Source organism: Pseudomonas sp. SW-3, assembly GCF_016615645.1.
Lineage (GTDB): Bacteria > Pseudomonadota > Gammaproteobacteria > Pseudomonadales > Pseudomonadaceae > Aquipseudomonas > Aquipseudomonas mandelii.
Window position 1 is genome coordinate 5,897,525 of the sequence record NZ_CP067098.1, and the last position, 461,373, is coordinate 6,358,897.

The window sequence follows — 461,373 nt, forward strand, 5'->3', positions numbered from 1 at the left end:
GCCTGAGGACAAGATCCGCAAGGTATTGAAGATCGCTAAAGAGCCGATCTCCATGGAAACCCCGATCGGTGATGACGAAGACTCCCATCTGGGTGACTTCATCGAAGACTCGACCATGCAGTCGCCAATCGATGTCGCCACTGTTGAGAGCCTTAAAGAAGCGACTCGCGAAGTGCTGTCCGGCCTCACTGCCCGTGAAGCCAAGGTTCTGCGCATGCGCTTCGGTATCGACATGAATACCGACCACACCCTTGAGGAGGTTGGTAAGCAGTTCGACGTGACCCGTGAACGGATTCGTCAGATCGAAGCCAAGGCGCTGCGCAAGCTGCGCCACCCGACGAGAAGCGAGCATTTGCGCTCCTTCCTCGACGAGTGATCACAGAACCCCCGGCCCAGGCCGGGGGTTTTGCTTTCTACAGATAAAATCCCCCGTACCTCCCCCCCGCCGAATTGCCCGTCTACACTCGAAACATTCCCCGAGCCATAACGAGACCGTTATGCCCAGACTGCCGACCGTGCTTTTTTTGCTGTCGCTGATGACCTGGACCGCAACGGCTGGCGCGCTGACTCTGACCGACGAAGAACGTAGCTGGCTGGCGGCTCACCCGGACTTGCGCCTGGGTGTCGACGCGTCCTGGCCGCCGTTCGAATTTCGTGACGACCAGGGCCGCTATCAGGGCCTGGCGGCGGACTACATCAACGTGATCCGTCAACGGCTGGCCGTCAAACTGACGCCCATCGAACCGATCAGCTGGACCGAAGTCCTGCAGCAGGCCAAGCAAGGCAAGCTGGACGTCTTGCCGGGCATCATGTCGACCCCGGAACGCCAGTCGTACCTGTCATTCACTCGTCCCTACCTGGACTTTCCGATTGTCATCCTCGCCCATGTCGGAGGCCCCCAACCGCGCAAGCTCGAAGAGCTCTACGGGCTGAAGATCGCTGTGGTGGAAAACTATGCGCCCCATGAGCTGTTGCGCACGCACCACCCCGACCTGAATCTGGTGGCGATGCCCAATGTCAGCTCAGCCTTGCAGGCGTTGGCCACCGATGAAGTGGATGCGGTCGTGGGCGATCTCGCCTCCAGCGTCTGGAGCCTGCGTCAGCTCAAGCTCGACGGCCTGTATGTCAGCGGCGAAACGCCCTATCGCTATCAATTGGCGATGGCAGTGCCCCCCGACAACAAGATACTGGTCGGGATTCTGGACAAAGTCCTGGCGGACATGACTTCAAGTGAAATCAGCGCCATTCAGGAACACTGGGTGGGCAATGTACTGGATCACCGAACCTTCTGGTCCGACTTGCTGGTTTACGGCCTGCCCGGATTGCTGTTTCTGATGATCACGCTGGCCGTGGTCATCCGGATTAACCGCCGGTTGAGTTCGGAAATCGCCCGGCGGGTCGACCTCGAACAAGAGCTGCGCAGCAGTGAATACCATTACCGCGGGCTGGTGGAGAGCCTTTCCGCAATTGCCTGGGAAGCACGGATCAGCGATTTCACCTACAGCTACGTGTCTCCGCATGCCGAAGAACTGCTTGGCTATCCCCTGTCCCATTGGCTCATTCCGGGGTTCTGGCGCAACATCATCCACCCTGCGGACCTGACACGGGCCCAGACATTCTGCGATCACGAAGTGCTGGCCGGGCGCGATCATAGCGTCGATTACCGCGTTATCACCGCCGACGGGCGCTGCCTGTGGGTGCGCGATATCGTCAGTCTTATCGAGCATGGCCATGAGCCGGTTATGCGCGGATTGATGATCGACATCAGCGACGCCAAGCGCACGGAAGAAGCGTTGAGACTCTCCGAGCAAAAATTCGCCTCCGTGTTTCAGCAATGCCCGGACATTCTGGTGATTGCGCGGCTGTCCGACGGCTGCCTGCTCGAAGTCAACAACGCGTTCGAAGAACAAATTGGTCTCAAGGCCGAAGATGTCATTGGCCAGACCGCCACCGACCTCAACATCTGGGGCATCCCCGGCGTCGGGCCGGGCCTGCTGCAGCGCCTGCAAGCCGGCAGCATCCGCAACCTGGAGATGCCTTTTCGACGCAGCAATGGCCAGGTGTTTACCGGTCTGATTTCCGCCGAGCCCTTCGACCTCGATACGACCCCTGCGCTGGTCGTCGTGGTGCGCGATATCAGTCAGCTCAAGGAAACCCAGCAGCAACTGCAAACCTCCGAAGAAAAATTCGCCAAGGCCTTCCACGCCTCACCGGACGGCTTGTTGCTGTCGCGGCAGAGCGACGGGTTGCTAATGGAGGTCAACGAGGGTTTCAGCCGCATCACAGGCTTCAACAGCGCGATGTCCGTGGATCGCTCAGCCCTGGAGCTGGGGATCTGGGTCAATCTCAATGAACGCAAACAGATGCTCGACTTACTGCACCGGGATGGCTTCGTCCGCGACTTCAGTTGCCACATCCGCCGCAGTGACGGGCAGATCCGCCTTTGCGAGGTTTCAAGCCGTCCGCTGCCGATCGGCGACGAAGACTGCATGCTGACCATCGCCCGGGACATCACCGAGCGGCACCTGATGCAGGAGAAACTGCAACAGGCCGCCACAGTGTTCGAGAGCACCGCCGAGGGCGTGTTGATCACCGACACCCAACAGCACATCAGCGCGGTCAACCGAGCGTTCACCGAGATCACCGGTTACAGCGAGAGCGAAGCACTCGGCCACACCCCTCGCTTGCTCGCCTCGGGGCTTCACGACAGCGCGTTCTATGCGGCGATGTGGCATCAGCTGACGGACGAAGGTCACTGGCAAGGCGAGATTTCCAACCGACGCAAGAATGGCGAGCTCTACCCGAGCTGGCTGACCATCAGCGCCGTGCGTAACCGGGAAAAATTCATCACCCACTTCGTGGCGGTGTTCGCGGACATTTCCAGCCTCAAACACGCGCAGGCCAAACTCGACTACCAGGCGCACCACGATCCGCTGACCGGCCTGCCAAACCGCACGCTGTTCGAGAGCCGACTGTTGACCGCACTCAATACCCAACAGGAAAACGGTGGCCAGGGCGCGGTGCTGTTCCTCGACCTGGATCGCTTTAAACACATCAACGACAGCCTTGGCCATCCGGTGGGCGACCTGCTGCTCAAAGGCATTGCCGTGCGCCTCAAAGAGCAGCTGCGCGACATCGATACCGTCGCGCGCCTGGGGGGCGACGAATTCATCATCCTGCTGCCCGGCCTGCAACAATCCAGCGATGCCGACAACATTGCCACCAAGCTGCTCAATTGCTTCGCGGCCCCTTTTCAGGCCGGCGAGCACGAGTTTTTCATCAGCGCCAGCATCGGCACCAGCCTGTACCCCAAGGACGGCTGCGATGTCGCCACGCTGGTCAAAAACGCCGATGCGGCGATGTATCGCTCCAAGGCCAAGGGCCGCAACCGGGTGGAAAGCTACACCCGCGACCTCACCGCCCAGGCCAGCGAACGCGTGGCGCTGGAACATGAATTGCGCCGCGCCATCGAGCGCAATGAGCTGTTTCTCTATTACCAACCGAAAATCAGCCTCGCCGACCATCGACTGGTCGGCGCCGAAGCGCTCATCCGCTGGCAACATCCGACCTTCGGCTCGGTGCCGCCGGAACACTTCATTCCCTTGGCGGAAGAAAACGGCATGATCCTGCAAATCGGCGACTGGGTGCTGGAGACAGCCTGCCGACAGATGAACGAGTGGAATCAGGTCTACGAGTGCCTCGGTCCCCTCTCGGTCAATCTCGCAGGTGCTCAATTGCGTCAGCCGAACCTGCTCGGACGGATCGAGCAACTGCTCAAAGACAACGGCCTGGCGCCCGGTTTACTGCAACTGGAAATTACCGAAAACTTCATCATGAGCCAGGCCGAAGAAGCGCTGGCAGTGCTGCACCAACTCAAACACCTGGGCGTGCAATTGGCCATCGATGACTTCGGGACCGGCTACTCGTCTCTGAGCTACCTCAAGCGCCTGCCACTGGACATCCTCAAGATCGACCAGTCCTTCGTCCGCGGCCTGCCTGACGATCCGCACGATGCAGCGATTGTTCGCGCCATCATTGCCCTGGGGCGCAGCATGCAATTCACCGTCATTGCGGAGGGCGTCGAGACCCTCGCACAGCAACAATTCCTCGCCGAAGAAGGCTGTGAACAGATCCAGGGCTACATCGTCAGCCTGCCGCTTCCCCCCGACGAATTCGCCGCGACGTTTCTTCGTATAGCCGTATCGGATTTTTCGGATAGCACAGCCGAGAAACCATCGCTATAATCCGCGGCCTACTGAGGGCCTATAGCTCAGTTGGTTAGAGCAGAGGACTCATAATCCTTTGGTCCACGGTTCAAGTCCGTGTGGGCCCACCATATGAATCAAGTCCTGCAGCTCAGCTGCAGGTTTTGACACCCCAATCAGATGTTCCCGAGGTACAGTTTCGGTACAGTCCGTACCGATCTTCCCTCGGAGAACGTATGGCAACCCTCGTAAAAACCCCCTCTGGCACATGGAAAGCGGTCATTCGAAAAAATGGCTGGCCGACTGCTTCTAAGACTTTCCGCACAAAACGCGATGCTGAAGACTGGTCAAGACGCACCGAAGACGAAATGGTCAGGGGCGTTTATATCCAGCGCAGTGGTTCAGAACGAATGACGCTCGAAGCTGCTCTGAAGCGTTATCTGAGCGATGTCACGCCAACCAAAAAACCTACTACTCAGCGTGGCGAAATCAGCAAAGCCAAAAAGCTCATCGAGCATTTGGGAAAATACTCACTCGCTGCATTGTCCGCTGAGATCATCGCCGGGTTTCGTGATAAGCGCCTGAGCGAATCCGGCAACAAGGGAAACATTAGCAACAACACCGTCCGCCTGGAACTAGCGCTACTCAGCCATCTTTTTACCGTGGCGATCCAAGAATGGGGAATGGGCCTGACATTCAACCCCGTGCTCAACATTCGTAAGCCAAGCCCCGGTGAAGGTCGAGATCGAAGGCTGTCACCTGATGAAGAGCTCCGTTTGATCAATGCTGTGAACGCTCATAGCAATCCAATGCTTGGATGGATTGTGCGCATAGCGCTGGAAACCGGCATGAGGGCTTCTGAGATTTCGACCTTACGGCGACACCAAGTCGACTTAGAAAGACGCGTCTTGAGGCTCCGAGATACAAAAAATGACTCAGCTCGAACGGTGCCCTTGAACCGATTCGCCACAGAAGTTATTACGTCTGCGATGAACAACCCCATTCGACCTATCGATTGTGATTTGGTCTTCTTCGGCGAGCCTGGTCGAGACAAAAAGCGCCGCCCATATGCATTTACTAAGGCTTGGGCGACCCTGAAAACGAAATTGAAAATGCGCGACCTCCGTTTTCATGACCTGCGTCACGAGGCTGTCAGCCGGCTAGTTGAAGCGGGGCTGTCGGACCAAGAGGTTTCTGCGATCAGCGGCCATAAGTCGATGCAGATGCTGAAGCGCTACACCCATCTGCGCGCAGAAGACCTGGTAGAACGCTTAGATCGATTGCAGATAGGTCGAGCCTAGGCGAGTTTGTGCATGTACAAACTCGCCTGCCCAACTATATTTTAGGCGGCGCGGGGAAATGGTCGTTTTTTGGGGGGGTAGGCAGGGACTGTTAGGTAGAGAAACCACTGAAGGAATTCACTATGAAACAGTTCAACCCCTCACTAAAACCGGAACCGTCGGAGTCTGTAGCAAAATTCGAGCGCGAACTCACGGCTCGCTTCGGCCCCCTCCTTACTGCGGTACACCTTGCAGAGATGCTCCACCGCAGCGAACAGGGCTTGCGGTGGAGTCTTACCCAGCCCGGCCAGTTCGCTGACACGATCAACGCCACACGCGTCAGAATCGGCCGTCGCAACTATTATCGCGCGGCGGATCTTGCACTGTTACTGGCAGGCGGGGGCGCAGTATGACCTCTATCTTGAGATTGGGTGATATCCATCCTGCCATTGATGGTAAACGCACTCCACAGCTCTGGAGTGCGGAGCTCGCATCTGCTGCATCCATCACGCCGAAGCCCGTCAGTTGGCTGTGGCCTCAATGGCTAGCCAAAGGAAAACTAACTCTTTTGGCGGGGGCCGGCGGATCAGGCAAAACAAATCTGGCCATTGGGCTAATCAGCTGCTTGACGAGGGGTGGACATTGGCCTGACGGGAGTCGTTGTAACGAGTGCGGTAATGCATTGATATGGAGTAGCGAGGACGACCACGCAGACACCCTTGTCCCTCGGCTAATAGCTGCAGGTGCAGATCTGACACGCGTTCATTTCATCAATGGCCGGATCAGTGCCGTTGGGGAGCGAGATACGTTTGATCCCGCGACTAACTTTGATCTCCTTCGCGAAGCTGCGGCGCGTATTGGAGGTGTATCCCTGCTTTTGCTCGATCCTATGGTTAGCTTGGTACGTGGCGACATGCATAAGGCCAACGATGTTCGGCGTTCATTGCAGGTGGTGGTAGATTTTGCCGAAGCTCATAGTTGCGCCGTACTTGGAATTACCCACTTCAGTAAAGGCAGCGGTGCATCCTCTCCTGCTGACCGAGTGATCGGTAGTCAGGCGTTTAGCGCGCTGGCCCGGACCGTCCTTGTTGCAGCCAAATCCGCGGACTCCGATATCAGGGTTCTGGCTCGCGCAAAATCTAATATCAGCGATGACCAAGGCGGGGTCAGATATACCATCGAGACTTGCACCGTGACGCACGATATCGAAACCACCCGAGTGGTCTGGGGAGAATTAGTCGAGGGTAGTGCTGGTGAGATTTTGGCAGAAGTGGAGTGCTCGGATGGTGATGCTGGATCAGATGACGACCCTAGCGGAGCGTTACGCCGAATACTGAGGGACGGGCCGATCACTGGTAAAGAAGTCAAAAATTTGATGGCAGCGAATGGATATACCACGAAGCAAACACGTAGTGCTCGTGAACGGCTCGGCGTTATTACAAGCCGCGAAGGATTTGGCAGTGAGATGACGACCTACTGGTCGGTTTCGGAAACGTAATTTTTCATAATCACCATTCGTGCCCTGAACATACAGTCATGCCCAACAAAAATTGTGGGCACCACTGGGTGTTCTGGGCACGAATGATGAATATCTAACGGAAAGGTATCCACCGAATCGCAGGAATTACGGAAAACTGCCGATATGATGAGAGACGGGGTCATCTTCTAGGATTAGGGTTCCCACTGTAATCTGCATCATCGTCAATTTTTAGATTACGCCGTTTATGTCGCGCGGCCGCTCCTTGGGCATTTGATTTCCTAGCCCCAAGTTTTGCCAACTCCTCCCTATGTCTCTGTGCTACAGCGTTTGCATCGCGCCATTGGCTTTCTGCTCGGTTGGCTCTGTCGCGTTCTTTGTCGAGCTGCTGCTGCATATCTAAGTCGTGCGCTTCCCATGCTGCCTGCTCTTTATCCATCGCAGCTTCACGCTGCCGTACTACCCTTTCCTTTTGAGTAAGCAGTTTTTCCCGCTCCTCAAGCTCAACAAGAGCCAGGCGCCGAGCATCCATTTTTGCCTTAGTTGCCTCGTTCAGACGATGCTCCAGTAGCCGCCCGCGTGTGCGCTCCCAAAGTCTTATTTGGAAAAACTCTGACAGTAGGCAGCCTGCCGCAGTGCCAATGAGAAGAATCGGCCAGCAGTAAGGCAAAAGCGACCAACCACTGGCCACAAGCAACCAAGACTGATCACTTTGGACCACCCATCCGCTCAGGCTAAGCTTTTTTTCGAGGTAGCAACTTCCATAGACGGCACTGAACACGAGAGTTGGTTCCTTCCAATAGAATCTGTCGTAACTCATCGCAGATAAACCTCTGTGATTTCTGGTCTGAAATGTCCAAGTTCCTGTGAGACGGTTTCAAGCGCCTCAGGACGGCTCAACCCTGCGCACTGAAGCTCACCCATTCGCTCTTGCGCATAGCTGTGGCGCACTCCATGTGCGCCGGCTGACCAACCGAGTACACGAGTCGAAGCGGCGCTATAGCTTGAAGACCAACGGTGTCCACCAGCCAAGTCGTAATATTGCTGATAGTGGATACCCCTATCGGTCACCCGCCGTGGTGCATCAAATCTCAGGTTTTCAATTCGCTCAGCCAGCACCAGCGGGATGATTACGTGGCGGACGAGGCCGCCTTTTCCTTGAACTATGTAGTGCAGTCCCGATCGTCCCAGGAATTTTTCTGTACGTGCCGGACGGGGATCGGGGACACGTTCATCGGCCCTTCGGAGGGTGAATAGTTCGTGCGCGCGAAGCCCAGCTGCATAGGCAATTTCGGTCGCTAAGGCATTACATTGCTGCTGAGCTTGGGCTACCAGTTCAACCTGCTCGCGCTTGTAGGCGCGCGACCGCAGGGCTTGATCCTGCTCAGACTTAACGACAGGGAGTGTATGACCGAGTGGCAGCTCATGGGTGAGATGCTGGAACATGGCCTGGAGGGCTTGGCGCTCTAGGTTCAGCGCACTTTGTCCTACCGACTGAGACCGTTCTTCCAGATAACGCAGTGCTTGCAGACAATTGAGGCTTCGCAAGCTACCGGTTATTTGCTCGGCCTTGACCCATTCCGCCACTCTAGTTAAGGCGGCTTGGTAATTTCGGGTTGTACCAACCGATTTAAGTACACCACCTCGACCCTGCAGCCGCTTCACAACGGCAGCTGCTTGTCTTACAGGGTTAGCAAATTTGGCCATTTTTCAGCCCCCCCTGCAGCATGGCGTTTCATCCACCGGGCAACGGTCGCATGAACAACAACAACGCGGTGCTCTCGCAGCCAGCGTTGTAATTCGGCAATGGTTGCCCCGGCTTTGTGCAACTGAATGAGCTCACCGGCATAGCGGTCGAGTCGAGAGCGGCGATATTTGGTTTTGCGTCTTGCAGCGGTAATCTTGCGTAACCGAGCGGATTCGGTAATGGGGTCAAAGCTGGATTGGCTCATAGCGCTCTCCTGTGTATTTACAGGAAGAGCTTATTGAGCTGCCGGAAGCTTTCAACCGAATAGGGTGTCAAAAACGCACAGTGCGTGCGCATGTACTACCGATCTGTAAGAACACCTGGCCGACGAGTCGGTCTCAGCGGCTATTCGCCTGTTCGCCCCCGTTTGCACTATATGCTGGCTCGGACTGATCTCGCCAATTGACCTAATTATCGAGCGGCCAGCTCGTTGCGGGTTTGTCAGTCCGCGTACCTGACCCCATCCATTTATCACAGCTGATGAGGTAGCCATGCCGCACAGAATGGCTGTGGGCATCTCGGTTTTTACATGGACGGTGCCATGAACTGATGCTCGTCAGTTGGCGGTCAACGAACTCACAATAACGATGCACAACGCACCACGCCATCTGCGTTTGCAGAAATGCGCGGGACATATGCAAGTGATTTTGTGCGCGAAATAGTTGGAAGCGAGAGCCCCCGCTATGTACAGGTGAGCATGCGAGCCTGACATAGCGGGGGTAGGAGCAACACCAAACCATCAGGAATACGTGATCGCTTACGGGCTGATATCTGCCCAGGATCTGTACGAAAGTGGCATTTCATACGATGGTGGCACACCAACGACCTAGGGAGTCTCGGCCATACCGAGCCAATCCCGAGAGCGGGGATTCACCGTTCATGTAACCGGGGTGGAGTCGCCCCCAACTACTACAATCTTTCACAATGCGACCATATAAGTTGATCTGCGATGAGTGCGCTCCATTGATCGAGGCGAAAAAATAGGCTGGTGACACAGCTGAGCCAGCAACACGATGCCACCTCCCCTTTCACTGCGCTTTGGAGGTGTTCTATGAATCAGAAAACTCGTATTTTCGGTCTGTCGTTGACGCGGTGGCGTTTTGTTGTCGTCGCAACCTGCTTTTTTGTATTTGCCTTAACTGCGGGTGGCGCTTGGCTCCCATTGGCCAACGTCGATAGCAACCCGCTCGATTTGCTGTTCAGTGCCCAAGTGGTGTCGTTCGTGTTGCTGATCGGCGCTGCGCTGTTTTCTTATGCCGGCGCGCTCAAAGCCCTGCCTGCCTGGAAGCGCGAAGTCGTGTTTTTCAACACGGCTGTACTCGGAACCTACGCCGGAAACCAGTTGCTTCCGTTATTGCCAGGATGGAGCTGGTGACACACCCCAATCGCCTTGAAGCTGCAGACTCATCATCATTAGGAGAGCCTGTATGTTTATTCAACCTCACAACATTTCCAGCGATCTGGTGTTCGAGCTCGACAGGCAACTGACCCGCCTCGGCGCCGTCGCACATGTCGCAGTGAAGCACTTTGATACTCCGATCTTGGTCGCTATCGGTCAGGGCTTCCTTGCCCCCGTTTCTCTCCACCATCCAACCATCAGCTCGTTTGTTGAGGCTGAGCTAATTGCTGCCAGGCTCAACGCCTTGCAAGGGATCGGTGACCGTCAGCGCATTACGATTCTGCGGAGCATGGCTGGTGCAGCGGGCCACTGATGAGGTGACATGAACGATGGGGGAGCTTACTCGAAGGGAAATGCTGAGTCTGAGATCCGCATCGAGCAAGCCTGGTACATGCCTTCTCTGAGCACCCAGACAACTGATCATTGGGCGATAGGAAAAATGGAAAGGAGTTTAAAGCGATGAATCCAATGAAAGGCTACTGCAACAATATGATACGCGTAGGACGCATGAACAGATCAGCATCTGCCAAAGCAAGATTAGGTTCAATCTAGACTCTTTTTAGGATTACCAGTAAATTGGAGCAATCATTGTTAGAATATTCGGCTTCTTCGCGACCTCCGTTTACTCACAGGACTAACTAAATAATGCGGGCAGCAGCGCTTGTCTTCTTGGCATTTTCTACCATCATAGTAACCATCACAGGGTTTTGGGGTTGGGTATCAAACAACATATTCCCAAGCCAGACTTGGGGTTTATACTCTCGTTCTTTCTTTGAAGACATACTAGCAAACGCTCACGGAACAATAATAGACCTTTTTGTAGTCGGCCTGATCCTCTACTGGTTTGAGCAGCGCCGGAACGAAAGAGACGAAACCGAACGCACTCGCCGCCTTCGCGAAGATAAAGCGAGGAGAAACCGTGAAGATCTGGCTGACTTACGTTACGATCGCTCAACTGATGCACCATACAAAGTGCTCGGAACAATTCGGCGCCTTCTTGACCTTGAAGAAAAAAAATTAAAACTTTCAGAGATAAATCTTTCAAGGTTAGAAATAAGAGACCTGAAATTAGAGCATAGCGATCTTCATGCGACGATATTCAAAGACAGTCGATTTCTTCGAGTAAGCATTGATAACTGCAGATGTGAAGCTGCGATATTCATTGACGCACAACTTGAACACACAACATTCTCTAAAACCGACCTACGTCGCGCAAAATTCCAAAACGCCATACTAAAAGGAATGGATTTCACCAGTTGTGATGTTGCTCACGCGGACTTCAGTGGAGCGGACTTGAGCAGCGCAAATTTCCGTGGTGTCGACTGCAAAGGGGTGAAGTTCACTAATGCCATTCTTCGATCGACAAATTTCATTGACGCTAAAAATCTAGATCCGTACGTAGTCGAGCTTGAAAAACTTCCTAGGGGGCCAAAAGTTACGCCTTACAAGGTCCCGTAGTACGTAGAAAATAAAAACTGGGGGGGAATCCAACCACCCTCTCTGGGGGTTTCCCCCTCCTCAGCAAGCAGCCAGTTGATCTTCAGATTAACATGAAGACGATACACACAGTCAAGGCTACCCACCGCCTATGGTATCCAGGCTAACGCTAGGCGTTATAGGATGCGGTGCCCGTCCAATCAGTTACGAGAACGGCAGCCATGTCTCACTATCGCTTCGACGACAACGAGCCCGCGTCCTAGAATGGATGGCTGCGCACCCTGATGGATTCGTGGTCAACACCGACAAGGCGCACACCTCAAAGCACTATCCACTGGCCCATCACGCGGGCTGCAAAACGCTGCACAACCGCGACAACTACACGACCCACAGATACTACAAGGTCGCCGCCGACACCTTGTTAGACCTAGAACGATGGGCCCGCATTGCCGCGTTGAACCCGCTTAGGCATTACCAAATGTGCAGCCCAAAAGAGCCATCCAGCATTAAGCCGAAGGCCATCGACCAACGAATAGCGCGAGATATTGAGCAGGCACTCGAGGGCAAATATTTAGAGCTGACACCGTGGGAAATGCAATTCTTTGAGGGGCTGCGCGAATCGCTTCAAAAAGATAATCCACTCACGCCCCGGCAGCGGATATTTGTAATAAAAACCTTGAATCGATTAATGGGCATTGCCCAACGATAGGCGAAAATGAAGCCCCCAATCAGGGGCTTTCTTCTGCCTGCTACTCAGTCGCTCGCGTGCGCCCGCTTCCTTCACTCAGAGCAAGGCCGACTGAAGCTTGCCCACCTCATGGTCGCGAAGCACACCAATAGTTATCGCGCGCAATAGTACGAAGATAAGCGCGTTGCATTACAGATCGAGCTGCAGGCAACATTTGGATTGCGCGTCAAGGAGTCCATTATGCTGTTATCTCATTTGGCTATGATGGATTACGGCACAACTACGCCAACGATTGTTACCAAAACTATGCTGAAGCAGATTCTCCCGTACAGGGAGGTTCACTTGCAGAGTTCGATCGGGAAATGGATCGAGCTGCATGGATTGAGGTCTCTGAAGAACTCGGTCATTCCCGAGAGTCGCTTTCTACTCATTACTTAGGGCGTTAACCCTACGACAGCACCATTAATGGTTACAGAGATTAGCTGGTCACAAAAAGCCTGATGCAAACGCCACGATCATAGGGCGCCAAGTTACATGACAACATTTGTCTTCAGATACTTATGCTACTGAGCCACCTGCTTAATTAGCTGAAAGCTCACAATTGAGCCTACTACCGCCTCTCCATATTTACGAACAACTGATTGATAGAAGCTCGGCTCTACATGCTTTGCAAAAGCAAGCATTCCTTTCAACGAATAAATTTCATCACTAGACATACCGCCAAGTGAGTACCTATATATCAACGACCTGACATATCTTTTCTTTTCGTGCCCCAAAGATATTTTATCATCATTAGTTAGCACCAATCCTGTGACGTGACGATTCCTACCCTTGGATGAAAAGACTGTTTTATCCGCATTTATATTAAGCGTCGGATAGTCAATCTCTCGGCAAATTCTGACCACCAAACTTGGCAGCTCAAATAGAATACCTTGTTTATTTGTTGTAAAGGTAAGATCATCAGCATATCGCGTATAACTTATCTCTAGACGAGCACACTCTTCAAAAATTCTGCAATCAAACTCATACATCAAAGTATTTGAAATAAACGGCGATGATGGGGCGCCTATACTGAGCTTATGCACCGGATCCTTCTTTTTAGTCCAGAAAAAAAGCTTTTTAACCGCATAGGCATCCTCTTTTGAAATTTCCCCTCTATGCTTTTTTATATGTAAAATAAGATCTTTAGGCCCAATAGATGGAAAGAAATCAGAAAAGTCCATTTTTAATAGATATTTGCTTTTCAGGTGTTCAGTAGCATTTTCTCTAATACCAACCCCATCCCGGTAAGCTGTTGCGCAGTGGTGAACCGGCAGACCTACCAAGAAACTCTCAAGGACCATGCGCTGCATGACTTTCAGTACATCCGTAGGCTGCGCAATAATTCGAACGCCCCGTCCACTCCTCTTCGGAATCGGATAAACCTTATATCGATAAGGTGCTGTATTTACAAATCCTATTAACTCCGCAGAGCTAATTAAAAGCTTGTTTGAAAGGTACGCCAATATTGTCATTATTCTGCCCCCACAGTTAGGACAGCTGGAGTTGCAGCGACCACAGCATATGCAGATTGAATGACATGAATCCTCTTGGACTCACTATCATTAGTAGCGTAAAACTGTTGTGCTGCAAGCTTCGCCCTAGTCTGATCAAATTTCCCAGCAAACTCAACTTTCACCGTGTCAATCAAAACATAGTAATAGTCGACGTGACCGCGCTTTGAGCTGCTTATCAATTTAAACTTACCAAGTAGAAATATAAGCCTTTTGAGTTTATCTCTGGAGATGCTTAGACCTAAAGCCTCGAGATAGGCTTCGATCTCTAACAGCTTTAATGCCCTAAAGGTTTTTATGATTTCATAAACAACAAATGAAACATGCCCTTCATTCTCTTTATTGAACGCCTCAGAGCCATCTTGACTTGATACGGCATTCAATATGTCTTCCCTCATTTCTTTCAAGGACGTGGAGAGACTTCTCTTAAGATCATTTTGATCCCATGGGTAGGCGCAAACGCTACTCTCTTTAATCCCTTGCAAATACCTTAATGGCCCAAGTCGAACAAAAGAGCTTTCTTCGTAGTGCTCCTGACTTACGAAGACAAGTATTTTATTTCTGAGCGCCCTATTTTTCACAAATAATCCTAACTCAGCCAGTGCCCCTGCGCTCTCGAGAATAATGATTATGAGTGATGAAATGTGGGCGATATCGCTTTCAAATGCTAGTAGATCCCTGTACACAGAGTCATGGATCCAGTCTTTGAAATCTTCCGCTAAGGTTATGCTTTCTGCTAAATGGCATTTAGCTGAATGTAGATACTCAACAAGCGCGCCACGCACGGATAGCGGCTCAATCGATGTAATGTCGACTTGGCCGCCACAAAGGAAAAGGATGGGTTGAGTCAGTACGATGCGAGAGTTTTCGAGCGAAACCTGAGCTAGAGACTCTAGCCTCTTATCATCGAACTTCAATGTCACTGTCAATGATCCCAAATCCATGGCGCTAAATTGCGCCTCTAGGAGGTTCTCTTTACCAAAGATATAGCGGCGAAGGCTCGCGTGGGCTTTGCGAGGAGTGCGAGGTACGAGTGCGACGAGTGAAGCCCACGCGAGCCTTCGTCGCAACTAATACCAATCAATAAATTAGAGTCTGGCTATACACCGGACTAGAGCTTGCGCTCCAAAACGCGTAAAGAGGGGCACATCATATGCTGCTGGCTAGGCCCATTGTCAAGCTTGGTTAGCGAGGTCTTTGAATCGCCCGATACTGAATACCTATCAGGTGGGCCCGCATAACACTAGGCAGATCAGACCTTCTTGTAAGTGTTTTTGACCCTTTCCTTTCCAGCTTGCCTATGGAATGGTTAGCAGTAACGGTTTTTAGCGATTGTAGGGAAGGCCATTGAAGCAACCTGAACGGCTCAAGCGACTTACGTATGCCGAGCAAAATAATCTGTTATGCGCAGGTCACATTTCTCAGGGGCGGTTTGGACAGCTTCGCCTGTTACGCGACGACAACGGAGCGTTCTCGGCCAAAGTAAAGCAGGAGTTCCAATGCCTAACCTGTAAAGCCGGCAGCGAAGGCGGATGGATGATGCTCATACACAACGTCCTCTATGGCGCGGGATGTCCAATATGCAGGTACTCCAGTGAATTGATAAGGCAGGTAGATGAGCGCTTTCCTTCCCACGGATTAAAGGTGATCGCCAATTTTTTCGGACCTCCCGTTTCCGGTGAATCTAGCTACCAGTTGTATCCAATTCCTTGCGAGCTGCCGGACGACTTCGGCTGGCAACCTGAACGGCTAGCGCGCGTCTCAATTGCTGTTGCCCTGCGCGAGGGCCGCCGACCTTCGGAAAAAGTGGCGCGCTATTACGAGGATTCGGTCACTGCCTACAAAGAGTTCGTGGAATGCTTTCCTAGCGGGACAATTCGTTATAACGGAACGAGAACACCTGGGAGCACTAGTCCTGGCCCATTTTTTGAGATCGATACCAAAAACAGGTTGATGCGCAGCCCTGCCAGCGATCAATACATGAGTTTGCCGGGCTTGCTCAAAATTTGCCGCCGAGAGCGTCACGATCAAACGTACGATAAAAGGTTGAAAGCTGCGGCCGCACTACATGGCGCGGAGATACTCGACTATGAGCAGCACCCTGCAAGGGGCCTGATGATCAAATACAAAAACCGCGCGGGGGACATTCGAACTGATACGCCGCAGCGCGCTCGGGAATTTTGTTGGGGCCAAACATGGATCAGAAAGGCTGAGAAGCTGACCGCTGCCGTCATGCAAGAATTGTTTCCCTCAGAGAGTTGGGTTTACAACAAGCGCTACAACGACCTCCTACGCTACATCTCCCCTACTGGCAAAGTATCCGTGCTTGAGCTCGATGGTTACTGCCCAAGTCACCGTATCGCTTTCGAGTATCAGGGCATCCAGCACTTCATGGCTCTGACCGATACGAAAGAGGCTCGATTGAGACTTGAGGAAATCCAGCAGCGTGACGTTTTCAAGGTTCACCAGTGCAGGGAAGCACAAATTTCACTGGTAGTAGTGCCTAACATGGACCTTGATCCAGAAGTGTTTCTCCGGACCATTACTTCGATCTTATCGTCTCTCGGTCGGCAGCCAAGCAACCCAGCGCCTGATATACAAAATATCTGGGCAACTTGGAACCTAGCATGTCAGAACCCACTGGCAAAATTTCAAGCCAAAGTAGTCGAGAAGCTCGGAAAGCACCGGCTTATCGGGCCTACACAGGAGCAAATAACACGCAATACGGTCATCATCTACGAGTGCAACATCTGCAGTGCTCGGAACGAGGTGGGATCACGAAGCCTGGCCGATGGTGCCGTTCGGTCCTATTGCGTACGTTGCAAAGGACAACAAACTGGCTATGCCAGGAGCCAAAAACGGCTCGATATATGGGAGAAAGAAAACAGCCTTCCTCAACATTTCATCGAGAATCTTCGGACAACGCCAGTTGAATCCAAGTATTTTCAGTTCGTCTGCAGTCAGAGTCACACCACTGATATTCATGACCCCGACCATGCTAAACGACATATCAATAATGGCGTATTCGATTGCCCGACATGTCGCGGCGAAGAGTTAGGCGTGCCTGCCAATCAGGTAGCGGTTCAAGCTCATTACAGACGCGAGTTCAACGACAACATCGACTCTCTGGGGTTCACCATTGTTCAGGAACTGCCCCATCAAGAGGGGCAAATGGCAGCGGAGGTGATCTGTGCCAGCGGTCAACACACCTTCGTGGTAAGAAAGCCCGATCTACGCAGGTTTCAACGCGATTTTTTCAATGATCGTAGCTTTACCCCTTCAGCGTGTCTCAGTTGCTGCTACCCAGGAGTAACTGTGGCTCCTGGCAACGTGCTAATGGGGACCATATTTCATCGCCTCGCCTCACTACGAGGCATGTACCTTAAGGTGAACCACGTAACGGGCTTCGATCCCGAAGGGTGGAATGACGAACGATTCAACTGTGGCGAAATGCTCCCGGATGGTAACCCACATCCTGACTTCTCGATCTCCTGGCGAAACCTCCAGAAGGCCGGTAGGGCAAGGCCGTTCACTCACTTATGCAATGCGTGCGGCATTGCTTCTGGCCAAGTAGGTAATAGGGGCAAGTCATTGCAGGACCTTGAAGCCATTATGGTTCTGCTTCGCCACGAGCTCCACATGCACAAACAATCCAGCGAACCTTTCAGTCGACCCAAGGTTACGTATCACGAGGGCCCCTTCGACCCGCAGACGCAAGTTGTGAGCACCACTAAAACAAAGCTCGTGTTCTGGTGTGGCGTAAAAAACCATGAGCCGGTTATTGCCACCAAGGACAATTACTTCAACCGGGCACCCACCAAAGGCGCGGGATTCTGTAAGAAGTGCGTAAAAACTGCGGGGCTCACCAAGGCGCCGTTGCCGGCGGTGGTGGTAGATTCCGTTCGCCAGCTGCTACCCTGCACGCTTCGAAATCGAACGAAGAACGCAGGTGAGGAAATTTAGTCGCTACGCTCGGCATGCTTACTGCCGAGCTGATCGTAGACCCCTGAAAGTTTGCGTTCTCAGACTGGGTATCGGCGGCGACCAGAAAATCTGGCGGTAAACCAGCGGTTGCCTCACCAAACTCACTGAAGCACCCGTTCGATGTCAGATAGCCCAACAACCTCTGGGTCACCGACATCACCTACATCCGAATATGAGGCTGGCAGTATTTGGCCGTGGTACTCGATCTGTTTTCACGCCAAGTCGTTGGCTGGTCAATGAAGTCACAAATGACTAGCGACTGGGCCAGTGAACCTCGCCTAATGACTGGATGTAAAGACAATTCACTTTAAAGCAGAAACTTTATAGAACGTAACCTGAAAAATACAAATCCAGCCGATTAAATATCCAAGCAAAAATCATCAATTAACCCTAAAAACTCCTGATGATGAAAACTTAAAACTTTCTTTTTTTGCAACGCAAAAATATTGTCAGGTTCTATCTGCAGCAAATAATTTACTCGCCCCAGAATCCTTTCAAAAACTAGCGGATCAAATTCTTTTTGACTAGAAAGATGAAATTTGTTCCTTTCCAACTCATGAATTTGAGCTCGTAAATTACGCTTGAATGCTTTAGGAGCTTTTAAAACTCCAGAAGAAATCGAAACACCAGTGATAATTTTTTTCGCGCCAAAAATTTTAAACTGCGTCTTATCTTCATTTAAACAAAAATGATGATCCAAGAGAATTTTTCGCACCAAGCCAGGTAGATCTCTAGGAACTTTCCCACCAGAAAATACTATATCGTCCGCATAGCGAGAGTAGCGCAACCGCAAAGAGCTTGCCAACTTTGAAAATCTTACATCTATTGGAAAAAAAACAAGGTTGCTTAACATCGGACTGGTACATGCACCTTGCGGAAGAGCATTTTTCAAAGTGCACAAGATAGAGATATAGGATGCTTTCTTTGGGTCACAACCATTTCTTGAAAGCGCACCAAAAATCATTTGCCTAGAAATACTAGGAAAATACTCCTTTATATCTAACTGTAAAATTTCTCTTGAGCCAAGATGGTAACGCGCATGCCCAACAGCGCACTTATTTTTTACATAGGCATACGCTGAATCATGAGGTAAATAGTCCTCCAAAACATTCTGCAAAATCGATTTCTGTATTTTGTCGAGCGTTGGGTATGGAGAGCTAATTAGCCGAGTTCCTCCTCGTCGCTTCGGAATTCTAAAACTTCTGTAGAATAGATCAGTTCGCGCAATCATACGCGAAACAATAGCTAAATCCTCTACTGAAAGATTCAGATCTCGATACAGAGCCATTAGCCCACTAACTTCGATTTGGCTTTCAATATTGTCCATAAGTGCAGGGGATCGACTCTACGAGCTTGCTTTTATCACGATATTTCATTCACGTCAGTGAATGAAATGCACTCTGCGCAGCAGAGTTTATTTCATTCAGTGGCTAAAACCAGCCTGAACGATGAAGGCGAAAACACCTTCGATTGCTAGAGCCGACCCCCTGCCCAAGCAGATCATACGTACCTGTAAGCATAAGTCAAGCGCCCCGCTTCAAAGTTATCAAGAGCCTTTGGCCTGACTGTCTTCTGCAATTTATTCAACAATGCAAAGTGCTTATTAGACAACTGATCAGAAAATCTAACCATTCGCCCTTCTTTTTGTATTAAACCATTATTTAAGAAAAATCGAACCAGACTAAATATAACATCTGGATAGAGGCGGTATCGCGAATGCAGTTCGTAAATCTCATGCCAGCCACCATCTGATAGAAGACAAATAAACTCTCTTGCAGCATTCCTATCAATATTCATAACAGTCACCCCGCACGCTTGAAAAGAGTCCTAAACCCCCTTCCATCCTTCAACTTGGTCCACCAAAACACAGGGAAAACATTATTAGGGCAATTATCATTCTCCGCGCAGTATAAAGCCTCACTTCTGCCATACCCCAGGGAATAATCTTCAATTTTCTTATTTTTGTACCTATCAAAAAGTCTACTTTCAAGCACAGTCATCACTTCAATCAAGCGTGCTGCTTCAGAGGCATCATATTTATCTGTTATTGCCTTGGTCAACTCTTTATATGCATAAGCTTCGCACCTAGTTTCAGCTCTTATTTTTTCCATGCCAAATCGCATGGCTGCAAGTGATAAATAATACACATCCACATGCCCGACACCTTTTTCATCAAGAATCCCCCTCAACCACCTACCCTTCTTAATCATCTTATCACCACTACCGATAAAATCATCAAACAGAACAACTGATTGACCAGCCTTAATGAACTGCGCCGCTTCCGGGATATTAGAAATAAATCTAGAGTGCCAATTGTCAAACGGTAAAATTTTATTTTTTAACCGTTGCAGAGCCGCGGTGGATCCGTCAATTTCAGTTTTATTCGCCACAGCCACTATCCATGTAGACTTTGGAGACAACCCCCACGATTGCATTTTTTCATTAATAGAACTATGCGCAAGCCTTTCCATGGCAGCATTAAACAGGCAAATATCCATAATTAACGATTTAAGCAGAGTTTGCTCCTGCCTAAACTCACACACATTCCACAATTCAATAAGCTCGCCAACAAACTCATTTAACCATTCTTGAGACTCGAAAATCTCAATCATGTCATACATAACTTCAGGGGAAATTTTATTGGCAGCAATATTCAATTCCAACTCCCAACCTTAAACATTAAAAGCAACTGCCAACCTAAGTCCACTAGCGAATTGCACCTCATATCAACTACTACATAGATCTTTAAATCAATTCATTTTAACTGAGCTAAAATGTGCCACAGCCACATTACTCACTCTATTTTTTCTGCAATACAACAAACCGTGGTGTCTGACGAAATTGCAGCCCATCATCCTCTCCACCGCCTGACAGCAGTGGACAAGAGCATCTGGTCGCTAAATAGAGTATCTAATTGAAGCTCTGACGGAGCGTGATACAACGTCTCGACCTACTTGGTCAAGAGGTAATTTTCCCCAATTTCATTGGGCTTGAGCTTGGGCTAATGCACCTTCACCAACGAGTTCCTTCTTTACCACTCATCCAAACGCCCCGGCTCGGTCAATTTCTTCACCTACTCCAACCGGCTTGTCCTTTTTGCGTTCTTTGACGAAGTTGTTACTAGCTTTACGTCGCGGATACTTGGATACACGCTATCGGACACCTCCTCGTAATCGGACAGGCAGCGTACGCGTGAAAAGCTATGGGAAGGTACAACAACGGTACAGTGCCCAGCTTTACCCACCTAGTGAAAACTAGCGAAAACCACATGTAATCATCTAGTTAAAGCTGTTGCACCCTTCTCATGCCTCGCCTAGACTTTACTCACCTCGGTGCATCAGTCGGCGACTCATAATCCTTTGGTCCACGGTTCAAATCCGTGTGGGCCCACCAAACAAGAAAGCCGCGCAAATGCGCGGCTTTTTTTCTGCGACTAACGTTTGGCCTAAGAGATCAGACCAGCCGAACCACCAAGGCAACAGCAACAATAGTCACGAGCGCCAGCGCGGCACCGAGTCCAAACGGCAGTAGGATTGCTCGGGTCGCGATGGGGGATGGGCTACGCATGTCTTCGGCCAAGGCGGCCACGTCACGGTGTAACTGTTCAATGCTGGCTTGAATCGTAGGAGGTGTGGACATACTGCGTCTTCCTGCAGGGATCACGGGTCACGCCTAATGCGCTAACCCTTGTTAGATAAGGTGGGCTGCTAAGCGGTAAAACTCAAGCACCTCCGATCATTGATCGCTTCCGTGTGTTAGGGATTTTAAAGCTTGGACCACAATCCGACGGCGGCGACAACGGCGGTCACTAGACCGGCGCCTACTGCGAACGGATACCAAAAAGCCTCCTGCCTAAGCTTGCTTTCTTCCGCCATAAACTTGCGGGTTTCAGCAATGAATCTCCGGATTTCGACTTGAAGCTTATCGAGCTCCAGATTTTTGCGGTCATTTTGTAGCATCAGTCATCCTGTCGGGGATCGGGTCGCGTCCTGTGCGCTGCTCCGCGGCGGGACATGCGTTTTTTCCTGTCTGCCGTCTAGGTTATATTTTGCGCTGACGTGAGGTTATCGGATGACGTCAGCCAAGGTTGTAGGCAAACTCCGAGAATTGCGTAATGGGTGCGTTTGGGCACTTTGCCGCCTTGTTGGCGTTCTCTTCGACGGGATACTCTCCGGACGTCGCTGCAAATGCAGTGATCGGGTGTGGTAACCCGGTGAACCAGCGCAACAGTGCACTCATCACGAAGATAGGCAGTTTTTTATGCCTGTGATCTCGATATGGCAGCTGTGCGTGGGACGCCTTCGGGCGTGCCGGTTTCCTTGGTTCCCGGTTTACCACCCTGCGTACAGCTGCCACCCTTTCGTGTGGTAACGAAAGTGGCAGCTCCTCGAACCTAGGAGTTATATCGTGAATAAAATAAATCCATCCGCAATTTCAGACCTGAAAACCATCGGTTTCACCCCACTCATCTACTGCTCGGATCAGGCGTTGTTCAACGTCCGCGCCGGTGTCCCCATCGTTGATGCATTGTCACAAGCCTCCGATCTGCTGTTCCTCGCAAAATCATTTGCCGAGGACGCTGCCTACGCAAGAGACACTGACCGCCACGCCTGGGCCGCGCACTATCTGACGGCGATGGGTAAGGCGGTGATTGATGATGTGGTGAAGGTGCTAACGCCGAGACCGGCTCGGACCGCGACGGAATCAGAGGAGTAGCGCGCACTATCCCACTGAAAGACGCCCCGATTATTCGGGGCTTCCAGTCGTGACCGAGCGTGCAATGCGCGCCCGGAAGTTACTCCCTGTGCGAATCGGCACCATCGTTGCCAGCCCCAACGCGCAACCCCGGAATCGCCCGCACCAACCCCATCCGCTCAAGCCCCTCCCTCGTCAAAACACCCTCATACGTATCCGCCGACCGCCCCCATTGCTCCACGATACCCATGCCATCTACCAACGCTTCGCCCAACCCAATAATCGTATCGGCCAACTGCTCAACGATTGTTTGAGTCCGTAACCACAGACGATCCGTAATCTCTTTCAGCTCGGCCGTTACGTGTTCAGACGAGTCCGGATTCGTATCGGGGTAGGTGATGTTGCGCAGCAAGTGCCGTAACTCCCTGATTTTTGCGTAGTCCTGTTCTGCCCCAAGTTCTCCCCTCAGGATGGCGGCCGCTTTCGGCTTATCGACGCGTTTGCCGGGCGAACGCTTTGAAGTCAATGACTGCGCCATGGCGCCCGCAAAGAGAACCATCATTCGGGCTTGCAGATGCTCCTTCATTGCCTCAATCGTCGTAATTGAACGCGCCAAGGTAATGGAAGCGCCCGCTTGATGCCTCAAGTCCATGGTCACTGTCAGGCTCACATCACCCGTTTCAAACCCCAAGACTCGGGCAACGACGTAGTGACCCATTTCGTGATTGGCAATCTGCACTGCGTGATCCCGGACAGCGGGAGGCATGTTCTTTGTCATTTTGATCACCTCGCATCCCTCGATTTCTCATTCGACTATGACTGACAGCTGGTGTCCATCCTGTCTTCCGCGCGGCGTCTGACGTTCTCTGACATCCGCCGTGCCAGCCGTGCTGTAACATGCCAGCCCACTGATTTGTGTTGCTGGAGACGACCCTTGCCTGACACCCGCCCACCCGTTCTTGACGAAATCGACCGCCAACTGATCGCGGCCTTGCAGATCAACGCCCGTGAAAGCGTGGCCATGCTCGCTCGCCAGTTGGGAATCGCACGGACCACGGTGACTTCTCGTCTGGCACGGCTGGAAAAGGCAAAAGTCATCACCGGTTACGGCGTGCGTCTGGGTCAACGTGTGGTGGATGGCGGCTTGCAGGCGTATGTCGGGATCACGGTGCAACCGCGCTCGGGCAAGGAAGTGCTGCGCCGGCTCAGTGCCATGGCCCAGGTGCAGCAGTTGTGTGCGGTGAGTGGCGAGTTTGACTACGTGGCATGGCTTCGCACGGAATCGCCGGAGCAGCTGGATCAGTTGCTGGATCAGATTGGCAGTGTGGATGGGGTGGAGAAGACGACGACGTCGATCATCTTGAGCAGCAAGATTGATCGGGGGCAGCCGGTTTGATTTGCAGCGTCTTGAGGGCCCGAGCAGGCTCGCTCCAACACTGGTCAGTATGTAGTGGTTTATCGTCATAATGACCAAAAAATTATCAAAACGACGACACATTGCGTCTTATTAACGTGTTCTACGCTCTCTAGAATGGCTGCCATCTTTTCCTATACTCAGATGCGCATTCCGCGTCGGGTCGCCAGTAAGGTCAGTCATGAACAAGAACAATCGCCATCCTGCAGACGGTAAAAAACCAGTCACCATTTTCGGCCCGGACTTTCCTTTCGGCTTTGACGACTGGATCGAACACCCGGCCGGCCTGGGCAGCATTCCGGCACACAATCATGGTGCCGAAGTGGCGATTGTTGGCGCAGGTATCGCCGGTCTGGTGGCAGCTTATGAGTTGATGAAACTGGGCCTCAAACCCGTCGTCTACGAAGCTTCGAAAATGGGTGGCCGTCTGCGTTCCCAAGCGTTCAACGGGACCGATGGCATCGTCGCCGAACTGGGCGGCATGCGCTTTCCGGTGTCGTCCACGGCGTTTTACCACTATGTCGACAAGCTCGGTCTCGAGACCAAACCCTTTCCCAATCCGCTGACGCCAGCCTCTGGCAGCACCGTGATCGACCTGGAAGGCAAAACCCATTACGCACAGAAACTGGCAGATCTTCCTGCACTATTCCAGGAAGTGGCTGACGCTTGGGCAGATGCACTGGAGGCTGGCTCGCAGTTCGCCGATATCCAGCAAGCGATCCGCGACCGCGATGTGCCACGCCTCAAAGAGCTGTGGAACACCCTGGTTCCGCTGTGGGATGACCGAACCTTCTACGACTTCGTCGCTACCTCCGAAGCCTTCGCCAAGCTCTCATTCCATCACCGCGAAGTGTTCGGCCAGGTCGGTTTCGGTACCGGCGGCTGGGACTCGGACTTCCCGAACTCGATGCTGGAAATCTTCCGCGTCGTGATGACCAACTGCGACGATCACCAACATCTGGTCGTCGGCGGCGTCGAACAAGTGCCGCAAGGCATCTGGCGTCATGTGCCGGAACGTTGCGTGCACTGGCCCGAAGGCACCAGCCTCAAGTCGCTGCACAGAGGCGCGCCACGCTCCGGGGTTAAAAAAATCGCTCATGCCCCGGACGGCCGTTTTGCGGTCACCGATAACAACGGCGACACCCGCGAATACGCGGCGGTACTGACCACCTGCCAGAGCTGGCTGCTGACCACCCAGATCGAATGCGACGAAACCCTGTTCTCGCAAAAGATGTGGATGGCCCTCGACCGCACCCGCTACATGCAATCGTCGAAAACCTTTGTGATGGTCGACCGGCCATTCTGGAAGGACAAAGATCCGGAAACCGGCCGCGACCTGATGAGCATGACCCTCACCGATCGCCTGACCCGCGGCACCTACCTCTTCGACAACGGCGACGACAAGCCGGGGGTGATTTGCCTGTCGTACTCGTGGATGAGCGACGCACTGAAAATGCTGCCGCACCCGGTGGAAAAACGCGTGAAGCTGGCGTTGGACGCATTGAAAAAGATCTACCCGAAAGTCGACATTGCCGCGCGCATCATCGGCGATCCGATCACCGTGTCATGGGAAGCCGACCCGCACTTCCTCGGCGCTTTCAAAGGCGCCCTGCCCGGCCACTACCGCTACAACCAGCGGATGTATGCGCACTTCATGCAGGACGACATGCCGGCCGAGCAACGCGGGATCTTCATCGCGGGCGACGACGTTTCATGGACGCCGGCGTGGGTGGAAGGCGCGGTGCAGACCTCGCTCAACGCGGTCTGGGGCATCATGAAACACTTCGGCGGTGAAACTCACGCCGAGAACCCGGGTCCAGGGGATGTGTTCAACGAGATCGGTCCGATCGCCCTGCCCGAGTAAAAGGAGTTCCAAATGCGCGTAGCCCTTTACCAATGTCCACCGCTGCCCCTGGATGTCGCCGGCAATCTGCAACGCCTGCATCAACTGGCGCTGGAGGCCAAGGGCGCTGACTTGCTGGTGCTGCCGGAGATGTTCCTGACCGGCTACAACATCGGCATCGATGCCGTCAGCGTGCTGGCGGAGGTGCACAACGGTGAATCGGCGCAGCAGATCGCGCGCATTGCCAAGACCGCCGGGATTGCCATTTTGTATGGCTATCCCGAGCGCACCGAGGACGGGCAGATCTACAACGCCGTGCAGTTGATCGACGCCAACGGCGAGCGCCTGTGCAACTACCGCAAGACTCACCTGTTCGGCGACCTCGATCACTCGATGTTCAGCGCCGGGCAGGATGATTTCCCCTTGGTGGAACTCAACGGCTGGAAGCTCGGCTTTTTGATCTGTTACGACCTGGAGTTCCCGGAAAACGCCCGTCGCCTGGCCTTGGCCGGTGCCGAGTTGATCCTGGTGCCGACGGCGAACATGGTTCCCTTTGACTTCGTTGCCGATGTCACCGTCCGCGCCCGCGCCTTCGAAAACCAGTGTTATGTGGCATATGCCAACTATTGCGGGCAGGAAGGTGAAATCAACTATTGCGGCCAGAGCAGCATCGCTGCACCGGATGGCAGCCGCATCGCCCAGGCGGGCCTGGATGAAGCACTGATTGTCGGTGAGCTGGATCGTCAGTTAATGGTCGAATCCCGTGCCGCCAATCGCTACTTGGTCGATCGCCGTCCTGAGCTTTACGGCGACCTTAACAAGCGCTGATCCATCGTAATCCGCTAGCATTAGCGCTTCTCTGTCCTGGAAGTGCTCATGCCTGCGCTGAATCACCCTCGCCCCCACACTGAAACCCTGGCCAACGGCTTGCGGGTGACGCTGCGTCATGCTCCCGATTTGAAGCGCTGCGCCGCGGCGTTGCGGGTTTTCGCAGGCAGTCATGACGTGCCGCTGGCATGGCCCGGCCTCGCGCACTTTCTCGAGCATTTGTTGTTTCTGGGGACGGAGCGCTTTCCCGCAGGGCAAGGGCTGATGGCCTACGTGCAAGGTCATGGCGGCCAGGTCAATGCGCGCACCAGCGAACGCACCACCGACTTCTTTTTCGAACTGCCGCCTCAGGCGTTTAGCGGTGGGCTGGAGCGTCTGTCAGACATGCTCGCTCATCCGCGTATGAATCTGGACGATCAGCGGCGGGAACGGGAAGTGCTGCACGCCGAATTTGTCGCCTGGTCCCGGGATGCCACGGCTCAACAGCAGTTCGCGCTGTTCGACGGTCTGTCGACGGCTCACCCGCTACGGGCGTTTCATGCAGGCAACCGCTACACCCTGCCGGTGCCGCAGCCGGAGTTTCAGCAAGCGTTGAGGGATTTCTATCAGCGGTTTTATCGGACCGGGCAGATGACGTTGAGCCTGGCCGGACCGCAGAGTCTCGATGAGTTGAGGGCAATGGCTCAGCACTTTGGCGATCTTCTCGCCGTAGGGGAAAAGGTTGCGCAAGAAGCACCTGCACCGCTTATGGACTCTTCCGACAAAAGTTATCAACAGGCTGGCGAACGTCGGCTCGATCTACTGTTCGCGTTCGAAGCGTTGCCCGACTCATCCCGCGAGGCATTAGCGTTCCTGTGCCATTGGCTGAACGCCGCTAAACCTGGCGGTCTGCTGGCTGAATTGCGCGAGCAAGGGCTGGCGGACAGCCTGAAAGCCGCGCCGCTGTATCAGTTCGCCGGCCAAGCCTTGCTGCACATTGAATTCACCACAACTAAACCGGGGAACGCGATCCGCGAACGGCTTGTGGATTGGCTGGGCTTTTTTGCCTCTCACCAGAACTGGACCGAGTTGCGCCAAGAGTACGCCGCCCTGCTCGACCGTCAGCAACACGTCAGCGGTGCTCTGCAACTGGCGCGACTGGACAGTGAGCAGCTTGAAGCCGGTTTATCCGAACAAGGCGTCATAGCGCTCAAGTACATCCTGAAAAAAATCGGCGCTGTGGATAACTTCTCCGGCGAATGGCAATTACCAGCGCCAAACCCGTTTTTACGCACAGAAGCACCAGCGACCAATGCCGGATTGATTCGCGGCCAGACCAGCAAACACCGCGGCCTGCGGACGTTTGCCCAGGATCGCTCGCGCAGCCGTCGCGAAAACTCGCCGATGCAGTTCAGTCAGGCGTTGCCGGACAACACGGATGAGGGCGCGATTTATCTGCGCTGGCGACTGCAGGCCAAACCTCATCCCCGTGTTCAATCGAACCTGGAAAATCGCCTGCAACCCTTGCGTGAAGATGCCCGCCAGGCGGGGGTCGAGTTTTCCTTCAGTGCATCAGGCAATGAATGGCTGCTGAAGATGACAGGCCTGCAGGAGCCCATGCCGACCGTCCTCGAACATGTGCTGAAAGAGCTGACAAAACCCGATGTCGGTTTCCCACAGGAAGAACCGCCAAGCATGCCGTTGATACCGATCAGACAGCTGCTGAAAATGCTTCCCGAGCATTCACTTGAGCGCACCGCTGAAAGTGATGACGTGCAGCAGCTCTGGGCGAGCGCACGCTGGCAAGGTCTGGCGATGGGCCTGTCGGCGCAGACGCAAGCAGCGATGGGCCTGGCACTTAGTCGTGTGCCCGGTGCTGCGGACGATCAGCCGTCGCCGCCCGCCTCGATAAACGCGCTGCATCTGTGGAGCGCGCTCGACACCGGTTCCAGCGAACACGCGCTATTGCTGTTTTGCCCGCCGGCCACGCAAGACATCACCGACGAAGCCGCTTGGCGTTTGCTCGCTCACCTGTGCCAGACGCCGTTCTATCAGCGCCTGCGGGTTGAACTGCAATTGGGTTATGCCGTGTTCAGCGGCCTGCGTCAGTTCCATGGGCAGACCGGGCTGCTGTTCGGCGTTCAATCACCGAGCGTTGTCCCTCAGGATCTGCTGGAGCACATAGAGCGTTTCTTGAACGAAATGCCCGCACTGATTGAAGGCGTCGATGATGCGACCTTCATTGCCCAGCGCCAGGCCTTGGCCGACCAATTCCACGCCACCGCACTGCCCCACGCTCAGTCGGCCGAACTGCTCTGGCAGGGCAAACTGGCGGGCCACTCGTCGGATTATCTGGAGCGATTGCCTGAAGCGATCCTGCTGATCGACCGCAACGCATTGAAAGAAGCAGCCCGACGACTGAATCAGGCCGAAGGTGGCTGGCGCTGCTTGGCCAGCAGCGCCAGCGCGACAGCACCTTGGCAAGCGGCAAAATGATCATTACCGACGCTGCAATTAGCTTTCTCAAAGATTCGCGGCCAATCGCGCTGTAATTTTGAGTAACATAGCCACCTAACTATCTGAACATCTCCGACTGGAGGTGGACTATATGTATAGGTCTCAACTGTCTCATCACCTGAAGGAGCGCTCCCATGTCCTGGTCCAAACCTGCTTACACCGACCTGCGTATCGGCTTTGAAGTCACCATGTACTTCGCAAGCCGCTAAGGTCTGCCGTTGTAATGATGTGCAACGCCTCGGTTTACCGGGGCGTTTTTATTTTCAGCGTTGAAATGGAGCGCCCATGTTTGTCCAGATTCTAGGTTCCGCCGCCGGCGGCGGTTTCCCCCAGTGGAACTGCAACTGCGTGAACTGCGCCGGTTTTCGCAACGGCAGCCTGAACGCCAAGGCGCGTACCCAGTCGTCCATCGCGATTTCCGATGACGGCGTGAACTGGATCCTGTGCAACGCTTCGCCGGACATCCGCGTCCAGCTGCAAGGCTTCACCCCGCTGCAACCGGGCCGCGCCCTGCGCGATACCGGCATCAGCGCAATCATCCTGATGGACAGCCAGATCGATCACACCACCGGTCTGCTCAGCCTGCGCGAAGGTTGCCCGCACCAGGTCTGGTGCACCGACATGGTCCATGAAGACTTGAGCACCGGTTTCCCCCTGTTCACCATGCTCAAGCACTGGAATGGCGGGCTGAACTGGAACCGCATTGAACTCGACCGCAGCTTTACCATCCCGGCCTGCCCAAGCCTGCTCTTCACCCCGCTGCCCCTGCGCAGCGCCGCGCCGCCCTACTCGCCGCACCGCTTCGACCCGCACCCGGGCGACAACATTGGCCTGATCGTCGAAGACCTGAACACCGGCGGCAAACTGTTCTACGCGCCGGGCCTGGGCAAAGTCGATGCGCCGCTGCTGGACATCATGGCCGCCAGCGATTGCCTGCTGGTGGACGGCACGATGTGGGACGACGACGAAATGCAGCGCCGTGGCGTCGGCACGCGCACTGGACGGGAGATGGGCCATCTGGCGCAAAATGGCCCCGGCGGCATGCTCGAAGTGCTGGAACAGTTGCCCAAGCAGCGCAAAGTGCTTATCCACATCAACAACACCAATCCGATTCTCGATGAAGATTCGCCGGAGCGTGCCGAGTTGGCTCGGCGCAAGGTTGAAGTGGCGTATGACGGCATGAGTATTGTGTTGTAGCGGATGGCCTCTTCGCGGGCAAGCCTCGCTCCTACAGTGATCGCGTGCCCCTGTAGGAGCGAGGCTTGCCCGCGAAGGCGTCGGACCAGACACCAGAGAATCCACCGGTCATCCCCGGAGAACCGCAATGACTGACACCCCAATGTCCCCCGCCGAATTCGAAGCAGCCTTGCGCGCCAAGGGCGCCTATTACCACATCTATCACCCGTACCACGTGGCGATGTATGAAGGCCGGGCGACCCGCGAGCAGATCCAGGGTTGGGTCGCCAATCGCTTCTACTATCAGGTGAACATCCCCCTGAAGGACGCTGCGATCCTCGCCAACTGCCCGGATCGCGAGATCCGTCGCGAGTGGATTCAGCGCCTGCTCGACCATGACGGCGCCCCCGGCGAAGACGGCGGCATCGAAGCGTGGCTGCGTCTGGGCCAGGCCGTCGGGCTCGACCCGGATCAGCTGCGCTCGCAGGAACTGGTCTTGCCGGGCGTACGTTTCGCCGTGGACGCCTACGTAAACTTCGCCCGCCGGGCCAGTTGGCAGGAAGCCGCCAGCAGCTCGCTGACCGAGTTGTTCGCGCCGCAGATCCACCAATCGCGCCTCGACAGCTGGCCGCAGCATTACCCGTGGATCGACCCGACGGGCTACGAGTATTTCCGCACCCGTCTCGGCCAGGCGCGCCGTGACGTGGAACACGGTCTGGCGATCACTTTGCAGCACTACACGACGCGTGAAGGCCAAGAGCGCATGCTGCAAATTCTCCAGTTCAAACTGGACATCCTTTGGAGCATGCTCGATGCCATGAGCATGGCCTACGAACTGAACCGCCCGCCGTATCACAGCGTGACCGACCAGCGGGTCTGGCATAAAGGAATCACCTTATGAGTTTCGATCGCAGCAAGACCCCGACGTGGCGTCAGGGCTACCGCTATCAGTACGAACCGGCGCAGAAAGGCCATGTCCTGCTGTACCCGGAAGGCATGATCAAACTCAACGACAGCGCTGCGCTGATTGGCGGTTTGATTGATGGCCAGCGTGACGTAGCGGCGATCATCGCCGAACTGGACGCGAAGTTCCCCGACGTGCCCGAGCTCGCTGAGGACATCGAGCAGTTCATGGAGGTAGCCCGTGCTCAGCACTGGATCGAACTTGCCTGATTCCGTGTCAGGCACGTTACCGCCAAAACCTGAAATCGGCCTGCCGCTGTGGCTGCTGGCCGAGCTGACGTACCGCTGTCCGCTGCAATGTCCATACTGCTCCAACCCGCTGGACTTCGCCGAACAAGGCAAAGAACTGAGCACCGAGCAGTGGATCAAAGTGTTCCGCGAAGGCCGGGAAATGGGTGCCGCACAGCTGGGCTTTTCCGGCGGTGAGCCGCTGGTGCGCCAGGACCTTGCCGAGTTGATCGCCGAGGCGCGCAAGTTGGGTTTCTACACCAACCTCATCACGTCCGGCATTGGCCTCACCGAGCAGAAAATCAGCGACTTCAAGAAAGCCGGCCTTGATCACATCCAGATCAGTTTCCAGGCCAGCGACGAACAAGTGAATAACTTGTTGGCTGGTTCGAAAAAGGCCTTCGCGCAGAAGCTGGAAATGGCTCGTGCGGTGAAAGCCCACGGCTACCCGATGGTGCTGAACTTCGTGACCCATCGGCACAACATCGACAAGATCGACCGGATCATCGAGCTGTGCATCGCCCTTGAAGCGGACTTTGTCGAACTCGCCACCTGCCAGTTTTACGGTTGGGCACAGCTCAATCGGGTCGGCCTGTTGCCGACCAAAGAGCAATTGGTTCGCGCCGAACGCATCACCAACGAATACCGCGCCAAACTGGAAGCCGAAGGGCATCCGTGCAAGCTGATTTTCGTCACGCCGGACTACTACGAAGAACGCCCGAAAGCCTGCATGAACGGCTGGGGCAGCATCTTTCTTACAGTCACGCCGGACGGAACCGCACTGCCGTGTCACGGTGCCCGGCAGATGCCGGTGCAATTTCCGAACGTGCGCGATCACAGCATGCAGCACATCTGGTACGACTCGTTCGGCTTCAACCGCTTCCGTGGTTACGACTGGATGCCCGAGCCATGCCGCTCCTGCGACGAGAAAGAAAAAGACTTCGGCGGCTGCCGCTGCCAGGCGTTCATGCTCACGGGTGACGCCAGCAATGCCGACCCGGTGTGCAGCAAGTCGGAGCATCATGGCGTGATTCTCAAGGCCCGCGAAGAAGCCGAACCCGCGACCCAGACCATCGAACAACTGGCCTTTCGCAATGAACGAAACTCACGCCTCATCGCTAAAAGCTGAACCCTTCAGCGCTTCCCGGGCCGTTGCGGCCGGTATCGACTTCGCCGAGCTGTTAGTCGGCCAGCATGGCCTGTTCTGGAACGAATACCGTCCCGAAGATGCCGCCTGCAGGATCTGGCATTGGCGCGACGGCCAGGCCCGTTGCCTGACGCCAACGGGTTTCAGCGTGCGCAGTCGGGTGTACGAATATGGCGGTGGCGCGTTTTGTCTGACGGATGACGGGATTGTTTTCGTCAACGAAGCAGAGCAGCAACTCTATCGGCAATCGCTGGCGGGCGAGACGCCTGAGGTGCTGACCTCCGGGGAATGCCGTTACGGCGATCTGCAGTTTGCCAACGGACAGGTTTTGGCGGTTGAAGAAAACCGGGATCGGCATCGTCTGGTGGCGATTGATGTGGCTGACGGCCAGCGTCATCTGCTGGCCGAAGGCGCCGATTTCTATGCCGCGCCGACGCTGAGTCCGGACTCGCAACGATTGGCGTGGATTGAATGGAGCCGCCCGGATCAGCCGTGGACCGCCACTCGCTTGATGGTTGCCGAGCGCCAGAATGATGGGGGCTTCGCTCAACCACGTTGTTTGGCGGGCGATGGTGCGCAGGAGTCACTGCAACAACCGCGTTTCGACAGCGACGGCCACCTGTTTTGCCTGACGGATCGCGGCGGCTACTGGCAGCCTTGGGCGGAATCCGCAGACGGCCTGAGCCAGCTGCCGAGTGTCGCCGCTGACCATGGGCCGGCACCGTGGCAGCTGGGGGGCAGCACCTGGTTGCCGCTGGGCGAAAGCCGCTACTTGGCCAGTTGGACCGAAGGCGGGTTCGGCAAACTGGGAATCTGCGGTGACGCCGCTGAAGATTTCACCGGCGATTACAGCCGTTTTCGTCATCTCGCACTGGATGAGCAATTCATCTATTGCATCGCGGCATCGCCGGTCAGTTCGTCGGCGGTGATCGCAATCGAGCGCGATACCCGCCAGGTCAAAATCATCGCCGGCGGGATCGCACCGTTGCCCGCCGAGCGCATCAGCGTCCCGCGAACCTTGCGCTACCCGAGCGGTTCGGGCGAGGCCCACGGCTTCTTCTATCCGCCAATGACCGGCGAGGCGAAACCGCCGCTGGTGGTCTTCATCCACGGCGGCCCGACCTCGGCCTGCTACCCGATGCTTGATCCACGCATTCAGTATTGGGCGCAACGCGGCTTCGCCGTGGCCGATCTCAACTACCGCGGCAGCAGTGGCTATGGCCGGGCGTATCGCCAGGCGCTGCATTTGAGTTGGGGTGACGTGGATGTCGAAGATGCCTGCGCGGTGGTCGCTTATCTTGCCGATCGCGGCTTGATCGACGGCGACAAGGCGTTTATTCGCGGCGGCAGTGCTGGCGGTTACACCACGCTGTGTGCGTTGGCCTTTCACAACGTCTTCCGCGCAGGCGCCAGCCTTTACGGTGTCAGCGATCCCGTGGCACTGGGCCGCGCGACCCACAAGTTCGAAGGCGATTATCTGGATTGGCTGATTGGCGATCCGGTTGAGGATGCCGAACGATACGCCGCGCGTACTCCGCTGCTGCATGCGAACAACATCAGTGTTCCGATGATTTTCTTTCAGGGCGAACTGGACGCCGTGGTGGTGCCGCAACAGACCCGCGACATGGTCAAGGCGCTACAAGACAACGGCATTCTGGTTGAAGCGCATTACTACTCGGACGAACGTCATGGCTTTCGCAAGGCGGGGAACCAGGCCCATGCGCTGGAGCAGGAGTGGTTGTTTTATCGGCGGGTGATCGAACTCGCAAGCTGAAACCGCGTCGCGCCCTTCGCGGGCAAGCTTCGCTCCTACAGGTACGGTGTTATCCCCGTAGGAGCGAGGCTTGCCGCGAAAGCGTTCTATCTGACGCCGCAGAACTCAGCGCTTGGCGATGATGTACACCGCATGCACGATCCCCGGAATGTAACCGCACAACGTCAGCAAAATATTCAGCCAGAAAGCGCCGGCGAAACCGACTTGTAGAAACACGCCCAGTGGTGGCAACAGAATGGCAATGATGATGCGAATGAAATCCATGGGGCAGCTCCTGATGTGAAGTGAACTCGTGTGAGCCCTACTGCTAATCGACACGCGCCGTTCGTCAGGGTTCAGTAGGAACCTGGCGCAATAGCGAAACCTCATGAATCGCAGGCAAAAAAACGCCCCACGCGAAAGAATCAAACGTGGGGCGATGCGTTATTACCGCGAGACGGTTCTGGAATTCGTGCGGGAAAAGTCTGATCAGACCGCAATCCCCTTGCGGCACTGCAGTTGTGCGGTGCGTACGCGGGAAAAGGCGCGGGACAGGCGCAGGATCATTTCGTCGATGTTGGCGTTGCTGACCGTGAGCGCCGGGGTAAAGCGCAGGCAATCGGGTTGTGGGGCGTTGATCACCAAGCCTTCGGACAACGCGGCTTTGACCACGGCTTCAGCGGAATCGTCGGACAGGGTCAGTCCCCAGAGCAGCCCTTGCCCGCGCAACTCGCCGTGACCATAGCGATAGGACAAACGACTCAAGGCTTCGCGCAGGTGCTGACCGGTTTCAACCACATGATCGAGAAAAACCTTGTCCTGAATCGTGTTCAACACCGCAAGACCGGCAGCGGTCATCAGCGCATTGCCATGATGAGCGCCCGACAGGTCGCCCACCTCGAAACAACAGGCCTTGCCCCGCGCCAACAACGCAGCCAATGGCACACCACCGCCAAGCCCTTCGCCGAGGACGACGATATCTGCCCGAACACCGTGGACCTGTTCGGCAAGCAACGTGCCGCAGCGACCGAGGCCGGTGTGCACGTCGTCGAGGATCAACAAAATGCCCAGCTCCCGACACAGGCGTTCGACACCCTTGAGGTAATGCGCAGTGGCCGGAATCACCCCGGCTTCGTTTTGGATGGGTTCGAGCAGGATGGCCACGGTCCGGGCATCGACCGCCGCGTGCATCGCCGCCAGATCATTGAAGGGAACGGGGTGAAAGTCCGACGGTGAAATCGCCCCGGGACTACGGCCATGGCAGCCGTTGCTGGCCACGATGATCCGTGAGGCCCCGCTGCGATGCAGTCGACCCCATTGACGAGCCAGTTGAATCGCGGCCTCACAGGCTTCGGTGCCGCTGTTGAGCAGGTACGCCTGATCACTGCCGGTGCTATTGCAGAGCCGCTCGGCAAGGTTGAGCATGCCGCGGTTATGCAGTGCGAAACCCGGGTTGATCAGCGATTGAGCCTGTTCTGATATCGCATTGACCAGCACCGAAGGGCTGTGGCCCAGGCTGTTGGCGCCGCCACCCTGCGAGAAATCCAGGTAAGCGCGGTCATCGCTGTCCCACAGCCAGGAGCCTTGGCCGCGGACAAAAATCTGCTTCGGCCGCTCGACACTGGGCATCAGGCACTCGCGGGAAAGGTTGTCGCGTCTGGACGCTTGGGAAGTGTCTACGACCAAGTCGTCGAGGCTCGGTGGAGTGCGACGCAAGTTGAACAGATTCATCCGCAAAAGCCTCGCTTGAGGTTTTTTGCCTTACCTATGTAAACACCATCAACGTAAACGGTATTCATCGTGCGCTCTGGCCCTGTAAGCCTTGTGAATGCGGTTAGACTAGGCCCAGACAAGGCGTTGAGCCATTTCGATTTCCCAGCATTTTCGATAAGCGCACCTTATGGATTTCAAGCAACTGCGTTATTTCGTCGCGGTCTATGAAGAAGGCCACGTCGGCCGGGCGGCCGAGCGACTGTCAATCTCCCAGCCGGCGCTGTCCCAGCAGATCCGCCAGCTCGAGCAAAACCTTGATGTAAGCCTGTTCGAACGCAGCAGCAAACGCCTGCTACCCACTCTGGCCGCCCATACTTTGTACAACCACGCCCTACCCTTGCTTGATGGCCTGCAACGGGCCCGCGAGGCATTGGGCAACTTCAAGGGTCAGGCGCTGCGCACCTTGGCCATTGGCGTGTTGCAGACGGTTCACACAAGTCTCGTGCCGCAGATGCTCGAACGCGTGCGCAAGGCGCAACCGCATCTGGTGGTGCAGATCTACGAATTGACTGGCCTGGAAATCGAGCGGCGGCTGCTCAATGGTTCCCTCGACATCGGCATCAGCTACCTGCCGCCCCGACAGCCGGGGTTGCATGGCGTCATGCTGTACGAAGATGAACTGACCCTGGTGATCCCGGCGGACCACCCGTTGCGCGAGTTCAAGAAAGTCTCGATGAGTCAGGCCGCCGAGTTGCCCATGCTGTTGCTGGGTGAAGAGTTTCAAGTGCGGCAGATCTGGCAGACACAACTGGCCAATCTGGGACGACGGCCGCAGGTGCAGGCGGAACTGAACAACATGGCGGGGATTCTCGACAGTCTGCCCCACACCCGGCTGGCCACCGTGCTGCCTGGGCGCTCGCAAAAGGCGCTCGGCAACAATGAATTGCTCTGGAAACCGCTGACCGAGCCACGAGTGCCGCTGAAAGTCGGATTGGTGTGTCGGGATGTGCAGCGGCAACAAGCCTCGCTGGCCCTATTGCGCACGCTGTTGGAAGAAGTGATGAACGGGCCCGACGACCGTTCGAACAGCTCGACTACGCTCGACGGGCCGCGCTGAATACTTTTCTGCGGGCAAAAGAAAACCCCGCCGAAGCGGGGCTTTGCAGACTGTTTCCCTGACATCCATTTCACTCCGCCGTCCTGGCAGAATCCTACGTGTCCGTGTTGTTGCTTTGCGCTTCCTGCGCGACGTCCATGTGAAGTAGATTAGCTCTGGATCCAATCTTCGCCTATGGGAGAACAGCAGCACGTCATGTAAGAGAATGCTTACATGACGCTATCGGGTCAGAACTGTCCGGCGTCCAGCAGGAACAGCGACTCGCTCCCCGCCTTCACCGACGCACTCAACGAGTGAATACGCGGCAGCAGACGGGCGAAATAGAACCGCGCCGTGCCCAGCTTGCTCGCGTAGAAATCATCCTGCGCTTCTTTGCCGAAGGCCGCCTTGGCCATCAGGGCCCACATGTAGGCGTAAGCCACGTAACCGAAGGTTTGCAGGTACTCGACCGACGCCGCGCCGATTTCGTTCGGGTTGTTTTTCGCCCGGTCCAGCAACCACGAAGTCAGCTCGTCGAGGGTGGTGACGGCATCGTTCAGCGGCTTGGTGAACTCCGCGAGATCAGCGCTGGCGGTGGCGGTGAAATGACGAATCTCATCCGCGAACAGGTTGTAGAACGCCCCGCCCGTGCCGACGATCTTGCGTCCTACGAGGTCAAGCGCCTGAATGCCGTTGGTGCCTTCGTAGATCTGGGTGATGCGCACGTCGCGAACCAGTTGTTCCTGACCCCACTCACGGATGTAACCGTGGCCGCCAAAAACCTGCTGGCCGTGCACGGTGGTTTCCAGACCGAGGTCGGTCAGGAACGCCTTGGCTACTGGCGTCAGCAGAGCGACCAGATCTTCCGCGCGTTTGCGGACGGTCGCGTCTTCGCTGAACTTGGCCGTGTCCAGTTGCATGGCCACGTAAGTGGAGAACGCACGACCGCCTTCGTTCGAGGCTTTCATGGTCAGCAGCATGCGACGCACGTCCGGATGGACGATGATCGGGTCAGCGACCTTGTCCTTGTTCTGCGCGCCGGTCGGCGAACGGCTTTGCAGACGGTCGCGGGCGTATTCGACGGCGTTCTGGTAGGAGCGTTCGCCGGTGGCCAGGCCCTGGATACCGACGCCCAGACGCTCGTAGTTCATCATGGTGAACATCGCCGCCAAGCCTTTGTTCGGCTCGCCGACCAGGTAACCCACGGCTTCGTCGAAGTTCATCACGCACGTCGCGGAGGCCTGGATGCCCATCTTGTGTTCAATCGAACCGCAGTTCGCCGGGTTACGCGCGCCCAGGCTGCCATCGGCATTGACCATGAACTTCGGTACCAGGAACAGCGAAATGCCTTTCGGCCCCGCCGGGGCGTCCGGCAGTTTGGCCAGCACCAGGTGAATGATGTTCTCGGTCAGGTCGTGCTCGCCACCGGTGATGAAGATCTTGGTGCCGCTGACCTTGTAGGAACCGTCGGCCTGAGGCTCGGCCTTGGTGCGGATAATCCCCAGGTCTGTACCGGCGTGCGGTTCGGTCAGGCACATAGAACCGGCCCAGACGCCGGCATACATGTTCGGCAGGTACGCACCTTTCAGTTCTTCACTGGCGTGGGCGTTGATCGACAGGCAGGCACCGGCGGTCAGCATCGGGTACAGACCGAACGACAGGCTGGCGGAGTTGACCATTTCTTCGACTTGCGCCGACACGGCCTTGGGCATGCCCATGCCGCCGTAGGTCGGATCGCCACCGACACCGACCCAACCGCCTTCAGCGTAAGTCTGATAAGCCTGTGGGAAACCGGCCGGCGTGGTGACGGCACCGTCCGCCCAATGGCAACCTTCTTCGTCAGCTGCACGGCTCAGGGGCGCGATGCTTTTGCTGGTGACCTTGCCGGCTTCTTCGAGAATGGCTTCGACGGTTTCAGCGTCAACGGTCTCGGCCAGCGCAGGCAGCTGCGCCCAGAGTTTGGCGACCTCGAAGACTTCATTGAGGACGAAGCGCATATCGCGCAGGGGCGCTTTGTAGTCAGCCATGGCAAACCTCGCAAGATCTAAACAGGTGATTCGTGGGAATGATGTTTTCGTTGGGCTCGAGTGTAACCCAACAACTTTTGCGACACATAGGGTCAGGCCGTGACCGTTTTGTAATTTTTAGTCAGCAGCATTTCAGCTGAGCAGTTCTCGTCTGGCAGAACGCATTCGCGGGCAAGCCTCGCTCCTACAGGTCGGGGTCACGCATATCCCGTGAACGACACTGACCTGTAGGAGCGAGGCTTGCCCGCGAAGCTTTTAACAATCGTCAGAGCGCAAACAACTCCGCCGGCAACTTCATCAAACAATCACTCCCCGCTTCGATAGCCGCCCGATGAGCGGCAGTACGCGGCAGCAAACGCTTGAAGTAGAACTCGCTGGTTGCCAGTTTGCCTCGGCAGTAATCCGCATCACCGCTGCCAGCGTCGAGTTGCGCCTGGGCCACCAGCGCCATGCGCAACCACAGATAGCCGAGGATGATGTAACCGCTGTACATCAAATAATCCACCGACGCCGCACCGACTTCGTCCGGATTCTTCATTGCGGCCATGCCAACCTTGGCGGTCAACTCGCCCCACTGTTGATTCAGTCCATTGAGTTGAGCCACATAGCTGGCCAGTTGTGGATGCTCGGCATTCGCCGCGCAGAATTTGTGGACGATTTTGGTGAAGCCACGCAGCAATTTGCCCTGACTGCCGAGCACTTTGCGCCCGAGCAAATCCAGCGCCTGAATGCCGTTGGTGCCTTCGTAGATCGGCGCGATCCGGCAGTCGCGAACCAACTGCTCCATGCCCCATTCACGGATAAAGCCGTGACCGCCAAACACCTGCATACCGTGGTTGGTGACCTCCAGACCGGTGTCAGTCATGAAGGCTTTGCAGATCGGCGTCAGGAAGGCCAACAGGTCTTCGGCGTCCTGACGCGCCGTTTCATCCGGGCTCAGGTGTGCGACGTCCAGCAGCTGCGCGGTGAAATAGGTCAGCGCGCGGTTGCCTTCGTTGAAGGCTTTCATGGTCAGCAACATCCGGCGCACGTCAGGATGAACGATGATCGGATCGGCGGCTTTGTCCGGTGCTTTCGCGCCAGTCAGCGCGCGCATTTGCAGGCGATCGTTGGCGTACTTGATGGCACCCTGGAAACTCGCCTCACCCAGACACAACCCCTGCATGCCAGTGCCGAGCCGTGCGTGGTTCATCATGGTGAACATGCAGTTCAGGCCCTTGTTCGGCTCGCCGATCAAGAAGCCCTTGGCTTCGTCGAAGTTCAGCACGCAGGTCGCCGAGGCCTTGATGCCCATTTTGTGTTCGATCGAGCCGCAGGAGACGCCGTTGCGCTCGCCGGCTTCACCCTCGGCATCGGGTAGGAATTTGGGAACGATGAACAGGGAAATACCCTTGGTGCCTGCCGGAGCATCCGGCAGTTTCGCCAACACCAGATGAATGATGTTGTCGCTCATGTCGTGTTCGCCGGCCGAGATGAAGATCTTGCTGCCGGAAATCGCGTAGCTGCCGTCGGCTGAAGGCACGGCGCGGGTTTTGATGATGCCCAGGTCAGTGCCGCAATGCGCCTCGGTCAGGCACATGGTGCCGGTCCATTGGCCAGCCGTCAGTTTGCTCAGGTAGGTGTTCTTCTGATCTTCGGTGCCGTGGGCGTGGATGGCCGACATCGCCCCGTGGGTCAGGCCGGGGTACATGCCCCACGAGGTATTGCTGGAGCCGACCATCTCACTGATGACCAGGCCCAGAGAACTTGGCAAACCCTGGCCGCCATACGCCGGATCAGCTGCCAGACCGTGCCAGCCACCTTCCACGTACTGTGCGAAAGCCTGCTTGAAGCCTGTAGGCGTTGTCACCACACCGTTGTCGAAATGGCAGCCTTCTTCGTCACCGCTGCGATTCAACGGTGCGAGAACGTTCTCACAGAATTTCGCGCCTTCTTCGAGGATCGCATTGACCATGTCCGGGCTCGCGTCGGTGGCGCCCAGCCCGGCGTAGGTGGTGTGGAAGTCGAAGACGTGGTCGATCAGAAAGCGCATGTCGCGCAGGGGAGCTTTGTATTCGGGCATGGTCGTTTCTCCGTCAGCAGATCGTTCAAACCTACTGCCGCCCACCCGGCCTCACAATCACAGTCCAGGCGCTGAATGCGCCATCATCACTCAACCCGCAGCGGCGTCCATGCGCACCGCGCCACGGCGAGTCTGACCGAATGCCACCACGCAATTTCGCCCGGCGCCCTTGGCGCTGTAGAGCGCTTCGTCCGCGGACTTGAGTACTTTTTCGGGGGTGCGCTGCTCTTGTCGTTCGGCCACGCCGATGCTGACAGTGACCGACACACTGGTAGCGCCCGAACCTGCACGTTTCTGGCGACCTTGCTGGTCGTCCTGAGGACGGCTGTCCTGATTGCGCAACTGAATGTTGTAGGTGGCGATGGATTCGCGGATGACTTCCAGGTGCGGCATGCACTCTTCGAGGGTCTTGCCCGCGAACACCAGGGCAAATTCCTCACCGCCGTAGCGATATGCCCTACCGCCTCCTCCGATTTTCGACAGCTTACTGGCGACCAGTCTCAAGACCTGATCGCCGACATCGTGACCATGGGTGTCGTTGAATTTCTTGAAGTGATCGACGTCGCTCATGGCCAGCACGTAATTGCGCCCCAGCCGCTGCATCCGCTCGTTCAAGGCGCGACGACCCGGCAGGCCAGTGAGCTCATCGCGGAAGGCCATTTGATAGGCCTCGTGGGCGACCGCGGCGGCAATCATTAGCATCACCTGACTGCACATGATGTTCAGGGTGAACGGCAGGATGAAAGTTTTCGGCAACGCCCAGAACAACCCGACCAACCCCACCAGTTGTGCGGCGTGCAAGGGTCTGGGGTTACGCCAGTATTGCCAGCTCAGCAGCAGGAACGAGGCGATGAACACGGGATAGGACAACTGGATCAAGCTCATCCAGGCGCCATGCAGCGCTGGCCAGCGGATTTCCGACAGCCACATCAACAAGGCCTGGGGATAACTTTGCTCCAGCCCGAGCGCGACACTGCCAACAGCGAGCAATACCGCGAAGCGCGCCACCATGTCCTGAAACAAGTGGGTGCGTTCCTGCCATGCGGCGAACACGCCGAACAACAGCGGCAGCAATAGGCAACACAGGTGGAACACCACTGCTGCATCTTCACGGACCTTGCCGTTGTCGCGGTAATAGTCGGTCTGGGTGTCGAGCAGAAAGTAGGCGATGTACACCGTCACCATCAGAAACAGTTCGCGCTGACGTCGGTAAACCGCGCAATACGCACCACCGAGTAACAGCACCAGGGTCGGCAACACGTTGAACAGCGAAGTGAAAAAGACGTTGAGGTCCTTGATGTAAGCGGCCGCAAGCCCCGCAAGCAAAAGCAGTAACGACGGTAGGAAATGGCTGATACGTACAGCGGAAGAACGCGGCAAGGGTAAAGCTCCGACCGTCATGACAATAGATGGCATTGTGCCCACCTACTGTAACGGCAGAAATGCCGACTTACTGAGTCGATTGTCAGGTTTTTTTAGCGGGTGTTTCAGTGGCCGCAGACCGAATTGGCAGTGACTGGCTCCCATCAAAGATCGCGGGCGAGCTTTTACTTTCTCCAAGAACAAAAAAGCCGCTACCCCGGAAGGGATAGCGGCTTTATGAAGAACTGCGTTGAGGCTTAGTAGCCCAGTGCGAAGTCTTCTTCTTTCATGTCCATCAAGTTGTTGGCACCCGACAGCATGGTTGCAACATGAGTGCGGGTACGCGGCAAGATGCGCTGGAAGTAGAAGCGCGCAGTCTGCAGCTTGGCGGTGTAAAACGCCTCTTCGGAAGTGCCGGCAGCCAGTTTCTCGGCAGCCAGACGCGCCATGTCAGCCCAGAAGTAGGCCAGGCAGGCGTAACCGGAGTACATCAGGTAGTCCACCGACGCCGCGCCGACTTCTTCGCGGTCCTTCATGGCAGCCATACCGACCTTCATGGTCAGCTCGCCCCATTCTTTGTTCAGTGCAGCCAATGGCTCGACGAACTCTTTGACCGCTTCGTTGCCTTCGTTGGTCTGGCAGAACTTGTGGACGATCTTGGTGAAGCCTTTGAGGGCTTCGCCTTGAGTCATCAGCACTTTACGACCCAGCAGGTCGAGTGCCTGGATACCGGTGGTGCCTTCGTACAGCATCGAAATGCGGCTGTCGCGAACGTTCTGCTCCATGCCCCACTCGGCGATGAAGCCGTGGCCACCATAGATTTGCACGCCGTGGTTGGCAGACTCAAAACCGACTTCAGTCATGAAGGCTTTGGCGATTGGCGTCATGAACGCCAGCAGTGCGTCGGCTTTCTTCTTCTCTTCTTCGTCTACGCCGTATTTGACGATGTCGACTTGCTTGGCGGTGAAGTAAACCATCGCGCGGTTGCCTTCGGCGAACGCTTTCATGGTCAACAACATGCGACGTACATCAGGGTGAACGATGATCGGATCAGCGGCTTTTTCCGGCGCTTTCGGGCCAGTCAGCGAGCGCATTTGCAGACGATCGCGAGCGTATTTCAGGCCGCCCTGGAAGCCGATCTCGGCGTGGGCCAGGCCTTGCAGCGCGGTGCCCAGACGAGCGGTGTTCATAAAGGTGAACATGCAGTTCAGGCCTTTGTTCGCCGGGCCGATCAGGTAACCGGTGGCTGCGTCGAAGTTCATCACGCAAGTGGCGTTGCCGTGGATACCCATCTTGTGTTCCAGGGAACCACAGGTCACGGCGTTGCGTGCACCGATCGAACCGTCAGCGTTCGGCATGAACTTCGGCACGATGAACAGCGAAATGCCTTTGGTGCCAGCCGGCGCATCCGGCAGGCGAGCCAGCACGATGTGGACGATGTTGTCGGCCATGTCGTGTTCACCGGCCGAGATGAAGATTTTGGTGCCGGAGACTTTGTAGGAACCGTCGGCTTGAGGTTCAGCCTTGGTGCGCAGCATGCCCAGGTCGGTGCCGCAGTGCGGTTCGGTCAGGCACATGGTGCCGGTCCATTCACCGGACACCAGCTTGGTCAGGTAAGCCTCTTGCTGCTCAGGCGTACCGTGCTCGGAAATGGTGTTCATCGCGCCGTGCGACAGGCCTGGGTACATGCCCCACGACCAGTTGGCTTCGCCAACCATTTCGCTGACGGCCAGACCCAGAGACTCCGGCAGGCCCTGGCCGCCGTGTTCTACGTCGTGGGCCAGGCTTGGCCAGCCGCCTTCAACGAATTGCTTGTAGGCTTCTTTGAAGCCAGTCGGGGTTTTAACGCCGGACTCGCTCCAGGTGCAGCCTTCGGTGTCACCCACGCGGTTCAGCGGAGCCAGCACCTGCTCACAAAACTTGGCGCCTTCTTCGAGAATGGCGCTAACCATGTCTGGAGTTGCGTCTGCGCAAGCCGGAAGGCTCTGATAGTGCGCTTCGTAGCCGAGCAGTTCGTCACGAACGAAGCGAATATCACGCAAGGGGGCCTTGTAGTCAGGCATAGCGATAAACCTCTGCTGATGTAACCGGGAATGAACGACCGTGTTGATTTGTTGTGACGGTCAAACAGTTGTTTGAAACATACGTTTACGCCCAAATCTTGTCAAGCGCCGATCTTTTGCCGTTCGTCATCACGCGCACAAATGCCGGGCTCGCAGCCGCGCCGCCGCCGTTGACAACGCAACAGGCCATGCTGGAAAGATTAGTTGAGGGAGAAGGACTTACGCACAAAAACGCCGCGAATAGTCGCGGCGTTGGCAGGACGGGTTCAGCTAGGGGTCAAGCGTAGGTATCAATCAACGTTCCAAGCATTTCATCGGACGCCTTGGCGACTTTCACGCCGGCCTCCACCTGAAACTTGCCCTGTGCCATCTCGACCATATTGCTGGCCAGGTCCGATTGCTGGCTGCGGTCAACCGAACGCAGGCGGTCTACCTGAACCTCGGAAGACTGGCTCGTCACCGAACGCTCGAGGGTACTGCTGGCGATCTGGCCGGAAGCCTGATCGACACGGTTCTGCCCTGTCTGAATAGTGCTCAGACCGGCATAAAAAGCGGTGTTTCCTGAGATTTCCATGGGAGAACTCGTCCTAAATAGGAACAACAGCGGCCATTGAAACAGACCTGATGGCAAAAGGCCCGACAAAAACACTAATGGCACAGTGCCTTGTCATAGGCAAAATCTCAATCCAGCAGATCCAGTTGCAGGTGTTCCGCCACCGCTTCTGCGGTGACCGATTTGAGTTTTGGCACTCGTCCAAGACAAGGCGCGGGAATGCGCTCGGCGAGGGTCGCGAGGTTCTCTTCCAGGCGCGAGGTCTTCGGATCGATGATATTGGCCACCCACCCCACCAGCTGCAAACCATCCTGGGCAATCGCCTCGGCGGTCAGCAGCGCATGATTGATGCAACCCAGGCGCACGCCGACCACCAGGATCACCGGCAGGCCCAGCGCCATTGCCAGATCCGACAGATTGTCCTGATCCGCCAACGGCACGCGCCAGCCGCCGGCGCCTTCGATCAAGGTGAAATCGGCCTGCATGTCGAGAATCGCGAGCATCGGCGTCAACAGTGATTGCACCGTCAGCGCCACGCCCGCCTCCCGCGCGGCCAGGTGCGGAGCAATCGGCGGTTCGAACGCCACCGGGTTGACCTGTGCATAAGTCAGCGGCAACGAGCACTCGGCCAGCAGCGCCAGCGCATCGGAATTACGCAAACCCTTGGGCGTCACATCACAGCCGGAAGCGACTGGCTTGCCCGCCGCCGTACTCATGCCCGCCGACCGCGCAGCATGCAACAAGCCGGCAGCAATGGTGGTCTTGCCGACATCAGTGTCCGTGCCGGTAATGAAATAAGCAGCGCTCATATGGGTTTCTCCAACACGGCGTAGACCACTTGATAAGTCGCCGGCAATCCTTCGGCCTGACGAAACTGCTCATAAGCCTCGACCAAGCCAAGGATCCGCGCCCGACCGGTCAAACCGCCCGGCCGACCGGGGTTCAAGTTGTGCGCGCCCAACGCCTTGAGTTCATGCGTCAGGCTGCGCACGTCCGGGTAATGCAACACATGAGGACGGGTCTCCAGACTGACAATCCGCAAACCACTGGTCGCGCACAGCTGTTGATAAATACCGAACTCGCGGAAGCGATTGACGTGCACCATGCCATCCACTTGACGCCAGCTGTCACGCAACTCAAACAGCGTCCCTACACAAAGACTAGCAAACGCGAATACCCCGCCCGGCTTGAGTGCCCGAAACGCCTCACTGAGCACCGATTCGAAATCCGCGCACCACTGCACCGCCAGGCTGGAGAAGATCAGATCACAGGTCGAATCCTGCAACGGCAACCGTTCTGCATCCCCGGCGATGAAATGGGTGGCGCCGCCTAATGGCCGGGCGTGTTTGAGCATGCCCTCGGCGATGTCCATTGCCAGTCCCTTGCCCGAAGAAAAGCGCTCGCCCAATGCCCGACTGAAATGCCCGGTACCGCAGCCCAGATCCAGCCAGACACCCGGCACAAAATCACCGGGCAAACGGCTCAACAACTGGCTGCCGACATCGCGCTGCAATTCAGCCACGCTGTCGTAGCTCGCCGCCGCGCGGGAGAAGGAGGCCGCCACCTGGCGCTTGTCAGGCAAGCCGCCGGGTAGATTGGGGAAAGATAAATCAGTCATCACCGGACTCGTGCAAAAAGGCCTGGATCGCCCCCGCCACACCGTGGGGGTCTTCCAGTAGAAACGCATGGCTGGCCTGTTCGATCAGGCCGATTTCGACATCCGGCAGCAAGGCCAGCAACTCGCTCGCTGCCTCGGCCGGGACCAGACCGTCGAGGCCGGCGAACAAATGCAGTTGCGGACCACGAAATGCCTGCAAGGCTTGACGGGTATCTAGTTGGGCGAGCACTTCCAGACCGCTCATCAGCACTGCTTCAGAGGTGTGCGGCGCCCCACCGAGCAACAACCGCGACAGCCCGCGAGGATCTTCCGAGCCTTGGGCGCAAAGGAGTGAAAAGCGCTTCAACGTCATTCGCGGATCGGCCTTGCAACCGGCGAGAAACGCGTCGAAGGTTTCGCCAGCCATCGCGCTCGGCCATTGCTCATGGGCGACAAAAGAAGGATTGCTCGCCAGGGTCAGCAAGCCACAGCAACGATCACCACGACGCGCCGCCAGCTCAGAGGCAAGCATGCCACCGAGGGACCAGCCACCGAGCCAGGTGTCTTGCGGGATCGTCGAATCCAGTTCATCGAGCCACTCTTCAATATCGCTCGATTCCAGTTCCGGCAACGGCTCGATCTCTACCCGCAGATGCTCATCCAGCCCCTGCAAGGCGGCCGCTAAAGGCTCCAGCGGTGAAATGCCGAGGCCCCAGCCGGGCAGCAGAATCAGTCGATCACGCATGGCTTGGCTCCGGTCCCAGTAATTGAAAACAATCGGCCAGTCCATTCAACAATAGCTGCACCTGCGCTTCGCTGTGGGCGGCGGTCAGGGTCACGCGCAGACGGGCGCTGCCGGCGGGCACGGTGGGCGGACGAATCGCCGTGACCATCAGCCCGCGCTCGCGCAGCATCTGCGACAGTCGCATCGCACGCCCGGCATCGCCGATCATGATCGGCTGGATAGGCGTGAAGCTGTCCATCAACTCCAGGCCGATCTGCTCGGCGCCATGGCGGAACTGGCGGATCAGCGTCTTCAGATGCTCGCGTCGCCAATGTTCAGTGCGCAGCAGCTCAAGGCTTTTCAGCGTCGCGCAAGCCAGGGCCGGTGGCTGGCTGGTGGTGTAGATATAGGGGCGGGCAAACTGGATCAGGCTTTCGATCAGTTCTTCGCTGCCGGCCACAAAGGCTCCTGCCGTGCCGAATGCCTTGCCGAGGGTGCCGACCAGCACCGGCACGTCTTCCTGACTCAAGCCGAAATGCTCGACAATCCCGCCGCCGTTGGCGCCCAGCGGGCCGAAGCCATGGGCGTCATCGACCATCAGCCACGCGCCCTTAGCCTTGGCTTCCCGGGCCAACGCCGGCAAGTCGGCAATATCGCCGTCCATGCTGAACACGCCGTCGGTGACCACCAGTGTATTGCCGGTAGCCTTCTCCAGCCGCTTGGCCAGGCTGACCGCGTCGTTGTGCAGATAGCGATTGAAACGCGCGCCGGACAACAAACCGGCATCCAGCAACGAGGCATGATTGAGGCGGTCTTCCAGCACCGTATCACCCTGCCCGATCAACGCGGTGACCGCGCCGAGGTTGGCCATGTAACCGGTGGTGAACAGCAGCGCACGCGGGCGACCGGTCAGGTCGGCCAACGCTTCTTCCAGCTCATGATGCGGCGTGCTGTGGCCAATGACCAAATGCGACGCCCCGCCACCGACACCCCAACGAGCAGCACCGGCGCGCCAGGCTTCGATCACTTGCGGATGATTGGCCAGGCCCAGGTAATCGTTGTTGCAGAACGCCAGCAATGGCTGACCGTCGACCACCACCTCCGGGCCTTGAGGGCTTTCGAGCAGGGGGCGCTGGCGGTAGAGGTTTTCGGCACGACGGGCAGCAAGGCGTGCGGCGAGATCGAAAGACATGCAGGCCTCGTGGATCAGAATTCAGTAGCGATCGCAGTACCTGTGGGAGCGAGCCTGTTCGCGAAAGCTATCGAACAACCAACATTTATGTTGAGTGTGAATGCCTCTTCGCGAGCAAGCTCGCTCCTACAGGGTTTTGCATTCCTTCAGAAAGATCAGTGGAGCGTCAAACAGCCGCGTTATAGAACTGCTCGCTGCTCTTCTGCTCAACCAACGCTTGTTCGATCGCGGCCTGATGCACTTCGTCCGCGTGCTCTTCGCGCGCTTCCGGCAGGATCCCCAGGCGCGAGAACAGTTGCATGTCCTTGTCGGCCTGCGGGTTGGCGGTGGTCAGCAGTTTTTCGCCGTAGAAAATCGAGTTGGCACCGGCGAAGAACGCCAGGGCCTGCATCTGCTCGTTCATCGCTTCGCGGCCAGCGGACAGGCGCACGTGGGATTGCGGCATCAGGATGCGCGCGACGGCGAGCATGCGGATGAAGTCGAACGGGTCGATGTCCTCGGCGTTTTCCAGCGGCGTACCGGCGACTTTCACCAGCATGTTGATTGGCACCGACTCTGGATGCTCGGGCAGGTTGGCCAGCTGGATCAGCAGATTGGCGCGGTCATCGAGGGACTCGCCCATGCCGAGGATGCCGCCGGAGCAGATCTTCATCCCCGATTCACGCACGTAAGCCAGGGTTTGCAGGCGCTCGCTGTAAGTGCGGGTGGTGATGATGCTGCCGTAGAACTCCGGCGAGGTGTCGAGGTTGTGGTTGTAGTAATCGAGGCCGGCGTCGGCCAGCGCAACGGTCTGGTCCTGATCCAGGCGACCCAGGGTCATGCAGGTTTCCAGTCCCATGGCTTTCACGCCTTTGACCATTTCCAGCACGTAAGGCATGTCTTTGGCCGACGGGTGTTTCCACGCCGCGCCCATGCAGAAACGGGTCGAACCGATGGCCTTGGCGCGAGCGGCCTCTTCGAGGACCTTCTGCACTTCCATCAGCTTTTCTTTTTCCAGGCCGGTGTTGTAGTGACCGGACTGCGGACAATATTTGCAATCTTCCGGGCAGGCGCCGGTCTTGATCGACAGCAGGGTGGAAACCTGGACGCGGTTGGCGTCGAAATGCGCGCGGTGCACCGTTTGCGCCTGGAACAACAGGTCGTTGAATGGCTGAACGAAGAGTGCTTTGACTTCGGCCAAAGACCAGTCATGACGCAGGGTGGCAGAGGTGCTGGCGCTCATGGGCGTTTCCTTGTTTATGCTTGGCAAGCGACTGGGGAAGGGAATACCCACAGACGCGACACGGATGTTCGGCATATTTAAGGAAGAGTGATGCGCTGTCAACCACGATACGTTGAACCGGTTTACATCTGGTTAAATAATAACCAACACTGTTTGCTCTGCAGTGAAGCCACCGAGGACGTCAGGCCGATCTGCATGGCCTGTGAAACCGACCTGCCCTGGCTGGGCGATCACTGCCAGACCTGCGCGCTGCCCTTGCCTGCCTCAGGCCTGACGTGTGGCCCATGTTTAAAGCTGCCGCCGGCTTTCGAGCGGGTCGCCGCGCCCTGGACGTACAGCTTTCCGGTGGACACATTGATCACGCGCTTCAAGCACAGCGCCAAGTGGCCGTTTGGCCGCCTGCTCGGCGAACTTCTCGCGCAGTTCCTGCAACATCGCTTCGATGAGGACCTTGATCGGCCCGACGTTCTGGTCCCCGTTCCGCTGGCTGCAAAACGCCTGCGTCAACGGGGTTTCAACCAGGCTGCGATGCTCGCCCACTGGCTCAGTAGTAGCCTCGACATCCCTTGCGATGAACAACTGCTGCTGAGGATTCAGGACACCAGCGCGCAACAGGACCTGAATGCCGACGCTCGCAAAAAGAACCTGCGCAATGCGTTTGCCCTGACGGCCGATGCGCCGGTCAAAGGGCGGCACCTGGCAATTGTGGACGACGTGCTGACCACAGGCGCCACGGCTCAGGCCCTGGCTCGCCTGTTGATGGACGCGGGCGCGGCTCGGGTAGATGTTTATTGCCTGGCCCGCACGCCCAAACCCGGCGACGCAGCCTGACGTAACGCCATGCACAAAACCTGTGGGGGCGAGCCTGCTCGCGATGGCGGCGTATCAGACACATCAATGGTGACTGTGATGGCCTCATCGCGAGCAAGCTCGCTCCCACAAGGACGTGGGCTGACTTGACTCCCAGACTTCCAGCCGCCAACGTCCTCCCCATCACCACAGCCCAAAGCGCCTCACCATGTCCTTGCCCACCTTGTTGTCCCAGCACATTGTCCGTCGCCCGCAGCGCATCGCGTTGCTGCAACATATTGCCGAACAGGGCTCGATCACCCGCGCCGCGAAAAGCGCGGGACTGAGTTACAAGGCGGCGTGGGACGCTATCGATGAGCTGAACAACCTAGCGCAAAAACCGCTCGTGGAGCGCAGCGTCGGCGGCAAGGGCGGTGGTGGCGCCAAGCTTTCAAGTGAAGGCCAGCGAGTGCTGCGCCTTTATCAAAAACTGCAAGCCTTGCAGGCCCAGGTGTTGGAAGCCGCCGAAGATGCCAGCGACCTGGACCTGCTCGGTCGGCTGATGCTCAGAACCAGCGCGCGCAATCAATTGCACGGCAAGGTCGTGGCGATCGACAACCAGGGGCACAACGATCGGGTCCGTCTTGAACTGGCCGAAGGCTTGACCCTCGATGCGCAGATCACGCACGACAGCACCCTGCGCCTGGAGCTGGAGACCGGCACCGAAGTCGTGGCCCTGATCAAGGCCGGTTGGCTGGAGTTACTGGGCATCGATCAACAAGCGACACCGGGTAGCAACTCTCTGAATGGCATCATCGAAGAAATACTCGACGCCCCAGACGGCCCCAGCGAAGTGCGCATCGGCCTGCCCAATGGCCAGACACTCTGCGCGCTGGCCGAGCCGCAGCACCTGAGGAGCCAGGGGCTTGCCATCGACAAACCGGTGCGGGTGCAGTTCGCGCCGTCCAACGTATTGCTCGGCACACCGCTCTGAAACAAAAGTTTCATCATTGCTCTTTAAGGTGGCTGCAAAACCAGCAGGGAGCCTGATGTGAGCCTATTAGAAGAAAACCAGTCCACCGACCTCGAGAAAATGGTCGGCCTCAGCCGTCGCGGTTTCATCAGCGCCGGCGCCCTCTGCGGTGCGGCCATGTTCCTCGGTGGCAACCTGCTGAGCCGCAGCGTATTGGCCGCGAGTGTCAGCGCAGGCTCCAGCAAACTGTTGGGTTTTGACAGCATCCCCGCCGCCACCAGCGACGCAATCACCCTGCCGCCGGGCTATAAGTCTTCGGTACTGATCAGCTGGGGCCAGCCATTGCAAAAGAACGGTCCGGCATTTGACCCGAGCGGTAACGGCACCGCCGAGCAACAGGAAGTCCAGTTCGGTGACAACAACGACGGCATGAGCCTGTTCGAATTTCCCGGCGAAAAAGACCGGGCGCTGATGGCGATCAACAACGAATACACCAACTATCGCTACCTCTACCCGCACGGCGGCATGCCGCAATCGGCCGAAGAGGTGCGCAAGGCTCTGGCCTGCGAAGGCGTGTCGGTGATCGAAGTGCAACGCAAGAACGGCCAATGGGCGTTCGTCCAGGGCTCGCGCTACAACCGTCGCATTCACGGCAACGCACCGATCAGCCTCAGCGGCCCGGCTGCCGGCCACGCACTGGTGAAAACCAGCGCCGACCCGCAGGGCAAGCATGTCCTGGGCACCTTCCAGAACTGCGCCAACGGCATGACGCCGTGGGGCACGTACCTGACCTGCGAAGAGAACTTCACCGATTGCTTCGGCAGCAGCAATGCCGAGCAGAAGTTCGATGCCGCGCAGAAGCGTTATGGCGCAGTGGCGGCCAGCAAAGAGATCAACTGGCATCAACACGATGAGCGGTTCGACCTGGCGAAAAATCCGAACGAGCTCAACCGTCACGGCTGGGTCGTGGAAATCGACCCGTTCGATCCGCAATCGACGCCGGTCAAACGAACTGCGCTGGGCCGCTTCAAACATGAAAACGCTGCGCTGGCTGAAACCCATGACGGTCACGCCGTGGTGTACATGGGCGACGACGAACGCGGCGAGTTCATCTACAAGTTCGTCAGCCGCGACAAAATCAACCACAAGAACCCCAAGGCCAACCGCGACCTGCTGGACCACGGCACCTTGTACGTGGCGCGCTTCGATGCGGGCGACAGCAACGCCGATCATCCGAAAGGCCAGGGCGAATGGATCGAACTGACCCACGGTAAAAACGGGATCGACGCCAGCAGCGGTTTTGCCGATCAGGCCGAAGTGCTGATTCACGCGCGCCTCGCGGCCAGCGTGGTGAAGGCCACGCGCATGGACCGTCCGGAATGGATCGTCGTCAGCCCCAAGGATGGCCAGGTCTATTGCACGCTGACCAACAACGCCAAGCGTGGCGAGGACGGCCAACCGGTGGGCGGGCCGAACCCGCGCGAGAAAAACGTCTACGGGCAGATTCTGCGCTGGCGCACTGATCGTGACGATCACGGCTCCAAAAGCTTTGCCTGGGACCTGTTTGTGGTCGCCGGCAACCCGGGCGTCCACGCTGGCACGCCGAAGGGCGGTTCGTCGAACATCACGCCACAGAACATGTTCAACAGCCCGGATGGCCTGGGCTTCGACAAGGCCGGGCGGTTGTGGATTCTCACCGATGGCGATTCGAGTAATGCAGGCGACTTCACCGGCATGGGCAACAACCAGATGCTGTGTGCCGACCCGGTGACCGGGGAGATTCGTCGGTTCATGGTCGGGCCGGTTGGCTGCGAGGTTACGGGGATCAGCTTCTCGCCGGATCAGAAGACGTTGTTTGTCGGGATCCAGCACCCGGGAGAGAACGGGGGCTCGACGTTCCCGGAGCATCTGCCGAATGGCAAGCCGCGGTCTTCGGTGATGGCTATCACGCGTGAAGATGGCGGGATCGTCGGCGCCTGATCGGGCCCCATCGCTAGCAGGCTAGCTCCCACACGGGATCTGCGACACACCGCAAATCCCCTGTGGGAGCTAGCCTGCTAGCGATGGCAACACCACTCATCTCAAGCCTTAACACTAAAGACGCCCCGTCTGCGCTACCATGCTTGGCCGGACGCGGCAGCCTGCTGCGCGCAGGAGTCAGCATGGCCCACCCGTTTGCAACCCTCACCCCAGACCTCGTGCTCGATGCCGTCGAAAGCATCGGCTTTCTCAGCGACGCACGCATCCTGGCGCTCAACAGCTACGAGAACCGCGTCTATCAGGTCGGCATCGAAGACTCCGAGCCGCTGATCGCCAAGTTCTACCGCCCACAACGCTGGACCAACGAAGCGATTCTCGAAGAACACCAGTTCACTTTCGAACTCGCCGAGTGCGACGTGCCGGTGGTGGCGCCGATGATTCACAACGGCGTCAGCCTGCATGAACACGCCGGGTTTCGTTTCACCCTGTTCCCCCGCCGTGGTGGCCGTGCGCCGGAGCCGGGCAATCTTGATCAGCTGTATCGACTGGGTCAGTTGCTTGGCAGGTTGCACGCCGTCGGCGCCACCAAGCCGTTCGAACACCGTGAAGCGCTGGGCGTGAAGAACTTTGGTCACGATTCGCTGACCACCCTGCTCGAAGGCAATTTCGTCCCCAAGAGCCTGCTGCCGGCCTACGAGTCCGTGGCCCGCGACCTGCTCAAGCGCGTGGAAGAGGTCTACAAGGCCACCCCGCACAAGAACATCCGCATGCACGGCGATTGCCACCCCGGCAACATGATGTGCCGCGACGAAATGTTCCACATCGTCGACCTCGACGACTGTCGCATGGGCCCGGCGGTGCAGGACATCTGGATGATGCTGGCGGGGGATCGCCAGGAATGTCTCGTTCAACTGTCGGAACTGATGGACGGCTACAACGAATTCCACGACTTCGACCCACGGGAACTCGCGCTGATCGAACCGCTGCGCGCCTTGCGCCTGATGCACTACAGCGCCTGGCTCGCCCGCCGCTGGGACGACCCGGCGTTCCCGCACAGCTTTCCGTGGTTTGGCAGTGAACGGTATTGGGGTGATCAGGTGTTGGCGTTGCGCGAGCAATTATCTGCTCTCAACGAAGAACCGTTGAAGCTCTTCTGACAACCAGATCCCCTGTAGGAGCGAGGCTTGCCCGCGAAGAACGATATCGCGGTATTTCAGGCAGACCGCGATATCGTTCTTCGCGGGCAAGCCTCGCTCCTACAAAAAATACAACACATCTATACAATCCCCTCTTTGTTAGCTGCCTAAGCAAGGATTCTGCATGCAAGCTGCCAACCCGCGTCGCGGGTACATCCTGGGCCTGAGTGCCTACATCATCTGGGGCCTGTTCCCGATCTATTTCAAAGCCATCGCCAGCGTGCCGGCCGTGGAGATCATCATTCACCGTGTACTGTGGTCGGCGCTGTTCGGCGGCTTGTTGCTGATGGTCTGGAAACACCCGGGATGGTGGCAGGAACTGCGGGATAACCCGAAACGCCTGGCGGTCCTGGCCCTGAGCGGCACGCTGATTGCGGCCAACTGGCTGACCTACGTCTGGTCGGTGAACAACGGGCGCATGCTTGAGGCCAGTCTCGGTTACTACATCAACCCTCTGGTCAACGTGCTGCTGGGGATGTTGATCCTCGGTGAGCGGCTGCGGCGCATGCAGTGGATCGCGGTGGGGCTTGCGGCCATCGGCGTGGCGCAGCAGGTGTGGCAAGTCGGCAGCTTGCCGTGGGTGTCGCTGGTGTTGGCGCTGACGTTCGGCTTCTACGGTTTGATCCGCAAGCAGGCACCAGTGAAGGCGCTGCCCGGCCTGGTGGTGGAAACCTGGATGCTGGTGCCGATTGCCATTGCCTGGCTGCTGTTCAATCAGACGGCCACAAGCGCTCAGCCCGAGTTCTGGACCACATCCGAAGCCTGGTGGCTGGTCGCGGCCGGGCCAGTAACGCTGGTGCCGCTGGTGTGTTTCAACGCCGCCGCACGGCATCTGCCTTACACGACGCTGGGTTTCCTCCAGTACCTGGCGCCGACGCTGGTGCTGTTGCAAGCCGTGCTGTTGTTTGGCGAGCATTTGTCTTCCAGCACGCTGGTCGCGTTTATCTTTATCTGGGCAGGTCTGGCGGTTTACAGCGTCGATGCGGTGATCAGTCTTCGCCGCCGCAGCTGATCAAAAAACACACAAACCTCTGCGAGCCACGTCCTTCGTGGCCTGCAGTGATCCTTCCCAAGGTTATCCACAGCGTGATCCCCGCCGTTTGTGCGCAACTTGTTGAAACTGATGGTTTTTTGATCAGATCTGGAAGAAGCCCGGCCGGCGTGGGCTGGCGGGCTGTCTCTACAGGTTATCCACAGGCAGGTGCACGTTTAACTTGGATAACCCCGGTCAGGGTTCGCTACGCAGCACCAATTCCACCATCAGATCGTCGGCCAGGGTTTCCAGGCGCGACTGCAAGACATCCAGCGATAGGGTCAGCGGCACCGCCAGGATCGCTTCGGCGTGAAACAACGGCTCGCTGCTCATCGGTGCCGGACGCACTTCGGTCACCAGACGCTCCAGGCTCACCCCTTGCTCACTCAGCAGGCGAGTGATGTCACGGACAATCCCCGGGCGGTCATTGCCCACCAACTCCATGGCAATCGGTTTCCAGGTGCAGGATTGCTCAATGCCGCTTTCGGCGATAAGCACGCGAATACCGTGTGCGGACAACGCCTTCAGGGCATCGACCAGCTCATCGTAGGCCTCGGCCGGCACGCCCACCCGAAGAATCCCGGCGAACTGCCCGGCCATGCGCGACATGCGGCTCTCCAGCCAGTTGCCGCCATGCTCGGCAATGCATTGGGCAATGCGCTCGACCTGCCCTGGCTTGTCCGGAGCGAAAACAGTGAGTACGAGGTGGTCCATGGCGCAGCCCTCTTTTGTTATAGAAAAAGAAGTATAGGCAAGGGTTGTTACGGCGTTGAATCGGCGGACGCCTTCGCGGGCAAGCCTCGCTCCTAGAAGGAGCCGCCCCCTGTAGGAGCGAGGCTTGCCCGCGAAAGGAGCGCCGCGAAGAACATCGCGAACAATAAATCGTGTACAAGTTTTTATATTTAACTGGAACAATCCAATAGTTTTTTGAGAACATCCCGTGCCTCGACGTGACCGCAATGCGTCATGGGGTCGCAGAACGACGTAATTAGTCTAATTTTCACAAGCGCAATTCATCATGTAGTATGCCGCAGCGCGCACTACATAACGTTGGATCGATGTCTGCCACAGGCACACTCGCAGCCCTGATAGCCCTGTCAGCAAGGCCTCAAAGCCGTTGATCGGTTCCATCCCAGCCGCCCGAAATGGCATGTACTGGTGGAAGGGGTTTGTGGTTTAAATAGCCAGAGGCTTCATTGTTAATTTGAAGAGCTGAAAAGCGAAATAGCTGAGCAGAGTGAGGCAAGCAATGACTGAACACGTTCAAGTCGGTGGCCTGCAGGTCGCCAAAGTCCTGTTCGACTTCGTGAACAACGAAGCCATTCCCGGTACCGGCCTCACCGCCGATAAGTTCTGGGCCGGTGCCGACAAGGTCATCCATGACCTGGCGCCGAAGAACAAAGCCCTACTCGCCAAACGCGATGATTTCCAGGCTCGTATCGATGGCTGGCACCAATCCCGTGCCGGTCAACCACACGACGCTGTGGCCTATAAAGCCTTCTTGCAAGACATCGGTTATCTGCTGCCAGAAGCGGCTGATTTCCAGGCAACGACGCAAAACGTCGATGACGAAATCGCCCGCATGGCCGGTCCACAGCTTGTGGTTCCGGTGATGAATGCCCGTTTCGCGCTCAATGCCTCGAACGCCCGTTGGGGTTCGCTGTATGACGCGCTCTACGGCACCGATGCCATCAGCGAAGCTGACGGCGCGGAGAAAGGCAAAGGCTACAACAAGGTTCGCGGCGACAAGGTCATCGCCTTCGCCCGAGCCTTCCTCGACGAAGCCGCGCCCCTGGCGGCCGGCACTCACGTCGATTCCACCGGCTACAAGATCGTTGACGGCAAACTGGTCGTCGCCCTCAAAGGCGGCAGCAACACCGGCCTGCGCAACGATGCACAGCTGATCGGTTTCCACGGCGATACAGCCGCACCGACTGCAATCCTGCTGAAAAACAATGGCCTGCACTTCGAAATCCAGGTCGATGCCAGCACCCCGGTCGGCCAGACCGACGCTGCCGGTATCAAAGACATCCTGATGGAAGCTGCGCTGACCACCATCATGGACTGCGAAGACTCCGTCGCCGCTGTCGATGCCGATGACAAAGTGGTGATCTACCGCAACTGGCTCGGCCTGATGAAGGGCGACCTGTCGGAAGAAGTCTCCAAAGGCGGTCAGACCTTTACCCGCACCATGAACGCTGATCGCACCTACACCGGTGTCGACGGTAAGGAACTGAGCCTGCATGGTCGTTCGCTGTTGTTCGTGCGCAACGTCGGTCACCTGATGACCATCGACGCGATCCTCGACAAGGACGGCAACGAAGTGCCGGAAGGCATTCTCGACGGCTTGATCACCAGTCTGGCAGCGATCCACAGCCTCAACGGCAACAACTCGCGCAAGAACAGCCGCACCGGTTCGGTCTATATCGTGAAGCCGAAAATGCACGGCCCGGAAGAAGCCGCGTTCACCAACGAGCTGTTCGGTCGCATCGAAGAAGTCCTCGGTCTGCCGCGCAACACGCTGAAAGTCGGGATCATGGACGAGGAGCGCCGCACCACGGTCAACCTCAAGGCCTGCATCAAAGCTGCGAGCGAGCGCGTGGTGTTCATCAACACCGGTTTCCTCGACCGCACGGGTGACGAAATCCACACCTCCATGGAAGCCGGCCCGATGGTGCGCAAGGCGGACATGAAGGCCGAGAAGTGGATCGGCGCCTACGAGAACTGGAACGTCGATATCGGTTTGAGCACCGGCCTGCAAGGTCGCGCCCAGATCGGTAAAGGCATGTGGGCGATGCCCGACCTGATGGCGGCGATGCTCGAACAGAAAATCGCTCACCCGCTGGCCGGCGCCAACACCGCCTGGGTTCCATCGCCGACTGCCGCTGCGTTGCACGCGCTGCATTACCACAAGGTCGACGTGTTCGCCCGTCAGGCCGAACTGGCCAAACGTGCCCGCGCGTCGGTTGACGACATCCTGACCATCCCGCTGGCGGTGAACCCGCAGTGGACTGCGGAACAGATCAAGAACGAACTGGACAACAACGCCCAGGGCATTCTCGGTTACGTGGTGCGCTGGATCGATCAGGGCGTGGGTTGCTCGAAGGTGCCGGACATCAACGACATCGGCCTGATGGAAGACCGTGCGACGTTGCGGATTTCCAGCCAGCACATCGCCAACTGGCTGCGTCATGGCATCGTCACACATGACCAGGTCATGGAAAGCCTCAAGCGCATGGCGCCGGTGGTTGACCGCCAGAACGCCAACGACGCGCTGTATCGTCCGCTGGCACCGAACTTCGACAGCAACATCGCCTTCCAGGCGGCGGTCGAACTGGTGGTTGAAGGCACGAAGCAGCCAAACGGCTACACCGAGCCGGTACTGCACCGTCGTCGCCGCGAGTTCAAGGCTGCCAATGGCCTGTAACTGAGCACTGACGCCGGACAAAAGAAAGGCCCTGATCGAAAGATCAGGGCCTTTTTATTTCAGATTCCGGTGCATCCATTCCCAACTCATGCTTGACCAGCGCCAACAGCTTGCCGGTATTGACAGGTTTGAGCAGGAAGTCGACCACGCTCAAGTGCATTGCAGCAATCGCGTCTTGTACATCGGCGTCGCCGGAAACGATGATGATCGGCAAGGCCGCCCTTTCCGACTGGCGAACCTGGCGGATCAGGTCCAGGCCATCGATGTGTCCCATGCGCAGATCGGTAATCACCAGGCCGATCGAGGGTTTCTCGTCCAGCATTTTGAGTGCGGTTTCGCCACTGGCGGCGGTCATGCAACGAATACCGTCCAACGCAAGAATCTCCGACAACAGCTCACGCGCGTCTTTATCGTCGTCAACGATCAGCACCCGCTGCGCCGGTAAATCGGGTTCGAGCATGACGGCACTCAGCGCCTCGCGCTCGGCATCACTCAAAATATCGTGGTCGGACATGGCTTTCTCTACGTTTTCAATTCAATCCCCTAGCACTTTCGTCAGACATCGCTAAGTAGACCTTCAATGTGCACTTCGTCGGAAACTTTTCCTATAGCCAATGTAGGAGGTTTTTCCTGCATTTGCGTCAGACATTTCCTAACTTCCGAAGCCTGCACGCCCCGACCTAGACTTACGTCCAATGGGCACCCTGCATGTACGAGCCGACCATGGGGGTAGTCATCCGACAACAATTCAAAAAAGACTGCGGTAATGGTTATGAGTAGAGAGGACGCCTTTACACAGGCAGGGAAAACCGCGGTGTTGCAGAACATTCAGGGCACTTTGCAATTCCTTCAGCGATTCCCGCCCTTCAATCAAATGGAACACGCGCACCTGGCGTACCTGGTTGAACAATGTCAGCTGCGTTTTTATGCGCCCGGCGAAAGCATCATCAAACCGGCCGACGGGCCGGTCGAGCATTTCTACATCGTCAAACAAGGACGGGTTGTGGGTGAGCGCCCGCATACGGCCAAGGGCGGCACCGAAACCACCTTCGAAATCACCACCGGCGAGTGTTTCCCCCTCGCCGCGCTGCTGGGCGAACGGGCGACCCGCACCGAACACCTGGCGGCCGAAGACACCTTTTGCCTTCAGCTCAACAAGCTGGCGTTCATCAAGTTGTTCGCCCTTTCCACCACGTTTCGCGACTTCGCCCTGCGCGGTGTCAGCAGCCTGCTGGATCAGGTCAATCAGCAAGTCCAGCAAAAAGCCGTGGAAACCCTCGGTACTCAATATTCGCTGAACACGCGACTGGGCGAATTGGCCATGCGCCATCCGGTGACTTGCAGCCCCGCCACGCCATTGCGTGAAGCCGTGACCCTGATGCATGAGCAACAGGTCGGCAGCATCGTGATTGTCGACGAGCGCAAAGCCCCGCTGGGCATTTTTACCCTGCGCGACCTGCGCCATGTGGTGGCCGACGGCACTGACGACTTCAACGAAGCGATCGAACGCCACATGACCCAGGCGCCGTTTTTCCTGTCGCCGGACCACAGCGCCTTCGATGCGGCGATCGCCATGACCGAACGGCACATCGCTCATGTCTGCCTGGTGAAGGACCATCGTCTGTGCGGCGTGGTGTCCGAGCGCGACCTGTTTTCCCTGCAACGGGTGGACCTCGTCCATTTGGCGCGGACTATTCGCAGCGCCCAGAAAGTGGAAAACCTGGTGGCGCTGCGCGGCGAGATCGGCCAACTGGTCGAACGCATGCTGGCGCACGGTGCCTCCTCGACCCAGATCACCCACATCATTACCTTGCTCAACGATCACACCGTGTGCCGGGTGATCGAACTGACCCTCGCCGAAAAAGGTGACCCTGGCATTCCATTCAGCTGGCTGTGCTTCGGCAGCGAAGGCCGCCGCGAACAGACGCTGCACACCGATCAGGACAACGGCATTCTGTTCGAAGCCCGGGACGCGGCGCATGCCGCCGAAATTCGCGGAAAATTGCTGCCGATTGCCCAGCAGATCAACCAGAGCCTGGCACTCTGCGGCTTCACGCTGTGCAAGGGCAACATCATGGCCGGCAACCCCGAACTGTGTTTGTCCCGGGCCGAATGGGCGCGGCGTTTTGCGGCGTTTATTCGTGAGGCGACGCCGGAGAACCTGCTGGGATCGAGCATTTATTTCGACCTGCGGGTGGTCTGGGGCGACGAACAAGGTTGCGAGCAGCTGCGTCGGGGAATTCTCGATCAGGTGAATGACAACCGGTTGTTCCAGCGGATGATGGCCGAGAACGCCTTGCGCAACCGCCCTCCGGTCGGGCGTTTCCGTGAGTTCGTGCTGGCGCGCAAGAATGGCGAGAAAGCCACGCTGGATCTGAAAGTCCAGGGGCTGACGCCTTTCGTCGATGGCGCCCGATTGCTGGCCCTGGCCCATGGCATCGAGTCCAACAACACCCTGGAGCGCTTTCGCGAACTGGTGGCCAAAGAGGTCATCGAACGGCTCGACGGCGCTGCGTATGAAGAGGCCTACCACTTCATCCAGCAAACCCGCATGCAGCAACATCAGCTACAGACTCGGGAGAACTTGCCCTACTCAAACCGGGTCGATCCTGACAGCCTCAATCATCTGGACCGACGGATCCTGCGTGAGTCCCTGCGCCAGGCTCAACGCCTGCAAAGCAGCCTGGCCCTGCGGTATCAGCTATGAGCCTGTTTTCATGGCTGCGTCCGGCAGGCCCAAGCCTGACCGCTGAACTCCAGCTACGTCTGCAACGCTTACCCTCGGCGGCCGATCTGAGTGAATGCAGCCTGCGCGAGCAGCGCTGGGTGGTGCTCGACCTGGAAACCACCGGGCTGAACCTGAACAAGGACCGGGTGTTGTCCATCGGCGCGGTGGTGATCGAAGACGGAGCGATCGATTTCAGCCAGCAGTTCGAACGCACGCTGCAATGCGCCGATATGAAGGTAGGGCCCAGCGTATTGATTCATGGTCTGGGGCCTAGCGCGATTGCCGCTGGCAGCGATCCGGCTCAGGCATTGGTCGAATTTATGGAGTTCGTCAGAGACAGCCCGGTGCTGGCGTTTCATGCGCCGTTCGATCAACACATGCTGGGGCGTTCGCTGAAAGAGCATCTGGGCTACAAATTGCAGAATACGTTTCTGGATGTGGCGGACATCGCACCGTTGCTGTGTCCTCAGGCTCACATTCGCGATGCCGGGCTCGATGACTGGATCGACTGGTTCAAGCTGGAAGTCTTCGAACGCCACAACGCCAGCGCCGATGCGTTGGCCACGGCGGAGCTGGCGTTGATTCTGTTCAGCCGGGCGCGGCAGCAGCAGATTCATAGCCCGTTGAATTTGCAGCAGCGGGTGAGTCAGTGGAAACGCCGGCAGCGGGCGCCGTCCTTCTAAATCTGCGGCGCCTGTTCTGACGCCTTCGCGGCAAGCCTCGCGCCTACAGGTTTTGTGTCGATCTGTGGAACGACGACATCCTGTAGGAGCGAGGCTTGCCCGCGAAGCACGACAACGCGGTCCACCTGAAGACTCCCCATCAAAACCACCTGACCAGTGGCCAATTGCTTACCTCCCCCGCCTCTGCCACAATCGCGAACAATTCTCGTTAGTTAACACTTCCCAATCGGTGATGCTGCGTGTCGTCAGTCCAAAGCCCCCAAAGTGAGCTCGTTGGTGCGTTGTATCGCGACCATCGCGGGTGGCTATTGGCCTGGCTGCGACGCAATGTGGCCTGCCCGCAACGGGCCGAAGACCTGAGTCAGGACACCTTCATGCGCCTGCTCGGCCGTGATGAGCTGAAGGAGCCTCGTGAACCGCGGGCGTTTCTGGTGGCGATCGCCAAGGGCTTGCTGTTCGATTATTTCCGTCGCGCAGCGCTGGAACAGGCCTACCTCACCGAATTGATGCTGATCCCCGAAGGCGAACAACCGTCGGTGGAAGAACAGCAGCTGATCCTCGAAGACCTGAAAAACATCGACCGCCTGCTTGGCAAGCTTTCCAGCAAGGCCCGGGCGGCGTTTCTCTATAACCGCCTCGACGGCCTCGGCCATGCGCAAATCGCCGAGCGCCTGGGCGTGTCAGTGCCTCGGGTTCGCCAATACCTGGCACAAGGCATTCGTCAGTGCTACATCGCGCTGTACGGTGAGCCGGTATGAGCCCGGCCAGTTCCAAACCGGTATCAGCCCAAGTGCTGGACGCCGCGATTGCCTGGCAATTATCCCTGGATTCCGGCAGCCCGGTGGAGCGCGAAGAGTTCACCAAATGGCACGCCGCCCACGAGGAACACGCGCGGGCCTGGCGCCAGCTGGGCATGCTCGACCAGCGTTTCAGCGTCGCCAGCGGCCCGGCGCGCACGGCGTTATTGCAATCGCGCGAAAGCATTCGCCGACGGGTGCGCAAGCTCGGCAGTGGCCTGGCCAGCGTCGTCGCAGTAATCGGCTTGGCGCTGTTCGTCGGTGATCGTCATTTGCCCATCGACTATTGGCTGGCCGACCAGCGCACCGCCACCGGCGAGCAGCGCACCCTGCGCCTGAGCGACGGCACGCTGATCAACCTCAACACCCACAGCGCGGTGGACGTGCGTTTTGACGAGAAGCAGCGGCTGATCATCCTTCAGGAAGGGGAAATTCTCGTCGAAACCGGTCATGGCGACGCTCGACCGTTTATCGTCGAAACCCGTGAAGGCAGCCTGCGCGCGCTGGGTACGCGGTTCCTGGTCAAGCGCGAGGACGACGGCACGCGACTGAGCGTGTTGCAGTCCGCAGTGGCCGCCCATCCGCAGTCGAGCCCTGAAGAGCAGATCCTGCGTGAAGGCCAGCAAGTGCTGATGCGCAGCAATGGCCTGGGCCCAATCGTCGCGCTGAACCTCGGCGCCGATGCCTGGACCCGCGGCATGCTGGTGGTGGACAACACACGACTGGAAGACCTGGTGCACGAACTCGGTCGATATCGACGGGGGCATTTGGGCGTTGCGCCGGAGGTGGCTGACCTGCGGATCACCGGTAGCTTCCCCCTGCACGACACCGACAAGGCGCTAAGCGCGCTGCTGCCGACCTTGCCCGTGCAGATCGAACAGCACACGCCGTGGTGGGTGACGGTGGCGAAGGCCGAAGCCAAGCCCTGAGGGGTGTTGCGTCTAATCGGCCGCCTTCGCGGGCAAGCCTCGCTCCTACAGGATGTCATCGCTCCACAGGTCGACACAAAACCCGTAGGAGCGAGGCTTGCCCGCGAAGAGGCCGTCAACAACAGCACACATCTAGACTCAGCCCCTCACTTACTGAATCGAAATTATTTTCATCCAGCCCTATCACTTTGGGATTCTCATTCGGCTCCTAGGCAATTGAGAAATATTTCCATTCAGGAGCCGCTGTATGTCCCGTTCGCTAGACACCTTGTTACGCCCCAGCTTGCTGGCCATCGCCATTGCCCTTTGCGCCCCGCTGGCCAGCAGTCAGCTGATTGCGGCTGAACAGGCGTCCAGCGTTCGCGCCTACAACCTGCCGGCCGCGCCATTGGCCAGCACGCTGAACCAGATCGCCAGCCAGGCGGGCCTCGCGCTGTCGTTGAACCCTTCGCTGGCCGCGGGCAAGACCTCAGCGCCGGTCAAGGGCCAGTACGACGCCGCCAGCGCCCTGCGTGAAGCCTTGCGCGGCACCGGTCTGCAACTGGAGCAAAGCAGCGCCGGCACCTACAGCCTGGCCGCCATTCCCGAGGGGACGCTGGCCCTGCCGGAAACCGCCGTCATCGGTGTCCAAAACACTGAAAGCGCCTGGGGCCCGGTGGAAGGCTACGTCGCCACGCGCACCGCCGCCGGCAGCAAGACCGACACCGCGCTGGTCGAAGCGCCGCGCTCGATATCGGTCGCCACTCGCCAGCAAATGGAAGATCGCAATGTGCAGAACCTCGATGACGCCGTGCGCTACATGCCCGGCATCGTCGCCAGCAGCTACGGCAGCGACACCCGTGCCGACTGGCTGCGGGTCCGGGGCTTTGAGCCGACCCAGTTCCTCGATGGCCTGCCGCTGCCGAAAGGCACCTACGCCAACCCGAAACAGGAAACCTGGAACCTCGATCGCCTCGCCCTGCTGCGCGGCCCGGCGTCGTCGGTGTACGGCCAGACCCCGCCGGGTGGCTTGCTGGACATGGTCAGCCGCCGTCCAAGCGCTGAAGACAGCCACGAGATCCAGCTGCAATACGGCAGCGACAACCAGCGCCAGATCAACTTCGCCAGCACCGGCAAAATTGATGACGAAGGCCAGTTCCTCTATAGCCTGAGCGGCGTGGTGCGCGACAGCGGCACGCAGATCGACCACGTCGACAACAAGCGCTACAACATCGCACCGAGCCTGACCTGGAACATCAACGAAGACACCCGCTTCACCCTGCTCACGCAATTCACCCGCGACGATACCGGCATCACCAGCCAGTTCCTGCCGGTGCAGGGCACCAAGATCGACATGCCGTTCGGCAAGGTTTCCCATCATAAGAATCTCGGCGACCCGGACTGGGAATACTACGACCGCACCTACTACGCTCTGGGCTATGCGTTCGAACATCGCTTGAACGACGTCTGGCAGTTCAAGCAGAACCTGCGTTACACCAAATCCGATCTGTCGTTCCAGGGGCTCACTGTCGGCTCGTATCCGTTCACCCAGGTGGATAACGAAGGCAACGTCGGGCGCACCAGCACCATTGTCGATGAAGACATCAGCCAGTTCGCCGTGGATAACAATTTCCAGGCCGACTTCGCCACCGGCGATGTCCGTCACACCCTGCTGCTGGGTCTCGACCACCAGCGCAGCAACACCAACTACACCTCGATTTTCGGCGACGGGCTGACCACCAACGTCAATAACCCGATCTATGGCCAGCCGATCGTTCGTCCGCCGCGTTCCACCGCGTTCTACGACTACAACCAGAAGACCTACCAGACCGGCCTGTACGTGCAGGATCAAATGGCCCTCGACCAATGGCGCCTGACCGTCGGCGGACGTGAGGATTGGGTCCACACCAGCACCGAGTTTTTCAACAAGGGCGATGCCACCAACACCCAGCGCGACAAAGCCTTCAGCGGCAACGCGGCGATCAGCTATGTGTTTGACTCCGGCTTTGTGCCGTATCTGTCTTACGCCGAATCCTTCCAACCCACCACCGGCGCATCAGCCTCCAGCACCGAATCGTTCAAGCCGACCGAAGGCAAGCAGTGGGAATTGGGCATCAAGTACCAGCCACCGGGCAGCAACACCCTGCTCAGCGCAGCGGTATATGACCTGACCCAGAAAAACGTTTCGGTCACCACCACCGTCGGCGCCACACCGATCACCAGCCAGACTGGCGAAGTGAAGGTCAGGGGCCTGGAGCTGGAAGCGGTGTCCGACGTCACCGAAAACCTGAAAATCATCGCGGCCTACACCTTGGCCAAATCCGAAGTGCAGAAAGGCGACTACAAGGGCAACCGACTGCAACTGATGCCTAATCAACAGGCTTCGCTGTGGGCCGATTACACCTGGCACACCGGCGTGCTGGATGGCTTCGGCATTGGCGCCGGCGCTCGCTACACCGGCAACACCTACGGCGATCAGGGCAACACCTGGCTGGGCAAGGCCGACGCCTATACCGTGTTCGACGCGGCGGTCCATTACGACCTCGGCCGCCTGGACAACAGCCTGAAAGGCGCGTCCCTGGCACTGAACGCCACCAACCTGCTGGACAAGGACTACATCTCCACCTGTGACAGTTTCTACTGCTACTACGGCGACCAGCGCAGTGTCGTCGCCAGTGCAACTTACAAGTGGTAAATGCCTGAGCTGAACGCTCCAAGACCAAGCCGTCCTTCGGGGACGGCTTTGGTATTTCTGAAGGCCATCAAATGAAAAGTAAAACAATTCGCCGCTGGTCGTTCATCCACACCTGGACCAGCCTGATCTGCACCGTGTTCCTGCTGATGCTGGCGCTGACCGGCCTGCCGTTGATCTTCCACCACGAGATCGACCACCTGCTGGGCGATGCCGCAGAGTTGAAGCAAATGCCGGCGGACACCCCGCAGCTGAATTTGCAGCAGTTGGTGCAGGCGGCGGAAAAACATCGCCCCGGCGAAGTCATGCAGTATTTCGGCTTCGACGAGGAAGAGCCCAACGCCGCGATCGCCATCATGGCGGCCACCGCCGGTACCGAGCCCAATTCGTCGCACACCTTCATGCTCGACGCCCGCACCGGCGAAGCGCTGGAGATGCCGTCGGCCAACGGCGGTTTCATGATGGTGATGCTGCGCCTGCACGTGGACATGTTCGCCGGTCTGCCGGGCAAGTTGTTGCTGGCGTTCATGGGGCTGATGTTTGTCGTGGCCATCATTTCCGGGACGGTGCTGTACCTGCCGTTCATGCGCCGCTTGAAATTCGCCAGCGTGCGCCAGGACAAATCCACTCGCCTGCGCTGGCTCGACCTGCATAACCTGATCGGCGTGGTCACCATGACCTGGGCACTGGTGGTCGGGGTGACCGGCGTGATCAGTGCCTGCGCCGACCTGCTGATCGCCGCCTGGCGCAACGACGCACTGAGCACGATGATCGCACCCTACCGCGACGCGCCACCGCTGACGCAATTGGCACCCGCGACCCGTTTGCTCGACATCGCCAAGGAAGTCGCGCCGGGCATGCAACCCGATTTCATCGCCTTCCCCGGCACGCGGTTTTCCAGCGAACACCATTACGCCGTGTTCATGAAAGGCAGCACCCACCTGACTTCGCACCTGCTGACCCCGGTGTTGATTGACGCCAGCACCCTGCAAGTCACGGCGGTGGCGGAACGACCGTGGTACATGGACGCCATGGGCATGTCGCAACCCCTGCACTTTGGTGATTACGGTGGCATGCCGATGAAAATCCTCTGGGCGACTCTGGATGGGCTGACCATCGTCGTGCTGGGCAGCGGGGTTTATCTGTGGGTAGTGCGGCGCAAGGCGGCGAAACCTGCGCTCGAGCAAGCGGAGGCTCAAGCATGAGGCCACGACAGTCGAACTTCTGGAAGGTCTTCGCCACGCCCACCGTGATCGCGCTGCTCAGTGCCGCGGGGTTGTTCGCCGCGTTGCTGGGCGACGGCGTGTGGGATGCCTTGAGCTGGCTTGGCCTGGGCGTCCCTGCCGTCCTGGCCCTGCGCGGCCTGCTGCAACGCCGCTGATCCTTGTGGGAGCGAGCCTGCTCGCGATGGCGGCCTGACATTCAACAGGGGTGCTGAATGTAAACGACCTCTTCGCGAGCAGGCTCGCCCCCACGATCTTGAGCAATCTCTTGAACGCGCTATGCTGCCCAGCATTGCCCAACTCCGAGATGCTGCCATGTCCGCCCCCAGCATGACCCTGTTCCACAATTCGTTATCGCCCTTCGTCCGCAAAGTCATGGTGCTGCTGCACGAAACCGGTCAGACCGACCGCGTGGCGTTGCAAGACTGCGTGCTCACACCGGTAAGCCCGGATCAGGCGCTCAACGAAGACAACCCGCTGGGCAAGATCCCGGCCCTGCGCCTGGCCGACGGCAACGTTATCCATGACAGCCGGGTGATCCTCGATTACCTCGATCATCAACACGTCGGCAACCCGCTGATCCCCCGCGACGGCTCGGCCCGCTGGCGCCGTTTGACCCTGGCCTCGCTGGCCGACGGGATCATGGACGCGTCGGTGGTGGTTCGTTATGAAGTGGTCCTGCGCGCCCCCGAAAAACAGTGGGACGAATGGCTCGATGGCCAGCGCGACAAGATTCGTCGCGCACTGGCGCTGTTGGAGAAGGACGCGATTGCCGAGCTGACCAGCCATTTCGATGTGGCGGCGATCAGCGTGGCGTGTGCGCTGGGTTACCTCGACCTGCGCCACCCGGATCTGCAATGGCGCGAGGCGAATCCCCAGCTGGCGGCCTGGTATTTCGAGGTGAGCCAGCGGCCGTCGATGGTGGCGACGATGCCGAAGGTTTGAATCTTCGCTGACGGTTCCGGCCTCATCGCGAGCAGGCTCGCTCCCACAGTTGATCGGTGGTATGCACGAACCTTGTGTTCACTGCAGATCCCTTGTGGGACCGAGCCTGCTCACGATGGCAACACACCGGGTCAACAGGAAACAAACCGAATATCCGCGCCGCCAACTCTTCCCCCTCCCGCTGATCCTCGCGCAACCCCAACGACCGGCTCATTCCACCGCCCCCAGATCAAACGCCAGCGGCTTGGCCGACTTCTGCCCGATCCCGTACCAATCCAGCTTGCGGGTCAGCACCATGAACACGCCGAGCAAGCCGAACAGTAACAACGAGCCCATCAACAGCGCGTAATCCTCGGCACTCAACAAGCCGTAGAGCAAGCCATACAACGCCGCCAACCCCGCCGAAAAGCTCAAGCCGTGACGCACGCTGCGCAGCACATGGCAGACATAGAACCCGATCAGCAACACGCAGCCGCCGGCCGACAACAGATAAGCCAGGGCAAAACCGATGTGCTCCGACAGCGACAGCAGCAACAGGTAGAAGAATGCCAGCGCAACCCCCACCAATGCGTATTGCACCGGGTGCACCGCCAGGCTTTTCAGCACTTCGAAGAGGAAGAATCCGGCGAAGGTCAGCACGATGAACAGCAGTGCGTATTTGATCGCCCGATCGCTCTTGAGGTATTGGTCCACCGGATCAATGAAACTCACGCCAAAACTGCGGCCGCTGTACGCCTCGCACCCACCGCCGGACACACAACTGCTCAGCGCTTCCTGCAGGTTCGTGGAGAAAAACGAGGTCTGCCAGTTGGCGGTAAACCCCTGATCGGTGACTTCACGCTGGGCCGGCAGGTAGTTGCCGATGAAGCTTGGGTGCGGCCAGTTGGCGCTCAGCGACACTTTGCTGGTCTTACCCACCGGAAGGATCTGCAACTGACCGGTGCCTTGCAGCCGAAGGTCGAAACCGAAGGTCAATTCCGTGGCTTGCCTGGCATCCAGCGCTGGCAATGTCACGTGTACACCTTCGCCTAACCAGCCCACCTGGGTCCCCGGAACAAAGTCCAGCCGCTGGTCATTGAGTTCGAGTTTCAGGGCGTTTTCGATGCCGCGAATGTCGCTGATACCGACGGCCAGAAACGGCTGGTCGAACTGGTAATCGGCAAAATCTTCCTTGATGCCCAGTTGCGCCGGGACCGAGAAATGCCCGCTGATGCGGTTGTCGGCGTGGAACAGTCGCGCCTCGTAAATGCCTCGGGAGCGCAGTTCGGTCTGCACCTGGCCATCGAGTTCGAAGCGTTCCGGGAGGAAATACAGACGACCGCGCTCCTCACCGACTTCCTGATAACGCTGGTTGGTTTTTTCGTTGAGCTTCCAGGTGCGCACCACTTTGCGATACGGCACCACCATCAGCGGCCCGTTCAGTTGCTGGCTGTAGCTGGAGCTGCGGGCAATGTCTTCAAGCACACCGTCGCGCAATTGCTGGCGGTCCTGGATGACGCCGTTGATCATCAGCAACGGAATCAGCAATAGCAAAATCAGAAGGGCGATTGCCCCGAGTTTTAGGGTCAGGCTGCGGTTCATGGGACTCTCCCTGTTTGGATGCGGAGAGTCTGGGATGGGTGTGTGGAGGCTTTGTGGGGGGAATATGGAGATTATGTGGAGAACGGACTGGCCTCTTCGCGAGCAGGCTCGCTCCTACATGGGTTCTGCGCTGGACACAAATTCTGAGTCCCCCACACATCAACTGTGGGAGTGAGCCTGCTCGCGATTGGCCGCGACTCGGTCCTAGGCCAGGTGCAATAGGACTTCCACCCCACCCTCGACATTGCCGATGCTCAATGAACCGCCATGCAACTGGACCACTTCTTCCACAAAGTTAAGCCCCAACCCGGTGCTCTTGCGCCCACTGTCCGGGCGCGGCAGCGAGTAGAAACGCTCGCTCAAACGCGGTATCGCATAGTCGGGAATCGCCTCGGCCTGATTGAACAGCCTGAACTCGATCTGCTCGCCGACCCTCTCGGCGCTGAACCGCAGCAGCCCCTGAGGCGGGGTGAAATCCAAAGCATTCTCCAGCAGATTCCCCAGCGCCTGCCGCAACAGAAACGGCTCGCCATGCAGGGTCATATCCGGCGCGATCCTCTGTTCCACGCGCAACTTTTTCCCTTCGATCCGCGCGGCCTGGGCGTTGAGCAACTCATCCACCAAACCCGCCAACGGCACCGCCACCCGCTCTTCCAGCCCTTGACGCTGTTCGACCTGTGCCAGGTTCAGCAACCGCTCAATCAACTGCTGCATCCGCACACTTTCACTGTCGATGTTGCTGACGAAACGCTGCTGCTGAGCCAACGGCATTTCACCTTGCAGCAACTCCGCTGCACCGCGAATCGCCGCCAATGGGCTTTTCAATTCATGGGTCAGGGTGTGCACATAACGCTCGACGTAGGCTTTGCCTTCCAGCTGGGTTCGCATCTGTTCCACCGCCGTCGCCAGTTGCTCCAACTCCCCGCCGCGATAATGCGGCACCTCGACGCGCCGGCCCTCACTCACCGCTTGGGCATAGGCGGTCAACCGCCGCAGCGCCGCGCTCAGCCACCATGACAACAGCGCGCCGAACAGCAGGCCCAGGCCGATCAACCCGGCACCATAAGCGAGCAATCGACGTTCGGTGCGATCCACGTAAGGCTGCAACGAACTGTTGGGCTTGGCCACGGTGACCACGCCGATGATCCGGCCGTTGTCGCGAATCGGCGCGCCGACGTGCATCACCGAAGAGGTCGCATCGTTCGGATCGCTGCGGGTGGAACGTGCGCCGTATTCACCGCGCAACGTCAGGTAGACGTCGTTCCATCGTGAATAGTCCTGCCCCACCGCTGCGCCACTGGAGTCCAGCACCACGAGGCCTTTGGCGTCGGTGACGTAAATCCGGTGGTTGACCTGGTTCTTCGGCAAGCCCCAGATGCTTGCCTTCGGCTGCCGTTCGCCATAGGCCCTGAGCAGCTCGGGCCAGCGGTTCTGGTTGAGGGTGCCGGCCTTGAAATCGTCGCGCAGGATCTCGGCCATCAGGTTGGCGGTGTCGACCAGGGTTTCTTCCGTGGACTGGCGCACCCCTGGGCGGATTTCTTCCATCACGGTGTTGAGCACGAAGTAACCGGTCAGGCCGATAAACAGCACGTAGACCAGGAAAATCCGGATCCCCAACGGCATCAGCTGTGCCCCGGGCTGTAGCTGTAACCGAGGCCGCGATGGGTCTGGATCGGTTCGGCGTCAGCCTTCACCAGACGCAATTTGGCGCGCACGCTTTTGATATGGCTGTCGATGCTGCGCTCGTAACCGGCATCGGCGGCCACCCCCAGCGCATCGAGCAATTGCTCGCGACTGAAGACGCGTTCGGGTTGTTCCAGCAGGCATTGCAGGAGGCGGAATTCGTGCCGCGTCAGGCTCAATGGCTGATTGCGATAGTTGATCTGCACGCGTTCGCTATCGATCCGAAACAGCGTCGACGAAACCTCGGCCACCGGTCGCGGCGCCATGCGCTTGAGAATCGCCCGGACCCGCGCCGCGACTTCCCGGGGGCTGAACGGCTTGACCACGTAGTCGTCGGCGCCGATTTCCAGGCCCACGACGCGGTCGATTTCCGCGTCACGGGCGCTGAGGAAGATTACCGGCACTTCGCTGAAACGCCGCAGTTGCTTGCAGGTCTCGAAGCCGCTGATGTCTGGCAGGCCGATGTCGAGAATGATCAGGTCGGCCGGGGTCTGGCGCTGATGCTCCAGCGCCGCCGCGCCGAGGCTCAACCAGGTCGTGGTGAACCCCTCGCCCTGCAACGCGAATATCAGGGTGTCGGCAATCGCCGCTTCGTCTTCGACAATCAGGATATGAGGCATGGCGTCCGAGCCCGGCAGTTAAGTGGGCGAACGGTGCCCCAAGCCTCTCGTTCCGTCAATCAGCAGTCGGGTTTGTCGGCAGTGAAACGCCGCGCCGGGTTCACCGCCGCACCGAATTCACGCAAGGCCTTGGCACCGATCAACAGCGGATAGTTGAAGCTGCTGCGGTCGGTAAGGTTGACCTCGACGGTGCGCTTGACGTTGCCCAGGCACAGTTCCAGATCGACTACCGGGCGCTTGGTCGGCTCGACGGCTTCCTTGTCATCGTCATCCTCTTCGGAGCGGGTCTTGATCTTGCTGATCCGCGCAACCTTGTGCTCGTAGACCTTGTTGCTCGCGTCTTTGGTGGCGAGGCGGAAACGGACCCACTCGTCGCCGTCGCGGGTGAAGGTTTCGATGTCCTTGGCCGACAGCGAGGCCGTCAGGGCGCCGGTGTCCATTTTGGCCTTGAGGACTTCGCCGCCGATTTCCGGCAGCGCAATGTATTCGTAACGCCCGTACAGCGTCGGCTCGGCGGCCAGGACCGGCAGGGCCACGAGAGAAAGCAGTGCAAGGAGGGATTTCACGTAATGGGCATCCTTTGGGAATGGGGGCGCAGTGGCCAAATTCTAGACCGCAAACAACAAAGATAGTTGGACGGCCACCTAGCTTTGTGGCGAGGGAGCTTGCTCCCGTTGGGCGGCGAAGCCGCCGTAAATCCATTCAACTCGGTGTTCCTGACACGCCGCTTCACATTAGCTTTTGGGGCCGCTTCGCAGCCCGGCGGGAGCAAGCTCCCTCGCCACAGGTGATCTCATCAGGCGGCAAGCATAACGATGTAAAGGTGAAACATTCGTCACCGCCGATTTGGCCTGCGGCCCGAAGCTGAATATCATGACGCGCCCAAACGCTTTCAAGAGTTACTTATGCGCCGCCTGCTCACCGGCTGTTTCGTTACCCTGCTGCTGTTGCTCAACACCCTGGTCCTGATCGGGCCGCTGATGGTGTTTGCGCTGCTCAAACTGGTCTTGCCTGGTCGCTATCGCGACTACGCCTCATGGGCGGTGATGTGGATCGCCGAGACCTGGGCCGAGATCGACAAGCTGGTTTTCCGCCTGTGCATCCCCACCCAATGGGACATCCGCGGCGGCGATGACCTGCGCCGCGACACCTCATACCTGGTGATCAGCAACCATCAATCCTGGGTCGATATCCCGGCGTTGATCCAGGCCCTGAACCGCCGCACGCCATTCTTCAAGTTCTTCCTCAAGAAGGAACTGATCTGGGTGCCATTCCTGGGGCTGGCGTGGTGGGCCCTGGATTATCCGTTCATGAAGCGCTACACCAAGGCATTCCTGGCCAAACACCCTGAGCTGGCCGGCAAGGATCTGGAGATCACCAAAGCGGCGTGCGAGTTGTACAAGCGTCAGCCGGTGACCGTGGTCAATTACCTGGAAGGTACCCGATACACCGCAGCGAAAAGCACTCAGCAGCAGTCACCCTTCACTCACCTGCTCAAGCCCAAGGCCGGCGGCGTGGCGTTTGTCCTGGCGGCAATGGGCGAACAGCTGGATGCCGTGCTTGATGTGACGGTGGTGTATCCGCAGCAGCAGATTCCGGGGTTTTGGGACTTGCTCAGCGGCAACGTGCCGAGGGTCATCATCGACATCAAGACCCGAGAGCTCGACCCGGCATTGTGGCAAGGCGATTACGAAAACGATCCGGTGTTTCGCGAAACGGTCCAGAACTGGGTCAACCAACTCTGGATCGAGAAGGATCAACGCATCGACGCGTTGCGCGCCGAGCGCCGTTGAATCAACTGCCGGTGCCGGCGCCCCAGATCCCGCCCAGGCTTTCCAGCAACGAGCCACCAACGCCCTGCTGACCGAGGTATTGCAACAGCACCGGGGCAAACTGGCCGATCATGCCGCTGTCCATGCCCAACGCGCTGAAAGCGTTGTTCAGATCGTTGGTGTTCTTCACGGCACCCAAGGCATTGTCCAGACCGGCCGCCTTGCCGGAAGACCCAAGCAGGCCGGCCAGCGCACCCAGCTCACCGCCGCCGGACAACTTGTCGATACCCGGAACGCTTTTGGCCAGTTCCGAGTAATCGGTCGAGCTCAACTGATTCTTCGCCAGCCCCAGCATCGCCCCAGTCCCGCCGACGGCCTGTTGAGGTGTCACGTTCAATTCGCTGAGCGCGCTCAACAATCCGGCCGTTTCTGACGTTGGCGCAGCCGCTGCGGCAGCATTACCCCCCTGCATGCTCGAAGCCGCTTTGGTCACATCGTCCAGGCTGAAACCGGCGAAGACCGGGCTGGCCGCGAGGGTCATCAGCGAAGCCAGTGCTAAACCGCGTGAAATCTTCATCCAGACATCCTCTTGCGCCGTGAGAGCCACCCGTGTGTGGGCGGGAAAACTGCCGATTTGACCGGGGTTTGGGGGGTGTTGTTCCTTGCTGGCGCAGGCATTTTTTGCCTTTGGAAGTGCATAGCATGAGATAGACCAGTTAATTGACTGCTATAAGAAACAACCTGACTACATCAAACCGATATAAAAATCTGTCATATCTGACAGTTGCGACCGTTTCGCAGCACAAACTAAGCTGAGTTTGTAACAACAGCAATCGGGAGTGAGTTATTAAATAGCAGCTCGCACCTCTTCGTTTTCGATCTGGTAGGAAGCATTAATATGACTGGCAGAGAAACAGGTATAGTTAAATGGTTTAACGATGAAAAGGGCTTTGGATTTATCACTCCAGATAGTGGAGGAGCGGAACTTTTCGTACACTTCAAAGCAATTGAATCAGACGGCTTTAAAAGTTTGAAAGAGGGACAAGCAGTATCTTACGTTTCAGAAAAAGGGCAAAAAGGTCAACAGGCTGCGCAGGTTCGCACCGAATAAACAAACAATGACCAAAGTCGTTGAAGACTCGACCAGGCCTGCTTCCACCTAGTGGTTAGGGCAGGCCATTCTTATCGGAGACACGGCGATGAGGCGAAAAACAGAAAAGTTCGATACTACAGTCATTAACGAACCTACTTCGTCGCCATCGAAAAGTTTGGAACATATAGAACTGGAGACTCAACCAATTATCTTTTGCATCAACCCGGGCGACCGTCATCCAAAGGTCGGCGATAAGGTGACGTATGACCTAGTCCAAGGCGATAACGGACAGTGGTACGCAAAGAACATCATAGTGGTAAGCGACAAAAAGCCTCATTAAATCTATTTAGTTTTGACCGTAAGTCCAGCTTCTCTTTTGCGTACATACCAACTGAAGCTATTGTTTTTCTTCACTTACGGCAATTAGCTGGCAATAGGTATCAACGCGAGTGTTTATTACGGACAAACAAACGGAGGTTAGACACCATGCAGACAAAGATTATTGCCAGCGTTTTAGCAATCCTGACCGTGAGTAACTATACCTACGCAGATACTTGCCCTGAACCCTCATCTATTTACAAAACAAAGAGTGGCTTTGAAGCCAAGGACAAATCCGGCCATATCTGGAAAGGAGAAGATCCGGGACAACCGGTCGATGTTAAGACTCTGGTTTTTGAAGATGCGGCGTATATCACTGAAGACGAAACCGAAAACGGGCCAGTGAAAGTCAGTCAGTTGAGTTGCCGCTACCAAAATCTGGCCTTGTTTCTAGACAATGTAGTCAACTGGAAAGCCGGGGCGCCTGCGAATTGGGACGAATCGAATCGCTGTTATTCTAAACCCAACAATGACTGCTCATTCTCTTTGAGCAATTAGGTGTCACCGGACAGCCATAAAAAAGGGCGACATCACTGTCGCCCTTCTCCCGTCTTGCGTAACGCTTACGCCGCACTGAACAACTTATGCGGATCAATCACAAACTTCTTCGGCACGCCCGCATCGAACTCGCCATAACCGCGTGGCGCGTCATCAAGGCTGATGACTTCCACGCCAACGATGTCGGCAATGTGAATGCGGTCCCACATGATCGCCTGCATCAGCTGGCGGTTGTACTTCATCACGGGCGTCTGGCCGGTGTGGAAGCTGTGGGATTTGGCCCAGCCCAGGCCGAAGCGGATGCTGAGGCTGCCCATTTTTGCGGCAGCATCGACGGCACCTGGATCTTCGGTCACGTACAGGCCCGGGATACCGATTTTGCCGGCAACCCGTACCACGCCCATCAGCGAGTTGAGCACGGTGGCCGGGGCCTCGTGTTTCACGCCGTCATGGCCGTGGCCGCGCGCTTCGAAGCCTACGGCGTCGACGGCGCAATCCACTTCTGGTTCGCCCAGCAGTGCAGCGATTTGTTCGTGCAGCGGGGTGTCCAGGGACAGGTCGGCGATTTCGAAACCCTGGGCCTTGGCGTGTGCCAGGCGGACGGTGTTGACGTCACCAACAATCACCACCGCCGCGCCCAGCAGGCGGGCGGACGCGGCAGCGGCCAGACCGACAGGGCCGGCGCCAGCGATGTACACGGTGCTGCCTGGGCCAACGCCAGCGGTGACTGCGCCGTGGTAACCGGTCGGCAGGATGTCGGAGAGGCAGGTCAGGTCGCGGATTTTTTCCATCGCGCGATCACGATCAGGCAGTTTCAACAGGTTGAAGTCGGCATACGGCACCATCGCGTACTCAGCCTGGCCGCCGGTCCAGTCGCCCATGTCGACATAACCGTAAGCACCGCCCGGACGCGCCGGGTTAACGCTCAGGCAAACACCGGTATGCATTTCCTTGCAGGAACGGCAGCGCCCGCAAGCCACGTTGAACGGTACGGAGACCAAATCGCCGATCTGCAGGTTTTCGACGTCGCTGCCCTTCTCGATCACTTCGCCAGTGATTTCGTGGCCCAGCACCAGGCCGGTCTGAGCAGTGGTACGGCCGCGCACCATGTGCTGGTCGGAACCACAGATGTTGGTGGAAACCACACGCAGGATGACGGCGTGGTTAATCTTCCTGCCGCGCGGGTCCTGCATTTTCGGATAGTCGATTTTTTGCACCTCGACCTTGCCATTGCCGAGATACACCACACCACGATTGCCAGACATGCTTTCACCTCGCTGTTGTTTTTATGTAGCGGTCGCGTCGCCATGAAGCGGCGGCGCGTTGATTGCTCTGGTTGTTGCCTATGTGTCTTGTGTTGCCTGATAGGGCCTCTTCGCGAGCAGGCTCGCTCCCACATTTGATCGGGGGTGTACACACGTCTGTGACCAACACAAAACCGGTGGGAGCGAGCCTGCTCGCGAAAGCGAACTAGAGAACGACCGTGCGATTGGCGTTGAGAAACACTCGTCGTTCAATGTGATACCCGACGGCCCGCGCCAGGGTCAGCCCTTCGATATCCCGACCTTTGGCGATCAAGTCTTCCGGGTAGTGACTGTGGTCCACCGCCTCTACGCCCTGGGCGATGATCGGCCCTTCGTCCAGGTCGTTGTTGATGTAGTGCGCCGTGGCGCCGACCAGTTTCACGCCCTTGTTGTAGGCCTGGTGATAAGGCTTGGCGCCCTTGAAACCCGGCAGCAGGGAGTGATGGATGTTGATCGCCTTGCCGTCGAGTTTGCGGCACAGCTCGGGCGACAGGACTTGCATATAGCGGGCAAGGATCACCAGTTCAGCGCCGGACTCTTCGATCACCTGCCACACCTGACGCTCTTGCGACGGCTTGTCGTTCGGGTCCAGCGGGAAGTGGTAATACGGAATCTGATGCCAGTCGGCCAACGGTTTGAGGTCCGGGTGGTTGGACACCACGGCGGCCACGTCCATCGACAATTGGCCAATGCGTTGGCGGTAGAGCAAATCGTTGAGGCAGTGATCGGCCTTGGAGACCATGATCACCACTTTTGGCCGGTAGTTCGGTGGTGTCAGCTCGAAGACCATCCCGAAGGCTTTGCCACGCTCTTCCAGTCCGGCGCGGAAGGCTTGCTCGTCGAAGCCATCGGGCTGGCGGAATTCCACGCGAATGAAGAAACGGCCCGAGAGCCGATCATCGAAGGAATGGTGCTCGGTGACGTAGCAGCCCTGCTCGAACAGAAAGCGGGTCACCGCGTCCACGGTGCCGAGGACGCTTGGGCAGTCGGCGGTCAGAATCCATGTGTCTGGGGCGCGGCTCATAGTGTGGTGACTCCTGAGAGTTCGGGGAACAAAACATTCTCCTGTGGGAGCGAGCCTGCTCGCGAAGAGGGCGTGTCAGTCGACATCAATGTCGCTGAGATACCGCCTTCGCGAGCAGGCTCGCTCCCACAGGTGATCGCCTCCTGATCAGGCCTGAACGCTCAGGCCGTATTCCGCCGCTGCATCCTGCAACCACAACCACCAGTAATCCGAGAAGCTGCGACGGATCAGCAGTTCCCAGGTGTCTTCGGCGGTGTGGCGGATCACCAGTTGCGACTTGGCAAACACGGTGCCGACGGCCTTGCCCACCGGGAAGCTGTTGGGGTGCACGTCGTAGCTGGTGGATTTCATCAGCACCTGGCGCACGTTCGGGCCGCTCAGTTCGAGGATCTGCTGGCCACCGCTGACGTTGGTGATCGCGATGTGCAGGTCGCCCAGCGCTTCACGCAGTTTTTGCTCGGCCGCGAATTCTTCGCCGGTCGGCACGATCAGCAGCCATTCATCCGGCCCCATCCATTGCAGGCTGGTTTCGCCTTTGACGACGACGGTCAGCGCGGCCGGCAGTTCGATCCCGAGGGCCTTGTGCACGCCAGCGGCGAACGCCGCATCGTGGCCATCACCACGAATGGTCAGGTGGCCGAGGAGTTTTTTCTCACGCACGATCACGCCGGCGCTTTTACGGCCCTTGCCCACCAGGCTGGCGAGGTCGGCATGATGCAGCGACGACTCGGCCTTGGCCCCGGTGGTTGGGCGTTGTTGGTACACATTGGCTGCGGTCATAAAGCACCTTTCCTGAATTCTGTTGGTTCCTGTGGTGGCTGCACTGCCGTCATCGCCAGCGGGCTAGCTCCCACATTTGACCGCGATCTCCTGTGGGAGCGAGCCTGCTCGCGAAGGCGGTAGCAGGCACCCCACAGGACCCGAAGCCATTAGATGTTCTGGCGATCACCCTTTGGATCGAAGAACACCGAAGAAACGATTTCCGCCTCGATCACGCTGCCATCGGCCAGCGGTGCGAACACGCGCTCACCGATGCGCTTCAAACCGCCCTTCACCACGCCCATGGCAAACGAATAGCCCAGGGAGTTGTGCAGGTAGCTGGAAGTGACGTGACCGACCATCGTCATCGGGATCGTCTGCTTGGTGTTGAACACCAGTTGCGCACCTTCCGGCAGCCATTTGGTCGGGTCGATCGGTTTCAGGCCCACCAACTGTTTGCGTTGATCACGCACGCAGTCTTCGCGGTTCATGCCACGCTGGCCAATCCACGAGAACGGTTTGGTGCGACCGACACACCAGCCCATGTTCAGGTCGTCCGGGGTCATCGAGCCGTCGGTGTCCTGACCGACGATGATGAAGCCCTTCTCGGCCCGCAGGATGTGCATGGTTTCGGTGCCATACGGGGTCAGGTTGTACTGCTTGCCAGCCTCGACGATTTTCTCGAGCACGCCCATCGCATAGTCGGCTTGCACGTTGACTTCGTACGACAGCTCACCGGTAAACGAAATCCGGAAAATCCGCGCCGGCACACCGCCGACCAACGCTTCTTTCCAGGTCATGAACGGGAAGGCTTCGTTGCTCAGGTCGGCGTCGGTCACTTCGCTGAGCAGCTTGCGGCTGTTCGGCCCGGACAGGGTCATGGTTGCCCAATGATCCGTCACGGACGTGAAGTACACCTTCAGGTCTGGCCATTCGGTCTGGTGGTAGATTTCCAGCCATTGCAGCACGCGTGCAGCGCCACCGGTGGTGGTGGTCATCACGAAGTGGTTATCGGCCAGGCATGCAGTCACGCCGTCGTCAAACACCATGCCGTCTTCTTTGCACATCAGGCCGTAACGGGCCTTGCCCACGTCGAGCTTGGTCCAGGCGTTGGTGTAGATGCGGTTCAGGAACTCGCGGGTGTCCGGGCCCTGGATGTCGATCTTGCCCAGGGTCGAAGCGTCCAGCAGGCCGACGCTGTCGCGCACGGCTTTGCATTCGCGTTTAACGGCAGCGTGAATGTCTTCACCGTTTTTCGGGAAGTACCAAGGACGCTTCCACTGACCGACGTCTTCAAACTCGGCGCCGTTTTTCACGTGCCAGTGATGCAGCGCGGTGTGACGCACCGGTTCGAAGATGTGCCCACAGTGACGACCGGCCACGGCGCCGAAGGTTACCGGCGTGTAGTTCGGGCGGAACATGGTGGTGCCCATCTGCGGGATGGTCACGTTCAGCGAACGGGCGGCGATGGCCAGGCCGTTGACGTTGCCGAGCTTGCCCTGGTCAGTGCCGAAGCCCAGTGCGGTGTAGCGTTTGACGTGCTCGACCGACTCGAAGCCTTCGCGGGTCGCCAGTTCGATGGCGGCGGCGGTGACGTCGTTTTGCAGGTCGACGAATTGCTTCGGTCCGCGTGAGGTGCCTTTTTCGTGCGGCACCTGGAACAGCGCCAGGGTGGGCTCTTCGAGACGGCTCAGGGCTTTCGGCAACGTGCCTTCGACCACACTGAAACCGGCTTCGCTGGCTGCGCGAGCGCCGCCTTCAAAACCATCGGCCAACGAATCGCCGAGGCCATAGACGCCGTTGATGCCACCGACGCACACGCGTTTCTGCGGTGCTTCGCCCGGTACGAAACCGAGGATGTCTTCACGCCAGATCGGTTTGCCACCCAGGTGAGAAGCCAAGTGAACCACCGGGCTGTAACCACCGGAACTGGCGATCAGGTCGCAATCAAGCCACTCGCCAGGGCTGGTCACGGCGTGTGCTTTGACATCGATCGCGGCAACGCGAGCGGCGGTCACGTGCTTGCTGCCACGGGCCTCGATCACGGCGCTGCCGGTCAGGATGCGAATGCCTTTGGCGCGCGCTTCTTCAACCAATGCACCGCGCGGATTGCTGCGGGCGTCGGCGATGGCCACCACTTGCAGGCTGGCATCGAGCCAATCCAGGGCAACGCGGTAGGCGTGATCGTTGTTGGTCGACAGCACCAGTTTCTTGCCCGGTGCCACGCCGTAACGGCGAACGTAAGTCGAGACAGCGCCGGCGAGCATGTTGCCCGGCACGTCGTTGTTGCCGTAGACCAGTGGGCGCTCGTGAGCGCCGGTTGCCAGCACCACACGTTTAGCTCGAACCCGATGGATGCGCTGGCGCACCTGGCCAATCGGAGCGCGGTCGCCGAGGTGATCGGTCAGGCGCTCGTGAATGGTCAGGAAGTTATGGTCGTGGTAACCGTTGACCGTGGCGCGCGGCAACAGCAGCACGTCCGGGGTGTCTTTCAGTTCGGCGATGACGCTGGCGACCCACTCGGCCGCTGGCTTGCCGTCGAGGCTTTCGCGGGAGTCGAGCAGGCTGCCGCCGAACTCTTCCTGTTCATCGGCGAGGATGACACGAGCACCGCTGCGCGCAGCCGCCAGTGCAGCGGCCAGACCTGCGGGGCCACCGCCGACGATCAGCACGTCGCAGTGCTGGTTCATGTAGTCGTAGGTGTCCGGATCGTTCTCGGTCGGCGAGCGGCCAAGGCCGGCGGCCTTACGGATGTACTTCTCGTAAGTCATCCAGAACGATTGCGGGTACATGAAAGTTTTGTAGTAGAAGCCCGGCGGCATCAGCTTGCCGCCGACCTTGCCGAGAATCCCCATCATGTCGTTGTTCACGCTTGGCCAGCCGTTGGTGCTGGTGGCGACCAGACCTTGATACAGCGCTTGTTGCGTGGCACGTACGTTCGGGATCTGCGTGGCTTCGGTCGCGCCGATCTGCAGCACGGCGTTCGGCTCTTCAGCGCCGGCAGCGAAGATGCCGCGCGGACGGGAATACTTGAAGCTGCGACCGATGATGTCGACACCGTTGGCCAGCAGGGCAGCGGCCAGCGAATCGCCTTCAAAGCCTTTGTAGACCTGACCGTTGAAGGTGAAGCTCAGCACTTTGTTGCGGTCGATCCGTCCGCCGTTGGACAGGCGATTGATCTGGCTCATACCTTCTCTCCCAGAGCCGTCGTGGCCGCTTTCGGGCTATCGGTCTTGTCGGTGAACTGCGGCTTGGCGCCGATCTTGTAGGTCTCGAGAATCTCGTAGGTCACGGTGTCGCGGGTCGCGTTGAAATACTGACGGCAACCGGCGACGTGATCCCACAGCTCGTGGTGCAGACCGCGAGGGTTATCGCGGAAGAACATGTAGTCGCCCCACTCCTCGTCGGTGCAGGTGTTCGGATCCAGTGGGCGCGGAATGTGCGCCTGGCCGGATGCGTGGAATTCCTCTTCGGAGCGCAACTCGCCGCAGTGAGGACAGAAGATATGCAACATGGGGATTTCTCCTGTTAGTGGGCAACCGCAGCAGCGCCGTGTTCATCGATCAACGCACCGTTGTGGAAACGGTCGATGGAGAAAGGTGCGGCCAATGGGTGCATTTCACCCTTGGCCAGACTCGCGGCAAACACGTTGCCCGAGCCAGGTGTGGCCTTGAAGCCGCCGGTGCCCCAACCGCAGTTGAAGAACATGTTCGGGACCGGGGTTTTCGAAATGATCGGGCACGCATCCGGTGTGGTGTCGACGATGCCGCCCCACTGCCGGTTCATGCGCACGCGGGACAACACCGGGAACATCTCGACGATGGCCTGGATGGTGTGCTCGATCACCGGGTACGAACCACGCTGGCCGTAGCCGTTGTAGCCATCGATACCGGCGCCGATCACCAGGTCGCCCTTGTCGGACTGGCTGATATAACCGTGTACGGCGTTGGACATGATCACACTGTCGATAATCGGTTTGATCGGCTCGGACACCAGCGCTTGCAGCGGGTGGGATTCGATCGGCAGGCGGAAACCGGCGAGTTTGGCCATGTGCCCGGAGTTACCGGCGGTCACCACACCGACGCGCTTGGCGCCGATGAAGCCTTTGTTGGTTTCAACGCCGATGCACACGCCGTTTTCCTTGCGGAAGCCGATCACTTCGGTCTGCTGGATCAGGTCCACGCCCAAGGCGTCGGCGGCACGGGCAAAGCCCCACGCCACGGCATCGTGACGGGCCACGCCGCCGCGACGCTGGACGGTCGCGCCCATTACCGGGTAGCGGGTGTTCTTCGAGCAGTCGAGGTACGGGATCTCGTCGGCCACTTGCTTGGCATCGAGCAGTTCGCCGTCGACGCCGTTGAGGCGGTTGGCGCTGACCCGACGCTCGGAATCACGGATGTCTTGCAGGGTGTGGCACAGGTTGTAAACGCCGCGCTGGGAGAACATGACGTTGTAGTTCAGATCCTGGGACAGGCCTTCCCACAGTTTCATCGCGTGTTCGTACAGGTGCGCCGACTCGTCCCACAGGTAGTTGGAGCGAACGATGGTGGTGTTGCGCGCGGTGTTACCGCCGCCCAGCCAGCCTTTCTCGACCACGGCCACGTTGGTGATGCCGTGCTCTTTGGCCAGGTAGTAAGCCGTGGCGAGACCATGCCCGCCACCGCCGACGATGACCACGTCGTAGACCTTTTTAGGGGTCGGCGTGCGCCACATTTTCTGCCAGTTTTCGTGATGGCTGAGGGAGTGTTTGAAGAGGCCGAAGCCCGAGTAGCGTTGCATAGTCATTTACTCCAAAACCGCGCTCAGCGATAAACCGGGAAGTCCGCGCACAGGGCCGACACTTGCTGGGCAACATTCGCTTCCACGTCGGCGTCGCCGAGGTTGTCGAGGATGTCGCAGATCCAGCCGGCCAGTTCCACGCACTGGGTCACCTTGAAGCCGCGCGTGGTCACCGCCGGGGTGCCGATGCGCAGGCCGGAGGTCACGAACGGCGACTGTGGATCGTTCGGGACAGCGTTCTTGTTGACGGTGATGTGGGCGCGACCGAGTGCTGCATCCGCCTCTTTGCCGGTGAGGCCCTGACGGATCAGGCTGACCAGGAACAGGTGGTTATCGGTGCCGCCGGACACTACATCGTAGCCGCGTTTGATAAACACGCCGGCCATGGCCTGGGCGTTGTCGATCACTTGTTGCTGGTAAACCTTGAAACCAGGCTCCAGCGCTTCCTTGAAGCACACGGCTTTACCGGCGATGACGTGCATCAGCGGGCCGCCCTGTGCGCCGGGGAATACCGCAGCGTTGAGCTTTTTCTCGATTTCTTCGTTGGACTTGCACAGGATCAGGCCGCCACGCGGACCGCGCAGGGTCTTGTGGGTGGTGGTGGTGACCACGTCGGCGTACGGCAGCGGGTTCGGATACAGGCCAGCGGCGACCAGACCGGCCACGTGGGCCATGTCGACGAACAGCAGCGCACCGACCTTGTCGGCGATCTGACGGAAACGTGGGAAGTCGAGGGTCTTGGAGTAAGCCGAGAAGCCGGCAACGATCATCTTCGGCTGGCATTCGACCGCCAGGCGCTCGACTTCGTCGTAATCGATCAGCCCGGTTTTGGTGTCGATGCCGTACTGCACGGCGTTGTACAGCTTGCCCGAGGACGACACTTTGGCGCCGTGGGTCAGGTGACCACCGTGGGCCAGGCTCATGCCGAGGATGGTGTCGCCCGGCTGGATCAGGGCCAGGTACACAGCACTGTTGGCCGAAGAGCCGGAGTGCGGCTGGACGTTGGCGTAGTCGGCACCGAACAGTTGCTTGGCGCGTTCGATGGCCAGCGCTTCAACTTTATCGACGTGCTCGCAGCCACCGTAGTAGCGCTTGCCCGGATAGCCTTCGGCGTATTTGTTGGTCAGGCCGCTGCCTTGCGCTTCCATGACGCGTTTGCTGGTGTAGTTCTCTGACGCGATCAGCTCGATGTGATCTTCCTGGCGTTGCTCCTCGGCATTCATCGCCGCCAGCAGTGCATCGTCGTAACCCTGGATCTGGTCTTGCTTGCTGAACATCGCGTCTCTCCCAGCGGCATCTATGCGCCATTCGTCTCGGTAAGGCACCGGTGTTTCGACAGTGCCCTTTGATGCGATGGTATGACCGGCGCAGACAGGCCAAATGCCTACGGACGCCACGCAAAGGTGCGTTTACGACATGGCGGGAAATGGCATGCCGAACACACTCCTCAAATCACCAAGGAACCCCTGTAGGAGTGAGCCTGCTCGCGATAGCGGTGGGTCAGGAAACATCAATGCTGGCGGTGACGGCCTCATCGCGAGCAGGCTCACTCCTACAGGGGTCAGGCGATTGCCTGGCGCATTGCGAGCAACAGCAGAAAATGCAGCGGATACAAGGCATACGCCCAACGCCGCATTGGCGGCGGCTGGAAATGCCGGGTATGTCGCAACAGGAACAACCCGAGCAATGGCGCAATCAGACAAGCGGCAATGCCGAGGAAGGCTGCTCGGTTGCCGATCCGCGCGGAGTAAAACAGCACCTCCCATTGATTCGCCGCCAGGCACACCAACCCCGGCAACAGGCTGAAATACCAGGGCCGGCGGATCACCAGCAACGTCGCCAGCGGCAGCAGCACACCGAAGAATCCAAACATCAGCCACTGCGGGAACAGCGCCGCCAGCGCCAGCGCGACCACCGCGAGCAGTCGTGATTGCAGGCGTTGATCCTGCCAGCCGCGGGCCACCAGCAATCCCAGCGCCAGCGTAGGCAACACGTTCAAGGTGTCGGGATCGGGAATGTACATCCGGTAGGGAATTTCGCTCAGGGCGCTGAACAACAGCAACCAGCCCAGGTAACGCCACTGGCCGTCGGTCGTCGTGGCACCAGTGCGCGCAAGGTTGGCCGCCATCGCCAGGCAGAACCACGGAAACGCCAGCCGTCCCGGCACATACAGCAGATCGACGGAGTAACCGACATATCGCAGGTGATCGAGCACCATGCTCAATAGCGCCAGCCACTTGAGCAGATCCAGTGCCCCATCCCTTTGCGTCATGTGCATAATTGCCCGTCGTCTTTGTAGTGTTCTGTCAGACGCATCCCGTGTGCTCGCCGGATGATCTTCGGTAAAGTGCGCACCATCATTGACCACGAGGCGCTTCACCATAAGCGTCTCGACCACGGAAAGCAGGGCCATGACCGATAAGAGCCAACAATTCGCCAGCGACAACTATTCCGGTATCTGCCCTGAAGCCTGGGCTGCCATGGAACAGGCCAACCACGGCCACCAACGCGCTTACGGCGACGATGAATGGACCGCACGCGCGTCCGATGATTTCCGCAAACTGTTCGAAACCGACTGCGAAGTGTTTTTCGCCTTCAACGGCACCGCGGCCAACTCGCTGGCCCTGTCGTCGCTGTGCCAGAGTTACCACAGCGTGATCTGCTCGGAAACCGCCCACGTCGAAACCGACGAGTGCGGCGCGCCGGAATTCTTCTCCAACGGTTCCAAGTTGCTCATTGCCCGCACCGAAAACGGCAAGCTGACCCCGGAATCGATCCGCGAAGTCGCCCTCAAGCGCCAGGACATCCACTACCCGAAACCCCGCGTCGTGACCCTGACCCAGGCCACCGAAGTCGGCAGCGTCTACACCCCGGAAGAAATCCGCGCCATCAGCGCCACCTGCAAAGAGCTGGGCCTGAACCTGCACATGGACGGCGCGCGCTTCTCCAACGCCTGCGCATTCCTCGGCTGCTCCCCGGCCGACCTGACCTGGAAAGCCGGCGTCGATGTGTTGTGCTTCGGCGGCACGAAAAACGGCATGGCGGTGGGTGAAGCGATTCTGTTCTTCAACCACAAACTGGCCGAAGACTTCGACTACCGCTGCAAACAGGCGGGGCAACTGGCCTCGAAAATGCGTTTCCTGTCGGCACCGTGGGTCGGGATTCTGGAAAACGACGCTTGGCTCAAATACGCCCGCCACGCCAACCATTGCGCGCAGCTTCTTGCAGAACTGGTCAGCGATATTCCCGGCGTGGAACTGATGTTCCCGGTACAGGCCAACGGTGTGTTCCTGCAACTGTCGGAGCCGGCCATCGCTGCACTGACGGCCAAGGGCTGGCGTTTCTACACCTTCATCGGCAACGGCGGCGCACGCTTCATGTGCTCGTGGGATACCGAGGAAGAGCGCGTACGTGAATTGGCGGCGGATATTCGCGAAGTCATGTCCCACTAAGCAGCAACCCGATCCCCTGTGGTGAGGGAGCTTGCTCCCGCTCGACGGCGCAGCCGTCGTAGAACCAGCCAATGCGGTCTGCCTGACAGACCGCATTTTCAGTATTCGGGGCCGCTTCGCAGCCCAGCGGGAGCAAGCTCCCTCGCCACAAAACCCCTTTCCCCCTCCCCTGATCACTCACCCTGAAACTCTTGGTCTACATTGATTGGCGAGCCGCTTCTATCCGCTCAGACAATAATAATCAGGAGCGTACGCATGTCCTTACAAGGCAAAACCCTGTTCATTACCGGTGCCAGCCGTGGGATTGGTCGTGAGATCGCGCTGCGAGCTGCGCGGGATGGGGCCAACATTGTGATTGCCGCCAAAAGCGCCGACCCCCACCCCAAACTGCCCGGCACGATTTTCAGCGTGGCCAAGGAAGTTGAAGACGCGGGCGGCAAGGCGCTGGCCTTGCAGGTGGATGTTCGCGATGAACTCGCGGTACGCGAGGCGCTGGCCCAGGCCCACGAACATTTCGGCGCCATTGATGCGCTGATCAACAATGCCGGGGCGATCAAGCTGACCGGCGTTCAACACATCGAGCTCAAGCGCTTCGACCTGATGCACCAGATCAACACCCGCGCCGTGTTGCTGTGCAGCCAGGCTGCCCTGCCCTATCTGAAAAAAACCAGGGGTCACATTCTTAACCTGTCGCCACCGTTAAACCTGGCGACGAAATGGTTCGCCCAATACAGCCCCTACACGGTGACCAAATACGGCATGAGCATGCTGACCCTGGGCATGAGTGAGGAATTTGCCAGTTATGGCATCAGCGTCAATTCGTTGTGGCCGCAGACGATGATTGCGACGGCGGCCATCGAGTTTCAGCTTGGCTCGAGGGAATCCTTCAAACACGCACGAACGCCGGCGATCATGGCCGATGCTGCTTACGCAATTCTGGACAGCAGCGGTCGCAGCATTACCGGGCGGTTGCTGATTGATGAAGAGATTCTGAGTGAGCACTGGGTGACGGATTTTGAACGGTATCGGTTCGCGCCCGACACCACTGACCCGCTGATGCCGGACCTGTTTGTCGACTGAAGAAAATAACCGCTCAGAAAAGATACAAAACCTGTGGGAGCGAGCCTGCTCGCGAAAGCGCCGGATCAGTCAACAACGATGTTGAATGTCCGTATGCCTTCGCGAGCAGGCTCGCTCCCACAAGGGATTGGCGTTGCTTAGAATTCGATGCGCACGTCGCCCTTCGGCACGCTGCAGCACGACAGGATGTAGCCTTCGGCTTCGTCTTCCTCGGTAATCCCGCCGTTGTGGTCCATTTCGACCTCGCCACCCAGCTTCAGCACTTTGCACGTGCCGCAAATGCCCATGCCGCAGGCCTTCGGAATCAGCAAGCCCAGCTTGGCCGCCGCCGCATGCACGGTTTCACCCGGGGCCACGCGAATGCTCTTGCCGGAGGAGATAAATTCGACTTGATGCAGGTCCGCCAGATCGACTTCCGGCGCGTCGGCAGCAATTTCGGCCTGTTCCACCGCATCGGCGCGGGCTTCCGGCGGCGTGGCACCGAAGGATTCCTCGTGGTAACGCGACATGTCGAAACCGGCGGTCTCGAGCATGCGCTTGACCGCGTTCATGTACGGCGTCGGGCCGCAGCAGAACACTTCGCGCTCCATGAAGTCCGGGGCCATCAGTTCGAGCATCTTGTGGTTCAGGTAACCGCGATAACCCGCCCACGGCTCACCCAGACCATGCTTCTCGCAGATCAGGTGAAGGCTGAAGTTATCGATCCGCGACGCCATGTGTTCCAGCTCGCGGTGATAAATGATGTCTTTGGGCGAGCGGGCGCTGTGGATAAACACCATGTCGACGTTGCCGTTGGTGTCGTAGAACCAGCGCGCCATCGACATGACCGGCGTGATGCCGACGCCGCCGCTGAGGTACAACACCTTCGGCGCGGTGAAGTCCATGGCGTTGAACAGCCCGACCGGCCCGTGCACCGCCAGCTCCTGACCTTCATGCAGCGTGTCGTGCAACCAGTTCGAGACTTTGCCGCCCGGTACGCGCTTGATCGTCACCGAAAAGCTGTACGGCACCGATGGCGAGCTGGAAATGGTGTAGGAGCGCATGATCGGCACGCCTTCGATTTCCAGCTCCAGGGTGACGAACTGCCCCGGTTTGAAGAAGAACAGGATCGGCTGGTCGGCCATAAAGCAGAAGGTGCGCACATCCCAGGTTTCCTGGATGACTTTGACGCAACGGACGATGTGTCGACCGTTGGCCCAGGTCTGGGTGGTTACCGGATTCAGGAAGCTGTTGGACATGCTGTTCTCCACCGCCGATGGTCGGCCTTATGTTGGCGATTCTGCGTATAGCGCGAGCCACCCATTTACCTATCTGCGACATTCACATACTTATCGCGACCAGCCCCCAACTACCGGGGGTTGCGCGTCGGGAACAGATTGGGCCATGTCGCCCATGGATAAGGTTCTGCCCAGCGCCGGCCCCACACTCGCTCCATACCAAGACACAATCTTTACACCTTGCTTTACACCTTGCGTAGCAAACCGGTGGCCGGTGTAACGGGGTTGGGTGGAGCAGGTCCGGATGCATGAAATTCTGAGCCAAGGCGCCGCGACGACTCATAGCGCGCTATGGGGAGGAGTGGCAACGCAGGATCAGAACTTCATGCGCCGGACCTGCCCGCCCAACCCCGTTACACAGGCCACATAGCCACTTTCGCCGGCCACACAGAATGGCCTTGAGGATCAAATCGATGGACGTCACCGCAAAAATCAGCCTGGGCGATCCGCTGGAACCCGCACGCAAGGCCACCGCGCAGATGCTGCAAGAGCGCGAGCGCACTTTCTCGCTGCCGCAGCCGTTTTACTCTGACGAGCGGCTGTTTGATATCGACATGCAGGAAATCTTCCAGAAAGAGTGGTTGATCGCCGGCATGGCTTGCGAAATCCCGACCAAGGGCAACTACCTGACCCTGCAAGTCGGCAAGAATCCGATCATCGTGATTCGCGGCGCCGAAGGCGTGATCCATGCGTTCCACAACGTCTGTCGTCACCGCGGCTCGCGTCTGTGCACCAGTGAAAAGGGCAAGGTTGCCAAACTGGTCTGCCATTACCACCAGTGGACTTACGAACTGGACGGTCGCCTGCTGTTCGCCGGCACCGAAATGGGCGCCGACTTCGACATGAAGCAGTACGGCCTCAAACCGGTGAACGTGAAGACCGCCGGCGGCTACATCTTCATCAGCCTGTCGGAGAACCCGCCAGCCATTGATGACTTCCTGTCGACGCTGAACCATTACATGGAACCGTATGACATGGAAAACACCAAGGTGGCGATTACCACCACCTTGATGGAAAAGGCCAACTGGAAGCTGGTGCTGGAAAACAACCGCGAGTGCTACCACTGCAACGCGTCGCACCCGGAACTGCTGAAAACCCTGCTGGAATGGGACGACGTCACCGACCCGCGTGCCGACCAGGCCTTCAAGGACCACGTCGCGGCCTCCGCCGCTGCCTGGGAAGCCGAGAAGATCCCTTACGCCCACGCCAGTTTCGGCCTGCGTAACCGCATCGTGCGCATGCCGCTGCTCAAGGGCACCGTGTCGATGACCCTGGACGGCAAACAGGGCTGCGCCAAACTCATGGGCCGCATCAAGAACCCGGACCTGGGCTCGATGCGCATCCTGCACCTGCCGCACTCGTGGAACCACTGCATGGGCGATCACATCATCGTCTTCACCGTGTGGCCGATCAGCGCTCAGGAAACCATGGTCACCACCAAGTGGATCGTCCACAAGGACGCGGTTGAAGGCGTGGACTACGACGTGGAGCGCATGCGCCAGGTCTGGGACGCCACCAACGACCAGGACCGTCGCCTGGCCGAAGAGAACCAGCGCGGGATCAACTCCACGGCGTACCAGCCAGGGCCTTACTCCAAGACCTATGAGTTTGGTGTGGTGAACTTTGTGGACTGGTACAGCGAGCGTCTGTTGAGCAACCTCGGGGCCGAGCCTGCGCCTTACCTCAAGGGCGTTCCGGTTCAGGGCTAACAGCAAAAGCATCGCGAGCAGGCTCGCTCCCACAGGGGATCTTTGGTGCGCTGAAGATCGAATGTGGGAGCGAGCCTGCTCGCGATGGCGGCCTCACATTCACCCGATCAACTTGAAGACCACCGCACGCTGCCATCCTCCCCGATAAACGTCTCTTCGATGTGCTCCCCCACCAACCGCACCTTCACATACCCATTCAACACCCGATCCGGGTACGCCTCATCCCGCGCATTCTCGGTTTCCGACCACAACACTCGCGTATGCCCGTCCAGCTCGCTGGCATTGCCATACGGAATCGCCCCATGCCCGGCGCAACGCGCATGCAGTCCACCCTGGGCCGCATAGCAAATGCCATTGTGCAAATGCCCCCAATACCAGTAATCAGGCTCCCGACCCAACGCATCACAGACCGGCTGATACAACGCCGTCTTGTTGTGCCCGGAAATATCGAACCCCTGATGGTGGCTGAGCACCATGATCTTCTTGCGCTGGGGCAGCTCTTTCATCCAGGCGATCTGCTCCTTGTTCAGCGTGCCGTCCATGTACAGATTGATGGCGTCTGACGCATAGGCCGTGTCGAGCCCGACCACCAGCCAATCGTCGTTGTACAACGCGAAATAACTGGTGCCTTGCTGCGCCGGAAAACGCTTGGCCAGTTCCTTGAAATAACCGTGGGCGCCGCTGTACATCTCGTGATTGGAATTGAGGGTGAACGAGCCGTGCTTGCCCATGGGCCAGCCGACCATGTCGACGTCTTCCTGGGAATGGGTGCCGGCGTAATACACATCCCCCAGGTGAATAGTGAAATCGGCCTGAGCCAGTTGCATCTGGTTGGCCACCGCCACCGCCGGGGCGTGGCTGTCGAACGGACCGGTGCCCCAGTCGCCGGCGATCGCCAGCACCACGTCACTGTCCATCTTCATCAATGCCGGGTTGGTGGCGAACGGCGCGTGATGGCGCAGGTTTTCGATCCACTTGAGCAGCGCTTCGCTCCACAACAGATCCAGCAGTTCCCACTTGCGACAGCCCAGCAGACTGCCGTCCTTGAGCACCCGGGTCTGCAACTGGTCGACCGATTGCGGCAAAGGCGTGGCGTTGCCGATGTGCAGGATCGACAAACCGTGGGACAACTCCCACGGCACGCTCGGCTGATCGACCGGCAGATCGCCATGTTTGAGCACGTATTGCGCCTGATCGTGGCCACGCTGCAACAGGGCGACGATGGCCTGGAACTCCTCGGGCTCAAGCTCGCTGATGAGCTTTTTCCAGGACATTTCCAATCGCGTGAACAGCCCATGCACGCGAACTTTGACCTTGTCGTATTCATGTTCCCAATGAGTAACTAATGACATGTTGGCATTCCTCCATCCGTAGTGGGATCACAGGGTTTTCATGAACTCGATGAGCGCCCGTTTATCGATGTCCGACAGTTGCGTGCCGTACAGGTGGCCGCTGTTGTGGTTGCCCTCCAGGCGCGTGTCGTATTTGAAGTCCGCCGAGGCCTTGGCCTGCGCCCCGCTCGTGACGAAGCCGACCTTTTCCTGGTCGTACACATCGGAGCCGGTGTAGAACACCGACGGCCGCTGCTCCGGCGTCTGCAGCAGATCCCACAACGTGGGCACCGAACCGTTATGCAGGTAGGGCGCCCGCAGCCAGACACCATCGGTCGGCGTGTTGCTGTAGCTCTGGGTCTTGCGATAGGCGTTGAAGTCGAATGGCGGTTTCTTGAAGGTGTGGAAGGCCTCCACCAACCCCGTGGTGAACGAGTTCAGGCGATGGGGATCGGTGCCCAGTTCGTCGATGTGGGTGGTGACCTGGCCGGTGTCGGTGCGACCGAAGTCGTGACAACCGGCGCAGTTCTGATCCCAGACCGGTTTGCCCTGGGCGACCTTGGCCTGGTCCAGCGCGAACGGCCAGGCGGGCGGCTTGGTGCCGAGCAGCCAGTTGGTCACGCGGTTGAAGCTTTCCGGCAGCACCGATTCCGGCGTCGCACCCACGGCCATCGCCGCTGCGTAGTTGCGCTCATGGATATCGTTGTTGTTGCCGTCCCAGTGCAAGTACAGCGACTCCCGGGGTTTCTGGTTCCACACTTGCGGCAGGTCGACGGTGCCGATGGTCGAGTCATCCGGAAAGCCGAACACCACCATTTTCGTCGGGTTGAAGGTGTCGGTGCGCCCCGGTCCCTGTTGCGGGCGCAGCTTCTGCCAGGCGTAGGCCTGTTTCTGTTTGAGCAACGCGCTCTTGGCCATCGGAATGATCAGGTAGCGGTTGTACAAGCGCTCGAAAAAACCGAGTTGGAACTTGCCGTTGATCGCAGTCATCACCGCGTCGGTGGTGAATGTCGGATCGCTGGCGCAATCGTAGGCGAACCACTGAAAGGCTTGCAGTTGCAGGGTATTGGCCGGGGCGGTCGCCACCGGGGTGGCAACGTCGCTGGCATTGGCCCGGTAGGAACCTGTGTGACACAGGGCGCAGTTTGGCTCAACGGTCGGGTAGCCGATCTGCCGCTTGGCCATGCCGATGGGCAGGTCCTTGCCGTTCTCAAAGAGGAAACCGAAGACTTCATAGCCGCCGGGTCTGGGCAGTTTCTCGGGACACATCTGCGGCAGCACGGCGAACAGGTAATACGGGATGCGCGCTTCAATACCCAAGCCGATGGCGGCGTACTTGTAGTGGTCTTCGTCGGAGGCGTACTTCTCAGCTGGCACCACCCGCAGCATCTGGTACCAAGTCTCGTAACCGATAAATCCCAGCACCAGGACCACGATCAGCGTGCCGACCTTGAAACTGTGCCGCTGCCAGCGCAGCGCCCAGCCGGCACGCCATTCCCGCCAGCCATCACAGAGCAACGCCAACGGACGATTGGCCGGCGTGCTGCCCAGGTACAGCAGGATGCCGAGGATCAGGAACATGCTCAGATCGCCCATCAGCATCGGCACGAACACTGATGCCTGGCTGCTGGTGTTGATCAGGTAGATCCAGAACGCCACGGCGATCAGTCGCGACAATACACATAACCAGGAATGCACCACAAACCGCGATGCATTGAAGCCCGACGGCATGTAGAACACGCTGATACCCACCAGCAGCATGCCGGCGTTTTCAAGCCATGGATCGGAGAGTTGCGGTGGCATGCCGAGCATCGAGGTCAGCAGCGCCGGAGCGAAAAGCGCCGGGATCGCGAAGACCATGTTCATCACGATGCCTAGCCAGATGAAGCGTTGGAACCAGCGGATGTAACTGTCCATATCATCCATTTCCTTCTAATCCTGAACACCGTCCACTGTGGGAGCGAGCCTGCTCGCGAAAGCGTTGTATCAGGCAACGTCAATGTTGACTGTGCCGCCGCTTTCGCGAGCAGGCTCGCTCCCACAGGTTGTGCGACAAATCTCCAGCCACCGGCGGTATTAGCCGAGGGCGGTTTTCTCGAGGTGTTGCAGGATGATCGGGTACACATCGACCACCGCGTCCTTGCCGAACATGCAATCGATATGACCGTACCCCGGCACCACATGCCGGCTGTAACGCTCCGGCCCATGGACCTTGCACACGCGGTCATAAGTCTTGAGCGTGCTTTCCGGCAGGTAGCACTGGTTGTCCGCGCCGCTGATAAAGCAGATCGGCATGCTCAGCCGGTCGAAGTGCGGCATGTAGACGTCGTCACCCTTGAAGTCCACCAGATGGCCTTTGCGCACGATCAGCGCCAGGTGCTCGAAGGTGTGCATGTTCGACTCGCCAAACAATTCGTGCAGGTTGTCGTGCAGGGTTTCGTTGAGGGTGTCATGGCGATACAACGACGCGTACATGAAGGTGATGCGATGGCACACCGGGTTGGTGCAGTAGCCTTGGGCCTCGATCCGGGCGTAGCCGTTGAGCGCCTTGTCGTAGAGCTTGTTGAACCAGTTCTCCTTGTTGTCGGCATACGCCGTGAGGGATTTGATGCCGATGGCGTCGAGCATGCCCGGCAGGTGCAAACCGGCCTTGAGCCCGGTTGCCGTGGCGACCACCGTATCCGCCGCGATCTGCGAGCAGACCACCGAGCGCACGCCCTGCAGCCCGGCCAGCAACGACATGAAGAAGGTCGTCGCGCCGTAGCAATGCACCACGCACTGCACGTCCGCCGCCTCGGTTGCCTGGCGGATCTGCGCGATGGCCGCCTTGAAGTCGTACTGGGCGATCTGGTCGCCGTTCCATTCCTTCTTGCTCGCCGGCAGCAGGATGCTCACCCGCAAATCCAGGAGCCAGACGTCGTACTCGTGCTTGCACAAGAACTCCAGCAGGTTGGTCTGGATGGTGTCGGTGGAGAAAATATTCGAGCCTACTCCCAACCCATGAACCAGCATCACCGGCCCTTTGCTGCCGCCCTGATAACGGGTCAGGCGCAATTCGACGTTGTCTTCGGTCTGGAAGAAATGCACCACTGGCGACGGCGCATCCAGGGGGCGTTTGAGCCGTGGCGGTGCGTCGGGATTGAAGTAAATGTCGCCGGCGAACACGCCGCCATAGCTCTCCCAGAGAATCCCGGCGAAGAACTTGCCGAACCGCGCCAGGCCTTCGATGCGTTCGCGTTCGTTGCGGGCGTTGAGCACCTTCATGGTGGTCATTTGCTTGGCAAAGTCGGTCGGATGGATGTGCATCACCCCGCTGCCGATCACCTCGCCGGTCTTGTCCGGCCCGCGATACAGCGTCACGTAGAGGGTGCTGGTGTCGTGCCAGATGTTCAGCACGCCGTTGTCCTCGGGCACGGTTTTGAAGGCGCTGCAGTAAAAGTCGCTGCCGTCCTCGGCGGTCAGTTTCATGTCGTACTTCATGTGGCGCACGCCGACCTGCTGCTGATACTGCTCGAACAGGTTGAACACGCCGTTGCTGGCGGTCAGCGGCTGCGGCGACAGGCTCGGGGCGTTGACCGTACCGACCAGCGTCGCGGCGTGCTCCGGCTCCTTGATCATGCGATTGAGGTCGTTGGCGGTGATGGTCAGGGTGAAATCGATGGGCGAGTTATCTGCCTCGCCGCGTTTGGCCGCCGCTTCGTAGACCTTCAGGTCAGTACTTTGGGCTGCGGTGAAGGCCCGGGAAAAGTAGCCTTTCATGGTTTCGGTGAATTGCACGCCGAGCGTTGGCGGCGCCACTTGTTTGCGTGGGGCCGAAGGCAGCGTGTAGTCGATCTGCCAGCCGCGATCGGCAGCCAGCAGGCCCATGTTGCGCTCGCTCACCGCGGAAATTGTCAGCAACGGATTGACCGCCAGGGACGTCGGAATTACCGCGCCGTCGGTCACGTACAAACCGGCATACACGTCAGTCCCGCTGGCGCCGCTGAACACCTGGCCCTTGTGGTTGACCACGCCCTGCCCCGCGTCCTCGCCCATGACGCAACCGCCCAGGGGGTGTACCGAGACGATGCTGTGTTTGAGCAATTTGGTCCAGATCGGGTTCTCGACCCAGATGCCGCCCAGTGCCTTGGTGCTCAGGTGCAGCCGTTCATTGCCGATCTTGACGTTTTCCTGCTCGCCAACGCCCGGCCAATCGATGCGCAGCTGATCCTTGCTGTCCAGCACCATCCGGCCCTTGCCGTCGTCGTGGCTCATGATCAGGTACGTCTGCATGTTGTGCAGCGCGCCGTAATACGGGCCACGGAGGAAGCTTTCGGCTTCGCGTTCCTTGTACTTCAACTTGCCGGTAAAACTGTCGTCGGTGGGCTGACCGATCAGCTCGGCGAACCCGGCCATGCTCGGCACCATCGGCCGACCGAGGGCACCGGGGATCGATCCTTCTTCGATGACCATGCGGCTACGCCAGTCGCCTTCGGTGCGCATGTCGATGACCGAGGTGATGCACGGGCCGACCGGCTGCAATTCCTTCGCCGGATGCGCGCCGAAACCGATGCCATTGATCGGTTGTGCGCAATTGTGACCGAAGCCGAGGATGTCGCCGTTGCCGCTCATGTTCTCGCCGAGCTGGCCGGACATCGACAGGCCTTTGTCCCGGGAGCGCAGGAGGATTTCGGTGGAGCCGAGGGTGCCGGCAGACACAACGACGATGTCGGCTTTGACGAACAGCGTCGGCGCCGAGAACTTCTCGCGGCCGCTGTCCAGGTACTGGAAGTGCACGATCCAGCCATCGCCGTCGCGCTCCAGATGCCGCACTTGCGCCTGGCAGAAAATCTCCGCGCCATGGTTCCAGGCGTCCGGCAGATAATTCATCAGCGTGGTGTTCTTGGCCTTGTTGTTACAGCCCGAGACGCAGTCGCCGCAATGGTTGCAAGGCAGTTGTTCAACACCGACATGGTTGAGGTTGTTCGGCAGTTTGTCGAAGGTCACGTTGATCGGCGGCCGGTAAAAATGCGCGCCTTGCTTGAGGTAGTCCGCCGACTTCTTGTTGGCTTCGAGTTTCGGCAACACCGGTGAAGTGCTGGGATACGGATTGGGCTTGAGCATTTCCCGCGCCCGGGCGTAACCGTCCTTGAGCAAGGTGTCGCGATGTTCGCGCACCGCCAATGGCCAGCGCGGATCGTCGAACACACCGGGCTCCGGTTCGAGGGCGACGTTGGCGTTGATCAGCGACGTACCGCCCAGGCCGCAACCGACCACCACGTTCTGCTGGGCGTTGACGTGCAGATCGAACAACCCGGTGCGCGAACCGATGTGGCCGTCCGGGTCGTGCACCTGCAATTCCTCGGTGGCTGCCAGCATCGTGTTCGGGTATTCGCCGGGTTGTATCTCCCGGCCCCGTTCCAGCAGGCAGACCCGCTTGCCGGCGCGGGACAGGCGCGACGCCGCGATCCCGCCGCCGTAACCCGAGCCGATGACGATCACGTCGTAATGTTCCTTGATGTCGCTGATGGGCGTTGCGATCCGTGTCATGGGACTTTCCTCTATCAGGCAGATAGGGCAACTCTGCGGTTGCCTGCAATCGATGGGCGAACGAGTACTTGGCCACTGAGTGAACTCAACGGCAGCACGCGGGTGTCACTACGAAAGGTCGGGCGCTATAGGCGAGCGCGCTGATTGGCGGCGCGGCGGTGAATGCGTTTGCGCAACAAGACCGCCGGGAGGGGCACGCACGTTGCGAAGAAAATGGGGGCGGGCTGGCTATCCATCACGCGTTCTCCCTGAACCAGATGTGGATAAATGACGGCGGTCCTTGTGACCTGTGAGTGAAGACAGGCGACCGATCGAAGTCAAGCCAGCGGCTTAGAACTGTATGAAATCTGATCTATTCCATTCAAGCCTATGCGGGACGTGGCTTTCAGGGTTTGGCGAACAAGTTATCCACACCTCCACCCACAGCTAATGGGGACAAGTGTGGATAGGCGGGAATCTTTCTCCACAGAAACCGAAGAAAAACCGTGACTTATCCAGAAGGCCGGTTTTCCACAGCGATTGGTTGTTTTTTGATCTAAAGCTTGCAGGGCACGTTATACGTGGCTTGCAGCGGATGGCGAACACCTTATCCACAGAAGCGCCAACAGACTTTGGGGGCAACTTCCGCCGATCTGTGGAAAACCTCTGAAAACCGCAATATATCGGGCTTTGCGGGTGATTAGTCGCGCAAAACCGCTGACTTGGTCGTTTTTTAACCAGCCACCTGACAAGCCCGTTTTATAAGGCCTGTAGCGGACAGCGAACATCTTATCCACAGATGCGCTAACAGAGATTGGGGGCAAGTATTGGCTAGCGGACAAACTTATCCTCTGGAAAAAGCCTGTAAAAACCGCAAGTTAGCCTGGTTGTTTTTTGTACGAAGGTTTGCAGGGCTTGTTTTGTATGGTGTGTAGCGAAGGGCGAACATGTTATCCACAGAAGCGCTAACAGGGATTGTGGGTAACCATGGGTTTTCTGTATGGGATGGAAACGCCAACCTGAATCTGGCGCAACATCGGGTTAATGTTCATGGCCGATACATCAGGTAGGCCTCCCCCGTGACCCGAATCATCGGATGGGGCGTGATCTGGCAGGTGTCGACGATGCGGAAGCCATGACGCTCATAGAACCGACGCGCGCCAGTGTTGGCGGCGTAGTCGATCAGGCTCAAGCCGTTGAGCCCGAGCCGGTTGGCACGGTCGTAGGCGTAGGCAAGGAATTGCTTGCCCAGGCCCAGGTTGCGCCAGCCTTCATGCAACGCCAGGCTGGATATGTACAGGGTGTCGGGGATTTCCATCTTCGCGTAGGGCGCCAGGACCGGATCGGTCGTCGGCTCTGCCAGCGGATCGTGACGCATCACGTAACTGTGCAGCATGCCGATGACCCGGCCCTCCGACTCTGCGATAAGGCAGTTCTGCCAGGAGAAATCCACGTCGTCGCGGGCGTAACGAATGGCGCCGACGTCCAGCAGATCCTGACCGGGCTGGGCGAGTTGGCTCCAAATGTAATCGGCAGCCCCCTCCGATGTGATTTGAAACAGACGCGCAATCTCACGCGCATCGGCGCGCACTGCCGAACGAAATTCTACAGCCATTGTTTCCCCATAAATGTCGGTGACACGGACACCCTGTGGGAGTGAGCCTGCTCGCTCCCACATGGGTTCTGTGCTGATTTTCGGTTAGCGGACGACGCCTTCTTCGATCAGCAACTTGAGAATCGCCTCAGCCCCGGCCTGCGCGGTCACGCCTTTGAGCACTTGCCCACCGCCGCCACTGGCCTTGGCCGTCGCAGCTTTCATCCGGTCCGCGCCGCTCTTGGCCTTGATCACCTTCAGACGTTTTGGACGTGGCTTGGCCGGTTGCAGCGTGGCGACGGCCAACAATTCATCATCGATCACTTCGACTTCATCGGCCTGCAACACCCCGCGTCGGGCCGGGCCGTAGGCGCTCTGCCGAGGTTTCGGTGCAGCGTTATCCACAGTTGCGAGAAACGGCAGCCGCACTTTCAACCGACGGCGTTGACCGCGAGGCAAGGCTTGCAGCACCAGCGCTGAATTACCGTCGATGGATTCCACTTGAGCCAGCCCCACCACCAGCGGCCAGCCGAGGCTTTCCGCCAGCAGGAACGGGAGCATGCCCGAGCCTTCGCCGGTTTCCGCCTGACTGCCGGTCAGCACCACTTGCGCCCCGGCGTCGCGCAGGTACGCAGTCAATGCCGGCAGTGCATCGGCGCCTTGCGGTTGTTCGAGCACATGCAGTTGTTCCAGGCCCATGCCCAGATAAGCGCGCAACGCCGGCTCTGCGACATCGCCGGCATGCAGCACGTGCAAGTTATCCCCAGCCAGTTGCAGACCCAGTTCCACCGCCCGCGCATCCTGCTCCGCGCGACGTGGCCGGCCGGAGGTCGGGTGGGCGCCGATGGACACCAGGCTGATGATTTTCGTGCTCATAACCCTTTCCTTTCCTTAAGCCGCATCGCGCTTTGCTTCGTTGCGGTAAGCCTCTACCGCCGCGATCAAGGCTTGAAGAATTTCGGCGCTCTCACCGATCACCGACAGGTCGGCTCGTTTGATCATGTCGCAGCCAGGGTCGAGGTTGATTGCCACCACCTTGTCGCAGGCACCAATGCCTTGCAGGTGCTGGATCGCCCCGGAAATCCCCACCGCCACGTAAACCCGCGCGGTGACCCAGGTACCGGACGCGCCGACTTGGCGATCGCGCGCCATGAAGCCATCGTCCACCGCCACCCGCGACGCGCCTTCGGTGGCGCCAAGGGCTTCAGCGGTCCTGTGGAAAAGTCCCCAGTCCTTGACTCCGTTGCCGCCGGAGAAGATGAATTCGGCTTCGGCCATCGGAATCGCCGCCGGATCCACCGCCACCGCGCCCAAATCTTCAATGCGCGACAAGCTGCGTGCGACGGCTGTGGATAACTCCACGGGCAACGCTTCGTGACGGGTTTCGCTGACCGGTTCTGCGCACTCGACAGCGGCCAGAATCAAGCGTGCGACCGGACGCGCAAGGTCCTGTAAACCGGCACCGGCGCGGCCGATGCATTCCTGATCCTTGACCTGCCAGACCCGCGTGGCCGGGCGTTCGCCCAGTGCGGCGGCAAAGCGCCGACCGAGTTCACCGCCACCGCTGCGGCTGTCCGGCAGCAGCCAGTGACGCGGACTGAACTGGTTATCCACAGCCCGCAGGCCCTGGACCCGTTGCTCCGGTGCATAACCGCTGAATTCATCGCCGTCCAATACCAGCAAGCGATCGACGCCTGCGGTAGTGAAGGCGTTTTCTTTGTGTTCGCCGAAAACCACGGCCAACACCGCGCCTTCCTTGCCGGCCAGTTGATGCGCCAGACCGAGCAAGTCGCGGTCGTGGCTGCTCAAGCGGCCGCCGACCATGTCCGGCACCACGCTGATGTAAAACGCAGGTGCAGGCACTTGATGCAGTGGCAATTGCACTTCCACGGCCGCCGAGCGTTTGGTCGCGCCGCCCTGCTGAGCGCCGCTGCGGTCAATGCGCTTGATGCCGTTGGGACCGATAAAACCGATGCCGTGCAGGTTCTTGCGGATGACGCCGTTAGGGCCCATCCAGCTGTGTTGCGCCGGTTGCATGGCCGCGTGCAGCGGGTGCAGGCGGTTACGGGCAATCCATTCGGCGCGGGGGTCGCGGCGGATAATGTCGCTCATCAGTGGGCCTCCGCAGGTTCACGTTGGGCCGGTTTGGTCGGCTTGCTCGGCGCCGCGTCTTCGAGCAACGCGTCCGCCACCAATTCGGCGATGTCCTTGATCAGCGGACGCGGTTCGACCACGCCTTCGAGCATCGCGGTGCATTGCGGGCAACCCACGGCCACCAGTTCGGCGCCGGTTTCGCGGATGTCGTCCATGCGCATATCAGGGATCCGTTGCTTGCCCGGAATGTCGGTGATCGGCGCCCCGCCACCGCCGCCGCAGCAGCGCGAGCGGAAACCGGAGCGTTGCATCTCTTTGACTTCAATGCCGAGGGCGCGCAGCACTTCACGCGGCGCCTCGTATTCGCCGTTGTAGCGGCCGAGGTAGCACGGGTCGTGATACGTCACGCTGCTGCCTTTGTGCTGGCCAAGGTTCAAGGCGCCAGCGCCGATGATTTCGGCCATGTAGGTGCTGTGGTGCTGCACCAGGTAGTTGCCGTCGAAGGCGCCGTACTCGTTTTTCAGCACGTGGAAGCTGTGTGGATCGCAGGTGACGATACGGTTGAAGCTGTACTTGGCCAGGGTCTGGATGTTGCGTTTGGCCAACAACTGGAACGTCGCTTCGTCGCCCAGACGCCGGGCCACGTCACCGCTGTCGCGCTCTTCGAGCCCCAGCACTGCGAAGTCGACCTTGGCCGCTTTCAATACCTTGACGAAGGCGCGCAGGGTGCGCTGGTTGCGCATGTCGAAGGCGCCGTCGCCAACCCAGAACAGCACGTCGACGGACTTCTTCTCGCTCATCAGGTTGAGGTTCAAATCCGCCGCCCAGTTCATCCGCCCGCCCGGCGCGAAACCGCCCGGGTTATCGGTGGCAATCAGGTTTTCCAGGACTTCGGCGCCCTTGTTCGGAGTGGCGCCTTTTTCCAGGGTCAGATGGCGGCGCATATCGACGATGGCGTCGACGTGCTCGATCATCATCGGGCATTCCTCGACACAAGCCCGGCACGTGGTGCAGGACCACAGGGTCTCGGCGTCCACCAAACCGTTGACGATCGGTTGATGCGGGTTGCCGGCGTGCTCGCCGATGGCCTTGCCCGGATACGGGCTGCCAGCGAACTTGGCGTCGGTGCCACCGGCCAGGCCGACGACCATGTCCTGAATCAGTTTTTTCGGGTTCAGCGGCTGGCCGGCGGCGAATGCGGGGCACGCAGCTTCGCATTTACCGCACTGCACGCAGGCGTCGAAGCCGAGCAGTTGGTTCCAGGTGAAATCCTTGGGTTTTTCCACGCCCAACGGTGCGCTCGGGTCGTTCAGGTCCAGCGGTTTCAAACCGGTGGAACGACCGCCGCCAAAGCGTTCGGCGCGACGGTGCCAAGCCAGGTGCAGGGCCCCGGCAAAGGCGTGCTTCATCGGCCCGCCCCAGGTCATGCCGAAGAACAGTTCACTCACACCCCACAAAACACCGAGGCCGAGGATCGCTGCCACCACCCAACCGCCGAAGTTTTCCGGGAGGATGCCGGCCACCGGCAGGGTCAACAGGAAGAAGCTCGCCGAGAACGCCAACAGGCTTTTCGGCAGGCGCATCCACGGCCCCTTGGACAGGCGCGCCGGTGGGTTGCGACGACGCAGGTAGACAAAGATCGCACCGACGAACATCACCACCGTCATCAACAGCAGCGCGTAACCGAGGATGCGGTTATGCAGGCCGAAACCGTGCACCAGAATCGCCAGCACGATGGACGCCACCGCACCACCGGCCGTGGCCACGTGGGTGTTGGCGATGTATTTGTCCCGCGCCACGACGTGGTGCAAATCGACCATGTAGCGCTTGGGCATGGCAAACAGGCCGCCGATCAGGTCGACCTTGGAGGCACGGCCCCGGCGCCACATAGCCACCCGCCGCAACGCGCCGAGGACGGCAAGGCCCAAGGCAGCGAACAACAGGATTGGAAGAAGGGTGTTCAACATCAGAGTCACCTCTGGCGAGGTGCAAGCTACAAGCTACAAGCTGCAAGAAAAAGCGGCGGTGAGGATGAGCTTTTACTTGTAGCTTGCAGCTTAAGGCTTGCAGCTAAGCCGTCAAAAATCCTTACAGAGCCGGAGTGCGTCATAAATGGCGGCGTGTGTATTGCGCTGCGCCACGCAGTCGCCGATGCGGAACAGCAAGTAGCCGTCGCCCGCCTGGCTCAGCGAAGGTTGCGGCTTGATCGCGAACAGGGCTTCGATGTCCATCTGGCCTTTGTTGCGCGAGCCTTCCTTCATGGCGTAGTAGATTTCTTCGTCCGGACGCACGCCGTTTTCAACGACAACCTGGTCCACCACCCGCTCCTCTTTGGCGCCGGTGTATTCGTTTTCCAGCACCGCCACCAGCTTGTCGCCCTCGCGGTAAACCTTCTCCAGCATCATGTCGCCGGTCATGATCACTTCTTTGGGGTACATGCTGCGGTAGTACGTCGGGAACGACGTACCGCCAATCGCCACGCCCGGCTTGATGTCGTCAGTAACGATCTCGACCTGGCTGCCTTTGTCAGCGAGGAAGTCGGCGGTCGACATGCCGGTGAATTCGCAAATGGTGTCGTAGACCAACACGTTCTTGCCCGGCGCGACCTTGCCGTCGAGGATGTCCCAGCTGCTGACCACCAGGCCTTCAGCCGCGCCCCAGTGTTCGTTTTGTTCCAGGAACGGATGACCGCCAACGGCGAGCACCACCACGTCCGGACGCAGGTCGAGAATGGTGGCCGCATCGGCCGCCACGCCCAGGCGCAGGTCGACTTTCAGACGCGCCAATTCCAGCTGGAACCAGCGAGTGATACCGGCGATCTGGTCCCGTTGCGGGGCTTTCGAAGCGGTAGTGATCTGCCCGCCAATGAATTCTTTCTTCTCGAACAGGGTCACGTCGTGGCCACGTTCGGCCGACACACGCGCCGCTTCCATCCCGGCAGGACCGGCACCGACCACCACAACCTTGCGCTTCACACCGGTCGATTTCTCGATGATGTGCGGCACGCCCATGTATTCACGGGAAGTCGCGGCGTTCTGGATGCACAAGACGTCCAGGCCCTGATACTGACGGTCGATGCAGTAGTTGGCGCCGACGCATTGCTTGATCTGGTCAACCTGACCCATTTTGATCTTGGCGATCAGGTGCGGGTCGGCGATGTGGGCGCGGGTCATGCCGACCATGTCCACGTAGCCGCCTTCCAGAATACGGGTCGCCTGGTTCGGGTCCTTGATGTTCTGCGCGTGCAGGACCGGGGCCTTGACCACTTCCTTGATACCGGCCGCCAAATGCAGGAACGGCTCCGGTGGATAACTCATGTTCGGGATAACGTTGGCCAGGGTGTTGTGGGTGTCGCAACCCGAACCCACCACGCCGATGAAGTCGATCATGCCGGTGTCGTCGTAGTACTTGGCGATCTGCTTCATGTCCTCGTGGGACAAGCCGTCCGGGTGGAACTCATCACCGCACAGACGGATGCCGACGCAGAAATCCGGGCCGACTTCAGCCCGCACAGCCTTGATCACTTCCAGGCCGAAACGCATGCGGTTCTCGAAGCTGCCGCCCCATTCGTCGGTACGCTTGTTGACCCGCGGGCTCCAGAACTGGTCGATCATGTGCTGGTGCACGGCGGACAGCTCGACGCCATCCAGGCCACCGGCCTTGGCCCGTGCCGCAGCGCTGGCGTAGTTGCCGATCACCCGCCAGATTTCTTCCGGCTCGATGGTTTTGCAAGTCGCACGGTGCACCGGCTCGCGGATGCCCGACGGCGACAGCAGAGTTGGCCAATGCTCGCCATCCCAGCGGGAACGACGGCCCATGTGGGTAATCTGGATCATGATCTTGGCGCCATGCTTGTGCATGGCATCGGCCAGGTTCTGGAAGTGCGGAATGATCCGGTCGTCGGCCAGGTTGACCGACTTCCACCAGCCTTGCGGGCTGTCGATGGCCACGCTGGAGGAACCGCCGCAAATTGCCAGGCCGATCCCGCCCTTGGCTTTCTCTTCGTAATACTTGACGTACCGGTCGGTGGTCATGCCGCCGTCGGTCGCGTAGACCTCGGCGTGCGCGGTACTGAGCACGCGGTTGCGGATGGTCAGTTTGCCGATCTGGATCGGCTGGAACATTGCTTCGAAAGCCATGGCGGGTTCCTCGACTTACAACGGCTTGACGGTGAACAAACCGTCGTCGTGACCTTCTTCGGAGCCACCGTAAACCTGTTCGGCAACAGTGCGGATCTTGCTGCCACGGGCTTGCAGAATCTGGTCCATGGCCCCGGCAAACCAACCGGTGAACATGTAGTCGACCTTGCGCCCGACCTTGCCGTACACGTAGACGAACGCCGAGTGTTCGAGCTTGACGCTGGCGGTGCCTTTGTCGAGGTCGATGTCCTGGATCTTGAACAGGCCCCAGCCGCGCTGCGACAGGCGCTTCATGTAGTGCTCGAACACCGCGACGCCTTCCAGGCCGTGGCATTCGGCTTCTTTTTCACACCAGTGCCAGGCGGATTTGTAGCCGGCCTTGTAGAGGATTTCGGCGTAGGCCTCGGCGCCCAGTACTTCCTCGATGCCCATGTGGTTGTTGACGAAGAAGTGACGCGGCACATACAGCATTGGCAGGGCGTCGGAAGTCCAGACACCGGTTTCGCTGTCGACTTCGATTGGCAATTGCGGGGCGATCTTGGCCATGGAAACTTAACTCCAGAAAATTTTGGGTGTTGCCCCCGGCGCGGACGGCCGGGGGAAAGAATTCTTCAGATGCGGCGGCTTATTCGCCCCAAACGTCTTTCAAGACGTTGACCCAGTTCTCGCCCATGATCTTGCGCACCACACGCTCGGAGTGGCCGCGCTTGAGCAGGGTTTCGGTCAGGTTCGGGAATTCGCCGACGGTGCGGATGCCCAGCGGGTTGATGATCTTGCCGAAGCTGGTCAGGCGGCGGGCGTAGCCCTTGTCATGGGTCAGGTATTCAAAGAAGTCCTGGCCATGGCCCTGGGTGAAGTCGGTGCCGATACCGATGGCGTCTTCACCAACGATGTTCATGGTGTATTCGATGGCCTCGGCGTAGTCGTCGATGGTCGAATCGATGCCCTTGGCCAGGAACGGCGCGAACATGGTCACGCCGACAAAACCGCCGTGATCGGCGATGAACTTCAGTTCTTCATCGGACTTGTTGCGCGGATGGACTTTCAGGCCCGACGGCAGGCAGTGGGAGTAGCACACCGGTTTCTTCGATTCGAGAATGACTTCTTCAGACGTCTTGGAGCCGACGTGGGACAGGTCGCACATGACCCCGACGCGGTTCATCTCGGCAACGATTTCACGACCGAAACCCGACAGGCCGCCATCGCGCTCGTAGCAGCCAGTCCCTACCAGGTTCTGGGTGTTGTAGCACATCTGCACAATACCGACGCCGAGCTGCTTGAAGACCTCGACGTAGCCGATCTGGTCTTCAAACGCGTGAGCATTCTGGAAGCCGAACAGGATGCCGGTCTTGCCCTGCTCCTTCGCTTTACGGATGTCGGCGGTAGTGCGAACCGGAATCACCAGGTCGCTGTTCTCGCGGATCAGCTTCTGGCTGGCGGCGATGTTGTTGACGGTGGCCTGGAAGCCCTCCCACACCGACACGGTGCAGTTAGCCGCGGTCAGACCGCCCTTGCGCATGTCTTCGAACAGCTCACGGTTCCACTTGGCAATAATCAGCCCGTCGATAACGATGCTGTCGGCGTGCAATTCGGCTGGGCTCATCAGGCTGTCCCCTATTAGCGATTCATGCGCCGAATCGTGTGCCGGCGCTTTGGGGCCAGCATATGCCTGAGGACCGGGGCAGCCGGGTGCAAAAACGACAGGGGGTTTGCCGAAAGCGTCAATCCGCGACAAAGGGTCGTTGATCGACGCAATCGCCCACCTGTTCAAGGGCCGCTGCTTGGGCCAGAATCCGCTGCATTACTGAATAGGCACTGAAAAATAGGGGCTGCGTCGCAATGAGAACGATCTTCCTGGCTTTGGCACTGATAGCGACCGGCGTACACGCAGCTGAAGAGGCCGACGACAACCCCTGCGACAAGGTCGAAAACGACGTCCAGACCCTGGAATGCTCCGCCTTCAGCAGAACCACCGCCGAAGACCTGCTCAAGGACAATTACCAAAGCCTGACCGAGCGCATGCAAACGGCCTACGGCAAGAACCCGGCGCAACTGAGCGACATCACCGCCAAGCTCAAGGCCGCGCAGCAGCAGTGGCTGAAAACCCGGGATGCGGATTGCGCGGTGGAAGCGTTTCCGGCGACCAGTGGCAGCAAGGCGTTCACCATTGCGCAGAATGATTGCGTGGCGCGGATGAGTGATGAGCGGTCGGAGTTTTTGGAGTCGATTGGGCAGGAGTGAAAACATAAATATGGAGAATGATTTGATCCCTCACGAAGTAGTCAGCCTTATCGTTGATGGCGCGTTACCGGTCAGGGCCTGGCGCGAGCACCTGAACCTTACACAGGATGAGGTGGCCAAACGCATGGGCATTTCTCAACCTGCTTTTGCCCAGCAAGAGACTGTAGCGAAGCCTCGCAAGGCCACCCGCGAGAAAATTGCCGCGGCGTTTGGCATCACGGCTAATCAACTTGAGCTGTAGGCTGCACACAACCATTTGTGAAAGGGATCGAAATGAAAATCTGCGGCATCGAAATCAAAGGCAGCGAAGCGATCATTGCCGTCGCGTCCCTGGACGGTCAGACGCTGAGTCACGTAGCCCTGCCCACCAAGAAAATTGCCCTCGACGATGACGACGAAGCCGCGAACGTCAAAGTCTTCGCCGCTCAGGTGGCGTCGTTTGTACGCGAGAACTCCATCGACCGGATCGCGATCAAGAAGCGCAGCAAGAAAGGCGAGTTCGCCGGTGGACCGACCACGTTCAAGATCGAGGGTGTGTTTCAGCTGCTGGAAAATTGCGAGGTGACGCTGCTGTCGCCGCAAACGATCAATGCGCAGAGCAAGAAGCACAACGTGGAACTGCCAGCGACGCTGAACAAGTATCAGCATGAAGCCTACAAAGCAGCCTGCTCGGCCTTAATGAAGAAATAAGATCCACACCAAATCATAACTGTGGGAGCGAGCCTGCTCGCGAAAGCGGTAGGTCAGTCGACATCAATGGCGGCTGACAGATTGCATTCGCGAGCAGCCTCGCTCCCACAGGTTTTTTTGGTGTTGTTGGAATCTGTGCTCAGACCAGCTCTCGCCCATCCCCAAGCCGTCGGCGATCCTCGCGCGGGCACCGCGCAAACTTCGCCCGATAGCTGCGGGTGAAATACGACGGCGATTCAAAACCGCACGCAATGCTCACCTCCAGCACACTCATGTCCGTCTGTCGCAGCAACTGCCGGGCCTTCTCCAGCCGCAAGCGCAGGTAGAAATTGCTCGGCGTGTCGTTCAGGTGCAACCGAAACAGGCGCTCCAACTGGCGCCGCGTCACCTTGATCGATTCGGCTAACTCAAGCGTACTCAGCGGTGGTTCGCTGTGCTGCTCCATCTCCCCAATCACATGCACCAGCTTCTTGTTGCTGATGCCATAGCGCGTGGCGACTTCCATGCGCTGGTGGTCTTTGCACGGGCGGATGCGCCCGAGCACGAATTGTTCGCTGACCTGAATCGCCAGTTCCGGGCCGTGGGCCTGGGCGATCAGGTCGAGCATCAGGTCGATGGAGGCTGTACCGCCGGCTGAGGTGATACGGCGGCGATCGATCTCGAACAGCTCCTGGGTGACGCTGAGCTGTGGATAAGACTCCTTGAACGCGTCGATGGCTTCCCAGTGCAGGGTCAGGCGATGGCCGTCGAGCAGGCCGGCTTCGGCGAGGACGAAACTGCCGGTGTCGATGGCGCCGAGGGTCACGCCCTCGTTGTCCAGACGGCGCAGCCAGTGCTCCAGCGCGGGCGTGGCGAATTTCAGCGGTTCGAAGCCGGCGACCACCAACAGGGTTGCACCTTTCTTCAGCGGCTCCAGCGCCGCATCGGCGTTGACCGACATGCCATTGCTGGCCAATACCGCCCCGCCATCGGCACTCAGCACGTGCCAGCGATACAACTCGCCGCGAAAGCGATTGGCGACCCGCAGCGGCTCGATGGCCGAGATAAAACCGATGGCCGAGAAACCCGGCATCAACATGAAGTAGAAGTCCTGGGACATGGAGCGCACTCGACTGGCAGGTAACGAGAGGGCGGGTAGCGTGTGGACGTTGATACGCCACTTGCAACAGGCTTTCAAGAGCGCAGGTCGCTGCAGTGCAAGAGCTGGTCGCCGCAGTGCGCTTTCACGGGGCCTTAGCTGCGTAACTTGGCATCACCGGCGCACAAAGATGCCGGAACCCACAATAACGTCTGCCGAGGAACCCCGACATGAAACGACTGATCAGCAGCTGTGTTCTTGCACTCAGCGGTACCGCCTTCTTGAGCGCCAGTGTCATGGCGGCCGAACCTGCTTCATGCCAGAACGTGCGCATGGGCGTCGTGAACTGGACCGACGTGATCGCCACCAGTGCCATGACCCAGGTCTTGCTCGACGGCCTCGGCTACAACACCAAACAAACCAGCGCCTCCCAGCAAATCATCTTCGCCGGGATCCGCGACCAGCGCCTGGACCTGTTCCTGGGTTACTGGAACCCGCTGATGACCCAGACCATCACGCCGTTCGTCGACGCCAATCAGGTCAAGGTGCTTGAAGCGCCTAGCCTGAAAGACGCTCGCGCCACCCTCGCCGTTCCGACTTACCTCGCCGACAAGGGTCTGAAAACCTTCGCCGACATCGCCAAGTTCGAAAAAGAACTGGGCGGCAAGATCTACGGCATCGAGCCTGGCTCGGGCGCTAACACCCAGATCAAGGCAATGATCGCCAAGAACCAGTTTGGCCTCGGCAAATTCCAGCTCGTCGAGTCCAGCGAAGCCGGCATGCTCGCGGCCGTGGATCGCGCCGTGCGCCGCAAAGAAGCCGTGGTGTTCTTCGGCTGGGCGCCGCACCCGATGAACGTCAACGTGCAGATGACTTACCTCACCGGCAGCGAAGACGCTCTCGGCCCGAACGAAGGCATGGCCACGGTCTGGACCGTCACTTCGCCGAACTATGCGCAGCAGTGCCCGAACATCGGCAAATTGCTGAGCAACCTGACCTACACCGCCGAAGACGAGAGCCGGATGATGCAGCCGCTGCTGGATCACAAAGACGCTTTCGAATCGGCCAAACAATGGCTGAAAGATCACCCGCAAGACAAGCAACGCTGGCTCGAAGGCGTGACCACCTTCGATGGCAAACCGGCCGCTGACAATTTGAAGCTGACCAGCAAATAAACCCCGATTGAACCACCGGATCGCAGCCCTGCGGGGCTGCGAACGGAATCATCACGCCTGCAAGGAACCCGCCTCATGAACCACGACGTCATCATCACCTGCGCACTCACCGGTGCTGGCGACACGACCAGCAAGAGCCCACACGTGCCGGTCACCCCGAAACAAATCGCCGCTGCCGCCGTGGAAGCCGCCAAGGCCGGTGCCACGGTCGTTCACTGCCACGTTCGCAACCCCGAAACCGGCAAATTCAGCCGTGACGTGGCCTTGTACCGCGAAGTGATGGAGCGCATCCGCGAGGCGGACGTCGACATCATCGTCAACCTCACCGCCGGCATGGGCGGCGACCTGGAAATCGGCGCGGGCGAGAACCCGATGGAGTTCGGTCCGAACACCGACCTGGTGGGCCCGTTGACCCGTCTGGCCCACGTTGAAGCACTGTTGCCGGAAATCTGCACCCTCGACTGCGGCACCCTGAACTTCGGCGACGGTGACACCATTTACGTGTCCACCCCGGCGCAACTGCGCGCAGGCGCCAAACGCATTCAAGAGCTGGGCGTGAAGGCCGAGCTGGAAATTTTCGACACCGGTCACCTGTGGTTCGCCAAGCAGTTGATCAAGGAAGGCCTGCTCGACGATCCGCTGTTCCAGCTGTGCCTGGGCATTCCGTGGGGCGCGCCGGCCGACACCACCACTATGAAAGCCATGGTCGACAACCTGCCCGCGAACGCGGTGTGGGCCGGCTTCGGCATCGGTCGCATGCAAATGCCGATGGCGGCGCAAGCGGTGCTGCTCGGCGGCAACGTGCGGGTTGGTCTGGAAGACAACATCTGGCTGGACAAGGGTGTGCTGGCGACCAACGGCCAGCTGGTCGAACGCGCCTCGGAAATCCTCAGCCGCCTCGGTGCCCGCGTCCTGACTCCGGCGGAAGGACGGGCAAAAATGGGCCTGACCAAGCGCGGCTAATCCTCCACGCACATAACCTGTAGGAGCGAGGCTTGCCCGCGAAGGCGGCATTCCTGCCGGAAGAGATCCGTCGGATGTACCGGCCTCTTCGCGGGCAAGCCTCTCTCCTACAGAGATCACCGAATTCTTTTAGGACGACGCCATGAGCTTTATCACCGAAATCAAAACCTTCGCAGCCCTGGGCAGCGGTGTCATCGGCAGCGGTTGGGTATCCCGCGCCCTCGCCCACGGCCTCGACGTTGTCGCCTGGGACCCGGCGCCTGGTGCCGAAGCCGCGTTGCGCAAGCGCGTCGCCAATGCCTGGGGTGCGCTGGAGAAACAAGGCTTGGCACCGGGTGCTTCACAGGATCGGCTGCGCTTTGTCGCAACCATTGAGGAATGCGTTCGCGACGCCGACTTCATTCAGGAAAGCGCCCCTGAGCGCCTCGATCTGAAACTGGAACTGCACAGTAAAATCAGCGCGGCGGCCAAGCCCAATGCCTTGATCGGTTCCAGTACTTCCGGTCTGTTGCCGAGCGAGTTCTACGAGAGTTCGACGCACCCGGAACGCTGCGTGGTCGGACACCCCTTCAACCCGGTTTACCTGCTGCCGCTGGTGGAAGTGGTCGGCGGCAAAAACACCGCACCGGAAGCCGTTCAAGCGGCGATGAAAGTCTACGAATCCCTGGGCATGCGTCCGCTGCACGTGCGCAAGGAAGTGCCCGGGTTCATCGCCGACCGTTTGCTCGAAGCGCTGTGGCGGGAGGCGCTGCACCTGGTCAACGACGGTGTGGCGACCACCGGAGAAATCGATGATGCGATTCGCTTTGGCGCGGGTCTGCGCTGGTCATTCATGGGCACGTTCTTGACGTACACCCTGGCGGGTGGCGATGCGGGTATGAGGCACTTCATGGCGCAATTCGGACCGGCGTTGCAGTTACCGTGGACGTATCTGCCGGCACCGGAGCTGACCGACAAGTTGATTGATGATGTGGTGGATGGCACCAGCGATCAGTTAGGCACGCACAGCATTTCCGCGCTGGAGCGCTATCGTGATGATTGCTTGCTGGCGGTGCTGGAAGCGGTGAAGACCACCAAAGAGAAGCATGGGATGGCGTTCGCTGACTAAACAACCCACCCCCTGTAGGAGCGAGACTTGCCCGCGAAGGCAATTTCCCTGCCGCAAGAGATCCGTCGAATGTACCGGCCTCTTCGCGGGCAAGCCTCGCTCCTACAGGCCTCAACCATTTCGGATGTGACGACATGCCCACCCTCACCACCTACCAAACCAAAATCATCCCCGACTGGGTCGACTACAACGGCCACCTGCGCGATGCCTTCTACCTGCTGATTTTCAGCTACGCCACCGACGCCCTGATGGATCGCCTGGGCATGGACAGCAACAACCGCGAAGCCAGCGGCAATTCGCTGTTCACCCTCGAACTGCACCTCAATTACCTGCATGAAGTGAAGCTCGACGCTGACGTCGAAGTGCGTACCCAAATCATCGGCCACGACAGCAAACGCCTGCACCTCTATCACAGCCTGCATCTGGTCGGCGACGACAAGGAACTGGCGGGCAACGAACAAATGCTGCTGCACGTCGACCTCGCCGGACCTCGCTCCGCACCGTTCAGCGAAGACACCTTGAGCAAGCTGCAAGCCATCGTCGCCGAGCAAACCGACCTGCCAACCCCCGCCTACATTGGCCGAGTGATCGCATTACCCCCTAAAAAATAACAAGGAGATCGCCATTGAACACCGCCGCTTTTGCCGACTTCCGTACCTACCCGTTGATCAGCGCGTTGTCCGCCGTGCAAACCCTGGCGGATCGAATTCAAGTGCAGTGGGCTGACGGCCGGGTCAGCCCCTTTCATCATCAATGGCTTCGAGATAACTGCCCGTGCCCGCAGTGCGTCTACACCGTGACCCGCGAGCAAGTGCTGGAAATCGTCGACGTCGCAGAGGACCTGGTGCCGACAGCGGCAAACGTCGACGCCGAAGGTTGCCTCAGCGTCGAATGGCAGGACGGCCACCTAAGCCGCTTCGACCCGGGCTGGCTGCGGGCTCACGCCTATGACGACGAGTCCCGCGCCGAACGCCGTGTCGGCAAACCAAAATCCAGGCTGTGGAAAAGCGACTTGCAGCTGCCGGCGTTCGAATACCAGGCGCTGATGAACGATAACGACGCCTTGCTGCAATGGCTGCTGGCGGTGCGCGATATCGGCCTGACTCAAGTGCGCGGCGTCCCCACCGAACCCGGCTCACTTAAACTGATCGCCCAGCGGATTTCCTTCATCCGCGAGAGCAATTTCGGCGTGCTGTTCAACGTGCAATCCAAGGCCGATGCCGATAGCAACGCCTACACCGCCTTCAACCTGCCGCTGCATAGCGATTTGCCGACCCGCGAGTTGCAACCGGGGCTGCAATTTCTGCATTGCCTGGTGAATGACGCGGACGGTGGCGAGAGTATTTTTGTCGACGGCTTTGCCATAGCCCAAGCGTTGCGCGAGGAAGATCCCGAGTCGTTTAAAAGCCTCTGCGAAATCCCGGTGGAGTTCCGCAACAAAGATCGCCACAGCGACTACCGCCGTCTCGCGCCGATCATCGCGCTGGATGCCTTTGGGCAGGTGTCGGAAATTCGCATGGCGAACTTTCTACGCGGACCGTTTGATGCCTCGATCGAGGACATGCCCAAGCTGTACCGCGCTTATCGGCGGTTTATTGCAATGACCCGCGAAGCGCGATTCCGGGTGATGACGCGGCTCAATCCCGGTGAGCTGTGGTGCTTCGACAACCGCCGCACCCTTCATGCCCGCAATGCGTTTGATCCCGCCAGTGGCGCCCGTCATTTTCAAGGGTGCTATGTTGATCGGGATGAATTGTTGTCGCGGATCCTTGTGTTGCAACGCTAGACCGCGTCATCGTTCTTCGCGGGCAAGCCTCGCTCCTACAGGGCATCGCATATCCCCGTGGGAGTGAGCCTGCTCGCGATGTCGTCAGCCCGGACACCCCATCCCGCCCTGATTCACAGGCAAAAAAAACCCCGATCAAGCCGTGACAGGATCGGAGCTGAGGAGGGTACTGTTGAGGAGCCTTCGCGCGAGGGTGACCAAACCTTCGTGTTGCCAGCTGAATCCAGTGTGCCCACTCTCCCCTTTCGCAAGTTAGCCGAAAACGACCTGTTCATAGGTATCGCGGCCATTGCGACAAAACGTCCTTGCCGCCACCTCTTGCCCCGATGAGAATCGAATCACGACACCGTTCCCTGAAGAAGGATTGCGTCATGATGTACGCCGATTTGATTGACCAGGAAGACCTGTTGGGCCAGCTCAAGGCGTTAGGATTTGCAGTGCCCCCTGGCGCTAACGCCGAGCAGGCCTGCGAGTGCGCGGTACGGGGTTTGAACAACGAACGGGCAACGGATCTGCGAACTATGGTCAAGCAGATGTACACCAGCAGTGCGACCATCCTGCCGGCCGTGCGCCAGGCGATCGACAAGCAATTGCTGCCGGCGCTGGCGGAGTATCAACAAAGCCGTAGCGCCTGAGTAGCGCCTCACCATGATCGTTCCCACGCGCTGCGTGGGAATGCAGCCCGGGACGCTCCGCGTCCCTGCCGAAGCGGACGCAGAGCGTCCATTGAGGCATTCCCACGCAGCGCATGGGAACGATCAGAGCATTAGAGCCTTACGCTGGCAAACGTCGACTCATTACGCGCCTGACTCAGCGCCGACAACGGCCCGGACAGCGGCGACAGCACCAGTGCTTGCGGCAACGGCATCATCGCCACCTGTTGCGTGGTGTTGGAACCTACGCGTTCGTCACGCGGCGGAATGCCGAAGTATTCGCGGTAGCACTTGGAGAAGTGCGGCGTGGACACGAAGCCGCAGACCGACGCCACTTCGATGATCGACATCGGCGTTTGCTTGAGCAGCTGCCGGGCACGGATCAGGCGCAGTTTGAGGTAGTAACGCGACGGCGAGCAGTGCAGGTATTTCTGGAACAGGCGCTCCAGCTGACGACGGGAAACAGCGACATACACCGCCAGTTCGTCGAGGTCGATCGGCTCTTCCAGGTTGGCTTCCATCAGCGCGACGATTTCCTGCAACTTCGGCTGGTTGGTGCCGAGCATGTGCTTGAGCGGCACGCGCTGGTGATCCTGCTCGTTGCGGATGCGTTCGTAGACGAACATTTCCGAGATCGCGGCCGACAGTTCACGACCGTGATCGCGGCTGATCAGGTGCAGCATCATGTCCAGCGGCGCTGTGCCGCCGGAGCTGGTGAAACGGTTACGGTCGAGGGTGAACAGGCGTGTGCTCATGGCTACACGGGGGAACGCTTCCTGCATCGCGGCCAGGCATTCCCAGTGCACGCTGCAATCAAAACCGTCCAGCAGGCCGGCGCACGCCAGGGCCCAGCTGCCGGTGCAGACCGCACCGAGACGGCGGGACTGACGCGCCTGGCTTTGCAGCCACGACACGTGCTCGCGGGTAACGGTGCGCTGGATGCCGATGCCGCCGCAGACAATGATGGTGTCCAGTGGGGGCGCTTTGTGCATGGAGCAGTCGGGGGTGATCTGCAGACCGTCACTGGCCCAGACCTGACCACCGTCGACGGTGAGCGTGGTCCAGCGATACAGCTCGCGGCCGGACAATTGGTTGGCCATGCGCAGGGGTTCTACTGCGGAGGCCAGAGAAATAAGCGTGAAATTGTCCAGCAGCAGAAAGCCGATGGATTGAGGCGCACGGTTCTGGGGTTGAGCCCCGGAGTTGAACGTCGTCATCGCGGTATCTCCTCACACAAAGCGGGTGATGGCCTCAGGCGGAGGCTCTTGTTATTGCCATCGTTCTCGCGTGGGAGACGGGCTTTGTAATGACAGAGCAATTGCCATGCCTAAAGTTGAATGGTCATTCAATAACTCCTGAAAACGACGTCGCGGTGTGTCTAAATAAGCCTTGCCGCGAGTGGGGGTTATAAGTGCCATTATCGGCGGGAGGCGCTCTGCCCCGTTGGGCTTGAGCAAATCGGTAGCACTTGTGGGAACAGGGCTACGGCGACTTATTGGAGAGTGTCACCACAAGCACAGGTGACAGGCGGTAATGGCCAGGTTGGATCCCTGTCCTGGGTGAAGCCGCTTATCTGTAAGCGACGCGCCAAAACGTGGCGCGTTTTAATTCCGGTGTTCACTTAGCGCGCAGTTTTGACTGGTCTTCTCTCGCAGATGACTTTTCTGTGGCGAGGGAGCTTGCTCCCGCTGGGGGCGCGAAGCGGCCCTGAAAACTGCAAACGCGAACTTTCAGATATACCCGGTCGCGGGCTATTCGGCTGCTGCGCAGCCGAGCGGGAGCAAGCTCCCTCGCCACAGATACTCATTTCACCAGAGAGTTAAGCGTTATCAGCACTCAACCGCGCTCACCGCCAACCCTCCCCGCGAAGTCTCTTTGTATTTGTCATGCATATCGGCGCCGGTATCACGCATGGTGCGGATCACCCGATCCAGCGAGATAAAGTGCTGACCATCCCCGCGCAGCGCCATCTGCGCCGCGTTGATGGCTTTCACCGCGGCAATCGCATTGCGCTCGATGCACGGCACTTGAACCAGCCCGCCCACCGGGTCGCAGGTCAGGCCGAGGTTGTGTTCCAGGCCGATTTCCGCCGCGTTGCACAACTGCTCCGGGGTCGCGCCAAGGATCTCTGCCAACCCGGCCGCAGCCATCGCGCAGGCTGAACCGACTTCGCCCTGACAACCGACCTCGGCGCCGGATATCGAAGCGTTCTTCTTGCACAGAATTCCCACTGCCGCAGCACTGAGGAAATAGTCGACCACGTTGGCGTCCGTCACCGCCTCGCTGAACTTCATAAAGTAGTGCAACACCGCCGGAATGATTCCCGCCGCACCGTTAGTCGGTGCCGTCACCATGCGCCCACCGGCAGCGTTCTCTTCGTTGACCGCCAGGGCGAACAGGTTGACCCATTCCATGGCGCTCAAGGTCGAGCCGATGACGTTGGGTTTGCCCAGCTCTTGCAGGCTGCGATGCAACTTGGCCGCACGACGGCGCACATTCAGGCCGCCGGGCAAGATGCCTTCGTGCTTGAGGCCCTGATCGACGCAATCCTGCATGGCGCGCCAGAGCTTCATCAGACCGCTGCGAATCTCTTCCTCGCTGCGCCAGACCTTCTCGTTAGCCATCATCAATTCGGCGACGCGCAGGTTGTGCTTCTGGCACAGGCTGAGCAGTTCGACAGCGCTGGAGAAATCGTAGGGCAACACGGTGCGATCCAGATCGACCACGCCGCTGGAAGCCTGCGCTTCATCCACGACAAAACCACCGCCGATGGAATAGTAGGTGTCGCGATGCAACTCACCGTGTTCGCCTTCAACGATCAGGGTCATGGCGTTGGGGTGGAACGGCAGGTTTTCGTCGATCAGGCGCATGTCGCGGGCCCAGATAAACGGCACCGACAAGCGACCGTCGAGCAACAGGGTGTGGGTCTCGCGCAAGGTTTCGATACGGATGCCGATTTGCGACGGATCAATCGCGTCCGGCCACTCGCCCATCAGGCCCATGATCACAGCGTTGTCGCTGCCGTGACCGATGCCGGTGGCCGATAATGAACCATAAAGCTGAACTTCAACGCGCTGCACTTGTTCCAAAAGACCCTGCTCACGCAAACCTTGCACGAACAGCGCGGCGGCCCGCATAGGTCCCACGGTGTGCGAACTGGAAGGGCCGATGCCGATTTTGAACAGGTCGAAAACACTGATAGCCATTACTGCCGAACTCCTGGATGTGCCAACTCCAGACGCAAAAGCGCCCAGTGACGGAGCTGCTACGCTCAAGCTGCAATCCGCCGAGATTGGCCGCATCATCAGGCTTTTTCCGTGTCGTTCGACGTCTCACACCGACGCACTCATGCTCACTAACGCCGCAGGCGTTTTACGCTTCGTTTTCGCCGTTTTTTTGCGGATCAGGGAGGCAAAGGGGGCTGAAAAAAGCTGTAAACGACGTCACCGACACTGGATGCGACCATCCCTGTACTGGTTACGACGCACCCTGTAGGCGTCAGATTTTCACTGGTACATGATCGTATCGACTCGATTGCAAGGCGCCGTGGTAGAGCTGTCTCCAAAACGCCATCCAACCGCAACCTATAAGTGCGGTGGTCCAGTCGGAACACTGCCAAAAAAAACACCAAGGAGTCCATCCATGAAAGGTTCCCCGTCGTTGTTGTTGGCCGCCATGCTGAGTCTGCCGTTACTGGCTCAAGCTGCAGAACCCGCTCAGTGCAGCACCGTAAACTTCTCCGATGTCGGCTGGACTGACATTACCGTCACCACCGCCACCACCAGCGTCGTTCTCGATGCCCTGGGCTACAAGACCAAAACCACGATGATTTCCGTTCCGGTGACCTACAAGTCCCTGGCCGACGGCAAGAACATGGACGTGTTCCTGGGCAACTGGATGCCGACCATGGAAAACGACATCAAGGCTTACCGTGATGCCGGTACCGTGGAGACCCTGCGCGCCAACCTCGAGAACGCAAAATACACCCTCGCCGTGCCCGAAGAGTTGTATAACAAGGGTCTGAAAGATTTTGCCGACATCGCCAAGTTCAAGAAAGAACTCGACGGCAAGATCTACGGCATCGAACCGGGCAACGACGGCAACCGCCTGATTCAGAGCATGATCGACAAGAACGCCTTCGGCCTGAAAGACGCCGGCTTCAAGGTGGTCGAGTCCAGCGAAGCAGGCATGCTCTCGCAAGTCGATCGCGCCCAGCGCCGCAACACCGCCGTGGTGTTCCTGGGCTGGGAACCGCACCCGATGAACACACGTTTCAAGATGAAGTACCTGACCGGCGGCGACGACTTCTTCGGCCCGAACTTCGGTCAGGCGACCATCTTCACCAACACCCGCAAGGGCTACGCGCAGGAATGCAGCAACGTCGGTCAGTTGCTGAAAAACCTGGTGTTCACCCTCGACATGGAAAGCACGCTGATGGGCAACGTCCTGGACGACAAAATGAAGCCTGACGCGGCCGCCAAGGCCTGGCTGAAAAAGAATCCACAGGTGCTCGATACCTGGCTCGCTGGCGTAACCACCATTGACGGTAAACCTGGCCTGGAAGCCGTGAAAGCCAAGCTCGCGCAGCCTTGATTTAGGAAGCATCGCTTACGCCGGGCGGGTTCGCTCGCCCGGGCTGTTTATTTCCTTGCATGCGGACGTTCACTACCATGCTGATTGATCAGAAAATACCTCTAGGCCAGTACATCGCGGGCTTCGTTGAATGGTTGACGCAACACGGCGCCAACACCTTCGACGCCATCGCCGTGTCACTGGAAACGATGATCCACGGCGTGACTTTCGCGCTGACCTGGTTCAACCCGCTGGCATTGATCGGCCTCATCGCACTACTGGCTCATTTCATTCAACGAAAGTGGGGGCTGACCGTTTTCGTCATTGCCTCCTTTCTGCTGATCCTCAACCTGGGGTACTGGCAGGAAACCATGGAAACCCTCGCCCAGGTGCTCTTCGCGACCCTGGTCTGCGTGGTCATCGGCGTACCGTTGGGTATCGTCGCCGCGCACAAACCGATGTTCTACACACTGATGCGGCCGGTGCTCGATCTGATGCAGACCGTACCGACGTTTGTGTACCTCATTCCTACCCTGACCCTCTTCGGGCTGGGCGTGGTCCCGGGTCTGATCTCCACGGTAGTGTTCGCGATTGCCGCGCCTATCCGCCTGACCTACCTGGGCATCCGTGATGTTCCCGCAGAACTGATGGACGCCGGCAAAGCCTTCGGCTGCTCGCGCCGCCAGTTACTCGCACGCATCGAACTGCCTTACGCCATGCCAAGCATCGCGGCCGGTATCACCCAGTGCATCATGCTGTCATTGTCGATGGTGGTGATTGCGGCTCTGGTGGGCGCCGACGGCTTGGGCAAACCTGTGGTCAACGCACTGAACACTGCTGATATCGCCCTGGGCTTCGAAGCCGGCCTGGCGATCGTACTGCTGGCGATCATGCTCGACCGTATCTGCAAACAACCCGACGCTAAAGCAGGGGGTGACGCATGAGCATTATTCGCTTCGAAGACGTCGACGTAATCTTCTCCAAAGATCCACGCGAGGCGCTCAAGCTCCTCGACCAAGGCATGACCCGCGACCAGATCCTGAAAAAAACCGGGCAGATCGTCGGCGTTGAAAAAGCCAGCCTGGACGTGGAAAAAGGCGAAATCTGCGTGCTGATGGGCCTGTCGGGCTCCGGCAAATCCAGCCTGCTGCGTTGCATCAACGGCCTCAACACCGTGAGCCGTGGCAAATTGTTCGTCGAGCACGAAGGCAAGCAGATCGATATCGCTTCCTGTACCCCGGCAGAACTGAAAATGATGCGCACCAAGCGCATCGCGATGGTGTTCCAGAAATTCGCCCTGATGCCGTGGCTGACGGTGCGCGAGAACATCAGTTTCGGTCTGGAAATGCAGGGTCGCCCGGAGAAAGAACGCCGCAAACTTGTGGACGACAAGCTTGAGCTGGTGGGCCTGACCCAGTGGCGCAACAAGAAGCCTGACGAACTCTCCGGCGGTATGCAGCAACGCGTGGGCCTGGCCCGTGCGCTGGCGATGGATGCGGACATTCTGCTGATGGACGAACCGTTCTCGGCGCTCGACCCGCTGATCCGCCAAGGTCTGCAGGACGAATTGCTGGAACTGCAAAGCAAGCTGAGCAAAACCATTGTGTTCGTGAGCCACGACCTCGATGAAGCCCTGAAGCTCGGCAGCCGTATCGCAATCATGAAAGACGGCCGAATCATCCAGTACAGCGTGCCGGAAGAGATCGTGCTCAACCCGGCGGACGACTACGTGCGGACCTTCGTCGCGCACACCAACCCGCTGAACGTGCTGTGCGGTCGCAGCCTGATGCGCACCCTGGACAACTGCAAACGCATCAACGGTTCGGTGTGCCTCGATCCGGGCGGCGATTCGTGGCTGGACCTGGCCGAAGGCAACACCATCAAAGGCGCCCGCCAGAACGGCGCGAGCCTGGATCTGCAGAACTGGATTCCAGGGCAAGCGGTTGAAGGCCTGGGTCGTCGGCCAACGCTGGTGGACTCGAACATCGGCATGCGCGATGCGCTGCAGATTCGTTATCAGACCGGCAACAAACTGGTGCTGCACGACAACAACAAAGTGGTCGGGATTCTGGGCGACAGCGAGCTGTATCACGCACTGCTCGGCAAGAACCTGGGTTAAGGCAACAGACACAAAAACGCCGCGAGAGGATCGCGGCGTTTTTGTTAGTGCAGATATTTGGCTTGGAATGCTGATAACTGTGGCGAGGGAGCTTGCTCCCGCTGGGTTGCGCAGCAACCCCAAAACAAGACACCACGGTCATTCAGAAAGACCGCGTTATCGTTAAATGCGACTGCTACGCAGTCGAGCGGGAGCAAGCTCCCTCGCCACAATGGATCTGCGGTGCAGCAACTTGCACCGCATGACCTCAAGTTTCAGCTATAGACACGGCCAAGGAGCTGCCGATGGCTTTCGAACTGATCGAGCACGTCACGGGTGATCTGATCCTGAGTGAAGCCCATCAAGTCGTAATCCTGGCTGCCGTTGTGCAGGTAAACCTCGGCGCGGTAATAGCGCGCACGCGGTTCGTCAGCGCTTTCGGCCGACACCGTTTCACTCGCCGCCGCCAGATAGCCATCCAGGCTCACTTCGTAGACAAAAGGGTTGCCCTCTTCCATCTCGATGCGCACACCCATGCAACGCTTGGACTTGCCCAGCAACGTTTGCACGTCCAGACCCTGGGCACGCAATTGCACGGCCGCATCTTCCAGCGCCGGGCTGACTTGCTTGTCCATGAAACGCTGAACGATCGACTGATTCGGTTGCAGGTCCAGCTGCGTCAAACGCTCGCTGAAACCACGGCGACCGCGTGCTGCGAGCTCCGCTTGCTCCTGTTCGATCTGCACGTCCTGGCGCATCGCCTTGTGCAGGCCAAACATGAAGAACACCAGCACCACCGAGAACGGCAGACCGGCCAACACCACCATGGTTTGCATCGCTTCGAAGTTACCGGCGAACAGCAGGCCGATGGTCACCAGGGTGATCACCGCCGACCAGAAGATCCGCAACCAGTGCGGCGCATCTTCATCGACGTTACCGCCCTTGCAGGAAAGGTTGGCCATCATCACCGCGCCGGAATCCGCGGGTGTCAGGAACAGCACGAAACCGACGAAGATCGACACGCCGATCACAATCTTCGATGCCGGGTAATGCTCAAGCAATTGGTAGATCGCCATCGACGGCTGTTCGAGCGCCGTCTTTCCGAGCTCCACCGCCCCATGGTTCATCACCAGGTCCAGAGCCGAGTTACCGAAGATCGACAGCCACGCCAGGGTGAACCCCAGCGGGATCAGCAGCACGCCGGCCACCAGTTCACGCACCGTGCGACCACGGGAAATACGCGCGATGAACATGCCGACGAATGGGGCCCAGGAAATCCACCAGGCCCAGTAGAACAGGGTCCACAAGCCCAGCCAGCGGTCGGATTTCTCACTGTCGCCTTCGTAGACGTAGAGGTCGAAAGTCTTCAGGACCACACCGTTCAGGTAGTCGCCGACGTTCTGCACGAAGCCGTTCAACAGGTGCAAGGTCGGGCCGAACAGCAGCACGAAAATCAGCAGACCGCTGAACAGTACGATGTTCAGGTTCGACAGACGGCGAATGCCGTTTTCCACACCCGACACAGCCGCGATGGTCGCCACGGTGCTCATCACGATGATCACGATCAGCAGGTTGGTGTTGCTGTGTTCCATGCCGAACAGGTTTTCAAGGCCCGACGACACTTGCAGCGAACCAATCCCCAGGTTCGTCACCAGCCCCAGCAGGGTCACGAACATGCCGAAGCCGTCCACCGCGTGACCGGCCGCGCCTTTGACCCAACGCTCGCCCACCAGCGGGTACAACGCCGAACGCAACGCCAGCGGCTGGTTATGACGGTAGGCAAAGTACGCCACGGCCAGGCCGACCAAGGCGTAGATCGCCCAGCCATGCAGGCCCCAATGCAGGAATGTCAGCTGCACAGCCTGACGGGCGGCCATGTTGCTGGCAGCCACGCCTTCCGGCGGGTTGAAGTAATGGTCCAGCGGCTCGGAAGCACCGAAGTACAGCAGCGAAATGCCGATACCCGACGAGAACAGCATCCCCGCCCACGCGCCGTAGCTGAAGTCCGGGGTGTCGTCCTTGCTGCCCAGCTTGAGCTTGCCGTAGGACGAAAACGCCAGGCCGACGACAAATACCAGGTAGGCGGCGATCACCACCATGTAGTACCAGCCGAAGCTGCGGGACAACCAGGCCTGGGCGATGCCGAGCAATCTGCCGGCCTCTTGCGGGGCGATGATCAGAATGGCGGTCAACAACAGAATCAGCGCGGTAGAGGTGTAGAACACCCAACCGTTGACCGTCACCTTCTCGGGCGGGGTCTTTATTAGAGAGGCAGAACTCATGGCACAGATGCTCCAGGCAGTGCGAGAGAAGAACACAAGGCAACGCGGTACCCGACCAATCGGTTAGTTGGCAGCCGACCGACGGGTGATATAAAGACACCCCGAAAAAAGCCCGAAGCCCGGAACGCCAGTGCGTAGGGGTTTCGAGCCGTTTTGGATGTCGGTTTATCGTCATTTACACGTAGGAAAAATCTGTAAGCAGCGACGAATTGTCGCAGATCTTATTCTTTGTTGATTGAACGTTCAATCAAAACAAAATAGACTGGCCCTCAATCCGATAGACGTTTTACGTCCGCCGGAAGGCCTAAGGAGATGTGCAAGATGCCCAAGGTCGGTATGCAACCCATCCGCCGCCAGCAATTGATCGAAGCCACATTGCAGGCGGTCGATCAGGTCGGAATGGGGGACGCCAGCATTGCGCTGATCGCCCGTTTGGCCGGTGTCTCGAATGGCATCATCAGTCACTATTTTCAGGACAAGAACGGCCTGATTGCTGCCACGGCGCAGTACCTGATGAGTGTCCTGAGCGAGAACGTCACCGCGCGCCGTCAGGCGCTGGAGGACAGCAGCCCGCGGGCGCACCTCCAGGTGATCATCGAAGGCAACTTCGACGCCAGCCAGGTCAATGGCCCGGCAATGAAAACCTGGCTGGCCTTCTGGGCCACCAGCATGCACCACCCGTCTTTGCACAGGTTGCAGCGGATCAACGATCACCGCCTGTATTCCAACCTGTGCTGCCAGTTCCGCCGTGTATTGCCGCTCGATGACGCGCGCAGTGCAGCCCGGGGCCTGGCAGCCCTCATTGACGGTTTGTGGTTGCGCGGCGCGCTGTCGGGAGATGCTTTCGACACCGAGCAGGCGCACCGGATCGCTTACGAATACATGGACTTTCAACTGGCCAAGCAGGTGAGTTAGAGCACACATAAATCGCTCAACCCCTGAACTGCTGCTGATCGGTGTTGCCACAACCCTATGGCTTCACTCCAGTGGCCTACGCCAACCACTTATGCACTTGCGAGGACACTATGGCCCGTTTCGAACTGCAAAAACTTTACATCGATGGCGGTTACTCCGACGCCAGCAGCGACGCCACCTTCGAAGCCATCAACCCGGCTAACGGTGAAGTCCTCGCAACCGTACAGCGTGCGACCAAGGAAGACGTTGAGCGCGCCGTCGTCAGCGCCGAAAAGGGCCAGAAAATCTGGGCCGCAATGACCGCCATGGAGCGTTCGCGCATCCTGCGTCGTGCCGTTGACATCCTGCGCGAGCGCAACGATGAGCTGGCCGCCCTGGAAACCCTGGACACCGGCAAGTCGTTCTCCGAAACCAAGTATGTCGACATCGTCACCGGTGCCGACGTGCTGGAGTACTACGCAGGCCTGGTGCCCGCCATCGAAGGCGAGCAGATCCCGCTGCGTACCACGTCGTTCGTCTACACCCGTCGCGAGCCGCTGGGTGTCGTCGCCGGCATCGGCGCGTGGAACTACCCGATCCAGATCGCCCTGTGGAAATCCGCGCCAGCCCTGGCGGCCGGTAACGCGATGATCTTCAAGCCAAGCGAAGTCACTTCCCTGACCACGCTGAAACTGGCCGAGATCTACACCGAGGCAGGCCTGCCAGCCGGCGTGTTCAACGTGTTGACCGGCAGCGGCCGTGAAGTCGGCACCTGGTTGACCGAGCACCCACGCATCGAAAAAATCTCCTTCACCGGCGGCACCGACACCGGCAAGAAGGTCATGGCCAGCGCTTCCGCTTCGTCGCTGAAAGACGTGACCATGGAACTGGGCGGCAAATCCCCGCTGATCATCTTCGACGACGCCGACCTCGATCGCGCCGCCGACACCGCGATGATGGCCAACTTCTACAGTTCCGGTCAGGTCTGCACCAACGGCACTCGCGTGTTCGTGCCGACTCACCTGAAAGCCGCTTTCGAAGCGAAGATCGCTGAGCGCGTTGCGCGCATCCGCATCGGCAACCCGGAAGACGAGAACACCAACTTCGGCCCGCTGGTCAGCTTCGCCCACATGGAAAGCGTGCTGGGTTACATCGCCAAAGGTAAGGAAGAAGGTGCTCGCGTGCTGTGCGGTGGCAATCGTCTGACCGAAGGCGAATTCGCCAAAGGCGCGTTCGTGGCCCCGACCGTGTTCACCGACTGCACCGACGAGATGACCATCGTTCGCGAAGAAATCTTCGGCCCGGTGATGGCGATCCTGACCTACGACACCGAAGAAGAAGTGATCCGTCGTGCCAACGACACCGACTTCGGCCTGGCCGCCGGCATCGTCACCAAGGACCTGAACCGCGCTCACCGCGTGATTCATCAACTGGAAGCCGGTATCTGCTGGATCAACGCCTGGGGCGAGTCCGACGCGAAGATGCCGGTCGGCGGCTACAAGCAGTCCGGTGTTGGTCGTGAAAACGGGATCAGCTCTCTCAATAACTTCACGCGCATCAAGTCCGTGCAAGTCGAACTGGGTGAGTACGTTTCGGTATTTTGATTAGCTGATCCAGCGACAAGCGGCAAGCTTCAAGCTGCAAGTAAAAGCAGTTTGGTTTGCCGCTCCATCTCAACACCGCTCGCTGCTCTCTTGCAGCTTGAAGCTTGAAGCTTGAAACTCCCGGAGGGCCTATGTCCCAAGAATTCGATTACATCATCATCGGTGCCGGCTCGGCCGGTAACACCCTGGCGACCCGTCTGACTGAAGACGAAGGCGTCACCGTCCTGCTGCTCGAAGCAGGCGGCCCGGACTACCGTCTGGATTTCCGCACGCAAATGCCGGCCGCCCTGGCGTTTCCGCTGCAAGGCCGTCGCTACAACTGGGCCTACGAAACCGATCCAGAGCCACACATGGACGGTCGCAAGATGGAGTGCGGTCGCGGCAAGGGCCTCGGCGGTTCCTCGCTGATCAACGGCATGTGCTACATCCGCGGCAACGCGATGGACTACGACAACTGGGCCAAGCTTCCAGGTCTTGAAGACTGGGACTACCTGAACTGCCTGCCGTACTTCCGCAAGGCTGAAACCCGCGACATCGGCCCGAACGACTACCACGGTGGCGACGGTCCGGTCAGCGTGACCACGCCGAAAGCCGGCAACAACCCGCTGTTCCACGCGATGGTTGAAGCAGGCGTACAGGCCGGTTACCCGCGCACCGAAGATCTCAACGGGTACCAGCAAGAAGGCTTCGGCCCGATGGACCGCACCGTGACGCCGAACGGCCGCCGCGCCAGCACCGCTCGCGGTTACCTGGACATCGCCAAGAAGCGTTCGACCCTGACCATCGTCACCCATGCCCTGACCGACAAGATCCTGTTCGAAGGCAAGCGTGCCGTTGGCGTGCGTTACCTGATCGGTGCCGCTGAAGAGCGCGTTGAAGCCCGTGCCCGCAAAGAAGTGCTGCTGTGCTCCGGCGCCATCGCGTCGCCGCAGATTCTGCAACGCTCCGGCGTCGGCCCGGCTGAACTGCTGAACAAGCTCGACATCCCGGTGGTCCATGACCTGCCCGGCGTCGGCGAAAACCTGCAGGATCACCTCGAGTTGTACCTGCAATACGCCTGCACCCAACCGGTCTCGCTGTACCCGTCGCTGCTCTGGTACAACCAGCCGGCCATCGGTGCCGAATGGCTGTTCAACGGCACCGGCATCGGCGCCAGCAACCAGTTCGAAGCGGGCGGTTTCATCCGTACCCGCGAAGAATTCGATTGGCCGAACATCCAGTACCACTTCCTGCCGGTCGCGATTAACTACAACGGCAGCAACGGTGTGAAAGAGCACGGTTTCCAGGCGCACATGGGTTCCATGCGTTCGCCGAGCCGTGGTCGCATCCAGGCCAAGTCCAAGGATCCGCGCGAGTACCCGAGCATCCTGTTCAACTACATGGCCACCGAGCAGGACTGGCAGGAATTCCGCGACGGCATTCGCCTGACCCGTGAAATCATGCAACAGCCCGCACTGGACGCTTTCCGTGGCCGCGAAATCAGCCCGGGCATCGACGTGCAAACCGATGAGCAGCTCGACAAGTTCATCCGCGAACACGCCGAAACCGCGTTCCATCCTTCCTGCTCGTGCAAGATGGGCACCGACGAGATGGCCGTGGTCGATGGCGAAGGTCGAGTGCATGGTCTGCAAGCCCTGCGTGTGGTCGATGCCTCGATCATGCCGATCATCACCACCGGCAACCTGAACGCACCAACGATCATGATCGCCGAGAAAATCGCCGACAAGATCCGTGGTCGCCAGCCGTTGCCGCGCAGCAAGGCCGATTACTACGTGGCCGGCGATGCGCCGGTGCGTGGCAAGCCGTTGCGGGAAGTGAGCCTTACCGCTCAGTAAGACTTAATACCGAGGTGCGCCCTTCGCGGGCAAGTCGAATCGTCGCACCGCTCGCTCCTACAAGAGAACGCGATTACTTGTAGGAGCGAGGCTTGCCCGCGAAGGCGCCCGACCAAGCAATACATCTCTAACTGACACATACCGGTAATCCCTTCCTACACCGCTCCACCCTTGATCCTACCCCCCGCCCAGGCCTAATCTAGCGCCACGCAAACGTTTCACCCCCCCCTTCGCAACACCGCTGCACCGCCACTCCAGACCAAGGAGGTTCCCGAATGTTCGATTTCCACCCCCAGCTCAAGCAGCGCTTCGCTGCCTTGCGCACGGGCGCTGAATTCTTTTCGCTGCGTTATGTACGCGAGTCCGGCCAGTACCTGTCGGTGCGCAAGAATGTCGCCGAACCTCCGAGCCTGAGCCGTGACGAAGGCGCGATGCTGACCGTGCGTGTCAACGGCGTCGAAGCCTACGCCGCGACCAACGACCTGTCGCAACAAGGCCTGCAAGCCGCACTGGAGAAGGCCGAGCAACAAGCCCGCCGACTCAAGCCCCACGCCCTGCTCGACCTGAGCGCACAGGTGGTCTCCAGCGACCGCGCCGACTACTTTTCGCCGAACCTCGACCAGCCCTTCCCTTCCCTGAGCGATTGCTACCAACTGCTCGGCGCCGAATCCGCATCCGTGCCCAAGGACGAGCGACTGGTGAACTGGGAAGTGAGCATCGGCATCACCCATGTCGAACAGATCTACCTCAGCAACGCCGGTGCCGAACTGCGCCAGGCCCAGCGGTTTGTCTACCCGAGCCTGGAAGTCACGGCCTACGACGGCAACGACAGCCAGACCCGAACCCTGGGCCGCGAGAACTTCGGTCAACAGGGCGGTTTTGATGTGATCAGCCGCTGCGGCCTGGTCGGTGCCGGTCCGAAAATCGCCGATCAGGCGCTGCAATTGCTGCTGGCGCCGAACACCCCGAAAGGCCCGCGTGACCTGTTGCTGATGCCGGACCAGATGATGCTGCAAATCCACGAATCGATTGGCCACCCATTGGAACTGGACCGCATCCTCGGTGACGAGCGCAATTACGCCGGCACCAGTTTCGTCAAGGCAGAAGACTTCGGCAGCCTGCAGTACGGCTCGAAACTGCTGAACGTGACCTTCGACCCGGAGATTCCCGAACAGCTGGCCAGCTATGGCCATGACGACGACGGCACTGCTGCCAGCAAACAATTCCTGATTAAAGAAGGCTTGCTGCTGCGCCCATTGGGCGGCGCGCTGTCGCAGTTTCGCGCGGGCATGGATGGCGTGGCCAACAGCCGCGCCTGCAGCTGGAACCGTCCGCCGATCGATCGCATGGCCAACCTGAACATCGAGGCCGGCGATCAACCGCTGGAGCAAATGATCGGCAACATCGAGCACGGCATCTTGATGAGCACCAACCGGTCCTGGTCCATCGACGATGCCCGCAACAAATTCCAGTTCGGCTGTGAATGGGGCCAACTGATCGAAAACGGCGAACTCAAAGGCGTGGTCAAGAACCCGAACTACCGGGCGATTTCCGCGCAGTTCTGGAAAAACCTCAGCGCCGTTGGCGATGCGAACTCCGTCAAGGTCCTGGGCACGCCGAACTGCGGCAAGGGCGAACCGAACCAGGTGATCCGCGTCGGCCATGCCTCGCCGGCCTGTGTGTTCAGCAACGTTGATGTGTTTGGGGGGGATGCCTGATGAGTACTTCAAAAAGTCAGGCCGATGCGTTCAAGGCCTTGGTCAATTGGCTGCGTGATGCGATTCGCGAGCCGGAACTGTTCACTCTAAGTTACGCCGCCGAATCCTCGGCCTTCGTGCGCTTCAACCACGCCAAGGTGCGTCAGGCCGGCCAGGTGCAGCAGGCGAGCGTCGGTTTCAAGCTGATCAACGAGGGTCGGCATGCTGACCTCAACATCACGCTGGCCGGCGATCAGGAAGTCGACCTTCAGCGCCTGGCCGAAGGCCTGCAACAGTTGCGCGAAACCTTGCCGCTGCTGCCGCAGGATCCCTACCTACTGCTCAACCACAACAGTTGGCAGAGCAAGAACGTGCAGGAGCATCCGCTGCCGGACACCGAGCAGGTCGTGGCCGAAATCACCCAGGCCGCCGAGGGGCTGGATCTGGTCGGCTTCTACGCCGCCGGCCCGATCAGTCGTGGTTTCGCCAGTTCTTCGGGGGCGCTTGGCTGGCATCAGGCCAACAGCTTCAACTTTGATTTCAGTCTGGTCCATGAAAACGGCCAAGCGGTGAAAGCCAGTTACGCCGGGCACGACTGGAACAGCGAGGGTTTTGCCAAGCGCTTTGCGCAGGCGCGTGAGCAGTTGGCATTCCTCGGCAGACCGCAACGCACCCTGGCGCCCGGTCAGTACCGCGCCTATCTGGCACCGGCAGCCCTGGGAGAAATAATGGACATGCTGGGCTGGGGCGGTTTCTCGGCACAGTCGATTGCCACCAAAAGCAGCCCGTTGCAGAAGCTGTATGCGGGCGACAGTGCGTTCAGCCCGTTGGTGTCGGTTGATGAAAAGGTCAGCGGTTCGTTGAGCCCGGCGTTCTCGGGCGAAGGTTATCCGCGCAGCGATCTTGGCTTGATCGTCGAAGGCAAGGCGGGCGCGCAGATGGTCAGTTCACGCAGTGCCGCCGAATACGGCCTGACCGCCAATGGCGCCAGCGGCGGTGAAATGCCGAGTGCTGTGAACATGGCCGCCGGTACGCTGCCCGATGCAGAGATTCTCAAGCAACTGGGAACCGGTCTGTACATCAGCAACCTCTGGTACCTGAACTACTCGGACCAACCGGCGGCACGCCTGACCGGCATGACGCGATTCGCGACGTTCTGGGTCGAGAACGGCGAGATTCAGGCGCCGGTGAGCACCATGCGCTTTGATGACAGTGCTTACAGTCTGCTTGGTTCCCAACTGGAAGCGTTGACCGAGGAGCGTGAGCTTATGTTGTCGGCCAGCACCTACAGCCAGCGGGCCACGGCTTCGGCGTTGTTGCCGGGGGCGCTGATCAGCAAGCTGACCTTGACCCTCTGACACCGATCGTGCCCACGCTCTGCGTGGGAATGCCTCAATGGACGCTCCGCGTCCGCTTCGGCAGGGACGCGGACCGTCCCGGACTGCATTCCCACGCGGAGCGTGGGAACGATCATTAACTCCGACTCACACGAGGTCCCATGCCCAACCGTCCGCCTCTCGACGCTGTCACCGCCCGCTGGGTGCCGTGGGTCGTCGCCATCGCCTTCTTCATGCAGTCCCTCGACGGGACCATCCTCAACACCGCCCTGCCCGCCATGGCCCGGGATCTGGCCGAAGATCCGCTGCGCATGCAGGGCGTGATCATTGCCTACATGCTCACCGTCGCGCTGCTGATTCCTGCCTCAGGCTGGATCGCCGACCGCTTCGGCACCAAGAAAATCTTCTTCGGCGCAATCCTGCTGTTCAGCCTCGGCTCATTGCTCTGCGCCTTGTCGAGCACCCTGAGCATGCTGATCGGTGCCCGAGTGATACAAGGCCTGGGCGGTGCGTTGATGCTGCCGGTCGGGCGGCTGGTGGTGCTGCGCGCCTATCCGCGCTCGGAGCTGGTGCGGATCATGGGCTTCATCACCATTCCCGGCCTGCTCGGTCCGTTGATCGGCCCGACCATGGGCGGCTGGATGGTCGAATACCTGACCTGGCACTGGATCTTCCTGATCAACCTGCCGGTGGGCGCCATCGGCTGCTACGCCGTGTGGAAGTTCATTCCCGACCTGCGCGGCACTGAACGCACGCGTTTCGACAGCCTGGGCTTTTTGCTGTTCGGCGCGGCGATGATTCTGATCACCATCGCCATGGAAGGCCTCGGTGAACTGCACCTGCCGCACTTGCGGGTGATGTTACTGCTGTTCGGCGGCATGGCGTGTCTGGCGGCGTATTGGCTGCGCGCCGGGCACATCGATAATCCGCTGTTCGCGCCGTCGCTGTTCAAGACCCGGACGTTTGCCGTGGGCATCCTCGGCAACCTGTTCGCCCGCCTGGGCAGCGGCGCCCTGCCGTTCCTCGTGCCGTTGTTGCTGCAAGTGGCGCTGGGTTATTCGCCGTCACAAGCCGGGATGAGCATGTTGCCGCTGGCCGCTGCGGCGATGATCGCCAAATCGGTGGCGCGTCCGCTGATTGAGCGCCTGGGCTATCGCATCGTGCTCACCGGCAACACCCTGGCGCTGGGGCTGATGCTGGCGAGCATGGGCCTGGTCAGCGAGCAGACGCCGTACTGGCTGCTGCTGGGGATGCTGGCAATTCTCGGCGCGATCAACTCCTTGCAGTTCACCGCGATGAACACCGTGACCCTGATCGACCTCGACGACGCCAGCGCCAGCAGCGGCAACAGCCTGCTGTCGGTGGTCGCGCAATTGTCCCTGAGCCTTGGCGTTGCCTGTGCCGGCGCGTTGCTCGGCGGCTTTACCGCAGAGATCGGCAACGATGGCGTGGACACGGTGCTGGGTGCGTTCCAGCTGACGTTTGTGACGGTCGGAATCATGGCGATGCTGGCCGCGACGATCTTCTCCCAGCTCTCAAAGGAAGACGGACGGCGCGTCAGAAGCCCGGAAGAACACATAGAGCCTTAGTTTCCAGACGATAAGTGCCTGCGCTCGGCGACTTCTCGTCTGGAAACTACGGGCGAATGGCCATGGGACTGATACACTGCGCGACATTTTGTTTTGCAGGCCAGTCCCGTGACCACCATTGCCACCGCTTTTAATACTTTGCCGCTATCCGCCGCCATGCTGGCTAACCTCGACTCTTTGGGTTATGCCGAGATGACGCCGATCCAGGCGCAAAGCTTGCCGGTGATCCTCAAGGGGATGGACCTGATCGCCCAGGCCAAGACCGGTAGCGGCAAGACCGCCGCCTTCGGTGTCGGCCTGCTGAACCCGATCAATCCGCGCTTCTTCGGTTGCCAGGCGCTGGTCATCTGCCCGACTCGCGAGTTGGCCGACCAGGTCGCCAAGGAAATCCGTCGCCTGGCCCGCGCCGAAGACAACATCAAGGTCCTGACCCTGTGCGGCGGCGTGGCTTTCGGCCCGCAGATCGGCTCGCTGGAGCACGGTGCGCACATCATCGTCGGCACTCCTGGTCGGATTCAGCAGCACCTGCGCAAGGGTTCGCTGATTCTCCATGGCCTGAACACGCTGATCCTCGATGAAGCCGACCGCATGCTCGACATGGGTTTCTACGATTCCATCGAAGAAATCATCGCCCAGAGCCCTGAACGTCGCCAGACCCTGCTGTTCTCCGCCACCTATCCGACGGGCATCAAGCAATTGGCGGCGAAATTCATGCGTAACCCGCAGATCGTGAAGGCCGAAGCGTTCCACGACGACACGCAGATTGAGCAGCGTTTCTACGAAATCTCCCCGGAAGAGCGCATGGACGCGGTGGTCAAAGTCCTCGCGCATCACCGTCCGGCGTCCTGCGTCGCCTTCTGCTTCACCAAGCAGCAGGTTCAGGAAACCGTCGATCACCTGACCTCCAAAGGCATCTCCGCCGTCGGCCTGCACGGCGATCTGGAACAGCGTGACCGTGACCAGGTGCTGGCCATGTTCGCCAACCGCAGTACTTCGGTACTGGTCGCCACCGACGTCGCCGCGCGCGGCCTGGACATCGATGCGCTGGACATGGTGATCAACGTCGAGCTGGCCCGTGACTCGGAAATCCACATTCACCGTGTCGGCCGTACCGGTCGTGCTGGCGAGAAAGGCATTGCGATCAGCCTGGTCGCGCCGTCCGAAGCGCACCGCGCCCAGGCCATCGAGCTCCTGCAGAAGTCGCCGTTGAGCTGGGATCAGCTGGACAACCTCAAATCCCAGGGTGGCGCACCGCTGCTGCCGGTGATGAGCACGCTGGTCATCGGCGCAGGCCGTAAAGACAAAGTGCGTCCGGGCGACATTCTGGGTGCACTGACGGGCGATGCCGGTATTCCGGGCGCTCAGGTCGGCAAGATCGCGATTTTCGACTTCCAGGCATATGTGGCTGTTGAACGCGGGATCGCCAAGCAAGCCTTGCAGCGTCTGAACGACGGCAAGATCAAAGGCCGTTCGTTGCGCGTTCGTATCCTCTAAGAACGCCGCAACTCCCCCCTGCCTGATCGTTCCCACGCTCCGCGTGGGAATGCATCCCGTGACGCTCCGCGTCACAGAGCGGACGCAGAGCGTCCATGGCGGCATTCCCACGCAGAGCGTGGGAACGATCAATATAAGCTCCTGTGTGAGGACACCGTTTTGCGCTCTACCGAAGTCGTGATCATTGGCGCTGGCGCCGCAGGGTTGATGTGTGCGCTGACCGCCGCCGGACGTGGGCGCAAGGTCATGTTGCTCGACCATGCGAACAAGGCCGGCAAGAAAATCCTGATGTCGGGCGGTGGCCGCTGCAATTTCACCAACATGTACACAGAACCGGGCAATTTCCTCTCGCAAAACGAACACTTCTGCAAATCCGCATTGGCGCGCTACACCCAGTGGGATTTCATCGGCATGGTCGCCAAGCACGGCGTGCCGTATCACGAGAAGAAACTCGGCCAACTGTTCTGCGATAACAAATCCAGCGACATCCTTGAGATGCTGCTCACCGAATGCGATCAGGTCGGCGTCAGCCTGCACCTGGACACCTCGATCCAGACCATCGAGAAGCTCGAAAGCGGTTACTTGCTCGACACGACGCTCGGTCAACTGACCTGTGAATCCCTGGTCATCGCCACGGGTGGTCTGTCGATTCCGACCTTGGGCGCCACCGGTTTCGGTTATCAGGTCGCCAAGCAGTTCGGTCACGACCTGCTACCGACCCGTGCCGGCCTGGTGCCGTTCACCATCACCGATCAGCTCAAGGAACTGTGCACCGAGCTGTCCGGCACATCGGTGGATTGCCTGGTGAGCTGCAACGACCAGAGCTTTCGCGAGAACATCCTGTTCACCCATCGCGGCCTCAGTGGCCCGGCGATTTTGCAGATTTCCTCGTTCTGGGAATCCGGCGACACGGTCCAGATCAACTTGATGCCGGACCACGACGTGCCGAGCTGGCTGCAACAGCAGCAAGCCGAACGCCCGAACAGCGAACTGAAAACCCTTCTCGGTGAAATCTTCACCAAGAAGATGGCCAACTTGCTGGCGGACAACTGGTTCGTCTCCAAACCGATGAAGCAATACACCCACGCGGAAATCGCCGACATCGCCGAAAAACTGGCGAGCTGGAAAGTGGTTCCTGCCGGCACCGAGGGCTATCGCACTGCGGAAGTGACTTTGGGCGGTGTCGACACTCATGAAGTGTCATCCAAGACCATGGAATCGCTGAAAAGCCCTGGCCTGTATTTCATCGGTGAAGTGCTCGACGTCACCGGACACCTGGGCGGCTTCAACTTCCAATGGGCCTGGGCCTCGGGTTATGCCGCTGCGCAGTACGTCTGATATACCGCGTCATCGTTCTTCGCGGGCAAGTCGGATCGCGAAGGCGTCCGAACAGACAACACTGAACAATCAAGGAACAGATTTTGCTGTCAGATGTGATCGGCGCCATTGCGTCGACGTCATTACTGGCTCAATTTAGCGGCATTGCCTCGGAAGGCCTTCGCACTTCATGTCATCGACCTCATTTCGTCAGTCGCTGCGCCGTCTCTGGGCGCTGGATAAATTCAGCTACAGCGTGCGGGTGTTCATCGCCCTGACCGGCAGCATGGCCGTCTGTTGGTATCAGGATGAAATGGGGCTTCTGATCCCGTTGTTCCTGGGGATCATCGCCAGCGCCCTGGCCGAGACCGACGACAGTTGGCAGGGCCGCCTCAACGCGCTGGCCGTGACGCTGGTGTGCTTCAGCGTCGCCGCCCTCTCCGTCGAATTGCTGTTCCCCTACCCCATCGTTTTTGTCATCGCCCTGGCCCTCGCCAGTTTCGGCCTGACCATGCTCGGCGCCCTCGGCGAACGCTATGGCGCGATTGCCTCCGCGACGTTGATTCTGTCGGTCTACACCATGATCGGCGTGGATCAGCGCGGCGGCGCGGTCACCGATTTCTGGCACGAACCGGTGCTGCTGGTGGCCGGCGCCGCCTGGTACGGCTTGCTCTCGGTGCTGTGGCAGGCGATGTTTTCCAACCAGCCGGTGCAGCAGAGCCTGGCTCGGTTGTTCCGTGAACTGGGTTTTTACTTGAAGCTGAAATCGTCGCTGTTCGAGCCGATTCGGCAGATGGACGTGGAAGCACGCCGACTGGAACTGGCGCAGCAAAACGGTCGAGTTGTCGCGGCACTCAACGCTGCCAAGGAAATTATCCTGCACCGGGTCGGCAATGGACGACCGGGTTCGAAAGTCAGCCGCTACCTCAAGCTGTACTTCCTCGCTCAGGACATCCACGAGCGCGCCAGTTCTTCGCACTACCCTTACAACGCGCTGGCCGAGGCGTTCTTTCACAGCGACGTGCTGTTCCGTTGCCAGCGTCTGCTACGCCAGCAAGGCAAAGCCTGCCGGGCGCTGGCGGAATCGATCCAGATGCGCCAGCCGTTCATCTATGACGCCAGCTTCGCCGAAGCGTTGAGCGACCTGCACGCCTCCATCGAACACTTGCGCATCCAGAGCAACCCGGCCTGGCGCGGTCTGTTGCGCTCTTTGCGGGCATTGGCCGCCAACCTCGGCACCCTCGACCGTTTGCTCAGCGATGCCAGCAACCCCGACGCCCTGGCCGACGCCACCGACAGCAGCCTGCTCGACCGCTCGCCGCGCAACCTCAAGGATGTATGGATTCGCTTGCGCACGCAGCTGACGCCGACCTCGCTGCTGTTCCGCCATGCACTGCGCCTGCCCCTGGCCTTGAGCATCGGCTACGGCATGGTGCACTTGATTCACCCCTCGCAAGGTTACTGGATCATCCTCACCACGCTGTTTGTCTGCCAGCCAAACTACGGCGCCACTCGACGCAAACTGGGCCAACGGATCATCGGCACCGCGATTGGCCTGACGGTGGCCTGGGCGCTGTTCGATCTGTTCCCCAATCCGCTGGTCCAGTCGTGCTTCGCGATCGCAGCCGGAGTGGTGTTCTTTATCAACCGCACCACGCGCTACACGTTGGCGACCGCCGCGATTACCTTGATGGTGCTGTTCTGCTTCAATCAGGTCGGTGATGGTTACGGGCTGTTCCTGCCGCGGCTGTTCGACACCTTGCTCGGCAGCTTGATCGCCGGGCTCGCGGTGTTCCTGTTCCTGCCGGACTGGCAGGGCCGACGCCTGAACAAAGTGCTGGCCAATACCCTGACCTGCAACAGCATTTACCTGCGCCAGATCATGCAGCAATACGCCGCCGGCAAAAGCGACGACCTGGCCTATCGCCTGGCCCGACGCAATGCGCACAACGCTGATGCGGCATTGTCGACGACACTGGCCAACATGCTCATGGAGCCAGGGCATTTCCGTAAGGAAGCGGATGTCGGGTTTCGCTTCCTGGTGCTGTCGCACACGTTGCTCAGCTACTTGTCGGGATTGGGTGCGCACCGTGAAACCCAGTTACCGGCGGATGTTCGCGAGCATTTGATCGACGGCGCGGGCGTGAGCCTGGCGGCCAGCATCGACGAGATCGCCCAAGGGTTGGCGAGCAAACAGCCAATTGCGATTCAGAGCGATGCCGAAGAGGCGCTGGCCAATGAGTTGGAGCAAATGCCGGATGAGATCGATGAAGGGCAGCGGCTGGTACAGACGCAGTTGGCGTTGATCTGCCGGCAGTTGGGGCCGTTGCGGACGTTGGCGGCGCATCTGATCAAGGACACCAGCGAAGCCTGAGATCTGTAGTGACAGGCCGGGGCCCATTGCGAGCAGGCTCGCTCCCACAGATTCGGTGCAAATCCTGTGGGAGCGAGCCTGCTCGCGATAGGGCCATCAGCCACACCGAAGCTTACATCCCATGCTGCTTCATCAACCGCTCATAACTGCCATCAGCCTTCATCTCCGCAATCTCGCGATCGAAACCGGCGACGATCTGTTCATGCTGCGGATTTTTCAGGCTGACCAATATGTGCAAGCTGTTCTCGCTCAATGCCTTGGGCAGGAACTCCACGGCATTGCGCACCTTGGATGATTCCCGAGCCAGGTAATAACGGGCGACGTATTCGTCTTCCAGCGTCAACTTGACCCGGTCTGCCGCGACCATGCGCACGGCCATGGCGAAGTTATGCACGGGGACTTTCTGCAACGACACGTCCTCATCAAATTCCGGTGAATAGGCATAACCGCGCACCACTGCAATAGGGTAAGTGTGCAATTGCTGCAAGTTGTTGTATTCGATGGGCGCGTCTTTACGCTTGAGAAAACGCACGCGGTTGAGCAGGTATTCGCCGGAAAACTGGCCCAGCTTGGTGCGCTCGTCGGTGTACCAGGCGTTGACCAGCACGTCGTAACGACCTTCACCGACGCCGAGCAACGCTCGCGCCCAGGGCACCTGCTCGAAATCACTGGCGTAACCGGCCCGTGCCAGCGCAGTGCTGACAATGTCAGTGGCCAAGCCACCGTTGACCAGCGTGGCGTCGGTAAACGGTGGCCAGGCGTCGGCGACCAGACGCAGCTTCTCCGCTACCGCGCTCTGTGTCAGCAACAGCAGAACGATCAAAGCAAACGCTCGATGCAATCGCGGCATGCTAGAAAATCCTTAGCGGGCGGGCTGCCCGACGCATTTTTCTGCCAAAACTCCAAGACACATGTATCAGCACCCAAGTACTCAACATTAGCTCATTGAAGCCACTGCACTGCGCTCAATCGCAGATTACACAAAGAAGACAGTGCCGCGAGAAATGAATGATGGCATTTTGGCCTTCGTCACAGATTGCTCCGTCATAAAGACATATATCGCCGGGACGCTTAGTATCCGAAGGACGTTGCTCAAGGAAAGTGAAGATGACAATCGATTGGGTCTGCAAACACCACAGCGATCTGGGGAAAGAGCAGCTGTACGCCATTCTCCAGTTGCGCGCAGAAGTGTTCGTCGTCGAACAGAAATGCGCTTATCAGGATGTCGATGGCCAGGATCTGGAAGGGGACACCTGCCATTTGATGGCGTGGGATGGGGATCGGCTGGTGGCCTATCTGCGCTTGCTCGACCCGGAAACGCAGGGCGGCGACGTGGTGATCGGGCGGGTGATTATCGCGCCTGGCGCCCGTGGCACCGGGCTGGGGCACGAGTTGATGGCCCAGGCGTTGAAGCAGGCCGCGAAACGCTGGCCTGAGGTGCGGATCTATCTTTCGGCCCAAGCGCATTTGCAGGGGTATTACGGGCGGTACGGGTTTGTGGTGTCGGGTGAGGAGTTTCTGGAGGATGACATTCCGCATATCGGGATGCGTCGCCCTTAAGGGCCCTATCGCGAGCAGGCTCGCTCCCACAGGGGACCGCGGTCAAATGTGGGAGCGAGCCTGCTCGCGATGGCGTCAGCTGTATCATCGAAGAACTCAGGGATACTCGAGCACCGCTTTAATCTGCCGCAGATTCCGCTCGATCCACCCCCGATCAATCGCCCCCCACTCGCGAATCCGATAGCGCCCCGCATGATTGCGCGCGCCCTCTTCCTGCTCGAACTCGCAAATGATGTCCAGGTCCGCCAATGCGGCAATTGTGTCCTGCGCCGTGCGCCGGGGCATGCCGGTTGCTTCGGTCAGCGCCGGGACGCTGCTGGCCAACCCGCTGTCGATCAGGTAGGCCACGTACAACCGGCGATAAAAGCTGCTCTTGGTCTTGCTTACATCCATTCAAACACTCCCTTTACTGCATATCCCGCCACGTCAGGTACACCCGCAGATCAAATTCCACCTGGTGATACCCCGGCAACATGTGTTCGCAGAGCTTGTAGAACGCCTTGTTGTGATCCGACTCTTTAAAGTGCGCCAGCTCATGCACGACGATCATTTTCAGAAACTCGGAGGGTGCTTCCTTGAACAACGAGGCCACCCGGATTTCCTTCTTGGACTTGAGCTTGCCGCCCTGCACCCGCGAGATTGTCGTGTGCAGGCCAAGGGCGCGATGGGTCAGGTCGAGGCGGTTGTCGAACAGCACCTTGTCGATGGCCGGCGCGTTGCGCAGGTATTCCTGCTTGAGGTCCAGCGCGAAGGTGTACAGCGCCTTGTCGCTCTGCACCGCGTGTTTTTCCGGGTAGCGCTTGCTCAGGTAGTCGCCCAGCCGACCTTCGGTGATCAGCTGGCGCACCTGGTCCTGCAACGCAGCGGGATAGGCCTGGAGGTATTTCAACGCGGTCATCAGGGTCGGCAACACGAATAACGAAAAGGTCGCCAGTGTAGCGAATTCAGCGGATCAGCGCGCTCCAGTCAAACGGCGTCACAAAGTCGCCGGCATCCTCGGCCATCATCGGCCGCCCCACCAGAAAACCTTGCACGTACTGGCAGCCGTTGGCTTGCAGCCATTCATATTGCGCGATGGTTTCCACCCCTTCGGCAATCACCAGCATCCCGTATTGCTTGCACAGGTCGATCACATTGCGCACCAGCGCCGCGTCCCGTTCTGACGCCGGCAATCGGGCGATCAAATGCCGGTCAAACTTGAGCGTGTCCAGTTCCAGATCGCGCAGATGCGCCAGTGAGCACGGTCCGGAGCCGAAGTCATCCAGCGCCACACGCACTCCAAGATTGCGCAGCAAGCGCAGGGTCTTGCGGGTTTCTTCGGGGTTTTGCATCAACGCTTCTTCCGTCACTTCGACTTCCAGATAACGCGGCTGCAAGCCGTGACGCTCCAGCACCTGGCGCAATTCAGTGACCAGGTTGGGCATGCCGAACTGGGTGCTGCTCAAACTGACGCCCAGCACCAGGTCTTCGGCAAACAAGGTTTCCCACGCTTTGCGCTGGCCGGCCCCGCGATGGTAAATCCAGCTGCCCAGACGACTGATCAGCCGCGCCTCTTCCAGCAACGGCAAAAACAGCCCCGGCGGCACGTCACCGACGCTCGGGTGCTGCCAACGCAGCAGCGCTTCGAAACCACGAATCTGCCCGCTGTCTATCGCCACCTGCGGCTGATACACGAGGTTGAAATCACGGTTCTCAATGGCGGTGCGCACGCTATCTTCGAGCATCAGCCGCGAGCGCGCCCGGCCATTCATGTCGTGATCGTAGAAACGGTATTGCTGACGGCCGGCCCGTTTGGCTTCGTACATGGCAATGTCCGACGCACGCAGCAAGCCGTCGAGGTTCGAACCGCAATCCGGGTACGTGGCGATGCCGATGCTGGCGCCCAAGGCGATATCCAGACCATCAATCTGCTGACAGATCGACACCCGCTCAATGAGCTTCTCGGCGATCTTCGCCGCTTGCTCCGGGAACTCCAGATCCAGCAGCGCCGTGAACTCATCGCCGCCCATGCGCGCCAGAATGTCAAAGGGCCGCAGACAGGCTTTCAATTGCTCGGACACCCAGCGCAGCACCCGGTCGCCGGCATCGTGGCCGAGGGAATCGTTGACGCGCTTGAAGCCGTCGAGGTCCAGGTACAGCAGCACCCAGGCGCTGTCGGACCGTTCACCGCGCAACAGCAGATTCTCCACCGTCTGGTAGAAACCGCGACGATTGAGCAGCCCGGTCAGCGGATCCGTCACCGCCTGGAATTCCAGTTGCTGATGCAGATGGCGCACCACCGACATATCCAGCACCGTCACCACCATCGCATGTTGTTCGCTAGGCAATGGCGCACAAGACAGCGCCACCGGCACTTGCTGGCCGGGCGCCGTTCGCAGCAACGCGTCGTGCAGGCGCAGGGTTTCGCCGCGCCGGTAACCGGTATAAAAGTCAGAGTCCGCCCAGACCGGGATGTGCGGCTTTTGCAGAAAATCCAGAAACTCTTTGCCTTGCAGGTCTTGCACCGTGGCATTGAGCAACCGGGACATCGCCGGGTTGGCAAAGCGGATCACACCGTCCTCACCCACCACCAGGATGCCTTCGGCGGCGTTGTCCAGCACCGAGGCATTAAACGCGCGAGCGACCTCCAGATCGTGGCTCAGGCGCTGCAAGGCACGGCGATTGCGTTGATGCTCGAGCAACGCTTGAACTTTGGGCTTGAGAATTTGCGGGTCGAACGGCTTGAACAGGTAATCCACCGCACCACTGGCATAGCCCTTGATCACGGCGTCCTGGGACTGTTCGTTAGCGGTCAGGAAAATAATCGGTGTGAGACGGGTTCGCTGACTGCCGCGCATCAGGCGCGCCACTTCAAAACCATCCATGCCCGGCATCTGCACATCCAGCAGCACCAGGTCGACATCGTGTTCGAGCAGCAGACTGAGCGCTTCGAAACCGGAAGCTGCGGTAATGACCTGCCAATCCTGGCGCTGGAGCAACGCGCGCAAGCTGATCAGGTTTTCAGGGTAATCATCGACGATTAAAAGGATCGAGCTGCCTTCAGCTGGCGTGGGGTGCGCGCATTCCATGCTGCTTCTCTTATTTCGGGGCGTCAGGCCAGTCTCTCGTGAAAACCGGCCAAATACTGAGCCTTCACTCTAGACCGGGATCCGCAAAAGCAGAAGCTGCCAGTGCGCCATCATTTAACCATCACGTACATTTGCCGACTAACGGTCGCTTCTACAGCCCCCTGAAACCGGGGAAGATGGCCTTTTGACAGGATTTTGACGCCATCCATCTGTCATTTTCGCATTAACAAATTGAACTTCTACGCTTATAAGGATGGCCCCCAAGGCCCGCGCCAGAGCTTCTGGCACGGGCGTGCAGCAAAAAAAATCGTGGAAGCTTTTGACTATGATCGATCTCGCAACCTGGAACCTTAGTGTTCCTGTCGGCAGTCCGCCGTACACCGTTGACACCCCTAAACTGGTGAACGGCTTCAAGGATCAATACTTCCACTCCGACACCGGCACCCTGTTTTTCTGGTCCCCGGTCACCGGCTCCAAAACTGCAAATGCAAAATACCCCCGCACCGAACTGCGCGAAACCTACAGTAACGGCACCCTGAAAAACTGGCTCTACCCGGACGCCGACAACTCCCTACGCGCCACCCTCGCAGTCAACCAGGTACCGAGCACAGGCAAAATCGTCATCGGCCAGATCCACGCCTATGAAAGCCAGAAACCCATGGTGAAGCTCGAGTATCAGTACAAGACCAGCACGCAATCGGGCAACATCGTCGCCAAGGTGCGCATGCGCCCGGATGACGACGAAGGCCGGATCATCACCATCGCCACCGGGGTGAAACTTGACCGGGAGTTCTCCTACCTCATCCACCTGAGCCCGGGCGGCGCGCTGGGCATCAGTGCGGCGGGGTATCAGTGGGACACCGACATCAGCGCGACGTGGCGGGACAAACCGCTGTATTTCAAGGCCGGGGTCTATGTGCAAGACCACACCGGGTACACCAGCGAAGGTGGGAAAGTGACGTTCAGCAAGTTGGATATTGATCACGATAAGTAAGAACACCTCTGCCCCTGTAGCAGTTGTCGAGCAACGCGAGGCTGCGTTCGAGGATGAAGTCCTCTCAATCTCGACAGCTGCTACATCGTCCGAAAAACGCGTAGGACGCCTCTGACTGTGGCGAGGGAGCTTGCTCCCGCTGGGCTACGAAGTAGCCCCAAATCCTGCCACCTGATTCCCACAGACACACCACGCCACCGATTCACGGCGCCCACGTCGCCGAATGGGAACGAGTGCCCTTGCCACAATGACCGCATACACGTCCTACAGCCCGGTTGCGGCTACCCGAATCGCTGTCCTCTAAAGTTGGCCTGTCGCTGACGTTGTTAGCGATAGGGTTTCGCAGCCCTGACGATACGTGTAGTAACCTAGCGCCTCGAAAAAAGGGGCACGTAAACGCTCGCCCTCCTTTGTTATGGTGGCTGTGTGTGGGAGACCTTCGGGTCTGCCGGGTTCCTCGTATCCTCGGTCTGCGAACCCGACTACCCCGTCCTGCTCATCGACAACGACGCCCCATTACGCGAACTCCACAACTGCGTCAGCGAACGCCTCAACGCCGTCCTCAAATATTTGAATCTGATGGCGTGCACCAGCCTGCCGGACTACGCCGAGAACGACATCAACACCGTCACCAACATTGCCCGGATCATGGTTCAGGACGTCGCCGACGTTTTTGGGGTCATTGAACAGCGCGGATTTGATACACCTAAGCAGCAGTAAAAATCAGGCAATAAAAACCCGCATCACTGCGGGTTTTTACTTAAATCAAGATAAAAATCATGGCGGACCGAAATACTCACAGCCGGCCCGCAGCGCGCCCTGACTTTCATCTCGCTTTTGCTGTTATCTGCGGAACACGCAGGTCCTTTATAGTTTTTACTAAGATCTCTTTATCATGATCAGTGCCAACCAACGTCAACTTCAGCTTATTATCTTCATACGAAACAAAAAGACCTGACACTGTGGTGCCATCATCCAGAGTCACATCAATCCGCTCCCCGCCATTCAGCGAACTCAATCGAGCTGGAATAGAAAGTTGAGTATTACTCCCGCCAAATTTACTATTTTCCATGACCCTGCTCTCCTTCAATAATAGTAAAAAGAAACCGACCAGCCTTATGCTCAAAGAAAGGGGACAGATTTATTTAACACTTCCCTTCCTTTTCTCTCGGTTACGCATTAAACAATAGGCGGCAGCCCGCATTAAATCACCTGTAATAAATGACAGTTTTTTATACGTTTTTGCGATAACGGAGTTCACTAAAAAGCAAGCGACAACTCGAATAAAGTAACGCAGGGGTCGATTAGCAAACAAATGGGACAGATTTATTTAATCGATTATCTGCTGCTATGCTTCACCCATCACTACAAGGACGTAGGAGGCTATATGCCCAGAATGGGACGAGTTGTTTTACCCAATTATCCGCATCATGTCGTGCAACGAGGCCACAATAGGCAGGTAGTGTTTGCCGAGCCGGGCGACTTCCAACGCTATCTCGACGACCTCCGAGAGCTCAAAACGCTATATGACGTTAAAGTCTATGCCTTCTTTTTAATGACCAATCATGTCCACTTACTCCTCGCACCAAGAGACTCCGCCGCGAGTCTCGGGCAATTGATGAAAGGCCTGGCAGGCCGCATGACGCGCTATCGCAACAAGCTGGAAGGACGCTCCGGAACCTTGTGGGAGAGCCGATACAAATCCAGCGTGGTTCAGACCGACACCTATTTGCTGGCTTGTAGTCGATACATCGAGCTAAATCCGGTGCGAGCGCAAATGGTACAGCGTGCACAGGATTACCCTTGGTCGAGTCTGCACCTTCGCCTCAACGAAGCAGCCGGAAATCATTGGCTTGATGAAGATCTTTGCTTTACCGAACTGGGCAACACTCACGCCGAGCGCCTTGCCCGCTATACCTCATTTATGGAACAAACGATTCCTTCCACAGAGTTGCAGTTGATCAGAGGCGCCCTTCAGCGCGGACAGCTGACGGGCAACCCCCGATTCACAGATGAGATTGAAAAAATCACCGGTTTGCGAATCTCACATCGAGTGCAAGGCAGACCTGCAAAACGACTCGAACAGAAGAACGCCGGGGACGATTATTAAATAAATCTGCGCCCTTTAAGTTAAAGAAAACGACTTTCAGAGAGCAAACAATGGGACGGTCAAGTAGATCCGCCCCCTTTTTTTCAGATCTTCATTTATGCTGTCTTTCCAAGACTTGCACTAAACACCGTGGCACCGCCGCCAAAATACGAAACAGTACCTTGCAGCAGTGAATAAGTTTTATCAGGCGACATTAATTTCATCTCATAACTCGGAGAGTCGTCACGAGATGCCAATACCAGATTAATAACAACCTTTGTATTGGGCTGACTCATATAATAAAAATTACCCCTTACATCATAGACCTTCCCCGCATACTCATATGTTCCGCCATTTATAATATCGCGACTAGCATCTGAGTCTGTGATCTTCAGAATAGCTTTGCTGTCACCATCTCCGCCTTCATATGCTCCATTCAACATTATATTAATCTCCATAATTGCAAATCAACAGAGCTAGCGAAATGAGTTCATTCACATCGCTTGCCCCTTGGATACGGCATATGAACGATATGTCAAAATAACTTGCGGATCACCTGTAACAAATTACAGTTCTTTATACAATTTCGAAATAACAAAAAGCGCGAAACACATGCTATCGCAACAGTACCAAGACAACGCGACCACTTAGGAACTATTCCAAAAATCAAGGTCGTACAAGATAAACATTATCGAGACAGAAAAATCGAATCAATTACGACTTCCTTACAAGCAAAAAACCCGCCTCTCGGCGGGTTTCTTATGCGACTCAAACGCTAAAAACTTAGTTAACCTTAGCGTTCAACTCACCCTTCAAATACCGCTGGTACATCGCTTCCAACGAGATCGGCTTGATCTTCGAAGCGTTACCCGCAGTACCGAATGCTTCGTAACGAGCGATACACACATCACGCATGGCAGTCACAGTCGCGCCGAAAAACTTGCGCGGATCGAACTCGCTCGGGTTGGTCGCCATCAACCGACGCATCGCACCGGTCGACGCCAAACGCAGGTCAGTATCAATGTTGACCTTACGCACGCCGTGCTTGATGCCTTCAACGATCTCTTCAACCGGCACGCCGTAGGTTTCTTTGATGTCGCCGCCGTACTGGTTGATGATCGCCAGCCACTCTTGCGGAACCGAAGAAGAACCGTGCATCACCAAGTGGGTGTTCGGGATGCGCTTGTGGATTTCTTTGATGCGGTCGATGGCCAGCACGTCGCCGGTAGGTGGCTTGGTGAATTTGTACGCGCCGTGGCTGGTGCCGATGGCGATGGCCAGGGCGTCGACCTGGGTGCGCTTGACGAAGTCAGCGGCTTCTTCCGGGTCGGTCAGCATCTGGCTGTGATCCAGAACGCCTTCGGCGCCGATACCGTCTTCTTCACCGGCCATGCCGGTTTCCAGCGAACCCAGGCAGCCCAGCTCGCCTTCTACCGAGACGCCGCAGGCGTGAGCCATGGCCACGGTTTGTTGGGTGACACGGACGTTGTAGTCGTAGTCGGTCGGGGTCTTGCCGTCTTCGCCCAGGGAACCGTCCATCATTACCGAGCTGAAGCCCAGCTGGATGGAGCGCTGGCAGACGTCAGGGCTGGTGCCGTGGTCCTGGTGCATGCACACCGGGATGTGCGGGAATTCTTCGATGGCGGCCAGGATCAGGTGACGCAGGAACGGTGCGCCGGCGTATTTGCGAGCACCGGCCGAGGCCTGGACGATCACCGGGGAGTCAGTCTTGTCAGCGGCTTCCATGATGGCGCGCATCTGCTCAAGGTTGTTGACGTTGAAGGCTGGAACGCCGTAGCCGAACTCGGCTGCGTGGTCCAGCATCTGGCGCATGCTGATAAGTGCCATTGTGTGTGTCTCTCCCGGTTTGGGTCGTTAATCGTGCCAGCCTGCCGGAGCGGCGGCGGCTATTCAAGTTATTGCAGATCGGGGGTTGGCCCGGGCTGCGAATTCGGTGTTGCCTGAATCTCTACAAGCCATCGAATTCCCGTAGGAACGAAGCTTGCTCGCGAAAGCAGTTTAACTGGCACCCCATGTGTTGAATGTGATGACGTCTTCGCGAGCAAGCTTCGCTCCTACAGGTTTCTCACAGGCCTTCAATTACTGCGCTTTACAACCGCGGCCAATCAAATCATTGGTGGCGACCCAGTACACCAGGCCTTCCTCACCTTTTACGTGAAACGCCAGCATGTCGTTGCTGTACAGCGAACCTTCGGCGCCCGGTTCAAGCTTCAAGCGGTAGACCTGATCGGCCCCGCCGAGGCGCGCGTCGACTTCCTTGCGGCTGTCGTCGGTGTAGCGCCAGAGCACTTTGGCCTGGCTGTCGCAGGTCCAGGTGGTCCAGTTGTCCGTCGATTCGGCAGGCTTGAACAGGTTGAAATTCGAGCAACCGGCCAGCAATGCCAACGCCGTAACGGCGATAAAACCTTTCATCCATGTTCCTCGACTGACGGCGCACGCCGCCAGCCCTGAGTAAAGTGTCTGACCCGTCAAGGGCAACCATGTTCCTTGGCCGGGGTCTGGGTCTCGTATTTCTCCAGGCCATCAGGCCCGGAACGCTTGTTGATCACCGGGTTGGTTTCCGCTTGCCAGTCGGCCTGGTAGCAGCCTTTTTCCACTGACTGCGGCGCAGGTTCCGGCTTGGCTTTCGGGTTACTCCCGCAAGCCACCAGCATACCCGCGGCGATCAACAGCGCTAATGGCTTGACCATGAGAACACTCCTTTGCGTGGCCAAATGAATGACCTCAGCCCTTGGCCCGGCTTTCCAGGACTTCAACGGCAGGCAAGACCTTGCCTTCCACGAACTCGAGGAACGCGCCGCCGCCGGTAGAAATGTAGGAGATCTGGTCGGCAACGCCATATTTATCGATGGCAGCCAGGGTGTCGCCGCCGCCAGCGATGGAGAACGCCGAGCTTTCCGCGATGGCCTGGGCCAGCACTTTGGTGCCGTTACCGAACTGGTCAAATTCGAACACGCCCACCGGACCGTTCCACAGGATGGTCTTGGACGACTTCAGCAGCTCGGCGAAATTCGCCGCGGTCTGCGGGCCGATATCCAGGATCATGTCGTCGGCGGCTACGTCAGCAATCAGCTTGACGGTGGCGGTCGCGCTTTCAGCGAATTCCTTGGCCACCACGACATCGACCGGCAGCGGCACGCTGACCTTGGCGGCGATGGCGCGAGCGGTGTCCAGCAGGTCCGGCTCGTACAGCGACTTGCCGACCGGGTGACCGGCAGCGGCCAGGAAGGTGTTGGCGATACCGCCGCCGACAATCAGCTGGTTGCAGATCTGGCTCAGGCTGTTCAGGACGTCGAGTTTGGTCGAGACCTTGGAACCGGCAACGATGGCAGCCATCGGCTGGGCCGGGGCACCAAGGGCTTTGCCCAGTGCGTCCAGCTCAGCTGCCAGCAGCGGGCCAGCGGCGGCGACTTTGGCGAACTTGGCCACGCCATGGGTCGAACCCTCGGCGCGGTGAGCGGTGCCGAAGGCGTCCATCACGAACACATCGCACAGGGCGGCGTATTGCTGGGCCAGTTCGTCAGCGTTCTTTTTCTCGCCTTTGTTGAAGCGCACGTTTTCGAACAGCACGATGTCGCCCGCTTTCACGTCAACGCCGCCCAGGTAATCGGCGACCAGCGGCACTTCGCGGCCCAGGGCCTTGCTCAGGTAGTCAGCGACTGGCTTGAGGCTGTTCTCGGCCGAGAATTCGCCTTCGGTCGGACGACCAAGGTGCGAGCAGACCATCACGGCCGCGCCTTTTTCCAGGGCCAGCTTGATGGTCGGCAGCGAAGCCAGGATTCGCGCATCGCTGGTGACAACACCGTCCTTGACTGGGACGTTGAGGTCTTCGCGGATCAGTACGCGCTTACCTTGCAGATCGAGGTCGGTCATCTTCAACACGGTCATGGGTCGCAATTCCTGGGTTACTGTTTTTTGGAAATAGCTGTTTGCAGATAGTGTTCTGCAACGTCCAGCATTCGGTTGGCAAAACCCCATTCGTTGTCGAACCAGGCCAGGATGTTCACCAGCCGTGGGCCGGAAACTCGGGTCTGACTGGCATCGACGATGGCCGAATGTGGGTCATGGTTGAAATCACAGCTTGCATGGGGAAGCTCGGTGTAGGCCAGAAGGCCTTTGAGCGGGCCGCTGGTGGCAGCCTCGCGCAGAATCCGGTTGACCTCGGTGGCGTCGGTGTCGCTGACGGTCTGCATCGTTATGTCGAGGCAAGACACGTTAACCGTCGGCACCCGCACGGCTTTGGCCTGAATTCGCCCGGCAAGTTCCGGCAGCAGGCGTTCGATGCCACGTGCCAGACCAGTGGACACCGGAATCACCGACTGGAACGCCGAACGCGTGCGGCGCAGGTCTTCGTGATGATAGGCGTCGATGACCGGCTGATCGTTCATTGCCGAGTGAATGGTGGTGATCGACACGTATTCCAGACCAATGGCCTGATCCAGCAGGCGCAACAGCGGAACGCCGCAGTTGGTGGTGCAGGACGCGTTGGACACCAGCAGCTCATCGCCGGTCAGGCAATCCTGGTTTACGCCGTAGACGATGGTGGCGTCGACATCCGCCTCACTGGCCATCGGCTGGGAAAACAGTACGCGGGGTGCGCCGGCGTCGAGGAAACGCTGGCCATCGGCACGCGTGTGGTAAGCGCCGGAGCACTCCAGCACCAGATCGACGCCCAGGGACGCCCAATCGATGCCTTCGGGGGTGGCACTGCGCAGGACTTTCACGCAGTCACCATTAATATGCAGACAATCGCCCTCTACTCGCACTTCGCCGGGAAAGCGCCCGTGAGTGGAGTCGAAGCGTGTCAGGTATTCGATGCTGGCCATGTCAGCCAGATCGTTGATCGCAACAATTTCAAACCCGGCCGCCGAGCCTCGCTCAAACAACGCACGCAAGACGCAACGACCAATCCGGCCGTAGCCGTTGAGTGCAACTTTGTAAGGACGCGGTTGAGGCATGGGGTTCTCGATGACGCTTGGGAATGAGGTTGCCAGGACTGCCGCCTTCGCGGGCAAGCCCGCTCCTACAGGTCTTCGGTTGTCTTGAAAACAACGCGATCCCTTGTAGGAGCGAGGCCTGCCCGCGAAGACTTCAGCCCCGATAACGCTACTTCTGGATCAGTCTTCCAGCAGCTCTTCAGCCTGACCCAGGATGTTTTCCAGGGTAAAGCCGAACTCTTCGAACAAGGCAGGCGCAGGCGCCGACTCGCCGTAGGTGGTCATGCCGATCACGCGGCCTTCCAGGCCCACGTACTTGTACCAGTAGTCCGCGTGCGCGGCTTCGATGGCGATACGGGCGCTGACTTGCAACGGCAGAACCGCTTGCTTGTAGCCGGCGTCCTGGGCATCGAACACGCTGGTGCACGGCATCGAAACAACACGCACCTTGCGACCTTGCTCGGTCAGCTTGTCGTAAGCCTGAACCGCCAGACCAACTTCCGAACCGGTGGAGATCAGGATCAGCTCAGGCTCGCCTGCACAGTCCTTCAACACGTAACCGCCACGGGCGATATCAGCGATCTGCAGCGCGCTGCGTTCCTGATGCTGCAGGTTCTGACGCGAGAAGATCAGCGCCGAAGGGCCGTCCTTGCGCTCGATGGCCTGTTTCCAGCAAACGGCCGATTCAACGGCATCGGCTGGACGCCAGGTGTCGAGGTTCGGTGTGCTGCGCAGGCTGGTCAGTTGCTCGATCGGCTGGTGAGTCGGGCCGTCTTCGCCCAGACCGATGGAGTCGTGGGTGTAGACGAACACCACGCGCTTCTTCATCAGCGAAGCCATGCGCACGGCGTTGCGGGCGTATTCCATGAACATCAGGAAGGTGGCGCCGTAAGGCACCAGACCGCCGTGCAGGGCCACGCCGTTCATGATCGCGCTCATGCCGAATTCGCGAACGCCGTAGTACATGTAGTTGCCGCTGGCGTCTTCAGCCGAAACACCTTTGCAACCTTTCCACAGGGTCAGGTTGGAACCGGCCAGGTCAGCGGAGCCGCCGAGCAGTTCAGGCAACAGCGGGCCGTAGGCATTCAGTGCGTTCTGGCTGGCTTTACGGCTGGCGATGGTTTCGCCCTTGGCCGCAACTTCAGCGATGTAAGCCGAGGCTTTTTCCGCGAAGTCTTCTGGCAGATCGCCGCCCAGGCGACGGACCAGTTCGTTGGCCAGCTCAGGGAAAGCCGCAGAGTAGGCAGCGAAACGCTGATCCCACTCGGCTTCGGCCGCGCGGCCAGCTTCCTTGGCGTCCCACTCGGCATAGATGTCAGCCGGGATTTCGAACGGACCGTGGTTCCATTTCAGCGCGGCACGGGTCAAGGCGATTTCCGCGTCACCCAATGGGGCGCCGTGGCAGTCTTCTTTACCTTGTTTGTTCGGCGAACCGAAACCGATGGTGGTCTTGCAGCAGATCAGGGTTGGCTGATCGCTTTTACGCGCGGTTTCGATCGCGGTCTTGATCTCTTCCGGATCATGACCGTCGACGTTGCGGATCACCTGCCAGTTGTAGGCTTCGAAACGCTTAGGCGTGTCGTCGGTGAACCAGCCTTCGACTTCGCCATCGATGGAGATGCCGTTGTCGTCGTAGAAAGCGATCAGCTTGCCCAGGCCCAATGTACCGGCCAGGGAGCCAACTTCGTGGGAAATGCCTTCCATCATGCAACCATCACCCAGGAAAACGTAGGTGTGGTGATCGACAACATTGTGGCCAGGACGGTTGAACTGCGCCGCCAGGACTTTTTCAGCCAGGGCGAAACCGACGGCGTTGGCCAGGCCTTGGCCCAGAGGACCGGTGGTGGTTTCAACGCCCGGGGTGTAGCCGAATTCCGGGTGACCCGGGGTGCGGCTGTGCAGTTGGCGGAAATTTTTCAGGTCATCGATCGACAGGTCGTAGCCGGTCAGGTGCAGCAACGAGTAGATCAACATCGAGCCGTGACCGTTGGACAGCACGAAGCGGTCACGGTCGGCGAACGATGGATTGCTCGGGTTGTGCTTCAGGTAGTCACGCCAAAGTACTTCGGCGATATCCGCCATACCCATCGGGGCACCGGGATGGCCGCTGTTGGCTTTTTGCACGGCATCCATGCTGAGGGCACGAATGGCGTTGGCACGCTCACGACGGCTGGGCATCGCTGTTCTCCTGCGGGTTCTGTATCGAGAGTGAATAAAACGAAACGGAAAAAAGGCGAGCATTTTCCCTCACCCACCCGCCTCGGGGCAATGACAGATAGTCATCTGGAGGCGTTTTTCCAATTGTTAACAGCGGTTTCGACTGATGAAACCTTTCTGCAGTTCGTTTGTTGACTGAACCTAACGTCTGGAAGTGCCATCTATCGACCAATATCAAAACTTTTTGATATTGCCCTTGCGGTGATTTCTGAGCGTCACTAGACTGCTGGCCTTATGAATTTACGCGTGCCTTCCATTCAACATGACGATTGCGATGAGCTGGCGGCCCTGTGCAAGGCCGGCGGTGATCCTCTGCGGCTGAATGTATTGCGCGCGCTGGCCAACGATTCGTTTGGCGTACTGGAACTGGCGCAGATCTTCGGTATCGGTCAGTCCGGCATGAGCCACCACCTCAAGGTCCTGGCCCAGGCCGACCTGGTGGCGACCCGCCGTGAAGGCAACGCGATTTTCTACCGTCGCGCCCTGCCCCACACCGACCTGCTGGGCGGCAAGCTGCACGCCGCCTTGCTCGAAGAAGTGGACAACCTGACGTTGCCCGCCGATGTGCAGTCGCGTATCGCTCAAGTCCATGGACAACGAGCCGCGGCCAGCCAGGACTTTTTCTCACGGGTGGCGGAGAAGTTTCGTGCCCAGCAAGACTTGATCGCCGGCCTGCCGCAATACCGCGAAAGCGTAGTGGCGCTGCTCGACAAGCTGAGTTTCAGAGACGGCGCGACGGCCATTGAAGTCGGCCCCGGCGACGGTGAATTTTTGCCGGAACTGGCGCGCCGCTTCACAGAGGTCACGGCGCTGGACAACAGCCCGGCGATGCTCGAACTGGCGCGCCAGGTTTGCGAACGTGAAACGCTGGCTAACGTCAGCCTGCAACTGGCCGATGCATTGAATGGCGTGAGCCTCAAGGCCGATTGCGTTGTACTGAACATGGTGCTGCACCATTTCGCCGCGCCGGCCGAAGCGCTCAAGCACATGGCCGACTTGCTGCAACCGGGCGGTAGCCTGCTCGTGACAGAGTTATGTAGCCACAACCAGAGTTGGGCCAGGGAGGCCTGCGGTGATCTGTGGTTGGGGTTTGAACAGGACGATTTGGCCCGTTGGGCCACCGCTGCGGGACTCGTTCCCGGGGAAAGCCTCTATGTAGGCTTACGTAATGGTTTCCAGATCCAGGTCCGCCATTTTCAGCGACCGGCTGGCGACACTCACCATCGGTAAATTCAGGAAAAAATCGAGATGAGCGAATACTCCCTCTTCACCTCCGAGTCCGTGTCCGAAGGGCACCCGGACAAAATCGCCGACCAGATTTCCGATGCGGTGCTGGACGCCATCATTGCTGAAGACAAGTTCGCCCGCGTAGCGTGCGAAACCCTGGTTAAAACCGGCGTGGCAATCATCGCAGGTGAAGTCACCACGTCGGCTTGGGTCGACCTGGAAGAGATCGTGCGTAACGTCATTCTGGACATCGGCTACAACAGCTCCGATGTCGGCTTCGACGGTGCCACTTGCGGCGTGATGAACATCATCGGCAAGCAGTCCCCTGACATTAACCAGGGTGTCGACCGTGCCAAGCCTGAAGATCAGGGCGCTGGCGACCAGGGCCTGATGTTCGGCTACGCCAGCAACGAAACCGACGTGCTGATGCCAGCACCGATCACTTTCTCGCACCAGCTTGTGCAGCGCCAGGCCGAAGCCCGTAAATCCGGCCTGCTGCCTTGGCTGCGCCCGGACGCCAAGTCGCAAGTGACTTGCCGTTACGAAGGCGGCAAGGTCGTCGGTATCGACGCCGTTGTTCTGTCGACCCAGCACAACCCTGAAGTGTCGTACAAAGACCTGCGCGAAGGCGTGATGGAGCTGATCGTCAAGCACGTGCTGCCTGCCGAACTGCTGACCAAAGACACCCAGTTCCACATCAACCCGACTGGCCAGTTCATCATTGGCGGCCCGGTGGGTGACTGCGGTCTGACCGGTCGCAAGATCATCGTCGACAGCTACGGTGGCATGGCCCGTCACGGCGGCGGCGCGTTCTCCGGCAAGGATCCATCGAAGGTTGACCGTTCGGCAGCCTACGCCGGTCGTTACGTGGCCAAGAACATCGTTGCGGCCGGCCTGGCCGAGCGTTGCGAGATTCAGGTTTCCTACGCGATCGGTGTTGCCCAGCCGACTTCGATCTCGTTGAACACCTTCGGCACCGGCAAGATCAGCGACGACAAGATCGTCAAACTGGTTCGCGAAATCTTCGACCTGCGTCCATACGCGATCACCACCATGCTCGACCTGCTGCACCCGATGTACCAGGAAACCGCTGCGTACGGCCACTTCGGTCGCACCCCGGCAACCAAGACTGTGGGCGAAGACACCTTCACCACGTTCACCTGGGAAAAGACCGACCGCGCCGACGACCTGCGTACTGCAGCCGGCCTGTAAGACTTTCCTGGCGGTACCAAAAGCCCCGCACGGTTCGCCGTGCGGGGCTTTTTATTGGTTTCGCTTTACACCGGATCGCCCCCATCGCGAGCAGGCTCGCTCCCACATTAGTCCTGTCATGCGCCAGCGTTGCCCTCACTGAAGATCCAGACCGGAAACACCAGGCAAAACACCCACTCCTTCCTAAAAAAAATACTGACTAACCTTCAAGCATCCCCCTGAGCAAGGACGCTCACGATGCTTCTGCGCCTGTTTTCCGCTTTGTTCCTGACCCTGCTTTGCCTGAGCTCGAACGCTGCCGACTGCCCCGACTGGTCACCCGCCCGCGCCCTGGACGAAATCACTGCCCTGCAAAAACAGATCGATTTCTGGGACGACAACTATCACCGCCACGGACGCTCGCTGGTCGCCGATGAAATCTATGATCAATCCCGCGCGCGATTGAGCGAATGGCGTGAGTGCTTTGATTTGAGTCTGGCGCCCGACCCCTTGCGCACGGCGGGCGGCAAGATGGCCCACCCCATCGCTCACACCGGCCTGGAAAAACTGCGTGATGGCGGAGCAGTCGAGCATTGGCTACGCGAGCGCAATGACATCTGGATACAACCCAAGGTCGACGGCGTGGCCGTGACGCTGATCTATCGCAACGGCTCGCTGCATCAGGCGATCAGCCGCGGTGACGGCGTCAATGGCCAGGACTGGACCGCCTCGGCCCGACAGATTGCGGCCATTCCCCGGCATCTGCCGCAACCATTGGATGTGCTGGTGCAAGGCGAACTCTACTGGCGCCTGAACGACCATGTGCAAGCCAAGGCAGGCAGCCTCAACGCCCGCTCCACGGTGGCCGGGTTGATGGCCCGCAAAGAGCTGACCGCCGAGCAGGCAGGTGGTATCGGGTTGTTTGTCTGGGATTGGCCGCAGGGTCCGGCAAGCCTGCCGGCGCGCGTGGCGGCTCTCGATGAAATGGGTTTTCCGGGCACGGCGCCCTACAGTCAGCCGATCAAGGTGTTTGCCGACGCTGAACGATGGCGCGATCACTGGTATCGCACGCCACTGCCCTTCGCCAGTGACGGCGTCGTTTTGCGCCAGAGCCAGCGACCACCGGCCGAACGCTGGCAGGCGCGCCCCTCCTTCTGGAGCGTTGCCTGGAAGTATCCGTTCGCCCAGGCACTGGCCGAAGTGCGCAAGGTCCACTTCAAGATTGGTCGCACAGGTCGGATTACTCCGGTGCTGGACCTGACGCCGGTGAAGCTGGATGACCGACAGATCAAACGGGTAAGCGTCAGCTCCCTGCGACGCTGGGAAGAGCTGGATGTCCGCCCTGGGGATCAGGTGTCCATCAGCCTGGCGGGACTGACCATTCCAAGGCTCGATGGCGTCGTGCTGCGCAGTACCGAACGCACTGAATTAAACGTGCCATCGGCAGCAAACTTTCACCATTTGAGTTGCTGGCAACCGACATCAGGCTGCGAGAGCCAATTCCTCGCGCGACTGACCTGGCTCAGCGGCAAGCAAGGACTGGCTTTGCCCCATCTCGGCCCTGGCACCTGGGAGAAACTTTTCGAAACAGGCCGCCTCGACAGCCTGTTGGATTGGTTGACCCTCGATGCTCAAGAGCTTGCTAACATTGATGGCTTCGGCGAACGCAGCGCGGCTCGTCTTCTAAACAGCTTCAACAGCGCACGGCAACGCCCTTTCGCTCGCTGGCTCAAAGCCTTGGGGTTGCCGCCGACCGGCCAGGCACGGCTTGCCGATTCATGGCAGGAACTGGCGAATAGAAACACCGAACAATGGCAGGCAGAAGCAGGTATCGGCCCGGGACGCGCAGCGCAATTGAGCGCCTTTTTCCGCGACCCGCACGTCCTGGCACTGAGTCAAACATTACGTATGGCCGGGATTGACGGCTTTTAAACACCGAGCCCCGGCAGCCCGGGAACCCAAAGGGGCCGACGGGCTCAAACGCCCATCGCCACATCGACCCGATTGTCTTCGCACTTGGAGCTTTTATGAAATTTCTTTCACCACTCGCCTTGCTGACCCTTTGCAGCGTGATGGCCGCTCCCCTGATGGCCGCCGAAGAAGCCCCGGGGCTGACCGGCTGCGCCGCCAAGAAACAGGGAATCATCAATCAGATCGAACTGGCCAAATCCCACGGCAATGCTGAACAGCAGGCTGGCCTCGAAACGGCCCTGAGCGAAGTCACCACCCATTGCACCGACGCCTCGCTGAAGAAAGAACGGGAAAACAAGGTGCTCGACGCCAAGCATGAAGTCAGCCAGCGCCAGGCCGATCTGGACAAGGCCATGAAGAAAGGCGATCCGGACAAGATCAACAAGCGCAAAGACAAACTTGCCGAGTCCCGAAAGGAATTGCAGAACGCGCTCGACGAGTTGGACAAGTAACCCCCGAATTGAGCGAGGGAGCTTTTGTGACGAGGGGCTTGTCGGAACGCCCCCCCCTCGCCACAGGAATGCATTGCCAATCAATGATCCCGAAACTCTTTATGGCAGGCACTACAGGCATCTTCGACTTTCTGCACCGCCGGGCCCAGGTTACTGGCCTTGTAAGGCTGAACCTTGCTGGCAATCACCAATTCACCGGTGGCGGCTTCAAGGGTGCGCACCATGTCCTGGAAGCGTGCCTGCTGCTGCCACACATTGTCCGTGGCGCTGCTGTGATCTTCTTCACGCACTTGCGGGAAATGTTTCCAAGGCTCACGGGACAAGGTGTCGAGTTTCACGGCGCCTTCGGCAAATTTCGGACCGTCGAACGGGATACGACCACGCAACATACCGCCCAGGTCTTCACCGGTCTTGAGCATCTGTTTGAAGATCGCCTTGCGTTGTCCCAGCGGCGAATTCGGATCAACGCCACCGCAGGCAGACAAGGTCAGGCAGGCCAGCAATACAACAGAAAGTCTTTTAAGAGTCATGGTGGCTTCAGGTCACGGGAAACGGCGGCCAGTATCCTCGTGTCATCGGCAAAGACCAATAGCCCTATTATCAATACGGGTTGTTTGAGCGCATGGAGCACTCAGGCAACCGACAAAGGAATTACTCCATGAACAGCCGTTTCAAGGCATGGCGTCACCACCTCGTGTGGACTCTTCCAATGGTGGCCGTGCTCGCCGGCTGCACCGGCGGCGATAAAGACACCCCTAAAACCCACGCCCTGGCGACCTACTCCAGTACCAGCTGGGAAGCATTGCCGGCGGTGTCCGACACCGACCTGGTCGCCGGTTTCGGCTCGTGGCGCAGCGCCTGCACCCGACTCAAGGCCGACCCGGTCTGGGGATCGACCTGCGCGGCTTCCGCCAATGTGCCGCAGACCGCCAGCGACATTCGCGGCTTCCTCAAGCAGAACCTCGACGTCTACGGCCTGCGCGCCGCCAATGACAATCCCAACGGTTTGATCACCGGCTATTACGAGCCGGTCTACCCGGGCAGCCTGACCCAGACCGAAGTGGCGAACATTCCGGTGTACGGCGTGCCCGAGGACATGATCATTGTCTCGCTGGACAGCATCTACCCGGAACTCAAAGGCAAACGCCTGCGCGGACGCCTCGAAGGTCGCGTGCTCAAGCCTTACGACGATGCGGCAACGATTGAAACCAATGGAGTAAAGGCGCCAGTGGTTGCGTGGCTGACCGACCCGATGAACCTGCAATTCCTGCAAATCCAGGGTTCGGGTCGCATCCAGCTCGACGACGGCCGCCAACTGCGCATTGCCTATGCTGACCAGAACGGCCATCCCTATCGCCCCATCGGGCGCTGGCTGGTGGAGCAAGGCGAGTTGAAGAAGGAAGACGTGACCATGGGCGCCATCAGCACGTGGGCAAAAGCCAATCCGTCGCGCATTCCGGAACTGCTGGGCAGCAACCCCAGTTACGTGTTCTTCACTCGCAACCCGGACAGCAACGAAGGGCCACGCGGCTCGCTGAACGTTCCGCTGACGGCCGGTTACAGCGCGGCAGTGGACCGCAAAGTCATTCCGCTGGGCAGCCTGTTGTGGTTATCCACGACAAAACCGGACGGTACTGCACTGGTACGGCCCGTGGCGGCGCAAGACACTGGCGGCGCGATTGCCGGCGAAGTGCGTGCGGATCTGTTCTGGGGCACTGGCGAGGCGGCCGGGCAATTGGCCGGGGACATGAAACAGCAAGGGCAGATCTGGATGCTCTGGCCTAAAGGCGCGGCGTTGCCGCAAGTGCCGCAGGTTGCCGATGCGGCGAAGGCCAACCCGTAAGCCTTGTATTTGCAGTTAGATAGTCATCGCGAGCAGGCTCGTTCCCACGGTGGATCTCGGTTGTACACAGCGTTTGTGTTCACTGAAGATCAACTGTGGAAGCGAGCCTGCTCGCGATGAGGCCAGACAAATCACCGCAATACTTTCATACCGACACCACAAAGAAACTGGCAATCAACCCCATCCCCACAAACCACACCAGCGACCGCAATATCGCCCAGTCCGCCAGGTAGCAAATGATGTACAGCAGCCGACTGGTGATAAACAGCACCGCCAGCACGTTAACCGTCACCAACTGCGCCGTGCCCACCAGATGCGCAACAATCACCGCGATCGCAAACGCCGGGGTCACTTCAAAGCTGTTCAGTTGCGCCGCATGCGCGCGCCTGCCCAGACCATTGAGCGACTCGAGAAAGTCCCGGGGGTCATGGTTGTCTTGCAGCCTGAACCTGCCACTGACCTTGGCGATGACCGTGCAGAGATAGGGCAGGAAAATCGCGATCAAAACGCACCACAGAGCAACCGTCATAAAGCAGTCCTTTCTTCAGTTTTGGAATGTTGAGTGCCCGTTAGAACTTCATGACCAAAATACCGATCAGTACGAGCCCACAGGCTAAGAGCCTTGGCCTGCCGAAAGGTTCTTTCAGGTAACGCATGCCGAACAGCACCACCAGAATCACGCTGATCTCGCGCAACGCCGCCGCTTCGGCAATCGACCCCAGTTGCATTGCCCACAGCACCAAAGCGTAGCTGAACAACACGCAGAACCCGACCGCCAGCCCCAGTCGCCACTGTTCACGCCAGAACAGCATGAACGCCGTGCGCTTGCTTACCAGCGCCAGCAACGGGAACGGCCAAGCGCTGAGCAACGTGACCCAGACCAGATAGTCCAGAGGGTGCGACCAGCGCCGTAACGCCTGGCCATCGATGAAGGTGTAGCAGCCGATGCACAGGCCGATCAGCGCCACCACCGGCAACATCGACCACGGCAGACGCGCACCACCACCGCCCTGCCAGAGCAGGCACAGCATGCCAAACGGAATCAACAGGATTCCGAAAATCTGCTGATTTGTCAGGACTTCGCCAGCGAAGATCAGCGTCAGTGCCAGCACCACCAGCGGCGACAGCCCACGCATCAACGGATAGACCAACCCGAGGTCGCCGACCCGATACGCCTGGATCAGCAGATAGCGATAGAGCAGTTCGAACGCCGCCGACGCCAGAATCCATGGCCAGATTTCAATCGGTGGCAGCGCCACGAACGGCAGCATCAGAGCGACAAACAGCATCGCGACGCTATCCATGCAGGCCACCACCAGCAGCCGTTCGGCACTGAATTTGATCAGGGTATTCCACGCCGCGTGCAACAGCGCCGCCACCAACACCAAAGCCGTCGCAAGCACGGCACGCTCCTTTTATTGACCGCCGCGCCCCCCTGTAGGAGCCAGGCTTGCCGGCGAAGGCAATCTCAAGGACGCCTTCGCCGGCAAGCCTGGCTCCTACAGGACGCGCGTGGATAATTGATTCGCCATATGTCAGCAGCTGTTTATACTGCAAGCGACCACGCCGCACTCAGTTGCGCACAGACTAATTCCAATAATTTCTGCCCCTGCCCGCTCTCTTCGAGAACGGTCATCGGCATGCGTATGCCTGATCAAAGCGTCAAGACTACCGACAGAGACCTTGCGCATGCCACTCGCCTTGCTCGCCCTCGCTGTTGCCGCGTTCGGCATCGGCACCACTGAATTCGTCATCATGGGTTTGCTGCCCGACGTCGCCCGCGACCTCGCCGTGAGCATTCCCCACGCCGGCCTGCTGATCACCGGCTACGCCCTGGGCGTGGTGTTCGGCGCGCCGATTCTTGCGATCGGCACCGCCAACATGCCGCGCAAAGCCACGCTGCTGGGCATGACGCTGATGTTCATCCTCGGCAACGTGCTGTGCGCATTGGCACCGAACTATGCCACGTTGATGGCCGCGCGAGTGGTCACCGCGCTGTGCCACGGTGCGTTCTTCGGCATTGGCTCGGTAGTCGCGGCGGGCCTGGTTGCACCGAACAAAAGGGCGCAGGCCATTGCCATGATGTTCACCGGCCTGACGCTGGCCAACGTGCTCGGCGTGCCGTTGGGCACCGCGCTCGGGCAATACGCCGGTTGGCGTTCGACGTTCTGGGCGGTCTCGGTGATCGGGGTAATTGCAGCCCTCGCGCAGTGGCTCTGGCTGCCGAAGGACATCGCGATGGACAAGGCCAACCTCGCCAGCGAGTTCAAAGTGCTGGGCAAGGTCAATGTGTTGTTGGCATTGGGCATGAGCGTGCTGGCGTCGACCAGTCTGTTCAGCGTGTTCACCTACATCGCGCCGATTCTGCAGGACATCACCGGGGTCAGCCCCCATGGCGTGACAATCATGCTGTTGTTGTTTGGCGTCGGCCTGACGGCGGGCAGCATGCTGGGTGGTCGCCTGGCGGACAGCCGATTGCTGCCTTCATTGGTGGGCATGGCGCTGGCCGTGGCAGTGGTATTGGCGGCCTTTAGCCAGACCAGTCACTCGGTGATTCCGGCGGCGATCACACTGGTGCTGTGGGGGATTTTCGCGTTTGCCCTTTGCCCGATTCTGCAACTGCTGATCATCGATCAGGCGCATGAAGCGCCGAATCTTGGCTCGACGCTGAATCAGAGCGCCTTCAATCTTGGCAACGCAGCAGGTGCGTGGATCGGCGGGCTGGTGGTTGCCAGCGGTGCGGACCTGGCGGATCTGCCGTGGACCGGTGCGCTGGTCAGTGGCCTGACGGTGCTGACCGCGCTGTTCTACATCTATCTGCAACGCCGCGGTGCGACTGCGGTCAATGTGTCCGGCTGAATCATTGCGTCGCTGCTGACACCGCTATCGCGAGCAGGCTCGCTCCCACAGTGGATCTCCAGTGCACACAGATTCTGTGTACGACCGAATTCCATGTGGGAGCGAGCCTGCTCGCGAAGAAACTGACTCGGTGCAACTGCCTTAACCCCCACCCCCCCATCCAAGGACCCCGGATGCTCGAACTTGTCGCTGCCTTTATCTGCCTGACCACACTCCTCACCTACGTGAATTTCCGCTTCATCGGCCTGCCTCCGACCATCGGGGTCATGGTCACCGCGCTGATGTTTTCCCTGCTGCTGCAAGGCCTGAGCTTGCTCGGCTACCCCGGCCTCGAGGAGCGCATTCAGCAGCTGATCAGCCAGATCGACTTTGGCGATCTGCTGATGAACTGGATGCTTTCCTTCCTGCTGTTCGCCGGCGCCCTGCACGTCAACCTCAATGACCTGCGCAGCTACCGCTGGCCTATCGGGCTGCTGGCGACCTTCGGCGTATTGATCGCCACGGCGGTGATCGGCAGCCTCGCCTATTACATTTTTGCCCTGTTCGGCTGGCACGTGAGCTTCCTTTATTGCCTGCTGTTCGGCGCGCTGATTTCCCCCACCGACCCGATCGCGGTCCTCGGCGTGCTACGGACTGCCAATGCGTCCAAGCCTCTGAAAACCACCATCGTCGGCGAGTCGCTGTTCAACGACGGCACGGCCGTGGTGGTGTTCACCGTGTTGCTGGGCATTGCGCAACTCGGCGAGACCCCGACCGTCGGCGCCACAGCGATGCTGTTCGCCCATGAGGCGATTGGCGGCGTGCTGTTCGGTGGGCTGATCGGTTATCTGGTGTACCTGATGATCAAGAGCATCGAGCAGCATCAGATCGAGGTCATGCTGACCCTGGCGCTGGTGATCGGCGGCTCGGCCATGGCGTCGGAGCTGCATGTGTCCGCCCCCATCGCGATGGTCGTCGCGGGTCTGATCATCGGTAACCTGGGCCGCAACCTGGCGATGAACGACATGACGCGCAAGTACCTGGACGGCTTCTGGGAATTGCTCGATGACATGCTCAACGCCCTGCTGTTCGCTCTGATCGGCATGGAGCTGTTGCTGCTACCGTTCAATTGGCTGCACGTGCTGGCGGCGAGTTTGCTGGCACTGGCGATTCTGCTCTCGCGCCTGCTGACGGTCGCGCCGGCCATCGTGCTGCTGCGGCGCTGGCGCACCGTGCCGCGCGGGACAATCCGGATTCTGACCTGGGGTGGTTTGCGCGGCGGTGTTTCGGTGGCCCTGGCCCTGGCCCTGCCGCTGGGCCCGGAGCGCGACTTGCTGCTGAGCATCACCTACATCGTGGTGCTGTCGTCGATCCTGCTGCAGGGTTTGAGCATCGGCAAACTGGTCAAGCACGTGACCCGGGATGAGCCTGCGCCAGCGGCACAGGCCGAGCATCACTGATTACTTTTTGCTCTTCTGCGGATCAGGCTCCGACGCCTGATCCGTCGTCTTCTTCGGCGGGCCGCTCTCGCTGCGAATCTGCGCGTGGCTGATCAGCGCGAAGATGAAGCTGCCGCCGATGATGTTCCCCGCCAGCGTCGGCCCGGCGAACACCAGCCAGAAATCCTTCCACGGCAATTCGCCGGCAAACACCAGGTACGAGACCTCGGCCGAACCGACCACGATGTGGGTGAAATCCCCCAGCGCCATCAGGTAAGTGATGAGGATGATGATCCACATCTTGGCGCTCTCCATGGACGGGATCATCCAGACCATGGTGGCAATCATCCAGCCCGACACAATGCCTTTGGCGAACATCTGGCTGGCGTCGTTTTCCATGATCTTGCGCCCGATATCGAGGAAGGCCAGGTCGGTCTTGCTGTCGAAAATCGGCAGATTGAGCATCACGTAGGCCACGAGCAGCGTGCCGCAGAGGTTGCCGACCAGCACCACCGACCACAGGCGTAGCAATCGCCCGAAATTGTTCAGTGTGGGTTTGGTCATGATCGGCAGCACGGCCGTCAGGGTGTTCTCGGTGAACAACTGCTGACGGGCGAGGATTACCGCAAGAAAGCCAGCGCAATAGCCGAAACTGGCGATCACCTTGAAGCCTTCACCGTCCGGCAGTCGGGAATTGAGCAGTCCCATGGCCATCAGCGACAGGCCCATGGTCAGGCCGGCGGCGAGTGCCGACCACCACAAGGCGGCGACGCTGCGTTCGAGCTCCTGATCGCCCTGGGTGCGGATGATTTCATGCAGCACCGCGGCCCGCGGTGGCTGGTTTTTGTCGACGTCGTGCTGTTCTTCCGGCGACAGGTTTGGGGTCTTGCCGTCTTGCTTGATGTCCATAGCGCTCCGGAACAGGTGATGTGTCATGTAGGTACGACACGCGCGGCCCGGAGCTGTTCACTGACCGTCCAACGAAACTGGCTCTGTAGGAGCGAGGCTTTCCAGCGAAGGGTTCACCTCGGTATTGCTGGTGACACAAATGACGCCTTCGCGAGCAAGCTTCGCTCCTACGGGGGCTCGCATTACTCGCTGGCGACGTCGTCCTTGAACTGGTCTTTGACGTACTTGATCTCGGTCTGGCCGTGCGGCGCGGGCAAGCCGTCTTCACCCAGGTTGACGAAGACAATCTTATCCACCGTCAGGATGCTTTTGCGGGTGATCTTGTTGCGTACTTCGCATTTCAGGGTTATCGAGGTACGACCGAACTCGGTGGCAGTGATGCCCAGTTCGATGATGTCGCCCTGGCGCGAGGCGCTGACGAAGTTGATCTCGGAAATGTACTTGGTGACCACTCGCTGATTGCCCAGCTGGACGATGGCGTAGATCGCCGCTTCTTCGTCGAGCCAGCGCAACAGGCTACCGCCGAACAGTGTGCCGTTGGGGTTGAGGTCTTCGGGTTTTACCCATTTGCGGGTGTGGAAATTCATAGGGGGCTCCAGGTTTGAGGCGTTTGAGCGATAGAGTTCTGCCCCCAGCTTCAAGTTTTAAGCGCCAAGCTGCAAGTAAATGCAGATTCGCTGTTACTTGCCGCTTGTAGCTTGTAGCTTGCCACTTGCCGGACAAAGGAAGCTATAATCGCCACCGATTTAAAACGGCTACTACCGTTTCCCGCCACCTGTCCGAGGGGCGCTGCAGCAGGTTCGACCTGTCAGGCTCGGATGGGGCGTTGACTGGCCATGATCGGCCGGACACTAAACGCACAACGGCGCCCATTCGCATACATTACGAATGGAGGCTCATCATGAGCGCTGTTATCACGCCTGCAGATTTTAACGATTACAAAGTGGCCGACATGTCCCTGGCTGCCTGGGGCCGTCGCGAAACCATCATCGCCGAATCCGAAATGCCAGCCCTGATGGGTCTGCGCCGCAAGTACGCCGGTGAGCAGCCACTCAAAGGCGCCAAGATCCTTGGCTGCATCCACATGACCATTCAGACTGCCGTGCTGATCGAAACCCTGGTTGCCCTGGGTGCCGAAGTGCGTTGGTCGTCCTGCAACATTTTCTCGACTCAAGACCAGGCCGCTGCCGCTATCGCAGCTGCCGGTATCGCGGTTTATGCCTGGAAAGGCGAAACCGAAGAAGAGTACGAGTGGTGCCTGGAGCAAACCATCCTCAAAGATGGCGCGCCTTGGGATGCCAACATGATCCTCGACGACGGCGGCGACCTGACCGAGCTGCTGCACAAGAAATACCCGGCGATCCTGGACCGCGTCCACGGCGTCACCGAAGAAACCACCACTGGCGTTCACCGCCTGCTGGACATGCTGGCCAAGGGCGAGCTGAAAATCCCGGCCATCAACGTCAACGACTCGGTGACCAAGAGCAAGAACGACAACAAGTACGGCTGCCGTCACAGCCTGAACGATGCGATCAAGCGTGGTACTGACCACCTGCTGTCCGGCAAGCAAGCGCTGGTCATCGGTTACGGTGACGTGGGCAAGGGCTCGGCTCAGTCCCTGCGTCAGGAAGGCATGATCGTCAAGGTCTCCGAAGTCGACCCGATCTGCGCCATGCAAGCCTGCATGGACGGCTACGAGCTGGTTTCGCCGTTCATCGACGGTATCAACAACGGTACTGAAGCCAGCATCGACAAAGCCCTGCTGGGCAAGATCGACCTGATCGTGACCACCACCGGCAACGTCAATGTTTGCGATGCAAACATGCTCAAAGCCCTGAAGAAGCGCGCTGTTGTCTGCAACATCGGCCACTTCGACAACGAAATCGACACCGCTTTCATGCGCAAGAACTGGGCATGGGAAGAAGTGAAGCCGCAGGTTCACAAAATTCACCGTACCGGCCCTGGCGCATTCGATGCCCAGAACGACGACTACCTGATCCTGCTGGCCGAAGGCCGTCTGGTTAACCTGGGTAACGCTACCGGTCACCCAAGCCGCATCATGGACGGTTCGTTCGCCAACCAGGTTCTGGCGCAGATCTTCCTGTTCGGCCAGAAGTACGCCGACCTGTCGCCAGCCCAGAAAGCCGAGCGCCTGACCGTTGAAGTACTGCCGAAGAAACTCGACGAAGAAGTGGCCCTGGAAATGGTCCGCGGTTTCGGCGGCGTTGTGACTCAACTGACCAAGACCCAGGCCGACTACATCGGCGTGACCGTCGAAGGTCCGTTCAAGCCGCACGCTTACCGCTACTAAGACAAAGCAGCTGCGAGCTTTAAGCTTCAAGCGGCAAGCAAGGTCAAAAGCCGAACTTGCCGCGCGAAGCTCGAGAGCTCTGCCCCTATTCCAAAACAGTTTCAGGCAGCAGGCTCCAGGCACAAGAGATCAGCGCACCTCCGCTTCTCTTGCAGCTCGCAGCTTGCAGCTTGTAGCTGGAGGTTCCCTCCATGTCCCAAGACCGTCGCTACAGCTTCGAGTTCTTCCCTACGAAGACCGACGCTGGGCATGAAAAGCTACTCGCCACTGCCCGTCAGCTGGCCACGTACAACCCCGATTTCTTCTCCTGCACTTATGGTGCTGGCGGTTCGACCCGTGATCGCACGCTCAACACCGTGTTGCAGCTCGAAAGCGAAGTCAAAGTCCCGGCTGCGCCGCATCTGTCTTGCGTTGGCGACAGCAAGGACGACCTGCGCGGCCTGCTGGCTCAATACAAGGCAGCCGGCATCAAGCGTATCGTTGCCCTGCGCGGTGACCTGCCATCCGGCATGGGCATGGCCAGCGGCGAAATGCGCCACGCCAACGACCTGGTTGAATTCATTCGTGAAGAAACCGGCGATCACTTCCACATCGAAGTCGCCGCCTACCCGGAGATGCATCCGCAAGCGCGCAATTTCGAAGACGATCTGAACAACTTCGTGCGCAAGGCTAACGCTGGCGCCGACAGTGCGATCACCCAGTACTTCTTCAACGCCGACAGCTACTTCTACTTCGTCGAGCGTGTACGGGCGATGGGCGTGAACATCCCGATCGTGCCGGGGATCATGCCGATCACCAACTACAGCAAACTCGCGCGTTTCTCCGACGCTTGCGGTGCGGAAATCCCGCGCTGGATCCGCAAACAGCTGGAAGCCTACGGCGACGACACCCAGAGCATTCAAGGCTTTGGTGAGCAAGTCATCACCGAAATGTGCGAACGCCTGCTGCAAGGTGGCGCACCGGGGCTGCACTTCTACACACTGAACCAGGCTGAAGCGAGCCTGGCGGTGTGGAACAACCTGAAGCTGCCGCGCTGAAACAGTGCAGCACTCCAATGAAGGCTCTGGCGCAATCCAGGGCCTTTTTTATGGATTGCGCCTCGGGCCAGAGCTTCTGGATCCGATTTCTGGCTCTTTATGACTTCTCGTCGTAATCTCAAGCCATGCCTCTGATCGCACAGTTACTCACCGTGTTTCTTTTCTCTTGCCTGAGCTTTGCCGCCCGGGGCGAGAAGTTGCGCATTGTCACCGAGCCGTGGGCGCCTTATGTCTATGAGGAAAACGGCAAATCCCTGGGCCTGGATTACGAAACCACGGCGATCGTGTTCAAACGCCTGGGGATCGAAGTGGACTGGCAGTTCCTGCCATGGAAACGCTGCCTGTCGATGCTTGAAACGGGCCAGGCGGATGGAGCGCTGGACATTTTTCACAGCGATGAACGCGACGCCACCTTGCTCTACCCCAGCGAACCGCTGTCGGAAGTCGAGTTCGTGATGTTCTACGCTAATGAGCGGCCCCATCCGTTCCGCACCCTCGACGACCTGAAAGGCCTGACCGTCGGCACCTCGCCGGGCTACCTCTATAGCAAGGATTTCAGCGAGTCGACTCTGTTCACCCGGGAGCCGGCGCCAACCCATGAAGCCAACTTCGGCAAACTGGTGCGCGGGCGGATCGACCTGCTGATCACTGATCGCCGGGTCGGGCAGCACTTGCTCGACGAATTGGGCATCCGCGACAAGATCACCGAAAACCCCACCGTCATCAGCCGCCAGAGCCAGTTTTTGGCGGTACGCCGTAACGCCGGCATGGATTTGCTGGTGCAGCGTTTCGGTGCCGAACTCAAGCGCTTCAAGCGCGAGCCCGCCTACGCTGAGCTCAGCGCCCGTTATGGCGCAGGCCCGGGGGTGCAAGCCGCCGCCACCACCACCGAAAAAACCGTTGAGCAGCAGGAAAGCGGCGCGCAGTGATTGCTCTGTTATACTCCGGCCTTCCCGCCAGGCTCACGCCCGGACGCTCGGACTTGTTCAAGGCATCTCGATCCGCTACAGCGCAGCTTTTCAGCCCGCGCGAGCGCTCCAGACGAGCTTTCAAGACCCAGCAGGACCGGACGGGATTGCGTTCCTCTTAAACGCCATTCGCGCCAGGCAAGACTCCCATTGGGCCAAGCCCTAACTAAAACAGGATTACTCATGTCCTTTGCTTCCCTCGGTCTCTCCGAGGCTTTAGTCCGCGCCATCGAGGCAGCGGGCTATACCGAGCCTACTCCGGTGCAACAGCGGGCTATCCCCGCCGTGTTGCAAGGTCGCGACCTGATGGTCGCGGCTCAGACAGGTACTGGTAAAACCGGCGGCTTCGCCCTTCCGATTCTGGAGCGGTTGTTCCCCAACGGTCACCCGGACAAATCCCAGCGTCACGGCCCGCGCCAACCGCGCGTACTGGTCCTGACCCCTACCCGCGAACTCGCGGCTCAAGTACACGAGAGCTTCAAGGTTTATGCCCGTGACCTGAAGTTCGTCAGCGCCTGCATCTTCGGCGGCGTCGGCATGAACCCGCAGGTTCAGGCCATGTCCCGTGGTGTCGACGTGCTGGTGGCCTGCCCTGGCCGCCTGCTCGACCTCGCAGGCCAAGGCAGCGTCGATCTGTCCCACGTGGAAATCCTCGTGCTGGACGAAGCCGACCGCATGCTCGACATGGGCTTTGTCCATGACGTGAAGAAGGTCCTGGCTCGCCTGCCGAGCAAACGTCAGAACCTGCTGTTCTCGGCGACCTTCTCCAAAGACATCACCGACCTTGCCGGCAAGCTGCTGCACAACCCGGAACGCATCGAAGTCACGCCGCCGAACACCACGGTCGAGCGCATCGAGCAACGCGTCTTCCGCCTGCCAGCCAACCACAAGCGTTCGCTGTTGGCGCACCTGATCACCGCTGGCGCCTGGGAACAGGTCCTGGTGTTCACCCGCACCAAGCACGGCGCCAACCGTCTGGCCGAGTACCTGGACAAACACGGCCTCAGCGCCGTCGCGATCCACGGCAACAAGAGCCAGAACGCCCGCACCAAAGCCTTGGCCGACTTCAAGGCCGGTGAAGTGCGCATTCTGGTCGCCACCGACATCGCCGCTCGCGGCCTCGACATCGACCAGTTGCCACACGTGGTCAACTTCGAGCTGCCGAACGTCGACGAAGATTACGTTCACCGTATCGGCCGTACCGGCCGTGCCGGTCGTTCGGGCGAGGCGATCTCGCTGGTCGCCCCGGACGAAGAAAAGCTGCTGAAAAGCATCGAGCGCATGACCAAGCAGAAGATTGCCGATGGCAACCTGATGGGCTTCGACTCCAGCGCTGTAGAAGCCGAGAAACCGGAAGTTCGCGAGCGTCCGGATGTGCGTAACCCACGCAACCCACGTGGCCCGCGCGGCGACGGCCCGAACGGCACCGGCGGTGGCGGCGGTCGTAAAGACAAGGGCAAGGACAAGGGCGGCAAGGAAAAAGCGCCTGCCACTGGCCGTGGCGATCGCCCGGCCCGTGAACACAAGCCACGCGAAGGCACCCCGGCTCGCGAGCAACAGCGTCCGGCTCCTCGTGCTGCCGTTGATCGTGCTCCGGATGAGTTCCTGGACGACGATGTGGATAACTTCGGTAACCGCGTTGACTACGTGCCTCAAGCCAAACCGGCTCAGGGCCGTGGCCGCCGTCCGGGTGCTCCGGCACCAGGCGCGGCAGCCGGCGCAGGTGCTCCACGCACCGGCGGCAAGCCTCAGGGTCGCCAAAGCGGTCCGCGCAGCAGCGACGGCGCCACCACCGGCACGCCGCCGGCCAAGCGCAGTGGCCCACGTAACGGCGCTCCACGTGACGGCCAGGCCCGTCGTGAAGAGTCCCGCAACCGTCGTCCGGCTCGCACCGACGACCAGCCGCGTTCGGAACCGGCCGTGCAAAACCCGCGCGGCCCGGCACCGAAGATCATTCACAAGGAGTCGAAAACCGATCGTTTCCCGACTCCAGAGCAACTTGATCAACTGCCAGGCCGTCCACGCGGTGAGAAGCCAGCGTTGCTGACCCGCAATCGCTGATTTAGCACTGCCATAAAAAATGCCCCGGCTCTCACGACCCGGGGCATTTTTTTGGCCTGACGCAACCCCCTGTAGAAGCGAGGCTTGCCCGCGAAGGGGTCAACCGGATTTCTGTGGAGAGGCCGCTGGCGCTTTCGCGGGCAAGCCTCGCTCCTACAGGATTTTGGGTGCGACGCAGATTATGTTCGGCCATAAAAAACGCCCCCGATCGCGAGATCGGGGGCGTTTTCGTGTCAGGGGCGAAAATTACTTCGCCTTCACACCTTCAAACGAAACGTACAACTCGACGGCATCGGACGCTGGGCCCAGGTCTTTCTGCTTGCCGAAGTCGGAACGCTTGATGCTAGTGGTGCCTTCGAAGCCGGCACGGTAGCCGCCCCATGGATCCTTGCCTTCGCCCAGGAAGGTAGCCTTGACCACGACTGGCTTGGTCACGCCAAGGATGGTCAGGTCACCGGCCACGTCGGCAGTGTCTTTGCCAGCGGCGTTTTTGCCGGTGGATTTAACGCTGGTGGAGACGAACTTGGCTTTAGACCCGTCCAGGAAGTCTTTGCTGGCGATGTGCTTGTCGCGCTCGGCATGGTTGGTGAACACACTGGCGGTGTTGACGTTGAACTCGATCTTGCTCGCTTCCGGCTTGGCCGCATCGAAGCTGAACTTGCCGTCGATGTCCTTGAAGGTACCGGTGATGTAGCTGTATCCCAAGTGGCTGATCTTGAAGTCAACGAAGGCGTGCTGGCCTTCTTTGTCGACGACGTAGTCAGCCGCCATCACGTTAGCGGACAGCAGAGCCGAACCGATTGCCAGAGCAGCGAGTGTTTTTTTCAACATGCTTTCTATTCCTTTGGAGTCGAGGTTGAACTTCAGGCTTTGCGGCCCAGCATTCGATTGAGGGTCGCATCACGATCGATAAAGTGGTGCTTCAATGCTGCCAACGCGTGGAGACCGGAAAAAATGACCAGCGCCCACGCCAGATACAGATGAATCACACCGGCGGTGTCTGCCTGGTCCGGTAGTCCGGAAACCAGCGCAGGAATTTCAAACAGGCCAAACACCGAAATCCCGACACCGTCTGCGGTGGAAATCAGGTATCCGGCAATCATCACAGCAAACAGGCTGAAGTACAGGAACGAATGACCGAACTTGGCGCCGAGACGCGTCATGCGGCTATACGTTTCCAGTGTCGGCGGTGGCGGGCTGATAAAGCGCCACAACACCCGCAGGACCATGACAGCCAACAACACCAGGCCAATGCTCTTGTGCAATTCCGGCGCGTCTTTGCGCCAGGTGCTGTAGTAGTCGAGACCGACCATCCACAAGCCCAGCGCGAACAAACCGAAGACCGCCAGCGCCACGCCCCAGTGCATGAAGACGCTGACCCAACCGTAGCGGGAAGAAGAGTTACGTAGCTGCATTGCCCAAATCCTGTGAGAACTGCGACCAAGACTATCGAGTTATCTATCGAATTAAAGCGGAAAATTTCGCTTTGAAATATCGAGAAATACGATCAAGAGTCTGAAATAGAGTCGTTAAGGAAAGATTAAAGACCAATGTGTAATAAAAAATGAAGTCCAGCCATGGAACACCTGCGCCACAAGATTTATTCGATTCTTGTGATTGGTTTCTTTCAGGCATAAAAAAACGCGGCATGTCTGCCGCGTTTTTTTGAGTGCCAGAAGCTTACTGCGCTTTGGTTTCCGTCGCCGGGGTCGTAGAAGTTTTTGCCGCTGGTTTCTTCGCGGTTTCAGCCTTCTTCGCCGGGGCTTTGGCCGGCGCTTTTTTGGCTTCGGTCTTGGCAGCAGGCTTTTTCACCGGGGCTTTCTTGGCCGGCTCGGCTTTCACCGGGACCACAGGCTTCGGCGCTTCAACCGGTGCAGGTGCTGGAGTCGGTGCCGGCGTTGGAGCAGGTGTCGGCGCCACTGGCTCTGGTGCCTTGACCGGTTCCGGCTTCTTGTCGTCATCGGACGAACCACCGAACAGGTTGGTGAAGAAGTTGCCTTTCTTCGCCGCCACCGCGCCGGCCGCTACAGCGGTCGCTGCCGGCACAACCTTCGCAGGCTCAAACGACTTGCCCGCCGCCAGGTCTTCAACCTGACTGGCTGCACGTTGACCGGTGCGCAATGCGCCTTCCAGCGTGCCTGGGTACAAGGTGTCGGTGTGTTCGCCAGCGAACGCTACGCGTTGCAGCGGACGTTCCCACAGGCGCCAGTATTTGCTGATCTGGCCCGGGCCGAAGGCCAGGTAAGCGCCGCCCATCGACGGGTCGGTGCTGTAGCGGCGGATTTCATAACCGGTGAACGAACCGCGCGCCTGTGGATAAAACGCATGCAGACGAATCAGCACCTGGTCGACCATCTGCTTGTCGCCGAACGCCTGCATCACCCGTGCGTTGTCGCCGGACAGGTTGATCACCACGTTGGCGCCACCCTTCAGCGCCGGCTCGACCCACAACATGCCCAGGCCGGTGTTGCTGTAGATCTCGCCGGACATGCGCGCCTTGCTTTCCCACACTGGCGTCTTGAACTTCAGCATGATCTGGTCACGCCAGCCGTAGTTGGTGCCCTTGATAGCACCCAGGTGCTGGGCGTCCAGCGCCGGGATCATCTGAATCTTGTTCAGGGCGCGCAACGGCACGGCCACCACCACGTAGTCAGCCTGATAGCCAACGCTGCCGACTTTGACGGTCACACCGTCCTTGTCCTGGTTGATGGACGACACCGGAGAGCTGGTCTTGATGGTTTTCAGCTGTTTGACGAAGGCCTGGGCCAGTACCGGGCTGCCGCCGAGCAGGCGCGAAGCGCGCAGGTCACGGTCGGAGACGCCACGATAAACACGGCTCTGCTGTGCGAAATACAGCAGCGACAGGCGCGAAGGTTCGTCGTAACGGGTACGAATCTGCTGGTTCACCAACTGACGTGCCGTGGCTGGCAGGCTCAGACGGTCGAGCCAGTTGGAAACGTTGATCTGATCCAGAGCGTGCAGCGTACTGTTGGCCGCCGGGTTCTGCGGATCTTCGATCGAACGCGCCAGATCGTCCAAGGTCTTTTCGTAGCGCTTGAGGGCTTCGGCGGTGGCCGGTTCCTTGGTGGCCAGGTCGGCGGCGGTGTAATACACGCCATCGATCAGGTAGCTCGGGGTCCGCACGAATTCAGGGGCTGGCGTGGTGCTCAGCTTGAAGGTCGATACGTATTTGTTCAGCACCGGTTGGGTCTTGTCGTTGCCGATCCACTCACTGGTGGCCATACCGGAACGACCGCCCAGGCTCGGCTTGGCTTCCAGCAGGGTCACCTGCCAGCCTTTGTTCTGCAGTTCATAAGCGGCAGTAAGGCCCGAGAGCCCGCCGCCGATCACGATCGCCGTTTTATCCTTGGCCAGCGCAGACACGCTGAACAGCCCCAACATCACCAGCGCACAGGCGCGCAGCCAACCAGCAGACATTCAGCGAACTCCGGAAATACACGAGGAAATAGCGGTTTTACGAGTCAGACGACTCAAAGAACCGCGAAGAATACGTCAGCCATCAAAAGGCCGCCAGCGACGTCTATCGACCTATACAAAGTAGCTCAATCGACACAATGGGTTGTCCCCGTGCGATGCATTGCATAGGCTTGCGCGATTGTTTGCCCGCGAAACCAGCGAGCCGCCTCGAGGAGACTGAACATGGGCCTGAATAATCAGTGGATGCAACGCGATCTTGCGGTGTTGTGGCATCCCTGCACCCAGATGAAAGACCACGAACAGCTGCCACTGATCCCGATCAAGCGCGGTGAAGGCGTATGGCTGGAAGACTTCGAAGGCAAACGCTACCTCGACGCCGTCAGTTCCTGGTGGGTCAACGTGTTTGGCCACGCCAACCCGCGCATCAACCAGCGCATCAAGGATCAGGTCGATCAGCTGGAGCACGTGATTCTGGCCGGTTTCAGCCATCAGCCGGTGATCGAGCTGTCGGAGCGTCTGGTGAAGATGACGCCGGAAGGCCTGACGCGGTGCTTCTACGCCGATAACGGTTCGTCCTGCATCGAAGTCGCGCTGAAAATGAGCTTTCACTACTGGCTCAACCGCGGCCAGCCGAACAAGAAGCGCTTTGTCACCCTGACCAACAGCTACCACGGCGAAACCATGGCGGCGATGTCGGTGGGCGATGTGCCGCTGTTCACCGAGACCTACAAGGCGTTGCTGCTGGACACCATCAAGGTGCCGAGCCCCGATTGCTACTTGCGCCCCGAAGGCATGAGCTGGGAAGAACACTCGCGGAACATGTTCGCGGCCATGGAACAGACGTTGGCCGAGAACCACGACACTGTCGCGGCGGTGATTGTCGAGCCGTTGATCCAGGGCGCCGGCGGCATGCGCATGTATCACCCGGTGTACCTCAAACTGCTGCGCGAAGCCTGTGATCGCTATGGCGTACACCTGATCCACGACGAAATCGCCGTCGGCTTCGGCCGCACCGGGACGATGTTCGCCTGTGAACAGGCCGGCATCCGCCCGGACTTCCTCTGCCTGTCCAAGGCCCTGACCGGCGGCTACCTGCCGCTGGCGGCCTGCGTGACGACCGAGGATGTCTACAGCGCGTTCTACGACGACTACCCGACCCTGCGCGCCTTCCTGCATTCGCACAGCTACACCGGCAACCCGCTGGCGTGCGCGGCGGCTTTGGCGACGCTGGATATCTTCGAAGAAGACAACGTCATCGAGAACAACAAGGCATTGGCGCAGCGCATGGCCAGCGCGACCGCGCACCTGGCCGATCACCCGAACGTTTCGGAAGTGCGCCAGACCGGCATGGTGCTGGCCATCGAGATGGTCAAGGACAAGGCAACAAAAGAAGCTTATCCGTGGCAAGAGCGTCGCGGTTTGAAGGTGTTCCAGCACGCGCTGGAGCGCGGCGCTTTACTTCGACCGTTGGGCAGCGTGGTGTATTTCCTGCCGCCGTATGTGATTACACCGGAGCAGATCGATTTTCTGGCCGAAGTGGCCAGTGAAGGGATCGACATCGCGACCCGTGAGGGCATCAGCGTGTCGGTGCCGAAGGACTTCCACCCCGGCTTCCGCGATCCGGGCTGAGTCACCGAAAAACCCTGTGGCGAGGGAGCTAGCTCCCGCTCGGCTGCGAAGCAGTCGTACTCCGGCTTGCGCGTTTTAACTGACAAATCGCGGTCGCCGGGTTTGGGGCTGCTTCGCAACCCAGCGGGAGCAAGCTCCCTCGCCACAAAAGCTGATTGAGCACGCTGCTATATTCGACTTTTACAGAGATCCAAGATGAGACTGTCCCGCTTCTTTATCGACGCCCCCTTGAGCACCGGCGAACACGAATTGCCCGAGGCCCAGGCCCATTACATCAGCCGCGTGCTGCGGATGGCCGAGGGTGATGCGCTGCAATTGTTCGACGGCTCAGGCCATGAGTTTCGGGCCACGCTGGTGGAGGTCGGCAAGAAGCGCGTCGTCGTGCAGATCGATGAAAGCTTCGCCGGGCAAATCGAGTCGCCCTTGCAGATCCACCTCGGTCAGGGCTTGTCCCGAGGCGAGCGCATGGATTGGGCGATTCAGAAAGCCACTGAACTGGGCGTCACCGAAATCACCCCGATCTTCAGCGACCGCTGTGAAGTCCGCCTGAAGGATGAACGCGCCGACAAACGCCTGATGCACTGGCGCCAGGTGGCGATCAGCGCGTGCGAGCAATGCGGGCGTTCAAGGGTGCCGGTGATTCATCCGCCGCTGTTGCTGGCGGACTGGTTGAAGCAGACCGAGGCCGAGTTGAAACTGGTGCTGCATCCGGTGGCTGAGCCGTTGGTGAGTCATGCCAAACCGACAACCTTGGCGTTTCTGATCGGGCCTGAGGGCGGGTTGTCCGATGCTGAAGTCGAGCAGGCCAAGGCTGGCGGTTTTCATGCCGCCCGCCTCGGTCCTCGCGTATTGCGCACCGAAACCGCACCCGTCGTGGCATTAGCGGTGGCGCAACAACTGTGGGGCGACTTCTAGGTTCTGATCGTTCCCGCGCTCCGCGTGGGAACGATCTGTCCGCAACTACTGCACCGGATCACTCACCGGTTTGGCGATGATTGCTTTCAGTTCGCTGGTCATCGGGAATTCCAGGTTCAAGCCTTTGGGCGGGATCGGCTGTTGGAACCAGCGGTTGTAGATGCCGTTGATTTCCCCTGAGCTGTACAGGTCGGCCAGCGTGGAGTTGACCAGTGCCAGGAACTGCGGATCATCCTTGCGCACCATGCAGCTGTAGATTTCCCGCGACTGCTCCTCACCCACCACCACCCACTTATGCGGATCGCGGGCCTTCGCTCGTTCACCATAGAGCAGCGCGTCGTCCATATAGAACGCCGCCGCCCGACCCGACTGCAGCATCTGGAAAGCCTCGCCATGGTCCTTGGCGCTGATCACGAACATATCGATCTTGTGATCGACGTTGTAACTCTTCAGAAACCGTTCATTCGTTGTGCCCGCGGTGGTCACGACGTTCTTGCCGCGCAGGTCAGCGAAACTCTTGATGCCGCTGTCCTTCGCCGTGAGCAACTGACCCTTCACGTAGATAAACCCGTAGGAAAACGCCACTTGCTGCATGCGCTCGGCGGTCACGCCGGTGGAGCCGCACTCAAGGTCGACCGTGCCGTTCTGCACCAGCGGAATGCGCGTTTGCGAGGTCACCAGGTTGTACTTCACCTGCAGATCCGGCAGTTCAAGCTTTTGCTTGATGCGCTCGACAATCTTGCTCGCCAGGTCCACCGAATAGCCCATCGGCTGCCCCGTGTGATCACCCACGTAGGAGAACGGCACCGACGCGTCGCGATAGCCCAGCGTGATGCTCTTGGCATTGGCAACCTTGTTCAGCGTACCGGTCAGTGGCGTTTCGTTGGCCTGGACCTGACTGGCGAGCAGCAGACCGAGGGTGCAGCCGATCAACGTGATTTTTTGCATTGTTATTCTCCGTTGTGGGTTGAGCGATTAGCGGCGCGCTGCGATCACGGTGATTTCCACCAGGACCTCGGGACGGGCCAGTTGCGCCTGCAAAGTAGTGCGGGTTGGCGCTTTGCCCGGTGACAGCCACTGCGACCAGACCTCATTCATGGCGGCAAAATCGCGGCCAATGTCGTTCAGGTAAATGGTCGCGTTGAGCAGATGATCCTTGTCGCTGTCAGCTTCGGCCAGCAACGCATCGATCTTCGCCAGCACCTCGGCGGTTTGGCCGGTGACGTCGAGGCTGTCACCCGGAACCTGTCCCGAGAGAAACACCAGATCGCCAAAGGTCACCGCGCCAGAGAGCCGGCTATTGCTGTTGATACGGTTGATGCTCATCGGTTTTTCCTTTTCAAGTCAGGCGACGCGGGGGGCGAGGCCCTGCATTTCAATCGAGGGTGCGCGCCGGGCGATCAACTCGCTGAGCAACCGGGCGCTGCCGCAAGCCAGGGTAAAACCCAGGGCGCCATGGCCCAGGTTGAGCCACAGGTTGCGGTACGCCGTGGCCCCGATCAACGGCACGCCGCTGGGGGTGGCCGGGCGCATGCCGGCCCATTCGATGGCGGCGGTGTAATCGGCGGCATTGGGTAAGGTTTCCTGCGCCTGGCGCTTGATCAGCGCCAGACGTTTGGGGTCGAGCGCCGGGTCGAAACCGACGATGTCGACCATTGCCGCCACGCGCAGTTGATCACCGATGCGGGCATAAACGATCTTGCGGTTGTAATCGGTGATGCTCAGCTCCGGCGCGCGATGTTCGGTGCGCACGGGCAAGGTCAGGCTGTAGCCCTTGAGCGGATACAGCGGCAGGTGCATGCCGGGCAGCGCCAGCGCCGGACTGCGATGACCGGCGGCGATCACCAGTTGCTCGACCGGCAGCACGTGTGAACCCATTTCGACAGCCTGCACCGCGCCATCCGCGTGGCGAATGCCGGTGACCTTGCGTCCCAGCAAAAACTCGCAACGCCCCGACGCCTGGAGCCGAGCCAGCAGTTGCTGGCAGAAAGCATGGCAATCGGCGACTTCTTCATCAGGCGTATAAATCGCGCCCACAAACGGCGCCTCGGCAAGCGCAGGCTCCAACTGTGCGCATTCGGCACGCGACAGCACGTGCTGCTGTTGCGGATCGGCCAGGCCATGGCGCGCATGCTCAAAACTCGCGGCTTCACGAAACGTCACCAGTTTGCCGTTGCGCCGCCAAGCGAAGCCGTCGAGACGGTCTTCGTCCCGCCAGCCTTGCAGCGTGGACTGGCTCAGTAGCGCCAGACGCAGCAGGTGCGCGCCGTTGCGCTGATTCACAGAACGACGGCACGCCGCCAGGAAGGACCCCATCCAGCGCCATTGCGCCGGGTCCAGGCGCGGACGCAACTTCAGCGGCGAGTCACCGCGCAGCATCCAGCCAAGCGCCTGCAACGGCACGCCGGCATCGGCCAGTGGCGCGACGTAACGGTAGGACAACTGGCCGCCGTTGGCGAAACTGGTCTCGCTGCCCAGCGAATCCCGGGCCTCTATCAGCGTCACGTCGATGCCGTCGCGAACCAGTGCGTAAGCCGTCGTCAGGCCGATGACGCCGCCACCGATGATGCAAACCCGCTGAGCCATGTCTGTCCTTAACCGTTGTTGAAACAGGCTTCAGGTTAGGACCAGGTGACAGACCTTGAACAATGCATAAAGATGCCTGACCCATAAACAAAGGTTATGGACTTGCCATGCGACTGCGACACATCGAGATTTTCCAGGCCATTCGCCAGACCGGTTCGGTCAGTGGCGCCGCGCAGTTGCTGCACGTGTCGCAGCCGGCGGTGAGCAAAGTGCTGCAACACGCCGAGCAGCAACTGGGCTTCCCGTTATTCCTGCGGGTGCGCGGTAAATTGCAGGCCACGCCCGAAGCGCTGGAGCTTGAGCGCGAAGTCGACAAGGTCACCGAAAGCCTGCAAGGCGTGCGACGTCTGGCCCAGAGCCTGCGCCGCGAGCCGGGTCACAGCGTGAGGATCGGCGCGATCCCGGCGCTGGCCTTATCGCTGCTGCCGCCGGCCATCAACGAGTGGACGCAACGCTACCCGGACATTGTCTGCGAGCTGTCCAGCGCCCACAGCCGTGAGTTGATGCAGAATTTGTTGATGCGCGAAGTGGATGTCGCGCTGACCTTGCAACCGCCGGATCATCCGGGCCTGAAGGCGCAGCCCCTGGCCTGCGGGGTGTTGGTGGCGCTGGCGCCGTTGGGCTATTGGACCGACGACGCCTTGGGCCAGCCATTACCCTTGATCGAACTGGCCGGCGCGCCGCTGATCGGCCTGTCCAGCGCCGATCCGCTGGCGGCCAGGCTCGACAGCTACCTTGAGGCGGTCGAGCCGCCACCACGGGTTCGGATCGCCGTGCAGACCTATTCGCTGGCGCGGGCGATGGTTGAATCCGGTGCCGGGTTGGCGGTGATCGATCCGTTTACTGCGCTTGGCGCATCCCCCGCCACCACGGCGATTCGACCTCTGGCGCCAGCGTTACCGATCACGTTGTATGCGGTCACCCGCGCCGACGAACCGCCGCCCCATACCTTGAGCGACTTGTTGCAGGTGTTCAGCCGACGGGCGCAGGCGCAACTGGATCGCCTGTGTTCCTGAGGGAGCATGCCTGCTCGCGAATGCGGTGGATCAGTCAGCGATGATGTCGACTGACCTGGCGCTTTCGCGAGCAGGCTCGCTCCCACAGGTTTTTCATATAGCTGCGGTGCGATCTACAAGACATAAAACATAATCGCCACGAAGTGCAGCAGACTCCCGGCGATCACGAACAGATGCCAGATCCCGTGGGCATGACGCAAACGACTGTCCAGCGCAAAAAAGACAATGCCCACGGTGTACAACACGCCGCCCGATGCCAGCCAGGCAAAACCTGTGCTGCCCAGCGCCGCCAGTAGCGGCTTGACCGCCACCAGCACGATCCAGCCCATCACCGCGTAGATCACGATCGACAGAATCCGCGCTTCCGAACGCGGTTTGATCTCTTGCAGGATGCCGATCAGCGCCAATCCCCAGACAATTCCAAACAAGGTCCAGCCCCACGGCCCGCGTAGCGTCACAAGACAGAATGGCGTGTAACTGCCGGCAATCAGCAGGTAGATCGAAAAGTGATCGACCTTCTGCATGATCGCTTTCTTGCGCCCGCGCACGCTGTGGTAAACGGTCGATGCGCTGTAAAGCACCATCAAGGTAAATCCGTAAATCGCCACGCTGACAATCTTCCACGGGCTGCCGTCCATGCTGGCAATCACCAGCATCCACACCACCCCGACCATCGCCGCCACCGCCCCGACCAAATGCGTCCAGGCGTTCAATCGTTCCCCGTGATACATGTGTCGCCCACCTCAACATTCGTTACAACATCGCGCAAGGCTCAGCCCTTGAGCTTAAAAGCGCAATGTTTCAGATCACAAATCCGCGCATACGTGCACAATCGAGCCATTCGACCAAGAGTCACGCCCATGCTGATCGACGAAGAGTTGACCCTGAAAAAACTCGAGGTGTTCCTCGCCTTCATGCGCACCGGCAACCTGGCCCGGGCCGCGGCCGAGTTGCAGACCAGCAACGTCAGCGTGCACCGCGCCATTCACTCGCTGGAAAGCGCCTTGCGCTGCCCGTTGTTCAAGCACGAAGGCCGCAACCTGACACCGCTGGAAAGCGCTTATGTGCTGGAAGAACGCGCCCAGAAGCTGATTCAGGACGTGGTCGAAACCGTGCGTCTGACCCGCGAAGCGGCCGGGTTCTCGGCGGAACGTTTCAAGCTCGGCTCGTTGTATTCGCTGACGGTGAAGACGGTGCCGCAGCTGATCATGGGCCTGAAAATCCGTCGCAGCGAGCTCAACATCGATTTGATCCTCGGCTCGAATTTCGACCTGCTGTACAAGCTCAAGAACATGGAAGTCGACGCGATCCTGGTGTCCCTGGACGACAGCGTCAACGACCCGGACTGCGAGCAGATTCCACTGTTCTCCGATGACATCTTCCTGGCCACGCCAGCGGATTCGAAGTTTGCCCAACGGGCGGAAGTCGACCTGGCCGAAGTGCGCGACGAAACCTTCATCACACTCACTCAGGGGTTTGCCACGCATCAGGACGGCAACCGGGTGTTCAAGCAGGCGGGGTTCGAGCCGAAGGTGGCGATGCAGGTCAACGACATCTTCACCCTGCTGAGCATGGTCAGCTCGGGGGTGGGTTATGCGTTGCTGCCGGGGCGGATTGCGGCGGTGTATGAGAACCGTGTGAAGCTGATTCCGTTGCAGGAAAAGTATCGGTTGCAGCAGCACATTGGCGTGGTGTTTTTGAAAGCCAAGGAGCGCGATCCGAATCTGCTGGCGTTGTTGGCAGAGTGTCGGATGTATGCCAATCGCCAGGCCTGAGACCCTGTCGCGCCCTTCGCGGGCAAGCCTCGCTCCTACAGACATTGCGCAGATCCTGTGGGCGCGTGGCTTACCCTCTAGCGCATCAGCCCATTAATCCGCGCATGATCAGAAACAGTAACGAAGGCCCGAGTAAACAGCCCAATGCCGTGTAGAACGCGGCGGTCAGGCAACCATAAGGCACCAGTTTCGGATCCGTGGCCGCCAACCCGCCCGCCACACCGCTGGATGTCCCCATCAAGCCCCCGAAGATCACCGCACTGCGTGGGTTGTTCAGACCAATCATCGGCGCCACGATCGGCGTCATGACCATCACCAGAATGGCTTTGATCAACCCTGCGGCAATCGACAGCGCCATGACCTCGGAACTGGCACCGATGGCAGCCCCGGTCACCGGACCGACGATATACGTCACAGCCCCGGCACCAATGGTGGTCAGGCTGACCGCATCGGTGTATCCGAAGGCCATGGCCACGGCGACACCGGCAATAAACGACGTCCCGACGCCGACGAACAACGCCAGTACTCCGACAAAACCGGCACGTTTGAGCTCATCGACACTGACGCCAAACGCCGTGGCCACAATGGCGAAATCGCGCAACATGGCACCGCCCAGCAGGCCGATCCCGGACAGCAACGGGATGTCCACCACGCCTTTCTGGCCACCGGTCAACGCACCACCGACATACGACAACAACAGGCCGAGCAAAATGGCGATGGCCGAGCCGTGCAAGCGGCCTTTAGTGAACGTATTGGAAATCCAGTAGGACACCCACATGGTCACGCCGACAATCAGAAAGCCACTGATCAGGCCGTAACCGGTAATTACCTTCATCATCGATTCGTACATGGCGATCACCCTACCGTCTTCGGAGGAATGACAGAGGCGGGTTCCTTGTTGCCGATGCGTACCAGCACCGGCACCAAGGCAAAGGCGATAACCACCGCTGCCGTCCCCGCCAGAATCGCCATCGGCCCACCCTTGAGTGCGCCATAGACGTTTTGTTGCGCCGCCATGGCGACGACGATCGGGATATAAATTGCGCTCCAGAACTCCACGCCCTGCTCTGTCTTGCCTTTGAACCAACCACTTTTATTCAGGTAACTGCCGAGGCCGATCAACAGCAGCATCGCAATACCTACACCGCCAACGTTGGCCGGTACGCCAATCAGCTTGCCGAGCAGTTCACCGACAAAAATACCCACCAGGGTACAAAAGGCGAGAAACGCCACACCATAAATAATCATTGTTGTTGTCCTCAAAGTGCATCGTCGAATGTTGTTTTTGTTGTTCGAAGGCTTGAGTCGGTGGTCTAGGGTTGGCGGCTTCCCTCCTCACGCAACAGCGCCTGCAAGGTATCGAGGCGAGCACCGTCGAAGGCAATGACGGTGCCCTGCTCGAACACCCGGCGCGCCAGCCCGGTCAGCACCGCACCGGGCGGCAGTTCGATCTGTAGACGTACGCCACGCTCGTAAGCGCTTTGCACCGTGCCGCGCCAATCCACCACGCGGCACATGTTGAAAGCCAGGTCATCGCGCAAGGCTTCGGTGTTGATGACGGGCCGGGCGCGACTGCCGCTCAGGTAACTCAATGTCGGTGTTTTCAGTTGCACATTGGCGAAGGCTTCGGCCAAGGTTTTCGCCGGAGCTTCCAGCAGCGGGCAATGGGAAGGCACGCTGACGGCCAGTCGTTTTGCCAGACCTGCACCGCGACCTCGGGCCAGTTCGGCGACAGCTTTCATCGCCGCATCGCTGCCGGCAATGACCACTTGGTTATCGGCATTGATATTGGCCAGGTAAACCGGCATATCGACGCGGTGAACCTGCGCCAGCAACTCTTCCACTGTCGCCAGATCCAGACCGATGATCGCGGTCATGCCGTAGCCCTGAGGATAAGCCTGCTGCATCAGCTCACCACGCAGGCTGACCAGATGCAGCGCATCACTGAAGCTCAGGGCGCCCGCCACCACCGCTGCCGGGTAGGCGCCGATGGACAATCCCGCCACGTAATCCGCTGCCATTGATAACTGGCGTGAAGCCGCGACGCCGGCAATCAACAGGCAAAGCTGAACGGCCCTTGTCGATTTCAACGCCTCGGCGCAATCCAGCCGCAACACGTCTTCGCCCAGCACTTCACTGGCCTCATTCACCGTTTCGAGAGGCAAACGGTGGAGCATGCCCGGTTGCTGCGCGCCCTGGCCTGGGAACACCAGCAAACTGCTCACGCTGCTTGCTCCCACGGATCAATCACCAGGCAGGCTTCACGGGCGTTTTTCAGCAAAACCCGGCGGGCAGCACCAGCCCATTCGCGCAGGGCGACGGCGCCGAAAGGCGTCTGCAACTGCATGTCTACCTGGCACGCAGCCGTGTCCAGAATCTTCACCAGCGCCTGCGCTTTCAATCGATCCAACGGTTGCGGGGTGCGCAGGATCAAGTCGAGATCACTGCCCTCGTGCAACGCCTGAACACCGCTGGCCAATTCAAACCCGGCGCTGCCGCTGACGCCCCACGCCCAACCGAAGTCATCGAGCATCGGCCGCAAATCATTGAGGGCGCGTACTGCTGGCAAATCCCGCTCGATCAAGGCATGACAAAGGTCTTCCGGTCTGACGCGACGAGCAATCGCAGCGATCGACATCACCGTTGCAAACCGCTGCTCACGCAACCGCCCACGCACCCCGACCGCGACGTGATTCGGCGCACTCAACGCACGCCGAACCACCACCGGCTGACCTGCGCTGACCGACTCGATCGCCCATGCAGGCGCGTCCACCGGCAGCTGCTCCGGGGTCATCCCCCAAAGCAGGTCGTGGGCCAGAAACGTATTCACCACTGCGCTCTCAGCAATTGGCGAACGGTGCTTGATGCCGCACGGTTGGTCGCGCCCAAGCGGCTGCTCAGATCACGTCCGCTGGTGGCGACATCGCCAATGGCAAGGTTCAGGCATTCAGTCACCCGCGCCAGATCCGCCGCTGTCGGCTGCTCGATCTGCTCTACCGACAAGGTTTCCCAAAGCAATCCCAGACTCGCATAGCTGTCGATGTCATAAGCCATCGGAGGCACACTGGAAGCCAGGGCTTCGAGTTCTTCGACGCTGCGCAACGTCACCCGCGCTGCCGATGCCTTGCCCATCGCATGGACCATCACGCCCGGATCACGCAAGGCAATCAAGCGATTGGCCTGATACCCATGGGCCAGAAACGCCCCGGACATCGCCTTGCCCACCAGCAAGCCAATCACCGCATGACCGGCTAACCGGGCGCGGGCATAGCTGTCTGCCGCACCCGCCAGGGCCTGATGAATGCCGAGCGCTTCTTCGCGCCGACCGTAAGCCTGGCTCGGCACATCGACGACGGCGACCAAGGCGCGTTTGTGCGGTTTATCCGTGTCTTCTGCGATGACGTCATCCACCGCCTTGGCCAGGCCCCAACCTTCCAGCAGACCGACCTCGCCATTGCGGGCGCGGACGAAACGGTTGTCGGGATCAGCCACCACCGCGATAAACCGTACAGACTGATCACCCAATACACCGTCGGCGACCTTCAACGAAGCGGGCAAACCTTCGACCGGTTTCGCGCCCGCCCTCAAGGCGTTGAACCAGTTCAAACCTCTCAGGGAATACGAACTCATGAGTGCTCTCCTTGATACAGATCGCGAACCACTGACGGCTCGATTTGCGGTTCGGCGTCCAGACGGGCCAGCCGCTGCAGGAACAGATCGGCCTGACGGCTGCGTTGCTGTTCCGGCAAACCTTGCTTGAGTAACTCACCGACCTGCTGCTGAATCTGCGCCACGTCGTCGGCAACATAACGGTCCACCAAACCGCTGGCAAAACGCTGCTCGCCACCGGTCAGGCTCCAGATAAAAGGACGGTCGCGGGAGTCGTATTCCTCAAGCCCGGCTTCCTGTTCGATCACTTGCGGACCGTTGAGGCCAAGCCGCGCTTCCTGAGTCACCAGCAAATAGCTGCACAACCCGGCGGCAATCGACATCCCGCCAAAGCAACCCACGCTGCCGGCGACCACACCGATAACCGGCTGGTACTGACGCAGGTCGACAATCGCCGCATGAATATCGGCAATTGCCGCCAGCCCAAGATTGGCTTCCTGCAAACGCACGCCGCCGGTTTCCAGCAGCAGCACGGCGCGAGTGGGAACGCCATTGCGGTTGTCTTCGGCGGCGAGTTCCAGCGCACCGGCAATCTTCGCCCCGCCGACCTCACCGAGGCTGCCGCCCTGAAATGCACCTTCGATGGCGGCGATCACCACCGGCAATCCACCGATGCTGCCCTTGGCGATCACCACGCCGTCATCGGCTTGCGACACCACGCCCTGGCGCGACAGCCACGGCGACATGACGCGTTGAAACGGGTCGAGCAATTCGCGGAAGGTGCCAGGGTCGAGCAAGGCTTTCGCCCTTTGCCGGGCGCCGAGTTCGACGAAGCTGTGCTTGTGTAGGAGTTCTTTACTGTCAGTCATGACCGATCTCCTCAAAGCCTTGTTCCAGACGCAAGCGCACCACGCCGGGGGTAGCGCCGAAATCGTGGATATCAATGGCCATCGCTGGCGGTGTCTGGCCGTCGAACATCCGTGCAAACAGGTGCTGCCAGCGTTGCTCCGCGCCATTGACCGAGGTCTGTACTTTGATCGTTAGTTTGCCGGTCTGACCCGGTTCGATCAGCACTTCCAGATCGCCCGAACCGACACAGCCCACCAGCGTGCGGCCCCGTGGCGGCTGCCCGGCGGGGAATTCAAAGGATAAGGTTTCCATCAGAAAGCTCCCGACTCGATGCGGTCGATAAACAGGCAGGCGGCGAGCAAATCCGCGGCACCGCCGGGCGACGCATTCAATGCGATTAATTGTTCGTCTAATTCGTGCAGACGGCGGCGACCGGCGAGGCTGGCACTGCCGCCCGCATCGAGTACCGCTTGGGCACCAAGCTGCATGGTTTGCAGGCCGTGTTCGCCGGCGCGGTAGAGCACGCAGGTGTCGGCCAGGTTCGTCATGATTGCGAGTAAGGCGTCGAGCCGGGCGTTCTGCTCGCCATGGCCCAAGGCGCGGCTGCGTTTGAGTTGTGGCAGTGCGCGTTGCAGAACCGAAGGAAAGCCGAGTTGGGCTTCTTCACGGGCACCGCGAGCGCCGTAGCGTTGGGCAACCTGGGCGCCATGGCTGAGTGGACGTGGTGCGTAACGGTCGTCGATTAACGCGAGTCGGGCAGCACGCAAAGCAATCGGGCCTGCGGCACTGGATTCAGGCTCAAGCGCGCAGGCGGTGACCAAAAGACCCAAGGCCCAGATCGCCCCGCGATGGGTGTTCACGCCAGCCGTCGTGGCGAGCATCGCTTGCTCCCCTTCCCGACCGATCCGTCCAACGGCTTCACGCAGCGGCACACCAACTTCGCCAGATTCAATGGCCGCTTGCGCCATTTCCTTGAATGCAGGCCACAGCGAGAGCGCCGAGGCGTGCATCAGCCCGAGGTGCAAATCGGTATGAGCGCCATTGCCACGACGGTCGACCAACGCCGGTTTCGGCGACAGGTCCGCTTCGTCGATCAATGCGTCCACCGCCAGGTCCGCCAGCCGTTCAGCCAGGGAAAGCGTTTTCGGTTGCAGGTTGAATGCGTGCATTACCAGCTCCTGAACTTGGCGGGCGGGTTGTAGAGGCCACCGGACCACTCGACCAGATCAGCCACGCTCTTGGCCGCGAGCAATTCGCGGGTGGCGTCGGTGCGGCGGATGCCGAGGTCTTCCGGCAAGGCGATCAAGCCTTCACGGCGCATGCGTGCGGTGTCTTTCGGGTTGTGGCGCAGGCCGATGGCGGTCACTCCGGCGACGGCGGCGATCATCGCCTGGCGCTCTTCAAGGGAGCGGGCCTTGTACAAATAGGCGATGCCTTCTTCAGTCAGCAGGTGGGTGACGTCGTCGCCGTAGACCATGATCGGCGCCAGCGGCATGCCGCTTTTCTTCGCGACTTCTATTGCATCGAGGGTTTCGACGAAGGTCGGTTTGCCGCCCTCCTGGAAGGTCTCGACCATTTGCACCACGAGTTTTTTGCCGCGTTCGAGCAAGGCTTCGGGCGCGTCGTCATGGCGCATGTCGAGCCAGGCCGGCGTGCTATGACGGCGACCGCGCGGGTCGTGGCCCATGTTCGGCGCGCCGCCGAAACCGGCCAGGCGCCCACGGGTCACGGTGGAAGAATGACCGTCGCCATCGACTTGCAGGGTTGCGCCGATGAACAGGTCCACCGCGTATTGCCCGGCGAGTTGGCAGAACATCCGATTGGATCGCAGAGAGCCGTCGCGCCCGGTGAAGAACACGTCCGGCCGCGCAGCAATGTAGTTTTCCATGCCCAATTCAGTGCCGAAGCAATGCACGCTTTCGACCCAGCCGCTTTCAATCGCCGGGATCAGCGTCGGGTGCGGATTGAGCGTCCAGTTGCGGCAGATCTTGCCCTTCAGGCCTAGGGATTCGCCGTAGGTCGGCAGGATCAATTCGATGGCGGCGGTGTTGAAACCGATGCCGTGGTTCAGCGACTGAACGTTGTGTTTTTCGTAGATCCCACGGATCGCCATCATCGCCATCAGCACGTGCACAGGTTTGATGTGCCGTGGGTCGCGGGTGAACAGCGGTTCGATGTAGAACGGCTTGTCCGCCACCACCACGAAATCGACCCAGGACGCGGGAATGTCGACGCGTGGCAGGTCGCTGACATCGTCCACCAGTTGGTTGACCTGGACGATGACAATGCCGTCGCTGAAGGCGGCCGGCTCGATCAAGGCGGGGGTGTCTTCGGTGCTCGGGCCGGTGTAGATGTTGCCAGCGCGGTCGGCCATGAAACCGGCCGAGAGCACGACGTTGGGAATCAGGTCGACCACCAGCCGCGCATAGAGCTCGATGTAGGTGTGGATCGCACCGATTTCCAGCAGGCCGTCTTCCAGCAATTGGCTGATGCGCAGGCTCTGGGTGCCGGCGAAGGAGAAGTCGAGCTTGCGGGCGATGCCGCGCTCAAACAGGTCCAGGTGCTCGGAGCGGCCGACGCTGGGCATGATCATGTGCAAGTCATGCAACTTAGCGGGATCGGCCTTGGCCAGGGAGCGAGACAGGAAATCCGCCTGCTTCTGGTTATTGCCTTCCAGCACCACGCGGTCGCCGGGCAGGATCAGAGCTTCCAGTGCCGCGACGATGTTGTCGGTGGGCAGGACCACACCGTCGGCAAGATGCTTGACCAACGCCAGACGCCGCTGCTTTTCGCTGCGCCGCCGCGTCCATCGCGAGTCGGGGGATATTGTTGTTGTCATGACCACTCCACGGGTTCGCTGTCGTGGGAGTCACCTTAGGAGGGTTGGGTGGGGAGCATCAATCAAGCACAGAGACGGATCGTTACGGTCAGGGTAATGGTTGACCACGCCGACGCCATCGCGAGCAGGCTCGCTCCCACAGGAGAGCGCATTTCAATGTGGGAGCGAGCCTGCTCGCGAAGAGGCCAGAACGATCACCGCAGTTTTCAACGAGTAATAATTACAGCCCAGCCATCTGCTGCTGCACACGAATGGCTTTCAGCCCACCGCTACGTAACAGGTTTTCCAGATTCTCGTTGCTGCCCATCCTTGGACTCCAAAGGGTTTTCCCCCATCAGGTTGATCTTGTCCTGCTGCGCTACCCGCACGACGAAGCTGTTTTCAGCCGCCAGTTTTGCGGCCCAGTCTTCGGGGGTGTAGAGCGTCGGATTAAGGACGCGGCCTAATTGCTCCTCCAGAGGCATAAGCCGCTCCATCACTTCACTGTAGTGCAGGCCTTCACCGATCAGCATGAGATCAATGTCACTGGATGCGTTTGCCGAATCCTTGGCGATTGAACCGTACACAAATGCCCAGGTGATCTGTTCGGCAAAGGGTTGAAGCGCCTGACGCAGAGGCTCGGCAATGCCAAAAGTCTTGCGGGCGATGCCCAACAGCTCAGCATAAATCGGGCACTGCGGATTGGCCTGATAGTGGGTCTGGTTGCCTTGGCGGCTCAGGGTCAACACGCCTGCCTGTTGCAACCGATCCAGCTCTCGCATGAGGCTGCCTTTACCCACTTGAGCCCAGCGGGCGATTTCGTTGGCGTAAAAACTTCGATCGGGTTTGCCGAACAACAAGCCCAGCACTTTTTGCTGAGTGGTCGTGAACAAGGCTTCGCTGAGGGAAAGGTTTTTCACAGTGGCAACCGATGAGTCCCAAAAAGGGAACGATAGGTCCCTTTTTGGGAATCTTCAACTTTTGCCGGTCGATTGGAGATTTGTGTTTAAAAGTTTGTCCGCTGCAAGGGTGGGAGGCTACACGGCGTGACGTCGCCACCTACAGCAATGCCGGAAGCCGCTGACTGGTGGGGTTTTGCGCTGAGCTTTATCGTTTGTGAGTCGCTGCCAAATCAGCGATAGGGGCTGGAAACCCCATAAGTGACGGGGCGCAAAAGCGTCCTTCATAACGTATGCTTGCGCACCTTTATTGTGTGCACTCCGTTATGGCGGCTGTGCGCGGGAGACTTAACCGTCTGCCGGGTTTCTCCGTTACCCCGGGTTTCCAGCCGCGTACAGCTGCCACCTATTCGCGTGGAAACCGAATGGGTCAGCCTCAACCCCTGACGGAGATTCACAATGTTCAAAGCCACTCCCAATCCCCCGGAAACCGACACCGATCCCGAGGCAGTCCTCGAAGCCGAAAAACTCAAGGAAGCCGCCGACCGCGCCTTCGCCCATTACTTCCCTCCCGCTCACGAAAAACCGGCCAAACGCCGCAAACACCCTCTCTTCACCGTCTCCCCCGACATCGACACCGAAGCCCTTTTGGCCAACGCCTCCGAAGACTTGCTGTCGATCAGCGCCATTGCGGCCGATCTGGCGGACGATGTTGAAGGTTCGCGCCGGTCGGTAGCCTTGGCGCTCAGTCGAATGGCCGATGGGGTGCAGTTGTTGGTGGAGCGGGCGCTGGATCATAACGAGGCGTTGCAGATGCAGATGCGCGCCAAAGTCTAGTGCACACCCCCTGTGGCGAGGGAGCTTGCTCCCGTTCGGCTGCGCAGCAGTCGCTAAATAATCGGTTCGCCGGAGATTTTGGGGCTGCTTCGCAACCCAGCGGGAGCAAGCTCCCTCGCCACAGGATACGGGTCAGACTAGCCCGGCACTCACCAACAACTCCTCCAGCGCCAGCAAATCAGGCACCTTCGCCACTTGCTCCCCCACCTGCACCGCCGCCTGCTCCAGCGGACACAACGGCACATCGACGTAACTCAACTGACTGTCGAGCTTGTACGACCGCGGAATCCCCTGCACCAACAGCGCAATGAACTTCAGCTCCGGCCGCCCACCGAGGGCATTGAGAATCACGATGCGCGCGCGCTCGCCGATGACGGTTTTATTGCCGCACGCCGACTCGAAACTCAGCAACGGAATCTGCCGGTCCCGCCACGTCACCAACCCCAGGTACCACGGCGGTGTGTCCAGATCGAACGCCCCCGGTTGATAGTCAATCAACTCCGCCACCGCCACGTTGGGCAGAATCAGGTTGCGGTCAGCCAGGGGCAGCAGCAGGCCGGTGAGATTGCTGGTGCGATGCTCAAGCATGGGTTTTGCTCCACAACGCGATGCTGTCGAGCAGCACCGATTCCTGGTACGGCTTGCCGAGGTAGTCGTTGACGCCGATGGCCATGGCGCGGTCGCGGTGTTTCTGGCCGGTGCGGGAGGTGATCATGATGATCGGTAAATGCTGCAAACGTTCGTCGCTGCGCACCTGGGTCGCCACTTCGAAGCCGTCCATGCGCGGCATTTCGATGTCGAGCAGCATAACGTCGGGCATATGTTCTTCGAGCAGCAGCATGGCGTCGACCCCATCCTTGGCAGTCAGCACGTTCATGCCGTGACGTTCGAGCAGGCGGCTGGTGACCTTGCGCACGGTGACCGAATCGTCGACCACCAGCACCAGCAGCGGTTTATGCGGCTCGACCTCAACGTCCTGTGTTGCCGACTGTTGCGGCACTCGGGCCTGCATGGCGCGGATCGGCGCCAGCAAATCGAGAATCAGCACCACCCGGCCATCGCCCAGAATCGTCGCCCCGGATAACCCCTGCACCGACGCAAATTGCGGGCCGAGGCTTTTGACCACGATCTCCCGCGTGCCGGCCGTGGAATCCACCTGCACGGCGATGTGCCGCTCGTTGCATTGCACCAGCAAGACCGGCAGCGGCAGACTCTGGCCCAACAGTTTCGGGCGGGTGCTGGTTTTCAGCAGCTCGCCCAGATAACACAGTTCATAACGCTGCCCGGCGTATTCATAGGTCGGCGGATCGAGCCGGTAATGCCCTTCGAGCTCGTTGGGCAGCACGCGAACGATGCCGTCGATGGTGTTCAGCGGGATCGCGTATTGATCCTCCAGACACTGCACCATCAGCGCGCGGTTGACCGACACGGTGAACGGGAGGCGAATCCGAAAGTGCACGCCCTGCCCCGGTGTCGAGTCGATGACCATGGTGCCACCGAGCTGCCGGACTTCTTCGTGAACCACGTCCATGCCCACGCCACGCCCGGAAATCTGAGTGATTTTCTCAGCGGTGGAGAACCCCGGTTGCAGGATGAATTGCAGCACATCGCGGTCGCTGACCTCGGCGTCCGGGGCCAGCAAGCCGCGCTTGATCGCCTTGCGCCGCACCGCGTCCAGCGGCACGCCTGCGCCGTCGTCGCGGATGTCGAAAATCATGTCGCCGCCCTCGCGGGACAGGTCGAGAGTGATTCGTCCCTGGGCCGGTTTGCCGGCCGCAATACGCACCTCGGCCGACTCCAGGCCGTGGTCCACGGCGTTGCGCAGCATGTGTTCCAGCGGCGCCGCCATGCGCTCAAGCACGTTGCGATCCATCTCGCCTTCGGCGTTGCCGACCACGAACTCAACGTCTTTACCCAGTTCACTGGAGACCTGGCGGACGATGCGCCTCAAGCGCGGCAGCATGCGCTCGAACGGCACCATGCGCGTGCGCATCAGGCCTTCCTGCAATTCGGTGTTGATGCGGCCCTGCTGTTGCAGCAGGTTTTCCGCATCCTGATTGCGTCGATCGAGGGTTTCCTTGAGGTCGAGCAGGTCGGAGGCGGATTCGAACAGCGCCCGCGACAACTGCTGCAACTGCGAGTGACGGTCCATTTCCAGCGGATCAAACTCCTCGTAGCCCAGACGTTCCGCTTCGACTTGCTGGCGGCTGAGAATCCGTCCCTGGGTTTCGGTGTCGAGCCGTCGCAACTGATCGCGCATCCGCTCGATGGTGGTTTCCATCTCGCTCAGGGCCACCCGCGCATCGTTGACCTGTTGCTCGATACGGCCACGGAAGATCGAGGTTTCACCGGCCAGGTTGACCAGATCGTCGAGCAGTTCTGCCGAGACCTTGACCATGTCGACGCCCACTTCGGCTTGCGCCACCGGGGCGTCGGGTTTCGGCGTGGCGGGCACGATCACCGGCGTATCAAGAACAGCGGGATGGCTGAAGTTCTTGATCGCGTCGATCAACCGATCAGCCGGCGGCAAGGGCTGGCCGGCGCGGGCGGCGTCGAGCATTTGCGCCAGTCGGTCATGACTGCTTTGCAGCAGGGCGAACAGCGCCGGGGTCGGTTGCAGCACGCCAGCGGACAGACCTTCGTAGAGAAATTCCAGCTCATGGGCGAGGTCGCCGATGGGGGCAATTTCCACCATCCGCGCACCACCCTTGAGCGTGTGCAGGTCGCGCAGCAGGGTTTCCACTTCCTGACGGTTCGACGGTTCGGCTTGCCAGCGCACCAGCGCCGCGCCGGAGTTTTCGATGATGTCGAAACCTTCCTCAAGGAAGATCTCCAGCAGCTCGGGGTCATGCCCCGGCGAGTCATTGGCCGGCGCAGGTTCCGCCACTTCGGCGGTGTTGGCATTGCCTTGACGGAACTCGCGAATCGCCTCGATCAGCTCGCTCGGGGCACCCAGGGTGTGCTGGTTTTTCAGCTGTTCGAGCAACACCGCGAGCCGGTCATGGCTCTGTTGCAGCAACTGCGCAAGGGTTTCGCTGTAGCTGTAACGGTGGTCCACCAGGCCTTCGTAAAGACTTTCCAATTCATGGGCCAGGTCGCCGACCGGCTCGACCTCGGCCATCCGCGCGCCGCCCTTGAGAGTATGCAAGTCCCGCTGCAAGGACGACAGCGGCGCGGCGTTGTCCGGGTCGTTCAGCCAGCGCTGCAAGGCCTGGCCAGCACTCTCGAGAATATCCACCGCTTCTTCGAGAAAGATCGAAACGATCTCATCGTCCAGCTCGACCTGAGTCGCGGTCTGTTCCAGTTCTGCGGTGGCGCTGCCCAGTTCGCGGATGCTCAGGGTGCGGCTGCCATCGCTGCGGATCAGGCCCATGGACGATGGATCAAGGCTTTCATCGAGCAGGCCGCGCAAGGCACGGATGCGTTCCGGTTGCGGGCTGACTTCCTGGCCGGCGGCCAGTTCGTCGAGCATGTTGATCAGCGCTTCATGGGCACTTTGCGCCTCGTGGAAAAACCGGTCGCTGACCGCCAGGCTGCTCTCTTCCACCGCGCCGTACAGGTCGAGCAACGCTTCGCACAATTCATCCACCGGATGCAGATCGGCGAGGTGCGCGCCTTCGCCCAAGGTGGTCAATTCGTCCAGCAACGCGCTGAGTTCCTGGCGCTCGCCGGGGTGCTGCTGCCAGCGCTGCAACAGGCTTTCGGCATCCAGCAGGATGTCCATGCCCTGGGCCAGGAAGTTGTTGATCAGTTGCGGATCACGCTTGATTCGCAGCGCGGTGTTCGGCGCTTTCAACAGCGCATCCAGACGCTCAGCGAGCAGCGCCTTGGTGCGCTCGATCAGTAAATCGGCATCCGGTATTTCGGCCAGCGGATCAGTCTTGAGTTGCCGCAGCCCGAGACGGAACAGACCTTCGGCTTCCAGCAGCAGTTCGACTTCGTCGAGGTCGAGGGCGATCAGGTGCGCTTTGTATTCGCGGGCCAGTTGATCCAGCGGCGTCGCCAGCTCGGCGATCGGCAATACGCCGGCCATCGAGGCGCTGCCCTTCAAGGTATGCAACGCCCGCTGCAACTCGTCACTGGCTTGCAGCGGCACGTGCTCGGCGGCTTGATCGAGGAAACGGTTGAGGCTGGCGAGATGGGTCTCGGCTTCCTTGCGGAAGATCTCCAGCAACAGCGGATCGAGGGCCGCGACGTCCTGGGTGTCCTCATCGCTGGCGGGCGTATCGCCCTTGGCGAGGGCATGGGCGCGAGCGGCCAGTTGGTCGACCTGATTGTTCTGGCGCTGGGCATTGGCGGCAAACTCGGCCACCAGTTGCGGCAGCAGCTCCAGTGTATCGAGGAGCAATTGTTGCACTGCCGCCCCAGGCGCAACGCTGCGCTCCAGCACGCGGTTGAGCAGGTTTTCCAGCGCCCACGCCAGCTCGCCCAGCACCAGCGCACGGACCATCCGGCCACTGCCTTTCAAGGTGTGGAAAGCCCGGCGCAATTCACTCAACGCGGCGTTATCGTCCGGGTTGGCCGTCCAGCGCGGCAAGTACTCCCGGAGGATTTCCAGGACTTCATCGGTTTCTTCGAGGAAGACTTCCCGCAGCTCTTCGTCCACCGGTTCTTCGCCGGCGGGCGGTGGCAGCAGGCTGCCCGGGATGGTCAGCGCCGGCGGATTGACCGAAGACACCGGGCTGGCCAGGACATCGGCCAGCGACTGCACGGTATCGGGGTCATCGAGTTCTTGCAGGTCCTGCATCACTTGGGCTTCACTCGGGCTCAGCACATCCTCAAGCATCGGCACCTGTTGTTCACTGGGGAAAAACCCAAGGGACGCCAGGCTCTTTTCCGCCACGTCGAGCAGTTGTTCACCGGGTGCCTCGGGGTCGTCGCTGAGACGCTCCAGGTAATACTCGATGCTGGTGATGACGTCGGCCAGGCTGTCCAGTTCCTGCCAGCCGGGCTGGCCCGGGTCCAGCAGCAGATGCTCGCGAATGAAGTGGTTGCAGGCTTCGATCAGGCTCGCCGCACGACCCAACGGAATCATCGACAGCGCACCGCGTACCTGGGTCAGCAACGCCGGCAAGGCCTGCAAATGCTGGCGATCCCAGTCGGCGTCGATGTAGTCGACGATCATGTCCTTGGCCTGTTGCAGGCAGATGCGCGCTTCCTTGATCACGATCTGATGGATCTGCGTCAGATCGGTGGTCGGCAGGTGGCTTTCTTCCTGGCTCTCCGGCTCTACGGTGCCGACCATGCCGGCCAGCGTCGCTTCGACGTAGAGCAAGGCCCCGGCAACGTCCATGAGAATGGCGTCGTTGGGTTCGCGCTGGCCTTGGGCGAGGCTCAGCACCACCGCCAGTTGATCGATGATGACTTTGCGCGGCTGGCCGAAACCCAACACCGCCAGGGTGTCGGCGATTTGCCGCAACGGCGCCAGCAGGGTTTCGAGGTCCGAGGTGTGCTGGCGGTCGCTGCGCACAAACAGGTCCAGGCGTTCCTTGACCCGCACCAGCTCTTCACACAGCGCGGCCAGCACCGAGCGCATGGCGTCACGGTCCGGTCCGGCCAGGCGGGCGCGTTCTTCGTCGACCATTGCGCTGTCAGGCAGCGCGTCGTCCAGTGAGTAACGATCTTTCATGGTCAGCATCTGCCCGGTGGGATGTTCGGCCTTGGCAATGTAGAACAGCAAACTCTTGAGCAACTCCGGCGGCGCCGGCTGATTGATGCCGCGTATGCCCTGTTCGAGCAAGCGCTTGAGTTCTTTGTCGGCGTCCTTGAACAGGCTGCGCAGCGCCGGGCTGTTGGCAATCGAGCCGCCGCGCATGCCTTCGACCAGCGCCGAGGCGACTTGCCACAACGGGCTCAAAGGCGCGTTGCCGCACAGTCCTTCCAGGCGTGAAAAAACCTTGGTCAGATAACCAAGGTTAGTCTCGTCATCCTGCTCGCGCAGCAACCCGACCAACGCCATTTGCAGCATCTGCCGCAACTTGCGCAGCACATTGGCAAAATCCGCCGGTTCCAGCAGGGCCAGCGATTCTTCGTCCAACACCGGCAGGTCGAGCAATTGCGGGCTGAACAGGCTGGTTTCCGACAACAGGCTTTCGCCCCGGGCACTGCGTAAATCGTTGATCAGCGGCAGCACCACCAAGGGCAGGTCACGGCGCGCGCCTTGCACCCGGTCGAGGTAGATCGGCAGTTGCCCGAGGGCTTGCAACAGCAGATGAAGCGCCTCGTCGCGATGGTTGATGCGGTCTTGCTGCAAGGCGGTGGCCAGGTGTTCCATTTCTTCGGCGAGCAGGGCCGCGCCGTAGAATTCGACCATCTGCAAACTGCCGTGGACCTGATGGATGCACGCCAGGCAATCGCTCAGGGCGTGCGTCGCCTGGGGATCATCAAGCAGGGTTTCGATCGCTTGATGAGCCACTTTCAGCGTTTCGGCAATCTCGCCTTTGACCCACTCGAGGGCCACATAGTCGTGCCGATCACCCATAACCACTCCAAATCACTGCTCTACTCAAAAAAACCCGAACGCCTGCGGGCGCTTCACACTTTATCCGCCGCCTGCGCCTTGGCCGCCGGCAAGGTGAAACCGGACACCGAGCGCCGCAGCTGACTGGCCATTTTCGCCAGGTTGCCAATGCTTTCGGCGGTGGCGGTCGAGCCCGACGAAGTCTGCGTGGTGATCTGCTGGATCACGTTCATCGTCAGGGAAATCTGACCGGCTGAAGACGTCTGCTGCTGCGCAGCGTTGGAAATACTCTGGATCAACGCCGCCAGGGTCTTCGACACGCCTTCGATTTCTTCCAGGGCCACACCGGCATCCTGCGCCAGACGCGCGCCGCGCACCACTTCGGTGGTGGTCTGTTCCATGGAAATCACGGCTTCGTTGGTGTCGGTCTGGATCGCTCGCACCAGGGTTTCGATCTGCCGGGTAGCGGCGGACGAACGCTCGGCCAGACGCTGCACTTCATCGGCCACCACTGCAAAACCGCGCCCGGCATCACCGGCCATCGAGGCCTGGATCGCCGCGTTGAGCGCAAGGATGTTGGTCTGATCGGCAATGTCATCGATCAGGCTGACAATGTCGCCGATTTCCTGAGAGGACTCGCCCAGACGCTTGATGCGCTTGGCGGTGTCCTGGATCTGCTCGCGAATGTTGTCCATGCCGTGGATGGTGTTGTGCACCACCTCGTTGCCCTTGTTGGCGATTTCCACCGAACGTTCCGCCACCGCCGAGGACTCGGCAGCGTTGGCGGAGACCTGGTCGATGGACTGGGCCATGTCGTTGATCGCGGTGGAGGCTTCGCTGATCTGTTGCGCCTGATGTTCCGACGCCTGGGCCAGGTGCATCGCCGTGGCCTGGGTTTCCTGCACGGCGGCGGCGACCTGGCCAGCGGTGAGGTTGATGGTCGCCACCAGGTCGCGCAGTTGATCAACGGAATAGTTGATCGAGTCGGCGATGGTCCCGGTGAAGTCTTCGGTCACCGAGGCCGTCACGGTGAGGTCGCCGTCGGCGAGGTCTTCGATCTCGTCGAGCAGGCGCATGATCGCGGTCTGGTTGCGCTCGTTCTTCTCGGCGGTTTCGCGCAGCTGGCGGTTGGTTTCGCGCACCATCACAAGGCCGATAAGAATGATCGACATCAGCGCCAACAGGCCCAGCACGTAGCCGCCAATGGTGTCGGTGTCGCGCCCGCCGGCAAGGTTTTCGAACCCGCTGGCCAGGTGCGAGGCTTCGTCGAGCAGGGTCTGCGACAAGGTGAAGATGTTGGTCGCCGATTCGCGAACCTTGAACAGCTCCGGCGAGGTTTCGAGGATTTCATCCACAGAGCCGGAAACAAACTCGAACAGCTCGGAAATCTCGGTCAAGCGGGCACGCGCATCGCGGTCTTCGACCTGGCTGACTCGCAGCGACGTATTGCCCTGGAGCATGCCATTGAGTACCTGGCCGAATCGCGCGGCGTCGCGACCGAACGCGTCGGCGGCCTGTTGTGAATTTTCATCGCCGGACAGCACGGTGTTCACCGCGCCCAGGATGCGTTCGGCCAGCAGCGACTGACGCTGGGCCATGGCCACCTGAGCGGCCGGCGCGCCGCGCTGCAAGAGGATTTCGACGACTTTTTCGTATTCGACCTGCAACTGCGGCACGGTTTCGGCCAGCGTCGCGGCGACCTGATGCAGCGAGAGTACGGTCTGCTCGCTGGAGAGGATGGCGTCGGTGTTTTTCAGCAGCCGTTCCCAGTCCAGCTGAACGGCGCGCATTTCCGGGCGCACGGCGGACGGCGCTGGCGGCAGGCCGGTGGCCGGGTCGCCCTTCTTCAAGTAACCCCAGCGTTGGGCGAAGTCGTTGCGTGCATCGCTCAGCAGCTTGAACGCTGCCGCCTTGCCGGCAGCGGCTTCGGTGGCGTTTTTGGCGATGCGTTGGGACAGCACGCGCAGTTCGCCGGCGTGGCCGATGTACTGTTTGTCATACGTGGCTTGCGTGTTGAGGTAAGCGAAGTTGGCAAACAGCAGCATGATGAAGATGATCAGCGCGATGAACAGCACGATGATCTGCGAGCGGCTGCGCGATCCTTCTGGCTTGCCTGTTTTTGTTTTTATCATCGGTCCTCGCCTGTACTGCCTGATTCAACGACGCCCTTGCAAGAGCGAGGCTTGCCCGCGAAGCAGGCGCTACGGTCTTACGGGAACACCGCGTTTTCGTTCTTCGCGGGCAAGCCTCGCTCCTGCAGGATTGGGGCGTCGCCTTGATTACAGCGCTACATGCATAAAGCTTTGCGACTGCGCCAGCGTAAACGGGCTGAATATTTGCCACGTCTGCTCACGCTGAAACCGGCCCTGGACGAACGCGGCAATCGGCCCGTGCAGATCGGCCATCGACACCGGTTCCAGACTGTCCTGGGCAAAGTGCTGCAAGCCGAAGACTTCGTCGACCATCAACCCGGCAAACACTTCACCGTGCTCCACCACCAACACCCGCCGCTGTTTGCGCAGGGTCGACTGCTCATGTCCGAAGAAGCTGCACAAATCCATGATCGGCAGCAATCGTCCGCGCAAGTTGGCCACACCCTTGACCCAGGGTTTGACGCCCGGCAACTGGGTGAAACGCGGTTCGTGCAGGACCTCGCTGACTTCGCCCATGGGCGCGACGTACCAGTTTTCGCCCAAGCGAAAGCCGATGCCGCTCCAGCGGTCCTGTCGGGTTGGCTGGGATGGCAGGTCCGCCGCCAGCAGACGACAGCGCTGGTCAATCTGCAGCAGCAGTTCGAAAGCCGTCAGCGACTCGGTCATGGCCGGACGATCAACCGGCCAGCACGTTGTTCAGGGTTTTGATCAGGGTCTCTTCGTCGACCGGTTTGGTCAGGTAATCCTTGGCGCCCTGGCGTGTGCCCCAGACTTTGTCGGTTTCCTGATCCTTGGTGGTGATGATGATCACCGGGATGTGCCCGGTGTCCGGGTCTTTGGTCAACTGGCGGGTCGCCTGGAAACCGTTGAGGCCGGGCATGACGATGTCCATGAGCACCGCGTCGGGTTTTTCCTGACGGGCCAGGGCCACGCCGTCGGCGCCGTTTTCGGCTTTCAACACTTCATGACCGTGCTTTTCCAGCATGCCGGTCAGTTTGTACATTTCGGTCGGCGAATCATCGACGATCAGAATACGTGCCATGGTCTTCCCCATTCTTGTCAACGCCGGGCCCGCTGGCCGAGCGTCACTGTGCGTGTCCTACTGCGGCAAAACGGCGGCGAAGCCCGGTACATGGGCCTGGATCGCGTTCAGCAGTTCTTCCTTGCTGAAAGGCTTGGTCAAAAACTGGTCGGAGCCGACGATGCGCCCCTTGGCCTTGTCGAACAGCCCGTCCTTGGACGACAGCATAATCACTGGCGTGGACTTGAACGCACTGTGGTTCTTGATCAACGCGCAGGTCTGATAGCCATCCAGGCGCGGCATCATGATGTCGACAAAGATGATGCCGGGATGGTTATCGGCAATCTTGGCCAGGGCATCGAAACCATCGATGGCCGTGATGACTTCACAACCCACGTTTTTCAACAGCGTTTCGGCGGTACGACGAATCGTCTTCGAATCGTCGATCACCATGACCTTCAAGGCGCTGGAATGCTGTTCCATAAATGCTCTACCGTCGCCTTTGCGAATCAAATTGTCCGTTTACGGACCTTCGGTGGCTCGAAACCCTTGATGTTCAAGGGCCAGCACGACATGGCAGCCTTTTTAGCACAGTCTCCAACACCAATCTATCGGGCGACTGACACGGTGGTTTTTCCTTGACCGGGAACACACTGGGCGCCAATCTGACGCCACTTTTTCGTGTCCATCCGGACCACCCCAATTCGAGGAAAAACCCATGAGCGTTCGCGTCGGGATTGTCATGGACCCTATTGCCAGCATCTCCTATAAAAAGGATAGCTCGCTGGCCATGCTGCTGGCCGCACAGAAGCGCGGCTGGGAACTGTTCTATATGGAACAGAGCGATTTGTACCAGGCCGAAGGTGAAGCCCGAGCGCGGATGCGTCCGCTGAAAGTCTTCGCCAACCCGGAAAAATGGTTCGAACTGGAAGCCGAGACCGACGCGCTGCTGAGCGATCTTGACGTGATCCTGATGCGCAAGGATCCGCCATTCGACATGGAGTTCGTCTACTCCACGTACCTGCTGGAGCAAGCCGAGCGCGCTGGCGTGCTGGTGGTCAACAAGCCGCAAAGCCTGCGCGATTGCAACGAAAAGCTGTTCGCCACGCTGTTCCCGCAGTGCACGCCGCCGACCATCGTCAGCCGTCGCCCGGACGTGCTGCGCGAGTTCGCCGATCACCACGGCGATGTGATCCTCAAGCCGCTGGACGGCATGGGCGGCTCGTCGATCTTCCGTCACACCGTCGGCCACCCGAACCTGTCGGTGATCCTCGAAACCCTGACCTTGCATGGCAAGCAGCAGATCATGATCCAGGGTTACTTGCCGGCAATCGTCGATGGCGACAAACGCATCCTGATGATCGACGGCGAACCCGTGGATTACTGCCTGGCACGCATCCCGGCCGCCGGTGAAACCCGTGGCAACCTGGCGGCCGGCGGTCGTGGCGAAGCCCGCCCGTTGACCGACAAGGATCGCTGGATCGCTGCTCAGGTCGGCCCGACCCTGCGTGAGAAAGGCCTGCTGTTCGTGGGTCTGGACGTGATTGGTGAGCACCTCACCGAAATCAACGTCACCAGCCCGACCTGCATTCGCGAGATTGATAATGCGTTTGGCACCGACATCGGCGGCATGCTGATGGATGCCATAGAGAAGCAGCTGCAAGCTTCAAGCCGCAAGCCGCAAGCTTGAAGCTGACGCCCTACAGCTTGTCGCTTGATACTTGTAGCTTGAAGCTAAAAACCAACATTGCGTTATCATGCCGAGCCCGTAAAAACGCGATGTTGGTTTTTTTGTCATGACACTTCCGTCCGATCTGCCCCCTGAACTCGCCCATCGTGGCGTGCGCCCGGCCGATCGCCTCGGATTTACCCTGTTTCTAGCGGCGCTGATTCACCTGGCCTTGCTGTTGGGCGTCGGGTTCACGATGGTCGAACCCAAGCAGATCAGCAAAACCCTGGAAATCACCCTCGCCACCTTCAAAAGCGAAAAGAAGCCTGCGAAAGCTGATTTCCTTGCCCAAGAGAATCAGGAAGGCAGCGGCACCCTGGATAAAAAGGCGATTCCCAAGACCACCGAGGTCGCGCCCTTCCAGGACAACAAGGTGCAGAAAGTCACGCCACCGCCGGCCGCCAAGCCGCCAGTGCCGGAAGCCGCGCCAAAGGCTGCCGTGACCACGGTCGCGCCGAAGCCGAAAAAAGCCCCGGCCAAGAACGAAGAGATCAAGCCGATAACCAAGCCTGCGGTGGCGGCGCCGACGTTCGACACTGAACAGCTGTCCAGCGACATCGCCAGCCTGGAAGCGGAACTGGCCAACGAACAACAGCTGTACGCCAAGCGCCCGCGAATCCACCGCCTGAGCGCTGCTTCGACCATGAAAGACAAGGGCGCCTGGTATAAGGACGAATGGCGCAAGAAGGTCGAGCGCATCGGCAACCTGAATTACCCCGACGAAGCGCGGCGCAAGCAGATCTACGGCAATTTGCGCCTGATGGTTTCGATCAACCGCGATGGCTCGCTGTATGAAGTGCTGGTGCTGGAATCCTCCGGGCAACCGCTGCTGGATCAGGCGGCGCAGCGGATTGTGCGGCTGGCGGCACCGTTTTCACCGTTTACCGGGGATTTGTCGGACATTGATCGGCTGGAGATCATCCGCACATGGAAATTCGCCCGTGGGGACCGGTTGTCCAGTAATTGATCAATTGATTTGTGGTGATTGAGCCGGCGCCTTCGCGTGCAAGCCTCGCGTCTACAGGTCATGCGCCACTTTTGCGGTACATACCGAACCTGTAGGAGCGAGGCTTGCACGCGAAGAGGCCCTCAAGCAAAACCCGGATCAAAAGACACCCGCCCAGGCATTTCCTGTGCATCCCCAGCTTGTCAGTTCGCCCCTCCAACGCCACACTAGCGCTCATGAAGAACGTCAGCCCCAGCTACCTCAAGCATCACTTCCTGATCGCCATGCCTCACATGGCCGACCCGAACTTTGCGCACACCTTGACCTACATCGTCGAGCACACGGCCAATGGTGCCATGGGGCTGGTGGTCAACCGCCCGCAAGACCTGAATCTGGCCGATATCCTCGAGCAATTGCGCCCCGACATCGAACCGCCGGTGCTCTGCCAGCATGTGCCGATCTTCATCGGCGGCCCGGTGCAGACCGACCGTGGTTTTGTCCTGCACCCTTCGGGCAAGACCTTTCAGGCGACCGTTGATCTGGAAGGCGACCTTTCCTTGTCCACCTCCCAGGACGTGCTGTTCGCCATCGCTGACGGCGTCGGCCCGGCCAAAAGCGTCATTGCCCTCGGTTACGCTGGCTGGGAAGCCGGACAGCTTGAAGCCGAACTGGCGCAGAACGCCTGGCTGACCTGTCCGTTTGACGCCGACATCCTGTTCAACACCAGCAGCGAACTGCGCCTGGATGCAGCGGCCAAGCACCTCGGGGTCAATCTCAGCCTGCTGACCAGCCAGGCGGGCCACGCCTGATGGCCCTGCGACTGATTCTGGGTTTTGACTACGGCACCAAACAGATCGGCGTTGCGGTCGGCCAGGTGATTACCGGTCAGGCCCGCGAGCTGTGCACCTTGAAGGCGCAAAACGGTATTCCCGACTGGAACCAAGTCGAAGCCCTCATTAAAGAGTGGAAGCCCGACGCCGTGGTCGTCGGCCTGCCCCTGAACATGGACGGCACGCCGAGCGACATGTGCCTGCGCGCGGAGAAATTCGCCCGACGCCTCAATGGCCGCTACAACCTGCCCTTCTATACGCACGACGAACGCCTGACCACCTTCGAAGCCAAAGGCGAGCGGCGTGATCGCGGCGGGCAAAAAGGCAGTTACCGCGACAACCCGGTCGACGCCATCGCCGCCGCCCTGCTGTTGCAAGGCTGGCTCGACGAAAACACCGCACTGTTCGAATCCTGAAGCGCCGTCACAGCGTCTCTCTTAGCTACAACCCGAGCCAAACCCCGCACGCACCGGCTCGGGCCCAAGAAGGAGCAACCATGAGCCTGCCCAATCCCGCCGAACTGATCAGCCAGATGGCGATCCGTCTCAAGGCACATCTGGAACACCGTGGCATCAGCGAACCGCGTTACATCGGCATTCGTACCGGCGGCGTCTGGGTCGCCCAGGCGTTGCTCGATGAACTGGGCAGTGATGCGCCCCTCGGCACCCTGGACGTGTCCTTCTACCGCGACGATTTCAGCCAGAACGGCCTGCACCCGCAAGTGCGCCCGTCCGCCCTGCCGTTCGAAATCGAAGGCCAGCACCTGGTGCTGATCGACGACGTGTTGATGAGCGGTCGAACCATCCGCGCCGCCATGAATGAACTGTTCGACTACGGCCGCCCGGCTAGCGTGACGCTGGTGTGCCTGCTGGACCTCGATGCCGGCGAGTTGCCGATCCGCCCGAACGTGGTCGGTGCGACGCTGACGCTTGCGGCTCACGAGCGGGTAAAGCTGTCCGGCCCGGAGCTCAAGCTCGAACTGCAAGACCTCGCCCTTTAATCCGCCCTATTGAGAGTCCCCCTCGCGATGACGCCTCTAGAAACCAAGCGCCCGCTGCAGCTCAATGATCAGGGCCAGCTGCGCCACTTCCTCTCGCTCGACGGTTTGCGCCGCGAGTTGCTGACGGAAATCCTCGACACCGCCGACTCGTTCCTCGAAGTCGGCGCCCGGGCGGTGAAGAAAGTCCCGTTGCTGCGCGGCAAGACCGTGTGCAACGTGTTCTTCGAGAACTCCACCCGCACCCGCACCACCTTCGAGCTGGCGGCCCAACGGCTATCGGCCGACGTCATCACGCTGAACGTGTCGACCTCGTCGGCGAGCAAGGGCGAAACCCTGCTCGACACCCTGCGCAACCTGGAAGCCATGGCCGCCGACATGTTCGTCGTGCGTCACGGTGATTCAGGTGCGGCGCACTTCATTGCCGAACATGTCTGCCCGCAAGTGGCGATCATCAACGGCGGCGACGGCCGTCATGCGCACCCGACCCAGGGCATGCTCGACATGCTGACGATCCGCCGGCACAAGGGCGGCTTTGAAAACCTCTCCGTGGCCATCGTCGGCGACATCCTGCACTCGCGGGTGGCGCGCTCGAACATGCTGGCGCTGAAAACCCTCGGCTGCCCGGACATCCGTGTGATCGCGCCGAAAACCCTGCTGCCGATCGGCATCGAGCAATACGGCGTGAAGGTGTACACCGACATGACCGAAGGCCTGAAAGACGTCGATGTGGTGATCATGCTGCGCCTGCAACGCGAACGCATGACCGGCGGCCTGCTACCGAGCGAGGGCGAGTTCTACCGCCTGTTCGGCCTGACCACCGCGCGCCTGGCCGGGGCCAAGCCGGACTGCATCGTCATGCACCCGGGGCCGATCAACCGTGGGGTGGAGATTGAGTCGGCGGTGGCCGACGGTCCGCACTCGGTGATCCTCAACCAGGTCACCTACGGCATCGCGATTCGTATGGCCGTTTTGTCCATGGCCATGAGCGGGCAGACTGCGCAACGTCAATTCGAGCAGGAGAACGCCCAGTGAAGCTCAGCATTCTCGGCGCACGTGTCATCGATCCGGCCACAGGCCTGGATCAAGTTACCGATATCCATATTGAAGCCTGCAAGGTCGTTGCCCTGGGCGCCGCGCCCGCCGGTTTTGTGCCCGTCGACACCATTGACGCCAAAGGCCTGGTGGCCGCCCCTGGCCTGGTTGACCTGAACGTCGCCCTGCGCGAGCCGGGCTACAGCCGCAAAGGCTCGATCATCAGCGAAACCCGCGCCGCCGCGGCCGGTGGCGTCACCAGCCTGTGCTGCCCGCCGAAAACCAAACCGGTGCTCGATACTTCGGCCGTGGCCGAACTGATCCTCGACCGCGCCCGAGAGGCCGGCAACACCAAAGTCTTCCCGATCGGCGCCCTGAGCAAAGGCCTGGACGGCGAACAGCTGGCCGAACTGGTCGCTTTGCGCGATGCCGGCTGCGTGGCCTTCGGCAACGGTCTGGAGAGCTTCCGCAACACCCGCACGTTGTGCCGGGCGCTGGAATACGCGGCGACCTTCGACCTGACGGTGATTTTCAACTCTCAGGATCATGATCTGGCCGAAGGTGGTTTGGCCCACGAAGGCCCGACCGCCAGTTTCCTCGGCTTGCCGGGCATTCCGGAAACCGCCGAGACCGTGGCCCTGGCCCGGGACCTGCTGCTGGTCGAGCAAAGCGGCGTGCGTGCGCACTTCAGCCAGCTCACCAGCGCTCGCGGCGTGGCGCTGATCGCTCAGGCCCAGGCCCGTGGCCTGCCGGTGACCGCCGATGTGGCGTTGTATCAACTGATCCTGACCGACGAAGCGCTGATCGACTTCAGCAGCCTCTATCACGTCCAGCCGCCGCTGCGCACCCGCGCCGACCGCGATGGCTTGCGTGCAGCGGTGAAGTCGGGGGTGGTTTCGGCCATCTCCAGCCATCACCAGCCCCACGAACGGGATGCCAAACTGGCACCGTTTGGCGCGACCGAGCCGGGCATCAGCAGCGTTGAACTGCTGCTGCCGCTGGCGATGACGCTGGTGGAGGATGGGCTGCTGGATCTGCCAACGTTGTTGGCGCGCCTCAGCACCGGGCCTGCCGAGGCGTTGCGCTTGCCGGCGGGCAAGTTAGCCGTAGGCGGGCCGGCGGACATCGTGCTGTTTGATCCGGCGGCTTCGACCGTGGCCGGTGAGACCTGGCTGTCCAAGGGTGAAAACTGCCCGTTCATTGGGCATAGCCTGCCAGGCGTCGTGCGCTACACCCTGGTGGATGGACGGATCAGCCACCAGTCTTGAGCTGGGCTGTCCCAATCGCTAGCAGGGCTAGCTCCCACGCAGGATCTGTGAACAACACAAATCCCCTGTGGGAGCTAGCCTGCTGGCGATGGTTTACTGGAAAGTGCCGCGATTCTGCGCGTTACGCACAGACACCTGGTCATTCAGCGTCCAGAAGTCATACAGCACCCCCAGAAAGAACAACCCGCCCGTCACCAGGTACAGCAAACCGCTGAGCCACTTCCCCTGATACATCCGGTGTACGCCGAAGACACCGAGAAACGTCAGCAGAATCCACGCTACGTTGTACTCGATGGGTCCGGCGGTAAAACGCAGGTCCGCTTCACGGTCCATGGCCGGGATCAGGAAGATGTCGATCAGCCAGCCAATACCCAGCAAACCGAAGGTGAAAAACCAGATCGTCCCGGTCACCGGCTTGCCGTAATAGAAGCGGTGAGCCCCGGTAAAACCAAAAATCCACAGCAGGTAGCCGATCACTTTGCTGTGTGTATCTTGCTGCTGGCCAGCCTGTTGATAGGTGTTCATGAAGGACCTCGATTCACACGATAGATAAATATTCTTGAATTCTTTGTGACTTTTTTACAGGTTGCCGACGTATGGCACATGCTACCTTCGGTTGCGTCAAAGCCTTATACCACCTGACTTCTGTCCGACAATTGCGTCCATTTGCCGCTTATTTGGTTCCGTTGACCACAAGTTGAATCGACCAACGGCCTCGGAAGGGCAAAAAAAGCTGTTATAAAGTTGCGCGCTAACCCATATGAGCCTTGCCTAATGCGTCCATTTTTCAAGACATGGCTAACCATTTGCCTTTTGATGCCACTGGCCGCCCACGCCACCAATCGTGAGCAACGTCTTCCAAACGTTAATGGTTACACCCAAAAATCCCATGTTTCTGCTCCTTCGAGCAAAAACAAGAAAACCGAAAAACGTGCTCCACAGCTGGCTAGTAAAAGCAGCCTTGTTCCGCCGATGGCGACCAAGGAAAGCAGCAACGTGCTGAGTCGCGCCGTCAACGTCCTCGGTACACCTTACCGTTGGGGCGGCAGCAGCCCAAGTAAAGGGTTCGATTGCAGCGGCCTGGTGAAATACGCGTTCAATGACGCCACGTTCGACCTGCCACGCACGTCCAATGCCATGGCCAGCGGTCATGGCGAGAAAGTCGATCGCAAGGATCTGAAGCCGGGCGACCTGATTTTCTTCAACATCAAGAGCCGTCGGGTCAATCACGTTGCCATTTACCTGGGCAACGACCGTTTTATCCACGCACCGCGCCGTGGCAAGTCGGTGACCATCGACACCTTGAAGAAACCGTACTGGGAAAGCCACTACGTGGTTGCCAAGCGGGTTCTGCCGAAAGAGAAGAACACACTTCAGGTTGTTCAGCGCTGATCTGCTGACGCCTTCGCGGCTTTTGTGGCGAGGGAGCTTGCTCCCGCTGGAGTGCGCAGCGCTCCCCGTTTTTAGGTCTGCTTCGCAGCCCAGCGGGAGCAAGCTCCCTCGCCACAGGCCCGCGTTCACACCTCAGAAGTTATCCGGCGTCCGCGCCTTCTCCCGGGCATGCTCCCGGCTGATCAAGCCCTTGGTCACCAAATCCTTTAAGCACATGTCCAGCGTCTGCATCCCCAGGCTGCCCCCGGTCTGAATCGACGAGTACATCTGCGCCACCTTGTCTTCGCGGATCAGGTTACGGATCGCCGACGTGCCGAGCATGATTTCGTGCGCCGCAATGCGCCCACCGCCGATCTTCTTGATCAGGGTCTGCGACACCACCGCCAGTAACGACTCGGACAGCATCGACCGCACCATCGACTTCTCGTCCCCCGGAAACACGTCCACCACCCGGTCGATGGTCTTCGCCGCTGACGTGGTGTGCAGCGTGCCGAACACCAGGTGACCGGTCTCGGCGGCGGTCAATGCCAGGCGGATGGTCTCCAGATCACGCATCTCCCCCACCAGAATCACGTCCGGGTCTTCCCGCAACGCCGAGCGCAGGGCCGTGGCGAAGCTACGGGTATCACGGTGGACTTCGCGCTGGTTGATCAGGCATTTACGCGATTCATGGACGAATTCGATGGGGTCTTCGATGGTGAGGATGTGGTGATGGCGATGGTTGTTCAGGTAATCGATCATCGCCGCCAGGGTGGTGGACTTGCCGGAACCGGTGGGGCCGGTCACCAGCACCAGGCCGCGCGGCGCCTCGGTGATCTTGCGAAACACCTCGCCCATGCCGAGGTCGTCCATGCTCAGGACTTTCGACGGGATGGTCCGGAATACCGCACCCGCCCCCCGGTTCTGGTTGAAGGCGTTGACCCGGAAACGCGCCACGCCGGGCACTTCGAAGGAAAAATCAGTCTCCAGGTGTTTCTCGAAGTCCACCCGCTGGGTGTCGTTCATGATGTCGTAGATCAGCTCATGCACCTGTTTGTGGTCCAGGGCCGGCAGGTTGATGCGCCGCACGTCGCCGTCGACGCGAATCATCGGTGGCAGGCCGGCAGACAGGTGCAGGTCGGACGCGCCCTGTTTAGCGCTGAAGGCCAGCAGCTCAGTGATATCCATAGCGCTCCTCAATTCCAGTAGAATGCCGCCAACCTTCAAACCGCCGGCGCCTCTTTGATGTCCACGATAGCAGACAACATTCTTCAGGTTAGTTCGCGCATCCGCGCCGCCGCCCTTGCCGCCCACCGCGACGAGCACAGCGTTCAACTGCTGGCGGTGAGCAAGACCAAGCCTGCCGAGGCCGTGCGCGAGGCGTATGCCGCAGGCGTGAGCGATTTTGGCGAGAACTACTTGCAGGAAGCCTTGGGCAAACAGCTCGAATTGGCCGACCTGCCCTTGATCTGGCACTTCATCGGCCCCATTCAATCGAACAAGACTCGCGCTATCGCCGAGCACTTCGCCTGGGTGCATTCCGTGGATCGCTTGAAAATCGCACAACGCCTGTCCGAACAACGCCCTGCCGATCTGCCGCCCCTGAACATCTGCATCCAGGTCAATGTCAGCGGTGAAGCCAGCAAATCCGGCTGCACCCCGGCCGACCTGCCGGCCCTGGCCAAGTCCATCAGCGAATTGCCGCGCATCAAGTTGCGAGGGCTGATGGCGATCCCTGAGCCGACTGAAGATCGCGCCGCCCAGGATGCCGCTTTTGCTGCCGTGCAAAGCCTGCAAGCCAGCCTGAATCTGCCGCTAGACACACTTTCCATGGGCATGAGCCACGACCTCGAGTCGGCCATCGCCCAGGGTGCCACTTGGGTCCGCATCGGTACGGCCCTGTTTGGCGCCCGCGACTACGGTCAACCATGACAATGGCTGACGCCTCTCTTGATAAGGACCTGACATGAGCAAGACTCGTATTGCCTTTATCGGTGCCGGAAACATGGCCGCCAGCCTCATCGGCGGTCTTCGCGCCAAAGGCCTGGACGCCGCACAGATCCGCGCCAGCGATCCGGGCGCCGAAACCCGCGCCAAGGTGCAGGCTGAACATGGCGTTGAAGTATTCGCCGACAATGCCGATGCCATTCAAGACGCTGACGTTGTGGTGCTGGCGGTCAAGCCGCAGGCCATGAAAGCGGTGTGCGAAGCGATTCGCCCAAGCCTGAAACCGAATCAACTGGTGGTTTCGATTGCGGCCGGCATCACCTGCGCCAGCATGAACAACTGGCTCGGCGCCCAGCCGATCGTGCGCTGCATGCCCAACACCCCGGCGCTGCTGCGTCAGGGCGTAAGCGGTTTGTTTGCCACGGCCGAAGTAAACGCTGAGCAACGTCAGCAAGCCGAAGAGCTGTTGTCGGCCGTCGGCATTGCGCTGTGGCTGAACGAAGAGCAGCAACTGGACGCGGTCACCGCCGTTTCCGGCTCGGGTCCGGCGTACTTCTTCCTGCTGATCGAAGCCATGACCGCCGCTGGCGTGAAACTCGGCCTGCCAGCGGACATCGCCGCACAATTGACGGTACAAACCGCGTTGGGTGCCGCACACATGGCGGTTGCCAGTGATGTCGACGCTGCTGAATTACGCCGTCGCGTGACGTCCCCTGCGGGCACCACGGAAGCGGCAATCAAATCGTTCCAGGCCGGCGGCTTTGAAGCGCTGGTCGAAAAAGCACTCGGCGCCGCTGCGCAGCGTTCGGCCGAGATGGCTGAGCAACTTGGCCGCTAATCAGCTCTTACAAAGGAATTAATGATGCTTGGACTCAATGACGCTGCCATTTTCATAATTAAAACCCTGGGCAGCCTGTACCTGCTGATCGTACTGATGCGCTTCATCCTGCAATTGGTCCGGGCGAACTTCTACAACCCGCTCTGCCAGTTCATCGTTAAGGCCACCCAACCGCTGCTCAAGCCGCTGCGCCGGATTATCCCGAGCATGTTCGGGCTGGACATGTCGTCACTGGTATTGGCGCTGATCATTCAAATGCTGCTGATCGCGGTGATCCTGCTGCTCAAAGGCTTCATGGTCGACTGGCTGTTCCTGGTGCCATGGGCCCTGATCGCGCTCTTCTCTCTGTTCTTGAACATTATTTTCTGGGCGATGATCATCAGCGTGATTCTGTCCTGGGTCGCCCCAGGCAGCCACAACCCAGGTGCAGAACTGGTCGCGCAGATCACTGAACCAGTACTCGCCCCGTTCCGTCGGATCATTCCGAACCTGGGTGGCCTCGACATCTCGCCGATCTTCGCGTTTATCGTGATCCAGTTGCTGCAAAGCTGGCTGATCCCGCGCCTTGCGAACTTCGCCCTGATGCCGATGGGGCTGCTCGGCCTGATCTGATGAGCTACTTTCGCTGGGACGGTGATGATCTGATTCTGGAATGTCACCTGCAACCGGCAGCCCGCAGCGATGACTTCTGCGGGCTGCACGGGGATCGGCTGAAGATTCGCCTGACCGCACCGCCGGTCGAAGGCAAGGCCAACGCGTATCTGATGGCGTTTCTGGCCAAGGCGTTTGGGGTGTCCAAGAGTCAGGTCAGTTTGATCAGCGGGGAGTTGAACCGGCAGAAGCGGGTGCGGATCTGTTCGCCGAAGAAGTTGCCGGATTTGCCGGATCTGCTGCGTCCGGCAGGTTAACCGCGTCATCGTTCTTCGCGGGCAAGCCTCGCGCCTGCAAGATGACGCAATCCCTGTAGGAGCGAGGCTTGCCCGCGAATGCCACATCTCAGTCCAGCTGAATGAAATCAGGCCCGCCCTTTGCTTGCCGCTGACCCCACCGGTCTTTAGACTTACGCCTCATTTCAACGAGAGCAGGGTCGATGCCAACTGCCTTTCCCGCCGATTCTGTTGGTCTGGTGACGCCGCAAGTGGCGCACTTCAGTGAACCCCTGGCCCTGGCCTGTGGCCGTTCGCTCCCAGCTTATGACCTCATTTACGAAACCTACGGCACGCTGAACGCCACGGCGAGCAACGCCGTGCTGATCTGCCACGCCTTGTCGGGTCACCATCACGCTGCCGGCTTCCACAGCCCCGACGACCGCAAACCCGGTTGGTGGGACAGTTGCATCGGCCCCGGCAAGCCGATCGACACCAACAAATTCTTCGTGGTCAGCCTGAACAACCTCGGCGGCTGCAACGGCTCCACCGGCCCCAGCAGCATCAATCCGGAGACCGGCAAGCCGTTTGGCGCTGACTTCCCGGTCCTGACCGTGGAAGACTGGGTGCACAGCCAGGCGCGCCTGGCCGACCTGCTCGGCATTCGCCAATGGGCCGCCGTAATCGGCGGCAGCCTCGGCGGCATGCAGGCGATGCAGTGGAGCATCACCTACCCCGACCGCATTCGTCATTGTCTGGCCATCGCCTCGGCCCCCAAGTTGTCGGCGCAGAACATCGCCTTCAACGAAGTGGCGCGCCAGGCGATCCTCACCGACCCCGATTTCCACGGCGGTTCATTCCAGGAGGCCGGGGTGATCCCCAAGCGCGGTTTGATGCTGGCGCGGATGGTCGGGCACATCACCTACCTGTCGGATGACTCGATGGGCGAGAAATTCGGTCGTGGCCTCAAGAGCGAAAAGCTCAACTACGACTTCCACAGCGTCGAGTTCCAGGTTGAAAGCTACCTGCGTTATCAGGGCGAAGAGTTCTCCGGGCGTTTCGACGCTAACACGTACCTGCTGATGACCAAGGCGCTGGACTACTTCGACCCGGCAGCCAACTTCGACGATGACCTGGCGAAAACCTTCGCCAATGCCCAGGCCAAGTTCTGCGTGATGTCTTTCACCACCGACTGGCGCTTCTCCCCTGCCCGCTCGCGGGAACTGGTGAACGCACTGATGGCGGCCAAGAAGGACGTTTGCTACCTCGAGATCGACGCTCCGCAAGGCCACGACGCCTTCCTGATTCCGATCCCGCGTTACTTGCAGGCCTTCAGCAATTACATGAACCGCATTACGTTGTGAGAAAGCCATGAGAGCTGATCTGGAAATCATCCAGGAATGGATCCCCGCTGGCAGCCGCGTGCTCGACCTCGGTTGCGGCGACGGCGAACTGCTGACCTGGCTGCGCGATAACAAACAAGTGACGGGCTATGGCCTGGAAAACGATCCGGACAACATCGCCGAATGCGTGGCCAAGGGCATCAACGTGATCGAGCAGGACCTGGACAAGGGCCTCGGCAACTTCGCCAGCAACAGCTTCGACGTCGTGGTCATGACCCAGGCGCTGCAAGCCGTGCATTACCCGGACAGGATCCTCGACGAAATGCTGCGGGTCGGCCGCCAGTGCATCATCACCTTCCCCAACTTCGGTCACTGGCGCTGCCGCTGGTACCTGGCGAGCAAGGGCCGGATGCCGGTGTCGGAGTTTCTGCCATACACCTGGTACAACACGCCGAACATCCACTTCTGCACCTTCGAAGACTTTGAAGCGTTGTGTCGCGAACGTGAAGCCAAGGTCATTGATCGGCTGGCCGTGGATCAACAACACCGCCACGGGTGGGCCAGTAAGCTATGGCCTAATCTATTAGGTGAAATCGGTATTTACCGCGTCAGCAGCCCAGGGTTGCAGGATCACAAAATCGCGGTCTGAACCACGACATTCCAAGGAGAACGATCATGGGTCGTCTAGCGCTGTTTGTACTTACTGCCTGCCTGAGCGTCACGGCCATGGCCGCCGACGTCATCAAAGGTGATCGTCAGGAGAAGTTTGGTGATGTGACGGTGCATTACAACACCTTCAACTCGACCTTTCTGACCCCTGATATCGCTAAAGCCGCGGAGCTCACCCGTAGCAAGAATCAAGGCGTGATCAACGTTTCGGTAATCAAGGAAGGCAAACCCCAGATGGCTCAGGTCAGCGGGACGGTCAAAGACCTGACCAGCCAAAGTGTGCCGCTGAAATTCAAACAGATCACCGAACAGGGCGCGATCTACTACATCGCCCAGTTCCCGGTGGATCAGCAGGAAGTCCGCACCTTCGAGATCAAGGTGCAGAACGGCGATAAAATCAACACCATCAATTTCAACCAAGAGCTTTTCCCCGGCGAATGATGAACTTCACGCAACTCGTACTGGCCAGCCATAACGCCGGCAAACTCAAGGAACTCCAGGCCATGCTCGGCGAGTCGGTGCAACTGCGCTCGATCGGCGAGTTCAGCAGCGTCGAGCCTGAAGAAACCGGCCTGTCGTTCGTCGAGAATGCCATCCTCAAGGCCCGCAACGCCGCGCGCATCTCCGGTTTGCCGGCGCTGGCCGACGATTCCGGGCTAGCGGTGGATTTCCTTGGCGGTGCGCCGGGTATCTATTCGGCTCGTTACGCGGATGGCCAGGGTGATGCGGCGAACAACGCCAAACTGCTCGATGCGTTGAAGGATGTGCCGGAATCTGAGCGCGGCGCACAGTTCGTCTGCGTGCTGGCGCTGGTGCGACATGCCGACGATCCGCTGCCGATCCTCTGCGAAGGCCTGTGGCACGGGCGCATCTTGACGGCGGCCAGCGGTGAACACGGGTTTGGCTACGACCCGCTGTTCTGGGTGCCGTCGCGCGATTGCTCCAGCGCCGAGCTGAGCCCGAGCGAGAAGAACCTCATCAGCCACCGCGCCCGTGCAATGGATCTGCTGCGCCAGCGTCTAGGCCTGATATGACCCACGACTCATCCGCGTCACCGCTGATTTTCGGCGGTGCCGCCCCCTCGCCTCGGGCCGCGCTCCCCGTGCTGCCGCCCCTTGCGTTGTACATCCACATTCCGTGGTGTGTGCGCAAATGCCCTTATTGCGACTTCAACTCCCACACTGCCAGCCCGGTGCTGCCGGAAGAAGAGTACGTCGACGCGTTGCTGGCCGACCTCGATCAGGACCTGCATGCGGTTTACGGTCGTGAGCTGAGCTCGATTTTCTTCGGTGGCGGCACGCCGAGCCTGTTCAGCGCCGAAGCCCTGGGTCGTTTGCTCAAAGGCGTCGAGCAGCGGATTGCGTTCGCCAGCGACATCGAAATCACCCTGGAAGCCAATCCGGGAACGTTCGAGCAAGAGAAATTCGTCGCCTACCGCGCGCTGGGCATCAATCGCCTGTCGATCGGTATCCAGAGTTTCCAGGAAGAAAAGCTCAAGGCCTTGGGGCGGATTCACAACGGTGACGAAGCGGTGCGAGCCGCCGGCATGGCGCGTCAGGCCGGGTTCGATAACTTCAATCTGGACTTGATGCACGGCTTGCCGGATCAGTCGCTGGACGATGCGTTGAGCGACCTGCGCCAGGCCATCGCCCTGAAGCCGACACATTTGTCCTGGTATCAACTGACGCTGGAGCCGAACACGGTGTTCTGGAACCAGCCGCCGACGCTGCCGGAAGACGACACGCTGTGGGACATTCAGGAAGCCGGTCAGGCGCTGCTTGCCGAACACGGTTACGCGCAATACGAAGTCTCGGCTTATGCTCAGCCTGGTCGCCCGGCGCGGCATAACCTCAATTACTGGAGTTTCGGCGACTTCATCGGCATCGGTGCCGGTGCCCACGGCAAGCTGAGCCATCCGGACGGGCGCATCGTGCGCACCTGGAAAACGCGCCTGCCGAAGGATTACCTGAACCCGGCGAAAAGCTTCAAGGCCGGAGAGAAAGCGCTGACCAATGACGAGCTGCCGTTCGACTTCCTGATGAACGCCCTGCGCCTGACTGAAGGCGTGGAATCGCGCCTGTATCCGGAGCGCACCGGACTGCCGCTGGAAAGCCTCGCCGAAGGCCGGCGGGAAGCCGAACAAAGCGGCCTGTTGCGGGTCGAACCGTCACGTCTGACGGCGACTGATCGCGGACAGCTGTTTCTCAATGACTTGCTGCAAACATTTCTGAGCTGATTTCAGCCTTAGGGGAAAACGAATGGATTTGATACTCGACCTGCTCGCCACCGTCTCCCGCTGGAGCCGCAGCAACCTGTCGGAAATCTCTCTGGCGCTAGTGGGCTGTCTGCTGGTGTTGTTTGGCGCCGATATCAAAGGCTGGGTCGACCAACGCCTGGGCAGCATCGCCGGCGCCTTGCGCGTCCCGCTGATGGCATTGGTGTGCATGGTCGGCAGCGGCGTCGCGTTGATCTACGCCACCCCGTGGATCATCAAAGGCCTGAGCCAGTTCAACAACTACAGCCTGGCGCCGGTGTTGTTGGTGGTGCTGGTGCTGATCGGCGTCGTCGCCGACCGCCGCTGACCTTTGACTACACCCAAAACAACTGTGGGAGCGAGCCTGCTCGCGATGGCGTCATAACATTCAACATCTTCGTTGACTGTCAGACCGCCATCGCTGGCAAGCCCGCTCCCACATTTTTTGTATTGCGAATGCCCTTTATGGCTTGCCCACGGACTTGGCTTCGCTTCGGATCCTGGCACTGATCCCCATAAAGTCGTGGCAGCCCAACGCTTCGGCCTTGTCCAGATACACAACATTCTGACGGTCGAGCCTGCCACTCTCATTGACTCGGCTCATTGCCAGAATGTAATTGGCCTCGGCCCGGTACTGATCTTCGGTCAGCATCAATGCGACAGCACGCGCCTGCAAGGACCCTATCACTCGTTCTTTTGACAAGCCTGGCTGCAAGTCCTGAAAGCACAGGGCGCGCTTGGCCGGCATCGGATAAAAATCAGCAAAAATATCTGGCTCCTGAAGCAGCTCCTCAAGCGTCTGCAAATATTTCAAGTGACCGGCATCGCGTCGGTCAGACTTCATCGAGTCCTGATCGCACCGATGGAAGTAGGCGACGGCTGCCGCCAAAAAGCCTTGATCCATGGCTTTTTCATAAAGCTCACAGGTTTCCCTGCGCTGTTGTTCGGTAGGGCCCGGTTTGCTCAGGGTATTAGCCAGCAAATAGCTCGCGATGGGATGCCCACCGTCAGACGCCATCTTCAAATTGTATTTGAAGGCCTCCAGATCACCTTCCATGTTGCCTATTTGCTCGGGCTTGTTCTTGAAATCCAGCTCCCCGCTTGCTTCCAGCCTGACCAACTCATCCGAGTTACGTTTGATTTGATCAGCTGCATCCTGGGCACGTTGAAAGTAGTCGTCGATCGTCAGCGTCTGTCCGTGAGCCATTGAAGGCAGGGCGATGAACAACAGGATGCAGACGAGGATGAATTTCAAAACCTTGTCTTCCTTTACAATTGGGGGCATAGAGCTTTCGGCGGCCAGACGCCGATCTTGAACACTGCATAAAGCAAATGTGGGAGCGAGCCTGCTCGCGAAGGCGTCGTCACATTCAACATTATCGTTGACTGTCAGACCGCCATCGCGAGCAGGCTCGCTCCCACAGTTTTTATAGCGTTACGGCTCAGGACTGTTTTTCGAACTTCAGGTCCCAAACGCCATGCCCAAGTCGCTCGCCGCGGCGTTCGAACTTGGTGATCGGGCGTTCAGCCGGGCGCGGAACGCACTTGCCGTCTTCGGCCAGGTTTCGATAACCCGGCGCGACGTTCATCACTTCCAGCATGTACTCGGCGTAGGGTTCCCAGTCGGTGGCCATGTGCAGAATGCCGCCGACTTTCAGCTTGCTGCGCACCAGCTCAGCGAACGACGCCTGAACGATACGACGTTTGTGGTGACGGCTCTTGTGCCATGGATCCGGGAAAAACAGCATCAGGCGATCGAGGCTGTTGTCGGCCACGCAACGGTTGAGCACTTCGATTGCATCGCAATCGTAGACCCGCAGGTTGGTCAAGCCCTGCGTCAGAACGCCATTGAGCAGCGCGCCGACACCCGGACGGTGCACTTCCACGCCAATGAAATCCTGTTCTGGCGAGGCCGCGGCCATTTCCAGCAGCGAATGGCCCATGCCGAAACCGATTTCCAGCGAGCGCGGCGCCGAGCGACCGAACACTTGGTCGAAGTCTACCGGCGCGTCGGCCAATGGCAGCACGAACAGCGGCGTGCCCTGGTCCAGACCGCGTTGCTGGCCTTCGGTCATGCGCCCGGCGCGCATCACGAAACTCTTGATGCGGCGGTGTTGGCGCTCGTCGCCTTCTTCCGTCTGGATTGGCGTGTCGTTTGATTCAGTCATCAATGGCTCTTACTTGATCAGACCATCCAGCGGCGAGGAGGCGCTGGCATAGAGTTTTTTCGGCATGCGACCGGCGAGGTAGGCCAGGCGGCCCGCGACGATGGCGTGTTTCATGGCTTCAGCCATCATGATCGGCTGCTGGGCGTGGGCGATGGCCGAGTTCATCAGCACGGCTTCGCAACCCAGTTCCATGGCGATGGTGGCGTCGGAAGCGGTACCGACACCGGCATCCACCAGCACGGGAATCTTGGCTTCTTCGAGGATGATCTGCAGGTTGTACGGGTTGCAGATCCCCAGGCCCGAACCGATCAGACCGGCGAGCGGCATGACCGCGATGCAGCCGATTTCCGCCAATTGACGGGCGATGATCGGGTCATCGCTGGTATAGACCATCACGTCGAAGCCTTCCTTGACCAGCGTTTCGGCGGCCTTGAGGGTTTCGATCACGTTGGGGAACAGGGTTTTCTGGTCGGCCAGCACTTCCAGCTTCACCAGATTGTGCCCATCGAGCAGCTCACGGGCCAGGCGGCAGGTGCGCACGGCTTCGATGGCGTCGTAGCAGCCCGCGGTGTTCGGCAGGAAGGTGTAGCGATCCGGCGACAGCACTTCGAGCAGGTTCGGCTCGCCTTCGATCTGGCCCAGATTGGTACGGCGCACGGCGAAGGTGACGATCTCGGCACCCGAAGCTTCGATGGCCAGGCGGGTTTCTTCCATGTCGCGGTACTTGCCGGTGCCTACCAGCAAACGCGACTGGTAAGTACGACCGGCCAGGACGAAGGGCTTGTCGCTACGAACGATGCTCATGGGAAATCCTCTGTAGGGGTGAGGTTCTTGCAGAATTCTGTGCCCTTGCGGGCCGGGCGACTAGCCGCCGCCGATGGCGTGGACCACTTCGACGGAATCGCCATCGTTGAGCGTGGTTTCTGCATGCTGGCTGCGCGGGACGATATCCAGATTGAGTTCGACCGCCACCCGGCGTCCGGTCAGCTCCAGACGGGTCAGCAGGGCCGCAACGGTTTCACCGTCGGGCAGTTCAAGGGATTCGCCGTTCAACTGAATGCGCATACCGAATGCCGCCATCATTTTTAGGGGCTGGCATTCTAGCCCGATCAGTCTTGGCGACCCAAGCCATTCGTCATGAAATGGACTGCCCGGTCAGCTCAACCGCCAGGCGGCAAGCCCCAGGCAGAACCAGCCGACCAGGAATGCCAGTCCGCCGAAGGGGGTGACGATCCCCAGCTTGCTGACGCCGGTCAGGGTCAGCAAATACAGGCTGCCGGAAAACAGCAGGATGCCGATGGCAAACGAAGCGCCGGCCCAAGTGATCAAGCGTCCCGGAATCTGCGTGGCCAGCAGCGCCACACCCAGCAACGCCAGGGTGTGCACCAGTTGGTAGGTGACGCCGGTATGGAAAATCGCCAGGTACTCGGGAGTCAGACGGTTTTTCAGGCCGTGGGCGGCGAACGCGCCAAGGGCAACGCCGGTGAAGCCGAAGAAAGCGGCCAGCATCAGAAAGCCACGCAGCATGAAGAACTCCAGTCAGACTCGATCCACAGGGTCTGTATAATGGCCCGCTCAACGGGTTCGGCCAAGTCATCTCTATGCTGCGTTTATTTTTAAGACGATTTACCAAGGCCGTGCTCTGGTTCGCGGCCGGCAGCGTGCTGCTGGTGCTGATCTTTCGCGTAGTCCCGCCACCGGGAACGGCATTGATGGTCGAGCGCAAGGTCGAATCCTGGTTCGACGGCGAGCCCATTGACTTGCAGCGCACCTGGAAGCCCTGGGATGAAATCTCTGACGACCTGAAAGTCGCCGTGATCGCGGGCGAGGATCAGAAATTCCCGGAGCACTGGGGTTTTGACTTTGGTGCGATCCAGAAAGCCCTGGCCCATAATGAGCTCGGTGGTTCGATTCGCGGTGCCAGCACTCTGAGCCAGCAAGTCTCGAAGAATCTGTTTTTGTGGTCCGGCCGCAGTTGGCTGCGTAAAGGCCTGGAGGCGTGGTTCACCGGGTTGATCGAGGTGCTCTGGCCCAAGCAGCGGATTCTTGAGGTGTACCTGAACAGCGTCGAGTGGGATGACGGAGTGTTTGGCGCGGAAGCGGCGGCCCGGCATCACTTTGGTGTGAGCGCTAAAGGTCTTAGTCGCCAGCAATCGAGCTTGCTCGCGGCGGTGCTGCCAAACCCGCGGGTGTGGAGTGCAAGCCATCCGACCAACTATGTTGCGCGTCGGGCCGGGTGGATTCGGCAGCAGATGAGCCAGTTGGGTGGCGATAGCTATCTGGTTGGCATTAATGATTCACGCCGGGCACCTTGGTCCCAATAACGAGTCCGAGACGACGCAAATCACCTGTAGGAGCGAGGCTTGCCCGCGAAGGCGGTATGTCAGCCAACCCCTTCATCGACTGATACACCGCCTTCGCGAGCAAGGCTCGCCCCTACAGGAAGCGGCTTGTTACTAGTAGGCACACACAAAAACGCCCCGATCATCACTGATCGGGGCGTTTTTTATTGCCGCTTCGCAGGTCAGGCGGCGATCGACAACTTGAGCTTGTTCATCGCGCTCTTTTCAAGCTGACGAATACGCTCGGCCGACACGTTGTACTTCTGCGCCAGGTCATGCAGCGTGGCTTTCTCTTCCGCCAACCAACGCTGGTAGAGGATGTCACGGCTGCGGTCGTCCAGCACTTCGAGCGCTTCGTGCAGGTTGTGATTGGAGTTGTCGCTCCAGTCGGCATCTTCCAATTGACGCGCCGGGTCGTACCGGTGGTCTTCCAGGTAGTTGGCCGGCGACTGGAAAGCGCTGTCGTCGTCCGCTTCCGCGGCCGGGTCGAAGGCCATGTCATGGCCGGTCAGGCGACTTTCCATCTCGCGCACTTCCCGCGGCTCTACGCCGAGGCTTTCCGCCACACGGTGGACTTCCTCGTTGTTCAGCCACGCCAGACGTTTCTTCTGGCTGCGCAGGTTGAAGAACAGCTTGCGCTGGGCCTTGGTGGTCGCGACTTTCACAATGCGCCAGTTGCGCAGGATGAACTCGTGAATTTCCGCCTTGATCCAGTGCACTGCGAACGAAACCAGACGCACACCCATTTCCGGGTTGAAGCGCTTCACCGCCTTCATCAGACCGACGTTACCTTCCTGGATCAGGTCAGCCTGAGCCAGGCCGTAGCCGGAATAGCTACGGGCGATATGTACAACAAAACGCAGGTGGGCGAGCACCATCTGCCGAGCCGCCCCCAAATCCTGCTCATAATAGAGACTCTCGGCCAGTTCACGCTCCTGCTCCGGAGTCAGCAATGGAATGCTGTTCACGGTGTGCACATAGGCCTCCAGGTTCGCACCCGGGACCAGAGCATATGCAGGTTGCAAAGAATTGGTCATACGAAAAAACCTCCGACTTACATAACTCGTGCAGTTCAGCACTGCGAAAATTGACCGGAAACCGAAAGACAAGTTCCCATAAACGCTGAAAGGTCAATACGAGCAAAATGATACTACTTAGGCGCAAGCTCCCTCAGGTGGCGTGCGACTGCAATCCATGCACCGATATACCCCAACAGCACCGCGCCAAGCAAGAGAGACAGACCGTCGGCAACTGGCACTCCGGCCAGCGCGAAATCACTGCCATACAAACCGGCCAGCCCGACAACTGCGTCGTTCAGCCAATCAAGGCCAAACGCCAATACACCCCAGGAAAGAATCCCCGCACCGAAGCCATAAAGCGCACCCATGTACAGAAAGGGCCTGCGCACATAGCTGTCTGTGCCGCCGACGAGTTTAATCACTTCTATCTCTGTGCGGCGGTTTTCAATATGAAGACGAATGGTATTGCCTATCACCAAAAGTAATGCAGAAACCAGAAGCACGGTCAGACCGAAGACAAAACGGTCACCCAGCTTGAGGATCGCTGCCAGACGCTCGACCCAGACTAGATCAAGTTGAGCCTGTTGTACCTTGGGCAGCTCGGAAAGTTTTTGTCGTAATGCTTCAAGCGCGGGCTTGTCGACTTCGTTCGGGGTCACCAGCACCACGCCTGGCAGCGGGTTTTCCGGCAGTTCCTTAAGCGCCTCGCCCAGTCCGGACTGCTGCTGGAACTCTTCCAGCGCCTGATCTCGGCCGATATATTCAGCATCGGCTACGCCAGGCATGCCTTTGATCTGCTCGCGCAACGACTCGCCTTCAGCCGGGCTGGCCTCGAGTTGCAGGTACAGGGAAATCTGCGCCGCTCGCTGCCAGGAACCGCCGAGACGCTCGACGTTACTCAGCAAAAGTGACAGGCCCATCGGCAAGCTCAGGGCGACCGCCATCACCATGCAGGTGAAAAAGCTGCCGATTGGCTGTTTACCCAACCGACGCAAGCTGTCCAGCAGACTGGCGCGATGGCTTTCAACCCAGGCACGAAACAACGTCGCGAAATCCGGGCCGTCGTCATCGTTGCGCTTTTTCTTCTGCGGTTGCGGATCGGCGGCTTTCGGTGCCACGCGCTCGGAAACCTTGGGGCTGCGTGTCGCACTCATACGCCCGCCTCCCCGTCGCCGATCAATCGGCCGCGTTGCAGGGTCAGCATCCGATGACGCATGCGGGCGATCAAGGCCAGGTCGTGACTGGCGATCAGCACGCTGGTGCCCAGGCGGTTGATGTCTTCGAACACGCCCATGATCTCGGCCGCCAGACGCGGATCGAGGTTACCGGTGGGTTCGTCCGCCAGCAGCAAGGCCGGACGGTGGACGATGGCGCGAGCGATGCCGACGCGCTGTTGCTGCCCGGTGGACAAGTCGCCGGGGTACAGATCGGTTTTATCCGACAGCGCGACACGCTCAAGCGCCGAATCCACACGTTTGACGATCTCGGCCTTGGACAGCCCAAGAATCTGTAACGGCAGAGCGACGTTGTTGAACACCGTGCGATCAAACAGCAGTTGGTGGTTCTGGAACACCACGCCAATCTGCCGGCGCAAGTACGGAATCTGCGCATTGCTGATGGTGGCGAGGTCCTGGCCGGCCAGCAGCAATTTGCCGGTGGTCGGACGTTCCATCGCCAGCAGCAGCCGCAACAAGGTGCTTTTACCGGCGCCGGAATGGCCGGTTACAAACAAGAATTCGCCCCGACGGACTCGAAAGCTCAGCTCATGCAAGCCGACGTGACCGTTCGGGTAGCGTTTACCGACCTGTTCGAAACGAATCATGAACGCTCCCGCTCGGCAAACAGTGCCTGGACAAAGGGTTCTGCTTCAAAAGTACGCAAGTCATCGATGCCTTCACCGACGCCGATGTAGCGAATCGGCAAACCAAATTGCTTGGCCAGGGCGAAAATCACCCCGCCCTTGGCGGTGCCATCGAGCTTGGTCAGCGCCAGGCCGGTCAGTTCGACGGTCTGGTTGAATTGCTTGGCTTGGCTGATTGCGTTCTGGCCAGTACCGGCGTCGAGCACCAAGAGCACTTCGTGCGGCGCGTCAGCGTCGAGTTTGCTGATAACCCGGCGAACCTTTTTCAGCTCTTCCATCAAATTGTCTTTGGTGTGCAGGCGACCGGCGGTGTCGGCGATCAGCACATCAATGCCACGGGCCTTGGCGGCCTGTACGGCGTCGAAGATAACCGAAGCGGAGTCGGCACCGGTGTGCTGGGCGATGACCGGGATCTTGTTGCGCTCGCCCCAGACCTGCAATTGCTCAACGGCGGCGGCGCGGAAGGTGTCACCGGCCGCGAGCATGACTTTCTTGCCTTCGAGTTGCAGCTTCTTCGCCAGTTTGCCAATGGTGGTGGTTTTGCCGGCACCGTTGACGCCGACCACCAGAATCACGAAAGGCTTGTTCTGCGAGGTGATTTTCAGCGGCTGCTCGACAGGCTTGAGCATCGCGGCGAGTTCAGCCTGCAGGGATTTGTACAGCGCGTCGGCATCGGCCAGCTCCTTGCGCGCAACCTTTTGGGTCAGGCGCTGGATGATGACCGAGGTCGCCTCGACCCCGACGTCGGCGGTCAGCAGACGGGTTTCGATGTCTTCGAGCAGTTCGTCATCGATGATTTTCTTGCCCAGGAACAGGCTGGCCATGCCTTCGCCAATGCTGGCGCTGGTCTTGGACAGGCCTTGCTTGAGGCGGGCGAAGAAACCGGCTTTGGTTTCTTCGCTACGCGGCGGCTCGGCCGGGACTTCGGCGGGAACTGCGGGCGCGGCGACTACCGGAGCAATGACAGGAGCAGGCGCAGGCGCAGGTGCTTCAACCACAGGAGCGACGAACGCAGGAATCACAGACTCTGGAACAACCGGCTCAGGCTCAGTCACGATAACCGGCGCGACAACCGGCTCAACCACCGGCACCTGAACGGGCTCGGAGGCAAACGCGGTCGGTGCAGGAATCGTCGGCGTCACATGCGGCGCCAGCTCATCTTCGACCAAGGCCACCGGCTCTTCCGCCACTGGCAACGTCAGCCACGGCTCTGGAGCGGGTGCCAGCGGATGCTCGGCAATGACTTCGGGTTCAGCCCCGGCGACCGGCTGCAGCAGCGGCTCGGCCATCGGCAAGACAACCGGCGCCGGCGCTTCTTCTATTACCGGCGCGGGTGTTGGCTCAGGAATTGGCTGTGGCTGTTCGACGACGGGTTCCTGCGGCTTTTTGCGCAGCCATCCGAACAGGCTTTTCTTCTCGCCAGCCGCAGCTGGGGTCTTCTTGTCGTCGTTGGAACCAAACATGGAGGACGGCTATCTCACGGTAGCGACGCGCCAAAGGGCGCCCCGGCAAATAAATATTCGATGCAGAACAGACTGCGATTGACCCAGCTTGTTCACGCGCAACATTTTGTCGAGGTGCAAACAGCACCTCAAAGGTTGACTAATACGAAGGACTGGTACGGCATCTTCTGCGAAAACGCAGAGTTTAGCTGACAAACCCAAGGTTCCGCAGGTAACCCATGCAACCGTCCGGCCGATCAAAGGCCTGATAGACGTGGCCGCCAGTAAAACGGACCAGTATCCTAGCACCCTCTCGCCCGCCGACGCTAAGCCAAGCGGGCAGCTCAACAGGTTTAAAAACGAATGAATGCTTTAGCCCGCCGCGCTGCAGGCCTGCTGCTCAGCACAGTTTGTCTGCCCCTCTCGGCCCTGGCTGCCGATCCACAACCCACCCACGAATTCACTCTGGATAACGGCCTGAAGGTCGTTGTGCGCGAAGACCATCGTGCGCCAGTGGTGGTTTCCCAAGTCTGGTACAAGGTCGGCTCGAGTTACGAGACGCCGGGCCAGACCGGTTTGTCCCACGCCCTCGAACACATGATGTTCAAGGGCAGCGAGAAAGTCGGCCCCGGCGAAGCGTCGCTGATCCTGCGCGACCTCGGTGCCGAAGAGAACGCGTTCACCAGCGATGACTTCACCGCGTATTACCAAGTGCTGGCCCGCGACCGCCTGGGCGTGGCCTTCGAGCTGGAAGCCGACCGCATGGCCACCCTGCGCCTGCCGGCCGACGAGTTCGCCCGCGAGATCGAAGTCATCAAGGAAGAACGTCGCCTGCGCACCGACGATAAACCGATGTCCAAGGCCTACGAACGCTTCAAGGCCATGGCTTTCCCGGCCAGCGGTTACCACACGCCGACCATCGGCTGGATGGCTGACCTGGACCGCATGAAAGTCGAAGAGCTGCGCCACTGGTACCAATCCTGGTACGTGCCGAACAACGCCACGCTGGTGGTGGTCGGCGACGTGACCCCGGACGAAGTCAAAACCCTGGCCCAGCGCTATTTCGGCCCGATCGCCAAACGCGATGTGCCAGCGGCGAAAATCCCGCTGGAACTGGCCGAGCCTGGCGAACGCCAGATCACCCTTCACGTACAGACCCAGTTGCCGAGCCTGATGCTGGGCTTCAACGTGCCGAGCATCGCCACCGCCGAAGACAAGCGCTCGGTGAATGCCTTGCGCCTGATCTCGGCCCTGCTCGACGGCGGCTACAGCGGACGCATCCCGACGCAACTGGAGCGCGGCGAAGAACTGGTGTCCGGTGGTTCGTCGAGTTACGACGCTTACACTCGCGGCGACAGTCTGTTTACCCTGTCGGCCACGCCGAACACCCAGAAAAAGAAAACCATGGACCAGGTCGAAGCGGGCCTGTGGAAGCTGCTCGATCAGCTGAAAACCACTGCGCCGTCCGCCGAAGAACTGGAACGCGTCCGCGCCCAGGTCATCGCCGGCCTGGTCTACGAGCGTGATTCGATCACCAGTCAGGCCACCTCCATCGGCCAATTGGAAACCGTCGGCCTGTCCTGGAAACTCATGGACACCGAACTCGCCGACCTGGAAAGCGTGACACCGCAAGACATCCAGAAAGCCGCCAAGCTGTATTTCACCCGCGAACGTCTCAGCGTCGCCCATGTACTGCCACTGGAGACGACTCATGAGTGAGCGTAAAAAATCCCGTCTGGTCCTGATCGGCCTGATCGCAGTCGCCCTGATCGGCTCTGCTGCGTTCTATTTGTCGAAAAGCGAAGACTCCACGGCCAGCGAAGCCCTAGACAAGGCCAAGTCCAGCCAGAAGCTGCAATCGCTGAGTGAACTCGACGGTAAGGCGCCGAGCCACCGTTCGCTCGACGTACAGACCTGGAACACCGCCGAAGGCGCCAAGGTGATGTTCGTCGAAGCCCGCGAGCTGCCGATGTTCGACCTGCGCCTGATTTTCGCCGCCGGCAGCAGCCAGGACGGCAACGCGCCCGGTCTGGCACTGCTGACCAACGCGATGCTCAACGAAGGTGTGGCCGGAAAAGATGTCGGCGCCATCGCTCAAGGCTTCGAAGGCCTGGGCGCAGACTTTGGCAACGGCGCCTTTAAAGACATGGCACTGGCTTCCCTGCGCAGCCTCAGCGCCGCAGACAAGCGCGAACCCGCGCTGAAACTGTTCTCCGACGTCGTCGGCAAACCAACCTTCCCTGCCGACTCCTTTGCGCGCATCAAGAACCAGATGCTTGCCGGTTTCGAATACCAGAAGCAGAACCCGGGCAAACTGGCGAGCCTGGAGCTGATGAACCGCTTGTACGGCGATCACCCCTACGCGCATTCCAGCGACGGCACGGCGACAACCGTCCCGGCGATTACCGTGGCGCAAGTCAAGGCGTTCCACGAGAAAGCCTACGCAGCCGGCAACGTGGTGATTGCGCTGGTGGGTGATTTGTCCCGCGCCGAAGCCGAGGCGATTGCCGCGCAAGTCTCCAGCGCGTTGCCGAAAGGCCCGGCACTGGCGAAAATTGCGCAGCCTGAAGAACCGAAAGCCAGCATCGGCCACATCGAGTTCCCGTCCAAGCAGACCAACCTGATGCTTGCGCAACTGGGCATCGACCGTGACGATCCGGACTACGCCGCACTGTCCCTGGGCAACCAGATCCTCGGCGGCGGTGGTTTCGGCACCCGATTGATGAGTGAAGTGCGCGAGAAACGTGGCCTGGCCTACGGCGTCTATTCGGGCTTCACCCCGATGCAGGCACGCGGCCCGTTCATGATCAACTTGCAAACCCGCGCCGAGATGAGTGAAGGCACGTTGAAACTGGTGCAGGACGTACTCGCCGACTACCTTAAAACCGGCCCGACCCAGAAAGAACTCGACGACGCCAAGCGTGAACTGGCCGGCAGCTTCCCGCTGTCCACGGCCAGCAACGCCGACATCGTCGGCCAGCTCGGCGCCATGGGTTTCTACAACCTGCCGCTGAGTTATCTGAATGACTTCATGCGTGAGTCGCAGAGCCTGACTGTCGAACAGGTCAAAGCCGCACTGAACAAACACTTGAGCACGGACAAAATGGTCATCGTCAGCGCTGGCCCGACCGTGCCGCAAAAGCCGTTACCGGCCCCAACTGATAAACCTGCCGAGCAGCCGCTCGGGGTTCCGGAGCATTGATGGCCACTCGTCCTAAGAAACCTGTTCACAACGTCCACAACGGAGTGAACCAATTGCGCATCATCGGCGGCGAATGGGGCAGCCGGAAGCTGAGCTTCCCCGACGCCCCGGGCCTGCGCCCAACCCCGGACCGGGTGCGTGAAACCCTGTTCAACTGGCTCGCGCCTTACATCGCGGGCGCCAAGGTGCTTGATCCATTCGCCGGCAGCGGCGCGTTGTTCCTTGAGGCGCTGTCCCGTGGCGCGGCGATGGGCCAGGCACTGGACGCCAGCAACATCGCGGTCTCAAGCATCAAGGAACATCTGGGCACCCTGCGCTGCACCACCGGCCAGATTCAGACGGCCGATGCCTTGCGCTATCTGGAGACCCAGACCGCGACCGCCTACGACGTGGTGTTCCTCGACCCACCGTTCAATCAGAACCTGTTGCCGGCCGTTTGCACGCTGCTGGAAGAGCGCCAATGGCTGGCGGACGATGCGTGGGTGTACACCGAAAGCGAAACAGCACCCTCGACGCTCGGCCTGCCGGCCAACTGGCGCCTGCACCGTGAGCAGAAATCCGGGCGCGTCTACTATTCGTTGTGGCAGCGAAGCACTGAAATATCTTCTTAAAAGAGTAACCTGGACAGGTGAACCGCCTGTCCAGGGTGCCCTCCCGTTTTTTCAAACAGCAACATAACCAGTTTGCTTAGCTCTTTTCCTTTCGTTCACTGTGAACCTGCGAAACAACTCGCATGGACGCAAAGGACTGTTAACGGAATGAATGCATCAGCTAACGAGACAACTTCCAGTTCAACTACCGAGTTCACACTCGACAATGGCCTCAAGGTCATCGTGCGCGAGGATCATCGGGCACCGGTGGTAGCTTCCCAGGTCTGGTACAAGGTCGGCGCCAGCTACGAGCCTCCGGGTCAGACCGGCTTGTCCCACGCTCTGGAACACATGATGTTCATGGGCAGCAAAAAAGTCGGCCCAGGCAAAATCTTGCCGCTCCTGCGCGAGCTCGGTATCCAATTCAACGCCTTCACCAGCAACGACTCCACCGCGTACTACCAGACGCTGGCTCGAGATCGTCTGAGCGTGGCCTTCGAACTGGAAGCGGACCGCATGGCCAATCTGCTCCTGCCGGTCGACGAGTTCGTCCGGGAGATTGAAGTCATTAAAGAAGAACGTCGCCTGACCACTGATGACAAACCAATGGACAATGCCTACGAACGCTTCAAAGCGATGGCCTACCCGTCCAGCGGTTATCACACGCCGACCATCGGCTGGATGGCGGACCTCGACCGGATGAAGATCGAAGAGCTGCGCCACTGGTATCAATCCTGGTATGCGCCGAACAACGCCACGCTGGTGGTTGTCGGCGACGTGACCCCGCACGAAGTCAAAGCCCAGGCCCAGCGCTACTTCGGCGCGATCGCCAGACGCGATGTGCCGGCCGCGAAAAGACCGCTGGAACTGGCCAAGCCCGGCCAACGCCAAATCACTCTGCACGTGAAGACCCCACTGCCCAGCTTGATGCTGGCCTTCAACGTGCCGAGCATCGCCACCGCCGAAGACAAACGCTCAGTGAATGCCTTGCGTATGATTTCGGCCTTGCTCGGCAACGGCCACAGCTCACGCATCCCAATGCAACTGCAACGCGTTGAAGAGCTGGTGTCCGACGGTTCGTCGAGTTATAGCGCTTACACCCGGGGTGACAGCCTGTTCCTCCTGTCGGCAACACCCAACAGCCGTAAAAACAAAACCATCGCCCAGGCCGAAGCCGGTTTGTGGAGGCTGCTCGAACAGCTGAAAATCACTGCGCCGTCCACTGAAGAACTGGGACGCGTACGCGCGCAGGTCATCGCCGGGCTGGTTTACGAGCGCGACTCAATCACCCGCCAGGCCACCGCTATCGGTCGACTGGAAACCTTCGGCCTGTCGTGGAAACTGATGGACACCGAACTGGCCGAACTGGAAAGCGTAACGCCAGAAGACATCCAGAAAGCCGCCAAGCTGTATTTCACCCGCGAGCGGCTCAGCGTCGCCCATGTACTGCCAATGGAGGTGAATAAAGAGGATGGGGATGAGTCCGGCGCCGGCAAAGTACCAGACAAGGAAAACTCCGACCAAGGGCTGCAATCGCTGGCTGAGCTCGACGGTCAGGCGCCAAGTCCCCGCACGCTTGATATTCAGGCTTGGAATACTGCCGAAGGCGCCAAAGTGTTGTTCGCCGAAGCCCGAGGGTTACCGATGTTCGACATGCGCCTGACCTTCGCAGCTGGCAGCAGCCAGGATGGAGGCACTCCGGGTCTGGCCATGCTGACAAACTTGATGCTCAACGAAGGTGTTGCCGGCAGGGATGCCAACGCTATTGCCCAAGATTTCGAAAGCCTGGGCGCACAGTATGCCCCCAGCACTGGTCTGGATACGGCACAGGTCTCCCTGCGCTGCCTCAGCGCCAAGGATAAACGCGATCCGGCATTGACACTCTTCGCCGAAGTCGCAGGCAAGCCGACCTTCCCTGGCGATTCGTATGCCCGCCTTCGCAATCAGACCCTCGCCGCTTTCGTAGATAAGCAGCATGACCCGAGCAAACTGGCGAGCCTTGAGTTGATGAACCGTCTGTATGGCGATCATCCTTACGCGCACGCCAGCGATGGCATGGCGCAAGCCATTCAGTCCGTCACCCCGACACAGCTGCGCGCGTTCCACGAAAAAACCTACGCGGCCGGCAACGTGGTGATCGCGTTGGTGGGCGACTTGTCCCGTGCCGAAGCTGAAGCCATTGCCGCGCAGGTATCCGCTACCCTGCCCCAAGGCCCGGCCCTGGCGAAAATCCCGCAACCGACCGAACCCAACGCCAGCATCAGCCACATCGAATTCCCATCGAAACAGACCATTCTGATGCTCGCGCAACTGGGCATCGACCGTGACAATCCAGACTACGCGGCACTGTCCATGGGCAATCAGATCCTTGGCGGCGGCTTTGGCACTCGACTGATGAGCGAAGTGCGCGAGAAACGTGGCCTGACTTACGGCGTGGTTTCGACCTTCACCCCGATGCAGGCGCGCGGTCCGTTCATGATCAAGTTGCAGACCCGCTCCGAAATGAGCGAAGGCACTCTGAAACTGGTACAGGACGTGCTCGCCGACTACCTTAAAACCGGCCCGACCGAAAAAGAACTTGATGATGCCAAGCGCGAGTTGGCTGGCAGCTTCCCGCAGTCCACTGCCAGCAACGCACAAATCGTCTCGAAACTGGCGTCCATCGGCTTTTATAACCTGCCGTTGAATCACTTGGACGACTTCATGCAGCAGTCCCAGCGCCTAACCGTAGAGCAAGTCAAAAGCGCATTGAACAAACACCTGAGCATGGACAAATTAGTCATCATCAGCACAGGACCGACCGTCCCGCAAAAGCCATTGCCGGAGCCTACTGGCAAACCTTCCAGGTAATCGCTCAAACTGTCAGGAAACCTGCACCGCATCGGAAAGCAGAAATCCGGGCAGGTGTATTACGCGTTGTGGCAACGTATGGCAGAGATCGCCGGTTAACCGACCGGCCTGAAAAAGGTGCGCACCGGTTGCGCACCGCTGCATCGAGAGCAATCGTGTCCTTTCCGTCAGAACGCTTCACCCCCGCCTTCGGCCTCGGCAACCCGCACCTGCAAACCTTGTGGGGACCGCTGTGGCGCAAAACCACGCACATCGAACGCGAGCGCGAACGCTTGTGGCTTGAGGATGGCGACTTTCTCGATATGGACTGGCACGGCCCGCACACTGCCGATGCGCCGCTGGTGCTGGTGCTGCACGGGCTGACCGGCTCTTCGAATTCGCCCTACGTGGCCGGTGTGCAAAAGGCGTTCGCTGCCCAGGGCTGGGCCAGCGTCGCGCTGAACTGGCGCGGTTGCTCCGGCGAGCCGAATCTGTTGCCACGCAGCTACCATTCCGGTGCCAGTGAAGACCTGGCCGAAGCCATCAGGCACCTGCGGGCCAAGCGCCCTCTCGCACCGCTGTATGCGGTCGGCTATTCCCTGGGCGGCAATGTCTTGCTCAAGCATTTGGGCGAGACTGGCAGTGACAGCGGCGTGTCAGGCGCGGTGGCGGTGTCGGTGCCGTTTCGTCTCGATCAATGCGCTGATCGCATCGGGCAAGGTTTCTCGAAGGTCTATCAGGCGCATTTCATGCGCGAGATGGTGGCCTACATCAAAAACAAGCAGCGCCAGTTTCAACATGACGGGCGCGAGGATGGACTGGCGGCGTTGGCGGCACTGGGCTCGCTGGAGAACATGCGCACCTTCTGGGATTTCGACGGCCGGGTCACGGCGCCGCTGAACGGTTTCGTCGATGCCGAGGATTACTATCGCCGCTCTTCGAGCCGGTATTTCCTTGGAGAAATTCGCACACCGACCCTGATCATTCAGGCGGCCGACGACCCCTTCGTGTTCCCCCATAGCCTGCCGCAGGCGATGGAGCTGTCCGCCTCCACTCAATTCGAGTTGCAAGCCAAGGGTGGGCATGTCGGTTTTGTCGATGGCTCGTTCCGCCAGCCAGGTTATTACCTGGAACGCCGCATTCCGCAGTGGCTGAGCGCCGTGGGTCGCGGGTAAGCCATGGATGCCGACCAAGGCGAGTCGATCCGATTCTGGCAAACGGCGCCATTGGCCGGCGTCGAGTTATTGTCCGCGCGCTACATCGAACATCGCTTCGCGCCCCACGTGCATGACGGTTATGTGATCGGCATGATCATGGCCGGCGCCCAGCGCTACCGCTATCGCGGCGCCGAGCACCTGGCCGGCAGCGGCACGCTGGTGTTGATCAATCCTGATGAACTGCACACCGGCCACAAAGGGACCGAGGATGGCTGGTTGTACCGGGCGTTTTATCCGGACAGCGGGCAGATTCTCTCGCTGCTGGACGAACTGGAGCTGCCGACCAACAACCTGCCGGGGTTTGGCGCGACGTTGTATCGCGACCCGGATCTGGTGAAGGGGTTCTGCCAACTGCATCGCTTGCTGGAAGGTCCGTCCACCGCCTTGCAACAGCAAATGGTCTGGCGCGAGATGATGCTGTTGCTGCTACAACGTCACGCCGCCGTGCCGATCGCCGGCAAACCCGGCAAGGAGCACCGGGCGGTGACGCTGGCCAAGGATGTGCTGCATGCACAATTGGCGGCGCCGCCTTCGCTGGAAGAACTGGCGGCACTGGTCAACCTTTCACCGTTCCACTTCGCCCGGGTCTTTCGCCGCGCCACGGGCATGCCGCCGCATACCTGGCTGATGCAGCAACGCATCGCGCAGGCAAGGGCGCTGTTACAGAACGGATGTTTGCCGCTGGAGGTCGCGATGCAATTGGGGTTTGCCGACCAGAGTCATCTGAGTCGGCAGTTCAAGCAGGTTTACGGGGTTGGGCCGGGGGCGTATCGCAGCGCCCGGCAATTATCAGGAAGTTGAGCTCGACACAGGTCCAAAAGTGGGAGTGAGCCTGCTCGCGATGGCGGCGGGTCAGTCAGCAATGATGTTGACTGACCCGCCGCCATCGCGAGCAGGCTCACTCCTACAGGGGAGCAGCGTTTATTCGCCGATGGCGATGCCGTGCGCAGGATCGTTGATCCACTCGCTCCACGACCCGGCATACAAAGAGCCCAACGGATAACCCGCCAGGCACAGTGCGAACAGGTTATGGCACGCCGTCACGCCGGATCCGCAATACGCCACCAGATCGGTCGGCGCACGATCGCCGAGTTTCGCCGCAAAGCGCTGCTTGAGCTGATCGGCCGGCAGGAAACGTCCGTCACTGCCCAGGTTCTCGGTGAAGGCTGCGCATTGCGCACCGGGGATGTGCCCGGCAACCGGATCGATCGGTTCGACTTCGCCCTTGAAACGCGGCAAGGCGCGAGCATCAAGCAAGGTCAGCGCGGGCTGGCCGAGACGTTTTTGAAGCTGTTCGGCGCTCAAGATCAGCGCGTCGTCCGGCGTCCCGGTAAAGGTGCCGCGCGGGGTGTCGCACGCATCCAGGCTCAGCGGCAACCCGGCGGCGTGCCAGGCCTTGAGCCCGCCATCGAGAATAAACACGCCGTCACGCTTGCCCAGCCAGACCAGCAACCACCAGGCCCGCGCCGCGTAGGCACCGGGGCCGTCATCGTACAAAACCACTTCGCTGTCGGCGTTGATGCCCCAGGCTTGCAGACGCTCGATCAACTCTTCAGGCTCAGGCAACGGATGGCGCCCGGTCACACCCTTGACCACTGTCCCGCTCAAATCACGCTCAAGATCGGCAAAACTCGACCCGGCGATATGCCCTTCGGCATAACTACGCTGGCCGTAATCCGGGTCTTCAAGGGCAAAACGACAATCCAGAATTACCAGCCCAGGTGCATCCTTTTTCAGGTCCAACGCTTGCGGGCTGATCAGTTGCGCAATGGGCATAACGGGCTCCTGTGATTAAGTCGATCTTGAATCCTACTGCACTTCTTCCAGCGCCTGGGCCAGTGGCACGTAAAACTCTTCGTACAGCGCGTTGACCGCGTCGCGAGACTGTTCCGTGACGAAACCGGCCTCAAGCACCAGCACCTGATACACCCCACGTTTAATCGCCTGCTCACTCAAGTGATTGGAGTTTTCCCGCGTGGTGCACAGAAAACGCACCCAGGACGTCAGGATGATCCAGGCATTGAGCGTCAGGGATTCGATCTGGACTTTGTCCATTTTCAGGATGCCGGCGTCGACGAAGGCGGCGTAGATGTGGGTGCCATGGATCAGGCAGCGCTGGGAGAAACGCCGATAACGGGCAGCCAGTTCGGGATCGCTGTCTAGCAAATGCTCAAGATCGCGATGCAAAAACCGATAGCGCCACATCGCCGCCAGCAGTTCCTGAAGGTAGAAGCGTTTGTCTTCCACCGTGGACGCTCGGCCCTGGGGCGGGCGCAGGAAGCTGTCCACCAGGCTTTCGTACTCACTGAACAGCACGGCGATGATCGCCTGCTTGTTGGGGAAGTGGTAGTACAGGTTGCCCGGAGAAATCTCCATGTGGGCAGCAATGTGGTTGGTGCTGATGCTGCGCTCGCCCTGTTGATTAAACAGCTCCAGGCTGTTCTGCACGATGCGCTCGCTGGTTTTGATCCGAGGGGCCATGGCTTGAGCTTTAATTCAGAGTGCGTTGGCAGGCATCTTACGACCTATCGGCGAGTGGATAAAACAATGCTGCGCCAGGATGCCATTTGACTTTATAGAGCTTAGACTCTAAAAAGTGCCTCATTACAACAAAAACCGGAGCCGATCATGACCGCCGACATCGCTTATCTGCAGAACCTGCAACAGCCGCTGGACGAGCTTCAGGCCCTGTTCGATGCGCAGCGTGCGGCGTATGCGGCCAACCCGATGCCACCGGCCGCCCAGCGCCAGCAATGGCTCAAAGCCCTGCGTGATCTGCTGAGCAACGAACGCCAGTCCTTGATCGATACGATCAGCCAGGATTTCAGCCACCGCAGCGCCGATGAAACCCTGCTCGCCGAACTGATGCCGAGCCTGCACGGCATTCACTACGCCAGTCAGCACCTCAAAGGCTGGATGAAGCACTCGCGGCGCAAGGTCGGTATCGCGTTTCAGCCGGCTTCGGCGAAAGTGGTTTACCAGCCGCTGGGCGTGATCGGCGTGATCGTGCCGTGGAACTACCCGCTTTATCTGGCTATCGGGCCGCTGGTGGGTGCGTTGTCGGCGGGCAATCGGGTGATGCTCAAACTCAGTGAGTCGACCCCCGCCACCGGCTTGCTGCTCAAGGAACTGCTGGGCCGGATCTTCCCGCAAGACCTGGTCTGCGTGGTGCTGGGCGAAGCCGATATCGGTGTCGCGTTCTCCCGACTGCGTTTCGATCACCTGCTGTTTACCGGCGCCACCAGCATCGGCAAGCACGTGATGCGCGCGGCAGCCGAGAACCTGACGCCGGTGACCCTTGAGCTGGGTGGCAAGTCCCCGGCCATTGTGTCCCTCGACGTGCCGCTCAAGGACGCCGCCGAACGCATCGCGTTCGGCAAGACGCTCAATGCCGGGCAAACCTGCGTGGCCCCGGACTACGTGCTGGTGCCGGAAGATCGTATCGGCGCTTTCGTCGAAGCCTATCGCCACGCGGTTCGCGGGTTTTATCCGACACTGGCCGACAACCCGGACTACACGGCAATCATCAATGACCGGCAACTGGCGCGACTCAATAACTACGTCAGCGACGCCACCAGCAAGGGCGCGCTGCTGATTCCGCTGTTTGATCAGGGCCAGGGCCGGCGCATGGGTCATAGCGTGCTGCTCAACGTCAGCGACGACATGACCGTGATGCAGGATGAAATCTTCGGCCCGCTGCTTCCGATCGTGCCGTACAAGACGCTTGATCAGGCGTTTGCCTACATCAATCAACGACCTCGTCCGCTGGCGCTGTATTACTTCGGCTACGACAAGCACGAACAAAATCGTGTACTCCACGAAACCCATTCCGGCGGTGTTTGCCTCAACGACACCTTGCTGCACGTGGCGCAGGACGATATGCCGTTCGGTGGTATCGGCGCCTCGGGCATGGGCCATTACCACGGCCACGAAGGTTTCCTGACCTTCAGCAAGGCCAAAGGCGTGCTGATCAAGCAGCGCTTCAACGCGGCGAAACTGATTTACCCGCCTTATGGAAAATCCATTCAGAAACTGATTCAGAAGCTGTTTATCCGCTAACAATCGCACCCTCGGGTAATAACAATAATGAGCCCAAGCCTGTCCGATACACCCGCGCTGTCGCGGCGCGGCCTGCTTAAATTCAGCCTCGGCGCGAGTGCTTTCCTGGCTACGGCCGGATTGGGCGCGAGCCTCAGCGGCTGCTCATCGAGCATCCCGGCTAACGGTTTCGCGACCCTGCGCAGCGGCGATCTGTTGTTTCTGCGGGCATTGGTCCCGGTAATGCTCGAAGGCGCCGTGGCCGCCGAAAAAATGCCGGCCGCCGTCGATGGCACCCTGAAAACCCTGGATAACGGCCTGAATCACCTGTCGCCGGAAATGCTCAAGCTCACTCGGCAATTGTTCGACGTGCTGGGGATGGCGGTGACCCGCGGGCCGCTGACCGGGATCTGGGGCAGCTGGGAAAACGCCAGTACCGATGAGATCCGGCACTTTCTCGATCGCTGGGAAAACAGCTCGTTGAACCTGTTGCGCATGGGGCACAGCTCGTTGCTGCAACTGGTGATGATGGCGTGGTACAGCCGCGCGGAATCGTGGGTGCATTGCGGGTATCCGGGGCCGCCTGCCGTTTAAGACCGGGTCGCCCCCTTCGCGGGCAAGCCTCGCTCCTACAAGGGCTTACGCGGTTCTGTAGGAGCGAGGCTTGCCCGCGAAGGCATCCTCATGAACACCACTGCATCCAAAACCATAACAACTAGAGAACCCGAAGATGCCCGTACCCGACCCGTTCCGCGAAGGCATGGCCCGTGGCTGGAAAACCTACAACGGCTCGCAACTGACCCAGGACCTGACCCTGGACGCGGACGTGGCGATCATCGGCAGCGGCGCGGGCGGCGGGACCACCGCGGAAATTCTCAGCGCCGCCGGCTACAAGGTGTTGCTGATCGAAGAAGGCCCGCTCAAGACCAGCAGCGACTTCAAGATGCTCGAAGACCAGGCCTACACCAGCCTCTATCAGGAAGGCATCGGCCGCATGAGCAAGGACGGCGCGATCACCATCCTCCAGGGCCGCGCGGTGGGCGGCACTACGCTGATCAACTGGACATCGAGCTTTCGCACGCCCGACCCGACGCTTGAGCATTGGGCCAGGGAACACAACGTCAAAGGCCACAGCCCGGCCGAGATGGCGCCTTGGTTCGAGAAAATGGAACAGCGCCTGGGCGTTGCGCCCTGGATGGTGCCGCCCAACGCCAACAACGACGTGATCCGCAAAGGCTGTGAGCAGCTCGGCTACACCTGGCATGTGATCCCGCGCAACGTGCGCGGGTGCTGGAACCTTGGCTATTGCGGCATGGGCTGCCCGACCAACGCCAAGCAGTCGATGATGGTCACGACCATCCCCGCGACCCTGGAAAAAGGCGGCGAGCTGCTGTATCTGGCCCGCGCCGAAACGCTCTCGATCAAGGACGGCAAGGTCACGGGCCTGCAATGTGTGGCGATGGACGACCGTTGCGTCGCACCTACCGGACGCACAATCACGGTCAAGGCGCGGCATTACGTGCTGGCGGGCGGCGGGATCAACAGCCCGGCGCTGCTCCTGCGCTCGGAGGCGCCCGATCCGCACCAGCGGCTGGGCAAACGCACATTCCTGCACCTGGTGAACATGTCCGCCGGGCTGTTCGATGAGGTGATCAACCCGTTCTACGGTGCGCCGCAGTCGATCTATTCCGACCACTTCCAATGGCAGGACGGCACCACCGGCAAGATGTCCTACAAACTGGAGGTGCCGCCACTGCACCCGGCGCTGGCCTCCACCCTGCTCGGCGGTTTTGGCAAGGAAAACGCCGGGCACATGGAAAATCTGCCCCACACCCACGCGATGCTGGCGCTGTTGCGCGATGGTTTCCACCCGGACAGCCCCGGCGGCAGTGTCGAATTGCGCGGCGACAACACGCCGGTGCTCGACTATCAAGTTTCACCCTACGCCTGGGACGGCTTGCGCCGAGCCTTTCACAGCATGGCCGAGATCCAGTTCGCCGGCGGCGCCAACGCGGTCATGCCGATGCACGCCGACGCGCGCTACGTGAAAACCCTGGCCGAAGCGCGCACGTTGATCGACGGTTTGAGCCTTGAGTTGTATCGCACCCGCCTGGGCAGCGCTCATGTGATGGGCGGTTGTGCCATGGGTGAAGACCCGAAAAACGCCGTGACCGACAGCCTTGGCCGGCATCACCAGATCAGCAATCTGTCGATCCACGATGGCTCGCTGTTCCCCACCAGCATTGGCGCAAACCCGCAATTGTCGGTCTACGGATTGACGGCGCAACTGGCGACTTCGCTGGCCGAACGTTTGAAAAACCCATGAAAACGGAGAATATTCCAATCGTCTATAGTGCTTTCTTACCCAACAGGCGACTTGGCCGACCGGGAAGGCTGCGATACCATCCGACTCCCCAACGGACTCCCGCCAGGACGACGCGATGAACCGAGTGTTGTACCCAGGTACCTTCGACCCTATTACCAAGGGCCATGGCGACTTGGTCGAACGCGCCGCGCGCCTGTTCGATCATGTGATCATCGCCGTCGCTGCCAGCCCGAAGAAAAACCCGTTGTTTCCCCTGGAACAACGTGTGGAGCTGGCCCGCGAGGTCACTAAACATCTGCCCAACGTTGAAGTCGTCGGCTTCTCGACGCTGTTGGCGCATTTCGCCAAAGAGAAGAACGCCAATGTGTTCCTGCGTGGTTTGCGCGCGGTGTCGGACTTCGAATACGAATTCCAGCTGGCCAACATGAACCGCCAACTGGCGCCGGATGTGGAAAGTCTGTTTCTCACACCGTCCGAGCGTTATTCGTTCATTTCCTCGACGCTGGTCCGTGAAATCGCAGCGTTGGGCGGCGATATCACCAAGTTCGTCCACCCTGCGGTGGCGGACGCCCTCACCGAACGCTTCAAGAAGTAACGACCGCTCAAGCGGCGCCCGCGTGCACTGCGGGCGCCAATGCGGCACAATTGCGCGCATTGGTTTATTGCGCCCGGGCCGTCCGCCCTGGCTGGAGTTAGCATGTCCCTGATCATCACCGACGATTGCATCAACTGCGACGTCTGCGAACCCGAGTGCCCGAACGCCGCTATTTCCCAAGGCGAAGAGATCTACGTGATCGACCCGAACCTGTGCACGCAGTGCGTCGGCCACTACGACGAACCTCAGTGCCAGCAAGTGTGCCCGGTGGATTGCATTCCGCTGGATGAAGCGCATCCGGAGACTGAAGAGCAGTTGATGGCGAAGTATCGGATTATTACCGGGAAGGCTTGAGGCAGGCATTTTTGTAGTGCCTGTGCCGGCCTCATCGCGAGCAGGCTCGCTCCCACAGTGGGTTTGTGGTGCTCACATCATTTGATTCACAACACAAATCAACTGTGGGAGTGAGCCTGCTCGCGATGAAGCCATCAGGTACACCGAACATGTAACTGATTCACTCCCGCTGCTCAAACCCCTCCCCGATACACCCCAGGCACCGCACAAATGCGGCTTTCGCCGGATCAACCACCAGCGCCTGTCCCGCATCGCCGATGCCGCCGCCCAAGGCCGTGAACGGCAACGACACCACAAACGCCCCGGCACCGATCACCGTCGCCACCACCAGCAACGGTCTGGCGATCAGCAAGTCGCCGAGCATGGCGTAGGCCGGGGGATTCTGGATGGTGTAACGCGGATCACCGCTGCCGCTGCTAGCCGCCAGCGCGGGCGCACCGACGCTCAGCAGCAGCGCAACAACAAGGGTTCGAAACGAATTCATGGCACGGTCCTTCGGCTAGGCAGTGAGAACACTGACTATAGACCGTCGCACGTATCAGCTCTGGCAGCGTGGGCAAAAGACGCTGGCGCGCTGCCCCAGTTTCACTTCGCGTAGTTCAGTGCCACAGACTTTGCAGGGCTCACTGCCCCGGCCGTAGACAAACAATTCCTGCTGGAAATACCCCGGCTGACCGTCGCCGCCGATAAAGTCCCGCAGCGTCGTACCGCCCCGCTCAATGGCCGCGGCCAGAATGCGTTTGATCTCGATCGCCAGCTTCAAATAGCGCGCCCGGGAAATGCTCTTGGCCTCGCGACGCGGGTCGATGCCGGCGGCGAACAGGGCTTCGGTCGCGTAGATGTTGCCGACGCCGACCACCACCGCGTTATCCATGATGAACGGCTTGACCGCCATGGATCGTCCGCGGGACTGCTGAAACAAGCGATCGCCATCAAACAGGTCGGTCAACGGCTCCGGCCCCAGGCGAATCAACAGTTCGTGGTTGAGCGGATCGAGACTCCAGAGCATCGCGCCAAACCGGCGCGGGTCGGTATAGCGCAGGGCCAGGCCGGACTCGAGTTCGATGTCCACATGCTCATGCTTCGCCGCCGGCATACCGACTTCAACCAATCGCAGGTTGCCCGACATACCCAAGTGACTGATCAGCGTGCCCACTTCAGCATTGATCAGCAGGTACTTGGCGCGGCGCTCCACCAGCACGATGCGCTGGCCGGACAGGCGCACATCGAGGTCTTCAGGAATCGGCCAGCGCAATCGGCGGTCACGCACGATCACCCGGCTGACGCGCTGGCCTTCCAGGTGCGGTGCAATCCCGCGGCGGGTGGTTTCGACTTCCGGCAGTTCAGGCATGGTGTTCTCGAATCAGGGCGCTCGAATAAATGCAGCAGCCGATGTTCAGCGGTGAGCGCCGAGGTCACGAATCGTTTGCTTGAGGGTCTCGAAGTCGTAGTCCGAGAGGCCGACATAATCGAGCACCAGATGCCCGATGCTGTTCCATTCGTGGTCTTCGGTCTGATTACCCAACACCCGGTATGACGCACAAATGTGCTCGGCCATTTTCAGGATCGCCAGCAGGTTCTTGAGCTGAGCGTTGCGCGAAGATTCGTCGCTGAAGATCGCCAAGGCGTTGTGGTGATTGGCGATCGCGGTGGTCACATGCTCCGGCAGGCGCCAGGACTTGGCCGTGTAGTAACCGACCACCGCGTGGTTGGTGTTGAACACCCGGTTCTCGGTGTCGACCACCCGGCATTCGGCACTGGCGTTGGCGTAGGCCTCTTCCAGAACGGTCATGTAGTTGGGGAACCGTTGCAGCATCAGCGGCACGCCGCAGTCGTGGAACAGACCCAGTGCATACGCTTCGTCACCGGCCTGGGCGCCGATGCGCTTGGCCAGCGTCAGGCAGGTCATCGCCACGTCCTGAGCCGTATCCCAGAACCGGTTCAGGGTGACGATGGTGTCGTCGTTCATCTCGCCCTTGATCGACTGCGCGTTGATCAGGTTGATGATCGAACGGCTGCCCAGCAGGTTCACCGCACGCTGGATCGAGGCGATCTTGTTGCTCAAGCCGTAATACGGCGAGTTGACGATCTTCAGCAAGGCACCAGAGAGCCCTGGGTCCTGGGAGATCAGCTTCGCGATCACTTCCAGGTCCGGGTCGGGCATGTACTGCTCCATCTGCAAATCCACCATGATTTGCGGCTGGGCAGGCACACTGATGCCTTGCAGGGACTGTTGAATCTGTTCGGAAGTCAGCTCTTGGGACATAAGTACACACTCTGGGCCAGGGGGCGATTCTAACCTTTATAAAGTTGGATCCGACACACCGGCCGACACATTGGCGAAAGTTTCATTTCTGCATAGCCATCGAAATCGCTTTCGCGGGCAAGCCTCGCGCCTGCAGATTTACAGCGATCCAGCAGGAGCGAGGCTTGCCCGCGAGGAGTCCATGAGCGTTTCATCGCCCGCCCGGCCCGCCGCAAGCCTCAACACGCTATACTCCCGCTCTTTTTTCCGGAGCGACGTCATGTCCCTGCCTAGCCTGCGCCTCAAAGCCAACGCCGACCGTCGCCTGCGAAACGGCCACTTGTGGGTCTATAGCAACGAAATCGATGTAGCGGCGACCCCTTTGCACGGTTTTCAAGCCGGCGACCAGGCGATCCTCGAAGCCGCCGGCGGCAAGACGCTGGGCATCGTGGCCATGAGCCCGAACAACCTGATCTGCGCCCGTCTGCTGTCGCGCGACATCAAGTTGCCGCTGGACAAGTCGCTACTGGTCCATCGCCTGAACGTTGCCCTGTCCCTGCGTGATCGCCTGTTCGACAAGCCGTTCTATCGCCTGGTCTACGGCGACTCCGATTTGCTGCCAGGCCTGGTGGTCGACCGCTTCGGCGACATCCTGGTGGTGCAGATCGCTTCGGCGACCATGGAAGCCCATAAAGAAGACGTGATCGCGGCGCTGACCCAAGTGCTCAAGCCAAGCGGCATTCTGTTCAAGAATGACTCCGCTGCCCGTGACGCCGAAGGCCTCAACCGTTATGTCGAAACCGTGTTCGGCCTGGTGCCGGAGTGGGTCGCGCTGGAAGAAAACGGCGTGAAGTTCGAAGCACCGGTCATCCAGGGCCAGAAAACCGGCTGGTTCTACGACCACCGCATGAACCGCGCACGCCTGGCTCCTTATGCCAAAGGCAAACGCGTGCTGGACCTGTACAGCTACATCGGCGGCTGGGGTGTGCAAGCGGCCGCGTTCGGCGCCAGTGAAGTGTTCTGCGTCGACGCGTCGGCCTTCGCCCTCGACGGCGTCGAGCGCAACGCCGCGCTGAACGGTTTCGCCGAAAAAATGACCTGCATCGAAGGCGACGTGTTCGAAGCCCTGAAAGAGCTGAAAGCCAGCGAAGAACGCTTCGACGTGATCGTTGCCGATCCACCCGCCTTCATCAAGCGCAAGAAAGACATGAAGAACGGTGAAGGCGCCTACCGCCGCCTGAACGAGCAAGCCATGCGCCTGCTCAGCAAGGACGGCATCCTGGTCAGTGCGTCGTGCTCGATGCACCTGCCGGAAGACGATCTGCAGAACATCCTGCTGACCAGCGCCCGCCACCTGGACCGCAACATCCAGATGCTTGAGCGCGGCGGTCAGGGCCCGGACCACCCGGTCCACCCGGCCATCGCCGAAACCCGCTACATCAAGAGCATCACCTGCCGGTTGCTGCCAAACAGCTGATGACACCGGTTTGACGGGGAGCCAGAGGGCTCCCCGTTTTATTATCTGTTATTGAATTCCGTTCAAACTTCCTACACTTGCGATCCTACGGACTTGCAGGACGTTTCCCTGCGCCTTTCACTATTCAGCATTCAACTGACAAAACTTGTTCATGCCCAAGATCGATCCGACGAAATTACTGGAAGTTTCCTACCCAATATCGCCTTGATAAGCGCTCATTACACTCTATGATTGAGCGTGTCACCACGAAGTGACTCTTACTTTCAATTACAAGGAGTTCCAAATGAAAGCAATTACTCTGGAAGCTAACAGCATCGCCAACCTGGCTTTCCTGGTCGCCCCTAAAGCCCGCTAAGTAAATGAGACGCTGGGGAGTGCCGGCTACCCAGCGTTTTCTATGGCATTGCCCAGAGCGAACCGCCCATCATGCAGATCAGTCCTCATTTATTCATACTTCCACGCACGCCCGGTCAAATAGTCTGGGATTACAAGAATCACAAACAGTTTGAACTGAACCTGAAGTATTCAACCCGACTGGCAGAACTTATCGACAACCCCGAAAAGTTCAACGAACGCAATACAATTGACACCCAGCTACTTGACGCTGGAATACTGACAACTGCAATAACAGATACTACAGACTGGGGCTGGGACGAACTGTCGAAGATATTCCATATCGGCACCAAGAACATTCCGTGCGAACACGTTCCGCAAAATATCAATGAATGGTCAAAACAATACCTTGATCATTGCAGCGACGTCCTGAGCACGCCCTCGCCGAAAGCCAGGCGCTCGGAACGCCTGGGATGCGAGCTGATTACCCTGCCAAAACCTTCCTGCCTGCCGGAAGATTCCCTGGCAAACGCCCTGGTCAATCGGAAAACCTGCCGCACCTTCACGGGTGAAGCCGTTTCCCTCGAAGCCGTCAGTACATTGCTGTACCTGTCCCTCGGCTATCTGCATGAGCGCGAAAACGACGTCGACGAAAGCATCGTCGAAGGTCTCGGCGCCCGGCGCAGCAGCCCGTCCGGAGGCGGACTGAATGCCTGCGAAGGCTTTCTGCTGGTGCAAAACGTCAGCGGCCTGCCACCCGGGGTCTACGCCTATCACCCCACCGGGCACGCGCTGAGTCTGGTTAATCCGCTGCCTCCCCAACCTTTAGGGCAACTGATGTGCGGACAACACTTCATCAACAACCTGCCCGCAGGCCTGTTCATCACCAGCCGATTCGACAAGCTGTGGTGGAAATATGAACACTCGCGGGCCTACCGAATGGCCTACGTCGAGGCCGGTCATATTTCCCAGACCTTTCAACTGGCGGCCACCGCGCTGGGATTGAACACTTGGCTGACCGGTGCATTGACGGACGACCAGGTCGAAGCGCTGCTGGGACTTGAGAACAGCGCAGAGCAACCGCTGTTCTTTGTCGGCTGCGGCCAGAGCGACGGGCAAGTGATGTGCAAGGAATTGAAAGCCCTGCTGAGCAGTCGGGGGGCGGAACAATGACCGAGCCCCTCATCGACCCCGCGTCAGCCTCTGCCTCATGGGCCCATCGCTTCACCCTTGGAGACTGGAACACCCGAGCCTCGGTGCGGATCAGCGAACACACCTACCAATTGCCGCCGGACCTGAAACGGCAACTGGAAACCCGCCACTGGTTTGCGCCGGAATTTCTGCCCTACCTGAATCATCCGGCAATCAAAGCAGCAGGCAGAGCAATCACTCATCGCCTGTCCGCCAACCATCTGGTGTATTTCCTCGACTACACCACCCTGCTGGAACACCGCATCGTCAACCGTTCCGTGGAAACCATCGTCCACAACGAACTGGGGGTATCCATCCCCCCACGGATGAAAACCGCCGCGCTGCAGCTCTATACGGATGAGGCTTATCACGCACTGTTTTCCAACAGCCTCGCCGAGCAGATTGCCGATATTTACGACATGACAGATCGCCCGGTCGTGCCCCACCGGATAGCCCGGCTGAACGCCCTGCTCAATCGCACACCGGACAAGCACAAGGCACTGGCGTGGTTTCTCGTCGGCTTCGTCTCGGAAACGATTATCGCCAAGGAACTGCTCGACGTTTGCCGTGACACGCTGGTGAGCAGCGTTCAGGAAATGCTCAGGGATCACCTGGCCGACGAAGCGCGTCACAGTCGCTACTTTTGCGAAGTATTCCACCATCTGTGGGTGCAATTGAACTGCGGCCAACGCACGTTCACCGCCAGGTCGCTCGCGGAAATCCTGCTGATTTTCTTTGAGATAGATGAACGCTGGCTTGGGGAAAGCCTGCGCAGCGCCGGCCTGAGTGAAGCGTCTGTCGCGCAGATCCTTGGGGATCTGACCGGCTCGCAAGCACAGCGCCTGCGCGTCCGATCGAGTGCTGGTGCCACGCTCAATGCAATGAAAAAAGCCGGGTTCTTCGATCTGCCTGCCAATCGCCAACTTTTCTCCAGGGCAGGGCTGTTCGATGAATGACGGAAAACAGGTAGCCCAGGGCGAACAACGTGCCATGGTCATTCTGTTGATGACCATGACGCTGCTCGGCGTCTTTCCCCTGGATGTGGTGCTCCCCTCCTTTCCCGATCTTTCTGACTACTTTCGGACCTCACCGTCCGACATCGCCCTGTCGGTGAGCGTGTTCGCCATTGGCCTGGCGTTGTCCGTGGTGTTGGTCGGACCATTGTCGGATTTGTGGGGACGCAAGAAACTCCTGCTGGCCGGTATCGCAATTGCGGTGGTGGGAGCGACAGGGTGTGTGGTATCCAGCGAATACAGCTGGTTTTTGTTCTTCCGGGTGATCCAGGCCGTTGGTTGCGGGTCATTCGTCCTGTCACAGGCGTTGGTTCAGGATCTGTTCGTCGGCAAGGAACAGGAGCGAATCAGAATCTGGATGGTGACCGGCGGCGGGGTATTCATTTCGATTTCGCCGCTGCTGGGGACGTGGTTGCAATTGCAGCTAGGCTGGCAGGGCAGCTTTTATGTGTTTATCAGCCTGGCCGTCATTGTCTGGCTTAAAGCCTTCTTTCTGCTCAGGGAAAACCCTCACCTTCATACCACGGCACCTGAACGTTTTTTCAGCGCCTATTGGAGGCTGTGTTCGGATTTGCGCTTCATGGGGTATTGGTTGATTTCAGCCTTGGCTTTTGCCTGCCATTTCTCGTTCATCGTCATTTCACCGATCATTTTCATGGAGCGGCTGGCGCTGTCGCCTTACGCATTTGCCTGGGCGTTGCTGCTGTATGGCGTGGCTTATGTGTTTGGCGGGATTGTCGCCAGCGCGCTGCATCGGTACCTGCAGGCCAACACACAAATAGTCATTGGCCTGGGGCTGATCGCTTTGTCAGGGCTGGTGATGCTGTGGTTGGCGGAACAGTTCGGGCTCTCTGCGGCAGCGGTGCTGATACCCATGTTGATTTGTACGGCAGGCACCACCATTGCCCGGCCCATCGCCAACTCCAAAGCCATGAGTCTCTACCCCCGGAATGCCGGAACCTCGACCTCGGTAGGCGGCGTGCTGATTTTCATGTGCGGCGGTGTGATCAGCGTAGTGATCAACCTTGCCTCCGAAGACCTGACCACGGCACTAGCCCTGTGTTTTCTGAGCTTGAGTGCTACGGGCCTTGGCCTGAATGTCTTGATTACACGACGGCATCTGGCGCTGAAGGCGGGCTGAAACCTGCCAGTCGTCATCCCGCACGTTGTGTGAGCGCCGGATCAACGCTTCCCGGCATTCCCTCCTGACGCCAGCCGTGTAGAATCGCGACATTCATCGCCAGTCATCCCCCGGCGGGTTTATGAGCTCAAGCTGAAGCGCGCGGCGATCCCGCAAAGTTATCGGCAACTTCCGGACACACGGCCATTTCTGGGTGTTCCAGACGTCAATAGAAGCTCACTTCCCTTTTGATACCTGATTAGCCGCCCGGAGTGCTTCATGCCTGATTACCGCTCGAAAACATCCACCCACGGCCGCAACATGGCCGGCGCCCGCGCACTGTGGCGCGCCACGGGGATGAAAGATGACGACTTCAAAAAGCCGATCATCGCCATTGCCAACTCGTTCACCCAGTTCGTACCGGGCCACGTCCACCTCAAGGACCTGGGCCAGCTGGTCGCCCGCGAAATCGAACGCGCTGGCGGTGTGGCAAAAGAATTCAACACCATCGCCGTGGATGACGGCATCGCCATGGGCCACGACGGCATGCTCTATTCGCTGCCGAGCCGCGAGATCATCGCCGACTCCGTCGAATACATGGTCAACGCCCACTGCGCCGACGCCATCGTCTGCATCTCCAACTGCGACAAGATCACCCCTGGCATGCTGATGGCCGCCCTGCGCCTGAACATCCCGGTGATCTTCGTTTCCGGCGGCCCGATGGAGGCCGGCAAGACCAAACTCGCCTCCCACGGCCTCGACCTCGTCGACGCCATGGTGATCGCCGCCGACTCCAGCGCTTCTGACGAGAAAGTCGCCGAGTACGAGCGCAGCGCCTGCCCGACCTGCGGCTCGTGCTCCGGCATGTTCACCGCCAACTCGATGAACTGCCTGGTCGAAGCCCTGGGCCTGGCATTGCCGGGCAACGGTTCGACCCTGGCCACCCACAGTGACCGCGAACAGCTATTCCTGCAGGCCGGCCGCACCATCGTCGAGCTGTGCAAGCGTTACTACGGCGAGAACGATGAGTCGGTATTGCCGCGCAACATCGCCAACTTCAAGGCGTTCGAAAACGCCATGACCTTGGACATCGCCATGGGCGGCTCCACCAACACCATCCTGCACTTGCTGGCCGCCGCCCAGGAAGCCGAGATGGAGTTCGACCTGCGCGACATCGACCGCCTGTCCCGATTCGTGCCGCAACTGTGCAAAGTCGCTCCGAATATCCAGAAATACCATATGGAAGACGTGCACCGCGCTGGCGGGATCTTCAGCATCCTCGGCTCGCTGGCCCGTGGCGGCCTGCTGCACACCGATCTGCCGACCGTGCACAGCAAGACCCTGGCCGAAGGCATCGCCAAGTGGGACATCACCCAGACCGACGATGAAGCCGTGCATCACTTCTTCAAAGCCGGCCCGGCGGGCATCCCGACGCAAACCGCATTCAGCCAGTCGACCCGTTGGGGAAACCCTGGACGACGACCGTGAAAACGGCTGCATCCGCAGTGTTGAGCATGCATATTCGAAAGAAGGCGGCCTGGCCGTTCTCTACGGCAACATTGCACTGGACGGCTGTGTGGTGAAAACCGCTGGCGTCGACGAATCGATCCCACGTCTTCGAAGGCAACGCGAAGATCTTCGAAAGCCAGGACAGCGCCGTTCGCGGCATCCTCGCCGACGAAGTGAAGGCCGGCGACATCGTGATCATCCGTTACGAAGGTCCGAAAGGCGGCCCGGGCATGCAGGAAATGCTCTATCCGACGTCGTACCTGAAATCCAAAGGCCTGGGCAAAGCCTGCGCCCTGCTCACCGACGGCCGCTTCTCCGGCGGCACCTCGGGCCTGTCCATCGGCCATGCTTCGCCGGAAGCCGCTGCAGGCGGCGCGATTGGTCTGGTGCAGGACGGTGACAAGGTGCTGATCGACATTCCGAACCGCTCGATCAATCTGTTGATCAGCGACGAAGAAATGGCCGGCCGTCGTGCCGAGCAGGATCAGAAAGGCTGGAAGCCTGTGGAAAAACGTCCACGCAAGGTGACCACTGCACTGAAGGCCTACGCCCTGCTGGCGACCAGCGCCGACAAGGGTGCCGTGCGTAACAAGGCAATGCTCGACGGGCTGTAAGGCTTAACCGTCGAACAAAAAATGCCCCGCCAAGTGCGGGGCATTTTTTTGACCACGATCCCCCAAACACTGGAGATCAACTGTAGGAGTGAGCCTGCTCGCGATAGCGGTATGTCTGTCACCATCGATGTCGTCTGACACTGCGCTATCGCGAGCAGGCTCACTCCTACATTGGATTTTTGGTGCTTACTGGATTTCCTCCGGTTTCACGATCACCCAGTTCTTGTCCGCCGTCACCGGCAACCCTTCCTTGGCCTGTGCTGCCGCGTGCTTGGCCATCATGCCGTTAATCTGGGTCATGTATTTGTCCTTGCGGTTGATCCACAAGTGAATGCCGCCCTTGGCCACGTCGACGCTGTGGAACAGCATGAAGCCGTCGCTGGTCGGTGTGTCGCCGCCGACGAGCACCGGTTTTTTCCATTCATCGATGTAGGTCAGGATCGCCGCTTGCTTACCCGCCATCCAGGTCGCCGGGGTCCACAGGTACGGGGTCAGTTCGAGGCCAAGGTTGGCCTTCTCGTCATACTTGCCCGCAGTGATTTGCTTACGCGCCGTGGTCAATTCGCCGGACTTCGGGTCCTTGAGCAGCAGGCTCACGCCAATGACGTTTTGCGGTTTGACGTTGTAGCCGTACTTCGGATCGGAAGCGACCATGCGCACCAGTTCTTCCGAGGCGGCGGTCATCACGTAGACCTCGATGCCGTTCTCCATCAGCTTGTTGTAGAGCTCTTTCTGACCAGTGAAGATTTTCGGCGGGTTGACGTCGAGGTTTTTGACCACATCGCCTTCGTAATAGGTCGCCGGCACTGGCTTGTCCAAGGCCATCAGCTCATCGACGTAGCCTTTGAGTTCCTGGAGGGTGAAACCGGAGAACACTTGCGCGACCCATGGATAGCACACCATGTCGTCGAGTTCGCAGAGGCGATAGTAGTAGCTGAACAGGCTTTCCTTATGGTCGGCGGTGTCCTTGAACGGGATCAGTTTCAGGGAGGGGTCGAGTTTCTCGCGGGTGATCAGGCCTTTGCTTTCCATGTACGGCAGCAACGACTCTTCGAGATCGTAGCGGTAACTGGTGTTGTCCATGTCGAACACCGCGTAGTTACCTTTGTTCGCGTTGGCTGCAATCATCGCGTCCAGCGCCTTGGCCTGATCGGCTGGCCAGTGCTTCAAATCCGTGGCGAAGACCTGGCCGGCGAGGCCAAGACAGAGTACTGCTGCGAGAAATTTTGGTGCGAGCTTCATCGGCGGTTTCTCCCTGATCCAAAGATATCGACGCTAACAAATAAGTGTGACAACTCTCGTCCACTAGCGACCGCACACGTCCCTTTCGCGTCAAGTGCATCCCCGACAGCGACACCGGCTTATTCCAAAAACGACAGTTATCAGACTTTTTTGATATTAATTCTTTGTAAATCAAGCTGTTAGGCTTGCCGGTTCGCAGCTGCCCCGGAAGGCGGCTGGCACAAGTCACTTTCGGAGTTCTCATGAATCTGCCGCTGATCCTCAATCTGCTGGTGTTCCTCGCGTTACTGTTTGGCCTCGCGCAAACCCGCCACACCACCTGGAGCCTGGCGAAAAAAGTCCTGCTCGCGTTGGTATTGGGCGTGGTCTTCGGTGTCGCGTTGCACACGATTTACGGTGCCGGCAACCCGGTGCTGAAAGCCTCGATCAGCTGGTTCGATCTGGTGGGCAACGGGTACGTTCAGTTGCTGCAAATGATCGTCATCCCGCTGGTGTTCGCCTCGATCCTCAGCGCCGTGGCCCGTCTGCACAACGCCTCGTCGCTGGGCAAGATCAGCTTCCTGACCATCGGCACGCTGCTGTTCACCACGGCCATTGCGGCGCTGATCGGTATCGGCTTGACCAACCTGTTCGGCCTGACCGCCGAAGGCCTGATCGCCGGCACCCAGGAAATGGCTCGCCTGCAAACCATCCAGACCGACTATGCCGGCAAGGTTGCCGACCTGAATGTGCCGCAGCTGCTGCTGTCGTTCATTCCGCAAAACCCGTTCGCCGACCTCGCTCGCGCCAAGCCGACGTCGATCATCAGCGTGGTGATCTTCGCCGCGTTCCTCGGTGTCGCGGCGCTGCAACTGCTCAAGGATGACGTCGAGAAAGGTCAGAAAGTGATCAACGCCATCGACACCCTGCAAGCCTGGGTGATGCGTCTGGTGCGTCTGGTGATGAAGCTGACCCCCTACGGCGTATTGGCGCTGATGACCAAAGTGGTCGCCGGTTCCAACCTGCAAGACATCATCAAGCTCGGCAGTTTCGTGGTGGTTTCCTACATCGGCCTGGGCCTGATGTTTGTGGTCCATGGCCTGTTGGTGTCGGCGGCCGGGATCAACCCGCTGCGGTTCTTCCGCAAGATCTGGCCGGTGCTGACGTTCGCGTTCACTAGCCGCTCCAGCGCCGCGACGATTCCACTGAGCATCGAAGCGCAGACCAGCCGCCTGGGCATCCCGCAATCCATCGCCAGTTTCGCCGCGTCGTTCGGCGCGACCATTGGCCAGAATGGCTGTGCCGGTCTGTACCCGGCGATGTTGGCGGTGATGGTCGCGCCCACGGTCGGCATCAACCCGCTGGACCCGCTGTGGATCGCGACGCTGGTGGCGATTGTGACCTTGAGTTCGGCCGGTGTGGCGGGCGTGGGCGGCGGTGCGACGTTTGCCGCGCTGATCGTGCTGCCGGCGATGGGTTTGCCGGTGTCATTGGTGGCGTTGCTGATTTCGGTTGAGCCGCTGATCGATATGGGCCGCACGGCGTTGAACGTGAGTGGTTCGATCACGGCCGGGGCGATTACCAGCCAGATCATGCAGCAGACGGATAAAGCACTGCTGGATGCCGATGAGCATGCGGAGTTGGCGCACGCTTAAGTTTTTTAGCGTCTGAGCTGGCCTCTTCGCGGGCAAGCCTCGCTCCTACAGGATTTGTGTCGTACGCAATTTTCGCGATCGACACAAATCCTGTAGGAGCGAGGCTTGCCCGCGAAGCTTTTAGACTTTCTCCCAGACTTCAAAGTCGTACGCTGGTTTGTCGCCTTCAGCCGGATTCTGGGTGTTGGAGACCAATGTCCACTGCCCCAAATCAAACTCCGGAAACCACGCATCCCCTTCCGGGCTCAACGCCACTCGGGTCAGATACAACCGATCCGCCTGCGCCATCCCCTGCGCATACAATTGCGCGCCGCCAATCAGCATCACCTCATCGACGCCCTGCTCGTTCGCCCATTCCTGCGCGCGAGCCACGGCCGCCTCCAGCGATGGATAAACCTCCGCGCCTTCCAACACCAGATCCGCCTGACGGCTGACCACGATGTTCAATCGGCCCGGCAGCGGCCGGCCGAGGGAATCCCAGGTCTTGCGACCCATGATGATCGGTTTGCCGAGGGTGGTGGCCTTGAAGTATTTGAAGTCCCCCGGCAAGTGCCAGGGCATGCTGTTGTCGACGCCGATCACACGGTTTTCACCGAGGGCTGCGATCAGGCTGAGGGGGAGTGATTTAGTCATGCCGGCGAGGATACCAGAGCCTCCCGTACCCCGATAAGCGCCACAGCGGTTATGCTCACAGCTCATTTGAGCGACGGGATGCCGCGTGACTGAACTGACTCCACTGCAAAACCTCTGGCTGACCGAGACGGTGCGCCTGCGTGAAGAACACGCCGGCCCCCTGGAGGATCTGGAAGCCAACCGGCTGGCCCGCAGCGCCGGCGGCGACTTGCCGACGCGAATTCAGCGCCGTGCCGTGTGGCTGGCCGAGCGCGACGGTTTGTCCGACGCCCTCAAGCATTGGCTGCAAGGCGCGCGACTGGCGCTGATCGTCATGGCGGTGCTGGCCATCGTCAGCGGTGCTGGCCTGGCGTTTGCCGCACTGGGTGATGGCCAGACCCCGGTAAATGTGTTCTGGGCCCTGGGCAGTCTGCTTGGGCTCAATCTGATTCTGCTGCTGAGCTGGGCGTTGGGCCTGGTGTTTGCCGGTGAGCACGGCGCCAGCCTTGGACGCTTGTGGCTGTGGCTCAGCGAAAAACTCGCTCGTGATGCCAAAGCCGCGCAACTGGCACCCGCCCTGCTGCTGTTATTGCAGCGACGCAAACTCAATCGCTGGGCGATCGGCGTGCTGGTCAACGGCTTGTGGTTGCTGGCGTTGCTCAGTGCGCTGGTTATCGTGCTGATGCTGATGGCGACCCGGCGCTACGGCTTTGTCTGGGAAACCACCATTTTGCGCGGCGACACCTTCGTCGCCATGACCCAGGCTCTCGGCGCCCTGCCGGCCTTGCTCGGTTTCAGCGTGCCCAGCGTGGAGATGATCCGCGCCAGTGGCGATGCCGCGCTGAACATCGAAAGCGCTCGTCAGGCCTGGGCCGCTTGGCTGGTGGGCGTGTTGCTGGTCTACGGGGTGTTGCCGCGTTTGTTGCTGATGCTGTTCTGCCGCTGGCGCTGGACCTCCGGCCAAGCCGCTTTGCGCCTGGATTTGAACCTGCCCGGTTACGCCCAATTGCGCGAACGGCTGATGCCCACCAGCGAACGCCTCGGCATCAGTGATGCCGCGCCTGCGCAACTGCATCGTGTCGAAAGCGGCGTCAGTGAGCAGCAAAGCGACGGCGCGTTGCTGGTGGCCATCGAGCTGGACGATCAACGCCCGTGGCCGCCGCAACTGCCGAAAACCGTGAACAACGCCGGCATCCTCGACAGTCGCGAATCGCGCAACAAACTGCTTGAACAGTTGAGTCGTTTCCCTCCGGCACGCCTGGCGATTGCCTGCGATCCGCGACGTTCGCCCGACCGTGGCAGCCTGGCCCTGATCGCCGAACTGGCGCGCAATGCCGCTGCCACCCGTGTCTGGCTGCTGCAAGCGCCGCCCGGCGAAGCACTGGATGCCGAACGTCTCGGCGACTGGCACGTGGCGCTGCAACAGCTGGACCTGCCGTTCGCCGATTGCGCGCCCGTGAACTGGCTGGAGACCGGCCATGACTAATGCCTGGAAAGCGCCCTTGAAGCTGGCCGTGGTCGGCCACACCAATGTCGGCAAAACCTCGTTGCTGCGCACGCTCACCCGGGACGTCGGTTTCGGTGACGTGTCCCATCGCCCCAGCACCACCCGCCATGTCGAAGGCGCGCGGTTGTCGGTGGACGGCGAGCCGTTGCTCGATCTCTACGACACGCCCGGCCTCGAAGACGCCATCGCCCTGCTCGACTACCTCGAGCGCCTGGAACGTCCCGGCGAACGCCTCGACGGCCCGGCACGGTTGGCCCGATTCCTGGAGGGCAGCGAAGCCCGGCAGCGCTTTGAACAGGAAGCCAAAGTACTGCGCCAATTGCTCGCCTCGGACGCCGGCCTCTATGTGATCGACGCCCGGGAGCCGGTCCTGGCCAAGTACCGCGACGAACTGGAAGTGTTGGCCAGTTGCGGCAAACCGCTGCTGCCGGTGCTGAATTTCGTCAGCAGCGCCAACCATCGCGAGCCGGATTGGCGTGAAGCCCTGGCGCGCTTGGGCCTGCATGCCCTGGTGCGTTTCGACAGCGTTGCACCGCCCGAAGATGGCGAACGTCGACTCTATGAAAGCCTCGCCTTGCTGCTGGAAAACTCCCGCGAACAATTGGAGCGCCTGATCGCCGATCAACAGGCTCAACGCCTGGCTCGCCAACAGAGTGCGGCGCGATTGATTGCCGAGTTGCTGATCGATTGCGCCGCGTGCCGGCGCAGCGTGGTCAGCGACGCGGAGCAGGAACAACAGGCGATCAGCGAACTGCGCAAAGCCGTTCGCCAACGGGAACAGCGCTGCGTCGAAGGTTTGCTCAAACTCTATGCCTTCCGCCCACAGGACGCGGCGGCCAGTGAACTGCCGCTGCTCGATGGCCGCTGGGGCGATGATTTGTTCAACCCGGAAACCCTCAAGCAATTGGGCGTGCGGGTCGGCGGTGGCATCGCGGCCGGCGCGGCGGCCGGTGCCGGGGTTGATTTACTGGTGGGCGGCCTGACCCTCGGCGCGGCGGCACTGGCCGGCGCCATTGCCGGCGGCGCCCTGCAAACCGCCCGCAGTTATGGCAGCCGGTTAATGGGCAAGATCAGAGGTCAGCGAGAATTGACGGTGGACGACAGCGTGTTGAGGCTGTTGGCCTTGCGTCAGCGCCAATTGCTGCAAGCGCTGAATGCCCGTGGGCATGCGGCGATGGACAGCATCCAGGTGGCCACGCCCCAGGACAAGACCTGGCGCGAAGGCAAACTGCCCGAAGCCCTGAACAAGGCCCGGGCGCATCCGCAGTGGTCGTCGCTGAATCCGCAGGCGAAGTTGAGTCAGGCGGAGCGGCAAGAGCAGGTTGAGGTGTTGGCGCAGCAGTTGTAAACCTTGGTTATTGGGGTGTTCGGGCTGGCCCCTTCGCGAGCAGGCTCGCTCCCACATTGGAATGCGTTCCCCTGTGGGAGCGAGCCTGCTCGCGATGGCAGCGACCCGGTTTCGAGCTATTACGCAGCCAACAGCCGCAACGCCTTATCCTTCAACACCCCCAGATCCATCACCGGCACGCCCATGTCCTTGGCCTGTTCATCCCACTGGCGCATCCGCAAACTGGCCTTGCATAACGGATCCTTCTCGAAGGCTTCAGCCTCTTCCGCGGTCATCACCCCACCCTGGTATTCCAGAGTCCGGCGGCTGGCTTCGCTCAATCGCTCGTAGTACCCGGGCTCTTTAAGCGTCAGATAACGCTTGGCCTGAACGTGGTATTCCACCAGCCGCGCCAGGCGCTCGCTGAAACCGGCCCGACGCAAGTAATCGGCGCCCAGACGTTCGTGGCTGACCACACCAAAACCACCCATGTTCTCGGCGCTCCCGCCACAGATATGCCCGATGTCATGGAAGAACGCGGCCAGCACCACTTCGTCATCAAAGCCTTCAGCCATGGCCAATTCAGCCGCCTGGGACATGTGTTCGATCTGCGACACCGGCTCGCCGATGTAATCGCTGTCGCCAAAGCGTTCGTACAGCCCAAACACCTCGGCGATCACTTGCTCATTGCTGTCCATCAATGCTCTCCCAATAAGGTGGCGACGTTACGTTCGGCCAGCGCCGGGCCGACGCTCATGCCGACACCGGTGTGCATCAGCGCCACGCTCACACCCGGCATCGGGAGCAGGAACGAGAACGGCCCCGGCCCCCGTGAACCATAGACGCCCTGCCAGCGCTCGACCACCTGCACCTTGCACCCCAGGGTTTGTTCAGCGAGTCCGATCATCCAGTCATCGACCTGCTCGGCATTGAACGGCGATGGATCGCGGCCGTAATGGTGGGAGTCGCCGATGATCAACTCACCGTAAGGCGTCGGGCTGATCAGCAGGTGGATGCCGTTTTCATGCAAGTGTGGCTCCTCGCGCAGAATCTGCGCCTGCACCGCTGCCGCTTCCGGCAGATCGGCGAAGGCGCCGTAATGCACGCAACTCAAACCGGTGAGCAATGCGTGTTGCAGGTTGAGGTTGATCTGCGGCCGGGCGCGGAGCATTTGCAGGCGGCAGATTTGCGGGTTGAGCGCGGCGATCGGCTCGGCCAGCAAGGTCTGATAATCGTGCCCGGAGCAGACGATGATCTGATCGGCGCTGAACGTGCCGGCCGTGCTGCGCAGGCGACCCGGCTCGATATCGCGCACCAGGGTAGAGAAGTGAAACGCGACGCCGAGCTCGCGGCGCAAGTAGTCGATCAACGCCGGAATCGCTTCACGGGAATACAGTTGCTGATCGTCCAGGCCGTGCAACGCCGCGCGGTGATGGCGGAACTGACCGCCGTAGAGATCGCGCAAGGCAGCACCGCGCAGCAGGTCGACGCGGTAACCGTATTCCACGGCGCGGCCGGTGCAGAAGGCTTCGAGCAGGTGTTCTTCGGCTTCGCTGCGAGCGAACAAATACGAGCCGTTGCGCTTGAGTTGCAACCCGGCCAGTTGTGCCCATTGGCCCCAGATCTCGCGGCTGGCCTTGGCCAGTTCGAGCATCGGGCCCGGGGGTTGGCCGGTGACGAGGGCCTGGCCGAAGTTGCGGACCGAGGCGCCCAAGGGGATTTCGCTGCGTTCGAAAACCGTGACCTTCAGACCGCGTCTGGCGGCGGCGTAGGCGTGGGACAGGCCGAGAATGCCGGCGCCGACGATCAGCATGTCGTTGTGGTGTGTCATCAAGTGATGTCCTGAATTTTAAGCCGCCTTCGCGGGCAAGCCTCGCTCCTGCAGGGTTGCGCGTTATCACAAACGACACCAACCCTGTAGGAGCGAGGCTTGCCCGCGAAGAGGCTCTTCAGCCGATAGAGATCTTACTTGGCAGCCACTTTCTCGGACTTGCCGTCATACCGCTTGCGCCACTCGCTCAGGATTTCGTCGCGATTCTTCGACGCCCAGGCAAAGTCGTTCTTGATCAAACGCTGCTCATAATCCGCCGGCAATTCGGTCTGCGGCTTGGCAATCCCCGGTTGCGCGAGCACCGCGAAGTTCTCTTTATAAAGCTCCATCGCCGCCGGGCTGGCCGAGAAGTCAGCCAGTTTCTTCGCCGCCTCTTCGTGTGGTGTGCCCTTGATCACAGCGGTCGCTTCGATCTCCCAGCCCAGGCCTTCCTTCGGCAGGATGATGTCCAGCGGTGCGCCCTGACGCTTCAGCTGAACCGCCGGGTATTCAAAGGAAATGCCGATCGGGAATTCACCCGAAGCCGCCAGCTTACAAGGCTTGGAACCGGAGTGAACGTACTGGCCAATGTTCTGGTGCAGGTCGTCCATGTACTGCCAGCCCTGCTTCTCGCCGAAGGTTTGCAGCCAGGCGCTGACGTCGAGGAAACCGGTGCCGGACGAGGCCGGGTTGGGCATCACGATCTTGCCTTTGTACTCAGGCTTGGTCAGGTCCTGCCAGCTCACCGGCTTGGTCAAACCCTGCTTTTCGGCTTCGACGGTGTTGAAGCAAATGGTCGCCGCCCAGACGTCCATCCCGACCCACGCGGGCGGATTGGCGGCATCGCGGTAGTTGCCGCCGATCTTGCCCAGGTCCTTCGGCGCGTAGCTTTGCAGCATGCCTTGCTGATCGAGGATCGCCAGGCTCGACGCCGCCAGGCCCCAGACCGCATCAGCCTGCGGGCGGGCTTTTTCGGCCAGCAGTTTGGCAGTGATAATCCCCGTGGAATCGCGTACCCACTTGATCTCGACGTCCGGGTTAGCCTTTTCGAAGGCTTCTTTGTAAGTCTTCAGTTGCTCGGCTTCGAGGGCGGTGTACACCGTCAACTCGGTTGGCGCCGCGAAGGCGTTCAGGCTGAAAGCGGTGAGGACAGCAGCGGCCAGGGCCATAGGCTTGAACATGATCTTTTCCTGTTTGAGTTGAGGGTTGGTCTTTTATGGGGACGGTCTTTTATGGGGACAGATTTATTTACCAGGAGCGGTCTGCCGCCAGGCCTGGGAACGGCGCAGCAAGCCGCGCGAGGCCCAGGCCAGCAGCAGGGACACGCCTGCCGAAGTGAACAGAATCAGGGTCGACATCGCCGCCGCGCCGCCGACGTTGCCGGCGTCGTCCATGTTCAGCACCGCCACCGCCGCGAGGATGGTGTCGGGGCTGTAGAGGAAGATCGCGGCTGAAACGGTGGTCATGGCCGAGACGAACAGGTAGCGCACGATGTCCAGCAGCGCCGGCAGGCAGATCGGCACGGTGACCCGCAGGTAGTGCCGATACAGCGGCGCCTTGAGTGACAACGCGGCGGCCTCGAACTCGGCGTCGAGTTGGCGTAGCGCCGTGGTCGCGGTCATTTGTGCGGTGGTCAAATAGTGAGCAATGGTGCAGACCACCAGCAGCGTCATGGTCCCGTAGAGCACATGCAGCGGGTTGCCGCTGAGGTTGAAGAAGAAAACGTAACCCAGGCCCAGCACCAGACCCGGCACCGCCATCGGCACGAAACTGAGCATGCGCAAGGTCAGGTTCAGTCCGCGCTGGCCTTTGGTTTTCTCCATCAGGTAGGCGCCGGTGAAGATCAGCACGCTGCCGATCAACGCCGTGCACAAAGCCATTTTTACGCTGTTGCCATAGGCCAGCCAGCCGCCGCCCGCGGTGTCGCTGAACTGGTAATGGTTGAGCGACAGCGACAGGTTGTACGGCCAGAATTTCACCAGCGAGGAGAACACCGCCATGCCGAACACCAGTAGCAACACCGCGCAGATCAGCAACACGATCGCCAGATAACAACCGTCCCGCCGCTTCGACGGCGCGGGTTTGAAGACTTGGGCGCGGCCGCTCATGGCGTCGCCGTGACGTCGACGCAACCAGGCATCGACTGCAAAACTGAAGAGTGCCGGCAGCAGCAGGACCATGCCGATCAACGCGCCGCGACCGAATTGCTGCTGGCCGACCACGGCCTTGTAGGCTTCCAGCGCCAGCACTTGATAGTCGCCACCGACCACCACGGGCACGCCGAAGTCAGTGATGGTCAAGGTGAACACCAGGCAGAACGCCGCGAACACGGCCTGACGGGTCGCTGGCCAGGTGATGCTGCGAAAGGCTTTGGCCGGACTGGCGCCCATGCTGGAGGCGGCATCGAAGAGTCGCGCATCCGCCAGGGAAAGCGCCGACAGAAGAATCATCAGTGCGTGTGGGAAGGTGTAAATGACCTCGCCCAGAACAATGCCCCAGAAACCGTAGATATTGTCCGAGAGCAAGCCGCGCAACATGCCCTGATTGCCGAACAGATAAACCAGCGCAATCCCCGGCAGCATCGACGGCGCCATCAGCGGCAACAACGAAATTGCGCGCCAGATGCCTTTGCCGGGAATCAACGTGCGTTGCAATGCGTAGGCAAACAGGTAGGCCAGCGGTACGACAATCGCCGCCACGCTGAGGGAAACTTTCAGGCTATTGCCGAGCAACCAGTGGAAGTTCGCACTGGTCACCAATTCACGCGCAGCCACCAGGCCTCCGCCCTGCCCGGCCTCGGAACTGAAACCGCGCCAGAAGATCGCCAGCAACGGCATCAACACCGCGAGGCCGAGCAACACCAATAAAAGGACTTTGCCGCCGACCACGAACACCCGGTCGCCGATCTCGGCACGGGAGGTCTGCCGAACCTGCTTGTGCGGTATCGGCAGCGCGATGTTCGCGCTCATCAGGCAAACACCTGCAGGCTGCGCGGGGGCAAGGCGACCATGATCTGCTGCGCACCGAGGCGCGGCATGGCTTCCGGTGCCAGTTCGGCCAGCAATGCGTGGCCGGGCAGTTGATCGAGTTCGAAGCTCATGCGGCAGCGGTTACCGAGAAAGGTGATCTCGCGAACCTTGGCCGGGAACAGGTTTTCTTCATGCACCGGCGGGTTGACGTTGATCGCTTCCGGTCGGCAAAACAGACGGCCCGACGTGGTTTTAGCGCTGCCATCCGCCAGGCGCATGCTCATCCCGCCGACCTGGGCATGGCTGTCGCTGCTGCGGCTGAATGGCAGCCAGTTGCCCTGGCCGACAAACTCCGCCACAAACGGCGTGGCCGGGCGGTCGTAGATGTCCTGCGGCGTGGCGTACTGCTCGACCTTGCCGTTGTTCATCACGGCGATGCGGTCGGCCATCAGCATGGCCTCGTCCTGATTGTGCGTGACCATCAGGGTGGTGACGCCGAGGTTGCGCTGCAGTTGGCGCAGTTCTGTGCACAAATGCTCGCGAACCCGGGCGTCGAGGGCCGACATCGGTTCGTCCAGCAGCAACAACGATGGCGCCGGCGCCAATGCCCGAGCCAGCGCGACACGTTGCTGTTGGCCGCCGGACAACTGGCCGGGGTACTTTTTCTCGCTGCCGGTCAGGCCGACCAGTTCCAGCATCTGGCCGACACGTTTGCGCACTTCATCGCGACCACTGCCGGCGAGGCCGTAGGCAATGTTCGCTTCGACGGTAAGGTTGGGAAACAGCGCGTAGGACTGAAAGAGAATGCCGTAGTCCCGGGCCTGGGGTGCCAAGTGGGAAACGTCGCGATCGCCGAGGTACAACTCGCCGCTGTCCTGTTTCTCCAGGCCGGCGATGCAACGCAGCAACGTGGTTTTGCCACAGCCGGACGGGCCCAGCAGGCACACCAGTTCACCGGCCGCCACGTCGAGGGAAACATTGTCCAGCGCGGTGAAGGCGCCAAAGCGTTTCTGCACACCGCGCACTTTCATCGGGGCGCCGGGGTTGGTCAGGGCAGTTGCGATCGAGTGGTTCATGGACAGGCCTCATCAAGCAGATGAAGCCCATCCTAGGTTTGTAATGCGTCCGTCATGTGGCAGTGAGGCAAAAACGGCTGATAGTGGTATTCAAGAATTTGGGTTGGATACGTTGGTGCACTGACGGACGCCTTCGCGGGCCAGCCTCGCTCCTACAGGGGGATACGATCACCTGTAGGAGCGAGGCTGGCCCGCGAAGGGGCCCTCACATTCAACACAAATCTCACGCAGGGGCCATTTCCTGCGCCAAACCCAGGAACGCCGCCGGCAACCGCGCGCCTTTGCGCTCCTTGAGGCAGTACAGATACTCTGGAATCTGCGGCGCATTCTCAATCGTCAGCACGCGCAATTGCGGGTCATGCGGCACTTCCTGTCGGGCAATGATGCTGATGCCGATGTTGCGCAGCACCGCCTCGCGAATCGATTCACGGCTGCCAATTTCCAGCAACGGCCCGAAACTCACCCCGGCGCTGGCGAGCAATTCTTCGGTCAGGCGTCGAGTGGTCGAGCCTGATTCGCGCATCAACAAGGTATGCCCGGCCAACGCGCTGAGCGGCACATGATCGTGCGCCGCCAGCGGATGGTTGCGATGCACCGCCAACACCAGCGGATCGCTGCCGAGCACCCGCCGAATCAGCCGCGCATCGTCGAGCAATTGTGACGACGCCGCGACATCCACCCGGTAATCCTCCAGCGCTTCCAGCACCTGCTGGGAGTTGCCGATTTCCACCGACACTTCCACTTGCGGCAAGCGCTCGCGGAAAGTCTTCACCAGGTCGAGGATGTAATACGGCGCAGTAGCAGCAATGCGCAATTTGCCCTGGACCTGGCCACTGTTGCGCAGGAAAAACTCGATGTCGGCTTCCTGCTGCAACAGCGCCTTGACCATCGGCAACAGCCGCGCGCCTTCATCGCTGACGCTGAGGCGGCGGCCGCCACGGTAGAACAGCTCAACCGAATACTGGCTTTCCAGATGGCGGATCTGCGTGGTCACCGTGGGTTGGCTCAGGCCGAGCTTTTTCGCCGCCAGGGTAATGCTGCCCAGGCGGGCAACCATGTAAAACGCCTTCAGCTCGGCACTCAGCACACCCGTCCCTCATCGCTTACTTGCGCAGCAGGCGCAAACCGTTGAACACCACCAACAGGCTGACGCCCATGTCGGCGAACACCGCCATCCACATGGTGGCGATCCCGGCGAAGGTTACCCCAAGAAAGATCACCTTGATGACCAAAGCGAGGGCGATGTTCTGTTTGAGAATGGTCGAGGTTCGACGCGACAGGCGGATGAACGCAGGGATCTTGCGCAGATCGTCGTCCATCAGGGCGACATCGGCGGTCTCGATGGCGGTATCGGTACCGGCGGCGGCCATCGCGAAACCAATCTGGGCGCGGGCCAGCGCCGGCGCATCGTTGATGCCGTCGCCGACCATGCCAACACGATGGCCCTGTGCATAAAGTGCCTCGATGGCTTGCAGCTTGTCGTTGGGCAGCAGATCGCCCTTGGCCTCGTCGATGCCGACTTGCACGGCAATCGCCTGGGCGGTGTGGACATTGTCGCCGGTCAGCATCAGGGTTTTGATGCCCAGATCGTGCAGTTGCTGGATCGCTTCGCGGCTGGACTCTTTCACCGTGTCGGCCACGGCAAACAGCGCCAATGGGCCGGACTTGTCGAGCAACAGCACCACCGATTTGCCCTGCTTTTCCAGGGCAAACAGCTTCTCTTCCAGCGCAGGTGAACACAGGCCCAAATCTTCCACCAGGCGATGGTTACCCAAGTGGTAGACCTGACCGTTGATTTCCCCGCGTACACCGCGACCGCCCAGGGCTTCGAAGTTATCCACAACGAGCGGCGCGAATTGTTTATCCACAGCCGCATTGGCGATGGCCAACGACACCGGGTGGTCCGAACGACCGGCCAGCGCTGCGGCAATCGCCGGGGCAGTGGCGTCTGCGGTGGGATCAAGCGACACATAATCGGTCTGCACCGGTTTGCCGTGGGTCAGGGTGCCGGTCTTGTCCAGGGCCAGGTAATCGAGTTTGTGGCCACCCTCCAGATAAACGCCGCCCTTCACCAGGATGCCTTTGCGTGCCGCCGCGGCGAGGCCACTGACGATGGTCACCGGGGTGGAAATCACCAACGCGCATGGGCAAGCGACCACCAGCAAGACCAACGCGCGGTAGATCCAGTCGAACCAGACGGCGCCCATGAACAGCGGCGGAATCACCGCCACGGCCAAGGCCAGCAGGAATACCGCCGGGGTATAGATTTTCGAGAACTGATCGACGAAGCGCTGGGTCGGCGCCCGTGCGCCCTGGGCCTGTTCCACGGCGTGGATGATCCGCGCCAGTGTGGAATTGTTCGCCGCTGCAGTGACGGAATACTCCAGCGAGCCTGCCTGGTTGATGGTGCCGGCGAAGACCTTATCGCCCACCGTCTTATCGATCGGCAGACTTTCGCCGGTGATCGGCGCCTGATCGATGGTCGAACTGCCCGACACGACTTCGCCGTCCAGGCCAATCCGCTCGCCGGGACGCACCCGCACTCGCGCACCGAGTTCGATGGTTTTGACCTCTTGTGTGACCCAGCTGCCGTCGGCTTGCTGCACCGTCGCCTGTTCCGGGGTCATCTGCATCAAGCCGCCAATGGCGTTACGCGCCCGGTCCAGCGACTTGGCCTCGATCAACTCGGCCACGGTGAACAGGAACATCACCATCGCCGCTTCCGGCCATTGCCCGATCAGGATCGCGCCGGTGACCGCTATGCTCATCAACGCGTTGATGTTCAGGTTGAGGTTCTTGAGCGCGATCCAGCCCTTCTTGTAAGTGGTGAGGCCGCCACTGAGGATCGAAATCAGCGCGATGATCGCCACCACCCAGTCCGGCGCGGCGCTAGTGAAGTGGATCACTTCTGCCGCCAGCGCACCCACGCCGGACAGTGCCAGAGGCCACCAGTGCTTTTTCTCGGGGGTCGGCGCTGGCGCATCAGTGCCCTGTTCCATCGGTTCAGCCACCATGCCCAGCGACTTGATCGCCTCGATGATCGGCGCAGTGCTCGGCAGGTCATGGGTCACGCCCAGGACCCGATTGATCAGGTTGAATTCCAGTTGCTGGACCCCCGCAAGCTTGCCCAGTTTGTTCTGGATCAGCGTCTGCTCGGTCGGGCAGTCCATGGCGTCGATGCGGAAGCTGCTCAGCCGCGCGCCGTCGGTCGGCGTGTCGCTCAACTTGATCAGCGAAGGCGCTGCCGCCTCGGAGGAACAGCAGGAATCGCCGTGCCCGCCATGGTCATGCTTCTGCACAGGCTGCAGCTTGTGGCTGTGATCGTGATCGTGATCGTGATCGTGATCAGCCTCGGGTTTGTGGGTGTGAAGGGAATCGCTCATTGGTTGCGTCCATGAAGGTGCCTGTTGCCAAGTAAAGACCCTGTAGCCACTATAGGGTCAAGCACCCTTTTGGAGATTGCTGTCATGAAGATTGGAGAACTGGCGAAACTCACCGACTGCGCCGTCGAAACCATCCGCTACTACGAGCGCGAAAACCTGCTGCCGGAGCCCGCCCGCAGCGACGGCAACTACCGCGTCTACACTCAGGCCCACGCCGAACGCCTGACCTTCATCCGCAACTGCCGCACGCTCGACATGACCCTGGAAGAGATCCGCAGCCTGCTGGCCCTGCGCGACAGTCCGCAGGATCAGTGCGAAAGCGTGAACGCGTTGATCGACGAGCACATTCATCACGTGAAAGCGCGGATCGACGGATTGATGGCGTTACAGACGCAACTGCTCGACCTGCGCCAACGCTGTGGCGAGGGCCCGGACATTGATCAGTGCGGGATTTTGCAGCGGCTGGAAGTGAGTGGCGGGGTGGTGGCGACGGAAGTTGAGCATTCCCATGTCGGCAGGAGTCATGGGCATTAGCCCCATCGCCACATCAGCGACTAGATCAACTTGAATTCCAATATGCCTCGATGCCCCATGCCGTAACCGATGCCCGGGACCATGCCCGAGCCCAGAAAAAGGCTGCAGCGCAGGTGAACGGTCTCACCCCGATGCTTTTGATAGACAGAGGGCTCAATCCGAAACTTGAGGGGGGAATCGGGATTGACCGTCAACTTGCGCTGATAGTCTCTCCAGGCTCCGCCCTGCCCGCCATTCGCGCTACTTATCCAGAGCATTTCAATGGCGTTGTTTGTTCGCAGGTTTTCAATCCGCGGAATGGTCAGAACGACGCCATCGGGATGTGGATCAATCTCCAGAACGCCTCCAGATACACCCTCAATAGAGACCGGGCCGGTTTGCATCAGTGCCGGGGCGAAGGTCATCAGCAACGATGCAGAAGGTATAGCGCCCCCGCTTCTTTCGATGACAAAAATGACCTCGACCCGGTCTCCTTCAAACTGCCTTGCCGTGTCGTCGGGCACAACAAAATGCAACGGCATAAAACTCTGTACGGACTGCGGCTGCGACTGATAATTGCCCCCCGAACCGCCAAACGCCGCCCATTGCACTCGAACCTGATCGCCGATCTGAAATTCTCTATCGTTTACCGCCACGACCACTCGAAGTGAATCGACGAAGATCGGTGCGCCGGTGAAAACCTCCATGGGCACCACGCATCCCCATGGATCGAGGCCCGGAATGAAATGAAAGAGCCCCGACTGGCTTTCACAGCCAACGAACGGTGCTCCTGTCAATCCGCTCCTTAGAGGGTTTGTGCCGAAATGTCGCTCCGAAAAGCCGTCCGTTACACCGGCCGCAGTGTTATTCATGACAAGGCTCCTGAAATAAAAAGAGGGTGTTGCTGACCACGGCCTGATGGCCTCGTGATCAGTCAAACACCCTCTCATTTATTCGCCTACTGGCAGAAATGACAGTCAGGTAGAACCTTTTCTAATAAAACAGCCCTGCCCGTCAAACAATCAGACGGCCATCGGTGCCGTCATCGGCGCGTGATGCTGATACCCCTCAAGCGAGAAATCGCTCGGCTCGATCAACTCCAGCCACTCCGGCTGATACAAGCCGGTCTTGGCAAACTCCGGCACACGGTCACTGATCACCAGTTTCGGCATCGGGAACGGCTCGCGCTTGAGCTGTTCGTTGAGCATGTCCAAATGGTTTTCGTAAACGTGGGCATCACCGATGAAATAGGTGAACCAGCGCGGTGTGTAGCCGGTCAGTCGGCCGATCAGACTCAGCAACGCGGCGCCTTCGGTGAGGTTGAACGGCGTGCCCAACCCTAGGTCGTTGGAGCGGATGTAGAGCGTCAGGGAGATTTCCCTGGTCTCGACATTCGGGTGGAACTGGTACAGCAGGTGGCACGGCGGCAAAGCCATTTCATCGAGTTGGGCGACGTTCCAGCCGTGGAACAGAATGCGGCGGCTGCCCGGGTCCTTGATGATGGTGTCGACGCACTGGCGGACCTGGTCGATCGCCTTGTACAGAACGACATAGGCCTGACCGTCTTCCTCGCCTTCGGCGATCTGACGATAACCCTGGCTCAGGGTCTGTTCGATAGCGGCCTGATTGCTGACCGGAATCTGCTTGTACGCCGGCCATTTGCGCCATTGCACGCCGTAGATTTCGCCAAGGTCGTCTTCACCCTGACGGAACGGATTGGCCAGCCACTGCGCGTTTTCGTTGGCGTTCTGATCCCAGACCTTGCAGCCCAGCGCGCGGAATTCGGCGGCGTTGTTCACGCCACGCAGGAAACCACACATCTCGCCGATGGCCGATTTGAAGGCCATCTTGCGCGTGGTGATCGCCGGGAAACCTTCTTTCAGGTCATAACGCAGCATCGCGCCCGGAAAGCTGATGGTGTTCACGCCGGTGCGGTTGGCTTGCTTGGTGCCGTTCTTGATGACGTGGGCGACCAGTTCGAGATATTGCTTCATGAATTACCTGTGTCCTTGAACCCGGGGCCGTCACCCCGGGATTCGAATTTATACGGCAGCCGCTGGAGTCGCCGGGGCGCGGTGATACGCCAGCCAGATCAGGAACAGCCCGCCAACGATCATCGGCACGCAGAGCACTTGGCCCATAGTCAGCCAGTTCCAGGCCAGATAGCCCAGTTGCGCGTCCGGTACGCGGACAAACTCCACGATGAAACGGAAGATGCCGTAGAACAGGGCAAACATCCCGGACACCGCCATGGTCGGCCGCGGCTTGCGCGAGAACAGCCAGAGAATGGCAAACAGGGCCACGCCTTCGAGCGCGAACTGGTACAGCTGCGACGGGTGACGCGCCAGTTGCGCCGGATCGGTCGGGAAGATCATCGCCCACGGCACGTCGGTCGCCTTACCCCACAACTCGGCGTTGATGAAGTTACCGATGCGCCCGGCACCCAGGCCGATCGGCACCATCGGCGCGACGAAATCCATCAGCTGGAAGAACGACTTGTTGTTCTTCTTGCCGAACCACAACGCGGCCAACATCACGCCGATGAAGCCGCCATGGAACGACATGCCGCCCTTCCACACTTCGAAAATCAGTGTCGGGTTGGCCAGATAAGCGTTCAGATCGTAGAACAGCACATAGCCCAGGCGGCCGCCGACGATAACGCCCATCGACATCCAGAAGACCATGTCGGAAAGCTTTTCCTTGGTCCAGGTCGGGTCGAAACGGTTGAGCCGGCGCGATGCCAGCAGCCAGGCGCCGCCGATGCCGATCAGGTACATCAGACCGTACCAGTGGATTTTCAGCGGACCGATGGCCAGGGCCACCGGGTCGATCTGCGGGTAAGGCAGCATTGCGACTCCTTGTTGAAAGTTGAAACCAGAATTCCCGGGCGACGCTGCCACCTCAGGATTAAGCCAGCATTGCGAGCTAGAGCAGGAAGCTCAGGCCTACGCAGAACAGCAAAGCTGCGAACAGCCTTTTCAGCAACTTTGGCGACAGCCTGTGGGCCAGTCGCGCACCGAGACGGGCGAACACCATGCTGGTCAGGGCAATCCCCAGCAGCGCCGGCAAATAGATAAAACCGAGACTATGGGCCGGCAGCAAGGGATCGTGCCAGCCCAGAATCATGAAACTTGATGCACTGGCCAAGGCGATGGGCAGGCCGCAAGCCGACGAAGTCGCCACGGCTTGCTGCATCGGCACGCTGCGCCAGGTCAGGAACGGCACGGTCAACGAGCCGCCGCCAATGCCGAAAATCGCCGAGGCCCAGCCAATCACACTGCCAGCCACGGTGAGACCGAGTTTGCCGGGCACCGTTCGACTGGCCTTGGGTTTGACGTCCAGCGCCAGTTGCGCGGCGATGATCAGCGCAAACACACCGATGATTTTCTGCAGATTCGGGCCGGAGATCGCTTCGGCCGTCAGCGCCCCGAAACCGGCACCCATCAGAATTCCGACGGTCATCCACACGAATATCGGCCAACGCACGGCGCCACGACGATGATGTTCGCGGACGGCATTCACCGACGTAAAGATGATCGTTGCCAGGGACGTGCCGACCGCCAGGTGGGTCAGGATCGAGGCGTCGAAGCCCTGCAAGGTGAAACTGAACACCAGCACCGGGACGATGATGATCCCGCCACCTACCCCGAACAGCCCGGCCAGCACGCCTGCGCAGGCGCCCAGCGCCAGATAGAGCAGAAATTCCATGGACGATCCCAATGCTTAGGCAAAACCGGAGCGGCATGGTAACGGATGCGTGGCCTCGGGCTCCACTGCGGATGGCAATGGAACGACAGGCGACGACTGCGTAGAGTGAGCAAAAAACACACAAGGACCACCTTATGTGCCTGATTGTTTTTGCCTGGCGACCGGGTCACGCCCAGCCGCTGATCGTGGCGGCCAACCGCGACGAGTTCTATGCCCGGCCCAGCCAGCCCCTGGCGCAATGGCCGCACGCACCGCATGTCTACGCGGGTCTCGACCTCGAAGCCGGCGGCACCTGGCTCGGTATTGGTGCCAATGGGCGCTTTGCTGCGCTGACCAATATTCGTGATCCGAATCAGTCGCCATCGCGAAAATCCCGAGGTGAGCTGGTGGCGGGTTTTCTCTTGGGCAATATGCCAATTGATGATTACTTAAGCGACGTTGTCGGACGTTCGCTGGAATATGCCGGATTTAATCTGCTGATCGGCAATGCCAACGAGCTGTGGCACTTCAATGCGCGGGAGTCCGAGGCGGTGATGCTGGCGCCTGGGATTTATGGGCTGTCGAATGCCGGGCTGGATACGCCGTGGCCGAAATTGCTCAAGGCACGGGCGGCGCTGGAGGAAGTGCTGGAGGATCCGCAGCCAGAGGCGTTACTGGCGTTGCTGAATGATCCGCAGACCGCACCCTTCGCCGAGTTGCCGGATACCGGGGTGGGGTTGGCGACCGAGACGTTGCTGTCGAGTGTGTTTATTGCCAGTCCGACTTATGGGACGCGTGCGAGTACGGCGCTGATTGTTCAGGCGGATGGGACGCGGCGGATGGTCGAACGGAGTTTCGGGCCGTATGGGGGGCATTTGGGGGAAGTGGAGATCTGGGTTTAGATTTTTGGAGTGTTCGAGGACGTCTTCGCGGGCAAGCCTCGCTCCTACAAGGGTCAGGTAATCCCTGTAGGAGCGAGGCTTGCCCGCGAAGGGGCCATCAGCCTTTTAGAGAGCCTTGACCACAGCCGGATTGACCATCCGCGCCAACCCAAGGTTTTTCAGCGCCAATTGCAGCGAGCTGTGGATCACTTGCGGGTTGTCGATGGTCATCAGTTCAGCCAGCAATTCCTGGGCCTTGCTCAGGTTGATCTGACGCAGCATCCACTTCACTTTCGGCAGGTTGGTGGCGTTCATCGACAGGCTGTCGAAGCCCATCGCCATCAACAGCACCGCCGCCGCCGGGTCACCGGCCATCTCGCCGCAAATGCTCACAGGCTTGCCTTCGGCATGGGCATCACGCACCACGTTCTGCAACGCTTGCAGCACCGCCGGGTGCAGATAATCGTAAAGGTCGGCTACACGCGGGTTGTTCCGGTCCACCGCGAGCAGGTATTGAGTCAGGTCGTTGGAGCCGACCGACAGGAAGTCCACCTGCCGCGCCAGTTCCTTGGTCTGATACACCGCCGCCGGAATCTCGATCATCACGCCAATCGGCGGCATTGGCACGTCGGTGCCTTCGTCGCGGACTTCGCCCCATGCCCGGTGAATCAGGTGCAGGGCTTCTTCGAGTTCGTGGGTGCCGGAGATCATCGGCAGCAGAATCCGCAGGTTGTTCAAGCCTTCGCTGGCCTTGAGCATGGCGCGGGTCTGCACCAGGAAGATTTCCGGGTGGTCGAGGGTAACGCGAATGCCGCGCCAGCCGAGGAACGGGTTGTCTTCCTTGATCGGGAAGTACGACAGCGACTTGTCGCCGCCGATGTCCAGGCTACGCATGGTGACCGGTTGCGGATGGAACGCGGCGAGTTGCTCGCGGTAGATCGCCAGCTGCTCCTTTTCGCTAGGGAACCTCTGGTTGATCATGAACGGCACTTCGGTGCGGTACAGACCGACCCCTTCGGCACCACGCTTCTGCGCTCGCGCCACGTCCGCCAGCAGACCGGTGTTGACCCACAGCGGCATGCGGTGGCCATCGAGGGTCACGCACGGCAAGTCGCGCAAAGAGTCGAGACCCAGCGCCAGTTGTTTCTCTTCTTCCACCACTTCGGCGAACTGCTTGCGCAGCACGTCGCTGGGGTTGGTGTAGACCTCGCCGCGATTACCATCGACGATCAATTCGATGCCGTCGACCTTGGCATAGGGCAGGTCGACCAGGCCCATCACCGTCGGGATGCCCATCGCCCGGGCGAGGATCGCGACGTGGGAGTTACCCGAACCGAGGACCGAGACCAGACCGACCAGCGTGCCTTCCGGCACCTCGCCGAGCATGGCCGGCGTCAGTTCTTCGCTGACCAGAATGGTTTTTTCCGGATAGACCAGATTCTGCTGACGCTCTTCCTGCAAGTAGGCGAGCAAACGGCGGCCAAGGTCCTTGACGTCCGAGGCGCGCTCACGCAGGTAGGCGTCGTCCATCAATTCGAAACGGTTGACGTGCTCGGTGACCACCTGACGCAACGCACCCTGGGCCCACTGACCGGTCTTGATCACCGTGGTCACTTCGTTGCCCAGCGCTTCGTCGGCGAGCATCATCAGGTAGACGTCGAACAAGGCCCGCTCTTCGGGGCGCAGCTGCGAGGCCAATTTGGCGGACAAGGCACGCATGTCGGCGCGAACGCCTTCGATGGCGGTCTTGAACAGCCCGAGTTCGGCGGCGATATCGGAGATGGTCTTGTCGGGCACCACGTCCAGGTCGGCCGGCGGCAGCATGACCACCGCGGTCCCGACCGCCGCACCCGGCGAACCCGGTACACCGACGAACTTGGCTTCCTGGATGCCTTTGCCCTGACGGCCCAGGCCACGGATCGAACCGGTGGCTTCGGCGTGGGCGATAACGCCGGCGAGCTGCGCGCTCATGGTCACGAGGAAGGCTTCTTCACCTTCATCGAACTGGCGGCGTTCTTTTTGCTGAATGACCAACACGCCGACGACGCGGCGGTGGTGAATGATCGGCGCCCCGAGGAAGGAGGCGTAGCGCTCCTCGCCCGTCTCGGCGAAGTAGCGGTAGCGCGGGTGATCCGCGGCGTTTTCGAGGTTCAGGGGTTCTTCACGCGTGCCGACCAGGCCAACCAGACCTTCGTTGGGTGCCATGCTGACTTTGCCGATCGAGCGCTTGTTCAAGCCCTCGGTCGCCATCAGCACGAAGCGGTTGGTCTCGGGGTCAAGCAGGTAGACCGAGCAGACCTGGCTGCCCATGGCCTCTTTGACGCGCAACACAATAATCCCCAACGCCGCCTTGAGATCCTTGGCGGAGTTAACTTCCTGGACGATCTTGCGCAGCGTATTGAGCATGGCTCGGGGTCGAACTCCGTCGTCAGTCGCGCGTTAAAAGGCGCGGGGCAAGCTCTTTGAGAGCGCGTCGATACACCTCGCGCTTGAATGTCACCACCTGGCCCAACGGATACCAATAACTGACCCAGCGCCAGCCATCGAACTCCGGTTTACCGGTCAAATCCATCCGCACCCGCTGCTCGTTGGAGATCAGGCGCAGGAGAAACCATTTCTGTTTCTGGCCGATGCACAGCGGTTGGCTGTGTGTTCTGACCAGACGTTGCGGCAAACGATAGCGCAACCAGCCCCGGGTGCAGGCGAGAATTTCAACATCTTCGCGCTCAAGACCCACTTCTTCGTTCAACTCGCGGTACAAGGCGTCTTCCGGCGTCTCCTGGGGGTTGATCCCGCCCTGTGGAAACTGCCAGGCATCTTGATTGATACGGCGAGCCCATAGCACCTGTCCGGCATCATTCGTGAGAATGATCCCGACATTGGGGCGGAAACCATCGGGGTCGATCACGGCAACAACCTCGCAAACGCATGTCGCCGCATTGTTCCACAAAGGTTGTGAAGGCAGCAACGAGCCGACCTACCTTATGTGCACTCTTGTGAAAAGTCCGTATTCTGGACGCCTTTCTACAGACTTTTCAGCGAGTAACTGCAATGCGGCTGGCTTTATTCGACTTGGACAACACGCTTTTGGGCGGCGACAGTGACCACGCCTGGGGCGATTACCTGTGCGAGCGCGGCTTCCTCGATGCCGTCGCCTACAAGGCACGCAACGACGAGTTCTACCAGGATTACCTGGCCGGCAAGCTGGATAACGATGCTTATCTGAACTTTTGCCTGGAAGTCCTCGGCCGCACCGAGATGGCCACATTGGATCAATGGCACCTGGATTACATGCGCGATTGCATTGAGCCGATTGTGCTGCCCAAGGCTATCGATTTGCTGGCCAAGCACCGCGAGGCTGGCGACAAATTGGTGATCATCACCGCGACTAACCGCTTCGTCACCGGGCCGATTGCCCAGCGTCTGGGGGTTGAAACCCTGATCGCCACGGAATGCGAGATGGTTGATGGCCGTTATACCGGGCGCAGCACCGATGTTCCGTGCTTCCGCGAAGGCAAGGTCACGCGGTTGAATCGTTGGCTGGAAGAGACCGGGCATTCGCTGGAAGACAGCTATTTCTACAGCGACTCGATGAATGATTTTGCGTTGCTGGAGCAAGTGGCGAATCCGGTGGCGGTCGATCCTGATCCGAATTTGCGCGCCGAGGCCGAGCAGCGTGGCTGGCCGGTAATTTCGTTGCGCGACTGAAATTGCTTTCGCGGGCAAGCCTCGCGCCTACAGGATTTGTGGTGGTAGCCGACTACAGACTCGACACATCACCTGTAGGAGCGAGGCTTGCCCGCGAAGGGATCGCCTCGGTTTCAAGCCTTAAACCGGCTTGGCGCCCATCAACCCCGCGATGGCGATAAAGCAGACAAAGCTGAACAGCGCGAGAGCAAAGGTGAACTTGCCGCTGCCGCCCGGCGCAGTACGCAGCTTGTTCAGCCGCACCAACAACCAGAACCACCCCAACGCTGCCAGGGTGTAAAGCACACTCGACGCGAGCAACCACGTCTGCCCCAACGGCCAGCCCACCAGATGCACCATCCACCAGCCGGTGAACGGCATGCTCAGCAGCGCCAGGCCCATCAACAGCCAAACGAACACCCGAGGCCGTTGCAACGTGCGCGCTGCAGCAGTCGCATCACCACGACGCCGCGTTTGCCAAAACCATATCCCCAAGCCCAGCGCACAGCCCAACAATATTGCCGTCGCCGCGGTGTGCGCCATTTTCAGGGCGGTTAACGTTTCCATTGTTCGACTTCCTTAGAGACTGCCCATCAGCGTAGCCGCTCAGCCGAGAAACAGCTGATAGGCCGGATTGTCGCTTTCATCCCAGTACGGGTAACCGATTTCCTCAAGCGCCGCAGGAACCAGATGACGTTCGTCGTGAGGCACTTGCAAGCCCGCGACCACACGGCCATCCGCCGCGCCGTGGTTGCGGTAGTGGAACATCGAGATGTTCCAGCGCCCGCCGAGCTTGTTGAGGAAGTTGAACAGCGCACCCGGACGTTCCGGGAATTCAAAGCGCAGCACCACTTCATCGACGACCTGGGCCGCGCGGCCACCGACCATGTGACGTATGTGCAACTTGGCCAGTTCGTTATCGGTCAGGTCCAGCACCGGGAAACCCTGCTCGCTGAGGCTGGCGATCAGCGCACTGCGCGGGTCGGTTTCCGGATGCGTCTGCACGCCGACGAAGATATGCGCTTCGCTGCCAGTGTTGTAGCGGTAGTTGAATTCGGTGATCTGGCGCTTGCCGATGGCTTCGCAGAACGCCTTGAAGCTGCCCGGTTTCTCGGGAATGGTCACGGCGATGATGGCTTCGCGGCCCTCGCCCAGCTCGGCGCGCTCGGCAACGTGGCGCAAGCGGTCGAAGTTGACGTTGGCGCCGGAATCGATGGCGACAAAGGTGTGCCCGGTGACACCGCGTTGCTCGACGTACTTCTTGATCCCGGCCACGCCCAAGGCGCCGGCAGGTTCGGTGATCGAGCGGGTATCGTCGTAGATGTCCTTGATCGCCGCGCAGATTTCGTCGGTGCTGACGGTGATCACTTCATCGACGTAGTCTTTGCAGATATCGAAGGTGTGCTGACCGATCTGCGCCACCGCGACACCATCGGCGAACAGGCCCACGGTCGGCAGCACCACGCGCTCGCCGGCCGCCATGGCCGCTTGCAGGCAGTTGGAATCGTCCGGTTCGACGCCGATGATTTTGATTTCAGGGCGCAGGTATTTCACATACGCCGCGATCCCGGCGATCAACCCGCCGCCGCCCACCGGAACGAAGATCGCATCCAGACGCCCGGGGTGCTGGCGCAGAATCTCCATCGCCACGGTGCCCTGCCCGGCAATAGTGTGGGGATCGTCGTAAGGGTGAATGTAGACGTAGCCTTTTTCGTCGACCAGTTTGAGCGAGTAGGCCAGGGCTTCCGGGAACGAATCGCCGTGCAGCACGACTTTGCCGCCACGGGAGCGCACGCCTTCGACCTTGATTTCCGGGGTGGTCTTGGGCATGACGATGGTGGCTTTCACGCCCAGCACTTTTGCCGCCAGGGCCAGACCCTGCGCGTGGTTGCCCGCCGAGGCGGTGACCACACCGCGAGCGCGCTCTTCATCGCTCAACTGCGTCAACTTGTTGTAGGCGCCGCGAATCTTGAACGAGAACACCGGCTGCAAGTCTTCACGCTTGAGCCAAATGGAATTGCCCAGGCGCTCGGAGAGCTGGCGAGCAGTCTGCAACGGGGTTTCTACGGCAACGTCATAAACGCGCGAGGTGAGGATCTTTTTGACGTACTGTTCGAGCATCGGAAAGCATCACTGAGCGGGTTGGGCAGGGCCAAGGAGTCTAACCCGGCTTTCGGCCGGACGACCACACTAAACAGGTGGTTTTACCGTCCATGGAAGGGATCATGAACCTGTGGGAGCGAGGCTTGCCCGCGAAGAGGCCGTCACATCCAACATAAATGTTGGCGGTACGATCGCTTTCGCGGGCAAGCCTCGCTCCTACAGGTAAAGGTCGGGGCCTGCCAATCGGGCAATGACCTTCCCTGTCCCGAAGCCTATAATGCTGGCCTTTCGTTCCCTCCTTCGGCACCTCGGAGCCCGCATGACCCAGGATCAACTCAAACAGGCAGTGGCTCAGGCCGCCGTCGACTTCATCCTCCCGAAACTCGACGACAAGAGCATTGTCGGGGTCGGCACCGGCTCCACCGCCAACTGCTTCATCGACGCCCTGGCCAAGCACAAAGGCGCGTTTGACGGCGCGGTCGCCAGCTCCGAAGCCACCGCCGCTCGCCTCAAGGGCCACGGCATTCCGGTGTATGAGCTGAACACCGTCAGCGACCTGGAGTTTTATGTCGACGGCGCCGATGAAAGCGACGAGCACCTGAACTTGATCAAGGGCGGCGGCGCGGCCCTGACCCGCGAGAAAATTGTCGCGGCCGTGGCCAAGACCTTCATCTGCATCGCCGACGCCAGCAAACTGGTGCCGGTGCTCGGCGCGTTCCCGCTGCCGGTCGAAGTGATCCCGATGGCCCGCAGCCATGTGGCCCGCGAGCTGGTGAAGCTCGGCGGCGACCCGGTCTACCGTGAAGGCGTGCTGACCGACAACGGCAACATCATCCTCGACGTGTTCAACATGCAGATCACCAACCCGGTGGAGCTCGAGGCGCAGATCAACGCCATTGTGGGCGTGGTCACCAATGGTTTGTTCGCGGCGCGTCCGGCGGATTTGCTGCTGCTGGGCACTAGCGAAGGCGTGAAAACCCTCAAGGCCTGATCCCGCACTCCCAGTAGGAGCGAAGCTTGCTCGCGAAGAGGCCGTCACATTCAACATCTCTGTCGATTGTTACGGCCTCTTCGCGAGCAAGCTTCGCTCCTACAATAGGTTTTGCGGTGTTTGTTAGTTCTGCGCTGGTTTTTTGAAGACGTAGAACAGGTTCGGCTCGCTCACCAGGTACATCGTGCCATCGTCATCCATGGCGATGCCTTCCGCTTGCGGCACGGTCTTCTGCAACCCCTGTCGCCCCTTGCTCAGCGACATGGTGCTCAGCGGTCGCCCGTCCACATCCAGTTCCAGAATCAGCCGCGACTCGTCGGACAGCGCCAGCAAATGGCCGCTGCGCTCGTCGTATTGCAGGCTCGACAGGTCTCGCACGAACATCCCGGCATCGCGCTTGGGGTTGTTGACCACGTGCACCGCGTAGGATTTCTCCGGGTTGTAATGCGGGAAGCCCTGCACTTCGTAGATCAGCATCGGGTCGCGCTCCTTGGCGACGAACAGGCGCTTGCCCACCGAATCGTAAGCCAGGCCTTCGAAACCCTTGTTGCCGCTCATGTGCACGCCGAGAGTCATCTGCTCGGCGTCCGCCGCGTCGAGGAACGTCGTGTCCTTATCCAGATGAATCTTGATCAGCCGCTGCTGGCGTTCATCGGTGATCACGTATGTGTCGGCGCTGATGAACTCCACCGCCTCCGGATCACCGAAGCCGACCAGCGAAATGCGTCGGACGATCCGCCCGTCCAGCGACAGCTCGATCAGCTCGGCGTTTTTGTTGGTGACGGTAAACAGGCTTTTGCGCACCGGATCGAAGGTCAGCGCCGACACGTCGTCGTTCAGCCCGTCAATGACCCGGGCTTCGATCTCCACCCGGTATTGATCCAGGCCGATGGACTCGCTGCTTAAAGGTTGCCAGAGGGTGTGCAGGTTGAACCAGGCGCGCTCGAACAGACGCATGTATTGGCCAACCGCAATCAGCGCGACCAGTGCAATGACTGTCAGGATCAAAATAAGGGGTTTGGGACGGGCAAGTCGACGCATTCAGGCGGGCTCGGAAACAGAAACAGGCGGATGAAATATCACGCCTGTATGAATTCAAGCTTAATGGCCAGTTGCCTTTGACCACAACGCCTGGATTCTGAGCGCCTATTTCTGCTTTTCGAAACGGTAGAACAGGTTCGGCTCACTCACCATGTACAGCGTGCCCGCCTCGTCCATGGTCACTCCTTCGGCACGGGGAATGGTCTTCTTCAAGCCGTTGAAGCCGCCCAGCAAGGTCATGAAGCTGACCTGCTCGCCCTTCTCGTCCAGTTCCAGCAACAAGTGGGAATCGGCGGACAGCACCAGGGTGTGGCCTGTGCGCGGGTCGATGGCCAGTCCCGAGAGGTTGCGGATGTCCAGTTCGTCATTGGCGAGTTTCTGCTTGTCGCCCTTGAGGGTCTGGCTGCCGTCGCTTTTCCAGCTGAACAGCGCCGGCGGGCGTTCCTCACCCAGGAGGATTTGCTGATTGCGCGGGTCATAGACGATGGCTTCGAAGGCCTTGTTCTGGTCTTTCGAAGGGCCGAGGTCGTATTTAGGGAAGTTGGCGATGTTCAGTTCACGCGTGTCGGCATCGACCTTGACGATGGAGAGCATATGCTCACGCTCATCGACGATGGCCAGCAGACCATTGCCCATCATGGTCAGGCCTTCAGGGTTGCTCCAGCCCACCAGCGGCATCTTGCGCAGGACATCGCCTTGCAGGGTCAGCTCAACGAGGAACGGGTTTTTGCCCATGACCGAAAACAGGGTTTTGGTGTGCGGGTTGTAGGCCAGGTCCGACGCTTCGTCCTTCTCCATGCCCGGCAGCAGCTTGGCGTCGATCACTGCGCGGTAATCCGGTAGCCAGATACTTTCCTGACGCTCGGCCGGGCTTTCAAAACGCTCATGCAGCCAGAGCACACCGCGATCGTCCCAATGCATCGCAAAGGCGAGGCCATAAACGGCGACGGCCACCAGCAAAAGCCAGGAATACCAACGCATGACAAAGCGCGAGCGGCGGGCAGTTTTGACAGTGGGCAGCGGTCGGGTGGCCATTCAGGATGCGTTCCAGAAATTCAGGCTACGGGTAATAGCACAATTGGGACCGGCTCAGACGCCGGAATCCGCGAAATTATCCAGACAAGATGTGAAAAAAACGGGAAATGGCGGGATTGCCCTTCTGCGGGCCACCACAAACCGATGTCGGAGCGAGCCTGCTCGCGATGAGGGCGTGTCAGTCAACAGAGATGTCGAATGACAGGCCGGTATCGCGAGCAGGCTCACGCCTACCGGGTTTTGCGGTGTTTGGGTTAACGGACGCTGCTGGTGAAACTGCTCGCGCCGGACAGTTCGATCACCAGTTCATCACCGACATTCAGCGGGCCAACGCCCACTGGCGTGCCGGTCAGGATCACGTCCCCGGCCTGCAGCGAGAAGCAACCGGCCATGTGCTGGATCATCGGCACGATCGGGTTGAGCATGGCGCTGCTGTTGCCATCCTGGCGCACTTCGCCATTGATGGTCAGGCGGATGCCGATGTCAGTCAGGTCGGCAAAGGTGCTGCCGGACACGAACGGCGCAATCACCGCCGCGCCGTCGAAGGACTTGGCGATTTCCCACGGCAGGCCCTTGGATTTCAGCTCGGCCTGCTTGTCGCGCAACGTCAGGTCCAGGGCCGGGGCGAAACCGGAAATCGCATCCAGCACTTCTTCACGGCTTGGCTTGGTCGACAACGGCTTGCCGATCAACACCGCGATTTCCGCTTCGTAATGCACCGAACCGCGCTCGGTCGGAATGCTGAAACCGCCTTCCAGCGGCACCACGCAACTGCCTGGCTTGATGAACAGCAGCGGCTCGGTAGGCACCGGATTGTCCAGTTCCTTGGCGTGTTCGGCGTAGTTACGGCCGATGCACACCACTTTCCCCAGCGGGAAGTGAATACGCGTACCGTCGACATACTGGTGCTGATAGCTCATTACCGACTCCTGTTCCGTTGATTCAAACAGCGAAGATTTTGCCCGGGTTCATGATGCCGTTCGGGTCGAACACCGCCTTGACGGCTTTCATGTACTCGATCTCGACCGGCGAGCGGCTGTAGGTCAAGTAATCACGCTTGGTCATGCCCACGCCGTGTTCGGCGGAAATCGAGCCGTTGTACTTCTCGACCGTTTCGAACACCCACTTGTTGACGGTGGCACACTTGGCGAAGAACTCGTCCTTGCTCAGGTTTTCCGGCTTGAGGATGTTCAAGTGCAGGTTGCCGTCGCCGATGTGGCCGAACCAGACGATTTCGAAATCCGGGTAGTGTTCGCCGACAATCGCGTCGATTTCCTTCAGGAATGCCGGGACTTTCGACACGGTGACCGAAATGTCGTTCTTGTATGGCGTCCAGTGGGAAATGGTTTCGGAAATGTATTCGCGTAGTTTCCACAGGTTCTGCAGCTGGGTTTCGCTCTGGCTCATGACGCCGTCCAGCACCCAGCCCTGCTCGACGCAGTGCTCAAAGGTTTCCAGGGCGTGGTTGGCCACTTCTTCGGTGGTCGCTTCGAATTCCAGCAGCGCGTAGAACGGGCAATCGGTTTCAAACGCCGCCGGCACGTCGCCGCGGGCCATGACCTTGGCCAGGGCCTTGTCGGAGAAGAACTCGAAGGCGGTCAGGTCGAGTTTGCTCTGGAACGCGTGCAGCACCGGCATGATCGAGTCGAAATCGGCGGTGCCGAGGACCATCGCGGTGAGGTTTTTCGGCGCGCGGTCCAGGCGCATGGTCGCTTCGACGACAAAACCGAGGGTGCCTTCGGCGCCGATGAACAGCTGACGCAGGTCGTAGCCGGTGGCGTTCTTGATCAGGTCGCGGTTCAGTTCCAGCAGATCGCCCTTGCCGGTGACGACTTTCATGCCGGCTACCCAGTTGCGGGTCATGCCGTAGCGAATCACCTTGATTCCGCCGGCATTGGTGCCGATATTGCCGCCAATCTGGCTCGAACCCGCCGACGCAAAATCCACCGGGTAATACAGGCCTTTTTCTTCAGCCACGTTCTGCAGATGCTCGGTGACCACGCCTGGCTGGCACACCGCCGTGCGGTCGGTCAGGTTCACGTCGAGAATCTGGTTCATGTAGTCGAACGACACGACCACTTCACCATTGGCCGCCACCGCAGCGGCGGAAAGACCGGTACGACCGCCGGACGGCACCAGCGCCACCTTGTGCGTGTTGGCCCAACGGACAATGGCCTGGACCTGCTCGATGGTCTTGGGGAACACGATGGCGGTCGGGGCCGGGGCGAAATGCTTGGTCCAATCCTTGCCATAAGTATTCAGGGAGTCGGCGTCGGTCAACACCTTGCCAGGCTCAACCAGGGTCTTCAGCTCATCAATCAGGGCAGGATTGGTCATCGACAGAACTCTCGAACAATTCATGGTCATCCTGAGAACGCTTCACGTCGCAGGAATGAGTGTTTAGCGGGGTGCGTATGCTAGCATACCGACCCCGCAGGGTAGTGCCCAACGGCTATTCTGCGGTGACGGCTTTCCTGCCGTCCGGGTCAGCGTTATGTGCCCTGTTTTATACGTACGATCCTCTTTTGACGAGTGGCTGTTGTCGTCAGGCAAGGCGCCGCGACGAGTCATAGCCCGCTATGGCGAGGAGCGGCAACGCAGCATGACGGCAACAGACGCCGTCAAAAAGGAACAGTACGTATAAGACAGGGCACCCTGACTATTTCCTGCCATTTTTCTCCGGGATACAGGTTTACGCAGATGAGCAAGACTTCTCTCGATAAGAGCAAGATCAAGTTCCTTCTTCTCGAAGGCGTCCACCAATCGGCTGTCGACGTCCTCAAGTCGGCGGGCTACACCAGCATCGAGTACCTCACTGGTTCTCTGCCGGAAGCCCAGCTGAAGGAAAAGATCGCTGATGCGCACTTCATCGGCATTCGCTCTCGCACTCAACTGACCGAAGAGATCTTCGATCACGCGAAGAAGCTCGTGGCTGTGGGGTGTTTCTGCATCGGCACCAACCAGGTCGACCTGAACGCGGCGCGCGAACGCGGCATCGCGGTGTTCAACGCCCCGTACTCCAACACTCGCTCCGTTGCCGAGCTGGTGCTGGCCGAAGCGATCCTGTTGCTGCGCGGCATTCCTGAGAAAAACGCGTCCTGCCACCGTGGCGGCTGGATCAAGAGCGCGGCCAACTCCTTCGAGATCCGCGGCAAGAAGCTGGGCATCGTCGGCTACGGCTCGATCGGCACTCAACTGTCGGTCCTGGCGGAAGGCCTGGGCATGCAGGTGTACTTCTACGACACCGTGACCAAGCTGCCATTGGGCAATGCAACCCAGGTCGGTAACCTGACCGAGCTGCTGGGCATGTCCGACATCGTTACCCTGCACGTTCCGGAAACCGCGGCGACCCAGTGGATGATCGGCGAGAAGGAAATCCGCGCCATCAAGAAGGGCGGCATTCTGATCAACGCCGCACGCGGCACCGTGGTCGAACTGGACGCCCTGGCGGACGCGATCAAGGACAAGCACCTGATCGGCGCGGCCATCGACGTGTTCCCGGTGGAGCCACGCTCCAACGACGAAGAGTTCGAAAGCCCGCTGCGTGGCCTGGACAACGTGATCCTGACCCCGCACATCGGTGGTTCCACCGCCGAGGCGCAGGCCAACATCGGTCTGGAAGTGGCAGAAAAACTGGTCAAGTACAGCGACAACGGCACCTCGGTGTCGTCCGTGAACTTCCCGGAAGTGGCCCTGCCGGCTCACCCTGGCAAGCACCGCCTGCTGCACATCCACCAGAACATTCCGGGTGTGATGAGCGAGATCAACAAGGTCTTCGCCGAAAACGGCATCAACATCTCCGGTCAGTTCCTGCAGACCAACGAGAAAGTCGGCTACGTGGTCATCGACGTAGACGCCGATTACTCGGAAATCGCCCAGGAGAAACTGCAGCACATCAACGGCACTATTCGTTGCCGCGTGTTGTTCTGATAGCGACTTGAGTGACAAAAAAAGGAGCCCTTCGGGGCTCCTTTTTCATGCGCGCTACTGTGTCATTTGACGTTGACGGTGATCTTCTTCGACACGATGGGCGGATCGAACGGCATGTGTCCGCTGTCGCCCAGCTCAAGCTGCAAGGTGTGTTTGCCCGGGGCCAGTTTGATTTCGGCCTGGGTCTGCGCCTTGCCGAAGTGCATGTGGTTGGCATCCAGCGGAATCGGTGCGCCGGCGGCCGGCAGTTTGTCGACATCGATCAGCAAGTGGTGGTGACCGGTGTTCTTGGTGACATCCCCGGCCGGTGCCAGGGCGATGTCCTTGACGCCGAATTTGACGGTGAAGGTTTCCGGGACAGTGGCGCCGTCTGCGGGAGATACGATAAACACTTCTGCACCCTTGGGCGCCGGAGTCGCAGCCGTTGCCAGCATCGAAGCACTCAGCAGCAGCCCAGCCAATGCTGCTCGTGACATAAACGTTTTCATTCTCTTCTCCAGTTTTTCCGTAAAATCCGCGTGGCCGAGACAACTTCACGGCCATTTGTTGTCGAAGGACCTCGACAACCATAGCAAAGCGAGCCTGAATCAGAGCATCGCGATAAATGTATTCAAAGGAGTGACCATGCGCTTTTTGCCTGGCCTGATCTGCCTGCTACCCCTTTTGAGCCCTTTGGCCCATGCCGAACTGATTGACGATGTAAACGATCGGGGCGAACTGCGTATTGCCCTTGAGGCTAATACACCCCCCTTCAATTTCAAGGACGAGGGCAAACTCACCGGCTTCGAAGTGGAATTGGGCCAACAGCTGGCCAACGAACTGGACGTGCGGGCCGACTTCGTCGTGACCGATTCCAGCGACCTGTTGTCCGGCGTTGAAACCGGCAAGTACGACATCGCCATCAACCACATAGCAATGACCCCGGATCTCAAGGATCGTTTCGACTTCACCGAGCCTTACATTCAAACCAATGCGCAATTGATCGCGCAGAAAGAAGAGCCGCGTTCGATCCTGTTGGTGCAGTCGCTGACGGAAGAAAAGCCGAAAACCGCCCCGGCTGTGGATTTGGCGATTCCGTTTCAGAAGGGTAACCCGGCGTTTCACGCCAGCCTGGAAGCTGCGTTGAAGCGGATCAAGGCGGATGGTCGACTGGAGGCGCTGGAGCAGAAGTGGTTTGGGGCGGATGCGAGTGTGGCGCCCAAACCCTGATCCCGGACTGACGACCAACCCTGTAGGAGTGAGCCTGCAGGGTGTGAAGGTGGTTAGTCTTGCGCGGTCAATGCAGCGGACGCTTCGGCCAGCTCCAACTCACTGAAGACTTGCACACCATGGCGCTTGAGCAACGCCGCCGTCACCCCCTCGCCGCTGACCTTCACACCGCTGAAGCTCCCGTCATACGTCAGCAAGTTCCCGCACGACGGGCTGTTGGCCTTGAGCACGGCGATGCGGATGCCGTGCTTTCGCACCAACTCCAGCGCCTGATAAGCCCCCGAGAGAAACTCGGCGCTGACATCCTCACCCTCGGTAGTGATGACGGAGGTGTGGCCATCCAGCACTTCACCGCCCTGCCCGCCCGGAATTTCCGCTGCGGCCCTGGGTGTTGGCAAACCACCGGCAACCTCCGGGCACAACGGCACCACGCGACCTTCATCGAGCCACTGTTGAAGCTGATCGAACGGCCCGCTCGCCCCGCCGTCGTAACGCACGCGATGGCCCAGCAGGCAGCGGCTTACCAGAATCTTCTGCATGATCAGAACGGCTCGTTACCGCGGCGCCGGAACCAGCCCGTCAATGACAGGCGATCCCGGGTCGCGGGCAGGACTTCGTGAGGCACCTCGCCGGACAGAAACACCACCAGGCATCCGCCAGTGGGCACCACGTCGTGTTCGACGCCGTCCTCCAGGTACATGCGCAACTGGCCTCCGTGCTCGGGCAGCCAGCCGTCATTGAGGTAGATCACCGCCGAAACCATGCGCCGGTCGTCATCCCGAAAACGATCGACATGCTTGAGGTAAAACGCACCGGGCGGGTACAGGGCGAAATGGCTTTCGAAATCTTCCAGGCCCAGGTACAACCCGCGATTCATCGCCTCGCGCAGGCTGTCCATCAAGCTCAGGTAACTGTCGCACGCCAACGCCTGGCCGGGCTCGATCCACTGGATGTGGTCGCCGCGGATTCCCTCGCGAATCTCCGACGTCGGCCCTCGCCCCACGGCCGCCGGGGCCAGTTCGCCCTCAGCTGCACGTTTACGGCACTCAGCCGCCAGTTTCCGGGTCAGACCCAGAGGCAGGAAAATATTCTGCTGCGACCAGCCGCGCTCGGCCAGGTCGTCGACGATACGTAACAGCAGCGGGTGATCAGAGGATATTTGCATGGCGCGCATAGTATTCCTGTGCCTGCAAATCCGACAGAGCCGCGCGGCGGAGGATTTGTCGGATTACTGATACGAATTCTCGACAAGTACGAAAGCCGCACGGAGAATAGTCGCCTGCTGACAGGAGTCCCTATGCGCCGTTTGTTTTTTTCATTGCTGATGCTCTGTGTGTTGCCCGCTTGGGCAGACGGCCACGACCAGTTGTACAAGGTCGCCGGTTGGCCAGATCAGCGCGCGCATTTTAACGACGCCCTCTCTGCCGCTCAGCAGCGCTACCAGAACAGCCTGCCACCGGCGGTGTTTCAAGCCTTGGTGAACAACAGCAATCAACGTTTCGCCTCCCAGGCCGTGGACCAGCGCGCCGAAGCTCAATTGCGCAAAAGCCTCGCCGATCCGCAACCGGCGCTGACCTTCTTTCAATCGCCCCTGGGCAAGAAAATCGTCGCCGCCGAATTGCTGGCGACCCGTCGCGATCAACTGGCGAAAAACGCCAAGGGTTTGCCGAAGATTCAGGCCAGTGACAGCCGTCTGCTGATCATCGGCCACCTGGCCCAGGCCCTGCCCGCTCGCGAGGCTGGTGCGGAAGTCAGCCTGGCGATCGCCGGTGTCGCGGCTGACAGCCTGAGTTCGATGATCCCGGGGTTGCTCGGTGGCGGTCAGGCGCAAGGGGTGTTGAACGGACAGCGCCAGCGTTTGATGGAACAGATTGGTGCTGATCTGAACAACACGCTGTTGTATGTGTATCGCGATCTGTCGGATGAAGAACTGGAAGAGTTCGCCACGTTTGCCGAGTCCACCGAGGGCAAGGCGTATTACCAGGCAGCGCTGGCAGCCATTCGGGCGGGGTTGGCGGTGGGGCAGGATCCGGCGAATCTCAGTCAGTAATCTTTAGCGCCTGATACACCGACTTGCCCGCGATGAGGCCCTCACTTGCGCTAAAGATTCCGACCCTTGATCCGCTTGGTCAAAAACCCGAAATACTCCCGCCGCAACCCAACCGTCTCATTCGCCAGATGATGCCGCGCCTCCGGCAGCATCAATACCTGCGGCCGATCAAACTTGGCCTTCAACACCTCAAGGTTATGCTCCCAATCCACCGTCATGTCCGACTGCCCCTGCACAATCAGCGGTCGCCGTGGACTGTTCGGTGCCGCCTCGATTCGCTTGATCCACCGCGCCAACGCACCGACCCACGCCGTTGGCAGTCGCAGCGCTTGCAACGGATCGGCTTGCAGGAACGACAGGAACTCAGGGTCGTTGGAGTTCTCGCTGAAGCGCCGGGCAATGCCGTTCACGAAAGGCTTGAGCAGGTAATAACTGAGCTGCGACCAGCCCCAGGCGCGCGGCCGAACCAGCGGTGACAGCAGAATCACCTGACCCTGGGCCGGACTGTCTGCACCGTGGTTAAGTACATGATCAATCACGATCGCCCCGCCAGTACTTTGCCCGCACAGGTGCCACGGCTGTGGGAGGTCGAGCGACTGCGCCTCGGCAAGCAACCCTTCCAGGGTGTGCTGATACTCGGCGAAATCCTTGATGCTCGCCCGCTCGCCACTGGACAGACCATGCCCCGGCAAGTCGCAGGCAATCACTGCGAAGCCCTGATCCAGCGCCCACTCGATCACATGCCGGTAGAGCCCGGTGTGGTCGTAGAAGCCATGGAACATAAACAGGGTCGCCTTCGCCTGGTCAGGCCACCAGACCTGGCTGACCACTTCATAGCCATCGACCCCGAAACGCCCCAATCCGCGGCGCAGCATTCGCCCCGGAAAATCCAGCCCGTAAAACCGCTGATAGGCCAGCGCCTCCACCGAAAGCGGCTGCCATTCGGCCAATGGCCGCAGGCTGGCGCGCAAATGATCGGGGTCGAAAGTGGCAGACATGAGCTATTTCCAGAGCGTTAAACAGACTTTATGGGCCTGCGATATTCATCTGTCGCGGCAAGCATGGCAAGCTAGCCGACCTTCGAGGATTGAAACCCATGCGCCCGGCCTACCGCACCACACTGCTTGCCAGCCTGCTCGCCCTCGTGTGTGCCGGCGTCTTGTGGGCGGCCTATGACTGGTTTCAGGGGCGCTACCTGCGCGCCTTCAGTTCACACACCGCGTTATTTTCCGGTGATCCGCTGCGCCTGCCCGCCGACCTCGCCGGCCCCGGCGCCATACGCCTGGTGCACTTCTGGGACCCGGCCTGCCCGTGCAATGTCGGCAACCAGCAACACCTGACTGAACTGGTCGATCAATACGTACCGCAGGGCGTGGAGTTTTACGCGGTCCAAAAACCCGGCAGCCACGGTCAGTTGCCCAGCACCTTGAGCCGCCTGAAAACCATCACCGTTCTCCCGGGTTCCGAACAGATCCCCGCCAGCCCGGCGGTGGCGATCTGGGACCGCAGCGGCAAACTGGCCTACTTCGGCCCGTACAGCGAAGGCCTGACCTGCAATTCGAACAACAGCTTTATCGAGCCCATCCTGCAAGCACTCAGCGAAGGTCGTGCGGTGGGCGCCACCCATACGCTGGCGGTCGGTTGCTACTGCCCTTGGCCGGAGGAAGCGAAGTAAGGCAATCCTGACTTTTCCAGGACCGCGATGCCCGGCACAGAAGGTCTGTGCTACATGTTTGCAGCCCGCACGGGCAGCAATCCCGAAGAACAAGGAGTCACCATGAAACGCGTCCTGACCGTACTTGTATTGCTGATCGTCACGCTCGTCATCGGGGTCGGCGGGTACGTGTACATCAAGCAGCCGACGCGCCAGGGCCAGGTGGAGTTGCAGCATCTTCAGGGCTCGGTGACCGTGCGTTACGACGAGCGCGGCGTGCCGCATATCCGCGCCGAAAACGAAACCGACCTCTACCGCACCCTCGGCTACGTGCAGGCTCAGGATCGGTTGTTCCAGATGGAAGCCATGCGCCGCCTCGCCCGGGGTGAGCTGGCCGAAATCCTCGGTCCGAAACTGATCGACACCGACAAACTGTTCCGCAGCTTGCGTATCCGGGAGCGCGCCGAGAGTTATGTGGCCGCACTGGATCGTCAGTCACCGGCATGGAAGGCGCTGGAAGCCTATCTGGATGGCATCAACCAGTATCAGGACACTCACGCGGCGCCCATGGAGTTCGACGTGCTGGGCATCCACAAGCGCCCGTTCACCGCCGAAGACAGCATCAGCGTCGCCGGTTACATGGCGTACAGTTTTGCCGCCGCGTTTCGCACCGAGCCTTTACTGACGTTTGTGCGCGACCAACTGGGCGTCGAGTACCTGAGTGTTTTCGAACTCGACTGGCAGCCCAAAGGCGTATTGGCCAAGACGCGCACACCCGGCCCCGCCCTCGCTGCCGGTGACTGGAAAGACCTGAACGCCCTCGCCCGCCTGAGCGAACAGGCCTTGGCCGACAACGGCCTGCCGCAGTTCGAAGGCAGCAACGCCTGGGTGATTGCCGGCAACCGCAGCAAAAGCGGCAAGCCGCTGCTGGCCGGTGACCCGCACATTCGCTTCTCGGTGCCGTCGGTATGGTACGAGGCGCAATTGTCGGCGCCGGGCTTCGAGCTCTACGGTCATCATCAGGCGCTGGTGCCGTTTGCCTTTCTCGGCCACAACCTGGACTTCGGCTGGAGCCTGACGATGTTCCAGAACGACGACCTCGACCTGATCGCCGAGAAGATCAACCCGGACAACCCGAACCAGGTCTGGTATCGCGGCAAATGGGTCGACATGGTCAACACCGAGCAACAGATCGCGGTGAAAGGCCAGGCGCCGGTCACCCTGAGGCTGCGCCAGTCGCCCCACGGCCCGATCATCAACGATGTGCTGGGCAGCGCCGCCGGCAAGACACCGGTGTCCATGTGGTGGGCGTTCCTTGAAACGCCGAACCCGATCCTCGAAGGTTTCTACCAGCTCAACCGCGCCGACACCCTGGCCAAGGCCCGCGCCGCAGCGGCCAAGGTTCAGGCACCGGGATTGAACATCGTCTACGCCAACGCCAAGGGCGACATCGGTTGGTGGGCCTCGGCGCTGCTGCCCAAGCGTGCGGCCGGGGTGAAGCCCGGTTTTATCCTCGACGGCAGCACCAATCAGGCGGACAAGGAGGGTTTCTACCCGTTCAGCGCCAACCCGCAGGAAGAAAATCCGGCGCGCGGCTACATCGTCTCGGCGAACTTTCAGCCCGTTTCGCCGACCGGCATGGAGATTCCCGGTTACTACAACCTCGCCGATCGCGGCCAGCAACTCAATCATCAGCTCAGCGACAAGAGCGTGAAATGGGACAACGAGGCCAACCAGAAGCTGCAATTGGGCACCACCACCGCCTACGGCCCGCGTCTGTTGGCGCCGCTGTTGCCGGTACTGCGTGAAGGGGTGAGCGATCCCGCCGAACTGAAACTGGTCGAGCAACTGGCGCAATGGAAAGGCGATTACCCGCTGGATTCCACCAGCGCCACGCTGTTCAACCAGTTCCTGTTCAACCTGGCCGACGCGACGATGCACGATGAGCTGGGGAATGATTTTTTCGAGACCCTGCTCTCGACTCGCGTGATCGACGCTGCGCTACCCCGCCTGGCCGCGACGGCCGATTCGCCGTGGTGGGACAACCGCAACACCCTCGGCAAGGAAACCCGCGCCGATACAGTGAAAGTGGCCTGGCAAGCGAGCATCGCCCACCTAAAGACCACCCTTGGCCCTGACGTCGCGCACTGGCAGTGGGGCAAGGCGCACACCCTGACCCACGATCACCCCTTGGGCGTGCAGAAGCCGCTGGACCGAATCTTCAACGTCGGCCCGTTCGCGGCGCCCGGCACCCATGAAGTGCCGAACAACCTCTCGGCCAAGATTGGCCCGGCGCCGTGGCCGGTGACGTATGGCCCGTCGACGCGGCGCCTGGTGGACTTTGCCGACCCGGCCCACAGCCTGACCATCAACCCGGTCGGCCAGAGCGGCGTGCCGTTCGACAGCCACTACGAAGACCAGGCCGAGGCGTATGTCGAAGGGATTTACTACGAGGCGCACTTCAATAACGAAGAAGTCACGGCCAATACGCGCAGTACGTTGAAGCTGTTGCCGGCGCGAAGTGCTCAATAGTTTTGTATTGGCTGGACTGGCCTCATCGCCAGCAGGCTGGCTCCCACAGTGATCCTGTACACGCAGATCCATTGTGGGAGCCAGCCTGCTGGCGATGAGGCCCGCAAGAACAACGCCTGTTCATGGCTCAAACCATCGCCGCAAAATTCAGCCTGAACTGCTGCGGCGTCACTCCCAATCGGCGACTGAACACCGTGCGCATGTGCTGGGCATCGCGAAACCCGCATTGATACGCCACCGTTTTGAGCGGTGAATGGGTGCTTTCAAGCAGCACCCGCGCCGCGTCCACCCTCGCCCGCTCGACGAATTCCGCCGGAGTGATTTTCGCCTCCTTGGCGAACACCCGGGAAAAGTTGCGGGCACTCATGTTGGCCGCGTTCGCCAGATCGGCAATGGTCAGGTCGCCGGTCAGGTTGGCCAGGACGTAGAGTTGCACCAGTGCCACCGCCGACGTCGGTTCGGCGTGGGGTGTGAGGAACGGGCTGAACTGCGATTGCCCGCCCGAGCGTTGGGTGAACACCACCAGCCGCTTGGCCACGCTCAACGCCACTTCCGGTCCGTGGTCCCGAGCCAAGAGGTACAACGATAAATCAATCCCCGCCGTGACGCCGGCCGAGGTGAAGAGCTCACCGTCCTGAACGTAGAGGCGATCGGCATCGACCTGAGTCGATGGGCACGCTGTCGCCAACGCCGCGGCATCATCCCAATGGGTGGTGACGGTCCGTCCTTCGAGCAATCCGGCCCGGGCCAGCATGAACGCGCCGTTGCAGATCGAACCAAATCGTTGCGCCCGCGCACAGGCATCGCGCAACCAGTCATCGAAGGCGGCGCCAAAATCCAGGAACGGCAATTGCGGCCCGCCGGCCACCAGCAGCAAGTCATAAGCCTCCAGCGCTTCGCTGAAATGCCGATGGGCATTGAGCGACAAACCGTTGGAGCACGCCATCATCCCGTGCTCGACGCCGATAACCTCTAGCCGGTAATGGTCATGCGGTTCGAGGAAACGATTGGCTTCGCAAAACACATCCATGGGACCGGTGACGTCCAACGACTGGACGCCAGCGAACACTACGATGGCAACGGTTTTACTCATGGTTGGACTGCCTCTACGGGTCACACTTACCTGTGGCGAGGGAGCTTACTCCCGCTGGAGTGCGCAGCAATCTCATTCCTGTCACTACTGTTTGCCTGGTGTAATTGAGTTGCAGGTTTTGGGGCCGCTTCGCAGCCCTGCGGGAGCAAGCTCCCTCGCCACAAAAGCGTATTCGCCGGTACCAAACTTAGCCAATCCGGGCGCAACAAGCGAGGTTGGCGCGATTTGCATGCTCATTGGCCGGGATCGCAGCCATGGATCGATTGTCCGGTTTTGGAGGCCGGAACAGACTTGTTCCATCAGCGCCGCCACGGCGTTCCCCACGAGGAAAGCACCATGAGCAGCATCATTGCCGGTATCAAAATCCCCGACAGCGCGTTGGCCAAGGCCACCACCGAATACATTCGCGACGCCGAGTCCGATTTGCTTTACCACCATTCGCGCCGGGTGTTTCTGTTCGGCGCCTTGAGCGGTGAGCGCAAGCAGTTGGCCTACGATCCAGAGATGCTCTACGTCGGCGCCATGTTCCATGACCTGGGCCTGGTGGAAGGTCATCGCACGGACAACGAGCGCTTCGAAGTCGATAGCGCCAACGCCGCCAAAGCGTTCCTCAAGCCGTATGGGTTGTCGGATGGCGATATCGAGCAGGTGTGGCTTTCGATTGCCCTGCACACCACGCCGGGCGTACCGCAACACTTGCGGCCTAACGTGGCATTGGTCACGGCCGGTGTGGAAATGGATGTGCTGGGTATCGATTACGCCGCGTTTCCCACCGTGCAGCGTGAGGAAGTGGTGCATGCGCACCCACGGGGCGAGGGGTTCAAGGAATGCATCCTGTGCGCGTTCGCCAATGGCTTCAAACACAAGCCGGACACTACGTTCGGCACGGTGAACGCAGATGTGCTGGTGGACAGCGAGCCGGGGTTCAAGCCGATGAACTTCGTCGAGATCATCCGCAAGTCTCCCTGGATGTCCTAAAACAACTGTGGGAGCGAGCCTGCTCGCGAATGCGGTGTGTCAGTCGACATCTCTATCAACTGACACGACCTCATCGCGAGCACGCTCGCTCCCACACTGGATCGGGGTTGGCCACATAATCGTGGCCAACCATCAAGCCGCTTCCGGCGCCTGCTGGGCGCGACGCACGTCCGGTTGTTTCCAGGAGTCGGCCGCGCTTTCTTCGATCGCCTGCTGGATCGCACGCTTACGCGCTTCTTCGGCACGGCGGCTGAAGAACCAGACCAGGAAGGTCATCAGCGAAACCGCCAGCAGAATCAGGCTGGCCACGGCGTTGATCTCGGGTTTAACCCCAAGGCGCACCGCCGAGAACACTTCCATCGGCAGGGTCGTGGAGCCCGGGCCCGACACGAAGCTCGCCAACACCAGGTCATCCAGGGACAGGGCGAACGACATCATGCCGCCGGCACCCAGGGATGGCGCGATCATCGGGATGGTGATCAAGAAGAACACCTTCCATGGCCGCGCACCGAGGTCCATGGCCGCCTCTTCGATGGACAGGTCCAGCTCACGCAAGCGCGCCGACACCACCACCGCCACATACGCCGCACAGAACGTGGTGTGAGCGATCCAGATGGTGACAATGCCGCGTTCCTGTGGCCAACCGATCATCTGCGCCATGGCCACGAACAGCAGCAACAGCGACAGACCGGTGATCACTTCGGGCATCACCAGCGGCGCGGTGACCAGGCCGCCGAACAGCGTGCGACCCTTGAAGTGGGTGATACGGGTCAGCACAAATGCCGCCAACGTACCCAGTGCCACCGCCGCCACCGCCGTGTAGCAGGCGATTTCCAGCGAGCGCACCACCGAGCCCATCAATTGAGTGTTGTCCATCAAACCGACGTACCACTTGATCGACCAGCCGCCCCACACCGTCACCAGTTTCGAGGCGTTGAACGAGTAGATCACCAGGATCAGCATCGGCGCGTAGATGAACAGCAAGCCCGCGATCAGCATGAAACTCGAGAAACGGAAGCGCTTCATTCTTTACCCTCCATTTCCTTGGCCTGACTGCGGTTGAACAGAATAATCGGCACAATCAGGATCGCCAGCATCACCACCGCCAGGGCAGACGCCACCGGCCAGTCGCGGTTGTTGAAGAATTCTTGCCAGAGCACTTTACCGATCATCAGGGTTTCCGGACCGCCCAGCAGTTCCGGGATCACGAACTCGCCCACCACCGGAATGAACACCAGCATGCAGCCGGCGACGATGCCGTTCTTCGACAGCGGAATAGTGATCTTCCAGAAGCTGTTGAACGTGCTCGAACCCAGGTCCGACGCAGCTTCCAGCAGACTGTTGTCGTGCTTCACCAGGTTGGCGTAAAGCGGCAGGATCATGAACGGCAGGTACGAATAGACCACGCCGATGTACACGGCGAGGTTGGTATTGAGGATCTGCAGCGGTTCGTCGATCCAGCCCATGGTCATCAGGAAACCGTTGAGCAGGCCGTTGTTGCTGAGGATACCCATCCACGCATACACGCGGATCAGGATCGCCGTCCAGGTCGGCATCATGATCAGCAGCACCAACACCGTTTGCAGCTCTTTACGGGCACTGGCGATGGCGTAGGCCATCGGGTAGCCAATCAGCAGGCAGAGGACGGTGCTGATCAGCGCCATCTTCAGCGAGCCAAGGTAGGCAGCGATGTACAACTCGTCGCCGGCCAGCATCGCGTAGTTGCTCAGGTTAAGCAGCAACTGCACCTTCTGGTCGATGTAGCTGTAGATCTCGGTGTACGGAGGAATGGCTACGTCGGCTTCAGCGAAGCTGATCTTCAGGACGATGAAGAACGGCAGCATGAAGAACAGGAACAGCCAAATAAACGGAACCCCGATGACCAGCTGGCGGCCACCGGGAATTATTCGATTGAGGCGGCGTTTGAATTTGCGCATGTTCATGAGCGAAGTACCACGCCGCTGTCGTCTTCCCAGTACACGTAGACCTGGTCACCCCAGGTTGGGCGCTGGCCACGGCGCTCGGCGTTGGCGACGAACGACTGGACGATCTTGCCGCTCGGCAGCTCGACGTAGAACACCGAGTGACCGCCGAGGTAGGCGATGTCGTGCACCTTGCCGCTGGACCAGTTGTATTCGCAGGTCGGCATGGTCGGGGTCACCAGCAGTTTTTCCGGACGGATCGCGTAGGTCACGGATTTGTCCTGCACCGAGGTGCTGATGCCGTGGCCCACGTAGATCTTCCGGTCGAGGTCCTTGCAGGTGATGATCGCGTGCCCCTCGGCGTCATCGATCACTTCACCGTCGAAGATGTTGACGTTGCCGATGAACTCGCAGACCAGGCGGCTGGTCGGGGTTTCGTAGATGTCGATCGGGCTGCCGATCTGAGCGATCCAGCCCAGGTGCATGATCGCAATGCGCTCGGCCATGGTCATGGCCTCTTCCTGATCGTGGGTCACCATGACGCAGGTCACGCCGACGCGCTCGATGATCTCGACCAGTTCCAGCTGCATTTGCGAACGTAGCTTCTTGTCCAGCGCACCCATCGGCTCGTCGAGCAGCAACAGCTTCGGCCGCTTGGCCAACGAGCGCGCCAGGGCCACACGCTGACGCTGGCCACCGGACAACTGATGCGGCTTGCGTTTGGCGTACTGGGTCATCTGAACCAGCTTGAGCATGTCTGCGACACGGGCATCGACTTCAGAGGCGGGCAGCTTGTCCTGCTTGAGGCCGAAGGCGATGTTCTGCGCCACGGTCATGTGCGGGAACAACGCGTAGGACTGGAACATCATGTTGATCGGCCGCTCGTATGGCGGCATGTCAGTGATGTCTACGCCATCGAGGTAAATGCGCCCCTCCGTGGGCCGTTCGAAGCCTGCGAGCATGCGCAGCAACGTGGATTTGCCCGATCCAGAACCGCCGAGCAAGGCGAAAATCTCGCCTTTCTTGATTTCCAGGGACACATCGTCCACGGCAATCGTCTCGTCGAACTTCTTCGTGACCCGGTCGATTTTGACCAGCACCTGTTTAGGTGTCTGGTCGCCCTCGAGGGCTTTCTTATAGGCGCCGGAGGCAACTGCCATTTACGAAACTCCCAGAAAAAAAGAGTGCAGTTCGCTCAAGGTGAGCCAACCTTGGATAGTTTGAGCCTTGTCGCTATTTACCCGACTTGACCTTGGTCCAGCTGCGGGTCATCAAACGTTGAATGTTTGGTGGTAACTCGACGGACACATAGGTCTTGTCGAGAACGGCTTGCGGTGGATAGACCGACTCGTCGGTGCGGATGGACTGTTCCATCAACTTGTCCGAGCCAGGGTTGGGGTTCGCATAGCCAACAGAATCACTGACCTGTGCGATCACCTCGGGTTTCAACAAATAGTTGATGAAGGCGTGGGCCTCTTTGACGTTGCTCGAATCCTTCGGAATCGCAAGCATGTCGAACCACAGCGCACCGCCCTCCTTGGGAATGGTATAGGCCACATTCACGCCTTTGCCGGCCTCGGATGCCCGGGCCTTGGCCTGGAACATGTCGCCGGAGAAACCGATGGCGATGCAGATGTCGCCGTTGGCGAGGTCCGCGATGTATTTGGAGGAGTGGAAGTACGTCACGTAAGGGCGCACCGCCAGCAACTTGGCTTCGGCCTTTTTGTAATCTTCGGGGTTGGTACTGTTGGCGTTGAGGCCCATGTAGTTGAGGACGGTGGGCATCATTTCATCGGCGGAATCGAGGAACGCGACGCCGCAAGCGTGCAGCTTCTTGATGTTCTGCGGTTCGAATACCGCGCTCCAGGAGTCGATCTTGTCGACGCCCAGTACCGCCTTGATCTTGTCGACGTTGTAACCGATGCCGTTGGTGCCCCACAGGTAAGGCACGGCGTACAAGTTGCCCGGATCGTTTTGCTCAAGACGCTTGAGCAGTACCGGATCGAGGTTGGCATAGTTAGGCAGCTTCGACTTGTCGAGCTTCTGGAAGGCGCCCGCCTTGATCTGTTTGCCCAGGAAGTGGTTGGACGGTACGACCACGTCGTAACCGGTGCGCCCGGCCAGCAACTTGCCTTCCAGGGTTTCGTTGGAATCGAAGACGTCATAAACCGGTTTGATGCCGGTCTCTTTCTGGAAGTCGGCCAGCGTCGTCGGGCCGATGTAGTCCGACCAGTTATAAATATGCACAGTGCCGGCGGCCTGGACACTGACAGCGAGTGTCAGCCCGGCGCCGACCAGCATGGCATTGCGCAACAAAGAAAAAATAGGCAAGTGGAGGTCCTCTAAAATTAGTTGGGCCCAAGTTGCCCCGCGTTACATGACAGGCATGGCTGCCCAGCAACAAAACCGGCGCGCAACTTACCCTCGAAAAACCGTTCCAGCAAAACTTTCTGTCATTTAATTACACCTGTTGCCGTCACCGCGCAGGCGACGGCAACAGGTTGTTGCCTCAAAACGGCTTATTTACCCGATTTGATCTTGGTCCAGCTGCGCGTCATGATCCGCTGGGTCGCGGCCGGCAAGTCGGCAATCGCGTACAACTTGGCCAGCACTTCTGCCGGCGGGTAGATGCCCGGGTCGGCGGTGATTTCTTTATCAACCAAGGCGGTGGCGGCCGCGTTACCGTTCGGGAAGCGCACGGCGTTGGTGATTTCAGCCATGATTTCCGGCTTCTGCAGGAAGGTCATGAACTTGTAGGCGCCTTCGACGTTTTCGGCATCTTTAGGGATGGCGACCATGTCGTAGAAGCTGCCGGCACCTTCTTTCGGAATGTTGTAGCTGACTTTCACCTTGTCACCGGCTTCAGCCGCGCGGGACTTGGCCTGGTAGATGTCACCCGAGTAACCCACAGCCACGCAGATGTTGCCGTTGGCCAGGTCGGAGATGTACTTGGACGAGTGGAAGTAGCCCACCGAAGGACGAATCTTCAGGAACAGCGCTTCGGCTTCGGCCAGTTGTTTTTTGTCCTGGCTGTCGGTTGGATAGCCCAGGTAGTGCAACGCCACCGGAATCATCTCGGTTGGCGAATCGAGGAAACTGATACCGCACGACTTCAACTTCGCGGCGTTTTCAGGTTTGAACAACAGGTCCCAGGAATTGGTTGGTGCATCGGCACCCAGTGCAGCCTTGACCTTCTCGGCGTTGAAGCCAATGCCGATCGAACCCCACATGTACGGGAACGCGTGTTCGTTGCCCGGGTCGCTCACCGACACAGCCTTGAGCAGGTCAGTGTTCAGGTTTTTCCAGTTAGGCAGCTTGGACTTGTCCAGCTTCTGGTAAACGCCGGCCTTGATCTGCTTGGCCAGGAAGTTGTTCGACGGTACGACAATGTCGTAACCGGACTTGCCTGCCAGCAACTTGGCTTCCAGGGTTTCGTTACTGTCGAATACGTCGTAGACAACCTTGATGCCGGACTCGGTTTCGAACTTCTTGATGGTGTCCGGCGCGATGTAGTCGGACCAGTTATAGACGTGCAACACCTTGTCGTCCGCCTGAACCGCACCCGCCATTATGCCCATCAGAGACATGGCGAGAAGTGTCTTGCCAGCAAGCTTTTTTCCTAATGCCTTCATGCGTAATGCTCCAAATTTTTTCTTTTTTGAACCACTTTGTTCAGCGGCCGAACCCGGACAACTGGAACCGCGGCTAGTCTGGCAAGATCCGAGGCGGTCTTTCAAGGAAAGGCCTCCCTTAGAACTGCTCTGAGCGAAAGTTTCATGACTCCCGCCCAGAGCCTAGCACTTAGCCCTGCAACGCACTCAGGGTCAGGTCCAGGCACTTGCGTGCCTTGGTTACCAGCTCATCGATTTCAGCCTTGGTAATCACCAGCGGCGGAGCAATGATCATGGTGTCCCCCACGGCGCGCATGATCAGGCCGTTGTCGAAGCAGAACTGGCGGCAGATCATGCCGACGCCCTTGCCTTCGTAACGCTTGCGAGTGGCCTTGTCCTGCACCAGCTCGATTGCCCCCAGCAGACCGACCCCACGCACTTCCCCCACCAACGGGTGATCGTTCAGTTCCCGTAGACGCTTTTGCAAATAGGGTGCCGTTTCGGCATGAACACGCTCGATAATTTTTTCTTCGCGCAGGATGCGGATGTTTTCCAGTGCCACCGCCGCGGCCACCGGGTGTCCGGAATAAGTGAAACCGTGGTTGAAATCGCCACCTTCGTTGAGCACGGCGACCACTTCGTCACGCACGATCAGGCCACCCATCGGAATGTAGCCGGAGGTCAGGCCCTTGGCGATGGTCATCATGTCGGGCTTGAGGTCGTAGAAATCGGTACCGAACCACTCACCGGTGCGTCCGAAACCACAGATCACTTCGTCCGCCACGAACAGGATGTCGTACTTGGCGAGGATTTCCTTGATGCGCGGCCAGTAGGTGTCTGGCGGAATGATCACGCCGCCAGCGCCCTGGATCGGCTCGGCAATAAAGGCACCGACGTTGTCCACGCCGAGTTCCAGAATCTTTTCTTCCAGCTGATTGGCCGCCCACACACCGAACTCTTCCGGTGTCATGTCGCCTCCTTCGCCGAACCAGTACGGCTGGGCGATGTGGACAATGCCCGGAATCGGCAAGTCGCCTTGTTCGTGCATGTAGGTCATGCCGCCCAGGCTCGCGCCGGCCACGGTGGAACCGTGATAGCCATTCTTGCGGCTGATGATGACTTTCTTCTTCGGCTGGCCCTTGATCGCCCAATAGTGGCGGACCATCCGCAGCATGGTGTCGTTGCCTTCGGAACCGGAACCGGTGAAGAACACGTGGTTCATGCCTTGCGGTGCGATGTCGGCGATGGCCTTGGCCAGTTCCAGCACCGGCGGGTGGGCCGTCTGGAAGAACAGGTTGTAGTAAGGCAGTTCGCGCATCTGTTTGCTGGCGGCATCGGCCAGTTCATCGCGACCGTAGCCAATCGCAACGCACCACAGGCCGGCCATGCCGTCGAGGATCTTGTTGCCTTCGCTGTCCCAGAGGTAAACGCCTTTGGCGCTGGTGATGATCCGCGGGCCTTTCTCTTTCAGCTGCTTGAAGTCGCTGAACGGGGCCAGGTGGTGATCGTTGCTCAGGGTTTGCCATTCACGGGTTTGCGGATTGTTGCTAGTCATACCAATCTCCAAAAAAAATCAGGTGAAAGCGCCGCCCGACAACGACGGCGCCCGGCGTATCAGACGGCGAAGAGCAGGAATTCCCGCTCCCATGAACTGATGACGCGCTTGAAGTTTTCATGCTCGGCCCGCTTGACCGCGACGTAGCCAGTGATGAATTTCTTGCCCAGGTATTTCTCGATAGTCGCGCTGTTTTCCATGCGTTCCAGCGCGTCTTCGATGGTCAGTGGCAGGCGCAGGTTGCGGCGTTCATAGCCACGACCCACCACCGGCGCACTCGGGTTCAAGCCTTCGACCATGCCGATGTAACCGCAGAGCAGGCTAGCGGCAATCGCCAGGTACGGGTTGGCGTCGGCGCCCGGCAGGCGGTTTTCCACCCGACGGTTTTGCGGCCCGGCATCCGGAACCCGCAGGCCCACGGTGCGGTTCTCTTCGCCCCACTCCACGTTCACCGGTGCCGAGGTGTCCGGCAGGAAGCGGCGGAACGAGTTGACGTTGGGTGCGAACAGCGGCAACAGCTCGGGGATCAGCTTCTGCAAGCCACCGATGTGGTGCAGGAACAGCTGACTCATGGTCCCGTCTTCATTAGAGAAGACGTTCTTGCCGGTTTCGAGGTCGATGATGCTTTGGTGCAAGTGCATGGCACTGCCGGGCTCGCCGGTCATGGGTTTGGCCATGAAGGTGGCCGCCACGTCGTGCTTGAGCGCGGCTTCGCGCATGGTGCGTTTGAACACCAGGATCTGGTCGGCCAGGGACAGGGCATCGCCGTGACGGAAATTGATTTCCATCTGCGCCGTGCCGTCCTCGTGGATCAGCGTGTCGAGGTCCAGCTCCTGCAATTCGCACCAGTCGTAGACGTCCTCGAACAGCGGATCGAATTCGTTCGCGGCTTCAATGGAGAACGACTGACGACCGATTTCCGGGCGCCCGGAACGGCCGATAGGCGGTTGCAACGGGTAGTCCGGATCGTCACTGCGCTTGGTCAGGTAAAACTCCATTTCTGGCGCAACGATCGGCTGCCAGCCCTTCTCGGAATAGAGTTTGAGCACTTTCTTGAGTACGTTGCGAGGCGACAGCTCAATCGGGTTGCCTTGCTTGTCATAGGTGTCATGGATCACCTGCGCGGTGGGCTCGACGGCCCAAGGCACCAGGAACACCGCGTTCTGATCGGGGCGGCAGATCATGTCGATGTCGGCCGGGTCGAGCAGTTCGTAATAGATGTCGTCTTCGACATAGTCGCCCGTCACGGTCTGCAGCAGAACGCTCTCGGGCAGGCGCATGCCTTTTTCAGCAATGAACTTGTTGGTCGGCGAAATCTTGCCCCGGGTGATCCCGGTCAAGTCGGCGATCATGCATTCGACTTCTGTGATCTTGTGGTCTTTCAACCAATCGGTGAGCTGGTCGAGGTTGTTACTCATAAATGCCTCTTAGGCTGAGTTTCCTGACTCTTATAAGTCAGGCGTTGTTTGACGCACGGGCGTCGCGTGATACAGATTGCCACTGCAATAGCCGCGCACAAGTACCCACACGGGTAATGGCGTGGGTCAGTGAGAGCGTAGTGGAGCGTGCAGAATCATGAGCAGAAGCCGACGCGTTGGTCGGGCTGCCAGGACGAAACAGAACTATATTGGATAAAGAGGCAGTCAAGAGAATGTCGTGCAGACCGTCCAGAATATCGGACGGTGCCAGCAGGTTCGCCGGGGAAGTAAGAGTCGACGGCACGCCTTGGGCAACGCTTGCCTTGGCGTGGACGCTACGATCGCCACTGATGTGATAAGCATACAGACCGATCTGCCTTGAGCAGATGGCGACGCCGATTAACGGCAGGCGAGACATGAAGCACCCCGGTATTATTGCTGTTATGGGTTTGAATCGAGCTTAGCCTTGTTCATTTTTTTACACAACACCCCCGTAAAAAATACAACACGGCCCGCTCAAGCTCGCGGGCGCTAAAGCGCTCAAAGGCATAAAAACGCCCCAAACTGCCTCAAAAAAGCCCTACGAGCGCTTTTTTAGGGCAAAAAAGGCCTCGCTTGACTTCGGCATGCCGTTCGGGTTGACTGAAACCCGAAGAGATCAATGATTGATATTTTTAACAACAAAGGTGTTGCATCATGTCGGTACCCCCGCGTGCCGTTCAGCTTAACGAAGCGAACGCGTTCCTTAAGGAACATCCTGAGGTTCTGTACGTTGACCTTCTGATTGCGGATATGAATGGTGTGGTGCGCGGCAAGCGCATTGAACGCACCAGTCTCCACAAGGTTTACGAGAAAGGCATCAACCTGCCGGCCTCTCTATTTGCTCTGGATATCAATGGCTCGACGGTGGAAAGCACCGGCCTGGGCCTGGACATCGGTGATGCTGACCGAATCTGCTATCCAATCCCCGACACCCTGTGCAATGAACCCTGGCAGAAGCGCCCGACTGCGCAACTGTTAATGACCATGCACGAACTCGAAGGTGAACCTTTCTTCGCGGATCCCCGTGAAGTCTTGCGTCAAGTTGTTACCAAGTTTGACGAGATGGGTTTGACCATCTGCGCCGCGTTCGAACTTGAGTTCTACCTGATCGACCAGGAGAACGTGAACGGTCGCCCACAACCTCCGCGCTCGCCGATTTCCGGCAAACGCCCGCATTCGACCCAGGTTTACCTGATCGACGACCTCGACGAATACGTCGACTGCCTCCAGGACATTCTGGAAGGTGCGAAAGAGCAAGGCATCCCTGCCGACGCGATCGTCAAGGAAAGTGCTCCGGCGCAGTTCGAAGTGAACCTGCACCACGTGGCTGACCCGATCAAGGCCTGCGACTATGCGGTCCTGCTCAAGCGTCTGATCAAGAACATCGCCTACGACCATGAGATGGACACCACCTTCATGGCCAAGCCTTATCCAGGCCAGGCGGGTAATGGTCTGCACGTCCACATCTCGATTCTTGATAAAGATGGCAAGAATATTTTTGCCAGCGAGGATCCCGAGCAGAACGCCGCACTGCGTCACGCGATCGGCGGTGTGCTCGAGACCCTACCGGCGCAGATGGCTTTCCTCTGCCCGAACGTCAACTCCTACCGTCGTTTCGGCGCACAGTTCTACGTGCCGAACTCGCCGTGCTGGGGCCTGGACAACCGTACTGTGGCGATCCGCGTACCGACCGGTTCCTCCGATGCCGTGCGCATCGAACACCGTGTGGCCGGTGCCGACGCCAACCCGTATCTGTTGATGGCTTCGGTCCTGGCAGGCGTGCATCACGGCCTGACCAACAAGATCGAGCCGGGCGCCCCCGTGGAAGGCAACTCCTACGAGCAGAACGAGCAGAGCCTGCCGAACAACCTGCGCGATGCATTGCGCGAGCTGGACGACAGCGAAGTCATGGCCAAGTACATCGATCCGAAATACATCGATATCTTCGTCGCGTGCAAAGAGAGCGAGCTGGAGGAGTTTGAACACTCCATCTCCGACCTTGAGTACAACTGGTACCTGCATACCGTGTAAGCGGTTGCCGTAAAAACAACGCCGCCGGCTATTGAAGCCTGCGGCGTTTTTTTATGGCCAACATCAAACCTGTGGCGAGGGCGCTTGCTCCCGCTGGGTTGCGAAGCGGCCCCAAAACAGTCAATGAGGTGTGTCTGACAGAACCGTATCGCTGTTACAGGGAGTCCTTCGGCCTCCAACGGGAGAAAGCTCCCTCGCCACAGGGGATATGGAACATGTGCCCGCTCTGCGTACAATGCCCGCTGCCCCGCAGGAGGACTCCAATGACGCGCACCGCCACCGTTCGCAAACCCCGCGCCCGCAGCCAGGCCCGGATCGATTCGATACTCGATGCCGCCCGCACGCTGCTGGCAGCCGAAGGCGTGGCCAGTCTGTCGATCTACAGCGTCGCCGAACGCGCGGAGATCCCGCCCTCCTCCGTCTACCATTTCTTCGCCAGCGTCCCGGCGCTGCTTGAAGCCTTGACGGCCGACGTCCACGCCGCGTTCCGGGCCTGTCTGCAAGCGCCCATCGACCACGAAGCCCTCAACGGTTGGCGCGACCTGTCGCGAATCGTCGAGCAGCGCATGCTCGACATCTACGACGAAGACGCTGCCGCCCGGCAACTGATCCTCGCCCAGCACGGACTCACCGAAGTCACCCAGGCCGACCGTCAGCACGACATCGAACTCGGCGACCTGATGCACAAACTCTTCGATCATCACTTCGAATTGCCGAGATTGCCGACCGATGTCGATGTGTTTGCCCTGGCGATGGAGCTCGGCGACCGCGTCTACGCCCGTTCAGTGCAGCAGCATGGGCAGATCACGCCGCGCATGGCAGAGGAAGGGATGCGGGTGTTTGATGCGTACCTGGGGCTTTATCTGCCGCCGTACCTGCCGAAGCGCCCTATTTACGCCTGATTTCTGCGGTGCCTGCGATGGCTTCTTCGCGAGCAGGCTCGCTCCCACATTGGATCTTCAGCGGGCATAGCGTCTGTGTACTGCACAACTTGCTGTGGGAGCGAGCCTGCTCGCGAAGGCCGCACCGCTAAACTCACTGATCCAAACACATAAAAAACCCCGAAGGGTTCACACCCTCCGGGGTTGTCTGCACGGCATGCCCTTACAACTTGGCGATCGACACCTCGGTGGATTTCACAAACGCGATCACTTCACTGCCGACCACCAGTTCCAGCTCCTTCACTGAACGCGTGGTGATCACCGAAGTGACGATGCCGGAAGCGGTCTGTACGTCGATTTCCGACAGCACGTCGCCCAATACGATTTCCTTGATCGAGCCTTTGAACTGGTTGCGAACGTTGATGGCTTTGATAGTCATACGATTTCTCCTGAGGTCGAAATGAGCTGCAGGTGGCAAGCTACAAGTGGCAAGTAAAAGCGCCCTGCTTCTTCTTGCAGCTTGAAGCTTGCAACTCGCCGCTGCGTCTATTGCGCCCAGCGCAATTGCGTGGGCAAGGGTGAAACAGGTTCCGGTTCCGGCGGTTGGCCGGGCAGCGCCAGCACGCGATTGAGCACTTCGGTTTCCAGCGCCGCCAGCCGATGGGAGCCGCGCACGCGTGGGCGGGGCAATTCAACGGGCAGGTCGAGGCCGACTTCGCCCTCTTCGATCAGGATCACCCGGTCGGCAATCGCCACGGCTTCGCTGACGTCGTGGGTTACCAGCAACACGGTGAAGCCGTGCGTCTGCCAGAGCCGTTCGATCAACTGCTGCATTTCAATTCGGGTCAGGGCGTCCAGCGCACCCAGGGGTTCGTCGAGCAACAGCAAGCGCGGTTGATGGATCAGCGCGCGGGCCAGGGCCACCCGTTGTTTCTGGCCACCGGACAATGCGGCGGGCCATTCATTGGCGCGATCCGCCAGGCCGACCGATTCCAAGGCTTCCAGCGCTTGTGGCCGCCAGTTGCCCTTGAGCCCGAGGCCGACGTTGTCGATGACCTTTTTCCACGGCAGCAGACGCGCTTCCTGGAACATCAATCGGGTGTCTTCCCGGGCATCGTTCAGCGGCGCGGAGCCGGCGAGCAATTCACCCCCGGTGGGTTTGTCGAGACCGGCGAGCAACCGCAGCAGGGTGCTTTTGCCACAACCACTGCGACCGACCACGGCGACGAACTGACCGGCTGGAATGTGCAAATCGATCTCACGCAACACCTGCCGAGAACCAAAGGCCTTTTGCAGCTCACGCACCACCAGCGGGATTCCGCGCTGCAACCGTGGAGGTTGTTGAGCCGTCATGCCGCACCTCCTTTAACAACTTGATAGGCTGGGTGCCAGCGCAACCACACGCGCTCAAGCCCGCGGGCCGCGAGGTCGGCGAGTTTGCCGAGCACGGCGTACAGAAGAATCGCCAGCACCACCACGTCGGTCTGCAAAAACTCCCGGGCATTCATCGCCAGGTAGCCAATGCCGGCGCTCGCGGAAATGGTTTCCGCGACGATCAGCGTCAACCACATGAAGCCCAGCGCGAAGCGCACACCCACCAGAATCGAAGGCAGCGCCCCCGGCAGAATCACCTGGCGAAACAGGCTGAAACCGGACAAGCCATAACTGCGCGACATTTCCACCAACGCCGGATCGACGTTGCGGATACCGTGATAAGTGTTGAGGTAAATAGGGAACAACGTGCCCAACGCCACCAGGAAAATCTTCGCCGACTCGTCGATGCCGAACCACAGAATCACCAACGGAATCAGCGCCAAGTGCGGCACGTTGCGGATCATCTGCACCGAACTGTCGAGCAGGCGTTCGCCCCACTTCGACAGACCGGTGATGAAACCCAAGGCCAGGCCGATGCCGCCGCCAATGGTGAAGCCCAGCGCAGCACGCCAGCCGCTGATTGCCAGGTGCGTCCAGATTTCGCCGCTGCGCACCAGGCTCACGCCGGCCTCGATGACCGCGACCGGCGCCGGGAGAATCCGTGTCGACAACCAGCCCGCCGACACTGACAACTGCCACACCGCGAGCAGCAACACCGGCAACGCCCAGGGCGCGAGGTTGTGGATAAGTCTCTTCATGCGCGCCTCAACTCTGGGACGCGGCTTTGGGAAGAATGTCGTTGGCGACCATCTCACCGAACGGGCTGACGTAATTGGCGCCTTGGGGCAGTTCCGGACGTTCGATGTCGAGGTGCGGGAACAGCAATTCCGCAACCCGGTACGACTCTTCCAGGTGTGGATAACCGGAGAAGATGAAGGTATCGATGCCCAGGTCCGCGTATTCCTTCACGCGGGCAGCCACGGTCGGACCATCGCCCACCAACGCCGTACCGGCGCCGCCACGTACCAGGCCGACACCGGCCCACAGGTTGGGGCTGACTTCCAGGTTGTCGCGGCTGCCGCCATGCAGCGCGGCCATGCGTTGCTGGCCGACCGAATCGAACCGGGCCAGAGAAGCCTGGGCTCGGGCGATGATTTCATCGTCGAGATGGGAGATCAGCCGATCCGCCGCTTGCCAGGCTTCGGCATTGGTTTCTCGAACGATCACGTGCAAGCGAATGCCGAAACGCACGGTGCGACCCAGCTTCGCGGCTTTGGCTCGCACTTGTTCAATCTTCTCGGCGACGGCGGCCGGTGGCTCGCCCCAGGTCAGGACCATTTCCACCTGCTCGGCCGCGAGGTCTTGCGCCGCTTCCGACGAACCGCCGAAGTACAACGGCGGACGCGGTTGCTGGATCGGTGGATAGAGCAACTTGGCGCCTTTCACGCTGATGTGCTGACCGTCGTAATCAACGGTTTCGCCTTCCAGTACGCGACGCCAGATGCGGGTGAATTCCACCGAGGCTTGATAGCGCTCTTCGTGAGTCAGGAACAAACCGTCGCCGGCCAATTCTTCCGGATCACCGCCGGTGACCAGGTTGAACAACGCACGGCCGCCGGACAGGCGATCCAGGGTCGCCGCCTGACGCGCGGCCACCGTCGGGGAAATGATCCCGGGGCGCAGCGCGACAAGGAATTTCAAACGCTGAGTCACTGGAATCAGCGACGCCGCCACCAGCCACGAGTCTTCGCAGGAGCGACCGGTGGGAATCAACACCCCGCCGAAGCCCAGGCGATCCGCCGCCTGGGCGATTTGTTGCAGGTAACCGTGGTCGACGGCGCGGGCGCCTTCGGCGGTGCCAAGGTAATGGCCATCGCCGTGGGTAGGCAGGAACCAGAAAATATTGAGGCTCATGGAGTGGTCTCCTTGGGGAATCGAATTACTGCGTTTTGGCAACGGCTGCCGGTGGCGTCCAGATCACGTCTTTGATGCTCAACGGTTTCGGGATCAGCTTGAGCTGGTAGAAGCTGTCGGCGATTTTCTGTTGGGCGGCGACCACTTCAGGCGTGAGGAACAACGCGCCGTAACCCTGACGTTTCATCGAGGTCAGGGTGATGTCCGCTGGCAAGCCGAGCAGTGGCGAAACCTGTTGGGTCACCTCGACTGGATTGGCCTTGGACCACTCGCCGACGGCGCGCACTTCTTCCACGAGGGTCTTGATCACCTCAGGGTTTTTCTGTGCGTAAGGCTTGGTCGCCAGATAGAACTGGTGGTTGTCGACGATGCCCTGGCCATCGCGCAGGGTCCGCGCTTGCAGTTGCTGTTCGGCGGCAGCCTGGTACGGATCCCAGATCACCCACGCATCGACGCTGCCACGCTCGAACGCAGCGCGGGCATCGGCCGGCGGCAGGAATACGGTCTGGATGTCGGTGTATTTGAGGCCGGCGTCTTCCAGTGCGCGGACCAGCAAGTAGTGGACGTTGGAGCCTTTGTTCAGGACGACTTTCTTGCCCTTGAGGTCCTGCACCGATTTGATCGGTGAATCCTTCGGCACCAGGATCGCTTCGCTGTGTGGCGCTGGCGGTTCGTAGGCGACGTAGAGCAGATCGGCGCCGGCGGCTTGAGCAAAGACTGGTGGGGTTTCGCCGGTGACGCCGAAGTCGATCGAGCCGACGTTCAGGCCTTCAAGCAACTGCGGGCCGCCGGGGAATTCAGTCCATTGCACGTCCACGCCTTGGGCGGCGAGGCGTTTTTCCAACGTGCCTTTGGCTTTGAGCAGCACCAGGGTGCCGTACTTTTGATAACCGATTCGCAACGTCTCGGCTTGAGCTTGAGTAATGGCGCCGAAGGTGACAGCCGCTGCAAACAGAGCGACCAGACCACGACGCAAAATGACAGTGCGCATGGCGCTCTCCTTTTTGCAGTTGGGTTTTGGCTGCACCTGCTTGCCCGTTAGCGGGCGAGTAAGGCCAGTACATCAATTTCAGGTGTGGCTTTAGTGCTGACTTAAATGCTCCAGCGAGCACTCAACAAACGTTCATTCAACAGCTTCGGATCGATCGGCTTGGGCCGTCGGGCCATGGCGCTGAAAAACAGCTCCAGCGATTCCCTCAGTCGTTGTTCCAGCTCTGGCGCCAACTGCGCCTGGGCGCTGCCTTCGCCGTAAGCGATCTGGCTGTCTACCGCGAATACCCCATGGAGCATTTCCTGGGCTTTCAACGCCGACAGCACCGGCTTGAGCGCGTAATCCACCGCCAGCATGTGGGCGATACTGCCGCCGGTCGCCATGGGCAAAACCACTTTGTGGTCCAACGCGCGCTCGGGCAGCAAATCCAGCACGGTTTTCAGTGCACCGGAGAACGACGCCTTGTAGACCGGAGTGGCGATCAACAGGCCATCGGCATTTTCAATCTGTTGCAGCAGGTCGATCACCTTAGGGCTGTCGAAGCGTGCATGAAGCAAGTCTTCGGCCGGGAAGTCCCGCACCTGGTAACTCACCACTTCCACACCCTGCTCCTGCAACCAGCGTTGGGAGCGCTCCAGCAGCACCCCGGAGCGGGAGCGTTGGCTGGGACTGCCACCGAGTGAGACGACCAGCATTCAAATGATTCCTTGCACGGTGTTGGCGATTCGCGGTTTGCGATCTCGCTGTAATGGAGGTGACCTTAACAGGTGATTGTTATATCTATAAATCATATTTATTCATTTGGTTATGCGCATTGGATATATAAGAAGACACTTCCTGCGGGCGAAAAAAAGGCCGTCGAAACGGCCTGAAATCCCCTGCTTTATGGATACGGTTCAATCTTTCTGCGGTGCCTGCAATTCCGTCATCGCGAGCAGGATCGCTCCCACAGTGGATAGCGTTTTACCTGCTCGTGATGACGATACCAGCCACACCGAAAATGCTGATGGCTTACCTGTTGGGCTGCGGCGTCAGACGCAGGTACGGCTTTACCGCGCGGTAACCCTTGGGAAAGCGCTGCTTGATTTCGTCTTCGTCCTTGAGCGACGGCACGATCACCACTTCATCACCGTCCTGCCAGTTGGCCGGGGTGGCCACCTTGTAGTTGTCGGTAAGTTGCAGCGAGTCGATCACTCGTAGGATCTCGTGAAAATTGCGCCCGGTACTCGCCGGGTAGGTGATGGTCAGCCGAATCTTTTTGTTCGGGTCGATCACGAATAGCGAGCGCACGGTCAGGGTGTCATTGGCGTTCGGGTGGATCAGGTCATAGAGGTCGGAGACCTTGCGGTCCGCGTCGGCCAGGATCGGGAAATTGACGAGTGTGTTCTGGGTTTCATTGATGTCCTCGATCCACTTGTGATGCGAGTCCACCGGGTCCACGGACAGGGCGATGGCTTTGACGCCGCGATTGGAAAACTCATCCTTGAGCTTGGCAGTGAAGCCCAGTTCGGTGGTGCACACCGGCGTGAAGTCCGCCGGATGGGAAAACAGCACGCCCCAGCTATCGCCCAGCCATTCGTGGAAACGGAGGGTGCCGGCGCTGGAATCCTGTTCGAAGTCGGGGGCGATATCGCCCAGTCTGAGGCTCATGGTGCTGCTCCTGATGAGTGCTTGTCGGGCTCAACTTTGCCTGTGTTCCTTATGAATTAAAAAGAATAAATATCGATGAATTTAGATCATAAATGAATATTAAATATCTATTCACTGGACCTCCAGGAACATCAGGACGAACATCGCCGACAAGGTTCGAGAAGGCCTTGAGTTGCTGCAAAGAGGGAGTTTTCACGGCGGGATTACGGGGGTGACCCCGCCTTGAAAACGCAAAAGCCCCGCCCGGCGAGATGCCGGGCGGGGCTTTTTTTTCAGCGGTTACGCGAGCGCTGTTACAACAGCGGGATCGAGTAGCTGACGATCAGACGGTTTTCGTCCTGGGAGCGAACGCCCGGGATGTTGGTGCGCCAGGTGGCGTTTTTCCACATCAAGCCAACGTTCTTCAACGGGCCTTCCGGTACGACGTAACCGACAGTCAGGTCGCGTTCCCACTCGGTGCTGTTATTACCGGCTGCAGCAGTTGAGGTGCGATTGGTGTCGATATCGTCGCCACGCAGATAAACCATACCTGCGGTCAACCCAGGCACGCCGACTTTGGCGAAGTCAAACGAGTAGCGAGCTTGCCAGGTGCGCTCGCCGGCACGGCCGAACTTCTGGATTTGCATGTCGGTGATGGTGTAGTTCGACGAACCGTCGCCCTGGTTCAGCCAAGGGAAGTCGCTGCTGCCGTTGCTGACCTGATAGCCACCACCGAAGGTGTGACCGGCAACGGTGTACAGGAACAAGCCGCTGTACAGATTGTTGTCGACCTTGCCTTTGCCATTGGAGGTGCTGCTGTAGTTGCCGGAGCTGTAGTACAACGGGTCGTGACCGTTTGCGCCGTCATCCGAGCTGTTGAAGTAGCGCAAGTCAGACTTCAACACGCCAGGGCCGATAGCCCAGTTGTGTACCAGACCCAGGAAGTGCTGCTTGTAGAAGTCTTCCAGATTGCCGTAGTAGTACTGGGCAGTCAGGTCTTTGGTGATTTTGTAATCACCACCGGCATAGATGAACTTGTTGCTGTCGCGGCCGCTGGCGGTACGAGCGTTGGCGCCGCCGATGCTCAGCTGCTCATTGTTGCTGGAGTTACGTCCCTTCACGGCTTCGATCTGACCGCCAACCAGCGTCAGGTCCTTGATCTCGCCGGAAGTGATCTGACCACCCTGCCAGGTTTGTGGCAGCAGACGACCGTCGTTGGTCACGATAACCGGGTTCTTTGGCTGCAACGTGCCCAGCTTCAGTTCGGTCTGGGAGATCTTGGCTTTTGCAGTCAGGCCCAGGCTGGAGAAGTTATCAACTGCTTCGCCGTTGGACTCGCTTGGGAATACCGTGCCGCCATACGAGTTATTGCTGGCACCGTTGGTACCACCGCCCGAATCCAGACGCACGCCCAACAGGCCGATCGCATCGATACCGAAGCCGACAGTGCCTTGGGTGTAACCGGAGATGAAACGCAGGTCGAAGCCTTGGCCCCACTCTTCGTTTTTGTTCGCGCCCGAACCATCACGGTTATCGGTGTTGATGTAGAAGTTACGCAGACCCAGAGTGGCCTTGCTGTCTTCGATGAAACCGGCGGCGCTTGCCTGCTGCGCCAGAACCCCTACGGCCACGGCCAGGGCCAAGGTGGACTTGTTCATTTGTTTCGCTCCTATCGTTTCTAATTTTTTATGCTTCTGGTCCCGGGTCGGATGCCCTGGATCCTGAAAAGCGCGGTTAGCGCCAGACCGCATGTCATCGTGACAACGCGCATCTACGGTCGCGGCCTACCCGCTGTGATTTTTTGGGGGGCGCATGGTAAAACCGAAAAACATTTATTTCATTATTTTTAATGCCATTTCGGAATATAGCTATGCGCGCCGAACACAGGGTATCGGCTCCTTGGCTTGCCACTTTAGGCGCCCGGATAAAAATCCAAAAAGAATAATAAATTACTATTTAAGGTCTATTTGGAATATCAAATAAAACGCGAAAAAAAGCCCCGCCCTGAGGCGAGGCTATTTCTGGTGGGTGTTACAGGAAGCTGTAGGTGTAGTTGAAGATCAGACGGGTCTGGTCTTGCGCAGAGATGTTGGTATCGCCGCGGTAGGTACCGTGACGCAACGTCGTGCCGAAGCCTTTAAGCGCGCCTGTCTGGATCACGTAATCCACACGCAGGTCGCGTTCCCACTCGGTCTGGTCTTTACCCACGCCGTTGGTAGCCTTGATGTTATCGCCACGCAGGTAGGCGGCCGAGGCTTTCAGGCCAGGAACACCCAGAGAAGCGAAGTCGTAGGTGTACTGACCGAAAGTGGTGTTCTCACCAGCACGGACGAAGCCGTTAACCATGGCGTCGGTGAACAGGTAGAAGCTCGTTCCTCCCGCGCCTTCGTTGCGACCGTTGCTGTCGACCACGTTGCCCTGGTTCAGGTAAACGAAGCCACCGTCATCGCTGACACGCTGATGGCCGAGCAGGAAGGCGTTGGCACCCAGGGTGTAGGTGAACATGGCGCTCCAGGTCTTGTTATCGACCTCGCCCGGGTTCTTGGCGAAACCACCGTTGTTATTGAACCGATAGCCCGCATCGCCGTTCTTGCCGTCGGAGCTGCTGTCGAAATAGCGCAGGTCTGTCTTGAACGACTGGTTGGGTGCGATCGTGTAGACGTGCACCAGACCGAGGAAGTTCTGCTTGTAGTAGTCTTCCAGGTTCGCGTAGTAGTACTGCAGGGTGAGGTCTTTGGTGACCTTCCAGTCCGCACCGGCATACCGGAACTTGTTGCTTTCCTCGGTACCGCCTGCCACGGCCAGGCCGGTGGTGTTCGACGAGGCGCGACCCGCTGCGTGCTCAAACTGGCCGACGTTAAAGGTGAAGTTGTCGATTTCCTTCGAGGTGATGGTGCCACCTTCAAAGCTCTGTGGCAGCAGACGACTGTCGTTCGCGACCAGAATCGGCATGTTCGGTTGCAGAGCGCCGCCCAGGTGAGCCTCGGTCTTCGAGAAACGCGCCTTGACGTTGGCGGCTGCGCGACTCCATGGGTCCGACGCCGAACCGTCGGAATCGCTTGGGAAGAAGGAGTTGTTATCCGGGTGGTGACCACGGCCACCGTCCAGATGAATGCCAACGACCGCCTGGGCATCGATACCGAATCCAACAACACCCTGAGTGAAACCAGACTGGTAATCGAACTTGAGACCTTCAGCGGTCTCTCTTTGATCGTTCGCAGTCCCTTCGCGGGTGTCCGCGTTGTAATACATGGTGCGGGAACTGACGGATGCCTTGCTGTCTTCGATAAAACCCGCGGCGCCTGCCTGCTGCGCCAAAACCCCTACGGCCACGGCCAAGGCCAAGGTGGACTTGTTCATTGTTTTAGCTCCTCTCGTTTCTAATTCTTGTATTCCTGGCCCTGAGTCGAATGCCCGGGATCCTAAGATGCGCGATTAGCGCCAGACCGTGACTCACAAGTCAATCGTAACTATGTGTGTCTACGACCATGGTCTAATCCCCGTTTTTTTTGGTCCTTGCAGGGTCGTGCGTTCGTCACAAACCCAAAAAGAATTGGTCTGTTCTTTTTAATACCTTTTAGGAATGAAGCTCCGCTCCATTCCTCGTCCCGGGCCAGAGCGGCCGGCTCGAAAATTAATTCCTAAAAGGTATTTTTTAGCGGTTTTTTAGATCGATCAGCTTTGACGCCATTCGGAAACAATCCCCTCCCGAACGGCCACGCCATGACGACCAAACGCGCACTATCCAGACCAATTGTTACAGTTTGTGTATCGCTATTATTTTTCAATCAGCGTTCAAACGGCGACCCTCACGGTCGGCTATCAAACCGGTATCGACCCCAGCAAAGCCCCCCAAGCGGACGGTGTTTACGAAAAGACCGTCGGTGAAAAATCGACTGGCGTCGTTTCAGGGCCTGGGTGACTCGAAGGTCAAAGTGGTGAACTGCAACCGGCAGAAATCGCTGCCGCCTGCAAGCGTGGCGCTGCTGGACGGCGGCACGGCCAAGGCCATTGGCGAGACGGCGAAGTTCTTGAAGGAGCAAGGGAAGGGTCGAGACGGTGCTGCCGGATTATTCGGCGTATGTCAGCGCGAAGTTCGTGCAGGAGTAACACAAACCCTGTGGCGAGGGAGCTTGCTCGCGCTGGGCTGCGGAGCGCCCCCAAACCCGGTAAACGCGTTATGTCTGATAGACCGAGTTGCCGGGTTTGGGAGTCCTTCGGCCTCCAGCGGGAGCAAGCTCCCTCGCCACAAAAGCCCGCAGTTACAGGGCTTTTTCGAAGATCTTCGAATTACGCTGATAGTTGTACAGCGACGCTCGCGCCGACGGCAGGCGTTCGACGCTGCTCGGCACGAACCCGCGTTCGCGGAACCAGTGGGCGGTCCGGGTCGTCAGCACGAACAGGGTTTTCAAGCCCTGGGCCCGGGCGCGGGTCTCGATGCGCTCCAACAGCTCATCACCGCGACCGCCGTGGCGGTATTCCGGGTTGACCGCCAGACACGCCAACTCGCCAGCGTCCGAATCGGCAATCTGATACAACGCCGCACAAGCGATGATCATGCCTTCGCGCTCAACCACGCTGAACTGCTCAATCTCGCGCTCCAGCACCTCGCGGGAACGACGCACCAGAATCCCTTGCTCTTCCAGCGGGCTGATCAGGTCCAGCAAACCACCGACATCTTCGATGGCCGCTTCGCGCACGATCTCGAATTGCTCCTGGGCCACTAGCGTACCGCCACCGTCGCGGGTGAACAGCTCGGTCAGCAGCGCACCGTTTTCGGCATAGCTGACGATATGGCTGCGGGCAACGCCGCCCCGGCACGCTTCAGCCGCGGCATCCAGCAGTTCCGCCTGATAGTTGCTGCCCAGACGCTGCAAATGCGCCGGGACTTGTTGCGGACGCAGCTCACGCACCAGCCGACCGTTTTCATCGATCAAGCCAAGGTCAGCACCAAACAGCAGCAGTTTGTCCGCACCCAGGTCGATGGCCGCGCGCGTGGCAACGTCTTCGCAGGCGAGGTTGAAAATCTCCCCGGTCGGCGAGTAGCCCAATGGCGACAGCAGCACGATGGAGCGCTCGTCCAGCAGGCGATTGATGCCCTTGCGGTCAACCCGGCGCACTTCACCGGTGTGGTGATAGTCGACGCCTTCCAGCACGCCGATCGGCCGTGCCGTCACCAGGTTGCCGCTGGCCACCCGCAGGCGCGAGCCCTGCATCGGCGACGAGGCCATGTCCATCGACAGCCGCGCTTCGATGGCGATGCGCAACTGGCCGACCGCATCGATCACACACTCCAGGGTCGCGGCATCGGTGATGCGCATCCCGTGGTGGTAATGCGGGGTCAGGCCGCGTGCGGCGAGGCGGGTTTCGATTTGCGGACGGGAACCGTGAACCAGCACCAGGCGCACGCCGAGGCTATGCAGCAGCACCAGGTCGTGGACGATGTTGCCGAAATTCGGATGCTCAACACCGTCGCCGGGCAGCATGACGACGAAGGTGCAATCGCGGTGAGCGTTGATGTAAGGCGAAGCGTGACGAAGCCAATTAACGTATTCGGGCATGAACCTGGGCCTGTAATAAATAGCAGCCAAAAAATGGGCGAAACTGAAAACGCACAGCGGGCTGATGGTTATCGTCGGAACAGGCTTGGCGACACGCGCGCTCTCCTCATGAATACGGGTTGGGACACTGGCAATTTACACCTGTGGGAGCCGGCTTGCTGGCGATGCAGGCGCCGTGGTTCATCAGGAGAACCGCGTCATCGTTCATCGCCAGCAAGCCGGCTCCTACAGGTTCAACCACCTGACATTGGCTTTTGGGCCGGTGTCAGGCAGTAATGTTCAATCAATTGACGTAATAGATGCACGGTAGGCTGCAAACGTGACATTTCGAGGTATTCACCCGGTTGGTGCGCACAGGCGATATCACCCGGGCCGAGTACCAGCGTTTCGCAGCCAAGACGCTGAAGATAAGGCGCTTCGGTGCCGAACGCCACTGCTTCGGCGCGATGGCCGGTGAGCTTTTCGGCGACCCGGACCAATTCGGCGTCCTCGGCCTGCTCGAACGGCGGCACTTCGGGGAACAGCGGCGCGTAATTGATCTTCACCTGATGGCGTTCGGCAATCGGGTTGAGCCGCTGCAGAATGGCCGCGCGCAGGGCTTTGGGGTCCATGCCCGGCAACGGCCGCAAGTCGAACTCCAGTGAACACTGGCCGCAGATACGGTTGGGATTGTCGCCGCCATGGATACAGCCGAAGTTCATGGTCGGTGTCGGCACGCCGAATTGCGGATTGCGGAATTCACGCTGCCACAACAGGCGCAGGCCACGCAGCTCGCCGATGGCATCGTGCATGGCCTCAAGGGCGCTATGTCCCAGGCGCGGGTCCGAGGAATGGCCGCTCTGTCCGAGGATGTCGATGCGCTCCATCATGATGCCTTTGTGCATGCGGATCGGCTTCAGCCCGGTCGGCTCGCCAATCACCGCCGCACGCCCCAGCGGACGGCCGGCTTCGGCCAGGGCACGAGCGCCGGACATCGAGCTTTCTTCATCGCACGTGGCGAGGATCAGCAGCGGTTGCTTGAAAGGCTGATCGAGCAGCGGAATAACCGCCTCGATGGCCAGGGCAAAAAAGCCTTTCATGTCGCAACTGCCAAGGCCCACCCAGCGGCCATCGACTTCGGTCAGTTTCAACGGATCGGTCTGCCACAGTGCGCCATCGAACGGCACCGTATCGCTATGCCCGGCCAGCACCAGGCCACCGGGGCCGGAGCCGAAACTGGCCAGCAAGTTGAACTTGCCGGGGCTGACCTGCTGGATGTCGCAGGCGAAACCCAGGTCACCGAGCCACGTCGCCAGCAAGTCGATGACCGGACGGTTGGATTGATCAAGGCTGGGCTGGGTACAGCTGACCGTCGGCGCAGCAATCAGCGCAGCGAACTGATCTTTCATGGACGGCAAAGGCATCGCTGACTCCAACTCGCGAATTGAAGACCATCATAGAACCATCTGGCGACAGGAATAAACCGCCGCGGCACGTAGGACTAAGGAGTCCTGTACACTGCACGGCCTTGGCAGCCACACATTTCCCCCGGCTGCGCTCCCGATCCTGGATTTTCCGGCCATGCAGAAAGAAACCGAAATCAAACTCCGCGTCAGCCGCGAAACCCTCGCAGCCCTGCGCGAGCACCCGCTCCTGAAAAAACGCAACAAAAGTGGCTGGGAACGCCGTGAGTTGATGAACCAATACTTCGACACGCCTGAGCGCGACCTGGCCCGCGCCAAGGTTGCCCTGCGCCTGCGCAAGGACGGCGAAGAAGTGATTCAAACGCTCAAGACCCGAGGCCAGAGCGTCGCCGGTCTGTCCGAGCGTAACGAATACGACTGGAACCTGCCCAAAGCCAAACTCGACGTCAAGAAACTCGACGGCGAATGCTGGCCAGAAGAATTGGCCGAGCTGGACAAGAAAACCCTGAAACCGATCTTCACCACCGATTTCGTTCGCGAACGCGCTGAAATCGCCTGGGGCCGCGGCAAGACCAAAGTGGTCATCGAAGCCGCACTGGACCTGGGCCACGTGGTGGTCGGCAAGCAGAAAGAAGAAATCTGCGAGCTGGAACTGGAACTGCGCGAAGGCGAGCCGGCTGCCCTGCTGGAACTGGCCGCCGAACTGGCCGCGACCCTGGCCCTGATGCCGTGTGACATCAGCAAGGCCGAGCGCGGTTATCGCTTGTACGACGCCAACAGCTATTCGTTGAGCCTGCCGGCACCGCAAATCACCGCTGAAACGCCGCTGGACGATGCATTCGCCGCGCTGAGCTGGCATTTGCTGAGCAGCAGCCAGCGTCTGGCCGAGCAGTATCGCTTCAATGGCCACTGGCGCTTGTTGCAGGACTGGGTCGAGAACCTGGCCGAATTGCGTGCCTTGCTGAGCAGCCTGGGCCAGGCCGCACCGCGTCAGTCGACTCACGATCTGCGCGTTGCTCTGGATGCCTTGCTCGAAGACTGGCGCCCGCTGGTGCAAGCCGGTATCGACGACGAAGACGTGCGCAAAGCCGCGCCGGAGCAATTCCTCGAAGAACTGGAAGACCCGCGCTGGGGCTTGTTCTCGCTGAACACGTCGCGTTGGTTGCTGGCCCGCACCTGGGCAACTGATCGCAACGTCCGTGGCAATCGCCAGGGTGCTGCGCAATTGGGTAGCTGGTTGCCGCGTTTGCTGGGTGAAGAAGCGACCTCCCTGCAATTGCAGCGTTATCAGCAACAGCCGGAAGACCTGGCCGAGCAACTGCCGCGCATCGAGCGCATCCAGGCCTGGCTGCACCATGCCCGTGCCGTGCTGGACATTCCGGAAATGGACCGCCTGTACGGCGAGCTGAAGCAGCTTGCCCAATTGGCGAACGAGCCGATCACCGATGAATCGCTGGATGCGCGCAAGCAGCAAGCCATTGCGGTTTATCAGAATCGAGCCTGGAAAATGCTGCTGCGCATGTAACACCGCCTTCGCGGGCAAGCCTCGCTCCTACAGTATTTTCGTTGACCCCAATTCGGCGGCCGACTCAAACCTGTAGGAGCGAGGCTTGCCCGCGAAGAGGCCAGCACATTCACCGCATACCCTAGACAGGCAAACTCGTCGTCGACTTGATCTCCGACAACGCCACAATCGAGTTCACTTCCTGAATCCCCGGCACCATCGACAGCTTTTCGAAGAAAAACCGCTCATACGCCTCGATGTCCGCCGTGACAATCCGCAGCAAAAAATCCACCGACCCCATCAGCACATAACACTCCAGCACCTCGGGAAAGCCGCGAATCGCCTCGGTAAACTCAGTGAAGTTCGAACGCCCGTGCGCGTTGAGTTTGATCTCGGCAAAGATCTGCGTGTTAAGCCCGATCTTCTTCCGGTCGAGCAACGTCACCTGCCCGCGAATGATCCCCTCCTCCTTCATCCGCTGAATCCGCCGCCAGCACGGCGACTGCGAGAGCCCTACCTGCTCGGCAATCTGCGCGCTGGACAGCGAAGCGTCCTCTTGCAGCAACGCGAGAATCTTGCGGTCGTAGCCATCCAGCTCGCTGTGCATAAATAAACCCGTAATTGATAGCTGACCGAATCAAACAATTCGAAAAATAGCCAATAAGCCCCATCATAGATAAGAAATGCCCGGCGCCGAATGTAAAAATTTCTCCATAGATTTGGAGACCGACCATGCCGCACCTGGAAGCTGTGAACACCTCGCCTATCCGCGCCGATGTCTGGCACGCCGGCAACGCGCACTGCCGCGTTCATTACCAACTGCTGGCCGAAGCCGAGCCAGACCTGCTGTGCCGGGCGCTCAACCTGTTCGCTTTGCAGTTTCTGACGCCGCAACAGGTCAGCGCGCAGCGGATGGACGATCTGATGTCGATCGACATCGTCATGGACGGGTTGAGCTGGCATCGCGCCGAAGTGATTGCGGAAAAATTACGTAACCTGATCAACGTGTGTTCGGTGGAGCTGCAAGCGGCTGATTCCCTGCGGGAAGCGCCTGTTCAGGCGGCGGGCTGACAAACCTCGACACGGCTTCGTCGGGTAGTGGCCCAACGGTCGGCGGGTCCGCGACTATCCTTTGCGAACTGTTGTTCATGAGGAGCCCGCATGTCCGTTCAACTTGCCATTCAGGACCGCTGGCTGGATCTCAATGATTTGCTGCGTGAACTGGTCGCCCAGGGCTTTATCAGCCAGGACTCGGCCGAACACGCGCTCAATGCCCGCCGCCGCCACGCCACCCATGGCCAGATGCATCCCCTGGAATTCATTGCCAGCCAGCACCTGGACGACCTCAGCCGTCCCGGTAAACACCTCGATCTGGAAAGCCTGACCCTGTGGCTGTCGCAGCAGGCGGGCCAGCCTTACTTGCGCATCGATCCGCTGAAAATCAACGTGGCGGCGATTACGCCGCTGATGTCCTACGCCTTCGCCCAGCGTCACAAGATTCTGGCGGTGTCCATCGACCGCGACGCGGTGACCGTGGCCAGCGCCCAGCCTTACGTCAACGGCTGGGAAGCTGACCTGACTCATGTGCTGAAACTGCCGATCAAACGCGTAGTGGCCAACCCGGTGGACATCCAGCGCTTCAGCGTCGAGTTTTTCCGGCTGGCCAAATCGGTCAGCGGTGCGACCAACAACGATCAGCAGGCCAGCAACCTGGGCAATTTCGAACAATTGCTCAACCTCGGCGCCAGCGACCAGGAACCGGACGCCAACGACGCGCACATCGTCAACATCGTCGACTGGCTGTTCCAGTACGCCTTCCAGCAGCGCGCCAGCGATATCCACATCGAACCTCGACGCGAGCAAGGCACGGTGCGCTTTCGCATCGACGGCGTGCTGCACAACGTCTATCAATTCCCCCCGCAAGTGACCATGGCCATCGTCAGCCGCCTGAAAAGCCTCGGGCGGATGAACGTGGCGGAAAAGCGCAAACCCCAGGACGGCCGGGTGAAGACCAAGACCCCGGACGGCGGCGAGGTCGAGCTGCGGTTGTCGACGCTGCCGACGGCGTTCGGCGAAAAAATGGTCATGCGGATCTTCGACCCGGAGGTGCTGCTCAAGGACTTCGATCAGTTGGGCTTCTCCGCCGAAGACCTGCGCCGCTGGCAGGACATGACCCGCCAGCCCAACGGCATCATTCTGGTGACCGGGCCGACGGGTTCGGGCAAAACCACCACGCTTTACACCACGCTGAAGAAACTGGCGACGCCGGAGGTCAACCTCTGCACCATCGAAGACCCGATCGAAATGGTCGAGCCGGCCTTCAATCAGATGCAGGTCCAGCACAACATCGACCTGACCTTCGCCGCCGGTGTTCGCGCACTGATGCGGCAGGATCCGGACATCATCATGATCGGCGAGATTCGCGACCTCGAAACCGCAGAAATGGCGATCCAGGCTGCGCTCACGGGTCACCTGGTGCTCTCGACCTTGCACACCAATGACGCGCCCAGCGCGATCAGCCGCTTGCTGGAACTCGGCGTGCCGCATTACCTGATCAAAGCCACGGTGCTCGGCGTCATGGCCCAGCGCCTGGTGCGAACCTTGTGCTCGCACTGCAAGGCACCACTGACGTTGGGTGAAGAAGACTGGCAAACCCTGACCAAACCCTGGCAAGCGCCACTGCCCACCAACGCCCAGCGCGCCATCGGCTGCCTGGAATGCCGCGACACCGGCTACCGCGGCCGCGCCGGGGTCTACGAAATCATGCAACTGACGGATGATGTTAAGGCGCTGATCAATCCCGACACCGATCTGCTGGCGGTGCGGCGCCAGGCGTTCAAGGAAGGCATGCGCAGCCTGCGGCTGTCGGGGGCGCAGAAAGTGGCGGCCGGCCTGACGACCATCGAGGAAGTCTTGCGCGTGACGCCGCAGAGCGAACAAAAGTAGGCACGGCCGTCACGGAACTGGATGGGGGGAAAGGCATCCAACGCCGTAGTTAACCAGTGGAGTCACCCCATCATGCGTCTCAAACTTGCTGTCGCTACCATCGCGTTGTTGTCCCTTCCAGTCGGTTCGGCGATGGCCGATAGCTTTTGGCGTAACGTCATTTCGTCCGGTGCCACCACCGGTTCGACCTACCTGACCTTCAAGGATCACAAGCTGATCGTTGCCGCGCAGGACGATGCCGGCAGCTTCGTCGCCAGTGACGGCGGCATCCGCGGTCCTTATCTGGAAGCCGCAATGCAGAAAGTCCGCGCCGACAATCCGGGCCTGCAGGCGACGGACATGGAGCTGGCGAATGCGATCCTGGCAAAGAATGCCGTGGCTTCGGAATAAGCTGTTCAGCTGAATAAAAATGCCGCTCCCGTGAGTGGCATTTTTTTGCCCGACACAAAACCCTGCAGGAGCGAGCCTGCTCGCGATAGCGGTGGATCAGTCAACATTTCAGCGACTGTTGCACCGCTGTCGCGAGCAGGCTCGCTCCTACATTGGATTTGCGTAGTCCGGGCGATCAGCGGTAATCATCGACGGGCACGCAGGCACAGAACAGATTCCTGTCGCCATAGACGTTGTCCACCCGATTCACCACCGGCCAATACTTGTGCGCCTTGGTGTGCGCATCCGGCGTCACCGCTTGCTCGATGCTGTAAGGCCGCTCCCAGACCCCGGTGATATCGGCCAGGGTGTGCGGCGCTCGCTTCAGCGGATTGTCTTCGGCGGGCCAGTTACCGTTCTGCACCTCGGTGATTTCCGCGCGAATGCTCAGCATCGCCCCGATAAACCGATCCAGTTCGGCCTTTGATTCGCTCTCGGTCGGCTCGACCATCAGTGTCCCTGGCACCGGAAACGACATGGTCGGCGCATGGAAACCGTAATCCATCAGGCGCTTGGCCACGTCCTCTTCACTGATCCCGGTCAGCGCCTTCAATGGCCGCAAATCGAGGATGCATTCGTGCGCCACCCGTTCATTGCGCCCGGTGAAGAGCACTGGAAACGCCCCGGACAAATGTTGCGCCAGGTAATTCGCAGCGAGGATCGCCACCTCGCTGGCATCCGCCAATTGCGGGCCCATCATGGCAATGTACATCCAGCTGATCGGCAAAATGCTCGCGCTGCCCCAGGGCGCTGCGCTGACCGCACCGTTCTGCGCCAGCGGTCCCTCAATCGGCACCACCGGGTGATTGGCGACGAACGGCGCCAAATGCGCGCGCACGCCTATCGGCCCCATGCCCGGCCCGCCGCCGCCATGGGGAATGCAGAACGTCTTGTGCAAGTTCATGTGGGAGACATCGGCGCCAATGTCCGCCGGCCGCGCCAATCCCACCTGCGCGTTGAGGTTGGCGCCGTCCATGTACACCTGGCCGCCGTGGCTGTGGATAACTTCACAGATTTCGCTGATGCCTTCCTCGTACACGCCATGGGTCGACGGATACGTCGCCATCAGGCAGGCGAGTTTGTCGCCTGCGTCCGCGGCCTTGCCTTTCAGGTCATCCAGATCGACGTTGCCGGCCTCGTCGCATTCGACGATCACCACGCGCATCCCGGCCATCTGAGCCGAGGCAGGGTTGGTTCCGTGGGCCGAGGACGGAATCAGGCAAATCTCTCGCGCCCCCTGATGACGGCTCTCGTGATATTTGCGGATCGCCAGCAGCCCGGCGTACTCGCCTTGAGCGCCGGAGTTGGGTTGCATGCAAATCGCGTCGAAACCGGTGATTGCGCAGAGCCAGCGTTCCAGTTCCTCGATCATCAGCGAATAACCCACCGCCTGCTCTTTCGGTACAAACGGATGCAGGTTGGCGAATGGCGGCCAGGTGATGGGGATCATCTCGCTGGTGGCATTGAGTTTCATGGTGCAGGAGCCCAGCGGGATCATTGATTGGTTGAGCGCCAGGTCTTTGTTTTCCAGTTGCTTGAGGTAACGCAGCATCTCGGTTTCGCTGTGATGGGCGCTGAATACCGGATGACGCAGATAAGGCGAGGTGCGCAGCAGACCTGCCGGAATACCGGAAGCAAGGGTTTGAGCGTCCAGTTCGTCGACGTTCAGCCCATGATCGGAACCGAGGAACACATCAAACAGTTTCGCTACCGTGGATTCGTCAGAGGTTTCGTCGAGGCTCAGCCCCAACTGCCCGCGCCCGAGAATGCGCAAGTTGATCTGTGCTGCCTGGGCGCTTTCGATAATTGCGGTCTGAGTACCACCAACCTCCAGCGTCAGCGTGTCGAAAAAGTGGGTGTTGAGGCGAGTGATGCCGTGACGCTCCAGGCCAGCGGCGAGGATGCAGGTCAACCGATGGACGCGCTGGGCAATGCGTTTGAGTCCTTCCGGACCATGGTAGACCGCATAGAAACTGGCGATGTTGGCCAGCAGCACCTGAGCGGTGCAGATGTTCGAGTTGGCCTTCTCCCGGCGGATATGTTGCTCACGGGTTTGCAGGGCCATGCGCAGCGCGACATTGCCGCGAGCATCTTTCGACACGCCGATGATCCGCCCGGGAATCGCCCGTTTGTACTCATCGCGGCTGGCAAAAAACGCAGCGTGCGGCCCGCCGTACCCCATCGGCACACCGAAGCGCTGGGACGAGCCGAACACCACGTCGGCGCCCAACTCCCCAGGCGGGGTCAGCAACAGCAGGCTCAGCAGATCCGTCGCGACACAGGCCAGCGCCTGCTGGGCATGCAGATGATCGATCAACGGACGCAGGTCGCGGATCTCGCCGTGGGTGTCGGGATATTGCAGCAACGCACCAAACACCTCGTGCTGTTTCAAGTTATCCACAGCGTCGATGATCAGCTCGAAACCGAACCCTTCGGCCCGGGTCTGCACCACGGAAATGGTTTGCGGATGGCAGTTCTCATCGACGAAGAACAGATTGCTCCGGGACTTGGCGACCCGCTTGGCCAACGCCATGGCTTCCGCCGCCGCCGTGGCTTCATCGAGCAGCGAAGCGTTGGCCAGTTCGAGGCCCGTGAGGTCGATGGTCAATTGCTGGAAATTCAGCAGCGCTTCGAGCCGCCCCTGGGCAATCTCCGGCTGATAAGGGGTGTAGGCGGTGTACCAACCGGGATTTTCCAACACGTTGCGCAGAATGACGGCCGGCGTGAGGGTGCCGTGGTAACCCATACCGATCAGGCTGGTCCAGACCTGGTTTTGCTCGGCGTACCCGCGCAGCTTGGCCAGCGCAGCCTCTTCGTCGAGGGCCGGCGGCAAATCGAGCTCGCGGTTCAGGCGGATTCCCGGCGGTACCGTCTGTTCGATCAGTTCGACCCGGCTGCCGAGGCCGAGGCTGTCGAGCATCGCCTGTTGCTCGGCAGCATCGGGGCCAAGGTGGCGGCGAAGGAAGGCATTGGGATCGCGTAACTGGCTCAAGGACGGCAACTGGGACATGACGGGCTCTCTCTAGGCTGGCGCTCAACGTCGATGCAACACGGTCAAACCAGCATAGCAGCCGCTGCCAACAGCGAACCCGTGCAGGAGCGAGGCTTGCCCGCTCCCACAGGGAAATCCGTCAGGCGAAAAAAAGCCCCGACACGTCGGGGCTTTGGGATGACGCTGAAGGCTTAGTCGCCGATGGCGGCCTTGTAGCCGGCTGCATCGAGCAGCTTGTCCAGCTCAGCCTTGTCGCTAGGCTTGAGTTTGAAGATCCACGCGCCGTATGGATCGGTGTTCAGCAGTTCAGGCGAACCGTTCAGCTCTTCGTTGATCGCAATCACTTCGCCAGCAATCGGCGCATAGATGTCGGACGCAGCTTTAACCGACTCAACGACACCGGATTGATCGCCGGCAGCGAAAACTTTTCCAACTTCAGTCAGCTCAACGAACACCACATCGCCCAAGGCTTCCTGAGCGTGATCGCTGATGCCCACGGTAACGGTGCCATCGGTTTCCAGACGGGCCCATTCGTGACTTTCGGCAAAACGCAGGTCGGCAGGGATATCGCTCATGTTCTGTGTCCTCAAGAGAATTGTCAGCGGTCGTTGCCCGCCAAAAAGGTTAGATCAAGGTTTTGCCATGGCGGACGAAGGTCGGTTTGACCACCCGGACCGGGTACCACTTGCCACGGATTTCCACTTCTGCGCGGTCGGCAGTTGCCATCGGCACGCGCGCCAGTGCTATCGACTTGCTAAGCGTAGGAGAGAAACTACCACTGGTGATCTCTCCTTCGCCAACATTGGCGATACGGACCACTTGATGAGCGCGCAAAACCCCACGTTCCTCAAGGACCAGACCGACCAGTTTGTGCTGCACACCACCCGCCCGCTCGGCTTCCAGGGCGCTGCGACCAATGAACTGGCGAGTGGCCGGTTCCCAGGCAATGCTCCAGGCCATGTTCGAGGCCAGCGGTGAAACGTCTTGATGAATGTCCTGGCCGTACAGGTTCATGCCGGCTTCGACACGCAAGGTATCCCGGGCACCCAGGCCGATAGGAGAAATGCCCGCGCCCACCAGGTCGTTGAAAAACCCTGGCGCCTGATTGGCGGGTAGAACGATCTCCAGGCCATCTTCACCGGTATATCCGGTGCGCGCGATGAACCAGTCGCCGTCAGGCTGACCTTCAAAAGGCTTGAGCATCTGGATCAGGTTGCCGCGGGACTGGGTGACCAGTTCGGAAATCTTGTGCCGGGCATGGGGGCCTTGAATCGCCAGCATCGCCAGTTCGGAGCGCTCGTTGAGCTGCACATCGAAACCATCGAGATGGGCCTGCATCCAGGCGAGGTCCTGATTGCGGGTGGAGGCGTTGACCACCAGCCGATAACCGTCCTCGAGACGGTAGACGATCATGTCGTCGACGATGCCGCCGCGCTCGTTGAGCATGGTGCTGTACAAGGCACGGCCAGGGCTGTGCAGGCGCTCGACGTCATTGGCCAGCAAATGCTGGAGCCAGGCTTTGGCCTGGGGGCCGGTGACATCAATCACGGTCATGTGGGATACATCGAAAACCCCGCAATCGCGGCGCACCTGATGGTGTTCCTCGACCTGCGATCCGTAATGCAGAGGCATATCCCAACCGCCAAAATCGACCATCTTCGCGCCTAGGGCGAGATGAAGGTCATACAGAGGCGTGCGCTGTCCCATGGGTTTCTCCTTCCGGGCGTGGCGAAGGTGCGGGCCGGTGCTTTACGGGCGAAAGCCTTGAAATAGAAGGCTTTGAGCCGATGTCAGCTACCAGGTCCGTAGGACGGACCGCACCGAATGCCGCGCATTGTAGCCTCAAGGTGTAGGACTGACACCTAGGCGTTTCGATGCGCCGAACGTCGAATCAATCCGATGACCGGTAACAGCCCGACCAAAACCAGAGTCAAGGCCGGCAACGAAGCTCTCGCCCACTCCCCTTCGCTGGTCATTTCAAAGATCCGTACCGCCAGCGTGTCCCAGCCAAACGGGCGCATCAGCAGGGTCGCGGGCATTTCCTTGAGCACATCGACGAACACCAGCAACGCGGCACTCAACGTGCCGGGCAGCAATAAAGGCAGATACACTTTGAAAAACAGTCGTGGCCCACTGACCCCAAGGCTACGTGCCGCTTCGGGCAAAGATGGCCGTATTCGCGCCAGGCTGCTTTCCAGCGGTCCGTAGGCCACGGCGATGAAACGCACCAGATAGGCCAGCAACAACGCCGACAGACTGCCCAGCAGCAATGGCTTGCCCGCGCCACCGAGCCAGCCCGACAGCGGGATGACCAGCTCGCGATCCAGATAACTGAACGCCAGCATGATCGACACCGCCAGCACCGAACCCGGCAGGGCGTAGCCGAGATTGGCCAGGCTGATACCGGAGCGGATCGCCCGGGTCGGTGCCAGGCGCCGGGCAAATGCCAGCACCAGGGCAACGCTGACGGTGATCAGCGCGGCCATGCCGCCCAGGTACAAGGTGTGGACGATCAGACCGGCGTAACGCTCATCCAGGTCGAAGCGTCCACGCTGCCAGAACCACACCACCAGTTGCAGCATCGGAATGACGAAGGCACAGGCGAACACCAGGCCACACCAAGTCATGGCCGCCAACGCCTTGAAACCCCGCAGGTGATACAGCGCCTTGATCCGGGGTCGTTCATTGCTGGTGCGGTTGGCCCCGCGAGCACGCCGTTCGCCGTACAACACGACCATCACCACCAGCAGTAACAGGCTGGCCAGTTGCGCGGCGGTGGAGAGGCTGAAAAATCCGTACCAGGTTTTGTAGATGGCCGTGGTGAACGTGTCGAAGTTGAACACCGACACCGCACCGAAGTCCGCCAGGGTTTCCATCAGCGCCAAGGCCACACCGGCACCAATCGCCGGCCGCGCCATGGGCAAGGCCACTCGCCAGAACGCCTGCCACGGCGATTGCCCCAGCACCCGCGCCGCTTCCATCAGGCCTTTGCCTTGGGCCAGGAACGCAGTGCGCGCCAGCAGGTAAACGTAGGGATAAAACACCAGCACCAGAACAAGGATGACGCCGCCGGTGGAACGCACTCTCGGCAATCGCAGCTCGGTGCCGAACCATTCGCGCAGCAAGGTTTGCACGGGGCCGGCGAAATCCAGCAGGCCGACGAAGACGAAGGCCAGCACGTAAGCAGGAATGGCAAATGGCAGCATCAGCGCCCAGTCCAGCCAACGCCGGCCGGGAAATTCGCAGAGGCTGGTGAGCCAGGCGAGGCTCACACCCAGGAGCGTGACGCCGATACCGACGCCGAACACCAGGGTCAGGGTATTGCCCAGCAGGCGCGGCATCTGGGTGTCCCAGAGGTGGGACCAGATTTGCTGATCGATGGTTTGCCAGGAGAAGAACAGGACGCTCAGGGGCAGCAGGACCAGCGCGGCGATGGCGAAGACCAGGGGATACCAGCGGCGTTGGGCGGGGTGGGCCAAGGGGATTCTCTAGAAAATATGGGCCGACTCTAACCTGAAGTCGGCTCCATTTTGTGGCGAGGGAGCTTGCTCCCGCTCGGGTGCGAAGCAGCCGCAGGAGGTTATCAGATCATCTCGATCCTGACCTGTCGACGCCAACGGGGCCGTTTCGCAGCTCAGCGGGAGCAAGCTCCCTCGCCACAGGTAGCCGCTCGCCACAATAACGGTGAAGTCAGTTCCAGCCAGCCCGATCCATCATGCGAATCGCTTCAGCCTGACGCTTGCCGGCAATTTCCACCGGTAGCGTATCCGCCACAAACTTGCCCCAGCTCGCCACTTCCGCAGACGGTTGAACCGCAGGGTTAGCCGGGAATTCCTGGTTCACGTCAGCGAAGATCTTCTGCGCTTCAGGGGTGGTCATCCATTCAACCAGGGCTTTGGCGGCTTCTGGATGCGGTGCATGCTTGGTCAGGCCGATGCCCGACAGGTTCACGTGTACGCCGCGATCGCCCTGGTTCGGCCAGAACAGCTTCACGGCCAGGTCAGGCTTCTGTTTGTGCAGGCGGCCATAGTAGTAAGTGTTGACGATGCCGACGTCGCATTGGCCAGCGTTGATCGCTTCCAGCACCGCGATGTCATCGGAGAACACATCGGTGGACAGGTTGTTGACCCAACCTTTGAGGATCTTCTCGGTTTTTTCGGCGCCGTGCACTTCGATCATGGTGGCGGTCAAGGACTGGTTGTAGACCTTCTTCGCCGTGCGCAGGCACAGGCGACCTTCCCAGTTTTTATCGGCCAGCGCTTCGTAAGTGGTCAGCTCGCCCGGTTTCACCCGCGCGGTGGAGTAGGCGATGGTCCGCGCCCGCAGGCTCAAGCCAGTCCAGGCGTGAGCCGAGGAGCGGTATTGCAGCGGGATGTTGGCGTCGATCACCTTGGAGGTGAACGGTTGCAGGATGCCCATCTGCTCAGCCTGCCAGAGGTTGCCGGCATCGACGGTCAACAGCAGGTCGGCGGTGGCGTTCTCGCCCTCGGCCTTGATCCGCTGCATCAACGGCGCTTCCTTGTCGGTGATGAACTTCACCTGCACACCGGTTTTCGCGGTGTAGGCATCGAAGACCGGCTTGATCAGCTCGTCGATACGCGAGGAGTAAACCACCACCTCGTCGGCGGCCTGGGCAGTGGTGCTACCGATCAGGGTCAGGGCGAGTGCAGTCAGTAGACGCTTCGGTGCCAACATGGGAGCGATCTCTCGATTGGAAAATTGAGGGCAAATGATAAGGACTCACATTTAGCTTCTCAATCGAACAGTTCGCGGAGGCGTTACCAAATGTTGCATGGTCGACATGGGGGGTGAATGTACCAACGCCATCGCAAGCAGGCTCGCTCCCACAGGGGAATGCATTTCAACTGTGGGAGCGAGCCTGCTCGCGATGAGGCCGTCTGCCGCAATGAAGACGTCAGGCCTTGGCCAGCGCCGGCAAATCCCCGATCAACCCCAGCGCTTCGCGCACGAACAACGCCTTGGCTTCCGGCATCTGGTCAACCATCTTCAACCCGGCATTACGCAACCAGCGAACCGGCAACGGATCCGCCTGGAACAAGCGTTCAAAGCCTTCCATCGCCGCCATCAACGCCAGGTTGTGCGGCATGCGCCGACGCTCGTAACGACTCAGCACCTTCACATCCGCCAATCGCTCGCCGCGCCCTGCCGCTTGCAGCAGCACTTCGGCCAGCACAGCGGCGTCGAGGAAACCGAGGTTGACGCCCTGCCCGGCCAGCGGGTGAATGGTATGCGCCGCATCACCGATCAACGCCAAACCTTCAGCCACATATCGCTTGGCATGCCGCTGACGCAGCGGCACGCACAAACGCGGGTCGGCGCTGAGCACCGTCCCGAGCCGGCCTTCAAAGGCGCGTTCCAATTCGAGACAGAAAGCGCCGTCGTCCAGCGCCATCAGGCGTTCGGCTTCGCTCGGCGTGGTCGACCAGACAATCGAACACCAATCCTGCTGACCGTCCCGCTCCAACGGCAGAAACGCCAATGGACCGTTGTCGGTGAAGCGCTGCCACGCGGTCATTTGATGAGGTTTGGAGTTGCGCACGCTGGTGACGATCGCATGGTGCAGATAGTCCCACTCGCGCGTGGCCACGCCGGTCAGGCGCCGCACCGCCGAATTGGCGCCATCCGCCGCTATCACCAGGGGCGCGCGCAAGGTGCGACCATCGGCCAGGGTCAGCAGCCAGTCATCGCCGGAGCGGCGCATCTGCTCCAGACGCGCATTGGCCAGCATCCCGAGGTCGCAGTCGTGCAGACGATCCAGCAAGGCATCCTGAACCACGCGGTTCTCGACGATATGGCCCAGCACGTCGGCATGCACACTGGCGGCCGAGAAACGAATCTGCCCGGTGCCGCTGCCATCCCAGACCTGCATGTCGGTGTAAGGGCTGCTGCGGCGATTGGCGATGCCGTCCCACACGCCCAGGCGCTCGAGAATGCGCTGGCTGGCCGCCGACAAGGCACTCACCCTCGGTTCGAACGGCGCCTGGGCATCAAAGGGTTTGACGCTCATCGGGCTGCCGTCCAGCAACAGGACTTCCAGCCCGCTGTCCTGCAACGCCAGCGCCAGGGCGCTGCCGACCATTCCGGCCCCGACAATCAGCAGATCTGCGCGCATTTCCATGCTTTAAGCCTGTCTCGCTTGCGGTTTGAGCCGCACGTAAAGGGTTTTCTGCACCCGCGCCACCAGGGCGCCAGCACCGTCATGAATATCAACCTGCAGCTGCGGCAGGTATTTTTCGCCGTTCGCTGTCTGTCGACGGATCTCGTCGAGCAAGGTCTCGTCGATGCTGAAGCGGGCGAACACCGGGCCTTTGCCCGGCGCGATGAAATCGATGTCGGCAGCCTTGTCCCAGACAATGAACTGACGACCGAGGTTTTCCATCAGCATCAGCATGTAGAACGGGTCGACCATCGAATACAGGCTGCCGCCAAACTGGGTACCGACGTAATTGCGGTTGTACCAACTCAGTCCCATGGACACTTGAATGTCCCGGAAGTCATCGCTGATGTGCTGCACCCGCACCCCGGCACCGAGGTACGGCGGGTAGAAGGTCATGAACCACCGCATCAACCGCGCTTTACCGAACGTATCAGTCAGCCACTTAAGCATCGGGACGCGTACCCAGGCCCATGGCTTGCCGGGCGAACCAGCGCTTGGCCGGCGGCAGCAGATCGAGACCGAGCAGGCCGATGTTGCGGCCCAGCGAAACCAGTGGCTGGGTGCTGCCGAACAAACGGGTCACCTGATCGGAGAAACCCACAGTCAGGTTCTGATCCATGCGCTGACGCTCGCGATAAGCCTGCAAGGTCGCGAAGTCGCCGGGCGACGTGTCGCTCGCCAGCAGCGCATCGGCCAGGGCTTGAGCATCACGCAACGACAGGTTGAAGCCCTGGCCGGCAATCGGGTGCAGGCTGTGGGCGGCGTTGCCGAGGATGGCCAGATGCGGACGCACTTGCTCTTCGGCTTCGATCAGTGTCAATGGGTACAGATGCCGCGCGCCCACCTGCTTCAGGGTGCCAAGGCGATAACCGAACACGCCCTGCAACTCGCTGAGGAAACTGCGCTCATCCAGCGCCGCCAGTCGTTGCGCGTCCATCCCCAAGCGGGTCCAGACCAGGGCGCAGCGGTTGTCCGGCAGTGGCAACAACGCCATCGGGCCGTCATCGGTGAAGCGCTCGAAGGCCACGCCGTTATGCGCTTCGCTCGGGGTGATGTTGGCAATCAGTGCGCTCTGGTTGTACGGACGCTTTTTGATGCCGATGCCCAATTGCTCGCGCAGGCCCGAACGGCCGCCATCAGCGAGCACCGCAAGGTCGCATTCCAGGGTGGTTTCATCGTTGAGGGTCAGGCGATAGCCATCGGTCAGCGGTTCCATGTGCGTGACTTCCGCCGGGCAACGCCAAGTGACCACATCCTTGTCCAGGCCCTGCCAGAGGCATTGGCCGAGCCAGGCGTTTTCCACCACATAACCCAGCGCCGGCACGCCCTCTTCCATCGCCGACAAACGTGCGGTGGAAAAACGTCCACGGTCGGAGACATGAATCTGCTTGATCGGCTCGGCGCGGCGGGAGATTTCCTGCCACACGCCCAACCGTTGATAAATCTGTTTGGCCCCGTAGGACAGCGCCGAAGAACGGGCGTCGTAGCTCGGTTGATAGGTGTCGCCCGGGGCGAATGGCTCGATCAGCACGATCTTCCAGCCACGGGCCTTGGCCCCGGCCTGCAACGCCAATGCAAGGCTGGCGCCCACCAGGCCGCCACCGATAATTGCCAGATTGACTCGACTCATGCCGCTTTTGTCCGCGCAGCAGCCATCAAGGCCTCGATCTCGGCGACCGTTTTCGGCACGCCTTGGGTCAGGATTTCACAACCGTTTTTGGTGACCACCACGTCGTCCTCGATGCGCACGCCAATGCCGCGCCATTTCTTCGCTACGTTCTGGTTGTCCGGGGCAATGTAGATGCCCGGTTCCACAGTGAGCGCCATGCCGACTTCCAGCACCCGCCATTCGCCGCCGACCTTGTATTCGCCGACGTCATGCACATCCATGCCCAACCAATGGCCGGCACGATGCATGTAAAACGCTTTATAGGCTTCGCTGGCGATCAACTCGTCGACGTCGCCCTGCAACAGGCCCAACTTCACCAGACCGGAGGTAATCACCCGGACCGTGGCTTCGTGCGCCTGATTCCAGTGTTTGTTCGGGGCGATTTCGGCGAATGCGGCTTCTTGCGACGCCAGCACCAACTCGTAAATCGCTTTCTGCTCCGCTGAATACTTGCCGTTGACTGGCCAGGTGCGGGTGATGTCGCTGGCGTAGCAGTCGATCTCGCAACCGGCATCGATCAACACCAGGTCGCCATCCTTGAGCACGGCATCATTCTGCTGGTAATGCAGGATGCAGCTGTTGCGCCCGGCGGCGACGATCGAACCGTAGGCGGGCATCTTCGCCCCGCCCTTGCGGAATTCGTAATCGAGTTCGGCTTCGAGGCTGAACTCGTGCAGCCCGGCCCGGCTGGCCTGCATCGCCCGGATATGCGCCTGGGCGGAAATCCGTGCGGCTTCGCGCATCACCTTCACTTCTGCCGCCGATTTATACAGGCGCATGTCGTGCAGTAGATGATCCAGGGCAACGTATTCGTTCGGCGGCTGGGCGCCGAGGTGCGCTTTAGAGCGGATCACGTTGATCCACTCCATCAGGTGCCGGTCGAATTCCGGGTTGCTGCCCATGGCCGAATACACCCGGTCGCGCCCTTCGATCAGGCCCGGCAGGATGTCGTCGATGTCGGTGATGGGAAACGCATCGTCGGCGCCGAAGTCGCGGATCGCGCCTTCCTGGCCGGCGCGCAGGCCGTCCCACAGTTCTCGCTCGGCGTTGCGTTCACGGCAGAACAGAATGTACTCGCCATGTTCGCGACCGGGCATCAGTACGATGACGGCCTGAGGCTCGGGGAAGCCGCTGAGGTACTGGAAGTCGCTGTCCTGCCGGTAGACGTGCTCGACGTCGCGGTTGCGTATGGCTACTGCGGCGGCGGGCAGGATGGCGATGCTGTTGGGTTCCATCTGCGCCATCAGGGCCTTGCGGCGACGGCTGTATTCCGATTTCGGGATATGAATCATGGGCAGATGGCGTTCCCTGGCAACAATTAATGCAGCGACGGCTTGGCCGCAGCCGGCTCTTCCGCTTTTTTGGTTTCGGAGAACAGCAGCAGCGGCGCAACGCGCAGGTATTCCATCACTTCCATGTAGTCGCTTTCGCCGTCTTCGGACTCTTCCAGGGCGTCTTGCACCTGGGAAATAGCCGCCAGATCCTGCAACACTTCGGTGGCTTCGGTGCTCAGCATGCTGCTGTCACGGCAGTTCAGGCCGAAACCGCTGAGAAAGCCCTGGCACCATTGGCCCAGTGCCGCGGCACGGTCAGCCAGTGGCGCGTCATCGGTCGGCAGCAGCAGAACGACAGTGACGTCGTCGCCGGTGAGCTCGCCCTTGACCATCTCCTGCAAGCCGATCAAGGCATTGCGGACATTATCCTGGGGCTCAGTTTCGAGCAGTTCGGCGGCATCGACCAGCCAGCCTTCGGCATCGAAACCGGCACCGGCGCAGCTGCGGCCGAGCAGCAGGCCGTGCAGTTCGGCAGGCGAGACGTTATGACCGCTGGAAGTCAGCAGGGTGGCGAAGGCTTGATACGGGGAATTCTGAATGGGCATGGGCAGCTAGGCGCCAGACGGCGCTATGTCTAGAATGAAGGCCTTGTATCCTACATCGACAGACTCGCCAAGACTATTAAAGGCTGTCCGCCCGTTACCCCCATCAGACTATTCAGTGGACACAATGGAAGACACCGACCTGCAAGCGCTGATGGCCAGACTCGAACTGCTAATTAATCGGGTCGAGCAACTTAAGAGTCAAAACGGACTCCTATTAGCTCAGGAAAAAACCTGGCGCGAGGAACGCGCTCACCTCATTGAAAAGAACGAAATCGCCCGGCGTAAGGTCGAATCAATGATTTCGCGCCTCAAGGCCCTGGAGCAAGACTCATGAGTTCAAGCAATAGCGTTACCGTGCAGATCCTCGATAAAGAATATTCGATCATCTGCCCCCAGGAAGAGCGCAGCAACCTGGTGAGCGCCGCCCGTTACCTGGACGGGAAGATGCGTGAAATCCGCAGCAGCGGCAAAGTCATCGGCGCCGACCGCATTGCCGTGATGGCCGCGCTGAACATCACGCACGATCTTCTGCACAAGGAAGAACGCCCGGATGTGCAGGCCAGTGGCTCGACTCGCGAGCAGGTTCGCGACCTGCTGGATCGCGTCGATCTGGTGCTTGCCACCGATCCGGACGTCACCAAGGGCTGAAACACGAAACCGCTTGGGGTATACTCGCATCACTCCCTGGGGTGCTTGCCAGTTGACCACGTCCCTGAGCCGATTCGCACTACCCTGGAGGCTGCACGTTGGGCTGGTGTGCATGTCCGCTAGACGGAAAGCCTTAAAGCCTACTGCATCTTCCACCTTGAACTTTCGGGTTCAAGGGCTAAGTCAGCAGCGGTTCATCCGGGGAGCCTGATTCCAGTCCGATGCCGGTTTAAATACCGGCATCGGCTTTTTTACGGGTACGCTTTACGTATCTGTCCTGTCGAAGCCTGAATCCATGACCGAACCTGCGCTGCTGCCCCGCCCGCAACTTCGACGCATGCTGCGCAAGGCCCGCCGCGCACTGACCCCCAGTCAGCAACGCCAGGCTGCTCGCGGGCTGTACAAGCAATTGGCTCAGCAGCCGTTGTTTCGCCGGGCCAAACACATCTCCCTCTACCTGCCCACCGACGGTGAAATCGACCCGCGCCTGTTGCTGCGCGCGGCGCAACGTCGGGGCAAGGCGACTTATCTACCGGTACTCAGTGCCTGGCCGCGGACCAAAATGGTGTTCCAGCGGATTCGTCCCGGTGAAAAACTCAAACCCAACCGCTTTCGTATTCTCGAACCCCGGCACAACCTCGCCCGCCAGCGCAAAGTCTGGGCGCTGGACCTGGTGCTGTTGCCATTGGTGGGATTTGACGACGTCGGCGGCCGCCTGGGAATGGGCGGCGGTTTCTACGATCGAAGCCTCGCCTACCTGGCGCGGCGAAAAAACTGGCGCAAGCCGACGCTGCTGGGCCTGGCCCATGAATGTCAGAAGGTAGAACGATTGGCTCAGGCGAGCTGGGATGTGCCGTTGCAAGGAACGGTTACCGACAAGGCGTGGTATTTCGCAGGCTAGACGCCACTGGAATCAGCGGCGCCCGAAAAACAGGCTCAGCGCTTGAAGGCCGACGGCTGTTGTTGCTGTGCGATTTCGATTGGCGCGTCAGTCTTGTTGTTCCACAGGCTTTGGGCATAGCCGGTGGTCACGACGCCGAGGCCGAACAAAATAACCAAAATCCATAGTAAATCCGGTTTGCGTTTCATCGATTGCCCCCCAAAGGCACATCAACACGATGACAGCAGCGGTTTCCGTTGTAGGTGTAGGCCGTGCAGCAGCGTCAAGCTTAGAAGGCCGGCATTTTGCGGCAACGTGAACTGACACGCAAACGCTGGCGTCAACCGACTGTCGGTTTGTCATAAAATTGCCCGACAACTTGCCCAATCACCTCGCAAGGAGCAAAAACCATGGCCTATTGGCTGATGAAATCCGAGCCCGATGAACTCTCGATCAAAGACCTGGCGAAGCTTGGCAAAGCGCGCTGGGATGGGGTTCGCAACTATCAGGCGCGTAACTTTTTGCGGACGATGGCGGTGGGCGACGAGTTTTTCTTCTATCACTCCAGCTGCCCGGAGCCCGGGATTGCCGGGATCGGAAAGATTATTCAAGCGGCGTATCCGGACCCAACGGCGCTGGAGCCGGAAAGTCATTACTACGATCCAAAGGCCACGCCAGAGAAAAACGCCTGGAGCGCGATTGATGTTGCGCATGTCGAGACGTTTTCCAAGGTGTTGAAGCTGGATTACTTGAAGCAGCAGACGGCGTTGGCCGAGATGCCATTGGTGCAGAAAGGCTCAAGGTTGTCGGTGATGCCGGTTACCGCCGAGCAATGGACAGCGGTGCTCGGCCTGCGCTAAACAAGCTGAACCGCCCGACGCTCTGGCCTGGATCGGTCAGACGTGACACCCCGTTGACGGATATCAAGTCGCCCCGCCGCTTGCCTGTCAGACTACGACGCTACAGACGCAGGATGCCGACATGTCGATTCACCGCCGCTCTTCACTTTTTTTCGCCTTTTTACTGGGGGCAGTGTTACTGGCCGCTGGGGGTTTTGGTTATTGGAAGTCGACCCTTAGCCGACTGCCCGAAGGGTTGTATGTCGGTAATGGCCGACTTGAAGCCACTGAAGTACAGATCGCCAGCAAAACAGCCGGCCGGCTGGCCGAAGTCCTGGTCGATGAAGGCGACAAGGTGACCAAGGGTCAACTGCTGGCACGCATGGACACCCGGACCCTCGAAGCCCAGCGCAACCAGGCCGAAGCCGAAGTGATACGCGCCCGGGAAAACCTCAATGCCGCCCAGGCCAATGTGCAACTGCGCCAGAGCGAGCAACGGCTTGCCCACCAAGAGCTCAGCCGTTCTCAGGAATTGTTCAAGCGTGGCTTCTCCAGTGGCCAGACCATCGATCAGCAACAATCTCGCTTCGAAACGAGCAACGCGGCCGTCACCGCGGCCCGTGCGCAGGTGTCCGCCGTCGGCGCCGCCATTGGCGCGGCGCAGGCACAAGTCGCTCAGCTGACCAGCGAGATTGACGACAGCAGCCTGCGGGCGCCCATTGACGGGGTGATTCAGCTGCGCATGGCCGAACCCGGTGAAGTCCTCGGTGCCGGTGGGCGGGTGTTGTTGCTGATTGATCCGAACGATCAGTACATGAACCTCTATCTCGCCACATCCGTAGTGGGACGCCTGGCGGTTGGTGATGAAGCGCGGATCCTGCTGGACGCCCTGCCCGGCCAGCCGTTGCCGGCGAAAATCAGCTTCGTGGCAGCCAAATCGCAATTCACCCCCAAAGAAGTCGAGACCCGCGACGAACGTCAGAAACTGGTGTTTCGGGTCAAGCTGCGCCTGACCCAACCCAGCAGCGTGCCCCAGGCCAAACCGGGGATGCCCGGTAACGGCTACGTGCGCACCGCGCCCATTGGCTGGCCGGCCAATCTTCAATGACCGGCCTGGCGCTGCAAGCCACCGGCCTTCAGCACCGATACGGCCAACAGCAGGTGCTGACCGACATCACGTTCAGCCTGCCCGCCGGCACCCGGTGCGGCTTGATCGGTCCGGACGGCGCCGGGAAATCCAGCCTGCTGGGATTAATCGCCGGTGTGAAGACGCTGCAAGACGGCCAACTGGACGTGCTCAGCGGCTCGATCCAGGACCGGCGCCACCGTATCAGCCTCTATTCGCGAATTGCGTTCATGCCTCAAGGTCTGGGCGGCAACCTGTATCCCGAGCTGTCGATCAGCGAAAACATTCACTTCTTCGCCACTTTGTTCGGCCTGTCCGGAGCCGAATGCGATCAGCGCATGCAAAGTCTGTTGCTGGCCACCGACCTGCAGCGGTTTGCCGAGCGCCCGGCGGGCAAGTTATCGGGCGGCATGAAACAGAAGCTCGGCCTCTGTTGTGCGCTGATTCATGAACCCGACCTGTTGATCCTCGATGAACCGACCACCGGTGTCGATCCGCTGTCCCGCCGGCGCTTCTGGGAATTGATTGATGACGTCCGGCGTCAACGTCCGCAATTGACGCTGTTGGTTGCCACCGCGTACATGGAAGAGGCCGAGCAATTCGAACACTGCCTGATGCTCGATGGCGGCAAACTGATTGCCGCCGGCTTGACCAGCGACCTTGGGGCAGCGACCCCCAGCGGCAAGCTCGATGAGGCCTTTACTCACTTTCAGGGCGACAGCGGCCGTGACAACCAGCCGCTGGTGATCCCTGCCCGAACCAACGCCACGGCCGACATCGCCATCGAAGCCCATGACCTGACCCTGCGCTTCGGCGATTTCACGGCGGTGGACAAGGTCAGCTTCGCCATCGGCCGCGGCGAGATCTTCGGGTTTCTGGGCTCCAATGGCTGCGGCAAAACCACCACCATGAAAGTCCTCACCGGGCTGATCCCGGCCAGCGAAGGCCGCGCCACGCTGCTGGGCAATCCGGTGAACGCCAAGGATCTTGCCACCCGCAAACGCGTCGGCTTCATGTCCCAGAGCTTCTCGCTCTATGGCGAACTCAGCGTGCGGCAGAATCTGGACTTGCACGCCCGACTGTTCGATTTGCCCAAGGCCGAGAGCGCACAACGCATCGATGAGCTGATCCAGCGCTTCAACCTGGGCAGCGTCGCTCATCAGCCGTCCGGAGGACTGCCACTGGGCCTGCGCCAACGCTTATCCCTGGCGGTGGCGGTGCTGCATCGCCCCGAAGTGCTGATCCTCGACGAACCGACGTCCGGCGTCGACCCGGCCGCACGGGATGATTTCTGGCGGCTGCTGATCGAATTGTCCCGCGAACAGGGCGTGACGATTTTCCTCTCCACGCATTTCATGAACGAAGCCCAGCGCTGTGACCGCATCTCGCTGATGCACGCCGGCAAGGTCCTGGCCTGCGACACCCCGGCGGCTCTGCAACTGCAGTTCAAGGGCCAGACTCTGGAGGCGGCGTTCGTCACCTGCCTGGAGCAGGCCCAGGGGCCGATCGCAACGGCGGCGCCACCAACGCCCATCGACACGACGCTCGCCCCCGTCGCCCCGATGCAAGACAGCCGCTTCAGTTTTGGACGGTTGCGGGCGCTGGCGAGTCGTGAAGGCAAGGAGTTGCTGCGCGATAAAGTGCGCATGGCCTTTGCCCTGCTCGGGGCGATGTTCATGATGGTGATTTTCGGCTACGGCATTTCCCTGGATGTGGAAAAACTCGCCTTCGCGGTTTACGACCAAGACCAGACGCCACAAAGCCGGGCGTATCTGGAGGCTTTCCGCAGCTCCCGTTACTTCGACGAACAACCGCCTATCAGCGATCCGGCGCAATTGCATCGACGATTACAGCGCTCGGAAATCAAACTGGCGCTGGAAATCCCGCCGGGATTCGGCCGGGACTTGTTCGCCGGTCGCCAACCCGCTGTCGCGGCCTGGCTCGATGGCGGCATGCCGTTTCGTGCCGAAACCAGCCGCAATTACGTGGAAGCGGTACACCAAGGCAACCTGGTGCAATTGGCCGAGCAGTCCAGCCCCGCACTGAACCGGCAAACGGCAGCCCAACTGGAAACCCGCTTCCGCTACAACCAGGATGTCGTCAGCGTCAACGCCATCGGTCCCGGGGTGATGGCGCTGATCCTGGCGTTCATCCCGGCCATGCTGACGGCGCTGGGCATCGTGCGGGAGAAAGAACTGGGCTCGATCACCAACTTCTACGCCACACCGCTGACGCGACTGGAGTTCCTGCTAGGTAAGCAAGCGCCATATCTGGCCATCAGCTTGATCAACCTCGCCGTCCTGACGGCTATGAATCGCTGGCTGTTCGGCGTGCCTTTCAAGGGCAGCGGCCTGACCCTGGCCTTCGGCGGGCTGCTCTACGTGCTGGCGACCACCAGCATGGGCCTGTTGATTTCGGCGTTCACCCGAACCCAGATTGCCGCCATTCTCGGCACCATGATCATTACCAGTCTGCCGACCATTCAGTTCTCCGGCTTGATCGTGCCGCGCTCGTCACTCGATGGCGCGGCCGCTGTCATGGGGATGCTGTTCCCGGCGGGTTACTTCCTCGATATTGCCGTTGGCACGTTTACCAAGGCCCTGGATATCCGGCAGTTGTGGCCTCAATGCCTGGCACTGTTCGGGTTCTTCCTGGTGTTTACCGGCCTTAGCCTGGCCATGCTGAAAAAGCAGGAGGCCTGATGCACAAGCTTGCGCACATCCTGCGACTTGGCCTCAAGGAACTCACCAGCCTGCGACACGACAGCGTGTTGCTGCTGTTCCTGTTCTATGCCTTCACCGTCGCGATCTACATGCCGGCCGCGGGCTCGGTGATTGGCGTGCACAACGCCAGCGTGGCCATGGTCGATGAAGATCACAGCCACCTGTCACGACAATTGGCGCAAGCCCTGCAGCCGCCGGAATTCCAGGCGCCGGTGTCGCTGCCCTATGAACAACTGGACGATGTGCTGGACAGCGGCCGATTCACCTTCGTCATCAATATTCCGGCCAATTTCCAGGCAGATCTGTTGGCTGGCCGCCAGCCAGCCGTGCAGGTCAACGTCGACGCCACCGCCATGAGCCAGGCGTTCATGGGGGCGGGCTACATCGGACGAATTTTCCAACGCGAACTGCAGACCTACAGTGAACAGGGCGATGCGGCGAGCAAAGCCCCCGTGCTGCTGACCACCCGAGCGCTGTTCAATACCAATCTGGAGGGCGGCTGGTTCCTGGCGGTGATTCAAATCGTCAACAACATCACCATCCTCGCCATCATCCTGACCGGCACAGCGTTGTTGCGTGAGCGCGAACACGGCACCCTCGACCATTTGCTGGTGCTGCCCCTCACGGCGCTTGAAATCATGCTGGCGAAAATCTGGAGCAACATGCTGGTGGTGGTGCTGTGCACCTGGATCTCGCTGGAGGTGATCGTCAAAGGTGCACTCGGCGTGCCGCTGGCCGGTTCCATGACCCTGTTCCTGATGGTGACGGCCGTTTATCTGTTCGCCAGCACAGCGCTGGGGATATTCCTTGCGACCCTCGCCCGCTCGACACCGCAATTCGGCCTGCTGGCGATTCCGGTGATCATCCCGATGTTGCTGCTCTCCGGGGGCAGTACGCCGCTCGACAGCATGCCGCAATGGCTGCAATGGGTCATGCAGGGCTCGCCATCGACCCACTTCGTCAGCCTCAGCGCCGCGATACTGTTTCGCGACGCGGGGATCAATGTGGTGTGGCCGGACTTGCTGGCATTGAGCGCCATTGGCCTGCTGTTTTTTAGCGTGGCGCTGATGCGGTTTCGCAAGAGCCTGGCGTCCTGAATCGCGGGCAAGCTGGCGCCCACAGGGTTCTGCTCAGGTCCTGTGGGAGCGGGATTGCTCGCGAAGAGGCCGGGCCGGGCAGCGAGAGACTTACTGAATGATGAGGTTGTTGAACAACAAATCCTCAACCATCGGCTTGCCGGTCTCATCGTTCATCACTTGCTGAGTCTGCTTCAAGGCTTCCTGACGCAGCTTTTCCTTGGCTTCAACGTTGCTCATCGCTTCGGTCGTCTGCTGGGCAAACAACGCCACCAGCTGATTACGGATCAACGGCTCGTTGGCCTTCACTGCCTTGGTCGCCTCCTCACCGGTCACGCGCAATGCCACATCGGCCTTGTAGACCTTGAGCTTCGGCGTACCGTCCAGCCCATAGTTGCCCACGAACGGCGGGCTCAAGGTGATGTAATTGACCTTCGGAGCTTCACCTTCTTTGGCTTCTTCGGCCATCGCTGCCACAGGCAGAGACAGGGCCAGCAACAACATGATCCACGCTTTCACAATTCGCTCCTTATCCGGTTTGCGGCCTAGCATAACGACCCGCCGCTCAAGCACAAGCTTATGGCTGACTATCAGGGTCGGGCATGCTCGTTGACCCATCGACTCACACACCTACACTTATCGGCCATCACTCCCAAAGGAATAGCCCTGATGAAAGCCGTGCTGTGCAAAGCCTTCGGCCCTGCCGAATCGCTGGTGCTGGAAGACGTCGCCAGCCCTGTCGCGAAGAAGAATGAAATCCTGCTGGACGTGCATGCCGCCGGGGTGAATTTCCCGGACACGCTGATCATCGAGGGCAAATACCAGTTCAAGCCGCCCTTCCCGTTTTCCCCGGGTGGCGAAGCGGCCGGTGTGGTCAGTGCAGTGGGCGAAAAAGTCAGCCACCTCAAGGTCGGTGACCGGGTCATGGCCCTGACCGGCTGGGGCAGTTTCGCCGAGCAGGTCGCCGTGCCGGGCTACAACGTGCTGCCGATTCCGCCCTCGATGGACTTCAACACCGCTGCCGCGTTCAGCATGACTTACGGCACCTCGATGCACGCACTCAAGCAACGGGCCAACCTGCAACCGGGTGAAACCCTGCTGGTGCTCGGCGCTTCCGGCGGTGTTGGCCTGGCCGCCGTGGAAATCGGCAAAGCCATGGGCGCCCGCGTGATTGCCGCCGCCAGCAGCGCCGAAAAACTTGCGGTGGCCAAGGCAGCCGGTGCCGATGAACTGATCAACTACAGCGAAACCAGCCTCAAGGACGAAATCAAACGCCTGACCGACGGCCAGGGTGCCGACGTGATTTACGACCCGGTCGGCGGCGATCTGTTCGACCAGGCCATCCGCGCCATCGCCTGGAATGGCCGCTTGCTGGTGGTCGGTTTCGCCAGCGGACGCATTCCAGAACTACCGGTGAACCTGGCGCTGCTCAAGGGCGCGGCCGTAGTCGGCGTGTTCTGGGGTTCGTTTGCCCAACGCCAGCCGCAGGACAACGCGGCGAACTTCCAGCAGTTATTTGGCTGGTTTGCCGAGGGCAAACTGAGGCCGTTGGTTTCGCAGGTGTATCCGCTGAGCAATGCGGCGCAGGCGATCAATGATCTTGGCCAGCGCAAGGCGGTCGGGAAAGTGGTGGTACAGGTTCGCTGAACCTTAAAAAGCGGGCCGGATTGTCCGGGCCGCTTTTTAAGGACGCTTGAAATGCCTCATCAACCGCCGCCCAGGACCATTCCCATAACGCCCTTCACTTATACCTGTGCGACATGTTCATAAAGGAACACGCGACTGCCCACATTTCCGCTGTTTGGTCGATGCGAACCGGTGCTATTTTCGGTAACGAAACTGTAACATTCGCATCCGCAGTCAAAACAAGAAATCTGGAGCTCTTGAATGTTTGCTTTCTTTCGTCCTGCCGCACATCAGGCTCCATTGCCTGAAGAAAAAATAGACGACACCTATAAACGCCTCCGCTGGCAGATCTTCGCCGGGATTTTCATCGGGTATGCGGGTTACTACCTGCTGCGCAAGAACTTCACCCTGGCGTTCCCCGATCTGATCGCCCAAGGCTATACGAAGGGTCAACTGGGTGTGGCCATGTCGGCGATTGCCATCGCCTACGGTCTGTCCAAGTTTTTGATGGGCATCGTGTCCGACCGCTCCAACCCGCGTTACTTCCTGCCCTTCGGCCTGGTGGTCTCCGCCGGGGTGATGTTCGTTTTCGGTTTCGCACCGTGGGCGACGTCCAGCGTGACCATGATGTTCATCCTGTTGTTCATCAACGGCTGGGCGCAAGGCATGGGCTGGCCGCCAAGTGGCCGCACCATGGTGCACTGGTGGTCGCAGAAAGAACGTGGCCAAGTGGTGTCGATCTGGAACACCGCGCATAACGTCGGCGGTGGCTTGATCGGCCCGCTGGCGATTCTCGGCATGGGCTGGTTCAACGACTGGCACAGCAAGTTCTACGTCCCGGCCGCCGTGGCGCTGCTGGTTGCGGTCTTTGCGTTCATTGCGATGCGCGACACGCCGCAATCGACAGGCCTGCCGCCGATCGAGAAGTACAAGAACGATTACCCGGAAGGCTACGACGCCAGCCACGAAGAAGAATTCAGCGCCAAGGACATCTTCGTCAAATACGTGCTGCGCAACAAAATGCTCTGGTTCATTGCCCTGGCTAACGTCTTCGTCTACCTGCTGCGCTACGGCATCCTGGACTGGGCACCGACTTACCTCAAAGAGGTCAAGCACTTCGACTTCGACAAGAGTTCGTGGGCGTATTTCCTCTATGAGTGGGCAGGCATTCCGGGCACGTTGCTGTGCGGCTGGATGTCGGACAAGGTTTTCCGTGGCAACCGTGGCCTGACCGGCATGGTGTTCATGGCGTTGGTGACCGTTGCAACGATCGTGTACTGGCTGAATCCGCCGGGTAACCCGATGGTCGACATGATCTCGCTGTTCGCGATCGGCTTCCTGATCTACGGCCCGGTGATGCTGGTGGGCTTGCAAGCGCTGGAACTGGTACCGAAAAAGGCCGCCGGTACTGCCGCGGGCTTTACCGGTCTGTTCGGTTACTTGGGCGGGTCAGTCGCGGCCAGTGCGCTGATGGGCTACACCGTGGACTACTTCGGCTGGGATGGCGGCTTCATCCTGTTGGTCGCCGCCTGCTTGCTGGCAATGGCGTTCCTGGCGCCCACGCTGGGGCACAAGCAAATCGCCAGTCAGACCCGAGAAGAAGCGATCGCCTGATCGGCTTTTGATTGGCAGCGCTTGAGCCGCGCCTCCAGATTCCGGTCTGGCATGGCGTGGCTACGCAGGGCGTTGGCGGTCTGCTCGACATAATCGCGAGTGGTGCCGTAACGCCCGCAAGCGTTTTCGAACACATGGCTCAGCACATGATCCGGCAAGTTGCCGGCATAGCTGGGCAAGTGTCGCTCCAACACAAACCCCAACGCCTGAACCTGGCTTCCGTCTTCGAGACGGCAGTTGAGCCAGTGTGGCCGATAGGACGGGAACGGCATTTCGCGCTGCCAAAGCGCATAAAGCGAGGCTTCCAGTTGTTCTTCGGGCAAACGGTAAGCGAAGCCGCTGCAAGAACCGCCGCGATCCAGGCCAAAGACCAGACCAGGGACTTCCGGCGTGCCGCGATGTTCGTGGGACCACAGGTATAACCCGCGATGGTAGCCATGCACTCGGCCGCGCACTCGCTCCACCGCCGCACATTCAGGGCGCCAGATCAGCGAACCATAAGCGAATAACCAGACGGGCCCGCCCTTGTGTCGAGCCATGGTCGACTGCATCGAGCTGAGTAATTGTTCGTGCGTAAGCTGCGGCCCCAGATCGAGCCGCGGAGGGTAAGCCAGATTCAAAAATGCAGATTCAATGGCGCTCATGGCGAATAGCGTTCAGCTCCCCGCGGATAAAGAATTACTAAATAGAACGCACCGCTGTAACAATAAGGCACATATGTTTTCAGGCAATTTAAGTGCCATGGCACAGTTCTTAAATAATTGCCTTGCTTGGATATAACCTACCGGCATTTATATAAAACTATAAATACCGATCGGCTATATGGGGAGTTATAACGATTAAGACCGTGGATCAAAATCGTGGATCAAGATCGCGGCGCGTACGCAAACACGTCGGCGCGCATCTGATGCGCATCCATCCCCGCTTCAACCAACGCATCCAGCGTGCCGTAGACCATGGCCGGTGAGCCGCTGGCATATACGTGCAGCGCTTTCAGATCAGGGAAGTCCTCACACACTGCCTCATGCAACATGCCGCAACGCCCCTGCCAGCCGCATTGATCGCTGACGACTTTATGCAGGAACAGATTGGGCAGTTTCAGCCACTCATCCCAATGTTCGATTTCATAAAAGTCTTCAGGCCGACGCACACCCCAATACAGATGCACCGGATGTTTAAAACCCGCGGCCCGGCAATGTTCGATCAGGCTGTGGATCTGGCCCATGCCGGTGCCAGCGGCAATCAGCACCAGCGGACCGTCCGGCAGTTCCGCCAGATGGGTATCGCCGAACGGCATCTCGATCCGCACCATCGGGTTGCGTTGCAGTTGTTCGATCAGGCTCAGCGCACTGCTTTCGCGCGCCAACACATGAATTTCCAGGTCGCGGCCGGAATGCGGTGCCGAGGCCAGGGAGAAGGCGGATTTCTCGCCGTTTTCACGTTCGATCATCAAATACTGGCCAGCGTGATAACGCGGTGGCTTGCCGGCTGGCGCCCGCAGATGCACGCGAAAGGTATCGCCGCCGACGTCCCTGCATTCAATGACCTGACACGAAAAGCTGCGCACCGGCAGTTCTCCCAGCGCGAGCACGCCATCCCACAGCACGATGCAGTCTTCCAGCGGCTCTGCTATGCAAGTGTAGAACTCGCCATGGTCACGCACACCGCCGTCCTGTTCGACCCGGCCTTCCACCAGCAACGCCGCGCACACGTGGCAATTGCCGTTACGACAGCTTTGCGGGCATTCATAGCCCAGGCGCCGCGCGCCATCGAGAATACGCTCGCCGGGCAGAATCTCTAGCACTGCTCCGGAAGGCTGCAAGGTTACACGCATCAATCTATTCCTAACTGATTCCAGATGGCATCGATCCGTTGGGTCACGGCGTCGTCCTTGACGATCACCCGGCCCCACTCGCGAGTGGTTTCGCCCGGCCATTTATGCGTGGCATCGAGCCCCATCTTCGAACCCAGGCCGGAGACCGGCGAGGCGAAGTCGAGGTAGTCGATCGGCGTGTTGTCGATCATCACCGTGTCGCGCTTGGGGTCCATGCGCGTGGTGATGGCCCAGATCACGTCGTTCCAGTCTCGCGCATTGATATCGTCGTCTGTGACGATAACGAACTTGGTGTACATGAACTGTCGCAAAAACGACCAGACACCGAGCATTACCCGCTTGGCGTGGCCCGGATACGACTTCTTCATGGTCACGATGGCCATGCGGTACGAGCAACCTTCCGGCGGCAAGTAGAAGTCGGTGATTTCCGGGAACTGCTTCTGCAGGATCGGCACGAACACTTCGTTCAGCGCCACGCCGAGAATCGCCGGCTCATCCGGCGGACGGCCGGTGTAGGTGCTGTGGTAGATCGGTTTGATCCGATGGGTAATGCGCTCGACGGTGAACACCGGAAAGCTGTCGACTTCGTTGTAGTAGCCAGTGTGATCGCCGTAAGGGCCCTCGTCGGCCATCTCGCCCGGATGGATCACGCCTTCAAGGATGATCTCGGCGGTGGCCGGCACTTGCAGGTCGTTGCCGCGGCACTTCACCAGTTCGGTGCGGTTGCCGCGCAGCAGACCGGCGAAGGCGTATTCGGAGAGGCTGTCCGGTACCGGCGTCACGGCGCCAAGGATGGTCGCCGGGTCAGCGCCCAGGGCCACGGAGACCGGGAACGGCTGGCCGGGATGCTTTTCGCACCACTCACGGTAATCCAGCGCGCCGCCCCGGTGGCTCAGCCAGCGCATGATGACTTTGTTTCGGCCGATGACTTGCTGACGGTAGATGCCGAGGTTCTGGCGGTCTTTGTTCGGACCTTTGGTGACGGTCAGGCCCCAGGTGATCAGCGGGCCGACGTCGCCGGGCCAGCAGGTCTGCACCGGCAGCATCGCCAGATCGACGTCGTCGCCTTCGATGACCACTTCCTGGCACACCGCGTCTTTCACGACTTTCGGCGCCATCGCAATGATCTTGCGGAAGATCGGCAGCTTGGACCAGGCGTCCTTCAAGCCCTTCGGCGGCTCGGGCTCTTTGAGGAAGGCCAGCAGCTTGCCGATCTCGCGCAGCTCGCTGACCGCCTCGGCGCCCATGCCCATCGCCACCCGCTCGGGGGTGCCGAACAGGTTGCCGAGCACCGGAATGTCGTAGCCGGTCGGGTTTTCGAACAGCAGCGCCGGGCCTTTTGCCCGAAGCGTGCGATCACAGACTTCGGTCATCTCCAGCACTGGAGAGACGGGGATCTGGATGCGTTTCAACTCTCCGCGCTGCTCAAGCTGCTGCACGAAATCCCGAAGATCCTTGAATTTCATTGACGATGGCACCCCTAAAATAGGCGTACATCCTACCTGCTCTGCCGCCCGCTGGCAGCTTATCGCTGCTTACTTGGCCGCATTTGCGTTGCCATTGCCCAGTGTCGTGCGGGCTTGCAAGCGCTTGAACAGCGGCTCAAGCACCGGCGCGATAAAGCGCGCACCGACTTCCGACAGGTGATTGTCGTCGGTATACAGCGAATGACCGTCGAGTTGGGCGCGGCACAGGCCCGCGTGATCGCACAGCAATGGCGCCGGATCAACCACGGTCACGCCGGGGTTCGCCGCCGCTATCTGCGCAAACAGTTGGCTGATGAACGCCTGGCGCTTGAAGTGCTCAGCCACTGCTAAACCGACGTCATCGGTCGGACGATGCAGCATGGCCAGGCGACTGAGGCGGTAAGGCGGGCTGAAGGGTTGCAACGGCGCTTCCTTGATCAGCCAGACGCGATGCCCGCCATTGCGCAATTGCCGGATGGTCGCCTGCAACCCTTCCGCCAGTTGCTGCTCGGCATTGGCCCTTTCGTAACGACCATGGGCATCTTTCAGTGCATGCCCGAGATCGCCTTTCGCATCACCATAGAGATACAGGCTCCAGCGCGCGACAAGGACCACATCGCCCACCGACTGCGGCTTCAACTCCTGCTCGACCCGGCGATTGAAACGGGCGCACCGTTGATCGTGCTCAAGCCCTTCCACCGGGAGGCAGCCCGTGGAGCTGGCGAGAATCACGCTGACGCCATGCTTCTGCGCCCCCTCATCGAATACCGGAATCAGCGCGGTGGCGTGACTGTCGCCCCAGACCAGCAGCCGTGACGACAACGCCGACGCCCCGTAGTGACAGAAGAGCTTGTCGTCAGGGGTTTTGTCGTCGGCCAGGCAGCGCATCAGTTCCGGTCGCCATTCCTTCGCCTTGGCGTACTGCAACGCTTGATCGGACAGGCGCGAAGGCAAGCCATGGGTCCAGCGCAACGTTTGCCCGGCCAGCCCCAGCACCAGTACACCGACGCCCGCCGCCAGCAGCATCTGCCGACGCCCCGCCAGCAGCCGTCGTTCACGGAACGGCGTCTCGACAAATTTCCACGACAAGTAGCCCAGCACCAGGGTGAGCAGAATCAAGCCGGCAATATCAAACGGGCCGGGCTCCTCGACACTGGCGTAACTGGCGAAGACAAACACCGGCCAATGCCACAGGTACCAGGAATAGGAAATCAGCCCGAGGCCGACCAGTACGCGACTGGCCAGCAGCCCACCCACCAGGGTCTGCCGGTGTCCATTGGCCCAGATCAGTGCAACCACGCCCAGGGTCGGCAACAACGCCGCGACACCGGGAAATGGCGTGCTTTTGTCGTAACCCACTATCGCCAGCAGAATCAACCCGAACCCGGCCAGGCTGACCACTTGAGCCCCGGCGGTGGTCAGGCGCCATTGGCTTCTGGGCGCCACGGCCAGCATGGCGCCGGCCAACAACTCCCAGGCGCGCATCGGCAACAGGAAAAACGCTTTCTCAGGGTGATGCGCAACGGCCCAGACACTGAGCCCGAAAGACACCAGCAATACGGCGAACAGCGCCAGACGCCAGGCTTTCAGGCGACTCGACAACAGCGTCAGCAACAGCGGGAAAACGATATAGAACTGCTCTTCAACCGCCAGCGACCAGGTATGCAGCAAGGGCTTGAGGTCGGAAGCAACGTCAAAGTAGCCGTCCTGGCGCATGAACAGGATGTTGGAGACAAACATCACCTGGTAACGCACCGAGCGCCCCAGTTCTTCATAGTCCTTGGGCGCTAACAGAAACCAGCCCACCGCCAGCACGGCAATGATCATGGCAAACAGCGCGGGGAGGATTCGCCGGGCACGGCGGGCCCAGAAGTCGACAAAGCTGAAACGCCCGGCCTGACGCTGGTTCCAGATGATCGAGGTGATCAGGTAGCCGGAAATCACAAAGAAGATGTCCACGCCGACGAACCCGCCGGTAAACCCTGGAACGCCAAAATGGAACAGCACCACGGCAATCACGGCGATTGCGCGTAAACCGTCGATATCCCTTCGATAAGCAAGCGTGCTCATAAACAGTAAGGCCAGTCAGTTGATTGTTTTTACGATCGTTTTTTTGTTTTCTAACTGACCGGAGTTAATCACAAACCTCCCATTTTTCTGGCAAAAAAAATGGCGCCCCGAAGGACGCCATTTTAAGCGGATGTAAAAACCGCCTTACTTGCGCTTCATCGACAAGAAGAACTCGTCGTTGGTCTTGGTCGTTTTCAGCTTGTCGACCAGGAACTCGATGGCCGCAATTTCGTCCATCGGGTGCAGCAGCTTGCGCAGAATCCACATGCGCTGCAACTCGTCGTCGGCCGTCAGCAACTCTTCGCGGCGGGTGCCGGAACGGTTGATATTGATGGCCGGGAAGACGCGTTTTTCAGCGATACGACGGTCCAGAGGCAGTTCCATGTTGCCGGTGCCTTTGAATTCTTCGTAGATCACTTCGTCCATCTTCGAGCCGGTTTCAACCAGCGCGGTGGCGATGATGGTCAGCGAACCGCCTTCCTCGATGTTCCGCGCGGCGCCGAAGAAACGTTTCGGTTTCTCCAGTGCGTGGGCATCGACACCACCGGTGAGTACTTTGCCGGAGCTCGGGATCACGGTGTTGTAGGCACGAGCCAGACGGGTGATGGAGTCGAGCAGGATCACCACGTCTTTCTTGTGTTCGACCAGGCGCTTGGCCTTCTCGATCACCATTTCTGCAACCTGCACGTGGCGGGTTGGCGGCTCATCGAACGTCGAGGCAACCACTTCGCCGCGCACGGTGCGCTGCATTTCGGTCACTTCTTCCGGACGTTCATCGATCAGCAATACGATCAGGTGAACTTCAGGGTTGTTACGAGCGATGTTGGCGGCGATGTTCTGCAGCATGATCGTTTTACCGGCTTTCGGCGGTGCAACGATCAGACCGCGCTGGCCTTTGCCGATCGGGGCGCACAGGTCGATGACACGACCGGTCAAGTCTTCGGTGGAACCGTTGCCGGCTTCCATCTTCATGCGCACGGTCGGGAACAGCGGGGTCAGGTTCTCGAAGAGAATCTTGTTTTTCGCGTTCTCGGGACGATCGTAGTTGATCGTGTCGACCTTGAGCAGCGCGAAATAACGCTCGCCTTCCTTCGGAGGGCGGATCTTGCCAACGATGGTGTCACCGGTGCGCAAGTTGAAGCGACGGATCTGGCTCGGCGAGACGTAGATATCGTCTGGGCCGGCGAGATAGGAAGCGTCAGCGGAGCGCAGGAAGCCGAAGCCGTCCTGGAGAATCTCCAGCACGCCATCACCGGAGATTTCCTCGCCGCTTTTCGCGTGCTTTTTGAGCAGGGAGAAAATCACGTCCTGCTTGCGCGAACGGGCCATATTTTCTATGCCCATCTGTTCGGCCAATTCGAGCAGTTCGGTAATCGGCTTTTGCTTGAGTTCAGTCAGATTCATATAGGAATGACGTAATCATTTATGGAGGGGGGGAAATTAAGCTTTTGGCTTAATGAGGCCGCGCCGCAGAGAAGGCGACAGGATCGCGTACTTATTCGAAAAGGAGTGCGTCGGCGACGGCTAGCAGGGGGCAATGGAGAAACCAGTGCGGGGCCGAATGTACCACCTGAGTTTCGGAGCGTCTAGCCCTCAATAACGAAAAGGCCCCGCAATATGCGGGGCCTTTTCCTGACGCTTTATAACAACGCTTAAATGTTGGCGTCGAGGAAGGCCGCCAGTTGCGACTTCGACAGTGCGCCGACCTTGGTCGCTTCAACGTTGCCGTTCTTGAACAGCATCAGAGTCGGGATACCACGCACGCCATGCTTGGCCGGGGTTTCCTGGTTCTCGTCGATGTTCAGCTTGGCAACGGTCAGTTTGCCTTTGTAGGTTTCAGCAATTTCGTCCAGGACAGGAGCGATCATTTTGCAAGGGCCGCACCATTCAGCCCAGTAGTCGACCAGTACAGCGCCTTCGGCCTTGAGGACGTCGACGTCGAAGCTAGCGTCGGTGACGTGTTTGATAAGATCGCTGCTCATGGAAGTCTCCAGGTTGTAAGCAAAAAAACGTGGCCCATCATAGCCGCCCTTCCCTCGTTCAGGAAGGTGCAGTTGATTGAGTCTCGCTATGGTGGCGCATGACTTTGGGTATAGCTCAAGTCACGGGGTGGCGGGAGCGACGAAGGCAATTCCGGTACGCAGGGCTGCATTGCGTACATGTTCCTGCATGGCTTTCTGCGCCGCGCCGGACGAACGCCGGGCTAGCGCACGGAGGATTTTGCGGTGTTCCTGCCAGGTTTCCATGGCGCGTTCGGCCCGGATGAACGGTAGCTTCTGGCTCTCCAAAAAGATGTCGGCGCTGGCCGTGAGGATGCTCAGCATCGCCTGATTACCGCTGGCCAGCAGGATGCGTCGGTGAAAATCGAAATCCAGTCGTGCCGCTGCCTCGAAGTCGCCTGCCTTCAATTCGTTGCGCATGGCGGCCACGTTGTCTTCCAGCGTATCGAGCTCGTGAGTGCTCAGGGTCACCGCGGCCAAACCGGCGGCAAAACCTTCCAGGGCATAACGCAACTGGAAAATATCCAACGGCGATGCCTGGGCTGCGAAGGGCCAGCTCAGTGCCGCATCGCCGCGCGGCAAATCCACCGGCGACTGCACGAATACGCCCTTGCCCGGCTGAATGCTGATCACGCCCAACGCACTCAACGACGACAGCGCCTCACGCAGGGACGCCCGACTCACCCCCAATTGCACCGCCAGATCTCGCTGCGAAGGCAAGGCATCGCCCGGCGCGAAACCCTGTTCGGTGATCAGTTTACGGATGGCTTGCAGCGCCACTTCAGGTACGGCTCTGGAAATCGAATTCATGGTTTTTTCAGACGAACCAGGACAATGAGCGGCTAGTTGTAAAGCTATTCGCAGCCCTCGGCAAGTCGTGCCCCATGGGGGTTCGGCACATTTCACGGATGCGCCATGAGGGTGCGAAATGCCCATCCACTGTTCAGACCAGTAAGACCGAAAGAATCCAGTAAAACCGTGGCCTGCGGCCCCCAAATCCGCTTCTTGGCATGGCCCGTGCTCTGTCGATCCGCAGAATTCATTCCTCGTCGATTCGGAGATTCGCCATGACCCTGCGTTACAGCGCCCTTCTCACTGCCCTGTTTGCCAGCCTGATGTTGAGCCAGGCACCCGCTCACGCCGACGGCCTGGAGGATGTAGTCAAACGCGGCGTCCTCAAGGTCGCCGTGCCTCAGGACTTTCCGCCGTTCGGCTCGGTCGGCCCGGACATGAAACCCCGCGGCCTCGACATCGACACCGCCAAACTGCTGGCCGAGCAACTCAAGGTCAAACTTGAACTGACCCCGGTCAACAGCACCAACCGCATTCCATTCCTGACCACCGGCAAGGTCGACCTGGTGATCTCCAGCCTGGGCAAGAACCCCGAGCGCGAGAAAGTCATCGACTTCTCCAGCGCCTATGCGCCGTTCTACCTCGCCGTGTTCGGTCCGCCGGATGCCGACATCAAAGGCCTGGACGACCTCAAGGGTAAAACCGTCAGCGTCACCCGGGGCGCCATCGAAGACATCGAGCTGACCAAAGTCGCTCCCGAAGGTGTGACCATCAAACGCTTCGAAGACAACAACTCGACCATTGCCGCCTACATCGCCGGGCAAGTCGACCTCATCGCCAGCGGCAACGTGGTGATGGTCGCGATCAGCGAGAAGAACCCTAAACGCATTCCAGCGTTGAAAGTGAAGCTCAAGGACTCGCCGGTCTATGTCGGCGTGAACAAGAACGAGCCGGCGCTGTTGGGCAAGGTCAATCAGATCCTCGCCACCGCCAAAACCGACGGCGCACTGGAGAAAAACTCCCAGACCTGGCTGAAAGAGCCATTGCCGGCCGACCTCTGATCGTCGCTCGGGAGATTTGATATGGCCTATCAGTTCGACTTTCTGCCGGTGGTGCAAAACACCGATCTGCTACTGCGCGGCGCCTTGTTCACCCTTGAACTGACGGCCATCGGCGCAGTGCTGGGTGTGGGGTTGGGCATCGTCGGGGCGCTGGTGCGGGCGTGGAACATTCGCCCGTTCTCGGCGATCTTCGGGGTCTACGTCGAGTTGATCCGAAATACGCCGTTTCTGGTGCAGCTGTTTTTCATTTTCTTCGGCTTGCCGTCGCTGGGAGTACAGATTTCCGAATGGCAGGCGGCGGTGCTGGCGATGGTGATCAACCTCGGTGCCTACTCGACCGAAATCATCCGCGCCGGTATCCAGGCGATCCCCCGAGGACAGCTGGAAGCCGCTGCGGCCTTGGCGATGAGTCGATTCGAAGCGTTCCGCCACGTGGTGCTGCTGCCAGCGCTGGGCAAGGTCTGGCCGGCCCTGAGCAGCCAGATCATCATCGTCATGCTCGGCTCGGCGGTCTGTTCGCAAATCGCCACCGAAGAATTGAGCTTTGCCGCCAACTTCATTCAGTCGCGCAACTTCCGCGCCTTTGAAACCTATGCCCTGACCACGCTGCTGTACCTGTGCATGGCGCTGCTGATCCGCCAACTGCTGAACTGGATCGGCCGTCGCTACATATCAAGGAGCAGCCAATGAGCGATTTCACCTTCTGGGACGTCGTGCGCAACCTGCTCACCGGCCTGCAGTGGACCCTGGCGTTATCGCTGGTGGCGTTTATCGGCGGCGGGCTGATCGGCTTGCTGATCATGGTCATGCGCATCTCGAAAAAGCCTCTGCCGCGTAACATTGCCCGCACTTACATCGAGCTGTTCCAGGGTACGCCGCTGTTGATGCAGCTGTTTCTGGTGTTTTTCGGCGTGGCGCTGGCCGGTGTGGAGATTTCGCCGTGGATGGCGGCGGCGCTGGCCCTGACGCTGTTTACCAGCGCCTATCTGGCGGAGATCTGGCGCGGCTGCGTCGATTCGATTCCCAATGGTCAGTGGGAAGCCTCGTCAAGCCTGGCGCTCAACCCGCTGGAGCAACTGCGCTACGTGATTCTGCCGCAAGCGCTGCGGATCGCCGTGGCACCCACCGTGGGCTTCTCGGTGCAAGTGGTCAAAGGCACCGCCGTGACCTCGATCATCGGTTTCACCGAACTGACCAAGACCGGCGGCATGCTCGCCAACGCGACATTCGAACCCTTCATGGTCTACGGCCTCGTCGCCCTCGGCTACTTCCTGCTTTGCTACCCCTTGTCCCTCAGTGCGCGCTACCTGGAAAGGAGACTGCATGCCTCTGCTTAGAATTTCGGCCCTGCATAAATATTACGGCGACCACCATGTGCTCAAAGGCATCGACCTGAGCGTCGAGGAAGGCCAGGTGGTGGCGATCATCGGCCGCAGCGGCTCGGGCAAATCCACCTTGCTGCGCACCCTCAACGGCCTGGAGTCGATCAACGACGGCGTAATTGAGGTCGACGGCGAATACCTCGATGCCGCTCGCGCCGATTTGCGCACCTTGCGGCAGAAAGTCGGGATGGTGTTCCAGCAGTTCAACCTGTTCCCGCACCTGACCGTGGGCGAGAACGTGATGCTCGCGCCGCAAGTGGTGCAGAAAGTGCCGAAGGCCAAAGCGGTCGAGCTGGCGCGGGAGATGCTGGAGCGGGTCGGGCTGGGCGAGAAGTTTGATGCCTTCCCGGACCGGCTGTCGGGTGGGCAGCAGCAGCGCGTAGCGATTGCCCGGGCGTTGGCAATGTCTCCCAAAGTCTTGCTGTGCGACGAAATCACGTCAGCGCTGGACCCGGAATTGGTCAATGAAGTGCTGAGCGTGGTCCGGCAACTGGCCAAGGAAGGGATGACGCTGATCATGGTCACCCATGAAATGCGCTTTGCCCGGGAGGTTGGGGATAAGTTGGTGTTCATGCATCAGGGCAAGGTGCATGAGGTGGGGGATCCGAAGATTCTGTTTGCGAACCCGCAGACGGCGGAGCTGGCGAACTTCATCGGCACAGTTGAAGCAGCAGGCTAACCCTTTTGTGGCGAGGGAGCTTGCTCCCGCTGGGCTGCGCAGCGGCCCTAAAAATTATCACCTCGTTTTCACTGGATCGCATGTGCAGGTTTTGCGACTGCTGCGCAGTCGAGCGGGAGCAAGCTCCCTCGCCACAGGAACTCATGCCGTCCGTGCTCTGGATCAAGGCTTTGAACGCTGCGCGTTGGCGGCAGCGTTTGATCGTGGCAGGATGTCGAGGTTATCGACCGAGACCCCATGACCATGCCGCAATCCCAAGCCAAGAATCTGTCCCTGATCGCCGCAATCGACCTGGGCTCCAACAGCTTTCACATGGTCGTGGCCAAGGCCCAGAACGGCGAAATCCGTATTCTCGAGCGCCTCGGGGAGAAAGTTCAGCTGGCCGCCGGCATCGACGAAGAGCGTCAGCTCAACGAAGAATCCATGCAGCGCGGGCTCGATTGCCTGAAGCGTTTTGCCCAACTGATCAACGGTATGCCGCCCGGTGCCGTGCGGATCGTCGGCACCAACGCCCTGCGTGAAGCCCGCAACCGCGGTGAATTCATCCGCCGCGCCGAAGAAATACTCGGCCACTCGGTGGAAGTCATCTCCGGCCGTGAAGAAGCGCGCCTGATCTACCTCGGCGTGTCCCACACCCTCGCCGACACCCCGGGCAAACGCCTGGTGGCCGACATTGGCGGCGGCAGTACCGAATTCATTATCGGCCAGCGCTTCGAACCGCTGCTGCGCGAAAGCCTGCAGATGGGCTGCGTCAGTTATACCCAGCGTTATTTCAAGGATGGCAAGATCACCCCGGCCCGCTACGCCCAGGCGTACACCGCAGCGCGGCTGGAGATCATGAGCATCGAACACGCGCTGCATCGCCTGACCTGGGATGAAGCCATCGGCTCCTCGGGCACCATCCGCGCCATCGGCCTGGCGCTGAAGGCGGGCGGTCATGGCACGGGCGAGGTCAACGCCGAAGGCCTGGCCTGGCTCAAGCGCAAACTGATGAAGCTGGGCGATGTCGAGAAAATCGACTTCGAAGGCATCAAGCCTGACCGCCGCGCGATTTTCCCCGCCGGCCTGGCGATTCTCGAAGCGATCTTCGACGCCCTAGAACTGCAGCGCATGGATCACTGTGAAGGCGCCCTGCGCGAAGGCGTGCTCTATGACCTACTGGGCCGTCATCACCATGAAGACGTCCGTGAGCGCACGCTCAGCTCGTTGATGGAGCGTTATCACGTCGATCTGGAACAAGCGGCGCGGGTCGAGCGCAAAGCCCTGCATGCCTTCGATCAGGTGGCCAAGGATTGGGAACTGGATGACGGCGTCTGGCGCGAACTGCTCGGCTGGGCGGCCAAGGTCCATGAAGTGGGCCTGGACATCGCTCATTATCAATACCACAAGCACGGCGCCTACCTGATCGAGCACTCGGACCTGGCCGGGTTCTCCCGTGAAGACCAACTGATGCTCGCGTTGTTGGTGCGCGGTCACCGACGCAACATTCCCCGGGACCGGTTTGCCGATTTCGGCGAGGACGGGATCAAGCTGATTCGCCTGTGCGTGCTGCTGCGCTTTGCGATCCTGTTCCATCACATCCGCGGCACCCAGGAAATGCCTCAGGTGGTGTTGCACGCCAAACGCGACAGCCTCGATGTGTTGTTCCCTGAAAACTGGCTGGACGAAAACCAACTGACCCAGGCCGACTTCGCTCTCGAAGCGGAATGGCTCACCCGAGTCAGCTTCACGCTGAACGTGCGCTAAAAACTGCAGCGAACACATTCCCTGTGGCGAGGGAGCTTGCTCCCGCTGGGGTGCGAAGCGCCCCCGTCTATCCCTGAAAAGAAGGGGACTGCTACGCAGTCCAGCGGGAGCAAGCTCCCTCGCCACAGGTAGGAAGCTGAAACCAAAAAGGGCGATCCATGTGGATCGCCCTTTTTTTGCCCAACCGAATCTGCGTCAGCGAACGGCGAGAATCGGACTGCCCAGCCGCTCCAGCAAGGTCGCCTGCGCGCTGCGCGGGTTCTGGTTGCCGGTCGGCGTGTTGCGGATGTAGCGACCGTCCGCCTGCAGGCTCCAGCTGTGGGTGTTGTCGGTCAGATAAAGCTCCAGCTCTTTCTTGACCCTCATGATCAGCTTCTTGCCCTCGACCGGGAAGCAAGTCTCTACGCGCTTGTCGAGGTTGCGCTCCATCCAGTCGGCGCTGGACAGGAACATCTGCTCTTCACCGCCATTGAGGAAGTAGAACACCCGGGTGTGCTCCAGGAAACGCCCGATGATCGAGCGCACATGGATGTTGTGCGACACCCCGGCGATACCCGGACGCAGGCAGCACATGCCGCGCACCACCAGATCGATACGCACCCCGGACTGACTGGCCTTGTACAGCGCGCGGATGATCTTCGGATCGGTCAGCGAGTTGAATTTGGCGATGATGTGCGCCGGTTTGCCATCGAGGGCGAACTGGGTTTCCCGGGCAATCATGTCGAGCATGCCCTTCTTCAACGTGAATGGCGCGTGCAGCAGCTTCTTCATGCGCAGGGTTTTCCCCATGCCGATGAGCTGGCTGAACAGTTTGCCGACGTCTTCGCACAAGGCGTCGTCCGAGGTCAGCAAGCTGTAGTCGGTGTACAAGCGGGCGTTGGCCGCGTGGTAGTTGCCGGTACCCAAGTGGGCGTAACGCACGATCTCGCCGGCTTCGCGACGCAGAATCAGCATCATCTTGGCGTGGGTCTTGAAGCCCACAACGCCGTAAATCACCACCGCACCGGCCGCTTGCAGACGGCTGGCCAGTTGCAGGTTGGACTCTTCGTCGAAGCGCGCACGCAACTCGATCACCGCGGTGACTTCCTTGCCGTTACGCGCGGCATCCACCAGCGCATCGACAATTTCCGAGTTGGCGCCGGAGCGGTACAGGGTCTGGCGGACCGCCAATACATGCGGGTCCTTCGCGGCCTGGCGCAGCAGGTCGACCACGGGAGTGAAGGACTCGAACGGGTGCAGCAGCAGGATGTCCTGCTTGCTGATCACGCTGAAGATGTTCTCGCTGTTCTGCAGCAGTTTCGGGATCTGCGGGGTGAACGGCGTGTATTGCAGCGCTCGCTGACTGTCCAGGCCGGTGATGCTGAACAGGCGGGTCAGGTTGACCGGACCGTTGACCTGATACAGCTCGGTCTCGTGCAAGTTGAACTGCTTGAGCAAGTAGTCGGACAGGTGTTTCGGGCACGTGTCGGCCACTTCCAGGCGCACCGCGTCACCGTAGCGACGGGAGAACAGCTCGCCGCGCAGGGCGCGGGCCAGGTCTTCCACGTCTTCGGTATCGACCGCGAGGTCAGCGTTTCGGGTCAGGCGGAACTGGTAGCAGCCCTTGACCTTCATGCCCTGGAACAGGTCATCGGCGTGCGCGTGGATCATCGACGACAGGAACACATAGTTGTCGCCCGAGCCGCCCACTTCTTCCGGCAACTTGATCACGCGCGGCAGCAAGCGTGGCGCGGGGATGATCGCCAGACCGGAATCGCGACCGAAGGCGTCGATGCCTTCGAGCTCGACGATGAAGTTCAGGCTCTTGTTCACCAGCAACGGGAACGGGTGCGTCGGGTCGAGGCCGATCGGGGTGATGATCGGCGCAATCTCGTCGCGGAAATAGCGGCGCACCCAGGTCTTGATCTTGGTGGTCCAGTGACGCCGACGGATGAAGCGGACCTGATGTTTTTCCAGTTCCGGCAACAGAATGTCATTGAGGATCGCGTACTGACGGTCGACGTGACCGTGTACCAGCTCGCTGATGCGGGCCAGGGCCTGATGCGGTTGCAGACCATCGGCACCGGCCTGCTCACGGGCGAAGGTGATCTGCTTCTTCAGGCCAGCCACGCGAATCTCGAAGAACTCGTCCAGGTTGCTGGAGAAGATCAGCAGGAACTTCAGCCGCTCCAGCAACGGGTAGGACTCATCCAGCGCCTGTTCCAGCACGCGGATGTTGAACTGCAGTTGCGAGAGCTCGCGATGGATATACAGGCTGCTGTCATCCAGACCGGGAATGGCAATCGCTGGCGCCGCTATTGCGGTTTCGGTCACCGCCGCGGGTGGAGCGGGTTCCAGCTCCGGCGGCGTCTCGGCGATTTGCTCGACCACGGGTTGAGCTTCTTTTACGGCAACTTCAGTGAGTCCTTCGGTATTCATGGAATGTTCCTGGGAGGGCTATTTCTGCTCTCGTAACAATTGAGCGGCGCGCACGGCAAAGTAAGTCAGGATGCCATCAGCTCCTGCACGTTTGAAAGCGGTCAGGGATTCGAGGATAACCCCTTCGCTCAACCAGCCATTCTGGATGGCCGCCATGTGCATGGCGTATTCACCGCTGACCTGATAAACAAAGGTCGGCACTTTAAATTCTTCTTTGACCCGGTAAAGGATGTCCAGATACGGCATGCCTGGCTTGACCATGACCATGTCCGCGCCTTCTGACAAGTCCGCCGCCACTTCGTGCAGGGCTTCGTTGCTGTTGGCCGGGTCCATCTGATAGGAGGCCTTGTTGGCCTTGCCCAGGTTCAGCGCCGAACCTACCGCATCGCGGAACGGGCCGTAATAGGCGCTCGCGTACTTGGCAGAGTAAGCCATGATCCGCACGTTGACGTGATCGGCCAGCTCCAGCGCTTCGCGGATGGCCTGGATGCGACCGTCCATCATGTCCGACGGGGCTACCACCTGTGCGCCGGCCTCGGCGTGGGATAGCGCCTGCTTGACCAGGGCATCGACGGTAATGTCGTTCTGCACGTAGCCCTCTTCGTCGAGAATGCCGTCCTGGCCGTGGGTGGTGAACGGGTCCAGAGCGACGTCAGTGATCACACCCAGTTCCGGGAACTGCGCACGCAAGGCGCGGGTGGCGCGTTGGGCGATGCCGTTCGGGTTCCAGGCTTCGGCGGCGTCCAGGGACTTGAGCTCCGGGGGCGTGACCGGGAACAACGCCACTGCCGGAATCCCCAGTTCGACCCACTTGGCCGCTTCTTCGAGCAACAGATCGATGGTCAGACGCTCAACCCCCGGCATCGACGCGACTGCTTCGCGACGGTTTTCACCGTCCAGCACGAACACCGGCAGGATCAGATCGTCGACGGTCAGAACGTTTTCACGGACCAGTCGACGCGAAAAATCATCACGGCGATTGCGACGCAGGCGGGTTGCAGGAAACAAACGGTTGGCGGGGGTAAAGCTCACGGCAGACTCCTGAGCCCGCTGGCGTGCGAGCGTGACAGTTATAAGCGGCCATTATGACCGTGGTATTACAGTTATGTGCACCCCTGCGGCAGGTAGTCGCATTCCATTGTCCTTGTAGGAAATGTTCACGTCGAGACACATTTGGACACTTTCATGAATGTGCACGAAGGCGTAGGCTGCGCGTTCATTTCGCCAGCATCCAGACAATGCTCCAACAATTTCTTCAGGAATTCGGCTACTTCGCCCTTTTTCTCGGCACGTTCTTCGAAGGCGAAACCATTCTGGTGCTCGCAGGCTTCCTCGCGTTCCGCGGATACATGGACATCAAGATCGTCACGATCGTGGCGTTCTGTGGCAGTTATGCCGGCGATCAGCTGTGGTATTTCCTCGGGCGAAAACACGGTCGCAAATTGCTGGCGCGCAAACCACGCTGGCAACTGATGGGTGACCGGGCGCTGGAACATATCCGCAAACACCCGGACATCTGGGTGCTGAGTTTCCGCTTCGTCTATGGATTGCGCACGGTCATGCCGGTGGCGATCGGCCTGTCGGGATATCCGCCGGGGCGTTATCTGCTGCTCAACGGGATTGGTGCTGCGATCTGGGCGACCGCACTGGCCGCAGCGGCGTATCACTTCGGCGCGGTGCTTGAGGGCATGCTGGGCAGCGTCAAGAAGTACGAGCTGTGGGTGCTTGGTGCCCTGCTGGTACTGGGCCTGGGCTTGTGGCTGCGCCGGCGTTTCAAGAATGCCCGTCTGGCGAAGAAGATCTACGCCGACGAGCAAGCCGAGCTGGCCAAGGCAGCCGAGACTAAGACGCCAACCGAGTGAAGCGGTCCCTGCAACAGTAGAGACCGATGCCGCTGAGCAGGCTGTAGCTGAACAGGCCGATCCAGCCCACCGCGCTGGCCGGCCACAGCCCGACTACCGGCGCCAGCCACACCAGCGGCACATTCGATGCCAGGCGCAACAGCTCCAGTTTCAACGCCTGCGGGCGATTCTCCAGGGCCATGCCCAACGTAAACAAGCCAAACGCCACTGCGCCCCAGCCCAACACCAGCGCGGCAGTCGGCAAACGTGGCTCAAGGTTCATCAAATAGCTGCCCAGCGCGATGTAAACGCAGAACTGCAACGCCACATACACTTGCTGACGCCCGTCCAGCGGCACCTCGAATTTGCGGAACTGACTCAGGTCCGGTTTGTTCATCGGGTACTTGGCCGCCACATCCGCCGGCCGCCAGCCGGTGCGCATGAACCAGATCCGCAGCTTGTCCCATGTGCTTTCAGCCCGTCGCGCGTCATCCCAAAGCTGTGCGTAAAACTGCACGTTCGCCCACAACGGATTCCAGCTTGCCAACGGCGTGGTCACGCCGAAAATCACCGGCTCGTTGTCGTCCTCTTCCTGGAACGAGCCGAATAGACGGTCCCAAATAATGAACACCCCGCCGTAGTTGCGATCCATGTAGAGAGCGTTCTGTGCATGGTGAGCCCGATGATTGGACGGCGTGACAAAGAACCACTCGAACCAGCCGAGCTTGGGAATGTGTTTGGTATGCACCCAGAACTGATAGAGCAAGTTGAGCGCAGCAACGCTGATGAACACCAGCAACGGCACGCCGAGCACCGCCATCGGCAGGTAGAAAATCCAGCTCAGCAGAAAGCCGGTACTGGTCTGGCGCAGGGCCGTGGAGAGGTTGTAGTCCTCACTCTGGTGATGCACCGAGTGCGCGGCCCAGAGGATGTTGCGCTCATGGCCCATACGGTGCAGCCAGTAGTAGCAGAAGTCATAGAGGACAAAGGCAAACACCCAGACCCAAACGCTGTCGGCCGACAGTTCGAACAGCGCCAGGTGCTGGAGGGCAAACGCATAGGTCACCAGGCCGACGCCTTTGGTCAACAGGCCGGTAGTAGTCGACAACACCCCGGTGCTGATGCTGTTGATCGCGTCCGCCAGCCGATAATTGCTCAACCCGCGCCAACGGTCCGCCAGCAGCTCGACGGCAATCAGCACAAAGAAAAACGGCACCGCATACAGAATGAAGTCCATTGACGCGCCCTGATCGGAATCTTGAGGACAGATGCTAGGTGTAGCCGCGAATTAACCCTATGGCAACGAGTGACAAATTAGTGGACATTTAACGCCATGAATCTGGAGAAAAACCCATGAGCAAAAAAATTGCAGTGATCCTTTCCGGCTGTGGCGTGTACGACGGCGCCGAGATCCACGAAAGCGTGATTACCTTGCTGCGCCTGGACCAGCGTGGCGCCGAGGTGCAGTGCTTTGCCCCCAATATCTCGCAATTGCATGTGATCAATCACCTGACCGGCGACGAAATGCCCGAGTCACGCAACGTGCTGGTGGAATCGGCGCGGATCGCCCGGGGCAACATCAAGGACATTCGTGAGGCCAGCGTAGAAGACTTCGACGCGCTGATCGTGCCGGGCGGGTTTGGCGCGGCCAAGAACCTGTCGAACTTCGCCATCGAAGGCGCCGGTTGCACCGTCCAACCGGACGTCCTGGCGCTGACCGAAGCGTTTGCCGAAGCGGGCAAACCGGTGGGGTTGATGTGCATTTCGCCGGCGCTGGCGGCGAAAATCTATGGGCCGGGCGTGACTTGCACCATTGGCAGCGACGCCGATACCGCCGCCGCCATGAACAAGATGGGCGCCACTCACCAGGATTGCGCAGTGAGCGACATCGTCGAAGACAAGGCGCGCAAACTCGTCTGCACCCCGGCTTATATGCTGGCCCAGAGCATCAGCGAAGCCGCCTCGGGGATCAACAAACTGGTTGACCGTGTCCTCGAACTGACCCACGAAAACGACGCTTAACGCGGTCAAATTGTGGGAGTGAGCCTGCTCGCGCCCACCTTTGATTTGAGTAAGGCTCAGGCTTTACGGGTCAGCCGAGTGAGTATCCGGTCAAGCGCATTGGCGAACGCCTGCTTCTCGCGCTCACCAAACGGCGCCGGCCCGCCGCTCATCTGGCCTTGTTCACGCAGATCGGTGAACAGGTTACGCACTGCCAACCGATCGCCCATGTTCTGCGCATCGAATTCCTTCCCCCGCGGGTCCAGCGCTGAAACGCCGTTTTTCACCAGCCGATCGGCCAGCGGCACATCGCTGCAAATCACCAGTTCACCTGGCACCGCGTGTTCCACCAGATAGTCATCGGCGGCATCCGGGCCGCTGGGCACCACGATCAGCTTCACCAGAGCCAGGCCAGGTTTGATCTGTGGCTGCCCCGCCACCAGCACCACTTCGAACTGGCGCTTGAGAGCGAACTTCACCACCAGATCCTTCGCCGCCCGTGGGCAGGCGTCGGCATCGATCCATACGCGCATTGTGTTTCCCTCCGTTAAAAGCTTCGCGGGCAAGCCTCGCTCCTACAGGATTCGCGCGTTATTTGGGGCCGCGTACAACCTGTAGGAGCGAGGCGTGCCCCCGAATATGAGCGCAGCGAATGCTCTTAAGAAACCTGCACCCGCCGCTTCTCCGCCATCCAGCTACGGCCATACAGCACCACAATCGCAACGATCGCCAAGCACTGGGCACTCAGCGAATACGCATCCGCGTGGATCCCCAGCCAGTCGAAGTCAAAGAACGGCACCGGCCGGGTGCCGAAGATTCCGGCTTCCTGCAACGCCTTCACGCCATGCCCGGCGAACACCACCGACAGCGCGCAGAGCAAACCGGCGTTGATGCTGAAGAACAACGACAGCGGCAGTTTCTGCGAGCCACGCAGGATCACCCACGCCAGCCCGACCAGCAACACCAGCGCCGTTGCACCACCGGCCAACACTGCGTTATGCCCCGCAGGCCCCGCCTGCAGCCACAGGGTTTCGTAGAACAGAATCACTTCAAACAGCTCGCGATACACCGAGAAAAACGCCAGCGTCGCAAAGCCGAAGCGTCCGCCGCCGCCCACCAGGCTGCTCTTGATGTAGTCCTGCCAGGCTGCCGCGTGACGACGGTCGTGCATCCACACGCCCAGCCAGAGCACCATGACGGCGGCAAACAACGCCGTCGCACCTTCCAGCAATTCACGCTGCGAACCGCTGACATCAATCACATAGGCCGCCAGTGCCCAGGTCGCCAGACCCGCCAACAACGCCAGGCCCCAACCGACGTTGACGCTGCGCACCGCCGATTGCTGGCCGGTATTGCGCAGGAACGCCAGGATCGCCGCCAGCACCAGAATCGCTTCGAGGCCTTCACGCAGCAAAATCAGCAAACCGGAGATGTAGCTCAGTGACCAGCTCAAGCCGTCGCTGCCCAGCAGCCCGGCGGACTCCTTCAACTTGGCCTTGGCCGCGTCCAGACGCTGCTGGGCCTGGGCCACCGGCAAACCGTCCTGCAACGATTGACGGTACGCCATCAGGGACTTTTCGGTGTCCTTGCGCACGTTGGCGTCGACGTTGTCCAGCGAGCTCTCGACCAGTTCGAAGCCTTCCAGATACGCCGCTACCGACAAGTCATAGGCTTGATCATGATCACCGGCACGGTAGGCCGCGAGGCTCTTGTCCAGGGTGGCGGCGGTGTAGTCGAGCAACTGCGCCGGGCCACGCTTGACCTGCGGCGGTTGCGCCCGCTGCGCACGGAACGTCGCGGCGGCTTGCGGGCCATCGGCGGCCTGCACTTCGGCTGGCGTCTGACGAGCGAGGTCGGCGATGTTGTAGGTCTTTTCGGATGTGGCGGCGGCCGGATCGGCGCTGAAACCGGCGATGTAGGTTGCCAGGTCCCAACGCTGGCGATCGTCCAGTTGATCGGCGAAGGCCGGCATGTCCGTGCCTTCGACGCCCAGGCCCACTGTGGTGTAGATCGCGTACAGACTCAGGTGATCCAGGCGCGCCGTGTCACGCAGATTGGCTGGCGGCGGCGTCAGACCGACACCCGCCGGGCCGTCACCGGCCCCCGTATCGCCGTGGCAGACCGAGCAATGCTGGGCGTAAAGCGGTGCACCACGGGTCGGATCCGGGGTAATGATCGGCGCCTGACTGACTTCATAGGCCACGGCCAGTTTCGCGCCGAGTTGCCGAGCCTGCCGGGCCACATCCGCGCCGTCCTGACGGGCAGCGATGGCGCTGCGCAGCGTGCTGACGCCCTGCTCCAGCCCGGCTTTTTCCGGCTTGGCCGGCATCGCCGCGATCAAGCCTTGTAGCACCTTGATGAATTCCAGCTGCTCGCGGTATTCGGACTCGTCGATGACCTTGCCCGCTTGCACCGTCTGCGGATAATCCGCACCGATGTAATCGAGCAAATGCAGGGCTTGCGGCGCGCCTTCCACGGTGGAAGCCAGCAGATTGAAACTGCACAAGGCAAACAGCGGCAACACCAGCCAGGCCAGGAAACGGGACGGGGCAGTCATGAATGAATCTCAATTGGAAATACGAAGTAACACATTGTTCACTTCCAGTGAGATTCACTCAAGCTTTGTCTGCGACGGCCGCAGGAGTACAGGAACAAAGTGCCATCATCCAAGTCTATAAATTGCCGCCTCATGGCGGCTTATTTTCAAGGAAGACACACAGCAAATGGCCACCCGCCTGCGCTTCATTTTTGTACTCAGTGCCTGTTTGCTACTGAGCGGCTGTCCCACGATGCGTGACTACAACGCCGAGCTGGGCGAAACACTCGAGTATTTCAAGGCCGGGCAGCTCGACGGTGCAGTTGCCGTACTCGACCGCAACAATCCCATTCCCCCGGGCGATCTGCTTTACCACTTCGAAAAAGGCGAATTGCTGCGCCTCACCGGCAATTTCCCCGACAGTTATCAACATTGGGACTACGCCGACCGTTTGATCGAAGGGTGGGACAATTCGCCCCTGTTCGTCCCTTTCAAAACATTCACCGAGTTCAACAGTTACAGCGCCAACGACAAGGTGCGGTTATACGATGGCTATGATTTCGAGAGAGTTGCCCTGACCACGCAAATGGCCCTGATGCTGCTCTCCGGCTCCGAAACGGAACTGGCGCGCGTCATGATCAAGAAAACCCACGAGCGCGAAGCCACCATTGCCGACAAGCGTGACAAGCAATACCTGGAACTGGAAAACCAGGCGAAGGAACAAGGGGCCGCGATGAAATTCCAGGACCTTCAGGGCTACCCGGTAGCGACCCTCGACGCCCCCGAAGTGATCGCGCTAAAGAACAGCTACCAGAGTGCGTTCAGCCATTACCTCGCCGGATTCATTTATGAATCGTTGAACGAGAAAGACCTCGCCGCACCGGGCTATCGCCAGGCCATCGAACTGCGCCCCAATACGCCGCTGCTCGAACAAGCCTTGCGCAACCTGGCCAAATCCCCGCTGAAGGCTGGCGAGGTCGACGTTCTGCTGATCGTGCAAACCGGCCTGGCGCCGGCGCGCAGTTCGGTGCGCGTGCCGATTTCGGTGGATGTCGAAGGTGAAACCTACATCACCAACATGTCGTTCCCGATCCTCGTCCCCGACACCTCCACGCCACCGGTGGACTTCGTCATGGTGGACGGCAAAAAACACAAACTGACGTTGCTCAACAGCTTTGGCGATATGTCGCGGCGCACCTTGCGTGATGACATGCCGGGCATCATCCAGCGCACGCTCCATCGCGCCCGGTCCAATGTCGAGTATCTGGCCTATCTGAAAAAGCACAGACCCGAGAAACTTGAGGAAACGCTCCTGCAGCAGACGCAACGCGAGGACGCCGATACCCGCGGCTGGCGTACGTTGCCGGACAAGACGCTGATTGCCCGCCTGCGGCTCAAGAAAGGCCAGCACCAACTGACGCTGCCCAACGCACCGGACGCAGCACCGGTCAGGTTCAAGGTGGATCAGACCCACCAGGCCTTCAGCCTGCGCGCCGTGGGTGACCGCCGGTTCGCCGCCGATGTCGCCCTGCAGCTCGACACCCTTCCCGCACCGCAGGCTGCCATCAGCCCTGCCCAACCCTGAACGGAGATTTTCATGGGATTGAAATGCTTCTCCGTTGTCGCACTGGCCCTGTTGGCCGGTTGCGCCACCCCGCCACCGCCGCCGGAACCGGGCAGTGCCGCGAGCAAAGTCATGGCCACCGGACCGATCAAGAACGTGGCCATCGGCCCGATGCGCATGGCCAGGGAAAACGGTTTCTTGACAGTCAACACGCAGCTGAGCAACACGGATACCCGCAACCGAACGCTCTATTACCGCTATCTTTGGCTGGGGGCGGAAGGTTTTCCGGTGGCCGAAGCCGACACCTGGAAAAGCCTGACCCTTTACGCCGAGCAAACGAGTTTTCTGCCGGCCATCGCTCCCGTGCCCCAAGCCGTGGATTTCCGCCTGGAGATCAATACGCCGTGAACCGCCCACTTGAGACCTTGCCCATGTTTGTACGCGTTTCGTTCATTGCCCTGGCCGTATTGCTGATCGGTGGCTGCGCCGACAATCGCTCGCCGGTATTGGGCAGCGGCAATATCAGCTATGGCGACCCGAAAGCCGTGGAATTGATCACCAACGAATTCGGCTCGACCGACCTGCAAATGATCGCGGAAAGCATGACCCGCTCCCTCGCCCAGTCCGGCGTCCTGAAAGGCCGCCCGGTGGTTCAGGTGTACGACGTGATGAACAAGACCAGCGAATACATCGATACCCGGGAGATCACCACGTCGATCAAAACCCAGCTGATGCGTTCCGGCACCGCGCGCTTTGCCAGCGACAACACGGACCTGCAGAGTCAGGTCGACCATCTGAAATTGCAAAACCAGAGCGGTCTGTACAAAAAGAGCACGGCGGCCAAGACCGGCAACATGATCGCCGCGCGCTATCGCCTGGAAGGCTCGATCAGTTCCATCGTCAAGCGCAGCAACGATTACAAAGACGTCTTCTACAAATTCAGCCTGCAGTTGGTCGATGTCGAAAGCGGGCTGGCCGAGTGGATGGACGAGAAAGAAATCCGCAAGACTACGGAGCGCTAAGCAATGCGTGCATGGATTGGCATCATGGCCCTGGCCTGCGCCGTTGGCGTACAGGCGGCCCCGAAAATCGCTGTCACCGACCTTGCCTACGAGGCCAGCGTGGATCAATACGTCCACGTGATCGCGGCCCGGGACAATCATCAACAGGATTATTACGGCGCCAGTGGCTCGTCCAGTTATGACGAGTACACCACGCAGAACAGCTACCTGGAGCAGACCGAAATCCGCCGCTTCAGTGGTGACATCAAAGGTCAGATGCTCAAGACCGGCATGTTCCAGCTGATCCAGGGCACGCCCTACACCGCCAGCGCCAAAAGCGATGTGTACGACGTGATCAAACGCATCAAGGCTGGCCACTTCAAAGGCGCCGACTACGTGCTGTTCGGCACGCTGTCGGACATCGACTTCACCCAGGACATGAATGAGCTGGCCAATACCGACAGCTATTCGGCGGTGCTGGCACTGACCCTGGTGGCGGATTTCAGCCTGATCAACACCAGGACCTACGAGATCACCTCGGCGTTCACGGCCATGGGCGAAGCCCAGGACACCAAACTGATGAATGATCGGGATATCCACGTCTCGCTGAACCGGCCACGGGTGGTGCGGGACGTGTCGAGGTCGTTGGGCGAAGATGTGGCGCGTCAGTTGAGCGAACAGCTGGGGGATGGCAGTTATGTGCCGTCAGGACAACCGCAGCCGCGCAACGACCTGCCGCCGGATACTGCGCCGGTCATCCTGCGCTAAGCCTGAAGCCGATCACCCTGTGGCGAGGGAGCTTGCTCCTTTTGCTCGAGTGCGCAGCGCTCGCACTATTGGGGCCGCTGCGCAGCCCAGCGCGAGCAAGCTCGCTCGCCACAATGGATCGGGTCTCCCTTGAGAGGTTTACACCGCGACTTTGCGCAGGGTCGCCATAAACGCAGCCGCACCAATGAACAGCCCGGCAAACGTGCGGTTCATGCGTTTTTGCTGCTTGGGCGTGCGCAACAGGCGCAGCACCTTCGACGCCAACCCGGTGTAGCCGGCCATGACGATCAGGTCGACACAGACCATGGTCACGCCAATGATCAAGTATTGGGCCAGCAGCGGCGCGTGTGGATCAATAAACTGCGGCAACACCGCCAGCATGAACACCAGCGCCTTGGGATTGCTGATGTTGACCAGGAATCCACGGAACACCAACGCCAGCGGCTTGCCAATCTGACGCACGGCCGCGTCATCGCTCATGTCGCTGGGCAACGCGCGCCATTGCTTGACCGCGAGATAAACGAGGTAGGCCACACCGAACCATTTGATCGCATAGAAAGCGGTGGCTGATGCCGTGAGAATCGCGCCCACACCGGCGCCGACAATCGCGATCTGTACCGCCAGGCCCAATTGCAGGCCCAGGGCGTTCCAGTAACCGCGCCAGAAACCGTATTGCAGACCGCTGGACATCGACGCAATGGCGCCGGCACCGGGAGACAGACTGATCACCCAACAGGCGGCAAAAAACGCCAGCCATGTTTGAAGCTCCATTGCACACCTCGACTCAGACTTGTGACAGACGTCTAAGCTAATGCGGCTTTGGGCTGATGACTACCGATTTTTTGAAGGATAGAGCGACTGCCGACCAACGTTTTATGACTTTTGGTCCCATCGCGAGCCGGCTCACGCCCACAGTTGAAATACGTTCCCCTGTGGGAGGAGCCTGCTCGCGATAGCGGTATGTCCGGCAACAGAAGGTTTACTTTTCGATCCCGCTCAACGGAAACACATCACTCCCGCGCCAGCGCCGAACCGAACGCTGGAAGAACAGGCTGTTGGGCACTTGCACCATGGCGCTGCCGGTACCCAGTTCTTCCGCTTCAATCAGCGTGGTGTAGAGCAGGTTGATCGCCACCACCCGGCCTTTGACGCCGGGCTTGTCGGTGGTGTCCACCAACTCGACGACGTCACCGATGCGGAACGGGCCGACGGTGAAGATCAGGATCGCGCACAGCAGGTTGGACAGCACGCTCCACATGGCGAAGAACGCCACTGCCGCGACCGCAACAAACCCGGACAACGCGGTCCAGAGCACGGTGGCCGAAACTCCGAGGCGTTCGAGTACGAAAATCAGCGCACTGCCCATGATCAGCCAGCGCAAACCTCCGCGCAGCGGCATCAGCAGTTGCGGTGGAAACGGGTAGCGCTCGCCCAGGCGCGTCAGGCATTTAGCGACGAAGCGCTGGGCAAGGTAACCCGCCAACAGAATCAGCAGGATTTGCGCAGCGAACCAGATCGGCTCGCCCCACCCCGCCGGCAGCGGCAGCTTGAAGGCTTCCATCAAGACAGCGCCTCCAGCTCCGCCTGCATGCTTTCGAGCAGTTCCAGGGCTTCCATCCAGGCTTCTTCGAGTTCGGCTTCACGCACCTTCAACTTGGCCTGTTCAGCCAGCAGATCGCGCAAATCGTTCTTGCGCGCCGGTTCGTAAATGTCACTGTCGCCAAGGCTGGTATCGATCTTCGCCAGTTTCTCGTGCAGCTTGCCCAACTCGGTTTCGAGCTTGTCAGCCTCACGCTTGTGCGGTGCCAGTTGCTGACGCAACGCAGCAGCGGCCTGGCGCTGGGCCTTCTTGTCGGTCTTGTCCGGGTTGACCGGGGTGTTGCTGACCGGCGCATTGCGCTGACGGTAGTCGACCAGCCAGCGGGCGTAGTCTTCCAGATCGCCGTCGAACTCCTCGACCTTGCCGTCGGCCACCAGATAGAAATTATCGGTGGTGCTTTTGAGCAAATGACGATCGTGAGAGACCACCAGCACCGCGCCACTGAATTCCTGCAGGGCCATGGTCAGCGCCAGGCGCATTTCGAGGTCCAGGTGGTTGGTCGGTTCGTCGAGCAGCAACAGGTTCGGCCGATCCCAGGCAATCAATGCCAGGGCCAGACGGGCCTTTTCGCCACCGGAGAAATTCAGCACCGGCTCGTCGATACGCGCGCCACGGAAGTCGAAACCGCCGAGGAAGTCGCGCAGGGTCTGCTCGCGTTCGGTCGGCGCCAGACGCTGCAAGTGCAGCAATGGGCTGGCCTTGGAATCGAGGGAATCGAGCTGATGCTGGGCGAAGTAGCCGACGACGGTGTTCTCACCACGGGTCAGGCGCCCGGCCAACGGCGAGAGTTCACCGGCGAGGTTCTTGATCAGGGTCGACTTACCGGCACCGTTCGGGCCAAGCAAACCGATCCGCGCACCGGGGGTCAGTTGCAGCTTGACCTTCTCCAGCACGGCTTTGTCGCCATAACCCAGGCGAGCGTCCGACAGATCGATCAACGGGCTGGAGATTTTCTGCGATTCACGGAAGACGAAGTCGAACGGCGAATCGACGTGGGCGGCGGACAGCTCTTCCATCCGCTCCAGTGCCTTGATCCGGCTCTGGGCCTGACGGGCCTTGGTGGCCTGGGCCTTGAAGCGGGCGATGTAGCTTTCCATGTGCGCACGTTGCGCCTGCTGCTTCTCGTAGGCCTGCTGTTGCTGGGCCAGGCGTTCGGCTCGGGCACGTTCGAAGGCGCTATAACCACCACGGTACAAGGTGATCTTGCGCTGATCGACGTGGGCCACGTGATCGACCACGGCATCGAGGAAATCCCGGTCGTGGGAAATCAGCAATAAGGTGCCGGGATAGCTTTTCAGCCATTCTTCGAGCCAGATGATGGCGTCGAGGTCCAAGTGGTTGGTCGGTTCGTCGAGCAGCAACAGGTCCGAGGGGCACATCAAAGCCTGCGCCAGGTTCAGACGCATCCTCCAGCCACCAGAGAAATCTCCTACCGGACGATCCATTTGCTCATTAGTGAACCCAAGACCGGCCAGCAGCTTGCGAGCCCGGGCGTCGGCGGTGTAACCGTCGGCACTGTCGAGTTCCGCGTGCAGACGGGCCTGAGCGGCGCCGTCATGCGATGCTTCGGCAGCGGCGAGGTCGCGTTGCACCTCACGCAGGCGCAGGTCACCATCGAGCACGTAGTCGACCGCCAGGCGTTCGAGGGTCTCGATTTCCTGACGCATGTGGGCGATGCGCCAGTCGGCCGGCAGGAAGCAGTCACCCGAGTCCGGGTGCAGTTCGCCCCGAATCAAGGCGAACAGGCTCGATTTGCCGGCGCCGTTGGCACCGATGAGGCCGGCTTTGTGGCCGGCGTGCAGGGTCAGCTCAGCGTCTTCTAGCAGACGTTGAGGGCCACGCTGTAAAGTCAGGTTCTGAAGTCGAATCATAATGGCGGCGGAGTCTACCAGCTTCGCTCGCAACTGGCGCGAGTAGCACTATGTCCTCTGACCTGTGGAGCTTTTCCCTTACCACCTACGCGCGTCCCGGCATTGAAGACGCGTGCCTGACGTTGCAGTCGGCGGGTGTGAACGTGTGCTTGCTGCTATGCGCGTTGTGGCTGGGAGAACGGGGCGTCACCTGTAACGAACAACGCTTGCAGTTGCTTCGCGATATAGCCGGACCTTGGGACGCAGATGTCGTGCAACCGTTGCGCGCCTTGCGAATGCAATGGAAAGCCGCCGCCAGCGAGGATGCCGGACTGGATGATCTGCGCGAACAAGTGAAAACACTGGAGATGGAAGCCGAACGGCATCTGCTGTTGCGACTGGAACGTGTGGCGCAGAGTTGGCCACAGTATGAGGTGACCGATTCAACGGCCTGGCTGGAAGGTGTGGCGGCAGGCGCCGCCCACCTGAACCGCGACGCGCTGCATCAGCTGCGCGTCGCGGCAACCGGCACTTAAGAAGCGCTGGCTGGGGTGGTGCTGGTGCTCGACGGTGCGGCTGGCGTTGGCGCAGTCGATGGGGTCGAGGGAGTGGCTGCTGCCGCTGGCGAAGCCGATGCAGCTGGAGTCGCTGGTTTGGTAACTGGCGCAGTAGCTGGCTTGGCAGCAGCGGCAGGCTTTTTCACGGCCGGTTTGGCGGCAGGTTTTGCAGCTGGCTTCGCGGCAGCAGGTTTTGCTGCAGCTGGTTTGGCTGCTGGTTTCGCTGCAGCAGCTGGCTTGGCGGCGGCAGCGGGTTTCGCGGCGGCAGCTTTGGCAGCGGGTTTAGCAGCGGGTTTCGCCGCCGCTTTTGCAGCCGGTTTTGCGGCAACGGTTTTAGCCGCGACAGGTTTTGCGGCTGGCTTGGCGGTAGCAGTTCTTGCAGCGGCAGGTTTTGCAGCAGGCTTCGCAGCAGCCGATTTTGCAGCTGGTTTTGCCGCTGCGGTTTTCGCCACAGCCGGTTTCGCAGCAGCGGTTCTTGCAGCAGGTTTAGCGGCGGCCGTTTTGGCAGCAGCTGGCTTGGCGGCCGTTTTGGCAGCCGTCGATTTAGCCGCTGGTTTTGCAGCGCTGGCAGCAACCGGTTTTTTCGCCGCAGGTTTTGCTGCGGCTTTCACCGGCGCTTTGGCGACAGGTTTGGCAGCAGGCTTGGCCGGTGCTTTTGCAGCCGCCGGTTTGGCAGCAGCTTTCTTGGCAGGTGCCGCAGCAGGCTTGGCCGAACGCAGGGACAACGCCTTGCCGACAGCCTCTTGTACACGACCGATACCCTGGGCCAGTTTCAGGCTTTCTTGAGCATCGCGCTTGAGTTGCAGAATGTAGCTGCGCGTTTCGGATTGACGATCCTTGAGGGCATCGAGCAAGTCCTCAAGTTCTTTCACCGCACCCTTCGCTTTGGTTTGTGCCTTGGCTTTACCGGCAGTTGCGGCGTCCTGCAACTTGGTACGGGATTTGTGCAACTTCTCCTGCGCTTTTCCGCGCTGCTTTTCCAGTTTGGCGAGCAGTTTTTCAGCATCAGCCAAGGCTTGGGAACAAGCGTTTTCCAAATGATCGAGCAGGCTGCCCGAGAGTTGTTGGAGTAAGTGCAACGGGGTATTTACAGGCTTCTTGGTGGCCGACATGGTTTACCTCCTGGCTGACGTGGGTGCGGCTCATACTAGACCTCTGATGACACCGCCGCTAGGGCATGTTGACAGTATCGAAAGCGCTGCGTTGCAACAGATTGAAATTCTTCTGCGCGGGTGCAAAACCAGTTCACCTTTGAGCGCACTCACACTGGCATAATCCACCGCATCTCAGATCGGAGTGTGCCCATGTCGCGCTACTTTTTTTTATCGTTGTGTGTGTGTTTTTCCGTGGCCCAGGCCGCCGAAAAAACCACCCCGAACGAGGCCCACGATCTTGCTTACAGCCTGGGTGCGAGCCTGGGTGAACGCTTGCGCCAAGAGGTGCCGGATCTGCAACTCCAGGCATTGCTCGACGGTCTGCAACAAGCCTATCAAGGCAAGCCACTGGCATTGAAAGACGAGCAGATCGAACAGATTCTGGCCGAGCACGAAGCCCAGGTCGCCGAGCAACCCGCCCTGCCACAAAGTGAAGTCGCGCTGGAAAAAGAGCAGCGCTTTCTCACCGAGGAAAAAGCCAAACCGGGTGTTCGTGAATTGGCGGATGGCATTTTGCTGACCGAGTTGGCACCGGGCACGGGGGCCAAGGCAGGCCCTGATGGCAAGGTCGAAGTTTTATATGTCGGACGCCTTCCCGACGGGACCGTGTTCGATCAGAACAGCAAGCCGCAGTGGTTCAGTCTGGATAGCGTAATCAGCGGCTGGCGCAGCGCATTGCAAAACATGCCGGTCGGTGCGAAATGGCGCCTGGTGATTCCGTCGTCGCAAGCCTATGGTGCTGACGGTGCCGGCGACCTGATCGCTCCGTTTACGCCGCTGGTGTTCGAAGTCGAATTGCGCGGTGCCACAAGCTGAAAACCGAGAACGAAAAACGGCGCGCATAGCGCACCGTTTTTTAGTCTTGCAGGAGAGGTTCAGGCCTGAACCGAGTCCTCTTCCTTATGAGCAGTGTGCAGCACTTCGATCAGGCAATCTTCCAGTTCGAAGCGTTCGTGCAACAGCCCGCCCAGCTCCTTGAATTTCTCTGCCACGCACTTGCCTGCATCACACAGGTCGTTGAACGCCAGCAGCTTCTCGGTGATGACGTCGATGCGCGGGTAAATCGTCTCGGCCAGCTCCAGCCCGCGAGTATCGCCAAAAGCCTTGGCTTCGCCGGTCAGCTGTTCGTAGATTTCGAAGTGCCCGGCAGACACGTAGTCGACCAGCACGCCGCAGAATTCCTGCAACGGCTTTCGGTTTTCGCCCAAAGCCTCTGGCTTGGCACCGAGAGCATCGTAGGCTCGAACCAGTTCGTGACGCTCCTGCAACCAGCGATCGATCAGCAGATGCACTCCACCCCAACGTTCCTGAGCATTCTGACAACTTTCGAGCATGGTGATCTCTCTTCCCTTGTGGGTCATGCTGCCCTACACCTGTCGCAGTCTTGATAATCAAGAATCGGCCAGGCAGAGCGCCATCGAGCAACATAATTCCAATGACACGTGCGGGCCAGATTATGCCCGCGCGACAATGGCTTCAAGGTACGCAGGAGATAAAGTTCATACAAGTGTTTAATCACCCGCCAGCCCCCGGTGCGACGACACGCCGCTGAGCGGTCGCTTGCAGGCAAGCCAGACAACGCGCAGCAGCAGATAAACACTCAGAATTGTCACCGCCATGAAGAGCAGCAGACTCCACTCCGGGATGCTCAGGTCGAACAGCGTCCAGGAGATTTCTGCGCAATCTTCGTCCCCTTTGAACATCCGCGTCACTTTGCACAGCCAGGGCACGTTCTCGTATAAGGCCTGCGGATTGGTAGAGCAGGTCGATAGCTGATGCGCCGGATCGCTTTGCAACAAGACTTGCCGCCACGCCGCGACCATACCGGCGAGACTGCATGACAAACCGAGCAGCCAATAAAGAAAAGTCCCGAAGCGGCCGGGGCCATGCACCGAAGCTGTCAGGCAGACACCGGTGAACAACGCCAGGCAGACTCGCTGCAAAAGGCATAACCCGCAAGGCTTGAGGCCGATTGCGTATTCCAGGTAATAGGAAACGCCCAAGGCCAAGGCACCTGCAATAAAAGCCATGAAAAACAAGGAGCGTGAGCAGGCCAAAAACATGGCTTATCCGTAACAGTAGAGACAGGCGGTTACGGTAGAGGAAAGCGCGCCAGCCTTTCAAGGCAGGCCGGCACGGACACTTCACCAGAAGTGTAGGGAATTCCCGACAGCGTCGGGAGGACTTGATGAAGTCCCCTGTAGGACAAAGCCGATCAGGGATTACAAAGCTAAACATTCAGCGAAATTCGAGCGGCCGGATCGCGCCCAGGAACGACTCCCGCCCCAGGCGCAGCCTGCATCCGGCTGCTGAGCAGTCGTCATACATTTAAACGCGATTGGCCTGATGAAACCGTGGTGCTCGCTTTACAACTGCTTCGCAGCCGGACGCAGGCTGCGCCAGCTGCTACAGAAGGAATACGTCAGGCGTAAACGGGCGCTGGGAGTGGTGCCGCCAGCAGGCGCTCATCCAGCAGACCCAGACCTTCCTGAAACAGCTGATTGCTGCGCTCTGTGTCGCCGAGCTGAGCGAGCAACCGCGCCAGTTCCGCACAGGCTTCCGGGTTGCGCTGGACCCGCAAACTGCTTTCCAGATAGTCCCGCGCCTTGCCCCACAGACTGCTTTGCAGGCACAGGCGGCCGAGTGTCAGCAGAAGGCTTGGGTCGGCCGGATGATCCTTGAGCCAACCCTCGGCCGTTTGCAGTTGACGAGCCGGATCGCTACCACGCACCAGACCGTAGAGACGCGCCAGATGACTGTCGTACTTGCGCTTCAGCGCTGTGCGCAGAACCTCCTCCGCTTCGACCTGTGCACCCAGTTGCCGCAGTTGCTCGGCATAGGCCAGCACCAACTGAGGCTCCTGGCGCTGAGCCGAGGTGAGTTGCTGCCAGGCGCGATTGAGCGATTGCAAACCCACCGTGCCGTCCGCTTCCTGATGCGCCGCCAGGGAAAGGTTTTCACCCCACGCCCGTCGCTCCAGATCGGCCAGCTCGGCGGGAGGCAAGACTTTATCCTTGCGCAGCTCCGGCAGCAGGCGAATCACTGCCGACCAGTCGCCGCGCTGCTGATGCAGACGCTGCAACTGGCGCAAGGTCTGGACGTTATGAGGATGACGCTCGTGCATGGCTTGCAGGGTCACCAGGGCGCCTTCGGTGTCGCCACGGTCGTTCTGCAACTGGGCGTGACTCAAGGCAATCGCCAACTCCGCCTGGGGCTGGCGTTCGAGGGCGCGCTCCAGCAAGTTGTCGCATTCCTCGTAGTGACCTTGTTCATTGGCGGCGCGTGCGGCGCCAAGGTAGTAGAGCAGCGGCTGGCGCTCGGCTTCGGCGGCGCGATGCAAATGACGCTGCGCACTGGCCCAGCGACCTTCCGCCAGGTCCAGCTGACCGTGTTCGATCGCCACTTGCACCCGACGGCTGCGATTGCGCCGCGACCACGGATTGACCACGCCGCTGGACGTCATCACCAGCTCAACCAACGCCTTGATGCCCCAGAACACCAGCCAGAGCACTGCGACCAACGCCAGGGTGGCCCACAGACTCGCTTCATAACGGAAGGTCTTGTAGGCAATCAGCACGTAACCGGAATGCTCGGCGATCGCCAGGCCCAGTGCGGCGGCTGCGGCGATGACCAGAAACACGATCACATAGAGGCGTTTCATGGCGTGGCCTCCTGCGCAGTGTTCGCGGCCGGTTTTGCCATCGGTTTGATCGAGTCTTCGGCGTTGACGTTACGCCGCTCCAGATACCCCTGAACCGCACTCAATGTCCCGGTCAGGTCCGGCGTGACCACAGTGACCGGCTGCTTGCTCAACTCGCCCACCTGCTCAAGCATGACTTTGCTTTGAGGGTTGTCCGGGTTGAAGTTGCCCGTCAATACATCACGCGCCTCAGCCAGCGCCTGGGTGTAGACCGCTGCCTGGCCATTGAGCGCGGCCCATTGCGCCTGCTCCAGCGCCAGGCTCAGCGCCAGACGCACCTGACTGAGGCTCTGCCCTGCCAGCAATGGACGAACATTTTTGTCAGCATTGAAGTCGATGCGGATGTAGCGCGAAATCTGATCCCACCACTGCGCCCAACGACTGGCTCCATCGCCATCGGCCGTCAGGCCCAACAGCGATTCGCCACGATCCTTGTACTCGGGGGCCAGCTCGGTGAGGTTGATGACCTGATCGCGCAGTGCGCCCAATCGCAGGAACAACCCGGTGCGATCCGGCTGTTCTGTGCTGCGCAGCGCCACCAGGGTTTTGGCCACTTGCTCGCGAGCTGCGAAGGCACCGGGATCGTTCTGTTCACGCAGAATTTCATCGGCACCCTGCACCAGGGCCTGGGCGCTGCTGATGTCCTGCAGCGCAGAAAGGCGCAGGCTGGCCAGACGCAACAAGTGCTCGGCTTCGGCCAGACGCCAATCCTTGCGACTCGCACCGAGGACCGTTTCCAGACGCTGATTCAAGCGTTGCTGATCGCCTTGCAACTGCGCCACCAAACGGCTGCGAGCGTCCAGTTCTTCGGCTGCAGGCATTTGTTCAAGGCGCGCGCTCAAGCGCTGTTCATTGAGTTTCAGGCTCTGCGCCTGATCGCTCAACGCCTGGACCTGGCTCAACTGCTGCTGAGTGTTGGCTTGCAGGTGACGCACCTGCCAGACACCCCAACCGCCCACGGCAACACCGGCGGCGCCCAACAGCAGCGCGACGATTGCCAGCCCATTGCCCCGGCGCTGCACTGTGGCAGGTGGTGGAGTTTCAACCGGCGCTTCAAGCACCGGCAGCACGTCATCTTTAGGCAAGGCTGTTTCGCTCACGTATCCATCCTTTGCATTAGAGAACGGGTTCGGGATGCTCCCGTAACACCGTCAGCAAAGCCGTGGCACTGGCGCCACGACAATCCACAACTGTTTGGGCCCCGGCGGCACGTGCCAGCTCGGCGACCCTGGGGCTTGGAACAAACAACGGCAACCGCGCCATTTCAGGCCAGGCATCGCCTGCCAATTGGCGCAGGTGCTCAAAACCCTGTCCACTGCTGACCACCAGCCCGTTCAAGCGTTCCGCTTCGATCCGGTCAGGCAGCACCGTCGACGGGTAGTGAGGCAGTCCACGACGGTATAACTCCAGATACTCGACACTAGCACCAAGCTCGCGCAAACGCTCAGCCAGCAACTCGCGCCCGCCCTCCCCGCGCAAGATCAGCACCCGCGGATCGGGTCGGGCAATCGCCTCGCGCAACGAGGGCAACTCAAGCAAGGCTTCGCTGTCATCGCCCTCGGCGGGGAAACTCACGTCCAGCCCGTTATCCGCCAGGATCTGCGCAGTCGCAGCGCCCACGCTGAACCAGCGTGGGGACGGTGGCTGTGGCCAATACTGATTGAGCAGGTCAACGCCCATTCTCGCGGCCGGTTTACTGACCACGATCACCGCACAGTAACGATCCAGCCCCTGAATCACCTCGCGCATTGTGTCAGAGACAGCAATCGGCTCGATCTCCAGAAGCGGCAAACTGCTGCTGAAAATCCCCGCTTGCGACAAAACGCTTGCCAGCGCCGCCGACTCATCTGCGGGGCGCGTCAGCAGCAGGCGCCAGCCCGTCACTCGTGACCTGCCTCGCCATAGACCGCTTTCAGAATGTCGGCGGCGCCCTGGCTCAGCAAGTCTTCAGCGACTTGCACACCCAAGGCTTCTGCATCGGCCCTTGGCGCACGAGCCTCGGCGTTGAGCAGCAGGCCGCCGCTCGGATCGCCCACCAGACCGCGCAACCAGATCTGCTCGCCTTCAAGCACGGCGTAGCAGGCGATTGGCACTTGGCAGCCACCATTCAGATGTTTGTTGAGGGAACGTTCCGCGGTCACGCGGGTGGCGGTGTCCTGGTGATGCAACGGCGCCAGCAGGGCGTGAATTACGCTGTCGGCGCTACGGCATTCGATGCCGACCGCGCCTTGGCCACCGGCCGGCAAGCTGTCGTCGACACTGATTGCCGAGGTGATGCGATCCTCGAAGCCGAGACGAATCAGGCCGGCAGCCGCAAGGATGATGGCGTCGTATTCGCCGGCATCAAGCTTGGCCAGGCGCGTGTTGACGTTGCCGCGCAGGAAGCGGATTTCAAGGTCCGGGCGGCGAGTCAGCAGCTGAGCCTGACGGCGCAGGCTGGAGGTGCCGACGATGCTTCCTTGCGGCAACTCATCCAGGCTGGCGTAGGTATTGGAAACGAACGCATCGCGCGGGTCTTCACGCTCGCAGATGCAGAAAAGGCCGAGGCCTTCGGGGAAATCCATCGGCACGTCTTTCATCGAGTGCACGGCGATGTCGGCTTCGTTTTCCAACAACGCGGTTTCGAGCTCCTTGACGAACAGGCCCTTGCCACCGATTTTCGACAGGGGCGAGTCGAGCAGCTTGTCGCCACGACTGACCATGGGCACCAGCGTCACAAGCAAGCCCGGATGAGCCTGTTCCAGACGTGTCTTGACGTATTCGGCTTGCCACAGGGCAAGAGCACTTTTGCGGGTGGCGATGCGGATTTCGCGAGAGGACATGGATCAATCCGTACTGAATAGATACGGCGGATAATAACAGCTCAGCCAAATCCACTTTGACTTGTATCAGAAACTACGTGGCCTCCCTGGCCCCGGACGTCCAACAAACGGGTGTGAAGTTCGCTTCTGATCAGCGAATCAAAGCTGTTGCATCATTTTTCGCACGCCGGCCACGTGGCGACGGCTGACGATCAGGGCATCGCCATTGAGGCCTTTGAGGAACAGCTGAAAATGCCCCAGCGGCGTGCGCTGCAAGCGTTCGATGCGTTCGCGGGCGACCAGAGCGTTGCGGTGAATGCGCACGAAACGGTCGCCGAATTCATCTTCCAGGGCCTTGAGCGGTTCATCCAGCAGCACTTCGCCGCCTTCATGGCGCAAGGTCACGTATTTGTGATCGGCAATGAAGTAGACCACCTGACCCAACGGGATCAGCTCAATGCCTTTACGTGTTCGGGCACTGATGTGGCTGCGGGGGCCGCTGCCGCTTTCGGCGGCTGGACGGGTCAGGGCGGCGAGCTGGACGCGATTGGGCCGCTCGGCTTTTTTCAATGCATCATGTAAATGTTCGGTTCGCACAGGCTTCACCAGATAGCCCACGGCGCTGGCCTGCAGGGCTTCCACGGCAAATTCATCGGGCCCGGTGCAAAACACCACGGCGGGCGGGGTTTCGCGTTCGCACAACCGGGCAGCCACTTGCAGGCCATCAAGGCCTGGCATGCCGATATCGAGCAACACGATATCCGGCTTGTGACTGTCGATCAGCGCTAACGCCTCTTCGCCGTTCGTGGCGCTGGGCTCCAGGACAGTGTATCCCTCGAGTTCGCCAACCATTCGGCTCAGGCGCTCGCGGGCTAGGGGTTCGTCATCAACGATCAGGACATTCATATTGCGCTGGATTCCTGCGTGAGTCTCGCACAAGGATAGCGTAGACAGGTGAAGTGACGTCCGTCACCGCGATCCACGCTAAGACTAGCGCGAGGGCCAAAAAGTGCCGCGAGACCGGCGGCTAAATTTTCATCTGCCAATTGATTGGAGGCTCTGGCCCGCATAAGCGAGGTATCGCCGTAGGGTTTGCCGATACACAATATGAACACCCCCTCTTCTTATAGTCAGCCGCAGCGCCGAGAAGTGCGCTGTTCCTATTGTCCAACTGTAGACGGTTGCAGGGACGATATTGCTCAATCGGAAAATATCGTTGCGCAATTTCCCACAAGGCATGTCCCGAGTATGGACCCCGCCTTGTGAAAAAAACCTGTCGACCAGCGTCAGCGACAGGATTGGCAACCCTGTTATTATCCGCGGCAGCTTCCACCGTCATTTTTTCTTCAGCCGACACGAGCGAATTCATGAGCACTGACAAGACCAATCAGTCCTGGGGCGGCCGCTTCAGTGAACCCGTCGACGCCTTCGTCGCCCGCTTCACCGCCTCCGTCACTTTCGACCAGCGCCTGTATCGCCACGACATCATGGGCTCGATCGCCCACGCCACCATGCTGGCCAAGGTCGGCGTGCTGACAGACGCCGAGCGCGACAGCATCACCGATGGCCTGAAGACCATCCAGGGTGAAATCGAGGCCGGTCAGTTCGACTGGCGCATCGACCTCGAAGACGTGCACATGAACATCGAGGCGCGCCTGACCGACCGCATCGGCGTCACGGGTAAAAAACTGCACACCGGGCGCAGCCGCAACGACCAGGTCGCCACCGACATCCGCCTGTGGCTGCGCGACGAGATCGACCTGATCCTCAGCGAAATCACCCGCCTGCAAAAAGGCTTGCTGGAGCAGGCCGAGCGCGAAGCCGGCAGCATCATGCCGGGCTTCACCCACCTGCAAACCGCGCAGCCGGTGACTTTCGGGCACCACATGCTGGCCTGGTTCGAAATGCTCAGCCGCGACTATGAGCGCCTGGTCGACTGCCGCAAGCGCACCAACCGCATGCCGCTGGGCAGCGCCGCGCTGGCCGGCACCACTTACCCGATCGACCGCGAGTTCACGGCTCAGTTGCTGGGCTTCGATGCCGTGGGCGGCAACTCGCTGGACAACGTGTCTGATCGCGACTTCGCCATCGAGTTCTGCTCGGCCGCGAGCATCGCGATGATGCACTTGTCTCGGTTCTCCGAAGAGCTGGTGCTGTGGACCAGCGCCCAGTTCCAATTCATCGATCTGCCGGACCGTTTCTGCACCGGCAGCTCGATCATGCCGCAAAAGAAAAACCCGGACGTGCCAGAGCTGGTGCGTGGCAAGACCGGCCGTGTCTTCGGCGCGCTGATGGGCCTGCTGACCTTGATGAAGGGCCAGCCACTGGCCTATAACAAAGACAATCAGGAAGACAAGGAACCGCTGTTCGACGCGGCCGATACGCTGCGCGATTCGCTGCGAGCCTTTGCCGACATGATCCCGGCGATCAAGCCCAAGCACGCGATGATGCGCGAAGCGGCGCTGCGTGGTTTCTCCACCGCGACTGACCTGGCTGACTACCTGGTACGCCGCGGCCTGCCGTTCCGTGATTGCCACGAAATCGTTGGCCATGCCGTGAAGTACGGCGTGGAAAGCGGCAAGGACCTGGCGGAAATGAGCCTGGAGGAGCTGCGCAAGTTCAGCGACCAGATCGATCAGGACGTATTCGCCGTGTTGACCCTGGAAGGCTCGGTGAACGCCCGCGACCATATCGGCGGGACTGCGCCGGCGCAGGTGAAGAAGGCCGTGGCGCGCGGTCAGGCATTGCTCGCCAGCCGCTAAAAGCTTCGCGGGCAAGCCTCGCTCCTACGGGATCTTTGTCGCCCCGCAATTGCGCGAACGACACCGATCCCGCAGGAGCGAGGCTTGCCCGCGAAGACTGACTCAAGAACGCTACAAAACCCTACTTCTTGGAAGCGACCATCGCCATAAACGCCGGCATCGCCGCTTCCTTGTCCACCGCAATCCGCTGCACGTTCGGGTTCTGCTCCAGTCGCTCCAACAGCGCCCTGGCCGCCGGCATCTCGGCCAGCAGATCGATATCGAACAGCTTATGCGCCACCGCACAGGCCAGTGGAACGCTGTACAGGAAGTACAAATCCGCAATGCTCAGACTGTCCCCTGCCACATAAGGGGCGAACTTGCCGTGCCTGCCCAACGCGGCAAAGCCTGCCAGCAGCTCGGTCTTGGTCTTGTCCCTGATCGCGTCCGGCACCTGCATGCCGAAAAATGCCTGGGGATAACAGGCGCGAGCCGGCAACTCGATGTACAACTCGATTTCCTTGGCCACTGCCAGCACTTGCGCCCGCTCGAACGGGTCGCTCGGCAGGAGCGATATACCGTTCTGACTTTGCTCGATGAACTCGAGGATTACCGCGGTTTCATTGATGAAACCCTGCTCGGTGCGCAAAACCGGCACCTTGCCGCGCGGACTGATGGCCAGCGAGTCCGGGCTTGTGCCGGCATAAAACGGTACTTCTTCAAACGGCACGCCCTTCTCCAGCAGCGCCAGCTTGACCATGTTGTAGTAGTTACTGACGGAAAATCCATAAAGCTTGAGCATCACAAAGCCTCCAGGCCGTGCGGGGTTGGCAGTGCCTGTTTATAGAACGCCGAAGCGATTCCTGCCAGCAGCATCACAGCGCTGAATGCAGGTAAACTGGCCGCCTTAAACTTGAGGAGCCTGCCATGAGCGAGCCAACTGATATCGATAGCGACGAAGAAGAATTCACCGAAACCACCCTGATCGAAGCCATCGAAAACCAGATCGAAAGCGACAACCCGCCTGCGGCCAAGGCCACGTTCAACAAGCTGACCCTGGTGGGTTACGAGCGCGAGGAAATCCTCAACCTGATGGCCCATGTGCTGGCAGTAGAAATCGACGCAATCCTCGAAGAAGACCGCGCGTTCAACACCGAATGGTATGAAACCGCCCTGCGTGCACTGCCAGAGTTGCCGCCGGAAAAGAAGTAACCCCGATTCCGTAGGAGCGAGGCTAGCCCGCGAAGGATGCGCTGAAGTTTTTCCAGACAAACCGTGTCATCGCTCTTGGCGGGCAAGCCTCGCTCCTACGCACCCCGCTGGCGCACCACCCTGCGGGGAATGCATCCCGAGGCGAAAAAACCCTGTCGCGAGCACTGGACATGCCGCACGAGTGGGCTCACCTTAGGGGCGCTGTCGTCCAATTCCTAGAAAGTCTGGAGTCCTTATGTCGCTTACCCCTGAGTTGGTTGCCGAACTGGAAATCCTCGCACTCTTCAACCTGGACAGTTCCCAGGAAGGTTTGAAAATTCATCAGACCGCTGCCCCGAAAGCCATTGCTGCCGCCCAAAGACTGTTCGACAAAGAACTGATCACCCAGCCAGATGGTGGTTATCTGACCAGTCTGGGTCGTGACGCCGCGCAAAATGTGCAAACCGTTCTGACCATTCTCAACGTCCAGGAAACAGCCTGAGCATTACCGTAGCGCCCACGGAAACCCCTGCTACGGGTTTTCCGCGGGCACACTTGGTGACTTGACGTCGCCTCGTGGTAGAAATCTGGCGTCAAAAATACAAATTCAGCTTAAAAGTCCCGCGTCCGAGGCGCTAAACTGCCCCCATCCGCAGACCCCACGTCCGAGCTTCGCGAGCCGGTTTGAGCTGACATGACCCGCACCCATGAAATCCGCCCCGATCTGGACGAGGGAATCGACCGCAAGGTTCTCAGTCAGCTGCGCGCTCGCTTTCTGAAGCTCAACGAAGGCCGCATGGCCCGTGCCATGGAAGGGCTGTCGCCCCGCCAACAAACGGTGCTGACGCTGCTGCCGCTGTTTTTCCACGTGAATCACCCGCTGTTGCCAGGTTATGTGTCGGGCAGCACGCCGGCCGGGCTGTCGAATTTCGAGCCTGACGCCAACGCCCTCGCCGAAGCCCAGCGCCTGACCCGATCGTTTTCCTATAAGCCACGCCACGGCAGCAATCCACCGCGTCCGATCCACGGACTATTCCTGATGGGCAGTCTGGGCACCCTGGCCCAGGCCGATCAAAGCGACATGGACGTGTGGGTCTGTCACAGCCCGGACTTGAACGAGAACGAACTCGCCGAGCTGCGCAAAAAGTGCCAGTTGCTTGAGGCCTGGGCCGCCAGCCAGGGCGCCGAGGCGCATTTCTTCCTGATCGACCCGGCCCGCTTCGTGCTCGGCGAGCGCGATACGCAATTGAGTTCGGAAGACTGCGGCACGACCCAGCACTACCTGCTGCTGGATGAGTTCTACCGCACCGCAATCTGGCTGGCCGGCCGCACGCCAATCTGGTGGCTGGTGCCAGTCTACGAAGAAGCCGCCTACGACCGTTACACCCACACGCTGCTGTCCAAGCGCTTCATCCGTGCGGACGAGTCGCTGGATTTGGGGCATCTGGCCTATATCCCGCCGGGGGAATTCATCGGCGCCGGGCTCTGGCAGTTGTTCAAGGGCATCGAGTCGCCCTACAAATCCGTGCTCAAACTTCTGCTGATCGAGGTGTATGCCAGCGAACACCCCAAGGTCCATTGCTTGAGCCTGCGCTTCAAGCAGGCGGTATTCGCCAATCAACTGGACCTCGACGAGCTCGACCCCTACATCGTGGTCTACCGACGCATCGAGGAATACCTCACCGCGCGGGGCGAGCCGGAGCGCCTGGAGCTGGTACGCCGCGCGTTGTACCTGAAGGTCAACCGCAAGCTCACCGGCAGCAGTCGCACCCAGAGCTGGCAACGTTCGCTGCTTGAGCGCCTGGCTCACGAATGGCACTGGGATCAGCGGCAGCTGGCGCTGCTCGACAGCCGCAGCCAATGGAAAGTCCGCCAGGTCAGCACCGAACGCCGAGCCCTGGTCAATGAACTGAACTACAGCTACCGCTTCCTGACCCAGTTCGCCCGCAACGAGCAAACCGCCAGCCTGATCAACAAACGCGACCTCAACGTGCTGGGTCGGCGGCTGTATGCAGCCTTTGAGCGCAAAGCGGGCAAAGTCGAGTTCATCAACCCCGGCATCGCCCCGGACCTGGCCGAAGACACCCTGACCCTGGTGCAGGCGCCCAACAAGAAAGAACCCGGGCAAACCCAGTGGGGCTTGTACAACGGCAGCCTGGCAGCCCACGAGTGGGAACATTTCGCGCCGATCAAGCGCAGCCGCCAATTGCTGGAGCTGCTGACCTGGTGCCACCGCAACGGCGTGATCGACAGCAGCACCCGCCTCGCCTTGCACCCAGGCACCAGCGATTTGAGCGAGTTCGAACTGTTCAACCTGCTCGGCAGCCTGCAACAAAGCATCGCCCTGCCGTTGGCGACGGTTGCCGAAGAGCCCTTGCTGCGCGCCAGTGTGCCGAGTGAAGTGCTGATTCTGGTAAACGTCGGCGTCGATCCGCTCAAGCACCATCGCGACCTGAATATCCTGATGACCACCGAGCGCACCGACTCCCTGAGCTACGCCGGTGTCCGGGAAAACCTGGTGCTGACCCTGGACCAGGTCACGCTCAACAGCTGGAACGAAGTGCTGGTCAACCGCTACGACGGCCCCCACGCCCTGCTCGACTGCCTGCGCGATTACCTCAACAACTTGCCGAACGGTCCACAACAACCCCGTTTGAGGGTGCGTTGCTTCTGCCACAACCGGGCGCAATTCATTGCACGGCGGGTCGAAGAGGTCCTCGATACGGCGCAGAACCTGCTGCTGAGCCAGCTCAATCATCGCTACCTGCTACAGGTCCAGCAGCATTACCACGTGCTGGAGTTGGTGCCCGGTCAGGTCAATCACGTCGCCCTCGCCACGCTGCCGGCGCTGTTCGATTACCTGGGCGAAGAACTGGCGAGCTACAGCCCGCTGCACCTGGACCCGATGGCACTGGAAGACCACGACCTGGCGCTGATCCTGCCCATGGGCCAGCCCGAATGCATTCAAGTGTTCTACCGAATCACCGAACAGCAGGCGGAGCTGTACGTACTGGATGAATTCAATGCCCTGTGGCAGCAGCGCTTGCCCTATTACGACGAACAAAGCCTGCTGGTGCCACTGCAAAGGTTCCTGCAATCAATCCAGTACCGACGCGACGCGTTGCTGCCGATGAACGCCGCCCAGTCCCTGAACCTCGACACGTTGTATTACCAGCTACTGCCGTCAGGTCCTGGCCGGGCGCGTCGCGTCGAAGCCCGGCCGGCGCCGCAAACCCCGATCAATAAACCGTTCTACGACGTGCAGGCGATCATCGGCAAAGCCGCGCCGGGACAGGTGCAGGTCACGTTGTATTGCAATCAGCGGGAGTTTTCAGAGCTGGAGTATGGCGACCATTTGTTTAGCGTGGTCGCCCAGGAGATCGTCGAGCAGCGCCGGGAAATCGAGCGCTATCGCTGCTACATCACCGACCTGGACTTGTCGGGCCTGCTCGGTGATGGTCAGAGTTCAAGCAATTTGTATTTGCGCTACAAGGCCGACCTGGAGCGCGCGTTGAATGAGGCGCTCGAGCAGGTCTAAGCGGTTTATTCCGGAAAATGACCGCCCCCGGCCGGCTGGGATTCAACTTCCAGCAGGGTCAGTTTGAGGGTTTTGCCGCCTGGTGCTGGCCAGTCGATGTGCTGGCCAACTTTAAGGCCGAGCAGCGCGCTGCCGACCGGCGCCAGAATGGAAATTTTGCCTTCGTCGGCGTTGGCGTCCTTGGGATAAACCAGGGTCAGGTGATAGTCCTTGCCACTGCCTTCTTCGCGGCAATGCACACGGGAATTCATGGTGACGACATCGGCGGGCACTTCTTCGTGACCGACCACGGTATCGGCGCGATCCAGTTCGGTTTGCAGCGCAATGACGCCCGGCAGCGTGTCATCCAGGCTGTCGATCAGGCGCTCCAGACGTTGCACGTCCAGACGAGTAAGGGTGATGGAAGGTGTGGTCATGATTGAGGCAGACTCCTTTCTTCTGCACAAAAAAAGCAAAACCCCGCCAGAAAAAGGCGGGGTTTTCACGAGCCTCGATGGGTTGAGGCGTTTCTGGACACTATCACAGCTCAATAAATATACAAGTGAGCGGCGACCACGCACCTGCGCTGACATTTTTGAGAGAGGCTTGCCTGTGGCGAGGGAGCTTGCTCCCGTTCGGCTGCGCAGCAGTCGTAAGCTTTTTGGGGCCGCTTCGCAGCCCAGCGGGAGCAAGCTCCCTCGCCACAAAAGCTCTTATGCCAAGGCTTTGCGCTGGACTGCCTGGGCGCAGATCACACGCCGACGATCATCATCCGCCGAGCGCCATTCGCGGATGTCTTCGACATGGCGAAAACAGCCGAGGCAGACCTTCTGTTCGTCCAGCCGGCACACACCGCTGCACGGCGAAGGCACGGCCGGGCTGACATTGCTGTAGAGCGGTTTGGGCGGACGAACGGGCGCAGGCTGGGTCACGGTCTCACAGACCTTCGAAATCGAGCTCGACGTCAGCTTGCTGCTTGACGATGCGCTCAAGCATCTCGCCCAATTGTTCTTCACTCTTGTCGCACATCCAGCGCTCGCTCTCTTCGTCGTAATCGAAGTGGAAACCACCGGACACGGCCGCAAGCCATAGCTGACGCAGGGGTTCCTGGCGGCTGAAGATCAACTGGCTGCCGTTTTCGAACTTGACGGTGAGCACACCGGCCGAGCTCTCCAGATCGATATCCAGGCCACTATCGTCAAAAATATCCTCCAGCGTCTGCTGGGTGGCATCGACCAGGTCATGGAAACGGGCTTCGGTCAAACTCATTACGGCAACCTCAAAAAGTGTCTGTTCACGCTCAAGCGCCGCAAGATACGGGCGAGCCCCGGTGATTGCAAAGGATAACGACCCACGGTGATCACGAAACCTGTGGGAGCGAGCCTGCTCGAGAAGGGCCCATCATATTCAACATCAATGTTGACTGACACTACGCCTTCGCGAGCAGGCTCGCTCCCACAGGGATTGCGCCCGGCTGACCAGCATCGTGCCAAGCCCCGCCGGACGGGAGCCCCGTCGCATAGGCAAGCTGACGGGTGGCCGGTATACTCCGGCGCAATTAATGCATTTTCAAGGATTTCGCCATGAAGCGCCTGATCTCTTCCCTTGCTGCGCTCGTCGCGGTTGCCTGCCTTGTGTCGGCCTGTGGTCAAAAAGGCCCGCTGTATCTGCCCGACGATTCCCAGGATCCCGCCGAGCAGGCTCAGTCCTCGCAAAAGCAGCCGTCCAAAGCACACAAGCACGACGTCTACCAATAAGGGAACGCCATGGACGCTTTTAATTACCGTGGCGGGGAGCTGTTTGCCGAAGGTGTGGCCCTGTCGGCCATCGCCGAACGTTTCGGCACACCGACCTACGTCTACTCCCGCGCGCACATCGAAGCCCAGTACCTGGCATACGCCGATGCGCTGGTCGGCATGCCGCACCTGGTCTGCTTTGCGGTCAAGGCCAACTCCAACCTGGGTGTACTGAATGTCCTGGCCCGTCTTGGCGCCGGTTTTGACATCGTCTCCCGTGGCGAGCTGGAACGCGTACTGGCCGCCGGCGGCAGCGCCGACAAGATCGTTTTCTCCGGTGTCGGCAAGACCCGTGACGACATGCGTCGCGCCCTGGAAGTTGGCGTCCATTGCTTCAACGTCGAATCCACCGATGAGCTGGAGCGTCTGCAAGTGGTCGCCGCCGAGCTGGGTGTTCGCGCACCGATCTCGCTACGTGTGAACCCGGACGTCGATGCCGGCACGCACCCGTACATTTCCACCGGTCTCAAAGAGAACAAGTTCGGCATCGCCATCGCCGACGCCGAAGACGTGTACATCCGCGCCGCCCAGTTGCCCAACCTGGAAGTGGTCGGCGTCGATTGCCACATCGGTTCGCAACTGACCACCCTGCCGCCGTTCATCGACGCCCTCGACCGCCTGCTGGGCCTGGTCGACCGCCTCGGCGATTGCGGCATTTACCTGCGCCACATCGATCTCGGTGGCGGTTTGGGCGTGCGTTATCGCGATGAAGAGCCGCCATTGGCTGCCGACTACATCAAAGCCGTGCGCGAGCGTCTCGACGGTCGCGACCTGGCGCTGGTGTTCGAGCCGGGCCGTTTCATTGTCGCCAACGCCGGCGTGCTGCTGACCCAGGTCGAGTACCTCAAGCACACCGAACATAAAGACTTCGCCATCGTTGACGCGGCCATGAACGACCTGATCCGTCCGGCGCTGTACCAGGCCTGGATGGATGTCACCGCCGTGCGCCCGCGCACTGCAGCGGTGCGCGCCTACGACATCGTCGGCCCGATCTGCGAGACCGGCGACTTCCTGGCCAAGGATCGTGAACTGGCCCTGGAAGAAGGCGATCTGTTGGCCGTGCATTCGGCCGGCGCCTATGGGTTTGTCATGAGTTCCAACTACAACACCCGCGGCCGCGCCGCTGAAGTGTTGGTGGACGGTGATCAGGCATTTGAAGTGCGTCGCCGTGAGACGGTAGCCGAGTTGTTTGCTGGCGAAAGCCTGCTGCCGGAGTAATCCCATGCTGCTGCGTTTTACCAAGATGCACGGCCTGGGCAACGACTTCATGGTCCTCGACCTGGTCAGCCAGCACGCGCACATCCTGCCCAAGCACGCCAAGCAATGGGGCGATCGGCACACCGGCATCGGTTTCGACCAGTTGCTGATCGTCGAAGCGCCGAGCAACCCGGACGTGGACTTCCGCTACCGGATCTTCAACTCCGATGGTTCCGAAGTGGAACAGTGCGGCAACGGTGCGCGCTGTTTCGCCCGCTTCGTGCTCGACAAACGCCTGACCGCCAAGCGGCAGATTCGCGTCGAGACCAAAAGCGGCATCATCGAACTGGATATCCGCAGCGACGGCCAGATTGGTGTCAACATGGGCGCACCGCGCCTGGTGCCGACCGAGATTCCATTCGACGCGCCAGAACAGGCCTTGAGTTATAAGCTCGATGTCGAGGGTACGACCGTCGAACTGGCCGCCGTGTCCATGGGAAACCCCCATGCCGTGTTGCGGGTCAGCGACATCAACAACGCACCGGTGCATGAACTGGGACCGAAAATCGAACACCACCCGCGCTTCCCGGCGCGGGTCAACGTCGGTTTTCTCCAGGTCATCGACCGGAACCGTGCGCAGTTGCGCGTCTGGGAACGTGGCGCCGGGGAAACCCAGGCCTGCGGCACCGGCGCCTGCGCTGCCGCAGTGGCCGCGATCAGCCAGGGGTGGATGGATTCGCCGCTATTGATCGACCTGCCCGGCGGGCGTCTGTCCATTGAATGGGCAGGCCCTGGCCATCCGGTCATGATGACCGGCCCGGCAGTCCGCGTTTATGAAGGACAAGTGCGTCTTTGAGAGAGTCGAATCCATGAAAGATAAGCCCCAGGTTCCCGCCCCACAGCCCGACGAATCCCCTTCCGAAAGCCTTGAGGCGGCGGCGATTGCCGCGTACCTGGAGGCTCATCCGGATTTCTTCGTCGAGCACGAAGAACTGCTCCCGGCCTTGCGCATTCCGCACCAGCGCGGCGATACCGTCTCGCTGGTCGAACGCCAGATGAAGATCCTGCGCGACCGCAACATTGAGTTGCGTCATCGCCTCTCGCATTTGATGGACGTGGCCCGCGACAACGACCGCCTCTTCGACAAAACCCGCCGCCTGATTCTGGCGCTGATGGATGCCAGCAGCCTGGAAGACGTGGTGATCAGCGTCGAAGACAGTCTGCGCCAGGACTTCCAGGTGCCTTTTGTCAGCCTGATCCTGCTGGGTGACAACCCGATGCCGGTGGGCCGCTGGGTCACCCATGCCGACGCGCAAACGGCCATTGGCGGCTTGCTCTCGGAAGACAAAAGCGTCAGCGGCAGCCTGCGCGATCACGAACTGGACTTCCTGTTCGGCGAAGAACAGCGCAAACAGATCGGCTCCACCGCCGTTGTCGCCATCAGCCATCAAGGCATCCACGGCGTCCTGGCCATCGCCAGTCGCGACCCGCAACACTACAAAAGCTCGGTCGGCACGCTGTTCCTGAGCTACATCGCCGAAGTCATGGGTCGCGTGCTGCCTCGGGTCAACAGTTCCCTGCGCTCGGTACGCTGACCATGGAACGGCAACTGGACGCTTACTGCGAACACCTGCGCAGTGAGCGGCAGGTGTCGCCCCACACGCTGCACGCCTACCGCCACGATCTCGACAAAGTGCTGGGCTGGTGCGTCAAACAGAACATCAGCAGCTGGGCCGCGCTGGACATTCAGCGTCTGCGCAGCCTGATCGCGCGCCTGCATTCCCAGGGTCAATCTTCGCGCAGCCTGGCGCGACTGCTGTCGGCCGTCCGTGGGCTCTATCATTATTTGAACCGCGAAGGTCTTTGCGATCACGACCCGGCCAACGGCCTGGCACCGCCCAAGGGCGAAAGACGGCTGCCGAAAACCCTCGATACCGACCGCGCGCTGCAACTGCTTGAAGGCGCGGTGGAGGATGACTTCCTGGCACGTCGGGATCAGGCGATTCTGGAGCTGTTCTATTCCTCGGGTTTGCGCCTTTCGGAGCTGACCGGGCTTAATATGGATCAGCTGGATCTGGCCGACGGCATGGTTCAGGTGCTCGGCAAGGGCAGCAAGACTCGCCTGCTGCCGGTCGGCAAAAAAGCGCGTGAAGCCCTGGAACTGTGGCTGCCGTTGCGGGCCATGACTAACCCGGCAGACGATGCGGTGTTCGTCAGCCAGCAAGGCCGGCGCCTTGGCCCCCGGGCGATTCAGTTGCGGGTCAAAGCTGCTGGTGAGCGCGAGCTGGGGCAGAACCTGCACCCGCACATGTTGCGGCATTCCTTTGCCAGCCATTTGCTGGAATCCTCGCAGGACCTGCGCGCCGTACAGGAATTGCTCGGCCACTCGGACATCAAGACCACCCAGATCTACACCCACCTGGACTTCCAGCACCTGGCCACGGTCTACGACAGCGCCCATCCACGGGCCAAACGCATTAAAGGCGATGATTCATGACCATCCAATTGATCACCTTCGACCTCGACGACACCCTGTGGGACACCGCCCCGGTGATCGTCAGCGCCGAAGCCATACTGCGTGAATGGCTGACCGAGCACGCACCGAACCTGGGCGCGGTGCCGGTGGAGCATTTGTGGGCTATTCGGGAACGGATCCTGACCCTCGAACCAAGCCTCAAACACCGCATCAGTGCGCTGCGCCGCCGGGTGTTGTTCCATGCGCTGGAGGAGGCCGGATACGACCACGGCGAGGCGTCGGACCTGGCCGACAAGAGTTTTGAAGTGTTCCTGCATGCCCGGCACCAGATCGAGGTGTTTCCCGACGTCGAGCCGACGCTGGAAACCCTGGCCAAGCATTACGCCCTGGGTGTGGTCACCAATGGCAACGCCGATGTGCGCCGGCTGGGGCTGGCCGATTACTTCAAGTTTGCGTTGTGCGCCGAAGACATCGGCATCGCCAAGCCCGATGCGCGCCTGTTTCATGAGGCATTGCAACGGGGCGGTGCGACGGCGGAGACGGCGGTGCATATCGGCGATCATCCGGGGGATGACATTGCCGGGGCGCAGCAGGCGGGGTTGCGGGCGATCTGGTTTAACCCGGCGCGCAAGGCCTGGGAAGCCGAGAAGGCACCGGATGCCGAGATTCGCAGTTTGACCGAATTACCGGCGTTGCTGGCTCGGTGGAATTCCCAGCACCAATCCTGAGATCACCGATATTCCCTTGTAGGAGTGAGCCTGCTCGCGATTGCGGTGTGACATTCAGCATTTATGTTGCCTGACACACCGCAATCGCGAGCAGGCTCACTCCTACAGGGGATCGCCGCAGGCCCAGAGCTTTTTACCGCCCATGAAAAAGCCCGCAGCGACGGCGGGCCTTTTCAGCAAGCCAATAGCAGACGCTTAGATAGGCCGGCTGCCGTACTTGTTGTCAGGCTTCTTGGGCGGATCGGCGACCACATTGGCCTCCACTTCCTGCACCTTGCCGCCCCGTGCCAGAAACTCTTCCATGGCCTTGGCCAGGGCGTCGCGTTCCTTGTTCTTGGCTTCGACGCTCGGCAGCTCGTCAACCGACACCGCAGCCTTGGCTTTGCCTTTGGCGGTCGGAACGGGCGTTTCACCGCCGTCGTCTTCAGCGACGTCTTCGGCCGCTGCTTCCAGACCTTCTTCGGTTTCGTCGTCGTCGCCTACTTCGAGGTCGTCGTTTTCCAGATCATCGTCGCTCATGTTCTACCTCATGACTTGCGAAAAGCAGATTAGTTATAGCCCAGCTTCACCGTCTGTCGACAGCCGCCGGAAAAATTCAATAACCGCTGGTGACCAGCGGTTCATGCCTCTTCACCGTGCACGGTGGCGAGGACTTTACGGGCACCGCCAAAATCACGGTGCTCGCCCAGATAAACACCTTGCCAGGTCCCCAGCGCCAGTCGGCCTGCCGAAATCGGCAAACTGAGCTGACAGCCAAGCACGCTGGCCTTGAAGTGCGCCGGGAGGTCGTCCAGGCCTTCGTCGTTATGCTCATAGCCGTCTGTTCCTTGTGGGATCAGACGATTGAAAAATCGTTCGAAGTCGCGACGTACCGCCGGATCGGCGTTCTCGTTGATGGTCAACGACGCCGAGGTATGCTGCAGCCACAAATGCAACAGACCGACCCGGCACGCCTTGAGTTCAGGCAGGCCGGCGAGTAACTCGTCCGTTACCAGATGAAAGCCCCGGGGCCGTGCCCGCAGGGTAATCAGAGTCTGTTGCCACATACAGTTCTCCGCACGTTCGGGGCGCATTCTAGCGCGCTCTGGGAAAAAACAAAGGCCCTAATATTCCTTCAATCATGTAAGCCATTGGCCGCAGAAAAACGCCCGTCGTAAACGCCACCAAACGTGTACGAAAAAACCTTTCAGCAGTCTCTTCACTGACAAACGCCAGACAAAAAAATGCCCGGCAAGCCGGGCAAGTTTTTTATGCGCGTGCTTACAAGTTGTAGCCGCGTTCGTTGTGGAGTGCCAGGTCGATGCCGACGGCCTCTTCTTCTTCCGTGATACGCAGGCCCATGACAGCGTCCAGGACCTTGAGAATGATGTAGGTGACGATCGCGGTGTAGATCACCGTGAAGCCCACGCCTTTGCACTGAATCCAGACTTGAGCGGCGATGTCGGTGACGGTGCCGAAGCCACCCAGGGACGGTGCGGCGAACACACCGGTCAGGATCGCGCCGAGGATACCGCCGATGCCGTGCACACCGAAGGCGTCCAGGGAATCGTCATAACCGAGTTTGCGTTTCAGGGTGGTGGCGCAGAAGAAGCACACCACGCCCGCTGCCAGGCCGATGACCAGTGCGCCCATCGGGCCCACGGTGCCAGCGGCCGGGGTGATGGCGACCAGACCGGCCACAACACCCGAAGCGATACCCAGTGCACTTGGTTTGCCGTGAGTGATCCACTCGGCGAACATCCAGCCCAGTGCAGCGGCGGCGGTTGCGATCTGGGTCACCAGCATTGCCATACCGGCCGTGCCGTTGGCCGCAGCGGCGGAACCGGCGTTGAAACCGAACCAGCCGACCCACAGCATCGCGGCGCCCATCAGGGTGTAACCGAGGTTGTGCGGTGCCATCGGGGTGGTCGGGAAGCCTTTGCGCTTGCCGAGCACGATGCACGCAACCAGACCGGCCACACCGGCGTTGATGTGCACCACGGTGCCGCCCGCGAAGTCGAGCACACCCCAATCCCACATCAGGCCGCCGTTGCCGGACCAGACCATGTGCGCAATCGGTGCATAAACCAGGGTGAACCACACGCCCATGAAGATCAGCATGGCGGAGAACTTCATCCGCTCGGCGAAGGCACCGACGATCAGCGCAGGGGTGATGATGGCGAAGGTCATCTGGAAGGTGATGAACACCGCCTCAGGGAACAGCGCCGCAGGACCGGTCAGGCTCGACGGCGTGACACCGGCGAGGAATGCCTTGCCCATGCCACCGAAGAACGAGTTGAAATTGACGACGCCCTGCTCCATGCCGGTGGTGTCGAACGCGATGCTGTAGCCATAAATGACCCACAGAATGCTGATAAGACCGGTAATGGCGAAGCACTGCATCATCACGGAAAGAATGTTTTTGGAGCGAACCATGCCGCCGTAGAACAGGGCGAGGCCGGGAATGGTCATGAACAGCACGAGGGCTGTCGAGGTCATCATCCAGGCGGTATCGCCGGAGTTGAGGACTGGGGCCGCCACTTCGTCTGCCGCCATAGCCAGGCTGGGCATTACGAGGGACAACAGGGCTCCTAGCCCTGCGAATTTACGCAGAGTCATATTGTTTTCTCCTGGGGCGTTGGGTTTGTGGCGGCGTTTAAATCGCGTCGGTATCGGTTTCGCCGGTACGGATGCGAATCGCCTGTTCCAGATTGACCACGAAGATCTTGCCGTCACCGATCTTGCCGGTGTTGGCGGCCTTGGTTATCGCCTCGATAACCCGGTCCAGATCCTTGTCGTCAATGGCGACATCGATCTTTACCTTAGGCAGGAAATCGACCACGTATTCCGCGCCGCGATACAGCTCGGTGTGACCCTTCTGCCGACCGAAGCCTTTGACTTCAGTAACGGTAATGCCCTGCACGCCGATCTCGGACAGCGACTCGCGCACGTCGTCCAGTTTGAACGGCTTGATGATGGCAGTGACTAGCTTCATGAAAACTCTCTCCCGAATTGGTGGACTTGCCCCAGGAAAACAAACCCGACTCAAGTCTAAGCGCAGTGCCTGGCTTTGTAACGCATCGTCGACCTTACCTGCCCGTCCGACGCCAGCTAACCGCTCCTCACGAAACAACTCCCCGTTTCGCTTGGCGCACTGCATTCGTCACAGCGACTGCATCAGTGCATGGGTTACGACTGACTAAGCAGAAAGCTTGCCATCTCGCCAAAACCCACTGAATTCAACCCCTTGACCGCCGCCAACAGCCCCTTTCCTCAATCGACCCCACGGATACGCACAACAACAGTGCGCAGCCGTCTGTCCACATGCGCGAAAAGCGTGCATCCCTGCTGACGGAATTGACTATAGACACTGCGTGATACACTGCCCGCCATTGTTGACAGGACATTTCCCATGCTCGCACCCAAAGATTTCCTCGACGCCCTGAGCGGCACCGCCTCCCGCCTCTTCAGCGGCGAAACCCCATTGCCGAAAAGCGAAATCGAAAGCCAGTTCAAGGCGTTGTTGCAGAGCGGCTTCAGCAAGCTGGACCTGGTGAGCCGGGAAGAGTTTGATAGCCAGATGGTTGTGCTGGCGCGGACCCGGGCACGGCTGGAAAGCCTCGAAGCGAAGGTTGCGGAGCTGGAAGCGAAGCTGAATCCGCCTGCCGAGTAACCCTGCTGACAACGCAACCCCCTGTGGGAGCGAGCCTGCTCGCGAATAGAGTCACCTCGGTCTACCAGCCTTCCCACACTGGACCGACCAACCCTGTAGGACCTGCCAAAGGCTGCAATCTCCTGATCTGCCGCCCCGCCACCATCTCGGCAACGTCCTACAAAGATCACCACCGCCGTCCGATAGCGCCGTGAAGCCCAGGCTCCTAAGCTCATTCTCAGCTGAATATTCAGCACTGGGTTTGGCGACCTGGAAGCTTAAGGCGTACGACGACCATCTCTCGAGTCATGGCGGCTGTGCGTGGGAGACCTTCGGGTCTGCCGGGTTCCTTTTGCTCCGGTTCGCCAACCCGCGTACAGCTGCCACCCAATTGTTTGGCGACGATTGACGGCAGCCTCTTTAGCAAAAGGAGCTGTATTAATGAGTTGCGATAACGCTTATCTAGTCCCTCACGTCTTCACCCGCCACAAACTCCACCTCCACGCGCTTTTGGTCGAAAACCAGCCTTGGTTCAGCGCCCGAGACCTGGGCCGTCTGCTTCGCCTTTTCCTCGACGAGCGCGCCGTCCGAAAACTCGATCCCGATCAACATCAATCCGCGCGAGTCGTCATCCACGGCACCCTCGAAAACACCCTGCTAATCAGCGAATCCGGCGTCTACGCCCTGCTCGTCTACCACTACTGCCCCGAATACCGAGGCCTGCGTGAATGGCTGACCCACGACGTAGTGCCAGCCCTCAGAGACGCCCAACATCCGGCAACAAGCGAACGCCCGATTCTGAGTCTGTTGAACTGGCCGGAGATGTCGCTGAGTTTGCTGCACTGGAATAACCAGCCGTGGATTCGGTTGCAGGATGTTCCGCAGATGCTTGCGGAGGGTGAACGGGCGCAACGGACGGTCAATGCGCCTTGGTGGAAGCGTGCTTCGCGGATGTTGCAATCGCTTTAAGTATTTAAAGCCCTACCACGTTCGATTCCAGCTTCCCGCAAATCGTAAGTCGCTTGCAGGTTCAGCCAGAACTCGGGCGTGGTGTTCAGGTGGCCAGATAGCTTCCCCGCTAGATCAGCACTGACACAACGCTGTTGCATCACGATGTCGTTGACCACATTTAACGGTTCGTTCAACGAATGGGCGAAAGCTGACTCTGAAATGCCCAACGGTTCAAGAAACTCCTCCTGAAGAATTTCGCCAGGATGAACGGGCCGCATTCCATTACTGTTCATTATCCTCTCCGAAGTCAGCGATCAATTAATGATCATAAGCAGCCCTGCCAGACAGACAAGAGCGCTCACCCACTTTCACCGGCGTCCGTCATTGTTCTAGGCAAGGTCCTACAAAAACATCATCCCGAGACCCATTACGTCGGCACCCCACGCTCGCTTACGCTTCATCACCAGAAAGACACTCGCAACATCCAGTGAAAGTTTGTCGCCTCATTCGTAACGCCGAAGAACAACACCCCGACTACCCTTCAAAAAACCGCAGGAAGCGGTTCCCGTAAAGCTCAAGGAACGACCATGTCCCTCTCCATCGTCCACAGCCGCGCCCAGATTGGCGTGGATGCGCCCGCCGTTACCGTAGAAGTCCACTTGGCCAACGGTTTGCCGTCCCTGACGATGGTCGGATTGCCCGAAGCGGCAGTAAAGGAAAGCAAGGACCGGGTACGCAGCGCGATTATCAATTCAGGGCTGCAATTCCCGGCACGGCGTATCACGTTGAATCTCGCTCCCGCTGACCTACCGAAGGACGGTGGACGATTTGATCTGGCCATTGCGCTGGGGATTCTGTCAGCCAGCGTGCAGGTGCCGACGTTGACGCTGGATGACATTGAGTGTCTGGGAGAGTTGGCGCTATCGGGTGCGGTGAGGGCAGTTCGCGGTGTGCTGCCGGCAGCATTAGCAGCACGCAAGGCCGGGCGGACGCTGGTAGTGCCGCGGGCAAATGCAGAAGAAGCGTGTCTGGCGTCGGGGTTGAAGGTGATCGCGGTGGATCATTTGCTTCAGGCGGTGGCGCACCTTAATGGACACACTCCAATCGAGCCCTTCGTATCCGATGGCTTGCTGTACGCCAGCATGCCGTACCCCGATTTGAATGAGGTGCAAGGTCAAATGTCAGCCAAGCGCGCGCTGCTGATAGCGGCGGCAGGTGCGCATAACTTGTTGTTCAGCGGTCCGCCGGGAACAGGGAAAACCCTGCTGGCCAGTCGTTTACCGGGGCTGCTACCGCCATTGGCTGAGAATGAAGCGCTTGAGGTCGCAGCAATTCAATCGGTTTCCAGTTGCGTGCCGCTGAGCCATTGGCCGCAACGACCGTTTCGCCAACCTCACCATTCCGCATCAGGCCCGGCACTGGTCGGCGGCGGCTCACGACCACAACCCGGCGAAATCACCCTCGCCCATCATGGCGTGCTGTTCCTGGACGAACTTCCTGAATTTGATCGCAAGGTATTGGAGGTTTTGAGAGAGCCTCTGGAATCCGGCCACATCGTGATATCCCGCGCCAAGGACCGCGTGCGCTTCCCGGCGCGATTCCAATTGGTGGCAGCAATGAATCCATGTCCCTGTGGATATCTTGGTGAACCGAGTGGTCGCTGCTCCTGTACGCCGGACATGGTCCAGCGCTACCGAAACAAACTGTCGGGGCCGCTGCTGGATCGCATTGACCTGCACCTGACCGTCGCCCGAGAAGCCACCGCATTAAACCCATCACAGAAACCCGGTGACGATACAGCCACCGCTGCGGCACTGGTCGCCGACGCAAGAGAGCGTCAAAACAAGCGCCAAGGCTGCGCCAATGCATTCCTCGATCTGCCTGGCCTGCGCAAACACTGCAAGTTATCCACAGCCGATGAAAACTGGCTGGAATCCGCGTGTGAACGACTGACCTTGTCGCTCAGAGCTGCTCACCGATTGCTCAAGGTCGCCCGCACCTTGGCGGATCTTGAGCAGGTCGATGGGATCACCCGCGAGCATTTGGCAGAAGCGCTGCAATACCGACCGGCCTCAGCGTAATCGATGACTATCACAGCAAATCATTCAGATAATATTCAGAGAGAGCGTCAGTAATACATGAAGTTACTAAGAAGTCATTGGATCAGATTCGTCTATTGCCTGATAAGCATTGCTATCGTATGGGCGGCGCTATTACAGCAGGAAATTGTTGTTGGCTCTCCGACAACCCTGAACAACTTTTCCTACATTGGCACAGTCATTACGGTCGTCGCGCTAATCATTTCAATATCCGAAGTTCTGCACAGTGTTCGTTACTCACGCAGCATCAGTGCAGAAGCCAACAGAATACTCAAGGACGCAAAAGCTGTAGAGGGCGCCTCGGCCGTCAGTGAATGCATTGCGACGCTCAATGAAGCAGCAGGTTATGTGGACACCGAAAACTATCCATTGGCGCTGAAGTGCTATCAGCATTTCAGGATTCTGTTTGCCAAAATACCCGGTACAAGTCAGGAGTTCGAAAGGATTGACAATATCCTTGGAGAAACTGAAATCACCATCAGAAAAGGGGTTTTCGCGACGGCAAACGCTCCGCTCGAAAAGCCGATCAGAATCCTACTTCACCACAATCTTGAAAACATCAAAGAAAACCTCGAAAAGGTTAACCCGGCCAGAGGGCGTCAATATGCTACCGCCTAGATTTCTCGATTTCATCAAAGCACTCACCGCGAGAACGGAGAGAGGCGAATTCTCCTGGAGTTATGACGACAACAACTCGTTTGTGAAACTCAAGGAAAAGGACTTTTCTCTTTCATTGCGTTACAGCTTCAACGCCGACGAGAAATATGCGGAGTACGTTATCTATTACATCGATGAGATCGGAAATAAGGAGCATCGGTTTTATACCAACCAAACCTGGAACGACTTCGATTTCATCCGGCGCCTGTTTGATGCGGCACAAGCGTCAGAAATGAGACTTCCTTTTTAGCCTTTTGATGAGCGGTGAACACAGACTTCCACTGCTCATCTCGAAAGGCCGCTTACTCTTTGGTCAAATCCACCAGCGGCGTCTGCCTTACCTCAGTCTCCCGCCCACCTTGAATCTCACTCACACGCTTCAGCGCCTTATCCACGGCATCTTTATCGGACAGCAAGCTGTAATGGATTTGAAACTGCCTCTGCTCTTTAACCCCAATCATCGGCACCAAACCAATCGGCCGCTGATACCGACGGTTGTAAGAAAAACTCGTCCCCGGTTCCAACCCGGTCACATACCCCTGCCCTTGCGTATCCGTGTTCTTCCACAACGAAAACACCGGCAACTGCTGCGTATTGAACCCCACCGACACCCCAAGGCTCCCGGCTTTGTTATGCAACACGGTCAGCGTGTCGCCCTTGGCATCGCCATAAGGCACGACGTTGTAAACCGTCTCGTCGTAGTCCTTGGTCGGTGCACGGTAAGTCTGCCAATCCGGCAAATCCCCTTTGGCCTTGTCGTTGAACGGCGACACCTGTTTAACCGGCGCAGCAAAACGCGCGCCCTGCTCCAGGAATGGCGTGCTGAAGTTGCTGTGGTACAGCGCCTGGTATTCCTTCGGGTAGTCGCCGTTGTTGGTCAACGTGTCGTTCAGGGCGAACGCTACGCTGCCGGGTTCAGTGACCAACTCAGTTACCACCGAGAAATCGACTTTTTTGAACGCCTGCTCTTTCAGCTCGCCGCGCAGGCTGATGGCGTAAGGCGGTTTTTCGTCGATGTGCAGGGTGACTTTGCTGGCCGGGATGTTGGCGGCGCGGCCATGCAGGGTCAGCAGTTCGCCGTTGTCGATGCCGGGATGGCCGACCCATTCGTAGCCACAGCGAGCCACCAGTTCGTTGAAACCTTCGAGCCAGCCCAGTCCGCCGCGGCCGTTGAGTTCGATGAAGGACGGATTGACCACGTCCTTGACCGGAGAGTCCCAGCCCATGCGTACATCGCCGACCGATGCTTGCAACACGTTCATGCCGCGAGTGGGCACCACCGAGAGTTTCATTGTGCCGTTATCGATGTCGACGATGCTGACGCCCTCTTGCCGGCCGCCGTGCAAGGTGCGCAGGGTCACGGAGAAGGGTTTGTCGGTTTTGACACCGAGTTGCTGGCTGGTGATCTGCCAGTTCTGGGCAGCCTTGTCGCTGTCGAGCAGGACGTAGTCCCAGGCCATGGCGTGGGAGGCGGACAGCGCGCCAAGGGCAACGACTAATTTGAGCGGGGTCATGGGGAAGCCTTTCTTGGAGTTGTGCATTTTTTATAGCGCTGATGAAACGATTCAGCAAGCTTAAAAAAGCGGACGTCCGAGTCTTCCCAAATCAATTCACATTGCCCCCATGCAACCTCCGCACGCTTACGCTAGTCTCATACGGTTTTGGACCTCTGCTGATTGACGGCGACATCATTATGACATTAAGGTCGCCAGCTAAATGCAGGAGCAGGAACAGACACCTTTGTCTGTCATTTTTGCGCAACGGAACATATGGAGTTTGAATGCGCGGGGCATTATTACGCAGCGGTAAGAGCGGGTCATTCACAGCCCTGGGCGAAACAGGTCAACCGGTCTATCGGGCTGCCCTGCAATTGCGCGAAGCCATTCGCCGCAAGAACCCCGACATGGTCGACCACCTGGCCATTCCTCAAAGCGATGAACTCGGCAACCAGATCGATTGGTACAGCGGTATCGAAGGCGATGTGATCCCGTGGAGCAGTGCGACCGAAGAAGAACGCGCTCCGGCCCGTCGCCAACTTGAAGCCCTGAAGACTGCGCTCGATGAGTTGAGCCAGCGTTTCCTAGGCACGGACCCGGCCGAACAGCAGCAAGGCGACAAAGCCGTGTTCGGCAAGCTGCTCAAGCGCGTCATTCATTTCCCTGACGAAAATTTCGTCTACCTGGTGCAAGGCAAGCCGGTGCTGACCTTCTGGGGTTTCGAGCACGCCGGTACCGGTAATCGCGATCCCCTGCACTGCCTTTATCAGGTTCCGCCCGTCTTCACGCTGCCACCCGTGGTTGAAGAACCGGTGGTGGCGCCCGTCGTGCCCGTGGTAGCTCGTCCGTGGTGGCGTCGCTGGTGGTGGCTGTTGCTGCTGCCGCTCCTGTTGTTGCTGTTGTGGCTGTTGCTCGGCCTGCGCGGTTGCGTACCGATTCCATTGGTGGCGGTGGACTTGCTGCCCGAGGGCATCGTGCCGGTGGAAAATCAGCTGGAAGAGCCACAACTGACCGGCAATGTCACAACGCTGAATGGCGTTCCCGTGACCGGCACGGTCGCTGGTTCCACCACAGGCACCGCCGTGACCGGCACCCAAGGCGCGGAAGCCCCGGCGCTCGCTGGCAACGAAGCTGACGCCGCGACTGCCGGCATCACGCAAGACCCGGCCGCCGAATCCCCAACCGCGCCACCCGCGCCACCGGAAGCCGAAGCCGAAGCCAAAACCGAGGCACCTGTCACCACACCGCCCGACGCACAAAAATCCGCCGCCGCAGCCGCAACCACAAAACCGGGCCCGGCCTTGAGCATTCCGCCTGACGCCGCCGACGGTGCCGCCAAGTTCCTCGACGGTCAGTACCGCGCCGGTGCCGGCATTCAGGATCGCCGGACCGGCAAGCCGCTGCGCCTGGAATACCAGCTCAAGGACGGTAAGGGCGAAGTCACCGTACACCAGGCCGACGGCACGAAATGCAGCGGGCCGGTGAGCGCTACCATGAAAGGCGGCAGCCTCGCCATCGACAGCCAGGGCCAGGCCGTGTGCGGCGATGGCAGCACTTACGACATGCCCAAGGTCAACTGCCGCAAAGGGGCGACCACGGTCGCGGACTGCACCGGCGGTTACGGAAAAGATCAATTCCCCATGTCCATGCGGCAAATGGGCGAATAAGACTGGAATAACCCGACATGTTGCCTGAAGTCACCCAATTCGAAGACACCGTCACGCTCGTCAGTGACACCGGTATCCAGTTCATGGATTTCGCCCTGCGCCTGGATCCTCGCAAGGAACCGGCGGGCGAGTTCGCGCCGATGATCAGCGGGCTGATCTGCCGGCTGATGTACAACGAAGAGAAAGACTTCTACTTCTACGAGCCCGAACCGGAAAAGGTCGAGAAGGCCAAGCCGGCGTTCAGCGTCGACATGAAAAGCAGCCTCGAGCTGCTGGACGGTGTCTGGCTGCCGACGCCGTTTTTCCGTTTCATGCCGCCGCACCGCTTTGACGAAGGCCCGACCAACTGGTCGCGGATGCGCCTGGTGAAACTGGCCACGCCAGACATCGACGGCAACACCCATCGCCTGACGATGGCGTTCGACAGCCGCGTCATGCCCAAGCGTGACGGCACCGCCTACCTGGCGCCGAACGAAGAAGACATCAGCTCCGGCGTGTCCTTCAAACTGGCGACCAAGGCCAGCGAAACCCGTTGGTTCCTGGCCCAGCCATGGGTCAACGAATGGCTGCTCGAAGTGTTCAACGAAGGCAATGCCCATCGTTCCCGCGAAGAGCTGGACATCGACATCCGCGCCAACCATCACCTGGCGCACTACCTCAACCTGCTGAGCCTGTTGAGCACGCCGTCTGCGGCAGCGCAGTCGACCGCCAGGCCGAAGGTGGAAATCCCTGAGCTGAAAGTGGTGGCCAACGACAGCAATGGCCTGGTCAAACCGATTCCGGTGGACCTGGTGCTGGACGTCGGCAACTCACGCACCTGCGGCATCCTGATCGAGAACCACGGTCAGGCCGGCTCCGGGCTGAAGCAGAATTACGTGTTGGAACTGCGCGACCTGATCACCCCCGAACACACCTACAACCTGCCGTTTGAAAGCCGTGTGGAGTTTGCCCAGGCGTATTTCGGCAAGGACCACTGCTCGGTCAAGAGCGGCCGTCACGATGCGTTCCAGTGGGCGACGATCGCCCGGGTCGGCAACGAGGCCAGCCGTCTGGCCAGCCGCCGTCGCGGCACCGAAGGCTCGACGGGCCTGTCCAGCCCGAAACGTTACCTGTGGGATGAAAACGCCTACGGCCACGGCTGGCGTTTCAACTGCTCGTACATCAAGACCGACAACGAGCCCTACGCCACCGCCGCGCCGTTCTCGCACCTGATCAACGAAACCGGCGAGGCGCTTTACAGCCTCGAAGAAGACGATCGTCTGCCGGTGTTCATGCCGCGTTACTCGCGCAGCTCGCTGATGACCTTCATGCTCGCCGAGGTGCTGGCCCAGGCGCTGTCGCAGATCAACAGCCCGGCCCAACGCTCGCGCCAGGGTCACACCCGCGTGCCGCGCCAGCTCAACAGCATCACCCTGACCGTGCCGCCGGGCATGCCCCAGGCCGAGCGCAGCATCCTCAACGAACGCATGCAGCAGGCCATCGGCCTGGTGTGGAAAAGCCTCGGCTGGCACGCCGGCGAGGAAGATCCGCATCAGGATCAGGCCGTCAGCCCGCGCACGCCGATCCCGAGCATCCGCGTGGAATGGGACGAAGCCTCCTGCGGCCAGTTGGTGTACCTGTACACCGAGGTCAACGAGAACTTCGCCGGTCACCCGGAAGAGTTTTTCGACACCATCGCCCGGCCAGACAAGACCGACCGCGAACGCATCACCCTGGCGACCATCGACATCGGCGGTGGCACCACCGACCTGGTCATCACCGACTATCGCCTCGACCGCGCCGGCAACACCGGCAGCGGCAGCAATGTGCACATCGTGCCCGAGCAGCGTTTTCGCGATGGCTTCAAAGTGGCCGGCGACGACATCCTGCTGGACGTGATTCAGGACTTCATCCTGCCGAGCTTCGAGAAAGCCTTGCAGAACGCGGGCGTGAAAGCCCCGGATTCGCTGATGTCGCGGTTGTGCGGCGACGAATCGGTCAGCGCCCAGGACATGATTCTGCGCCAGCAACTGAACCTGCAGGTGTTCGCACCGCTGGGCCTTGCGTTGCTTAAGGCCTACGAGCATTACGACCCGCAAGTCCCGCAGGAAGTCAGCCCGCAAAGCTACCGCCAGTTGCTGGGCGACAACGCGATCAGCCAGACCGTCCTTGACTACGTCAACGCCGCCGTGCGCCGCGATGTCGGGGGCCAGAGCGGTTTCGACCTGTACGAATCGCTGATCGGCTTCGACCTGCAAAAGCTTCACGCCGCGTTCCTCAACGATCAGATCAACATCACCAAGATCCTCGGCGCACTCTGTGAAGTGGTCGCGCACTATCCGTGCGATGTTCTGCTGCTGACTGGCCGCCCTTCGCGTCTGCCGGGTATCCAGGCGTTCATTCGCAAGGTTCTGCCGCTGCCACCCGGGCGCATTCTGGCGCTGCAAAACTATCGCACCGGCGGCTGGTACCCGTTCCACAAGAACGGCCGCATTGACGACCCGAAAAGCACCGCTTCGGTGGGCGCGATGTTGTGCCTGTTGTGCGCCAACCACAGCGTGCCGAACTTCTACTTCCGCTCTTCGGCGCTCAAACCGTATTCGACGGTCAAGCACATCGGCGTCATCGACCTGAACAACGTGATCAAGGATGCCGACGTGCTGTACCGCGACATCCAGTCCGAAGACTACAAAATCAAGTTGCCGGAAATCGGCACGGGCGATGACGCCGACACGCCGCAGCTGGAAATGCGCGGCGACCTGCGTCTCGGTTTCCGCCAGTTGGCCGCCGATCGCTGGGCGGCTTCGCCTCTGTACACCCTGCGGTTCACCAAGGCCGGCCGGGAAAAGTTCTCCCGGGCCATTGGAGAAAACGGCAGCGCGCCGCTGCTCAAGGTGCGCTTCGAGGTCAAGGCGGCCGACAAGTACACGCGCAAGCAGGATCTGGTCAGCGATCGCCTTTCGGTTCGCGACATCGAATCCAACAGTAACAACGTCAACTTCAACCCGCGCAGCGACCTCGAGCTGGAACTCAACACCATGCTCGACGCCGGCCTGAGCGAGACCAAGTACTGGCTCGACAGTGGAAGTGTGAAACGCAAATGAATGACCTGACCCCCGAACAAACTCAGCTTTCAGCCCGTTGGGCCGCTGTTTATGAAGGTGCCGGTCAGGCGCTGGAATGGATTGGCCAGACACGCGGCAACGCGCCACGGCTGGACAGCGAAGCCGACAACCTGAACATCCGCCTGCACCGCGCCCGCAACCTGGCCCACAGCCTCGGTCGCGTGGCCTGCACGCCGATGACCATTGGCTTTTTCGGCTTGTCCCAAGCCGGCAAGTCCTACCTGATTTCGGCCCTCGCGGCCGGTCAGAACGGCAAACTGGAAACCGATTTCGGTGGCCAGCGCCTGGACTTCATCAAGCACATCAACCCGGTGGGTGGCGGCAAGGAAGCCACCGGCCTGGTGACGCGCTTCAGCCGCCGCGCCACGCCGAGCCAGGATCCGCAGTTCCCGGTCGAACTGACGCTGTTCAAGGAAATCGAACTGGCGAAGATTCTCGCCAACTCGTGGTTCAAGGACTTCGACCTTGAGCGGATCTCCTACGAGATCGACGAAGCGCGCATCCAGCGCGTGCTGAAGCCGTTTGAAGGGCGCGAGACCGGGCCGCTGCAACCGGGCGTCAGCGCTGACGATCTGGTGTCGCTGTGGGATTACCTGCGCGACAACTTCCGCAATTCGGTGAAGAAGCTTGAGCACCTGTATTGGCCGACGGCGCTGCAACTGGCGCCACGCCTGAATTTCCAGGAGCGTGCCGAGCTGTTTTCCATCCTTTGGGGTGAGCAAAGCGAGCTGACGCGCGTGTACCAGCAATTGGCCGGCGCGCTGCACAAGCTGGGCCTGCCCGAGACCGTCTTCGCGCCATTGAAGGCTTTGGTAAGTTTCGAAAACGACACCTACAGCCAGCGCGACAGCATCATGAACGTCGACATCCTCGAGCGCTTCGGCAGCCCGCGGGACTTGCCGATCGACGTGCGGCCCCGGGTCGACGGACGCCTGCAAAACAGCCAGGGCATCCCGGTCGCGCAACTGGCGGCACTGACCGCCGAGATGACTTTCGGGTTGATCGAAGCCCCGGCGGACGACATCGTCAACCAGGTCGACTTGCTGGATTTCCCCGGTTATCGCGGGCGCAAGAAGCTGCACGAGATAGCCGACTCCAACGACCCGGAATCCGCCACCAAGGACAACTCCGTCTCGCAGCTGATTCTGCGCGGCAAGGTCGCTTACCTGTTCGAACGCTACACCGACAACCAGGAAATGAACGCGCTGGTGGTCTGCACCGGCTCGACCAAACAGAGCGACGTCAACGACGTCGGCCCGGTGCTGACGCGCTGGATCGAAAAGACTCAAGGCGCCGACGCGGCCGCCCGCAGTAAACGCAATACCGGTCTGATCTGGGCCCTGACCATGCTCGACCTGCGCATCACCAACTCCCTGAGCCTGACGCCTGATCAGTACGACGAGAGTTGGAACGGCATGGTCAAGCTGACCATGCTCGAACGCTTCGGCAGCCTGAGCTGGATGAACGACTGGGCCGGCACGCCGTTCCAGAACACTTTCCTGGTGCGTAAACCGCGCATGGATGCCGCATTCATCGTGCAAGACGCCAGCGGCGCCGAAACCGGCCTCAACCCCAGCTACCTGGAGCGCGTCGACGCCCTGGGCACAAGCTTTGCCGGCAACGAACTGGTGTGCAAACACATCAACAATCCCGCCAACGCCTGGAAAGAAATGCTGCGCAACGATGACGGTGGCATCAGCCATTTCAGCGGCAGTTTCAAAGGCGTGGCCAACATTGAATTCAAACTGCAGCGCATCCGCGAGCAGCTCAGCGAATGCCTCGAAGGCCTGACCACTCACGGCCTGAGCACCTGGTATCACGCCGACGGTGACGGCGCCGCAGCCGCCAAAAAAGCCCAGGCGCAGATGATACTGACGGGCCTGGGCCGTCGTCCGGCCGTGCTCGGCGAGTTCATCGATGAACTCGACATGCCCAGCGAGTCGGTGCGCGACCTGTACCTCAGTGGTGTGTACGAAACCGATGACGCGCCCGCCGCCAGCGATGAGCCGGCCGCGCCGACACCGAGCCAGAGCCTGTACGGCAACGACGCCGGGTTCGATTTTGATTTCGGCGACGACCTGAGTCACGACACACCGGCCGCCAGTAAATCCAACACCCCGACGCCGGAACTGCAAAGCAACGAACACCGCTTCGCCAAAGCCGCGTTCAAGGCCTGGATTGCACACCTGCGCGAATTGACCACCCGGCAAAGCCTGCTCACCCTGCTAGGACTGGAAAAAGCGTTGATCGAAGCGGTGGTCGACGAATTGATCACGGCCGGTTACCGCCAGGACTTGCCCGGCCAACTGAGCCGTGCGGTGCTCAAGCGTGCACAAAGCGGCGCACGGCGCGACCAACTGGTCGAACGCCAGGTGCTGGAAGTGCAACGCGTGCTGCGCGACTTCGTGTCCTGGTTCGGCTACCTGCAAAAACCGGTCAACGAGCGCCCGAACAGCCGTGCCGGTGCCAAGGCGCCCTTGTTCTCGTTCTATACCGACATCGGTCCGGGACAAGTGCCGGTGTTGCCGCCGCAACCGGCTAACCAGGCGCAGCGGTATCTGGGTGACTGGCTCTCGGGCCTGGCCTACATCACGCAGGACAATGCCGGCCATGGTGCCGGTCGCGAAATCACCCCTGAACAGAATGAACGGCTGGGCCATGTGCTCACAGCCTTCACAGCGAGATAAGCAATGCCAATTCGTGTCGACCTGCTCGCCTTAGAACCCAACGTGCCTGGCCAGGCGTGCCTCACTGTGAAGAAATGGCAGGGTGGCGAAGAACAGCTGGAGTTCTCCATTCAGCGTAATCAGGACGGGTTCTACCTCCAGGATCAGAAAGCCTGGAGCAGCAATCCGTTCTGGTTCAAGGTCTCGCGCTTCAGCGTTGCGACCAGTGGTGAAGCCCTTGAAGCCCAGGTCGGCCCGGAAGTAGTCGACCCGCTGCTCGAAGGCGGCACCAACTCGCAATTCATGATCGAGCTGCGCGAACAGAGCCAGGGGCACACCGACAAAGGCGTGGTCCGGCCAGGCGTCGGGTTGCTGCCGTCCACGGCCGGTGGCCAGACGCGTTCGACTTACGGTGGTGCAGACTTGAGCGCACCTGCTGCACCGGAACCCGAAATTCCAGAGCTGCCGGAATTGGTCCTGAACACCGCCGAGCCAGAAATCGAACTGGAATCGGTGCCCAACGAACCCGCTTACACACCGCCTCCACCCCCGGTAAAGAAAAGCAAAAAAGGCCTCATCGGCCTCGCGCTCGTCGTGCTGTTGCTGGTGGCCGCAGCGGCCGGGTTCTGGTTCTACAAACGTACTCCGGTCCCCGCCCCGGCCATCGCTGCCGCCGTACCGGCCGGTGCCGATGCGCAAGCCTGCACCCTCGACAGCATGAACAGCCTGCCCGAGCTGACCTTCGTCCAGACCTGCATCAAGGCCGCGCCCGACAGTGCCAAGTTGCTGGAGATCATCAACGAAGCCAAGGCCGGCAAACACTGCGGTGTTGCCCAGCGCCTGTACGCCAACCGTGCCCAGGCCGGTGACGCGCTGATCGCCAATGCCTATGCCCGCGAGTACGACCCTAAATACCTGAAAGCCAGCGAGTGCTTCCCGGCCGCGGACAACGCCACCGCCGCCTACTGGTATGAAACGATCCTGACCCAGGACCCGAACAACGCCGAAGCCAAACAGCGTTTCGAGGAGTTGCAGAAGTGATGCGTTCTCCCCTGAGTCGTTTCCTGCTGAGCGGCGCCGCGCTGTTGGCACTGTGCATCAGCCCGTTGTCCCAGGCCGAAGACAAACCGCTGATCCAGGCCGGTAAAAAGACCTTGTTCCAGCGCGTACTGACCACCCCGGGCTGCAAACTCAGCCCGACGGCAGGCGGCGCGGCAGGCGATGCGCAACCAGTCTTCAGCCGCTTCTACGTTTATGAGCGTGCTCAAGCGGCCAACGCCGAATGGCTCAAAGTCGGTCCCGACAGTTACGGCAAAACCATTGGCTGGTTGCCCGCCAGCTGCACCACCGACTGGAAAATGCAGCTGACACTGGCGTTCACCAACCCGGCCAACCGCGACCGGCTGCTGTTCTTCAAGGATCGCGCCACTGTCGAAGGCATCCTTGATGCACCGGACCCGGTGAGCAAAGTCGCCCCGCTGCGGGCCACGCTGAAAAAGGGCAAGCAAGCACCGGGCGTGCTCGCCGAAGAACCTGAATATTTCGTCGACCTGCAAAAGCAGTTCTACCTGCTGCCGGTCCTCAGCGGCGAAGAAGTGATGACCGAGGGCGGTTTCCGCACGCGGCTGCTGAACGTCGCATCGGTCAGCAAGCCCGATGACCAGAACGCCAAGGGTGGTGCGGCCAACAGCGCGGCCGGTGGCAAGGAAGCCGAGGACAAGGCGGCCAACCAACTGAAGGAATTCACTGCAGCGGTGGTGTTTGTCATCGACTCGACGATCTCGATGGACCCGTACATCGACCGCACCCGCGAGGCGATCCGCAAGGTCTATCAGCAGATCGAATCGCAGAACCTCGGCAAGCAGGTCAAGTTCGGCCTGGTGGCGTTCCGCTCCAACACCCAGGCGGTGCCAGGCCTGGAATACACCACCAAAATGTATGCCGACCCGACTCAAGTGAAGGACAGTTCCGACTTCCTCGCCAAGGTCGCCGACCTCAAACAAGCCAAAGTATCGAGCAGCAGTTTCGACGAAGACGCCTTTGCCGGTGTCATGGAGAGCATCGACAAGGTCGACTGGAGCCAGTTCGGTGCGCGCTACGTGGTGTTGATCACCGACGCGGGCGCCATCGAAGGCGACGACAAACTGTCGAAAACCGGTTTGAGCGCCTCGCAGGTTCGCCTCGAAGCCGCCAACCCGGGCGTGGCGATTTACACCCTGCACCTGAAAACCCCGGCCGGAATCAAGGACCACGCCAAGGCCGAGGCGCAGTATCAGAATCTGTCGACCTACCCGGGCACCAACACCTCGCTGTATTACCCGGTGAACGCGGGCGATATTCAGGAGTTCGGGCGCAAGGTGGATTCGCTGGCCACCGCGATCACCTCGCAAGTGAAAGCCGCCTACATGGGCGAAGACGCCATCGGCAGCGCGGTGAACGCCAAGCAGGACCCGGCCGAGAAGAAAATGCTCGAAGACGCGGCGCTGATCGGCCACGCCATGCAACTTGCCTATCTGGGCGAGAAGACCAACAGCAAGGCACCGCCAGTGTTCAAGGCGTGGATCACTGACCGTGACCTGATCAAGCAGAACGTCCCGACCACCGACGTGCGGGTGCTGCTGACCAAATCCCAGCTCAGCGACTTGAGCGACGTGATGAAGCAGATCCTCGATGCGGCCAACGAAGGCCTGATCTCGCCGACGGAAATGTTCGAGCGCCTGCGCTCGGTGGCCGCCACCATGGGCGCCGATCCCAATCAGCTCAAGCAGAACGGCAATACCAAACTGGCGGACATGGGCGTGCTCGGCGAGTACCTCGAAGACCTGCCGTATCAGAGCGAAGTGCTGAACCTGGACGAAGAAACCTGGAAGAGCTGGGATGGCCTGGCGCAGGAGAAATTCATCCGCACGCTCAATACCAAACTGCGGCACTACCAGCGTTACAACGCTGACGTCGACCGTTGGGTGGCTTTAGCCAAAGACAGCGATGCACGGGACAACGTGTACCCCGTGCCACTGGAAATGATGCCTTAACGAGACGCCGATGCTCGATATCAAGAACCTGCTGGTGCGCCGAGGAGAAGGTGCGCTGGCTCATCATGTGCGCCTGCCGCACCTGCACGTCGGTGCCGGGGAAATCCTCGCCATCACCGGCGAGAGCGGCAGCGGCAAAAGCACGTTGCTCGAAGCCATCGGCCTGTTGCTGGCGCCGATAGAGCTCGAGCGTTTTCGGCTGGGCGCAACGCAGGATCAAGACATCGCACAATTGCTGGCCAGCGATGACCAGCCGGCCCTGGCGGCGGTGCGTTCGCGGCACTTGGGATTCATTTTGCAGAGCGGCGGTTTGCTGCCGTTTTTGAGCGTGCGCGACAACATCAGCCTGCCCCGTCGTTTGCTCGGCATGCCGGTCAAGAGCGCGCACATCGATCACGCGGTTGAGGTGCTGCGCCTGCAAGGCTTGCTGGATAAACACCCTCAAGCATTGTCGATCGGTGAACGCCAACGCGTGGCCTGCGTGCGGGCGATTGCCCATGAACCGCTGCTGCTGTTGGCCGACGAGCCGACAGCGGCACTCGACCCGCACAGCGCCCGGCGCTTGTTCGAATTGTTGATGAGCCTGGTGTCGAGCATGGGCCTGAGTGCGCTCGTTGTGTCCCATGACTGGGCCTTGCTGAAGGATTTCGGCTTGCCGCGACTCGGCGCTATCAGCCGTCAGGGAGAGACTCTGTTTGAACCGATGGACTGACCGCTTGCGCCTGCTCGCAACGCTGGCCCTGCAAGACCTCTGGCACGACCGCAAGGTGTCGTTGTGCATCGCCGCCTCGCTGGTGGCGGTGATCGCGCCGCTGTTGCTGCTGTTCGGCCTCAAGCACGGGGTGGTCAGCCAGTTGCAGGACGAACTGCTGCGCGACCCGCGCAACCTTGAAGTAAAGATGCTCAGCAACGGCAACTACGACAGCGCCTGGATCGAACGGGTGCGCCAGCGTCCCGAGACCGGATTTGCCCTCGGCCAGACCCGCTCGCTCAACACCCAGGCAGATTTGCTGATGGGCATGCAACGGTTTGTCGAAGGCGCGGAAATCATCGCCACCGAACCCGGCGACCCGCAGTTGAACCTGCCACAACTCAACCCGACCGGCGACCAAGTGATCCTCAGCGCCCGCGCCGCGCAACGCTTGCAGGCCAAGGTCGGCGACCGCGTGCAACTGCGCGTGTTGCGCCGACTTGAAGGCGTCAACGAGCGCGGCGAGATGACGCTGACTGTGCTGGCAGTACTCGACGGCGCTCGTTTCGGCCGCGCAGCCGGGTTTGTTGCCCCTCCGTTGTTGCTGGACCTGGAGCGCTTTCGCGACGGTTATCAGGTCAGCGCATTCGGCATCGAAACCGGCAAGCCGTTGGGCGACCTGCAACCGCTGTATGCCCGCGCCCGCCTTTATGCCCGCGACATCGATCAAGTGGCGCCGCTGGAACGCTGGCTCAACGAACAACACATCGAAACTTCAAGCCGACTGGCCGACATCGACAACGTCAAAGCCATCAACCATGTGCTGGGGCTGATCTTCGGGGTTATCGCCCTCGCCGCGCTGATCGGCTGTGTGGCGTCGATGGTCGGGGCGTTCCTGGCCAACATCGACCGCAAGCGCAAAAGCCTCGCGGTGCTGCGCCTGCTGGGTTTCAAACGCACGGCGGTCGCCGGTTTCGTGGTCTTGCAAGCGCTGGTGCTGAGCCTGGCCGGCTACCTCGGTGGATTGGGCTTTTACGCTGTCGGCAGCCATTTGTTCGACTACCTGCTCGGCAGCAGCCAGGCCACCGGCACTTTTGTTTGCCACATCACACTCTGGCACGGCCTCGCCGCCCTGCTCCTGACCTTTCTGGTCGCTGCACTGGTGGCCGTGATCGGCGCCGTGCGAGCGATCAACATCCAACCTGCGGAGAGTCTGCGTGAGCTATAAACGTTTTGGCTTGCTGTTGCCCCTGAGCCTCGGCTACCTGCTCGACGCTTCGGCGGCGGGCTGGGAAGAGAAGTATTACAACCCGATGCCCGAGGCCAGCGACGTCGTGCTGCCGATGCCGTGCGAAGGCTCGATGGTGTTTCGCAAGGTGTTCATTCCGGTCGCCGGACCGCTTGACGACTACCCGATCAACATCGGTCAGGACGGCGCGGAATACGGCTACGTCGAACAGACCCGGCCGACCTTCATCGCCGGCAGTTTCACCGGCGCCAAGAATGACAAATCCCGCTACTACCTGATGGCCAAGTACGAGATGAGTCAGCTCCAATACGCCGCGCTGACCGAAGAAACCTGCCCCACCGCCGCCACCAAAATGCGCCTGCCGCAAGTGTCCGTGAGCTGGGTGCAGGCCGTCGAAGCGGCCGACAAATACAACCTGTGGCTGCGCAAAAACGCGGCCGGCAAATTGCCGAAAGAAGACGGCGCACTGGGCTTCCTGCGCCTGCCGACGGAAGTCGAGTGGGAGTTCGCGGCGCGCGGTGGCCTGGAAGTCGGCGCGGCGGAATTCCGCGATACGCGCTACCCGATGCCCGACGGTATCAACGCCTACGAGTGGTTCGCCGGGGCGCAATCGTCTAACGGCAAACTGCAATTGTCCGGCCTGCAAAAGCCTAATCCATTGGGCTTGCACGACATGCTCGGCAACGTCGACGAGATGATGTTCGAGCCGTTCCGCCTGAACAAACTCGACCGCCAGCACGGCCAGGCCGGTGGCTATGTGGTCCGTGGCGGCAACTACCTGACCGCCCAGGCCGACCTGCGCACCGGCTTGCGCAAGGAAGAGCCGTACTACAACGCCGAAGGCCAGGTGAAAAACAAAACCACCGGTATGCGACTGGTGCTGGTCTCGCCGACCCTGACGTCCCGCGAGCGTGTCGCCAGCATTGAAAGCAGCTGGAAGAAACTCGGCACCGGCAGCAAGGAAACCGAGTCGGCTGATAAAGGCACCGTTCAGTCACTGAACACCCTGGCCTCAGGCGTCGAAGACAAGGCGCTCAAGGAAAAGCTTCAGGCGCTGGAAAACCAATTGCGTGCCAGCAACCAGCAGCAGGAAGAAACCCGCGACCAGGCGATCCGCGCCAGCCTCAACCTCGGTGCGTTCCTGTGCACCAAGATGCTCGACGACGGCCAGTACGTGGACTTCTTGCAGAAGAACTACAAGCTGAACTGCGAATCCGCCGATAAAGACGCCAGTTGCGACATGCGCAAAGGCAAGCTCGACGAGCAGAAGGATCGCCTGCACAAACTCAGCCGTTACTACGCCAGCAGCCTGGTGGAATCGGCAACCTTGTATGGCCAGCCGCTGCTGGAAGCGCAGGTGCCGGTGATGGAAGAAATCATCACCCGCAACAAGCAGCTGCAAGAACTCAAACCCTATTTGCGCACCCACTGGGCCAATCAGAAGACCTTCCTGCAAAAGCAGAAGATCGACACCGATGCCTGGCTGACCAGTTGCAAAACCGTCACTCAATAACTTACTCAACAACAACAGCCAACACCGTCACCAAGGAGTTTCACCATGTCGCGCAGCCTCTGGACTCGCTTCAAGCTACAGATCGCTTTTGTCATCACTGGCAGCCTGTTGCTGACAGGTTGTGCCAACACCGGCAGCTCGATGCTCGGTGGCAGCGAGGGGGCCGACCCGCGTCTGACCCAAGGCAATGACGCAGAGTTTTTCAGCAAATCCGGTTACCAAGCCTGTGCGGTCGGCGCCGGTGTCGGCATCCTCGGTTGCGCACTGTCCAATAGCAGCAACAAGGCGGTCTGCGCCATCGCCGCCGGTATTACCGCGTGTGGCGTGGCCATGGGCGCGAACTATTACCTGGATCAACGTCGCAGCGAATACTCCGACACCACCACCCGCCTGGCGAAGATGAACAGCGACATCGAGCAAGACACCCAGAACGTGATCGCCCGTACCGCGACCGCTCAGCAAGTCATCAATGATGACCAGGCGCAAATCGCCCAGATCAAAAAAGACATCGCCAACAAGAAAGTCGACAAGGCCAAGGCCCAAGTGCAAATCGCCGAGATCGATTCGAACATCGCGCGCCTGCGTAAAGACCTCGGCAACATGCGCACCAAGGTCACCGAGTACACCAAAGTGGCGGATGCCGAGCGTGCACAAGGCGCCGGTGCCGAGATCAAGCAGGTGGACATGAACATTTTGAAAATGAACCAGAAAGTCGCCGCCCTGCAAAAGGAAGTCGACGGTCTGTACAACCAGCGTTCCGCGATCACCCTGGGCTAAGCACATGACTCTACGACAGCTGGCGGTCCTCACCGCCGTCCTGGCCCTGAGCGGTTGCGCGACGAAGCCGGGCGAATGCGATGCGACCAATCGCGACAGCAGCATGCTGACCAAGATGAACTGCGACTACTCTGGTGGTTATAGCGACCAGGTCAAACAGAAGGAACTGGCCCTGACCGCGTCCCGCCAGGAAAACGCGATGTTCCGCCAGGTGTACGAGAACATTCAGGCCCAGCAGCTCAGCACCAAGACCGACCTGGCCAGCCAGCAGAAGTCCCAGGCAGCGCTGAACCAGTCGCTGGGCCAGTTGCTGACCTCGCTCAAGGCCCGGCATGGCAACCAAAGCCAGGTGCAGAAGCAGATTGCCGGGCTCGAACAGCAGCTCAAGGCCTCCCAGGCAGCGCCCGTGACCAAGACCTCACCCGCGACGCTGGCTGCCAAGCAGGAACAACTGAAGGCCTTGCAGAAGAAAGTGAATCAGCTGCAATTCAGCCTCGGTTACGAAGAGTAACTTTTCACCCCGCAGGCCTGCCGATGGCGGCCTGCACCCTTTTCAGGAATCGTCGTCATGCAGCGGGTCATCAGGGATGCGCAAGCCACACCAGAGGGGATGAGTGCGCTGCAAGCCAAAGTCGCCCTCATCCAGAAACACTTTCCGCCGACCGTCGCCAGCCTCTTCGCCATCCCGCGAATGGGCAGCGGTGACGTGCTGGAATGGTGGACTGAACTGGGTGGCCAACCCACGCCCTATGCCGACCTCAACGAGGACGCGCAACGACGTTTGCTGGAAACCTATGAAGTGCGTCAGACGTCCCTTGGACAGTTGGCGGACGAACTGCAAAAACGCGGTCAGCCCACCGTAGCGGATGACCTGCGCAGCCTGCTCGGCACACCCGAGCTGGATAAACTCTACAGCCTCAACGGCGAGCCGCTGGTGGTGCGCTGGAACCAGCGCCCGCCCAAACCGATCGTGCCGCCAGTTGTTCCAGTGGTGCCGGTAGTGCCGCCGTCGCGTCGCGGCTGGTGGATCGCGGCGGCCTTGCTGGCGCTGCTGTTGCTGCTTCTGGCGCTGTGGCTTTGGTGGTTCTTGCACCGTGAACCCGTTGTCGTGGTTCCACCTGTAGCGCCAGTGGTGACGCCGGTCGAGAAACCGGTTGAGCCTGTTCCCGAGCCTGTCGTGGAACCCGAGCCGGTTCCAGAACCGGAACCCGTGCCAGAACCGGTGCCGGTGCCGGTGCCGGTGCCGGTGCCGGAACCCAAGCCCGTCCCGCCACCAAAACCGGTCGTGGCCGCCCCGCCACCGGCCCCGACGCTGGACAACTTCGCCTGCCGCAAAAAAGCGCCCAACGCAGAGATCCCGCAATTTGTGGTGGTGCTCGACACTTCGGGTTCGATGGATTTGAACATCAAGTCTGTGAAAGCCGACGAGGACTGGTTCTTCGGCAACGAGCTCAACAAGTACCTGGATGTGAACCGCACCACGCAGATCTTCGCCAAACCGAGCCGCATGGACGTCGCCAAGGACTCGCTGGCCGGCATGATCAACGGGCTGGACCCGAAGATCGACACGCGCCTGATCACCTTCGCCGGCTGCGAAAGAACGCCGGACCAGGGCGTGTTCAAGTTTGGCGACCGTCAGCGGCTGATCAACGGGATTCGAGGCCTGGTGCCCAACGACGGCACACCACTGGCCGACAGCCTGGCCCACGCAGCAAGCACCGTCGACGGGCGCAATAACGACGCCGTGATCGTGATGTTCGTCGACGGTGAGGACGGTTGCCAGAAAGACGTATGCGCCGTGTCCCGCCAAATCGCCAGGGATCAACCGCGGCTGCGGGTCAACGTAGTGAAAATCGGTGCCGGCGGCCCGTCACGTTGCATCGCTGAAAACACCGGCGGCCGGGTTTACAGCAGCACCAATGCGGCGGAGCTGGGCAAGCAGTTGAAACTGGCGAGCAAGGAAGTGTCGAGCAATGCCAAGTGTGATTGATCGTCTGATCTGAACATTGAGGTGAGCCCTTCGCGGGCAAGCCTCGCTCCCACAGGTGATATGTCGTTCACAAAAGAGTGGAACGCCACATGCCCCTGTAGAAGCGAGGCTTGCCCGCGAAGACTATTTCAGCGACGCCTCAACGAAACCGGTCAACCTCTTGGCGCAAGTCCGCCGCCAGCTTCTCCAGCTCTTTGGCGGTCACGGCCAGGTTCGACACCACTTCGCGCTGCTCGCTGTTTGCCAGCGCAATGCTTTGCAGGTTGCTGCTGAGCAAGGTCGCGGTGCTGCTCTGCTCCTGGGTCGCGGTGGTGATCGCCGCAAATTGCTGGCCCGCCGAGCGGCTTTGCTCATCGATCCGCGCCAGGGCCGAGGCCACGTTGGCGTTGCGTGACAAACCTTCCTGCATCAGCACATTGCCTTGTTCCATGGTGCTGATCGCATTGCCGGTTTCCTGCTGGATGCTTTGAATCATCCCGGAAATTTCGTCAGTGGCCTGACGTGTACGCGAAGCCAGGTTACGCACCTCGTCGGCCACCACCGCAAAACCACGACCTTGCTCACCGGCGCGGGCCGCTTCGATGGCCGCGTTCAGCGCCAGCAGGTTGGTTTGATCGGCGATCGAGGTAATCACCCCGACGATGCCGCCGATTTCCTGGGAGCGCTGCCCCAAGGTATTGATCACGATGGCGGTGCTGTTCAAGGCGCCAGCGATTTGCTCCAGCGACGAGGACGCCTCGTCCATCGAGGTACGACCGATCTGGGTTTGCTGTGCGTTTTCCTGCGCCAGACGCTGGGTGCTGCCCATGTTGTCGGCAATGTTCAGCGAGGTTGCGCTGAACTCTTCCACGGCACCGGCCATGCTGGTGATTTCGCCCGACTGCTGCTCCATCCCTTCATAGGCACCGCCGGACAGACCGGACAACGCCTGTGCACGGCTGTTGACCTCGACCGAGGCCTTGCGAATGTGCTCGACCATGGTCGACAAGGCCTGGCTCATCTGGTTGAAGGCACGGGCCAGCTGACCGATTTCGTCGTTGCTCGACACGCTCAGGCGCACGCTCAAATCACCGGCGCCCAGGGCTTCTGCCTGACGCACCAGATCACCCAGCGGCGCAAGTTTGCTGCGCAGCAGCCAGACCGCCGAGCCGACGGCGATCAAGGTCGCCAGCAGACTGCCGATCGCCAGTTGAATGCCGACGCTCCAGGTCACGGCGCTGATTTCGGCTTTCGGCATGCTTGCCACCACCGACCATGGGCCGCCTTCAAACGGCACGGCCACGCTGTAGAAGTCTTCGGACTTGTCGCTCCAGAAATCACCCTTGCCCGGGGTTTTCGCCAGATCGACGATGGCCGGGACTGCTTGATCCAGCGCTTGCACACCCGCAATCGGCACCAACCACTTCTTCTGCTCATCGAGCAGCGCCAGCGAGCCGGTCTGGCCGATGCGGAAGCGTTTGAGGTTCTCAAACTGTGCGTTCTGCGCGTCGGTGTAATCGAATCCTACGTACAACACGGCAATGATCTTGCCGCTGCTGTCGCGTACGGGGGTGTACTGCGACATGTAGAAACGTTCGAACAACAAGGCGCGACCCACGTAATTCTGCCCCGCCATCAACCGCGCGTAAGCCGGGTTGGCATGATCGAGCAACGTGCCGATGGCGCGGGTGCCGTCCTGTTTGCTGACGTTTGTGCTGACCCGAATGAACTCATCGCCGCTGCGCACAAACACCGTCGCAACGCCCGCGGTCATCTGCTTGAACTCGTCGACTTCCTTGAAGTTGTTGTTCAACACTTCGCTGCCCAGGTGCAGGCCCGGGGTCTGCGTACCCGCCACGGCCACCGGTTCGTCCGGGTGCACGCTCAGGCCGGCGCTGAAGCGCTTCTCGAACAGACCGGCCAGACGCTGAGTGCTTTCACGCAACGTGCCGTGAAAGGTACTCAACTGATCGGCCAGCAACCGGGCTTCACTGGCCAGGTGCTCTTCGCGGGTGGCGAGGTTGGCGGAGTCCAGCGAACGCAGGGCGAACACGGTACTGCCAGTGATGACGATCGCCAGTATCACGGCAAGCGCAAGACCAAGCTGTGAGGCGATCCGAGCACGAGGTTGAGACATGACAGCTCCTGGCCAAGTGACCGGATCATCCTGATCACGATGCACACTCAGCAAAATTCTAATTAGAGGAATTACAGGGGACCTGCACGAAGGTCCCACCTGCAGATTTTCGGCGGCAAACCTGAATACTTGAGTAAATAGCCGGGATATGGCTCAAGGCCTCTATTGCTGGGGCTTCATCGATTCAGCTCAAGCGTTCGACATCCGGTAAATCCATGGCCCGGACCTCCCCTTGCAGAAAGTCGCTGAGGCGGCGCAAACGTTCACCTCCCGGGCGGGTTCTCGGCCAGACGAGGTAATAATGCTCACCGCTGGCGACAGCCGTCGGCCACGGCAAACTCAGACGACCCTGCGCGACATCTTCCGCCACCATCAGCAAATCCCCCATGGACACGCCATAGCCTCGGGCCGCCGCGATCATGCCCAACTCCAGCGTGTCGAAAACTTGCCCGCCCTTGAGCGAGACCTGATCCGACAGCCCCATGCGCTCCAGCCAACTGCGCCAGTCACGACGATCTGGCGTTGGATGCAGCAGCTCTGCGCTGGCCAGGCGTGCGACGTCCCACGGCTGGTCCTTCAGCAGGTTCGGCGCGCCGACCGGGATCAGTTCTTCCGGGAACAGCAACGTCGCCTCCCAGTCCGGAGGAAAACGCCCGTTACTGAGGATGACGGCGCAGTCGAAGGGTTCGTGGTTGAAGTCCACGGTGTCGATGTCCATCCAGGCACTGGTCAATTGCACTTCGTTGCCCGGTTGCAGGTGCCGGAAGCGACTCAGGCGCGCCAGCAGCCAACGCATGGTCAACGTCGACGGGGCTTTCATGCGCAAGATGTCGTCTTCGGCGCGCAAGGTATTGCAGGCGCGTTCGAGCGCGGTGAAACCTTCACGGATGCCAGGCAGGATCAACCGCGCCGACTCGGTGAGTTGCAGGTTGCGCCCGCTGCGGTGAAACAGCCGGCAGGCGAAATGATCTTCGAGGGTACGAATGTGTCGACTGACCGCACTTTGGGTGATCGACAATTCTTCAGCGGCGCGGGTAAACGAGCTATGCCGCGCCGCCGCTTCGAATGCGCGCAGGGCATACAAGGGAGGAAGACGACGGGACATTGGGAAAGCTCCTATAGCGCGGTTGCGCCACGTTAGCAGAAACTTGCCAGCATGAGTCTGACTCATGCCACCCATCCTTTTTATCCCTTTGTGAAAACCCCGCAGAGCGCCGAGAATCGGCTCTCTCCTGTTTACTCCGATAACCGAGGCGTGATGACCATGCAGCATCCAGCACGTACCGAACTCCGGGCCATCCTGCGGCTGGCGGGGCCGTTGATTGCCTCGCAGTTGGCGCACATGCTGATGGTCCTCACCGACACCTTGATGATGGCGCGCCTGAGTCCCGAAGCGCTGGCCGGTGGCGGCCTGGGCGCGGCAACGTATTCGTTCGTGTCGATCTTCTGCATCGGCGTGATCGCAGCGGTCGGCACCCTGGTGGCGATCCGTCAGGGCGCAGGCGATATCGTCGGTGCCGCGCGACTGACCCAGGCCGGCTTGTGGCTGGCGTGGTTGATGGCGCTGGTGGCCGGCCTGCTGCTGTGGAATCTGAAACCGGTGCTGCTGCTGTTTGGCCAGACCGAAACCAACGTCCAGGCTGCCGGGCAGTTCCTGCTGATCCTGCCGTTCGCCCTGCCCGGCTACCTGAGCTTCATGGCCCTGCGCGGTTTCACCAGCGCCATCGGCCGGGCGACCCCGGTGATGGTCATCAGTCTCGGCGGCACCGTGGCCAACTTCCTGCTCAACTACGCGTTGATCACCGGGATGTTCGGCTTGCCGAAAATGGGCCTGGTGGGCATCGGGCTGGTCACGGCGATCGTCGCCAACCTGATGGCCGTGGCGCTGGCGCTGCACATCCGTCGGCATCCGGCTTACGATGCGTATCCGCTGCGCCAGGGTCTGTCGAGGCCTAACCGCCAGTACCTGAAAGAGCTGTGGCGTCTCGGCCTGCCCATCGGCGGCACCTACGCCGTGGAAGTCGGGTTGTTTGCATTCGCTGCGCTGTGCATGGGCACCATGGGCAGTACGCAACTGGCGGCGCACCAGATCGCCCTGCAGATTGTTTCGGTGGCGTTCATGATTCCGGCGGGGCTTTCTTACGCGATCACCATGCGCATCGGCCAGCACTACGGTGCCGGGCAGTTGCTGGACGCGCGGCTGGCCGGCCGGGTGGGAATCGCCTTTGGCGCGGCGGCGATGCTGGGTTTTGCCATGGTCTTCTGGTTCCTGCCGAATCAGTTGATCGGCTTGTTCCTGGACCACAACGACCCGGCCTTTCGAGACGTCTTCAACCTGGCTGTGAGCCTGCTGGCGGTGGCGGCATGGTTCGAGCTGTTCGACGGCACCCAAACCATCGCCATGGGTTGCATCCGCGGGCTCAAGGATGCCAAGACCACGTTCCTGGTCGGACTGGGTTGCTATTGGCTGATCGGTGCGCCGGCGGCGTGGTGGATGGCGTTCAACTTGAACTGGGGGCCGACAGGCGTCTGGTGGGGATTGGCGCTGGGCCTGGCGTGCGCGGCGGTGAGCCTGACGCTGGCGTTTGAGTGGAAGATGAAAGGGATGATTCGGCGCGAGCCCTCAGTACAGCGTTTCAAAGTCCCTCAGACAGACTGAGACCCCCTGTAGGAGCGAGGCTTGCCCGCGAAGGCGTCACATCAGTCGACATCTTTGTTAACTGACACGACGCCTTCGCGGGCAAGCCTCGCTCCTACAGGGGCGGGGTTAGCTCACGATTTCGAAAGCAGGCTGCTGGCTGCTGCCAAACGTCAGATACTCAACCAACTCCGCCAACGGCAGCGGCTTGCTGATCAGATACCCCTGCACCTGATCGCAACCAAACCCGCGCAACAACTCCAGCTGCTCCGCCGTCTCCACGCCTTCGGCCACCACTTCAAGGTTGAGGTTGTGCGCCAGGTTGATCATCGCGTGGACCAGTTTGCGATTCTCTTCCCGCTCTTCCATGCCGCCGACAAAGCTCTTGTCGACCTTGAGCAAGGCAATCGGCAGGCTGTTGAGGTGCACGAAGGACGAGAACCCGGTGCCAAAATCATCCAGCGAGAAGCGCACGCCCAGGCGCCCGAGGGCGTCCATGGTCTGTTTAACAAGATCGCTGCGGCGCATGACCGCAGTTTCGGTCAGTTCGAATTCCAGCCATTGCGCCTCGACGCCGCGCTCGGCGATCAGCCGGCTCAGGGTCGACAACAACTGGCTGTCCTGAAACTGCCGGAACGACAGGTTGATCGCCATGTGCAGCGCCGGCAAACCACGCTCGCGCAATGCCTGCATGTCCCGCAGGGCCCGGGAAATCACCCAGTAACCGAGCGGTACGATCAAACCGCTTTGCTCCGCCAGCGGCACGAACTCGCTGGGCGCCAGCAAACCGCGCTCGGCATGCCGCCAGCGCACCAGGGCTTCGAGGCCGACGATCTGGCCGTCCTCAAGGTTCAGGCGCGGCTGGTAATGCAACTCCAGTTCGTCACGGCGCAACGCCCTACGCAGCTCGCTTTCGAGGTCGGCCATGCTGCGGGCATTGCGGTTGATGCGTTCGTTGAAGATATGAAAGGTACAGCCCTGAGTGCTCTTGGCTTGCTGCATGGCGATGTGCGCGTGCCACATCAGCGGGTCGGCGCCGGCCTGGGCCCGGGCGTGGGCGATGCCCAGGCTGGAACCGATCAACAGGCTTTCGCCGTCGACCCAGTAAGGTTCGGCCAGGGCTTCGGTGATGCGCTCGGCCATCCATTCAGCGCGCTGAGGCGCGCGGCGGGTGTCGATCAGCAAGGCGAATTCATCGCTGCCAAGCCGCGCCAGTTGATCGCCGGCCTCAAGCTGGCTTTTCAGCCGCGCAACCACTTGCAGGATCAACCGGTCGCCGGCCTGGTGGCCGAGGGCATCGTTGGCGTGACGGAAGTTGTCGAGATCAAGGTGACCGAGGGCCAGGCCACGGCCGTCGTTTTCCGCCAGACGCGCGGCCAGCAAGGTCTGGAAGCCCTGACGGTTGGCGATGCCAGTCAGCGGGTCTTGCTCGGCCAGGCGTTGCAGGGTGTTTTCCAGCAAGCCACGTTCGCGCACATGCCGCAGGCACCGGCGCAGCATGCCGGCATCGAGATGGTCGCGCACCAGCCAGTCGCTCACACCATCGGGCGACGTCAGGGGCTCGTGCTCGAGCAGCAACACTGTCGGCAAGCTGCATCGGCCTGGCAGAGGCTGAAGTGCTGGAATGGTCAACAACACCGCGTTGCGGTTGTCATCGAACAGACTGCTGACCGACTCCCAGCTCGGCGCGCTGATAAGCACGGCCGAGCTCCCCATCGGAGCCAGACACTCGCGCAACAACGCTGCCCACACCGGCTCTTCGGCCAGTAGCAGCAAACGCAAGGGTTCGACAGGCGTAGACAAGCTAGCTCCCTAGACTCTGCAAAGATGTAGGCGACGGGCATTATGCCGCGCCTGTAACCAATGACCAAATGACATCAGTTATCAAACGTGAGTTTGTGTCTGGAATACGAACATTAGCCGCTAATTCACCGCGCATCCTGCTTGAAAGTATCAAAACCGGCAAATAGAGATAGCGTGGTGCGTCACAAGTCGGAGAGAGCAGCACAATTCGCTGAGCCTGTTAAAATGCCGGCCCATTTCACTAACGACTCCCTGATTTCGTATGTCCCGACTCAATCCCCGGCAGCAAGAAGCCGTGAGCTACGTCGGCGGCCCTCTTTTGGTGCTCGCCGGCGCCGGCTCCGGCAAGACCAGCGTGATCACCCGCAAAATTGCGCATCTGATCCAGAACTGCGGCATCCGCGCCCAGTACATCGTCGCCATGACCTTCACCAACAAGGCCGCGCGCGAGATGAAGGAACGGGTCGGCACCCTGCTCAAGGGCGGCGAAGGCCGTGGCCTGACGGTGTGCACCTTCCACAACCTGGGCTTGAACATCATCCGCAAGGAACATGTTCGCCTGGGCTACAAGCCGGGCTTCTCGATCTTTGACGAAACCGACGTCAAAGCCTTGATGACCGACATCATGCAGAAGGAATACTCGGGCGACGACGGCGTCGACGAGATCAAGAACATGATCGGCTCGTGGAAAAACGACCTGATCCTGCCGCCCGAAGCCCTGGAAAACGCGCGCAATCCCAAGGAACAGACCGCCGCCATCGTCTACACCCACTATCAGCGCACGCTCAAGGCGTTCAACGCGGTGGACTTCGACGACTTGATCCTGCTGCCGGTGAAGCTGTTCCAGGAACACGCCGACATCCTCGAAAAATGGCAGAACAAAGTCCGCTACCTGCTGGTGGACGAATACCAGGACACCAACGCCAGCCAGTATTTGCTGGTGAAACTGCTGATCGGCACGCGCAACCAGTTCACCGTGGTCGGCGACGATGACCAGTCGATCTACGCCTGGCGCGGTGCCCGCCCGGAAAACCTGATGCTGCTCAAGGACGATTACCCGTCCCTGAAAGTCGTCATGCTCGAGCAGAACTACCGCTCCACCAGCCGCATCCTGCGCTGCGCCAACGTGCTGATCTCGAACAACCCGCACGAATTCGAAAAGCAGCTGTGGAGCGAGATGGGCCACGGCGACGAGATCCGCGTGATCCGCTGCCGCAACGAAGACGCCGAAGCCGAGCGCGTGGCCGTGGAACTGCTGACTCTGCACTTGCGCACGGACCGGCCTTACAGCGATTTCGCGATCCTGTATCGCGGTAACTACCAGGCCAAGCTGATCGAACTGAAGCTGCAGCACCACCAGATTCCGTATCGTTTGTCCGGCGGCAACAGCTTCTTCGGTCGCCAGGAAGTGAAAGACCTGATGGCCTACTTCCGCCTGATCGTGAACCCGGACGACGACAACGCCTTCCTGCGGGTGATCAACGTCCCGCGCCGGGAGATCGGTTCGACCACGCTGGAGAAGCTGGGCAACTACGCCACCGAGCGCAAAATCTCGATGTATGCCGCCACCGACGAAATCGGCCTGGGCGAGCACCTGGATGCGCGTTTCACTGATCGTCTGTCACGCTTTAAGCGCTTCATGGACAAGGTCCGCGAGCAATGCGCCGGCGAAGACCCGATCTCGGCGCTGCGCAGCATGGTCATGGACATCGACTACGAGAACTGGCTGCGCACTAACAGCTCCAGCGACAAGGCCGCCGATTACCGCATGGGTAACGTCTGGTTCCTGATCGAGGCGTTGAAAAACACCTTGGAAAAAGACGAAGAAGGCGAGATGACCGTCGAAGACGCCATCGGCAAACTCGTCCTGCGCGACATGCTGGAACGTCAGCAGGAAGAGGAAGACGGCGCTGAAGGTGTGCAGATGATGACCTTGCACGCTTCCAAGGGCCTGGAATTCCCTTACGTGTTCATCATGGGCATGGAAGAGGAAATCCTCCCGCACCGCTCCAGCATCGAAGCCGACACCATCGAAGAAGAACGCCGCCTGGCATACGTTGGCATTACCCGCGCGCGTCAGACCCTGGCCTTCACCTTCGCCGCCAAGCGCAAGCAATACGGCGAGATCATCGACTGCGCGCCGAGCCGCTTCCTGGATGAGCTGCCGCCGGACGACCTGGCGTGGGAAGGCAACGACGACACACCTGTTGAAGTCAAAGCCGTTCGCGGCAATACCGCATTGGCGGATATACGGGCGATGTTAAAGCGCTAGAATTGAGCACTTTTTAACCGAACACTTTTTAACCAGGCATTTTTGACAAGCTAGGCGCACATGGCGCCAGTAGAGGAACGCTTCATGGAAGCACTGCACCAGAAAATCCGCGAACAAGGCATCGTGCTTTCCGATCAGGTCTTGAAGGTCGATGCCTTTTTGAACCACCAGATCGACCCGGCCCTGATGAAGCTGATCGGCGATGAATTCGCTGCGCTGTTCAAGGACTCGGGCATCACCAAGATCGTCACGATCGAAGCTTCGGGCATCGCCCCGGCGATCATGACCGGCCTGAACCTCGGCGTGCCGGTGATTTTTGCCCGCAAGCACCAGTCACTGACCCTGACTGAAAACCTTCTGTCGGCGACCGTTTACTCGTTCACCAAGCAGACCGAAAGCACCGTGGCCATCTCCCCGCGCCACCTGACCAGCAGCGACCGCGTGCTGATCATCGATGACTTCCTGGCCAACGGTAAGGCGTCCCAGGCGCTGATCTCGATCATCAAACAGGCCGGCGCCACCGTCGCCGGTTTGGGGATCGTGATCGAGAAGTCGTTCCAGGGTGGGCGTGCGGAACTGGATGCCCAAGGTTATCGGGTTGAGTCGCTGGCTCGTGTGCAGTCGCTGGCTGGCGGCGTCGTGACCTTCATCGAATAAAGCCACACCGCATATCCCTTGTGGGAGCGAGCCTGCTCGAGAAAGCGCTGGATCAGTCAACGATGATGTCGACTGATACTCAGCATTCGCGAGCAGGCTCGCTCCCACAGTGGTTTTGGAGTGGCTGTTATGGCGCGGTGGCCTTGAGGCCGGTGAGCAGTAGCCGCTGAAACAGGTCCTCTTTCAGCCCTTCCGGGTTGGTCAGCTGCATCCGCTCCAGATGCTCGGGAAACGCCGCAGGCTCCGGCGCGTCCAGCGCAGCCTTGCCCAACTCCAGAATCTCCGAGAGCTTGAACTTGCTCTTCAACCAGTTCAGCGACCGCAACAAATCCCTCTCCACCGCAGTGAAATCACACCCCAGCGGATACTCCGGAAACAAATTCGGATGCAACGCCTGAATCGCCTGCAAACGCTCCGGGCTGTTGTCGGCAAAACGCGGATCGATGCGGAAATTCTTCGGCAATTTGCCAACGTTCTGCGCCTGCTCGATCAGCCCCGGCTGGAAGCGAGAGTCGCTGATATTCAGCAATGCCTCGATCACCGCCGCATCGGTCTTGCCGCGCAGATCGGCGATGCCGTACTCGGTGACCACGATGTCCCGCAGATGCCGTGGGATCGTGCAGTGGCCGTATTCCCAGACGATGTTCGAACTGACCTCACCGCCCGCCTCGCGCCAGCTGCGCAACAGCAGCACGGACCGCGCGCCCTCCAGCGCATGGCCCTGAGCAACAAAATTGTATTGCCCGCCAACGCCGCTCAGCACTCGCCCGCTTTCGAGCTGATCGGCCACACCCGCGCCGAGCAGGGTCATGGTGAACACGGTGTTGATGAAGCGCGCGTCCAGGCGCTGCAAGCGTTTGAGTTCTTCCTGACCGTAGAGCTCGTTGATGTAGCTGATGCGGGTCATGTTGAATTCGAGTCGCTTGCTTTGCGGAAGCTCGCGCAGGCGCTCGTAAAAACTGCGCGGCCCGAGGAAGAACCCGCCATGCACCGAGATGCCATCGGTTTGCGCGGCTTCGTCGAGAGTGCCGGCATTGGCTTGTTGCTGGGTCGGCACGTCCGGGTAGACCTTGCGCCGCACGATTCCGGCATCGGCCAGCACCAGCAAGCCGTTGACGAACATTTCGCTGCAACCGTAAAGGCCCTTCGCGAACGGATCGATGCCGCCTTCGCGGTCGATCAACTGCGCCCACTGGCTGAGATTGATATCCGCCAGCAACGCCTTGTAACCGGCATTGTCGGCCTGACGCGCCAGCAACGCTGCGGTCAGGGCATCGCCCATGGCACCGATGCCGATCTGCAAGGTGCCGCCATCGCGCACCAGCGTACTGGCGTGCAAGCCGATGAAGTGATCCTGGAAACCCACGGGCATGTTCGGTGTGGAGAACAGTGTGGTGTTGTCCTTCTCGTCGATCAGCAGGTCGAAAGTGTCGATACCTATTTCGGCGTCACCGGGCATGTAGGGCAAATCGTTGTGCACCTGGCCCACCAGCAGGATCGTCTCTCCCGCCGCCCGGCGTTTGGCGATCATCGGAAACAGATCGAGGGTGATGTCTGGGTTGCAGCTCAGGCTCAGACGATCCGGGTGTTCGGCGTGGCTGGCCACCAGTTGCGCCACGAGGTTCAAACCGGCGGCGTTGATGTCCCGCGCGGCGTGGCTGTAGTTGCTGCTGACATAATCCTGCTGGGCCGATTCGCTATGCAGCAGGCTGCCGGGCTGCATAAAGAATTGATGGACGTGAATGTTGGCCGGCAGGCTGTCTTTGTGAAGTCCGGCGAGAAAATCCAGCTCTGGATAATCGCCAAACACCCGCTCGATGAAGGGTTCGAGGAAGCGCTTTTGCAAACCGTCGCCCAAGGCCGGGCGGCCCAGGCACAGGGCAGTGTAGATCGTCAGCTGCCGGTCGGGCAGTTGCGCGACGCGCTGGAACAACGCGTTGACGAAGTGGTTGGGTTTGCCCAGGCCCAGAGGCAGGCCCATGTGGATATGCGCTGGCAACCGCGCCAATACGTCATCGACCGCCTGCTCGATAGAACACAGCTGCACCATCTGATCCTCCCTTACATTCCGTGAATTGGGGTTGGACCGAGCTTGCCGGGCCTTTACTGCAAAGAATAGTCCCCAAGGAAAATCGCAGGCACAAAAAAGCCGCTCGTAAGCGGCTTTTTCGCTGAAGATGCTGGCGTGTTACAGGCCGGACATTTCTTTGATGGCGCCCTTCAGCTCGTCGTCGGAGCAGTCGGCGCAGGTGCCTTTAGGCGGCATCGCATTGATACCGGTAATGGCTTTGGCCAGGATGCCGTCTAGGCCGCCCTGGTGATCGGCGCGCTCTTTCCAGGCAGCCTTGTCGCCGATTTTCGGCGCACCCAGCAGGCCGGTTCCGTGGCAAGCATTGCAATGTTTTGCAATCACATCTTTAGGCGTCTTGGCACCGCCACCGCCAGTAGCAGCAGCAACTTCCATCCCCTTGCACTCTTGACCCTGGACGCAAACCTGGCCGACTGGCTCAAGGCGTTTAGCAATATCGTCGTTGGTCGCTGCTTGTGCGCTGACTGCCCATAGGGCCAATACGGTTGCTGGTACGGCCAGCATTTTCATAATTAGATTCACGCGTTCACCCTCAATGGTGGCTAGTCACGCCTACGGCCACGGTTCGCAGGCGGGCGCAAGTATAACGGTAACCCCGTCACACTGAAACAACCCCAAAGTCGAAGGGGTCTTGTTGCGCAATGGAAAAACAGTTCGGGTGCCTCCGCCATGCTGGCAGGACGCCTCTTCTCTTAGAAATTCGCGGGCGTAGCTGCGCTGATTAGTCGCGCCGGCGCATCGAACGGATTACGGAAACGGTGTGGCTTGGTACTTTCAAAGTAGTAGCTATCCCCCGCTTCGAGCACAAAAGTTTCGAGCCCTACCACCAGTTCCAGTCGGCCTTCCACCAAAATGCCGGTTTCCTCGCCCTCATGGGTGAGCATCTCGTCACCGGTGTCGGCGCCAGGCGGGTAGATTTCATTGAGGAAGGCGATAGCCCGGCTCGGATGCGCCCGACCGACCAGTTTCATGGTCACTGCACCATCGGAAATATCGATCAGCTCGTTGGCCTTGTAGACGATCTGCGTCGGTTTTTCCTGCAGGATTTCTTCGGAAAAGAACTCGACCATGGACATGGGAATCCCGCCCAGTACCTTCCTCAGCGAACTGATCGAGGGGCTGACGCTGTTCTTCTCGATCATGGAAATCGTGCTGTTGGTGACGCCCGCGCGCTTGGCGAGCTCACGCTGGGAAAGACCTTTGAGCTTACGGATGGATTGCAGTCGTTCACCGACGTCCAAGCTTGCGCCTCCAAGATTCAGGTTGTAGAAATATTGAGCGTTATCATGGCGACAGCGTTCAGTATTTACAACACTTTGGCCTGAATCCTGTTCAGCGAAGCGACTTCCGGTACGGACTGCTGACCGCTAACCCTCGGAATAGAGCTTTGGCACCCGGCGCAGGTTGCAGAAGATCTGATAGGGAATCGTGTCAGCGGCGGCGGCCACGTCGCTGGCGAGGATGTTTTTACCCCACAACTCAACGGTCGAACCCAGGCCGGCCTGCGGTACATCGGTCAGATCGATGCAGAGCATGTCCATCGACACCCGGCCAATCAACTGGCTGCGCTGCCCGGCGACCAATACTGGCGTGCCGGTCGGTGCCTGACGCGGGTAACCATCGGCATAACCCATGGCCACCACCCCGACGCGCATGGGCTTGGGGGTGATGAATTTGGCGCCATAACCGATCGGCTCGCCGGCCGGCAGTTCACGCACGCAGATCACTTTCGATTCCAGGGTCATCACCGGCTGCAAACGGGAGGCCACGGCGTTGGCTTCTTCAAACGGCGTGGCGCCGTAGAGCATGATGCCCGGGCGAACCCAATCGCTCGGAATCTGCGGCCAACCGAGTACCGCCGGCGAGTTGCGCAAGCTGATCTCGGCCGACAAACCTTTACGTGCCGCTTCAAACACAGCGACCTGCTCGGCGCTGGCCTGCTCGTGCAGCTCATCGGCGCGGGCGAAGTGGCTCATCAAGACAATCTTCGCCACCTTGCCGCTGGCCAGCAGCCGTTGATACGCCGCGTGATAATCCTTTGGATGCAAGCCAACCCGGTGCATACCCGAATCGAGCTTGAGCCAGACCGTGATGGGTTTGCTCAACACGGCATTCTCGATGGCTTCGAGCTGCCACAACGAATGCACCACGCACCAGAAATCATGCTCGACGATCAGCGACAGCTCATCGGCTTCGAAAAAACCTTCCAGCAACAACACCGGCGCCCGAATGCCAGCCGCGCGCAGCTCCAACGCTTCTTCGATACAAGCCACGGCAAATCCGTCCGCCTCGGCTTCCAGCGCCTGGGCGCAACGCACCGCGCCATGGCCGTAGGCATCCGCCTTGATCACGGCGAGGGCCTTGGCCCCCGTGGTTTCACGGGCGATCCGGTAGTTGTGACGCAGGGCTTGAAGGTCGATCAGGGCACGGGCTGGACGCATGGCGGCAGACTTCTAGGCGGTCATGGGAATAAAAACCGGCGCTGGCTGACGGCGTGAACCGCCAACAGCACCGGAAGAGGGATCTTTCTAACGTCCTGACAGGCTTACGGCAGAGCGGCGACGACCGACAGCTCGATCAGGATTTGCGGTTCGCACAGCTTCGACTCAACGGTCGCGCGGGCCGGGGCGACGCCTTTTGGCAGCCACTTGTCCCACACCGCGTTCATGCCTTCGAAATGCGCGTCGATGTCTTTCAGGTAAATCGTAACCGAGAGCAAACGGCTCTTGTCGGTGCCTGCCAGATCGAGCAAACGCTCGATATTGGCGAGGGTTTCACGGGTCTGCTGTTCAATCCCGGCATTCATGTCGTCGCCGACCTGCCCTGCCAGATAGACGGTGCCGCTGTGGACAACGATCTGGCTCATGCGCTCATTGGTGAGCTGGCGCTGGATTGACATGTTTTGCGGACTCCTGAAGTTTTGTGCCGTAACGGGAAATATCGAGGCCTTCGGCGCTGATCTGCGGCGTTTTCTTCGCCATCAGGTCAGCCAGCAAACGGCCGGAGCCGCACGCCATGGTCCAGCCGAGCGTGCCGTGACCGGTGTTCAGGAACAGGTTGCTGAACGGGGTGGCACCAACGATGGGCGTGCCGTCCGGGGTGGTCGGACGCAGACCGGTCCAGAAGCTCGCCTGGGCCAGATCGCCGCCCTGAGGATAAAGGTCGTTGACGATCATCTCCAGGGTTTCGCGCCGACGCGGGTTCAGCGATAGGTCAAAACCGGCTATTTCAGCCATGCCGCCGACGCGGATGCGGTTGTCGAAACGGGTGATCGCGACCTTGTAGGTCTCGTCGAGAATGGTCGAGGTCGGAGCCATCGCCGGGTTGGTGATCGGCACGGTCAGGGAGTAACCCTTGAGCGGATACACCGGGGCCTTGATGCCCAGTGGCTTGAGCAGTTGCGGCGAGTAGCTGCCGAGTGCCAGCACGTAGCGATCCGCAGTTTCCAGCTTGCCGTCGATCCATACGCCGTTGATGCGATCACCGGCGAAGTCGAGCTTCTGAATGTCCTGGCCGAAACGGAATTCCACGCCCAATTTGACGGCCATTTCGGCCAGGCGAGTGGTGAACATCTGGCAGTCGCCAGTCTGGTCGTTCGGCAGGCGCAAGGCACCGGCGAGGATATCAGTGACGCTAGCCAGGGCCGGCTCAACGCGGGCAATGCCAGCGCGGTCGAGCAGTTCGAACGGCACGCCGGACTCTTTCAGAACGGCGATGTCTTTTGCCGCGCCGTCCAGTTGAGCCTGGGTGCGGAACAGTTGGGTCGTCCCGAGGCTGCGGCCTTCGTAGGCAATGCCGGTTTCAGCGCGCAGTTCGTCGAGGCAGTCACGGCTGTACTCGGACAGACGCACCATGCGTTCCTTGTTCACCGCATAACGGCTGGCGGTGCAGTTGCGCAGCATCTGCGCCATCCACAGGTATTGGTCTATGTCGGCGGTGGCCTTGATCGCCAGCGGTGCGTGGCGCTGCAGCAGCCACTTGATGGCCTTGAGCGGCACGCCCGGCGCGGCCCACGGCGAGGCATAACCCGGCGATACCTGCCCGGCGTTGGCGAAACTGGTCTCCATGGCAGCGGCCGGCTGACGGTCCACCACCACCACTTCGAACCCGGCACGCGCCAGATAATAAGCACTGGTGGTACCGATGACGCCGCTACCCAAGACCATAACGCGCATTTTCATATCCCTCATCGCGGCTTGCCGCTGACGTTCGTAGTTGTAGAGCATTGATGTGCGCAGTGTAAAAAAGATTAGGCAGTGCTTTTCACTATATAACTGCCTATATTTGGCGAGAATTCTCGGCAAAAACCCTTTTCACGGAGGCGCATCCCCTATGCGTACCAACACTCAGACCAAACGTGAGCTGGACAAGATCGACCGCAACATCCTGCGGATCCTGCAAGCGGACGGACGCATCTCCTTCACCGAGCTTGGGGAAAAGGTCGGGCTCTCGACCACTCCGTGTACCGAGCGGGTCCGGCGCCTGGAGCGCGAAGGGATCATCATGGGCTACAACGCCCGGCTCAATCCGCAGCACCTCAAGGGTAGTCTTCTGGTGTTCGTCGAGATCAGCCTCGACTACAAATCCGGCGACACTTTCGAAGAGTTCCGACGTGCGGTGCTGAAACTGCCCCATGTGCTGGAATGCCATTTGGTGTCGGGGGATTTCGATTACCTGGTGAAGGCGCGGATTTCCGAGATGGCTTCCTACCGCAAGCTGCTGGGCGACATCCTGCTCAAGCTGCCGCATGTGCGCGAATCCAAGAGCTATATCGTGATGGAAGAGGTGAAAGAGAGTTTGTGCCTGCCGATTCCGGATTGAGACTTTGTGGTGTCTGTTCAGACCCCATCGCTAGCAGGCTCGCTCCCACCGCTGATCTTCAGCGGGCACACAGTCTGTGCATGACGCAGATCCAGTGTGGGAGCTAGCCTGCTAGCGATACAGGCGACTCGGTCTTCCCTCAGACGAGGACCTGCCGGGTCGACGCCATGTACTCATGAATCTGCTTCTCCACCCGCGGATGAATCAGCTCCACTGGCCCCCGCCCATTCGGGCACGGCAAGGTCTTGGTGGTCCCAAACAATCGGCAGATCAGCGGCCGCTCGTCATACACCGTGCAGCCATTGGGGCCCAGGTGCACGCAGTTGAGTTCATCCATCGCCGCATCCTGCTCGGCCCGGGTCTTGCGCGGCAGGCGGGACATTTCTTCCGGCGAGGTGGTCACCGGTCCACAGCAGTCATGGCAGCCGGGCACGCACTCGAACGAGGGAATCTGCTGGCGAAGCGTGCGGATTTTCTGGCTGTTGCAGCTCATCGAAGCGGTGACCCAAAGCGGAATAGACCGGGATTCTGACGCAAAAGCCGCGATCCAGACAGCACGAACCGACCAATGTTGCCCGCGCCGGAACGTCCGGCTTATGCTCCGTCAAATTTTATAGACACACGAATCAGGGACGCTCACATGAATGCCCGTGCCCAGCACACTGCCTCTTACTACGCCGCCAGCAGCCTGCCGCAGCCCGATCATCCGGTGCTGCAAGGCGATCTGGTGGCGGACGTGTGCGTGGTCGGTGGCGGGTTTTCCGGGCTGAACACGGCGCTTGAGCTGGCCGAACGCGGCCTCAGCGTGATCTTGCTGGAAGCGCACAAGATCGGCTGGGGTGCCAGCGGACGCAATGGCGGGCAATTGATTCGCGGCGTCGGTCATGGCCTCGATCAGTTCACCGACGTGCTCGGTGCGCAAGGGGTGCGCCAGATGAAACTCATGGGCCTGGAAGCGGTGGAAATCGTCCGCCAGCGTGTCGAGCGTTTCCAGATTCCGTGCGACCTGACCTGGGGTTACTGCGACCTGGCTAACAAACACCGCGACCTCGAGGGTTTCGCCGAAGATGCCGAAGAGCTGCGCAGCCTCGGCTACCGCTATGAAACCCGGCTGCTGCAAGCCGATGAAATGCACTCGGTGGTGGGTTCGGACCGCTACGTCGGCGGCTTGATCGACATGGGTTCGGGCCATCTTCACCCGCTTAACCTGGCACTGGGCGAAGCGGCCGCCGCGCAGCAGCTGGGCGCAAAGCTGTTCGAACACTCGGCGGTGACCCGCATCGATTACGGCCCCGAAGTAAAGGTCCATACCGCCCAAGGCTCGGTCCGCGCCAAGACGCTGGTGCTGGGCTGCAACGCTTACCTCAACCAACTCAACCCGCAGCTCAGCGGCAAGGTGCTGCCCGCGGGCAGCTACATCATTGCCACCGAGCCGTTGAGTGAAGAGCTGGCGCACTCGCTCCTGCCGCAGAACATGGCGGTCTGCGATCAACGGGTGGCGCTGGATTACTACCGGCTTTCGGCGGATCGACGCTTGCTGTTTGGCGGTGCCTGCCATTATTCGGGCCGCGACCCGAAGGACATTGGCGCGTACATGCGGCCGAAGATGCTGGAAGTCTTCCCGCAACTGGGCGGGGTGAAGATCGACTATCAATGGGGCGGGATGATCGGCATCGGCGCCAACCGACTGCCGCAGATTGGCCAGCTCAAGGATCAGCCGAATGTGTATTACGCCCAGGCGTATTCCGGACATGGGGTGAATGCCACGCACCTGGCGGGCAAGTTGTTGGCCGAGGCGATCAGCGGGCAGCAAGGGGGCGGGTTTGATCTGTTCGCTCGCGTCCCGCATATCACCTTCCCCGGCGGGAAGCATTTACGCTCGCCGCTGTTGGCGCTGGGGATGTTGTGGCATCGGCTTAAAGAGTTGGTCTGAGGAAGTTGTAGCGTTTTTGCGGACGCCTTCGCGGGCAAGCCTCGCTCCTACAGGTTATGCGTCGGTCGGAAGATCGACACTAACCCTGTAGGAGCGAGGCTTGCCCGCGAAGAGGCCCTCCAGAACACCGCAAAACTCAGATCCGCCAGAAAGGCTTAAGCCCCTCCTCCCGCGCCTGCTCCCGACTCAACCCCACATCCCTGAGTTGCTCGGGCGTGAGCGTCAGCAACGCCTTGCGCGTGTGCAGACGATGCCAGAACAGACCCCAGCGACTCAGGCCGGACGGCGCATTGCGCATGACTGCCTCGCGCGCACCGTTTTTCTGCCCTGCCGCCAGTTCCTGACTGTGTAACGTCAGCCGCACATCGCTCAAGCCGTTCATTTTGATTGCTCCTGTTTACTTGGGTAGCCAGAGCTTTCATGATGCGCGGACGGCAAAAAGCATTACAGATTCAACGAGACTGTATTAACCCCATACAGATTCTTCGATTCAGCGTCTGAATCCGATAATTTAGCCCCATCTGTACTGGTTAACCGAATCACCCGCATCGAGACTGCGCCATGACCCTTTACGTCAACCTCGCCGAATTGCTCGGCACCCGTATCGAACAGGGCTTCTATCGCCCCGGTGACCGGCTGCCGTCGGTGCGGGCGTTGAGTGTCGAGCACGGGGTCAGCCTGAGCACGGTGCAGCAGGCCTATCGCGTGCTGGAAGACAGCGGGCTGGCGACCCCCAAACCCAAGTCCGGCTACTTCGTACCGGTGGGCCGCGAATTGCCGGAGCTGCCGGCCATCGGCCGTCCGGCCCAGCGTCCGGTGGATATTTCGCAGTGGGATCAGGTGCTGGAATTGATCCGCGCCGTCCCGCGCAAGGACGTTGTGCAACTGGGCCGCGGCATGCCGGACATCACCACGCCGACCATGAAACCGTTGCTGCGCAACCTGGCGCGCATCAGCCGTCGCCAGGACATGCCCGGTCTGTATTACGACAACATCTACGGCACCCTCGAACTGCGCGAGCAGATCGCACGCCTGATGCTCGATTCCGGGTGCCAATTGACCGCCCACGACCTGGTGGTGACCACCGGCTGCCATGAAGCGCTGTCCACCAGCATTCGTGCGATTTGCGAGCCGGGGGACATTGTGGCGGTGGACTCGCCCAGCTTTCACGGCGCCATGCAGACCCTCAAGGGCCTGGGCATGAAAGCCCTGGAAATCCCCACCGACCCGATCACCGGGATCAGCCTCGATGCGCTCGAACTGGCGTTGGAGCAATGGCCGATCAAGGCCATACAGTTGACGCCCAACTGCAACAACCCGCTGGGCTACATCATGCCGGAATCGCGCAAACGCGCCTTGTTGACGCTCGCACAGCGTTTCGACGTAGCGATTATCGAAGACGATGTGTATGGCGAACTCTCCTACAGCTACCCGCGTCCACGCACGATCAAATCCTTCGACGAAGACGGCCGCGTGTTGCTGTGCAGTTCCTTTTCCAAAACCCTGGCACCTGGGCTGCGCATTGGCTGGGTCGCGCCCGGACGCTATCTGGAACGGGTGCTGCACATGAAATACATCAGCACCGGCTCTACCGCGCCACAACCGCAGATTGCGATTGCCGAATTTCTCAAGGCCGGGCATTTCGAACCGCATTTGCGGCGGATGCGCACGCAATACCAACGCAGTCGCGACCTGATGATCGACTGGGTCACGCGCTATTTCCCCGCCGGCACCCGCGCCAGTCGCCCGCAAGGCAGCTTCATGTTGTGGGTTGAGCTGCCGGACGGCTTTGACACCTTGAAACTGAATCGCGCCCTGCATGATCAAGGCGTACAGATTGCCGTCGGCAGCATCTTTTCCGCCTCGGGCAAGTACCGCAACTGCCTGCGGATGAACTACGCTGCCAAGCCAACACCGCTGATCGAAGAAGCCGTGCGCAAGGTCGGCGCCGCAGCGATCAAACTGCTGGCAGAAACGGACCACATCACCGACTGACCTTTCTCAGGAATCCAGCGTCCATATACCGACCTTTGCCGCCAATCGGAACGTTCCTACGTGAGAGTCAGACAGCCCCTACTTGCTCTTCTGCTACTCGCCTCGTTTCTGGGCGGTTGCGCCAGCTTCGACGTTCAACGCGAACCGAGCCAGGCTTTACCCGCCAGCGATTCGGCGTTCGGCCGCTCGATCCAGGCCCAGGCCGCGCCCCACGAGGGCAGGTCCGGCTTTCGCTTGCTGTCCAACAGCAGCGAAGCCTTCATGGCCCGTGCCGAGCTGATCCGCAATGCCCAAAGCAGCCTCGACTTGCAGTACTACATCGTGCATGACGGCATCAGCACGCGGATGCTGGCGGACGAGTTACTCAAAGCTGCGGATCGCGGCGTGCGGGTGAGAATCCTGCTCGATGACACCACCAGCGACGGCCTGGACTGGATCATCGCGACTCTCGCTGCACACCCGCAGATCCAGATCCGCCTGTTCAACCCGCTGCACCTGGGCCGCGCCACGGGCGTGACGCGCACCATGGGCCGCTTGTTCAACCTGTCGCTGCAACATCGGCGCATGCACAACAAGTTGTGGCTGGCGGACAACAGTGCGGCCATCGTCGGCGGCCGTAACCTGGGAGACGAATACTTCGATGCCGAGCCCAACCTGAATTTCACCGACATCGACATGCTCGGCGTCGGGCCGGTGGCGGAACAGCTTGGCCACAGCTTCGACCAGTACTGGAACAGCGCGCTGAGCAAACCGATCGACGAGTTCCTGTCGAGCAGACCGACGCAAAAGGACCTGCAAAATACCCGCACGCGCCTGGAAGAATCCCTGGAAGAGACCCGCAAGCAGAATCATGCGCTCTATCAGCAGTTGATGACTTACACCACAAAGCCACGCATGGACATCTGGCGCCGGGAGCTGATCTGGGCCTGGAACCAGGCGCTGTGGGATGCACCGAGCAAGGTCTTGTCGGACGGCGAGCCTGACCCCCATTTGTTGCTGACCACGCAACTGGCGCCGGAGCTTACGGGCGTCAGCAAAGAACTGATCATGATCTCGGCTTACTTCGTACCGGGGCAGCCGGGGTTGGTCTACCTCACCGGCCGGGCCGACGCCGGGGTGTCGGTGAGTTTGTTGACCAACTCGCTTGAAGCCACGGACGTGCCGGCCGTGCACGGCGGTTACGCGCCTTATCGCCGGGCGCTGCTGGAACATGGCGTGAAGCTGTACGAACTGCGCCGCCAGCCCGGCGAAGGCGGCGGCAGCGGGCCGCATATTTTCTACAGCAAGTCCTTCCGGGGTTCCGATTCCAGCCTGCACAGCAAGGCGATGATCTTCGACCAGCAGAAATCCTTCATCGGCTCATTCAACTTCGATCCACGCTCGGTGCTGTGGAACACCGAAGTCGGCGTGCTGGTGGACAGCCCCGAACTCGCCGCGCATGTGCGTAGAGCGGCCATGGAGGGTATGGCGCCGCCCTTGAGCTATCAGGTGAAACTGGAGAATGACCGGATCGTCTGGGTGACGGAGGATGACGGCAAAATGCACACGCTGACCAAGGAGCCAGGGAGTCTATGGCGCCGCTTCAATTCCTGGTTCAGCACGGCGGTCGGCCTTGAGCGGATGTTGTAGCGTTGCTTCCATCAATCAAATGTGGCGAGGGAGCTTGCTCCCGCTGGGTCGCGAAGCGGCCCTAAACCAGAAGCCCCCGTTCATTCAGACTGAACGAGGGCTCCGATAGGCGACTGCTGCGCAGTCGAGCGGGAGCAAGCTCCCTCGCCACACGCTTGTGCAGGGTTTCAGGCCGGTTCGGCAACTCCACCGAACGCGCCTTGGCGTGACAGTAAGATCACCAACCCGAACGCCCCCGCGGCCATGAACAGCGGCAACGCATGCCCGCTGATCCACTGGCTGCCGGCACCGGCCGCCAAAGGCCCGATCAGGCAACCGATGCCCCACAGTTGCGCAATGTGCGCGTTGGCTCGCACCAGTGCATCGTCGCGATAGCGTTCGCCGATCAGGATCAGCGACAAGGTGAACAATCCTCCGGCGCTGGCGCCAAACAGCACCCACAACGGCCAGATCAACAACGTATCGATGAGCAACGGGATCGCCAGACTCGAAAGCAGCAACACCACCGCACACCCGGTGAACAAAGTGCGGCGTGACAAGCGATCCGCCAGCGCGCCGATCGGCAATTGCAGCAGGGCATCACCCACCACCACGGTGCTGACCATCGCCAAGGCGATTTCCGTGGTGAAACCCTGACGCAGGCAATACACCGGCAACAAGGTCAGGATCATCGCTTCAAACGCCGCGAACAGCGACACCGCCCAGGCAATCGCCGGCAAGCCACGGCAGAAGCCCCACAAGTCGCCAAACGTCACGCTGGCAGCCTCACTGGACGGTGCGCCGCTGCGGCCCAGCAACAGGAGCGGCGCCGCTATGAGCAAGCCGACGCCGACCCAGAAGCCGTAATCGTGTTCGGTGCCCAGAACGCCCAGCAGCAACGGCCCGGCCAGCTGACTCAGCGCGTAGCTGCTGCCGTACAGCGACACCAATCGTCCGCGCCATTGTTCGATCACCAGTTGGTTGATCCAGCTTTCGCCGAGGATGAAGACCAGGGTCAGGATCACCCCGATCATCAGGCGCATCACCAGCCAGACCGGATAGCTCGGCAACAGCGCCAGCAAGCCGATGGACACCGCCCCGGCCCACAGGCACAGACGCATGAGGTTGGCCGTGCCCAGACGCGAGGCCAGATGGCTGGAAATCTTCGCCCCCAGCAGCACGCCAATGGCCGGCATCGCCGCCATCACACCGATGGCGAACGAGCCGTAGCCCCAGCTTTCCAGGCGAAACGACACCAGCGGCATGCTGACCCCCAGGGCCAGGCCAACACTCAAGACAGACGCCAACACGGCGAAATAAGTCGCCCAACGCATGTTCCACGCTCCTGTGGATATTTTTGGCACCGCACAAAACAATGTGGGAGCGAGCCTGCTCGCGATAACGGAACAACATTCAACACTGGATGTTGACTGTCACACCGCCATCGCGAGCAGGCTCGCCCCCACAGGGGATCTTCGTTGCGTGGTGCTTACAACTTGATCCAGGTCGCCTTCAGCTCGGTGTATTTGTCGAACGCGTGCAGCGACTTGTCGCGGCCATTGCCCGATTGCTTGAAGCCGCCAAACGGTGCGGTCATGTCGCCGCCGTCGTATTGGTTGACCCACACGCTACCGGCACGCAGCGCACGAGCGGTCAGGTGCGCCTTGGAAATGTCCTTGGTCCACACCGCAGCAGCCAGGCCGTAAGGTGTGTCGTTGGCAATCGCGATGGCTTCTTCGGCGGTGTCGAACGCGATCACCGACAATACCGGGCCAAAGATTTCTTCCTGAGCGATTTTCATCGCATTGTTTACGCCGTCGAAAATCGTCGGTTCAACGTAAGTGCCACCGCTTTCCTGAAGCGTGCGCTTGCCGCCAGCCACCAGTTTGGCGCCGTCGGCGTGGCCGGATTCGATGTAGGACAGCACGGTATTCATCTGCTGGGTGTCCACCAGCGCGCCGACGTTGGTCGCCGGGTCCAGTGGGTTGCCCGGCTTCCAGGTTTTCAGTGCTTCGATCACCAGCGGCAGGAAGGTGTCCTTGATCGAGCGTTCGACCAGCAGACGCGAACCAGCAGTGCAGACTTCGCCCTGGTTGAAGGCAATGGCACCGGCCGCCGCTTCAGCTGCGGCTTGCAGGTCCGGGGCATCGGCAAACACGATGTTCGGGCTCTTGCCGCCCGCTTCGAGCCAGACGCGCTTCATGTTCGATTCGCCGGAGTAGATCAGCAATTGCTTGGCGATCTTGGTCGAACCGGTGAACACCAGCGTATCCACGTCATTGTGCAGGGCCAAGGCCTTGCCGACGGTGTGACCGTAACCCGGCAAAACGTTAAGCACGCCCTTCGGAATGCCGGCTTCGACGGCCAGCGCAGCAATGCGAATGGCGGTCAGCGGGGATTTTTCCGATGGCTTGAGGATCACCGAATTACCGGTGGACAGCGCCGGCCCGAGTTTCCAGCAGGCCATCATCAACGGGAAGTTCCACGGCACGATGGCGCCAACCACGCCGACCGGTTCGCGAGTCACCAGACCCAGCTGATCGTGCGGGGTGGCGGCGACTTCGTCGTAGATCTTGTCGATGGCTTCACCGCTCCAGCTCAGGGCTTGTGCCGCGCCGGGAACGTCGATGTACAGGGAATCGCTGATTGGCTTGCCCATGTCCAGGGTTTCAAGCAGCGCCAGCTCTTCGGCGTGCTGTTTGAGCAGGCCGGCGAAACGGATCATGGTGGCTTTGCGCTTGGTCGGTGCCAGGCGCGACCAGACGCCGGAATTGAAGGTGGCGCGGGCATTTTCAACGGCGCGCTGGGCGTCGGCGGCGTCACAGCTGGCAATCTTGCCCAGCAGACGGCCATCGACCGGGCTGATGCACTCGAAGGTCTCGCTGGAGACGGCATCGGTGTATTCGCCATTGATGTAGGCACGGCCTTCGATCTTCAGATCGCGAGCCCGTTGTTCCCAATCGGCACGAGTCAGGGTGGTCATACGAGTGTCCTCCTCTTGTTGAATACGAGCGCCCAACGATCGTCGCGGACGCTGTCAGGAATTCTGCCCAGCCAGCCTGATTTTTCGGCCCAAGGCAACCGCCACCCTAAACCAGCGACAGGTGAAGTTTCAATATATTTGACATAAGGCCGGCAAACGGCCTTGCGATGTTCATTTTAATAAACATAGACTTTGGGCTTTCCAACCAACCGCGCCGCAATCACGGGGGATAACAACAATGAGCATCCAGGACATCGTCGACTTCAGCCAGGCCACCACCCAACCCGATCGCTATCGGCCGGACCCTGCAAAAGTCCTCAAGGGCGACCCCGAGCAAGCGGTCTACAACCACTACAACAGCCCTTGCGGCCAGTTGAATGCGGGCGTGTGGGAAGGCGCTGTTGGCCAGTGGCATGTGAACTTCACCGAGCATGAGTACTGCGAAATCATTCAGGGCGTTTCAGTGCTGCGCGACAACGACGGCAACAGCAAGACCGTGCGTGCGGGTGATCGCTTCGTGATCCCGGCCGGGTTCAGGGGCACCTGGGAAGTGCTGGAGCCGTGCCGCAAGATTTATGTGGCGTTTGAACAGAAGGCCTGAGGATTTGTATTAGCCGGGCCGGCCTCTTCGCAGGCAAGCCATAACCTGCAGGCAACAAAAAAGGCCCGTATCTCGCGATACGGGCCTTTTTTGTAAGAGGGAAAAATCAATTACTTGATTTTGCCTTCTTTGTACATCACGTGCTTGCGAACGCGCGGATCGAACATGCGCTTTTCGAGCTTGTCCGGAGTAGTACGCTTGTTCTTGTCGGTAGTGTAGAAGTGACCAGTACCGGCGCTAGAAATCATTCGAATCAATTCACGCATGATTAGCTCCCTTAGATCTTGCCAGCTTTGCGGATTTCGGCCAGCACGACAGTGATGCCACGCTTGTCGATAATACGCATGCCTTTGGCAGATACGCGCAGACGCACGAAACGTTTCTCTTCTTCAACCCAGAAGCGGTGATGCTGCAGGTTCGGCAGGAAACGACGACGGGTTTTGTTGTTTGCGTGGGAAATGTTATTCCCAGTCACCGGACCCTTACCGGTAACTTGACATACTCTCGACATGCCTCAGCCCTCTAAAACCACATGCCCAACCCGGCATGGGTTGGCCGCTTAATCTCTCAGTCATTTGGCGCCAGGCGCCGCGTTTCTTTAGAGGTCTTACCGGCTACACCTACAGTGAAGGAACCGGGCCCCTAGAAAAGAGCGCTGCTTTATACCAGAAAGACTAGAGAGCAACAACATTCCGTGTGCGCGGACTTTATAAATTCCCCATTTTTCGGGCGCCGAGCGCCTTGGATAAAGGCTGTGGCCGATTAAGACCGCTCGTCGCAGAGAATCGGTCAACCGACCGATTTCGGGTTTTCCTCGGCCCGCATCACCGAAAACAAGCGCACATACTCTCCTTAAAATGAAAAAGGGGATAGTCATTTGCAAAAGAGCCCACTAGGGTAAGCCTTTTCCAGACTGCACTTGCAGATGGGCCTTCGATCTGTAAAGGAATCCGACCATGCGCCTCGCTGCCCTACCGCTGTTGTTCGCCCCGCTCCTGCTGAGCCCGCTGGCCCATGCCGCCGCCCTGAGCGTCTGCACCGAGGCGAGTCCGGAAGGGTTCGACGTGGTGCAATACAACTCGCTGACCACCACCAACGCGTCCGCCGATGTGCTGATGAACCGTCTGGTGGACTTCGACACCGCCAGCGGTAAAGTGGTCGCCAGCCTCGCGGACAGCTGGGAAGTCAGCCCCGACGGCCTGACCTACGTGTTCAAGTTGCACCCACAGGTGAAATTCCACCGCACCGAGTACTTCAGCCCGACACGCGAGCTGACCGCCGAAGACGTCAAATTCAGCTTCGACCGCATGCTCGACCCGGCGCACCCTTGGCACAAGGTCGCCCAGAGCGGCTTCCCGCACGCCCAATCGATGCAGTTGCCGGCGCTGATCAAGAAGATCGATGCACTGGACCCGCTGACCGTACGCTTCACCCTTGATCACCCGGACTCAACCTTCCTCGCGACCCTGAGTATGGGCTTCGCCTCGATCTATTCCGCGGAATACGCCGACAAACTGCTGAAGGCCGGCACGCCCGAGAAGCTCAACAGCCAGCCGATCGGCAGCGGCCCATTCGTGTTCACCCGCTTCCAAAAAGATGCCTCGATTCGCTACAAGGCCAACCCGGACTACTTCCGTGGCAAGCCTTCGGTGGACCCGCTGATCTTCGCCATCACCCCGGACGCCAATGTGCGTTTGCAGAAATTGCGTCGCAACGAGTGCCAGATCGCCCTGTCGCCCAAGCCTCTGGACGTACAGGCCGCGCTGAAAGAACCGACCCTAAAAGTGGAAAAGACTGACGCCTTCATGACTGCGTTCGTCGGCATCAACAGCCAACATCCGCCGCTGGACAAACCTGAAGTGCGCCAGGCGATCAACCTCGCCTTCGACAAGGCCAACTATGTCAAAGCCGTGTTCGAAGACACTGCCGAGCCTGCCAACGGCCCGTACCCGCCGAACACCTGGAGCTACGCCAAAGGCCTGCCCGGTTATCCGCATGACGTCGAGAAGGCCAAGACATTGATGGCCAAGGCCGGACTCAAGGACGGCTTCCAGACCACCATCTGGACCCGACCTTCCGGCAGTCTGCTGAACCCGAACCCGAGCCTGAGCGCTCAAATGCTGCAATCGGACCTTGCGGAAATCGGCATCCAGGCCGAAATCCGCGTGATCGAATGGGGCGAGCTGATTCGCCGCGCCAAAGCCGGCGAGCACGACCTGCTGTTCATGGGTTGGGCTGGCGACAACGGTGACCCGGACAACTTCCTCACGCCGCAGTTTTCCTGCGCCGCGGTCAAATCCGGTACTAACTTCGCACGCTACTGCAACCAGGACCTGGACAAGCTGATCAGCGCCGGCAAAACCACCGGCGAGCAAGGTGTGCGTACCAAGCTTTACGAACAGGCCCAGGCGCAGATCCAGCAGCAGGCGCTTTGGCTGCCGTTGGCCCACCCGACGGCGTTCGCGTTGACGCGCAAGAACGTCGAGGGTTACTCGGTCAGCCCGTTTGGTCGCCAGGATTACTCCAAGGTCAACCTCAAGTAACGCTCGGAAACGCTGCGCGAATGCTTCTCTGTGGCGAGGGGGCTTGCTCCCGCCGGGCTGCGCAGCGGCCCTGAAGATCCTGTGAGCGCTGCGCACTCAAGCGGGAGCAAGCTCCCTCGCCACAGAAGCCCGACCCCAAGCCCTACATCCACCCATACTCGGCCATTGAAAGCGGCTCGCCGTCACCAATGATGAAATGGTCAAGCACCCGCACATCAATCAATTCCAGCGCCTCTTGCAAGCGCTTGGTCAGCATTCGATCAGCCTGACTGGGATCGGAATTGCCCGACGGATGGTTGTGGCAAAGGATCAATGCGGCGGCGTTATGAGCCAATGCGCGCTTGACCACCTGTCGCGGGTACACGCTGGTGTTGTCGATGGAGCCGCGAAACAGCACCTCAAACGCCAGCACCCGGTGTTTTGAATCCAGGAACAGGCTACCGAAGACCTCATGCGGCTCGTGGCGCAGCATCGACTTGAGGTAGTCGCGCACCGCCAGGGGGCTTTCCATCACTGAATCACGTCGTAACCGCTCTGCCAGATGCCGGCGGGCCATTTCCAGCACCGCCTGCAACTGCGCAAACTTTGCCGGCCCAAGGCCGAGCTCACCACTGAAGGTCCGAAGGTCGGCTTCGAGCAAAGTGCGCAGGCTGCCAAATTGCTGCAACAGGTGTCGCGCCAAATCCACCGCGCTTTTGCCGGACACACCGGTCCGTAAAAAAATCGCCAGCAGCTCTGCGTCCGAGAGACTCGCCGATCCCTGCTCCAGTAACTTCTCCCGCGGCCGCTCCGCCGCCGGCCAATCACGAATACTCATAGCACCTTCCCTGTCTGTGGGCGCCGCTGTTCCATAGCGGTCGCTGTGATATCGTAGCCCATCTTTTTTGCTGGCGATTTCATCCCTGGGGAGGGGGTCTCGCCATGCTGTCATCAACGAAATAAAAGGCAGACCTATGCAGCGGCTGTATCGGAAACGCATCGTTCTGGGCGTCGGCGGCGGTATTGCTGCCTACAAGAGCGCCGACCTGGTTCGCCGCCTGATCGACCAGGGTGCCGAAGTGCGCGTGGTCATGACCCGTGGCGGCAGCGAGTTCATCACTCCGCTGACCATGCAGGCCTTGTCCGGGCACCCGGTTCATCTCGACTTGCTGGACCCCGCGGCAGAAGCTGCCATGGGCCACATCGAGCTGGCCAAGTGGGCCGATATGGTGCTGATCGCCCCTGCTACGGCGGACCTGATTGCCCGTCTGGCCCAAGGCATTGCTGACGATCTGCTGACCACGCTGGTGCTGGCCACCGATGCGGTGGTCGCCATCGCCCCGGCGATGAACCAGGCCATGTGGCGCGACCCGGCAACCCAGGCCAACCTGCAAACCCTCGAAAGCCGCGACATCAAAGCCTTCGGGCCGGCCTCCGGTAGCCAGGCGTGCGGCGACGTCGGCCTGGGGCGCATGCTCGAAGCCGTCGAGCTCGCCCAGTGCGCGGCGGACTGCTTCAAGCGCCAGGCATTGACCGGCAAACACGTGCTGATCACCGCCGGCCCGACTCAGGAAAACATCGACCCGGTGCGCTACATCACCAACCACAGCTCCGGAAAAATGGGCTTTGCCCTGGCCGAAGCCGCGGTGGAAGCCGGCGCCCGCGTCACGCTGATCACCGGCCCGGTGCACCTGCCGACTCCGGATCGTGTCACCCGCATCGACGTGGTCAGCGCTCGCGACATGCTCGCCGCCTGCGAAGCCGCGATCCCTTGCGACCTGTTTATCGCCTCGGCAGCGGTCGCGGACTACCGTCCTGAAGTCGTCGCCCCACAGAAACTCAAGAAAGACCCTACGAACGGCGACGGCTTGTTGCTACAGATGGTGCGCAACCCGGACATCCTGGCCACCATCGCCACCCGCCCCGACCGTCCGTTCAGTGTCGGCTTCGCTGCCGAAACCGAACACCTGCTCGATTACGCTGCCCGCAAGCTGAAAGACAAGAACCTCGATTTGATCGTCGCCAACGACGTCGCCAACCCGAGCATTGGCTTCAACAGCGAAGAAAACGCCTGCAGCGTGATCGATCGAGAACTGCACGCCACACTTTTCGCCCAGACCAGCAAAAGCAAAATTGCTCGCCAGCTGATCACTTTTATCGCCGAACGTCTGAACCAGGTTTAATTTACATGCACGCTTTGCAAGCCAAGATCCTCGACCCCCGCATCGGTACCGAATTCCCGCTGCCGCAGTACGCCACACCTGGCTCCGCCGGCCTCGACCTGCGCGCCATGCTGGAAAAAGACACCGTCATCAAGCCGGGCGAAACCCTGCTGATCCCGACCGGCCTGTCCGTCTACATTGGCGATCCGGGTTTGGCCGCGCTGATTTTGCCGCGCTCCGGCCTGGGCCATAAACATGGCATCGTGCTGGGCAATCTGGTCGGTTTGATCGACTCCGATTACCAGGGCCCGCTGATGGTTTCGTGCTGGAACCGTGGCCAGACCGACTTCAACATGGTGGTCGGTGAGCGCCTGGCTCAATTGGTTCTGGTGCCGGTGGTTCAAGCGCACTTCGAGATGGTCGAAGAGTTTGTTGAAACCGAGCGTGGTGCCGGTGGTTTCGGGCATTCCGGCAGCCATTGATCCGATAAAGCATCCTGTGGCGAGGGAGCTTGCTCCCGCTGGGCTGCGAAGCGGCCCCAAGATTTTGTGAGTGCCGCGCACCCAAGCGCAAGCAAGCCTCCTCGCCACAATTCGCACAACGTTCATCTGGAAGGTTTACCGCCCAAAATCAAGGCATTGACCGATCATTACCCCGCAAACGCAGGTGGCATGGCCTTTTCGCACCACGAACTCTCAGTGGAAAACGCCGTCATACCCTTCAGTTTGAGCCCGCCGACGAGATTTTCGCGGACAGGTCCAGTCACTTTCGAGATGGAGCATTCCCACAGATGAGCACCCCAGCCACAGTCGCACCCAAGTTCCCGGACAGCATCTTCCGCGCCTACGACATTCGCGGCACGGTCCCGGAATTCCTGAACGCTGAGACCGCTTACTGGCTCGGCCGCGCCATCGGTGCCCAGAGCCTGGCCCAGGGCGAACCGAACGTTTCCGTTGGCCGCGACGGCCGCCTGTCCGGCCCTGAACTGGTCGAACAACTGATCAAGGGCCTGGCCGACAGCGGTTGCCACGTCAGCGACGTGGGCCTGGTGCCAACCCCGGCGCTGTACTACGCCGCCAACGTACTGGCCGGCAAATCCGGCGTCATGCTGACCGGCAGCCACAACCCGTCGAACTACAACGGGTTCAAGATCGTGATCGCGGGCGACACCCTGGCCAACGAACAGATCCAGGCCCTGCACGACCGCCTCAAGACCAACAACTTGAGCAGCGGCAAGGGCAGCGTCACCCAGGTCGAGATCCTCGACCGCTACAACACCGAAATCGTCCAGGACATCAAACTGGCTCGTCGCCTGAAAGTCGTGGTCGACTGCGGCAACGGCGCGGCCGGCGTGATCGCTCCGCAATTGATCGAAGCGTTGAACTGCGAAGTCATCCCGCTGTTCTGCGAGGTCGACGGTAACTTCCCGAACCACCATCCGGACCCGGGCAAGCCTGAAAACCTCGTTGACCTGATCGCCAAGGTCAAGGAAACCAACGCCGATATCGGCCTGGCCTTCGACGGCGATGGCGACCGCGTCGGTGTGGTGACCAACACCGGCAGTATCGTTTACCCGGACCGTCTGCTGATGCTGTTCGCCCGCGACGTACTGGCGCGCAACGCGGACGCGGAGATCATCTTCGACGTCAAATGCACCCGCCGCCTGACACCGCTGATCAAGGAATACGGCGGCCGTCCGCTCATGTGGAAGACCGGTCACTCGTTGATCAAAAAGAAAATGAAACAAACCGGCGCCCTGTTGGCCGGCGAGATGAGCGGGCATATCTTCTTCAAGGAGCGCTGGTTCGGTTTTGACGACGGCATTTACAGCGCCGCGCGTCTGCTGGAGATCCTCAGCAAGGAAAAATCCACCGCGGAAGAGCTGTTTGCGACCTTCCCGAACGATATTTCTACGCCGGAAATCAATATCCATGTGACCGAAGAGAGCAAATTCAGCATCATTGATGCATTGCACGACGCGAAGTGGGGCGAAGGCGCCGACCTGACCACCATTGACGGCGTGCGAGTCGACTACGCCAAAGGCTGGGGCCTGGTGCGCGCGTCCAACACCACACCGGTGCTGGTGCTGCGCTTCGAGGCCGATGACGAGGCTGAATTGCAGCGCATCAAGGACGTGTTCAAAGTCCAGCTGAAGCGTGTTGCACCTGATCTCCAATTACCGTTTTGATCTTCTGAAGCACCCGGAGCCCTGAATGACCCTCGAACGCGAAGCCGCCGCCAACACCGCCAAGGTCCTGTCCGAAGCGTTGCCTTACATTCGCCGCTATGTCGGCAAGACGCTGGTGATCAAATACGGCGGCAACGCGATGGAAAGCGAGGAGCTGAAAACCGGCTTCGCCCGCGACATCGTGTTGATGAAAGCCGTCGGTATCAACCCGGTGGTGGTTCACGGCGGCGGCCCGCAAATCGGCGACCTGCTCAAGCGCCTGTCGATCGAGAGCCACTTCATCGATGGCATGCGCGTGACTGACGCGCAGACCATGGACGTGGTGGAAATGGTCCTCGGCGGCCAGGTCAACAAGGACATCGTCAACCTGATCAACCGTCATGGCGGCAGCGCCATCGGCCTGACCGGTAAAGACGCCGAGCTGATTCGTGCGAAGAAGCTCACCGTGACCCGCCAGACGCCGGAGATGACCCAGCCGGAAATCATCGACATCGGCCAGGTAGGCGAAGTGGTCGGGATCAACACCGACTTGCTGAACCTGCTGGTCAAAGGTGATTTCATCCCGGTCATCGCGCCAATCGGCGTCGGTGCCAACGGCGAGTCGTACAACATCAACGCTGACCTGGTCGCCGGCAAAGTCGCCGAAGCACTGAAGGCTGAAAAGCTGATGCTGCTGACCAACATCGCCGGCTTGATGGACAAGTCGGGCACGGTCCTCACCGGCCTGACCACCCAGCAAGTCGACGAGCTGATCGCCGACGGCACGATCTACGGCGGCATGCTGCCGAAGATCCGTTGCGCGCTGGAAGCGGTTCAGGGCGGCGTGGGCAGCTCACTGATCATCGATGGCCGGGTGCCGAATGCGATTCTGCTTGAGATCTTCACCGATACCGGTGTGGGTACGTTGATCAGCAATCGCAAGCGTCACTAAGCAACACAAACAAAAAGACCCCGCTCAGCTTGGCTGAGCGGGGTCTTTTTTTTCCTGCGCACTCCCTTGTAGGAGCGAGGCTTGCCCGCGAAAGCGATCTGACAGTCCCATCATTGCTGAATGTGACGACGCCTTCGCGGGCAAGCCTCGCTCCTACAGGTCAGCGTTAGACGCCGTACTGGGCGCGGTACGCTTCTACGGCTGGCAGGTGCTGCTTGAGCTGCGGATCATCCGCCAGGAACTCCAGCACCTGGTTCAGCGACACAATGCTGATCACCGGAATGCCGAAATCACGCTCCACTTCCTGGATCGCCGACAACTCGCCGTTGCCACGCTCCTGACGGTTCAGGGCGATGAGCACGCCCTTGGCCTTGGCGCCGTCCTGGGAAGCGATGATTTGCATCACTTCACGGATCGCGGTGCCGGCGGTGATCACGTCGTCGATGATCAGCACGTCACCGGTCAACGGGGCGCCAACGAGACTGCCGCCTTCACCGTGGGCCTTGGCCTCTTTGCGGTTGAAGCACCACGGCAAATCACGGCCATGATGTTCGGCCAGCGCCACCGCAGTGGTCGCCGCCAGCGGGATGCCTTTGTACGCCGGGCCAAACAATACATCGAACGAAATACCGCTCTCGACGATGGCTGCCGCGTAGAAACGACCCAGCTGCGCAAGAGCCGAACCGGTATTGAACAGGCCGGCATTGAAGAAGTAAGGACTGGTGCGCCCGGACTTCAGGGTGAACTCGCCGAAGCGCAAAACGCCGCGATCGATGGCAAAACGAATGAAATCGCGCTGATACGCTTGCATGAAAAAAACCCCAAATACCACGGATTTAGCTAATTAGGTTGACGCCGTGTATCATACACGCACGCGATTTTTGGGGCCATTTATGCGGATCATCAGTGTGAACGTCAATGGTATTCAGGCTGCAGTGGAGCGAGGGTTGCTCAGTTGGCTGCAAGCACAGAATGCCGACGTCATCTGCCTGCAGGACACCCGCGCCTCCGCCTTTGAACTGGACGATCCAGCCTTCCAACTGGATGGCTACTTCCTTTATGCCTGCGAAGCCGAAGTTCCCGCCCAGGGTGGCGTGGCTTTGTATTCGCGGTTGCAACCGAAGGCAGTCATCAGCGGTCTCGGTTTCGAGACAGCCGACCGCTACGGGCGCTACCTGCAAGCCGATTTCGACAAGGTCAGCATCGCGACCTTGCTGCTCCCTTCGGGGCAGAACGGCGATGAAGACTTGAACCAGAAGTTCAAGCTAATGGACGATTTCGCCCGTTATCTGGATAAACAGCGACGCAAACGTCGCGAGTACATTTATTGTGGCTCGCTGTACGTGGCGCAACAGAAGCTGGATATCAAGAACTGGCGCGACAGCCAGCAATCCCCAGGCTTCCTGGCACCTGAACGTGCCTGGATGGACGAGATTGTCGGCAACATGGGCTATGTTGATGCCCTGCGTGAAGTCAGCCGTGAAGGCGACCAGTACAGCTGGTGGCCGGACAACGAACAGGCGGAAATGCTCAACCTCGGTTGGCGTTTCGACTACCAGTTGCTGACCCCTGGCCTGCGCCGCTTTGTTCGCAGCGCACGCCTGCCACGCCAGCCACGGTTCTCGCAACACGCACCACTGATCGTGGACTACGACTGGACGCTGACCATTTAAGCGTCTTTCGCAGACACAAAAAAGCCGACATCGCCGTCGGCTTTTTTGTGCGCGCCTCATTCCTGTAGGAGCGAGGCTTGCCCGCGAAGAACGATAACGCGTTGTTCCTGACAGACCGAGGCGCCTCAATTCGCGGGCAATCCTCGCTCCTACGGGACAGCGGTGGCTACTTGATCAACCGCCAGGTGAACGGATACCGATACGGCACCCCTTCATTGGCTTTCACACCACCGATGATCGTCAGTACCAACGCACCAATCGCCACCAGACCGAACAGGAAGAACCCGATGATCACCACCATCAGCAGGAAGCAGATGGCAGAGGCAATGGCGACGGTGATCTGAAAGTTCAGCGCCTCCTTGCCCTGGGCATCGACAAACGGGTCCATCTCGCGCTTCATCTGCCAGAGGATCAGCGGGCCGATCAGCGTACCGAACGGAATCCAGATTCCCAGCAACGCGGACAAGTGACAAAACATTGCCCACTGCCGAGCCTCTTTGCTCGGGATGGGAAGTAGCTGCTGCTCGTCACTCATGGTGTCCTCCTTGCGTGGAACATCCGATCAGTCGGCCAGTGCGGCCTTTTGCAGTTCGAAGATCTCGGTCATGCCTTTCTTCGCCAGTTCAAGCATAGCGTTCAGCTCTTCCGGCTGGAACGGCGCGCCTTCGGCAGTGCCCTGGACTTCGATGAAGCCGCCAGTGCTGGTCATCACCACGTTCAGGTCAGTCTCGGCAGTCGAGTCTTCCAGGTAGTCGAGGTCAAGCACAGGCTCGCCCTGGTACATACCCACCGAAACGGCCGCGATCATTTGCTTGAGCGGGTCACCGCCTTTCAGGCCGCCGCGCTTCTTGATCACTTTCAAGGCATCGACCAGCGCAACCATGGCGCCGGTGATGGATGCGGTGCGGGTGCCACCGTCGGCCTGGATCACGTCGCAGTCGACGTACAGGGTGACGTCGCCCAGCTTGGACATGTCCAGCGAAGCACGCAGGGAGCGACCGATCAGACGCTGGATTTCCAGGGTGCGACCGCCTTGCTTGCCACGGCTCGCTTCACGCTGGTTACGCTCGCCAGTGGCGCGCGGCAGCATGCCGTATTCCGCGGTCAACCAGCCTTGGCCCTGGCCCTTGAGGAAACGCGGTACGCCGTTCTCGACGCTGACCGTGCAGATGACTTTGGTATCACCGAATTCGACCAGTACAGATCCCTCGGCGTGTTTGGTGTAGTTGCGGGTAATGCGGATCGAGCGGAGCTGATCGGCAGCGCGACCACTTGGACGTTTCATAGGGAATACCTGTACGGAGGACGGAAAACTGCCGAGCATTATAGAGCCGCGCGCCAAGACTGGGCACTTCTAAAAAATCCGTCCGACGATTGAAGGCGCTGACTAGAGCTTAGAACAGCGCTTTACCGACGGCCTGCAGCCCTTTGTCACACCGTGTGTTTGGGCGCATCCGCCCCACTGCGCTACAATCCTGCGCCTTTGCTGCCTGTCGGCTTTAATTCACAGATATCGGGTCTCGCGAAACCTTTGGTAACGCAAACCTGAATTGCGAGGTACCTCCATGGTGCACAGCATGACCGCCTTCGCCCGCGTTGAAAAAGCCGGCGCCCAAGGCACCCTGAGCTGGGAATTGCGCTCGGTCAACAGCCGCTACCTGGAACCCCATTTGCGCCTGCCGGAGTCGTTTCGCGACCTCGAAGGTGCGGTCCGCGAAGCGCTGCGCCAGGGGATATCCCGGGGCAAGCTCGAATGCACTCTGCGCTTCACCGAAGAAAACACCGACAAACCCCTGCAAGTGGACCGCGAGCGCGCCGCGCAATTGGTCGCTGCCGCCGAGACCATCGCCGGGCTGATCAAGAATCCCGCCGCATTGAATCCGCTGGAAGTCCTGGCCTGGCCTGGCGTTCTGGTGGGCGACGCCGCTGACCCGCAAGCCTTGAATGCCGAAGCACTGGCGCTGTTCAATGAAGGTCTGAAAGAACTCAAGGCCGGCCGCGAGCGCGAAGGCGCGGAGCTGGCCCGGTTGATCAACGATCGCCTCACCTCCATCGAAGAAGATGTGGTGACCCTGCGCGAACTGGTCCCGCAGATGCTCGCCACCCAACGCCAGAAAGTCCTCGACCGCTTTGCCGACATGAAAGCCGAGATGGACCCGCAGCGACTCGAGCAGGAAATGGTCATGCTCGCGCAAAAGAGCGACGTCGCCGAAGAACTGGATCGCTTGAGCACTCACATCATTGAAGTTCGCCGGGTACTCAAATCCGGCGGCGCTGCCGGTCGGCGCCTGGACTTCCTGATGCAGGAGCTCAACCGCGAAGCCAACACACTGGGCTCCAAAGCCTTCGACCCGCGCAGCACCCAAGCGGCGGTCAACCTCAAAGTGTTGATCGAGCAGATGCGCGAACAAGTGCAGAATATTGAGTAAGGCAACCCCGACATGACCCACAGCACCGGCACCCTGTACATCATTTCCGCCCCTTCGGGCGCGGGCAAGAGCAGCCTGGTC

At 59.9% G+C, this 461,373-nt stretch carries 415 protein-coding genes, 1 tRNA gene, 1 other RNA gene, 8 pseudogenes and 1 riboswitch (2 of these 426 only partly in view); of the genes and pseudogenes, 207 read left to right on the forward strand and 218 right to left on the reverse strand.

The annotated features are described in order from the left end of the window. The 6 genes from rpoD to JIO00_RS26815 form a co-directional block, all read left to right on the forward strand. On the forward strand, nt 1–376 hold the end of the coding sequence (rpoD, locus tag JIO00_RS26790) for an RNA polymerase sigma factor RpoD (RefSeq protein WP_077747306.1). The gene continues 1,475 nt to the left of window position 1, outside the view; the window shows 376 of its 1,851 coding nt (coding positions 1,476–1,851); the start codon falls outside the window, past its left edge; its stop codon occupies nt 374–376. 121 nt (nt 377–497) lie between these two features. Next, complete coding sequence (locus tag JIO00_RS26795) at nt 498–4,244, forward strand: EAL domain-containing protein (RefSeq protein WP_083375636.1); 3,747 nt, start codon at nt 498–500, stop codon at nt 4,242–4,244. 15 nt (nt 4,245–4,259) lie between these two features. Continuing rightward, nucleotides 4,260–4,336: transfer RNA gene (locus JIO00_RS26800), tRNA-Ile, on the forward strand. Between the two features lie 105 nt (nt 4,337–4,441). Next, complete coding sequence (locus JIO00_RS26805) at nt 4,442–5,506, forward strand: tyrosine-type recombinase/integrase (protein WP_200667161.1); 1,065 nt, start codon at nt 4,442–4,444, stop codon at nt 5,504–5,506. A gap of 122 nt (nt 5,507–5,628) precedes the next feature. Continuing rightward, nucleotides 5,629–5,898: a hypothetical protein gene (locus tag JIO00_RS26810; RefSeq protein WP_200667163.1), complete on the forward strand. Its 270-nt coding sequence runs from the start codon at nt 5,629–5,631 to the stop codon at nt 5,896–5,898. Further along, nucleotides 5,895–6,983: an AAA family ATPase gene (locus JIO00_RS26815; protein WP_200667164.1), complete on the forward strand. Its 1,089-nt coding sequence runs from the start codon at nt 5,895–5,897 to the stop codon at nt 6,981–6,983. Before JIO00_RS26810 ends, JIO00_RS26815 begins: the two co-directional genes overlap by 4 nt. A gap of 160 nt (nt 6,984–7,143) precedes the next feature. Here JIO00_RS26815 and JIO00_RS26820 read toward each other — a convergent pair whose 3' ends face one another. The 3 genes from JIO00_RS26820 to JIO00_RS26830 are packed head-to-tail and all read right to left on the reverse strand — an operon-like array spanning nt 7,144 to nt 8,914. Continuing rightward, on the reverse strand, nt 7,144–7,782 hold the full coding sequence (locus JIO00_RS26820; protein WP_200667166.1) for a hypothetical protein: 639 nt from the start codon (nt 7,780–7,782) through the stop codon (nt 7,144–7,146). Then, nucleotides 7,779–8,669 (reverse strand): site-specific integrase, encoded by an 891-nt coding sequence (locus tag JIO00_RS26825; RefSeq protein ID WP_234452913.1) that lies wholly within the window; start codon nt 8,667–8,669, stop codon nt 7,779–7,781. The genes JIO00_RS26820 and JIO00_RS26825 overlap by 4 nt, the downstream gene beginning before the upstream one ends. Beyond that, nucleotides 8,645–8,914 carry a hypothetical protein gene (locus tag JIO00_RS26830; protein WP_234452914.1) on the reverse strand — a complete coding sequence of 90 codons (270 nt, stop codon included), beginning with the start codon at nt 8,912–8,914 and terminating at the stop codon, nt 8,645–8,647. The genes JIO00_RS26825 and JIO00_RS26830 overlap by 25 nt, the downstream gene beginning before the upstream one ends. Before the next feature lie 846 nt (nt 8,915–9,760). Between JIO00_RS26830 and JIO00_RS26835 the strand changes: the two genes are divergently transcribed. The 4 genes from JIO00_RS26835 (at nt 9,761) to JIO00_RS26850 (ending at nt 12,254) form a co-directional block, all read left to right on the forward strand. Beyond that, nucleotides 9,761–10,084 (forward strand): hypothetical protein, encoded by a 324-nt coding sequence (locus JIO00_RS26835; RefSeq protein WP_200667168.1) that lies wholly within the window; start codon nt 9,761–9,763, stop codon nt 10,082–10,084. Nucleotides 10,085–10,136: 52 nt separating this feature from the next. Continuing rightward, the gene (locus JIO00_RS26840; RefSeq protein ID WP_200667170.1) at nt 10,137–10,421 is read left to right on the forward strand and encodes a hypothetical protein; all 285 of its coding nucleotides are present in this window, start codon (nt 10,137–10,139) and stop codon (nt 10,419–10,421) included. Between the two features lie 332 nt (nt 10,422–10,753). Then, nucleotides 10,754–11,566 carry a pentapeptide repeat-containing protein gene (locus JIO00_RS26845; RefSeq protein ID WP_200667172.1) on the forward strand — a complete coding sequence of 271 codons (813 nt, stop codon included), beginning with the start codon at nt 10,754–10,756 and terminating at the stop codon, nt 11,564–11,566. Between the two features lie 271 nt (nt 11,567–11,837). Next, a complete protein-coding gene (locus JIO00_RS26850) occupies nt 11,838–12,254 on the forward strand; it encodes a hypothetical protein (RefSeq protein WP_200667174.1) in 417 nt (138 codons plus the stop codon). Nucleotides 12,255–12,796: 542 nt separating this feature from the next. Here JIO00_RS26850 and JIO00_RS26860 read toward each other — a convergent pair. Next, nucleotides 12,797–13,747 carry a retron St85 family RNA-directed DNA polymerase gene (locus tag JIO00_RS26860; protein WP_200667183.1) on the reverse strand — a complete coding sequence of 317 codons (951 nt, stop codon included), beginning with the start codon at nt 13,745–13,747 and terminating at the stop codon, nt 12,797–12,799. Beyond that, on the reverse strand, nt 13,747–14,709 hold the full coding sequence (locus tag JIO00_RS26865) for a retron St85 family effector protein (RefSeq protein WP_200667184.1): 963 nt from the start codon (nt 14,707–14,709) through the stop codon (nt 13,747–13,749). Before JIO00_RS26865 ends, JIO00_RS26860 begins: the two co-directional genes overlap by 1 nt. 424 nt (nt 14,710–15,133) lie before the next feature. Between JIO00_RS26865 and JIO00_RS26870 the strand changes: the two genes are divergently transcribed. Next, nucleotides 15,134–17,749 carry a hypothetical protein gene (locus JIO00_RS26870; protein WP_200667185.1) on the forward strand — a complete coding sequence of 872 codons (2,616 nt, stop codon included), beginning with the start codon at nt 15,134–15,136 and terminating at the stop codon, nt 17,747–17,749. Between the two features lie 45 nt (nt 17,750–17,794). After that, nucleotides 17,795–18,054, forward strand: a pseudogene (locus tag JIO00_RS26875) (DDE-type integrase/transposase/recombinase); the annotation flags it as partial. A gap of 74 nt (nt 18,055–18,128) precedes the next feature. Here the strand turns inward: JIO00_RS26875 and JIO00_RS26880 are convergent. The 4 genes from JIO00_RS26880 to JIO00_RS26895 form a co-directional block, all read right to left on the reverse strand. After that, nucleotides 18,129–19,097: a reverse transcriptase family protein gene (locus JIO00_RS26880; protein WP_200667186.1), complete on the reverse strand. Its 969-nt coding sequence runs from the start codon at nt 19,095–19,097 to the stop codon at nt 18,129–18,131. Nucleotides 19,098–19,270: 173 nt separating this feature from the next. After that, on the reverse strand, nt 19,271–19,567 hold the full coding sequence (locus JIO00_RS26885; protein ID WP_200667187.1) for a hypothetical protein: 297 nt from the start codon (nt 19,565–19,567) through the stop codon (nt 19,271–19,273). Between the two features lie 5 nt (nt 19,568–19,572). Next, nucleotides 19,573–20,427, reverse strand: a complete 855-nt coding sequence (locus JIO00_RS26890; RefSeq protein ID WP_200667188.1) for a phosphoribosyltransferase-like protein — start codon at nt 20,425–20,427, stop codon at nt 19,573–19,575. A gap of 1,107 nt (nt 20,428–21,534) precedes the next feature. Beyond that, nucleotides 21,535–21,729, reverse strand: coding sequence for a hypothetical protein (locus JIO00_RS26895; protein WP_109635340.1), 195 nt, complete (start codon nt 21,727–21,729; stop codon nt 21,535–21,537). 448 nt (nt 21,730–22,177) lie between these two features. On the opposite strand from JIO00_RS26895, the gene JIO00_RS26900 reads away from it, so the two are divergent. Then, entirely contained in the window at nt 22,178–22,486 is a 309-nt protein-coding gene (locus JIO00_RS26900) for a DUF3077 domain-containing protein (protein ID WP_010467147.1), read from the forward strand. A 79-nt stretch (nt 22,487–22,565) separates the two neighbouring features. Here the strand turns inward: JIO00_RS26900 and JIO00_RS26905 are convergent, their stop codons facing one another. Continuing rightward, on the reverse strand, nt 22,566–23,243 hold the full coding sequence (locus JIO00_RS26905; RefSeq protein ID WP_200667189.1) for a peptidase M41: 678 nt from the start codon (nt 23,241–23,243) through the stop codon (nt 22,566–22,568). Nucleotides 23,244–23,399: 156 nt separating this feature from the next. On the opposite strand from JIO00_RS26905, the gene JIO00_RS26910 reads away from it, so the two are divergent. The 10 genes from JIO00_RS26910 (at nt 23,400) to JIO00_RS26955 (ending at nt 34,334) form a co-directional block, all read left to right on the forward strand. Further along, the gene (locus JIO00_RS26910; protein WP_109635345.1) at nt 23,400–23,861 is read left to right on the forward strand and encodes an Lrp/AsnC family transcriptional regulator; all 462 of its coding nucleotides are present in this window, start codon (nt 23,400–23,402) and stop codon (nt 23,859–23,861) included. Between the two features lie 199 nt (nt 23,862–24,060). Further along, nucleotides 24,061–25,743, forward strand: a complete 1,683-nt coding sequence (locus tag JIO00_RS26915; protein WP_010467144.1) for a flavin monoamine oxidase family protein — start codon at nt 24,061–24,063, stop codon at nt 25,741–25,743. Nucleotides 25,744–25,755: 12 nt separating this feature from the next. Beyond that, nucleotides 25,756–26,550 carry a carbon-nitrogen hydrolase family protein gene (locus JIO00_RS26920; protein ID WP_010467143.1) on the forward strand — a complete coding sequence of 265 codons (795 nt, stop codon included), beginning with the start codon at nt 25,756–25,758 and terminating at the stop codon, nt 26,548–26,550. Nucleotides 26,551–26,598: 48 nt separating this feature from the next. Beyond that, nucleotides 26,599–29,025, forward strand: coding sequence for a pyrroloquinoline quinone biosynthesis protein PqqF (gene pqqF / locus JIO00_RS26925; RefSeq protein ID WP_200667190.1), 2,427 nt, complete (start codon nt 26,599–26,601; stop codon nt 29,023–29,025). 155 nt (nt 29,026–29,180) lie between these two features. Next, complete coding sequence (pqqA, locus tag JIO00_RS26930; protein ID WP_009045898.1) at nt 29,181–29,255, forward strand: pyrroloquinoline quinone precursor peptide PqqA; 75 nt, start codon at nt 29,181–29,183, stop codon at nt 29,253–29,255. 76 nt (nt 29,256–29,331) lie between these two features. Then, nucleotides 29,332–30,243, forward strand: a complete 912-nt coding sequence (pqqB, locus tag JIO00_RS26935) for a pyrroloquinoline quinone biosynthesis protein PqqB (RefSeq protein ID WP_010467139.1) — start codon at nt 29,332–29,334, stop codon at nt 30,241–30,243. A 127-nt stretch (nt 30,244–30,370) separates the two neighbouring features. Continuing rightward, nucleotides 30,371–31,123 (forward strand): pyrroloquinoline-quinone synthase PqqC, encoded by a 753-nt coding sequence (pqqC, locus tag JIO00_RS26940; protein WP_010467138.1) that lies wholly within the window; start codon nt 30,371–30,373, stop codon nt 31,121–31,123. Beyond that, nucleotides 31,120–31,395, forward strand: a complete 276-nt coding sequence (gene pqqD / locus JIO00_RS26945) for a pyrroloquinoline quinone biosynthesis peptide chaperone PqqD (protein WP_010467137.1) — start codon at nt 31,120–31,122, stop codon at nt 31,393–31,395. Before pqqC ends, pqqD begins: the two co-directional genes overlap by 4 nt. Nucleotides 31,396–31,399: 4 nt before the next feature. Then, nucleotides 31,400–32,542, forward strand: a complete 1,143-nt coding sequence (gene pqqE, locus JIO00_RS26950) for a pyrroloquinoline quinone biosynthesis protein PqqE (RefSeq protein WP_200668676.1) — start codon at nt 31,400–31,402, stop codon at nt 32,540–32,542. Continuing rightward, nucleotides 32,508–34,334, forward strand: a complete 1,827-nt coding sequence (locus JIO00_RS26955) for a S9 family peptidase (RefSeq protein WP_200667191.1) — start codon at nt 32,508–32,510, stop codon at nt 34,332–34,334. Before pqqE ends, JIO00_RS26955 begins: the two co-directional genes overlap by 35 nt. A gap of 105 nt (nt 34,335–34,439) precedes the next feature. Here JIO00_RS26955 and JIO00_RS26960 read toward each other — a convergent pair whose 3' ends face one another. Both JIO00_RS26960 and JIO00_RS26965 read right to left on the reverse strand, forming a co-directional pair. Beyond that, nucleotides 34,440–34,598, reverse strand: coding sequence for a YqaE/Pmp3 family membrane protein (locus tag JIO00_RS26960; RefSeq protein ID WP_007904205.1), 159 nt, complete (start codon nt 34,596–34,598; stop codon nt 34,440–34,442). 204 nt (nt 34,599–34,802) lie between these two features. Continuing rightward, nucleotides 34,803–36,044, reverse strand: coding sequence for an aspartate aminotransferase family protein (locus JIO00_RS26965; RefSeq protein ID WP_077747299.1), 1,242 nt, complete (start codon nt 36,042–36,044; stop codon nt 34,803–34,805). Nucleotides 36,045–36,213: 169 nt separating this feature from the next. Here JIO00_RS26965 and JIO00_RS26970 point away from each other — a divergent pair, with 169 nt between their 5' ends. Beyond that, a complete protein-coding gene (locus tag JIO00_RS26970; protein ID WP_200667192.1) occupies nt 36,214–37,143 on the forward strand; it encodes a LysR family transcriptional regulator in 930 nt (309 codons plus the stop codon). A 227-nt stretch (nt 37,144–37,370) separates the two neighbouring features. Here the strand turns inward: JIO00_RS26970 and JIO00_RS26975 are convergent, their stop codons facing one another. From JIO00_RS26975 to bioB, 10 genes are all read right to left on the reverse strand, one after another. Further along, the gene (locus JIO00_RS26975) at nt 37,371–39,149 is read right to left on the reverse strand and encodes an acyl-CoA dehydrogenase C-terminal domain-containing protein (protein ID WP_154501949.1); all 1,779 of its coding nucleotides are present in this window, start codon (nt 39,147–39,149) and stop codon (nt 37,371–37,373) included. A 265-nt stretch (nt 39,150–39,414) separates the two neighbouring features. After that, nucleotides 39,415–41,211, reverse strand: a complete 1,797-nt coding sequence (locus JIO00_RS26980; RefSeq protein WP_154501952.1) for an acyl-CoA dehydrogenase C-terminal domain-containing protein — start codon at nt 41,209–41,211, stop codon at nt 39,415–39,417. Between the two features lie 90 nt (nt 41,212–41,301). Beyond that, on the reverse strand, nt 41,302–42,591 hold the full coding sequence (locus JIO00_RS26985) for a GGDEF domain-containing protein (protein ID WP_010467125.1): 1,290 nt from the start codon (nt 42,589–42,591) through the stop codon (nt 41,302–41,304). A gap of 239 nt (nt 42,592–42,830) precedes the next feature. Then, entirely contained in the window at nt 42,831–44,636 is a 1,806-nt protein-coding gene (locus JIO00_RS26990; protein WP_010467123.1) for a phenylacyl-CoA dehydrogenase, read from the reverse strand. 277 nt (nt 44,637–44,913) lie between these two features. Further along, complete coding sequence (locus tag JIO00_RS26995) at nt 44,914–45,210, reverse strand: hypothetical protein (protein ID WP_010467121.1); 297 nt, start codon at nt 45,208–45,210, stop codon at nt 44,914–44,916. 107 nt (nt 45,211–45,317) lie between these two features. Then, nucleotides 45,318–45,998, reverse strand: coding sequence for a dethiobiotin synthase (gene bioD, locus JIO00_RS27000; RefSeq protein WP_200667194.1), 681 nt, complete (start codon nt 45,996–45,998; stop codon nt 45,318–45,320). After that, on the reverse strand, nt 45,995–46,807 hold the full coding sequence (bioC, locus tag JIO00_RS27005; protein ID WP_200667196.1) for a malonyl-ACP O-methyltransferase BioC: 813 nt from the start codon (nt 46,805–46,807) through the stop codon (nt 45,995–45,997). The genes bioD and bioC overlap by 4 nt, the downstream gene beginning before the upstream one ends. Next, entirely contained in the window at nt 46,800–47,531 is a 732-nt protein-coding gene (locus JIO00_RS27010; RefSeq protein WP_010467117.1) for an alpha/beta fold hydrolase, read from the reverse strand. Before JIO00_RS27010 ends, bioC begins: the two co-directional genes overlap by 8 nt. Then, the gene (gene bioF, locus JIO00_RS27015; protein WP_010467116.1) at nt 47,524–48,702 is read right to left on the reverse strand and encodes an 8-amino-7-oxononanoate synthase; all 1,179 of its coding nucleotides are present in this window, start codon (nt 48,700–48,702) and stop codon (nt 47,524–47,526) included. The genes JIO00_RS27010 and bioF overlap by 8 nt, the downstream gene beginning before the upstream one ends. A 166-nt stretch (nt 48,703–48,868) precedes the next feature. Further along, nucleotides 48,869–49,924, reverse strand: coding sequence for a biotin synthase BioB (gene bioB, locus JIO00_RS27020; RefSeq protein ID WP_010467114.1), 1,056 nt, complete (start codon nt 49,922–49,924; stop codon nt 48,869–48,871). A 90-nt stretch (nt 49,925–50,014) separates the two neighbouring features. Between bioB and JIO00_RS27025 the strand changes: the two genes are divergently transcribed. The 5 genes from JIO00_RS27025 to rarD all read left to right on the forward strand — a co-directional run bounded on the left by JIO00_RS27025 (nt 50,015) and on the right by rarD (nt 55,874). Further along, nucleotides 50,015–50,755: a ComF family protein gene (locus tag JIO00_RS27025; RefSeq protein WP_200667198.1), complete on the forward strand. Its 741-nt coding sequence runs from the start codon at nt 50,015–50,017 to the stop codon at nt 50,753–50,755. Between the two features lie 187 nt (nt 50,756–50,942). Beyond that, complete coding sequence (locus tag JIO00_RS27030; RefSeq protein ID WP_010467111.1) at nt 50,943–51,707, forward strand: TOBE domain-containing protein; 765 nt, start codon at nt 50,943–50,945, stop codon at nt 51,705–51,707. 57 nt (nt 51,708–51,764) lie between these two features. After that, nucleotides 51,765–53,666 carry a PhoX family protein gene (locus JIO00_RS27035; protein ID WP_200667200.1) on the forward strand — a complete coding sequence of 634 codons (1,902 nt, stop codon included), beginning with the start codon at nt 51,765–51,767 and terminating at the stop codon, nt 53,664–53,666. Between the two features lie 182 nt (nt 53,667–53,848). Continuing rightward, nucleotides 53,849–54,823, forward strand: a complete 975-nt coding sequence (locus JIO00_RS27040) for a serine/threonine protein kinase (protein ID WP_077747291.1) — start codon at nt 53,849–53,851, stop codon at nt 54,821–54,823. 163 nt (nt 54,824–54,986) lie between these two features. Next, on the forward strand, nt 54,987–55,874 hold the full coding sequence (rarD, locus tag JIO00_RS27045) for an EamA family transporter RarD (protein WP_010467094.1): 888 nt from the start codon (nt 54,987–54,989) through the stop codon (nt 55,872–55,874). Nucleotides 55,875–56,090: 216 nt separating this feature from the next. Here the strand turns inward: rarD and JIO00_RS27050 are convergent, their stop codons facing one another. Next, on the reverse strand, nt 56,091–56,609 hold the full coding sequence (locus tag JIO00_RS27050) for a glycine cleavage system protein R (RefSeq protein WP_010467092.1): 519 nt from the start codon (nt 56,607–56,609) through the stop codon (nt 56,091–56,093). 535 nt (nt 56,610–57,144) lie between these two features. On the opposite strand from JIO00_RS27050, the gene JIO00_RS27055 reads away from it, so the two are divergent. Further along, nucleotides 57,145–59,322, forward strand: a complete 2,178-nt coding sequence (locus JIO00_RS27055; RefSeq protein ID WP_010467089.1) for a malate synthase G — start codon at nt 57,145–57,147, stop codon at nt 59,320–59,322. Between the two features lie 43 nt (nt 59,323–59,365). Here the strand turns inward: JIO00_RS27055 and JIO00_RS27060 are convergent, their stop codons facing one another. Next, nucleotides 59,366–59,836: a response regulator gene (locus JIO00_RS27060; RefSeq protein ID WP_010467088.1), complete on the reverse strand. Its 471-nt coding sequence runs from the start codon at nt 59,834–59,836 to the stop codon at nt 59,366–59,368. Between the two features lie 252 nt (nt 59,837–60,088). On the opposite strand from JIO00_RS27060, the gene JIO00_RS27065 reads away from it, so the two are divergent. From JIO00_RS27065 to JIO00_RS27100, 8 genes are all read left to right on the forward strand, one after another. Continuing rightward, nucleotides 60,089–62,029, forward strand: coding sequence for a putative nucleotidyltransferase substrate binding domain-containing protein (locus JIO00_RS27065; RefSeq protein ID WP_042932509.1), 1,941 nt, complete (start codon nt 60,089–60,091; stop codon nt 62,027–62,029). Next, nucleotides 62,026–62,733: a 3'-5' exonuclease gene (locus JIO00_RS27070; protein ID WP_010467084.1), complete on the forward strand. Its 708-nt coding sequence runs from the start codon at nt 62,026–62,028 to the stop codon at nt 62,731–62,733. Before JIO00_RS27065 ends, JIO00_RS27070 begins: the two co-directional genes overlap by 4 nt. A 239-nt stretch (nt 62,734–62,972) precedes the next feature. Then, a complete protein-coding gene (locus JIO00_RS27075) occupies nt 62,973–63,491 on the forward strand; it encodes an RNA polymerase sigma factor (RefSeq protein WP_010467082.1) in 519 nt (172 codons plus the stop codon). Beyond that, nucleotides 63,488–64,459, forward strand: a complete 972-nt coding sequence (locus JIO00_RS27080; protein ID WP_010467080.1) for a FecR domain-containing protein — start codon at nt 63,488–63,490, stop codon at nt 64,457–64,459. Before JIO00_RS27075 ends, JIO00_RS27080 begins: the two co-directional genes overlap by 4 nt. Before the next feature lie 247 nt (nt 64,460–64,706). Continuing rightward, nucleotides 64,707–67,133 (forward strand): TonB-dependent siderophore receptor, encoded by a 2,427-nt coding sequence (locus tag JIO00_RS27085; protein ID WP_200667201.1) that lies wholly within the window; start codon nt 64,707–64,709, stop codon nt 67,131–67,133. A gap of 71 nt (nt 67,134–67,204) precedes the next feature. Continuing rightward, the gene (locus tag JIO00_RS27090; protein WP_200667202.1) at nt 67,205–68,335 is read left to right on the forward strand and encodes a PepSY-associated TM helix domain-containing protein; all 1,131 of its coding nucleotides are present in this window, start codon (nt 67,205–67,207) and stop codon (nt 68,333–68,335) included. After that, nucleotides 68,332–68,511: a hypothetical protein gene (locus tag JIO00_RS27095; protein WP_010467072.1), complete on the forward strand. Its 180-nt coding sequence runs from the start codon at nt 68,332–68,334 to the stop codon at nt 68,509–68,511. The genes JIO00_RS27090 and JIO00_RS27095 overlap by 4 nt, the downstream gene beginning before the upstream one ends. Before the next feature lie 157 nt (nt 68,512–68,668). Then, nucleotides 68,669–69,298 carry a glutathione S-transferase gene (locus tag JIO00_RS27100; RefSeq protein ID WP_077747449.1) on the forward strand — a complete coding sequence of 210 codons (630 nt, stop codon included), beginning with the start codon at nt 68,669–68,671 and terminating at the stop codon, nt 69,296–69,298. Nucleotides 69,299–69,508: 210 nt separating this feature from the next. Here JIO00_RS27100 and creD read toward each other — a convergent pair whose 3' ends face one another. From creD to rloA2, 4 genes are all read right to left on the reverse strand, one after another. Continuing rightward, the gene (creD, locus tag JIO00_RS27105) at nt 69,509–70,879 is read right to left on the reverse strand and encodes a cell envelope integrity protein CreD (RefSeq protein ID WP_200667203.1); all 1,371 of its coding nucleotides are present in this window, start codon (nt 70,877–70,879) and stop codon (nt 69,509–69,511) included. A gap of 204 nt (nt 70,880–71,083) precedes the next feature. Further along, complete coding sequence (creC, locus tag JIO00_RS27110) at nt 71,084–72,502, reverse strand: two-component system sensor histidine kinase CreC (protein ID WP_200667204.1); 1,419 nt, start codon at nt 72,500–72,502, stop codon at nt 71,084–71,086. Beyond that, nucleotides 72,502–73,182: a two-component system response regulator CreB gene (gene creB / locus JIO00_RS27115; protein ID WP_200667205.1), complete on the reverse strand. Its 681-nt coding sequence runs from the start codon at nt 73,180–73,182 to the stop codon at nt 72,502–72,504. The genes creC and creB overlap by 1 nt, the downstream gene beginning before the upstream one ends. A 59-nt stretch (nt 73,183–73,241) precedes the next feature. Next, nucleotides 73,242–73,748 carry a retropepsin-like aspartic peptidase RloA2 gene (rloA2, locus tag JIO00_RS27120; protein ID WP_010467060.1) on the reverse strand — a complete coding sequence of 169 codons (507 nt, stop codon included), beginning with the start codon at nt 73,746–73,748 and terminating at the stop codon, nt 73,242–73,244. Between the two features lie 339 nt (nt 73,749–74,087). On the opposite strand from rloA2, the gene JIO00_RS27125 reads away from it, so the two are divergent. Next, complete coding sequence (locus tag JIO00_RS27125; RefSeq protein WP_200667206.1) at nt 74,088–74,975, forward strand: acyltransferase; 888 nt, start codon at nt 74,088–74,090, stop codon at nt 74,973–74,975. A gap of 1 nt (nt 74,976) precedes the next feature. Here JIO00_RS27125 and JIO00_RS27130 read toward each other — a convergent pair whose 3' ends face one another. Next, complete coding sequence (locus JIO00_RS27130) at nt 74,977–75,531, reverse strand: DUF2780 domain-containing protein (protein ID WP_077747279.1); 555 nt, start codon at nt 75,529–75,531, stop codon at nt 74,977–74,979. A gap of 321 nt (nt 75,532–75,852) precedes the next feature. Here JIO00_RS27130 and JIO00_RS27135 point away from each other — a divergent pair, with 321 nt between their 5' ends. Both JIO00_RS27135 and JIO00_RS27140 read left to right on the forward strand, forming a co-directional pair. Beyond that, the gene (locus JIO00_RS27135) at nt 75,853–76,065 is read left to right on the forward strand and encodes a cold-shock protein (protein WP_200667207.1); all 213 of its coding nucleotides are present in this window, start codon (nt 75,853–75,855) and stop codon (nt 76,063–76,065) included. 468 nt (nt 76,066–76,533) lie between these two features. Then, complete coding sequence (locus JIO00_RS27140; RefSeq protein ID WP_200667209.1) at nt 76,534–76,923, forward strand: DUF3757 domain-containing protein; 390 nt, start codon at nt 76,534–76,536, stop codon at nt 76,921–76,923. 65 nt (nt 76,924–76,988) lie between these two features. On the opposite strand, the gene fdhA is transcribed toward JIO00_RS27140, so the two are convergent. The 8 genes from fdhA to JIO00_RS27180 form a co-directional block, all read right to left on the reverse strand. Then, nucleotides 76,989–78,188: a formaldehyde dehydrogenase, glutathione-independent gene (gene fdhA, locus JIO00_RS27145; RefSeq protein ID WP_077747277.1), complete on the reverse strand. Its 1,200-nt coding sequence runs from the start codon at nt 78,186–78,188 to the stop codon at nt 76,989–76,991. A gap of 205 nt (nt 78,189–78,393) precedes the next feature. Continuing rightward, nucleotides 78,394–79,251, reverse strand: a complete 858-nt coding sequence (gene purU / locus JIO00_RS27150; RefSeq protein ID WP_010467046.1) for a formyltetrahydrofolate deformylase — start codon at nt 79,249–79,251, stop codon at nt 78,394–78,396. Nucleotides 79,252–79,398: 147 nt separating this feature from the next. Continuing rightward, nucleotides 79,399–80,031, reverse strand: a complete 633-nt coding sequence (locus JIO00_RS27155) for a sarcosine oxidase subunit gamma (protein ID WP_010467044.1) — start codon at nt 80,029–80,031, stop codon at nt 79,399–79,401. Nucleotides 80,032–80,180: 149 nt separating this feature from the next. Beyond that, nucleotides 80,181–83,198 carry a sarcosine oxidase subunit alpha gene (locus JIO00_RS27160; protein WP_077747275.1) on the reverse strand — a complete coding sequence of 1,006 codons (3,018 nt, stop codon included), beginning with the start codon at nt 83,196–83,198 and terminating at the stop codon, nt 80,181–80,183. Then, entirely contained in the window at nt 83,195–83,524 is a 330-nt protein-coding gene (locus tag JIO00_RS27165) for a sarcosine oxidase subunit delta (protein ID WP_010467039.1), read from the reverse strand. The genes JIO00_RS27160 and JIO00_RS27165 overlap by 4 nt, the downstream gene beginning before the upstream one ends. A 14-nt stretch (nt 83,525–83,538) precedes the next feature. Further along, nucleotides 83,539–84,789 (reverse strand): sarcosine oxidase subunit beta, encoded by a 1,251-nt coding sequence (locus tag JIO00_RS27170; RefSeq protein ID WP_007947735.1) that lies wholly within the window; start codon nt 84,787–84,789, stop codon nt 83,539–83,541. Between the two features lie 23 nt (nt 84,790–84,812). Beyond that, complete coding sequence (glyA, locus tag JIO00_RS27175; protein ID WP_145306798.1) at nt 84,813–86,066, reverse strand: serine hydroxymethyltransferase; 1,254 nt, start codon at nt 86,064–86,066, stop codon at nt 84,813–84,815. Between the two features lie 284 nt (nt 86,067–86,350). Then, on the reverse strand, nt 86,351–87,067 hold the full coding sequence (locus JIO00_RS27180) for a TraX family protein (RefSeq protein ID WP_083375608.1): 717 nt from the start codon (nt 87,065–87,067) through the stop codon (nt 86,351–86,353). Nucleotides 87,068–87,200: 133 nt separating this feature from the next. Here JIO00_RS27180 and JIO00_RS27185 point away from each other — a divergent pair, with 133 nt between their 5' ends. Continuing rightward, nucleotides 87,201–88,241, forward strand: coding sequence for a threonine aldolase family protein (locus JIO00_RS27185; RefSeq protein WP_010467030.1), 1,041 nt, complete (start codon nt 87,201–87,203; stop codon nt 88,239–88,241). 255 nt (nt 88,242–88,496) lie between these two features. Then, complete coding sequence (locus JIO00_RS27190) at nt 88,497–89,321, forward strand: SDR family oxidoreductase (RefSeq protein WP_200667211.1); 825 nt, start codon at nt 88,497–88,499, stop codon at nt 89,319–89,321. A gap of 137 nt (nt 89,322–89,458) precedes the next feature. Here the strand turns inward: JIO00_RS27190 and gbcB are convergent, their stop codons facing one another. Then, nucleotides 89,459–90,559 carry a glycine-betaine demethylase subunit GbcB gene (gene gbcB / locus JIO00_RS27195; protein ID WP_010467027.1) on the reverse strand — a complete coding sequence of 367 codons (1,101 nt, stop codon included), beginning with the start codon at nt 90,557–90,559 and terminating at the stop codon, nt 89,459–89,461. A gap of 452 nt (nt 90,560–91,011) precedes the next feature. Between gbcB and gbcA the strand changes: the two genes are divergently transcribed. Then, nucleotides 91,012–92,307 carry a glycine-betaine demethylase subunit GbcA gene (gbcA, locus tag JIO00_RS27200; protein WP_010467026.1) on the forward strand — a complete coding sequence of 432 codons (1,296 nt, stop codon included), beginning with the start codon at nt 91,012–91,014 and terminating at the stop codon, nt 92,305–92,307. A 107-nt stretch (nt 92,308–92,414) separates the two neighbouring features. Here the strand turns inward: gbcA and JIO00_RS27205 are convergent, their stop codons facing one another. From JIO00_RS27205 to JIO00_RS27250, 10 genes are all read right to left on the reverse strand, one after another. Beyond that, nucleotides 92,415–93,659, reverse strand: coding sequence for a metallophosphoesterase family protein (locus tag JIO00_RS27205; protein WP_077747271.1), 1,245 nt, complete (start codon nt 93,657–93,659; stop codon nt 92,415–92,417). A gap of 27 nt (nt 93,660–93,686) precedes the next feature. Beyond that, nucleotides 93,687–95,555, reverse strand: a complete 1,869-nt coding sequence (locus JIO00_RS27210) for a hypothetical protein (RefSeq protein WP_169857235.1) — start codon at nt 95,553–95,555, stop codon at nt 93,687–93,689. A gap of 159 nt (nt 95,556–95,714) precedes the next feature. Beyond that, nucleotides 95,715–99,167, reverse strand: coding sequence for a GMC family oxidoreductase N-terminal domain-containing protein (locus tag JIO00_RS27215; RefSeq protein ID WP_200667213.1), 3,453 nt, complete (start codon nt 99,165–99,167; stop codon nt 95,715–95,717). A gap of 1,027 nt (nt 99,168–100,194) precedes the next feature. Then, the gene (locus JIO00_RS27220) at nt 100,195–100,761 is read right to left on the reverse strand and encodes a GNAT family N-acetyltransferase (protein WP_010467022.1); all 567 of its coding nucleotides are present in this window, start codon (nt 100,759–100,761) and stop codon (nt 100,195–100,197) included. 84 nt (nt 100,762–100,845) lie between these two features. Continuing rightward, complete coding sequence (gene etfB, locus JIO00_RS27225) at nt 100,846–101,616, reverse strand: electron transfer flavoprotein subunit beta (protein WP_010467008.1); 771 nt, start codon at nt 101,614–101,616, stop codon at nt 100,846–100,848. Nucleotides 101,617–101,631: 15 nt separating this feature from the next. After that, a complete protein-coding gene (gene etfA / locus JIO00_RS27230) occupies nt 101,632–102,852 on the reverse strand; it encodes an electron transfer flavoprotein subunit alpha (protein WP_010467007.1) in 1,221 nt (406 codons plus the stop codon). Continuing rightward, nucleotides 102,852–104,801: a dimethylglycine demethylation protein DgcB gene (gene dgcB / locus JIO00_RS27235; protein WP_010467006.1), complete on the reverse strand. Its 1,950-nt coding sequence runs from the start codon at nt 104,799–104,801 to the stop codon at nt 102,852–102,854. The genes etfA and dgcB overlap by 1 nt, the downstream gene beginning before the upstream one ends. Nucleotides 104,802–104,912: 111 nt before the next feature. Continuing rightward, on the reverse strand, nt 104,913–106,973 hold the full coding sequence (dgcA, locus tag JIO00_RS27240; protein ID WP_008151900.1) for a dimethylglycine demethylation protein DgcA: 2,061 nt from the start codon (nt 106,971–106,973) through the stop codon (nt 104,913–104,915). A 15-nt stretch (nt 106,974–106,988) separates the two neighbouring features. Beyond that, nucleotides 106,989–107,519: a DUF5943 domain-containing protein gene (locus tag JIO00_RS27245; protein ID WP_007947752.1), complete on the reverse strand. Its 531-nt coding sequence runs from the start codon at nt 107,517–107,519 to the stop codon at nt 106,989–106,991. A 79-nt stretch (nt 107,520–107,598) separates the two neighbouring features. Continuing rightward, nucleotides 107,599–108,576, reverse strand: a complete 978-nt coding sequence (locus JIO00_RS27250) for a dipeptidase (RefSeq protein WP_007907542.1) — start codon at nt 108,574–108,576, stop codon at nt 107,599–107,601. A gap of 236 nt (nt 108,577–108,812) precedes the next feature. On the opposite strand from JIO00_RS27250, the gene JIO00_RS27255 reads away from it, so the two are divergent. The 3 genes and pseudogenes from JIO00_RS27255 to JIO00_RS27265 all read left to right on the forward strand — a co-directional run bounded on the left by JIO00_RS27255 (nt 108,813) and on the right by JIO00_RS27265 (nt 109,904). Beyond that, nucleotides 108,813–109,214, forward strand: coding sequence for a lysozyme inhibitor LprI family protein (locus JIO00_RS27255; protein WP_010467005.1), 402 nt, complete (start codon nt 108,813–108,815; stop codon nt 109,212–109,214). Nucleotides 109,215–109,224: 10 nt separating this feature from the next. Further along, a pseudogene (locus JIO00_RS27260) lies at nt 109,225–109,455 on the forward strand (helix-turn-helix domain-containing protein); the annotation flags it as partial. A gap of 32 nt (nt 109,456–109,487) precedes the next feature. Then, on the forward strand, nt 109,488–109,904 hold the full coding sequence (locus JIO00_RS27265) for a DUF3010 family protein (RefSeq protein ID WP_027926650.1): 417 nt from the start codon (nt 109,488–109,490) through the stop codon (nt 109,902–109,904). Nucleotides 109,905–110,043: 139 nt separating this feature from the next. On the opposite strand, the gene JIO00_RS27270 is transcribed toward JIO00_RS27265, so the two are convergent. Then, entirely contained in the window at nt 110,044–111,003 is a 960-nt protein-coding gene (locus JIO00_RS27270; protein ID WP_200667215.1) for a GlxA family transcriptional regulator, read from the reverse strand. A 209-nt stretch (nt 111,004–111,212) separates the two neighbouring features. On the opposite strand from JIO00_RS27270, the gene JIO00_RS27275 reads away from it, so the two are divergent. The 6 genes from JIO00_RS27275 to JIO00_RS27300 all read left to right on the forward strand — a co-directional run bounded on the left by JIO00_RS27275 (nt 111,213) and on the right by JIO00_RS27300 (nt 116,649). After that, a complete protein-coding gene (locus JIO00_RS27275) occupies nt 111,213–112,157 on the forward strand; it encodes a choline ABC transporter substrate-binding protein (RefSeq protein ID WP_010467000.1) in 945 nt (314 codons plus the stop codon). A 75-nt stretch (nt 112,158–112,232) separates the two neighbouring features. Continuing rightward, on the forward strand, nt 112,233–113,120 hold the full coding sequence (locus JIO00_RS27280; RefSeq protein ID WP_008151915.1) for a 3-keto-5-aminohexanoate cleavage protein: 888 nt from the start codon (nt 112,233–112,235) through the stop codon (nt 113,118–113,120). A 142-nt stretch (nt 113,121–113,262) separates the two neighbouring features. Further along, the gene (locus tag JIO00_RS27285; protein ID WP_077747265.1) at nt 113,263–114,228 is read left to right on the forward strand and encodes an L-carnitine dehydrogenase; all 966 of its coding nucleotides are present in this window, start codon (nt 113,263–113,265) and stop codon (nt 114,226–114,228) included. Nucleotides 114,229–114,362: 134 nt separating this feature from the next. Then, a complete protein-coding gene (locus JIO00_RS27290; protein ID WP_154912924.1) occupies nt 114,363–114,839 on the forward strand; it encodes a thioesterase family protein in 477 nt (158 codons plus the stop codon). Nucleotides 114,840–114,853: 14 nt separating this feature from the next. Beyond that, nucleotides 114,854–116,014, forward strand: coding sequence for a gamma-butyrobetaine dioxygenase (locus tag JIO00_RS27295; RefSeq protein ID WP_102593729.1), 1,161 nt, complete (start codon nt 114,854–114,856; stop codon nt 116,012–116,014). Between the two features lie 371 nt (nt 116,015–116,385). Beyond that, nucleotides 116,386–116,649: a hypothetical protein gene (locus JIO00_RS27300; protein ID WP_010466994.1), complete on the forward strand. Its 264-nt coding sequence runs from the start codon at nt 116,386–116,388 to the stop codon at nt 116,647–116,649. 131 nt (nt 116,650–116,780) lie between these two features. Here the strand turns inward: JIO00_RS27300 and JIO00_RS27305 are convergent, their stop codons facing one another. Next, complete coding sequence (locus JIO00_RS27305) at nt 116,781–117,884, reverse strand: GlxA family transcriptional regulator (RefSeq protein WP_010466992.1); 1,104 nt, start codon at nt 117,882–117,884, stop codon at nt 116,781–116,783. 612 nt (nt 117,885–118,496) lie between these two features. Further along, nucleotides 118,497–119,873 (reverse strand): L-serine ammonia-lyase, encoded by a 1,377-nt coding sequence (locus JIO00_RS27310; protein ID WP_200667217.1) that lies wholly within the window; start codon nt 119,871–119,873, stop codon nt 118,497–118,499. Between the two features lie 436 nt (nt 119,874–120,309). On the opposite strand from JIO00_RS27310, the gene JIO00_RS27315 reads away from it, so the two are divergent. The 3 genes from JIO00_RS27315 to choV all read left to right on the forward strand — a co-directional run bounded on the left by JIO00_RS27315 (nt 120,310) and on the right by choV (nt 123,358). Beyond that, nucleotides 120,310–121,260 (forward strand): choline ABC transporter substrate-binding protein, encoded by a 951-nt coding sequence (locus tag JIO00_RS27315; RefSeq protein ID WP_010466989.1) that lies wholly within the window; start codon nt 120,310–120,312, stop codon nt 121,258–121,260. A 77-nt stretch (nt 121,261–121,337) separates the two neighbouring features. Next, nucleotides 121,338–122,183: a choline ABC transporter permease subunit gene (choW, locus tag JIO00_RS27320; RefSeq protein ID WP_010466987.1), complete on the forward strand. Its 846-nt coding sequence runs from the start codon at nt 121,338–121,340 to the stop codon at nt 122,181–122,183. Continuing rightward, nucleotides 122,180–123,358, forward strand: coding sequence for a choline ABC transporter ATP-binding protein (choV, locus tag JIO00_RS27325; RefSeq protein ID WP_010466986.1), 1,179 nt, complete (start codon nt 122,180–122,182; stop codon nt 123,356–123,358). Before choW ends, choV begins: the two co-directional genes overlap by 4 nt. A 254-nt stretch (nt 123,359–123,612) precedes the next feature. Here the strand turns inward: choV and JIO00_RS27330 are convergent, their stop codons facing one another. Continuing rightward, nucleotides 123,613–125,562, reverse strand: coding sequence for a BCCT family transporter (locus JIO00_RS27330; RefSeq protein ID WP_224795543.1), 1,950 nt, complete (start codon nt 125,560–125,562; stop codon nt 123,613–123,615). Nucleotides 125,563–125,940: 378 nt separating this feature from the next. Here JIO00_RS27330 and betI point away from each other — a divergent pair, with 378 nt between their 5' ends. The 9 genes from betI (at nt 125,941) to yccS (ending at nt 139,760) form a co-directional block, all read left to right on the forward strand. Next, a complete protein-coding gene (gene betI, locus JIO00_RS27335) occupies nt 125,941–126,534 on the forward strand; it encodes a transcriptional regulator BetI (protein ID WP_010466984.1) in 594 nt (197 codons plus the stop codon). A gap of 110 nt (nt 126,535–126,644) precedes the next feature. Next, nucleotides 126,645–128,117 (forward strand): betaine-aldehyde dehydrogenase, encoded by a 1,473-nt coding sequence (gene betB / locus JIO00_RS27340; RefSeq protein WP_010466983.1) that lies wholly within the window; start codon nt 126,645–126,647, stop codon nt 128,115–128,117. A 131-nt stretch (nt 128,118–128,248) separates the two neighbouring features. Further along, nucleotides 128,249–129,952: a choline dehydrogenase gene (gene betA / locus JIO00_RS27345; protein WP_077747261.1), complete on the forward strand. Its 1,704-nt coding sequence runs from the start codon at nt 128,249–128,251 to the stop codon at nt 129,950–129,952. A gap of 275 nt (nt 129,953–130,227) precedes the next feature. Further along, nucleotides 130,228–131,670: a TldD/PmbA family protein gene (locus JIO00_RS27350; protein WP_083375596.1), complete on the forward strand. Its 1,443-nt coding sequence runs from the start codon at nt 130,228–130,230 to the stop codon at nt 131,668–131,670. Continuing rightward, nucleotides 131,670–133,007 (forward strand): TldD/PmbA family protein, encoded by a 1,338-nt coding sequence (locus tag JIO00_RS27355; protein ID WP_200667219.1) that lies wholly within the window; start codon nt 131,670–131,672, stop codon nt 133,005–133,007. The genes JIO00_RS27350 and JIO00_RS27355 overlap by 1 nt, the downstream gene beginning before the upstream one ends. Nucleotides 133,008–133,147: 140 nt before the next feature. Beyond that, nucleotides 133,148–134,575, forward strand: a complete 1,428-nt coding sequence (gene mdtD / locus JIO00_RS27360; protein ID WP_200667221.1) for a multidrug transporter subunit MdtD — start codon at nt 133,148–133,150, stop codon at nt 134,573–134,575. Nucleotides 134,576–134,731: 156 nt separating this feature from the next. Further along, nucleotides 134,732–136,069, forward strand: a complete 1,338-nt coding sequence (gene dbpA, locus JIO00_RS27365; RefSeq protein ID WP_229801809.1) for an ATP-dependent RNA helicase DbpA — start codon at nt 134,732–134,734, stop codon at nt 136,067–136,069. 159 nt (nt 136,070–136,228) lie between these two features. Further along, nucleotides 136,229–137,407 (forward strand): NAD(P)/FAD-dependent oxidoreductase, encoded by a 1,179-nt coding sequence (locus tag JIO00_RS27370; RefSeq protein WP_200667223.1) that lies wholly within the window; start codon nt 136,229–136,231, stop codon nt 137,405–137,407. 169 nt (nt 137,408–137,576) lie between these two features. Then, nucleotides 137,577–139,760, forward strand: coding sequence for a YccS family putative transporter (gene yccS / locus JIO00_RS27375; protein WP_010466973.1), 2,184 nt, complete (start codon nt 137,577–137,579; stop codon nt 139,758–139,760). A 112-nt stretch (nt 139,761–139,872) separates the two neighbouring features. Here the strand turns inward: yccS and JIO00_RS27380 are convergent, their stop codons facing one another. After that, the gene (locus tag JIO00_RS27380) at nt 139,873–140,610 is read right to left on the reverse strand and encodes a substrate-binding periplasmic protein (RefSeq protein WP_200667224.1); all 738 of its coding nucleotides are present in this window, start codon (nt 140,608–140,610) and stop codon (nt 139,873–139,875) included. Between the two features lie 257 nt (nt 140,611–140,867). Between JIO00_RS27380 and JIO00_RS27385 the strand changes: the two genes are divergently transcribed. Beyond that, nucleotides 140,868–141,320 (forward strand): GNAT family N-acetyltransferase, encoded by a 453-nt coding sequence (locus JIO00_RS27385; RefSeq protein ID WP_200667226.1) that lies wholly within the window; start codon nt 140,868–140,870, stop codon nt 141,318–141,320. 96 nt (nt 141,321–141,416) lie between these two features. Here JIO00_RS27385 and JIO00_RS27390 read toward each other — a convergent pair whose 3' ends face one another. The 3 genes from JIO00_RS27390 to JIO00_RS27400 are packed head-to-tail and all read right to left on the reverse strand — an operon-like array spanning nt 141,417 to nt 144,388. Further along, nucleotides 141,417–141,713 (reverse strand): winged helix-turn-helix domain-containing protein, encoded by a 297-nt coding sequence (locus JIO00_RS27390; RefSeq protein WP_010466964.1) that lies wholly within the window; start codon nt 141,711–141,713, stop codon nt 141,417–141,419. 13 nt (nt 141,714–141,726) lie between these two features. Continuing rightward, nucleotides 141,727–142,218, reverse strand: a complete 492-nt coding sequence (locus tag JIO00_RS27395; protein WP_010466956.1) for a M48 metallopeptidase family protein — start codon at nt 142,216–142,218, stop codon at nt 141,727–141,729. 46 nt (nt 142,219–142,264) lie between these two features. Beyond that, a complete protein-coding gene (locus JIO00_RS27400) occupies nt 142,265–144,388 on the reverse strand; it encodes a putative bifunctional diguanylate cyclase/phosphodiesterase (protein ID WP_077747257.1) in 2,124 nt (707 codons plus the stop codon). 325 nt (nt 144,389–144,713) lie between these two features. Between JIO00_RS27400 and JIO00_RS27405 the strand changes: the two genes are divergently transcribed. Both JIO00_RS27405 and JIO00_RS27410 read left to right on the forward strand, forming a co-directional pair. After that, entirely contained in the window at nt 144,714–145,382 is a 669-nt protein-coding gene (locus JIO00_RS27405) for a polysaccharide lyase family 7 protein (protein WP_077747256.1), read from the forward strand. A 426-nt stretch (nt 145,383–145,808) separates the two neighbouring features. Next, nucleotides 145,809–146,102, forward strand: a complete 294-nt coding sequence (locus tag JIO00_RS27410) for a fructose-bisphosphate aldolase (RefSeq protein ID WP_077747255.1) — start codon at nt 145,809–145,811, stop codon at nt 146,100–146,102. Between the two features lie 106 nt (nt 146,103–146,208). On the opposite strand, the gene JIO00_RS27415 is transcribed toward JIO00_RS27410, so the two are convergent. Then, the gene (locus tag JIO00_RS27415; protein ID WP_154912927.1) at nt 146,209–146,454 is read right to left on the reverse strand and encodes a hypothetical protein; all 246 of its coding nucleotides are present in this window, start codon (nt 146,452–146,454) and stop codon (nt 146,209–146,211) included. Between the two features lie 315 nt (nt 146,455–146,769). Between JIO00_RS27415 and JIO00_RS27420 the strand changes: the two genes are divergently transcribed. After that, nucleotides 146,770–147,492, forward strand: coding sequence for a transposase (locus JIO00_RS27420; RefSeq protein ID WP_200668678.1), 723 nt, complete (start codon nt 146,770–146,772; stop codon nt 147,490–147,492). A gap of 95 nt (nt 147,493–147,587) precedes the next feature. Here the strand turns inward: JIO00_RS27420 and JIO00_RS27425 are convergent, their stop codons facing one another. The 7 genes from JIO00_RS27425 to tkt form a co-directional block, all read right to left on the reverse strand. After that, the gene (locus JIO00_RS27425; RefSeq protein ID WP_010466945.1) at nt 147,588–147,914 is read right to left on the reverse strand and encodes a hypothetical protein; all 327 of its coding nucleotides are present in this window, start codon (nt 147,912–147,914) and stop codon (nt 147,588–147,590) included. A gap of 340 nt (nt 147,915–148,254) precedes the next feature. Further along, nucleotides 148,255–149,319 (reverse strand): class II fructose-bisphosphate aldolase, encoded by a 1,065-nt coding sequence (fba, locus tag JIO00_RS27430; protein ID WP_008081027.1) that lies wholly within the window; start codon nt 149,317–149,319, stop codon nt 148,255–148,257. Nucleotides 149,320–149,571: 252 nt separating this feature from the next. Then, nucleotides 149,572–149,904, reverse strand: coding sequence for an MliC family protein (locus JIO00_RS27435; protein WP_010466938.1), 333 nt, complete (start codon nt 149,902–149,904; stop codon nt 149,572–149,574). 56 nt (nt 149,905–149,960) lie between these two features. Next, on the reverse strand, nt 149,961–150,182 hold the full coding sequence (locus tag JIO00_RS27440; protein WP_010466937.1) for a hypothetical protein: 222 nt from the start codon (nt 150,180–150,182) through the stop codon (nt 149,961–149,963). Between the two features lie 34 nt (nt 150,183–150,216). Continuing rightward, on the reverse strand, nt 150,217–151,380 hold the full coding sequence (locus JIO00_RS27445) for a phosphoglycerate kinase (protein ID WP_077747250.1): 1,164 nt from the start codon (nt 151,378–151,380) through the stop codon (nt 150,217–150,219). Nucleotides 151,381–151,397: 17 nt separating this feature from the next. Continuing rightward, complete coding sequence (gene epd, locus JIO00_RS27450) at nt 151,398–152,450, reverse strand: erythrose-4-phosphate dehydrogenase (protein ID WP_010466935.1); 1,053 nt, start codon at nt 152,448–152,450, stop codon at nt 151,398–151,400. Between the two features lie 159 nt (nt 152,451–152,609). After that, nucleotides 152,610–154,607: a transketolase gene (gene tkt / locus JIO00_RS27455; RefSeq protein ID WP_154912929.1), complete on the reverse strand. Its 1,998-nt coding sequence runs from the start codon at nt 154,605–154,607 to the stop codon at nt 152,610–152,612. 273 nt (nt 154,608–154,880) lie between these two features. Here tkt and JIO00_RS27460 point away from each other — a divergent pair, with 273 nt between their 5' ends. The 4 genes from JIO00_RS27460 to JIO00_RS27475 all read left to right on the forward strand — a co-directional run bounded on the left by JIO00_RS27460 (nt 154,881) and on the right by JIO00_RS27475 (nt 159,487). Further along, nucleotides 154,881–155,876 carry an ArsR/SmtB family transcription factor gene (locus JIO00_RS27460; protein ID WP_010466932.1) on the forward strand — a complete coding sequence of 332 codons (996 nt, stop codon included), beginning with the start codon at nt 154,881–154,883 and terminating at the stop codon, nt 155,874–155,876. A gap of 18 nt (nt 155,877–155,894) precedes the next feature. Beyond that, nucleotides 155,895–157,085 carry a methionine adenosyltransferase gene (metK, locus tag JIO00_RS27465; RefSeq protein ID WP_010466931.1) on the forward strand — a complete coding sequence of 397 codons (1,191 nt, stop codon included), beginning with the start codon at nt 155,895–155,897 and terminating at the stop codon, nt 157,083–157,085. A gap of 237 nt (nt 157,086–157,322) precedes the next feature. After that, complete coding sequence (ligB, locus tag JIO00_RS27470) at nt 157,323–158,996, forward strand: NAD-dependent DNA ligase LigB (protein ID WP_200667228.1); 1,674 nt, start codon at nt 157,323–157,325, stop codon at nt 158,994–158,996. Between the two features lie 95 nt (nt 158,997–159,091). After that, nucleotides 159,092–159,487 (forward strand): DUF1090 domain-containing protein, encoded by a 396-nt coding sequence (locus JIO00_RS27475; RefSeq protein ID WP_010466929.1) that lies wholly within the window; start codon nt 159,092–159,094, stop codon nt 159,485–159,487. 80 nt (nt 159,488–159,567) lie between these two features. Here JIO00_RS27475 and JIO00_RS27480 read toward each other — a convergent pair whose 3' ends face one another. After that, nucleotides 159,568–160,017, reverse strand: coding sequence for a c-type cytochrome (locus JIO00_RS27480; protein WP_102593716.1), 450 nt, complete (start codon nt 160,015–160,017; stop codon nt 159,568–159,570). Between the two features lie 128 nt (nt 160,018–160,145). On the opposite strand from JIO00_RS27480, the gene mltA reads away from it, so the two are divergent. Next, nucleotides 160,146–161,330, forward strand: a complete 1,185-nt coding sequence (gene mltA, locus JIO00_RS27485) for a murein transglycosylase A (RefSeq protein WP_010466927.1) — start codon at nt 160,146–160,148, stop codon at nt 161,328–161,330. Between the two features lie 145 nt (nt 161,331–161,475). On the opposite strand, the gene JIO00_RS27490 is transcribed toward mltA, so the two are convergent. Both JIO00_RS27490 and JIO00_RS27495 read right to left on the reverse strand, forming a co-directional pair. Then, on the reverse strand, nt 161,476–161,859 hold the full coding sequence (locus tag JIO00_RS27490) for an MAPEG family protein (protein WP_010466926.1): 384 nt from the start codon (nt 161,857–161,859) through the stop codon (nt 161,476–161,478). Between the two features lie 40 nt (nt 161,860–161,899). After that, nucleotides 161,900–162,733: an EamA family transporter gene (locus JIO00_RS27495; protein WP_010466925.1), complete on the reverse strand. Its 834-nt coding sequence runs from the start codon at nt 162,731–162,733 to the stop codon at nt 161,900–161,902. A gap of 286 nt (nt 162,734–163,019) precedes the next feature. On the opposite strand from JIO00_RS27495, the gene JIO00_RS27500 reads away from it, so the two are divergent. Next, the gene (locus JIO00_RS27500; protein WP_077747245.1) at nt 163,020–164,189 is read left to right on the forward strand and encodes an MFS transporter; all 1,170 of its coding nucleotides are present in this window, start codon (nt 163,020–163,022) and stop codon (nt 164,187–164,189) included. 173 nt (nt 164,190–164,362) lie between these two features. Then, on the forward strand, nt 164,363–165,628 hold the full coding sequence (locus JIO00_RS27505; RefSeq protein ID WP_010466923.1) for a cation:proton antiporter: 1,266 nt from the start codon (nt 164,363–164,365) through the stop codon (nt 165,626–165,628). Here JIO00_RS27505 and JIO00_RS27510 read toward each other — a convergent pair whose 3' ends face one another. Together JIO00_RS27510 and JIO00_RS27515 are read right to left on the reverse strand one after the other, a co-directional pair. Further along, nucleotides 165,629–166,516: a formate/nitrite transporter family protein gene (locus tag JIO00_RS27510; RefSeq protein ID WP_010466922.1), complete on the reverse strand. Its 888-nt coding sequence runs from the start codon at nt 166,514–166,516 to the stop codon at nt 165,629–165,631. It lies immediately after the preceding gene. A gap of 182 nt (nt 166,517–166,698) precedes the next feature. Continuing rightward, nucleotides 166,699–167,103 (reverse strand): acyl-CoA thioesterase, encoded by a 405-nt coding sequence (locus JIO00_RS27515; protein WP_010466921.1) that lies wholly within the window; start codon nt 167,101–167,103, stop codon nt 166,699–166,701. Nucleotides 167,104–167,291: 188 nt separating this feature from the next. Next, a riboswitch (S-adenosyl-L-homocysteine riboswitch) is annotated at nt 167,292–167,394 on the forward strand. 23 nt (nt 167,395–167,417) lie between these two features. On the opposite strand from JIO00_RS27515, the gene ahcY reads away from it, so the two are divergent. The 4 genes from ahcY to JIO00_RS27535 all read left to right on the forward strand — a co-directional run bounded on the left by ahcY (nt 167,418) and on the right by JIO00_RS27535 (nt 172,893). Further along, nucleotides 167,418–168,827: an adenosylhomocysteinase gene (gene ahcY / locus JIO00_RS27520; RefSeq protein ID WP_077747242.1), complete on the forward strand. Its 1,410-nt coding sequence runs from the start codon at nt 167,418–167,420 to the stop codon at nt 168,825–168,827. A 191-nt stretch (nt 168,828–169,018) separates the two neighbouring features. Further along, nucleotides 169,019–169,864, forward strand: a complete 846-nt coding sequence (gene metF / locus JIO00_RS27525) for a methylenetetrahydrofolate reductase [NAD(P)H] (protein WP_010466919.1) — start codon at nt 169,019–169,021, stop codon at nt 169,862–169,864. Between the two features lie 125 nt (nt 169,865–169,989). Beyond that, nucleotides 169,990–170,793: a substrate-binding periplasmic protein gene (locus JIO00_RS27530; protein WP_010466917.1), complete on the forward strand. Its 804-nt coding sequence runs from the start codon at nt 169,990–169,992 to the stop codon at nt 170,791–170,793. Nucleotides 170,794–171,015: 222 nt separating this feature from the next. Then, nucleotides 171,016–172,893 carry a DEAD/DEAH box helicase gene (locus JIO00_RS27535; protein ID WP_010466915.1) on the forward strand — a complete coding sequence of 626 codons (1,878 nt, stop codon included), beginning with the start codon at nt 171,016–171,018 and terminating at the stop codon, nt 172,891–172,893. A 246-nt stretch (nt 172,894–173,139) separates the two neighbouring features. On the opposite strand, the gene JIO00_RS27540 is transcribed toward JIO00_RS27535, so the two are convergent. The 3 genes from JIO00_RS27540 to JIO00_RS27550 form a co-directional block, all read right to left on the reverse strand. Then, nucleotides 173,140–173,724 (reverse strand): YceI family protein, encoded by a 585-nt coding sequence (locus tag JIO00_RS27540; protein ID WP_200667230.1) that lies wholly within the window; start codon nt 173,722–173,724, stop codon nt 173,140–173,142. Nucleotides 173,725–173,756: 32 nt separating this feature from the next. Continuing rightward, the gene (locus JIO00_RS27545; RefSeq protein WP_010466911.1) at nt 173,757–174,308 is read right to left on the reverse strand and encodes a cytochrome b; all 552 of its coding nucleotides are present in this window, start codon (nt 174,306–174,308) and stop codon (nt 173,757–173,759) included. A gap of 265 nt (nt 174,309–174,573) precedes the next feature. After that, complete coding sequence (locus JIO00_RS27550) at nt 174,574–176,331, reverse strand: flavin monoamine oxidase family protein (RefSeq protein ID WP_169857147.1); 1,758 nt, start codon at nt 176,329–176,331, stop codon at nt 174,574–174,576. A 222-nt stretch (nt 176,332–176,553) separates the two neighbouring features. On the opposite strand from JIO00_RS27550, the gene JIO00_RS27555 reads away from it, so the two are divergent. Continuing rightward, a complete protein-coding gene (locus JIO00_RS27555) occupies nt 176,554–177,960 on the forward strand; it encodes an adenosylmethionine--8-amino-7-oxononanoate transaminase (protein ID WP_077747239.1) in 1,407 nt (468 codons plus the stop codon). Between the two features lie 195 nt (nt 177,961–178,155). After that, nucleotides 178,156–178,875 carry a 16S rRNA (uracil(1498)-N(3))-methyltransferase gene (locus JIO00_RS27560; RefSeq protein ID WP_010466899.1) on the forward strand — a complete coding sequence of 240 codons (720 nt, stop codon included), beginning with the start codon at nt 178,156–178,158 and terminating at the stop codon, nt 178,873–178,875. 45 nt (nt 178,876–178,920) lie between these two features. On the opposite strand, the gene JIO00_RS27565 is transcribed toward JIO00_RS27560, so the two are convergent. From JIO00_RS27565 to JIO00_RS27575, 3 genes are read right to left on the reverse strand one after another with little or no spacing between them, the layout of a single operon-like run. Continuing rightward, entirely contained in the window at nt 178,921–179,823 is a 903-nt protein-coding gene (locus tag JIO00_RS27565) for a transporter substrate-binding domain-containing protein (RefSeq protein ID WP_017341248.1), read from the reverse strand. A 27-nt stretch (nt 179,824–179,850) separates the two neighbouring features. Then, nucleotides 179,851–180,201 (reverse strand): RidA family protein, encoded by a 351-nt coding sequence (locus tag JIO00_RS27570; RefSeq protein ID WP_010466895.1) that lies wholly within the window; start codon nt 180,199–180,201, stop codon nt 179,851–179,853. 18 nt (nt 180,202–180,219) lie between these two features. Then, entirely contained in the window at nt 180,220–181,461 is a 1,242-nt protein-coding gene (locus JIO00_RS27575; RefSeq protein WP_077747238.1) for a D-amino acid dehydrogenase, read from the reverse strand. Nucleotides 181,462–181,568: 107 nt separating this feature from the next. Between JIO00_RS27575 and JIO00_RS27580 the strand changes: the two genes are divergently transcribed. Further along, the gene (locus JIO00_RS27580; RefSeq protein ID WP_077747237.1) at nt 181,569–182,477 is read left to right on the forward strand and encodes a LysR family transcriptional regulator; all 909 of its coding nucleotides are present in this window, start codon (nt 181,569–181,571) and stop codon (nt 182,475–182,477) included. Between the two features lie 113 nt (nt 182,478–182,590). On the opposite strand, the gene trhA is transcribed toward JIO00_RS27580, so the two are convergent. Then, the gene (trhA, locus tag JIO00_RS27585) at nt 182,591–183,208 is read right to left on the reverse strand and encodes a PAQR family membrane homeostasis protein TrhA (RefSeq protein ID WP_010466891.1); all 618 of its coding nucleotides are present in this window, start codon (nt 183,206–183,208) and stop codon (nt 182,591–182,593) included. 129 nt (nt 183,209–183,337) lie between these two features. Between trhA and JIO00_RS27590 the strand changes: the two genes are divergently transcribed. Next, entirely contained in the window at nt 183,338–184,252 is a 915-nt protein-coding gene (locus tag JIO00_RS27590; protein WP_077747236.1) for a LysR family transcriptional regulator, read from the forward strand. Between the two features lie 85 nt (nt 184,253–184,337). Here JIO00_RS27590 and madM read toward each other — a convergent pair whose 3' ends face one another. The 10 genes from madM to JIO00_RS27640 all read right to left on the reverse strand — a co-directional run bounded on the left by madM (nt 184,338) and on the right by JIO00_RS27640 (nt 192,448). Next, nucleotides 184,338–185,102 carry a malonate transporter subunit MadM gene (gene madM, locus JIO00_RS27595; RefSeq protein ID WP_200667232.1) on the reverse strand — a complete coding sequence of 255 codons (765 nt, stop codon included), beginning with the start codon at nt 185,100–185,102 and terminating at the stop codon, nt 184,338–184,340. A 5-nt stretch (nt 185,103–185,107) separates the two neighbouring features. Then, the gene (gene madL, locus JIO00_RS27600; RefSeq protein WP_010466888.1) at nt 185,108–185,500 is read right to left on the reverse strand and encodes a malonate transporter subunit MadL; all 393 of its coding nucleotides are present in this window, start codon (nt 185,498–185,500) and stop codon (nt 185,108–185,110) included. Between the two features lie 65 nt (nt 185,501–185,565). After that, the gene (gene mdcH / locus JIO00_RS27605) at nt 185,566–186,477 is read right to left on the reverse strand and encodes a malonate decarboxylase subunit epsilon (protein ID WP_145306745.1); all 912 of its coding nucleotides are present in this window, start codon (nt 186,475–186,477) and stop codon (nt 185,566–185,568) included. Further along, nucleotides 186,474–187,085: a malonate decarboxylase holo-ACP synthase gene (locus tag JIO00_RS27610; RefSeq protein ID WP_042932504.1), complete on the reverse strand. Its 612-nt coding sequence runs from the start codon at nt 187,083–187,085 to the stop codon at nt 186,474–186,476. Before JIO00_RS27610 ends, mdcH begins: the two co-directional genes overlap by 4 nt. Further along, nucleotides 187,079–187,882 (reverse strand): biotin-independent malonate decarboxylase subunit gamma, encoded by an 804-nt coding sequence (gene mdcE / locus JIO00_RS27615; RefSeq protein WP_200667234.1) that lies wholly within the window; start codon nt 187,880–187,882, stop codon nt 187,079–187,081. The genes JIO00_RS27610 and mdcE overlap by 7 nt, the downstream gene beginning before the upstream one ends. Then, the gene (locus JIO00_RS27620) at nt 187,879–188,730 is read right to left on the reverse strand and encodes a biotin-independent malonate decarboxylase subunit beta (protein WP_200667236.1); all 852 of its coding nucleotides are present in this window, start codon (nt 188,728–188,730) and stop codon (nt 187,879–187,881) included. Before JIO00_RS27620 ends, mdcE begins: the two co-directional genes overlap by 4 nt. Beyond that, a complete protein-coding gene (locus JIO00_RS27625; protein WP_154912939.1) occupies nt 188,723–189,022 on the reverse strand; it encodes a malonate decarboxylase subunit delta in 300 nt (99 codons plus the stop codon). The genes JIO00_RS27620 and JIO00_RS27625 overlap by 8 nt, the downstream gene beginning before the upstream one ends. Next, nucleotides 189,022–189,879: a triphosphoribosyl-dephospho-CoA synthase gene (locus tag JIO00_RS27630; protein ID WP_010466883.1), complete on the reverse strand. Its 858-nt coding sequence runs from the start codon at nt 189,877–189,879 to the stop codon at nt 189,022–189,024. The genes JIO00_RS27625 and JIO00_RS27630 overlap by 1 nt, the downstream gene beginning before the upstream one ends. Continuing rightward, nucleotides 189,879–191,549 (reverse strand): malonate decarboxylase subunit alpha, encoded by a 1,671-nt coding sequence (mdcA, locus tag JIO00_RS27635; protein ID WP_200667238.1) that lies wholly within the window; start codon nt 191,547–191,549, stop codon nt 189,879–189,881. The genes JIO00_RS27630 and mdcA overlap by 1 nt, the downstream gene beginning before the upstream one ends. A 269-nt stretch (nt 191,550–191,818) precedes the next feature. Continuing rightward, complete coding sequence (locus tag JIO00_RS27640) at nt 191,819–192,448, reverse strand: nucleotidyltransferase domain-containing protein (protein WP_083375550.1); 630 nt, start codon at nt 192,446–192,448, stop codon at nt 191,819–191,821. Nucleotides 192,449–192,886: 438 nt separating this feature from the next. Here JIO00_RS27640 and JIO00_RS27645 point away from each other — a divergent pair, with 438 nt between their 5' ends. Continuing rightward, a complete protein-coding gene (locus JIO00_RS27645; protein WP_083375549.1) occupies nt 192,887–193,264 on the forward strand; it encodes a DUF6124 family protein in 378 nt (125 codons plus the stop codon). Between the two features lie 132 nt (nt 193,265–193,396). Here JIO00_RS27645 and JIO00_RS27650 read toward each other — a convergent pair whose 3' ends face one another. The 6 genes from JIO00_RS27650 to pilG form a co-directional block, all read right to left on the reverse strand. Further along, nucleotides 193,397–193,852, reverse strand: coding sequence for a chemotaxis protein CheW (locus tag JIO00_RS27650; RefSeq protein WP_010466875.1), 456 nt, complete (start codon nt 193,850–193,852; stop codon nt 193,397–193,399). Then, nucleotides 193,845–199,745 carry an Hpt domain-containing protein gene (locus JIO00_RS27655; protein WP_200667240.1) on the reverse strand — a complete coding sequence of 1,967 codons (5,901 nt, stop codon included), beginning with the start codon at nt 199,743–199,745 and terminating at the stop codon, nt 193,845–193,847. The genes JIO00_RS27650 and JIO00_RS27655 overlap by 8 nt, the downstream gene beginning before the upstream one ends. A 53-nt stretch (nt 199,746–199,798) precedes the next feature. After that, nucleotides 199,799–201,856 (reverse strand): methyl-accepting chemotaxis protein, encoded by a 2,058-nt coding sequence (locus tag JIO00_RS27660; RefSeq protein WP_010466865.1) that lies wholly within the window; start codon nt 201,854–201,856, stop codon nt 199,799–199,801. A gap of 147 nt (nt 201,857–202,003) precedes the next feature. Continuing rightward, complete coding sequence (locus JIO00_RS27665; RefSeq protein WP_010466863.1) at nt 202,004–202,543, reverse strand: chemotaxis protein CheW; 540 nt, start codon at nt 202,541–202,543, stop codon at nt 202,004–202,006. A gap of 10 nt (nt 202,544–202,553) precedes the next feature. Then, nucleotides 202,554–202,919 (reverse strand): twitching motility response regulator PilH, encoded by a 366-nt coding sequence (pilH, locus tag JIO00_RS27670; RefSeq protein WP_027926574.1) that lies wholly within the window; start codon nt 202,917–202,919, stop codon nt 202,554–202,556. A gap of 57 nt (nt 202,920–202,976) precedes the next feature. Further along, a complete protein-coding gene (pilG, locus tag JIO00_RS27675) occupies nt 202,977–203,381 on the reverse strand; it encodes a twitching motility response regulator PilG (protein ID WP_010466861.1) in 405 nt (134 codons plus the stop codon). A 235-nt stretch (nt 203,382–203,616) separates the two neighbouring features. On the opposite strand from pilG, the gene gshB reads away from it, so the two are divergent. The 7 genes from gshB (at nt 203,617) to JIO00_RS27710 (ending at nt 209,703) form a co-directional block, all read left to right on the forward strand. Beyond that, entirely contained in the window at nt 203,617–204,588 is a 972-nt protein-coding gene (gene gshB, locus JIO00_RS27680; RefSeq protein WP_200667242.1) for a glutathione synthase, read from the forward strand. 106 nt (nt 204,589–204,694) lie between these two features. Then, nucleotides 204,695–205,594: an energy transducer TonB gene (locus JIO00_RS27685; protein ID WP_083375545.1), complete on the forward strand. Its 900-nt coding sequence runs from the start codon at nt 204,695–204,697 to the stop codon at nt 205,592–205,594. 215 nt (nt 205,595–205,809) lie between these two features. Then, nucleotides 205,810–206,382 carry a YqgE/AlgH family protein gene (locus tag JIO00_RS27690; protein WP_077747229.1) on the forward strand — a complete coding sequence of 191 codons (573 nt, stop codon included), beginning with the start codon at nt 205,810–205,812 and terminating at the stop codon, nt 206,380–206,382. Beyond that, nucleotides 206,382–206,819 (forward strand): Holliday junction resolvase RuvX, encoded by a 438-nt coding sequence (ruvX, locus tag JIO00_RS27695; protein WP_005792259.1) that lies wholly within the window; start codon nt 206,382–206,384, stop codon nt 206,817–206,819. Before JIO00_RS27690 ends, ruvX begins: the two co-directional genes overlap by 1 nt. Before the next feature lie 80 nt (nt 206,820–206,899). Then, nucleotides 206,900–207,403, forward strand: a complete 504-nt coding sequence (pyrR, locus tag JIO00_RS27700) for a bifunctional pyr operon transcriptional regulator/uracil phosphoribosyltransferase PyrR (protein ID WP_010466851.1) — start codon at nt 206,900–206,902, stop codon at nt 207,401–207,403. Between the two features lie 27 nt (nt 207,404–207,430). After that, nucleotides 207,431–208,435, forward strand: coding sequence for an aspartate carbamoyltransferase catalytic subunit (locus tag JIO00_RS27705; RefSeq protein WP_007897943.1), 1,005 nt, complete (start codon nt 207,431–207,433; stop codon nt 208,433–208,435). Further along, entirely contained in the window at nt 208,432–209,703 is a 1,272-nt protein-coding gene (locus tag JIO00_RS27710; RefSeq protein ID WP_010466848.1) for a dihydroorotase, read from the forward strand. Before JIO00_RS27705 ends, JIO00_RS27710 begins: the two co-directional genes overlap by 4 nt. Nucleotides 209,704–209,796: 93 nt before the next feature. Here the strand turns inward: JIO00_RS27710 and JIO00_RS27715 are convergent, their stop codons facing one another. Next, on the reverse strand, nt 209,797–210,228 hold the full coding sequence (locus tag JIO00_RS27715; RefSeq protein ID WP_010466845.1) for an NINE protein: 432 nt from the start codon (nt 210,226–210,228) through the stop codon (nt 209,797–209,799). A 249-nt stretch (nt 210,229–210,477) separates the two neighbouring features. Here JIO00_RS27715 and JIO00_RS27720 point away from each other — a divergent pair, with 249 nt between their 5' ends. Continuing rightward, the gene (locus JIO00_RS27720) at nt 210,478–211,095 is read left to right on the forward strand and encodes a C40 family peptidase (protein ID WP_077747226.1); all 618 of its coding nucleotides are present in this window, start codon (nt 210,478–210,480) and stop codon (nt 211,093–211,095) included. Between the two features lie 132 nt (nt 211,096–211,227). Here JIO00_RS27720 and JIO00_RS27725 read toward each other — a convergent pair whose 3' ends face one another. Continuing rightward, complete coding sequence (locus JIO00_RS27725) at nt 211,228–212,262, reverse strand: type IV pilus twitching motility protein PilT (protein ID WP_010466841.1); 1,035 nt, start codon at nt 212,260–212,262, stop codon at nt 211,228–211,230. Between the two features lie 57 nt (nt 212,263–212,319). Between JIO00_RS27725 and JIO00_RS27730 the strand changes: the two genes are divergently transcribed. The 10 genes from JIO00_RS27730 (at nt 212,320) to JIO00_RS27775 (ending at nt 219,319) form a co-directional block, all read left to right on the forward strand. After that, nucleotides 212,320–213,006 carry a YggS family pyridoxal phosphate-dependent enzyme gene (locus JIO00_RS27730; protein ID WP_010466839.1) on the forward strand — a complete coding sequence of 229 codons (687 nt, stop codon included), beginning with the start codon at nt 212,320–212,322 and terminating at the stop codon, nt 213,004–213,006. A 34-nt stretch (nt 213,007–213,040) separates the two neighbouring features. Further along, nucleotides 213,041–213,859, forward strand: a complete 819-nt coding sequence (gene proC / locus JIO00_RS27735; protein ID WP_200667244.1) for a pyrroline-5-carboxylate reductase — start codon at nt 213,041–213,043, stop codon at nt 213,857–213,859. A gap of 24 nt (nt 213,860–213,883) precedes the next feature. Further along, entirely contained in the window at nt 213,884–214,471 is a 588-nt protein-coding gene (locus JIO00_RS27740) for a YggT family protein (protein WP_169857150.1), read from the forward strand. After that, the gene (locus JIO00_RS27745; protein WP_008007416.1) at nt 214,471–214,767 is read left to right on the forward strand and encodes a DUF167 domain-containing protein; all 297 of its coding nucleotides are present in this window, start codon (nt 214,471–214,473) and stop codon (nt 214,765–214,767) included. Before JIO00_RS27740 ends, JIO00_RS27745 begins: the two co-directional genes overlap by 1 nt. Nucleotides 214,768–214,949: 182 nt before the next feature. Next, nucleotides 214,950–216,089 carry a homoserine O-succinyltransferase MetX gene (gene metX / locus JIO00_RS27750; protein WP_010466830.1) on the forward strand — a complete coding sequence of 380 codons (1,140 nt, stop codon included), beginning with the start codon at nt 214,950–214,952 and terminating at the stop codon, nt 216,087–216,089. A gap of 7 nt (nt 216,090–216,096) precedes the next feature. After that, on the forward strand, nt 216,097–216,717 hold the full coding sequence (metW, locus tag JIO00_RS27755; RefSeq protein ID WP_010466828.1) for a methionine biosynthesis protein MetW: 621 nt from the start codon (nt 216,097–216,099) through the stop codon (nt 216,715–216,717). 26 nt (nt 216,718–216,743) lie between these two features. Further along, nucleotides 216,744–217,178, forward strand: a complete 435-nt coding sequence (locus JIO00_RS27760; protein WP_077747223.1) for a DUF4426 domain-containing protein — start codon at nt 216,744–216,746, stop codon at nt 217,176–217,178. After that, nucleotides 217,175–217,771: an RdgB/HAM1 family non-canonical purine NTP pyrophosphatase gene (rdgB, locus tag JIO00_RS27765; protein WP_077747222.1), complete on the forward strand. Its 597-nt coding sequence runs from the start codon at nt 217,175–217,177 to the stop codon at nt 217,769–217,771. Before JIO00_RS27760 ends, rdgB begins: the two co-directional genes overlap by 4 nt. Next, on the forward strand, nt 217,768–218,973 hold the full coding sequence (hemW, locus tag JIO00_RS27770) for a radical SAM family heme chaperone HemW (RefSeq protein WP_234452915.1): 1,206 nt from the start codon (nt 217,768–217,770) through the stop codon (nt 218,971–218,973). Before rdgB ends, hemW begins: the two co-directional genes overlap by 4 nt. Before the next feature lie 22 nt (nt 218,974–218,995). Next, nucleotides 218,996–219,319 (forward strand): DUF3392 domain-containing protein, encoded by a 324-nt coding sequence (locus JIO00_RS27775; protein WP_010466821.1) that lies wholly within the window; start codon nt 218,996–218,998, stop codon nt 219,317–219,319. A gap of 135 nt (nt 219,320–219,454) precedes the next feature. Here JIO00_RS27775 and JIO00_RS27780 read toward each other — a convergent pair whose 3' ends face one another. The 5 genes from JIO00_RS27780 to JIO00_RS27800 form a co-directional block, all read right to left on the reverse strand. Next, a complete protein-coding gene (locus JIO00_RS27780; protein WP_200667246.1) occupies nt 219,455–220,246 on the reverse strand; it encodes a hypothetical protein in 792 nt (263 codons plus the stop codon). A gap of 187 nt (nt 220,247–220,433) precedes the next feature. Continuing rightward, complete coding sequence (trmB, locus tag JIO00_RS27785) at nt 220,434–221,159, reverse strand: tRNA (guanosine(46)-N7)-methyltransferase TrmB (RefSeq protein ID WP_010466817.1); 726 nt, start codon at nt 221,157–221,159, stop codon at nt 220,434–220,436. Nucleotides 221,160–221,168: 9 nt separating this feature from the next. After that, nucleotides 221,169–221,963 (reverse strand): thiazole synthase, encoded by a 795-nt coding sequence (locus JIO00_RS27790; RefSeq protein WP_010466815.1) that lies wholly within the window; start codon nt 221,961–221,963, stop codon nt 221,169–221,171. Between the two features lie 60 nt (nt 221,964–222,023). Then, nucleotides 222,024–222,224 carry a sulfur carrier protein ThiS gene (thiS, locus tag JIO00_RS27795; RefSeq protein ID WP_007897898.1) on the reverse strand — a complete coding sequence of 67 codons (201 nt, stop codon included), beginning with the start codon at nt 222,222–222,224 and terminating at the stop codon, nt 222,024–222,026. Between the two features lie 90 nt (nt 222,225–222,314). Next, on the reverse strand, nt 222,315–222,686 hold the full coding sequence (locus JIO00_RS27800; RefSeq protein WP_010466813.1) for a DUF423 domain-containing protein: 372 nt from the start codon (nt 222,684–222,686) through the stop codon (nt 222,315–222,317). A gap of 74 nt (nt 222,687–222,760) precedes the next feature. Between JIO00_RS27800 and mtgA the strand changes: the two genes are divergently transcribed. After that, nucleotides 222,761–223,483, forward strand: coding sequence for a monofunctional biosynthetic peptidoglycan transglycosylase (mtgA, locus tag JIO00_RS27805; protein ID WP_042932499.1), 723 nt, complete (start codon nt 222,761–222,763; stop codon nt 223,481–223,483). 200 nt (nt 223,484–223,683) lie between these two features. Here the strand turns inward: mtgA and rpoH are convergent, their stop codons facing one another. The 4 genes from rpoH to ftsY all read right to left on the reverse strand — a co-directional run bounded on the left by rpoH (nt 223,684) and on the right by ftsY (nt 227,844). Beyond that, nucleotides 223,684–224,538 (reverse strand): RNA polymerase sigma factor RpoH, encoded by an 855-nt coding sequence (gene rpoH / locus JIO00_RS27810; protein ID WP_007897890.1) that lies wholly within the window; start codon nt 224,536–224,538, stop codon nt 223,684–223,686. Between the two features lie 113 nt (nt 224,539–224,651). Further along, on the reverse strand, nt 224,652–225,674 hold the full coding sequence (ftsX, locus tag JIO00_RS27815) for a permease-like cell division protein FtsX (RefSeq protein WP_010466810.1): 1,023 nt from the start codon (nt 225,672–225,674) through the stop codon (nt 224,652–224,654). Continuing rightward, nucleotides 225,671–226,342 (reverse strand): cell division ATP-binding protein FtsE, encoded by a 672-nt coding sequence (gene ftsE, locus JIO00_RS27820; RefSeq protein WP_010466809.1) that lies wholly within the window; start codon nt 226,340–226,342, stop codon nt 225,671–225,673. The genes ftsX and ftsE overlap by 4 nt, the downstream gene beginning before the upstream one ends. Next, nucleotides 226,339–227,844 (reverse strand): signal recognition particle-docking protein FtsY, encoded by a 1,506-nt coding sequence (ftsY, locus tag JIO00_RS27825; RefSeq protein WP_200667247.1) that lies wholly within the window; start codon nt 227,842–227,844, stop codon nt 226,339–226,341. The genes ftsE and ftsY overlap by 4 nt, the downstream gene beginning before the upstream one ends. Nucleotides 227,845–228,186: 342 nt before the next feature. Between ftsY and JIO00_RS27830 the strand changes: the two genes are divergently transcribed. The 7 genes and pseudogenes from JIO00_RS27830 (at nt 228,187) to JIO00_RS27865 (ending at nt 236,462) form a co-directional block, all read left to right on the forward strand. Beyond that, entirely contained in the window at nt 228,187–229,542 is a 1,356-nt protein-coding gene (locus JIO00_RS27830; protein WP_154502074.1) for a M16 family metallopeptidase, read from the forward strand. After that, nucleotides 229,535–231,025 carry a M16 family metallopeptidase gene (locus tag JIO00_RS27835; RefSeq protein ID WP_010466806.1) on the forward strand — a complete coding sequence of 497 codons (1,491 nt, stop codon included), beginning with the start codon at nt 229,535–229,537 and terminating at the stop codon, nt 231,023–231,025. Before JIO00_RS27830 ends, JIO00_RS27835 begins: the two co-directional genes overlap by 8 nt. Further along, the gene (gene rsmD, locus JIO00_RS27840; RefSeq protein ID WP_010466805.1) at nt 231,025–231,636 is read left to right on the forward strand and encodes a 16S rRNA (guanine(966)-N(2))-methyltransferase RsmD; all 612 of its coding nucleotides are present in this window, start codon (nt 231,025–231,027) and stop codon (nt 231,634–231,636) included. Before JIO00_RS27835 ends, rsmD begins: the two co-directional genes overlap by 1 nt. Before the next feature lie 147 nt (nt 231,637–231,783). After that, nucleotides 231,784–233,085, forward strand: a pseudogene (locus JIO00_RS27845) (M16 family metallopeptidase); the annotation flags it as partial. Nucleotides 233,086–233,118: 33 nt separating this feature from the next. Further along, nucleotides 233,119–234,465: pseudogene (locus JIO00_RS27850) on the forward strand (M16 family metallopeptidase); the annotation flags it as partial. A 155-nt stretch (nt 234,466–234,620) separates the two neighbouring features. Next, a complete protein-coding gene (locus JIO00_RS27860) occupies nt 234,621–235,619 on the forward strand; it encodes a hydrolase (protein WP_010466803.1) in 999 nt (332 codons plus the stop codon). A gap of 3 nt (nt 235,620–235,622) precedes the next feature. Continuing rightward, nucleotides 235,623–236,462 (forward strand): AraC family transcriptional regulator, encoded by an 840-nt coding sequence (locus JIO00_RS27865; RefSeq protein WP_010466802.1) that lies wholly within the window; start codon nt 235,623–235,625, stop codon nt 236,460–236,462. 120 nt (nt 236,463–236,582) lie between these two features. Here JIO00_RS27865 and JIO00_RS27870 read toward each other — a convergent pair whose 3' ends face one another. Together JIO00_RS27870 and JIO00_RS27875 are read right to left on the reverse strand one after the other, a co-directional pair. Then, nucleotides 236,583–237,437: a sulfurtransferase gene (locus JIO00_RS27870; protein ID WP_083375536.1), complete on the reverse strand. Its 855-nt coding sequence runs from the start codon at nt 237,435–237,437 to the stop codon at nt 236,583–236,585. 33 nt (nt 237,438–237,470) lie between these two features. Next, nucleotides 237,471–238,142, reverse strand: coding sequence for a TetR/AcrR family transcriptional regulator (locus JIO00_RS27875; RefSeq protein WP_010466800.1), 672 nt, complete (start codon nt 238,140–238,142; stop codon nt 237,471–237,473). 147 nt (nt 238,143–238,289) lie between these two features. Between JIO00_RS27875 and JIO00_RS27880 the strand changes: the two genes are divergently transcribed. From JIO00_RS27880 to JIO00_RS27900, 5 genes are all read left to right on the forward strand, one after another. Next, nucleotides 238,290–239,720, forward strand: a complete 1,431-nt coding sequence (locus tag JIO00_RS27880; protein WP_200667249.1) for a coniferyl aldehyde dehydrogenase — start codon at nt 238,290–238,292, stop codon at nt 239,718–239,720. 27 nt (nt 239,721–239,747) lie between these two features. Further along, a complete protein-coding gene (locus JIO00_RS27885) occupies nt 239,748–240,293 on the forward strand; it encodes a hypothetical protein (protein ID WP_010466797.1) in 546 nt (181 codons plus the stop codon). A gap of 136 nt (nt 240,294–240,429) precedes the next feature. Then, nucleotides 240,430–242,025: a GMC family oxidoreductase gene (locus tag JIO00_RS27890; RefSeq protein ID WP_077747214.1), complete on the forward strand. Its 1,596-nt coding sequence runs from the start codon at nt 240,430–240,432 to the stop codon at nt 242,023–242,025. 115 nt (nt 242,026–242,140) lie between these two features. Further along, complete coding sequence (gene coaD / locus JIO00_RS27895) at nt 242,141–242,620, forward strand: pantetheine-phosphate adenylyltransferase (RefSeq protein ID WP_007945531.1); 480 nt, start codon at nt 242,141–242,143, stop codon at nt 242,618–242,620. Between the two features lie 102 nt (nt 242,621–242,722). After that, on the forward strand, nt 242,723–242,974 hold the full coding sequence (locus tag JIO00_RS27900) for a YfhL family 4Fe-4S dicluster ferredoxin (RefSeq protein WP_010466792.1): 252 nt from the start codon (nt 242,723–242,725) through the stop codon (nt 242,972–242,974). Nucleotides 242,975–243,134: 160 nt separating this feature from the next. Here JIO00_RS27900 and JIO00_RS27905 read toward each other — a convergent pair whose 3' ends face one another. The 3 genes from JIO00_RS27905 to JIO00_RS27915 are packed head-to-tail and all read right to left on the reverse strand — an operon-like array spanning nt 243,135 to nt 245,186. Continuing rightward, complete coding sequence (locus JIO00_RS27905) at nt 243,135–243,458, reverse strand: multidrug transporter (protein WP_010466790.1); 324 nt, start codon at nt 243,456–243,458, stop codon at nt 243,135–243,137. Between the two features lie 54 nt (nt 243,459–243,512). Then, nucleotides 243,513–244,325 carry a bifunctional DNA-formamidopyrimidine glycosylase/DNA-(apurinic or apyrimidinic site) lyase gene (gene mutM, locus JIO00_RS27910; protein ID WP_010466788.1) on the reverse strand — a complete coding sequence of 271 codons (813 nt, stop codon included), beginning with the start codon at nt 244,323–244,325 and terminating at the stop codon, nt 243,513–243,515. Nucleotides 244,326–244,370: 45 nt separating this feature from the next. Further along, complete coding sequence (locus tag JIO00_RS27915) at nt 244,371–245,186, reverse strand: HDOD domain-containing protein (protein WP_200668682.1); 816 nt, start codon at nt 245,184–245,186, stop codon at nt 244,371–244,373. 313 nt (nt 245,187–245,499) lie between these two features. Here JIO00_RS27915 and JIO00_RS27920 point away from each other — a divergent pair, with 313 nt between their 5' ends. From JIO00_RS27920 to ilvD, 5 genes and pseudogenes are all read left to right on the forward strand, one after another. Next, entirely contained in the window at nt 245,500–246,696 is a 1,197-nt protein-coding gene (locus tag JIO00_RS27920; RefSeq protein WP_003195152.1) for a class I SAM-dependent rRNA methyltransferase, read from the forward strand. A gap of 426 nt (nt 246,697–247,122) precedes the next feature. Then, entirely contained in the window at nt 247,123–248,202 is a 1,080-nt protein-coding gene (locus JIO00_RS27925; RefSeq protein WP_077747210.1) for a SagB family peptide dehydrogenase, read from the forward strand. Beyond that, nucleotides 248,199–249,176, forward strand: a complete 978-nt coding sequence (locus JIO00_RS27930) for a diiron oxygenase (protein WP_010466777.1) — start codon at nt 248,199–248,201, stop codon at nt 249,174–249,176. The genes JIO00_RS27925 and JIO00_RS27930 overlap by 4 nt, the downstream gene beginning before the upstream one ends. Next, complete coding sequence (locus tag JIO00_RS27935) at nt 249,169–250,374, forward strand: MFS transporter (RefSeq protein WP_200667251.1); 1,206 nt, start codon at nt 249,169–249,171, stop codon at nt 250,372–250,374. Before JIO00_RS27930 ends, JIO00_RS27935 begins: the two co-directional genes overlap by 8 nt. A gap of 258 nt (nt 250,375–250,632) precedes the next feature. Then, nucleotides 250,633–252,476 (forward strand): annotated as a pseudogene (gene ilvD / locus JIO00_RS27940) (dihydroxy-acid dehydratase). 186 nt (nt 252,477–252,662) lie between these two features. On the opposite strand, the gene JIO00_RS27945 reads toward ilvD, so the two are convergent. Then, nucleotides 252,663–253,718, reverse strand: coding sequence for a phosphorylcholine phosphatase (locus JIO00_RS27945; protein WP_010466771.1), 1,056 nt, complete (start codon nt 253,716–253,718; stop codon nt 252,663–252,665). Nucleotides 253,719–253,960: 242 nt separating this feature from the next. On the opposite strand from JIO00_RS27945, the gene JIO00_RS27950 reads away from it, so the two are divergent. After that, nucleotides 253,961–255,352, forward strand: a complete 1,392-nt coding sequence (locus JIO00_RS27950; RefSeq protein ID WP_102595083.1) for an L-cystine transporter — start codon at nt 253,961–253,963, stop codon at nt 255,350–255,352. Between the two features lie 120 nt (nt 255,353–255,472). On the opposite strand, the gene JIO00_RS27955 is transcribed toward JIO00_RS27950, so the two are convergent. Continuing rightward, a complete protein-coding gene (locus tag JIO00_RS27955) occupies nt 255,473–255,985 on the reverse strand; it encodes a dihydrofolate reductase (protein WP_010466767.1) in 513 nt (170 codons plus the stop codon). 85 nt (nt 255,986–256,070) lie between these two features. On the opposite strand from JIO00_RS27955, the gene JIO00_RS27960 reads away from it, so the two are divergent. Together JIO00_RS27960 and JIO00_RS27965 are read left to right on the forward strand one after the other, a co-directional pair. After that, nucleotides 256,071–257,450: a DUF2868 domain-containing protein gene (locus JIO00_RS27960; protein WP_077747205.1), complete on the forward strand. Its 1,380-nt coding sequence runs from the start codon at nt 256,071–256,073 to the stop codon at nt 257,448–257,450. Continuing rightward, nucleotides 257,443–258,819: a GTPase/DUF3482 domain-containing protein gene (locus JIO00_RS27965; RefSeq protein ID WP_145306683.1), complete on the forward strand. Its 1,377-nt coding sequence runs from the start codon at nt 257,443–257,445 to the stop codon at nt 258,817–258,819. The genes JIO00_RS27960 and JIO00_RS27965 overlap by 8 nt, the downstream gene beginning before the upstream one ends. A gap of 119 nt (nt 258,820–258,938) precedes the next feature. On the opposite strand, the gene JIO00_RS27970 is transcribed toward JIO00_RS27965, so the two are convergent. The 7 genes from JIO00_RS27970 to JIO00_RS28000 form a co-directional block, all read right to left on the reverse strand. After that, nucleotides 258,939–259,496: a phosphonate degradation HD-domain oxygenase gene (locus tag JIO00_RS27970; RefSeq protein ID WP_010466760.1), complete on the reverse strand. Its 558-nt coding sequence runs from the start codon at nt 259,494–259,496 to the stop codon at nt 258,939–258,941. Next, nucleotides 259,496–260,629, reverse strand: a complete 1,134-nt coding sequence (locus tag JIO00_RS27975; protein ID WP_200667253.1) for a TIGR03364 family FAD-dependent oxidoreductase — start codon at nt 260,627–260,629, stop codon at nt 259,496–259,498. Before JIO00_RS27975 ends, JIO00_RS27970 begins: the two co-directional genes overlap by 1 nt. Before the next feature lie 134 nt (nt 260,630–260,763). Continuing rightward, nucleotides 260,764–261,789 carry a putative 2-aminoethylphosphonate ABC transporter substrate-binding protein gene (locus tag JIO00_RS27980; protein ID WP_010466757.1) on the reverse strand — a complete coding sequence of 342 codons (1,026 nt, stop codon included), beginning with the start codon at nt 261,787–261,789 and terminating at the stop codon, nt 260,764–260,766. A 63-nt stretch (nt 261,790–261,852) separates the two neighbouring features. Then, nucleotides 261,853–263,577, reverse strand: coding sequence for a putative 2-aminoethylphosphonate ABC transporter permease subunit (locus JIO00_RS27985; RefSeq protein ID WP_077747201.1), 1,725 nt, complete (start codon nt 263,575–263,577; stop codon nt 261,853–261,855). Next, the gene (locus tag JIO00_RS27990) at nt 263,577–264,653 is read right to left on the reverse strand and encodes a putative 2-aminoethylphosphonate ABC transporter ATP-binding protein (RefSeq protein ID WP_010466754.1); all 1,077 of its coding nucleotides are present in this window, start codon (nt 264,651–264,653) and stop codon (nt 263,577–263,579) included. Before JIO00_RS27990 ends, JIO00_RS27985 begins: the two co-directional genes overlap by 1 nt. Before the next feature lie 223 nt (nt 264,654–264,876). After that, nucleotides 264,877–265,740 carry a LysR family transcriptional regulator gene (locus JIO00_RS27995; protein WP_200667254.1) on the reverse strand — a complete coding sequence of 288 codons (864 nt, stop codon included), beginning with the start codon at nt 265,738–265,740 and terminating at the stop codon, nt 264,877–264,879. A 16-nt stretch (nt 265,741–265,756) separates the two neighbouring features. Beyond that, entirely contained in the window at nt 265,757–268,036 is a 2,280-nt protein-coding gene (locus JIO00_RS28000) for a heavy metal translocating P-type ATPase (RefSeq protein ID WP_200667256.1), read from the reverse strand. A gap of 84 nt (nt 268,037–268,120) precedes the next feature. Here JIO00_RS28000 and cadR point away from each other — a divergent pair, with 84 nt between their 5' ends. Then, the gene (cadR, locus tag JIO00_RS28005; RefSeq protein ID WP_010466748.1) at nt 268,121–268,570 is read left to right on the forward strand and encodes a Cd(II)/Pb(II)-responsive transcriptional regulator; all 450 of its coding nucleotides are present in this window, start codon (nt 268,121–268,123) and stop codon (nt 268,568–268,570) included. A 20-nt stretch (nt 268,571–268,590) separates the two neighbouring features. Here the strand turns inward: cadR and JIO00_RS28010 are convergent, their stop codons facing one another. The 4 genes from JIO00_RS28010 to JIO00_RS28025 form a co-directional block, all read right to left on the reverse strand. Continuing rightward, nucleotides 268,591–269,421, reverse strand: coding sequence for a hypothetical protein (locus JIO00_RS28010; protein ID WP_154913135.1), 831 nt, complete (start codon nt 269,419–269,421; stop codon nt 268,591–268,593). Between the two features lie 150 nt (nt 269,422–269,571). Beyond that, nucleotides 269,572–270,543: a thymidylate synthase gene (locus JIO00_RS28015; RefSeq protein ID WP_083375523.1), complete on the reverse strand. Its 972-nt coding sequence runs from the start codon at nt 270,541–270,543 to the stop codon at nt 269,572–269,574. A gap of 48 nt (nt 270,544–270,591) precedes the next feature. Beyond that, nucleotides 270,592–271,398 carry a prolipoprotein diacylglyceryl transferase gene (gene lgt / locus JIO00_RS28020; RefSeq protein WP_010466741.1) on the reverse strand — a complete coding sequence of 269 codons (807 nt, stop codon included), beginning with the start codon at nt 271,396–271,398 and terminating at the stop codon, nt 270,592–270,594. A 76-nt stretch (nt 271,399–271,474) separates the two neighbouring features. Continuing rightward, nucleotides 271,475–272,257 (reverse strand): sulfite exporter TauE/SafE family protein, encoded by a 783-nt coding sequence (locus JIO00_RS28025; protein ID WP_077747197.1) that lies wholly within the window; start codon nt 272,255–272,257, stop codon nt 271,475–271,477. Between the two features lie 134 nt (nt 272,258–272,391). Here JIO00_RS28025 and JIO00_RS28030 point away from each other — a divergent pair, with 134 nt between their 5' ends. Continuing rightward, entirely contained in the window at nt 272,392–273,138 is a 747-nt protein-coding gene (locus JIO00_RS28030; protein ID WP_154913137.1) for an NRDE family protein, read from the forward strand. Nucleotides 273,139–273,243: 105 nt separating this feature from the next. On the opposite strand, the gene ptsP is transcribed toward JIO00_RS28030, so the two are convergent. Beyond that, entirely contained in the window at nt 273,244–275,523 is a 2,280-nt protein-coding gene (gene ptsP / locus JIO00_RS28035) for a phosphoenolpyruvate--protein phosphotransferase (protein WP_010466735.1), read from the reverse strand. A gap of 22 nt (nt 275,524–275,545) precedes the next feature. Next, nucleotides 275,546–276,025: an RNA pyrophosphohydrolase gene (locus tag JIO00_RS28040; protein ID WP_007945562.1), complete on the reverse strand. Its 480-nt coding sequence runs from the start codon at nt 276,023–276,025 to the stop codon at nt 275,546–275,548. Nucleotides 276,026–276,168: 143 nt separating this feature from the next. Here JIO00_RS28040 and JIO00_RS28045 point away from each other — a divergent pair, with 143 nt between their 5' ends. After that, nucleotides 276,169–276,825 (forward strand): HAD family hydrolase, encoded by a 657-nt coding sequence (locus JIO00_RS28045; protein WP_010466731.1) that lies wholly within the window; start codon nt 276,169–276,171, stop codon nt 276,823–276,825. Nucleotides 276,826–276,945: 120 nt separating this feature from the next. On the opposite strand, the gene JIO00_RS28050 is transcribed toward JIO00_RS28045, so the two are convergent. Further along, nucleotides 276,946–277,371 (reverse strand): DUF2269 domain-containing protein, encoded by a 426-nt coding sequence (locus JIO00_RS28050; RefSeq protein ID WP_077747195.1) that lies wholly within the window; start codon nt 277,369–277,371, stop codon nt 276,946–276,948. Between the two features lie 39 nt (nt 277,372–277,410). Beyond that, a complete protein-coding gene (gene ilvA, locus JIO00_RS28055; RefSeq protein ID WP_010466728.1) occupies nt 277,411–278,925 on the reverse strand; it encodes a threonine ammonia-lyase, biosynthetic in 1,515 nt (504 codons plus the stop codon). A gap of 301 nt (nt 278,926–279,226) precedes the next feature. On the opposite strand from ilvA, the gene rpiA reads away from it, so the two are divergent. Continuing rightward, nucleotides 279,227–279,898, forward strand: a complete 672-nt coding sequence (gene rpiA / locus JIO00_RS28060) for a ribose-5-phosphate isomerase RpiA (protein WP_010466726.1) — start codon at nt 279,227–279,229, stop codon at nt 279,896–279,898. 123 nt (nt 279,899–280,021) lie between these two features. Here the strand turns inward: rpiA and JIO00_RS28065 are convergent, their stop codons facing one another. The 4 genes from JIO00_RS28065 to JIO00_RS28080 all read right to left on the reverse strand — a co-directional run bounded on the left by JIO00_RS28065 (nt 280,022) and on the right by JIO00_RS28080 (nt 284,311). Next, nucleotides 280,022–280,939 carry an SdiA-regulated domain-containing protein gene (locus JIO00_RS28065; protein WP_010466724.1) on the reverse strand — a complete coding sequence of 306 codons (918 nt, stop codon included), beginning with the start codon at nt 280,937–280,939 and terminating at the stop codon, nt 280,022–280,024. Between the two features lie 105 nt (nt 280,940–281,044). Then, nucleotides 281,045–281,974, reverse strand: coding sequence for an SdiA-regulated domain-containing protein (locus tag JIO00_RS28070; RefSeq protein ID WP_154502110.1), 930 nt, complete (start codon nt 281,972–281,974; stop codon nt 281,045–281,047). 254 nt (nt 281,975–282,228) lie between these two features. Further along, the gene (locus tag JIO00_RS28075) at nt 282,229–282,894 is read right to left on the reverse strand and encodes a fumarylacetoacetate hydrolase family protein (protein WP_010466720.1); all 666 of its coding nucleotides are present in this window, start codon (nt 282,892–282,894) and stop codon (nt 282,229–282,231) included. Between the two features lie 22 nt (nt 282,895–282,916). Then, entirely contained in the window at nt 282,917–284,311 is a 1,395-nt protein-coding gene (locus JIO00_RS28080; RefSeq protein ID WP_154913141.1) for an FAD-binding oxidoreductase, read from the reverse strand. Nucleotides 284,312–284,674: 363 nt separating this feature from the next. Here JIO00_RS28080 and serA point away from each other — a divergent pair, with 363 nt between their 5' ends. Then, nucleotides 284,675–285,904, forward strand: coding sequence for a phosphoglycerate dehydrogenase (gene serA, locus JIO00_RS28085; protein WP_010466716.1), 1,230 nt, complete (start codon nt 284,675–284,677; stop codon nt 285,902–285,904). Between the two features lie 62 nt (nt 285,905–285,966). Here the strand turns inward: serA and JIO00_RS28090 are convergent, their stop codons facing one another. Then, entirely contained in the window at nt 285,967–286,392 is a 426-nt protein-coding gene (locus JIO00_RS28090) for a DUF4399 domain-containing protein (protein ID WP_077747193.1), read from the reverse strand. A gap of 136 nt (nt 286,393–286,528) precedes the next feature. On the opposite strand from JIO00_RS28090, the gene JIO00_RS28095 reads away from it, so the two are divergent. Continuing rightward, nucleotides 286,529–287,113 (forward strand): transporter substrate-binding domain-containing protein, encoded by a 585-nt coding sequence (locus tag JIO00_RS28095; RefSeq protein WP_010466713.1) that lies wholly within the window; start codon nt 286,529–286,531, stop codon nt 287,111–287,113. Nucleotides 287,114–287,166: 53 nt separating this feature from the next. Here JIO00_RS28095 and JIO00_RS28100 read toward each other — a convergent pair whose 3' ends face one another. Both JIO00_RS28100 and JIO00_RS28105 read right to left on the reverse strand, forming a co-directional pair. Beyond that, nucleotides 287,167–287,652: a DUF523 domain-containing protein gene (locus tag JIO00_RS28100; RefSeq protein WP_200667258.1), complete on the reverse strand. Its 486-nt coding sequence runs from the start codon at nt 287,650–287,652 to the stop codon at nt 287,167–287,169. Between the two features lie 2 nt (nt 287,653–287,654). Continuing rightward, a complete protein-coding gene (locus tag JIO00_RS28105; RefSeq protein WP_083375518.1) occupies nt 287,655–288,287 on the reverse strand; it encodes a 2OG-Fe(II) oxygenase in 633 nt (210 codons plus the stop codon). A 123-nt stretch (nt 288,288–288,410) separates the two neighbouring features. Here JIO00_RS28105 and JIO00_RS28110 point away from each other — a divergent pair, with 123 nt between their 5' ends. Then, on the forward strand, nt 288,411–289,163 hold the full coding sequence (locus JIO00_RS28110) for a DUF2059 domain-containing protein (RefSeq protein ID WP_010466707.1): 753 nt from the start codon (nt 288,411–288,413) through the stop codon (nt 289,161–289,163). Between the two features lie 50 nt (nt 289,164–289,213). Here the strand turns inward: JIO00_RS28110 and JIO00_RS28115 are convergent, their stop codons facing one another. Continuing rightward, entirely contained in the window at nt 289,214–290,161 is a 948-nt protein-coding gene (locus JIO00_RS28115; RefSeq protein WP_010466703.1) for an alpha/beta hydrolase, read from the reverse strand. A gap of 98 nt (nt 290,162–290,259) precedes the next feature. Here JIO00_RS28115 and JIO00_RS28120 point away from each other — a divergent pair, with 98 nt between their 5' ends. Both JIO00_RS28120 and JIO00_RS28125 read left to right on the forward strand, forming a co-directional pair. Then, a complete protein-coding gene (locus JIO00_RS28120) occupies nt 290,260–290,838 on the forward strand; it encodes a DUF6436 domain-containing protein (protein ID WP_083375517.1) in 579 nt (192 codons plus the stop codon). A 102-nt stretch (nt 290,839–290,940) separates the two neighbouring features. Then, on the forward strand, nt 290,941–293,349 hold the full coding sequence (locus JIO00_RS28125; protein WP_200667259.1) for a penicillin acylase family protein: 2,409 nt from the start codon (nt 290,941–290,943) through the stop codon (nt 293,347–293,349). 127 nt (nt 293,350–293,476) lie between these two features. On the opposite strand, the gene JIO00_RS28130 is transcribed toward JIO00_RS28125, so the two are convergent. Next, the gene (locus JIO00_RS28130; RefSeq protein ID WP_172791891.1) at nt 293,477–294,442 is read right to left on the reverse strand and encodes a GlxA family transcriptional regulator; all 966 of its coding nucleotides are present in this window, start codon (nt 294,440–294,442) and stop codon (nt 293,477–293,479) included. A gap of 336 nt (nt 294,443–294,778) precedes the next feature. Here JIO00_RS28130 and JIO00_RS28135 point away from each other — a divergent pair, with 336 nt between their 5' ends. Next, nucleotides 294,779–295,420, forward strand: coding sequence for an HD domain-containing protein (locus JIO00_RS28135; RefSeq protein WP_077747187.1), 642 nt, complete (start codon nt 294,779–294,781; stop codon nt 295,418–295,420). Nucleotides 295,421–295,552: 132 nt separating this feature from the next. Here JIO00_RS28135 and JIO00_RS28140 read toward each other — a convergent pair whose 3' ends face one another. From JIO00_RS28140 to JIO00_RS28175, 8 genes are all read right to left on the reverse strand, one after another. Next, nucleotides 295,553–296,446 carry an ABC transporter permease subunit gene (locus JIO00_RS28140; RefSeq protein ID WP_010466694.1) on the reverse strand — a complete coding sequence of 298 codons (894 nt, stop codon included), beginning with the start codon at nt 296,444–296,446 and terminating at the stop codon, nt 295,553–295,555. After that, complete coding sequence (locus JIO00_RS28145; RefSeq protein ID WP_169857238.1) at nt 296,443–297,324, reverse strand: ABC transporter permease subunit; 882 nt, start codon at nt 297,322–297,324, stop codon at nt 296,443–296,445. The genes JIO00_RS28140 and JIO00_RS28145 overlap by 4 nt, the downstream gene beginning before the upstream one ends. Nucleotides 297,325–297,359: 35 nt before the next feature. Beyond that, a complete protein-coding gene (locus JIO00_RS28150; protein WP_010466690.1) occupies nt 297,360–298,502 on the reverse strand; it encodes an ABC transporter ATP-binding protein in 1,143 nt (380 codons plus the stop codon). A 73-nt stretch (nt 298,503–298,575) separates the two neighbouring features. Then, nucleotides 298,576–299,673, reverse strand: coding sequence for a polyamine ABC transporter substrate-binding protein (locus JIO00_RS28155; protein WP_077747186.1), 1,098 nt, complete (start codon nt 299,671–299,673; stop codon nt 298,576–298,578). A gap of 188 nt (nt 299,674–299,861) precedes the next feature. Then, nucleotides 299,862–300,974, reverse strand: a complete 1,113-nt coding sequence (locus JIO00_RS28160; protein WP_010466686.1) for a polyamine ABC transporter substrate-binding protein — start codon at nt 300,972–300,974, stop codon at nt 299,862–299,864. A 169-nt stretch (nt 300,975–301,143) separates the two neighbouring features. After that, nucleotides 301,144–302,508, reverse strand: coding sequence for an aspartate aminotransferase family protein (locus JIO00_RS28165; RefSeq protein ID WP_102594804.1), 1,365 nt, complete (start codon nt 302,506–302,508; stop codon nt 301,144–301,146). A gap of 59 nt (nt 302,509–302,567) precedes the next feature. Then, nucleotides 302,568–303,926: a glutamine synthetase family protein gene (locus tag JIO00_RS28170; protein WP_010466683.1), complete on the reverse strand. Its 1,359-nt coding sequence runs from the start codon at nt 303,924–303,926 to the stop codon at nt 302,568–302,570. 37 nt (nt 303,927–303,963) lie between these two features. Further along, the gene (locus tag JIO00_RS28175; protein WP_200667260.1) at nt 303,964–304,344 is read right to left on the reverse strand and encodes a glutamine amidotransferase; all 381 of its coding nucleotides are present in this window, start codon (nt 304,342–304,344) and stop codon (nt 303,964–303,966) included. 278 nt (nt 304,345–304,622) lie between these two features. Here JIO00_RS28175 and JIO00_RS28180 point away from each other — a divergent pair, with 278 nt between their 5' ends. Both JIO00_RS28180 and JIO00_RS28185 read left to right on the forward strand, forming a co-directional pair. Beyond that, nucleotides 304,623–305,999, forward strand: a complete 1,377-nt coding sequence (locus JIO00_RS28180) for a glutamine synthetase family protein (RefSeq protein WP_010466681.1) — start codon at nt 304,623–304,625, stop codon at nt 305,997–305,999. A gap of 263 nt (nt 306,000–306,262) precedes the next feature. Further along, nucleotides 306,263–306,901 (forward strand): TetR/AcrR family transcriptional regulator, encoded by a 639-nt coding sequence (locus tag JIO00_RS28185; RefSeq protein ID WP_145306647.1) that lies wholly within the window; start codon nt 306,263–306,265, stop codon nt 306,899–306,901. Nucleotides 306,902–307,103: 202 nt separating this feature from the next. Here the strand turns inward: JIO00_RS28185 and JIO00_RS28190 are convergent, their stop codons facing one another. From JIO00_RS28190 to JIO00_RS28230, 9 genes are all read right to left on the reverse strand, one after another. Beyond that, nucleotides 307,104–307,319: a TOBE domain-containing protein gene (locus JIO00_RS28190; protein WP_003229256.1), complete on the reverse strand. Its 216-nt coding sequence runs from the start codon at nt 307,317–307,319 to the stop codon at nt 307,104–307,106. Between the two features lie 107 nt (nt 307,320–307,426). Beyond that, nucleotides 307,427–308,233 (reverse strand): aliphatic sulfonates ABC transporter ATP-binding protein, encoded by an 807-nt coding sequence (ssuB, locus tag JIO00_RS28195; protein WP_010466673.1) that lies wholly within the window; start codon nt 308,231–308,233, stop codon nt 307,427–307,429. After that, nucleotides 308,230–309,012, reverse strand: coding sequence for an aliphatic sulfonate ABC transporter permease SsuC (ssuC, locus tag JIO00_RS28200; protein WP_010466671.1), 783 nt, complete (start codon nt 309,010–309,012; stop codon nt 308,230–308,232). Before ssuC ends, ssuB begins: the two co-directional genes overlap by 4 nt. Before the next feature lie 7 nt (nt 309,013–309,019). Continuing rightward, entirely contained in the window at nt 309,020–310,168 is a 1,149-nt protein-coding gene (ssuD, locus tag JIO00_RS28205) for an FMNH2-dependent alkanesulfonate monooxygenase (RefSeq protein WP_083375510.1), read from the reverse strand. A 25-nt stretch (nt 310,169–310,193) separates the two neighbouring features. Further along, nucleotides 310,194–311,159, reverse strand: a complete 966-nt coding sequence (locus JIO00_RS28210; RefSeq protein WP_010466667.1) for a sulfonate ABC transporter substrate-binding protein — start codon at nt 311,157–311,159, stop codon at nt 310,194–310,196. A gap of 101 nt (nt 311,160–311,260) precedes the next feature. Further along, nucleotides 311,261–311,854, reverse strand: a complete 594-nt coding sequence (gene ssuE, locus JIO00_RS28215; protein ID WP_077747180.1) for an NADPH-dependent FMN reductase — start codon at nt 311,852–311,854, stop codon at nt 311,261–311,263. 316 nt (nt 311,855–312,170) lie between these two features. Then, nucleotides 312,171–312,809 (reverse strand): peroxiredoxin, encoded by a 639-nt coding sequence (locus tag JIO00_RS28220; RefSeq protein WP_172791893.1) that lies wholly within the window; start codon nt 312,807–312,809, stop codon nt 312,171–312,173. Between the two features lie 293 nt (nt 312,810–313,102). Then, nucleotides 313,103–314,446, reverse strand: coding sequence for an OprD family porin (locus tag JIO00_RS28225; RefSeq protein WP_010466661.1), 1,344 nt, complete (start codon nt 314,444–314,446; stop codon nt 313,103–313,105). A gap of 373 nt (nt 314,447–314,819) precedes the next feature. Then, nucleotides 314,820–316,148, reverse strand: a complete 1,329-nt coding sequence (locus JIO00_RS28230; protein WP_010466659.1) for an OprD family porin — start codon at nt 316,146–316,148, stop codon at nt 314,820–314,822. A gap of 363 nt (nt 316,149–316,511) precedes the next feature. Between JIO00_RS28230 and tauA (JIO00_RS30265) the strand changes: the two are divergent. Both tauA (JIO00_RS30265) and tauA (JIO00_RS30270) read left to right on the forward strand, forming a co-directional pair. Beyond that, nucleotides 316,512–316,703, forward strand: a pseudogene (gene tauA / locus JIO00_RS30265) (taurine ABC transporter substrate-binding protein); the annotation flags it as partial. Between the two features lie 59 nt (nt 316,704–316,762). Continuing rightward, nucleotides 316,763–316,898 (forward strand): annotated as a pseudogene (tauA, locus tag JIO00_RS30270) (taurine ABC transporter substrate-binding protein); the annotation flags it as partial. A gap of 152 nt (nt 316,899–317,050) precedes the next feature. On the opposite strand, the gene argA reads toward tauA (JIO00_RS30270), so the two are convergent. Both argA and argE read right to left on the reverse strand, forming a co-directional pair. Continuing rightward, on the reverse strand, nt 317,051–318,349 hold the full coding sequence (argA, locus tag JIO00_RS28235) for an amino-acid N-acetyltransferase (RefSeq protein ID WP_010466657.1): 1,299 nt from the start codon (nt 318,347–318,349) through the stop codon (nt 317,051–317,053). A 233-nt stretch (nt 318,350–318,582) separates the two neighbouring features. Next, complete coding sequence (gene argE / locus JIO00_RS28240) at nt 318,583–319,752, reverse strand: acetylornithine deacetylase (RefSeq protein ID WP_200667261.1); 1,170 nt, start codon at nt 319,750–319,752, stop codon at nt 318,583–318,585. A 157-nt stretch (nt 319,753–319,909) separates the two neighbouring features. On the opposite strand from argE, the gene JIO00_RS28245 reads away from it, so the two are divergent. Then, a complete protein-coding gene (locus tag JIO00_RS28245) occupies nt 319,910–321,277 on the forward strand; it encodes a CYTH domain-containing protein (RefSeq protein ID WP_169857165.1) in 1,368 nt (455 codons plus the stop codon). A gap of 121 nt (nt 321,278–321,398) precedes the next feature. Here JIO00_RS28245 and JIO00_RS28250 read toward each other — a convergent pair whose 3' ends face one another. After that, nucleotides 321,399–321,863, reverse strand: a complete 465-nt coding sequence (locus JIO00_RS28250; RefSeq protein ID WP_046045137.1) for an Lrp/AsnC family transcriptional regulator — start codon at nt 321,861–321,863, stop codon at nt 321,399–321,401. 125 nt (nt 321,864–321,988) lie between these two features. Here JIO00_RS28250 and JIO00_RS28255 point away from each other — a divergent pair, with 125 nt between their 5' ends. The 3 genes from JIO00_RS28255 to JIO00_RS28265 all read left to right on the forward strand — a co-directional run bounded on the left by JIO00_RS28255 (nt 321,989) and on the right by JIO00_RS28265 (nt 324,592). Continuing rightward, entirely contained in the window at nt 321,989–322,327 is a 339-nt protein-coding gene (locus JIO00_RS28255) for a hypothetical protein (RefSeq protein ID WP_010466649.1), read from the forward strand. 90 nt (nt 322,328–322,417) lie between these two features. Beyond that, on the forward strand, nt 322,418–324,202 hold the full coding sequence (locus JIO00_RS28260) for a GspE/PulE family protein (RefSeq protein WP_200667262.1): 1,785 nt from the start codon (nt 322,418–322,420) through the stop codon (nt 324,200–324,202). A gap of 69 nt (nt 324,203–324,271) precedes the next feature. After that, nucleotides 324,272–324,592, forward strand: a complete 321-nt coding sequence (locus tag JIO00_RS28265; protein ID WP_169857239.1) for a DUF2388 domain-containing protein — start codon at nt 324,272–324,274, stop codon at nt 324,590–324,592. Nucleotides 324,593–324,767: 175 nt separating this feature from the next. Here JIO00_RS28265 and gcvP read toward each other — a convergent pair whose 3' ends face one another. From gcvP to JIO00_RS28315, 10 genes are all read right to left on the reverse strand, one after another. Beyond that, nucleotides 324,768–327,641, reverse strand: coding sequence for an aminomethyl-transferring glycine dehydrogenase (gene gcvP / locus JIO00_RS28270; RefSeq protein ID WP_200667263.1), 2,874 nt, complete (start codon nt 327,639–327,641; stop codon nt 324,768–324,770). Nucleotides 327,642–327,814: 173 nt separating this feature from the next. Further along, nucleotides 327,815–328,198 carry a glycine cleavage system protein GcvH gene (gene gcvH, locus JIO00_RS28275; RefSeq protein ID WP_010464979.1) on the reverse strand — a complete coding sequence of 128 codons (384 nt, stop codon included), beginning with the start codon at nt 328,196–328,198 and terminating at the stop codon, nt 327,815–327,817. Between the two features lie 49 nt (nt 328,199–328,247). Next, nucleotides 328,248–329,330, reverse strand: a complete 1,083-nt coding sequence (gcvT, locus tag JIO00_RS28280) for a glycine cleavage system aminomethyltransferase GcvT (protein WP_010464981.1) — start codon at nt 329,328–329,330, stop codon at nt 328,248–328,250. 155 nt (nt 329,331–329,485) lie between these two features. Beyond that, the gene (locus JIO00_RS28285; protein WP_102594811.1) at nt 329,486–331,102 is read right to left on the reverse strand and encodes an ABC transporter permease; all 1,617 of its coding nucleotides are present in this window, start codon (nt 331,100–331,102) and stop codon (nt 329,486–329,488) included. A 211-nt stretch (nt 331,103–331,313) separates the two neighbouring features. Next, nucleotides 331,314–332,318, reverse strand: coding sequence for an extracellular solute-binding protein (locus tag JIO00_RS28290; protein ID WP_083375503.1), 1,005 nt, complete (start codon nt 332,316–332,318; stop codon nt 331,314–331,316). 220 nt (nt 332,319–332,538) lie between these two features. Continuing rightward, a complete protein-coding gene (locus tag JIO00_RS28295) occupies nt 332,539–333,756 on the reverse strand; it encodes a 2-octaprenyl-3-methyl-6-methoxy-1,4-benzoquinol hydroxylase (protein WP_172792597.1) in 1,218 nt (405 codons plus the stop codon). Nucleotides 333,757–333,765: 9 nt separating this feature from the next. After that, complete coding sequence (locus JIO00_RS28300; RefSeq protein ID WP_010464988.1) at nt 333,766–334,251, reverse strand: DUF4442 domain-containing protein; 486 nt, start codon at nt 334,249–334,251, stop codon at nt 333,766–333,768. Further along, on the reverse strand, nt 334,244–335,431 hold the full coding sequence (gene ubiH / locus JIO00_RS28305) for a 2-octaprenyl-6-methoxyphenyl hydroxylase (RefSeq protein WP_200667264.1): 1,188 nt from the start codon (nt 335,429–335,431) through the stop codon (nt 334,244–334,246). Before ubiH ends, JIO00_RS28300 begins: the two co-directional genes overlap by 8 nt. Continuing rightward, nucleotides 335,428–336,762 (reverse strand): Xaa-Pro aminopeptidase, encoded by a 1,335-nt coding sequence (gene pepP / locus JIO00_RS28310; protein WP_154502140.1) that lies wholly within the window; start codon nt 336,760–336,762, stop codon nt 335,428–335,430. The genes ubiH and pepP overlap by 4 nt, the downstream gene beginning before the upstream one ends. A 26-nt stretch (nt 336,763–336,788) precedes the next feature. Then, nucleotides 336,789–337,349, reverse strand: coding sequence for a YecA/YgfB family protein (locus tag JIO00_RS28315; RefSeq protein WP_010464994.1), 561 nt, complete (start codon nt 337,347–337,349; stop codon nt 336,789–336,791). A 124-nt stretch (nt 337,350–337,473) separates the two neighbouring features. On the opposite strand from JIO00_RS28315, the gene JIO00_RS28320 reads away from it, so the two are divergent. From JIO00_RS28320 to JIO00_RS28335, 4 genes are all read left to right on the forward strand, one after another. After that, a complete protein-coding gene (locus tag JIO00_RS28320; protein WP_003213954.1) occupies nt 337,474–337,683 on the forward strand; it encodes a TIGR02449 family protein in 210 nt (69 codons plus the stop codon). After that, nucleotides 337,680–337,997: a cell division protein ZapA gene (locus tag JIO00_RS28325; protein WP_007942435.1), complete on the forward strand. Its 318-nt coding sequence runs from the start codon at nt 337,680–337,682 to the stop codon at nt 337,995–337,997. The genes JIO00_RS28320 and JIO00_RS28325 overlap by 4 nt, the downstream gene beginning before the upstream one ends. 30 nt (nt 337,998–338,027) lie before the next feature. Further along, a non-coding RNA gene (gene ssrS / locus JIO00_RS28330) (6S RNA) lies at nt 338,028–338,206 on the forward strand. A gap of 86 nt (nt 338,207–338,292) precedes the next feature. Further along, on the forward strand, nt 338,293–338,898 hold the full coding sequence (locus JIO00_RS28335) for a 5-formyltetrahydrofolate cyclo-ligase (protein WP_010465002.1): 606 nt from the start codon (nt 338,293–338,295) through the stop codon (nt 338,896–338,898). Nucleotides 338,899–338,933: 35 nt separating this feature from the next. Here the strand turns inward: JIO00_RS28335 and JIO00_RS28340 are convergent, their stop codons facing one another. Next, complete coding sequence (locus tag JIO00_RS28340; RefSeq protein ID WP_007942433.1) at nt 338,934–339,086, reverse strand: hypothetical protein; 153 nt, start codon at nt 339,084–339,086, stop codon at nt 338,934–338,936. 201 nt (nt 339,087–339,287) lie between these two features. Here JIO00_RS28340 and JIO00_RS28345 point away from each other — a divergent pair, with 201 nt between their 5' ends. The 4 genes from JIO00_RS28345 to JIO00_RS28360 all read left to right on the forward strand — a co-directional run bounded on the left by JIO00_RS28345 (nt 339,288) and on the right by JIO00_RS28360 (nt 344,662). Further along, nucleotides 339,288–339,737 (forward strand): EVE domain-containing protein, encoded by a 450-nt coding sequence (locus tag JIO00_RS28345; protein WP_077747168.1) that lies wholly within the window; start codon nt 339,288–339,290, stop codon nt 339,735–339,737. A gap of 121 nt (nt 339,738–339,858) precedes the next feature. Continuing rightward, nucleotides 339,859–340,824 (forward strand): HlyD family secretion protein, encoded by a 966-nt coding sequence (locus JIO00_RS28350; RefSeq protein WP_077747167.1) that lies wholly within the window; start codon nt 339,859–339,861, stop codon nt 340,822–340,824. Beyond that, on the forward strand, nt 340,821–343,544 hold the full coding sequence (rbbA, locus tag JIO00_RS28355; RefSeq protein ID WP_200667265.1) for a ribosome-associated ATPase/putative transporter RbbA: 2,724 nt from the start codon (nt 340,821–340,823) through the stop codon (nt 343,542–343,544). Before JIO00_RS28350 ends, rbbA begins: the two co-directional genes overlap by 4 nt. Beyond that, complete coding sequence (locus tag JIO00_RS28360) at nt 343,544–344,662, forward strand: ABC transporter permease (RefSeq protein ID WP_077747165.1); 1,119 nt, start codon at nt 343,544–343,546, stop codon at nt 344,660–344,662. Before rbbA ends, JIO00_RS28360 begins: the two co-directional genes overlap by 1 nt. 90 nt (nt 344,663–344,752) lie before the next feature. Here the strand turns inward: JIO00_RS28360 and JIO00_RS28365 are convergent, their stop codons facing one another. After that, nucleotides 344,753–345,160, reverse strand: coding sequence for a flagellar basal body-associated protein FliL (locus JIO00_RS28365; protein ID WP_010465012.1), 408 nt, complete (start codon nt 345,158–345,160; stop codon nt 344,753–344,755). 150 nt (nt 345,161–345,310) lie between these two features. Here JIO00_RS28365 and JIO00_RS28370 point away from each other — a divergent pair, with 150 nt between their 5' ends. Continuing rightward, a complete protein-coding gene (locus tag JIO00_RS28370; RefSeq protein ID WP_010465014.1) occupies nt 345,311–346,288 on the forward strand; it encodes an NADPH:quinone oxidoreductase family protein in 978 nt (325 codons plus the stop codon). Nucleotides 346,289–346,528: 240 nt separating this feature from the next. Beyond that, nucleotides 346,529–347,881, forward strand: a complete 1,353-nt coding sequence (glpT, locus tag JIO00_RS28375; protein ID WP_102595427.1) for a glycerol-3-phosphate transporter — start codon at nt 346,529–346,531, stop codon at nt 347,879–347,881. Here glpT and JIO00_RS28380 read toward each other — a convergent pair. The 7 genes from JIO00_RS28380 to JIO00_RS28410 all read right to left on the reverse strand — a co-directional run bounded on the left by JIO00_RS28380 (nt 347,854) and on the right by JIO00_RS28410 (nt 356,061). Then, entirely contained in the window at nt 347,854–348,525 is a 672-nt protein-coding gene (locus JIO00_RS28380) for a gamma-glutamylcyclotransferase (protein ID WP_083375495.1), read from the reverse strand. The genes glpT and JIO00_RS28380 overlap by 28 nt on opposite strands. A gap of 221 nt (nt 348,526–348,746) precedes the next feature. Next, nucleotides 348,747–349,715, reverse strand: coding sequence for a CDP-6-deoxy-delta-3,4-glucoseen reductase (locus JIO00_RS28385; RefSeq protein ID WP_010465021.1), 969 nt, complete (start codon nt 349,713–349,715; stop codon nt 348,747–348,749). Beyond that, on the reverse strand, nt 349,715–351,181 hold the full coding sequence (gene ubiD / locus JIO00_RS28390; protein WP_007942423.1) for a 4-hydroxy-3-polyprenylbenzoate decarboxylase: 1,467 nt from the start codon (nt 351,179–351,181) through the stop codon (nt 349,715–349,717). The genes JIO00_RS28385 and ubiD overlap by 1 nt, the downstream gene beginning before the upstream one ends. A gap of 69 nt (nt 351,182–351,250) precedes the next feature. After that, nucleotides 351,251–353,251, reverse strand: a complete 2,001-nt coding sequence (locus JIO00_RS28395; protein WP_154502152.1) for an acyltransferase family protein — start codon at nt 353,249–353,251, stop codon at nt 351,251–351,253. 144 nt (nt 353,252–353,395) lie between these two features. Next, complete coding sequence (gene rho, locus JIO00_RS28400; RefSeq protein ID WP_007942421.1) at nt 353,396–354,655, reverse strand: transcription termination factor Rho; 1,260 nt, start codon at nt 354,653–354,655, stop codon at nt 353,396–353,398. A gap of 248 nt (nt 354,656–354,903) precedes the next feature. Then, the gene (trxA, locus tag JIO00_RS28405) at nt 354,904–355,233 is read right to left on the reverse strand and encodes a thioredoxin TrxA (RefSeq protein ID WP_008150340.1); all 330 of its coding nucleotides are present in this window, start codon (nt 355,231–355,233) and stop codon (nt 354,904–354,906) included. Nucleotides 355,234–355,353: 120 nt separating this feature from the next. Continuing rightward, complete coding sequence (locus JIO00_RS28410) at nt 355,354–356,061, reverse strand: FadR/GntR family transcriptional regulator (RefSeq protein ID WP_010465028.1); 708 nt, start codon at nt 356,059–356,061, stop codon at nt 355,354–355,356. A 257-nt stretch (nt 356,062–356,318) separates the two neighbouring features. Here JIO00_RS28410 and JIO00_RS28415 point away from each other — a divergent pair, with 257 nt between their 5' ends. The 5 genes from JIO00_RS28415 (at nt 356,319) to ppx (ending at nt 360,911) form a co-directional block, all read left to right on the forward strand. After that, the gene (locus JIO00_RS28415) at nt 356,319–357,104 is read left to right on the forward strand and encodes a transporter substrate-binding domain-containing protein (protein ID WP_172791904.1); all 786 of its coding nucleotides are present in this window, start codon (nt 356,319–356,321) and stop codon (nt 357,102–357,104) included. A gap of 21 nt (nt 357,105–357,125) precedes the next feature. After that, nucleotides 357,126–357,794: an amino acid ABC transporter permease gene (locus JIO00_RS28420; protein WP_010465033.1), complete on the forward strand. Its 669-nt coding sequence runs from the start codon at nt 357,126–357,128 to the stop codon at nt 357,792–357,794. Further along, nucleotides 357,791–358,441, forward strand: coding sequence for an amino acid ABC transporter permease (locus tag JIO00_RS28425; protein WP_010465035.1), 651 nt, complete (start codon nt 357,791–357,793; stop codon nt 358,439–358,441). The genes JIO00_RS28420 and JIO00_RS28425 overlap by 4 nt, the downstream gene beginning before the upstream one ends. Then, nucleotides 358,428–359,165: an amino acid ABC transporter ATP-binding protein gene (locus JIO00_RS28430; RefSeq protein ID WP_010465037.1), complete on the forward strand. Its 738-nt coding sequence runs from the start codon at nt 358,428–358,430 to the stop codon at nt 359,163–359,165. The genes JIO00_RS28425 and JIO00_RS28430 overlap by 14 nt, the downstream gene beginning before the upstream one ends. Nucleotides 359,166–359,408: 243 nt before the next feature. Beyond that, nucleotides 359,409–360,911 carry an exopolyphosphatase gene (ppx, locus tag JIO00_RS28435; protein ID WP_010465038.1) on the forward strand — a complete coding sequence of 501 codons (1,503 nt, stop codon included), beginning with the start codon at nt 359,409–359,411 and terminating at the stop codon, nt 360,909–360,911. A gap of 195 nt (nt 360,912–361,106) precedes the next feature. Here the strand turns inward: ppx and ppk1 are convergent, their stop codons facing one another. Both ppk1 and hemB read right to left on the reverse strand, forming a co-directional pair. Next, the gene (gene ppk1, locus JIO00_RS28440) at nt 361,107–363,329 is read right to left on the reverse strand and encodes a polyphosphate kinase 1 (protein WP_200667266.1); all 2,223 of its coding nucleotides are present in this window, start codon (nt 363,327–363,329) and stop codon (nt 361,107–361,109) included. Nucleotides 363,330–363,347: 18 nt separating this feature from the next. Continuing rightward, on the reverse strand, nt 363,348–364,361 hold the full coding sequence (gene hemB / locus JIO00_RS28445; protein WP_010465043.1) for a porphobilinogen synthase: 1,014 nt from the start codon (nt 364,359–364,361) through the stop codon (nt 363,348–363,350). Nucleotides 364,362–364,567: 206 nt separating this feature from the next. Here hemB and JIO00_RS28450 point away from each other — a divergent pair, with 206 nt between their 5' ends. Beyond that, nucleotides 364,568–365,191, forward strand: coding sequence for a DedA family protein (locus tag JIO00_RS28450; protein WP_077747159.1), 624 nt, complete (start codon nt 364,568–364,570; stop codon nt 365,189–365,191). Here JIO00_RS28450 and JIO00_RS28455 read toward each other — a convergent pair. After that, a complete protein-coding gene (locus JIO00_RS28455) occupies nt 365,172–366,407 on the reverse strand; it encodes a sterol desaturase family protein (protein WP_102595300.1) in 1,236 nt (411 codons plus the stop codon). The two genes, JIO00_RS28450 and JIO00_RS28455, sit on opposite strands and share 20 nt — an antisense overlap. 116 nt (nt 366,408–366,523) lie before the next feature. Here JIO00_RS28455 and elbB point away from each other — a divergent pair, with 116 nt between their 5' ends. Next, nucleotides 366,524–367,192 carry an isoprenoid biosynthesis glyoxalase ElbB gene (gene elbB / locus JIO00_RS28460; RefSeq protein WP_083375489.1) on the forward strand — a complete coding sequence of 223 codons (669 nt, stop codon included), beginning with the start codon at nt 366,524–366,526 and terminating at the stop codon, nt 367,190–367,192. Between the two features lie 56 nt (nt 367,193–367,248). Here the strand turns inward: elbB and JIO00_RS28465 are convergent, their stop codons facing one another. Together JIO00_RS28465 and JIO00_RS28470 are read right to left on the reverse strand one after the other, a co-directional pair. Continuing rightward, the gene (locus JIO00_RS28465) at nt 367,249–367,704 is read right to left on the reverse strand and encodes a YaiI/YqxD family protein (RefSeq protein ID WP_010465051.1); all 456 of its coding nucleotides are present in this window, start codon (nt 367,702–367,704) and stop codon (nt 367,249–367,251) included. A gap of 125 nt (nt 367,705–367,829) precedes the next feature. Continuing rightward, nucleotides 367,830–369,728: an FTR1 family protein gene (locus JIO00_RS28470; protein WP_200667268.1), complete on the reverse strand. Its 1,899-nt coding sequence runs from the start codon at nt 369,726–369,728 to the stop codon at nt 367,830–367,832. Nucleotides 369,729–369,894: 166 nt separating this feature from the next. Here JIO00_RS28470 and JIO00_RS28475 point away from each other — a divergent pair, with 166 nt between their 5' ends. The 4 genes from JIO00_RS28475 to JIO00_RS28490 are packed head-to-tail and all read left to right on the forward strand — an operon-like array spanning nt 369,895 to nt 373,040. Then, the gene (locus tag JIO00_RS28475; protein WP_200667270.1) at nt 369,895–371,292 is read left to right on the forward strand and encodes a COG3014 family protein; all 1,398 of its coding nucleotides are present in this window, start codon (nt 369,895–369,897) and stop codon (nt 371,290–371,292) included. Nucleotides 371,293–371,304: 12 nt separating this feature from the next. Then, a complete protein-coding gene (locus tag JIO00_RS28480; protein WP_200667272.1) occupies nt 371,305–371,679 on the forward strand; it encodes a YcfL family protein in 375 nt (124 codons plus the stop codon). 23 nt (nt 371,680–371,702) lie between these two features. Next, complete coding sequence (gene lpoB / locus JIO00_RS28485; protein WP_200668684.1) at nt 371,703–372,293, forward strand: penicillin-binding protein activator LpoB; 591 nt, start codon at nt 371,703–371,705, stop codon at nt 372,291–372,293. Between the two features lie 3 nt (nt 372,294–372,296). Next, the gene (locus JIO00_RS28490; RefSeq protein ID WP_200667274.1) at nt 372,297–373,040 is read left to right on the forward strand and encodes a penicillin-binding protein activator LpoB; all 744 of its coding nucleotides are present in this window, start codon (nt 372,297–372,299) and stop codon (nt 373,038–373,040) included. Between the two features lie 138 nt (nt 373,041–373,178). Here the strand turns inward: JIO00_RS28490 and rhtB are convergent, their stop codons facing one another. From rhtB to JIO00_RS28505, 3 genes are all read right to left on the reverse strand, one after another. After that, nucleotides 373,179–373,811 carry a homoserine/homoserine lactone efflux protein gene (gene rhtB / locus JIO00_RS28495; RefSeq protein WP_200667276.1) on the reverse strand — a complete coding sequence of 211 codons (633 nt, stop codon included), beginning with the start codon at nt 373,809–373,811 and terminating at the stop codon, nt 373,179–373,181. 208 nt (nt 373,812–374,019) lie between these two features. Beyond that, complete coding sequence (locus JIO00_RS28500) at nt 374,020–374,601, reverse strand: mechanosensitive ion channel family protein (RefSeq protein ID WP_010465057.1); 582 nt, start codon at nt 374,599–374,601, stop codon at nt 374,020–374,022. Next, nucleotides 374,601–376,511 carry an ATP-binding cassette domain-containing protein gene (locus JIO00_RS28505; RefSeq protein ID WP_077747154.1) on the reverse strand — a complete coding sequence of 637 codons (1,911 nt, stop codon included), beginning with the start codon at nt 376,509–376,511 and terminating at the stop codon, nt 374,601–374,603. The genes JIO00_RS28500 and JIO00_RS28505 overlap by 1 nt, the downstream gene beginning before the upstream one ends. 50 nt (nt 376,512–376,561) lie before the next feature. On the opposite strand from JIO00_RS28505, the gene JIO00_RS28510 reads away from it, so the two are divergent. Further along, the gene (locus JIO00_RS28510) at nt 376,562–377,026 is read left to right on the forward strand and encodes a TIGR02444 family protein (protein ID WP_200667278.1); all 465 of its coding nucleotides are present in this window, start codon (nt 376,562–376,564) and stop codon (nt 377,024–377,026) included. Here the strand turns inward: JIO00_RS28510 and JIO00_RS28515 are convergent. After that, nucleotides 377,023–378,159 carry an AlgP family protein gene (locus JIO00_RS28515; RefSeq protein WP_083375485.1) on the reverse strand — a complete coding sequence of 379 codons (1,137 nt, stop codon included), beginning with the start codon at nt 378,157–378,159 and terminating at the stop codon, nt 377,023–377,025. The genes JIO00_RS28510 and JIO00_RS28515 overlap by 4 nt on opposite strands. 192 nt (nt 378,160–378,351) lie before the next feature. Between JIO00_RS28515 and JIO00_RS28520 the strand changes: the two genes are divergently transcribed. Continuing rightward, entirely contained in the window at nt 378,352–379,017 is a 666-nt protein-coding gene (locus JIO00_RS28520; protein ID WP_010465064.1) for an FKBP-type peptidyl-prolyl cis-trans isomerase, read from the forward strand. Nucleotides 379,018–379,076: 59 nt separating this feature from the next. Here the strand turns inward: JIO00_RS28520 and JIO00_RS28525 are convergent, their stop codons facing one another. The 7 genes from JIO00_RS28525 to JIO00_RS28555 form a co-directional block, all read right to left on the reverse strand. Further along, the gene (locus JIO00_RS28525; RefSeq protein ID WP_007899333.1) at nt 379,077–379,535 is read right to left on the reverse strand and encodes an Rsd/AlgQ family anti-sigma factor; all 459 of its coding nucleotides are present in this window, start codon (nt 379,533–379,535) and stop codon (nt 379,077–379,079) included. 177 nt (nt 379,536–379,712) lie between these two features. Beyond that, entirely contained in the window at nt 379,713–380,264 is a 552-nt protein-coding gene (locus tag JIO00_RS28530; RefSeq protein ID WP_077747152.1) for a disulfide bond formation protein B, read from the reverse strand. A gap of 359 nt (nt 380,265–380,623) precedes the next feature. Continuing rightward, entirely contained in the window at nt 380,624–381,862 is a 1,239-nt protein-coding gene (locus JIO00_RS28535; RefSeq protein ID WP_010465069.1) for a heme biosynthesis protein HemY, read from the reverse strand. After that, the gene (locus tag JIO00_RS28540) at nt 381,859–383,001 is read right to left on the reverse strand and encodes a uroporphyrinogen-III C-methyltransferase (RefSeq protein WP_010465071.1); all 1,143 of its coding nucleotides are present in this window, start codon (nt 382,999–383,001) and stop codon (nt 381,859–381,861) included. The genes JIO00_RS28535 and JIO00_RS28540 overlap by 4 nt, the downstream gene beginning before the upstream one ends. 16 nt (nt 383,002–383,017) lie before the next feature. Beyond that, nucleotides 383,018–383,785, reverse strand: coding sequence for a uroporphyrinogen-III synthase (locus tag JIO00_RS28545; RefSeq protein WP_077747150.1), 768 nt, complete (start codon nt 383,783–383,785; stop codon nt 383,018–383,020). Then, nucleotides 383,782–384,723, reverse strand: a complete 942-nt coding sequence (hemC, locus tag JIO00_RS28550; protein WP_010465075.1) for a hydroxymethylbilane synthase — start codon at nt 384,721–384,723, stop codon at nt 383,782–383,784. The genes JIO00_RS28545 and hemC overlap by 4 nt, the downstream gene beginning before the upstream one ends. A gap of 138 nt (nt 384,724–384,861) precedes the next feature. Continuing rightward, nucleotides 384,862–385,608 carry a LytR/AlgR family response regulator transcription factor gene (locus JIO00_RS28555; RefSeq protein ID WP_010465077.1) on the reverse strand — a complete coding sequence of 249 codons (747 nt, stop codon included), beginning with the start codon at nt 385,606–385,608 and terminating at the stop codon, nt 384,862–384,864. Nucleotides 385,609–386,069: 461 nt separating this feature from the next. On the opposite strand from JIO00_RS28555, the gene argH reads away from it, so the two are divergent. Continuing rightward, nucleotides 386,070–387,464, forward strand: a complete 1,395-nt coding sequence (gene argH / locus JIO00_RS28560; RefSeq protein ID WP_010465079.1) for an argininosuccinate lyase — start codon at nt 386,070–386,072, stop codon at nt 387,462–387,464. A gap of 121 nt (nt 387,465–387,585) precedes the next feature. On the opposite strand, the gene JIO00_RS28565 is transcribed toward argH, so the two are convergent. After that, nucleotides 387,586–388,245, reverse strand: a complete 660-nt coding sequence (locus JIO00_RS28565; RefSeq protein ID WP_172791911.1) for a glutathione S-transferase family protein — start codon at nt 388,243–388,245, stop codon at nt 387,586–387,588. Between the two features lie 125 nt (nt 388,246–388,370). Between JIO00_RS28565 and JIO00_RS28570 the strand changes: the two genes are divergently transcribed. The 3 genes from JIO00_RS28570 (at nt 388,371) to JIO00_RS28580 (ending at nt 392,172) form a co-directional block, all read left to right on the forward strand. Next, nucleotides 388,371–388,655, forward strand: a complete 285-nt coding sequence (locus tag JIO00_RS28570) for a hypothetical protein (protein WP_010465083.1) — start codon at nt 388,371–388,373, stop codon at nt 388,653–388,655. 235 nt (nt 388,656–388,890) lie between these two features. After that, entirely contained in the window at nt 388,891–389,136 is a 246-nt protein-coding gene (locus JIO00_RS28575; RefSeq protein ID WP_010465085.1) for a TIGR02647 family protein, read from the forward strand. Between the two features lie 192 nt (nt 389,137–389,328). After that, on the forward strand, nt 389,329–392,172 hold the full coding sequence (locus JIO00_RS28580) for a class I adenylate cyclase (RefSeq protein WP_200667280.1): 2,844 nt from the start codon (nt 389,329–389,331) through the stop codon (nt 392,170–392,172). 5 nt (nt 392,173–392,177) lie between these two features. Here the strand turns inward: JIO00_RS28580 and rnk are convergent, their stop codons facing one another. The 3 genes from rnk to cyaY form a co-directional block, all read right to left on the reverse strand. Next, the gene (gene rnk / locus JIO00_RS28585) at nt 392,178–392,588 is read right to left on the reverse strand and encodes a nucleoside diphosphate kinase regulator (RefSeq protein WP_010465090.1); all 411 of its coding nucleotides are present in this window, start codon (nt 392,586–392,588) and stop codon (nt 392,178–392,180) included. Between the two features lie 276 nt (nt 392,589–392,864). Further along, a complete protein-coding gene (locus JIO00_RS28590) occupies nt 392,865–393,083 on the reverse strand; it encodes a DUF1289 domain-containing protein (RefSeq protein WP_010465092.1) in 219 nt (72 codons plus the stop codon). A 4-nt stretch (nt 393,084–393,087) separates the two neighbouring features. Continuing rightward, nucleotides 393,088–393,420 carry an iron donor protein CyaY gene (cyaY, locus tag JIO00_RS28595; protein WP_010465094.1) on the reverse strand — a complete coding sequence of 111 codons (333 nt, stop codon included), beginning with the start codon at nt 393,418–393,420 and terminating at the stop codon, nt 393,088–393,090. Between the two features lie 314 nt (nt 393,421–393,734). Here cyaY and lptM point away from each other — a divergent pair, with 314 nt between their 5' ends. The 6 genes from lptM to JIO00_RS28625 are packed head-to-tail and all read left to right on the forward strand — an operon-like array spanning nt 393,735 to nt 398,348. Then, nucleotides 393,735–393,908: an LPS translocon maturation chaperone LptM gene (lptM, locus tag JIO00_RS28600; protein ID WP_010465096.1), complete on the forward strand. Its 174-nt coding sequence runs from the start codon at nt 393,735–393,737 to the stop codon at nt 393,906–393,908. A 9-nt stretch (nt 393,909–393,917) separates the two neighbouring features. After that, on the forward strand, nt 393,918–395,165 hold the full coding sequence (lysA, locus tag JIO00_RS28605) for a diaminopimelate decarboxylase (protein ID WP_169857181.1): 1,248 nt from the start codon (nt 393,918–393,920) through the stop codon (nt 395,163–395,165). A 4-nt stretch (nt 395,166–395,169) separates the two neighbouring features. Then, the gene (gene dapF / locus JIO00_RS28610; protein ID WP_010465099.1) at nt 395,170–396,000 is read left to right on the forward strand and encodes a diaminopimelate epimerase; all 831 of its coding nucleotides are present in this window, start codon (nt 395,170–395,172) and stop codon (nt 395,998–396,000) included. Nucleotides 396,001–396,013: 13 nt separating this feature from the next. Continuing rightward, on the forward strand, nt 396,014–396,739 hold the full coding sequence (locus JIO00_RS28615; RefSeq protein ID WP_010465101.1) for a DUF484 family protein: 726 nt from the start codon (nt 396,014–396,016) through the stop codon (nt 396,737–396,739). Between the two features lie 2 nt (nt 396,740–396,741). Further along, nucleotides 396,742–397,641 (forward strand): tyrosine recombinase XerC, encoded by a 900-nt coding sequence (gene xerC, locus JIO00_RS28620; protein WP_200667281.1) that lies wholly within the window; start codon nt 396,742–396,744, stop codon nt 397,639–397,641. After that, a complete protein-coding gene (locus JIO00_RS28625; protein ID WP_154913188.1) occupies nt 397,638–398,348 on the forward strand; it encodes an HAD family hydrolase in 711 nt (236 codons plus the stop codon). Before xerC ends, JIO00_RS28625 begins: the two co-directional genes overlap by 4 nt. Nucleotides 398,349–398,543: 195 nt before the next feature. Here JIO00_RS28625 and sutA read toward each other — a convergent pair whose 3' ends face one another. The 4 genes from sutA to glnK all read right to left on the reverse strand — a co-directional run bounded on the left by sutA (nt 398,544) and on the right by glnK (nt 401,322). Next, nucleotides 398,544–398,867 (reverse strand): transcriptional regulator SutA, encoded by a 324-nt coding sequence (sutA, locus tag JIO00_RS28630; protein WP_010465107.1) that lies wholly within the window; start codon nt 398,865–398,867, stop codon nt 398,544–398,546. A 101-nt stretch (nt 398,868–398,968) separates the two neighbouring features. After that, entirely contained in the window at nt 398,969–399,394 is a 426-nt protein-coding gene (locus JIO00_RS28635) for a secondary thiamine-phosphate synthase enzyme YjbQ (protein WP_008030499.1), read from the reverse strand. Between the two features lie 214 nt (nt 399,395–399,608). Continuing rightward, a complete protein-coding gene (locus tag JIO00_RS28640) occupies nt 399,609–400,946 on the reverse strand; it encodes an ammonium transporter (RefSeq protein ID WP_010465110.1) in 1,338 nt (445 codons plus the stop codon). A 37-nt stretch (nt 400,947–400,983) separates the two neighbouring features. Then, a complete protein-coding gene (glnK, locus tag JIO00_RS28645; protein WP_002555808.1) occupies nt 400,984–401,322 on the reverse strand; it encodes a P-II family nitrogen regulator in 339 nt (112 codons plus the stop codon). Between the two features lie 417 nt (nt 401,323–401,739). Between glnK and JIO00_RS28650 the strand changes: the two genes are divergently transcribed. Continuing rightward, nucleotides 401,740–402,000, forward strand: a complete 261-nt coding sequence (locus JIO00_RS28650) for an accessory factor UbiK family protein (RefSeq protein ID WP_010465113.1) — start codon at nt 401,740–401,742, stop codon at nt 401,998–402,000. A 420-nt stretch (nt 402,001–402,420) separates the two neighbouring features. Beyond that, nucleotides 402,421–402,948: a BRO-N domain-containing protein gene (locus tag JIO00_RS28655; protein ID WP_200667282.1), complete on the forward strand. Its 528-nt coding sequence runs from the start codon at nt 402,421–402,423 to the stop codon at nt 402,946–402,948. On the opposite strand, the gene JIO00_RS28660 is transcribed toward JIO00_RS28655, so the two are convergent. Then, nucleotides 402,945–403,223, reverse strand: a complete 279-nt coding sequence (locus JIO00_RS28660; RefSeq protein WP_042932484.1) for a HigA family addiction module antitoxin — start codon at nt 403,221–403,223, stop codon at nt 402,945–402,947. The two genes, JIO00_RS28655 and JIO00_RS28660, sit on opposite strands and share 4 nt — an antisense overlap. Before the next feature lie 294 nt (nt 403,224–403,517). Between JIO00_RS28660 and JIO00_RS28665 the strand changes: the two genes are divergently transcribed. The 3 genes from JIO00_RS28665 to JIO00_RS28675 are packed head-to-tail and all read left to right on the forward strand — an operon-like array spanning nt 403,518 to nt 405,936. Beyond that, entirely contained in the window at nt 403,518–405,011 is a 1,494-nt protein-coding gene (locus JIO00_RS28665) for a YifB family Mg chelatase-like AAA ATPase (RefSeq protein WP_102595399.1), read from the forward strand. A 57-nt stretch (nt 405,012–405,068) separates the two neighbouring features. Further along, the gene (locus JIO00_RS28670) at nt 405,069–405,647 is read left to right on the forward strand and encodes a hypothetical protein (RefSeq protein ID WP_200667283.1); all 579 of its coding nucleotides are present in this window, start codon (nt 405,069–405,071) and stop codon (nt 405,645–405,647) included. Beyond that, nucleotides 405,634–405,936 (forward strand): hypothetical protein, encoded by a 303-nt coding sequence (locus tag JIO00_RS28675; protein WP_010465122.1) that lies wholly within the window; start codon nt 405,634–405,636, stop codon nt 405,934–405,936. The genes JIO00_RS28670 and JIO00_RS28675 overlap by 14 nt, the downstream gene beginning before the upstream one ends. Before the next feature lie 52 nt (nt 405,937–405,988). On the opposite strand, the gene JIO00_RS28680 is transcribed toward JIO00_RS28675, so the two are convergent. After that, on the reverse strand, nt 405,989–407,200 hold the full coding sequence (locus JIO00_RS28680) for an aldose 1-epimerase family protein (protein WP_200667284.1): 1,212 nt from the start codon (nt 407,198–407,200) through the stop codon (nt 405,989–405,991). 266 nt (nt 407,201–407,466) lie between these two features. Between JIO00_RS28680 and JIO00_RS28685 the strand changes: the two genes are divergently transcribed. Genes JIO00_RS28685 through JIO00_RS28735 form a run of 11 tightly spaced genes read left to right on the forward strand, consistent with a single transcriptional unit; the run spans nt 407,467 to nt 423,871 of the window. Beyond that, nucleotides 407,467–408,849 carry an SrfA family protein gene (locus JIO00_RS28685; RefSeq protein WP_102595401.1) on the forward strand — a complete coding sequence of 461 codons (1,383 nt, stop codon included), beginning with the start codon at nt 407,467–407,469 and terminating at the stop codon, nt 408,847–408,849. Between the two features lie 17 nt (nt 408,850–408,866). Further along, the gene (locus JIO00_RS28690; protein ID WP_010465128.1) at nt 408,867–411,932 is read left to right on the forward strand and encodes a virulence factor SrfB; all 3,066 of its coding nucleotides are present in this window, start codon (nt 408,867–408,869) and stop codon (nt 411,930–411,932) included. After that, the gene (locus JIO00_RS28695) at nt 411,929–414,640 is read left to right on the forward strand and encodes a putative virulence factor (RefSeq protein ID WP_200667285.1); all 2,712 of its coding nucleotides are present in this window, start codon (nt 411,929–411,931) and stop codon (nt 414,638–414,640) included. The genes JIO00_RS28690 and JIO00_RS28695 overlap by 4 nt, the downstream gene beginning before the upstream one ends. Before the next feature lie 3 nt (nt 414,641–414,643). Next, entirely contained in the window at nt 414,644–415,660 is a 1,017-nt protein-coding gene (locus tag JIO00_RS28700) for a hypothetical protein (protein ID WP_083375472.1), read from the forward strand. Continuing rightward, on the forward strand, nt 415,660–417,651 hold the full coding sequence (locus JIO00_RS28705) for a vWA domain-containing protein (protein ID WP_010465135.1): 1,992 nt from the start codon (nt 415,660–415,662) through the stop codon (nt 417,649–417,651). The genes JIO00_RS28700 and JIO00_RS28705 overlap by 1 nt, the downstream gene beginning before the upstream one ends. A gap of 10 nt (nt 417,652–417,661) precedes the next feature. Beyond that, complete coding sequence (locus JIO00_RS28710) at nt 417,662–418,363, forward strand: ABC transporter ATP-binding protein (protein WP_010465137.1); 702 nt, start codon at nt 417,662–417,664, stop codon at nt 418,361–418,363. Continuing rightward, nucleotides 418,347–419,570, forward strand: coding sequence for an ABC transporter permease (locus JIO00_RS28715; RefSeq protein ID WP_010465139.1), 1,224 nt, complete (start codon nt 418,347–418,349; stop codon nt 419,568–419,570). Before JIO00_RS28710 ends, JIO00_RS28715 begins: the two co-directional genes overlap by 17 nt. Next, nucleotides 419,560–421,104 (forward strand): SUMF1/EgtB/PvdO family nonheme iron enzyme, encoded by a 1,545-nt coding sequence (locus tag JIO00_RS28720; protein WP_077748589.1) that lies wholly within the window; start codon nt 419,560–419,562, stop codon nt 421,102–421,104. The genes JIO00_RS28715 and JIO00_RS28720 overlap by 11 nt, the downstream gene beginning before the upstream one ends. Nucleotides 421,105–421,149: 45 nt before the next feature. Beyond that, nucleotides 421,150–421,881, forward strand: a complete 732-nt coding sequence (locus tag JIO00_RS28725; protein WP_200667286.1) for a hypothetical protein — start codon at nt 421,150–421,152, stop codon at nt 421,879–421,881. A 4-nt stretch (nt 421,882–421,885) separates the two neighbouring features. Next, entirely contained in the window at nt 421,886–422,392 is a 507-nt protein-coding gene (locus tag JIO00_RS28730) for a hypothetical protein (RefSeq protein ID WP_010465145.1), read from the forward strand. A 57-nt stretch (nt 422,393–422,449) separates the two neighbouring features. Continuing rightward, complete coding sequence (locus tag JIO00_RS28735) at nt 422,450–423,871, forward strand: vWA domain-containing protein (protein WP_200667287.1); 1,422 nt, start codon at nt 422,450–422,452, stop codon at nt 423,869–423,871. Nucleotides 423,872–424,010: 139 nt separating this feature from the next. On the opposite strand, the gene JIO00_RS28740 is transcribed toward JIO00_RS28735, so the two are convergent. Next, the gene (locus JIO00_RS28740) at nt 424,011–425,987 is read right to left on the reverse strand and encodes a methyl-accepting chemotaxis protein (RefSeq protein WP_102595406.1); all 1,977 of its coding nucleotides are present in this window, start codon (nt 425,985–425,987) and stop codon (nt 424,011–424,013) included. 184 nt (nt 425,988–426,171) lie between these two features. Further along, the gene (locus JIO00_RS28745) at nt 426,172–427,092 is read right to left on the reverse strand and encodes a LysR substrate-binding domain-containing protein (protein WP_154502218.1); all 921 of its coding nucleotides are present in this window, start codon (nt 427,090–427,092) and stop codon (nt 426,172–426,174) included. A 159-nt stretch (nt 427,093–427,251) separates the two neighbouring features. Between JIO00_RS28745 and JIO00_RS28750 the strand changes: the two genes are divergently transcribed. Next, complete coding sequence (locus tag JIO00_RS28750) at nt 427,252–428,646, forward strand: NorM family multidrug efflux MATE transporter (protein ID WP_200667289.1); 1,395 nt, start codon at nt 427,252–427,254, stop codon at nt 428,644–428,646. Nucleotides 428,647–428,754: 108 nt separating this feature from the next. Here the strand turns inward: JIO00_RS28750 and JIO00_RS28755 are convergent, their stop codons facing one another. After that, nucleotides 428,755–430,428, reverse strand: coding sequence for a putative bifunctional diguanylate cyclase/phosphodiesterase (locus tag JIO00_RS28755; protein WP_200667290.1), 1,674 nt, complete (start codon nt 430,426–430,428; stop codon nt 428,755–428,757). 262 nt (nt 430,429–430,690) lie between these two features. Here JIO00_RS28755 and rep point away from each other — a divergent pair, with 262 nt between their 5' ends. Together rep and JIO00_RS28765 are read left to right on the forward strand one after the other, a co-directional pair. Further along, nucleotides 430,691–432,700: a DNA helicase Rep gene (rep, locus tag JIO00_RS28760; RefSeq protein ID WP_010465157.1), complete on the forward strand. Its 2,010-nt coding sequence runs from the start codon at nt 430,691–430,693 to the stop codon at nt 432,698–432,700. Nucleotides 432,701–432,784: 84 nt separating this feature from the next. After that, nucleotides 432,785–433,357 (forward strand): xanthine phosphoribosyltransferase, encoded by a 573-nt coding sequence (locus JIO00_RS28765; RefSeq protein ID WP_010465159.1) that lies wholly within the window; start codon nt 432,785–432,787, stop codon nt 433,355–433,357. A 127-nt stretch (nt 433,358–433,484) separates the two neighbouring features. On the opposite strand, the gene JIO00_RS28770 is transcribed toward JIO00_RS28765, so the two are convergent. From JIO00_RS28770 to dadA, 6 genes are all read right to left on the reverse strand, one after another. Then, complete coding sequence (locus JIO00_RS28770) at nt 433,485–435,407, reverse strand: acetyl-CoA hydrolase/transferase C-terminal domain-containing protein (protein WP_042932481.1); 1,923 nt, start codon at nt 435,405–435,407, stop codon at nt 433,485–433,487. A 138-nt stretch (nt 435,408–435,545) separates the two neighbouring features. Next, nucleotides 435,546–435,956 carry a c-type cytochrome gene (locus JIO00_RS28775; protein WP_077748586.1) on the reverse strand — a complete coding sequence of 137 codons (411 nt, stop codon included), beginning with the start codon at nt 435,954–435,956 and terminating at the stop codon, nt 435,546–435,548. Between the two features lie 182 nt (nt 435,957–436,138). Continuing rightward, complete coding sequence (locus JIO00_RS28780; protein WP_007947433.1) at nt 436,139–436,687, reverse strand: cupin domain-containing protein; 549 nt, start codon at nt 436,685–436,687, stop codon at nt 436,139–436,141. 126 nt (nt 436,688–436,813) lie between these two features. After that, nucleotides 436,814–437,887, reverse strand: coding sequence for an alanine racemase (gene alr, locus JIO00_RS28785; protein ID WP_102594922.1), 1,074 nt, complete (start codon nt 437,885–437,887; stop codon nt 436,814–436,816). Between the two features lie 104 nt (nt 437,888–437,991). Then, the gene (locus JIO00_RS28790; protein ID WP_010465169.1) at nt 437,992–438,345 is read right to left on the reverse strand and encodes a RidA family protein; all 354 of its coding nucleotides are present in this window, start codon (nt 438,343–438,345) and stop codon (nt 437,992–437,994) included. Then, the gene (gene dadA, locus JIO00_RS28795; protein ID WP_010465171.1) at nt 438,317–439,621 is read right to left on the reverse strand and encodes a D-amino acid dehydrogenase; all 1,305 of its coding nucleotides are present in this window, start codon (nt 439,619–439,621) and stop codon (nt 438,317–438,319) included. The genes JIO00_RS28790 and dadA overlap by 29 nt, the downstream gene beginning before the upstream one ends. 157 nt (nt 439,622–439,778) lie before the next feature. Between dadA and JIO00_RS28800 the strand changes: the two genes are divergently transcribed. Beyond that, nucleotides 439,779–440,267 carry an Lrp/AsnC ligand binding domain-containing protein gene (locus tag JIO00_RS28800; RefSeq protein WP_010465173.1) on the forward strand — a complete coding sequence of 163 codons (489 nt, stop codon included), beginning with the start codon at nt 439,779–439,781 and terminating at the stop codon, nt 440,265–440,267. A 139-nt stretch (nt 440,268–440,406) separates the two neighbouring features. Here JIO00_RS28800 and JIO00_RS28805 read toward each other — a convergent pair whose 3' ends face one another. Next, nucleotides 440,407–440,760 carry a YkgJ family cysteine cluster protein gene (locus JIO00_RS28805; protein WP_007947437.1) on the reverse strand — a complete coding sequence of 118 codons (354 nt, stop codon included), beginning with the start codon at nt 440,758–440,760 and terminating at the stop codon, nt 440,407–440,409. A 147-nt stretch (nt 440,761–440,907) separates the two neighbouring features. Here JIO00_RS28805 and JIO00_RS28810 point away from each other — a divergent pair, with 147 nt between their 5' ends. Then, on the forward strand, nt 440,908–442,200 hold the full coding sequence (locus tag JIO00_RS28810) for an NAD(P)/FAD-dependent oxidoreductase (RefSeq protein ID WP_154502221.1): 1,293 nt from the start codon (nt 440,908–440,910) through the stop codon (nt 442,198–442,200). Between the two features lie 136 nt (nt 442,201–442,336). Here JIO00_RS28810 and JIO00_RS28815 read toward each other — a convergent pair whose 3' ends face one another. Beyond that, a complete protein-coding gene (locus JIO00_RS28815) occupies nt 442,337–442,582 on the reverse strand; it encodes a DUF1127 domain-containing protein (protein ID WP_010465178.1) in 246 nt (81 codons plus the stop codon). Between the two features lie 179 nt (nt 442,583–442,761). Here JIO00_RS28815 and JIO00_RS28820 point away from each other — a divergent pair, with 179 nt between their 5' ends. Both JIO00_RS28820 and JIO00_RS28825 read left to right on the forward strand, forming a co-directional pair. Beyond that, on the forward strand, nt 442,762–444,195 hold the full coding sequence (locus JIO00_RS28820) for an aminotransferase-like domain-containing protein (RefSeq protein ID WP_010465180.1): 1,434 nt from the start codon (nt 442,762–442,764) through the stop codon (nt 444,193–444,195). Nucleotides 444,196–444,255: 60 nt separating this feature from the next. After that, a complete protein-coding gene (locus JIO00_RS28825; protein WP_042932478.1) occupies nt 444,256–445,824 on the forward strand; it encodes a phospholipase D family protein in 1,569 nt (522 codons plus the stop codon). A gap of 167 nt (nt 445,825–445,991) precedes the next feature. Here the strand turns inward: JIO00_RS28825 and JIO00_RS28830 are convergent, their stop codons facing one another. Further along, nucleotides 445,992–447,137: an MFS transporter gene (locus JIO00_RS28830; RefSeq protein WP_200667291.1), complete on the reverse strand. Its 1,146-nt coding sequence runs from the start codon at nt 447,135–447,137 to the stop codon at nt 445,992–445,994. 155 nt (nt 447,138–447,292) lie between these two features. After that, on the reverse strand, nt 447,293–448,786 hold the full coding sequence (locus JIO00_RS28835; protein WP_077748583.1) for an aldehyde dehydrogenase: 1,494 nt from the start codon (nt 448,784–448,786) through the stop codon (nt 447,293–447,295). Between the two features lie 238 nt (nt 448,787–449,024). On the opposite strand from JIO00_RS28835, the gene JIO00_RS28840 reads away from it, so the two are divergent. Further along, a complete protein-coding gene (locus JIO00_RS28840) occupies nt 449,025–449,387 on the forward strand; it encodes a cupin domain-containing protein (RefSeq protein ID WP_010465187.1) in 363 nt (120 codons plus the stop codon). Nucleotides 449,388–449,497: 110 nt separating this feature from the next. On the opposite strand, the gene rpmG is transcribed toward JIO00_RS28840, so the two are convergent. Both rpmG and rpmB read right to left on the reverse strand, forming a co-directional pair. Then, nucleotides 449,498–449,653 carry a 50S ribosomal protein L33 gene (rpmG, locus tag JIO00_RS28845; RefSeq protein ID WP_008150173.1) on the reverse strand — a complete coding sequence of 52 codons (156 nt, stop codon included), beginning with the start codon at nt 449,651–449,653 and terminating at the stop codon, nt 449,498–449,500. Between the two features lie 11 nt (nt 449,654–449,664). Beyond that, on the reverse strand, nt 449,665–449,898 hold the full coding sequence (rpmB, locus tag JIO00_RS28850; RefSeq protein ID WP_007894701.1) for a 50S ribosomal protein L28: 234 nt from the start codon (nt 449,896–449,898) through the stop codon (nt 449,665–449,667). A gap of 445 nt (nt 449,899–450,343) precedes the next feature. On the opposite strand from rpmB, the gene JIO00_RS28855 reads away from it, so the two are divergent. Beyond that, nucleotides 450,344–451,930, forward strand: coding sequence for an ABC transporter substrate-binding protein (locus tag JIO00_RS28855; RefSeq protein ID WP_077748582.1), 1,587 nt, complete (start codon nt 450,344–450,346; stop codon nt 451,928–451,930). A 142-nt stretch (nt 451,931–452,072) separates the two neighbouring features. On the opposite strand, the gene radC is transcribed toward JIO00_RS28855, so the two are convergent. Next, nucleotides 452,073–452,747, reverse strand: coding sequence for a RadC family protein (gene radC / locus JIO00_RS28860; RefSeq protein WP_154502227.1), 675 nt, complete (start codon nt 452,745–452,747; stop codon nt 452,073–452,075). 136 nt (nt 452,748–452,883) lie between these two features. On the opposite strand from radC, the gene coaBC reads away from it, so the two are divergent. The 4 genes and pseudogenes from coaBC to argB all read left to right on the forward strand — a co-directional run bounded on the left by coaBC (nt 452,884) and on the right by argB (nt 457,190). Then, nucleotides 452,884–454,092 carry a bifunctional phosphopantothenoylcysteine decarboxylase/phosphopantothenate--cysteine ligase CoaBC gene (gene coaBC, locus JIO00_RS28865; protein WP_010465198.1) on the forward strand — a complete coding sequence of 403 codons (1,209 nt, stop codon included), beginning with the start codon at nt 452,884–452,886 and terminating at the stop codon, nt 454,090–454,092. 5 nt (nt 454,093–454,097) lie between these two features. Next, nucleotides 454,098–454,553, forward strand: coding sequence for a dUTP diphosphatase (gene dut, locus JIO00_RS28870; protein WP_010465200.1), 456 nt, complete (start codon nt 454,098–454,100; stop codon nt 454,551–454,553). 302 nt (nt 454,554–454,855) lie between these two features. Beyond that, nucleotides 454,856–456,259: pseudogene (locus JIO00_RS28875) on the forward strand (phosphomannomutase/phosphoglucomutase); the annotation flags it as partial. A gap of 25 nt (nt 456,260–456,284) precedes the next feature. Continuing rightward, complete coding sequence (gene argB, locus JIO00_RS28880; protein WP_010465204.1) at nt 456,285–457,190, forward strand: acetylglutamate kinase; 906 nt, start codon at nt 456,285–456,287, stop codon at nt 457,188–457,190. A 166-nt stretch (nt 457,191–457,356) separates the two neighbouring features. Here argB and pyrE read toward each other — a convergent pair whose 3' ends face one another. Continuing rightward, nucleotides 457,357–458,001 carry an orotate phosphoribosyltransferase gene (pyrE, locus tag JIO00_RS28885; RefSeq protein ID WP_010465206.1) on the reverse strand — a complete coding sequence of 215 codons (645 nt, stop codon included), beginning with the start codon at nt 457,999–458,001 and terminating at the stop codon, nt 457,357–457,359. An 82-nt stretch (nt 458,002–458,083) separates the two neighbouring features. On the opposite strand from pyrE, the gene JIO00_RS28890 reads away from it, so the two are divergent. Further along, nucleotides 458,084–458,863, forward strand: coding sequence for an exodeoxyribonuclease III (locus JIO00_RS28890; RefSeq protein ID WP_007934608.1), 780 nt, complete (start codon nt 458,084–458,086; stop codon nt 458,861–458,863). A gap of 166 nt (nt 458,864–459,029) precedes the next feature. Here the strand turns inward: JIO00_RS28890 and JIO00_RS28895 are convergent, their stop codons facing one another. Both JIO00_RS28895 and rph read right to left on the reverse strand, forming a co-directional pair. Then, nucleotides 459,030–459,398: a DUF4870 domain-containing protein gene (locus JIO00_RS28895; RefSeq protein ID WP_010465209.1), complete on the reverse strand. Its 369-nt coding sequence runs from the start codon at nt 459,396–459,398 to the stop codon at nt 459,030–459,032. 27 nt (nt 459,399–459,425) lie between these two features. Further along, entirely contained in the window at nt 459,426–460,148 is a 723-nt protein-coding gene (rph, locus tag JIO00_RS28900) for a ribonuclease PH (RefSeq protein WP_200667292.1), read from the reverse strand. Between the two features lie 280 nt (nt 460,149–460,428). Here rph and JIO00_RS28905 point away from each other — a divergent pair, with 280 nt between their 5' ends. Together JIO00_RS28905 and gmk are read left to right on the forward strand one after the other, a co-directional pair. Further along, entirely contained in the window at nt 460,429–461,292 is an 864-nt protein-coding gene (locus tag JIO00_RS28905) for a YicC/YloC family endoribonuclease (RefSeq protein WP_077748577.1), read from the forward strand. Between the two features lie 12 nt (nt 461,293–461,304). Then, nucleotides 461,305–461,373 carry the 5' end (the start) of a guanylate kinase gene (gene gmk / locus JIO00_RS28910; RefSeq protein ID WP_010465215.1) on the forward strand. 552 nt of this gene lie beyond the right edge of the window, so the window shows 69 of its 621 coding nt (coding positions 1–69); its start codon is at nt 461,305–461,307; the stop codon falls past the right edge of the window.

Bases quoted from the DNA above. Each gene is read 5' to 3' on its own strand.
- JIO00_RS28075 (WP_010466720.1), bottom strand. From the start codon at position 282,894: ATGAGCTATCAGCACCAGTATGTCGACGGTACGCGTATTCACTTCCCG.
- JIO00_RS26805 (WP_200667161.1), top strand. From the start codon at position 4,442: ATGGCAACCCTCGTAAAAACCCCCTCTGGCACATGGAAAGCGGTCATT.
- JIO00_RS28800 (WP_010465173.1), top strand. From the start codon at position 439,779: ATGCGTACCAACACTCAGACCAAACGTGAGCTGGACAAGATCGACCGC.
- bioB (WP_010467114.1), bottom strand. From the start codon at position 49,924: ATGAGCGCCAGCACCTCTGCCACCCTGCGTCATGACTGGTCTTTGGCC.
- JIO00_RS27655 (WP_200667240.1), bottom strand. From the start codon at position 199,745: ATGGGTGATCGGCACGACTATGTGGCCCTCGAGTGGGTCAAAGGCGAG.
- rpmG (WP_008150173.1), bottom strand. From the start codon at position 449,653: ATGCGTGAATTGATTCGAATGATTTCTAGCGCCGGTACTGGTCACTTC.
- JIO00_RS28140 (WP_010466694.1), bottom strand. From the start codon at position 296,446: ATGAAGCGCTTCCGTTTCTCGAGTTTCATGCTGATCGCGGGCTTGCTG.
- JIO00_RS28465 (WP_010465051.1), bottom strand. From the start codon at position 367,704: ATGCGCGTATGGATCGATGCCGACGCCTGCCCACGGGCGGCGAAGGAT.
- JIO00_RS27460 (WP_010466932.1), top strand. From the start codon at position 154,881: ATGAATTTACGCGTGCCTTCCATTCAACATGACGATTGCGATGAGCTG.
- JIO00_RS28725 (WP_200667286.1), top strand. From the start codon at position 421,150: ATGTCGCGCAGCCTCTGGACTCGCTTCAAGCTACAGATCGCTTTTGTC.
- JIO00_RS28165 (WP_102594804.1), bottom strand. From the start codon at position 302,508: ATGACTAGCAACAATCCGCAAACCCGTGAATGGCAAACCCTGAGCAAC.
- madM (WP_200667232.1), bottom strand. From the start codon at position 185,102: ATGTACGAATCGATGATGAAGGTAATTACCGGTTACGGCCTGATCAGT.
- JIO00_RS27545 (WP_010466911.1), bottom strand. From the start codon at position 174,308: ATGCAGCTACGTAACTCTTCTTCCCGCTACGGTTGGGTCAGCGTCTTC.
- JIO00_RS27745 (WP_008007416.1), top strand. From the start codon at position 214,471: ATGAGCTACTTTCGCTGGGACGGTGATGATCTGATTCTGGAATGTCAC.
- JIO00_RS27185 (WP_010467030.1), top strand. From the start codon at position 87,201: ATGACCGATAAGAGCCAACAATTCGCCAGCGACAACTATTCCGGTATC.
- JIO00_RS27975 (WP_200667253.1), bottom strand. From the start codon at position 260,629: ATGACACACCACAACGACATGCTGATCGTCGGCGCCGGCATTCTCGGC.
- JIO00_RS28695 (WP_200667285.1), top strand. From the start codon at position 411,929: ATGAATGACCTGACCCCCGAACAAACTCAGCTTTCAGCCCGTTGGGCC.
- JIO00_RS28830 (WP_200667291.1), bottom strand. From the start codon at position 447,137: ATGCGTTGGGCGACTTATTTCGCCGTGTTGGCGTCTGTCTTGAGTGTT.
- JIO00_RS27740 (WP_169857150.1), top strand. From the start codon at position 213,884: ATGCTTGGACTCAATGACGCTGCCATTTTCATAATTAAAACCCTGGGC.
- JIO00_RS28425 (WP_010465035.1), top strand. From the start codon at position 357,791: ATGAGCGATTTCACCTTCTGGGACGTCGTGCGCAACCTGCTCACCGGC.
- JIO00_RS27920 (WP_003195152.1), top strand. From the start codon at position 245,500: ATGTCCCTGCCTAGCCTGCGCCTCAAAGCCAACGCCGACCGTCGCCTG.
- JIO00_RS27900 (WP_010466792.1), top strand. From the start codon at position 242,723: ATGTCCCTGATCATCACCGACGATTGCATCAACTGCGACGTCTGCGAA.
- JIO00_RS27990 (WP_010466754.1), bottom strand. From the start codon at position 264,653: ATGAACCACTCGATCGCAACTGCCCTGACCAACCCCGGCGCCCCGATG.
- JIO00_RS28765 (WP_010465159.1), top strand. From the start codon at position 432,785: ATGGAAGCACTGCACCAGAAAATCCGCGAACAAGGCATCGTGCTTTCC.
- JIO00_RS28230 (WP_010466659.1), bottom strand. From the start codon at position 316,148: ATGAACAAGTCCACCTTGGCCTTGGCCGTGGCCGTAGGGGTTTTGGCG.
- rpoH (WP_007897890.1), bottom strand. From the start codon at position 224,538: ATGACCAATTCTTTGCAACCTGCATATGCTCTGGTCCCGGGTGCGAAC.
- rpmB (WP_007894701.1), bottom strand. From the start codon at position 449,898: ATGTCGAGAGTATGTCAAGTTACCGGTAAGGGTCCGGTGACTGGGAAT.
- gshB (WP_200667242.1), top strand. From the start codon at position 203,617: ATGAGCGTTCGCGTCGGGATTGTCATGGACCCTATTGCCAGCATCTCC.
- ahcY (WP_077747242.1), top strand. From the start codon at position 167,418: ATGAGCGCTGTTATCACGCCTGCAGATTTTAACGATTACAAAGTGGCC.
- radC (WP_154502227.1), bottom strand. From the start codon at position 452,747: ATGAGTATTCGTGATTGGCCGGCGGCGGAGCGGCCGCGGGAGAAGTTA.
- rsmD (WP_010466805.1), top strand. From the start codon at position 231,025: ATGGCCACTCGTCCTAAGAAACCTGTTCACAACGTCCACAACGGAGTG.
- JIO00_RS28615 (WP_010465101.1), top strand. From the start codon at position 396,014: ATGAAAGATAAGCCCCAGGTTCCCGCCCCACAGCCCGACGAATCCCCT.
- JIO00_RS27050 (WP_010467092.1), bottom strand. From the start codon at position 56,609: ATGGACCACCTCGTACTCACTGTTTTCGCTCCGGACAAGCCAGGGCAG.
- JIO00_RS28665 (WP_102595399.1), top strand. From the start codon at position 403,518: ATGTCCCTCTCCATCGTCCACAGCCGCGCCCAGATTGGCGTGGATGCG.
- pyrE (WP_010465206.1), bottom strand. From the start codon at position 458,001: ATGCAAGCGTATCAGCGCGATTTCATTCGTTTTGCCATCGATCGCGGC.
- JIO00_RS27790 (WP_010466815.1), bottom strand. From the start codon at position 221,963: ATGAGCATCGTTCGTAGCGACAAGCCCTTCGTCCTGGCCGGTCGTACT.
- betA (WP_077747261.1), top strand. From the start codon at position 128,249: ATGTCCCAAGAATTCGATTACATCATCATCGGTGCCGGCTCGGCCGGT.
- JIO00_RS27065 (WP_042932509.1), top strand. From the start codon at position 60,089: ATGGTTATGAGTAGAGAGGACGCCTTTACACAGGCAGGGAAAACCGCG.
- JIO00_RS28080 (WP_154913141.1), bottom strand. From the start codon at position 284,311: ATGACCAATCCTGCCCTGATTGATGAGCTGAAGACCCTGGTTGAGCCT.
- JIO00_RS27285 (WP_077747265.1), top strand. From the start codon at position 113,263: ATGAGCTTTATCACCGAAATCAAAACCTTCGCAGCCCTGGGCAGCGGT.
- JIO00_RS28010 (WP_154913135.1), bottom strand. From the start codon at position 269,421: ATGAATAACACTGCGGCCGGTGTAACGGACGGCTTTTCGGAGCGACAT.
- choV (WP_010466986.1), top strand. From the start codon at position 122,180: ATGAGCATTATTCGCTTCGAAGACGTCGACGTAATCTTCTCCAAAGAT.
- mdtD (WP_200667221.1), top strand. From the start codon at position 133,148: ATGCCCAACCGTCCGCCTCTCGACGCTGTCACCGCCCGCTGGGTGCCG.
- JIO00_RS27165 (WP_010467039.1), bottom strand. From the start codon at position 83,524: ATGTTGCATATCTTCTGTCCTCACTGCGGCGAGTTGCGCTCCGAAGAG.
- JIO00_RS28345 (WP_077747168.1), top strand. From the start codon at position 339,288: ATGGCCTATTGGCTGATGAAATCCGAGCCCGATGAACTCTCGATCAAA.
- JIO00_RS27760 (WP_077747223.1), top strand. From the start codon at position 216,744: ATGGGTCGTCTAGCGCTGTTTGTACTTACTGCCTGCCTGAGCGTCACG.
- JIO00_RS28660 (WP_042932484.1), bottom strand. From the start codon at position 403,223: ATGAACAGTAATGGAATGCGGCCCGTTCATCCTGGCGAAATTCTTCAG.
- JIO00_RS27930 (WP_010466777.1), top strand. From the start codon at position 248,199: ATGACCGAGCCCCTCATCGACCCCGCGTCAGCCTCTGCCTCATGGGCC.
- JIO00_RS28095 (WP_010466713.1), top strand. From the start codon at position 286,529: ATGCGCTTTTTGCCTGGCCTGATCTGCCTGCTACCCCTTTTGAGCCCT.
- JIO00_RS28015 (WP_083375523.1), bottom strand. From the start codon at position 270,543: ATGAAGCAATATCTCGAACTGGTCGCCCACGTCATCAAGAACGGCACC.
- purU (WP_010467046.1), bottom strand. From the start codon at position 79,251: ATGAGCCGCGCCCCAGACACATGGATTCTGACCGCCGACTGCCCAAGC.
- ssuD (WP_083375510.1), bottom strand. From the start codon at position 310,168: ATGAGCCTCAATATTTTCTGGTTCCTGCCTACCCACGGCGATGGCCAT.
- JIO00_RS28810 (WP_154502221.1), top strand. From the start codon at position 440,908: ATGAATGCCCGTGCCCAGCACACTGCCTCTTACTACGCCGCCAGCAGC.
- ssuB (WP_010466673.1), bottom strand. From the start codon at position 308,233: ATGACGGCTCAACAACCTCCACGGTTGCAGCGCGGAATCCCGCTGGTG.
- JIO00_RS27400 (WP_077747257.1), bottom strand. From the start codon at position 144,388: ATGGAATGCGCGCACCCCACGCCAGCTGAAGGCAGCTCGATCCTTTTA.
- JIO00_RS28380 (WP_083375495.1), bottom strand. From the start codon at position 348,525: ATGAGCGCCATTGAATCTGCATTTTTGAATCTGGCTTACCCTCCGCGG.
- JIO00_RS26840 (WP_200667170.1), top strand. From the start codon at position 10,137: ATGTTTATTCAACCTCACAACATTTCCAGCGATCTGGTGTTCGAGCTC.
- JIO00_RS28705 (WP_010465135.1), top strand. From the start codon at position 415,660: ATGCGTTCTCCCCTGAGTCGTTTCCTGCTGAGCGGCGCCGCGCTGTTG.
- JIO00_RS27880 (WP_200667249.1), top strand. From the start codon at position 238,290: ATGACCGCCGACATCGCTTATCTGCAGAACCTGCAACAGCCGCTGGAC.
- JIO00_RS28470 (WP_200667268.1), bottom strand. From the start codon at position 369,728: ATGACTGCCCCGTCCCGTTTCCTGGCCTGGCTGGTGTTGCCGCTGTTT.
- mutM (WP_010466788.1), bottom strand. From the start codon at position 244,325: ATGCCTGAACTGCCGGAAGTCGAAACCACCCGCCGCGGGATTGCACCG.
- JIO00_RS27945 (WP_010466771.1), bottom strand. From the start codon at position 253,718: ATGAAGCTCGCACCAAAATTTCTCGCAGCAGTACTCTGTCTTGGCCTC.
- JIO00_RS28160 (WP_010466686.1), bottom strand. From the start codon at position 300,974: ATGAAGGCATTAGGAAAAAAGCTTGCTGGCAAGACACTTCTCGCCATG.
- JIO00_RS28260 (WP_200667262.1), top strand. From the start codon at position 322,418: ATGTCCGTTCAACTTGCCATTCAGGACCGCTGGCTGGATCTCAATGAT.
- JIO00_RS28505 (WP_077747154.1), bottom strand. From the start codon at position 376,511: ATGATTCGACTTCAGAACCTGACTTTACAGCGTGGCCCTCAACGTCTG.
- gcvP (WP_200667263.1), bottom strand. From the start codon at position 327,641: ATGTCCCAGTTGCCGTCCTTGAGCCAGTTACGCGATCCCAATGCCTTC.
- JIO00_RS26980 (WP_154501952.1), bottom strand. From the start codon at position 41,211: ATGCCCGAATACAAAGCTCCCCTGCGCGACATGCGCTTTCTGATCGAC.
- JIO00_RS27565 (WP_017341248.1), bottom strand. From the start codon at position 179,823: ATGCAAAAAATCACGTTGATCGGCTGCACCCTCGGTCTGCTGCTCGCC.
- JIO00_RS28855 (WP_077748582.1), top strand. From the start codon at position 450,344: ATGCGCCTCGCTGCCCTACCGCTGTTGTTCGCCCCGCTCCTGCTGAGC.
- JIO00_RS28250 (WP_046045137.1), bottom strand. From the start codon at position 321,863: ATGCACAGCGAGCTGGATGGCTACGACCGCAAGATTCTCGCGTTGCTG.
- JIO00_RS28450 (WP_077747159.1), top strand. From the start codon at position 364,568: ATGCTCCAACAATTTCTTCAGGAATTCGGCTACTTCGCCCTTTTTCTC.
- JIO00_RS27515 (WP_010466921.1), bottom strand. From the start codon at position 167,103: ATGAATTTCCACACCCGCAAATGGGTAAAACCCGAAGACCTCAACCCC.
- JIO00_RS28710 (WP_010465137.1), top strand. From the start codon at position 417,662: ATGCTCGATATCAAGAACCTGCTGGTGCGCCGAGGAGAAGGTGCGCTG.
- JIO00_RS27280 (WP_008151915.1), top strand. From the start codon at position 112,233: ATGAACCACGACGTCATCATCACCTGCGCACTCACCGGTGCTGGCGAC.
- JIO00_RS28640 (WP_010465110.1), bottom strand. From the start codon at position 400,946: ATGACTCTGCGTAAATTCGCAGGGCTAGGAGCCCTGTTGTCCCTCGTA.
- pepP (WP_154502140.1), bottom strand. From the start codon at position 336,762: ATGATTCATATCCCGAAATCGGAATACAGCCGTCGCCGCAAGGCCCTG.
- JIO00_RS28840 (WP_010465187.1), top strand. From the start codon at position 449,025: ATGAGCATCCAGGACATCGTCGACTTCAGCCAGGCCACCACCCAACCC.
- JIO00_RS27505 (WP_010466923.1), top strand. From the start codon at position 164,363: ATGCTCGAACTTGTCGCTGCCTTTATCTGCCTGACCACACTCCTCACC.
- dadA (WP_010465171.1), bottom strand. From the start codon at position 439,621: ATGCGCGTTATGGTCTTGGGTAGCGGCGTCATCGGTACCACCAGTGCT.
- ubiH (WP_200667264.1), bottom strand. From the start codon at position 335,431: ATGAGTCGAGTCAATCTGGCAATTATCGGTGGCGGCCTGGTGGGCGCC.
- JIO00_RS26990 (WP_010467123.1), bottom strand. From the start codon at position 44,636: ATGCCTGACTACAAGGCCCCCTTGCGTGATATTCGCTTCGTTCGTGAC.
- JIO00_RS26885 (WP_200667187.1), bottom strand. From the start codon at position 19,567: ATGAATATTGATAGGAATGCTGCAAGAGAGTTTATTTGTCTTCTATCA.
- hemW (WP_234452915.1), top strand. From the start codon at position 217,768: ATGACCCACGACTCATCCGCGTCACCGCTGATTTTCGGCGGTGCCGCC.
- JIO00_RS27390 (WP_010466964.1), bottom strand. From the start codon at position 141,713: ATGGATGTAAGCAAGACCAAGAGCAGCTTTTATCGCCGGTTGTACGTG.
- creD (WP_200667203.1), bottom strand. From the start codon at position 70,879: ATGAACCGCAGCCTGACCCTAAAACTCGGGGCAATCGCCCTTCTGATT.
- gcvT (WP_010464981.1), bottom strand. From the start codon at position 329,330: ATGGGACAGCGCACGCCTCTGTATGACCTTCATCTCGCCCTAGGCGCG.
- JIO00_RS28025 (WP_077747197.1), bottom strand. From the start codon at position 272,257: ATGGAATTTCTGCTCTATCTGGCGCTGGGCGCCTGCGCAGGCGTGCTG.
- JIO00_RS27510 (WP_010466922.1), bottom strand. From the start codon at position 166,516: ATGGACATCAAGCAAGACGGCAAGACCCCAAACCTGTCGCCGGAAGAA.
- JIO00_RS26975 (WP_154501949.1), bottom strand. From the start codon at position 39,149: ATGGCTGACTACAAAGCGCCCCTGCGCGATATGCGCTTCGTCCTCAAT.
- JIO00_RS27935 (WP_200667251.1), top strand. From the start codon at position 249,169: ATGAATGACGGAAAACAGGTAGCCCAGGGCGAACAACGTGCCATGGTC.
- JIO00_RS28685 (WP_102595401.1), top strand. From the start codon at position 407,467: ATGCGCGGGGCATTATTACGCAGCGGTAAGAGCGGGTCATTCACAGCC.
- JIO00_RS28420 (WP_010465033.1), top strand. From the start codon at position 357,126: ATGGCCTATCAGTTCGACTTTCTGCCGGTGGTGCAAAACACCGATCTG.
- rdgB (WP_077747222.1), top strand. From the start codon at position 217,175: ATGATGAACTTCACGCAACTCGTACTGGCCAGCCATAACGCCGGCAAA.
- madL (WP_010466888.1), bottom strand. From the start codon at position 185,500: ATGATTATTTATGGTGTGGCGTTTCTCGCCTTTTGTACCCTGGTGGGT.
- pyrR (WP_010466851.1), top strand. From the start codon at position 206,900: ATGAGCCTGCCCAATCCCGCCGAACTGATCAGCCAGATGGCGATCCGT.
- JIO00_RS28735 (WP_200667287.1), top strand. From the start codon at position 422,450: ATGCAGCGGGTCATCAGGGATGCGCAAGCCACACCAGAGGGGATGAGT.
- JIO00_RS28575 (WP_010465085.1), top strand. From the start codon at position 388,891: ATGTCGCTTACCCCTGAGTTGGTTGCCGAACTGGAAATCCTCGCACTC.
- JIO00_RS28890 (WP_007934608.1), top strand. From the start codon at position 458,084: ATGCGGATCATCAGTGTGAACGTCAATGGTATTCAGGCTGCAGTGGAG.
- ptsP (WP_010466735.1), bottom strand. From the start codon at position 275,523: ATGCTCAATACGCTGCGCAAGATCGTCCAGGAAGTTAACTCCGCCAAG.
- JIO00_RS28895 (WP_010465209.1), bottom strand. From the start codon at position 459,398: ATGAGTGACGAGCAGCAGCTACTTCCCATCCCGAGCAAAGAGGCTCGG.
- dapF (WP_010465099.1), top strand. From the start codon at position 395,170: ATGCTGCTGCGTTTTACCAAGATGCACGGCCTGGGCAACGACTTCATG.
- JIO00_RS27490 (WP_010466926.1), bottom strand. From the start codon at position 161,859: ATGACGGTTGCTCTGTGGTGCGTTTTGATCGCGATTTTCCTGCCCTAT.
- JIO00_RS28700 (WP_083375472.1), top strand. From the start codon at position 414,644: ATGCCAATTCGTGTCGACCTGCTCGCCTTAGAACCCAACGTGCCTGGC.
- JIO00_RS27980 (WP_010466757.1), bottom strand. From the start codon at position 261,789: ATGTTCAAGCCTATGGCCCTGGCCGCTGCTGTCCTCACCGCTTTCAGC.
- JIO00_RS27135 (WP_200667207.1), top strand. From the start codon at position 75,853: ATGACTGGCAGAGAAACAGGTATAGTTAAATGGTTTAACGATGAAAAG.
- JIO00_RS26835 (WP_200667168.1), top strand. From the start codon at position 9,761: ATGAATCAGAAAACTCGTATTTTCGGTCTGTCGTTGACGCGGTGGCGT.
- JIO00_RS28150 (WP_010466690.1), bottom strand. From the start codon at position 298,502: ATGGCAGTTGCCTCCGGCGCCTATAAGAAAGCCCTCGAGGGCGACCAG.
- pilH (WP_027926574.1), bottom strand. From the start codon at position 202,919: ATGGCACGTATTCTGATCGTCGATGATTCGCCGACCGAAATGTACAAA.
- JIO00_RS28110 (WP_010466707.1), top strand. From the start codon at position 288,411: ATGCGCCGTTTGTTTTTTTCATTGCTGATGCTCTGTGTGTTGCCCGCT.
- JIO00_RS27290 (WP_154912924.1), top strand. From the start codon at position 114,363: ATGCCCACCCTCACCACCTACCAAACCAAAATCATCCCCGACTGGGTC.
- JIO00_RS27530 (WP_010466917.1), top strand. From the start codon at position 169,990: ATGCCTCTGATCGCACAGTTACTCACCGTGTTTCTTTTCTCTTGCCTG.
- JIO00_RS28905 (WP_077748577.1), top strand. From the start codon at position 460,429: ATGGTGCACAGCATGACCGCCTTCGCCCGCGTTGAAAAAGCCGGCGCC.
- JIO00_RS27620 (WP_200667236.1), bottom strand. From the start codon at position 188,730: ATGACTGACAGTAAAGAACTCCTACACAAGCACAGCTTCGTCGAACTC.
- trmB (WP_010466817.1), bottom strand. From the start codon at position 221,159: ATGACTGAATCAAACGACACGCCAATCCAGACGGAAGAAGGCGACGAG.
- JIO00_RS27830 (WP_154502074.1), top strand. From the start codon at position 228,187: ATGAATGCTTTAGCCCGCCGCGCTGCAGGCCTGCTGCTCAGCACAGTT.
- JIO00_RS27435 (WP_010466938.1), bottom strand. From the start codon at position 149,904: ATGAAAGGTTTTATCGCCGTTACGGCGTTGGCATTGCTGGCCGGTTGC.
- trxA (WP_008150340.1), bottom strand. From the start codon at position 355,233: ATGAGCAGCGATCTTATCAAACACGTCACCGACGCTAGCTTCGACGTC.
- bioC (WP_200667196.1), bottom strand. From the start codon at position 46,807: ATGACTGATTTATCTTTCCCCAATCTACCCGGCGGCTTGCCTGACAAG.
- JIO00_RS28350 (WP_077747167.1), top strand. From the start codon at position 339,859: ATGTCGATTCACCGCCGCTCTTCACTTTTTTTCGCCTTTTTACTGGGG.
- coaD (WP_007945531.1), top strand. From the start codon at position 242,141: ATGAACCGAGTGTTGTACCCAGGTACCTTCGACCCTATTACCAAGGGC.
- JIO00_RS27405 (WP_077747256.1), top strand. From the start codon at position 144,714: ATGATCGATCTCGCAACCTGGAACCTTAGTGTTCCTGTCGGCAGTCCG.
- JIO00_RS28655 (WP_200667282.1), top strand. From the start codon at position 402,421: ATGAGTTGCGATAACGCTTATCTAGTCCCTCACGTCTTCACCCGCCAC.
- JIO00_RS28490 (WP_200667274.1), top strand. From the start codon at position 372,297: ATGCGTGCATGGATTGGCATCATGGCCCTGGCCTGCGCCGTTGGCGTA.
- JIO00_RS28740 (WP_102595406.1), bottom strand. From the start codon at position 425,987: ATGTCTCAACCTCGTGCTCGGATCGCCTCACAGCTTGGTCTTGCGCTT.
- JIO00_RS27275 (WP_010467000.1), top strand. From the start codon at position 111,213: ATGAAACGACTGATCAGCAGCTGTGTTCTTGCACTCAGCGGTACCGCC.
- JIO00_RS28295 (WP_172792597.1), bottom strand. From the start codon at position 333,756: ATGCGCGCAGATCTGCTGATTGTCGGGGCCGGAATGGTCGGCAGCGCC.
- JIO00_RS27210 (WP_169857235.1), bottom strand. From the start codon at position 95,555: ATGGACAGTTACATCCGCTGGTTCCAACGCTTCATCTGGCTAGGCATC.
- metX (WP_010466830.1), top strand. From the start codon at position 214,950: ATGCCAACTGCCTTTCCCGCCGATTCTGTTGGTCTGGTGACGCCGCAA.
- ppk1 (WP_200667266.1), bottom strand. From the start codon at position 363,329: ATGAATACCGAAGGACTCACTGAAGTTGCCGTAAAAGAAGCTCAACCC.
- JIO00_RS28290 (WP_083375503.1), bottom strand. From the start codon at position 332,318: ATGTTGGCACCGAAGCGTCTACTGACTGCACTCGCCCTGACCCTGATC.
- dut (WP_010465200.1), top strand. From the start codon at position 454,098: ATGCACGCTTTGCAAGCCAAGATCCTCGACCCCCGCATCGGTACCGAA.
- tkt (WP_154912929.1), bottom strand. From the start codon at position 154,607: ATGCCCAGCCGTCGTGAGCGTGCCAACGCCATTCGTGCCCTCAGCATG.
- JIO00_RS27870 (WP_083375536.1), bottom strand. From the start codon at position 237,437: ATGCCCATTGCGCAACTGATCAGCCCGCAAGCGTTGGACCTGAAAAAG.
- JIO00_RS27385 (WP_200667226.1), top strand. From the start codon at position 140,868: ATGACAATCGATTGGGTCTGCAAACACCACAGCGATCTGGGGAAAGAG.
- JIO00_RS28170 (WP_010466683.1), bottom strand. From the start codon at position 303,926: ATGAGTAACAACCTCGACCAGCTCACCGATTGGTTGAAAGACCACAAG.
- ftsY (WP_200667247.1), bottom strand. From the start codon at position 227,844: ATGTTTGGTTCCAACGACGACAAGAAGACCCCAGCTGCGGCTGGCGAG.
- cyaY (WP_010465094.1), bottom strand. From the start codon at position 393,420: ATGAGTTTGACCGAAGCCCGTTTCCATGACCTGGTCGATGCCACCCAG.
- JIO00_RS28180 (WP_010466681.1), top strand. From the start codon at position 304,623: ATGTCGGTACCCCCGCGTGCCGTTCAGCTTAACGAAGCGAACGCGTTC.
- mltA (WP_010466927.1), top strand. From the start codon at position 160,146: ATGAACAGCCGTTTCAAGGCATGGCGTCACCACCTCGTGTGGACTCTT.
- sutA (WP_010465107.1), bottom strand. From the start codon at position 398,867: ATGAGCGACGATGATCTGGAAAACGACGACCTCGAAGTAGGCGACGAC.
- choW (WP_010466987.1), top strand. From the start codon at position 121,338: ATGCTGATTGATCAGAAAATACCTCTAGGCCAGTACATCGCGGGCTTC.
- argE (WP_200667261.1), bottom strand. From the start codon at position 319,752: ATGCCTTTGCCGTCCATGAAAGATCAGTTCGCTGCGCTGATTGCTGCG.
- JIO00_RS27380 (WP_200667224.1), bottom strand. From the start codon at position 140,610: ATGCCGCGATTGCATCGAGCGTTTGCTTTGATCGTTCTGCTGTTGCTG.
- JIO00_RS28120 (WP_083375517.1), top strand. From the start codon at position 290,260: ATGCGCCCGGCCTACCGCACCACACTGCTTGCCAGCCTGCTCGCCCTC.
- JIO00_RS27215 (WP_200667213.1), bottom strand. From the start codon at position 99,167: ATGACACGGATCGCAACGCCCATCAGCGACATCAAGGAACATTACGAC.
- JIO00_RS28385 (WP_010465021.1), bottom strand. From the start codon at position 349,715: ATGCGTGTAACCTTGCAGCCTTCCGGAGCAGTGCTAGAGATTCTGCCC.
- hemC (WP_010465075.1), bottom strand. From the start codon at position 384,723: ATGTCCTCTCGCGAAATCCGCATCGCCACCCGCAAAAGTGCTCTTGCC.
- JIO00_RS27970 (WP_010466760.1), bottom strand. From the start codon at position 259,496: ATGGACAGCAATGAGCAAGTGATCGCCGAGGTGTTTGGGCTGTACGAA.
- JIO00_RS28520 (WP_010465064.1), top strand. From the start codon at position 378,352: ATGTCGCGCTACTTTTTTTTATCGTTGTGTGTGTGTTTTTCCGTGGCC.
- rnk (WP_010465090.1), bottom strand. From the start codon at position 392,588: ATGACCACACCTTCCATCACCCTTACTCGTCTGGACGTGCAACGTCTG.
- proC (WP_200667244.1), top strand. From the start codon at position 213,041: ATGAGCAAGACTCGTATTGCCTTTATCGGTGCCGGAAACATGGCCGCC.
- JIO00_RS28515 (WP_083375485.1), bottom strand. From the start codon at position 378,159: ATGTCGGCCACCAAGAAGCCTGTAAATACCCCGTTGCACTTACTCCAA.
- JIO00_RS26860 (WP_200667183.1), bottom strand. From the start codon at position 13,747: ATGACAATATTGGCGTACCTTTCAAACAAGCTTTTAATTAGCTCTGCG.
- thiS (WP_007897898.1), bottom strand. From the start codon at position 222,224: ATGCGCATTCAGTTGAACGGCGAATCCCTTGAACTGCCCGACGGTGAA.
- JIO00_RS27560 (WP_010466899.1), top strand. From the start codon at position 178,156: ATGAGACTGTCCCGCTTCTTTATCGACGCCCCCTTGAGCACCGGCGAA.
- JIO00_RS28100 (WP_200667258.1), bottom strand. From the start codon at position 287,652: ATGCAGAAGATTCTGGTAAGCCGCTGCCTGCTGGGCCATCGCGTGCGT.
- gcvH (WP_010464979.1), bottom strand. From the start codon at position 328,198: ATGAGCGATATCCCTGCCGACCTGCGTTTTGCCGAAAGTCACGAATGG.
- JIO00_RS26810 (WP_200667163.1), top strand. From the start codon at position 5,629: ATGAAACAGTTCAACCCCTCACTAAAACCGGAACCGTCGGAGTCTGTA.
- JIO00_RS27475 (WP_010466929.1), top strand. From the start codon at position 159,092: ATGAAATTTCTTTCACCACTCGCCTTGCTGACCCTTTGCAGCGTGATG.
- JIO00_RS28320 (WP_003213954.1), top strand. From the start codon at position 337,474: ATGGAAGACACCGACCTGCAAGCGCTGATGGCCAGACTCGAACTGCTA.
- argH (WP_010465079.1), top strand. From the start codon at position 386,070: ATGAGCACTGACAAGACCAATCAGTCCTGGGGCGGCCGCTTCAGTGAA.
- JIO00_RS27550 (WP_169857147.1), bottom strand. From the start codon at position 176,331: ATGTCTGCTGGTTGGCTGCGCGCCTGTGCGCTGGTGATGTTGGGGCTG.
- JIO00_RS28245 (WP_169857165.1), top strand. From the start codon at position 319,910: ATGCAGAAAGAAACCGAAATCAAACTCCGCGTCAGCCGCGAAACCCTC.
- JIO00_RS28680 (WP_200667284.1), bottom strand. From the start codon at position 407,200: ATGACCCCGCTCAAATTAGTCGTTGCCCTTGGCGCGCTGTCCGCCTCC.
- rph (WP_200667292.1), bottom strand. From the start codon at position 460,148: ATGAAACGTCCAAGTGGTCGCGCTGCCGATCAGCTCCGCTCGATCCGC.
- JIO00_RS27085 (WP_200667201.1), top strand. From the start codon at position 64,707: ATGTCCCGTTCGCTAGACACCTTGTTACGCCCCAGCTTGCTGGCCATC.
- JIO00_RS28570 (WP_010465083.1), top strand. From the start codon at position 388,371: ATGAGCGAGCCAACTGATATCGATAGCGACGAAGAAGAATTCACCGAA.
- JIO00_RS27315 (WP_010466989.1), top strand. From the start codon at position 120,310: ATGAAAGGTTCCCCGTCGTTGTTGTTGGCCGCCATGCTGAGTCTGCCG.
- JIO00_RS27865 (WP_010466802.1), top strand. From the start codon at position 235,623: ATGGATGCCGACCAAGGCGAGTCGATCCGATTCTGGCAAACGGCGCCA.
- JIO00_RS28000 (WP_200667256.1), bottom strand. From the start codon at position 268,036: ATGAGCGATTCCCTTCACACCCACAAACCCGAGGCTGATCACGATCAC.
- JIO00_RS27070 (WP_010467084.1), top strand. From the start codon at position 62,026: ATGAGCCTGTTTTCATGGCTGCGTCCGGCAGGCCCAAGCCTGACCGCT.
- JIO00_RS27310 (WP_200667217.1), bottom strand. From the start codon at position 119,873: ATGGCTATCAGTGTTTTCGACCTGTTCAAAATCGGCATCGGCCCTTCC.
- JIO00_RS26920 (WP_010467143.1), top strand. From the start codon at position 25,756: ATGCGCGTAGCCCTTTACCAATGTCCACCGCTGCCCCTGGATGTCGCC.
- JIO00_RS27955 (WP_010466767.1), bottom strand. From the start codon at position 255,985: ATGACTAAATCACTCCCCCTCAGCCTGATCGCAGCCCTCGGTGAAAAC.
- ilvA (WP_010466728.1), bottom strand. From the start codon at position 278,925: ATGCTCGAACAGTACGTCAAAAAGATCCTCACCTCGCGCGTTTATGAC.
- JIO00_RS27575 (WP_077747238.1), bottom strand. From the start codon at position 181,461: ATGGCTCAGCGGGTTTGCATCATCGGTGGCGGCGTCATCGGCCTGACG.
- JIO00_RS26795 (WP_083375636.1), top strand. From the start codon at position 498: ATGCCCAGACTGCCGACCGTGCTTTTTTTGCTGTCGCTGATGACCTGG.
- coaBC (WP_010465198.1), top strand. From the start codon at position 452,884: ATGCAGCGGCTGTATCGGAAACGCATCGTTCTGGGCGTCGGCGGCGGT.
- bioF (WP_010467116.1), bottom strand. From the start codon at position 48,702: ATGTCTTTCGATCTCGCCGCACGCCTTGCTGCCCGTCGTGCCGAAAAC.
- JIO00_RS27355 (WP_200667219.1), top strand. From the start codon at position 131,670: ATGAGTACTTCAAAAAGTCAGGCCGATGCGTTCAAGGCCTTGGTCAAT.
- JIO00_RS28340 (WP_007942433.1), bottom strand. From the start codon at position 339,086: ATGAAACGCAAACCGGATTTACTATGGATTTTGGTTATTTTGTTCGGC.
- lgt (WP_010466741.1), bottom strand. From the start codon at position 271,398: ATGCTGCCTTACCCGCAGATCGACCCGGTGGCCCTGGCCATCGGTCCG.
- JIO00_RS26995 (WP_010467121.1), bottom strand. From the start codon at position 45,210: ATGGAAATCTCAGGAAACACCGCTTTTTATGCCGGTCTGAGCACTATT.
- yccS (WP_010466973.1), top strand. From the start codon at position 137,577: ATGTCATCGACCTCATTTCGTCAGTCGCTGCGCCGTCTCTGGGCGCTG.
- JIO00_RS28315 (WP_010464994.1), bottom strand. From the start codon at position 337,349: ATGCCCATTCAGAATTCCCCGTATCAAGCCTTCGCCACCCTGCTGACT.
- JIO00_RS27010 (WP_010467117.1), bottom strand. From the start codon at position 47,531: ATGCGTGATCGACTGATTCTGCTGCCCGGCTGGGGCCTCGGCATTTCA.
- JIO00_RS28360 (WP_077747165.1), top strand. From the start codon at position 343,544: ATGCACAAGCTTGCGCACATCCTGCGACTTGGCCTCAAGGAACTCACC.
- JIO00_RS27535 (WP_010466915.1), top strand. From the start codon at position 171,016: ATGTCCTTTGCTTCCCTCGGTCTCTCCGAGGCTTTAGTCCGCGCCATC.
- JIO00_RS27715 (WP_010466845.1), bottom strand. From the start codon at position 210,228: ATGAACACCTATCAACAGGCTGGCCAGCAGCAAGATACACACAGCAAA.
- pqqD (WP_010467137.1), top strand. From the start codon at position 31,120: ATGAGTTTCGATCGCAGCAAGACCCCGACGTGGCGTCAGGGCTACCGC.
- JIO00_RS27420 (WP_200668678.1), top strand. From the start codon at position 146,770: ATGCCCAGAATGGGACGAGTTGTTTTACCCAATTATCCGCATCATGTC.
- etfB (WP_010467008.1), bottom strand. From the start codon at position 101,616: ATGAGCACGAAAATCATCAGCCTGGTGTCCATCGGCGCCCACCCGACC.
- JIO00_RS27540 (WP_200667230.1), bottom strand. From the start codon at position 173,724: ATGTTGAAAAAAACACTCGCTGCTCTGGCAATCGGTTCGGCTCTGCTG.
- ruvX (WP_005792259.1), top strand. From the start codon at position 206,382: ATGGCCCTGCGACTGATTCTGGGTTTTGACTACGGCACCAAACAGATC.
- JIO00_RS27625 (WP_154912939.1), bottom strand. From the start codon at position 189,022: ATGGAAACCTTATCCTTTGAATTCCCCGCCGGGCAGCCGCCACGGGGC.
- JIO00_RS27580 (WP_077747237.1), top strand. From the start codon at position 181,569: ATGCGACTGCGACACATCGAGATTTTCCAGGCCATTCGCCAGACCGGT.
- rho (WP_007942421.1), bottom strand. From the start codon at position 354,655: ATGAATCTGACTGAACTCAAGCAAAAGCCGATTACCGAACTGCTCGAA.
- ssuE (WP_077747180.1), bottom strand. From the start codon at position 311,854: ATGCTGGTCGTCTCACTCGGTGGCAGTCCCAGCCAACGCTCCCGCTCC.
- JIO00_RS28555 (WP_010465077.1), bottom strand. From the start codon at position 385,608: ATGAATGTCCTGATCGTTGATGACGAACCCCTAGCCCGCGAGCGCCTG.
- JIO00_RS27775 (WP_010466821.1), top strand. From the start codon at position 218,996: ATGGATTTGATACTCGACCTGCTCGCCACCGTCTCCCGCTGGAGCCGC.
- JIO00_RS28480 (WP_200667272.1), top strand. From the start codon at position 371,305: ATGGGATTGAAATGCTTCTCCGTTGTCGCACTGGCCCTGTTGGCCGGT.
- etfA (WP_010467007.1), bottom strand. From the start codon at position 102,852: ATGAGCGACATTATCCGCCGCGACCCCCGCGCCGAATGGATTGCCCGT.
- JIO00_RS27025 (WP_200667198.1), top strand. From the start codon at position 50,015: ATGCGCTGTCAACCACGATACGTTGAACCGGTTTACATCTGGTTAAAT.
- JIO00_RS28300 (WP_010464988.1), bottom strand. From the start codon at position 334,251: ATGCTTAAGTGGCTGACTGATACGTTCGGTAAAGCGCGGTTGATGCGG.
- JIO00_RS27660 (WP_010466865.1), bottom strand. From the start codon at position 201,856: ATGATAAAAACAAAAACAGGCAAGCCAGAAGGATCGCGCAGCCGCTCG.
- JIO00_RS28675 (WP_010465122.1), top strand. From the start codon at position 405,634: ATGCTACCGCCTAGATTTCTCGATTTCATCAAAGCACTCACCGCGAGA.
- JIO00_RS28410 (WP_010465028.1), bottom strand. From the start codon at position 356,061: ATGAATTCGATTTCCAGAGCCGTACCTGAAGTGGCGCTGCAAGCCATC.
- dgcA (WP_008151900.1), bottom strand. From the start codon at position 106,973: ATGGCTTTCGAAGCAATGTTCCAGCCGATCCAGATCGGCAAACTGACC.
- betI (WP_010466984.1), top strand. From the start codon at position 125,941: ATGCCCAAGGTCGGTATGCAACCCATCCGCCGCCAGCAATTGATCGAA.
- ppx (WP_010465038.1), top strand. From the start codon at position 359,409: ATGCCGCAATCCCAAGCCAAGAATCTGTCCCTGATCGCCGCAATCGAC.
- JIO00_RS27130 (WP_077747279.1), bottom strand. From the start codon at position 75,531: ATGAAGATTTCACGCGGTTTAGCACTGGCTTCGCTGATGACCCTCGCG.
- JIO00_RS28790 (WP_010465169.1), bottom strand. From the start codon at position 438,345: ATGTCAATCCAGCGCCAGCTCACCAATGAGCGCATGAGCCAGATCGTT.
- xerC (WP_200667281.1), top strand. From the start codon at position 396,742: ATGGAACGGCAACTGGACGCTTACTGCGAACACCTGCGCAGTGAGCGG.
- JIO00_RS27395 (WP_010466956.1), bottom strand. From the start codon at position 142,218: ATGACCGCGTTGAAATACCTCCAGGCCTATCCCGCTGCGTTGCAGGAC.
- JIO00_RS28430 (WP_010465037.1), top strand. From the start codon at position 358,428: ATGCCTCTGCTTAGAATTTCGGCCCTGCATAAATATTACGGCGACCAC.
- JIO00_RS26880 (WP_200667186.1), bottom strand. From the start codon at position 19,097: ATGGACAATATTGAAAGCCAAATCGAAGTTAGTGGGCTAATGGCTCTG.
- bioD (WP_200667194.1), bottom strand. From the start codon at position 45,998: ATGAGCGCTGCTTATTTCATTACCGGCACGGACACTGATGTCGGCAAG.
- JIO00_RS26955 (WP_200667191.1), top strand. From the start codon at position 32,508: ATGAACGAAACTCACGCCTCATCGCTAAAAGCTGAACCCTTCAGCGCT.
- argA (WP_010466657.1), bottom strand. From the start codon at position 318,349: ATGCCCGAATACGTTAATTGGCTTCGTCACGCTTCGCCTTACATCAAC.
- dgcB (WP_010467006.1), bottom strand. From the start codon at position 104,801: ATGTTGAACACCCTTCTTCCAATCCTGTTGTTCGCTGCCTTGGGCCTT.
- JIO00_RS26825 (WP_234452913.1), bottom strand. From the start codon at position 8,669: ATGGCCAAATTTGCTAACCCTGTAAGACAAGCAGCTGCCGTTGTGAAG.
- JIO00_RS27265 (WP_027926650.1), top strand. From the start codon at position 109,488: ATGAAAATCTGCGGCATCGAAATCAAAGGCAGCGAAGCGATCATTGCC.
- JIO00_RS27190 (WP_200667211.1), top strand. From the start codon at position 88,497: ATGTCCTTACAAGGCAAAACCCTGTTCATTACCGGTGCCAGCCGTGGG.
- JIO00_RS27030 (WP_010467111.1), top strand. From the start codon at position 50,943: ATGTCCTTGCCCACCTTGTTGTCCCAGCACATTGTCCGTCGCCCGCAG.
- JIO00_RS27220 (WP_010467022.1), bottom strand. From the start codon at position 100,761: ATGGCTGTAGAATTTCGTTCGGCAGTGCGCGCCGATGCGCGTGAGATT.
- mdcE (WP_200667234.1), bottom strand. From the start codon at position 187,882: ATGAGTTCGTATTCCCTGAGAGGTTTGAACTGGTTCAACGCCTTGAGG.
- JIO00_RS27180 (WP_083375608.1), bottom strand. From the start codon at position 87,067: ATGCACATGACGCAAAGGGATGGGGCACTGGATCTGCTCAAGTGGCTG.
- JIO00_RS28370 (WP_010465014.1), top strand. From the start codon at position 345,311: ATGAAAGCCGTGCTGTGCAAAGCCTTCGGCCCTGCCGAATCGCTGGTG.
- JIO00_RS28635 (WP_008030499.1), bottom strand. From the start codon at position 399,394: ATGTGGCAACAGACTCTGATTACCCTGCGGGCACGGCCCCGGGGCTTT.
- JIO00_RS28750 (WP_200667289.1), top strand. From the start codon at position 427,252: ATGCAGCATCCAGCACGTACCGAACTCCGGGCCATCCTGCGGCTGGCG.
- JIO00_RS28805 (WP_007947437.1), bottom strand. From the start codon at position 440,760: ATGAGCTGCAACAGCCAGAAAATCCGCACGCTTCGCCAGCAGATTCCC.
- pqqF (WP_200667190.1), top strand. From the start codon at position 26,599: ATGCCTGCGCTGAATCACCCTCGCCCCCACACTGAAACCCTGGCCAAC.
- JIO00_RS28395 (WP_154502152.1), bottom strand. From the start codon at position 353,251: ATGAGCACGCTTGCTTATCGAAGGGATATCGACGGTTTACGCGCAATC.
- JIO00_RS28190 (WP_003229256.1), bottom strand. From the start codon at position 307,319: ATGACTATCAAAGCCATCAACGTTCGCAACCAGTTCAAAGGCTCGATC.
- metW (WP_010466828.1), top strand. From the start codon at position 216,097: ATGAGAGCTGATCTGGAAATCATCCAGGAATGGATCCCCGCTGGCAGC.
- JIO00_RS28835 (WP_077748583.1), bottom strand. From the start codon at position 448,786: ATGACCACCCTGACTCGTGCCGATTGGGAACAACGGGCTCGCGATCTG.
- JIO00_RS27925 (WP_077747210.1), top strand. From the start codon at position 247,123: ATGCAGATCAGTCCTCATTTATTCATACTTCCACGCACGCCCGGTCAA.
- JIO00_RS27555 (WP_077747239.1), top strand. From the start codon at position 176,554: ATGGGCCTGAATAATCAGTGGATGCAACGCGATCTTGCGGTGTTGTGG.
- JIO00_RS28030 (WP_154913137.1), top strand. From the start codon at position 272,392: ATGTGCCTGATTGTTTTTGCCTGGCGACCGGGTCACGCCCAGCCGCTG.
- argB (WP_010465204.1), top strand. From the start codon at position 456,285: ATGACCCTCGAACGCGAAGCCGCCGCCAACACCGCCAAGGTCCTGTCC.
- JIO00_RS28580 (WP_200667280.1), top strand. From the start codon at position 389,329: ATGACCCGCACCCATGAAATCCGCCCCGATCTGGACGAGGGAATCGAC.
- JIO00_RS28690 (WP_010465128.1), top strand. From the start codon at position 408,867: ATGTTGCCTGAAGTCACCCAATTCGAAGACACCGTCACGCTCGTCAGT.
- JIO00_RS27040 (WP_077747291.1), top strand. From the start codon at position 53,849: ATGGCCCACCCGTTTGCAACCCTCACCCCAGACCTCGTGCTCGATGCC.
- rpiA (WP_010466726.1), top strand. From the start codon at position 279,227: ATGACCCAGGATCAACTCAAACAGGCAGTGGCTCAGGCCGCCGTCGAC.
- JIO00_RS27140 (WP_200667209.1), top strand. From the start codon at position 76,534: ATGCAGACAAAGATTATTGCCAGCGTTTTAGCAATCCTGACCGTGAGT.
- pqqB (WP_010467139.1), top strand. From the start codon at position 29,332: ATGTTTGTCCAGATTCTAGGTTCCGCCGCCGGCGGCGGTTTCCCCCAG.
- JIO00_RS28105 (WP_083375518.1), bottom strand. From the start codon at position 288,287: ATGCGCGCCATGCAAATATCCTCTGATCACCCGCTGCTGTTACGTATC.
- JIO00_RS28730 (WP_010465145.1), top strand. From the start codon at position 421,886: ATGACTCTACGACAGCTGGCGGTCCTCACCGCCGTCCTGGCCCTGAGC.
- ftsE (WP_010466809.1), bottom strand. From the start codon at position 226,342: ATGATTCGTTTCGAACAGGTCGGTAAACGCTACCCGAACGGTCACGTC.
- ligB (WP_200667228.1), top strand. From the start codon at position 157,323: ATGCTTCTGCGCCTGTTTTCCGCTTTGTTCCTGACCCTGCTTTGCCTG.
- JIO00_RS26970 (WP_200667192.1), top strand. From the start codon at position 36,214: ATGGATTTCAAGCAACTGCGTTATTTCGTCGCGGTCTATGAAGAAGGC.
- metK (WP_010466931.1), top strand. From the start codon at position 155,895: ATGAGCGAATACTCCCTCTTCACCTCCGAGTCCGTGTCCGAAGGGCAC.
- ubiD (WP_007942423.1), bottom strand. From the start codon at position 351,181: ATGAAATTCAAGGATCTTCGGGATTTCGTGCAGCAGCTTGAGCAGCGC.
- JIO00_RS26965 (WP_077747299.1), bottom strand. From the start codon at position 36,044: ATGAATCTGTTCAACTTGCGTCGCACTCCACCGAGCCTCGACGACTTG.
- JIO00_RS28820 (WP_010465180.1), top strand. From the start codon at position 442,762: ATGACCCTTTACGTCAACCTCGCCGAATTGCTCGGCACCCGTATCGAA.
- cadR (WP_010466748.1), top strand. From the start codon at position 268,121: ATGAAGATTGGAGAACTGGCGAAACTCACCGACTGCGCCGTCGAAACC.
- JIO00_RS27965 (WP_145306683.1), top strand. From the start codon at position 257,443: ATGACTAATGCCTGGAAAGCGCCCTTGAAGCTGGCCGTGGTCGGCCAC.
- JIO00_RS28775 (WP_077748586.1), bottom strand. From the start codon at position 435,956: ATGAAAATGCTGGCCGTACCAGCAACCGTATTGGCCCTATGGGCAGTC.
- JIO00_RS28565 (WP_172791911.1), bottom strand. From the start codon at position 388,245: ATGCTCAAGCTTTATGGATTTTCCGTCAGTAACTACTACAACATGGTC.
- JIO00_RS27480 (WP_102593716.1), bottom strand. From the start codon at position 160,017: ATGACTCTTAAAAGACTTTCTGTTGTATTGCTGGCCTGCCTGACCTTG.
- JIO00_RS27095 (WP_010467072.1), top strand. From the start codon at position 68,332: ATGAGGCCACGACAGTCGAACTTCTGGAAGGTCTTCGCCACGCCCACC.
- JIO00_RS27905 (WP_010466790.1), bottom strand. From the start codon at position 243,458: ATGAATTCGTTTCGAACCCTTGTTGTTGCGCTGCTGCTGAGCGTCGGT.
- JIO00_RS28415 (WP_172791904.1), top strand. From the start codon at position 356,319: ATGACCCTGCGTTACAGCGCCCTTCTCACTGCCCTGTTTGCCAGCCTG.
- JIO00_RS26820 (WP_200667166.1), bottom strand. From the start codon at position 7,782: ATGAGTTACGACAGATTCTATTGGAAGGAACCAACTCTCGTGTTCAGT.
- fdhA (WP_077747277.1), bottom strand. From the start codon at position 78,188: ATGTCTGGCAATCGTGGTGTGGTGTATCTCGGCAATGGCAAGGTCGAG.
- JIO00_RS28175 (WP_200667260.1), bottom strand. From the start codon at position 304,344: ATGTCTCGCCTGCCGTTAATCGGCGTCGCCATCTGCTCAAGGCAGATC.
- JIO00_RS27160 (WP_077747275.1), bottom strand. From the start codon at position 83,198: ATGAGCCAGATCAATCGCCTGTCCAACGGCGGACGGATCGACCGCAAC.
- JIO00_RS28115 (WP_010466703.1), bottom strand. From the start codon at position 290,161: ATGTCTGCCACTTTCGACCCCGATCATTTGCGCGCCAGCCTGCGGCCA.
- JIO00_RS27730 (WP_010466839.1), top strand. From the start codon at position 212,320: ATGTCCACGATAGCAGACAACATTCTTCAGGTTAGTTCGCGCATCCGC.
- rarD (WP_010467094.1), top strand. From the start codon at position 54,987: ATGCAAGCTGCCAACCCGCGTCGCGGGTACATCCTGGGCCTGAGTGCC.
- JIO00_RS27685 (WP_083375545.1), top strand. From the start codon at position 204,695: ATGACACTTCCGTCCGATCTGCCCCCTGAACTCGCCCATCGTGGCGTG.
- serA (WP_010466716.1), top strand. From the start codon at position 284,675: ATGAGCAAGACTTCTCTCGATAAGAGCAAGATCAAGTTCCTTCTTCTC.
- alr (WP_102594922.1), bottom strand. From the start codon at position 437,887: ATGCGTCCAGCCCGTGCCCTGATCGACCTTCAAGCCCTGCGTCACAAC.
- JIO00_RS27835 (WP_010466806.1), top strand. From the start codon at position 229,535: ATGAGTGAGCGTAAAAAATCCCGTCTGGTCCTGATCGGCCTGATCGCA.
- JIO00_RS26830 (WP_234452914.1), bottom strand. From the start codon at position 8,914: ATGAGCCAATCCAGCTTTGACCCCATTACCGAATCCGCTCGGTTACGC.
- JIO00_RS28500 (WP_010465057.1), bottom strand. From the start codon at position 374,601: ATGGAAGCCTTCAAGCTGCCGCTGCCGGCGGGGTGGGGCGAGCCGATC.
- JIO00_RS28325 (WP_007942435.1), top strand. From the start codon at position 337,680: ATGAGTTCAAGCAATAGCGTTACCGTGCAGATCCTCGATAAAGAATAT.
- JIO00_RS28125 (WP_200667259.1), top strand. From the start codon at position 290,941: ATGAAACGCGTCCTGACCGTACTTGTATTGCTGATCGTCACGCTCGTC.
- JIO00_RS28220 (WP_172791893.1), bottom strand. From the start codon at position 312,809: ATGAGCCTCAGACTGGGCGATATCGCCCCCGACTTCGAACAGGATTCC.
- JIO00_RS28535 (WP_010465069.1), bottom strand. From the start codon at position 381,862: ATGAAACGCCTCTATGTGATCGTGTTTCTGGTCATCGCCGCAGCCGCC.
- JIO00_RS26915 (WP_010467144.1), top strand. From the start codon at position 24,061: ATGAACAAGAACAATCGCCATCCTGCAGACGGTAAAAAACCAGTCACC.
- JIO00_RS27650 (WP_010466875.1), bottom strand. From the start codon at position 193,852: ATGCTTGAGCATCGCACCAGCAATCTCACCGGCCTGCTGCTGCCCCTG.
- JIO00_RS28625 (WP_154913188.1), top strand. From the start codon at position 397,638: ATGACCATCCAATTGATCACCTTCGACCTCGACGACACCCTGTGGGAC.
- ftsX (WP_010466810.1), bottom strand. From the start codon at position 225,674: ATGAGTGCGACACGCAGCCCCAAGGTTTCCGAGCGCGTGGCACCGAAA.
- pqqC (WP_010467138.1), top strand. From the start codon at position 30,371: ATGACTGACACCCCAATGTCCCCCGCCGAATTCGAAGCAGCCTTGCGC.
- JIO00_RS28525 (WP_007899333.1), bottom strand. From the start codon at position 379,535: ATGCTCGAAAGTTGTCAGAATGCTCAGGAACGTTGGGGTGGAGTGCAT.
- JIO00_RS28225 (WP_010466661.1), bottom strand. From the start codon at position 314,446: ATGAACAAGTCCACCTTGGCCCTGGCCGTGGCCGTAGGGGTTCTGGCG.
- JIO00_RS27270 (WP_200667215.1), bottom strand. From the start codon at position 111,003: ATGTCCCAGGACTTCTACTTCATGTTGATGCCGGGTTTCTCGGCCATC.
- JIO00_RS27800 (WP_010466813.1), bottom strand. From the start codon at position 222,686: ATGCTGCGTGGCTTTCTGATGCTGGCCGCTTTCTTCGGCTTCACCGGC.
- JIO00_RS28530 (WP_077747152.1), bottom strand. From the start codon at position 380,264: ATGTTTTTGGCCTGCTCACGCTCCTTGTTTTTCATGGCTTTTATTGCA.
- JIO00_RS28045 (WP_010466731.1), top strand. From the start codon at position 276,169: ATGCGGCTGGCTTTATTCGACTTGGACAACACGCTTTTGGGCGGCGAC.
- JIO00_RS28210 (WP_010466667.1), bottom strand. From the start codon at position 311,159: ATGCGCACTGTCATTTTGCGTCGTGGTCTGGTCGCTCTGTTTGCAGCG.
- JIO00_RS27985 (WP_077747201.1), bottom strand. From the start codon at position 263,577: ATGAGCGCGAACATCGCGCTGCCGATACCGCACAAGCAGGTTCGGCAG.
- JIO00_RS27725 (WP_010466841.1), bottom strand. From the start codon at position 212,262: ATGGATATCACTGAGCTGCTGGCCTTCAGCGCTAAACAGGGCGCGTCC.
- JIO00_RS27205 (WP_077747271.1), bottom strand. From the start codon at position 93,659: ATGTCATTAGTTACTCATTGGGAACATGAATACGACAAGGTCAAAGTT.
- rep (WP_010465157.1), top strand. From the start codon at position 430,691: ATGTCCCGACTCAATCCCCGGCAGCAAGAAGCCGTGAGCTACGTCGGC.
- creC (WP_200667204.1), bottom strand. From the start codon at position 72,502: ATGCCGTTGGGGATCCGGATTTTCCTGGTCTACGTGCTGTTTATCGGC.
- ssuC (WP_010466671.1), bottom strand. From the start codon at position 309,012: ATGAAGAGACTTATCCACAACCTCGCGCCCTGGGCGTTGCCGGTGTTG.
- JIO00_RS27080 (WP_010467080.1), top strand. From the start codon at position 63,488: ATGAGCCCGGCCAGTTCCAAACCGGTATCAGCCCAAGTGCTGGACGCC.
- pilG (WP_010466861.1), bottom strand. From the start codon at position 203,381: ATGGAACAGCATTCCAGCGCCTTGAAGGTCATGGTGATCGACGATTCG.
- glyA (WP_145306798.1), bottom strand. From the start codon at position 86,066: ATGTTCAGCAAGCAAGACCAGATCCAGGGTTACGACGATGCACTGCTG.
- JIO00_RS26895 (WP_109635340.1), bottom strand. From the start codon at position 21,729: ATGCTACAAAATGACCGCAAAAATCTGGAGCTCGATAAGCTTCAAGTC.
- JIO00_RS28185 (WP_145306647.1), top strand. From the start codon at position 306,263: ATGACGCGCACCGCCACCGTTCGCAAACCCCGCGCCCGCAGCCAGGCC.
- gbcA (WP_010467026.1), top strand. From the start codon at position 91,012: ATGGACGTCACCGCAAAAATCAGCCTGGGCGATCCGCTGGAACCCGCA.
- fba (WP_008081027.1), bottom strand. From the start codon at position 149,319: ATGGCACTTATCAGCATGCGCCAGATGCTGGACCACGCAGCCGAGTTC.
- glpT (WP_102595427.1), top strand. From the start codon at position 346,529: ATGTTTGCTTTCTTTCGTCCTGCCGCACATCAGGCTCCATTGCCTGAA.
- JIO00_RS27090 (WP_200667202.1), top strand. From the start codon at position 67,205: ATGAAAAGTAAAACAATTCGCCGCTGGTCGTTCATCCACACCTGGACC.
- dbpA (WP_229801809.1), top strand. From the start codon at position 134,732: ATGCTGGCTAACCTCGACTCTTTGGGTTATGCCGAGATGACGCCGATC.
- JIO00_RS27125 (WP_200667206.1), top strand. From the start codon at position 74,088: ATGCGCCGCCTGCTCACCGGCTGTTTCGTTACCCTGCTGCTGTTGCTC.
- betB (WP_010466983.1), top strand. From the start codon at position 126,645: ATGGCCCGTTTCGAACTGCAAAAACTTTACATCGATGGCGGTTACTCC.
- JIO00_RS27500 (WP_077747245.1), top strand. From the start codon at position 163,020: ATGCCACTCGCCTTGCTCGCCCTCGCTGTTGCCGCGTTCGGCATCGGC.
- JIO00_RS28090 (WP_077747193.1), bottom strand. From the start codon at position 286,392: ATGAAAACGTTTATGTCACGAGCAGCATTGGCTGGGCTGCTGCTGAGT.
- JIO00_RS27155 (WP_010467044.1), bottom strand. From the start codon at position 80,031: ATGACCGCAGCCAATGTGTACCAACAACGCCCAACCACCGGGGCCAAG.
- JIO00_RS28475 (WP_200667270.1), top strand. From the start codon at position 369,895: ATGGCCACCCGCCTGCGCTTCATTTTTGTACTCAGTGCCTGTTTGCTA.
- rhtB (WP_200667276.1), bottom strand. From the start codon at position 373,811: ATGGAGCTTCAAACATGGCTGGCGTTTTTTGCCGCCTGTTGGGTGATC.
- JIO00_RS27255 (WP_010467005.1), top strand. From the start codon at position 108,813: ATGAGAACGATCTTCCTGGCTTTGGCACTGATAGCGACCGGCGTACAC.
- JIO00_RS27665 (WP_010466863.1), bottom strand. From the start codon at position 202,543: ATGACCGAGTCGCTGACGGCTTTCGAACTGCTGCTGCAGATTGACCAG.
- JIO00_RS27705 (WP_007897943.1), top strand. From the start codon at position 207,431: ATGACGCCTCTAGAAACCAAGCGCCCGCTGCAGCTCAATGATCAGGGC.
- JIO00_RS28815 (WP_010465178.1), bottom strand. From the start codon at position 442,582: ATGAACGGCTTGAGCGATGTGCGGCTGACGTTACACAGTCAGGAACTG.
- JIO00_RS28065 (WP_010466724.1), bottom strand. From the start codon at position 280,939: ATGCGTCGACTTGCCCGTCCCAAACCCCTTATTTTGATCCTGACAGTC.
- JIO00_RS28510 (WP_200667278.1), top strand. From the start codon at position 376,562: ATGTCCTCTGACCTGTGGAGCTTTTCCCTTACCACCTACGCGCGTCCC.
- JIO00_RS26960 (WP_007904205.1), bottom strand. From the start codon at position 34,598: ATGGATTTCATTCGCATCATCATTGCCATTCTGTTGCCACCACTGGGC.
- JIO00_RS27645 (WP_083375549.1), top strand. From the start codon at position 192,887: ATGTTCAAAGCCACTCCCAATCCCCCGGAAACCGACACCGATCCCGAG.
- JIO00_RS26845 (WP_200667172.1), top strand. From the start codon at position 10,754: ATGCGGGCAGCAGCGCTTGTCTTCTTGGCATTTTCTACCATCATAGTA.
- gbcB (WP_010467027.1), bottom strand. From the start codon at position 90,559: ATGTCCAACAGCTTCCTGAATCCGGTAACCACCCAGACCTGGGCCAAC.
- JIO00_RS27875 (WP_010466800.1), bottom strand. From the start codon at position 238,142: ATGGCCCCTCGGATCAAAACCAGCGAGCGCATCGTGCAGAACAGCCTG.
- JIO00_RS28650 (WP_010465113.1), top strand. From the start codon at position 401,740: ATGCTCGCACCCAAAGATTTCCTCGACGCCCTGAGCGGCACCGCCTCC.
- JIO00_RS28255 (WP_010466649.1), top strand. From the start codon at position 321,989: ATGCCGCACCTGGAAGCTGTGAACACCTCGCCTATCCGCGCCGATGTC.
- JIO00_RS28770 (WP_042932481.1), bottom strand. From the start codon at position 435,407: ATGGTGCAGCTGTGTTCTATCGAGCAGGCGGTCGATGACGTATTGGCG.
- mdcA (WP_200667238.1), bottom strand. From the start codon at position 191,549: ATGACAACAACAATATCCCCCGACTCGCGATGGACGCGGCGGCGCAGC.
- JIO00_RS27305 (WP_010466992.1), bottom strand. From the start codon at position 117,884: ATGACGACGTTCAACTCCGGGGCTCAACCCCAGAACCGTGCGCCTCAA.
- JIO00_RS27690 (WP_077747229.1), top strand. From the start codon at position 205,810: ATGAAGAACGTCAGCCCCAGCTACCTCAAGCATCACTTCCTGATCGCC.
- JIO00_RS27630 (WP_010466883.1), bottom strand. From the start codon at position 189,879: ATGCACGCATTCAACCTGCAACCGAAAACGCTTTCCCTGGCTGAACGG.
- lptM (WP_010465096.1), top strand. From the start codon at position 393,735: ATGAAGCGCCTGATCTCTTCCCTTGCTGCGCTCGTCGCGGTTGCCTGC.
- JIO00_RS27425 (WP_010466945.1), bottom strand. From the start codon at position 147,914: ATGTTGAATGGAGCATATGAAGGCGGAGATGGTGACAGCAAAGCTATT.
- JIO00_RS28670 (WP_200667283.1), top strand. From the start codon at position 405,069: ATGAAGTTACTAAGAAGTCATTGGATCAGATTCGTCTATTGCCTGATA.
- JIO00_RS27950 (WP_102595083.1), top strand. From the start codon at position 253,961: ATGAATCTGCCGCTGATCCTCAATCTGCTGGTGTTCCTCGCGTTACTG.
- JIO00_RS28745 (WP_154502218.1), bottom strand. From the start codon at position 427,092: ATGTCCCGTCGTCTTCCTCCCTTGTATGCCCTGCGCGCATTCGAAGCG.
- lysA (WP_169857181.1), top strand. From the start codon at position 393,918: ATGGACGCTTTTAATTACCGTGGCGGGGAGCTGTTTGCCGAAGGTGTG.
- JIO00_RS27055 (WP_010467089.1), top strand. From the start codon at position 57,145: ATGACTGAACACGTTCAAGTCGGTGGCCTGCAGGTCGCCAAAGTCCTG.
- glnK (WP_002555808.1), bottom strand. From the start codon at position 401,322: ATGAAGCTAGTCACTGCCATCATCAAGCCGTTCAAACTGGACGACGTG.
- lpoB (WP_200668684.1), top strand. From the start codon at position 371,703: ATGTTTGTACGCGTTTCGTTCATTGCCCTGGCCGTATTGCTGATCGGT.
- JIO00_RS28335 (WP_010465002.1), top strand. From the start codon at position 338,293: ATGACCGAACCTGCGCTGCTGCCCCGCCCGCAACTTCGACGCATGCTG.
- JIO00_RS26905 (WP_200667189.1), bottom strand. From the start codon at position 23,243: ATGACAAAGAACATGCCTCCCGCTGTCCGGGATCACGCAGTGCAGATT.
- JIO00_RS27300 (WP_010466994.1), top strand. From the start codon at position 116,386: ATGATGTACGCCGATTTGATTGACCAGGAAGACCTGTTGGGCCAGCTC.
- JIO00_RS26815 (WP_200667164.1), top strand. From the start codon at position 5,895: ATGACCTCTATCTTGAGATTGGGTGATATCCATCCTGCCATTGATGGT.
- JIO00_RS27590 (WP_077747236.1), top strand. From the start codon at position 183,338: ATGCTGATCGACGAAGAGTTGACCCTGAAAAAACTCGAGGTGTTCCTC.
- JIO00_RS27570 (WP_010466895.1), bottom strand. From the start codon at position 180,201: ATGAGCATCAACCGTATCAACAGCAATAGCCGGCTCTCTGGCGCGGTG.
- JIO00_RS27890 (WP_077747214.1), top strand. From the start codon at position 240,430: ATGCCCGTACCCGACCCGTTCCGCGAAGGCATGGCCCGTGGCTGGAAA.
- creB (WP_200667205.1), bottom strand. From the start codon at position 73,182: ATGCCTCATATCCTGATTGTCGAAGACGAAGCGGCGATTGCCGACACC.
- mtgA (WP_042932499.1), top strand. From the start codon at position 222,761: ATGCTGCGTTTATTTTTAAGACGATTTACCAAGGCCGTGCTCTGGTTC.
- JIO00_RS27445 (WP_077747250.1), bottom strand. From the start codon at position 151,380: ATGACCGTGTTGAAGATGACCGACCTCGATCTGCAAGGTAAGCGCGTA.
- JIO00_RS27060 (WP_010467088.1), bottom strand. From the start codon at position 59,836: ATGTCCGACCACGATATTTTGAGTGATGCCGAGCGCGAGGCGCTGAGT.
- JIO00_RS28070 (WP_154502110.1), bottom strand. From the start codon at position 281,974: ATGGCCACCCGACCGCTGCCCACTGTCAAAACTGCCCGCCGCTCGCGC.
- JIO00_RS27415 (WP_154912927.1), bottom strand. From the start codon at position 146,454: ATGGAAAATAGTAAATTTGGCGGGAGTAATACTCAACTTTCTATTCCA.
- rbbA (WP_200667265.1), top strand. From the start codon at position 340,821: ATGACCGGCCTGGCGCTGCAAGCCACCGGCCTTCAGCACCGATACGGC.
- JIO00_RS28050 (WP_077747195.1), bottom strand. From the start codon at position 277,371: ATGGAAACGTTAACCGCCCTGAAAATGGCGCACACCGCGGCGACGGCA.
- JIO00_RS27440 (WP_010466937.1), bottom strand. From the start codon at position 150,182: ATGGTCAAGCCATTAGCGCTGTTGATCGCCGCGGGTATGCTGGTGGCT.
- JIO00_RS27250 (WP_007907542.1), bottom strand. From the start codon at position 108,576: ATGAGCCCAGCCGAATTGCACGCCGACAGCATCGTTATCGACGGGCTG.
- JIO00_RS27350 (WP_083375596.1), top strand. From the start codon at position 130,228: ATGTTCGATTTCCACCCCCAGCTCAAGCAGCGCTTCGCTGCCTTGCGC.
- JIO00_RS28455 (WP_102595300.1), bottom strand. From the start codon at position 366,407: ATGGACTTCATTCTGTATGCGGTGCCGTTTTTCTTTGTGCTGATTGCC.
- JIO00_RS27720 (WP_077747226.1), top strand. From the start codon at position 210,478: ATGCGTCCATTTTTCAAGACATGGCTAACCATTTGCCTTTTGATGCCA.
- trhA (WP_010466891.1), bottom strand. From the start codon at position 183,208: ATGTATCACGGGGAACGATTGAACGCCTGGACGCATTTGGTCGGGGCG.
- JIO00_RS27245 (WP_007947752.1), bottom strand. From the start codon at position 107,519: ATGGCCAAGATCGCCCCGCAATTGCCAATCGAAGTCGACAGCGAAACC.
- epd (WP_010466935.1), bottom strand. From the start codon at position 152,450: ATGCCTCAACCGCGTCCTTACAAAGTTGCACTCAACGGCTACGGCCGG.
- JIO00_RS27170 (WP_007947735.1), bottom strand. From the start codon at position 84,789: ATGCAACGCTACTCGGGCTTCGGCCTCTTCAAACACTCCCTCAGCCAT.
- JIO00_RS28135 (WP_077747187.1), top strand. From the start codon at position 294,779: ATGAGCAGCATCATTGCCGGTATCAAAATCCCCGACAGCGCGTTGGCC.
- JIO00_RS28130 (WP_172791891.1), bottom strand. From the start codon at position 294,442: ATGAGTAAAACCGTTGCCATCGTAGTGTTCGCTGGCGTCCAGTCGTTG.
- JIO00_RS27885 (WP_010466797.1), top strand. From the start codon at position 239,748: ATGAGCCCAAGCCTGTCCGATACACCCGCGCTGTCGCGGCGCGGCCTG.
- elbB (WP_083375489.1), top strand. From the start codon at position 366,524: ATGAGCAAAAAAATTGCAGTGATCCTTTCCGGCTGTGGCGTGTACGAC.
- JIO00_RS27100 (WP_077747449.1), top strand. From the start codon at position 68,669: ATGTCCGCCCCCAGCATGACCCTGTTCCACAATTCGTTATCGCCCTTC.
- metF (WP_010466919.1), top strand. From the start codon at position 169,019: ATGTCCCAAGACCGTCGCTACAGCTTCGAGTTCTTCCCTACGAAGACC.